401 protein-coding genes, 13 pseudogenes and 2 riboswitches (2 of these 416 running past the window's edge) are annotated in these 457533 nt (G+C 65.0%); of the genes and pseudogenes, 221 read left to right on the plus strand and 193 right to left on the minus strand.

What is annotated here, in order from left to right:
• The 7 genes from ACOAPY_RS17770 to ACOAPY_RS17800 all read right to left on the minus strand — a co-directional run.
• Nucleotides 1–2702: the 5' portion of an alpha-2-macroglobulin family protein gene (locus ACOAPY_RS17770; RefSeq protein ID WP_465154188.1), read on the minus strand. Its footprint begins 1855 nt before the window's first position; only the first 2702 of its 4557 coding nucleotides appear in the window; the start codon lies at nucleotides 2700–2702; its stop codon lies off the left edge, out of view.
• 8 nt (nucleotides 2703–2710) lie between these two features.
• Nucleotides 2711–3352 carry a DUF1175 domain-containing protein gene (locus tag ACOAPY_RS17775; RefSeq protein WP_465154189.1) on the minus strand — a complete coding sequence of 214 codons (642 nt, stop codon included), beginning with the start codon at nucleotides 3350–3352 and terminating at the stop codon, nucleotides 2711–2713.
• Nucleotides 3337–5118, minus strand: coding sequence for a DUF2138 domain-containing protein (locus tag ACOAPY_RS17780; RefSeq protein WP_465154190.1), 1782 nt, complete (start codon nucleotides 5116–5118; stop codon nucleotides 3337–3339). The genes ACOAPY_RS17775 and ACOAPY_RS17780 overlap by 16 nt, the downstream gene beginning before the upstream one ends.
• A gap of 23 nt (nucleotides 5119–5141) precedes the next feature.
• Nucleotides 5142–5927: a YfaP family protein gene (locus ACOAPY_RS17785; protein ID WP_076583988.1), complete on the minus strand. Its 786-nt coding sequence runs from the start codon at nucleotides 5925–5927 to the stop codon at nucleotides 5142–5144.
• 100 nt (nucleotides 5928–6027) lie between these two features.
• Nucleotides 6028–6969: an AEC family transporter gene (locus tag ACOAPY_RS17790; RefSeq protein ID WP_465154191.1), complete on the minus strand. Its 942-nt coding sequence runs from the start codon at nucleotides 6967–6969 to the stop codon at nucleotides 6028–6030.
• 121 nt (nucleotides 6970–7090) lie between these two features.
• A complete protein-coding gene (locus ACOAPY_RS17795; RefSeq protein ID WP_021701275.1) occupies nucleotides 7091–7651 on the minus strand; it encodes a response regulator transcription factor in 561 nt (186 codons plus the stop codon).
• Nucleotides 7644–8903 (minus strand): ATP-binding protein, encoded by a 1260-nt coding sequence (locus ACOAPY_RS17800; RefSeq protein WP_143479635.1) that lies wholly within the window; start codon nucleotides 8901–8903, stop codon nucleotides 7644–7646. Before ACOAPY_RS17800 ends, ACOAPY_RS17795 begins: the two co-directional genes overlap by 8 nt.
• 178 nt (nucleotides 8904–9081) lie before the next feature.
• On the opposite strand from ACOAPY_RS17800, the gene ACOAPY_RS17805 reads away from it, so the two are divergent.
• The 7 genes from ACOAPY_RS17805 (at nucleotide 9082) to ACOAPY_RS17835 (ending at nucleotide 17463) form a co-directional block, all read left to right on the plus strand.
• Nucleotides 9082–9795, plus strand: a complete 714-nt coding sequence (locus ACOAPY_RS17805) for an SIMPL domain-containing protein (RefSeq protein ID WP_465154192.1) — start codon at nucleotides 9082–9084, stop codon at nucleotides 9793–9795.
• Nucleotides 9796–10006: 211 nt separating this feature from the next.
• Complete coding sequence (locus ACOAPY_RS17810) at nucleotides 10007–11608, plus strand: ABC transporter substrate-binding protein (RefSeq protein WP_465154193.1); 1602 nt, start codon at nucleotides 10007–10009, stop codon at nucleotides 11606–11608.
• 58 nt (nucleotides 11609–11666) lie between these two features.
• Nucleotides 11667–13256: an ABC transporter substrate-binding protein gene (locus tag ACOAPY_RS17815; protein WP_465154194.1), complete on the plus strand. Its 1590-nt coding sequence runs from the start codon at nucleotides 11667–11669 to the stop codon at nucleotides 13254–13256.
• Between the two features lie 149 nt (nucleotides 13257–13405).
• Nucleotides 13406–14416: an ABC transporter permease subunit gene (locus tag ACOAPY_RS17820; RefSeq protein ID WP_465154195.1), complete on the plus strand. Its 1011-nt coding sequence runs from the start codon at nucleotides 13406–13408 to the stop codon at nucleotides 14414–14416.
• Between the two features lie 12 nt (nucleotides 14417–14428).
• Nucleotides 14429–15340, plus strand: coding sequence for an ABC transporter permease subunit (locus tag ACOAPY_RS17825; protein WP_465154196.1), 912 nt, complete (start codon nucleotides 14429–14431; stop codon nucleotides 15338–15340).
• Nucleotides 15341–15517: 177 nt separating this feature from the next.
• Nucleotides 15518–16492, plus strand: a complete 975-nt coding sequence (locus tag ACOAPY_RS17830; protein ID WP_465154197.1) for an ABC transporter ATP-binding protein — start codon at nucleotides 15518–15520, stop codon at nucleotides 16490–16492.
• On the plus strand, nucleotides 16492–17463 hold the full coding sequence (locus ACOAPY_RS17835; protein WP_465154198.1) for a peptide ABC transporter ATP-binding protein: 972 nt from the start codon (nucleotides 16492–16494) through the stop codon (nucleotides 17461–17463). The genes ACOAPY_RS17830 and ACOAPY_RS17835 overlap by 1 nt, the downstream gene beginning before the upstream one ends.
• Before the next feature lie 7 nt (nucleotides 17464–17470).
• On the opposite strand, the gene ACOAPY_RS17840 is transcribed toward ACOAPY_RS17835, so the two are convergent.
• Nucleotides 17471–18610, minus strand: a complete 1140-nt coding sequence (locus ACOAPY_RS17840; RefSeq protein WP_465154199.1) for an ABC transporter substrate-binding protein — start codon at nucleotides 18608–18610, stop codon at nucleotides 17471–17473.
• A 375-nt stretch (nucleotides 18611–18985) separates the two neighbouring features.
• Here ACOAPY_RS17840 and ACOAPY_RS17845 point away from each other — a divergent pair, with 375 nt between their 5' ends.
• A complete protein-coding gene (locus tag ACOAPY_RS17845; RefSeq protein ID WP_465154200.1) occupies nucleotides 18986–19414 on the plus strand; it encodes a heme utilization protein in 429 nt (142 codons plus the stop codon).
• A gap of 96 nt (nucleotides 19415–19510) precedes the next feature.
• Here ACOAPY_RS17845 and ACOAPY_RS17850 read toward each other — a convergent pair whose 3' ends face one another.
• The 4 genes from ACOAPY_RS17850 to ACOAPY_RS17865 all read right to left on the minus strand — a co-directional run bounded on the left by ACOAPY_RS17850 (nucleotide 19511) and on the right by ACOAPY_RS17865 (nucleotide 23112).
• Entirely contained in the window at nucleotides 19511–20431 is a 921-nt protein-coding gene (locus ACOAPY_RS17850) for a 5-oxoprolinase subunit C family protein (RefSeq protein ID WP_465154201.1), read from the minus strand.
• Nucleotides 20428–21102, minus strand: coding sequence for a 5-oxoprolinase subunit PxpB (pxpB, locus tag ACOAPY_RS17855; protein WP_465154202.1), 675 nt, complete (start codon nucleotides 21100–21102; stop codon nucleotides 20428–20430). Before pxpB ends, ACOAPY_RS17850 begins: the two co-directional genes overlap by 4 nt.
• Nucleotides 21099–21845: a 5-oxoprolinase subunit PxpA gene (locus ACOAPY_RS17860; RefSeq protein ID WP_465154203.1), complete on the minus strand. Its 747-nt coding sequence runs from the start codon at nucleotides 21843–21845 to the stop codon at nucleotides 21099–21101. The genes pxpB and ACOAPY_RS17860 overlap by 4 nt, the downstream gene beginning before the upstream one ends.
• A 103-nt stretch (nucleotides 21846–21948) precedes the next feature.
• Nucleotides 21949–23112, minus strand: a complete 1164-nt coding sequence (locus tag ACOAPY_RS17865; RefSeq protein WP_076428285.1) for a type III PLP-dependent enzyme — start codon at nucleotides 23110–23112, stop codon at nucleotides 21949–21951.
• A 426-nt stretch (nucleotides 23113–23538) separates the two neighbouring features.
• On the opposite strand from ACOAPY_RS17865, the gene ACOAPY_RS17870 reads away from it, so the two are divergent.
• A complete protein-coding gene (locus tag ACOAPY_RS17870) occupies nucleotides 23539–25122 on the plus strand; it encodes a peptide chain release factor 3 (RefSeq protein ID WP_465154204.1) in 1584 nt (527 codons plus the stop codon).
• 195 nt (nucleotides 25123–25317) lie between these two features.
• Here the strand turns inward: ACOAPY_RS17870 and ACOAPY_RS17875 are convergent, their stop codons facing one another.
• Nucleotides 25318–25923, minus strand: coding sequence for a 3'-5' exonuclease (locus ACOAPY_RS17875; RefSeq protein WP_465154205.1), 606 nt, complete (start codon nucleotides 25921–25923; stop codon nucleotides 25318–25320).
• Between the two features lie 9 nt (nucleotides 25924–25932).
• Nucleotides 25933–26412, minus strand: coding sequence for an NYN domain-containing protein (locus ACOAPY_RS17880; RefSeq protein WP_465154206.1), 480 nt, complete (start codon nucleotides 26410–26412; stop codon nucleotides 25933–25935).
• Nucleotides 26413–26520: 108 nt separating this feature from the next.
• On the opposite strand from ACOAPY_RS17880, the gene ACOAPY_RS17885 reads away from it, so the two are divergent.
• The 5 genes and pseudogenes from ACOAPY_RS17885 (at nucleotide 26521) to ACOAPY_RS17905 (ending at nucleotide 30506) form a co-directional block, all read left to right on the plus strand.
• Nucleotides 26521–27195 (plus strand): YciC family protein, encoded by a 675-nt coding sequence (locus ACOAPY_RS17885; RefSeq protein ID WP_465154207.1) that lies wholly within the window; start codon nucleotides 26521–26523, stop codon nucleotides 27193–27195.
• 69 nt (nucleotides 27196–27264) lie between these two features.
• The gene (locus ACOAPY_RS17890) at nucleotides 27265–27699 is read left to right on the plus strand and encodes a VOC family protein (protein ID WP_465154208.1); all 435 of its coding nucleotides are present in this window, start codon (nucleotides 27265–27267) and stop codon (nucleotides 27697–27699) included.
• Between the two features lie 183 nt (nucleotides 27700–27882).
• Nucleotides 27883–28611: a substrate-binding periplasmic protein gene (locus tag ACOAPY_RS17895; RefSeq protein ID WP_465154209.1), complete on the plus strand. Its 729-nt coding sequence runs from the start codon at nucleotides 27883–27885 to the stop codon at nucleotides 28609–28611.
• Between the two features lie 335 nt (nucleotides 28612–28946).
• Nucleotides 28947–29270 (plus strand): annotated as a pseudogene (locus ACOAPY_RS17900) (PAS domain-containing protein); the annotation flags it as partial.
• 36 nt (nucleotides 29271–29306) lie between these two features.
• On the plus strand, nucleotides 29307–30506 hold the full coding sequence (locus ACOAPY_RS17905; RefSeq protein ID WP_465156848.1) for a methyl-accepting chemotaxis protein: 1200 nt from the start codon (nucleotides 29307–29309) through the stop codon (nucleotides 30504–30506).
• A 15-nt stretch (nucleotides 30507–30521) separates the two neighbouring features.
• On the opposite strand, the pseudogene hrpB (ACOAPY_RS17910) reads toward ACOAPY_RS17905, so the two are convergent.
• Nucleotides 30522–32672: pseudogene (gene hrpB, locus ACOAPY_RS17910) on the minus strand (ATP-dependent helicase HrpB); the annotation flags it as partial.
• A 454-nt stretch (nucleotides 32673–33126) separates the two neighbouring features.
• Nucleotides 33127–34155 carry an IS30-like element ISPsp7 family transposase gene (locus ACOAPY_RS17915; protein ID WP_125886713.1) on the minus strand — a complete coding sequence of 343 codons (1029 nt, stop codon included), beginning with the start codon at nucleotides 34153–34155 and terminating at the stop codon, nucleotides 33127–33129.
• 28 nt (nucleotides 34156–34183) lie between these two features.
• Between ACOAPY_RS17915 and ACOAPY_RS17920 the strand changes: the two genes are divergently transcribed.
• Genes ACOAPY_RS17920 through ACOAPY_RS17935 form a run of 4 tightly spaced genes read left to right on the plus strand, consistent with a single transcriptional unit; the run spans nucleotide 34184 to nucleotide 40223 of the window.
• Nucleotides 34184–36136, plus strand: a complete 1953-nt coding sequence (locus ACOAPY_RS17920; protein ID WP_465154210.1) for a hypothetical protein — start codon at nucleotides 34184–34186, stop codon at nucleotides 36134–36136.
• A complete protein-coding gene (locus ACOAPY_RS17925; protein ID WP_142028716.1) occupies nucleotides 36120–38225 on the plus strand; it encodes an integrase in 2106 nt (701 codons plus the stop codon). The genes ACOAPY_RS17920 and ACOAPY_RS17925 overlap by 17 nt, the downstream gene beginning before the upstream one ends.
• Complete coding sequence (locus ACOAPY_RS17930; protein WP_142028715.1) at nucleotides 38218–38805, plus strand: hypothetical protein; 588 nt, start codon at nucleotides 38218–38220, stop codon at nucleotides 38803–38805. Before ACOAPY_RS17925 ends, ACOAPY_RS17930 begins: the two co-directional genes overlap by 8 nt.
• On the plus strand, nucleotides 38802–40223 hold the full coding sequence (locus ACOAPY_RS17935; RefSeq protein ID WP_465154212.1) for a tyrosine-type recombinase/integrase: 1422 nt from the start codon (nucleotides 38802–38804) through the stop codon (nucleotides 40221–40223). The genes ACOAPY_RS17930 and ACOAPY_RS17935 overlap by 4 nt, the downstream gene beginning before the upstream one ends.
• A 409-nt stretch (nucleotides 40224–40632) precedes the next feature.
• On the opposite strand, the gene ACOAPY_RS17940 is transcribed toward ACOAPY_RS17935, so the two are convergent.
• The 7 genes from ACOAPY_RS17940 to merT all read right to left on the minus strand — a co-directional run bounded on the left by ACOAPY_RS17940 (nucleotide 40633) and on the right by merT (nucleotide 45858).
• On the minus strand, nucleotides 40633–41859 hold the full coding sequence (locus ACOAPY_RS17940; protein WP_021703202.1) for an IS256-like element ISPa46 family transposase: 1227 nt from the start codon (nucleotides 41857–41859) through the stop codon (nucleotides 40633–40635).
• Nucleotides 41789–42283, minus strand: a complete 495-nt coding sequence (locus ACOAPY_RS17945; RefSeq protein ID WP_465156850.1) for a Y-family DNA polymerase — start codon at nucleotides 42281–42283, stop codon at nucleotides 41789–41791. Before ACOAPY_RS17945 ends, ACOAPY_RS17940 begins: the two co-directional genes overlap by 71 nt.
• A gap of 338 nt (nucleotides 42284–42621) precedes the next feature.
• Complete coding sequence (locus ACOAPY_RS17950; protein WP_008567175.1) at nucleotides 42622–43038, minus strand: hypothetical protein; 417 nt, start codon at nucleotides 43036–43038, stop codon at nucleotides 42622–42624.
• 18 nt (nucleotides 43039–43056) lie between these two features.
• A complete protein-coding gene (gene merA, locus ACOAPY_RS17955; protein WP_008567178.1) occupies nucleotides 43057–44739 on the minus strand; it encodes a mercury(II) reductase in 1683 nt (560 codons plus the stop codon).
• A 32-nt stretch (nucleotides 44740–44771) separates the two neighbouring features.
• Nucleotides 44772–45206, minus strand: coding sequence for an organomercurial transporter MerC (gene merC, locus ACOAPY_RS17960; RefSeq protein ID WP_008567179.1), 435 nt, complete (start codon nucleotides 45204–45206; stop codon nucleotides 44772–44774).
• Between the two features lie 12 nt (nucleotides 45207–45218).
• Nucleotides 45219–45494, minus strand: coding sequence for a mercury resistance system periplasmic binding protein MerP (gene merP, locus ACOAPY_RS17965; protein WP_008567180.1), 276 nt, complete (start codon nucleotides 45492–45494; stop codon nucleotides 45219–45221).
• A gap of 13 nt (nucleotides 45495–45507) precedes the next feature.
• Nucleotides 45508–45858 carry a mercuric ion transporter MerT gene (merT, locus tag ACOAPY_RS17970; RefSeq protein WP_008567181.1) on the minus strand — a complete coding sequence of 117 codons (351 nt, stop codon included), beginning with the start codon at nucleotides 45856–45858 and terminating at the stop codon, nucleotides 45508–45510.
• A gap of 71 nt (nucleotides 45859–45929) precedes the next feature.
• On the opposite strand from merT, the gene merR reads away from it, so the two are divergent.
• From merR to ACOAPY_RS17985, 3 genes and pseudogenes are all read left to right on the plus strand, one after another.
• A complete protein-coding gene (gene merR, locus ACOAPY_RS17975) occupies nucleotides 45930–46340 on the plus strand; it encodes an Hg(II)-responsive transcriptional regulator (protein WP_008567182.1) in 411 nt (136 codons plus the stop codon).
• 358 nt (nucleotides 46341–46698) lie between these two features.
• A pseudogene (locus ACOAPY_RS17980) lies at nucleotides 46699–46886 on the plus strand (DUF4113 domain-containing protein); the annotation flags it as partial.
• Nucleotides 46887–46974: 88 nt separating this feature from the next.
• A pseudogene (locus ACOAPY_RS17985) lies at nucleotides 46975–47493 on the plus strand (sulfatase-like hydrolase/transferase); the annotation flags it as partial.
• Nucleotides 47494–47537: 44 nt separating this feature from the next.
• On the opposite strand, the gene ACOAPY_RS17990 reads toward ACOAPY_RS17985, so the two are convergent.
• The 5 genes from ACOAPY_RS17990 to ACOAPY_RS18010 all read right to left on the minus strand — a co-directional run bounded on the left by ACOAPY_RS17990 (nucleotide 47538) and on the right by ACOAPY_RS18010 (nucleotide 51301).
• The gene (locus ACOAPY_RS17990; RefSeq protein WP_279902982.1) at nucleotides 47538–47999 is read right to left on the minus strand and encodes a methyltransferase family protein; all 462 of its coding nucleotides are present in this window, start codon (nucleotides 47997–47999) and stop codon (nucleotides 47538–47540) included.
• Nucleotides 48000–48003: 4 nt separating this feature from the next.
• A complete protein-coding gene (locus ACOAPY_RS17995) occupies nucleotides 48004–48681 on the minus strand; it encodes a DsbA family protein (protein WP_279902983.1) in 678 nt (225 codons plus the stop codon).
• A complete protein-coding gene (locus ACOAPY_RS18000; protein WP_279902984.1) occupies nucleotides 48681–49112 on the minus strand; it encodes a disulfide bond formation protein B in 432 nt (143 codons plus the stop codon). Before ACOAPY_RS18000 ends, ACOAPY_RS17995 begins: the two co-directional genes overlap by 1 nt.
• A 340-nt stretch (nucleotides 49113–49452) precedes the next feature.
• Nucleotides 49453–49809, minus strand: coding sequence for a histone-like nucleoid-structuring protein, MvaT/MvaU family (locus ACOAPY_RS18005; RefSeq protein WP_279902986.1), 357 nt, complete (start codon nucleotides 49807–49809; stop codon nucleotides 49453–49455).
• 169 nt (nucleotides 49810–49978) lie between these two features.
• Complete coding sequence (locus ACOAPY_RS18010) at nucleotides 49979–51301, minus strand: OprO/OprP family phosphate-selective porin (protein WP_465154213.1); 1323 nt, start codon at nucleotides 51299–51301, stop codon at nucleotides 49979–49981.
• Here ACOAPY_RS18010 and ACOAPY_RS18015 point away from each other — a divergent pair.
• Nucleotides 51300–51494: a hypothetical protein gene (locus tag ACOAPY_RS18015; RefSeq protein ID WP_279902987.1), complete on the plus strand. Its 195-nt coding sequence runs from the start codon at nucleotides 51300–51302 to the stop codon at nucleotides 51492–51494. The genes ACOAPY_RS18010 and ACOAPY_RS18015 overlap by 2 nt on opposite strands.
• A gap of 23 nt (nucleotides 51495–51517) precedes the next feature.
• On the opposite strand, the gene ACOAPY_RS18020 is transcribed toward ACOAPY_RS18015, so the two are convergent.
• The 5 genes and pseudogenes from ACOAPY_RS18020 to ACOAPY_RS18040 form a co-directional block, all read right to left on the minus strand.
• A complete protein-coding gene (locus tag ACOAPY_RS18020; protein ID WP_279902988.1) occupies nucleotides 51518–52414 on the minus strand; it encodes a LysR family transcriptional regulator in 897 nt (298 codons plus the stop codon).
• A gap of 313 nt (nucleotides 52415–52727) precedes the next feature.
• A pseudogene (locus ACOAPY_RS18025) lies at nucleotides 52728–53492 on the minus strand (heavy metal sensor histidine kinase); the annotation flags it as partial.
• Nucleotides 53491–54653, minus strand: a protein-coding gene (locus ACOAPY_RS18030) for an IS3 family transposase (RefSeq protein WP_465153673.1) whose coding sequence is annotated in 2 segments (ribosomal slippage) — nucleotides 53491–54398 and nucleotides 54398–54653 — 1164 coding nt in all. Because the reading frame shifts where the segments join, the coding sequence is not laid out codon by codon here. The gene ACOAPY_RS18030 and the pseudogene ACOAPY_RS18025, both read right to left, overlap by 2 nt.
• A 49-nt stretch (nucleotides 54654–54702) precedes the next feature.
• On the minus strand, nucleotides 54703–55206 hold the full coding sequence (locus tag ACOAPY_RS18035) for a hypothetical protein (protein ID WP_465154214.1): 504 nt from the start codon (nucleotides 55204–55206) through the stop codon (nucleotides 54703–54705).
• A gap of 44 nt (nucleotides 55207–55250) precedes the next feature.
• Nucleotides 55251–55925, minus strand: a complete 675-nt coding sequence (locus ACOAPY_RS18040; protein ID WP_465154215.1) for a heavy metal response regulator transcription factor — start codon at nucleotides 55923–55925, stop codon at nucleotides 55251–55253.
• Between the two features lie 672 nt (nucleotides 55926–56597).
• Here ACOAPY_RS18040 and ACOAPY_RS18045 point away from each other — a divergent pair.
• Together ACOAPY_RS18045 and ACOAPY_RS18050 are read left to right on the plus strand one after the other, a co-directional pair.
• Nucleotides 56598–57920, plus strand: coding sequence for an OprD family porin (locus tag ACOAPY_RS18045; RefSeq protein WP_279902991.1), 1323 nt, complete (start codon nucleotides 56598–56600; stop codon nucleotides 57918–57920).
• A gap of 329 nt (nucleotides 57921–58249) precedes the next feature.
• Nucleotides 58250–58585 (plus strand): DUF2790 domain-containing protein, encoded by a 336-nt coding sequence (locus ACOAPY_RS18050; RefSeq protein WP_279902992.1) that lies wholly within the window; start codon nucleotides 58250–58252, stop codon nucleotides 58583–58585.
• Between the two features lie 46 nt (nucleotides 58586–58631).
• On the opposite strand, the gene ACOAPY_RS18055 is transcribed toward ACOAPY_RS18050, so the two are convergent.
• Nucleotides 58632–59309, minus strand: a complete 678-nt coding sequence (locus tag ACOAPY_RS18055; RefSeq protein WP_279902993.1) for a heavy metal response regulator transcription factor — start codon at nucleotides 59307–59309, stop codon at nucleotides 58632–58634.
• A gap of 297 nt (nucleotides 59310–59606) precedes the next feature.
• On the opposite strand from ACOAPY_RS18055, the gene ACOAPY_RS18060 reads away from it, so the two are divergent.
• From ACOAPY_RS18060 to istB, 8 genes and pseudogenes are all read left to right on the plus strand, one after another.
• A complete protein-coding gene (locus ACOAPY_RS18060; RefSeq protein ID WP_125886713.1) occupies nucleotides 59607–60635 on the plus strand; it encodes an IS30-like element ISPsp7 family transposase in 1029 nt (342 codons plus the stop codon).
• A gap of 81 nt (nucleotides 60636–60716) precedes the next feature.
• A pseudogene (locus ACOAPY_RS18065) lies at nucleotides 60717–61559 on the plus strand (IS4-like element ISPa45 family transposase); the annotation flags it as partial.
• A gap of 2 nt (nucleotides 61560–61561) precedes the next feature.
• Nucleotides 61562–62335: pseudogene (locus tag ACOAPY_RS18070) on the plus strand (IS5-like element ISPa16 family transposase); the annotation flags it as partial.
• A gap of 277 nt (nucleotides 62336–62612) precedes the next feature.
• The gene (locus ACOAPY_RS18075) at nucleotides 62613–63008 is read left to right on the plus strand and encodes a GtrA family protein (RefSeq protein WP_465154216.1); all 396 of its coding nucleotides are present in this window, start codon (nucleotides 62613–62615) and stop codon (nucleotides 63006–63008) included.
• Between the two features lie 16 nt (nucleotides 63009–63024).
• Nucleotides 63025–63975, plus strand: coding sequence for a glycosyltransferase family 2 protein (locus ACOAPY_RS18080; RefSeq protein ID WP_465156853.1), 951 nt, complete (start codon nucleotides 63025–63027; stop codon nucleotides 63973–63975).
• Nucleotides 63975–65390 (plus strand): ArnT family glycosyltransferase, encoded by a 1416-nt coding sequence (locus tag ACOAPY_RS18085; RefSeq protein ID WP_066698126.1) that lies wholly within the window; start codon nucleotides 63975–63977, stop codon nucleotides 65388–65390. The genes ACOAPY_RS18080 and ACOAPY_RS18085 overlap by 1 nt, the downstream gene beginning before the upstream one ends.
• Nucleotides 65391–65723: 333 nt before the next feature.
• Nucleotides 65724–67223, plus strand: coding sequence for an IS21-like element ISPst3 family transposase (istA, locus tag ACOAPY_RS18090; protein ID WP_121355838.1), 1500 nt, complete (start codon nucleotides 65724–65726; stop codon nucleotides 67221–67223).
• Nucleotides 67216–68019, plus strand: a complete 804-nt coding sequence (gene istB / locus ACOAPY_RS18095) for an IS21-like element ISPst3 family helper ATPase IstB (RefSeq protein WP_011911830.1) — start codon at nucleotides 67216–67218, stop codon at nucleotides 68017–68019. The genes istA and istB overlap by 8 nt, the downstream gene beginning before the upstream one ends.
• Before the next feature lie 436 nt (nucleotides 68020–68455).
• On the opposite strand, the gene hrpB (ACOAPY_RS18100) is transcribed toward istB, so the two are convergent.
• Complete coding sequence (gene hrpB / locus ACOAPY_RS18100; protein WP_142028699.1) at nucleotides 68456–70975, minus strand: ATP-dependent helicase HrpB; 2520 nt, start codon at nucleotides 70973–70975, stop codon at nucleotides 68456–68458.
• Nucleotides 70976–71078: 103 nt separating this feature from the next.
• On the opposite strand from hrpB (ACOAPY_RS18100), the pseudogene ACOAPY_RS18105 reads away from it, so the two are divergent.
• Nucleotides 71079–71204: pseudogene (locus ACOAPY_RS18105) on the plus strand (IS3 family transposase); the annotation flags it as partial.
• On the opposite strand, the gene ACOAPY_RS18110 reads toward ACOAPY_RS18105, so the two are convergent.
• From ACOAPY_RS18110 to ACOAPY_RS18120, 3 genes are all read right to left on the minus strand, one after another.
• Nucleotides 71179–71487, minus strand: a complete 309-nt coding sequence (locus ACOAPY_RS18110; protein WP_465154217.1) for an HAD domain-containing protein — start codon at nucleotides 71485–71487, stop codon at nucleotides 71179–71181. The pseudogene ACOAPY_RS18105 and the gene ACOAPY_RS18110 sit on opposite strands and share 26 nt — an antisense overlap.
• Nucleotides 71415–72221 (minus strand): inositol monophosphatase family protein, encoded by an 807-nt coding sequence (locus ACOAPY_RS18115; protein WP_142028698.1) that lies wholly within the window; start codon nucleotides 72219–72221, stop codon nucleotides 71415–71417. The genes ACOAPY_RS18110 and ACOAPY_RS18115 overlap by 73 nt, the downstream gene beginning before the upstream one ends.
• 701 nt (nucleotides 72222–72922) lie before the next feature.
• Complete coding sequence (locus ACOAPY_RS18120) at nucleotides 72923–73378, minus strand: hypothetical protein (protein WP_142028697.1); 456 nt, start codon at nucleotides 73376–73378, stop codon at nucleotides 72923–72925.
• 81 nt (nucleotides 73379–73459) lie between these two features.
• Here ACOAPY_RS18120 and ACOAPY_RS18125 point away from each other — a divergent pair, with 81 nt between their 5' ends.
• Nucleotides 73460–73744: a helix-turn-helix domain-containing protein gene (locus tag ACOAPY_RS18125; protein WP_128668287.1), complete on the plus strand. Its 285-nt coding sequence runs from the start codon at nucleotides 73460–73462 to the stop codon at nucleotides 73742–73744.
• Between the two features lie 364 nt (nucleotides 73745–74108).
• Here the strand turns inward: ACOAPY_RS18125 and ACOAPY_RS18130 are convergent.
• Nucleotides 74109–74489: pseudogene (locus ACOAPY_RS18130) on the minus strand (DEAD/DEAH box helicase); the annotation flags it as partial.
• 105 nt (nucleotides 74490–74594) lie between these two features.
• On the opposite strand from ACOAPY_RS18130, the gene ACOAPY_RS18135 reads away from it, so the two are divergent.
• The 8 genes from ACOAPY_RS18135 (at nucleotide 74595) to ACOAPY_RS18170 (ending at nucleotide 79579) form a co-directional block, all read left to right on the plus strand.
• Complete coding sequence (locus ACOAPY_RS18135; protein ID WP_076583953.1) at nucleotides 74595–75011, plus strand: polyribonucleotide nucleotidyltransferase; 417 nt, start codon at nucleotides 74595–74597, stop codon at nucleotides 75009–75011.
• Nucleotides 75011–75514 (plus strand): DinB family protein, encoded by a 504-nt coding sequence (locus ACOAPY_RS18140; RefSeq protein WP_465154218.1) that lies wholly within the window; start codon nucleotides 75011–75013, stop codon nucleotides 75512–75514. Before ACOAPY_RS18135 ends, ACOAPY_RS18140 begins: the two co-directional genes overlap by 1 nt.
• A gap of 271 nt (nucleotides 75515–75785) precedes the next feature.
• Nucleotides 75786–76658, plus strand: a complete 873-nt coding sequence (locus ACOAPY_RS18145) for a cation diffusion facilitator family transporter (protein WP_465154219.1) — start codon at nucleotides 75786–75788, stop codon at nucleotides 76656–76658.
• A 66-nt stretch (nucleotides 76659–76724) separates the two neighbouring features.
• Nucleotides 76725–77480 (plus strand): VIT1/CCC1 transporter family protein, encoded by a 756-nt coding sequence (locus ACOAPY_RS18150; RefSeq protein WP_076583943.1) that lies wholly within the window; start codon nucleotides 76725–76727, stop codon nucleotides 77478–77480.
• A 99-nt stretch (nucleotides 77481–77579) separates the two neighbouring features.
• Complete coding sequence (locus ACOAPY_RS18155; protein ID WP_076428308.1) at nucleotides 77580–77999, plus strand: MAPEG family protein; 420 nt, start codon at nucleotides 77580–77582, stop codon at nucleotides 77997–77999.
• Nucleotides 78000–78318: 319 nt separating this feature from the next.
• Complete coding sequence (locus ACOAPY_RS18160; RefSeq protein ID WP_076428310.1) at nucleotides 78319–78798, plus strand: Lrp/AsnC family transcriptional regulator; 480 nt, start codon at nucleotides 78319–78321, stop codon at nucleotides 78796–78798.
• An 84-nt stretch (nucleotides 78799–78882) separates the two neighbouring features.
• Nucleotides 78883–79101 (plus strand): DUF2788 domain-containing protein, encoded by a 219-nt coding sequence (locus ACOAPY_RS18165; protein WP_076428312.1) that lies wholly within the window; start codon nucleotides 78883–78885, stop codon nucleotides 79099–79101.
• Nucleotides 79102–79186: 85 nt separating this feature from the next.
• The gene (locus ACOAPY_RS18170) at nucleotides 79187–79579 is read left to right on the plus strand and encodes a globin (RefSeq protein ID WP_076428314.1); all 393 of its coding nucleotides are present in this window, start codon (nucleotides 79187–79189) and stop codon (nucleotides 79577–79579) included.
• Between the two features lie 7 nt (nucleotides 79580–79586).
• Here ACOAPY_RS18170 and ACOAPY_RS18175 read toward each other — a convergent pair whose 3' ends face one another.
• Nucleotides 79587–80156 carry a pseudouridine synthase gene (locus ACOAPY_RS18175; protein WP_465156856.1) on the minus strand — a complete coding sequence of 190 codons (570 nt, stop codon included), beginning with the start codon at nucleotides 80154–80156 and terminating at the stop codon, nucleotides 79587–79589.
• A gap of 178 nt (nucleotides 80157–80334) precedes the next feature.
• On the opposite strand from ACOAPY_RS18175, the gene ahr reads away from it, so the two are divergent.
• On the plus strand, nucleotides 80335–81360 hold the full coding sequence (gene ahr / locus ACOAPY_RS18180; protein ID WP_465154220.1) for an NADPH-dependent aldehyde reductase Ahr: 1026 nt from the start codon (nucleotides 80335–80337) through the stop codon (nucleotides 81358–81360).
• A complete protein-coding gene (locus tag ACOAPY_RS18185; RefSeq protein WP_465154221.1) occupies nucleotides 81357–81833 on the plus strand; it encodes a GNAT family N-acetyltransferase in 477 nt (158 codons plus the stop codon). The genes ahr and ACOAPY_RS18185 overlap by 4 nt, the downstream gene beginning before the upstream one ends.
• A gap of 114 nt (nucleotides 81834–81947) precedes the next feature.
• On the opposite strand, the gene amn is transcribed toward ACOAPY_RS18185, so the two are convergent.
• Nucleotides 81948–83414, minus strand: a complete 1467-nt coding sequence (gene amn / locus ACOAPY_RS18190) for an AMP nucleosidase (RefSeq protein ID WP_076583935.1) — start codon at nucleotides 83412–83414, stop codon at nucleotides 81948–81950.
• 143 nt (nucleotides 83415–83557) lie between these two features.
• Here amn and ACOAPY_RS18195 point away from each other — a divergent pair, with 143 nt between their 5' ends.
• A complete protein-coding gene (locus ACOAPY_RS18195) occupies nucleotides 83558–84271 on the plus strand; it encodes a hypothetical protein (protein WP_465154222.1) in 714 nt (237 codons plus the stop codon).
• Nucleotides 84272–84332: 61 nt separating this feature from the next.
• Here the strand turns inward: ACOAPY_RS18195 and ACOAPY_RS18200 are convergent, their stop codons facing one another.
• A complete protein-coding gene (locus ACOAPY_RS18200; RefSeq protein WP_076583932.1) occupies nucleotides 84333–85013 on the minus strand; it encodes an energy-coupling factor ABC transporter permease in 681 nt (226 codons plus the stop codon).
• A gap of 40 nt (nucleotides 85014–85053) precedes the next feature.
• A riboswitch (cobalamin riboswitch) is annotated at nucleotides 85054–85252 on the minus strand.
• 100 nt (nucleotides 85253–85352) lie between these two features.
• Between ACOAPY_RS18200 and ACOAPY_RS18205 the strand changes: the two genes are divergently transcribed.
• The 3 genes from ACOAPY_RS18205 (at nucleotide 85353) to ACOAPY_RS18215 (ending at nucleotide 87503) form a co-directional block, all read left to right on the plus strand.
• A complete protein-coding gene (locus ACOAPY_RS18205) occupies nucleotides 85353–85496 on the plus strand; it encodes a hypothetical protein (RefSeq protein ID WP_465154223.1) in 144 nt (47 codons plus the stop codon).
• Between the two features lie 117 nt (nucleotides 85497–85613).
• Nucleotides 85614–86768, plus strand: a complete 1155-nt coding sequence (locus tag ACOAPY_RS18210) for an MFS transporter (protein WP_465154224.1) — start codon at nucleotides 85614–85616, stop codon at nucleotides 86766–86768.
• A gap of 69 nt (nucleotides 86769–86837) precedes the next feature.
• Nucleotides 86838–87503, plus strand: a complete 666-nt coding sequence (locus ACOAPY_RS18215) for a YoaK family protein (RefSeq protein ID WP_465154226.1) — start codon at nucleotides 86838–86840, stop codon at nucleotides 87501–87503.
• Nucleotide 87504: 1 nt separating this feature from the next.
• On the opposite strand, the gene ACOAPY_RS18220 is transcribed toward ACOAPY_RS18215, so the two are convergent.
• From ACOAPY_RS18220 to ACOAPY_RS18230, 3 genes are all read right to left on the minus strand, one after another.
• Nucleotides 87505–89154, minus strand: a complete 1650-nt coding sequence (locus ACOAPY_RS18220) for an acyl-CoA dehydrogenase family protein (RefSeq protein ID WP_465154227.1) — start codon at nucleotides 89152–89154, stop codon at nucleotides 87505–87507.
• A gap of 1 nt (nucleotide 89155) precedes the next feature.
• Nucleotides 89156–89791 (minus strand): TetR/AcrR family transcriptional regulator, encoded by a 636-nt coding sequence (locus ACOAPY_RS18225; RefSeq protein ID WP_465154228.1) that lies wholly within the window; start codon nucleotides 89789–89791, stop codon nucleotides 89156–89158.
• A 95-nt stretch (nucleotides 89792–89886) separates the two neighbouring features.
• The gene (locus ACOAPY_RS18230) at nucleotides 89887–92274 is read right to left on the minus strand and encodes a hybrid sensor histidine kinase/response regulator (protein ID WP_465154229.1); all 2388 of its coding nucleotides are present in this window, start codon (nucleotides 92272–92274) and stop codon (nucleotides 89887–89889) included.
• A 158-nt stretch (nucleotides 92275–92432) separates the two neighbouring features.
• Here ACOAPY_RS18230 and ACOAPY_RS18235 point away from each other — a divergent pair, with 158 nt between their 5' ends.
• From ACOAPY_RS18235 to ACOAPY_RS18260, 6 genes and pseudogenes are all read left to right on the plus strand, one after another.
• Complete coding sequence (locus tag ACOAPY_RS18235) at nucleotides 92433–93185, plus strand: substrate-binding periplasmic protein (RefSeq protein WP_465154230.1); 753 nt, start codon at nucleotides 92433–92435, stop codon at nucleotides 93183–93185.
• Between the two features lie 28 nt (nucleotides 93186–93213).
• A complete protein-coding gene (locus ACOAPY_RS18240) occupies nucleotides 93214–94011 on the plus strand; it encodes a hydroxymethylpyrimidine/phosphomethylpyrimidine kinase (protein ID WP_465154231.1) in 798 nt (265 codons plus the stop codon).
• Entirely contained in the window at nucleotides 94002–94643 is a 642-nt protein-coding gene (gene thiE / locus ACOAPY_RS18245; RefSeq protein ID WP_465156858.1) for a thiamine phosphate synthase, read from the plus strand. Before ACOAPY_RS18240 ends, thiE begins: the two co-directional genes overlap by 10 nt.
• Nucleotides 94644–94671: 28 nt before the next feature.
• Complete coding sequence (gene hemL / locus ACOAPY_RS18250; RefSeq protein ID WP_465154232.1) at nucleotides 94672–95955, plus strand: glutamate-1-semialdehyde 2,1-aminomutase; 1284 nt, start codon at nucleotides 94672–94674, stop codon at nucleotides 95953–95955.
• Nucleotides 95955–96584, plus strand: a complete 630-nt coding sequence (locus tag ACOAPY_RS18255; protein WP_465154233.1) for a DUF6962 family protein — start codon at nucleotides 95955–95957, stop codon at nucleotides 96582–96584. Before hemL ends, ACOAPY_RS18255 begins: the two co-directional genes overlap by 1 nt.
• A gap of 92 nt (nucleotides 96585–96676) precedes the next feature.
• Nucleotides 96677–97213 (plus strand): annotated as a pseudogene (locus ACOAPY_RS18260) (tetratricopeptide repeat protein); the annotation flags it as partial.
• Nucleotides 97214–97288: 75 nt separating this feature from the next.
• On the opposite strand, the gene ACOAPY_RS18265 reads toward ACOAPY_RS18260, so the two are convergent.
• Entirely contained in the window at nucleotides 97289–97612 is a 324-nt protein-coding gene (locus ACOAPY_RS18265; RefSeq protein ID WP_021701865.1) for a DUF1820 family protein, read from the minus strand.
• Between the two features lie 130 nt (nucleotides 97613–97742).
• On the opposite strand from ACOAPY_RS18265, the gene miaB reads away from it, so the two are divergent.
• From miaB to lnt, 5 genes are all read left to right on the plus strand, one after another.
• Nucleotides 97743–99071: a tRNA (N6-isopentenyl adenosine(37)-C2)-methylthiotransferase MiaB gene (miaB, locus tag ACOAPY_RS18270; RefSeq protein WP_465154234.1), complete on the plus strand. Its 1329-nt coding sequence runs from the start codon at nucleotides 97743–97745 to the stop codon at nucleotides 99069–99071.
• A gap of 97 nt (nucleotides 99072–99168) precedes the next feature.
• The gene (locus ACOAPY_RS18275) at nucleotides 99169–100164 is read left to right on the plus strand and encodes a PhoH family protein (RefSeq protein WP_465154235.1); all 996 of its coding nucleotides are present in this window, start codon (nucleotides 99169–99171) and stop codon (nucleotides 100162–100164) included.
• Complete coding sequence (ybeY, locus tag ACOAPY_RS18280) at nucleotides 100157–100612, plus strand: rRNA maturation RNase YbeY (protein WP_465154236.1); 456 nt, start codon at nucleotides 100157–100159, stop codon at nucleotides 100610–100612. Before ACOAPY_RS18275 ends, ybeY begins: the two co-directional genes overlap by 8 nt.
• 19 nt (nucleotides 100613–100631) lie before the next feature.
• On the plus strand, nucleotides 100632–101468 hold the full coding sequence (locus ACOAPY_RS18285; RefSeq protein WP_021701861.1) for an HlyC/CorC family transporter: 837 nt from the start codon (nucleotides 100632–100634) through the stop codon (nucleotides 101466–101468).
• A gap of 210 nt (nucleotides 101469–101678) precedes the next feature.
• Nucleotides 101679–103217 carry an apolipoprotein N-acyltransferase gene (gene lnt / locus ACOAPY_RS18290; protein ID WP_465154237.1) on the plus strand — a complete coding sequence of 513 codons (1539 nt, stop codon included), beginning with the start codon at nucleotides 101679–101681 and terminating at the stop codon, nucleotides 103215–103217.
• Nucleotides 103218–103229: 12 nt separating this feature from the next.
• On the opposite strand, the gene ACOAPY_RS18295 is transcribed toward lnt, so the two are convergent.
• Nucleotides 103230–103997 carry a YdcF family protein gene (locus tag ACOAPY_RS18295; protein ID WP_465154238.1) on the minus strand — a complete coding sequence of 256 codons (768 nt, stop codon included), beginning with the start codon at nucleotides 103995–103997 and terminating at the stop codon, nucleotides 103230–103232.
• Nucleotides 103998–104048: 51 nt separating this feature from the next.
• The gene (locus ACOAPY_RS18300; protein WP_465154239.1) at nucleotides 104049–104498 is read right to left on the minus strand and encodes a hypothetical protein; all 450 of its coding nucleotides are present in this window, start codon (nucleotides 104496–104498) and stop codon (nucleotides 104049–104051) included.
• Nucleotides 104499–104678: 180 nt separating this feature from the next.
• Between ACOAPY_RS18300 and leuS the strand changes: the two genes are divergently transcribed.
• The 5 genes from leuS (at nucleotide 104679) to ACOAPY_RS18325 (ending at nucleotide 110679) form a co-directional block, all read left to right on the plus strand.
• The gene (gene leuS / locus ACOAPY_RS18305; protein WP_465154240.1) at nucleotides 104679–107291 is read left to right on the plus strand and encodes a leucine--tRNA ligase; all 2613 of its coding nucleotides are present in this window, start codon (nucleotides 104679–104681) and stop codon (nucleotides 107289–107291) included.
• Nucleotides 107292–107355: 64 nt separating this feature from the next.
• Nucleotides 107356–107967, plus strand: coding sequence for an LPS-assembly lipoprotein LptE (locus ACOAPY_RS18310; RefSeq protein WP_043216768.1), 612 nt, complete (start codon nucleotides 107356–107358; stop codon nucleotides 107965–107967).
• A gap of 43 nt (nucleotides 107968–108010) precedes the next feature.
• The gene (holA, locus tag ACOAPY_RS18315) at nucleotides 108011–109045 is read left to right on the plus strand and encodes a DNA polymerase III subunit delta (RefSeq protein WP_465154241.1); all 1035 of its coding nucleotides are present in this window, start codon (nucleotides 108011–108013) and stop codon (nucleotides 109043–109045) included.
• Between the two features lie 90 nt (nucleotides 109046–109135).
• On the plus strand, nucleotides 109136–109303 hold the full coding sequence (gene arfA, locus ACOAPY_RS18320; RefSeq protein ID WP_465154242.1) for an alternative ribosome rescue factor ArfA: 168 nt from the start codon (nucleotides 109136–109138) through the stop codon (nucleotides 109301–109303).
• A gap of 83 nt (nucleotides 109304–109386) precedes the next feature.
• The gene (locus ACOAPY_RS18325) at nucleotides 109387–110679 is read left to right on the plus strand and encodes a lytic murein transglycosylase (protein WP_465154243.1); all 1293 of its coding nucleotides are present in this window, start codon (nucleotides 109387–109389) and stop codon (nucleotides 110677–110679) included.
• A gap of 48 nt (nucleotides 110680–110727) precedes the next feature.
• On the opposite strand, the gene ACOAPY_RS18330 is transcribed toward ACOAPY_RS18325, so the two are convergent.
• Complete coding sequence (locus tag ACOAPY_RS18330) at nucleotides 110728–111609, minus strand: DNA-3-methyladenine glycosylase family protein (RefSeq protein WP_465154244.1); 882 nt, start codon at nucleotides 111607–111609, stop codon at nucleotides 110728–110730.
• Nucleotides 111610–111830: 221 nt separating this feature from the next.
• Here ACOAPY_RS18330 and ACOAPY_RS18335 point away from each other — a divergent pair.
• From ACOAPY_RS18335 to lipA, 3 genes and pseudogenes are all read left to right on the plus strand, one after another.
• Nucleotides 111831–112517 (plus strand): annotated as a pseudogene (locus tag ACOAPY_RS18335) (PAS domain-containing protein); the annotation flags it as partial.
• A 105-nt stretch (nucleotides 112518–112622) separates the two neighbouring features.
• Nucleotides 112623–113057: pseudogene (locus ACOAPY_RS18340) on the plus strand (methyl-accepting chemotaxis protein); the annotation flags it as partial.
• Nucleotides 113058–113222: 165 nt separating this feature from the next.
• The gene (gene lipA, locus ACOAPY_RS18345) at nucleotides 113223–114275 is read left to right on the plus strand and encodes a lipoyl synthase (RefSeq protein WP_465154245.1); all 1053 of its coding nucleotides are present in this window, start codon (nucleotides 113223–113225) and stop codon (nucleotides 114273–114275) included.
• A 72-nt stretch (nucleotides 114276–114347) separates the two neighbouring features.
• On the opposite strand, the gene lipB is transcribed toward lipA, so the two are convergent.
• From lipB to ACOAPY_RS18400, 11 genes are all read right to left on the minus strand, one after another.
• On the minus strand, nucleotides 114348–114965 hold the full coding sequence (gene lipB, locus ACOAPY_RS18350) for a lipoyl(octanoyl) transferase LipB (RefSeq protein WP_465154246.1): 618 nt from the start codon (nucleotides 114963–114965) through the stop codon (nucleotides 114348–114350).
• Complete coding sequence (locus ACOAPY_RS18355; RefSeq protein WP_061903327.1) at nucleotides 114965–115243, minus strand: DUF493 domain-containing protein; 279 nt, start codon at nucleotides 115241–115243, stop codon at nucleotides 114965–114967. The genes lipB and ACOAPY_RS18355 overlap by 1 nt, the downstream gene beginning before the upstream one ends.
• A gap of 127 nt (nucleotides 115244–115370) precedes the next feature.
• Nucleotides 115371–116543 (minus strand): D-alanyl-D-alanine carboxypeptidase family protein, encoded by a 1173-nt coding sequence (locus ACOAPY_RS18360; RefSeq protein WP_465154247.1) that lies wholly within the window; start codon nucleotides 116541–116543, stop codon nucleotides 115371–115373.
• An 88-nt stretch (nucleotides 116544–116631) separates the two neighbouring features.
• On the minus strand, nucleotides 116632–117600 hold the full coding sequence (locus ACOAPY_RS18365; RefSeq protein ID WP_465156860.1) for a septal ring lytic transglycosylase RlpA family protein: 969 nt from the start codon (nucleotides 117598–117600) through the stop codon (nucleotides 116632–116634).
• Between the two features lie 38 nt (nucleotides 117601–117638).
• Nucleotides 117639–118655, minus strand: a complete 1017-nt coding sequence (gene mltB, locus ACOAPY_RS18370; protein WP_465154248.1) for a lytic murein transglycosylase B — start codon at nucleotides 118653–118655, stop codon at nucleotides 117639–117641.
• Nucleotides 118652–119800: a rod shape-determining protein RodA gene (gene rodA / locus ACOAPY_RS18375; protein WP_076583868.1), complete on the minus strand. Its 1149-nt coding sequence runs from the start codon at nucleotides 119798–119800 to the stop codon at nucleotides 118652–118654. The genes mltB and rodA overlap by 4 nt, the downstream gene beginning before the upstream one ends.
• Entirely contained in the window at nucleotides 119797–121722 is a 1926-nt protein-coding gene (mrdA, locus tag ACOAPY_RS18380) for a penicillin-binding protein 2 (RefSeq protein WP_465154249.1), read from the minus strand. Before mrdA ends, rodA begins: the two co-directional genes overlap by 4 nt.
• Before the next feature lie 10 nt (nucleotides 121723–121732).
• Nucleotides 121733–122200, minus strand: coding sequence for a 23S rRNA (pseudouridine(1915)-N(3))-methyltransferase RlmH (gene rlmH / locus ACOAPY_RS18385; protein WP_021701842.1), 468 nt, complete (start codon nucleotides 122198–122200; stop codon nucleotides 121733–121735).
• A 9-nt stretch (nucleotides 122201–122209) separates the two neighbouring features.
• Nucleotides 122210–122569: a ribosome silencing factor gene (gene rsfS / locus ACOAPY_RS18390; protein WP_021701841.1), complete on the minus strand. Its 360-nt coding sequence runs from the start codon at nucleotides 122567–122569 to the stop codon at nucleotides 122210–122212.
• Between the two features lie 7 nt (nucleotides 122570–122576).
• On the minus strand, nucleotides 122577–123242 hold the full coding sequence (gene nadD / locus ACOAPY_RS18395; RefSeq protein ID WP_465154250.1) for a nicotinate-nucleotide adenylyltransferase: 666 nt from the start codon (nucleotides 123240–123242) through the stop codon (nucleotides 122577–122579).
• Complete coding sequence (locus ACOAPY_RS18400) at nucleotides 123242–124507, minus strand: glutamate-5-semialdehyde dehydrogenase (protein WP_465154251.1); 1266 nt, start codon at nucleotides 124505–124507, stop codon at nucleotides 123242–123244. The genes nadD and ACOAPY_RS18400 overlap by 1 nt, the downstream gene beginning before the upstream one ends.
• 173 nt (nucleotides 124508–124680) lie before the next feature.
• Here ACOAPY_RS18400 and ACOAPY_RS18405 point away from each other — a divergent pair, with 173 nt between their 5' ends.
• Together ACOAPY_RS18405 and ACOAPY_RS18410 are read left to right on the plus strand one after the other, a co-directional pair.
• Nucleotides 124681–125361 carry a DNA-3-methyladenine glycosylase gene (locus ACOAPY_RS18405; protein ID WP_465154252.1) on the plus strand — a complete coding sequence of 227 codons (681 nt, stop codon included), beginning with the start codon at nucleotides 124681–124683 and terminating at the stop codon, nucleotides 125359–125361.
• Nucleotides 125362–125363: 2 nt separating this feature from the next.
• Entirely contained in the window at nucleotides 125364–126680 is a 1317-nt protein-coding gene (locus ACOAPY_RS18410; RefSeq protein ID WP_465154253.1) for a bifunctional DedA family/phosphatase PAP2 family protein, read from the plus strand.
• A gap of 44 nt (nucleotides 126681–126724) precedes the next feature.
• On the opposite strand, the gene ACOAPY_RS18415 is transcribed toward ACOAPY_RS18410, so the two are convergent.
• The 3 genes from ACOAPY_RS18415 to ACOAPY_RS18425 are packed head-to-tail and all read right to left on the minus strand — an operon-like array spanning nucleotide 126725 to nucleotide 128401.
• Complete coding sequence (locus ACOAPY_RS18415; RefSeq protein WP_076583850.1) at nucleotides 126725–127315, minus strand: LON peptidase substrate-binding domain-containing protein; 591 nt, start codon at nucleotides 127313–127315, stop codon at nucleotides 126725–126727.
• A gap of 10 nt (nucleotides 127316–127325) precedes the next feature.
• Complete coding sequence (locus tag ACOAPY_RS18420; protein ID WP_465156862.1) at nucleotides 127326–128036, minus strand: LrgB family protein; 711 nt, start codon at nucleotides 128034–128036, stop codon at nucleotides 127326–127328.
• A gap of 2 nt (nucleotides 128037–128038) precedes the next feature.
• Nucleotides 128039–128401 (minus strand): CidA/LrgA family protein, encoded by a 363-nt coding sequence (locus ACOAPY_RS18425; protein ID WP_465154254.1) that lies wholly within the window; start codon nucleotides 128399–128401, stop codon nucleotides 128039–128041.
• Between the two features lie 162 nt (nucleotides 128402–128563).
• Between ACOAPY_RS18425 and ACOAPY_RS18430 the strand changes: the two genes are divergently transcribed.
• The 5 genes from ACOAPY_RS18430 to ACOAPY_RS18450 all read left to right on the plus strand — a co-directional run bounded on the left by ACOAPY_RS18430 (nucleotide 128564) and on the right by ACOAPY_RS18450 (nucleotide 134777).
• Nucleotides 128564–129019, plus strand: a complete 456-nt coding sequence (locus tag ACOAPY_RS18430; protein ID WP_076428395.1) for a MaoC family dehydratase — start codon at nucleotides 128564–128566, stop codon at nucleotides 129017–129019.
• A gap of 92 nt (nucleotides 129020–129111) precedes the next feature.
• Entirely contained in the window at nucleotides 129112–130815 is a 1704-nt protein-coding gene (locus tag ACOAPY_RS18435) for a C13 family peptidase (RefSeq protein ID WP_465154255.1), read from the plus strand.
• A 68-nt stretch (nucleotides 130816–130883) separates the two neighbouring features.
• Nucleotides 130884–131525, plus strand: a complete 642-nt coding sequence (locus tag ACOAPY_RS18440; RefSeq protein ID WP_076583838.1) for an oxidoreductase — start codon at nucleotides 130884–130886, stop codon at nucleotides 131523–131525.
• On the plus strand, nucleotides 131525–132136 hold the full coding sequence (locus ACOAPY_RS18445) for a class I SAM-dependent methyltransferase (RefSeq protein ID WP_465154257.1): 612 nt from the start codon (nucleotides 131525–131527) through the stop codon (nucleotides 132134–132136). The genes ACOAPY_RS18440 and ACOAPY_RS18445 overlap by 1 nt, the downstream gene beginning before the upstream one ends.
• Nucleotides 132137–132173: 37 nt before the next feature.
• Complete coding sequence (locus tag ACOAPY_RS18450; protein ID WP_465154258.1) at nucleotides 132174–134777, plus strand: EAL domain-containing protein; 2604 nt, start codon at nucleotides 132174–132176, stop codon at nucleotides 134775–134777.
• Nucleotides 134778–134784: 7 nt separating this feature from the next.
• Here ACOAPY_RS18450 and ACOAPY_RS18455 read toward each other — a convergent pair whose 3' ends face one another.
• The 6 genes from ACOAPY_RS18455 to mpl all read right to left on the minus strand — a co-directional run bounded on the left by ACOAPY_RS18455 (nucleotide 134785) and on the right by mpl (nucleotide 140299).
• Nucleotides 134785–135825, minus strand: a complete 1041-nt coding sequence (locus ACOAPY_RS18455) for a TRAP transporter substrate-binding protein (RefSeq protein WP_465154259.1) — start codon at nucleotides 135823–135825, stop codon at nucleotides 134785–134787.
• Between the two features lie 112 nt (nucleotides 135826–135937).
• Entirely contained in the window at nucleotides 135938–137263 is a 1326-nt protein-coding gene (locus ACOAPY_RS18460; protein WP_465154260.1) for a TRAP transporter large permease, read from the minus strand.
• A complete protein-coding gene (locus ACOAPY_RS18465; protein ID WP_377740459.1) occupies nucleotides 137263–137769 on the minus strand; it encodes a TRAP transporter small permease subunit in 507 nt (168 codons plus the stop codon). The genes ACOAPY_RS18460 and ACOAPY_RS18465 overlap by 1 nt, the downstream gene beginning before the upstream one ends.
• Before the next feature lie 121 nt (nucleotides 137770–137890).
• On the minus strand, nucleotides 137891–138178 hold the full coding sequence (locus ACOAPY_RS18470; RefSeq protein WP_465154261.1) for a YceK/YidQ family lipoprotein: 288 nt from the start codon (nucleotides 138176–138178) through the stop codon (nucleotides 137891–137893).
• Nucleotides 138171–138800 (minus strand): flavin prenyltransferase UbiX, encoded by a 630-nt coding sequence (ubiX, locus tag ACOAPY_RS18475; protein ID WP_465154262.1) that lies wholly within the window; start codon nucleotides 138798–138800, stop codon nucleotides 138171–138173. Before ubiX ends, ACOAPY_RS18470 begins: the two co-directional genes overlap by 8 nt.
• A 146-nt stretch (nucleotides 138801–138946) precedes the next feature.
• On the minus strand, nucleotides 138947–140299 hold the full coding sequence (mpl, locus tag ACOAPY_RS18480; protein ID WP_465154263.1) for a UDP-N-acetylmuramate:L-alanyl-gamma-D-glutamyl-meso-diaminopimelate ligase: 1353 nt from the start codon (nucleotides 140297–140299) through the stop codon (nucleotides 138947–138949).
• A 199-nt stretch (nucleotides 140300–140498) separates the two neighbouring features.
• Here mpl and ACOAPY_RS18485 point away from each other — a divergent pair, with 199 nt between their 5' ends.
• The 3 genes from ACOAPY_RS18485 to ACOAPY_RS18495 all read left to right on the plus strand — a co-directional run bounded on the left by ACOAPY_RS18485 (nucleotide 140499) and on the right by ACOAPY_RS18495 (nucleotide 144662).
• Complete coding sequence (locus ACOAPY_RS18485; protein ID WP_465154264.1) at nucleotides 140499–141866, plus strand: glutamine synthetase family protein; 1368 nt, start codon at nucleotides 140499–140501, stop codon at nucleotides 141864–141866.
• A 118-nt stretch (nucleotides 141867–141984) separates the two neighbouring features.
• Nucleotides 141985–143373: an aldehyde dehydrogenase family protein gene (locus ACOAPY_RS18490; RefSeq protein ID WP_465154265.1), complete on the plus strand. Its 1389-nt coding sequence runs from the start codon at nucleotides 141985–141987 to the stop codon at nucleotides 143371–143373.
• Nucleotides 143374–143501: 128 nt separating this feature from the next.
• Nucleotides 143502–144662 (plus strand): iron-containing alcohol dehydrogenase, encoded by a 1161-nt coding sequence (locus ACOAPY_RS18495; RefSeq protein ID WP_465154266.1) that lies wholly within the window; start codon nucleotides 143502–143504, stop codon nucleotides 144660–144662.
• 287 nt (nucleotides 144663–144949) lie between these two features.
• On the opposite strand, the gene ACOAPY_RS18500 is transcribed toward ACOAPY_RS18495, so the two are convergent.
• Nucleotides 144950–146929 (minus strand): sigma-54-dependent Fis family transcriptional regulator, encoded by a 1980-nt coding sequence (locus ACOAPY_RS18500; RefSeq protein ID WP_465154267.1) that lies wholly within the window; start codon nucleotides 146927–146929, stop codon nucleotides 144950–144952.
• Nucleotides 146930–147219: 290 nt separating this feature from the next.
• Between ACOAPY_RS18500 and exaC the strand changes: the two genes are divergently transcribed.
• The 4 genes from exaC (at nucleotide 147220) to ppa (ending at nucleotide 150943) form a co-directional block, all read left to right on the plus strand.
• Complete coding sequence (gene exaC, locus ACOAPY_RS18505) at nucleotides 147220–148740, plus strand: acetaldehyde dehydrogenase ExaC (protein ID WP_465154268.1); 1521 nt, start codon at nucleotides 147220–147222, stop codon at nucleotides 148738–148740.
• 275 nt (nucleotides 148741–149015) lie between these two features.
• Entirely contained in the window at nucleotides 149016–149468 is a 453-nt protein-coding gene (locus ACOAPY_RS18510; RefSeq protein WP_021701811.1) for a GNAT family N-acetyltransferase, read from the plus strand.
• 51 nt (nucleotides 149469–149519) lie between these two features.
• A complete protein-coding gene (locus tag ACOAPY_RS18515; protein WP_465154269.1) occupies nucleotides 149520–150338 on the plus strand; it encodes a M90 family metallopeptidase in 819 nt (272 codons plus the stop codon).
• A gap of 77 nt (nucleotides 150339–150415) precedes the next feature.
• The gene (gene ppa, locus ACOAPY_RS18520) at nucleotides 150416–150943 is read left to right on the plus strand and encodes an inorganic diphosphatase (protein ID WP_278955816.1); all 528 of its coding nucleotides are present in this window, start codon (nucleotides 150416–150418) and stop codon (nucleotides 150941–150943) included.
• A gap of 108 nt (nucleotides 150944–151051) precedes the next feature.
• Here ppa and ACOAPY_RS18525 read toward each other — a convergent pair whose 3' ends face one another.
• The 12 genes from ACOAPY_RS18525 to ACOAPY_RS18580 all read right to left on the minus strand — a co-directional run bounded on the left by ACOAPY_RS18525 (nucleotide 151052) and on the right by ACOAPY_RS18580 (nucleotide 164078).
• Nucleotides 151052–152347 (minus strand): adenylosuccinate synthase, encoded by a 1296-nt coding sequence (locus tag ACOAPY_RS18525; RefSeq protein ID WP_076583774.1) that lies wholly within the window; start codon nucleotides 152345–152347, stop codon nucleotides 151052–151054.
• Nucleotides 152348–152401: 54 nt separating this feature from the next.
• Nucleotides 152402–153589, minus strand: coding sequence for an ATP phosphoribosyltransferase regulatory subunit (locus ACOAPY_RS18530; protein ID WP_465154270.1), 1188 nt, complete (start codon nucleotides 153587–153589; stop codon nucleotides 152402–152404).
• A gap of 34 nt (nucleotides 153590–153623) precedes the next feature.
• Nucleotides 153624–153809 (minus strand): DUF2065 domain-containing protein, encoded by a 186-nt coding sequence (locus tag ACOAPY_RS18535; protein ID WP_043216759.1) that lies wholly within the window; start codon nucleotides 153807–153809, stop codon nucleotides 153624–153626.
• A gap of 111 nt (nucleotides 153810–153920) precedes the next feature.
• On the minus strand, nucleotides 153921–154790 hold the full coding sequence (gene hflC / locus ACOAPY_RS18540; RefSeq protein WP_021701805.1) for a protease modulator HflC: 870 nt from the start codon (nucleotides 154788–154790) through the stop codon (nucleotides 153921–153923).
• Nucleotides 154790–155941 (minus strand): FtsH protease activity modulator HflK, encoded by a 1152-nt coding sequence (gene hflK / locus ACOAPY_RS18545; protein ID WP_465154271.1) that lies wholly within the window; start codon nucleotides 155939–155941, stop codon nucleotides 154790–154792. The genes hflC and hflK overlap by 1 nt, the downstream gene beginning before the upstream one ends.
• Before the next feature lie 95 nt (nucleotides 155942–156036).
• The gene (hflX, locus tag ACOAPY_RS18550) at nucleotides 156037–157338 is read right to left on the minus strand and encodes a ribosome rescue GTPase HflX (RefSeq protein ID WP_076424475.1); all 1302 of its coding nucleotides are present in this window, start codon (nucleotides 157336–157338) and stop codon (nucleotides 156037–156039) included.
• A gap of 12 nt (nucleotides 157339–157350) precedes the next feature.
• Nucleotides 157351–157605 carry an RNA chaperone Hfq gene (hfq, locus tag ACOAPY_RS18555; RefSeq protein WP_021701802.1) on the minus strand — a complete coding sequence of 85 codons (255 nt, stop codon included), beginning with the start codon at nucleotides 157603–157605 and terminating at the stop codon, nucleotides 157351–157353.
• A gap of 99 nt (nucleotides 157606–157704) precedes the next feature.
• Complete coding sequence (gene miaA, locus ACOAPY_RS18560) at nucleotides 157705–158676, minus strand: tRNA (adenosine(37)-N6)-dimethylallyltransferase MiaA (RefSeq protein ID WP_465154272.1); 972 nt, start codon at nucleotides 158674–158676, stop codon at nucleotides 157705–157707.
• A 132-nt stretch (nucleotides 158677–158808) separates the two neighbouring features.
• A complete protein-coding gene (mutL, locus tag ACOAPY_RS18565) occupies nucleotides 158809–160683 on the minus strand; it encodes a DNA mismatch repair endonuclease MutL (RefSeq protein WP_465154273.1) in 1875 nt (624 codons plus the stop codon).
• Nucleotides 160680–162125 carry an N-acetylmuramoyl-L-alanine amidase gene (locus tag ACOAPY_RS18570; protein WP_465154274.1) on the minus strand — a complete coding sequence of 482 codons (1446 nt, stop codon included), beginning with the start codon at nucleotides 162123–162125 and terminating at the stop codon, nucleotides 160680–160682. Before ACOAPY_RS18570 ends, mutL begins: the two co-directional genes overlap by 4 nt.
• Before the next feature lie 13 nt (nucleotides 162126–162138).
• Nucleotides 162139–162585, minus strand: coding sequence for a tRNA (adenosine(37)-N6)-threonylcarbamoyltransferase complex ATPase subunit type 1 TsaE (gene tsaE / locus ACOAPY_RS18575; protein ID WP_372237644.1), 447 nt, complete (start codon nucleotides 162583–162585; stop codon nucleotides 162139–162141).
• A complete protein-coding gene (locus tag ACOAPY_RS18580) occupies nucleotides 162582–164078 on the minus strand; it encodes an NAD(P)H-hydrate dehydratase (protein WP_465154275.1) in 1497 nt (498 codons plus the stop codon). Before ACOAPY_RS18580 ends, tsaE begins: the two co-directional genes overlap by 4 nt.
• A gap of 63 nt (nucleotides 164079–164141) precedes the next feature.
• Here ACOAPY_RS18580 and queG point away from each other — a divergent pair, with 63 nt between their 5' ends.
• The gene (gene queG / locus ACOAPY_RS18585; RefSeq protein ID WP_465154276.1) at nucleotides 164142–165215 is read left to right on the plus strand and encodes a tRNA epoxyqueuosine(34) reductase QueG; all 1074 of its coding nucleotides are present in this window, start codon (nucleotides 164142–164144) and stop codon (nucleotides 165213–165215) included.
• Nucleotides 165216–165231: 16 nt separating this feature from the next.
• Here queG and orn read toward each other — a convergent pair whose 3' ends face one another.
• Together orn and ACOAPY_RS18595 are read right to left on the minus strand one after the other, a co-directional pair.
• Nucleotides 165232–165777 (minus strand): oligoribonuclease, encoded by a 546-nt coding sequence (orn, locus tag ACOAPY_RS18590; protein ID WP_377740149.1) that lies wholly within the window; start codon nucleotides 165775–165777, stop codon nucleotides 165232–165234.
• 38 nt (nucleotides 165778–165815) lie between these two features.
• Nucleotides 165816–166586 (minus strand): class I SAM-dependent methyltransferase, encoded by a 771-nt coding sequence (locus tag ACOAPY_RS18595; protein ID WP_465154277.1) that lies wholly within the window; start codon nucleotides 166584–166586, stop codon nucleotides 165816–165818.
• 86 nt (nucleotides 166587–166672) lie between these two features.
• On the opposite strand from ACOAPY_RS18595, the gene rsgA reads away from it, so the two are divergent.
• Complete coding sequence (gene rsgA, locus ACOAPY_RS18600) at nucleotides 166673–167704, plus strand: small ribosomal subunit biogenesis GTPase RsgA (protein WP_278955886.1); 1032 nt, start codon at nucleotides 166673–166675, stop codon at nucleotides 167702–167704.
• Between the two features lie 42 nt (nucleotides 167705–167746).
• Here rsgA and motB read toward each other — a convergent pair whose 3' ends face one another.
• Nucleotides 167747–168769: a flagellar motor protein MotB gene (gene motB / locus ACOAPY_RS18605; RefSeq protein ID WP_076583745.1), complete on the minus strand. Its 1023-nt coding sequence runs from the start codon at nucleotides 168767–168769 to the stop codon at nucleotides 167747–167749.
• A gap of 16 nt (nucleotides 168770–168785) precedes the next feature.
• Entirely contained in the window at nucleotides 168786–169637 is an 852-nt protein-coding gene (gene motA, locus ACOAPY_RS18610; RefSeq protein ID WP_076583742.1) for a flagellar motor stator protein MotA, read from the minus strand.
• Nucleotides 169638–169755: 118 nt separating this feature from the next.
• Between motA and ACOAPY_RS18615 the strand changes: the two genes are divergently transcribed.
• From ACOAPY_RS18615 to ACOAPY_RS18635, 5 genes are all read left to right on the plus strand, one after another.
• The gene (locus tag ACOAPY_RS18615) at nucleotides 169756–171279 is read left to right on the plus strand and encodes an HDOD domain-containing protein (RefSeq protein WP_465154278.1); all 1524 of its coding nucleotides are present in this window, start codon (nucleotides 169756–169758) and stop codon (nucleotides 171277–171279) included.
• A gap of 79 nt (nucleotides 171280–171358) precedes the next feature.
• Nucleotides 171359–172174 carry a rhodanese-like domain-containing protein gene (locus ACOAPY_RS18620; protein ID WP_076583736.1) on the plus strand — a complete coding sequence of 272 codons (816 nt, stop codon included), beginning with the start codon at nucleotides 171359–171361 and terminating at the stop codon, nucleotides 172172–172174.
• A 9-nt stretch (nucleotides 172175–172183) separates the two neighbouring features.
• Nucleotides 172184–173050: an archaetidylserine decarboxylase gene (asd, locus tag ACOAPY_RS18625; RefSeq protein WP_465156864.1), complete on the plus strand. Its 867-nt coding sequence runs from the start codon at nucleotides 172184–172186 to the stop codon at nucleotides 173048–173050.
• 150 nt (nucleotides 173051–173200) lie between these two features.
• Nucleotides 173201–175012: a molecular chaperone gene (locus ACOAPY_RS18630; RefSeq protein ID WP_465154279.1), complete on the plus strand. Its 1812-nt coding sequence runs from the start codon at nucleotides 173201–173203 to the stop codon at nucleotides 175010–175012.
• A gap of 66 nt (nucleotides 175013–175078) precedes the next feature.
• Nucleotides 175079–177145, plus strand: coding sequence for an EAL domain-containing protein (locus ACOAPY_RS18635; RefSeq protein ID WP_465154280.1), 2067 nt, complete (start codon nucleotides 175079–175081; stop codon nucleotides 177143–177145).
• Nucleotides 177146–177198: 53 nt separating this feature from the next.
• Here the strand turns inward: ACOAPY_RS18635 and serB are convergent, their stop codons facing one another.
• Nucleotides 177199–178413: a phosphoserine phosphatase SerB gene (gene serB, locus ACOAPY_RS18640; protein ID WP_076583726.1), complete on the minus strand. Its 1215-nt coding sequence runs from the start codon at nucleotides 178411–178413 to the stop codon at nucleotides 177199–177201.
• Nucleotides 178414–178559: 146 nt separating this feature from the next.
• Between serB and ACOAPY_RS18645 the strand changes: the two genes are divergently transcribed.
• Entirely contained in the window at nucleotides 178560–180107 is a 1548-nt protein-coding gene (locus ACOAPY_RS18645; RefSeq protein ID WP_465154281.1) for a histidine kinase, read from the plus strand.
• Nucleotides 180104–180676 (plus strand): metal-dependent hydrolase, encoded by a 573-nt coding sequence (locus ACOAPY_RS18650; protein WP_465154282.1) that lies wholly within the window; start codon nucleotides 180104–180106, stop codon nucleotides 180674–180676. The genes ACOAPY_RS18645 and ACOAPY_RS18650 overlap by 4 nt, the downstream gene beginning before the upstream one ends.
• Here ACOAPY_RS18650 and waaA read toward each other — a convergent pair.
• Complete coding sequence (waaA, locus tag ACOAPY_RS18655) at nucleotides 180619–181893, minus strand: lipid IV(A) 3-deoxy-D-manno-octulosonic acid transferase (protein ID WP_465154283.1); 1275 nt, start codon at nucleotides 181891–181893, stop codon at nucleotides 180619–180621. The genes ACOAPY_RS18650 and waaA overlap by 58 nt on opposite strands.
• A 33-nt stretch (nucleotides 181894–181926) precedes the next feature.
• Nucleotides 181927–182811, minus strand: coding sequence for a LysR family transcriptional regulator (locus ACOAPY_RS18660; RefSeq protein ID WP_076583715.1), 885 nt, complete (start codon nucleotides 182809–182811; stop codon nucleotides 181927–181929).
• An 84-nt stretch (nucleotides 182812–182895) separates the two neighbouring features.
• Here ACOAPY_RS18660 and ACOAPY_RS18665 point away from each other — a divergent pair, with 84 nt between their 5' ends.
• The 4 genes from ACOAPY_RS18665 to ACOAPY_RS18680 all read left to right on the plus strand — a co-directional run bounded on the left by ACOAPY_RS18665 (nucleotide 182896) and on the right by ACOAPY_RS18680 (nucleotide 186234).
• On the plus strand, nucleotides 182896–183228 hold the full coding sequence (locus ACOAPY_RS18665) for a DMT family transporter (RefSeq protein WP_465154284.1): 333 nt from the start codon (nucleotides 182896–182898) through the stop codon (nucleotides 183226–183228).
• Nucleotides 183229–183282: 54 nt separating this feature from the next.
• A complete protein-coding gene (locus ACOAPY_RS18670) occupies nucleotides 183283–184458 on the plus strand; it encodes an NAD(P)/FAD-dependent oxidoreductase (RefSeq protein WP_465154285.1) in 1176 nt (391 codons plus the stop codon).
• Nucleotides 184455–185252, plus strand: a complete 798-nt coding sequence (locus tag ACOAPY_RS18675; protein WP_465154286.1) for an aldo/keto reductase — start codon at nucleotides 184455–184457, stop codon at nucleotides 185250–185252. Before ACOAPY_RS18670 ends, ACOAPY_RS18675 begins: the two co-directional genes overlap by 4 nt.
• Before the next feature lie 82 nt (nucleotides 185253–185334).
• Entirely contained in the window at nucleotides 185335–186234 is a 900-nt protein-coding gene (locus ACOAPY_RS18680; protein ID WP_465154287.1) for a metal ABC transporter ATPase, read from the plus strand.
• A gap of 34 nt (nucleotides 186235–186268) precedes the next feature.
• On the opposite strand, the gene hldE is transcribed toward ACOAPY_RS18680, so the two are convergent.
• The 4 genes from hldE to msbA are packed head-to-tail and all read right to left on the minus strand — an operon-like array spanning nucleotide 186269 to nucleotide 191878.
• The gene (gene hldE / locus ACOAPY_RS18685) at nucleotides 186269–187690 is read right to left on the minus strand and encodes a bifunctional D-glycero-beta-D-manno-heptose-7-phosphate kinase/D-glycero-beta-D-manno-heptose 1-phosphate adenylyltransferase HldE (protein ID WP_465154288.1); all 1422 of its coding nucleotides are present in this window, start codon (nucleotides 187688–187690) and stop codon (nucleotides 186269–186271) included.
• A gap of 56 nt (nucleotides 187691–187746) precedes the next feature.
• Entirely contained in the window at nucleotides 187747–189147 is a 1401-nt protein-coding gene (locus ACOAPY_RS18690; RefSeq protein ID WP_465154289.1) for a PIG-L deacetylase family protein, read from the minus strand.
• A 2-nt stretch (nucleotides 189148–189149) separates the two neighbouring features.
• A complete protein-coding gene (locus ACOAPY_RS18695; RefSeq protein ID WP_465154290.1) occupies nucleotides 189150–190046 on the minus strand; it encodes a GNAT family N-acetyltransferase in 897 nt (298 codons plus the stop codon).
• On the minus strand, nucleotides 190046–191878 hold the full coding sequence (msbA, locus tag ACOAPY_RS18700) for a lipid A export permease/ATP-binding protein MsbA (protein ID WP_465154291.1): 1833 nt from the start codon (nucleotides 191876–191878) through the stop codon (nucleotides 190046–190048). Before msbA ends, ACOAPY_RS18695 begins: the two co-directional genes overlap by 1 nt.
• An 86-nt stretch (nucleotides 191879–191964) precedes the next feature.
• Between msbA and ACOAPY_RS18705 the strand changes: the two genes are divergently transcribed.
• Nucleotides 191965–192528 (plus strand): lipopolysaccharide kinase InaA family protein, encoded by a 564-nt coding sequence (locus ACOAPY_RS18705; RefSeq protein ID WP_465154292.1) that lies wholly within the window; start codon nucleotides 191965–191967, stop codon nucleotides 192526–192528.
• A 175-nt stretch (nucleotides 192529–192703) separates the two neighbouring features.
• Here ACOAPY_RS18705 and ACOAPY_RS18710 read toward each other — a convergent pair whose 3' ends face one another.
• From ACOAPY_RS18710 to glnE, 15 genes are all read right to left on the minus strand, one after another.
• Nucleotides 192704–193891 carry an O-antigen ligase family protein gene (locus ACOAPY_RS18710; protein WP_465154293.1) on the minus strand — a complete coding sequence of 396 codons (1188 nt, stop codon included), beginning with the start codon at nucleotides 193889–193891 and terminating at the stop codon, nucleotides 192704–192706.
• A 2-nt stretch (nucleotides 193892–193893) separates the two neighbouring features.
• Entirely contained in the window at nucleotides 193894–194628 is a 735-nt protein-coding gene (locus ACOAPY_RS18715; protein ID WP_465154294.1) for a glycosyltransferase family 25 protein, read from the minus strand.
• A gap of 17 nt (nucleotides 194629–194645) precedes the next feature.
• Entirely contained in the window at nucleotides 194646–195923 is a 1278-nt protein-coding gene (locus ACOAPY_RS18720; RefSeq protein WP_465154295.1) for a capsule biosynthesis protein, read from the minus strand.
• Nucleotides 195924–195933: 10 nt separating this feature from the next.
• On the minus strand, nucleotides 195934–197094 hold the full coding sequence (locus ACOAPY_RS18725) for a glycosyltransferase (protein ID WP_465154296.1): 1161 nt from the start codon (nucleotides 197092–197094) through the stop codon (nucleotides 195934–195936).
• A 74-nt stretch (nucleotides 197095–197168) separates the two neighbouring features.
• Nucleotides 197169–198923, minus strand: a complete 1755-nt coding sequence (locus ACOAPY_RS18730) for a carbamoyltransferase family protein (RefSeq protein WP_465154297.1) — start codon at nucleotides 198921–198923, stop codon at nucleotides 197169–197171.
• Nucleotides 198924–199065: 142 nt separating this feature from the next.
• Complete coding sequence (locus ACOAPY_RS18735) at nucleotides 199066–200487, minus strand: lipopolysaccharide kinase InaA family protein (RefSeq protein WP_465154298.1); 1422 nt, start codon at nucleotides 200485–200487, stop codon at nucleotides 199066–199068.
• Nucleotides 200487–201230 carry a lipopolysaccharide kinase InaA family protein gene (locus ACOAPY_RS18740; RefSeq protein WP_465154299.1) on the minus strand — a complete coding sequence of 248 codons (744 nt, stop codon included), beginning with the start codon at nucleotides 201228–201230 and terminating at the stop codon, nucleotides 200487–200489. The genes ACOAPY_RS18735 and ACOAPY_RS18740 overlap by 1 nt, the downstream gene beginning before the upstream one ends.
• Nucleotides 201227–201961: a lipopolysaccharide kinase InaA family protein gene (locus ACOAPY_RS18745; RefSeq protein WP_076583685.1), complete on the minus strand. Its 735-nt coding sequence runs from the start codon at nucleotides 201959–201961 to the stop codon at nucleotides 201227–201229. The genes ACOAPY_RS18740 and ACOAPY_RS18745 overlap by 4 nt, the downstream gene beginning before the upstream one ends.
• Nucleotides 201961–202926 (minus strand): glycosyltransferase family 9 protein, encoded by a 966-nt coding sequence (locus tag ACOAPY_RS18750; RefSeq protein WP_465154300.1) that lies wholly within the window; start codon nucleotides 202924–202926, stop codon nucleotides 201961–201963. Before ACOAPY_RS18750 ends, ACOAPY_RS18745 begins: the two co-directional genes overlap by 1 nt.
• A gap of 14 nt (nucleotides 202927–202940) precedes the next feature.
• Nucleotides 202941–203747, minus strand: a complete 807-nt coding sequence (gene rfaP, locus ACOAPY_RS18755; protein WP_465154301.1) for a lipopolysaccharide core heptose(I) kinase RfaP — start codon at nucleotides 203745–203747, stop codon at nucleotides 202941–202943.
• Complete coding sequence (locus ACOAPY_RS18760; protein ID WP_465154302.1) at nucleotides 203744–204865, minus strand: glycosyltransferase family 4 protein; 1122 nt, start codon at nucleotides 204863–204865, stop codon at nucleotides 203744–203746. Before ACOAPY_RS18760 ends, rfaP begins: the two co-directional genes overlap by 4 nt.
• Nucleotides 204865–205869, minus strand: a complete 1005-nt coding sequence (gene waaC / locus ACOAPY_RS18765) for a lipopolysaccharide heptosyltransferase I (protein WP_465156866.1) — start codon at nucleotides 205867–205869, stop codon at nucleotides 204865–204867. Before waaC ends, ACOAPY_RS18760 begins: the two co-directional genes overlap by 1 nt.
• A gap of 266 nt (nucleotides 205870–206135) precedes the next feature.
• Complete coding sequence (gene waaF / locus ACOAPY_RS18770; RefSeq protein WP_465154303.1) at nucleotides 206136–207167, minus strand: lipopolysaccharide heptosyltransferase II; 1032 nt, start codon at nucleotides 207165–207167, stop codon at nucleotides 206136–206138.
• A 60-nt stretch (nucleotides 207168–207227) separates the two neighbouring features.
• Nucleotides 207228–208151, minus strand: a complete 924-nt coding sequence (locus ACOAPY_RS18775; RefSeq protein ID WP_021702667.1) for a branched-chain amino acid transaminase — start codon at nucleotides 208149–208151, stop codon at nucleotides 207228–207230.
• Between the two features lie 28 nt (nucleotides 208152–208179).
• Nucleotides 208180–211083 (minus strand): bifunctional [glutamate--ammonia ligase]-adenylyl-L-tyrosine phosphorylase/[glutamate--ammonia-ligase] adenylyltransferase, encoded by a 2904-nt coding sequence (gene glnE, locus ACOAPY_RS18780; protein ID WP_465154304.1) that lies wholly within the window; start codon nucleotides 211081–211083, stop codon nucleotides 208180–208182.
• Nucleotides 211084–211327: 244 nt separating this feature from the next.
• On the opposite strand from glnE, the gene aceE reads away from it, so the two are divergent.
• Complete coding sequence (gene aceE, locus ACOAPY_RS18785) at nucleotides 211328–213973, plus strand: pyruvate dehydrogenase (acetyl-transferring), homodimeric type (protein ID WP_076583668.1); 2646 nt, start codon at nucleotides 211328–211330, stop codon at nucleotides 213971–213973.
• 11 nt (nucleotides 213974–213984) lie between these two features.
• Nucleotides 213985–215637, plus strand: coding sequence for a dihydrolipoyllysine-residue acetyltransferase (gene aceF, locus ACOAPY_RS18790; RefSeq protein ID WP_465154305.1), 1653 nt, complete (start codon nucleotides 213985–213987; stop codon nucleotides 215635–215637).
• Between the two features lie 311 nt (nucleotides 215638–215948).
• On the opposite strand, the gene ACOAPY_RS18795 is transcribed toward aceF, so the two are convergent.
• Nucleotides 215949–216437 carry a hypothetical protein gene (locus tag ACOAPY_RS18795; protein ID WP_465154306.1) on the minus strand — a complete coding sequence of 163 codons (489 nt, stop codon included), beginning with the start codon at nucleotides 216435–216437 and terminating at the stop codon, nucleotides 215949–215951.
• A 123-nt stretch (nucleotides 216438–216560) separates the two neighbouring features.
• On the opposite strand from ACOAPY_RS18795, the gene ACOAPY_RS18800 reads away from it, so the two are divergent.
• From ACOAPY_RS18800 to ACOAPY_RS18810, 3 genes are all read left to right on the plus strand, one after another.
• Nucleotides 216561–219254 carry a bifunctional diguanylate cyclase/phosphodiesterase gene (locus tag ACOAPY_RS18800; RefSeq protein ID WP_465154307.1) on the plus strand — a complete coding sequence of 898 codons (2694 nt, stop codon included), beginning with the start codon at nucleotides 216561–216563 and terminating at the stop codon, nucleotides 219252–219254.
• Nucleotides 219255–219385: 131 nt separating this feature from the next.
• Entirely contained in the window at nucleotides 219386–220033 is a 648-nt protein-coding gene (msrA, locus tag ACOAPY_RS18805; protein ID WP_465154308.1) for a peptide-methionine (S)-S-oxide reductase MsrA, read from the plus strand.
• 21 nt (nucleotides 220034–220054) lie between these two features.
• Nucleotides 220055–220246: a putative motility protein gene (locus ACOAPY_RS18810; protein WP_021702674.1), complete on the plus strand. Its 192-nt coding sequence runs from the start codon at nucleotides 220055–220057 to the stop codon at nucleotides 220244–220246.
• A 10-nt stretch (nucleotides 220247–220256) separates the two neighbouring features.
• Here the strand turns inward: ACOAPY_RS18810 and ACOAPY_RS18815 are convergent, their stop codons facing one another.
• Nucleotides 220257–221903 (minus strand): phytoene desaturase family protein, encoded by a 1647-nt coding sequence (locus ACOAPY_RS18815; RefSeq protein WP_465154309.1) that lies wholly within the window; start codon nucleotides 221901–221903, stop codon nucleotides 220257–220259.
• Between the two features lie 117 nt (nucleotides 221904–222020).
• On the opposite strand from ACOAPY_RS18815, the gene ACOAPY_RS18820 reads away from it, so the two are divergent.
• From ACOAPY_RS18820 to ACOAPY_RS18835, 4 genes are all read left to right on the plus strand, one after another.
• A complete protein-coding gene (locus ACOAPY_RS18820; RefSeq protein WP_465154310.1) occupies nucleotides 222021–222557 on the plus strand; it encodes a PadR family transcriptional regulator in 537 nt (178 codons plus the stop codon).
• Between the two features lie 67 nt (nucleotides 222558–222624).
• Nucleotides 222625–223878, plus strand: a complete 1254-nt coding sequence (locus ACOAPY_RS18825; RefSeq protein ID WP_465154311.1) for an HD-GYP domain-containing protein — start codon at nucleotides 222625–222627, stop codon at nucleotides 223876–223878.
• A gap of 503 nt (nucleotides 223879–224381) precedes the next feature.
• Nucleotides 224382–224975 (plus strand): methyl-accepting chemotaxis protein, encoded by a 594-nt coding sequence (locus tag ACOAPY_RS18830; protein WP_465156868.1) that lies wholly within the window; start codon nucleotides 224382–224384, stop codon nucleotides 224973–224975.
• Nucleotides 224976–225116: 141 nt separating this feature from the next.
• Nucleotides 225117–226112 carry a DctP family TRAP transporter solute-binding subunit gene (locus ACOAPY_RS18835; protein ID WP_465154312.1) on the plus strand — a complete coding sequence of 332 codons (996 nt, stop codon included), beginning with the start codon at nucleotides 225117–225119 and terminating at the stop codon, nucleotides 226110–226112.
• 4 nt (nucleotides 226113–226116) lie between these two features.
• Here the strand turns inward: ACOAPY_RS18835 and ACOAPY_RS18840 are convergent, their stop codons facing one another.
• Nucleotides 226117–226953, minus strand: a complete 837-nt coding sequence (locus ACOAPY_RS18840) for a 23S rRNA (adenine(2030)-N(6))-methyltransferase RlmJ (RefSeq protein WP_465154313.1) — start codon at nucleotides 226951–226953, stop codon at nucleotides 226117–226119.
• Nucleotides 226954–227099: 146 nt separating this feature from the next.
• Here ACOAPY_RS18840 and ACOAPY_RS18845 point away from each other — a divergent pair, with 146 nt between their 5' ends.
• The 4 genes from ACOAPY_RS18845 to selO all read left to right on the plus strand — a co-directional run bounded on the left by ACOAPY_RS18845 (nucleotide 227100) and on the right by selO (nucleotide 235752).
• A complete protein-coding gene (locus tag ACOAPY_RS18845) occupies nucleotides 227100–228902 on the plus strand; it encodes an acyl-CoA dehydrogenase (protein WP_465154314.1) in 1803 nt (600 codons plus the stop codon).
• Nucleotides 228903–229042: 140 nt separating this feature from the next.
• Complete coding sequence (locus ACOAPY_RS18850) at nucleotides 229043–230791, plus strand: potassium/proton antiporter (RefSeq protein WP_465154315.1); 1749 nt, start codon at nucleotides 229043–229045, stop codon at nucleotides 230789–230791.
• Between the two features lie 99 nt (nucleotides 230792–230890).
• Nucleotides 230891–234226, plus strand: a complete 3336-nt coding sequence (gene mscK / locus ACOAPY_RS18855) for a mechanosensitive channel MscK (RefSeq protein ID WP_465154316.1) — start codon at nucleotides 230891–230893, stop codon at nucleotides 234224–234226.
• 65 nt (nucleotides 234227–234291) lie between these two features.
• Complete coding sequence (gene selO, locus ACOAPY_RS18860) at nucleotides 234292–235752, plus strand: protein adenylyltransferase SelO (protein ID WP_465154317.1); 1461 nt, start codon at nucleotides 234292–234294, stop codon at nucleotides 235750–235752.
• Between the two features lie 65 nt (nucleotides 235753–235817).
• On the opposite strand, the gene ACOAPY_RS18865 is transcribed toward selO, so the two are convergent.
• The gene (locus ACOAPY_RS18865; RefSeq protein WP_465154318.1) at nucleotides 235818–237074 is read right to left on the minus strand and encodes an MFS transporter; all 1257 of its coding nucleotides are present in this window, start codon (nucleotides 237072–237074) and stop codon (nucleotides 235818–235820) included.
• A gap of 176 nt (nucleotides 237075–237250) precedes the next feature.
• On the opposite strand from ACOAPY_RS18865, the gene ACOAPY_RS18870 reads away from it, so the two are divergent.
• From ACOAPY_RS18870 to ACOAPY_RS18890, 5 genes are all read left to right on the plus strand, one after another.
• Entirely contained in the window at nucleotides 237251–238228 is a 978-nt protein-coding gene (locus ACOAPY_RS18870; protein ID WP_076424353.1) for a sulfite exporter TauE/SafE family protein, read from the plus strand.
• 125 nt (nucleotides 238229–238353) lie between these two features.
• Nucleotides 238354–239631, plus strand: a complete 1278-nt coding sequence (locus ACOAPY_RS18875) for a bifunctional O-acetylhomoserine aminocarboxypropyltransferase/cysteine synthase (protein WP_021698795.1) — start codon at nucleotides 238354–238356, stop codon at nucleotides 239629–239631.
• 59 nt (nucleotides 239632–239690) lie between these two features.
• Nucleotides 239691–240128 (plus strand): thioredoxin TrxC, encoded by a 438-nt coding sequence (trxC, locus tag ACOAPY_RS18880; RefSeq protein WP_286948036.1) that lies wholly within the window; start codon nucleotides 239691–239693, stop codon nucleotides 240126–240128.
• Nucleotides 240129–240219: 91 nt separating this feature from the next.
• Nucleotides 240220–240663: a YiiD C-terminal domain-containing protein gene (locus ACOAPY_RS18885; RefSeq protein ID WP_286948034.1), complete on the plus strand. Its 444-nt coding sequence runs from the start codon at nucleotides 240220–240222 to the stop codon at nucleotides 240661–240663.
• A 98-nt stretch (nucleotides 240664–240761) separates the two neighbouring features.
• A complete protein-coding gene (locus tag ACOAPY_RS18890) occupies nucleotides 240762–241556 on the plus strand; it encodes a universal stress protein (RefSeq protein WP_286948031.1) in 795 nt (264 codons plus the stop codon).
• A gap of 59 nt (nucleotides 241557–241615) precedes the next feature.
• On the opposite strand, the gene ACOAPY_RS18895 is transcribed toward ACOAPY_RS18890, so the two are convergent.
• A complete protein-coding gene (locus tag ACOAPY_RS18895) occupies nucleotides 241616–242380 on the minus strand; it encodes a ParA family protein (protein ID WP_076424343.1) in 765 nt (254 codons plus the stop codon).
• 227 nt (nucleotides 242381–242607) lie between these two features.
• Between ACOAPY_RS18895 and ACOAPY_RS18900 the strand changes: the two genes are divergently transcribed.
• The 22 genes from ACOAPY_RS18900 to ACOAPY_RS19005 all read left to right on the plus strand — a co-directional run bounded on the left by ACOAPY_RS18900 (nucleotide 242608) and on the right by ACOAPY_RS19005 (nucleotide 263057).
• The gene (locus tag ACOAPY_RS18900; protein WP_286948027.1) at nucleotides 242608–243111 is read left to right on the plus strand and encodes a hypothetical protein; all 504 of its coding nucleotides are present in this window, start codon (nucleotides 242608–242610) and stop codon (nucleotides 243109–243111) included.
• 252 nt (nucleotides 243112–243363) lie between these two features.
• On the plus strand, nucleotides 243364–244080 hold the full coding sequence (locus ACOAPY_RS18905; RefSeq protein WP_286948025.1) for a beta-ketoacyl synthase chain length factor: 717 nt from the start codon (nucleotides 243364–243366) through the stop codon (nucleotides 244078–244080).
• On the plus strand, nucleotides 244053–244868 hold the full coding sequence (locus ACOAPY_RS18910) for a lysophospholipid acyltransferase family protein (protein WP_179085222.1): 816 nt from the start codon (nucleotides 244053–244055) through the stop codon (nucleotides 244866–244868). Before ACOAPY_RS18905 ends, ACOAPY_RS18910 begins: the two co-directional genes overlap by 28 nt.
• A complete protein-coding gene (locus tag ACOAPY_RS18915) occupies nucleotides 244843–245103 on the plus strand; it encodes a phosphopantetheine-binding protein (RefSeq protein WP_021698802.1) in 261 nt (86 codons plus the stop codon). The genes ACOAPY_RS18910 and ACOAPY_RS18915 overlap by 26 nt, the downstream gene beginning before the upstream one ends.
• Nucleotides 245104–245114: 11 nt before the next feature.
• Nucleotides 245115–245378 carry an acyl carrier protein gene (locus ACOAPY_RS18920; RefSeq protein ID WP_076424338.1) on the plus strand — a complete coding sequence of 88 codons (264 nt, stop codon included), beginning with the start codon at nucleotides 245115–245117 and terminating at the stop codon, nucleotides 245376–245378.
• A gap of 3 nt (nucleotides 245379–245381) precedes the next feature.
• Complete coding sequence (locus ACOAPY_RS18925; RefSeq protein WP_465154319.1) at nucleotides 245382–245927, plus strand: COG4648 family protein; 546 nt, start codon at nucleotides 245382–245384, stop codon at nucleotides 245925–245927.
• Nucleotides 245924–247585, plus strand: coding sequence for an ApeI family dehydratase (locus ACOAPY_RS18930; protein ID WP_465154320.1), 1662 nt, complete (start codon nucleotides 245924–245926; stop codon nucleotides 247583–247585). The genes ACOAPY_RS18925 and ACOAPY_RS18930 overlap by 4 nt, the downstream gene beginning before the upstream one ends.
• Nucleotides 247586–247729: 144 nt before the next feature.
• Nucleotides 247730–248464: a glycosyltransferase family 2 protein gene (locus ACOAPY_RS18935; protein ID WP_465154321.1), complete on the plus strand. Its 735-nt coding sequence runs from the start codon at nucleotides 247730–247732 to the stop codon at nucleotides 248462–248464.
• On the plus strand, nucleotides 248461–249393 hold the full coding sequence (locus ACOAPY_RS18940; RefSeq protein ID WP_465154322.1) for an LpxL/LpxP family acyltransferase: 933 nt from the start codon (nucleotides 248461–248463) through the stop codon (nucleotides 249391–249393). Before ACOAPY_RS18935 ends, ACOAPY_RS18940 begins: the two co-directional genes overlap by 4 nt.
• Nucleotides 249386–250915 (plus strand): HAL/PAL/TAL family ammonia-lyase, encoded by a 1530-nt coding sequence (locus ACOAPY_RS18945; RefSeq protein WP_465154323.1) that lies wholly within the window; start codon nucleotides 249386–249388, stop codon nucleotides 250913–250915. Before ACOAPY_RS18940 ends, ACOAPY_RS18945 begins: the two co-directional genes overlap by 8 nt.
• On the plus strand, nucleotides 250908–251333 hold the full coding sequence (locus ACOAPY_RS18950; protein ID WP_465154324.1) for an acyl-CoA thioesterase: 426 nt from the start codon (nucleotides 250908–250910) through the stop codon (nucleotides 251331–251333). Before ACOAPY_RS18945 ends, ACOAPY_RS18950 begins: the two co-directional genes overlap by 8 nt.
• 815 nt (nucleotides 251334–252148) lie before the next feature.
• A complete protein-coding gene (locus ACOAPY_RS18955) occupies nucleotides 252149–252709 on the plus strand; it encodes an outer membrane lipoprotein carrier protein LolA (RefSeq protein ID WP_465154325.1) in 561 nt (186 codons plus the stop codon).
• Nucleotides 252699–255026: an MMPL family transporter gene (locus ACOAPY_RS18960; RefSeq protein ID WP_465154326.1), complete on the plus strand. Its 2328-nt coding sequence runs from the start codon at nucleotides 252699–252701 to the stop codon at nucleotides 255024–255026. The genes ACOAPY_RS18955 and ACOAPY_RS18960 overlap by 11 nt, the downstream gene beginning before the upstream one ends.
• On the plus strand, nucleotides 255023–256171 hold the full coding sequence (locus tag ACOAPY_RS18965; RefSeq protein WP_465154327.1) for a cation:proton antiporter: 1149 nt from the start codon (nucleotides 255023–255025) through the stop codon (nucleotides 256169–256171). Before ACOAPY_RS18960 ends, ACOAPY_RS18965 begins: the two co-directional genes overlap by 4 nt.
• Complete coding sequence (locus ACOAPY_RS18970) at nucleotides 256158–257405, plus strand: NAD(P)/FAD-dependent oxidoreductase (protein WP_465154328.1); 1248 nt, start codon at nucleotides 256158–256160, stop codon at nucleotides 257403–257405. Before ACOAPY_RS18965 ends, ACOAPY_RS18970 begins: the two co-directional genes overlap by 14 nt.
• A gap of 14 nt (nucleotides 257406–257419) precedes the next feature.
• Entirely contained in the window at nucleotides 257420–258133 is a 714-nt protein-coding gene (locus tag ACOAPY_RS18975; protein WP_465154329.1) for a class I SAM-dependent methyltransferase, read from the plus strand.
• Complete coding sequence (locus ACOAPY_RS18980; RefSeq protein WP_465156871.1) at nucleotides 258130–258624, plus strand: hypothetical protein; 495 nt, start codon at nucleotides 258130–258132, stop codon at nucleotides 258622–258624. The genes ACOAPY_RS18975 and ACOAPY_RS18980 overlap by 4 nt, the downstream gene beginning before the upstream one ends.
• Entirely contained in the window at nucleotides 258624–259811 is a 1188-nt protein-coding gene (locus ACOAPY_RS18985; protein ID WP_465154330.1) for a beta-ketoacyl-[acyl-carrier-protein] synthase family protein, read from the plus strand. Before ACOAPY_RS18980 ends, ACOAPY_RS18985 begins: the two co-directional genes overlap by 1 nt.
• Nucleotides 259808–260269, plus strand: a complete 462-nt coding sequence (locus ACOAPY_RS18990) for a hotdog family protein (protein WP_465154331.1) — start codon at nucleotides 259808–259810, stop codon at nucleotides 260267–260269. Before ACOAPY_RS18985 ends, ACOAPY_RS18990 begins: the two co-directional genes overlap by 4 nt.
• Nucleotides 260266–260994: a 3-oxoacyl-ACP reductase FabG gene (fabG, locus tag ACOAPY_RS18995; RefSeq protein WP_465154332.1), complete on the plus strand. Its 729-nt coding sequence runs from the start codon at nucleotides 260266–260268 to the stop codon at nucleotides 260992–260994. Before ACOAPY_RS18990 ends, fabG begins: the two co-directional genes overlap by 4 nt.
• Nucleotides 260994–262220 (plus strand): beta-ketoacyl-ACP synthase, encoded by a 1227-nt coding sequence (locus tag ACOAPY_RS19000; RefSeq protein WP_465154333.1) that lies wholly within the window; start codon nucleotides 260994–260996, stop codon nucleotides 262218–262220. Before fabG ends, ACOAPY_RS19000 begins: the two co-directional genes overlap by 1 nt.
• A gap of 33 nt (nucleotides 262221–262253) precedes the next feature.
• Nucleotides 262254–263057: a hypothetical protein gene (locus tag ACOAPY_RS19005; RefSeq protein ID WP_465154334.1), complete on the plus strand. Its 804-nt coding sequence runs from the start codon at nucleotides 262254–262256 to the stop codon at nucleotides 263055–263057.
• 57 nt (nucleotides 263058–263114) lie between these two features.
• On the opposite strand, the gene hemE is transcribed toward ACOAPY_RS19005, so the two are convergent.
• From hemE to ACOAPY_RS19060, 11 genes are all read right to left on the minus strand, one after another.
• A complete protein-coding gene (gene hemE / locus ACOAPY_RS19010; RefSeq protein WP_465154335.1) occupies nucleotides 263115–264182 on the minus strand; it encodes a uroporphyrinogen decarboxylase in 1068 nt (355 codons plus the stop codon).
• A 213-nt stretch (nucleotides 264183–264395) separates the two neighbouring features.
• Nucleotides 264396–265814: an FAD-dependent oxidoreductase gene (locus tag ACOAPY_RS19015; RefSeq protein ID WP_076582772.1), complete on the minus strand. Its 1419-nt coding sequence runs from the start codon at nucleotides 265812–265814 to the stop codon at nucleotides 264396–264398.
• A gap of 31 nt (nucleotides 265815–265845) precedes the next feature.
• The gene (gene gltB / locus ACOAPY_RS19020) at nucleotides 265846–270291 is read right to left on the minus strand and encodes a glutamate synthase large subunit (RefSeq protein ID WP_465154336.1); all 4446 of its coding nucleotides are present in this window, start codon (nucleotides 270289–270291) and stop codon (nucleotides 265846–265848) included.
• 247 nt (nucleotides 270292–270538) lie between these two features.
• Complete coding sequence (locus tag ACOAPY_RS19025; protein ID WP_465154337.1) at nucleotides 270539–272188, minus strand: SPOR domain-containing protein; 1650 nt, start codon at nucleotides 272186–272188, stop codon at nucleotides 270539–270541.
• A gap of 9 nt (nucleotides 272189–272197) precedes the next feature.
• Nucleotides 272198–273301, minus strand: a complete 1104-nt coding sequence (gene aroB / locus ACOAPY_RS19030; protein WP_465154338.1) for a 3-dehydroquinate synthase — start codon at nucleotides 273299–273301, stop codon at nucleotides 272198–272200.
• Between the two features lie 49 nt (nucleotides 273302–273350).
• Nucleotides 273351–273869, minus strand: coding sequence for a shikimate kinase AroK (gene aroK / locus ACOAPY_RS19035; RefSeq protein WP_076582766.1), 519 nt, complete (start codon nucleotides 273867–273869; stop codon nucleotides 273351–273353).
• 2 nt (nucleotides 273870–273871) lie between these two features.
• The gene (pilQ, locus tag ACOAPY_RS19040) at nucleotides 273872–275989 is read right to left on the minus strand and encodes a type IV pilus secretin PilQ (protein WP_465156873.1); all 2118 of its coding nucleotides are present in this window, start codon (nucleotides 275987–275989) and stop codon (nucleotides 273872–273874) included.
• A gap of 52 nt (nucleotides 275990–276041) precedes the next feature.
• Complete coding sequence (pilP, locus tag ACOAPY_RS19045) at nucleotides 276042–276545, minus strand: type 4a pilus biogenesis lipoprotein PilP (protein WP_465154339.1); 504 nt, start codon at nucleotides 276543–276545, stop codon at nucleotides 276042–276044.
• 20 nt (nucleotides 276546–276565) lie between these two features.
• Entirely contained in the window at nucleotides 276566–277198 is a 633-nt protein-coding gene (pilO, locus tag ACOAPY_RS19050) for a type 4a pilus biogenesis protein PilO (protein ID WP_465154340.1), read from the minus strand.
• Nucleotides 277195–277818 carry a PilN domain-containing protein gene (locus ACOAPY_RS19055; protein ID WP_465154341.1) on the minus strand — a complete coding sequence of 208 codons (624 nt, stop codon included), beginning with the start codon at nucleotides 277816–277818 and terminating at the stop codon, nucleotides 277195–277197. The genes pilO and ACOAPY_RS19055 overlap by 4 nt, the downstream gene beginning before the upstream one ends.
• Nucleotides 277818–278882 (minus strand): pilus assembly protein PilM, encoded by a 1065-nt coding sequence (locus tag ACOAPY_RS19060; RefSeq protein WP_076582755.1) that lies wholly within the window; start codon nucleotides 278880–278882, stop codon nucleotides 277818–277820. Before ACOAPY_RS19060 ends, ACOAPY_RS19055 begins: the two co-directional genes overlap by 1 nt.
• Nucleotides 278883–279066: 184 nt before the next feature.
• Here ACOAPY_RS19060 and ACOAPY_RS19065 point away from each other — a divergent pair, with 184 nt between their 5' ends.
• Nucleotides 279067–281481: a penicillin-binding protein 1A gene (locus ACOAPY_RS19065; RefSeq protein WP_465154342.1), complete on the plus strand. Its 2415-nt coding sequence runs from the start codon at nucleotides 279067–279069 to the stop codon at nucleotides 281479–281481.
• Between the two features lie 61 nt (nucleotides 281482–281542).
• Here the strand turns inward: ACOAPY_RS19065 and ACOAPY_RS19070 are convergent, their stop codons facing one another.
• The 4 genes from ACOAPY_RS19070 to rpmE form a co-directional block, all read right to left on the minus strand.
• Nucleotides 281543–282811, minus strand: a complete 1269-nt coding sequence (locus ACOAPY_RS19070; protein ID WP_076424290.1) for a malic enzyme-like NAD(P)-binding protein — start codon at nucleotides 282809–282811, stop codon at nucleotides 281543–281545.
• Nucleotides 282812–282898: 87 nt separating this feature from the next.
• Nucleotides 282899–284338 carry a M48 family metalloprotease gene (locus ACOAPY_RS19075; RefSeq protein WP_465154343.1) on the minus strand — a complete coding sequence of 480 codons (1440 nt, stop codon included), beginning with the start codon at nucleotides 284336–284338 and terminating at the stop codon, nucleotides 282899–282901.
• Nucleotides 284335–285138: a thermonuclease family protein gene (locus ACOAPY_RS19080; RefSeq protein WP_465154344.1), complete on the minus strand. Its 804-nt coding sequence runs from the start codon at nucleotides 285136–285138 to the stop codon at nucleotides 284335–284337. Before ACOAPY_RS19080 ends, ACOAPY_RS19075 begins: the two co-directional genes overlap by 4 nt.
• Nucleotides 285139–285143: 5 nt before the next feature.
• On the minus strand, nucleotides 285144–285356 hold the full coding sequence (rpmE, locus tag ACOAPY_RS19085) for a 50S ribosomal protein L31 (protein WP_465154345.1): 213 nt from the start codon (nucleotides 285354–285356) through the stop codon (nucleotides 285144–285146).
• 163 nt (nucleotides 285357–285519) lie between these two features.
• On the opposite strand from rpmE, the gene ACOAPY_RS19090 reads away from it, so the two are divergent.
• From ACOAPY_RS19090 to ACOAPY_RS19135, 10 genes are all read left to right on the plus strand, one after another.
• Nucleotides 285520–287739 carry a primosomal protein N' gene (locus tag ACOAPY_RS19090; protein ID WP_465154346.1) on the plus strand — a complete coding sequence of 740 codons (2220 nt, stop codon included), beginning with the start codon at nucleotides 285520–285522 and terminating at the stop codon, nucleotides 287737–287739.
• A 106-nt stretch (nucleotides 287740–287845) separates the two neighbouring features.
• Nucleotides 287846–289585 carry an arginine--tRNA ligase gene (argS, locus tag ACOAPY_RS19095; protein ID WP_465154347.1) on the plus strand — a complete coding sequence of 580 codons (1740 nt, stop codon included), beginning with the start codon at nucleotides 287846–287848 and terminating at the stop codon, nucleotides 289583–289585.
• Nucleotides 289586–290272, plus strand: a complete 687-nt coding sequence (locus ACOAPY_RS19100; protein ID WP_465154348.1) for an SPOR domain-containing protein — start codon at nucleotides 289586–289588, stop codon at nucleotides 290270–290272.
• 239 nt (nucleotides 290273–290511) lie between these two features.
• Nucleotides 290512–291042, plus strand: coding sequence for an ATP-dependent protease subunit HslV (gene hslV / locus ACOAPY_RS19105; protein ID WP_021698843.1), 531 nt, complete (start codon nucleotides 290512–290514; stop codon nucleotides 291040–291042).
• A gap of 23 nt (nucleotides 291043–291065) precedes the next feature.
• A complete protein-coding gene (hslU, locus tag ACOAPY_RS19110; protein WP_465154349.1) occupies nucleotides 291066–292406 on the plus strand; it encodes an HslU--HslV peptidase ATPase subunit in 1341 nt (446 codons plus the stop codon).
• A gap of 52 nt (nucleotides 292407–292458) precedes the next feature.
• Nucleotides 292459–292830 (plus strand): gamma-butyrobetaine hydroxylase family protein, encoded by a 372-nt coding sequence (locus ACOAPY_RS19115; RefSeq protein WP_465154350.1) that lies wholly within the window; start codon nucleotides 292459–292461, stop codon nucleotides 292828–292830.
• 300 nt (nucleotides 292831–293130) lie between these two features.
• The gene (gene phaC / locus ACOAPY_RS19120; protein ID WP_465154351.1) at nucleotides 293131–294810 is read left to right on the plus strand and encodes a class II poly(R)-hydroxyalkanoic acid synthase; all 1680 of its coding nucleotides are present in this window, start codon (nucleotides 293131–293133) and stop codon (nucleotides 294808–294810) included.
• A 169-nt stretch (nucleotides 294811–294979) separates the two neighbouring features.
• The gene (gene phaZ, locus ACOAPY_RS19125) at nucleotides 294980–295837 is read left to right on the plus strand and encodes a poly(3-hydroxyalkanoate) depolymerase (RefSeq protein WP_465154352.1); all 858 of its coding nucleotides are present in this window, start codon (nucleotides 294980–294982) and stop codon (nucleotides 295835–295837) included.
• A 157-nt stretch (nucleotides 295838–295994) separates the two neighbouring features.
• Complete coding sequence (gene phaC, locus ACOAPY_RS19130; RefSeq protein ID WP_465154353.1) at nucleotides 295995–297677, plus strand: class II poly(R)-hydroxyalkanoic acid synthase; 1683 nt, start codon at nucleotides 295995–295997, stop codon at nucleotides 297675–297677.
• 77 nt (nucleotides 297678–297754) lie between these two features.
• The gene (locus tag ACOAPY_RS19135; RefSeq protein ID WP_061903194.1) at nucleotides 297755–298369 is read left to right on the plus strand and encodes a TetR/AcrR family transcriptional regulator; all 615 of its coding nucleotides are present in this window, start codon (nucleotides 297755–297757) and stop codon (nucleotides 298367–298369) included.
• A gap of 54 nt (nucleotides 298370–298423) precedes the next feature.
• On the opposite strand, the gene ACOAPY_RS19140 is transcribed toward ACOAPY_RS19135, so the two are convergent.
• The 3 genes from ACOAPY_RS19140 to ACOAPY_RS19150 all read right to left on the minus strand — a co-directional run bounded on the left by ACOAPY_RS19140 (nucleotide 298424) and on the right by ACOAPY_RS19150 (nucleotide 300039).
• Nucleotides 298424–299200 (minus strand): phasin family protein, encoded by a 777-nt coding sequence (locus ACOAPY_RS19140; RefSeq protein WP_142135787.1) that lies wholly within the window; start codon nucleotides 299198–299200, stop codon nucleotides 298424–298426.
• Nucleotides 299201–299210: 10 nt separating this feature from the next.
• A complete protein-coding gene (locus ACOAPY_RS19145) occupies nucleotides 299211–299663 on the minus strand; it encodes a phasin family protein (RefSeq protein WP_061903193.1) in 453 nt (150 codons plus the stop codon).
• A gap of 97 nt (nucleotides 299664–299760) precedes the next feature.
• Nucleotides 299761–300039, minus strand: coding sequence for a polyhydroxyalkanoic acid system family protein (locus tag ACOAPY_RS19150; RefSeq protein ID WP_021698853.1), 279 nt, complete (start codon nucleotides 300037–300039; stop codon nucleotides 299761–299763).
• Nucleotides 300040–300153: 114 nt separating this feature from the next.
• On the opposite strand from ACOAPY_RS19150, the gene ubiE reads away from it, so the two are divergent.
• The 10 genes from ubiE to ACOAPY_RS19200 all read left to right on the plus strand — a co-directional run bounded on the left by ubiE (nucleotide 300154) and on the right by ACOAPY_RS19200 (nucleotide 306584).
• Entirely contained in the window at nucleotides 300154–300924 is a 771-nt protein-coding gene (gene ubiE / locus ACOAPY_RS19155; RefSeq protein WP_076582727.1) for a bifunctional demethylmenaquinone methyltransferase/2-methoxy-6-polyprenyl-1,4-benzoquinol methylase UbiE, read from the plus strand.
• Nucleotides 300924–301538, plus strand: coding sequence for a ubiquinone biosynthesis accessory factor UbiJ (locus ACOAPY_RS19160; RefSeq protein ID WP_076582725.1), 615 nt, complete (start codon nucleotides 300924–300926; stop codon nucleotides 301536–301538). The genes ubiE and ACOAPY_RS19160 overlap by 1 nt, the downstream gene beginning before the upstream one ends.
• The gene (gene ubiB / locus ACOAPY_RS19165; RefSeq protein ID WP_465154354.1) at nucleotides 301535–303124 is read left to right on the plus strand and encodes a ubiquinone biosynthesis regulatory protein kinase UbiB; all 1590 of its coding nucleotides are present in this window, start codon (nucleotides 301535–301537) and stop codon (nucleotides 303122–303124) included. The genes ACOAPY_RS19160 and ubiB overlap by 4 nt, the downstream gene beginning before the upstream one ends.
• A gap of 106 nt (nucleotides 303125–303230) precedes the next feature.
• A complete protein-coding gene (hisI, locus tag ACOAPY_RS19170) occupies nucleotides 303231–303629 on the plus strand; it encodes a phosphoribosyl-AMP cyclohydrolase (protein ID WP_021698857.1) in 399 nt (132 codons plus the stop codon).
• A complete protein-coding gene (locus ACOAPY_RS19175; RefSeq protein ID WP_021698858.1) occupies nucleotides 303622–303954 on the plus strand; it encodes a phosphoribosyl-ATP diphosphatase in 333 nt (110 codons plus the stop codon). Before hisI ends, ACOAPY_RS19175 begins: the two co-directional genes overlap by 8 nt.
• A gap of 23 nt (nucleotides 303955–303977) precedes the next feature.
• Nucleotides 303978–304250, plus strand: coding sequence for a twin-arginine translocase TatA/TatE family subunit (locus ACOAPY_RS19180; RefSeq protein WP_465154355.1), 273 nt, complete (start codon nucleotides 303978–303980; stop codon nucleotides 304248–304250).
• 9 nt (nucleotides 304251–304259) lie between these two features.
• Complete coding sequence (gene tatB, locus ACOAPY_RS19185) at nucleotides 304260–304616, plus strand: Sec-independent protein translocase protein TatB (RefSeq protein ID WP_465154356.1); 357 nt, start codon at nucleotides 304260–304262, stop codon at nucleotides 304614–304616.
• Entirely contained in the window at nucleotides 304613–305392 is a 780-nt protein-coding gene (tatC, locus tag ACOAPY_RS19190; RefSeq protein WP_280053335.1) for a twin-arginine translocase subunit TatC, read from the plus strand. The genes tatB and tatC overlap by 4 nt, the downstream gene beginning before the upstream one ends.
• Nucleotides 305389–306096: a 16S rRNA (uracil(1498)-N(3))-methyltransferase gene (locus ACOAPY_RS19195; protein ID WP_076582715.1), complete on the plus strand. Its 708-nt coding sequence runs from the start codon at nucleotides 305389–305391 to the stop codon at nucleotides 306094–306096. Before tatC ends, ACOAPY_RS19195 begins: the two co-directional genes overlap by 4 nt.
• A 65-nt stretch (nucleotides 306097–306161) precedes the next feature.
• Nucleotides 306162–306584 carry a UPF0158 family protein gene (locus ACOAPY_RS19200; protein ID WP_465154357.1) on the plus strand — a complete coding sequence of 141 codons (423 nt, stop codon included), beginning with the start codon at nucleotides 306162–306164 and terminating at the stop codon, nucleotides 306582–306584.
• A gap of 7 nt (nucleotides 306585–306591) precedes the next feature.
• Here ACOAPY_RS19200 and ACOAPY_RS19205 read toward each other — a convergent pair whose 3' ends face one another.
• Genes ACOAPY_RS19205 through pip form a run of 3 tightly spaced genes read right to left on the minus strand, consistent with a single transcriptional unit; the run spans nucleotide 306592 to nucleotide 308570 of the window.
• Entirely contained in the window at nucleotides 306592–307128 is a 537-nt protein-coding gene (locus ACOAPY_RS19205) for an RDD family protein (RefSeq protein WP_465154358.1), read from the minus strand.
• 36 nt (nucleotides 307129–307164) lie between these two features.
• A complete protein-coding gene (gene dtd / locus ACOAPY_RS19210; protein ID WP_076424247.1) occupies nucleotides 307165–307602 on the minus strand; it encodes a D-aminoacyl-tRNA deacylase in 438 nt (145 codons plus the stop codon).
• Nucleotides 307599–308570 carry a prolyl aminopeptidase gene (pip, locus tag ACOAPY_RS19215; protein ID WP_076424246.1) on the minus strand — a complete coding sequence of 324 codons (972 nt, stop codon included), beginning with the start codon at nucleotides 308568–308570 and terminating at the stop codon, nucleotides 307599–307601. The genes dtd and pip overlap by 4 nt, the downstream gene beginning before the upstream one ends.
• A gap of 92 nt (nucleotides 308571–308662) precedes the next feature.
• On the opposite strand from pip, the gene ACOAPY_RS19220 reads away from it, so the two are divergent.
• Complete coding sequence (locus tag ACOAPY_RS19220) at nucleotides 308663–309094, plus strand: hypothetical protein (RefSeq protein ID WP_465154359.1); 432 nt, start codon at nucleotides 308663–308665, stop codon at nucleotides 309092–309094.
• Nucleotides 309095–309130: 36 nt separating this feature from the next.
• Here the strand turns inward: ACOAPY_RS19220 and ACOAPY_RS19225 are convergent, their stop codons facing one another.
• The 17 genes from ACOAPY_RS19225 to bioB form a co-directional block, all read right to left on the minus strand.
• Nucleotides 309131–309685 (minus strand): lipocalin family protein, encoded by a 555-nt coding sequence (locus ACOAPY_RS19225; RefSeq protein ID WP_465156875.1) that lies wholly within the window; start codon nucleotides 309683–309685, stop codon nucleotides 309131–309133.
• The gene (gene bamE, locus ACOAPY_RS19230; RefSeq protein WP_465154360.1) at nucleotides 309685–309939 is read right to left on the minus strand and encodes an outer membrane protein assembly factor BamE domain-containing protein; all 255 of its coding nucleotides are present in this window, start codon (nucleotides 309937–309939) and stop codon (nucleotides 309685–309687) included. The genes ACOAPY_RS19225 and bamE overlap by 1 nt, the downstream gene beginning before the upstream one ends.
• Nucleotides 309940–310012: 73 nt before the next feature.
• Complete coding sequence (locus tag ACOAPY_RS19235; protein WP_465154361.1) at nucleotides 310013–310612, minus strand: DUF924 family protein; 600 nt, start codon at nucleotides 310610–310612, stop codon at nucleotides 310013–310015.
• A 3-nt stretch (nucleotides 310613–310615) separates the two neighbouring features.
• On the minus strand, nucleotides 310616–311626 hold the full coding sequence (locus ACOAPY_RS19240; RefSeq protein WP_465154362.1) for a class 1 fructose-bisphosphatase: 1011 nt from the start codon (nucleotides 311624–311626) through the stop codon (nucleotides 310616–310618).
• A gap of 121 nt (nucleotides 311627–311747) precedes the next feature.
• Nucleotides 311748–313574 carry an autotransporter domain-containing protein gene (locus ACOAPY_RS19245; protein WP_465154363.1) on the minus strand — a complete coding sequence of 609 codons (1827 nt, stop codon included), beginning with the start codon at nucleotides 313572–313574 and terminating at the stop codon, nucleotides 311748–311750.
• Nucleotides 313575–313667: 93 nt separating this feature from the next.
• The gene (locus ACOAPY_RS19250) at nucleotides 313668–315011 is read right to left on the minus strand and encodes a DUF3999 domain-containing protein (protein ID WP_465154364.1); all 1344 of its coding nucleotides are present in this window, start codon (nucleotides 315009–315011) and stop codon (nucleotides 313668–313670) included.
• Complete coding sequence (locus tag ACOAPY_RS19255) at nucleotides 315008–318589, minus strand: DUF2339 domain-containing protein (RefSeq protein ID WP_465154365.1); 3582 nt, start codon at nucleotides 318587–318589, stop codon at nucleotides 315008–315010. Before ACOAPY_RS19255 ends, ACOAPY_RS19250 begins: the two co-directional genes overlap by 4 nt.
• A gap of 202 nt (nucleotides 318590–318791) precedes the next feature.
• On the minus strand, nucleotides 318792–320570 hold the full coding sequence (locus tag ACOAPY_RS19260; RefSeq protein ID WP_465154366.1) for an acyl-CoA dehydrogenase C-terminal domain-containing protein: 1779 nt from the start codon (nucleotides 320568–320570) through the stop codon (nucleotides 318792–318794).
• Nucleotides 320571–320694: 124 nt separating this feature from the next.
• Nucleotides 320695–321987 carry a GGDEF domain-containing protein gene (locus ACOAPY_RS19265; RefSeq protein WP_465154367.1) on the minus strand — a complete coding sequence of 431 codons (1293 nt, stop codon included), beginning with the start codon at nucleotides 321985–321987 and terminating at the stop codon, nucleotides 320695–320697.
• Between the two features lie 156 nt (nucleotides 321988–322143).
• The gene (locus ACOAPY_RS19270) at nucleotides 322144–323949 is read right to left on the minus strand and encodes a phenylacyl-CoA dehydrogenase (protein WP_021698889.1); all 1806 of its coding nucleotides are present in this window, start codon (nucleotides 323947–323949) and stop codon (nucleotides 322144–322146) included.
• A gap of 168 nt (nucleotides 323950–324117) precedes the next feature.
• The gene (locus tag ACOAPY_RS19275; RefSeq protein WP_465154368.1) at nucleotides 324118–324876 is read right to left on the minus strand and encodes a putative metalloprotease CJM1_0395 family protein; all 759 of its coding nucleotides are present in this window, start codon (nucleotides 324874–324876) and stop codon (nucleotides 324118–324120) included.
• 56 nt (nucleotides 324877–324932) lie between these two features.
• Nucleotides 324933–325229: a hypothetical protein gene (locus tag ACOAPY_RS19280; RefSeq protein WP_465154369.1), complete on the minus strand. Its 297-nt coding sequence runs from the start codon at nucleotides 325227–325229 to the stop codon at nucleotides 324933–324935.
• A 95-nt stretch (nucleotides 325230–325324) separates the two neighbouring features.
• Entirely contained in the window at nucleotides 325325–326002 is a 678-nt protein-coding gene (gene bioD, locus ACOAPY_RS19285; protein ID WP_465154370.1) for a dethiobiotin synthase, read from the minus strand.
• A gap of 36 nt (nucleotides 326003–326038) precedes the next feature.
• Complete coding sequence (gene bioC / locus ACOAPY_RS19290; RefSeq protein WP_465154371.1) at nucleotides 326039–326851, minus strand: malonyl-ACP O-methyltransferase BioC; 813 nt, start codon at nucleotides 326849–326851, stop codon at nucleotides 326039–326041.
• Nucleotides 326820–327551, minus strand: a complete 732-nt coding sequence (locus tag ACOAPY_RS19295; RefSeq protein WP_465154372.1) for an alpha/beta fold hydrolase — start codon at nucleotides 327549–327551, stop codon at nucleotides 326820–326822. Before ACOAPY_RS19295 ends, bioC begins: the two co-directional genes overlap by 32 nt.
• Nucleotides 327544–328713 carry an 8-amino-7-oxononanoate synthase gene (bioF, locus tag ACOAPY_RS19300; RefSeq protein ID WP_465154373.1) on the minus strand — a complete coding sequence of 390 codons (1170 nt, stop codon included), beginning with the start codon at nucleotides 328711–328713 and terminating at the stop codon, nucleotides 327544–327546. The genes ACOAPY_RS19295 and bioF overlap by 8 nt, the downstream gene beginning before the upstream one ends.
• Before the next feature lie 121 nt (nucleotides 328714–328834).
• Nucleotides 328835–329893, minus strand: a complete 1059-nt coding sequence (gene bioB, locus ACOAPY_RS19305; RefSeq protein WP_465154374.1) for a biotin synthase BioB — start codon at nucleotides 329891–329893, stop codon at nucleotides 328835–328837.
• Nucleotides 329894–329952: 59 nt separating this feature from the next.
• Between bioB and ACOAPY_RS19310 the strand changes: the two genes are divergently transcribed.
• Nucleotides 329953–330687 (plus strand): phosphoribosyltransferase family protein, encoded by a 735-nt coding sequence (locus tag ACOAPY_RS19310; protein ID WP_465154375.1) that lies wholly within the window; start codon nucleotides 329953–329955, stop codon nucleotides 330685–330687.
• A 34-nt stretch (nucleotides 330688–330721) separates the two neighbouring features.
• A complete protein-coding gene (locus ACOAPY_RS19315; protein ID WP_465154376.1) occupies nucleotides 330722–331696 on the plus strand; it encodes a serine/threonine protein kinase in 975 nt (324 codons plus the stop codon).
• A gap of 36 nt (nucleotides 331697–331732) precedes the next feature.
• Here the strand turns inward: ACOAPY_RS19315 and ACOAPY_RS19320 are convergent, their stop codons facing one another.
• Genes ACOAPY_RS19320 through ACOAPY_RS19340 form a run of 5 tightly spaced genes read right to left on the minus strand, consistent with a single transcriptional unit; the run spans nucleotide 331733 to nucleotide 340357 of the window.
• Nucleotides 331733–333391, minus strand: coding sequence for a diguanylate cyclase (locus ACOAPY_RS19320; protein ID WP_465154377.1), 1659 nt, complete (start codon nucleotides 333389–333391; stop codon nucleotides 331733–331735).
• Entirely contained in the window at nucleotides 333384–333770 is a 387-nt protein-coding gene (locus tag ACOAPY_RS19325; protein ID WP_465154378.1) for a response regulator, read from the minus strand. Before ACOAPY_RS19325 ends, ACOAPY_RS19320 begins: the two co-directional genes overlap by 8 nt.
• On the minus strand, nucleotides 333763–335760 hold the full coding sequence (locus ACOAPY_RS19330; RefSeq protein ID WP_465154379.1) for an ATP-binding protein: 1998 nt from the start codon (nucleotides 335758–335760) through the stop codon (nucleotides 333763–333765). The genes ACOAPY_RS19325 and ACOAPY_RS19330 overlap by 8 nt, the downstream gene beginning before the upstream one ends.
• A complete protein-coding gene (locus ACOAPY_RS19335) occupies nucleotides 335757–337625 on the minus strand; it encodes an ATP-binding protein (protein ID WP_465154381.1) in 1869 nt (622 codons plus the stop codon). The genes ACOAPY_RS19330 and ACOAPY_RS19335 overlap by 4 nt, the downstream gene beginning before the upstream one ends.
• A 35-nt stretch (nucleotides 337626–337660) precedes the next feature.
• Nucleotides 337661–340357 carry a PAS domain-containing sensor histidine kinase gene (locus ACOAPY_RS19340; protein WP_465154382.1) on the minus strand — a complete coding sequence of 899 codons (2697 nt, stop codon included), beginning with the start codon at nucleotides 340355–340357 and terminating at the stop codon, nucleotides 337661–337663.
• A 215-nt stretch (nucleotides 340358–340572) separates the two neighbouring features.
• Between ACOAPY_RS19340 and rarD the strand changes: the two genes are divergently transcribed.
• On the plus strand, nucleotides 340573–341469 hold the full coding sequence (gene rarD / locus ACOAPY_RS19345) for an EamA family transporter RarD (RefSeq protein WP_465154383.1): 897 nt from the start codon (nucleotides 340573–340575) through the stop codon (nucleotides 341467–341469).
• A 700-nt stretch (nucleotides 341470–342169) separates the two neighbouring features.
• Here rarD and ACOAPY_RS19350 read toward each other — a convergent pair.
• Entirely contained in the window at nucleotides 342170–342688 is a 519-nt protein-coding gene (locus ACOAPY_RS19350; RefSeq protein ID WP_465154384.1) for a glycine cleavage system transcriptional repressor, read from the minus strand.
• Between the two features lie 14 nt (nucleotides 342689–342702).
• Nucleotides 342703–343152 (minus strand): N-acetyltransferase family protein, encoded by a 450-nt coding sequence (locus ACOAPY_RS19355; protein WP_465154385.1) that lies wholly within the window; start codon nucleotides 343150–343152, stop codon nucleotides 342703–342705.
• A gap of 204 nt (nucleotides 343153–343356) precedes the next feature.
• On the opposite strand from ACOAPY_RS19355, the gene ACOAPY_RS19360 reads away from it, so the two are divergent.
• Complete coding sequence (locus ACOAPY_RS19360) at nucleotides 343357–345534, plus strand: malate synthase G (RefSeq protein ID WP_465154386.1); 2178 nt, start codon at nucleotides 343357–343359, stop codon at nucleotides 345532–345534.
• A gap of 42 nt (nucleotides 345535–345576) precedes the next feature.
• Here ACOAPY_RS19360 and ACOAPY_RS19365 read toward each other — a convergent pair whose 3' ends face one another.
• The 3 genes from ACOAPY_RS19365 to ACOAPY_RS19375 form a co-directional block, all read right to left on the minus strand.
• Nucleotides 345577–346047 (minus strand): OsmC family protein, encoded by a 471-nt coding sequence (locus ACOAPY_RS19365; protein ID WP_465154387.1) that lies wholly within the window; start codon nucleotides 346045–346047, stop codon nucleotides 345577–345579.
• Nucleotides 346048–346149: 102 nt separating this feature from the next.
• Nucleotides 346150–346860 carry a substrate-binding periplasmic protein gene (locus ACOAPY_RS19370; protein WP_465154388.1) on the minus strand — a complete coding sequence of 237 codons (711 nt, stop codon included), beginning with the start codon at nucleotides 346858–346860 and terminating at the stop codon, nucleotides 346150–346152.
• Nucleotides 346847–348526 carry an ABC transporter substrate-binding protein gene (locus ACOAPY_RS19375; RefSeq protein ID WP_076582633.1) on the minus strand — a complete coding sequence of 560 codons (1680 nt, stop codon included), beginning with the start codon at nucleotides 348524–348526 and terminating at the stop codon, nucleotides 346847–346849. Before ACOAPY_RS19375 ends, ACOAPY_RS19370 begins: the two co-directional genes overlap by 14 nt.
• Before the next feature lie 236 nt (nucleotides 348527–348762).
• Between ACOAPY_RS19375 and ACOAPY_RS19380 the strand changes: the two genes are divergently transcribed.
• The 3 genes from ACOAPY_RS19380 to ACOAPY_RS19390 are packed head-to-tail and all read left to right on the plus strand — an operon-like array spanning nucleotide 348763 to nucleotide 351980.
• The gene (locus ACOAPY_RS19380; RefSeq protein ID WP_465154389.1) at nucleotides 348763–350385 is read left to right on the plus strand and encodes a methyl-accepting chemotaxis protein; all 1623 of its coding nucleotides are present in this window, start codon (nucleotides 348763–348765) and stop codon (nucleotides 350383–350385) included.
• 21 nt (nucleotides 350386–350406) lie between these two features.
• Nucleotides 350407–351564 carry a hypothetical protein gene (locus tag ACOAPY_RS19385; protein ID WP_465154390.1) on the plus strand — a complete coding sequence of 386 codons (1158 nt, stop codon included), beginning with the start codon at nucleotides 350407–350409 and terminating at the stop codon, nucleotides 351562–351564.
• A gap of 11 nt (nucleotides 351565–351575) precedes the next feature.
• Nucleotides 351576–351980, plus strand: coding sequence for a phosphate ABC transporter substrate-binding protein (locus ACOAPY_RS19390; RefSeq protein ID WP_465154391.1), 405 nt, complete (start codon nucleotides 351576–351578; stop codon nucleotides 351978–351980).
• 52 nt (nucleotides 351981–352032) lie between these two features.
• Here the strand turns inward: ACOAPY_RS19390 and ACOAPY_RS19395 are convergent, their stop codons facing one another.
• Entirely contained in the window at nucleotides 352033–353076 is a 1044-nt protein-coding gene (locus ACOAPY_RS19395; protein ID WP_465154392.1) for an NAD(P)H-dependent flavin oxidoreductase, read from the minus strand.
• A gap of 86 nt (nucleotides 353077–353162) precedes the next feature.
• Between ACOAPY_RS19395 and ACOAPY_RS19400 the strand changes: the two genes are divergently transcribed.
• The 17 genes from ACOAPY_RS19400 to ACOAPY_RS19480 all read left to right on the plus strand — a co-directional run bounded on the left by ACOAPY_RS19400 (nucleotide 353163) and on the right by ACOAPY_RS19480 (nucleotide 373058).
• Nucleotides 353163–354041: a LysR substrate-binding domain-containing protein gene (locus ACOAPY_RS19400; RefSeq protein WP_465154393.1), complete on the plus strand. Its 879-nt coding sequence runs from the start codon at nucleotides 353163–353165 to the stop codon at nucleotides 354039–354041.
• A 65-nt stretch (nucleotides 354042–354106) separates the two neighbouring features.
• A complete protein-coding gene (locus ACOAPY_RS19405; protein WP_465154394.1) occupies nucleotides 354107–356026 on the plus strand; it encodes a putative nucleotidyltransferase substrate binding domain-containing protein in 1920 nt (639 codons plus the stop codon).
• The gene (locus tag ACOAPY_RS19410; RefSeq protein ID WP_465154395.1) at nucleotides 356023–356715 is read left to right on the plus strand and encodes a 3'-5' exonuclease; all 693 of its coding nucleotides are present in this window, start codon (nucleotides 356023–356025) and stop codon (nucleotides 356713–356715) included. Before ACOAPY_RS19405 ends, ACOAPY_RS19410 begins: the two co-directional genes overlap by 4 nt.
• A 104-nt stretch (nucleotides 356716–356819) precedes the next feature.
• Entirely contained in the window at nucleotides 356820–357944 is a 1125-nt protein-coding gene (locus tag ACOAPY_RS19415; RefSeq protein WP_465154396.1) for a PepSY-associated TM helix domain-containing protein, read from the plus strand.
• Entirely contained in the window at nucleotides 357941–358099 is a 159-nt protein-coding gene (locus ACOAPY_RS19420; RefSeq protein WP_465154397.1) for a hypothetical protein, read from the plus strand. The genes ACOAPY_RS19415 and ACOAPY_RS19420 overlap by 4 nt, the downstream gene beginning before the upstream one ends.
• Before the next feature lie 154 nt (nucleotides 358100–358253).
• Nucleotides 358254–359225, plus strand: a complete 972-nt coding sequence (locus ACOAPY_RS19425; RefSeq protein ID WP_465154398.1) for an alpha/beta hydrolase — start codon at nucleotides 358254–358256, stop codon at nucleotides 359223–359225.
• Between the two features lie 345 nt (nucleotides 359226–359570).
• Nucleotides 359571–359966 carry a YkgJ family cysteine cluster protein gene (locus tag ACOAPY_RS19430; RefSeq protein WP_021698918.1) on the plus strand — a complete coding sequence of 132 codons (396 nt, stop codon included), beginning with the start codon at nucleotides 359571–359573 and terminating at the stop codon, nucleotides 359964–359966.
• Between the two features lie 485 nt (nucleotides 359967–360451).
• Nucleotides 360452–361987 (plus strand): glycosyltransferase, encoded by a 1536-nt coding sequence (locus ACOAPY_RS19435; protein ID WP_465154399.1) that lies wholly within the window; start codon nucleotides 360452–360454, stop codon nucleotides 361985–361987.
• Between the two features lie 13 nt (nucleotides 361988–362000).
• Entirely contained in the window at nucleotides 362001–363146 is a 1146-nt protein-coding gene (locus ACOAPY_RS19440; protein WP_465154400.1) for a PilZ domain-containing protein, read from the plus strand.
• An 8-nt stretch (nucleotides 363147–363154) separates the two neighbouring features.
• Nucleotides 363155–364474, plus strand: coding sequence for an SEL1-like repeat protein (locus ACOAPY_RS19445; protein ID WP_465154401.1), 1320 nt, complete (start codon nucleotides 363155–363157; stop codon nucleotides 364472–364474).
• On the plus strand, nucleotides 364471–365841 hold the full coding sequence (locus tag ACOAPY_RS19450) for an alginate export family protein (protein ID WP_465154402.1): 1371 nt from the start codon (nucleotides 364471–364473) through the stop codon (nucleotides 365839–365841). Before ACOAPY_RS19445 ends, ACOAPY_RS19450 begins: the two co-directional genes overlap by 4 nt.
• A 15-nt stretch (nucleotides 365842–365856) precedes the next feature.
• Complete coding sequence (locus tag ACOAPY_RS19455; RefSeq protein ID WP_465154403.1) at nucleotides 365857–367284, plus strand: MBOAT family O-acyltransferase; 1428 nt, start codon at nucleotides 365857–365859, stop codon at nucleotides 367282–367284.
• A 9-nt stretch (nucleotides 367285–367293) separates the two neighbouring features.
• The gene (locus tag ACOAPY_RS19460) at nucleotides 367294–368406 is read left to right on the plus strand and encodes an alginate O-acetyltransferase AlgX-related protein (protein ID WP_465154404.1); all 1113 of its coding nucleotides are present in this window, start codon (nucleotides 367294–367296) and stop codon (nucleotides 368404–368406) included.
• A gap of 15 nt (nucleotides 368407–368421) precedes the next feature.
• Nucleotides 368422–369060, plus strand: coding sequence for an alginate O-acetyltransferase AlgF (locus ACOAPY_RS19465; protein WP_076581053.1), 639 nt, complete (start codon nucleotides 368422–368424; stop codon nucleotides 369058–369060).
• An 8-nt stretch (nucleotides 369061–369068) separates the two neighbouring features.
• The gene (locus tag ACOAPY_RS19470) at nucleotides 369069–370448 is read left to right on the plus strand and encodes an alginate O-acetyltransferase AlgX-related protein (protein WP_465154405.1); all 1380 of its coding nucleotides are present in this window, start codon (nucleotides 369069–369071) and stop codon (nucleotides 370446–370448) included.
• Entirely contained in the window at nucleotides 370439–371542 is a 1104-nt protein-coding gene (locus tag ACOAPY_RS19475; RefSeq protein WP_374322275.1) for a polysaccharide lyase, read from the plus strand. The genes ACOAPY_RS19470 and ACOAPY_RS19475 overlap by 10 nt, the downstream gene beginning before the upstream one ends.
• A 4-nt stretch (nucleotides 371543–371546) precedes the next feature.
• Nucleotides 371547–373058 (plus strand): right-handed parallel beta-helix repeat-containing protein, encoded by a 1512-nt coding sequence (locus tag ACOAPY_RS19480; RefSeq protein ID WP_465154406.1) that lies wholly within the window; start codon nucleotides 371547–371549, stop codon nucleotides 373056–373058.
• A gap of 130 nt (nucleotides 373059–373188) precedes the next feature.
• Here ACOAPY_RS19480 and ACOAPY_RS19485 read toward each other — a convergent pair whose 3' ends face one another.
• From ACOAPY_RS19485 to ACOAPY_RS19500, 4 genes are all read right to left on the minus strand, one after another.
• Complete coding sequence (locus tag ACOAPY_RS19485) at nucleotides 373189–374214, minus strand: hypothetical protein (RefSeq protein WP_465154407.1); 1026 nt, start codon at nucleotides 374212–374214, stop codon at nucleotides 373189–373191.
• A 152-nt stretch (nucleotides 374215–374366) separates the two neighbouring features.
• Nucleotides 374367–376121 carry a phosphoethanolamine transferase CptA gene (gene cptA / locus ACOAPY_RS19490; RefSeq protein WP_465154408.1) on the minus strand — a complete coding sequence of 585 codons (1755 nt, stop codon included), beginning with the start codon at nucleotides 376119–376121 and terminating at the stop codon, nucleotides 374367–374369.
• Nucleotides 376122–376200: 79 nt separating this feature from the next.
• Nucleotides 376201–378261, minus strand: coding sequence for a methyl-accepting chemotaxis protein (locus ACOAPY_RS19495; RefSeq protein ID WP_465154409.1), 2061 nt, complete (start codon nucleotides 378259–378261; stop codon nucleotides 376201–376203).
• A gap of 178 nt (nucleotides 378262–378439) precedes the next feature.
• On the minus strand, nucleotides 378440–379864 hold the full coding sequence (locus tag ACOAPY_RS19500; protein WP_465154410.1) for an aminotransferase-like domain-containing protein: 1425 nt from the start codon (nucleotides 379862–379864) through the stop codon (nucleotides 378440–378442).
• 97 nt (nucleotides 379865–379961) lie between these two features.
• Here ACOAPY_RS19500 and ACOAPY_RS19505 point away from each other — a divergent pair, with 97 nt between their 5' ends.
• From ACOAPY_RS19505 to ACOAPY_RS19530, 6 genes and pseudogenes are all read left to right on the plus strand, one after another.
• The gene (locus ACOAPY_RS19505) at nucleotides 379962–380900 is read left to right on the plus strand and encodes a DMT family transporter (protein ID WP_465156877.1); all 939 of its coding nucleotides are present in this window, start codon (nucleotides 379962–379964) and stop codon (nucleotides 380898–380900) included.
• 4 nt (nucleotides 380901–380904) lie between these two features.
• Nucleotides 380905–382795, plus strand: a pseudogene (moeB, locus tag ACOAPY_RS19510) (molybdopterin-synthase adenylyltransferase MoeB).
• 9 nt (nucleotides 382796–382804) lie between these two features.
• The gene (locus ACOAPY_RS19515; RefSeq protein ID WP_465154411.1) at nucleotides 382805–383719 is read left to right on the plus strand and encodes a PLP-dependent cysteine synthase family protein; all 915 of its coding nucleotides are present in this window, start codon (nucleotides 382805–382807) and stop codon (nucleotides 383717–383719) included.
• A gap of 18 nt (nucleotides 383720–383737) precedes the next feature.
• Nucleotides 383738–384718, plus strand: coding sequence for a serine O-acetyltransferase (locus ACOAPY_RS19520; RefSeq protein ID WP_465154412.1), 981 nt, complete (start codon nucleotides 383738–383740; stop codon nucleotides 384716–384718).
• 3 nt (nucleotides 384719–384721) lie between these two features.
• Nucleotides 384722–385450 carry an alanyl-tRNA editing protein gene (locus ACOAPY_RS19525; RefSeq protein WP_465154413.1) on the plus strand — a complete coding sequence of 243 codons (729 nt, stop codon included), beginning with the start codon at nucleotides 384722–384724 and terminating at the stop codon, nucleotides 385448–385450.
• A gap of 168 nt (nucleotides 385451–385618) precedes the next feature.
• On the plus strand, nucleotides 385619–387100 hold the full coding sequence (locus ACOAPY_RS19530; RefSeq protein WP_465154414.1) for a M4 family metallopeptidase: 1482 nt from the start codon (nucleotides 385619–385621) through the stop codon (nucleotides 387098–387100).
• Between the two features lie 67 nt (nucleotides 387101–387167).
• Here the strand turns inward: ACOAPY_RS19530 and typA are convergent, their stop codons facing one another.
• Nucleotides 387168–388985 (minus strand): translational GTPase TypA, encoded by a 1818-nt coding sequence (gene typA, locus ACOAPY_RS19535; protein ID WP_076427501.1) that lies wholly within the window; start codon nucleotides 388983–388985, stop codon nucleotides 387168–387170.
• Nucleotides 388986–389118: 133 nt separating this feature from the next.
• A complete protein-coding gene (thiI, locus tag ACOAPY_RS19540; RefSeq protein WP_465154415.1) occupies nucleotides 389119–390576 on the minus strand; it encodes a tRNA uracil 4-sulfurtransferase ThiI in 1458 nt (485 codons plus the stop codon).
• 329 nt (nucleotides 390577–390905) lie between these two features.
• Between thiI and glnA the strand changes: the two genes are divergently transcribed.
• From glnA to ACOAPY_RS19595, 11 genes are all read left to right on the plus strand, one after another.
• A complete protein-coding gene (gene glnA / locus ACOAPY_RS19545) occupies nucleotides 390906–392312 on the plus strand; it encodes a glutamate--ammonia ligase (protein WP_076427497.1) in 1407 nt (468 codons plus the stop codon).
• Between the two features lie 165 nt (nucleotides 392313–392477).
• Nucleotides 392478–393014, plus strand: a complete 537-nt coding sequence (locus tag ACOAPY_RS19550; RefSeq protein WP_465154416.1) for a DUF4124 domain-containing protein — start codon at nucleotides 392478–392480, stop codon at nucleotides 393012–393014.
• A gap of 19 nt (nucleotides 393015–393033) precedes the next feature.
• Nucleotides 393034–393657, plus strand: a complete 624-nt coding sequence (locus tag ACOAPY_RS19555; RefSeq protein ID WP_465154417.1) for a DUF4124 domain-containing protein — start codon at nucleotides 393034–393036, stop codon at nucleotides 393655–393657.
• Nucleotides 393658–393854: 197 nt separating this feature from the next.
• Nucleotides 393855–394937: a nitrogen regulation protein NR(II) gene (gene glnL / locus ACOAPY_RS19560; protein WP_076581083.1), complete on the plus strand. Its 1083-nt coding sequence runs from the start codon at nucleotides 393855–393857 to the stop codon at nucleotides 394935–394937.
• A complete protein-coding gene (gene ntrC, locus ACOAPY_RS19565; protein WP_465154418.1) occupies nucleotides 394934–396367 on the plus strand; it encodes a nitrogen regulation protein NR(I) in 1434 nt (477 codons plus the stop codon). The genes glnL and ntrC overlap by 4 nt, the downstream gene beginning before the upstream one ends.
• Before the next feature lie 166 nt (nucleotides 396368–396533).
• Nucleotides 396534–398726, plus strand: a complete 2193-nt coding sequence (gene yccS / locus ACOAPY_RS19570) for a YccS family putative transporter (protein ID WP_076581087.1) — start codon at nucleotides 396534–396536, stop codon at nucleotides 398724–398726.
• Between the two features lie 91 nt (nucleotides 398727–398817).
• On the plus strand, nucleotides 398818–399009 hold the full coding sequence (locus ACOAPY_RS19575) for a hypothetical protein (RefSeq protein WP_061903110.1): 192 nt from the start codon (nucleotides 398818–398820) through the stop codon (nucleotides 399007–399009).
• Between the two features lie 105 nt (nucleotides 399010–399114).
• Complete coding sequence (locus ACOAPY_RS19580; protein ID WP_465154419.1) at nucleotides 399115–400299, plus strand: BaiN/RdsA family NAD(P)/FAD-dependent oxidoreductase; 1185 nt, start codon at nucleotides 399115–399117, stop codon at nucleotides 400297–400299.
• A 128-nt stretch (nucleotides 400300–400427) separates the two neighbouring features.
• On the plus strand, nucleotides 400428–402200 hold the full coding sequence (locus ACOAPY_RS19585) for a 7TM diverse intracellular signaling domain-containing protein (RefSeq protein WP_465154420.1): 1773 nt from the start codon (nucleotides 400428–400430) through the stop codon (nucleotides 402198–402200).
• A gap of 73 nt (nucleotides 402201–402273) precedes the next feature.
• The gene (locus tag ACOAPY_RS19590; RefSeq protein WP_465154421.1) at nucleotides 402274–402732 is read left to right on the plus strand and encodes a GNAT family N-acetyltransferase; all 459 of its coding nucleotides are present in this window, start codon (nucleotides 402274–402276) and stop codon (nucleotides 402730–402732) included.
• A 94-nt stretch (nucleotides 402733–402826) separates the two neighbouring features.
• Nucleotides 402827–403669: a hypothetical protein gene (locus tag ACOAPY_RS19595; RefSeq protein WP_465154422.1), complete on the plus strand. Its 843-nt coding sequence runs from the start codon at nucleotides 402827–402829 to the stop codon at nucleotides 403667–403669.
• Here the strand turns inward: ACOAPY_RS19595 and ACOAPY_RS19600 are convergent.
• Entirely contained in the window at nucleotides 403650–404426 is a 777-nt protein-coding gene (locus ACOAPY_RS19600) for a substrate-binding periplasmic protein (RefSeq protein WP_465154423.1), read from the minus strand. The two genes, ACOAPY_RS19595 and ACOAPY_RS19600, sit on opposite strands and share 20 nt — an antisense overlap.
• Nucleotides 404427–404522: 96 nt before the next feature.
• Between ACOAPY_RS19600 and ACOAPY_RS19605 the strand changes: the two genes are divergently transcribed.
• Nucleotides 404523–404993 carry a transcription elongation factor GreAB gene (locus tag ACOAPY_RS19605; protein WP_203790145.1) on the plus strand — a complete coding sequence of 157 codons (471 nt, stop codon included), beginning with the start codon at nucleotides 404523–404525 and terminating at the stop codon, nucleotides 404991–404993.
• Here ACOAPY_RS19605 and ACOAPY_RS19610 read toward each other — a convergent pair whose 3' ends face one another.
• The 9 genes from ACOAPY_RS19610 to ACOAPY_RS19650 form a co-directional block, all read right to left on the minus strand.
• Nucleotides 404994–406049, minus strand: coding sequence for a cyclic nucleotide-binding domain-containing protein (locus ACOAPY_RS19610; RefSeq protein WP_465154424.1), 1056 nt, complete (start codon nucleotides 406047–406049; stop codon nucleotides 404994–404996).
• Nucleotides 406050–406306: 257 nt separating this feature from the next.
• Nucleotides 406307–406807 carry a YgjP-like metallopeptidase domain-containing protein gene (locus ACOAPY_RS19615; protein ID WP_465154425.1) on the minus strand — a complete coding sequence of 167 codons (501 nt, stop codon included), beginning with the start codon at nucleotides 406805–406807 and terminating at the stop codon, nucleotides 406307–406309.
• A gap of 28 nt (nucleotides 406808–406835) precedes the next feature.
• Nucleotides 406836–407279, minus strand: a complete 444-nt coding sequence (locus ACOAPY_RS19620; protein WP_465154426.1) for a hypothetical protein — start codon at nucleotides 407277–407279, stop codon at nucleotides 406836–406838.
• Nucleotides 407280–407340: 61 nt separating this feature from the next.
• The gene (fba, locus tag ACOAPY_RS19625) at nucleotides 407341–408405 is read right to left on the minus strand and encodes a class II fructose-bisphosphate aldolase (protein ID WP_021698963.1); all 1065 of its coding nucleotides are present in this window, start codon (nucleotides 408403–408405) and stop codon (nucleotides 407341–407343) included.
• Nucleotides 408406–408548: 143 nt separating this feature from the next.
• Nucleotides 408549–408869, minus strand: a complete 321-nt coding sequence (locus ACOAPY_RS19630; protein ID WP_465154427.1) for an MliC family protein — start codon at nucleotides 408867–408869, stop codon at nucleotides 408549–408551.
• Between the two features lie 52 nt (nucleotides 408870–408921).
• Complete coding sequence (locus ACOAPY_RS19635) at nucleotides 408922–410082, minus strand: phosphoglycerate kinase (protein ID WP_278956953.1); 1161 nt, start codon at nucleotides 410080–410082, stop codon at nucleotides 408922–408924.
• A 23-nt stretch (nucleotides 410083–410105) separates the two neighbouring features.
• The gene (gene epd, locus ACOAPY_RS19640) at nucleotides 410106–411155 is read right to left on the minus strand and encodes an erythrose-4-phosphate dehydrogenase (RefSeq protein ID WP_021698966.1); all 1050 of its coding nucleotides are present in this window, start codon (nucleotides 411153–411155) and stop codon (nucleotides 410106–410108) included.
• A gap of 121 nt (nucleotides 411156–411276) precedes the next feature.
• The gene (tkt, locus tag ACOAPY_RS19645; protein WP_465154428.1) at nucleotides 411277–413277 is read right to left on the minus strand and encodes a transketolase; all 2001 of its coding nucleotides are present in this window, start codon (nucleotides 413275–413277) and stop codon (nucleotides 411277–411279) included.
• Nucleotides 413278–413379: 102 nt separating this feature from the next.
• On the minus strand, nucleotides 413380–414528 hold the full coding sequence (locus ACOAPY_RS19650; protein WP_465154429.1) for a TDT family transporter: 1149 nt from the start codon (nucleotides 414526–414528) through the stop codon (nucleotides 413380–413382).
• 114 nt (nucleotides 414529–414642) lie between these two features.
• Between ACOAPY_RS19650 and ACOAPY_RS19655 the strand changes: the two genes are divergently transcribed.
• The 4 genes from ACOAPY_RS19655 (at nucleotide 414643) to ligB (ending at nucleotide 419546) form a co-directional block, all read left to right on the plus strand.
• Entirely contained in the window at nucleotides 414643–415539 is an 897-nt protein-coding gene (locus ACOAPY_RS19655; RefSeq protein WP_465154430.1) for a LysR family transcriptional regulator, read from the plus strand.
• Nucleotides 415540–415585: 46 nt separating this feature from the next.
• A complete protein-coding gene (locus ACOAPY_RS19660) occupies nucleotides 415586–416581 on the plus strand; it encodes an ArsR/SmtB family transcription factor (RefSeq protein ID WP_465154431.1) in 996 nt (331 codons plus the stop codon).
• A 13-nt stretch (nucleotides 416582–416594) separates the two neighbouring features.
• Entirely contained in the window at nucleotides 416595–417785 is a 1191-nt protein-coding gene (gene metK, locus ACOAPY_RS19665; RefSeq protein WP_465154432.1) for a methionine adenosyltransferase, read from the plus strand.
• Between the two features lie 96 nt (nucleotides 417786–417881).
• On the plus strand, nucleotides 417882–419546 hold the full coding sequence (gene ligB / locus ACOAPY_RS19670; protein WP_465154433.1) for an NAD-dependent DNA ligase LigB: 1665 nt from the start codon (nucleotides 417882–417884) through the stop codon (nucleotides 419544–419546).
• On the opposite strand, the gene ACOAPY_RS19675 is transcribed toward ligB, so the two are convergent.
• Complete coding sequence (locus tag ACOAPY_RS19675) at nucleotides 419543–419992, minus strand: c-type cytochrome (protein WP_076581120.1); 450 nt, start codon at nucleotides 419990–419992, stop codon at nucleotides 419543–419545. The two genes, ligB and ACOAPY_RS19675, sit on opposite strands and share 4 nt — an antisense overlap.
• Before the next feature lie 172 nt (nucleotides 419993–420164).
• A riboswitch (S-adenosyl-L-homocysteine riboswitch) is annotated at nucleotides 420165–420253 on the plus strand.
• A gap of 8 nt (nucleotides 420254–420261) precedes the next feature.
• On the opposite strand from ACOAPY_RS19675, the gene ahcY reads away from it, so the two are divergent.
• The 5 genes from ahcY (at nucleotide 420262) to ACOAPY_RS19700 (ending at nucleotide 426930) form a co-directional block, all read left to right on the plus strand.
• Nucleotides 420262–421671 carry an adenosylhomocysteinase gene (gene ahcY, locus ACOAPY_RS19680; RefSeq protein WP_465154434.1) on the plus strand — a complete coding sequence of 470 codons (1410 nt, stop codon included), beginning with the start codon at nucleotides 420262–420264 and terminating at the stop codon, nucleotides 421669–421671.
• 60 nt (nucleotides 421672–421731) lie between these two features.
• Nucleotides 421732–422577, plus strand: coding sequence for a methylenetetrahydrofolate reductase [NAD(P)H] (metF, locus tag ACOAPY_RS19685; protein ID WP_465154435.1), 846 nt, complete (start codon nucleotides 421732–421734; stop codon nucleotides 422575–422577).
• Between the two features lie 107 nt (nucleotides 422578–422684).
• Nucleotides 422685–424061: a nucleotide 5'-monophosphate nucleosidase PpnN gene (gene ppnN, locus ACOAPY_RS19690; RefSeq protein WP_465154436.1), complete on the plus strand. Its 1377-nt coding sequence runs from the start codon at nucleotides 422685–422687 to the stop codon at nucleotides 424059–424061.
• 86 nt (nucleotides 424062–424147) lie between these two features.
• Nucleotides 424148–424921 (plus strand): substrate-binding periplasmic protein, encoded by a 774-nt coding sequence (locus ACOAPY_RS19695; protein WP_465154437.1) that lies wholly within the window; start codon nucleotides 424148–424150, stop codon nucleotides 424919–424921.
• A 152-nt stretch (nucleotides 424922–425073) separates the two neighbouring features.
• Complete coding sequence (locus ACOAPY_RS19700) at nucleotides 425074–426930, plus strand: DEAD/DEAH box helicase (RefSeq protein ID WP_465154438.1); 1857 nt, start codon at nucleotides 425074–425076, stop codon at nucleotides 426928–426930.
• A 120-nt stretch (nucleotides 426931–427050) separates the two neighbouring features.
• On the opposite strand, the gene ACOAPY_RS19705 is transcribed toward ACOAPY_RS19700, so the two are convergent.
• Together ACOAPY_RS19705 and ACOAPY_RS19710 are read right to left on the minus strand one after the other, a co-directional pair.
• Complete coding sequence (locus ACOAPY_RS19705) at nucleotides 427051–427626, minus strand: YceI family protein (protein ID WP_076427436.1); 576 nt, start codon at nucleotides 427624–427626, stop codon at nucleotides 427051–427053.
• An 18-nt stretch (nucleotides 427627–427644) separates the two neighbouring features.
• On the minus strand, nucleotides 427645–428199 hold the full coding sequence (locus ACOAPY_RS19710; RefSeq protein WP_142135883.1) for a cytochrome b: 555 nt from the start codon (nucleotides 428197–428199) through the stop codon (nucleotides 427645–427647).
• A gap of 243 nt (nucleotides 428200–428442) precedes the next feature.
• Here ACOAPY_RS19710 and ACOAPY_RS19715 point away from each other — a divergent pair, with 243 nt between their 5' ends.
• The 4 genes from ACOAPY_RS19715 (at nucleotide 428443) to ACOAPY_RS19730 (ending at nucleotide 432994) form a co-directional block, all read left to right on the plus strand.
• On the plus strand, nucleotides 428443–429849 hold the full coding sequence (locus ACOAPY_RS19715) for an adenosylmethionine--8-amino-7-oxononanoate transaminase (RefSeq protein ID WP_465154439.1): 1407 nt from the start codon (nucleotides 428443–428445) through the stop codon (nucleotides 429847–429849).
• Between the two features lie 4 nt (nucleotides 429850–429853).
• Nucleotides 429854–430498, plus strand: a complete 645-nt coding sequence (gene tmpT, locus ACOAPY_RS19720; protein WP_465154440.1) for a thiopurine S-methyltransferase — start codon at nucleotides 429854–429856, stop codon at nucleotides 430496–430498.
• Between the two features lie 54 nt (nucleotides 430499–430552).
• Nucleotides 430553–431272, plus strand: a complete 720-nt coding sequence (locus ACOAPY_RS19725; RefSeq protein WP_465154441.1) for a 16S rRNA (uracil(1498)-N(3))-methyltransferase — start codon at nucleotides 430553–430555, stop codon at nucleotides 431270–431272.
• A 228-nt stretch (nucleotides 431273–431500) separates the two neighbouring features.
• The gene (locus ACOAPY_RS19730) at nucleotides 431501–432994 is read left to right on the plus strand and encodes an alanine/glycine:cation symporter family protein (RefSeq protein WP_465154442.1); all 1494 of its coding nucleotides are present in this window, start codon (nucleotides 431501–431503) and stop codon (nucleotides 432992–432994) included.
• A gap of 60 nt (nucleotides 432995–433054) precedes the next feature.
• Here ACOAPY_RS19730 and ACOAPY_RS19735 read toward each other — a convergent pair whose 3' ends face one another.
• The 10 genes from ACOAPY_RS19735 to pilG form a co-directional block, all read right to left on the minus strand.
• The gene (locus ACOAPY_RS19735; protein WP_465154443.1) at nucleotides 433055–433663 is read right to left on the minus strand and encodes a LysE family translocator; all 609 of its coding nucleotides are present in this window, start codon (nucleotides 433661–433663) and stop codon (nucleotides 433055–433057) included.
• A gap of 76 nt (nucleotides 433664–433739) precedes the next feature.
• Entirely contained in the window at nucleotides 433740–434531 is a 792-nt protein-coding gene (locus tag ACOAPY_RS19740) for a helix-turn-helix transcriptional regulator (protein ID WP_465154444.1), read from the minus strand.
• Nucleotide 434532: 1 nt separating this feature from the next.
• A complete protein-coding gene (locus tag ACOAPY_RS19745; protein WP_465154445.1) occupies nucleotides 434533–435003 on the minus strand; it encodes a chemotaxis protein CheW in 471 nt (156 codons plus the stop codon).
• 29 nt (nucleotides 435004–435032) lie between these two features.
• Entirely contained in the window at nucleotides 435033–436052 is a 1020-nt protein-coding gene (locus ACOAPY_RS19750; RefSeq protein WP_076581149.1) for a chemotaxis protein CheB, read from the minus strand.
• Complete coding sequence (locus tag ACOAPY_RS19755) at nucleotides 436045–443721, minus strand: Hpt domain-containing protein (protein ID WP_465154446.1); 7677 nt, start codon at nucleotides 443719–443721, stop codon at nucleotides 436045–436047. Before ACOAPY_RS19755 ends, ACOAPY_RS19750 begins: the two co-directional genes overlap by 8 nt.
• 22 nt (nucleotides 443722–443743) lie before the next feature.
• A complete protein-coding gene (locus ACOAPY_RS19760) occupies nucleotides 443744–444607 on the minus strand; it encodes a CheR family methyltransferase (RefSeq protein WP_465156879.1) in 864 nt (287 codons plus the stop codon).
• 68 nt (nucleotides 444608–444675) lie between these two features.
• Nucleotides 444676–446718 carry a methyl-accepting chemotaxis protein gene (locus ACOAPY_RS19765; RefSeq protein WP_465154447.1) on the minus strand — a complete coding sequence of 681 codons (2043 nt, stop codon included), beginning with the start codon at nucleotides 446716–446718 and terminating at the stop codon, nucleotides 444676–444678.
• Between the two features lie 83 nt (nucleotides 446719–446801).
• Nucleotides 446802–447338 carry a chemotaxis protein CheW gene (locus ACOAPY_RS19770; RefSeq protein WP_021698992.1) on the minus strand — a complete coding sequence of 179 codons (537 nt, stop codon included), beginning with the start codon at nucleotides 447336–447338 and terminating at the stop codon, nucleotides 446802–446804.
• 49 nt (nucleotides 447339–447387) lie between these two features.
• Nucleotides 447388–447753 (minus strand): twitching motility response regulator PilH, encoded by a 366-nt coding sequence (gene pilH, locus ACOAPY_RS19775; protein ID WP_043216118.1) that lies wholly within the window; start codon nucleotides 447751–447753, stop codon nucleotides 447388–447390.
• Nucleotides 447754–447798: 45 nt separating this feature from the next.
• On the minus strand, nucleotides 447799–448206 hold the full coding sequence (gene pilG / locus ACOAPY_RS19780; protein ID WP_021698994.1) for a twitching motility response regulator PilG: 408 nt from the start codon (nucleotides 448204–448206) through the stop codon (nucleotides 447799–447801).
• 223 nt (nucleotides 448207–448429) lie between these two features.
• Between pilG and gshB the strand changes: the two genes are divergently transcribed.
• The 7 genes from gshB (at nucleotide 448430) to ACOAPY_RS19815 (ending at nucleotide 454227) form a co-directional block, all read left to right on the plus strand.
• Nucleotides 448430–449389 (plus strand): glutathione synthase, encoded by a 960-nt coding sequence (gene gshB, locus ACOAPY_RS19785; RefSeq protein ID WP_465154448.1) that lies wholly within the window; start codon nucleotides 448430–448432, stop codon nucleotides 449387–449389.
• 87 nt (nucleotides 449390–449476) lie between these two features.
• Nucleotides 449477–450379, plus strand: coding sequence for an energy transducer TonB (locus ACOAPY_RS19790; protein ID WP_076427411.1), 903 nt, complete (start codon nucleotides 449477–449479; stop codon nucleotides 450377–450379).
• Between the two features lie 52 nt (nucleotides 450380–450431).
• On the plus strand, nucleotides 450432–450998 hold the full coding sequence (locus tag ACOAPY_RS19795; RefSeq protein ID WP_465154449.1) for a YqgE/AlgH family protein: 567 nt from the start codon (nucleotides 450432–450434) through the stop codon (nucleotides 450996–450998).
• Entirely contained in the window at nucleotides 450995–451420 is a 426-nt protein-coding gene (gene ruvX, locus ACOAPY_RS19800) for a Holliday junction resolvase RuvX (protein WP_465154450.1), read from the plus strand. Before ACOAPY_RS19795 ends, ruvX begins: the two co-directional genes overlap by 4 nt.
• An 18-nt stretch (nucleotides 451421–451438) precedes the next feature.
• Nucleotides 451439–451945, plus strand: a complete 507-nt coding sequence (gene pyrR / locus ACOAPY_RS19805) for a bifunctional pyr operon transcriptional regulator/uracil phosphoribosyltransferase PyrR (RefSeq protein ID WP_076427405.1) — start codon at nucleotides 451439–451441, stop codon at nucleotides 451943–451945.
• Nucleotides 451946–451954: 9 nt separating this feature from the next.
• Complete coding sequence (locus ACOAPY_RS19810) at nucleotides 451955–452956, plus strand: aspartate carbamoyltransferase catalytic subunit (protein ID WP_076581161.1); 1002 nt, start codon at nucleotides 451955–451957, stop codon at nucleotides 452954–452956.
• Nucleotides 452956–454227, plus strand: coding sequence for a dihydroorotase (locus ACOAPY_RS19815; RefSeq protein WP_465154451.1), 1272 nt, complete (start codon nucleotides 452956–452958; stop codon nucleotides 454225–454227). The genes ACOAPY_RS19810 and ACOAPY_RS19815 overlap by 1 nt, the downstream gene beginning before the upstream one ends.
• A 55-nt stretch (nucleotides 454228–454282) precedes the next feature.
• Here ACOAPY_RS19815 and ACOAPY_RS19820 read toward each other — a convergent pair whose 3' ends face one another.
• Entirely contained in the window at nucleotides 454283–454681 is a 399-nt protein-coding gene (locus ACOAPY_RS19820) for an NINE protein (RefSeq protein WP_465154452.1), read from the minus strand.
• Between the two features lie 148 nt (nucleotides 454682–454829).
• On the opposite strand from ACOAPY_RS19820, the gene ACOAPY_RS19825 reads away from it, so the two are divergent.
• Both ACOAPY_RS19825 and ACOAPY_RS19830 read left to right on the plus strand, forming a co-directional pair.
• On the plus strand, nucleotides 454830–456041 hold the full coding sequence (locus ACOAPY_RS19825) for a putative DNA modification/repair radical SAM protein (RefSeq protein WP_465154453.1): 1212 nt from the start codon (nucleotides 454830–454832) through the stop codon (nucleotides 456039–456041).
• Complete coding sequence (locus ACOAPY_RS19830) at nucleotides 456041–456925, plus strand: TIGR03915 family putative DNA repair protein (protein ID WP_465154454.1); 885 nt, start codon at nucleotides 456041–456043, stop codon at nucleotides 456923–456925. Before ACOAPY_RS19825 ends, ACOAPY_RS19830 begins: the two co-directional genes overlap by 1 nt.
• Here the strand turns inward: ACOAPY_RS19830 and ACOAPY_RS19835 are convergent.
• Nucleotides 456879–457533, minus strand: the 3' portion of a protein-coding gene (locus ACOAPY_RS19835; RefSeq protein ID WP_076581171.1) for a PilT/PilU family type 4a pilus ATPase. It continues 491 nt past the right edge of the window; only the last 655 of its 1146 coding nucleotides appear in the window; its start codon lies beyond the right edge, outside the window; the stop codon is at nucleotides 456879–456881. The two genes, ACOAPY_RS19830 and ACOAPY_RS19835, sit on opposite strands and share 47 nt — an antisense overlap.

Consider the following 457533-nt stretch of genomic DNA (forward strand, 5'->3'; position numbering starts at 1 on the left):
TGCTTCTTCTGCCCGACTTCGCCGCCGTCGTTGACCGCGCGCACGGTAATGCGCCAGCGCGTCAGCGAGTCGGGCATGCGGAAGCTGAAGCGCGCCTTGCCGTCGGCATCGGTGATCAGATCCGGCTGCCAGGCGGCGGTGTCGACTTCCTCGCGGCGCGGCCGCTCCAGTACCTTGACCCCGCGCTCGCTGCGGTTGGCCCGCCCCGGTGCGGTGGCGTCGCCCGGCAGGGCCACGTCGTAGCTGATGAACGACAGGCTGGCGCTGGTGCGCACGTTGTTGCGTCGCGGGTGATAGAAGAACTGGTCGATGCCCGGGGCAATCTCCGGCTGCAGGGCGTAGATCATCTCGTCCACCACGCTCACGGTCAGGCGGCTGGCGGCAGGCTGGCCCTTGAACTGAGTGGCCAGGTCGACGGTAACCATCTCGCCCGGCTGGTACAGCTCCTTGTCGGTGCTCACGGCAATCTCGATCTGCGCCTTGGCCACCTTGATCCCGGCGTTCTGGAAGCTGTAGTCGCCGCCCTTGGTGTAGAGCACCGAGAAGGTCAGGTTGGGCGCGAAGTGGTCGTCCACCGGGATGCGCGCGCGGTACTGGGTGTCGTTGAGCTTCTCGAGCTTCAGCCAGTCGCCACCGGCCGACAGCAGCGCGGTGGCCTCGACCTTGTCGCGCTCCAGGGTCAGCAGCGCGTCGCCCACCGGCTCGGGGAAGGTGATCAGCGCCAGAGCCTCGTCGCTTGGCTGGTACTGGTCGCGGTCGAACACCACCTCGACGGTGCCGGCCACCGCCTTGAGCCCACTACCGCTGACCGAGTGGCCGGTGGCGCCGAGGATCAGACCGTGTTCGTCCTTGAGGGTGATGTTGTAGGTGCCGGGGTGCTCGAAGCTCAGGCTGAAGCCCTGGTCGTCCTCACCCAGGCTGGCGCTGTGTTTGCTCTGATCCTCCAGACGCACCCACTCGTAGCTGGCCGGCTTGAGTTCGGTCGGCTGCTCGCTGCGGTAGCTGAACTGCACGGCCTCGCCGGCCGCACTGAAGCGCTGCGGCGCCTCCAGGCGGTAGCGGGCAGCGCCACGTTCGATGAGGATCTCCTTGCTGCTCTTGACCCGGTAGGCCGCACCGTCGCTGGCGAACAGGGTCAGCAGATAACGACTCGGCTTGTCGGCGGCTGGCAGCTCGAAGGCCGCGCGCCCCTTGTCGTCGGTGACCAACTCGCTGCTGCTGAGCTCTACCGGGAACTGGCCGAGGTACTGCAGTTCGTTGTCGATCATCGACAGCTGCTGGGCACGCAGGCTCAGCTGCACACGAGCATTGCGCACCGGCTTGCCGTCCGGGTAGAGCAGCACCAGGTTGCCGTTGACCGGCTCACCGGTGCGGAAGTCCGGCTTGGCCAGGTCGAGGGCGATCTCGAAGTGCGGTTTGATGTAGTCGGCAACACGGAAGGCGCTGCTGTACAGCTGGTCGCGGTAAAGGAAGCGCAGCTCGTACCCGCCGGCCACGGCATTGACCGGCAGCTGGAAGCGACCCTGGGTACCGGCCTGGGTATCCAGGTTGAGGTCGAGGGTCTGCAGGGTGGTGCCGTTGGCGTCGAGCACCGCCAGCTTGATCGGCGCGGCCTCGGCGGCCTTGGAGTCACGCGCGCTGGTGAACTCGCGGCCGACGATCTTCACCTCGACCCAGTCGCCCGGACGGTACAGCGGGCGGTCGGTGAAGGCGTAGAGCTTGGTGTCGTAAATCTCACTGTCGTAGTAGAAGTTTTCCGAGACGAATACGCCGCCCTCGGCGTCTTCACCGAGCAGGTAGGAGCGTTCCGGGCTGGCGTGCTGCAGGCGCAACAGGCCCTGGGCATCGGTACTACCACTGCGCATCACGCCCAGGCCGTCAGTCCACAGCACCTTGGCGCCGGCCACGGCGCTGCCTTCATGCTTGCGCGCGGTCCACACCAGCAGCTCCTGACCGGCGATCTTGCTCACCGCCACGGTGTTGGAGACGAACAGCACGGTGGTGGCGCGGTACTTGCCGACCAGCGCCTCGACCAGGTACAGACCCGGCTTGAGCTTGCCCAACGGGATATAGACGTTGCCCGGGTTGACGGTGACGAAGGAGCTGGACGAGCCGGCCAGCTCCACCCCCTTGGGCGGCTGGATGGCCTTGGCGTCCCACAGCGGATAGCGGAACTGGGCCACCAGCGGCACGCCCTTCATCGGTACGTACTGCGGCTGGGCCTCGAAGGGGGTCGGCGCCTTGATCGCGTCGCCCATCTTCAGTTCCGGCGCTTCCTCGGTCACCTGCACCCGCGACTCGTAGGAGAAGGCCCGCTGCATCACCCGACGCGACTTGCGGTACCAGTTGTCCCACAGGTAGGCCAGGGTGTTGGACAGGCCCTCGCCCTTGTACTGCCCCTCGGCCACCACCCGGTGCAGGTTCTTCTGCCGTTTGAGGAACTCCAGCGGCTGCTCGATGCGGTACACACGCACGTCCACGCCGCCGTAGGGCTCCATCATGTAGCGACGGTAGTCGCGGCCCGGCGCCTCCAGGCGCACCTTGGCCACCTCGTCGCTGGCGAAGCTGCTGTCGGCCAGCAGGAAAAACGACTGCCCCGCCACCGGCGAGTAGCCGCTGGGCTCGACGCTGTCGTCGGCCTGGGCGGCCAGCGGCAGCACGGCAGCCAGCAGGGCCGTGGCGGCGAGACGCAGCAGGTTCATGGGCGCGCTCATCGGCTGAGAAAGTGCAGCCGGTAGACGCCAATGAAGTTGGGGTTGGATGCGTCGGGAATCCATCGGGTGTCCTTCCATGTCATCAGTTGCTGCAGGCTCACGGAGCGCATGCCATTGTCGGTCGGGGTGGTGGTGCCGGTGTGGTAGACGATGTTGCGGCCCATCCAGATCATCAGGTGCTGGTCGTCGCCCTGATCGAAGAAGATCAGGTCGCCGGGGCGCGCCTGGTTGAGGTCGCGGCCCACCAGGGTGCTGTTGAACTGGATCAGCTTGATCGCGTTGACGTAGGGGCCGAGCTGGCCGCCGCCCTGCTGCCACTGCTGGGCCAGGCCGCGCTGGGCCTCGCTCAGTTCCAGCTCCGGCGGCAGGTAGCGATTGCTCAGGCCGTTGGCGCGCAGCCACTTGGCGTCGTGGACCTTGAGCGCCTCGTTGGCGGCGAAGCGCACCAGGCCGGCACAGTCCTGCTGGTGCCAGCGCGGGCTGGGGCCCTGGCGCAGCTGCTCCTGGGCGATGCGCACGAACCAGGCGCGGAACACCTGGGACTGTTGCACGTCCAGCGCGGGCGTATTGGCCCATGCCGGCGCGCCAAGGGCGAGCAGCAGGGCACCGAGCAGCAGGTGTTTCAAAGTGCGCGCCATTCTAGCGGCAGCCATTGCCAGGCTTCGTCAGCGGCCGCGTCGGCCGGCAGGCTCAGCGCGTACTTGCCGTGACCGGACAGCGAACGCAGCTTGGGCAGCAGGTTAGCCTGGGCGGCGTTGCGGAACACCGGCTCGATATCTTCCGGCAGGCTGTCCAGGGTCTCGCGCTCGAGCAATGCGGCCAGGCTGTCCGGGGCCAGGTAGGCTGGCACCAGGGCGTTCTCCGGCAGCACTTCGGCCAGCGGCGGGAAACGCTTGTCGAGGGTCTGGGCGGCCTTGTCGAGCAGACGGTCGTCCAGCGAAAACAGCAGGGTCGAGCCGTGGCGCGCCAGGCCAACGCGGAAGAAGGCGCGCGAGGCCAGGGCGTCCGGCTGCTCGGCCAGGTCTGCCGGGTACTGGCCGAAATTGGAACCCACCTGGCGCTGCCACTTGTGCAGCTCGCCCTGGGCAGTCTCCTCGACCGGGAAGCTGCCGCCCTCGGCGTAGGGTTCCCAGGCGCCGATCAGGCGGTCGAACAGCGCGCCCAGCTCGGCGTCGGTCTGCGTGTCGGGCTTGCCCTTCAGGGTGCCGACCAGCAGTGGCGAGTGCAGGCGCGAGTCCGGGTACCAGCACAGGCCGGCACTGCCACTGAGCTGGGCGGCCAGCTCGGCGGCGGCCTTGGGTTCGGCGCCAACCTTGGTCAGCAGGCGCTCGGGCAGGCCTGGCGCTACCGGCAGCGCCACGCAGGCACTGGCGCCCATGGGCATGGCGCGCCACACCGGGGCGAAGTCGAAGGCGCCCTGCCCCTCCACCTCGTCCAAGGCCAGGAAACTGCCCCAGCCCTTGTCGTTCAGCTCGAAGCGCAGCCCGGCGAAGGCCGGCAGGAAGCGCCGGTAGCCCAGGGCGAGGAAGTCCGCGCCGAGGGTCACGCGCTGCTGCAGGGCGCCGCGCTCCCCCAAGCCGAAGCGCTCGGGGAACGGATGCTGGCCGGCCAGCAGGGCTTCGGCGGCCTCCGCGGAGACCTTGGCCAGGCCCGGCGGTGGCGGCTCGATCGGAATCGGTTGGTTGTTTTCATCCACGGCCACCGGGGCGTCTTCATCGACCTCCGGTTGCGGTGCCGGGCCGAACAGCATGTCGGTACTGGACATCAGCAGCAGCTGGTCGCCATGCGAGGCGAACAGGATGGAGCGGTCGCCGTTGTAGCGCAGGCGATAGAAAGGCACCGCGGCGCCATCGACCATGAACTCGCCGGCCTGGCTCAGCTGGGTATCGTCCAGCGCCACCTTGGCCAGCGGCTCCAGCACCTTGGCCAGGCCACCGCGCTGGATCAGCACCACAAAATGCCGCAGACGGCCACCGGCGTCTCGCCACAGGGCCACTTCGGCCGGCTGGTCGAGCAGTTCGTCGAGCAGGTTGTCGCGCAGCTGCAGGTCATGCTCGTAGATGATGCGGCGCAGGCTGCCGGTCAGGCCGAGGCGGTCGGCGTTGTTCTCGTAGTAGAACACCAGGTCCTCGGTCAGGGTGTCGCGCAGCAGCGGCACCTTGAGTACGTCCCTGGGCAGGCGGCTCAACGAGGCGCTTTCAATGAGCACATCCGGGCGCGTCAGGTCGAGGCCCAGGTAGTTGGCCTCGACCAGCTGGCGCTCGCCCTGCGGCTCGTACTCGAGCCAGGCGAACAGGCCGGCGGCCGTCACCGGCAGGGCCACGGCCAGGCCCAGCAGCAACGGGCGCCAGCGGCGCGGGCCCGGCGTGGCGACGGGCTCGACGGGAGTGGTGTTCTCGCTCATAGGTAAAGACTCCGCAGGAGCGTTCAGTAGTTGAAGGACTTCACCGGCAGCAATTCGCCGATGGTGCGCAGCGGCACGACGAAGGTCTCGCGCCGCTCATTGACGGTGTTCTCGTTGAACACCAGGCTGATCTGCGAGGTGATCACCTCGTTCTGGTTGCTACCGGCCTGGAAGTTGTAGCCCTGGCTGCCCAGGTTGCCCCAGTAGTTGACGTACACCAGGTAGGTGCCCCGCAGCGGCGCGGTCATGGTGAACATCTCCGGGCCGGGACCGTCGACGCTGTCCACGTCGAGGCCGCCGCCGTTGCTCATGACCGGGTCGGCCCAGTAGGCGTGCTGGCCGTCGGGGGTGATCACATGCAGGTCGAGCTCGGCCTTGGGGTCGTCCCAGCCGAGGACGATGCGCACCCGCGCCGGGGTCTTCAGGTGGTTGGCTTCATAGAACTGCACGCGGCGCAGCGGCTTGCCATCGGCGCGCAGTTCGACACTGTTGGAGCCGGCGCCGAAGTTGTAGGGGCGGACGAAGCGACCTTCGGTGTCGGTGTACAGAGGCAGGGGATTGCCGTTGACTGCCAGCACATGCGGCTGGCGCAGGCCCTGGGTACCTTCGAGCTTGCCGGCGATCAGGCTGCGGCCGCGCTGGCCGCCGCGATCGATGGGCGGCGTCGGATAGGCCACGCGGGCGTCGGCCGCGCGCTCGAGCAGGCCGTCGTGGCGCCAGCCTGCCGTGGGGCCTTCCAGACTGGCGGAGGGGTCTGCCCAGGCAAGCGACGCGAACGTCAGACATGCCGACAACAGCAGGGGGCGCATGATTAATCCTTTAAAGGCGCGAAGCGCATAGGCTAGCCGGCGCCAGCGCGCCAGGCAATCGCGCCGCACTGCGGATCGGCAGCGCTTCACATCTCGCCGGTCAGATCCAGCCGCCCCATTGCAGCACGAGCAGGCCGATGTTGGTGGTCACCACCGCCAGCAGGGTGGTGATGACGATGATCGCCGCCGCCAGTTCGTGGTTGCCGCCGGCCGCCTTGGCCATGACGAAGCTGGCCGCAGCAGTCGGGCTGGCAAAGTAGAGGAAGAGAATGGCCAGTTCGGCCTGGCGAAAGCCGCAGAAGTAGGCGCCCGCCGTGCCCAGTATCGGCAGCCAGACGACTTTCATCAGACTGGCTCCAAGGGCCAGGCCGCTGCTGGCACGCAAGGAGGCCAGCGACAGCGTGCCGCCGATGCAGATCAACGCCAGCGGCAGGGTCAGTTGCGCCAGATACTCCCCCGAGGTGGCCAGCCAGACCGGCAGGCGAATCTGCCAGTAGGCGAAAGGAATGGCCGCCAGCACGCCGAGTATCAGCGGGTTGCGCAGAATACCCTTGAGGATGCTCCAGGCGCTGGCGCGGGCGTTGGGGTTGTAGACCTCCAGCACAATCACCGAGAGGGTGTTGTAGCTGAGAATCACCACCCCGCCGAGGATGCCACCCAGTGACAGGCCGTAGTCGCCATAAAGGCTCGTGGCCAGGGCCAGGCCGATGATGCCGTTATTGCCACGAAACGCCCCCTGCACGTAGATGCCGCGGTCCGCGCGCGGCACCCGCAGGATGGCCCAGCCCCAGGCCAGCAGAAAGCCGATGACCGTGGCCAGCAGGAAGTAGCCGAGCAGCGCCGGCTGCAGCGCGGCACTGAGGTCGGCGTGAAGGATCGCGAGGAACAGCATGACCGGCATGCTGACGTTGAACACCAGCGCCGAAGCGGTACCGATGAACTGCGCGTCGATCAGTGCCAGGCGCTTGAGCACCACGCCAAGGAACAGCATGGAGAACACCGGCGCGGTGATGGCGAGTGTCTGCTGGACAACGGCGAGCATGGCAGCCCCGACTACTTGATTAGGCGGCTAATGATAACCGCTGCAGTCGGAGAAAGGCTTTCACCGGGCTTTCAATCGGCGCAGTGCGGGGAGGGCTGCCGCCCTGCGCCTTGCGAGAGGTTCAGCGACGAACCGGGCGTTTCTGCAGCTTGCGTTGCAGGGTGCGCCGGTGCATGCCCAGCGCCCGCGCAGTGGCGGAAATGTTGCCATCATGCTCGGCCAGCACACGCTGGATATGCTCCCACTGCAGGCGGTCCACCGACATCGGGTTTTCCGGCACCAGGGTGGTGAGGTCGGCATGCTCGGAGAGCAGCGCGGTGAGCACGTCGTCGGCGTCGGCCGGCTTGCACAGGTAGTTGGTGGCACCGCGCTTGATGGCTTCCACTGCGGTAGCGATGCTGGAGTAGCCGGTGAGGATCACCACGCGCATCTCGGCATCCAGCTCCAGCAACTTGGGCAGCAGCACCAGGCCGGAATCCCCTTCCATCTTCAGGTCGAGCACGGCGTAGTCGGGCAGGTCCTCCTTGGCCAGGGCCAGGCCTTCGTCCGCCGAATTGGCCACGCTCACGCGCAGGCCGCGACGCTCCATGGCACGCGCCATCACGCGGGTGAAGGTGGCGTCGTCATCCACCAGCAGCAGGTGCGGGTGTTCTTCCTGGTCGTTGAGGTGTTCGTCAGACATGTTGCTCTCCCAGTCTGGGCAGGCGCAGTTCCGTCAGGGTGCCGCCCTCTTCATGGTTGTAGAGTTTCACCGAACCGCCGGCCCGCGTCACGCTGGCCTGGCTGAGGAACAGGCCGAGGCCGAAGCCTTTGCCCTTGGTGGTAAAGAATGGTCGGCCGATCTGCTCAGCAATGGCCAGCGGCACGCCGGCGCCGTGGTCACGGATACTCAGGTTGACCCACTGCTCGTCCCAGTCGAGGCGAATGTCGAGCTTGTCCGGGCAGGCATCGGCGGCGTTGTTCAGCAGGTTGAGCAGCGCCTGGGTCAGGTCGGCCGGCGGCTGCAGACGCGGCACCGCACCGGCACCCAGGCACTGGAAGCGATAGGTGGCTTCGGGGCGCATCAGGTGCCAGCGGTTGAGGGTAGTCTCCAGCCACTGCACGGCGGTCTGCTCGAACACCGCCTGGCGGCGATCCGCCTCGGCGGCGCGCACCAGCTGCTGCAGAGTGTCCTTGCACAGCTGCACCTGCTCCTGCAGCAGGGCCAGGTCATCCTGCAACGCCGGCTTGTCACGGTACTCCTGGCGCAGCTCCTTGAGCAGCACGCTCATGGTCGCCAGTGGCGTGCCCAGCTCATGGGCCGCGCCGGCGGCCTGGGTCGCCACCGCCAGCAGCTGCTGGTCGCGCATGCCTTCCTCGCGACGCAGGGCCTGCAGTTCGTCCTGGCGACGCAGCGCACCGGCCATCTTGGCGGCGAAGAAGGTGATCAGCACCGCCGCCATGGCTACCGAAAGCCACATACCGTAGATCAGCAACAACTCGCGCTGGGCCATCGGAATGTTCAGCGGATGCGGCCAGAACAGCAGCACGCTATAGCCGGCCAGGCCCAGGGCGCACAGCGCCATGGTGTGCAGCCAGGGCAAGGTGGCCGCGGCAATGGTCAGCGGCACCAGGTAATAGGAAACGAAGGGATTGGCCGGCCCGCCCGAGTAGTACAGCAGCACGCTGTGGATCACCAGGTCGCAGGCCAGCTGCACCGTGTACTCCAGCTCGGTGACCGGCCACGGCCCGCGCAGGCGCAGCGCGGTGACCAGGCACAGGCCGAGGGAAACGGCGAGCGTCGCGCACAGCGGCAGCCAGGGCAGCGGCACCATGCCGGACAGATAGGCGATGCCCACCGAGGCGGCCTGGGCGGCCAGCACCAGCAGGCGGATCAGCGTCAGGCGCCAGAGATTCTGCCGGCTGGCGGAGAGCAGTTGGACGGGAGCGTACATGGAGGTCTGTGACATGCGGCGAGTATAACCAGAGGTCCGGGGTGGCCGCCTGCCTGCGGCAACCGGCCGCAGCGCGAAGTGGCCAGCAACGGGCGAAAGAAAATCTGCGAACCTGCATTAACCCGAATAGTCTGACTCCATCGTCAAACCCCAGGACAATCACCCGCAAGGAGTTTCCATGCACGCACTCAATCGTCTCGCCGCCACCTTCGCCCTCGGCCTGGCCACCGTCGCCAGCCTGCCGGCCATGGCCGAGGAGCCGCGCTACAACCAGGTATCACTGCGCGCGGAAGTCAGCCAGGAAGTGGCCCACGACCGCATGTTCGTCACCCTCTACACCGAGGCGCAGAGCGAAGACCCGGCCGCGCTGGCCAGCGATGTGACCAAGACCCTCAACGCCGCCATCGACAGGGCACGCAAGGTACAGGGCGTGAAAGTCAGCCTGGGCAGCCGGCAGAGCTACCCGGTGTACGAGAACGAAGGCAGCAAAATCAGCGCCTGGCGCGAACGCGCCGAGCTGCGCCTGGAAAGCGCCGAGTTCGCCCGCCTGTCGCAGCTGTCCGCCGACCTGCTGGGCGAGCTGAAGATGGCCGAGATGAGCTTCGCCGTGGCCGAGGACACCCGCAAGACCAGCGAGGACAGCCTGATCAAGGAAGCGGTCGAGGCCTTCAAGGCCCGCGCGCAGCTGGCCACCGAGGCGGTCGGCGGCAAGGGCTACAAGCTGGTCAGCCTGAACCTCAACAGCGGTGGCTTCCAGCCGGTGATGCCGATGCGCGCCATGGCCATGGACCGCGGCAGCTTCAGCAAGAGCGAGGCCGCACCGCAGATCGAAGCCGGCACCAGCCGCGTCAGCATGAGCGCCGATGGCGTGATCGAGGTGCAACTGCCCTGATAGAGAGCGCAGCGTCGTCATCACCTGATGGCGCTGCGCCAGCTTTTCCTGACCAGACTTTCAGAATTGCGACAACCCGTTACAACCTGGCCACAGCTTCTACACTCCAAGGCGTTTCGCGCTTGCCCACGGCATGTGCCGTGCATAGTTTCACGCAAGGTGCCCACAAGGCACCCCTCACGATGACAACCACAACAAATATGAGGTCAACATGCGTAAGAACGCCGTCATCCAGGCTTTTCTCGCCGCTGGGCTGATCGCCAGCGCCCCGTTCGCCAGCGCCGCCAGCAACCTGGTGTTCTGCTCTGAAGGCAGCCCCGCCGGTTTCGACCCGGGCCAGTACACCACCGGCACCGACTTCGATGCCGCTGCGGAAACCATGTTCAACCGCCTGACCCAGTTCGAGCGCGGCGGCACCGCCGTGGTGCCGGGCCTGGCCGAGAAGTGGGATGTATCGGCCGACGGCCTGACCTACACCTTTCACCTGCGCAAGGGCGTGAAGTTCCATACCACCGAGTACTTCACACCGAGCCGTGAATTCAACGCCGATGACGTGCTGTTCACCTTCAATCGCATGCTCGACAAGGAGCATCCGTTCCGTAAGGCCTACCCCACCGAATTCCCCTACTTCACCGACATGGGCATGGACGCCAACATCGCCAAGGTGGAGAAGCTCGACGACCACAGCGTCAGGTTCACCCTCAACAGCGTCGACGCCGCCTTTATCCAGAATCTGGCGATGAGCTTCGCCTCGATCCAGTCCGCCGAATACGCCGACCAGCTGCTCAAGGCCGGCAAGGCCGCCGACATCAACCAGAAGCCGATCGGCACCGGCCCGTTCGTGTTCAAGCGCTACCAGAAGGACGCGCAGATCCGCTTCACCGGCAACAAGGACTACTGGCTGCCGGAAGACGTGAAGATCGACAACCTGATCTTCGCCATCAACACCGACGCCTCGGTGCGCATGCAGAAGCTGAAGAAGGGCGAATGCCAGATCACCCTGTTCCCGCGCCCGGCCGACCTCGAATCGCTGAAGCAGGACCCGAACCTCAGCATGCCCTCGCAGCCGGGCTACAACCTCGGCTACATCGCCTACAACGTCACCCACAAGCCGTTCGACCAGCTCGAAGTGCGCCAGGCGCTGGACATGGCGGTGAACAAGCAGGCGATCATCGACGCCGTGTACCAGGGTGCCGGCCAGCTGGCGGTCAACGCCATGCCGCCGACCCAGTGGTCCTATGACGACAGCATCAAGGACCCGGCCTATGACCCCGAGAAGGCCAAGGCCCTGCTCAAGGCCGCCGGCATCAAGGAAGGCACCGAGATCACCCTCTGGGCCATGCCAGTGCAGCGCCCCTACAACCCCAACGCCAAGCTGATGGCCGAGATGCTCCAGGCCGACTGGGCGAAGATCGGTATCAAGGCCAACATCGTCAGCTACGAATGGGGCGAGTACATGAAGCGCGCCAAGGGCGGCGAGCACGACGCCATGCTGATCGGCTGGAGCGGCGACAACGGCGACCCGGACAACTGGCTGGGCACCCTGTACGGCTGCGATGCGGTCGACGGCAACAACTTCTCCAAGTGGTGCTTCGAGGACTACGACAAGCTGGTCAAGGCCGCCAAAGCGACCTCCGACGTGGCCAAGCGCACCGAGCTGTACAAACAGGCCCAGCACGTGCTCAAGGCCCAGGTGCCGATCACCCCGATCGCCCACTCCACCGTGTACCAGCCAATGCGCAAGAACGTGCAGGACTTCAAGATCAGTCCGTTCGCACTCAACTCCTTCTATGGCGTGGGCGTCGGCAAGTAAGCCGTGCACCGGGCGGAACCTGCGGGTTCCGCCCGTTCTCCCATAGAAGGAAGAACTCATGCGCAGCCTGTTCATACCTCTGGCCCTGTGCGCCAGCCTGCCGGTGTTCGCCCAGTCGCAGTCCCTGGTGGTCTGCTCCGAGGCCGCCCCGGAAGGCTTCGACATCGTCCAGTACACCGCCGCCACCACCGCCGACGCCTCGGCCGAGACGGTCTACGAACGCCTGGTGCAATTCGCCCCCGGCAGCACCCGCATCATCCCTGCCCTGGCCGAGAGCTGGGAGATCAGCGCCGACGGCCTGATCTACACCTTCACCCTGCGCAAGGGGGTGAAATTTCATCAGACGCCCTGGTTCACGCCGAGCCGCGAGCTGAATGCCGATGACGTGCTGTGGAGCTTCCAGCGCCAGCGCGACAAGGAGCACGACTGGCACGAGCTGGCCCCGCGCGGCTTCCCCTATTTCGAGGCCATGGGCTTCGCCGAGCTGATCGCCGAGATCGAAGCGCTCGACGAACACCGCGTGCGCTTCACCCTGAAACACCCCGAGGCACCCTTCCTGGCCGACCTGGCCATGGGCTTCACCTCCATCTATTCCGCCGAGTATGCCGAACAGCTGCTCGATGCCGAAACGCCGGAAAAGCTCAACACCCAGCCGATCGGCACCGGACCCTTCATCTTTGAACGCTACGCCAAGGACGCCCAGGTGCGCTTCGCGGCCAATCCGCATTACTGGGGCGGCAAGCCAGTGCTCGACCGCCTGCTGCTGGCCATCACCCCCGATCCCAACACGCGCGTGCAACAGCTCAAGGCCGGCGCCTGCCAGGTGGCACTGTTTCCGCGCCCGAGCGACGTGCCGGCGCTGCGCGAGCACAAGGACCTGCAGGTGCTGGAGCTGGACTCGCTGCTCACCGCCTATGTCGCCATCAACACCCGGCACAAGCCGCTGGACGATGTGCGCGTGCGCCAGGCCATCAACCTGGCCTTCGACCGCCAGGCCTACCTGCGCGCCCAGTACGGCGAAGGCAACGCCACCCTGGCGGCGGCACCCTACCCGGCCACCCTGCTCGGCCACGACGAGCGCCTGCAGCCCTGGCCCAAGGACCTCGAGCGCGCCCGCCAGCTGCTGGCCGAGGCCGGTCATGAAAAGGGCCTGAAGTTGTCGATCTGGACCCGCCCTGGCGGCGGCCCGACCAACCCCAACCCGGGCATCGGCGCGCAGATGCTGCAGGCCGACCTGGCCGCCATCGGCATCGCCGCCGACATCCGCGTATTCGAGTGGGGCGAGCTGATCAAGCGTGCCAAGAACGGCGAGCACGACCTGGTGTTCATGGGCTGGGCCGGCGACAACGGCGACCCGGACAATTTTCTGACCCCCAACCTGTCCTGCGCCGCAGCCAAGAGTGGCGAGAATCAGGCCGGCTGGTGTCACCAGGAATTCGACCAGCTGATCCGCGAGGCCCGCCGGGTCGCCGAACCGGAACGCCGCGCCGCGCTGTACCGCGAGGCGCTGGCGATCTTCCACCAGCAGGCCCCCTGGATCGCCCTCGCGCATCCCAAGCAGTTCGCCGTGCTGCGCAAGGATGTCGAGGGCTTCGTGCTCAGCCCCCTGGGCTCCAACAACTTCACCCATGTAAAGCGCAAACAATGATCACAGCTCCCCTCTCCCCCCGGGAGAGGGGCCGGGGGTGAGGGTCAACCAGGCAGCTATGAGTTGCCTACAACACCCTCACCCCAGCCCTCTCCCAAGGGGAGAGGGAGCGAAAGCCATTATCCGATGACGCGGAGTATCCCAACGCAATGCTGTCCTTTATCGCCAGACGCCTGGGGCTGCTGATCCCCACCTTTTTCGGCGTCACCCTACTGACCTTCGCGCTGATCCGTCTGATCCCCGGCGACCCCGTGGAAGTGATGATGGGCGAACGCCGCGTCGACCCCGAGATGCACGCCGAGGCCATGCACCGCCTGGGCCTCGACAAGCCGCTGCCGGCCCAGTACCTGGACTACATCGGCAAGCTGGCTCAGGGGGACCTGGGCGAATCGCTGCGCACCCGCGAGGGCGTGTGGGAGGAGTTTCTCACCCTGTTCCCGGCCACCCTGGAGCTGTCCCTGGCGGCCCTGCTGTTCGCCGGCACGCTCGGGGTGATCGCCGGGGTGATCGCCGCGCTCAAGCGCGGCTCGCTGTTCGATCACGGCGTGATGGGCATATCGCTGGCCGGCTACTCGATGCCGATCTTCTGGTGGGGCCTGCTGCTGATCATGTTCTTCTCGGTGTACCTGGGCTGGACGCCGGTCTCCGGGCGCATCGACCTGCTCTACGACATCGAGCCGGTCACCGGTTTCATGCTGATCGACACCCTACTCAGCGAGGAGGAAGGCGCGTTCAAGGACGCCCTGATGCACCTGATCCTGCCAGCCGTAGTGCTCGGCACCATCCCGCTGGCGGTGATCGCGCGCATGACCCGCTCGGCCATGCTCGAAGTGCTGCGCGAGGACTACATCCGCACCGCCCGCGCCAAGGGCCTGTCGCCGGCACGCGTGGTGTTCGTGCACGGCCTGCGCAACGCGCTGATCCCGGTGCTCACCGTGTTCGGCCTGCAGGTCGGTGCCCTGCTGGCCGGCGCCGTGCTGACTGAGACCATCTTCTCCTGGCCGGGCATCGGCAAGTGGCTGATCGAGGCCATCGGCGCCCGCGACTACCCGGTGGTGCAGAACGGCATCCTGCTGATCGCCTGCCTGGTGATCCTGGTCAACTTCGTCGTGGACATCCTCTACGGCCTGGTCAACCCACGCATCCGCCATCAGCGCTAAGGAGGCCCGGATATGACTCAAGCCAACGCTGCGCCGGTCTCCGACCAGGCACTGCTCTACCCCTCGCCGCTCAAGGAGTTCTGGCAGGCCTTTGCCCACAACAAGGGCGCCGTCGGCGGCCTGTTGTTCATGCTGCTGATCCTGTTTTGCGCGCTGTTCGCGCCCTGGGTGGCGCCCTTCGATCCCAGCGAGCAGTTCCGCGACGCCCTGCTCACCCCGCCAGCCTGGCTGGAGGGCGGGCAGGCGCGCTTCCTGCTGGGAACCGATGAGCTGGGCCGCGACCTGCTCTCGCGGCTGATCCACGGCGCGCGGCTGTCGCTGCTGATCGGCCTGGCCTCGGTGCTGCTGTCGCTGATCCCCGGCATCCTCCTGGGCCTGGTCGCCGGCTTCTTCCCGCGCCTGCTCGGCCCCTCGATCATGCGCCTGATGGACATCATGCTGGCCCTGCCCTCGCTGTTGCTGGCCGTGGCCATCGTCGCCATCCTCGGCCCGGGGCTGATCAACACGGTGATCGCCATCGCCATCGTCTCGTTGCCCAGCTACGTGCGCCTGACCCGCGCCGCGGTGATGAGCGAGCTGGGTCGCGACTACGTCACCGCCGCCCGGCTGGCCGGCGCCAGCCTGCCGCGGCTGATGTTCGTCACCGTGCTGCCCAACTGTATGGCGCCGCTGATCGTCCAGGCCACCCTGAGCTTCTCCTCGGCCATCCTCGACGCGGCCGCCCTGGGCTTCCTCGGCCTCGGCGTGCAACCGCCGACGCCCGAGTGGGGCACCATGCTGGCCTCGGCGCGCGACTACATCGAGCGCGCCTGGTGGGTGGTGTCGCTGCCGGGGCTGACCATCCTGCTCAGCGTGCTGGCGATCAACCTGATGGGCGACGGGCTGCGCGATGCGCTCGACCCGAAACTGAAGAATGCGCAGTAAGGAGCCCGCGATGACCATGCATGTAGCCCGGAGGGGCTTTCTCCCCTCTCACGTTTACGGGAGAGGGGCCGGGGCGGCCCGCGATCGGGGAGAGGGTGCAACCATCCACTCCACCCTCTCCCCGACCCTCTCCCATAAATGGGAGAGGGGGCAGCCCGTGCATAGAAGGAGGTCGGTATGAGCCTGCTCGACATCCGCAACCTGTCCGTGCGCTTCGGCGCAGCCGATGCCATACCCGTGGTCGACGGCCTCGACCTGTCCGTGGACAAAGGCGAAGTGCTGGCCATCGTCGGCGAATCCGGCTCCGGCAAGTCGGTGACCATGATGGCGCTGATGGGCCTGATCGACGCCCCCGGCATCGTGCGCGCCGACAGCCTGCGCTTCGACGGCCACGACATGCTCACCCTCAAGGGCCGGCAACGCCGCCAGGTGGTGGGCAAGGACCTGGCCATGGTGTTCCAGGACCCGATGACCGCGCTCAATCCCAGCTACACGGTCGGCTTCCAGATCGAGGAAGTGTTGCGCCAGCACCTCGGCCTCAAGGGCAAGGCCGCCCGCGCGCGCGCCCTGCAGCTGCTGGAGCGGGTGGAGATTCCCGGCGCCGCCAGCCGTCTCGACGCCTACCCGCACCAGCTTTCCGGCGGCATGAGCCAGCGCGTGGCGATCGCCATGGCGATCGCTGCAGAACCCAAGCTGCTGATCGCCGACGAGCCGACCACCGCGCTGGACGTGACCATCCAGGCGCAGGTCATGGACCTGCTGCTCGACCTGCAGCGCAGCGAGGGCATGGGCCTGGTGCTGATCACCCACGACCTGGCCGTGGTCGCCGAAACCGCCCAGCGCGTCTGCGTGATGTACGCCGGGCAAGCGGTGGAAATCGGCAGTGTGCCGACCCTGTTCGACGCCCCGACCCACCCCTACACCGAGGCGCTGCTCAAGGCCATTCCCGAGCACAGCCTGGGCGCCGAGCGCCTGGCCACCCTGCCCGGCATCGTCCCCGGCCGCTATGACCGCCCGGCCGGCTGCCTGCTGTCGCCGCGCTGCCCCTATGCCCAGCCGCACTGCCGTGAGCAACGCCCGCCGCTGGAGGCGCACGCACGCGGCGCGGTGCGCTGCTTCTACCCCCTCAACCTGACCGCGGAGGTGGCCTGATGAGCGTCGTTCTCGAAGCCCGCGAGCTGACCCGGCACTACGAAATCTCCCGCGGCCTGTTCAAGCCCAATGCCCTGGTGCGTGCACTGAATGGCGTGTCATTCCAGCTGGAGGCTGGCAAGACCCTGGCGGTGGTCGGCGAGTCCGGCTGCGGCAAGTCGACCCTAGCGCGTGCCCTGACCCTGATCGAGGAGCCCAGCACCGGCAGCCTGCAGATCGCCGGGCAGGAAGTGGCCGGTGCCGACAAGGCCCAGCGCAAGCAACTGCGCCGCGATGTGCAGATGGTGTTCCAGAACCCCTACGCCTCGCTGAACCCGCGGCAGAAGATCGGCGACCAGCTGGCCGAGCCGCTGCTGATCAACACCGACCTGTCGCGCGCCGAGCGCCGCGAGCGGGTGCAGAGCATGATGCAGCAGGTCGGCCTGCGCCCCGAGCATTACCAGCGCTACCCGCACATGTTCTCCGGCGGCCAGCGCCAGCGCATCGCCCTGGCCCGCGCCATGATGCTACAGCCCAAGGTGCTGGTGGCGGACGAGCCCACCTCGGCGCTGGACGTGTCGATCCAGGCCCAGGTGCTCAACCTGTTTATGGACCTGCAGGAGCAATACCAGACCGGCTACGTGTTCATCTCGCACAACCTGGCGGTGGTGCGCCACGTGGCCGACGACGTGCTGGTGATGTACCTCGGCCGCCCGGCCGAGATGGGCCCGGCGGCGCTGATCTACGAGCGGCCGCTGCATCCCTACACCCGCGCCCTGCTCTCGGCCACCCCGGCCATCCACCCGGACCCGACCAAGCCAAAGATCAAGATCGCTGGCGAACTGCCCAACCCGCTTGACCCACCCTCCGGCTGCGCCTTCCACAAACGCTGCCCGCACGCCAGCGAGCGCTGCCGCGTGGAAGTACCGGAATTGCGCCTGATCGAGGCGCGCCAGGTGGCCTGCCACCACGCCGAGGTAATCGGGAGCTGAGCGAGACTCAGGGCTGGCGGCGCACCGGCACCGCCTTGCCCTGCTCGATGCGGGTCAGGAATACGGCATCGGAGCCCTGGTGGTCGTCGGGACCGAAAGTGACACGGAAACCGCCCAGGTCGATGTCCAGCATGGACAGCTCCTTGACCAGGCGCGCCCGGGTAGGCTGAGGACCCGCCCGGCGCAGCGCCTCGACCAGCACGGCCGCGTTGAGATAGCCCTCCAGCGAGGTGTAGCCCAGGGGGCTGCCGGCCATGTCCTCCCGGTAGTCCCGCACCACGGGCAGAAACACATCATCGGGCGAAGGCACCACTTGGGAAATCAGTACGCCTTCCGCCAGAGCCCCCGCCTCGGCGATAAAGTCGTCGGTCCCGACGAAGGAGACGGTAAAAAAACGCGCCTGCATGCCCCTGGCCCGCGCCTCGCGCACTGCCGCCGCCAACTGCTTGTAGGTCCCGACAAAAAAGATCGCCTCAGGCTGCACGTCCCGCAGACGCGCCAAGGCATCTCCAACGTCCAGCGAGTTACGCAGGAAACGGGCCTCGCCCTCGAGCTTCAGCCCCCGTAGATGCAAAGCACCTGACAGCCCACTCTTGGCCGACTCGCCAAAGGAATCATCCTGCATGAGAAGGGCAATGCGACGCAGCCCCAGCGCTTCGGTCATGTAACCCGCCAACACTTCGGTCTCGGCGAAATAGGAAGCCCGCACGTTGAAGACCCAGGGGTGGACTGGCTGCCGCAACACCTCGGCACCGGTGAAGGGAAACAGGTAGGGCACGCCCGCCTCGAGCACGGCGGGCATAGCCGCACGCGAGGTCGGGGTGCCGACATAGCCCAGGAGAGCAAATACGCGGCCAGACGCGATCAGCGCCTGTGTCAGCTCGGCAGTGCGACGCGGCTCATAACCGTCATCGCGCACCTCCATGCTCAACCGCCGACCATGGATGCCGCCATTGGCATTGACGCGCTGGAAGTAGGCCTGGGTACCTTGCAGCAGGCCCCGACCGAGACCGGCGGCTGGGCCGCTCTGTGCATTGACCATGCCCAAGCGCAGTTCGCCCGCATTGATGCCGGGCTCGGCCCACACCCGGCCATTGCTGAACAGTGCACTACAGATGGCCAGCCCGACCATCAGCCGTCGCAACATCATCGAAACTCCACTTCACTGCCGTTCTTATTATCCAAGCGCTCCCTCTCCCAGGATCCATCCACTGCAAAGGGCCTCGACAAGAGCTTAGCGTTATCGGCCGGCCTCGGGGATTCCGAAGTGCGCGGTGTCGGCATACGCGTGAAGATCAGAACAAAATATCTATTTATTCGATATTAACAATCACTCTGTAAAACCCTAATAGCGCATGAGAATATCTCCAAAAATACTAATAAATCATTTTAAATCAATTACTTAATAAACTATCACCCACATCGATATTCATCATTGCCAGCGTCAACTTTTTAATCGAAAAAATCCAATTAACATGAGCCCCGTAGCCAACTTACAGCCCCCAATACGGAGCCGCCCAAGATGAAAAAGCAAATCCTCACCGCCCTTCTCCTCTCCACCTTTGCCGCCAGCGGCATCACCTTCGCCGCCGACGGCTTCGACCGCACTGGCAGCTACCTCGCCGAAGATGGTTATGACCGTACCGGCAGCGCCGTAGCCGCAGATGGCTTCGATCGCACTGGCAGCAACGTCGCCGAAGATGGTTATGACCGCACCGGTAGCGTCGTAGCCGCAGATGGCTTCGACCGCACTGGCAGCAACGTCGCCGAAGACGGCTTCGACCGCACCGGCAGCAACGTCGCCGAAGACGGCTTCGACCGTACCGGCAGCAACGTCGCCGAAGACGGCTTCGACCGCACTGGCAGCAACGTTGCCGAAGATGGCTTCGACCGCACTGGCAGCAACGTCGCCGAAGACGGCTTCGACCGCACTGGCAGCAATGTCGCCTGAGTCAGCCGGAGAAAGTCAGGAGCCAGCAAGCGATGACGTGTGCACAGCTCGCAAACCAGAAGGCGCCCACCGTGGCGCCTTCGCCTTTTCTGGCACTCAGTCCCTGAAGAAGCGGTAGAACTCGCGTAGCTCTGCCTGGGCGTCACTGACACTGACTTGGGTAAAACGCAGACTCTGCCGAGCCTGGCATTGCGCCAGACGCCACTGATCCAGCGGATGCAGCCAGCCAAGGACGGGGTAGCCGCCCATGGTCTGGCGGTCGGCCTGCAGGATGATCGGCTGACCGTCCGGCGGCACCTGGACGGCACCTCGCGCCACGCCCAGCGACCATTGCCGCGCAGGCGCCACCAGGGGCTCTCCTCGCAGCCGTGCGCCCATGCGATCGGACTGCGGCGCCAACTGCCAGGCCTGGCCGAAAAAAGCCGCCAGCGCCGCCTCACTGAACGCCACGGCATCGCCACCGGTGATCACCCGCAGCAGGGGCGTGGCCCGGTAGTCCGGCCGATAAGGCCAGGGCACGCTGGCGGCACGGACGCAGGCCCCGCCGACACAGGCCAGCAGATCACCCTCGACCAGCGCGGCACCCGCACCATCCAGCCCACCCAAGCCCTCGCGCACCTGCGTGCTGATACTGCCCAGCACTGGCTCGGCAGCGAAGCCTCCAGCCGCCGCCAGGTAGAGATACTGACCGCTAACGGCGAAGCCGATCTTCAGGAACTGCCCTGCCCTCAGGGCGAAGCGCGACCAGTTCGGCACAACACGACCATCGACCTCGATCCTGGCTTCAGCACCCGCCAGCGCCAGCCACACCTCGGCCTCGGCGCGCAGCTCCATGCCGCCCAGGGCGATCTCCAGCAGCGGCGTGCCCCAGGCATTGCCCACCAGGCGATTGGCCCAGGCTGCGGCATGACCATCCTGCACGCCGCCGGGCGACACCCCCAGATGCTGCCAACCGATGCGCCCCGCATCCTGCAGCAGGCTCAGCGGCCCAGACCTGAGCACGCGCAGCCCGCTCATCTGGCGAGCTCGCGGCGATAGCGTGCCTCGTCGATCGGCACGAAACGCACCCGGTCACCCAGGGCCAGCGGACAGGGAGGCGTGCGCCGCACATCGAATAGTTTCCAGGGGCAGAGACCGAGCAAGTGCCAGCCGCCAGGCGAGGCCTGGGGATAAATAGCGGTCTGACGTTCGGCGATGGCCAGGCTGCCGGCCGGCACACCTGTGCGAGGCGTCGCCAGGCGTGGCAAAGCCAGACGTTCGTTCAGCTCGCCCAGATAGGCGAAGCCCGGCGCGAAACCAATGGCGCCGACCCGGTACTCGCCGGCACTGTGCAGTTCGATGACCTCAGCGACAGTCAGCCCGCAGGCCTGCGCCACGCTGGCCAGGTCTTCGCCGGCATACCACACCGGGATCTCGTGCAGGCGCCCCGCAACGGGCGCCTGCGGCTCGGCCAACCAGGCCTCCAGCAGCGGCGCAAGGCGTTCGGCCAACTGCAGGTGGTCGGTACGCAGCAGGTCGTAGTGCAGCAGCAGCGTTGTCCACCCCGGTACCAGATCGGTGAGCAGCTCGCCCAGCTGCAGGCGAATGCGCTCGGCCAGGACGGCGATGCGCAGCGGCAAACCGGCATCCGGCGCCTCGGCCAGCACCAGCAACAGCGCTTCGGCGCCAGCCGGCTCCAGTCGGATCACAGCGCGTCCAGCTGGGCTCGCAGGCGCCGCAGCACGGCCAGCGACTCGGCGTTGTCGCCATGTACGCAGAGGCTATCGGCCCGCAGCCGCAGCGGCTTGCCATCGAGGTCGGCGAAGGGCTCGCCAGCGGCGATGGCCAGGGCCTGGTCGAGGATGCGCTGCGGCTCGTGATGCACGGCACCGTCCAGACGCCGCGGCGCCAGCTGACCATCAGCCAGGTAGGCACGATCGGCGAACGCCTCGAACAACAGCGGCACGCCGACCGCCTTGGCCAGGCGTCGCTCCCGGTCATTGTCGGCCTGGGCCAGTACCATCAGTGGCAGACCCTCGCGGTAACGGGCGCAGGCGGTTAGTACGGCAATCATCAGCGCGTCGTCGCGCACCAGGTCGTTGTATAGGGCGCCATGCGGCTTGACGTAGGCGACCTGGGCGCCCGCGGCGCGGCAGAAAGCATCCAGCGCGCCGAGCTGGTACAGCACCAGGGCCATGACCTCGTCCGGCGTGCAGCTGAGATGGCGGCGACCGAAGCCCTGCAGATCGGGATAGGACGGGTGGGCACCGATGGCGACACCATGTTGCCGCGCCAGTAGCACGCTGCGCTGCATGATCAGCGGGTCGCCGGCATGAAAGCCGCAGGCCAGGTTGGCCTGGTCGATCAGCGGCATGGCGTGCTCGTCGTCGCCCATGCGCCAGGCGCCGAAGCTTTCGCCCATGTCGCAATTGAGGAGGATTGGTCTGTTCATCTCTGCAGCTTAAAGCCCCGTCGGGCGATGGGAAAGGCGGCGTGGATGCCCCGACAGAAACGAAAGACCCCGCCGAAGCGGGGTCTGTCTGCGTCACAGCGGCTCAGATATAGAAGGCCTTCAGCGGCGGGAAGCCGTTGAATTCCACCGCGCTGTAGCTGGTGGTGTAGGCACCGGTGGACAGCCAGTACAGGCGATCCTCGGCAGCCAGGTTCAGCGGCAGGCCGTACTTGTAGTTCTCGTACATGATGTCGGCGCTGTCGCAGGTCGGGCCGGCGATCACCACTTCCTCGGCCTCGCCCTTCTTCTCGGTCCAGATCGGGAACTTGATAGACTCATCCATGGTTTCGATCAGGCCGCTGAACTTGCCCACGTCGGTGTACACCCAGCGCTCCACGGCGGTACGCGATTTGCGCGCCACCAGCACCACTTCGCTGACCAGGATGCCGGCGTTGGCGATCAGCGAACGACCCGGCTCAAGGATGATTTCCGGCAGCTCGTCGCCGAAGTCTTCCTTGAGGAAACGGATGATCTCCTCGGCGTAGGTCTCCAGGCTGTTGGTGCGCTGGATGTAGTTGGCCGGGAAGCCGCCACCCATGTTGATCATCTGCAGGGTGATGCCGTCTTCTTCCTTGAGGCGCTCGAAGATCACCTTGACCTTGGCGATGGCGGCGTCCCACACGTCAATGTCGCGCTGCTGGCTGCCAACATGGAAGGACACGCCATAGGGCACCAGGCCCAGTTGCTTGGCCAGGATCAGCAGGTCCAGGGCCATGTCCGGGTTGCAGCCGAACTTGCGCGACAGCGGCCAGTCGGCACTGGTCGAACCTTCGGTGAGGATGCGCACATAGACCTTGGCACCCGGGGCGGCCTTGGCGATGTTGCGCAGGTCGGCCTCGGAGTCGGTGGCGAACAGGCGCACACCCTTGTCAAAGAAGTAGCGAATGTCGCGGGCCTTCTTGATGGTGTTGCCGTAGCTGATGCGCTCAGGGCCGACGCCAGCCTTCATCACCTTGTCCAGCTCGTAGATGGAGGCGATGTCGAAGTTCGAGCCCTTGTCGCGCAACAGCTCGGTGATCTCGGTGGCCGGGTTGGCTTTCACCGCGTAGTAGATCTTGGCGAAGGGGAAGCAGCTGACCAGCTGATCGTAGGAGTCGGCGATGGTCTGCTTGTCGATGACGACGAAGGGGGTTTCCTGCTGGTCGGCAAACGCCTTCATGCGCTTGAAAGTTTCGGGTGCGAAATAGTCTTCGACCTTGATCGACATGCTCGGGACTCCAAATGGCAAAACACGTTATAGAAAAGAGGGAGTGGCTCTCGATGAGAACCGTGAACGCCTGATCAGTTTCCCCACTTTGGTTCGCCTACTTCCCAAGGCATGTCGCCGATGACTTCCGCAGTGCGAAAGCCTCTCGTCGTCAGTACTTGAGCCGGATGGATCGTTTCCAGCATGAGCGTTCGGGCGCGAACTTTAGGACCATGACTGCGCGATATCAACCGAAAATTGCCGCTGTTTTGCACCCAGTTGTCGCCTGGCTGATTGATTGTTTTCGATACTCAACAAAACGTCAGAAATGCTGCACAAAACCAGGCCCGACAGGGCTGCGACGAAACGGGAACAGGGGCCGGCCTTTACCGGTATAATCGCCGCCTTTTTTGACACTCCGACGACCGAGTCGACAGGTTTTCCGCCATGAGCATCCAGGCCGCAGAAGTCGCCAAACGCCGCACGTTCGCGATCATTTCCCACCCCGACGCCGGTAAGACCACCATTACCGAGAAGCTGCTGCTGATGGGCAAGGCCATCGAGGTCGCCGGTACGGTGAAGTCACGCAAATCCGACCGCCATGCCACCTCCGACTGGATGGAAATGGAGAAGCAGCGCGGCATCTCCATCACCACCTCGGTGATGCAGTTCCCCTACCGCGAGCACATGGTCAACCTGCTCGACACCCCCGGTCACGAAGACTTCTCGGAAGACACCTACCGCACCCTGACCGCGGTGGACTCGGCACTGATGGTGCTCGACGGCGGCAAGGGCGTGGAGCCGCGCACCATCGCCCTGATGGAAGTGTGCCGCCTGCGCGACACGCCCATTGTCAGCTTTATCAACAAGCTCGACCGCGACATCCGCGACCCGATCGAACTGCTCGACGAGATCGAGGCGGTGCTGAAGATCAAGGCGGCACCGATCACCTGGCCGATCGGCTGCTACCGAGATTTCAAGGGCGTGTACCACCTGCACGAGGACAAGATCATCGTCTACGTGCCGGGCCACGGCCATGAGCGCACCGAGCAGAAGGTCATCAACAAACTGGACTCCGATGAAGCGCGCGCGCACCTGGGCGACATGTACGAGCGCTTCATCGAGGAGCTGGAACTGGTCCAGGGCGCCTGCCACGAGTTCGACCAGGACGCCTTCCTCAAGGGCGAGATGACCCCGGTGTTCTTCGGCACCGCGCTGGGCAACTTCGGCGTTGACCAGGTGCTCGACTGTATCGTCGACTGGGCCCCGCAGCCGCTGTCGCGCGCCGCCCACGAGCGCGTGGTCGAGCCGGTGGAAGAGAAGTTCAGCGGCTTCGTGTTCAAGATCCAGGCGAACATGGACCCCAAGCACCGCGACCGCATCGCCTTCATGCGCATCTGCTCGGGCAAGTACGAGAAGGGCATGAAGATGCGCCATGTGCGCATCAAGAAGGACCTGAAGATCGCCGACGCCCTGACCTTCTTCTCCAGCGAGCGCGAGCAGCTGGAAGAGGCCTACGCCGGCGACATCATCGGCCTGCACAACCACGGCACCATCCAGATCGGCGACACCTTCACCGAAGGCGAGGTGCTGGGCTTCACCGGCATCCCGCACTTCGCCCCGGAACTGTTCCGCCGCGTGCGCCTGAAGGACCCGCTGAAATCCAAGCAGCTGCGCCAGGGCCTGCAGGAGCTGGCCGAGGAAGGCGCCACCCAGGTGTTCTTCCCCGAGCGCAACAACGACATCATCCTCGGCGCCGTCGGCGTGCTGCAGTTCGATGTGGTCGCCAGCCGCCTCAAGGAGGAATACAAGGTCGAGTGCGCCTACGAGGCGATCAACGTCTGGTCGGCGCGCTGGATCGAGTGCAGCGACGAGAAGAAGCTCAAGGAGTTCAAGGACAAGGCCTTCGAGAACCTGGCGGTGGATGGCGGCGGCCACCTCACCTACCTGGCGCCGACCCGGGTCAACCTGAGCCTGATGGAAGAGCGCTGGCCGGACATCACCTTCCGCGCCACCCGCGAGCACCACTGATAGACAAACGCCCCGGCCAAGCCGGGGCGTTTCATTTATGGCCAGATGCACCCGGAGCATGCTGCGGCGCTGACTCCCTCTCCCCTTGGGAGAGGGCTGGGGCGACCCGCGTAGGGTGAGGGTGCCATGGGCAACTCGGAGCGGCCTGAAACGCCCTCACCCCCGGCCCCTCTCCCACAGGGAGAGGGGAGCTGCCTACACGCTGGCCCGCAGCAACGCCCGCACCTTGGCCGCCGAAAGCTTCTGCAGCCCGCACAGGTAGTCGTGATCGGCACGGATGTCGTGGCGCTGCCACAGCAACGCCTGCAGGTGCAGCGTCAGGTTGGCCGCCATCTCGGCATCGGCCAGCGCGCGGTGGGCCTGGCCGGTGCTGGGCAGCCCGACCCAGCTGTTGAGGTTGCCCAGCTTGTGGCTAGGCGCCTCGGGCAGCAGGCGCCGCGACAGCAGCAGCGAACAGGCGAAGTCACGATTGCGACGCCGCCCCAGCTGGCCCAACTCGGCATCCCAGAACTTGCTGTCGAACGCGGCGTTGTGCGCCAGCAGCGGCGCCTCGCCGATGAACTCGGCGGCCTCCGCCATCACCTGCGCCACCGGCGGCGCGCTGCGCACCATGGCGTTGCTGATGCCGGTGAGCTGTTCGATGAAGGGCGGTACCCAGGCACCGGCATTCATCAGGCTCTGGTAGCGCGCGACGATGCGCCCGCCCTCGATCATGGCCACGCCGATTTCGGTCGGTCGCGCGCCCTGGGCCGGCGACATGCCGGTGGTTTCAAAGTCGATCACGGCGATGCGATCTGGCATCGGTTGTCCTCAGTTCTTCAACAACAGCGCACCCTCGACCGGCACGAAGCGGTCAGCGGCGCGGATCAGGGAATGCGCGGTGAGGCCCTCGACGCCATACACACAGCAGGCCACCCCATGACGGGCGCGGGCGCGCTGCAGCAGCAGGTCGAAATCGCCGTCGCCGGAGGCCAGCACCACTTCGTCCACCCGCTCGGCGGCATCCATCACATCCAGGGCGATGCCCACATCCCAGTCGCCCTTGGCCGAGCCGTCGCTGCGCTGGATATAGGGCTTGAGCAGCACCTCGAAACCGAGGTTGCGCAGGATCTGCTGGAACTGGCGCTGCTTGGCGTCGCCACGGTCGATGGCATAGGCGCGCGCCTCGACGATCTCGCCCTGCGCCGCCACCTGGCGCCACAGCTCGGCATAGTGGAAGTGGCAGCCATGAGCCTGGCGCACGGTGTAGTAAAGGTTCTGCACATCGGCGAACAGGGCGATCTTCTTCACGGTGCAGCCTGGCAACAAGGGAGCGGCATTATGCGAAAGACCGGCATGTTCGTCGCCCCCGGCCATCGGCTAAAGTGAGGACATGTAGTACTGCCGCGATGCCTGCCGATGAATCCGTTGACCGTTCTGCGCGATGCCTTCCATTTCTTCAGCCGTAACCTGCCCGGTATCGCCCCGCTGTGTCTGCCGCTGATCGCCGCCGAATGCCTGGTGCGCGCGGTCGTCGCGGGCCTGGTCGATACGGACCATTCGCCCGCCTACGAGCTGCTGGTCGGGCTGTTCTTCTACCCGCTATACAGCGCCGCGCTGATCCTCTTCCTCGACGCGCGCAGCCAGGGCCAACGCCCGGCTACCCGTAACCTGCTGGCCGCCGCGCTGCCGCTGTGGCCGTCGTTCGCCGTGCTGGCCGGACTGAGTACCCTGCTGATCATGCTCGGTGGCGCGCTGTTTCTGCCGGTAGCCCTGTACCTGATGGTCAAGCTGGCTTTCTCCGAATACCTGCTGGTGCTGCGCGGCCTCGCACCGCTGCCGGCGATGCGCGAGAGCTTCCTGCTCAGCATCGGCCACTTCTGGTCGCTGCTGGCCTGCGTGCTGCTGGTGATCGTGCCGCTGTGGCTGCTGGATGACTGGACCCTGCAACTGCTCGGCGAGCAGCCCGATGCGATCGGCAGCCTGTTGCTGGACATCGTCAACGGCTTCCTCCAGTTGTTCTCCACCGTGGTGCTGTTCCGCTGCTTCATGCTGTGCAGCCAGCAGCCGACCGAGGACAGCCACAGCAGTTGACCCGCTCGACAGGAAATCCTCCGCGCCTTTGCTAGGCTTGGGACTTCCGCAACCCCAGGGAAGATCGCCATGCCCGAACAGAATCCGAGCATCCTCTCGCACGTCTCCATCGGCACCAATCAGTTCGAGCGGGCCGTGGCCTTCTACGACAAGGTCCTGGCGACCCTCGGCTGCAAGCGCGTCCTCGAACACCCCGGCGCCGTCGCCTGGGGCCGTGAATACCCGGAGTTCTGGGTGCAGACGCCGATCGATGGCCAGCCGGCGAATGTCGGCAACGGCAGCCACTTCGGCTTCGTCGCCCCGGACAAGCAGGCCGTGCACGCCTTCTACGACGCTGCCCTGGAGGCCGGCGCCAGCGCTGACGGCCCGCCCGGTCCGCGCCCGCACTATGGCGAGCCCTACTACGGCTGCTTCGTCCGCGACCTAGACGGACACAAGATCGAGGCGGCCTACTGGGACACCGAGCTGGTCTACGAGCTGTATATCGAGCCGCACGCACACTGACCTGTCGCCGCCCCTGCAAGCGGCCAGCCCGGTCACCACCGCGCGGCTCAAGCCCCCGCCTAAGGACGGGCCGCCGGCAAGCGGCCGAACGCTGAAGCGCTGTACCTCAAGGCTCTGGACAAAGCGCCAGTGCATCGCCATGCTCGGCCCCAAACGAACAACAAGACGGCCCGAGCCGCACCGATGCGCAGATTCCTTTTTCCTGCCCTGCTGGCGTGGCTGTGCTGCTCCGGCGCCCAGGCCGCCGAGCCGACCGTCAGCGTCGGCTATTACGAATTCCCGCCCTACTCCTGGACCGATGACGATGGCAAGCCGCGCGGCTCCATCCTGGCGCTCACCGAGCGCCTGTTGCGCCACGCCGGTTACCGCGGCCATTACCGCTCACTGCCCGGCGCGCGGCTGTATGCCGCCCTGCGTGACGGCAGCGTGCAGCTGTGGCCCGGCGCCGGCGGCAAGACCGAACTGCTCGGCCATACCTACGAAGCCAGGCAGACCATGGGCGAGATCAGCCTGGCTCTCTACCACCGCACGGACACACCCAGGCCGGTCCTACCGGAGGGCCTCAGAGGGCGGGGGCTGATTGTGATCAGCGGCTACAGCTACTGGAAACCGGCCAGCGAACTGATCACCGACACCACGCTGGGAATCAGTATCCATCGCACCAGTACCCATGCCTCGGCGCTGGCCATGCTGCTGCGCAAACGGGGCGACTATCTGCTCGACTACCAGGCTCCCGTCGAACAGGTGCGCAAGGAGCTGGGGCTGTCACCCCTGCCCTATACCATCCTGCAGACCATGCAACTGCGCCTGATTGCCTCGCGTCATGCCGAGGGCAGCCAGCGCTTGCTGGACGATCTGGACAGCGCCTACGCGGCGCTTCAGGCAGCGGGCGAACCCTTGCAACTGGACTAGCCGCTCCGCCGCCCCATGCGCGACGCCTGAGCAGCCCGCGGCAAAAAGCGCCGAAAGCTCGCCAGCGGGCCACCCATCGGCAATAGCAGATAGCCACTAGACATCCAAAAAAGTGACGTCAAAATAATAGCCAGCCATAGATGCGCCCCCCAGGCGCATGCGAATCATCAAAAAACAATAACGCCCTCTATCGCCCCATCCCAGATTTTCTGCAGCGCCGCGCGGGCTCTGCGACAGCTGAACCCCATAGAACCCCAAATGCCCCGGAAGAGACTCCGGGAGCAGACGTATGCCCTTTTGCCATCCAAAGGGCCAGAGAAATGCAATCCATGAAAATGCGCCGCCCCGTCACCAACGTCGAGCAGACCTTTGCCCACGACCAACGCCTGATCTCCGCCACGGATGCCGCGGGAAACATCACCTACTGCAACAGCGAGTTCGTCAGAATCAGCGGGTACACCGAAGAGGAACTACTGGGAAGCCCACACAACCTGGTCCGCCACCCGGACATGCCTGCCGCCGTTTTTGCGGTGATGTGGGGCTACCTGCGGGCCGGCAAGAGCTGGATGGGCGTGGTCAAGAACCGCTGCAAGAACGGCGACTACTACTGGGTCAGTGCTTACGTCACGCCCATTCTCGATAATGGCCGCGTCGTGGGCTACGAGTCCGTGCGGGTCAAGCCGACCCGCGAGCAGGTGGCACGGGCGCAAAGCCTCTATGAGCGTATCCGGGAGGGCCATAACCCCATCCCGACGACACGTCGACTGGCCCACCACGCTTGGTCATTCGCCCTGCCCGTTGCCGCTTCAGCACTGGCTATCACGGTCATCGGGACGAGCACGCCCTGGATCGCCGGAGGGTTGACCGCCACGCTGATACTCGGTGTCGGGCTGTGTTCCAGACGCCAACTGGAATCGACACTCAGCAGGATCGTCGGCAAGAACCCCAATGCCTTTGCCGACCCGATCAGCGCGCAGGTCTACAGCGAGGCACAGGGAGCCGCAGCGCAACTGGACATGCTGCTGATCAGCGAGGATGCGCGCCTGCGTACCGCATTGACGCGCCTGAGCGACCTGGCCAGCCGCGTGGCAGAGTCGGCAGCGAATGCGTCGAGCCTGTCCAGCCAGACCGAGCGCGCTTTGCTGGCACAGAGAGCCGAGACAGATCTGACGGCCGCCACCATGACCGAGATGGCCGCCTCCATTGCAGAGGTTGCGGGCAACGTTCAGCAAACAGCCAGCGAAGCGCAGGCCGCCAGCACACTGGCCGAGCAGGGCGACCGTGTTGCCGAGAGCACGCTTGGAGCTATCGAGTCACTGGCGACGACCGTGACGAAAATCGGCTCGGCCGTCGATACGCTGGCCGGGGAAACGCAGCAAATCATGTCAGCCGCGGAAATCATCCAGAGCATCGCCGAGCAAACCAACCTGCTAGCCCTCAATGCCGCCATCGAGGCTGCGCGCGCCGGCGAACAGGGCAGAGGCTTTGCGGTGGTGGCCGATGAAGTTCGTTCGCTCGCCAGCAAGACTCGCGAATCGACCCAGCAAATCCAGTGCGTGATTCAAACACTCAAGGCAGGTGCCGACGAGGCCGTCTCGGTTGCCCGTCTGGGCATGCACGAAGCCGACAGTGGCCTGCAGCAGGTGGTCAACACCCGTGGCGCCCTGCAGGGCATTCGGCAAGCGGTCGATCGCATCGGCGCCATGAGCCTGCAGATGGCCGCGGCCTCGGAACAGCAGGCACTGGTTTCCGAAGATATCTCCCAACAGACCAACAATGTCGCCGCCACCATGGAGCAGACGGCGGACAATGCGCGTTCAACCGTTAGCCGCGCCGTGGAGCTGGAACAGGTCGCGGCCGACCTGCGCGCCCTGGTTGAGCGCTTCAATCGCTGAACGCGCGCCAGGCCTCTATTTTCTGGGCTTGGCGCGGGCGGTCGGCTCGGCCACCAGCGGGTCGTCCGGCCAGTAGTGCTTGGGGTAGCGCCCCTTCAGGTCCTTCTTCACCTCGGCATAGGTGTTGGCCCAGAAGCTCGCCAGGTCCTGGGTCACCTGCACCGGCCGGCGCGCCGGCGACAGCAGGTGCAGCAACACGCCCTGGCGGCCACCGGCGATGCGCGGCGTGGCCGCCAGGCCGAACAGCTCCTGCAGGCGCACCGCCAGCACCGGCGGCGACTCGGCATAATCGATGGCGATACGCGAACCGGAAGGCACTTGCAGGTGCTTCGGCGCCAGCTCGTCCAGGCGCTGCGGCAGCGGCCAGGGCAACTGACCTGCGAGGATGCCCGGCAGGTCCAGATTGGCGAAATGGCTGAGCCGGCTGACCTTGCCCAGGTACGGCAGCAGCCAGTCTTCCAGGGTCGCCAGCAACGCGGCGTCACTCAGGTCCGGCCATTCGCTGTCGCCCCGCTGCTCCAGGTCGAGGCGGCGCAGCAGCGCCACCCGCGCCTGCCACTGGCGCAGCTCCGGCGTCCAGGGCAGCAACTCCAGGCCCTTGCGCCGCACCAGGCCGAGCAGCGCGCGGCTGCGTGCGACCTCGTCCAGCCCCGTCAATGCCTCGCGACTGAGCACCAGCTCGCCGACCCGGCGCTGCCGTTCGGCGCGCAGCACGCCCTCGCGCTCGTCCCACTCCAGTTCTTCGCGCAGGCTCACCTGCTCGGCGAGTACCGCGTCGAACAGCGCCGGATCGAGGTCGGCCGCCAGGTAGATACGCTCCTCGCGCTGGCCCTGGCGGCTGCCGAGGTCGGCGATCACCAGCCATTCGTGCTTCATCAGCGCATCCGCCTCGCCGAACAGCGCGGCGCGGCCATTGGCCAGGCGATAGTCCGCACCGCCGGCCTTGCGCTGGCGCGCCACCCGGTCGGGGTAGGCGAAGGCCAGCAGCGCGCCGAGCCAGCGCGGATGCTCGGGATCGGCCACCGCCTCGGCGGCCGGCCCGCGCAGATAGGAACGAAACTGCCGGGCCAGCTGCCGCGCGCGCTGCACGCCACCGCGCGAACCGCCGGCGGCACGGGACTCGCCGGCTAGCAGGCTCATGCGACTGTGCAGGTCGGCGCCGCCGCCGCGCAGGATGTCGCGCTCGGACAGTAGCGCGGCGAGGTCCGCCGCCAGCGCGCCAAGGCCAAGGGCCTGGCCACGCAGCAGCAGATGGGCGATACGCGGATGCGCCGGCAGCTCGGCCATGGCCTGGCCATGCGTCGTCAGCGCGCCGCGCGCATCGAGGGCGCCGAGGCGCGCCAGCAGGTCGCAGCCCTGGGCGAAGGCGGCGGCAGGCGGTGCATCGAGCCAGGCCAGCTCGCCCGGCTGCACGCCCCAGTGCGCCAACTGCAGGGCCAGGCCGGCGAGATCCGCCTGGAGGATTTCCGCGGTGCCGTAGGCCGCCAGCTGCTCGTGCTGGCTCTGCGACCACAGGCGATAACACACGCCCGGCTCCAGGCGCCCGGCGCGACCGGCACGCTGAGTGGCCGAGGCGCGGGAGATGCGCTGGGTATCCAGGCGGGTCATGCCGCTGGCCGGGTCGAAGCGCGGCACGCGTGCCAGGCCGGCATCCACCACCACGCGCACGCCATCGATGGTCAGGCTGGTCTCGGCGATATTGGTCGCCAGCACCACCTTGCGCATGCCGGCCGGCGCCGGCTCGATGGCGGCGCGCTGGGCAGACAGCTCCAGCTCGCCATGCAGCGGGCAGAGCAATACGTCGGGACGCTGGCCCAGGCTCTCCTGCAGCTGCTCATGCACCCGGCGAATCTCCGCCTGGCCGGGCAGAAACACCAGCAGGCTGCCCGGCTCATCGGCCAGGGCCTGCAGCACGGTCTGGGTGACCCGCTGCTCGATGCGCTCACCCGGTTGCCAAGGTGCACCCCAGCGCATCTCCACCGGGTGCATGCGGCCCTGGCTGGACACCACCGGCGCATCACCGAGCAGCGCGGACAGGCGCTCGCCCTCCAGCGTGGCGGACATCAGCAGCACCTTGAGCGGCTCGTCACGCAGCAGCTCGCGGCCATTGAGAGTCAGCGCCAGGGCCAGGTCGGCATCCAGGCTGCGCTGATTGACTTCGCGGAATGCATGAACTTGTCAAAATCACTGAGGCCTCCTATACCCAGAAGCTAGCGAGGGCTCAGAGCGAAGAAAACACAATGACAATCATCACCAACACAGGCTATCTGCACCACTACCCATTCCTTGCGCTATCTGATGATGTGGTGACCGCGATGGGTCAAGCACCCTCCACCCCCTACACAACCAGCGTCCCAATAAAACTATTTGAGGTGTTTTGCCACGTTACGGACACGCGTGTTTGCTATGCAGATTTATCAAGCAAACAGTTTCGCCTAACCGTAAAGCGGTTCCTGGGCACGCTTTACCACAAGGATTTAGTTGACTCACATCCATTTACACAGACCACGTATCGGAAAGCGTTCATCCAAATCCTAGATTCTTTGAGAAGTAAGATTCCGACCCTTATAGATACCGACTGGACATTACTAGGCGGTTGCAGGAGCTGAGTGCAACACGGTTATTGAATTGAAGCCGGAGCATCATGCCGCATTGCCATGGCATTTTGCATGACCTCTCCCATCACCTCGATGGGGCATTTGAAGTCGAAGCGCTTGCGCGGTCGCATGTTCAGTTGCAGCGCAATGGCGTCCAGCTCCTCCTGGCTGTGTACCGACAGGTCTGTGCCTTTGGGCAGGTACTGGCGGATCAGGCCATTGATGTTTTCGTTGCTGCCGCGCTGCCAGGGGCTGTGCGGGTCGCAGAAGTAGATCGCCACGCCGGTTCTTTGGGTGATCTCGGCGTGTCGCGCCATCTCCCGGCCCTGGTCGTAAGTCATGCTCTTGCGCATATCCAGCGGCATGCTATTGAGCGCGGCGCTGAAGCCTTCCAGCGCCGAAGTCGCCGTCGCGTCGTTCATCTTCACCAACATCAGGTAGCCACTGGTGCGTTCCACCAGCGTACCGACGGACGAGGCGTTGGCCTTACCCTTGATGAGGTCGCCTTCCCAATGCCCCGGCATCAGCCTGTCTTCAATCTCCGGCGGGCGCACATGAATACTGACCATCTCGGGGATCTGGCCGCGCCGATCCACGCCACCAGAGCGCGGCCGGCGCGTCGTCTTGCCTTGGCGCAGACAGATGATCAGCTCCTTACGCAGCTCACCCACTGGCAGGGCATAGATCGCGTTGTAGATCGTCTCGCGACAGACGTAGGCATCTCGCAGGTTGGGTATGTTCATGCTGCGCAGCTTGCCGGCAATCTGCTCGGGAGACAAACGCTCACGCAGCATATGGGTCACCAGTTCGAAGCGCTCGCTACCCGGCAACAGTTTTCGCGTCGGTCGACAAACCTGGCGGCGGGCCTGCATTTGCTGCTGGGCCAGGCGGGCCGAGTAGCCACCGCAAGCACCTCGGTTACGGCGCAGCTCACGGCTGATGGTCGAAGGGGATCGGTTGATCAAGCAGGCAATCCTGCGCAGGCTGAAGCCTTGGGTAAGACCGATTTGAATGGTGGCGCGCTCTTCAACGCTGAGTTCGGTATAAGACATAGGGGCAGCACCGTACCGGAAAGGTCAGGTGTTGCACTCAGTTTTTGCCGCCGCCCTAGATGTTGAACCAGATATCTCTTATCTTTCTCTCGCGGACACAAAACTCAATCACTCACTAATCAGATACTGGAATGGCTGGCAAGTTTGCAGCGGCAAAAAAGCATCGAGCTACCTCAAACTATCGCCACTCTGGCTATCCCATGGACAAGCTTTTACCGAACAATTCTATGAGCAATGCAAAGAACACTTAGAATCAGGAAACATAAGACTCTCATCAGTTATAAACAAATTCGTTAGATATCTAGCGCTCAACAGCGAACAGTGGCCACCCAGTACATTTTACAACCCAACAACTGTACGCCATGTCTTTCTGGGATTCATGAGATTTTATTTCTTAGAAGCAAACGATAACAGCAAAGATTTAATAGCACAAAACGTCGCTTTCGCACAATTTATAAACTTATGCACACGCGCCTTCATTGAGTCCGGCGTATGGGCAACTCCATTTGAGAGACTACCAAAGCCAGAGATCAAAAGACCGCCCGGCACACAAAGCAATATCAGAAAAAGTGAAACAGGCGTACTTGTACACGACAAGCTACTGACTGAAATCCCGATATCAATAACGGACAACCAAGCCATAGATATACTCTTTAAAAAAATAGACTCAGACTTAAATACGATTAGACAATGGGCACTAGAGCAAGTAAGCGACTTTAAGATCAGAATAGAACGCAGGAATAAACTTGCCAAAACCGGAACCCCATCCAGCTATGGAGGCGGAAACAAAACAATCCATAGAATCGGCCTAGCAAATATCTGCGCCACATTTAATAGAGATGGATTCATCACTAGCAAAACCTATACAAAAAGAGCATTCGGAGATGTAACTACCGTCGACGAGACTTCCAAGCTACTAGCACTGCCAACCACTGACAGTCTCTTCCCCTTCCAATGCTTGCTTGTGATGAATCATCCAGAAATAACAGAAAGCTTCCTGAAAAACCTTGAGCTATATAATCCAGAAAACAAACGAACAGGATTCATTGAGGATGGCAATGAGTCCACACTAGTTAGTTACAAGGATAGAAAAGGTAAAAATTTAAGCCTGCAAGCAATTAGACTTACGCAGGAGGAAACAGCTTGGATAAGGTTAATTATCGACATCACCAGCCCATTAAGGGAAGCATTAAGAAGCAGAAATGATAAAAGATGGCGAGAGCTGTTTCTAACCTGCGGCCAGGGGTTCGCTGACCCAGGCAGCATGAAACCACCCCGATGGTATTTGAGCAGGCTAAAATCAGAACAGACAATCCGTGACCGCGTTACAACAATGTTTCACCCTCACACACACCTTCGCGATGAGGCTCTTCTAAAGTTTATTGACCGAATTAGCCTGACAAGTATCAGATCAAGTGCTGGCGTCTCGGTATATCTCCAGACGGGTGACGGCGAGAAGATGTCACAAGTGCTTGGCCATACGGAGTACAACCCCGAACTTCTGCGGAGATATCTTCCCGACCCCATCCTTGAATTCTTTCAGTCTCGATGGGTGCGCATTTTTCAAAAAGCCATTATATGCGAGACGATGAAGTCCAGCCCACATTTAGCTCAAGCCACTAAATTTGAAAGCATGGATGAACTTCATGAGTTTTTGCAAAATCATGCTCTGAGTGAATTGCCAAGCCATATCAAAGATCCAGAGGGGATCAACGCATTCAGGGAGTGTAGTTCCGAGCTATTTATCTCTGTAAACCCAGGAGCATTAGGCGCATTAATGTCACTTGAAAGCGCAGTGAATAACGCCAAAAAGCCTAATTTAGTCTCAGGGAAAGCCAAGTACTGGGCAAGCATTTCAAAGCACATTGTCACGCATATAAAAAGCGGAACTGATTCGCTTTTGAAAAAACATCTAAATAGCGCCATCCAACACATAAACCCCAACCAGATGGCCAAATTAATTTATGAACCTTCCTTCTGAACTCAGCTTCTTAAATAATTATTATCTAGACCCACAAAAACATTACCGCACTGCAAACTGGCTAATTAGTAACTTCGAGGAAAAAATCTGGACATATAACTTTGGCAGCACAAAGAATCGATATTTAGACTGGGACATAAGACTGGATAACGGTACGAGCCTTGCCTCTGAATGCAATTTAGCACTTTGTAACAGCTTCAAGTATTTCACCATAGCTGCGACACGGAGGGCAGCTGGCTCAAGTGATGACACTAACGCACTGCAAACACAAAAAAAAGGCTTTAATCTAGCTCTTCTCATATTAGATATCCTACTACTAAATCCTCAATATCAGATTTCACGATATGGACTTGGCGGCCTCTCCATAAATCATCTAAAGGATATTTTAGCGAAATTTTGCCAAAGCACCGATACAAGTGAGTCCGTATACAACTGGTCACAAACCCTTAAACTCTACTGCCTCGACACGCTTAATAGAACCAACAAAGACGACATCGAGAGTTTTTTACAACAGCATCCACACGCTAACATCGTCACATCAGACCAAATCAATGACGACATACTGGGCCTTGAACCAATCAATATACCAAGGATCAGAGCAGCGCTCCATTTAAACGGCGATTACTCCCAACCAGCAGATCACGCGCAATGCACTATCAACAGCCTAGTCATATCGCAAAAAATCTTCATTAACACCATTAAAGGAGCACGCTACCCTAAGACTAGACACGAGATCTTGTCTTTCTATAAAGACAGCTATGCCGACCGCACGGAATATCCTGCTGTAAAAATAACTACTGGTGAAAATGAGAAAATTAGCCAGTCATACTTCAACGCACTGAAAATGACGATTTATAGACTAGGGATTTTGCATGAACTCGGACTAGATGCACCAAGCATTGACACGCTGAAGCACATGCTAAATGCACCTTATCCGTCGACAGTTCAGCCCGGGAGATTCAGAACCCTACCTTCTGAAGTGGTCTTCAGCACAGCCAGAAAAGCAATCGAACTCCACTTACATCATGGGAAGGAAATTGTTAATGGTTTTTGCAGGGTTGCCATCAGATGTTGCCGCTACAAAGTTTCACCGTCGAAATTTACTTCAAAAGAAATACGAAAAATTATTGGCCCTCATCTCTCTGACTTGGGCGTAAAGTATTTGGGCCTTTCTGCACGATCTACCGGGTCTGCAGCGTACTGCGCGAGTGTCCGACCAGAGAAAAATGAATACTTTGTAAAACTACGAAACAATGCCGGCCTCTTAGAGCTCATATCAGTATATATAGGCTCTGTGCAGCTCGTAGTAGGAATGCTAATGGCTAGGCGCATAGATGAACTAGCCCAGCTGTCATCAGCCAGTTGCCTAGACAGCACCGAGACTCTTTTGATTTTTGGGAACGGTAAAAGCACTAGCGGACTATTTGGAGTTAGGCGCAGAGAGGCTAGACCTATTGATCCACTAGCCGTTGAAATGATTAAAAATCTTATTCGAATGCACAAAATCCTGAAACGCATTGGCTACATAGACACCATTCCATCGCTGTTTGCAACACCATCCAGACATGGATCTACCAATATAGCTCCATGCAACACTGACAATTTCAATAAGAATCTAGACTTAGTCTGCGACTACTTCCAAACCGAGGTCACCCCTGAAGGCTGTCGTTATTATATAAGACAGCACCAACTCCGAAGATTTTTTGCCTTAGTATTCTTCTACTCCAGCAGCTTCGGCGGTCTAGAAACTTTGCAGTGGGTTCTGGGCCATACTAATCTCTCACACGTCTGGAACTACATTACAGAGTCTTTAGATGGTGCAACTCTACGCGGAGCAAAAGCACAGTACGTCGCAGAAAAACTGCACAGTAACGGAGCAGCTGAATTCACTAGCCTTGCTAGAATACTAAAAGAACGATACAACATTGAGAACTTCACCATCATTGATACCGAGGAACTCGAGCATTATATCGAGGCACTGCTAGTAGACTCCATTATATCTATAGAGCCTGAGTTTTTTGAAAACGAGCACGGCGAAAGATTTGAAATAGTTATTAAGCTTACTCAGGAAGAGCATCGACATGCCTAGATCTTCATCTATAAACAGTAGTGACGTACACACTTTTGTCGAATTACTAAGAGCCATATGCCGCACCCCGGCCACATTTGCAAACTCAACTAAAATCAAAATCGCCCTCCATAGCCAAGCAGGGTTAGCAGCCCTAGAGCACCAATTCGAAGAAAACGATATCTATAAGACTACAAAACCGATGAGCCTAAATACTCTAAAATCTTATGCAAACACAGAACTAGATCGTGGCTTCCGGGGACTCAACGACTTAAGAATTGCGGCCGCCGATGCAATCCAATCCTACGAAACTAGATGTAAAGCATCAAATAAGCGGACAAAATCAGGACTTACCATTCGCACCTCAGAGTTAGAAAAAGACATAGAGCTTCTGCGCAAGGCGAACCTTATATTGCTACAGGCAGTAGCATTGGCCATAACTGACATTAATACTATTCGCGACACGAAAGACTCTAGCCTGAGAGAGAAGCGAGCGAACGAATCGCTGCAAACCTTAAGAGCCATAGTCAGCCTCAATCCTCCACCATTCGATCTCTACCCCAACAATTCATCTGTTGTTGTCCTCGCGGATTACAAATGATGGAAACAAACCAACCTCCAAAACAATTATATAAAGTATTACCTGAACTTATACTTTTTGACTATTACGTCCCGGGCACTCTAGCAACTAAAGATGGCTCCAGAATCCCATTCATATCCTGGCCCGATAGAACACCTTGCCATTTGGCCAATCTTTACATGCTTCATTTGCTAGAGCGCACGGGCGTAGGGGGGAGAAGCGGCCTTTCGAGGGTAGGCCCCAGAGGAGGAAGTCTTGGTGATTACGCAGGAAAGATTAGCCAACTTCTTAGATACTGCCACCATACAAATACAGATTTAATATGCCTTAGCGACCAAAAGTTTACTGACTTTATAGGAAAGCTTCGCCGCGAAAGTTCCCATTCAAAGCCAGACGCCCTAAAAAAAACTGAACCAACTGTTTTAGCAACTGGAAGAGCATGCCTGGATTTCTTAATTTTTATCGGAAAAATATATGGCGAAGAAAAATTTGTAGCTCCAGAAGGTGTTATCCGTATCACCTATAAATCTTCATATCAAAATCATGACCAAAGACACCATAAGAAACGAAATTATATCTGGCATCACTCATTTACAAACAGCGGTCGATTGCGCGATAGATTTCCAATTTCCGATGAAGCCATACTCGCTCTTAGAGTCGCTGTCGACGACGCACCAGGTAGCAGACATCTAAAGCAACGTCGCCATTTAGTGCTTTCTTTACTAGAGCATACGGGGGCTAGAGTTAGCGAAATTACCGGACTCACAACCCAAGACGTTCTTAGAGCATTACAGATGAAAGAACCAATGCTTCGACTGAACACACTGAAACAGGGAGAAGGTCGGAGTCGAGTTATTCCAATAACCAAGATGCTTGCCGCTGACCTAGGCAAATATCTGAAAATATACAGACCGCAAGCGATTGGCAAAAATAAACACGATTATTTCCTTGTTTCGGACTCTACTGGAGCATCTCTTGGAGCCGGAACCATTACTAAAGAAATAGCCTGCTTACGCAAAATAGCAGAGCTAGAAGAGGAGGCATGCCCGCATATGTTTCGGCACAGATTCATCACTAACTTATTTGTACTCTTAATCAAGCAGCACGAAATAACCAACACAGATGAATTTAGACGCTCACTGCTTGATAGCCAACAATTTATGGCTGAAGTTATGCTGTGGACCGGACATAATTCATTCGAAGGAGTTAAACGCTATATAAAATTAGCCTTTGCAAAGCTCTCAGGTCTTCCATCGACGGTATCATCGGTACGAATGCTAACCGCACTCAACTATTTCGATCAGCAGCAAACTGCTCTTTTGCGTCTCTTATCCAATGGCATGCCTATTGAACAATACAAGCAAGAACTAGACAACTTAAAAGTCTTGCGTGATGAGGATATGAGGCTAGCCCAAGCTCACCAATATACTGCTACCTAAAGCCTGACCCTGTCATAACAATTAGGCACTTAATGCGTCCTCTTCTTCGGTTTAGTTTTAGCAGTTGGTTCTGCCTCCATCGGGTCATGATGTAGTGGTCACCCCATCCCCCACAGTGGTTTGGCGACAGCCAGTCGTTGACTTGATGCGGCCTGATTCAGTTGTAGCGATGCATCAGGTAGTGGCTGATGTCCCGCTGTGAATCATCCCTAATCTTGCCGCCCCCGTGCGACCGTTTCTGGCCGGTTCCTGCCTGTCGCCATAGACGCCTCTCGGCCAGAAGTGGACATTCATGTGACGGGCCCCATAGGCAAAAGGCCTACCAAACATTAAAGTCGTGCCTCGGTAAATGGATTTGCGGATCAGCTGTATGGAGGGTGTGCAGAATTTTGTGTAACCGGGGTTGGGGTTACTGCTGCGGCAGCCGGTCTTCGTAGCTGATCGTAAAGCGCGTCAGCGCCGCCTTCCAGTCACGGATTGGCATCGTCCATTTCTTGCTGATGTTGCGTAGTGCCAGGTAGAACAGTTTCAGCAGTGCCTCGTCGCTGGGAAACGATCCGCGATTCTTGGTGATCTTGCGCAGGCTCATGTTCACCGACTCGATGGCGTTGGTGGTGTAGATCACCTTGCGAATCTCTGGCGGGAAGTCGAAGAACGGCGTGATACGTGGCCAGTTGCGGCGCCAGGACTGGCCAATCGGCAGGTAGTCGTCATCCCACTTGGCCTCGAACTCACCGAGGCGCAGTTCGGCCTCGTCTGCCGTGCTGGACTGGTAAATTCGCTTCAGGTCAGCAGCCACTTCAGCCCGCCGTTTCCACGACACATAGTTCAGGCTGTGTCTGACCATGTGCACGATGCACAGCTGCACGCTGGTGTGCGGGAACACCGCTTCGATAGCCTCAGGGAAGCCCTTCAGGCCATCCACGCAGGCGACGAAGATGTCCTGCACGCCACGGTTACGCAGCTCGGTTACCACCTGCAACCAGAACTTGGCGCCCTCGTTCTGGGCGATCCATAGGCCGAGGATTTCCTTCTCGCCAGCCAGATTGATGCCCAACGCCAGATACACCGCCTTCACTCGCACGGCGCCTTCGCGCACCTTGGTGTGGATGCAGTCGAGGTAGACGATGGGGTAGACCGCATCGAGCGGGCGCGACTGCCAGGCCTTCACTTCATCGGCTACGGCATCGGTCACCGAGGAGATCAGGCTGGGCGACACCTCGGCACCGTACATTTCCTGCAAGTGCGCCTGGATCTCGCGCACAGTCATGCCGCGGGCATACAGCGAGAGGATCTTGTCGTCGAAACCCGCCCAGCGGGTCTGGTGCTTCTCGACAATCTGCGGATCAAAGGTGCCATGCCGGTCGCGCGGCACTTCGATGGGCAACTCGCCGAACTCACCCTTGAGTTTCTTCTTGCTGAAACCGTTGCGGGTGTTGCCAGTTGGATTGCTTACCGGCTGATGCTTATCGTGGCCCAGGTGGTGGGTCAGCTCAGCATCCAGCGCACGCTCAACCAGCTTCTTGGTCAGTTGCTTGAGGATGCCGTCAGCACCGATCAGGTCTTCAGGATTCTGGTAGTTGGCCAGGAGCTGATCCAGCAGCTCGTCGGTGATGGGATGTTGCGTCTTGCTCATGGTGTCTCCGGTTCGGAGCGACAGTGTCGCTCATGAGCCGGTTACACAAAAATTCGGACACCCTCAGCTTGGCGAGCGTTTTAGTCGTGCTTATGCCCACGCCAACCGGCATGCCAATCTCACGGGCCAGGCGCTCGCGAATGCTGCGGCCCAACCCAGCTGGATCGGCTACACCGGACATGTCGCCCCAGGCCTCGTCGATTGAGTACACCTCAATGCTGGGCAGCATGTCAGCCATGATCCGCATCACTCGGTTGCTGATGTCGGCATACAACGTGTAGTTGCTGGAGCGCGCGATCACGCCTTGGCGTCGCATCTCATCGCGAACTTTGTAGTACGCGGCGCCCATGCCTATGCCCAGCGCTTTGGCCTCGGCTGAACGGGCAATTACGCAGCCATCGTTGTATCTGAATGACGCTAACAGTTAGTAGTGCATAACATATTGATATTTAACGATATTGTTACGCTAACAATTTTTCGTCCTTCGCAGCCTAAATCAGGGCTTTTCAGTCCGACCCACCCCCATGCGGCCAACTAGCTGCCCGCCTCGAATGTCGTGTCCCTGGGGCCGCGAGGCCCCAAAAAACTTTGAATGAACTTCATGAGCGTGCACATCTGTTGTCGGCTGGAGTCGTTCGGTTGTTCGGAAGAGCAGGCGAAACCGAAAAGCACACGGAGTCCTCGCATAACGTCCTTGGCTCGCAGCACTATTACGGAGACCGAAGCGTTCCCGGCCAATCAGGGCTGCTGAGAGGGCCTACATCACCGACACTCCCGGCCTTCTCCGCACCCTGGAGCGCCAAGGTACTTTCGGCCGGCCAGGCGCTCGGGCAGCCAGATGAGCAAGGGTGCCGCCCCCAGTGCCAGCAATAGCCACAGTCTGGAGAACTGCTCGCCATGCGGGTCGAAGCCATAAGCCAGCAGCCCGCCGAGCGCGAGCAACAGGAAGTACGGCGCCGTGAGGTAGCAGTGAAGTCGGCGGCAGCGTGCGGCATTGACCAGGCAGGCGCCACCCATCACCGCCAGCGCGGCGCTTGCGGCCAGGAATAGCGTGGGGTGTCGATCTGCCAGAAGAATGGTTAGCGTCGCGACAACGGCAGGCAGCCCCCAGAAGCTGATCACCTGCCATGTCTGGCGCAGGCTGTCACCCCTGCCGAGTTCATTAGTCTTAATGTTCATGTTTGCACCTCGCATTCTTTACCCGGCGCAGCAGGACAATTGCTTCACGTCCTTACTGAAGGTTTGCGCCGCGAGCTTCAGGCCCTCGACCATGGTCAGGTAGGGGAACAATTGGTCGGCTAGTTCCTGCACCGTCATCCGGGCGCGGATGGCGAGGGCGGCCGTCTGAATCAGCTCGCCCGCTTCCGGGGTCACTGCCTGCACGCCCAGCAGTCGGCCCGAGCCCGTTTCGGCGACCAGCTTGATGAACCCCCGTGTGTCAAAGTTCGCCAGAGCGCGCGGCACGTTGTCCAGGGTCAAGGTGCGGCTGTCGGTTTCGAGGCCGGCTTGGTGCGCTTCCGCTTCGCTGAAGCCGACGGTGGCCACCTGCGGATCGGTGAACACCACGGCCGGCATGGTGTCGAGATTGAGCATTGCCTCGCCGCCGGTCATGTTGATCGCCGCGCGATTGCCGGCCGCCGCCGCGACATAGACGAACTGCGGCTGGTTGGTGCAGTCGCCGGCCGCATAAATATCCGCTTTGCTGCTGCGCATGCCCTGGTCGATCTGGATGGCACCGCGTTCATCCAGCTGCACGCCGGCCGCTTCCAGGTTCAGGCCGTGGGTGTTGGGCGTGCGTCCGGTGGCGACGAGCAGTTGGTCGACCCGCACTTCACCGTGCTTGGTGGTCAGCACGAACTCGCCGTTGGCATGGGCCACCTGGCTGGCTTGCGTCTGTTCCAGCACTTCGATGCCCTCCAGGCGGAAGGCCGCCGTCAGCGCTGCGCCGATGGCCGGATCTTCACGGAAGAACAGCGAGTTGCGCGCCAGGATGGTGACGCGGCTACCCAGCCGGGCAAAGGCTTGCGCCAGCTCCAAGGCCACCACGGATGAGCCGATCACGGCGAGCCGTTGCGGAATACTGCTGCTTGCCAGCGCCTTTTCCGAGTTCCAAAAGGGGGTATCTTGCAGTCCGGGAATCGGCGGCACGGCCGCACTGGCGCCGGTGGCAATCAGGCAGCGGTCGAAGGTCACGATGCGCTCGCCCCCCTCGACCAGTTCCACACTGAGCGTGTGGCTGTCCTGGAAGCGGGCGGAGCCACGCAGCACGGTGATGGCTGGGGTGCTTTCCAGAATGCCTTCGTACTTGGCGTGGCGCAGTTCGTCGACACGACCCTGTTGCTGGGCGAGCAACCGTTCGCGCAAGACAAGCGGCGGCGTGGCGGGCAGTCCGCCATCAAACGGACTTTCGCGGCGCAGATGGGCCACGTGCGCGGCGCGAATCATGATCTTGGAGGGCACGCAGCCGACGTTGACGCAGGTGCCGCCGATGATGCCGCGCTCGATCAGGGTGACGCGGGCCCCCCTTTCTACCGCCTTGAGCGCGGCCGCCATGGCGGCGCCACCACTGCCGATAACCGCCACGTGAAGCCTGTCACCCTCTTTCCCGGCGTCAGTGCCACCGCTCAGCCAGCCCCGTGCCTTATCGAGCAGGCCGGGACGGGTAGGTAGCGTGATGTCTTCGAACGCCGCTCGATACCCCAGGGCCTCGACGGCGGCCTGCATTTGTTCACGGCTTACGGCCTCGTCGACCTTCAATTCGGCCCTCCCACTGGCGTAGGAAACATCCGCCCGATGCACGCCCGGAATCTTCTCCAAGGCCTCTTTCACATGCACGACACAGGATGCGCAGGTCATGCCAATGATTTTCAGTTCGGTCATAACGTTACTCATTGAATCGTCTCTTGTCAGGTTCACTGGTTTGGCGGCGTCGGACAGGACGCCGGGGAGCAACGGCGGTGCGCGGGCGACACGAAGTCCCAGATGGACACCCCAAACATGACGGCCAGGCCGATATAGAGCAGCCAGCCGCTCCGCCAGCCGTGAGCCAGCATCAAAAACACCGCTACCAGCACCAGGGCCGGGCCGATCAGGCCAGGCGCAGCGCGTCGCCACTGCCGGTGACTGAACCAGCCGAGGGCATTGACGAGCAGAGCCACGCCGGCAAACAACGGCAACAGCGTGGTGATGAACAGGCCTTCCCATTGGCTCAAAAAGCCCAGTCCGATCGTGGCGCCCAGGCTGGCAAGGGCGGGAAAGCACGAGGCGCAACCTATGGCGGAAACCAGCACGCCGACGGAACCGGCTTTGTCACCGATCCGTGTGAACAGATTGAAAGAATTTGCCATCGGAATGCCCGCCTATTGCTTGACGCTGGACGGGTAGCCGGCGTCCTCTGTCGCCTTGGTCAGCGCCTGCGCACTGGTCTTGGCATCGTCGAAGGTGACGATGGCTTCGCGCTTCTCATAACTCACCTCGGCCTTGGTCACGCCCTCGACCTTGGTCAGCGCTTTCTTCACCGTGATTGGGCAAGCGGCGCAGGTCATGCCCGGCACCGACAGGGTGATGATTTGGGAGGCGGCCCACACTGGGGAAACCACGGCAATGAGGGCGAGAGCGGCAAGCAGCTTTTTCATGACCAACTCCTGATTAGTAGAACAAGGGGAGGATGTAGGGGAAAGCGAGCGCGACCAGCACCAAGGCCGTCACGACCCAAAAAACGAGCTTGTAGATGGTGCTTACCTGGGGATCAGCGCAGACCTCACCGGGTATGCAGACTTGAGCCGGGCGGAAAATGCGCCGGTAAGCGAAGAACAGCGCAACCAGTGCCGCGCCAATGAAGAACGGGCGGTAAGGTTCCAGAACGGTGAGGCTGCCGATCCAGGCACCGCTGAAGCCCAAGGCGATCAGCACCAGCGGCCCCAGGCAGCACGTGGACGCGAGGATTGCCGCCAGACCTCCAGTGAGGAGTGCACCGCGCCCATTTCGCGATTCAGACATACGTTCATCCTTCCGAGTGGTTGATCGATGGGTTAAGGTTATTTCCGTAGTTAGGTACGGGGTCAAGCGGCATGCACAACGCGGTGGAAAGCCTGACCATCGGCGCCTTTGCCAAGGCAGCCGGGGTTAACGTGGAAACCATTCGGTTCTATCAACGCAAGGGGCTGTTACCCGAACCGGACAAGCCCTACGGCAGCATTCGCCGCTATGGCGAGGCGGATGTCGCACGGGTGAGATTCGTGAAGTCCGCGCAACGGCTGGGCTTTAGCCTTGATGAAGTGGCCGGACTGTTGCGACTGGACGACGGCGCGCACTGCGACGAAGCGCGTGTGCTCGCCGAGCAGAAGCTTGAGGATGTGCGTGAGAAACTCGCGGATCTTCAGCGGATCGAGTCGGTCTTGGCGCAGCTGGTTGATGACTGTTGCGCGAGCCAAGGGACAGTGAGCTGTCCGCTGATCGTTTCGCTGCAAGCGAGCAAGTGACCGCCCGCACTTCGCGCGTTAGCCCACGATTTCCCGTTTGTCAGGGCTCTCTGTTTGTCGGTCTGAAGGTGGAAAGAGCGGCGCTCATTGAGCGCCGCTGACTGGGCAAAGGAGCACTTGCAAAGGCCCTAGGTTGGTACTGCTATTTGCCCTTGTGCATCAGTGGGGCGGGCCCACGTTGCATCTGGTCGAGTAGCACATATCTACCTTGCAGGCGGACAGCCGGGCTGCGCTTCGCTTCGCCACGGCCTGCCGCCGTGGCGCCCAGTTGTTCAATCTTCTTGACGGTTTCCGCCACTAGGATTGCGTCAGCCTTGTCGCGCATGGAGACAATCTGCTCGGTCGCTCTCGTGACATCGTGATCGCCGCCGTACAGCCCGTCGCCTCTGAGAAGGTCATGCAGGTGATGGATCGGATCAATTCCAAGTGGGGTCGAGGCACGCTCCGCCTGGGCGGGGTGCCGGTGACTCCTGACTGGGGATGTGTCGGGAAATGCTCGGCCCAAGCTATACCACACGGTTAGATCAGCTCTGGACAGTGAGGTGAGGCACACCCCAGCGCTGCTAGGAAGCCGGCTTACTGCTCAGAAGAACCACCTTACCAGTGGCTACGTGTACCGTATGCACAGAACTATCGCCATGAGTCGACACCTTCGCCCTGGCCGGATCAAGGGCCTGAGGGCCAGAGTAATGCCTATGACAACTCGATCCGCTACCTCGATGACATGCTGGCGGAGATTCTTGCTGACTTCGATCGCTTGGAGGGAGAACGCTACCTGATCATCACGGGTGACCATGGTCAGCGCTTGGGTGAGGACGGCTACTGGGGGCACAACGATCTGGTGCCGGAAGTCAGCGATGTACCGGTGATCGTGGTCGCTCGCGATGCTCCGGGGGGCGCACTGGCAGATTTTTCCCGCGAACGATGGATTAGCCACTACGAGGCGGGCAAGTGGTTGGCCGCACGACTAGGGACGAAGATCAACAATCCCAACCTGCGGCCGAACGAATACTTTGTGCACGGCAAGCTACTGTTCACAGACAACTTCATCCAGCGGGTTTGTGAGTCCCCATCAGGGCTCGTACATAAGCCACCACAGCAACTGAGTATGCTGCTCCTCAACCCTACAGCAGATGCCTGCACCAGTAGCTAAGGCGCCTGTTGGCGACATGTCGCCTTCTGTTTCCGGTGCTTTCCTCAGAGCCAGCGTCGCACTCGCGAGCAGTAGTGGGAGAACTCGTCGCCGAACAAAATGGCCAGCGCTCGCTCCTCGGGAGCAATTTGGAAGCGATTCATATACAGCACGAAGGCGACCAGGCCGAACATTGCTAGAGGTGAGGCAAGCGCCAGAGCCCATGCCATTAACATAGTGGCAAACCCCAAATACATGGGGTTACGGGTGTATCGGTAGATGCCGCTGTCGACCAGAGTGGAGGCCTTCTCTGGGCGCAGTGGATTGACGGTGGTGCGAGCGCGATGGAATGACAAGACGCCAGCAAGGCACACGCTGGCGCCTAGCAGTAGGACGGGCAAAGTGAGGGTTAGGCGCCAGCTGAATGCAAGCTCGAAACCTGGTAGATAGCGAGCACTCACCCACATCAGCACGCCGATCAGGGTCGCGACCAGAGGTGGCGGGATACGATTCTCTAGCGCGCCCATGATGTCAGTTCCTTACCTTTGCTACTTCACTGCTGACCAATTGGCGAAGTGGCTCGAGACCAAAATTGTCCAACGGCCGGCCATTAACGAAGAAGGTCGGAGTGCCTTGGATGCCCACGGCTTTTACGTCCTGCATGTCCATCTTCAGCACGGCGTCGACAGCGGGTGTGTACATGTCGGCGCGGGCTTTCTCGACATCAAGGCCGATCCGCTCGGCGACAACCCAGGCCTCTTGGGCTTTTGGATCGTCATGCCAGCCAGGTTGTGCTTCAAGAACGGCCTCCAGTACCTGTGTGAACAGGTTCTGCTTGCGCGACGCTTCCAATAGGCGTGCAACCTCTTCGGATCCCTGATGGAACAACACATAGCGCAGCACCAGGCGCACGTCGTTGGGATTCTCGGCGAGGATCGTCTTAACATGCGGGTAAAAAGCCCGGCATGCCTCACACGACGGATCAAAGAACTCAACGATGGTCACCGGCGCTTGTGCGGGACCGAACACTGGCGAGTGGAACCGAACCAAGTTACTGCTGTTCGCTGAGCCGGCAGGTGCGGATTGTGCTGGTCCCGTTTCGGTCTGCAGTGATTTGGGTGGGGTCGATGGTGAATACAGATAAGCAGCAACACCGAAGACAGCCAGAATCACCACGCTGATGATCAGGACTAGGGGGCGGCGGTTCATTAGAGAGTTCTCCGGCGGATGAGGATGAGTAGGGTGCTGATCAGCGTGAACGCGAATAGGGCCAGAACAGGCAGCGGTACGCCGCCGAAGATGGTCATGTTGGCTCCCGAGCAAGACGGACCAGTAGCTGTGCACGGTTGAATCGGCTGGGGAATAAGTCCCGCATAGAGCAGCGTATGGGCCAAGGCCAACGCTCCGCCGATAATGGCCAGTGGCAAGGCATAACGCCAAATTGCGAAGTCTGAGCGGTAACAGGCGATAGCCAAAATCACGGCCAATGGGAACATGCAGGCACGTTGGAACCAGCACAGCACGCACGGGACTTGACCCATTACCTCGCCAATGAATAACGCGGAGAGGCTCGACATCAGAGCGACTAGCCATGCTAGTAGCAGCAGACTCCAGCTGCGTGTGATAGGGAGGCGATTCATGTGATTTCCTTATTTGCCTTGGTGGGTGTTAACGCATGAAAGTGATGAGCAGCCTGTGGCCACCGGCGAGTGCAGTGTCAGCTCAACAACCGCCATCGCCAAGAAAAGAACTGCAACGTCTAATTGCTTGCAGTGTGGGAACGGGTTGGGCAGTGCAGGCTCATAGATCCGTTGCGCCAGCAGCCTTACGACTCATGAGAATGTCACGGCCTGGCCAGTGAGCCGATTATTCGAGTAGGCCGCTCTCTCACGCATAACCGGAATAAGCATCCTCAGTCGTCGTCCTTGCTGGAAACAAAAGGGGCCGCTTTCGCGGCCCCTTGTGCATGCAGCAACTAGCTTATTGAAGCCAGCTTTCTACCTTTTCAGCACCGTATTGCTCTTTCCAGGCCTTCAGCACTTTGTGATTGCCACCCTTGGTTTCAATCACTTCACCGTTATTCGGATTCTTGTAGCGCTTCAAGGTGCGCTCGCGGCGAGCCCCTTTGACTGGCGCAACAGTACTTTTGCTGGCATTTGGATCTAGCAGGTTAACGATGTTACGCAGGGAGTACCCATACTCGCCCAGGAGTGCGCGGAGCTTGGCTTCAAACTCGATTTCCTTCTTGAGTTTTTCATCACCTTTGAGGGCTTCGAGGCGTTTTTGCTGCTCGGCAATTTTAGCTTCAAGGGCTTTGAATTCTGCGATGATCGACATGTCGGTTCTCTGTGTTTGAGGCGTGGTTATAGAGTAGACCTCCATTAAAGCTCAATACACAAAGGAATCCAAGACTATAGCCTGTATCAGCTAATAGGTCTGCCTTCTTAGGCTCAAGCTGTGGTTAAAGCAGCAAAGGGCGCCGTAGCGCCCTTTGCTGAGAACGTATTTAGAAAACGTACTGTATCCGCATTACCACTCCGTCACCGCTATCATCACCTGCTTCGTTGTTGATGTTGTCGGTGCTTGCTTTAACGTAGTTTGCGCTGACCTTCACTGCTTCATTTGCATACCAGTTGACGCCTACAGTGTGGGACTTGCCTTCCGTGTCGCCTACCTGGCGCACAGCAGTACTAACGGTGAAGTTGTCATCTTCGACAGTGAAAGAGTCGTAGCGATAGAAGATCTCCCAGGCACCAATCTGCTTATTGGCCGGTTTAATAGAATCGAATTTCGCACCATCCAGCTTGTAAATGCGCGGTTCACCCGTGAGGGTATATGCGACTTGAGCGTAGTAACCATCGACGTTGATATCTTCGGCCGCTTCATCAGCCTTGATGGTGCGGCGTAGGTATTCACCTTGGACGGAGAAGGCATCTTTTGCCCAAGCGCCCTCTACGCCCCAAACAGAATCGTCTTCCCACAGACCTTCTGTGGCAGAAGCACCACCAAAGAGCGATCGTGTACCGTTACTACCAGCGCTATTGCCGCCGTTGGTATCTACCCCGCGAATACCCATTCGGGAGCGGATGCGGGTGTCGACAGCTGCGTCCTGCAGATCTCGATATGCGTATTGCACGCCAACGTGCAGCACGTTACCTGGCTGGTTGAGAGGCGCAAATACACCACGGACGTTGTAGCGTTTAACACTATCACCGTCGGTGTCGTTGTTGTTCTCGCTGAACAGGCTACCAGAGAGATAAGTCATGTTGCCCACGACGGAGGAGGCCTGAATGCCCATGCCCGAGTTATCGTTGATCCACTCAGCTGTGTCGTAAGAAAGGTTGCGTTCGAGCGCGGTAGTCCATTTCGAGCTTGTGGCTTTCTCCAGGCCGAAATCGGTATAGAAACGACCAAATCGCAGATTAACCGGGCTGAAGCCTGTGTAGGTCACGCTTGCTTCGTCGAAATAACCGGAGCTGTCGTTGCCCGTGTTACGGGACATGTCGTAGTTGATTTGATATTTCCAGTCTTTGTAAGCCGTGCCGCCTAACTCAAGAAATGCTCGGCGGATGTATGCGCCATCTGCCGAGTTTCCATTACGGGTGTAGTAGCCATCGAACATGCCGTAATCGGCTTGGAGTCGGCCGCCCAGCTTGAAACTGAATTCCTTGTCAGTGGTAGCGACCTCTAGGCCGCCCTTGGTCTTGATCACAAGGTCTGCACCGTCGGTGGTGACGGTTCCAGCAGTTGCAATGGCAGCAGTGCTGCTAAGCAGAAGCCCCACTGTAATTCGATTCAGGATCTTGAAATTTGGGATTGAATTGAACATGAATTTCTCCTCAATAACGCTTGGTTTTGGTTGGCGTGGAGGAGGTTCTAAGTGCCGCATTGCTGTTTTTGTTTATTTTAATGACATTTATGTTTCATGTAGTCGTGAAATGGCTGCAGCCCTAGTAATTGCTGAGGTTGCCATGACAGTTGGTGCAGCTCTAAATATTTCAGGAGTATGTCATTTTTATTGATGCTAGGTCGGATGGCTACACGCTCATTCAAACCATTCATGGCGTTCTGAAAAGGCGTTGAGAACAAGTTTTACAGCGCTTTGTACCTCGTCCCTCTTTGACGATATTGGCGTTGTAGCTATCCAGGCTGATCTTTGCATTTTCTTGTCGAAGATATTCTTCAATGGGTGCAGCTTTTTATCCAGATTGGATACGTATTCGGGTAGTAAGCCGATGCAGGATGAATTTTTGATGAGCTCCCTAACTAGCTCATTTTTATGCGCGAGCGTAACGGAGTTTTTACGCTGATCGACCAGGTTGTTCCATGGTGTAAAGGCATCTACAGGATAGTTAATTTGTTGCTGCACTAGCATGTAGTCATCAAGAGCGCTTATGTCGGATGGATGGCGGGTGTCCGATGAGTATCTTGTAGCAATGTGAGGGTAGTAGTTTATAGTTCCTAGTAAGTGGGGCTTAGTCATAGCAAATCCAGGGTCGGGGCGCCGACTGCCCTGTTCTGCTAGCCAAATCATTACGTCAGCCTGTTCTATGTTGGGGCCATCGAGCGGAGATAGCTCAACCCGCAGAGCACCATTTCGCCGAATGAAGGCAATAAGGTTTCGGGCTAGAACGTCATGCATTAATGATTCTGGAGCCGCGATTCGTAGTGGCTCGCTAATCTGAGGTGTGGAGGGGCGCAGATCTCCAAACTTTCGAGCTAGCTCTTGAAACAGAGACTCACCGGCTAGAGTTAGTCTCAGTGACCTATCCTGTAAATAGAACAGCGGCTCACCAACTTCATTGTCTAGCTGCTTTATCTGCTTTCTAAGAGCGGTGGTGTGGACATTTAAAGATCTAGCGGCCTGCCTGAAGCAGGCGCAGCGAGCCGTGGTTGAAAACGCCATGGCAAGTTCGCGGCTAATAGTTTGCTTTTCGATCATGCGTGGTGGCCTATAAGCATGGCCCCCAACGATGGAAAGAACCAACGTTTGGAGTTTGGGGCAAGTTGGACGGGAGTATCTCGATGCATTGAGAATACCCAGTCAAACCTGTCAGCAAGATCGCAGCAGAATTACTAATTCGTAAGGTTGGATCGATTATCCAGTGGTGAATATGTTGAAGATTGATATGTGCATGTCATGAATGCACCAGTGTGAACTGGGCGGTGCTTTGTATTGATCCGCCGCGAGTGCAAGCAAAATTGGAAGTGCCAGTGTGGCTTTCTTCATAAGGGTGTTCGCATGAGTGCAAAGTTTAAGGCAAACTTTTAAGGGGCTTTTCCTGCTGGAAATCCAGATAGAACTGAGTAAATCCATTCTCTTCAACGCTTACAGCAGCAGTGCCGTGATGTAGGCTCATGATTGAGCGCACTATTGCGAGCCCTAGGCCTGTTCCCCCTTCGCTTCGAGCTCTGCTCTTATCTACTCGATAGAATCGCTCAAAAAGATGCGGTAGATGCTCAGGTGCAATACCCAAGCCTGGATTCCCCACGCTTAACCGGAAGCCAGAGGGGAGCGGCTCAACGCGCATTGCGACGGTGCTCCCGGCGGGGCAATAGCGAATAGCGTTGGATAGAAGGTTGGAGATGGCGCGTTGAATCATCAGGCGGTTACCTCTAACTGCCCCCTGCCCGCTGACTGTGATTTGGACGTCTTTCTCCTCAGCCGTCAGTAGAAAGAGATCCTTCACCCGCTCTAGCTCATCCTGCAGGCAGACCGTTTCGAAATGCACTAGCGCAGCTGGATGGCTTACCTGCGCTAAGAAGAGCATGTCTGAAACAATGCGGGTGACCCGATCCAGCTCCTCCGTACAGCACTCCAGCACCTCTCTGTACTCTTCGGAGGTTCTGCCGCGCGAGAGTGCAACTTGGGCCTTGCCCATGAGGTTAGCGATAGGCGATCGCAGTTCATGGGCCAGATCGTCAGAGAATTGGGAGAGCTGTTGCACTCCATTGTCCAATCGATGGAGCATGAAATTGATGCCAACGGCGAGCTGATGCAGCTCCGATGTGTAGTGGTCAACCCATCCCGGACAGTGGGTTAAGTTTTTCTTCGGCCACCGCAGGCGGTAGCCCATCGTTGAATTGATGCGGCCTGATCCAGTTGTAGCGGTGCATCAGGTAATGACTGATGTCCCGCTGGGCCTCCTGAGCTGTCAGGTAACCGGTTGGTGGAATCCACTCCGATTTCAAACTGCGGAACAACCGCTCCATCGGCGAGTTGTCCCAGCAGTTACCTCGACGGCTCATACTCTGGTCCATTCGATATCGCCACAGCCGCTGCCGAAACAAGCGGCTGGCGTATTGGCTGCCCTGATCGGAATGAAACAGCACCTGCTGCGGCTTGCCTCGCTGCTCGTAGGCCATGTCTAGCGCCTTGATGACCAGCTCTGCATCCGGCTTGGCGGAAAGTGCCCAGCCGATCACTCGCCTTGTATGCAGGTCAAGCACCGCCGCCAGGTAATGCCAACGACCTTGCGCCCATATGTAGGTGATGTCGCCGCACCACACCTGGTTGGGGCGCTCGGTGGTGAACTCGCGGTTCAGCCGGTTCGGAATATCTGGCCGCTCAACCGTAGCCTGCTTGTAAGCGTGTGAGCCCGGCTGCTTGCTGACCAAGCCCAACTCACGCATCAACCGACGCACACGAAAGCGGCCAATGGATACGCCATCCTCACGCAGCATACCCAGAATGCTGCGGCTGCCAGCTGAGCCTCGACTCTGGTTAAACAGCTGATTGACCTTGCTGCGCAGTGCCATGCGACGCGTATCAACACAGCGACGACGAAGCCGGTGGGCGTAGTAGCAAGACCGCACCACGTCGAAGGCTGAACAGACCACTTCCACCGACTCCCGCTCACTCAACTGGTCTATCAGCGCGTACGATTGAATTCGTCCGACATCAAGAGAGCGGTAGCCTTTTTTAGAATCGCTTTCTCCCGTTCCAGCCGGTCGATCCTGGCTTCCAGCTCCTGGATTTTCTGCTGTTCGGGCGTCAGTGCTTTGCTCTTCGGGGTCACGCCCAGGCGCTCCTCTTGGAGCTGGTTTACCCATCGGCGCAGGGCCGACTCAACCAGCCCAAGCGAACGGGCGGCTTCGATATGGCTGTAGCCTTGGTCGAGTACCAGGCAGGCGGCCTCTCGTTTGAACTCGGGCGTAAAGGAACGACGTTGCTTGGTCATCAGACACCTCTCTATGGCGAGCATTCTCGCCCTAAATTGGTGTCCGGGATCAGTAGACCACTACAAGGATCACCATCAAAATGAGTGGGAATGCTGCTAAGCCCCATTTCAATAACGCATTAAGAAGTTCTTGGTCAGAGGTGCGGTCTACTGTCAGGTAGGCCGTGAGTGATGTTCCATCCTTGAGCTGAACGGTCTGAGCCCCGGTGAGCATCAAGCGATTGGGCCCGTCTTGCCACTCTTGAAGAGCCAGCTCTGGAGTTGACGGAGCAATACCCGGCTGAAACTGCATAGGCTGTGGACCAATAGTCAGTAACGGCGAGTAAAGGTGATCAGGGCGAACGATATAGACGTAGAGGTTGGAGTGCCCCATTGCGAGCTCTATCAATGCATGTGAGCGTGCCGTCACGTCCTGGGCATCAGAAGAGGCAGCAAGGCTATGAGAGAAGCTGCTCATTTTTGACTCAAGCGCGGCTTTAGCTATGCGATCGAGCCCTTGGGACAGCATGAAGTAACCAAAGGCTGAGAACACCGCCACCAGGGCGAGGCTCATGAGGCCAACCTTAAGGCCCAGATGAGTGGCCAGGCTGTTTCTGCTCATGAGCGATCCTCGAGCACATATCCAACGCCGCGAAGGGTATGTATGAGCTTTGAGTCGAAAGGGTCATCAATTTTTGCGCGAAGACGCCTGATTGATACATCGATGACATTGGTGTCGCAGTCAAAGTTCATGACCCACACAAGGGAGATTATTTGAGAGCGTGTCAATACTTCTCCGCTTCTGCTCATGAGTAAGTGTAGAAGAGCAAACTCTTTGGTTGTGAGGTCAATGCGGTGTTTTCCACGGTACGCACGGTGCCGGCCTGGGTCGAGCTCCAAGTCAGCTACGTGCAGAGTATTGCTTTCGATGAGCTCATCGCCGCGGCGGAGAAGTGAGCGAACACGAGCTAGGAGTTCTGGAAACTCGAATGGCTTCACGAGGTAGTCGTCAGCACCGGCATCGAGGCCTTTTATCTTGTCAGCAAGTCTCCCTCGGCCAGTCAACATCATGATTCGTACACGACTGGTCTTGCGAATTGATTCCAAGACTCCCCACCCATCAATACTGGGCAAGTTTACATCCAGAATGATTAGCCCGTAGGTATTGTGGTTGAAAAGGTGCAAGGCATCGACACCATTGCTTGCTCTATCGACAACGTACCCGCTTTCTGAAAGACCTTGTTGTAGATACTCGGCAGTTTTTGTCTCGTCTTCAACAACTAGTACTCGCATTTGGCGGCGGCTACCTAATAAATTTGATTTCGTAGAGCTATTAAGTGCCGATGGTGTTATTTGTTATTTTCGGCAGTTAATTTCAAGTGTTCATCATTCTAACCTGCCTCTTCATGTGGCGGTGAAAGCCTACAAATTTGTAATTTGAGCGTAAGGTGCGTGATATGAAGAGATAGATTCTGCCTGGAGTGACACAAAGCCATTTGGGTGTGGCTGCTGATCATGAAATTTTCACTTTGTGCCCAATAATGTTAGGGCGGCAGAATGCTGATCCCGAAGGTCATGAATGGAAAATTTACTGATGTTGATGGTGTTGATGAGCAGCCCAGCAAGTGATGCTGGGCCGGTATCTGGCGTTGGTTCAGTTGTCGCAAAGGGGGATGTGAGGGTTGTTCCGGTGCGTGAGCGAAGGCGGATTGAGCAGAGCTTGCGTACCAGTCTACCGGAACAAGAGAGGATGGCGTCGTTGAAAGCTAGGCGCCACTGAAGGGCTCTCTAACTGTAACAACCTATTGTGATCTTCATAAGGGGGATATCAATTCTTTCAAAATTGTAATTCTTCAATCATCTTGCAGTTAGCTTCAGGCAGTAAGGATAGGGCCGCGGACGTTATACATATAACTAAATTAGACCGCTCTATCGACAAGAACTGCCAGAACCAATGGAGCTATCATGAACGCCAAAGCTAAGCTTTCGCTTGCTGTCTTCTCCGCGATTTGCGGGATGAGTCCTGTTGCCTTTGCTGAAGAGCAGAAGGAAGGCTTTATCGAAGGAAGCAGCTTCAACATCTTAAATCGCACCTTTTATTTTAATCGCGATGACCGGAACGGTGCTGACGCTCCCGGCGGTGCAGGCTATTCCGAGACGCTGGCTCACGGGATCATGGCTAACTTCGAGTCAGGATTCACTAAGGGCACTGTCGGCGTGGGTGTCGATGCCTTTGCAATGATCGGCCTGAAGTTGGACACCGGCGACGGTCGCAATGGCGGTCGAAGCTCGTTCGACATCCTGCCTGTGAACAGTGAGGGCGAGGCTCGAGATGAGTACACCAAGGTTGGCGGTGCACTGAAGGCGCAGGCTTTTGACACTGTTGTGAAAGTCGGTGACGTCTTTCCAACTACCCCAGTTGTTCACTATGGCGATTCGCGTCTTCTTCCTGAGTCCTTCCGGGGCGTTACCGTGGAGAATGGCAGCGTAGAGGGGCTGACTCTGCAAGGTGGCCGTTTGCACTCCATGAGCCAGCCGGTGTCGAGCAACATGCGTGACAACTTCGTCACCTTCTATGCTGGGCCCGTCGACTCGCCTTGGGTCGGCTACTTTGGCGGTGATTACAGCATCAACGACAACATCTCAGTCAGCGCCTACAGCGCTCGATTGAAGGATGCTTGGGACCAGTACTATTTCGGTACCTCCCTGACCCAGCCGCTCAGCGATGACCTTGCTCTGATCGCAGGGTTTAACTACTACAACGTCCAAGATGAAGGTAAGCAGCTGCTAGGCGAGCTGAACAACAACATCTGGAGTGCCAAACTCGGCGTGCAATTCGGAGCGCACACGGTCACCCTGTCGCACCAGCGTAACAATGGTGATGACGACTTCGACTACCTCCGTCAGTCGGACTCTATCTTCCTGGACAACTCCATTCAGTACACCGACTTTAACTCGCCAAAAGAACGCTCTTGGATGGTGCGCTACGACCTGGATATGCAGGCTTATGGTGTCCCCGGCCTATCGTTCATGGCGCGTTATGGCAAAGGCACGGATGCTGACTACTCCAATGCTAACGATGTCTACATGCGTCGCGACGATGCAGGCAACCCGCTGACCGATCAGAAGCGTTGGGAGCGTGATATCGAAGCTAAGTACGTGGTGCAAACGGGCTCGCTCAAGGATATGTCTTTCCGTATTCGGCAGGCCAATACACGTGCTACTCAGTTTGAGTCGGACCTGGATGAGTTTCGTCTGATTGTTGAGTACCCGCTGAGCGTGCTCTAACCCACCCCAGGGAGCGCCTGTTCGCGCAGGCGCAACCTTTTCAAAATTGTAATCTTCCAACCATCTTCTCGTTAGTTGCTGTCGTATAAGTTAGGGCTGCAACTGCGAAATTTCTCCATCTACAAGGCCTTGGTTGTCTCTTGGCGGAGTCCCAGGGTCTTTAGTAATTCACCTTTGAAGCCTAGTGCTCCTTTGGAAGAGGTGAATCCTAGGCGCTCAGAGATGAGCGCCTTTTTTATTGTTCATAAGTTTCATAAACGTAATTGTTGCGCCATCTCGGTGTAAGTGATGGGGCGATAAGATAGCGTAAACTCTTATGAGGAATAGCCATGAAAGTCATAAAGTATCTGACAGCTGCTGCAGTGCTGCTAATGTTTCAGAGCGCGCACGCGTACTCTGTTGGTCTGCCAGATAAAGTCAAACAGGATATTGAGCAAAGTAGCCTCCTCGCTGCGGAACGTTACGCAGAGCGCACTGGGAAGGCTGTTCCAAAGCCAGTTGACTACACATATGGAATGAAGCTTGATGTGGCTAAGGTTGTTTACATGACGCCAACCGTTAACCACTGTGGGAATGTGAGCAAGCTCATGACCTATGAGGACTCTATGGGTGAGCTATACACCATCCGCTACCTCGTTCAGGGTCAGTGCTGGAACAACCGGTGAGCGTAAATGGAATGGCCTAGCCACTGGCTAAGCCATTCCATATGATCTACTCGCGCTCTTCGAGGGTGTATCCAACACCCCGGAGGGTGTGGATCAACTTTCTCTCGAACGGGTCATCAATTTTGGCTCGAAGTCTCCGTATTGATACTTCGACTACATTGGTGTCGCAGTCAAAGTTCATATCCCACACCAAAGAAATAATTTGAGTGCGGGAAAGCACTTCTCCAGAGTGCCTCATCAGCAGATGCAGCAGAGCAAACTCTTTTGAGGTCAGACTGATCTTCGTTGCGCCGCGGTAGGCGCGATGGCGGCTTGCATCGAGCTCTAGATCGGCAACTTTGAGGCTGTCAGAAATGGCTACTCGGTTACCCCGCCTGAGCAAAGTCCTGGTGCGTGCAAGCAATTCAGGAAATTCAAAAGGCTTCACGAGGTAGTCGTCGGCACCTAAATCTAGCCCCTTAACTTTATCTGCCAAGCGTCCGCGAGCTGAGAGCATCATGATTTTCGTATCACTGTTGCTGTGGCGGATTTTCTCTAGCACCCCCCAGCCGTCAACTTCGGGGAGATTTACATCAAGCATGATCAGGTCGTAATCGAATTGTTTGGCGAGATGTAGCCCATCTCGACCTGTGGCGGCGTTGTCGACGACGTATCCGCTTTCCTTCAGTCCTTGATACAGATATTCGGCAGTTTTGATTTCGTCTTCGACGACTAAAATTCGCATTTTAGTTACCTGGTGAGGGGCGCTTTTATTTTGTTCGCCAGATTAAAGATAAGTTCATTTGGGCGGAAAGTTAGTGGATGGTAAAGGCTGTGGCGACTACAGGGTCAAGCGGTAATGATGCGGCCGGGTGCCGCAGGATGCTCTGAAAGCCCCATGAATGCGGGCCTTGGAGATGCTCTGTATTGCGGAGTTGTATCTAATTGTTTGGGGCTGATACGGCGTTGGGTAACTTTATTACATGTGGCGGCGGCAAAAACTGAGTGCAACACCTGACCTTTCCGGTACGGTGCTGCCCCTATGTCTTATACCGAACTCAGCGTTGAAGAGCGCGCCACCATTCAAATCGGTCTTACCCAAGGCTTCAGCCTGCGCAGGATTGCCTGCTTGATCAACCGATCCCCTTCGACCATCAGCCGTGAGCTGCGCCGTAACCGAGGTGCTTGCGGTGGCTACTCGGCCCGCCTGGCCCAGCAGCAAATGCAGGCCCGCCGCCAGGTTTGTCGACCGACGCGAAAACTGTTGCCGGGTAGCGAGCGCTTCGAACTGGTGACCCATATGCTGCGTGAGCGTTTGTCTCCCGAGCAGATTGCCGGCAAGCTGCGCAGCATGAACATACCCAACCTGCGAGATGCCTACGTCTGTCGCGAGACGATCTACAACGCGATCTATGCCCTGCCAGTGGGTGAGCTGCGTAAGGAGCTGATCATCTGTCTGCGCCAAGGCAAGACGACGCGCCGGCCGCGCTCTGGTGGCGTGGATCGGCGCGGCCAGATCCCCGAGATGGTCAGTATTCATGTGCGCCCGCCGGAGATTGAAGACAGGCTGATGCCGGGGCATTGGGAAGGCGACCTCATCAAGGGTAAGGCCAACGCCTCGTCCGTCGGTACGCTGGTGGAACGCACCAGTGGCTACCTGATGTTGGTGAAGATGAACGACGCGACGGCGACTTCGGCGCTGGAAGGCTTCAGCGCCGCGCTCAATAGCATGCCGCTGGATATGCGCAAGAGCATGACTTACGACCAGGGCCGGGAGATGGCGCGACACGCCGAGATCACCCAAAGAACCGGCGTGGCGATCTACTTCTGCGACCCGCACAGCCCCTGGCAGCGCGGCAGCAACGAAAACATCAATGGCCTGATCCGCCAGTACCTGCCCAAAGGCACAGACCTGTCGGTACACAGCCAGGAGGAGCTGGACGCCATTGCGCTGCAACTGAACATGCGACCGCGCAAGCGCTTCGACTTCAAATGCCCCATCGAGGTGATGGGAGAGGTCATGCAAAATGCCATGGCAATGCGGCATGATGCTCCGGCTTCAATTCAATAACCGTGTTGCACTCAGCTCCTGCAACCGCCCCCTTTTGGCCCCTCATTCCACACCGTTTGACACCGCCCAGCAAACCCTGGCTTGAAAATTGTACAAAAAATAACCAGCCAGCTCGATTGTCCCGACTTCATCGATACCCACCGCCAGCGCCCTCACGACTTTACCCGCCGACGCCAACTGACCTTCAAGAACCTCGTCCTGTTTTTGCTCAATCAGCCACGCACCGCCCTGCAAACCGAGCTCGATCAGTTCTATCGCGTGCTCAACCAGGCCTCGGCCGAGACCCAGGTGGTCACCGCGCAGGCCTTCAGCAAGGCGCGCGGCAAGCTCAAGCCCGAGGTCTTCGAGAGCCTCAACCAAACCCTTCAGCAACAGCTCGACAGCCTCGGGCTGCGCCAGACGTGGCGCGGGTTACGGGTACTCGCCGTGGACGGCTCGACCGTCCATTTACCGCTGGAGTCGGTCATGACGCGCTTTTTCGGCTGCCATAGCGAGTTTCCCGTTGCCCGTCTGTCCATGCTCTACGACGTCGCCGACGGCCAGACGCTACACAGCCTGATCGTGCCATCCGCAGTCGGCGAGCGCGATTGCGCCCATCTGCACCTCGCGCATCTGCCCGCTGACAGCCTGACGTTGTTTGATCGCGGCTACCCCGGACACTGGCTGTTTGCGCTGTTCGAGCAGCACCGGCGACATTTCCTGATGCGCCTGCCGTGTGGCTACAACGCGCAGGTCAAACAGTTTCTCCGCTCGGGGCAGACAGAAGACACGCAGTTCTTCTCTGCCAGTCATCCCGAGGCGCGCCTGTTCTGTACCGAGGCCGGCGTCGATCCCGCGGGCCGGGTCGAATTGCGCCTGATCCGGGTCGAGCTAGCCAGCGGTGAAAGCGAAGTGCTGCTGACCTCCCTGCTGGATCGACAGGCCTTGGCTACAGTGATCCGGCAATGGAGGAAGCGCTGTACGAGACGACCATCCTGCGCCAGTTCGCCGGGTTGAGCCTGGAGCGCATTCCCGACGAAACCACCATCCTCAACTTCCGTCGCTTGCTGGAGAAACATGAACTGGCAGCCGGCATCCTCGGCGTAATCAATGGCTACCTGGGGGATCGCGGCCTGTCGCTGCGCCAGGGCACTATCGTCGATGCCACACTGATCCACGCGCCCAGCTCGACCAAGAACCAGGACGGCAAGCGCGACCCGGAAATGCACCAGAGCAAGAAAGGGAACCAGTATTACTTTGGCATGAAGGCGCACATCGGCGTAGATGATGAGTCGGGGCTGGTACACAGCGTGGTAGGCACGGCAGCCAACGTGGCGGATATCACCCAGGTCGACAAACTGCTGCACGGTGACGAGAACGTCGTCTGCGCCGATGCCGGCTACACCGGCGTCGAAAAGCGCCCCGAACATGCTGGCCGCGAAGTGATCTGGCAGGTCGCAGCACGCCGCAGCACCTACAAGAAGCTCGATAAACGCAGCGCCCTGTACAAAGCCAAGCGCAAGATCGAGAAGGCCAAGTCACAAGTGCGAGCGAAGGTCGAGCACCCGTTTCGAGTGATCAAGCGCCAGTTCGGTTACGTGAAGGTGCGCTTCCGTGGCCTGGCCAAGAACACCGCTCAGCTGGTGACGCTGTTCGCGCTGTCGAACCTATGGATGGCGCGCCGACATTTGCTGACTACCGCAGGAAAGGTGCACCTGTAATGCGGAAAATGGCTGCTGCGAGGTGCTCGCGGCGGCCAAAAACGGAGAACTGAGCGGGTTACCTGGTCGATTTTGATCGACGGCCCGCTTTCAAAAGCAGCGAGGGCTGAAGTCGACCGGAAATACAGGGTTACTTCAGACCTTCCCTAACAACCACCCAACACCAAAATTACATTTTGGTAATATCGACGCTCTTAAACATTTTTTTCACACGCCGGCTCCCATGAGTAGTTATAGTCAACACCATACAGCCTCTTGAACACATGCAGTTCTCTCAATGATATCGCCACCCTCTATAACCTTGCCTTACTATCTGATCGTTGGAATATTTGCCACTGGCGCTCATTACATAACACTTTTGTTATTGTCTCTGGTTCTGCCCGCACTCATTGCGACGTTACTGGGAGCAATAGTCGGGACTGTTGTTAGTTATCAGGGCAACAAGCGCTGGACGTTTACAAAGGCTCGCCCATCCGACACTTATCAATGGCTGCGCTTCAGCATCACGGCCTTGGTCTACAACGTTACAAACCTGGCCCTGATGGCGTTCCTGCTGGAGCACTGGCCCCAGCGCCTATGGCTGATGCAGGTGATCACCACCTGTGCCCTGACGTTGATCACTTACCAAATCAACCAGTACTGGAGCTTTCGCCATGAATCGATCAAGAGCTGAGCGCTCCCCACGTCCGATGCTCAGTGTGATTGTCTGTTGTTATAACGAAGCCAAGGTACTGCCTTTTTTTCATAAGCGGCTAATGGCTGTACTTAAGACACTCAGCATTCGCTACGAAGTAGTGTATGTCAACGACGGCAGCCGCGATGAAACACTGGCGCTACTGGATGGTTATTGCCAGGCGCCTGGCGTTCGTTGTTTGAACCTGAGCCGTAACTTTGGCAAGGAAGCCGCCATGGTCGCCGGTATTGATTATGCGGTCGGGGATGCGTTGTTATTTATTGATGCCGACTTGCAAGACCCGCCCGAACTTATTCCACTCATGGTTCATCATTGGTTGACCGGTAGCGATATCGTCAATATGCAGCGCCGCAGTCGCCTGTCTGATACCGCAAGCAAACGTATCAGTGCCCACCTCTATTACAAACTGATGAACTTTTTGGCCGACAAGTTTGATGTTCCCGCAGACGTCAGCGACTTCCGCCTGATTGGCCCGGCGCCCCTGGCAGCGCTGCGCGGTATGCCGGAACGGACGCGTTTCATGAAGGGCCTGATCAGTTGGCTGGGGTTCAATACCATCGAGTTGCCCTATGACCGTGAGCCGCGCAGCGCCGGCCTCGGCAAATGGGGGCCGCTGGCACTGATCGACCTCGGTATCGAAGGCGTATTGGCGTTGTCGCGCAAGCCGTTGCGCTGGTTCAGCCTGCTCAGCCTGATGATTTTCATCGCCACCATGGTGTTCATCATCCAGCAGATGAGCGTAAACACCGCCAATGCCCATCACGTGATCATGGGCATTGCTGCGTTCATTACCGTGGGCATAGCAATGATCGGCGAATACCTCGGGGCTACGTTGAGCGAAGTCAGGCAGCGTCCCATCTATCTACTCGACAACCTGCTCGGCGAAGCCCCTGAACGGCCGGAGCACCCCTGCCCGATACACCCTCGTGAACAAGAAAACCACTGATGATAACGACCCGTACGCTATGGCTGGTATTGATCGCCATTTTGGCCCTGCGCCTGGCAAGCCTGGGGCTGTACCCGCTGATGGACACCTCGGAAGCCCGCTACGCGGAAATGGCCCGCAAGATGCTGGTACTCGGCAACTGGGTAACCCCGCTGTTCGAGCTGGACGTACCTTTTTGGGGCAAGCCGCCACTGTCGTTCTGGACCCAGGCGCTGGGCATGAAGTTGCTGGGTATCAATGAATTCGCCATTCGCTTTCCGGCGTGGCTGCTGCATGTCGCCAGTTGCCTGATCATCATCCGGTTTGCCCGTGAGCAGGCCGATGAAAAAACGGCGGTATTGGCGGCAATTATCTTTTCCAGCTCAACCCTCGGCCTGTTGTCAGCAGGTGTGGTGTTGACCGACCCGGCATTGAGTTTCTCGGTACTGCTGGCCAGCTATGGCTTCTGGTGCGGCATGACACGGGGCGACCGCCGTTGGGCACTGGCAGGATTTGCCGGCCTGGGCCTCGGGTTGCTGGCAAAGGGGCCGTTGGTGCTGGTGCTGGTGGGGGCTCCAGCTGTGATCTGGACGCTTTACTACCGACAATGGCGTGCCTTTTTGCACTTGCCCTGGCTGCTGGGCCTTGCGTTGATGCTGGTGATTGCCGTGCCTTGGTACGTGATTGCTGAACAGCGCACGCCGGGGTTTCTCGATTACTTCCTGATCGGCGAGCACTGGAAGCGTTATGTGGTCAGCAAATGGGCCGGAGACTTGTACGGCAGCGCCCATGCCCGGCCCACGGGCGCCATCTGGATGGACCTGATGCTCGCGCTTTTTCCCTGGACGCTGCTGTTGCCAGCGGTGTACTTCGCCCTGCGCCGCTCGGCCCTGTCGGGTCGCTACTATGGTTTTATCGCCCTGTGGGCCCTGGCTACGCCGGTATTTTTCACGTTCTCCAGCAATATCCTGTGGACTTACGTGCTGCCATCGCTGCCGGCCTGGAGCCTGCTGCTGGCTGGCGCACTCAAGGCTGTGCCCTGGCAAACCGGCAAAACCATCATTGGGTTGATCCTCGCGCTGCTGCTGCCGGTATGGCTGCTGATCGCTGCCATCGACGGCCGCGCCTTTGACCGGCCGAATAACCAACGTGATCTCGCCAGGGCCTGGCAGCAGTTGCAGGCAGAGCGTCCCGGAACCCTCTTTTACTGGGGCCGGCGCTCGTACTCGGGGGAGTTCTATACGCAGGGGCAGGCACGCCGGGTCGAGGACTTGGCTACCTTGCCCGTTGACCGCAGCTTTTACATCGCCCGTCGGGTACGTGACCTCAAGCGAGGCATCCAGGGCTTGCAGCCGTTCAATTGTGTCGAGCAACTGCGTGCCAGCCAAAGCGTGTTATTCAGGTGCGAACCACTGAAAGCACCCACTGACCTGTAGGAGCCGGCTTGCCGGCAACGCCCTGGCGACCAGCATCAACAGCGTTGCGTTACGGCTACCAGACCAGCTCCTGGCTGCCCCTTTGCCCCGATACATCATCAAGCTGGGGGCGCTTTCCGGGCTGGGAATCGACCATGCACTGATGCTGGGCCTGCAAGTGAAGACCGCGTTCTAAAGCGCTAGCGCATAGGCATCTGGATTAATCTTGATCTTGGACCTGTTGCCGCTGACCGAAAACTGACCCAGTAGAGGCTGTTCTGCCGACTGAAAACTGACCCAGGTGTTCAACTGCTTCTGCTCAATTATTGAGCAGGAGAACACAGGGTGATCAGTATGGAAATGATGGGCAAAATTCGGCGGATGTATTTCCGCGACAAGCTGTCGCTGCATGAGATAGCGAAGCGCACCGGGCTGGCGCGCAACACGATTCGCAAGTGGGTCAGAGCACCTGAGGCCAAGCCGCCGGTCTACCAACGCCGCGCGATCTTCAACAAACTCAGCCCTTTTCACGCCACGCTGGAGCAGGCGCTAAAAGCCGATTCGCTGCGGCCCAAGCAACAGCGGCGCAGTGCCAAGGCGCTGTTGGCGCAAATCAAAGCCGAAGGTTATGACGGTGGCTACAGCCAGCTCACCGCGTTTATCCGTGCCTGGCGAGGGGGACAGGGCAAGGCGTCGCAGGCCTTTGTGCCGCTGACCTTTGCTCTTGGCGAGGCGTTTCAGTTTGACTGGAGCGAGGAAGGCTTGCTGGTCGGCGGCATTTACCGGCGTATGCAGGTGGCACATCTGAAGCTGTGTGCCAGCCGTGCGTTCTGGCTTGTGGCGTATCCGAGCCAGGGCCATGAGATGTTATTTGACGCCCATACACGCTCGTTCGGCGCCTTGGGCGGCGTGCCGCGCCGGGGCATCTACGACAACATGAAGACCGCCGTCGACAAGGTCAATAAGGGCAAAGGCCGGGCGGTGAATGCGCGCTTTGCGGTGATGTGCGCGCATTACCTGTTCGATCCGGACTTCTGCAACGTCGCCGCTGGTTGGGAAAAGGGCATCGTTGAAAAGAACGTGCAAGACAGCCGCAGGCGTATCTGGCTAGACGCCCAGGACTGCCAGTTTCACTCCTTCGAGGAACTCAATGCCTGGCTGGGCCAGCGCTGCCGCGCGCTTTGGAACGAGCTGACGCACCCTCAATACAGCGGGCTGAGTGTAGCCGAAGTGCTGGAGTTGGAGCGCGCTGAACTGATGCCTGTGCCAGCGCCATTCGACGGTTACGTCGAGCGGCCTGCGCGGGTCTCCAGCACCTGCCTGGTCAGCGTCGGGCGCAACCGCTACTCGGTGCCGTGTGAGTACGCGGGTAAGTGGGTCAGCAGCCGTTTGTATCCGACGCGAATCGAGGTGGTGGCTGACGACGCGCTGATCGCCAGCCATGTCCGCTTGCTGGATCGCGACCAGGTCAGCTATGACTGGCAGCACTACCTCCCGCTGATCGAACGCAAGCCCGGTGCGCTGCGCAACGGCGCGCCCTTTGCTGATCTGCCGGCGCCGCTGCGTCAGCTTAAGCACGGTCTGGGGCGTCATGCCGGCGGTGACCGGATCATGGCGCAAGTTCTGGCTGCCGTACCGGTCGCCGGGCTCGATGCGGTGCTGGTGGCTGTTGAGCTGGTACTGGAAAGCGGCAGCCTGAGCGCCGAACACATCCTCAATGTCGTGGCGCGCCTGGCCGCGACCGAACCACCACCCAGCGTCGAAACCCACTTGTCGCTCAAGGAAGCCCCCGTCGCTAACACGGCGCGCTACGACCGCCTGCGTGGCCAGGCCGAGGAGGTCGGTCATGCGTGATTTGATGGCGGAACTCAAGGAGCTGCGCCTGCACGGCATGGCCACGGCCTGGGCGGAGTTAACTGCACAGGGTGAGTCGAACACAGCCTCGTCCAAGTGGCTGCTCGAACACCTGCTGGAACAAGAGCACACAGATCGCGCCATGCGCTCGGTGAGCCACCAGATGAACATGGCCAAGCTGCCGATGCACCGCGATCTGGCCAGCTTCGATTTCAACGCCTCTAGCGCCGACGCACGCCTGATCAGCGAGCTGGCCAGCCTGGCCTTTACCGACACCGCGCAGAACGTGGTGCTGATCGGTGGGCCAGGCACCGGTAAAACCCACCTAGCCACCGCGCTGGCCGTGTCCGGCATCACCCGGCACGGTAAGCGCGTGCGCTTCTACTCCACGGTCGATCTGGTCAATCTGCTGGAGCGCGAAAAACACGACGGCAAAGCCGGGCGGATCGCCCAGGCACTGCTGCGCATGGATCTGGTCATCCTCGACGAACTGGGTTATCTGCCGTTCAGCCAGGCTGGCGGTGCGTTGCTGTTTCACCTGCTGTCCAAGCTGTACGAACACACCAGCGTGGTGATCACCACCAACCTGAGCTTCGCCGAATGGTCGAGCGTGTTCGGCGACGCCAAGATGACCACCGCCCTGCTGGATCGGCTGACCCACCACTGCCACATCGTCGAAACCGGTAACGAGTCCTATCGCCTGCAACACAGTAGCTTGGCGGCCCAGGCCAAGATCAAATCACGGGAGCGAAAGCGTAAGGGCGGCCAGGAACCGGAGGACGATGAGCCGTTCTGATTTCATGGCGACGACGGCCTGCTGCATGGCTGCATGTGGCAGGTCTTCAACAGCTGAACTGGGCTAGCGAAGGAGTGGGGGCAACAGCAGCTGCGCTGGTAGACTTATCCACAGTTGCTGGTAACAAAATCAGCAATCCGTCCTGGGTCAAATTTCAATCGGCAGGGTGGGTCAATTTTCCATCAGCGCCAACAGCCTGTCACCAGCGTCTGCTTCCGGCCAGGAGCAGCCATAGGGTATAGCCACTGCTCCGATAGCTTTACCAATTACGCGTCAGAGCCCTTTGCGAACATACCTTCAAGGCGTATAGCTTCACTGGCCAAGCAACTCAGCCGATAGACCAAGACAGCAGGAAGCAAGCTGCTAACTAAAGCGCCTTCAAGGAGCCCCAAATGCAGGTGCTCAACTCAAGGACTAATCAGCAGTGGCTGTTCTTCTATTTTCTTGGCTTTGCTCTCGCTGTCGGCTCGGCCTGCATAGGATCATCAGGCCACCAATGCTTAGGGTACCTACCCTTCAAATCCCTCTTCACATCGATATAGGTATTCGCCCAAAAGCTGGCTAGATCCTGGGTCACCTGCACGGGTCTACGAGCTGGCGACAGGAGGTGCAGCAACACGCCCTGGTACCCACCTGCAATACGCGGCGTCTCAGCTAACCCAAACAGCTCCTGCAGGCGCACAGCAAGCACAGGAGGATGCTCTGAGTAATCCAGGGCAATGCGAGACCCAGAGGGCACCTGCAGGGTCTTCGGAGCCATCTCATCCAAGCGCTGAGGCAGCGGCCAGGGCAGGAGGCCCAGTAGGATGCCCGGCAGATCTAAGGTCGCGAAATGGCTGAGACGATTGACCTTGCCTAGGTACGGCAGCAGCCAGTCCTCCAGCGTCGCCAGCAACGCGACGTCACTCAGGTCCGGCCATTCGCTATAGCCCTTCTGCTCCAGGTCGAGGCGACGTAGCAGCGCCACCCGCGCCTGCCACTGGCGCAGCTCCGGCGTCCAGGGCAGCAGCTCCAGGCCCTTACGCCGCACAAGTCCGATAAGGGCTTTTGAGCGTGCATCTTCATCAAGGCAAGGTAAGGCCGCCCGACTGAGGACAAGCTCACCCACACGCTTTTGCCTCTCCGCCTTCAGCGCACCTTCACGCTCATCCCACTCAAGCTCGTCTTGCTGCGTTACTTGCTCAGCAAGCACAGTGTCGAAGAGTGAAGGATCAAGGGCTGCCGCAAGATAGATGCGCTCTTCACGCTGGCCCTGCCTACTCCCAAGATCCGCAATCACGAGCCAGTCCTCTTTCATCAGCGCATCTGGCTCACCGAACTGAGCCGCACGCCCGTTTGCAAGCCTGTAGTTGCCGCCGCCATCACGACGCTTAAGCGCAACGCGATCCGGGTAGGCGAACGCCAGCAAAGCACCCAACCAGCGAGGATGATCAGGGTCGGCTACTTGTTCTGATGCTGGGCCTCGCAGATAGCTTCGGAACTGCCTAGATAGTTTGCGAGCACGCTGTACGCCCCCTCGACCAGCTCGAGAGCCAGGCTCATTGTTCATCACGGTAATGCGATCAAGTAGATCAGCGCCGGCACCTCGAAGGATGTCCTTTTCGCCAAGTAGTGCTGCGACATCGCAAGCCAGGTTTCCAAGTCCAAGCGCCTGACCACGTAGGAGCAAATGAGCGATTCGCGGATGGGTCGGTAGCTCCGCCATGGCCTGTCCGTGTGAGGTGATCGCACCGCGTTCATCGAGAGCGCCAAGTCGAAGAAGCAGATCTCGAGCCTGAGCGAATGCTGCAGCCGGAGGAGCATCCAACCATGCTAGCTCAGCTGGTTCGACGCCCCAGCGCGCAAGCTGCAGTGCTAGACCGGACAAATCCGCTTGAAGGATTTCTGCAGCGTCGAAGGCAGCGAGCTGATCATGCTGAGCTTCCGACCACAGCCGGTAGCATACTCCCGGCTCGAGCCGCCCTGCTCGCCCAGCACGCTGAGCGGCAGCAGCTCGAGATACTCGTTGAGTGTCGAGTCGGGTCATACCGCTGACCGGGTCGAAGCGAGGAGCCCGCGCTAAGCCAGCATCCACCACGACACGCACGCCATCGATGGTCAGACTGGTCTCGGCGATATTGGTCGCCAGCACCACCTTGCGCGTGCCGGCAGGCGCCGGCTCGATGGCGGCGCGCTGGGCAGACAGATCCAGCTCACCGTAGAGCGGGCAAAGCAGAACATCGCTGCGCCCCTCAAGCTGCTCTTTCAACTGATCGTGCACGCGACAGATCTCGGCTTGGCCGGGTAGGAAGACCAAGAGGCTTCCGCTTTGCTCGGCAAGTGCTTGCTGGCAAATCTGCACGACCCGGGGCTCAACATTGTCGCCAGGTCGGTAAGGTCGCCCCCAGTTAGTTGTGACCGGAAACATACGCCCTTCACTACATACGATAGGTGCGTCATCCAGTAGCTTAGAGAGGCGATCACCTTCCAGCGTCGCGGACATCAAGAGAATCTTTAGAGGCTGGCTCTCGTCTCTAAGCAGATCGCGGCCATTCAGGCAGAGTGCGAGAGCAAGATCAGCCTCAAGTGTCCGTAGATGGTATTCATCGAAGATAACCACACCCACCCCATCCAACGTAGGATCCTCTTGGAGCCGGCGAGCCAAGATGCCTTCCGTGACCACTTCAATCTGGGTGCGCGGACCTACCTTACTTTCAAGGCGAATGCGATAGCCGACAGTCTCACCAACCTTCTCTCCTAGCTCACTGGCTAGCCGCTCAGCGGCAGCCCGAGCAGCCAGCCGGCGAGGTTCAAGCATCAGAATCTTCTGGTCACCAAGCCAAGGTTCATTCAGCAAAGCTAAGGGAACCCGAGTGGTCTTGCCTGCACCAGGTGGCGCTTCAAGAATCACTTCATTACGGCCGGCCAGAGCCTCTCGTAGGTCTGGCAATACGAGGTCAATTGGTAAGGAAATCATCGAAGCCCCCAAATCAGGGAAGCAGTATATGCTGGGCTTTTAGTGATGTTTTCGATCTGAGTTTGCTGGTCAATATTTATTGGCATTAGCAGTCTGTTTCGGCGCGGCCATGAAGATCAGCCATTACCTGATGAATCGCTACAACTGGATCAGACCAGGTCAATTCAACCATGGGCTACCACCTGCGGTCGCCGAAGCAAAACTTAACCCACTGCCCGGGATGGGTTGAGCACTACAAAGTGGCGCGCCCAGCTTGTACTCAGTACCACTTGGACGTGAGGGCAATCCTCCAGCACCTCAATCAAGATATCTACCCACATGAAAAGCGAGCCCTCAGCTCGCAATTTCGGCCCTTTCCGGGTCATGAGAACGGCGTCCGAATGCAGAACGCCATCGAAGTCGAGGAAAAGTACTTTTGGAGGATTGGAGGCCCGGCGCATTAAGCTGCAAACAGCCTCCCCCAGTCCTTTTGCACAAGCTCTCGGCACGCAAGAGGAGCACCGCCAAAGCATCTTGACGACACGATTGCCATTTTTTCTTTGGAATCGTATGAAATGGGAAATCCGTCCTGATCAAGCAGCACTCCTCGAGCGCCAATAAGCAACGCGTGCCCCCCGACCACATCATGCGCTGACACCGGAACCAGAGAGACGCCGACAACTGCATCACCGGCAGCAACACGTGCCAGGCGATAGGCAATGCTTGGCATTGGAACGAAACCCGCTGGAGCACATAGCTCAGCATTCATTTCTGGCTTGATGGCGGCGGCAGTGCTGATTAGCACTTGGCTACTGGGCCCCAGACTGAGTTGGTCCAGGCGACACGGTGTCTTTTGACCGTTACGCATAACGGAGCCAAGGCCCTTTACCCACGAGATACAATCAGGGCCACGATCTGAAGTCACTGGGGCATAAACCACCCCTAGCACTGGAACAGCGTTGTACAAAAGCCCGACCGAGACAGCCGACCCCATCCGCCCCAGCAGGAAGTCCCGAGTGCCGTCATTTGGGTCAACAACCCAGCAATACTCATGTCCAGTCAGGCGACTTCCCGTCTCTTCTCCCCAGAAGTCGCAGTTCAGTATCTCAAGCAGCGCCGCTCGCAGGAAGGATTCGATCTCTCCATCGACCACTGCCACATCACCACTTCCTCTCGGACCACCAGGACGATCCCACTCTGCAGCCAACAATCGGCCGGCAAGAAGCACCTTTTCGGTTACAGGTTCCAACAAGTCTATGCAGTTCATCGAGCCACCCATATAGCCTTAAGCGGGCCAGTTACGTTCAGCTTTAAGCTGCCAGGGCTAGGAGCCCACCGCACGTGGTCAGCGCCCAAACAGAAACGAAGTGAGACGCCCCACCCGTAGTACATGGCTAGCGGCATAGATGATGTGCTCTGCTAGCGGCTCACGGAGCACCAGATTTGGGAAAGACTTATTATGTACTCATCAAGGCACATCAGTTATCGACACTAATTAATGAGCTCACTCTCGGATCAGGGGGATGGCTCGCGAGGAGTCATGAGCGCACGTGCCCCATCACAGGGATCATGTCGCACAATCTGGCTCAAAAAGCTGCGGATATCGCTGGCGATCGACTCATCAGCCTCCGGCCGTTTCAAAAGTCACTCCACCTGCATAATTGTTCGGCACGCTCATTGGGCATTGGGATTCTCTGCCTCCCCTAGGTTCGAATGTCGCTATCCGCCTCCAGAAGCTTTTCTAGGAGATCATCGAAATCTCGATGCCTTTCGGCGAAGAGCTGCCAGGCCATGCCAACATTCATACCCTGAAGTGCATCTTCCTTTTTCGCCAGAAGCAAGACTTCTGGACCGCTGGGATAGTGGCGCAGAAGACCAAGGGCGCGCCGGCGGAGATCATCTGGGAGAGAGCCATCGTTCTGGATGCCTTAGAGAAACCTACGTGCGGCGATAACAGAAACCGTTCGCTCAATGGGCGTTGTCAGTGGTGGACCCACCGAGCATCGACTGATCAAAGAGGACTTCTACCGGACAACCACTCTGGGCAAGAGTCATATCTCCAGTGATGTAGACGGAGCCATTGTGGACCTTATAAGCCAGAGTAGGATCCATGCCTACATCCCCATACCAGAGCAGACTCTCTAGCAGTTCGAGCTTCCATTGCTCAGCCCCGTTGACGTGGGCCGGCGTCATCAGCTGAACGCTTTGAACAACCCAGTTTGGGGTCTGGGCCTGAAGGAGTGCCTGCAGGGAACGCTCATGGCTAATCATGATCATGCGCTGCAACTGCAGATCCGGCCCGTGTTCCACAAGATGCACATAGAACCAAGGCCGATGGATGTCGTGCTCAACCTCAGCCCACAGCAAAGGCTCAGCGAACGCCGGGTGAGATGGAATTCGAGCATGCAGATACGTCTGAAACATCAGAAATCCCCAAAATATCAATATACAGCATAGCCCATTTTCTCTGAGCGCGGCTTCATCTTTCCTTTTGTAGGGCGACAAATGGGAAAGCCACTCAAAGTCACGATCGGGGAAGCGATCAAAGCATTTCGCTCTGTTCGTAATCGCAGCCAGGAAGGGTTGGGACCAAGCCAGAGCTATATCAGCATGCTGGAGAATGGGGGGACGTGGAACGTCACTCTGCTCAAGATTGACCAGATTGGGCAGGCACTTGATGTGCATCCTTTAAGCATCATCACTGCGGCATATCGATCAGCAAATCCGGATGTCAGCCTTCAGGATCTCTTGCAGCGCATCGAAAAAGAGCTAACCGAGATTGACGTCTAGTGCCCCGTCCAGACTTTATACGAGGCCCAGCTCAGGTGGTTAGTCCTGCTTCCATCGGGTCAGCAATGCGCTCGAACGGGGAAAGTGGAGGGCGTCACTAGACAAGGTCGAGCAAATTGCAGGAATTTTTGTCCCTGCACCCTGCGACGCCTATTCCCCTCGCCTATCTAAAAAGGACTCCTCGCTGGATCCGCAAATGCCAATCACGCAGCCAGACAGAGCCCAATGACCATCAGAGGCGCCACTGATGGATTCTGGCCACTGCTTCACTAGGCAAATACCAGGTGCCAGCCAGTACCGGACTGCAGAATGCCCTCACAGAGCCCTGACAAGAAATTGAGCCTTTCGGTGCATTCCGCAAAACGTGGAATTCGTCGAAGATCACCAGGCCGACGCCGTCCAGCGCCGGATCGTCCTGCAGGCGGCGGGCAAGGATGCCCTCGGTAACTACCTCGATGCGGGTCTGCGGGCCGACCTTGCTGTCCAGGCGAATGCGATAGCCCACCGTCTCGCCGACGCTCTCGCCCAGCTCGCTGGCCAGGCGCTCGGCGGCGGCGCGCGCGGCCAGCCGGCGCGGTTCCAGCATGAGGATGCGCTGCCCGGCCAGCCAGGGCTCGCCGAGCAGGGCCAGCGGCACGCGGGTGGTCTTGCCGGCACCGGGTGGCGCCTCCAGCACGGCCTCGTGGCGCTCGGCCAGGGCTTGGCGGAGGGCGGGCAATACGTCGTCGATGGGCAGGCGGTTCATGGCTTCTCCGATAGGCCGGCGATTATACGAACCACGGCAGCGCCCGCGCATCCAACTGCAACGGCGGCCTTGCTATAGTGCCGCCCTCAATTTTCGGAGGTGCTTATGCCCAGCAAGACCCGCATCATCGGCAGTGTCGTCGCGCTCTCCCTGGTCACCCAGCTGACCGCCTGCGGCACCCTGTTCTTCCCGGATCGCCGCGGCCAGATCGAAGGCAAGATCGACCCTGTGGTGGCCGGCCTCAATGCAGTAGGCATTCTGTTCTACGTGATCCCCGGACTGATCGCCTTCGGCATCGATTTCGCCACCGGCGCCATCTACCTGCCCGACAACCAGTACTCGCTGGCCCCGGAAAAGCTGCAAGACGCCATTGGCGCGGATGGCCGCGTCGACAACCGCAAGCTCAAGGCCATTCTGCAGCGCGAGCTGGGCCGCGACCTGCCGCTGGACGACCCGCGCCTGATCCAGCACAGTGGCAAGATCGAGCAACTGGCCGCCTACGGCCTGCGCGCGGAGGCCTGATGCAGCACCTCGCCACTCACCTGCAGCGCCTGCTGGCCTATCACGGCTGGGCTTACGCGCGCCTGCTCGGCGAGCTGGCGAGCCTGGACGAGGCGCAGTACCGCGCGCCCTGCGGGCTGTTCTTCGGCAGTATCCACGCCACCCTCAACCACCTGGCGGTGGCCGACCGCATCTGGCTGGCGCGGGTGCGCGACGAAGCACAGCCGTTCGCCCGCCTGGATGCCGAGGCGGTCGCCGAGCGCACCGCGCTGGAGAACTACCTGGAGGCCGGCGTGGCCGCCTGGCGCGACCATTTGGAGGGGCTGGTCGATGTCGAGCTGCTGGCCCCGCTGGCCTACCGCAACATGGCCGGCGAACCCCAGCAGCGCTCGCGCCTGGAGATCGTCACCCACCTGATCAACCACGGCACCCACCATCGCGGCCAGATCAGCGCCGCGTTGACCGCCATGGGCCGTCCAGCGCCGGGGCTCGACTACATCTACGCCCTGCCGGAACTGCCATGACACTAGGGTCTGCTCCCGTTTCGCCGCGACCGCGACGGAGCCCGTTTTGGCGGGGGGCTAGGCGCGAGACGCGAAGTTTGGTCGTCCAAATGAGCCGGCGAGTAACGACGTTCCGCGCCAAAACGGGCCCGTCCCTTTGGGTTGCGCGTAAAATCGCGCCATGCGTCGTTGCAGGACTTGGCAAGGGAATGACCATTGCCTGCGTCCCGCGCCTAGCCTGGCGCGATTTTATGCTGCAACGCGGTTCGCGCCGAAACGGGAGCAGACCCTAATGCCCCAACACGCCCGCCTGATGCGCCTGGCCACCCGGGCGGCGCTCGCCACCGCCCTGCTGCTGGCCCTGGCCAAGGCGGTAGCCTGGTGGCTGAGCGGCTCGGTGAGCCTGCTCGCCGGCCTCACCGACTCGCTGCTGGATGGCGCCGCGTCGCTGCTCAACCTGATTGCCGTGCACTACGCCCTGCGCCCGGCCGACGAGGATCACCGCTACGGCCACGGCAAGGCCGAGGCTCTGGCCGGCCTGGCCCAGGCCCTCTTCGTCGGCGCCAGCGCGGTGCTGGTGGCGGTGCAGGCCATTGATCGCCTGCAGCACCCACAGCCACTCGGCGCCCAGACCCTGGGCATCGCGGTGATGCTGTTGTCGCTGGCGATGACGGTCGCCCTGTTGCTGTTCCAGCGCCACGTGGTGCGTGTCACCGGCTCCACGGCGGTACGCGCCGACTCGCTGCACTACCGCTCCGACCTGCTGCTCAACAGCGGCATCCTCCTCGCCCTGGTGCTGGCCGGCTTCGGCTGGCAGCGCCTAGACCCGCTGTTCGGCTTAGGCATTGCCGCCTACATCCTGTGGAGCGCGGTGAGCATCGTGCGCGAGGCCATCGCCGTGCTGATGGACGAGGAGCTGGCGCCGGAGCTGAGCGAGCGCATGCACCTGCTGGCCAGTGGCGTACCCGGGGTACTGGGTACGAGCGACCTGCGCACACGTATCTCCGGCACCCACTGGTTCGTCCAGCTGCATGTGGAGCTGCCGGGCGACCTGAGCCTGCAGCAGAGCCACAGTCTGTGCAAACAGGTGGAAGACGCCATTCGCAGCGAGTTCCCCCGCGCCCAGGTGCTGGCCTACGCGACCCCGACGGCACCCACGGCCTGAACACCGCAGGCACGCAGACAGGTTCGCGCTTATGCTGAATCCGTGACTGAAGCGCGGAACGGCACCATGAAGAAGACCAGCCTCGAGACGCTGCATCGTCAGCACCAGCCCGCCGCCATCGAGCAGCGCCTGGACCAGCCGTTGCAGCCGCGCTATGTCGCCGATGCCGTACTGGGGGCCATCGACGGCTGCGTCACCACCTTCGCCGTCGTCGCCGGCGCGGTGGGTGCCGGCTTCTCGGCCTCGGTGGCGCTGATCATGGGCTTCGCCAACCTGCTGGCCGACGGCTTCAGCATGGCCGTCAGCAACTACGAGGCGGTCAAGTCCCTCCACGAGTTCCGCGAAACGGCCAGGACCACCGAGGAGGAGCACATCGCGCGGGTGCCCGAAGGCGAGCGGGAAGAGGTCCGGCAGATCTTCGCGCGCAAGGGCTTCAGCGGCGAAACGCTGGACAGGATAGTCGCCACCATCTGCCAGGATCGCCAGCTGTGGGTGGAGACCATGCTCAGCGAGGAATACGGCCTGCAGCAAGCGCCACCGGCACCCCTGGTGTCCGCCGCCGTGACCTTTGCCACCTTCCTGCTCGCTGGCAGCTTGCCGCTGCTGCCGCTGTTCTTCGCCAGCCTGGACATGCAACGCCAGTTCCTCATCAGTGCGCTGCTGGCCGCCGCCGTGTTCTTCTCCATCGGCATGTTGAAAAGCCTGGTGTTCGCCAAGCCGCTGTTGCGCTCGGGGCTTTACACCCTGCTCACCGGTGGTGCCGCTGCGTCCCTGGCCTTCCTCGCCGGGTACCTGCTGCAGCAGCTCTTCGGCGCCAGTTGAGCCCCTCCAGGCAAGCGCAGGCGAACGGCGCGAGCGACTAGAGCAAATACTCTAAAAACACTAGACTGCGTGGCAGACCAACAACAAAAAGGCGCCACCATGAACCTGTCCCCCTCCGCCATCGCCCTGCTCGGCCTGACTGCCTGGCCACTGCTGCTGATGTTCCTGATCATCAACCAACGCGGCCTGCTGGTGCTTGGGGGGCGCATGAAGGTCAACGCCTTCGCCCCCGACGGCAGCAATACGCCGAGCGCCTTCGGCCAGCGCCTGGTGCGCACCCACGCCAACTGCCTGGAAAACCTGCCGCTGCAGGCGGCGGTGCTGCTCTATGCGATGCACGCCGGGCAGACCGCCCTGACCGATCCGCTGGCGCTGTTGCTGCTGGGCGCGCGCCTGTTCCAGTCGGCGATGCACCTGATCAGCACCGGCCCGCTGTTCGTCTGGCTGCGCTTTGCCGGCCTGCTGGCGCAGATGCTGATCCTCGCCTGGTGGCTGCTGCGCCTGAGCGGCCTGGCCTGACTTGCAGGCAAGAAAAAGGGGAGGCACTAGGCCTCCCCTTTTTCGTGTCCGGCACTGGCGATCGTGTCACCGCTTTCCTCGCCCGCCTGGTTGGGCGGTGCGGACCCGGGAGCCTGCGCGACCCGGTAGGATCGCCGGCGCCGCAGCGCCTGATTGGGCGGCGCGGTTGGACATGTCGTCCGGGCCATGAAACTGAGAGAAAGCTTATCGAGGCCGGGGTGCGAGAGGATTGCGAAGATTGCTCAATCAAACATGACTTGCGCAATTTATCTTCACTGTTAGATTGAATAGCGCAATCTGAAAACAAAGAAGACCGAACATGAACAAGCTGGACCGCTATGACCTGCGCATCCTCGCCGAACTGCAGCACGACGCGCGCATCTCCAACCAGGAGCTGGCCGAACGCATCGGCCTGTCGCCATCGCCCTGTTCGCGGCGGGTCAAACAACTGGAAGACGATGGCTACATCGTGCGCCAGGTTGCTCTGCTGGACCGCAAGAAACTCGGCCTGTCGCTGACCGCCTTCGTCCTCATCGGCATGGACCGGCATACCCCGGAGCGCTTCGAACACTTCCAGGCAGTGATCCGCCAGTGCCCGGAAGTGCTGGAGTGCAGCCTGGTGACCGGAATGGACGCCGACTACCAGCTCAAGGTGGTGGTACCGGACATGGATCACTACCAGAAATTCCTCCTCGGCCAGCTGACCCGCATCGAAGGCGTCACCAGCGTGCGCTCCAGCTTCGTGCTCAATCAGGTGCTGTCCAGCACCGAACTACCCCTGGAGCATCTGCGCAGCTGAACCAACCGGCAAATGCTGCAGTGGTCGACGAGGCGCGTATAATGCCGGCCCCGTCGCCATTCCCCGCATTTCCGAGAGGCCCAGATGGAAACCGAACAGTTCGAAGCCCTGATGATGTACGTCCTGGTGGGCGGACTGATGGTGTTCATGGCTTTCATCATCTGGGACCTGGCCAAGAAGTCCAAGGCTGGCCGTCTCGGCACCGCGATCCTGTTCCTCGGCCTGGGCCTGTGCCTGTTCGCCTTCCTGGCCAAGCCGATCATCACTTACATCATCGAGATGGCCCGCGGCATCCACGGCTGAGGGTGTCGCCAGTCGCGCACGCGACGTCTGACTGACCTACGGCAGCGTCTGGCACGCGGCCTTCCCGCTATTTACAGGAGTTATCATGAGCCCCGCAGACCTGGTGATGCAGAGCTATGGACGCTGCTGCGCCAGCCCCACTTTCTTCGACGACTTCTATCGCACCTTCCTCGACAGTTCGCCGCAAATCCGCGCCAAGTTCACCGAGACCGACATGCCGGCGCAGAAGCTGTTGCTGCGCCAGGGCATCCTCAACCTGGTGATGTACGCGCGCGGCATGTCCGACAGTAAGCTGCGTGCCCTGGGCGAGAGCCACTCGCGCGGCCGCCTGGACATTCGCCCGGAACTCTACGACCTGTGGCTGGATGCCCTGCTGCTGACCGTTTCCGGCCACGACAAGCAGTTCAACGAAAGCATTCGCAGCGCCTGGCGCGAGGTGCTGAACAAAGGCATCAGCGTGATCAAGGCCGGCTACTGAGCGAACCTCAGCGCAGCCTGGGCTCCAGCTCGCGCCACTGCCCGGGCGCCAGATCATCCAGGCTCCAGGGGCCGATGCGCACCCGCACCAGGCGCAAGGTGGGCAGGCCCACGGCAGCCGTCATGCGCCGCACCTGACGATTGCGCCCCTCGCGAATCACCAGCTCCAGCCAGGCGGTCGGCACGCTCTTGCGAAAGCGCACCGGCGGATTTCTCTCCCACAGTAGCGGCTCGTCCAGGCGGCGTGCCTCGGCCGGCAGGGTCGGGCCGTCATTCAGCTGCACGCCATTGCGCAGTTGCGCCAGCTGCTCCTCGCTCGGCTCGCCCTCCACCTGCACCCAGTAGGTCTTGGCCAGCTTGTGCCTGGGATCGGCGATCTGCGCCTGCAGGCGGCCGTCGTTGGTCAGCAGCAGCAGACCCTCGCTGTCGCGGTCCAGGCGCCCGGCCGGGTAGACGCCGGGCACCGCGACGAAGTCCTTGAGCGTGGCGCGGCCCTGCTCGTCCTGGAACTGGGTGAGCACGTCGAACGGCTTGTTCAGCATGATCAAGCGCGGCGCGGCCGGCGGCGCCTTGGCCACCCGGCGCGGGGCGGGATGACGGGGCTGGGAAGGACGGGGTGGGCGCGCCATGCAAGCTCCGCGACTGGGGGAAAGCGCGCAGTTTAACCGAGCATCATCAAGCGCGTTGATGATGAGCCGCTGCGCCGCACATCCGGCTAAGCTGCTGCCATCGCATCGACCGCAGAGGACACCGTACATGAGCCATGAACTCGACACCTTCACCGGCTGGGCCGCCACCGCACCGGGCGTACCGCTCGAACGCCACAGCTATGACCCCGGCCCGCTGGGCGCCGAGGAGGTCGAGGTGGCCGTGGAGTACTGCGGCATCTGCCATTCCGACCAGTCGATGATCGACAACGAGTGGGGCAACGCCCGCTATCCCTTCATCCCCGGCCACGAGGTGGTCGGCACCATCGTCCGCGTCGGCGAGCAGGCGCGCGGCCTCAAGCTCGGCCAGCGCGTCGGCATCGGCTGGTACAAGGGCAGTTGCATGCATTGCGGCTCGTGCATGGAAGGTTCGCACAATCTCTGTCGTACGGTGAAACCGACCATCGTCGGCAGCCACGGCGGCTTCGCCGATCGCCTGCGCGCGCACTGGGCCTGGGCCGTGCCACTGCCGGCGGGGCTCGACCCGGCGCTGGTCGGCCCGCTGTTCTGCGCCGGCTCCACGGTGTTCAGCCCGCTGCTGGAGTACGGCATCAAGCCCACCGACCGCGTTGGCGTGGTCGGCATCGGCGGCCTCGGTCACCTGGCCCTGCGCTTCCTCAACGCCTGGGGCTGCGAGGTCACCGCCTTCACCTCCTCGCTGAGCAAGCAGGCGGAGGCCATGAGCCTGGGCGCGCACAAGGTGGTGGCGTCCACCGACGGCAAGGCGCTCAAGGCCATCGCCGGCACCCTCGACTTCCTGCTGGTCACCGCCAGCGCCGACCTGGACTGGAACGCGATGCTCGCCACCCTGCGCGGCAAGGGCCGCCTGCATTTCGTCGGCATTGTGCCCAACGCGATTCCCACCCACGTGTTCAGCCTGATTCCGCAGCAGAAGAGCCTGTCCGGCTCGCCGGTAGGCTCGCCGTCGAGCATGGCGACCATGCTCGAGTTCTGCGCCCGCCATCAGATCCTGCCGCAGGTCGAGCACTTCCCGATGAGCCAGGTGAACGCCGCGCTGGACCACCTGCGCGCCGGCAAGGCGCGCTACCGCGTGGTACTGGACGCCAGCCGATGAGCGAACTGCTGCACTGGCGCCGCGCCCCGGCCTGGCACCTGGGCGCAGTCGACGGCACCGACCGGCCGCGCCTGCTGCAGGTGTGGGAGGCGGCGGTGCGCGCCACCCACCACTTCCTCGCCGAGGATGACATCCGCTTCTACCGGCGCATGCTCGCCGAGCAATACTTCGATCTGGTGCGCCTGACCTGCCTGCGCGACGAGCGCGGCCGGGTGCTGGGCTTTTGCGGCACCGCCGAGGATCGCCTGGAAATGCTCTTCGTCGACCCGGCACAGCACGGCCGCGGCCTGGGCAAGGCGCTGCTGCGCCACGCCATCGAGCACGACGGCGTGCGCCTGGTCGACGTCAACGAGCAGAACCCGGGCGCCCTGGCCTTCTACCTGGCGCAAGGCTTCGAGCAGATCGGCCGCTCCGAACTGGACGGCGCCGACAAGCCCTATCCGCTGCTGCACCTGCGCCTGCGCGACGCCTGATTCGACCGCTGGGGTAGCCCGGATGCAATCCGGGCTACGATCCGAGTTGGCGAGCAGGACACTCCCTCTCCCGTTTACGGGAGAGGGCTGGGGAGAGGGTGAACGCCCTCTCGATCAGCGGAACGGCGGCTCGTCGAAGCTGCGCAGCTTGCGCGAGTGCAGCGAGTCGAGCTGGCAGCGCAGCAGGTCGAGTGCAGCGATGCCAATCGCCAGATGCTGGCTGACCGCACGCTGGTAGAAGCCGGTGGCCGAGCCAGGCAGCTTGATCTCGCTGTGCAGCGGCTTGTCCGACACACACAGCAGCGTGCCGTAAGGCACCCGCAGGCGATATCCCTGGGCGGCGATGGTGCCGCTCTCCATGTCCACCGCCACTGCGCGCGACAGGTTGATCAACGGCCGTTCGTGGGCCCAGTGCAGCTCCCAGTTACGATCATCGTAGGTCAGCACGGTACCGGTGCGCAGGCGCTTCTTCAGGGTTTCGCCGCGCTCGCCGGTGACGCCGGCAGCCGCCTCCTGCAGCGCCTGCTGCACCTCGGCCAGGGCCGGGATGGGAATGTGCGGCGGCAGCACGCGATCGAGAATACCGTCGCGGCGCATGTAGGCGTGAGCCAGCACGTAGTCGCCGATGGTCTGCGATTGGCGCAGGCCACCGCAGTGGCCAATCATCAGCCAGCAGTGCGGGCGCAACACCGCCAGGTGGTCCGTGATGTTCTTGGCGTTGGACGGGCCGACGCCGATGTTTACCAGAGTAATGCCATGGCCGTCATTGGCGATCAGGTGGTAGGCCGGCATCTGGTAGCGGTGCCATACCACGGCGTCGGCCACGGCCTGGGCATCCTCCTCCGAGGTGCCGCGCTCGATGATCACGTTACCCGGCAGCACCATGCGCACGAAGCGCGGGTTGTCGCGCAGCTGCTCGAGGCCATGACGGATGAACTGATCGACGTAGCGGTGATAGTTGGTCAGCAGAATCCACGGCTGCACATGGCGCCAGTCGCTACCGGTGTAGTGCTGGATACGCTTGAGCGAGAAGTCGGTGCGCGCCGCATCGAACAGGGCCAGCGGCAGGTCGCTGCTGTCGCCCCAGCCGTATAGGCCGTCGGCCACGGAGTCGGTGGCAGCGGACAGGTCGGTACTGGGAAACACCCGCGCCAGCTCGGCGGCGGTCACCCCGGAACCGGACAGCTCGTCGCCCTGGTCAACCACGTAGGGATAGGGAATGTTCTGCTGGCTGAAGCCGACCTCGACCGTCACCGAGAAGTCTTCCATCAGCGGCCGCAGCTGATCCAGCAGGTAACCGCGAAAGGCCAGCGGCTGGGTCACGGTGGCGCGGTAGGTGCCGGGTACCTGCACCTTGGCATAGGCACGCACGCTGCTCGGCACCTCGCCCTGGCAATGGTAGGTCAGACGCAACTCGGGGTAGCGGAACAGCGCACGCTCGGTTTCACCGGGCAGGGTGCGCTCCTTGAGGTAGCGTTTGAGCGCCAGACTGAGTGCCTCAGAGGCCTGGCGATGCAGGGCGGCGAGGCGATCGACGGCCTCCTCGGCGGTGGCGGCGACGATGAAATCGGTAGACGACATGACAGTCACGGGACAGCTTCCTGGCTTGGCAACGGCTCTATCTTGCGCCGTGCGGCAGTCGGCCCGCCAGCCCCGAGCACAACTGGCAAGCGCAGCCGGGCGCCAGCTTCTAGGCTTGGAGCTCGGATACCCCGGAGCTAAACATGCGCGCCCTGTCGATTCTCTGCCTGCTTGCCTGTACCGGCCCGACCCTGCTGGCCGCCGACCTCGACGGGCACTACCAGGGCACCCTCGACGAGCGCCCGGTGCAGTTGGTGCTGCGCAGCCAGGGACAGCAGGTGGAAGGCGAGTACATCGAGGACCAGCAGCGCTTTCGCCTCAGCGGCCACTTTGATGGCCAGGCCCTGCAGGCGCAGATCAGCGCCGCGGATTCCGGCCAGGTGCTGGCCAACATGAATGCTAACTACGCCAACGACATGCTCGCCGCCAGCCTGGCCGCGCGCGACCCACAGAGCGGCCAGACACTGCTGCGCGAGACGCTTTTCCAGCGGGTCGCCACGGTCCCGCCGCAAGCAAATCCGCGGCAGGACCCGGCGCTGGTCGGCACCTGGGTGTTCGAGCAGATGAGCAACAGTGAGGGCCTGGAGTATGCCTCGCTGACCACGGTCACCACCCTGCGCATTCGCGCTGACGGCAGCATCGAGCAATGGCGCCGCAGCGTGGCCGGCGGCAGCGAATGGAGCTACGACCGTCCGGGCGAGCTGCAGTACAGCGGACGCTGGCGCAGTGAGCAGGGCCTGCTCCTGGTGCAATTGAAAGGGACGAAGGATTTCCAGCCAGCGGCGCGCTATCGCTTCGACACGCCCTACCTGGTCACCGAGAGCAACACCGGCAGGATGGTCTGGCAGCGGCGCTGAGTCACGCACCCAGCGCCGGCGAGGGAGACGCCAGACCGCCAGGCGGTCCGGCGCGGCAGGGTCAGGCTGGCTGGTGCAGGCGCACGTTGAACAGCGGACCCTGGCTGTAGCGCGACAGGGCCTTGGCGGCGGCCAGCACACCCAGGTCGATCAGCGGCTCGAGCAGCACCACGCTCATGTAGGCCAGGCCGAAGCTGCCGACCGAAGCCAGGTTCTCGCTGGAGAAGCCGTGGCCGTAGAACGCCCAGAAGGCCACCCAGGCGACGATGCCACCCTGGTAGGCGGTGGACAGCGCCAGCGCCTGCGTGTAGCGAGTGTCCACATAAGCGGTACGCGCCGGGATGATGCGCTTGGCCAGCAGGTGGATGCCCCACAGCGGCAGCAGCAGGGTGGTGACGTTCATACCGTACTGCGGCAGGTCGAACTGAGCGAAGAACAGGCCCTGGATCAGCAACCCGGCGGCCAGGCCGATGGCCGCCGCCCCCGCGCCGAACAGCAGCAGCAGGGTCGAGCCGAGGATCAGGTGGACTTCCGAGACACCCACCGGGTGATGCGGCAGTACCTCGAAGAAGCCGAACACCAGAACGGTGGTGATCAGGCTGCGCAGCGCCAGGGCCAGGGCCCCGCCGTTGTCGCGAATACTGTCACGGGCCAGCTTGACGGTCAGGCCCAGGCCGGCAACGGCCGTGGCATAGCTGAGGAAGATCTTGGCGCCTTCGACGACACCCGGTTCGATATGCATATGAATTCCTTTCCCGCGCCCACCGCGCGGTGATCTGGAGGTGGTTGGAGGTGCGATGGCAGGTCTCCTGGCTCGCGGCTCGGCGCTCCGCCCGCCTTCCCGACCCGAGGGTCAGTGGCATGTGGGCTTCGCTCGCCGCTTACAGTTGCGGGGGCAGCCAGGGCATTGGCGACATGCGCCGCACCCTGTTCCCTTTTCATCCGCCCATGAGGGGCGGAACCATCGGCGGCCACCTTAACGTCATGCGCCGGCAAAAGACAGCCCGTCCGCCACGCATTGACCCCGGCCAGGCCGCGCCCTAGACTTCGCGCCCCGCCGATTCCAGCGAAAACGCCTGCAATGTCGTCGTCTGCCCACCTGCCCTGTTCCGCCCAGCCCGACCCACGGCTGCTGGCGCGCATCTGGCCGCGTGATGCGCTGCAACGTCGTCGCCGCAGCGTGCTGTTCGCCTTCACCTTCTCGCCTCCCGCCGCCCACCGCTGAGTCACGCAGGCCCCGCGCCGCGACTCCCCCGCGCCCTTGTCAGCTGTCCCGCCTCCCGGCGTGGACAACCTTCGCTTTATTGGCCGCGCCCGGGCCACAAACGGGCTGGAGAGCAACATGAACCCTCGCTATCTGCTCGGCGTGCTGATCTTCGCCGTGTCCGTGGTCGGCCTGAGCATGGGCGCCACCCTGCCGCTGGTGGCCCTGCGCCTGCATGAGGCCGGCGCCGGCAGCCTGGCCATCGGCGCGCTGTCGGCCATGCCGGCGGCCGGGATGATCCTCGGCGCCCTGCTGGTCGGCCGCCTGTGCCGCCATTTCAGCGGCCGCCAGCTGTACCTCGCCTGCTTCGCGCTGTGCCTGCTGGCCAGCGCCGCCCTGCTACTGCCCGAGCCGAGCCTGCCGCTGCTGGCCAGCGCGCGCCTGCTGCTCGGCGTCGGCATGGGCGTGCTGGTGATCCTCGGCGAATCCTGGGTCAACGAGCTGTGCGACGAGCGCAAGCGCGGCCAGACCGTCGCGCTTTACGCCGCCTGCTTCACCGGCTGCCAGCTGGGCGGACCGGCGATGATCAGCCTGTTCGGTACCGCCAGTGCCTGGCCGGTGCTGCTGGTGGTGGCGGCCAATCTGGTGGCCTTGGCACTGGTCTGGCACAGCCTGCCGGCGGGCTGGTCGGAAACTGCCGAAGAGGCGCCGCGGCGCTTCTCCCTGGTCGGCTTCGTCCGCGTCGCCCCGGCGCTGTGCCTGGGCGTACTGTTCTTCGCCTTCTTCGATGCGGTGGTGTTGTCGCTATTCCCCGTGTATGCCAGCGGGCACGGCTGGGCGGTCGGTGTGGCGGCGCTGATGGCCAGCGTAATCCTCGGCGGCGACATGCTTTGCCAAGTGCCATTGGGCTGTCTCTCCGACCGCGTCGAGCGACGCGCCCTGCACCTGGCCTGCGGCCTGGTGACCCTGGGCATCGGTCTGGCGCTGCCCTGGCTGATCGAGCAGCGCGAACTGCTGTGGCCGGCCCTGACAGTCCTCGGCGCCGCCGCCGGCGGCATCTACACCCTGGCCCTGGTGCTGATCGGCCAGCATTTCCGCGGCCCCGACCTGGTCACCGCCAACGCCTGCGTCGGCATGCTGTGGGGCGTCGGCAGCCTGCTCGGCCCGCTGCTCAGCGGCGCGCTGATGGGTATCGGTCCACAAGGCCTGCCCCTGGCCCTGTGCCTGGCGGCCAGTCTGTTCGTGGTGGCGGCCCTCGGCGCCCTGCCGCTGACGCGGCGGGTGTTCTCCTAAGGATGAATGGCGCGCCGGCAGCGATTGCGGCATAACAGCAGGCAACGACACGCCGGGGGACGTCTCGCCATGATCAATCAACTACCACGCTGGGTGGAGATCGGCGGCTTCTGCCTGGCGCTGATCGCCGGCAGCGTGAATGCCATCGCGCTGCTCGGGTTCAACCACCAGGGTGTCTCGCATCTGTCCGGCAGCTCCAGTCTGCTCGGCGTGGAGCTGGCCCAGGGTGACACCGGCGCAGCCCTGCACCTGCTGCTGATCCTGCTCAGCTTCGTGCTCGGCGCCGCCATCAGCGGCTGTGTGATCGGCCACCAGTCGCTCAAGCTCGGCCGGCGCTACGGCGTGGCGCTGCTGGCGGAAAGCCTGGCCCTGCTGCTGGCGATGCTGATGCTGGAGCGCGGCAGCGACTTCGGCCATTACCTGGCCTCGGCCGCCTGCGGCCTGCAGAACGCGATGACCAGCACCTACAGCGGCGCCGTGGTGCGCACCACCCATGTCACCGGGCTGTTCACCGACCTCGGCATCATGCTCGGCCTCAAGCTGCGCGGGCAGCCGGCGGACCGTCGGCGCATCCTGCTGTACCTGATCCTGATCGCCGGCTTCATCGGCGGCGGCGTGCTCGGAGCGTTCGGCTATGCCCACTGGCACTACCGTGCGCTGCTCGGCGCCAGCGCCCTGGCTGCCAGCCTGGCGCTGATCTACCTGGCCTACTGGCGGCGCCAGCAGCGCACCTGACTCAGGCCAGGTGCGGCGTGCTGCGCGCCAGCAGCGCCTCGACATCGACGCCGCGCGGCAGGGTGCCGTAAACCCGGCCACGGCCCTCCAGGCGGCTGGCGATAAAGGCATCGCTCACCGTGCTGTTGCCGGCTTCCAGCAGCAGCTTGGCCTGCAGGCCGACGGCCACGTCCTCGGTCAGCTGGCGGGCGCGGTACTGGATGTCGGCGGTATCGGCGAAATCCGCCTTGAGCCGCTGGATATGCGCCTTCAGGCGCGCATCGCCATGGCCGTCGCCGAGCTCGGCGAACAGCGCGTCGAGCACGCCGGCCTCCTTCGACAGGGCGCGCAGCACGTCCAGGCACTGCACGTTGCCCGAGCCTTCCCAGATCGAGTTGACCGGCGCCTCGCGGTACAGCCTTGGCAGGATGGTTTCCTCGACATAGCCGGCGCCGCCCATGCACTCGCTGGCCTCGTAGACCATCTCCGGCGCGCGCTTGCAGATCCAGTACTTGCCGATGGCAGTGACCAGGCGAGCGAACTTGTCTTCCTGCTCGTCGTGCAGGTGGTCGAGGGCGCGGCCCATGCGCATGGACAGGGCCAGGGCGGCCTCGCTCTCCAGGGCCAGGTCGGCCAGTACGTTCTGCATCAGCGGCTGGTCGGCCAGGACCTTGCCGCCGACCTTGCGGTGCGCGCAGTGGTGCGCGGCCTGGGTCAAGGCCTGACGCATCAGGCTGCTGGAGCCGACCATGCAGTCGAAGCGGGTCATCGCCACCATCTCGATGATGGTCGGCACGCCACGGCCTTCCTCGCCGACCATCCAGGCCAGGGCGCCGCGGTATTCCACCTCGCTGGAGGCATTGGCCCAGTTGCCCAGCTTGTTCTTCAGGCGCTGCACGTAGAACTGGTTGCGCGTGCCGTCCGGGCGGTGGCGCGGCAACAGGAAGCAGGACAAGCCCTTGTCGGTCTGCGCCAGGGTGAGGAAGGCGTCGCACATGGGCGCCGAGCAGAACCACTTGTGGCCGACCAGCTCGTAGGCCTGGCCCGGGCCACCGATGCCCACCGGGTAGGCACGGGTGGTGTTGGCACGCACGTCGGTGCCGCCCTGTTTCTCGGTCATGGCCATGCCGATGGTGACGCCCGCTTTCTGTTCGATGCCGACGTTGCGCGGGTCGTACTCGGTGGCGAGGATCTTCGGTACCCAGACCTCGGCGATCTCCGGCTGCAGGCGCAGGGCCGGCACGGCGGCGAAGGTCATGGTCAGCGGGCAGCCGCTGGCGGCCTCGGCCTGGCTGTGCAGGTAGGTGAGGCCGGCACGCACGACGTTGGCGCCGGCACGCGGGTCGGTCCAGGGCAGCGACGGCAGGCCGTGCTCGATGGCCGTGCGCATCAGCTCGTGATAGGCCGGGTGGAACTCCACCAGGTCGATGCGGTTGCCGTAGCGGTCATGGGTCTTGAACTGCGGCTTGTGCTCGTTGGCCAGGAAGCCGGCCTGCATCAGCGGGCCGCCGGCCAGGGCGCCGTAGGTATTCAGCCGGTCTTCGGCCCAGCCGCCGTCGTAGCGGCGAATCCACTCCTGCAGCGGCAGGTCGACACGGTAAAGGTTGGCCCCCTCCAGCGAAGGCACCTGGTTGAACACCTCGTGGGTTTCGGCGAATTGCTGCAAGGACATGTCAGGACTCCGGGGCGCCGACTGCGCGCAAACAGAAAGTGATCAGCGCTTGGCTGACGGTGGCCAGGTCCGCCGCCGGCAGGCCGGCATCGCGGGCCGCGCGCGCTGGCGGCGAGAGCGGCCCGACCAGGGCTTCGGCAATGGCGCCAACCAGGCAGGCGGCGACCAGATTGACCTGCTCGACGCGGAACTCGCCGCTCCGCACGCCTTCGTCCAGCAGATCGACGAACAGCTCGGCGTAAGCCTCGCGAAACAGCAGACGCAGCTCGTCGACCTCCGGCTCGACCGGCTCGGCGATCAGGGCGAAGGCCAGGCGGCGGCTGTGCCAGGCCCTTGCGGCGAACTGCTCGAGGCCGGCGGCCAGGCGCTGGCCGGCACTGCCGGGGCCACGCAGAACGGCGGCCAGGGCCTCGACCTCGATGCGGCAGGCATTGCTGAAGACTTCTGCCGCCAGCTCGCCCTTGCCGCTGAAGTGGCGGTACAGGCTGCCGGTGGCAACGCCGGCGTCTTCGGCCAGGGCCTGCATGGTCAGGCTGGCAAAACCACCCTCGGCGACCCGCACATGGGCGCAGGCCAGAATGCGTTCGCGCAGCTCATGGGCGCGGTCAATACGGGAAGTCGAAGGGAGTGCGGCCATGGAATGAATCCGGATTCACTGTTGTTGACTAAAGTGAATCACGATTCATTTTGGGTTTAAAACGACGATTCGGCCAAATCTCGGCCGAATCGTTGTCAGCTATCGGCAGGGCGGCACAGCACCCAGTCGTGCAACAGGGCCTGCAGTTCGAGGAACTTCACCGGCTTGGCCAGGTAGTCGCTCATGCCGGCAGCCAGGCAGCGCTCGCGGTCACCGCTGTGGCTGTGCGCGGTAATGGCCAGCACCGGGGTGTCGGCGCAGCCAGGCAGCTGACGCAGCGCACGGCAGGTGGCAAAACCGTCCATCAGCGGCATCTGGCAGTCCAGCAGCACCGCGTCGATCGGCTCGCTGCGCAGCATTTCCAGAGCCTCGGCACCGTTGTCCGCCGTGCGCACCCGGTAGCCCAGCTTGAGCAACATGCCGCGCGTCACCAGTTGGTTGATCGGGTTGTCCTCGACGATCAACACGGTGCACTGCTCCGGGGTACGCCGCGGCACACCCCCCACGCGACGCGGCCCGGTCACGGCATCATGGCGCTGCACCGGCAGCTTGAGCTCCAGCTCGACGCTGAAGGCGCTGCCCTGCCCCGGCAGGGACGCATGCTGCAGACGACCGCCGAGCAGCTCGACCAGTTGCCGGCAAATCGCCAGGCCAACCCCAAGACCGCCGTACTGGCGGGTCATGGAGCCATCCAGCTGGTGGAAGCGCTGGTACAGTTTGCCCTCTTCCGGCGCGATGAAGCCGATGCCGGTATCGAGCACCTCGATGCGCAACGGCATGCTGCCCGACAGCGGCCCTGCCGCCTGCACACGCAAGGTGACCTGCCCCTGATGGGAGAACTTCACGGCATTGTCGAGCAGGTAGCCCAGGGCCTGCGCCAGTTTGCCGGCATCGCCTTCCAGGGTATCGGGCAGGCTGTCCTCCAGCTCGACGACGAACCCCAGCCCCTTGTCGGTAGCGCGCGGGGAATACTGCGCGCGCAGGCCATCGACCAGCCCGCGCAGGCTGAAGGGCTCGCGCCGCGGGTAGAGCTTGCCGGCCTGCAACTCGGTGAGCGCGAGGATATCGCCCACCATGCGCATCATGTCGCGCGCGGACGTCGCGGCAGTCTTGTGGTACTGCTCCAGCTCGACATCCATCTTCACCGTCTGCATCAGCTCCAGAGAGCCGATCACCCCGTTCATCGGCGTGCGCAGCTCATGGGTCACAGTGGCGAGGAACTCGTCCTTGAGCCGGTTACTCTCGGCCAGCTCGCGGTTCAGCGCCTCCAGCTCGTCCCCGGCCTGCTGCAGGATACGCGCACGCTCTTCCTTCATCGCATTGATGCGGTCAGCCAGGGCCAGCGACAGCAGGCCTACCTCCAGCGCCGAACCGAACTGGCTGGAGTACATGGTGAAGAAGTTATAGGGCAGGTAACCCAGCACCATGAGGGTATTGATCACCCCACCGACCAGGAAGGCCGACCAGGCAATGATGAAATAACGCGCCACGCGCATGCCGCGCAGCCAGGCCAGAATGCCGGCGGTGAAGATGACCACGGTAAAGGCCAGGGCCAGGTAGGTGGCCAGGCGTAGCGCAGTGGCATAACTGGTGGTCAGGGCCAGCACCATGGTCAGCACGCCGACGGCCATCAGCAGCAGCAACAGGCGGTCGACCCAGGGACTGTGCTCGCCGGTGTGCAGGAAGCTGCGCGCGAACTGACAGCCGAACAGCGCCGCCGAACCGATCAGGAAGGGCGTCGACGCATTGGCCCACCAGGGGTCGTTCGGCCAGAAGTACTGGATGCCGGCGCCGTTGACCGACACCTGATACAACCCGAAGGAAGCGATGTAGAGGATGTAGTAGAGGTAGCTGGTATCACGGACGCTGAGGAAGATGAACAGGTTGTAGATCAGCATCACCAGCAGCACGCCGTAGATGATGCCCAACACATAGATGCGCGTCGGCTGCGCCTCGATGAAGGCTTCCGGCGCCCACAACCCAAGCGGCATCTGCATCGACCCCTGACTCTGCGCACGCAGGTAAAGGCGCAGCGGTTCGCCGGGGTTAAGGCCCAGCTCGAAGAGGAAGTTGTTCTGCTTGATCTGCCGGCTGGAGAACGGCAATGCGTCGCCGGTCCGCGCCGCCAGCTTGTAGCCGCCGGCACCGTCCGGCAGATACAACTCCAGGTTGTCCAGCGGCGGGTAGGCCAGCTCTAGCAGCCAGTTGCGCGCAGTGGAAGCCTCGCGCGGGCGGTACAGCAGGTCGACACGCAGCCAGAACACCGAGCGCGAGTAGCCGGCATTGAGCACCGCCTTGCCGTTGGTACGGAAGCTGCCACTCAGCGCCGCCGAACTGACCTGCTCGATGGTGGCATCGCCACGCACATCCTCGAACACCTGCATCTGCGGGCCGAGCGAGAGATAACGGGTGTGTTCGTCGAACTCGACGGCTTGAGTCAACAGAGGAATCAGGCAAAGCAGCCCAAGGAGTAAACAGCGCATGCCGCCCCGCCAGAGCCTGCAAACACGCCGCGGCCACCTGACCGACAGGCGCCCTCCAGGCACGAATTGATTGATCGACCAAACTCTAGCAGTCTGTGACAGCCGGAGGAAAGTAGCCCCAGGATGAAGTAACGGGCGCACATCCGAGGAAAAGCCTGATGAGACTGGTGGCGTTTCTTTGCCTGTTGGCCATCGCTACGCCGCACGCGCAGGCCCAGCAAAAGCTGTATCTGAGCACGCTGGACTGGCCGCCCTATACCAGCCAGACCCTGCAGGACGGCGGCTATGCCTCGGCAGTGGTGCACGCGGCCTTCGCCGCCGTGGACATCGACATCGAGGTGCGCTACTACCCCTGGGCCAGGGCGCTGAGCCTGGCAGAGCAGGGTAAGGTCGATGGCCTGTTTCCGGAGTACTTCGCCCCCGAACAACGCCCGGACTTCCTCTTCTCGGACCCATTCCCCGGCGGCCCCGCCGGACTGCTCAAGCTCCGTGAACGCCACTTGTCAACGCAACGCGAGGAAAGCGGCCTGCCTCCGCTGAGCGAACTGCGCGGGCTGAAGATCGGCCTGGTCAGAGGCTATCTGAACCACCCCGGCCTGGACTCCGCTCCCGGGCTGCACCGCGAGTTTGCGCGTGATGATCAGCAGAACCTGAGCAAACTGCTGGCCGGCCGGGTAGACCTGATCTTCATGGACTACCTGGTGGCCGAGTTCCTGATCGGCCGTTACTTTCCAGAGCATCGGGACGAAATCGACCTGCTCAGCCCCCCACTCCTGCAACCCACCCTGCACCTGGCTCTGCCGAAAAAACGCGCGGATGCCGAATCCACCCTGAAGGCGTTCAACCGGGGTTTGCAGATCATTCGCGACAACGGCGAGCTGCAACGCCTGCGCCAGCACCACGGCCTGTGAGCGACGTTTGATGGTAAGCTCGCCGGCCATGAACAGACACAATTCCCGCCCCGTCGTCCTCTGCCTGTCCGGTCATGATCCCTCCGGGGGTGCCGGCCTGCAGGCGGACATCGAAGCCCTGCTCGCCCAGGGCTGCCACGCCGCCCCGGCGGTCACCGCGCTGACCGTGCAGGACACGGTCAACGTCAGCAACTTCCGCGTACTCGACCGCGACTGGGTGCTGGCCCAGGCCCGCGCCATCATCGCCGATCTGCCGGTAGCCGCCGTCAAGCTGGGCATGCTCGGCTCGGTGGAGATGGTCGATACCGTGGTCGAGATCATGCAGGCGCTGCCCGGCGTTCCACTGGTCTGCGACCCGGTGCTGCGCGCCGGCGGCGGCGGCTCGCTGGGCAAGGACGACGTCGGCTACGCCATGCGCGAGCGCCTGCTGCCGATTGCCGCCGTGGCCACACCCAACCTGCCGGAAGCGCGCATCCTCGCCGAGCTGCCCGAGGGCACCGCGGACGAATGCGCCGCGAAGCTTTCCGCCTACTGCCAGCACCTGCTGATCACCGGCGGCCACGGCGACGAGGCCGAAGTGCACAACCGCCTCTATGTGCGCGGCGGCGACAGCCACACCTTCACCTGCGCGCGCCTGCCGGGCAGCTACCACGGCTCCGGCTGCACCCTGGCCAGCACCCTGGCGGGGCGCCTGGCCCTGGGCGAGGAAGTGGTCAGCGCCGTACGCAGCGCCCTCGATTACACCTGGCGCACCCTGCGTGACGCCGAACAACCCGGCCACGGCCAGTTCGTGCCGCGCCGCCTGCCCCTGGACTTCTGCTCGTGAGTAGCCCGTTGCGCGGCCTCTACGCCATCACCGACAGCCAGCTGCTGGCCGATGGTCGCCTGCTGCCCTATGTGGAAGCAGCGCTGAAGGGCGGCGCACGTCTGCTGCAGTACCGCGACAAGTCCGACGACCAGGCCCGTCGCCTGCGCGAAGCCTCGGCCCTGGCCGAACTCTGTGCGCGCCACGGCGCCGAACTGATCATCAACGACGACGCCGAACTGGCCGCGCGCCTGGGCGTCGGCCTGCACCTGGGCCAGGGCGACGGCTCGCTGTCCGCCGCCCGCGCTCTGCTCGGGCGCAAGGCGATCATTGGCGCCACCTGCCATGCCAGCCTGGCGCTGGCCGAGCAGGCCGCCCGCGAAGGCGCCAGCTACATCGCATTTGGCCGCTTCTTCACTTCGCAGACCAAGCCCGGCGCGCCGAGCGCCACGCCCGAGCTGCTGGAGCAGGCGCGTGCGCGTTTCGCCCTGCCGATCATCGCCATCGGCGGCGTCAGCCTGGACAACGGTACCGAGCTGATTGGCCGCGGCGCCGACCTGCTGGCGGTGGTTCACGCCCTGTTTTCCGCGCCCTCCGCCACCGAGGTGGAGGCCCGCGCGCGTGCCTTCGGCGCGCTGTTCACGCCTTCCTGATTCGAGCCCCTTTACAAAGAGACCCGTCATGTCCCGTTCCGAAGCCCTGTTCGCCAACGCCCAGAAACACATCCCCGGCGGCGTCAACTCGCCGGTGCGCGCCTTCCGCAGCGTTGGCGGCACCCCACTGTTCTTCAAGCACGCCGAAGGCGCCTATGTGATCGACGAGGACGACAAGCGCTACGTCGACTACGTCGGTTCCTGGGGCCCAATGATCCTCGGCCACGCCCACCCGCAGGTGCTGGACGCGGTGCGCAAGCAGCTGGAACACGGCCTGTCCTATGGCGCGCCGACCGCGCTGGAAGTGGAGATGGCCGACCTGGTCTGCGCCATCGTGCCGTCGATGGAACTGGTGCGCATGGTCAGCTCCGGCACCGAGGCGACCATGAGCGCCATCCGCCTGGCCCGCGGCTACACCGGCCGCGACGCCATCATCAAGTTCGAAGGCTGCTACCACGGGCATTCCGACAGCCTGCTGGTCAAGGCCGGTTCCGGCCTGCTGACCCAGGGCGTGCCGAGCTCGGCTGGCGTGCCGGCGGACTTCGCCAAGCACACCCTGACCCTGCCCTACAACGACATCGCCGCCGTCGAGAAGACCCTCGCCGAAGTCGGTTCGACCGTCGCCTGCATCATCGTCGAGCCGGTCGCCGGCAACATGAACTGCGTGCCGCCGGCACCGGGCTTCCTCGAGGGTCTGCGCGAGCAGTGCGACAAGCACGGCGTGGTGCTGATCTTCGACGAAGTGATGACCGGCTTCCGCGTCGCCCTCGGCGGTGCCCAGGCGCACTACGGCGTCACCCCGGACCTGTCGACCTTCGGCAAGATCGTCGGCGGCGGCATGCCGGTCGGCTGCTTCGGTGGCAAGCGCGCCATCATGGAATGCATCGCCCCGCTCGGCCCGGTCTACCAGGCCGGCACCCTGTCGGGTAACCCGCTGGCCATGGCCGCCGGCCTGACCACCCTCAAGCTGATCAGCCGCCCGGGCTTCCACGCCGAACTGTCCGACTTCACCAGCCGCATGCTCGCCGGCCTGCAGGAGCGTGCCGATGCCGCCGGCATCCCCTTCGTCACCACCCAGGCCGGGGCCATGTTCGGCCTGTACTTCAGCGGCGCCGACGAAATCGTCACCTTCGCTGACGTCATGGCGAGCGATGCGGCGCGCTTCAACAAATTCTTCCACCTGATGCTGGAAGGCGGCGTGTACCTGGCGCCGAGCGCCTTCGAAGCCGGCTTCACCTCCATCGCCCACGGCGACAAGGAGCTGGAGATCACCTTCGCCGCCGCCGAGCGCGCCTTCGCCCAGCTCAAGTGATGCAATACAGCACCGCGCTGAGTGACGCCGTTCTGGCGCTGGCCTGCCTGGCCAGCCTGCTCTGGCTGCGCCCGGCCTTTGCCGGTCAGCCGGTGCTGCGCGCGTTGCTGCTGGGCTTCGGCCTGACCGCCACGGCCGCCCTGTGCGGCGCGGTGCGCTATGGCCTGGATCCGAGCTGGATGGACAAACACCGTGCCTTCAGCCAGCTCAGCGCCGTGCTTGGGCTGCCCCTGCTCGGCCTGGCCGCGCTGGCGCTGGCACGGGGACTGGCCTGGGGCCGCTCGGTCTGGACGGTCTGCCTGCTGGCGCTGGTCGGACTGTTCATCGGGGCTCGTGTGCTGGGAATCGACCCGGGTTATCGCCTGGCCCTGAGCCTGACCACCCTGCTGCTGATCCTCTACGCCGGCCTGAGCCGCTGGCCGCAGCGCCTGCCGGGCCTGGCCGCGCTGGGCGTGGTCAGTCTGTTTCTGGTCGCCGGCCTGGCCGTGGGCACCGAAGGCTTTATCGGCCCGTTACGCCGGGTCGACCTGTTTCATGCCCTGCTGACCCCGGCTTACCCGCTGCTGGCCTGGCTGCTGCTGACGCTTCGCGCAACGGCTCGCGAGGAAATCCCGGTAAAGACTTTGTAAGGACACCTCGGCTTATCACATAATGTGATGGTCGGCGCATTCAGCCGGCAGGGCATGAGGCCCGACCCGTTCCGCGAGGCGTTCCGATTTCCATGAACCGCACCGGCCGCAACCTGCTTCTGGGTTGCCTGTTGCTCGCTTCTCCCTTGCTGGCCCACGCAGGCGACAACTCCTTGCTGGTCCCGGCCACCGCCCGCTGCGCGCTGAACACCGCCCCCGAATACCTCTCCCAGGCCATTGCCGCCTGCCAGCAACTGGCCCAACAGGGCGATGCCCTGGCCCAGTACGAGCTCGGCGAGTTCTTCTATCAGGGGCAAAGTGCCCCGCGCGACCTGCCCCAGGCCCTGCGCTGGTTCGAACAAGCCTCGCTGCAGGGCAATGCCCAGGCTCAGCTGCGCCTGGGCACCATGTTCTTCCGCGGCGAGGGCGTACAGGCCAACAACGTACAGGCCTACATCGTCTTGAAGATGGCGGCAGTGAACGGCTCGGACGAGGCGATGGACAGCGCCGACCAGGTGGCCGAGCGCATGCAGCGCGAGGAGCTACAGGTCGCCACCCAGGTGCTGGGACAGATTTTCCGCAGCTACCTGCTGGAACTGCAGCACATCGACAGCACGCCCAGCACACCCGGCTCAGGCTTCACGCCGGGCCAGGGCGGCACGCTCGGCAGCCCGCAGGTACCGGCCTTCGCGCCCAACTGAGCGCTATTTCTCGGGCATCGGCATGGGAAACGGCATCACGTTGCCGCCACCCTTGGCCTCGCTGATCTTCGGCGTCCCCAGACGCTCCACCTCGTCGATGCGCACGATCGAGTGCATCGGCACGAAGCTGCGCACCACGCCCTCGAACTGCGCCTTGAGCTTCTCCTCGCTGGGGTCGACCACCACCTGGGTGCGCTCGCCGAAGACGAACTCCTCCACCTCCAGGAAGCCCCACAGATCACTCTGATAGATCTGCTTGGCGTACATCTCGTACACCTGGCCCTGGTTGATGAAGATCACCTTGTAGATGGGTTCGCGCTTGCTCATGGGAAGAAGGATAGAGGACTGCTGCAAATCGGGGGCGCGATCTTACAGGGGCCGGACAGGCAACGCTAGGAAGGCAGGCGGTCGCCCCCTATAATGCGCGGTCCTATCGAACCACCCCCGACGCACGCAGATGGCCAAGAAGCTTTATATCGAGACCCACGGTTGCCAGATGAACGAGTACGACAGCTCGCGCATGGTCGACCTGCTGGGCGAACACCAGGCCCTGGAAGTCACGGAAAACCCGGCCGAAGCCGACGTGATCCTCCTCAACACCTGCTCGATCCGCGAAAAAGCCCAGGAAAAGGTGTTTTCCCAGTTGGGCCGCTGGCGCGAACTGAAACAGGAGAACCCGGACCTGGTGATCGGCGTCGGCGGCTGCGTGGCCAGCCAGGAAGGCGCCGCCATCCGTGACCGCGCGCCCTACGTCGATGTGGTGTTCGGCCCGCAGACCCTGCACCGCCTGCCGGAGATGATCGACGCCGCGCGCACCACCAAGAAGGCGCAGGTCGACATCAGCTTCCCCGAGATCGAGAAGTTCGACCGCCTGCCCGAGCCGCGCGTTGACGGCCCCAGCGCCTTCGTTTCGGTCATGGAAGGCTGCAGCAAGTACTGCACTTTCTGCGTGGTGCCCTATACCCGCGGCGAAGAAGTCAGCCGCCCGCTGGGCGACGTGCTGCTGGAAATCACCCAGCTGGCCGAAAAAGGCGTCAAGGAAGTCACCCTGCTCGGCCAGAACGTCAACGGCTACCGTGGCGAAACCCCGGACGGCACCATTGCCGACTTCGCCGACCTGCTCTACGCGGTGGCGACCATCGACGGCATCGAGCGCATCCGCTACACCACCAGCCACCCGCTGGAGTTCTCCGACGCCATTATCCAGGCCCACGCCGAGATTCCGCAGCTGGTGAAGTTCCTCCACCTGCCGGTGCAGTCCGGCTCGGACCGCATCCTGGCAGCGATGAAGCGCAACCACACGGCGCTGGAATACAAGTCGCGCATCCGCAAGCTGAAGGCGGCGGTGCCGGACATCTGCATCAGCTCGGACTTCATCGTCGGCTTCCCCGGCGAGACCGAGAAAGACTTCGAACAGACCATGAAACTGATCGAGGATGTCGGCTTCGACTTCTCCTTCTCCTTCATCTACAGCGCGCGCCCCGGCACCCCGGCCGCCGACCTGGTCGACGACACCCCGGACGAGGTGAAGAAGCAGCGCCTGCAGATCCTGCAGAGCCGCATCCACCAGCAGGGCTACGAGATCAGCCACAAGATGACCGGCAGCACCCAGCGCATCCTGGTCAGCGATTACTCGAAGAAAGACCCCGGCATGCTCCAGGGCCGCACCGAGAACAACCGCATCGTCAACTTCCGCTCGGACAACCCCGCGCTGATCGGCCAGTTCGTCAATGTGCACATCGATGGCGCCCTGCCCCACTCGCTGCGCGGCACCCTTATCGACTAACGGCTAGCCCTCCACCAGGCGCCCGAACTTTCGCCCTCGGGCACCTGGGGTTATCCTTCGACCATCACTCCCGCCGCACAGCGGCAACCGGACCCCATTGAACGCCTCCATAGAACCGCACCGTTTCACCCTCGAACCCTACGAAGCGCGCCGCTTCGCCAACCTCTGCGGCCAGTTCGACGAGCACCTGCGCCTGATCGAACAGCGCCTGTCCATCGAGATCCGCAACCGCGGCAACCAGTTCGAGCTGGTCGGGCCGAGCAAGCACACCCAGTCCGCCGAGAACCTGCTGCGCCGCCTGTACCGCGAGACCAAGAGCGCCGAGCTGTCGCCGGAACTGGTGCATCTGTACCTGCAGGAGTCCGGCCTGGAAGCGCTGGACAGCGGCAAGGCCGACGCCGGCGTGACCCTGCGCACCAAGAAGGGTGCGATCAAGCCGCGCGGCGCCAACCAGCAGCGCTACGTCAAGGCGATCCTCGACAACGACATCAACTTCGGCATCGGTCCGGCCGGTACCGGCAAGACCTACCTGGCCGTGGCCTGCGCGGTGGACGCGCTGGAGCGCGAGCAGGTGCGGCGCATCCTGCTGGTGCGCCCGGCGGTCGAGGCCGGCGAGAAGCTCGGTTTCCTCCCCGGCGACCTGGCGCAGAAGATCGACCCCTATCTGCGCCCGCTGTATGACGCGCTGTACGAGATGCTCGGCTTCGACAACGTGGCCAAGCTGATCGAGAAACAGGTGATCGAAATCGCGCCGCTGGCCTACATGCGCGGCCGCACCCTTAACAACAGCTTCATCATTCTCGACGAGAGTCAGAACACCACGCTCGAGCAGATGAAGATGTTCCTCACCCGAATCGGCTTCGGTTCCACCGCCGTGATCACCGGCGACGTCACCCAGGTCGACCTGCCGCGCGGCACCAAGTCCGGCCTGGCCCACGTGATGAAGGTACTGAAGGACGTCCCCGGCATCAGCTTCACCCACTTCCAGCCCAAGGACGTGGTGCGTCATCCGCTGGTGCAGCGCATCGTCGAAGCCTACGAGCGCTTCGAAGAGCAGCAGGACGAACAAAGCAAAGGCCAGCCGCATGCTTGAACTGGACCTGCAGAACGCCTCCACCGCCACCGACCTACCCAGCGAGGCACAGCTGCGCCGCTGGTGCGAACTGGCCCTGCGCCAGCGCACGGCCGACTCGGAGCTGACCATCCGTCTGGTCGACGAAGCCGAAGGCCGCGAGCTGAACCACACCTGGCGGCACAGGGACTACGCCACCAACGTGCTGTCCTTCCCGGCCGAGGTACCCGAGGGAATCCTCGATATCCCGCTGCTCGGCGACCTGGTGATCTGCGTGCCGGTGGTCGAGCGCGAAGCCCGCGAACAGGGCAAGACCCCGGAGGCCCACTGGGCCCACCTGGTCATCCACGGCTGCCTGCATCTGCTGGGCTACGACCACCTCGAAGACGAGGAAGCCGAGGAGATGGAAGCGCTGGAACGAGAATTGCTGGCCGAACTGGGTCACCCCGACCCGTACGCCGAAGAATAGGAAGACACCGAGACTCACCATGAGCGAAGACCGATCGAGCAACGAGCAGAAGTCCTGGTTCAACAAGCTGACCCAGGCTTTTGCTCATGAGCCGAGAAACCGCCAGGAGCTGCTGGAAGTCCTGCGCGAAGCCCACCAGAACAAGCTGCTCGACAGCGAGGCGCTGGCCATCGTCGAGGGCGCCATCCAGGTCGCCGACCTGCAGGTGCGCGACATCATGGTGCCGCGCTCGCAGATGGTCAGCATCAAGGCCAGCCACTCGCCGCAGGAGTTCCTCCCGGCGATCATCGACTCCGCCCACTCGCGCTACCCGGTGATCGGCGAAAGCCTCGACGAAGTGATCGGCATCCTCCTGGCCAAGGATCTGCTGCCGCTGATCCTCGGCAGTGACAAGCCGTTCGATATCAAGCAGCTGCTGCGCCCGGCCACCTTCGTGCCGGAGTCCAAGCGCCTCAACGTGCTGCTGCGCGAGTTCCGCGCCAACCACAACCACATGGCCGTGGTGATTGACGAATACGGCGGCGTGGCCGGCCTGGTGACCATCGAGGACGTGCTCGAGCAGATCGTCGGCGACATCGAGGACGAGCACGATGTCGAGGAAGACAGCTACATCAAGCCGCTGCCGTCCGGTGATTTCCTGATCAAGGCGCTGACCCCGATCGAGAACTTCAACGAAGCCTTCGACACCGAGTTCCCCGACAGCGAGTTCGACACCGTCGGCGGCCTGGTGATGAATGCCTTCGGCCACCTGCCCAAGCGCAACGAAGTGACCGAGATCGGCGAGTACCGCTTCCGCGTGCTCAACGCCGACAGCCGCCGCGTGCACCTGCTGCGCCTGACTCCGCTGGAGCGCTAAGAACCCGCATACAACCTGCTGCGCGTCGGCCATGCGTCGTTAAAAACAGGCTCGGACTGCTCATTTACAGCTCGTAAACTCCGCGTCCTCGCCTGTTTTGGCCTAGCCTGGCTCTAGCTCGCAGGGTTGTAAGCAGGTTCTATGCCGGCTTCCGAGCCTTCCTCCCTTCCAGTACCCTTGCCCGCCAGAATTCCCGATCAAGGACGCACGATGCGCTGGATCACCCAACCCGGCTGGCCGGGCAACCTGCTGGCTCTCGCCGGCGGCGCCACCACCACCCTGGCCCTGGCTCCCTTCGATATCTGGCCGCTGGCCCTGCTGGCCATCGCCCTCTTCTACCTTGGCCTGCGTGAGCTGAACCCGCGCCAGGCGCTGCTGCGCGGCTGGTGCTACGGCCTCGGCCTGTTCCTCGCCGGCACCAGCTGGATCTACGTCAGCATCCACGACTACGGCGCCGCCTCGCCGGCCCTGGCCGCCTTCCTCACCGTAGGTTTCTGTGCCGGGGTCGCCCTGTTCTTCGCCCTACCGGCCTGGCTGTGGGCGAGCTGGCTGCGCCGCAACGATGCTCCAGTCAGCGACGCCCTGGCCTTCGCCGCCCTGTGGCTGGCCCAGGAAGCGTTCCGCGGCTGGTTCCTTACCGGCTTCCCCTGGCTCTATGCCGGCTACAGCCAGCTGTACGGACCGCTGGCCGGGCTGGCGCCGGTCGGCGGCATGTGGCTGATTTCCCTCAGCCTGGCGCTGTCGGCCGCGCTGCTGGTCAACCTGCCCCGCCTGCTCGGCGACAAACCACGCCTGGCTGCCGCCCTGCTCCTGCTGCTTGCACCCTGGGGCGCTGGCCTGGCACTGCAGGGCCACGCCTGGACCGCCAGTAAGGGTGAACCCCTCAAGGTCGCCGCCCTGCAGGGCAACGTCGAGCAGAACATGAAGTGGGACCCGGCCCAGCTCGAGGCCCAGCTGAACCTTTACCGCGACATGACCCTGAGCAGCCGCCCCGCCGACCTGATCGTCTGGCCGGAAACCGCCGTGCCGGTGCTCAAGGAATACGCCGAGGGCTACCTCACCGTGATGGGCCGCGTCGCCGCCGAGCGTGACGCCGCGCTGATCACCGGCGTGCCGCTGCGCCAGGCCAACGAGCGCGGCGAGAAGCGCTACTACAACGCGATCACCGTCACCGGCTGGGGCGAAGGCACCTACCTGAAGCAGAAACTGGTGCCGTTCGGCGAGTACGTGCCGCTGCAGGAAGTGCTGCGCGGCCTGATCGCCTTCTTCGACCTGCCCATGTCCGACTTCGCCCGCGGCCCCGCCGACCAGGCCCCGCTGCAGGCCAAGGGACTGAAGATCGCGCCCTTTATCTGCTATGAAGTCGTGTACCCGGAATTCGCCGCCGGCCTGGCCGCGCGCAGCGACCTGCTACTGACGGTGAGCAACGACACCTGGTTCGGCACCTCGATCGGCCCGCTGCAACATCTGCAGATGGCACAGATGCGCGCCCTCGAAGCAGGCCGCTGGATGATCCGCGCCACCAACAACGGCGTCACCGCACTGATCGACCCGCAAGGCCGCATCAGCGCGCAGATCCCGCAGTTCCAGCAGGCCATCCTCTATGGCGAAGTGCAGCCGATGCAGGGTCTGACGCCCTACCTGCAATGGCGCGCCTGGCCGCTGGTCGCGCTGTGCAGCCTGCTGCTGGGCTGGGCCTTCTTCGCCCGCCGCCGCGCGGCTCGCGGCCTCAGTCCGCAGGCAGCCTGAACGCGGGCCGTCTCAGCGATAGAGCAGCGGATAGACCGCCAGCCCGATCGCCTCGTTGAGCAGGCGCGTGCTTTGCCACAGCGCCTTGCCCTCCGGCAGCCAGCCGCCCAGCGGGCGCTCGTTGGGCACACCGAGAAAGCCCAGCGGCGCCGCCACCACCTCAAGCCCGGCACGCTCGAAGCACCAGCGCGCCCGCGGCATGTGCGCGGCCTGGGTCACCAGCACCACGCGATTCACACCCTGCGCCTTGAGCAGCTCCGCAGTGAACAGCGCGTTCTCCCAGGTGGTGCGGCTGCGCTCCTCACGCCAGCGGGTTGCCACGCCGAAGTCGCGCTGCAGTACATCCGCCATCATCGCCGCCTCGCTGGGTGGCTGACCGTAGTGCAGCCCGCCGCTGATCAGCAGCGGCAGGTCCGAGGCCCGGTGCAGGCGCGCGGCATAACGCAGGCGTTCGATGGCGGTGGCGCTGGGTTGGTCGCTGCCCCAGGCCGGATCGGCCTCCTCGCGCCCGGAGCCGAGCACCACGATGACCTGAGAGCGTTGCGCCAGGCCGGGCCACTGCGCCTCGACCAGCGCCGGCTCGCGCTCGATCAGCCGCGCGGCCCACTCCACCACGGCCGGCAGGCTGAGCAGCCACAGCCCTCCCAGACCAGCCACCAGGCACGCCACCGCCAGCCGCGGCCGCCCCGTCCAGGCCCACAGCAGCCAGGCCAACAGGATCAGCAGCATCAGGCCACCGGGCGGCAGGATCAGTTGTTTGAGGATAAAGCGCAGTTCCATGGGCACCTCCAGTGGCCGGAGGTTATGAGCTAAGCCCAGGGTAGTCGAGCGCTAACGTGGCTGACCGGCACGAAACAGCTTGGAACCGCAGGCGCTGCACGGCAGCACGCCTTCACCGCGCTGCACCTGGGCAACCGTGCCACAGAGCGCGCAGCACAGCTGCTGGCGCTTCTTGATCATCGGCTTGCCACGCGGCAGCGACTTGCTGGCCGCCCGCGCCGGCAGCTTGGTGACCGCTTTGCTGGCGGTGGCTGGCAGTTGCTCGATCAGCGCCAGCTCCTCGGCGGCGGCATGCCAGCCGCGCAACCAGTGAAGGTCACGATCCAGGTAGGCGCGGATCAGCTCCAGCTCGGCGGGCGTCAGGCCACTCAGCTCCAGCTCGTCCGGCGGAGCCTGATGCAGGCGGGTCGCAGTGTCCGCTTCCTGCAGGGCCAGGGCCAGGCGCTGCAGCAGCCGCTCATAGAGCCCTCCGCCCAACTCCGCACGCCGCGACTCTGCCATCCCTCACCTCGACCGGGCGCCTACCGCGCGCCTCCCTCTGGCAAGCTTAGCGCCCGCCCCGAGCGAGGCCGGACGCCGCGACAAACGGCGGCCGAGGCACAATCAGGGTTTCCCTGAATCAGGGGGGGTCATGTATGCTACGGCGTTTCTCGAAAGCCCTCTTTCCAGCGCCAGAAGCCCATGCACGAACAGTACTCGCCCCGTGAAATCGAAGCCGCCGCCCAAGCCCAATGGGACGCGGAAAAGTCCTTTGTCGTGACCGAACAACCCGGCAAGGACACCTTCTATTGCCTGTCGATGTTCCCCTACCCGAGCGGCAAGCTGCACATGGGCCACGTGCGCAACTACACCATCGGTGACGTGATCGCCCGCTACCAGCGCATGCAGGGCAAGAACGTGCTGCAGCCGATGGGCTGGGACGCCTTCGGCATGCCGGCCGAAAACGCCGCGATGAAGAACAAGGTCGCGCCGGCCAAGTGGACCTACGAGAACATCGCCTACATGAAGTCCCAGCTGAAATCGCTGGGCCTGGCCATCGACTGGACCCGCGAAGTCACCACCTGCAAGCCGGACTACTACCGCTGGGAACAGTGGCTGTTCACCCGCCTGTTCGAGAAAGGCGTGATCTACCGCAAGAACGGCACCGTGAACTGGGACCCGGTCGACCAGACCGTGCTGGCCAACGAGCAGGTCATTGACGGCCGTGGCTGGCGCTCGGGCGCGCTGATCGAGAAGCGCGAAATCCCGATGTACTACTTCAAGATCACCGCTTACGCCGAGGAGCTGCTGAGCAGTCTGGACGAGCTGGAAGGCTGGCCCGAGCAGGTCAAGACCATGCAGCGCAACTGGATCGGCAAGAGCTTCGGTGCCGACATCGTGTTCGACTACGATGTCGCCAGCATCGGCATCGATGGCCAGCTCAAAGTCTATTCGACCCGCCCCGACACCCTGATGGGCGCCACCTACGTGGCCGTGGCCGCCGAGCACCCGCTGGCCCAGCGCGCCGCCGAATCCAACCCGGCAATTGCCGCCTTTATCGCCGAGTGCAAGTCCGGCTCCGTGGCCGAGGCCGATATGGCCACCATGGAGAAGAAGGGCCTGGCCACCGGCCAGTTCGTCATCCATCCGCTGACCGGCGACAAGCTGCCGGTGTTCGTCGCCAACTACGTGCTGTGGGGCTACGGCGAAGGCGCGGTGATGGCCGTGCCGGCGCACGACGAGCGTGACTTCGAGTTCGCCAACAAGTACGACCTGCCGATCCAGCAGGTGTATGTCGCGGCGGACAAGGACTACGACGCCAGCACCTGGCAGGACTGGTACGGCGACAAGGCCGGCCTGACCACCATCAACTCCGGCAAATACGACGGCCTGGACTTCAGCGCCGCCTTCGACGCCATCGTCGCCGATCTGGAAGCCAGCGCCCATGGCGCACGCAAGACCCAGTTCCGCCTGCGCGACTGGGGCATCAGCCGCCAGCGCTACTGGGGCTGCCCGATCCCGATCATCCACTGCCCGAGCTGTGGCGACGTGCCGGTGCCGGAAGACCAGCTGCCGGTAGTCCTGCCGGAAGACGTGGTACCGGACGGCGCCGGTTCGCCGCTGGCCAAGATGCCCGAGTTCTACGAATGCAGCTGCCCGAAATGCGGTAGCCCGGCCAAGCGCGAAACCGACACCATGGACACCTTCGTCGAGTCGTCCTGGTACTACGCGCGCTACGCCTCGCCGAACTACACCGGCGGCATGGTCGACCCGCAGGCCGCCAACCACTGGCTGCCGGTAGACCAGTACATCGGCGGCATCGAGCACGCCATCCTGCACCTGCTGTACGCGCGCTTCTTCCACAAGCTGATGCGCGACGAGGGCCTGGTCACCTCCAACGAGCCGTTCAAGAACCTGCTGACCCAGGGCATGGTGGTCGCCGAGACCTACTACCGCACCCTGGAAAACGGCGGCAAGGACTGGTTCAACCCGGCCGACGTGGAAGTCGAGCGTGACGCCAAGGCCAAGGTCATCGGCGCCAAGCTGAAGAGCGACGGCCTGCCGGTGGAAATCGGCGGCACCGAGAAGATGTCCAAGTCGAAGAACAACGGCGTCGACCCGCAGGCCATGATCGACGCCTACGGCGCCGACACCTGCCGCCTGTTCATGATGTTCGCCTCGCCGCCCGACATGAGCTGCGAGTGGTCGGACGCCGGCATCGAAGGCGCCAACCGTTTCCTCCGTCGTGTCTGGCGCCTGGCCCACAGCCACGTCAGCGCCGGCCTGCCGGGCCAGCTGGATGTCGCCAGTCTGACTGACGAGCAGAAGGCCGTGCGCCGCGCCATCCACCTGGCCATCCGCCAGGCCAGCAACGACGTGGGCCAGCACCACAAGTTCAACACCGCCATCGCCCAGGTGATGACCCTGATGAACGTGCTGGAAAAGGCGGCGACTGCTACCGAACAGGACCGCGCCCTGCTGCAGGAAGGCCTGGAGACCGTGGCCCTGCTGCTCGCGCCGATCACCCCGCACATCTGCCACGAGCTGTGGCAGCGCCTGGGCAAGACCGGAGCGATCATCGACGCACAGTGGCCGCCGGTGGACGAGTCGGCCCTGGTGCAGGACAGCCTGACCCTGGTCATCCAGGTCAACGGCAAGCTGCGCGGCCAGATCGAAGTGCCGGCCTCGGCCTCGCGCGAGGAAGTCGAAGCCGCCGCCCGCGCCAACGAGAACGTGCAGCGCTTCACCGAAGGCGTGACCATCCGCAAGGTCATCGTCGTGCCGGGCAAGCTGGTCAACATCGTTGCCAACTGAAAACTGCTTTAAGCTCGGCGCCATGCCCGCATGGCGCCGGGGCTCTCCAAGGGGATAGAAGAGAATGATGAAACGGAATCTGGTGGTAATAGGTCTGGCCGTTCTGCTCAGCGCCTGCGGCTTCCAGCTGCGCGGCACTGGCAGCGCCGAGTTCGCCGTCAAGGAAATCGACCTGCAGGCGCGCAACGCCTACAGCGATACCGCCAAGCAGCTGCGCCAGCTGCTCGAGAACAGCGGCGTGAAAGTCCACAACGGCGCGCCCTACCGCCTGTTCCTGGCCAACGAGCAGGAAACCCAGCGCACCGCCAGCCGCAGCGGCAGCGCGCGCAGTGCCGAGCTCGAACTGACCACCCGCCTGGACTACGAGATCCGCGGCGAGAAGAACCTGCTGTTACTGCAGGACAAGCTGGAAGTGCAGAGCATCTACGTGCACGACGAGAACAATCTGATCGGCTCCAGCCAGGAATCCGGCCAGCTGCGCCAGGAAATGCGCCGCGAGCTGATCCAGCAGCTGTCCCTGCGCCTGCAACTGCTGACCCCGGCCCAGCTGGAACAGCTGCAACAGGAAGCCGAGGCCCGTGCCGCCGCCGAAGCGGAAGCCGCCGCCGCGGCGCGCCGCGCCGAGCAAGAGTCGGCGCCGCTGCAGTCGCCGATCCAGCTGCCGATCAAGCAGTGACACGAGAGGGCCGGGCAACCGGCCCTTTTCGCAAGAAGCCGCGATGAAACTGAACCCCGCCCAACTCGGCAAGCATCTGCAAGGCGGTCTCGCCCCGGTCTATGTGGTCAGTGGCGACGAGCCGCTGCTGTGCCAGGAAGCCGAGGACGCCATCCGCGCCGCCACCCGCCAGCAGGGTTTCAGCGAGCGCACCGTGTTCCACGCCGAAGCCAGCTTCGACTGGGGCCTGCTCTATGAAGCCGGAGCCAGCCTCTCGCTGTTCGCCGAGAAACGCCTGATCGAGCTGCGCATCGCCAATGGCAAGCCGGGCGACAAGGGCACCGCGGCCATCCTCGAATACCTGGAGCGACCGCCGCAAGACACGGTGTTGCTGATCAGCCTGCCCAAGCTCGACGGCAGCACGCAGAAGACCAAGTGGGCCAAGGCCCTGATCGACGGCCCGCACAGCCAGTTCCTGCAGATCTGGCCGATCGAGGTCGCCCAGCTGCCCAACTGGATTCGCCAGCGCCTGTCGCAGGCCGGCCTGGCTGCCAGCCAGGAAGCGGTGGAGCTGATCGCCGCGCGGGTCGAAGGCAACCTGCTGGCCGCTGCCCAGGAAATCGAGAAGCTCAAGCTGCTGGCCGAGGGCAATCAGATCGACGCCAGCACGGTGCAGGCGGCCGTGGCCGACAGTGCCCGCTATGACGTATTCGGCCTGGTCGATGCGATCCTCAACGGCGAAGCCGCGCACGCCCTGCGCATGCTCGAAGGCCTGCGCGGCGAAGGCGTGGAACCGCTGTTCATCGTCGTCATGCTGGCCCGCGAACTGCGCCAGCTGGCTGGCCTGGCCTTGCAGTTCAGCCAGGGCGTGCCGCTGGAGAAGGCCTTCGCCAGCGCCCGCCCGCCGGTCTGGGACAAGCGCCGCCCGCTCTACAGCCGCGCCCTGCAACGCCATACGGCGGCGCGCTGGAACCAGCTGCTGATCGATGCCCAGCGCATCGACGCGCAGGTCAAGGGCCAGGCCGCCGGTGATGCCTGGAGCAGCCTGGCGCGCCTGGCCTTGCTGATGGCCGGCCAGCGTCTGCCGCTCAGCGAATGACGCCGGGCACCTGCGCCTATGGACATTTTTTAACCATCGGCGCATAGTCCGCGCCGCTCGCAATACCGCGAGCCTGCGAGGAGCACTCCGATGAGCAAGAAAGCCCCGAAGCGGCCGAACAGGGCCAAGTCCATAGTCGCCCAACCGCTGTTCCGCTGCCGCCAGGAACAGCCGAAGAAAGGCAAAGGCAGCTACCGCCGCGAAGCCTCCCACTGGGAGGCTTCTTGCATTCTGGGGCCGGCAAAATACGCCGCCTGAGCATTGCCGCCATGTCGCCGGGGTCCTGAAAGCCGCCCGGCATGTTAAGGTCGCGCTTTGACTGGCAAGACCGAGACGCCCCGATGTTCCAGCTTTCCACCAACGGCCGCCTGAGCTGCCTGCTCGCCGGCGCCATGCTCTTCCTCGGCGCCTGTGCCGAAACCCCGAACCCCGCCCCCGAACTGGTTGCCGCCACGCCCACCCAGCCGCCGAAAAACCAGCAGAACCCTGCTCAGGCGCAGACCGCCGCGCCCGTCGCACCGGCACTGAACTTCGCGGAGTGGCGCGAACGCTTCCGCGCCAAGGCCCTGCAGGCCGGCATCCAGCCCCAGGTGTTCGACCAGGCCTTCGCCGGCGTGACGCCGGACCTGAGCGTGGTGAAGGCCGACGGCGCCCAGCCGGAGTTCACCCGCCCGGTTTGGGAATACCTCGACGGCGCCATCTCGCCGCTGCGCGTGCGCAAGGGCCAGACGCTGCTGGCCGAGCACGCCGCCACGCTGGAGGCTATCGAGCAGCGCTACGGCGTCGACCGCGAGACGCTGGTCGCCATCTGGGGCATGGAAAGCAGCTTCGGCCAGTTCATGGGCGAGCAGTCGGTGATCCGCTCCCTCGCCACCCTGGCCTATGAAGGCCGCCGCCCACGCTTCGCCGAAGACCAGTTGCTGGCAGCCCTGCAGATTCTGCAGAGCGGCGACATCAGCAGCAGCGGCCTGCGCGGCTCCTGGGCCGGCGCCATGGGCCAGACCCAATTCATTCCCACCACCTACCTGACCCACGCGGTGGACTTCGACGGCGACGGCCGTCGTGACATCTGGAACTCCAGCGCCGACGCCCTGGCCTCGGCCGCCCATTACCTGCAGGCCTCCGGCTGGCAGAAGGGCCGCGCCTGGGGCATCCAGGTGGCCCTGCCCAGCGGCTTCGACTATGCGCTGGCCGACACCGAGGTGCGCAAGACCTATGCGGAGTGGTACGCCCATGGAGTGAAAGGCACGCCGACCAATGTCGACCCGAACGACACTGGCTACCTGCTGCTGCCAGCGGGCCACCGCGGCCCGGCCTTCCTGGTGTTTCGCAACTTCGGCGCCATCCTCAAGTACAACAACTCTTCGTCCTACGCCCTGGCTGTGGGCCTGCTCGGCCAGCGCCTGGGTGGTGGCGGCCCGCTGCTGGCCAGCTGGCCGAAGGACGAACGTCCGCTGGGCCGCAGCGAGCGCATCGCGCTGCAGGAGGGCCTGGCTGCCCATGGCTACGAGCCGGGCCCGGCCGACGGCATCATCGGCGCCAACACCCGCCGCGCCGTGCGCGCCTTCCAGCAGAGCCTGGGCCTGCCGGCCGACGGCTATCCGACCCCGGCGCTGCTGCAGCAGCTGCGCTGAGCAACGCAGCAGCAGGGTCGAGCGTCACTGCCCCTGCCTCGCGAGCCGCTACGGCATCGCCCAGAGATGGGCCGCCACCAGCGCACGCCACGGGGCGAAAGGTTGCAGCCAGTCGCGCACGAACGGCTGTGTAAGCTTTTCCTCCGTGCCGAGCAGGCGCTGCAGCTGGCGCCTGACCGCGGCATCACCGTGCAACGATCCATCCAACCGGGCGAAGCCGCGCAGCAACGCATAGTCCACCGTCCAGGGCCCGATGCCCTTCAGGGCCAGCAGGTGTTCGGCAATGACCTCGGCTGGCGCGTCAGCCTGCCACTGATCGAGCGGTAAGCGCCCCTCGACCACTTCGCGCGCGAGCCGCAGCAGGGTCTGGCTCTTGGCCCGGGAGAATCCGGCCTGGCCCAGGACATCCTCGTCGAGCGCCGCGACCGCCGCCGCGTCCGGATAGCAGAGCAGGCCGCCCGAGTGTTGCTGCCCGGCGAGCTGGATCAGCCGCCGACGCAGGGTGATGGCCACCGCCAGACTGATCTGCTGACCACTGATGGCCCAGGTCAATGCCTCGAAGGCCGAAGCCGCCTGGGGCACCCGCAAGCCACGGTTGGCAGCGATCAGCCGGCCCAGCAGCGGATGCGCGGAATAGGCCGCCTCGAAGGCGTGCACCGGCTGGGTCAGCCCCAGCATGCGCGCCGCCAGCGCCTCGAGCGGCTGCGAATCATCGTCAATTTCGCCATCCACCTGCAGGCTCACTCGCACCCTGTGTGCGGCGAGGCGCAGGCTCAGGCAGGCCGGCAGTCCCTGCCAGAGCAGGCCCTTGTCCAGACCATCGTCCGTCACCCGCTCGGCCAGCGCCTGCGCATCGCGCCGATGGAAGCTCAACAGGTCGGCCAGCCGGTAGTCGGCGGGCAAAGTCATTTCGAGGTCGAGTCGGGTCATGGCGGCCTGATCATGGAGCGGCTGGTCGAGAACTACACTGCAGGGACTGCGGGTTTTCCGCCAGCGGCCGATATCTGAACAGGCGATTGCCCCGGATTGACCGCTTCATCAGCCCAAAAGGTGCCTTGCAGATGTTCAACAACACACTGAAAGCGGAGCTGGCCCAGCTGCGTAACGAGCTGGCCAGCATGCGCCAGATCAAGGACTCGTTGTACAGCGAGATGCTGGTTCTGGAGATCGAGCCTGATGGCCGGGTGCGCTATGCCAATGACAACTTTCTGGGGGAAATGCTCTACACCGACAGCGCGCTTCTCGGGCGCCAGCTGGAGTCGCTGATCCCCTCCTCCTTCCGCACGGAAGCCAACTATGCCCGCCTGCAGCAGGCGCTGCGCAACCGCGAACACCTCAGCGGCGCCTTCCGCCTGCTGCGCGGCAACGGCCAGGAGGCCTGGCTGCGCGCCATCTGGCAGCCGGTCCTGAACAGCCGGGGCGAACTGGCCTACTTCACCCTCTGCGCCAACGACCTGACCCGCACCATCGTCACCTCGCGTGAACACGAAGGACTGATTGGAGCCCTGCTGCGTTCCACGGCCGTCATCGAGTTCAACTTGAGCGGCGAGGTACTCACCGCCAACCAGCGCTTCCTGGACGGCATGGGATACCGGCTGGAACAGATCCGCGGCAAACACCACCGCATGTTCTGCTCGGCAGAGGAGGCGAATTCGCAGGAGTATCGCGACTTCTGGGCACGCCTTAATCGTGGCGAATATGTCGCTGGGCGCTTCCAGCGGGTTGACAGCCATGGCCGCTCCGTCTGGCTGGAAGCCTCCTACAACCCGATAGTCGACAGCCACGACCGGCTGTACAAGGTGGTCAAGTTCGCCACCGTGATCACCGACCAGGTCAACCAGGAGCAAGCCGTGGCCGAAGCCGCGAGCATCGCCTACAGCATCTCGCGGCAAACCGACGCCAGCGCCAACAAAGGCGCCGCCGTGGTCAGCCAGACGGTCGAGGTCATGCAGCGCATTGCCCGCCAGCTGAGTGAGGCCAGCGCGGGTATCGAGGCCCTGGGCAAGCAATCGCAGCTGATCAGCACCATCATGCAGACCATCCGCGGCATCGCCGACCAGACCAACCTGCTCGCCCTCAATGCCGCCATCGAGGCTGCGCGGGCCGGCGACCAGGGGCGCGGCTTCGCCGTGGTCGCCGACGAGGTCCGCCAACTGGCCGGACGCACCAGTCAGGCTACCGAGGAGATCGTCGAGGTGGTGCAGAAGAACCAGAGCCTGGCGCAGAACGCCGTGGACAGCATGGCCAGCAGCAGCCAGCAGGCCGAGCAGGGGCTCAGCCTGGCCAGCGAGGCCGGTGCGGTGATCGTCGAGATTCAGGATGGCGCACAGCAGGTGGTCCAGGCTATCGGCCAGTTCGCCAACCAGCTGAAGAGTTGAGCCTGGCGCAGCCCAAGGGACAGCAACGCGCTGCCGCGGGGGAGTGCCTCCGCGGCTGCAGTGCGCGTCCGACAAGGGCCGCAAGCCGCAGGTAGCCATCCATGGTAGACTGCCGGCAGGCCAAAAGCCCCGCTACCCAAGCCTCCTACCGGAGCCGAGATCTCGATGTCCGACGCAGTCCCGCCCAAGCCCGTCTCCAGCGGCGAAAAATTCCGCACCCCCCAGGGAATCACCGCGATCAAGGATGGCCAGAAGCGCCGCGCTTCGGCCGAGCCGCAGGTCGTCGAACCCAAGCCGAGCTGGCTGCGGGTCAAGGCGCCGAGTGGCAGCCGCTTCGATGCGGTCAAGCGCAATGTTGGCGAGCATCGTTTGAGCACCGTGTGCCAGGAGTCGCACTGCCCGAACATGGGCGAGTGCTGGTCCAACGGCACCGCGACCATCATGTTGATGGGCTCGGTCTGTACCCGCGCCTGCCGCTTCTGCGCCGTCGACACCGGCAACCCGAACGGCTGGCTGGATCTGGAAGAGCCGCAGAACACCGCCAAGTCGGTGGAACTGATGGGCCTGCGCTACATCGTGCTGACCTCGGTAGACCGCGATGACCTGCCCGACGGCGGCGCCGCGCATTACGCGGCCTGCGTGCAGGCGATCAAGGCCAACACGCCGCAGGTGGTGGTCGAGGCCCTGACCCCGGACTTCGATGGTGACCACGCGGCCATCGCCCGCGTGGTGGATTCAGGCCTCGAGGTGTTCGCGCAGAATGTCGAGACGGTCAAGCGCCTGACCCATGTGGTGCGCGACCCGCGTGCCGGCTACGAGAAGACCCTGAAGGTGCTGGAGTTCGCCAAGCAGCACCGCCCCTCGGTCATCACCAAGACCAGCCTGATGCTCGGCCTGGGCGAGACCGACGAGGAGATCCTCGAGACCATGGACGACCTGCGCGCCATCGGTGTGGACATCCTCACCCTCGGCCAGTACCTGCAGCCCACGCGCAACCACCTCAAGGTGAAGCGCTGGGTCAGCCCCGAAGAATTCAACCGCCTGCGCGACATTGGCCTGGAAAAGGGCTTCATGGAAGTCGCCGCCGGCCCGCTGGTGCGCTCCAGCTATCGCGCCGATCGGGTGTTCGAGAAGAACAACCTGGGCCTGGCCGCCCCCGCCCCGGTGCCGGGCCAGCAGCAGAACGACAGCCTGATTCCGGCGCTCAATCTGAACTGACCCTCAGCGTAGAAACAGAAAAGGCCCTGCGGCATCGCCCCAGGGCCTTTTGCTTGGCGTCTATCTCTCGCCTCAGGCGTAGCCCAGGCGCGCGCGCAGCGCACCCTCCAGGCGCTGCGACACCTCATCGAGCGATGGCGGGGCTTCCAGGAGGTCCTTGAGCTGGACCATCTTCAGGCCGGCATAACCGCAGGGGTTGATGCGCTGGAAGGGCGCCATGTCCATGTCGACGTTCAGCGCCAGGCCATGGAACGAGCAGCCGTTGCGCACCCGCAGCCCCAGCGAGGCGATCTTGTCGCCGGCGACATACACGCCTGGGGCATCGGCCTTGGGCGCGGCCTCGATGCCATAGCCGGCCAGCACATCGACCAGCGCCTGCTCCATGGCCGTCACCAGCTCGCGCACGCCGAGCTTCTTGCGGCGCAGGTCCAGCATCAGGTAGGCCACCAGCTGGCCGGGGCCATGGTAGGTGACCTGACCACCGCGCTCGACCTGGATCACCGGAATGTCGCCGGGCGCCAGCAAGTGCTCGGGCTTGCCGGCCTGGCCCTGAGTGAACACCCGGGGATGCTGCAGCAGCCAGATCTCGTCGGGACTCGACTCATCGCGCTCGGCAGTGAAGCGCCGCATGGCTTCCAGGGTCGGCAGATACTCTGCCAGCCCCAGTTGACGCACAACCAGCTCGGTCATCAGAGCACCATGTGCACGCGACCGGTGGCCTTGAGGTCGACGTGAATCGCCTGCAACTGCTCGACACCGGTGGCAGTGATCAGCACCTGCACGGAGAGGAAGCGGCCATTGCGGCTGTCGCGCACCACCAGGCTGGCGGCATCGAAGCCCGGCGCATGGCGCTGGATCACTTCCACCACCAGGTCGGCGAAGCCGTCGCCCGCCTCACCGATCACCTTGATGGGGTAGCGCTCGCAGGGGAATTCGATTTTCGGGGCTTGTACTTCGGTATCGGTCATCGCGGTCACTCCGGGTTCGTCACCCGTGAAATGCGAACGCCCCGATTCCGGGGCGTCCTTGTGAGTCTTCAGTTCAGTCCCTTATCTGGGGCCCGAACGGCGGTGTTTCAAGACCGCCGGACGACTCTCAGTTGAACATGCCGTAGAAGAACAGGCGGATGCTATCCCACAGGCGGCGGAAGAAACCACCCTCCTCCACCGGCTCCAGGGCGATCAGGTCGGCGCTGTGCACCACCTCTTCACCCAGCTTGACTTCGACCTTACCGATCACGTCGCCCTGCTTCAGCGGCGCCACCAGCTGCGGCTCCAGCACCATGCTGGCCTTGAGCTGCTTCACCTGGCCTTTCGGCAGGGTCAGGCTGAGGTCCTGGGCCAGGCCGGCCTTGACCTGACGCGTGGTGCCTTTCCACACCTGGGCCTGGGCCAGTTCCTGGCCCGCCTTGTAGAAGGTCTGGGTCTCGAAGAAGCGGAAGCCGTAGGTCAGCAGCTTCTGGGTCTCGGCGGCGCGGGTCTTCTCGCTGTCGGTGCCGAACACCGACGTGATCATGCGCGCACCATCACGCACGGCCGAGGCCACCAGGCAATAGCCAGCCTCCTCGGTGTGGCCGGTCTTCAGGCCATCGACGGTACTGTCGCGCCACAGCAGCAGGTTGCGGTTGCCCTGCTTGATGTTGTTCCAGAAGAACTCCTTCTGCGAGTAGATCGCATAGTGCTCCTGGTCCTCGTTGATGATGGCGCGGGCCAGGATCGCCATGTCGTGGGCGCTGGAGTAGTGCTCCGGGTGCGGCAGGCCGGTGGCGTTCATGAAGTGCGTGTTCTTCATGCCGAGCTTCTCGGCGGTCTCGTTCATCATGTCGGCAAAGGCATCCTCGCTGCCGGCGATGTACTCGGCGATGGCGATGCTGGCGTCGTTGCCGGACTGGATGATGATGCCGTGCAGCAGGTCATCCACGGTCACCTGGCTGTTGATCGGCAGGAACATGGTGGAACCACCGGACGCCGCGCCGCCAGTACGCCAGGCGTGCTCGCTGACGGTCACCAGGTCCTGCTCGCCGATCTTGCCCTTGCGGATCTCCAGGGTGGCGATGTAGGCGGTCATCAGCTTGGTCAGGCTGGCCGGCGGCAGGCGCTCATCGCCGTTGTTCTCCACCAGCACTTTGCCGCTGGCGCCATCCATCAGCACATAGGACTTGGCAGCCAGCTGCGGCGGCGAGGGGATCGCCGATTCGGCGGATGCGGCAAAAGGCACGGCCAGCAGCACGAACAGGGAAAGGCGTTGGGCAAAGCGGGAGATGTTCATCCGGTTCTCTAAAGATCACTGTCAACGATGGCACGGACGGCAGCGCCGCCCGCATTCAGCGCCACGCGAACGCGGCGCACGAAAGGCTTCAGTCGGGTTTCACCAGGGCAGGCTCACCGAGATTGGCCAGGCGCACGCTGTCCTGCAGCTGCTGCGCCTCAGCCTGGGTTTCGACCGGCCCCAGGCGTACCCGGTGCAAGATCTGCTGGTTGCGCACCACCGAGCTGATAAACACCTTGGCAGGCACCGTCTCGCTCAACTTGGCCTTGAGGAGCTCCGCAGCGTCCGGATTGGCGAAGGCGGCCACTTGGAGATACAGGCCAGAGGCTGCGGGCGAAGCGTTTTTTTTTACGTCCATCTGCACCGGCACGACGGCCGCCGCATGCTGCTGAGGCGGCGGGGTGTACTGCTCGATTGGCTGGCTGGCAGCCACGGCGACCGGCTGCGCGACCGCCGGGGCGGGCTGATTGGCCATCTTCGGCTGCGCCAGCACCATCGGCACCGGACGGCCCTGGGCGGCCCACCACTCATGTGGGTCGATGCCCTCGACCTTGACCCGAGCGGTGCCGCTCTCGGCGTAGCCGAGCTTCTTCGCGGCGGCGAAGGACAGGTCGATGATGCGGTCGGAGTAGAACGGGCCACGGTCGTTGACCCGCAGGATCACCGTCTTGCCGTTGTCCAGGTTGGTCACCCGCACGTAGCTCGGCAGCGGCAGGGTCTTGTGCGCGGCGGTCATGCCGTACAGGTCGTAGGCTTCACCGTTGGCGGTGGCCTGGCCATGGAACTTGGTGCCGTACCAGGACGCGGTACCGACTGCACTGTAGCGGCGGCTGTCGCGGATCGGGTAATAGGTCTTGCCCATCACCGTGTAAGGATTAGCCTTGTAGTTGCCGTAATGCGGCATCGGCACGGCATCAGGGATGCGTGACACGTCGACGTCCCACCAGGGCGCGCCATCGCGATGCGGGCGGTTGTAGTCCTGCGGCCCGGAAATCGGCTGCGAGCCCGGCTCCACCGGCTGCGGAGCACGGTTGTTGGTGCAGCTGACCAGCGCCAGCCCGATGGCGGTCGCGGTCAGAGTGCGCAGGACAAGCTTCACGGACGACCCCGCTTGGCGACCAGTTCGCCGGACAGTTGATGAACGGCCATGGCATACATGGCGCTACGATTGTAGCGGGTGATCACGTAGAAGTTGGGCAGCCCCATCCAGTATTCCTGGCCTTCGGCGCCGTCGAAGCGGAAGGCGGTGACCGGGATGTCGTCGCGCAGAACGTCGGCGCTACTCCAACCCAGGGCGCGCAACTCGCCGACGTTCTTCACCGGGTCGAGGCCCTGGGTCAGGCCGCTGTCGGCCTGTTCACCCTTGACCTGGGCGCGGCTGACCACCGACTCACCACTGATCCAGCCATGACGCTTGAAGTAGCTGGCAACGCTGCCGATGGCATCCACCGGGTTGGTCCAGATGTCGATATGGCCGTCACCGTCGAAGTCCACCGCATAGGCGCGGAAGCTGCCGGGCATGAACTGCGGCAGGCCCATGGCACCGGCGTAGGAGCCCTTCACGGTCAGCGGGTCGACCTGCTGCTCGCGGGCCAGGATGAGGAACTCGCGCAGCTGCTGGCAGAAGAATTCGGCGCGCGGCGGGTAGTCGAAGCACAGGGTCGACAGGGCATCGAGTACGCGCCAGCTACCGGTGTTGCCACCGTAGAAGGTCTCTACCCCGATGATCGCAACGATCACCTCGGCCGGCACGCCATACTCCTGCTCGGCACGGGCCAGGGCATCGGCATGCTTGTTCCAGAAGTCGACGCCCTTGCTGATGCGCGCCTCGGTAATGAAGATCGGCCGATAGTCCTTCCACGGCTTGACCTTCTCGGCCGGACGGGAAATCGCATCGAGAATCGCCTGCTTGCGCTCCACCTGGTCGAACAGCGCGGTCAGCTGTTCACCGGCGAAGCCATGATCGCGGGTCATCTCGGCAATGAACTCGGCCACCTTGGGCGAGCCCTGATATTCGCCGGCGGCCTGCGCCTGACCGACCAGACCGAGCAACGCCCCCACGGCGATTCCCCAGCTGCGCATTGCTTGTTTCAAATTCTGCACTCTTGTCATGCCTGGGCGATCCACTTGCGGTGCGTCTGGATCGCCATCAAAACCCCAAACCCAGACAACAGCGTCACCAGATGGGTTCCGCCATAGCTAATAAAGGGTAGGGGCACCCCCACCACCGGCAGCAGTCCGCTGACCATGCCGATGTTAACGAATACGTAGACGAAGAACGTCATGGTCAGGCTACCGGCCAGCAGTTTGCCGAACAGCGTCTGCGCCTGCGCCGTGATCATCAGCCCGCGCCCAATCAGCAGCAGGTAGACGAACAGCAGGATACACACTCCGACCATGCCGAACTCCTCGCTCAGCACGGCAATGATAAAGTCCGTGTGACTTTCCGGCAAAAAATCCAGGTGCGACTGGGTCCCAAGCAGCCAGCCCTTGCCGAACACACCACCCGAGCCGATGGCCGCCTTGGACTGGATGATGTTCCAGCCGGTGCCCAGCGGGTCGCTCTCCGGATCGAGGAAGGTCAGCACCCGCTGCTTCTGGTACTGGTGCAGTACGAAGAACCACATGGCGATGGCAATCGGCACCACGGCCGCGACCGCCCCCATGATCCAGCGCCACTGCAGGCCGGCCATGAACAGCACGAAGGCGCCGGACGCGAGGATCAGCAGGCCGGTGCCCAGGTCAGGTTGTTTCAAAATGAGTACGAACGGGATGAGGATCAGTGCCAGACTGATGACAATGTGCTTGAGCTTGGGCGGCAGGTTGTGCCGCGCCAGGTACCAGGCGATGGTCGCCGGCATGATGATCTTCATGAATTCCGAGGGCTGGAAGCGGATCACCCCGGGGATGTTGATCCATCGGGTGGCCCCCATCGCCGTGTGCCCCATGACCTCAACCGCCACCAGCAGGCCGACCCCGACCAGGTAGGCCAGCGGGACCCAGCGCGCCATGAAACGCGGCTCGAACTGGGCGATGACGATGGCAGCTACCAGGCCGATGCCGAAAGAACTGCCCTGCTTGATCACCAGGTCCCAGTTCTTGCCGCTGGCCGAATAGAGTACGAACAGACCGCCGGCACATAGGGCCAGCAGGATCAGCAGCAGCCAGCCATCGATGTGCAGGCGCTGCAACAGCGTGGCGCGGCGCTTGAACACGTCTTCATCGGAAATGCTGCGGTCGAATTCCTGGCGCTTCATCGCTGCACACTAGCCTCTTCGGTTACCGGCACCGGGGGGCGATACTCGGGCTTGAGCTGGCCATCAGGGCCGAGCAGCCAGGCATCCATGACCTGCTTGACCACCGGCGCGGCGACGCCGGAGCCGGACTCGCCGTTCTCCACCATCACCGCCACGGCTATCTTCGGTGCCTCGGCCGGGGCGAACGCAACGAACAGCGCATGGTCGCGATGGCGTTCATGCACCTTGTTGCGGTCATACTTCTCCCCCTGCTTGATGGCCACCACCTGGGCCGTACCGCTTTTGCCGGCGATACGATAGACCGAGGTGGCGCCGACCTTCGCCGCAGTGCCTCGCGGACCGTGCATCACCGCCTCCATGCCCTGGCGACCATAGTCCCAGAACTTGTCGTCGCGCAGCACGATATCCGGCGGCGTCACCACCCCGTCCATGGCGCCGTCGGCCATCAGCTGCTCGGGCGTCTGCCCGTCCGCATGCTTGAGCAGGTGTGGACGAATCCACTTACCGTGAGTGGCCATCAGCACCGTGGCCTGAGCCAGCTGCAGCGGCGTGGTCTGCATGTAGCCCTGGCCGATGCCCAGGATCAGCGTCTCGCCCGGGTACCAGGCCTGGCGATAGCGTGCACGTTTCCACTCACGCGAGGGCATGAGGCCTGCAGCTTCTTCGTGCATGTCCAGCGCCACTTTCTGACCCAGACCGAAGCGGGTCATGTAGTCGTGCAGGCGGTCCACGCCCATCTTGCGCGCGAGGTCGTAAAAGTAGGTGTCATTGGAGCGCATGATGGCGAACTCCATGTTCACCGAACCATCGCCCAGGCGGTTCCAGTTGCGGTACTTGTGACTGTGGCCGGGCAACTGGTAGAAGCCGGGGTCGAACACCCGGGTCTGCGGGGTGATCACCCCGGCATCCAGGCCCGCTACCGCGACCATCGGCTTGATCGTCGAGCCCGGCGGATACAGACCGCGCAACACGCGGTTGTACAGCGGCCGGTCGATGGAGTCGCGCAACTCGGCATAGGCCTTGAAACCGATGCCGGTGACGAAGGGGTTGGGGTCGAAGCTGGGCAGGCTGACCATCGCCAGGACATCGCCCGTGCTCGGCTCGATCGCCACCACGGCACCACGGCGACCGGCCAGAGCCCGCTCGGCCGCCTCCTGCAGACGCACATCGAGGCTCAGGGTCAGGTCCATGCCCGGCGTCGGATCGGTGCGCTTGAGCACACGCAGCACGCGACCTCGGGCATTGGTCTCAACTTCCTCGTAACCGACCTGGCCGTGCAGCATGTCCTCATAGAAACGCTCGATACCGGTCTTGCCGATATGGTGGGTGCCCGCGTAGTCGGTAGGGTCGAGGTCCTTGAGTTCCTTCTCGTTGATCCGTCCGACATAACCGACAGAGTGCGCGAAGCGCTCCTTCAGCGGGTAGTGGCGCACCAGCTGGGCGCTGACTTCCACCCCTGGCAGGCGGAACTGGTTGACCGCGATGCGCGCGATCTGCTCCTCGGACAGTTCGAACAGCACCGGCACCGGCTCGAATGGCCGGCGTCCCTGGCGCATGCGCTTCTCGAATAGCGCGCGGTCGTCCGGGGTCAGCTCCAGCACCTCGACGATCGCATCCAGCACCTGGCGCCAGTCGCCCGCCCGTTCGCGGGTGATGGTCAGACTGAAACTGGGCCGGTTGTCGGCGATGATCACCCCGTTGCGGTCGAAGATCAGCCCACGGGTGGGCGGAATCGGCTGCACGTGAATGCGGTTGTTCTCCGCCAGGGTGGTGTGATGCTCGTACTGGATCACCTGCAGGTAGTACATGCGCGCGATCAGCACGCAGGTCAGCAGCAGCACCACGACGCCGCCGACAACGACGCGACGACGCACCAGGCGGGCGTCCTTCTCGTGGTCCTTCAGGCGGATCGGTTGCGGCATCGACTGCTACTTATTTGTGATACGGATGGCCGGACAGCACGGTCCAGGCCCGGTAGATCTGCTCGCCGACCAGAATACGCACCAGCGGGTGCGGCAGGGTCAGCGGCGACAGCGACCAGCGCTGCTCGCTGCGCGCGCACACTTCCGGCGCCAGCCCCTCGGGGCCGCCGACCATCAGGTTGACGTTGCGCGCATCCAGGCGCCAGCGTTCCAGCTCGGCAGCCAGCTGCTCGGTGCTCCACGGCTTGCCTGTGACCTCCAGGGTCACGATGCGTTCACCGGGCTGCACCTTGCTCAGCATCGCCTCGCCCTCCTGACGGATCAGGCGGGCAACATCGGCGTTCTTGCCACGGGTACTGAGCGGAATCTCCACCAGCTCCAACGGCAACTCGCCCGGCAGGCGCTTGACGTACTCCTGCCAGCCCTCCTCGACCCAGCGCGGCATGCGCGAGCCGACGGCGATCAGCTTGATACGCACAGGGCGGGCTTACTCGGCCGGATCCTGATGCTGCGCGCGGCTCTGCTCGGCACCTTGCCACAGGCGCTCCAGATCGTAGAACTGACGGGTGGCAACCTGCATGACGTGAACCACCACGTCGCCCAGGTCGAGCAGGGCCCACTCGCCACCGTCCAGACCTTCGCTGCCGATCGGGCGCACGCCCTGCTCCTTGACCTTTTCCAGCACTTCATTGGCCATCGACTTGACGTGACGGCTGGAGGTGCCGCTGGCGATCACCATGAAATCGGTGACGCTGGTCTTGCCGCGCACATCGATGGTGGTGATGTCCTGACCTTTCATGTCTTCCAGGGCCGCTACGGCGACCTTGACCAGTTGTTCGTTTTGCATCGTTACCTCATGAATCGGTTTTCGCACGGTACAGATCGTGCGCATGGATATAGGCCAGCACAGCGTCGGGCACCAGAAAACGCACCGAACGCCCCTGCGCCAGCAACTGGCGAACCAGGGTGGCAGACACCGCCAGCGGCGTCTGCCAGATGAAACTGATCTGGCCACTCGGCCCGAGGAGGCCTTGCGGATCGGTCACACTGCGCGCGGCCAGCAAATCGCGCAGCGCCTCGGGCGGCTCGCTGTCGGCATCCGGCCGCTGCAGCACGAGGATATGGCAGTGCACCAGCAGCTCCTGCCAGCGATGCCAGGTGGGCAACCCGCAGAAGGCATCCCAGCCCAGCAGGAGAAACAACTGATCGTCCGCCGCCAGCTCACCGCGCACCGACTCCAGGGTGTCGTAGGTGAACGACGGCTTGTCACGCTGCAGCTCGCGATCGTCGACCCTCAGCCTGGGCTCGCCGGCCACCGCCAGCTCGACCATGGCCAGGCGCTGCTCAGCGGTCGCCTGCGGCGCCTCGCGGTGCGGCGGACGAGCGCTGGGGATCAGCCTAAGCTCGTCCAGCGCCATGAACTCGGCGACCTCCAGCGCACCGCGCAGATGGCCGATATGCACCGGGTTGAAGGTGCCACCGAGCAGGCCGATACGCCGGGCGTCGCTAAGTCGGGCCATCAGGTGCGGATGTGCCCGTCGCCGAATACCACGTACTTCTCGCTGGTCAGTCCTTCCAGGCCGACCGGGCCGCGGGCATGCAGCTTGTCGGTGGAGATGCCGATCTCCGCGCCCAGGCCGTACTCGAAACCGTCGGCGAAACGGGTAGAGGCATTGACCATCACCGAAGCGGAATCCACTTCGGTGAGGAAGCGCCGGGCATCACTGAAGTTCTCGGTGATGATCGCGTCGGTGTGCTGCGAGCCGTACTGGTTGATGTGCTCAATGGCTGCATCCAGCGAGTCGACGATGCGGATCGCCAGGATCGGCGCGTTGTACTCGGCGTACCAGTCATCCTCGGTCGCTTCCAGCACATCGCCGCCGAGCAGCGCGCGGGTGGCGGCGTCGCCACGCAGCTCCACGCCCTTGTCGCGGTAGATGGCGGCCAGCGGCGGTAGCACGCGCGCGGCGATGTCGGCATGCACCAGCAGCGTCTCCATGGTGTTGCACGGCGAGTAGCGCTGGGTCTTGGCGTTGTCGCAGACACGAATGGCCTTGTCCAGGTCGGCGGCGCTGTCCACATAGACATGGCAGACGCCGTCCAGGTGCTTGATCACCGGCACCTTGGCGTCGCGACTGATGCGCTCGATCAGACCCTTGCCGCCACGCGGCACGATCACGTCGACGAACTCCGGCATGGTGATCAGCGCGCCAACGGCGGCGCGGTCAGTGGTTTCCACCACCTGCACGGCGCTGGCCGGCAGGCCGGCCTCGGCCAGGCCGAGCTGGATGCAGCGGGCGATCGCCTGGTTGGAATGAATGGCCTCGGAACCGCCACGCAGGATGGTGGCATTGCCGGACTTCAGGCACAGGCTGGCGGCATCGATGGTCACATTGGGGCGCGACTCGTAGATGATGCCGATCACGCCCAGCGGTACGCGCATCTTGCCGACCTGGATGCCGGACGGCAGGTAGCGCATGCCCTGGATCTCGCCGATCGGGTCCGGCAGGGTGGCGACCTGGCGCAGCCCCTCGATCATGCTGTCGATCACTTTCGGCGTCAGCGCCAGGCGGTCGACCATGGCCGGCTCCAGACCATTGGCGCGTGCAGCGGCCAGATCCAGCTCGTTGGCGGCGGTCAGCTCGCTGCGGGCGGCATCGAGGGCGTTGGCGGCAGCCTGCAGCGCATGGTTCTTCTGCGCGGTGCTGGCTCGGGCGAGCACCCGCGAGGCTGCGCGCGCGGCGCGGCCCAGGCGGGTCATATAGTCGAGCACGGACTCGGTCATGGTCGGCGAAGGTCTGGCAGTTGGAAAAAGTGGCCGATTATAGCGGGCACACCCCGTCAAGCCCAGCACTGCCGGGCGGATGGTCACCTCCGTGCAACATCGCGGAACAAGATTCACCGCCACGACGCCAAGGCATTGCTAAGATCGCGCCACTTTCACCAGCTCCAGCATCGATGATCGCCACACCACGCCCATTGCCCGACAGTTTCTTCGAGCGCGACGCCCAGATGCTCGCGCGCGCGCTGCTGGGCAAGATCATCCGCCACCGCCACCAGGGCCACTGGCTGGCCGCGCGAATCATCGAGACCGAGGCCTACTACCTGGCGGAGAAGGGCAGCCACGCCTCGCTCGGCTACACCGAGAAACGTCGCGCCCTGTTCCTCGATGGCGGCCACATCTACATGTACTACGCGCGCGGCGGCGATTCGCTGAACTTCAGCGCCCAGGGGCCGGGCAACGCGGTGCTGATCAAGTCCGCCCTACCCTGGCTGGATGAACACTGCGCGCCAGACGCCTTGCAACGCATGCAGCGCAACAACCCGGCAGCCAGCGGCAAGCCACGCCCGCCGGAGCGCCTGTGCGCCGGGCAGACCCTGCTGTGCAGGGCACTGGGCCTCCGGGTGCCGGACTGGAACGCGCAACGTTTCGACCCTGCGCGCCTGTTCGTCGATGATGTGGGCGAACGCCCAGCACGCATCATCCAAACTACCCGCCTGGGCATTCCGAGCGGTCGCGACGAGCACCTGCCTTACCGCTTCGTCGATGCCACTCACGCCCGCCACTGCACGCGCAACCCGCTGCGCCGTGGCCAGGTCGAAGACCGTGACTACTTCCTGTTGAACCCCGAGGAGTGACCATGAGCGAATGGTACGCAACCCTGTCGCACTGGCTGGAGAGCAACCCGGAGTGGCTGGGCCTGGCCATCTTCCTGGCCGCCGCCCTGGAATGCCTGGCGGTGGCCGGACTCCTGATCCCCGGCACAGTGCTGCTGTTCGCCCTCGGCGTGATGGCCGGCAGCGGCGCCCTGACCCTGGGCGAAACCCTGCTGCTGGCCTATACCGGCGGCCTGCTCGGTGATGCCATCTCCTACGGTATCGGCCGCCGCTTCCACCAGGGCATCCGCCGCCTGCCAGTGCTGCGCGACCACCCCGAGTGGCTGACCGGCGCGGAAACCTACTTCCAACGCTACGGCGTAGTCAGCCTGCTGGTGGGCCGCTACATCGGCCCCCTGCGCCCCATGCTCCCCCTGGTGGCCGGGATGCTCGACATGCCGTTCATACGTTTCGCCCTGGTCAGCATGCTGGCCGCTGCGGGCTGGGCAGTGGCCTACATGCTGCCCGGCTGGGCGACCGGTGCCGCGCTGCGCCTGCCGCTGCCGGAAGGCTTCTGGAGCGCCGCCGGCATCGTCGCCGCCGCCATTGCCCTGATGCTGCTGGTGGTGATCCATAGCAGCCTGCGCGAACAGCGCTGGGCGACGGCCATTGCCGCTGGTCTCAGCGGCACCCTGCTGCTGGCACTGCTGCTCGGCGTTCCGCATCTCAGCGCCCTGGATAAGGGCCTGATCGCCCTGGTTCAGGAACACCGCAGTGCCAGCATGGACAGCCTGGCCGTGCTGATTACCCGCATGGGCGATTTCAACACCCAGGTGGCTGCCGGCATCGTGCTGACACTCCTGTTGTTACTCGCCAGGCGCACTCAGGCTGCCCTGTTCCTGTCGAGCTGCATGCTGCTCACGGGGCTGGCAAATGGCGCGCTGAAGCAACTGTTCGCTCGCGCCCGGCCCGACGTACTGCTGCAGCCACTGGACACCTTCAGCCTCCCGAGCGGACATAGCTCTGCCGCCTTCGCCTGCTTCCTCGCCCTGGGCATTCTGGCCGGCCGCGGCGCACCGGCACGCTCGCGCCTGACCTGGCTGCTGCTGGCCAGTCTGCCTGCCACGGCGATCGCCCTGTCACGGGTCTATCTGGGCGTGCACTGGCCAACCGACATCCTCGCCGGGGCACTGCTTGCCGGCACCGTCTGCGCCGCCTGCCTGGCCTGGCTGCAGCGGCGCCAACCCATGCAGCCCCTGGGCGCTCGGGCGTGGTGGCTGATAGCACCGGCAACACTGGCGCTGCTGGGCACGGCGAGCCTATGGGCATTGCCGGAGGCAATACAGCAGTACCGTTACTGATCGCCTGACTGACATGGCCGCGTGCTCCACCGGGCGGTGAGCCCTTACGCGGTCATCTCGCCTTGCAGCTGGTCGAGCAGTAGCTGGATCTGCTCGAGGCGGTGCAGCGGAGTGTCCAACTGCAACAGCCGCAGCTTCTGCTCGGTGCCGAACGGCAGCAGGTAGGCCAATTGATTGGCCAGCGCCTGCTGGCCACCCACCACACCGCCCATCTTCAGCCCGGCCACCAGCGGATGCTCAGCCAGTGCGCCGAGCAGCGCGGCCAGGTCGGCGTGCTCGGCCAGCAGCGGCGCGTCCTCGGCTTCACCCAGCCAAGTCACCTCGGCCAGGGTCAATTGGTCCGGCTGTACGCCGACCTCGCCCACGCGGAAGCGTCGACCGCCCTCGACACGAATACCGAGCAAACCGTTGGGCCGTTGCTGGAAGTCGCGGATCAGCGCCTCACAGCCCAGCGCCGAGAAGCGCCGCGCCGCCTCGCCCACCTCCTGCCCGTCAAGCAGCGTGACGACACCAAATCCCTGGCCACGGCGCATGCAGGCGCTGACCATATCCAGATAGCGCGCCTCGAAGATCTGCAGGTCGAGGATGCAGCCGGGAAACAGCACAGTGTTGAGGGGAAACAGCGGGTAGCTCATCGACGAATCCTCAGGCAACCAGCGCAATCACCAGCGGTAGCAGTACCGCCGTCAGCATGCCCATCAGACTCATGGCCAGGGCCGCGAAGGCGCCGCTCTCCTCGCTCTCCTGCAACGCGCGGGCGGTGCCCACCGCATGCGCGGTAATGCCGAGGGCCATGCCCTGTGCCGCCGGATGGTGCACGCCGATACGGCGCAGCAGCTCCGGCCCGCACATGGCGCCGAGTACTCCGGTGATCAGCACGAACACCGCCGCCAGCGCCGCCACGCCGCCGATCTGCTCGGCCACCAGCATGGCGATGGGCGAAGTCACTGACTTCGGCGCCAGCGTCATCAGCATCATGCGCTCGGCACCAAAGGCCCAGGCCAGCGCCACGCCCAGCACGGTAGCGAGCAGGCCGGCCACCAGCAGGGTGACCAGGGTCGGCCAGAACAGCTGGCGAATGCGCTTGAGGTTGAGAAACAGCGGCACGGCCAACGCCACCGTGGTCGGCCCGAGCAGCACGCTGAGCAGGAAGGTGCTCTCGCGGTACTCCTGGTAGCTCAGCCCAGCCAGCAGCAGGATGCCGATCAGCACCGCCATGGACACCAGCACCGGCTGCAGGAACATCCAGCGCGTGCGCTCGTAGGCCGCCAGCGCGGCCTGGTACACCGCCAAGGTGATGCCGACGCCGAACAGCGGATGGTGCAGGACTGCCTGCAGCGCGGCGTGCCAGTCCAGGCTCATGGCCGCTCCTCGCGCCGCGCCTGACGGTCGATCAGCTTCTGCATCAACCAGCCGGCGAACAGCAGCGAAATCAGCAGCGACAGCCCCAGCGCACCGGCCAGGGCCCAGAAATCGGCGGCGATCTGCTCGGCATAGACCATCACCCCTACCGCCGGCGGCACCAGCAGCAGCGGCAGGTAGCGCAGCAGGCCGGACGCGGCCTCGGTGATCGGCTCGCCCACCTCGCCGCGCAGCAGGAGGAACGCGAACAGCAGCAGCATGCCGATGATCGGCCCCGGCAGCAGGGTCAGGAACAGGGCGTTGAGGGCGGTGCCGAGCAACTGGAACAGCACCAGCCAGGTCAGGCCGCGAAGCAGCATGCGAAAGACTCCGGCTGAACAAAGACGCCCATTATAGACACGCCTGAGGGTGCTCCATAAACCGCGACTTTCGGCTTGACCCGCCCCGCCGCACCATGCTGTTCTAAGGCCAGCCTGGTTCATCAAAAACAACAACTGACCTCGCATCCTCAAGGAGGATCTATGCCGCTCGTACCCGTTGCACAACTGCAAGACTATGTAGGCAAGGAACTCGGACGTTCCGAATGGCTGACCATCGATCAGCAACGCATCAACCAGTTCGCCGAATGTACCGGTGACCACCAGTTCATCCACGTCGACCCGGTCAAGGCCAAGCACACCCCCTTCGGCAGCACCATCGCCCACGGTTTCCTCAGCCTGTCGCTGATCCCGGTACTGCTGGAAAAGCTCATGCTCGCCCCGGAAGGCATGAAGATGGCCGTCAACTACGGCCTCGACAGCGTGCGCTTCATCCAGCCGGTCAAGGTGGACTCGCGCGTGCGCCTGGCCGCCAAGGTGCTGGAGATCACCGAGAAGCGCCCGGGCCAGTGGCTGATCAAGATCGAAGCCACCCTGGAGATCGAAGGCCAGGACAAACCGGCCTACATCGCCGAGTCGCTGTCGCTGTGCTTCGTCTGATCTGACCGGCATCGCAGAAACGGGGCGCTCAGGCGCCCCGTTTTCATTATGGCGCTGGCATACTCGACGCGAACCCAGATTGGATGGCCGCCATGCTCCGCCCCCTTGCCCCGCTCACCCTCGCCCTGCTGCTGGCCGCCTGCGGCGACGGCGAACCCCTGCTGCCAGCGGATGCCGTGCTGCCCGATGGTGGCCGCTATCGCGGCGAGGTGGTGGACGGCCGCCTGCAGGGCGAGGGGCGCCTCGACTACGCCAACGGCGCTTTTTACGAGGGCCAGTTCAAGGATGGCCTGTTCGAGGGGCCCGGCACCTGGCAGGGCGCCGGCGGCGAGCGCTACACAGGCCAGTTCCATCTCGGTCTGTTCCATGGCCAGGGCGAGCTGGTCTACGCCGACGGCACCCGTTACCAGGGTGGTTTCAAGCAGGGTAGGATGCATGGCGAGGGCCATCTGCAACAGGGTGGCGTCAGCTATCGCGGCGAGTTCCGCGACGATCGCTACCACGGCCTCGGCACCCTGGAATGGCCGGATGGCAGCCGCTACCAGGGCCGCTTCGTGCGCGGCGAACCCGAAGGCGAAGGCCTGCGCAGCAACGCCGAGGGTCAGTTCAGCGGCACCTTCAAGAACGGCATGCTGCAGGGCGAAGGCAGTTACCAGGGCGAAGACGGCGAGCGCTACAGCGGCGGCTTTCGCAATGACCTGTTCCACGGCAAGGGCCGCTACCAGAGTGGCGAAGGCGAAGTCTGGAGCGGCCACTTCGCCAACGGCGAGCTGACCGGCAAGGGCGAATACCGCGGCAGCGACGGCCGCCACTACCAGGGGGATTTTCGTCGCTGGCGCTTTCACGGCCAGGGCAAGCTGAGCCTGGCCGACGGCAGCGTCTATCAGGGCCAGTTCGCCAACGGCCAGTACGACGGCGAAGGCGCCCTCACCACGCTCGACGGCGGCCGCAGCCAGGGCACCTGGCGTGATGGCGAGCTGATCCGCCAGGCCAATGGCGCGGCGCAGCCGGACCCGCTGGAACTCGGCCTGCTGCAACAGGGTCGATTGTTACAACAGGCGCTGGATGCCCTGCCCGCCTCCACGCCGGCCGTCGAGCTGTATAGCCTGACCCTGGCCGGTGACGGCAAACAGAGCGTGTTCCTGCGCGAGGCCGACTACGTCAGCAAGTTGCTGCGCGAGCGCTTCGGCGCCCGCGGCAACGTGACCCTGAGCAACCATCGCGATCACCTGGCTGATCGCCCGCTGGCCACCCGCGAGAGCCTGACCCGTGCCGTGCAGGCGCTGGCCGAGCGCAGCGGCCCGGAGGACCTGGTGTTTCTCTACCTGACCAGCCACGGCTCGCGCGACCACGAGCTGCATATCGACCAGCCGCGACTGCAACTGGCCGACCTGCCGGCCAGCGAACTGGCCGCGCTGCTGCAGCCCCTGCGCGACCGCTACAAGGTGGTGGTGATTTCCGCCTGCTACTCCGGCGGCTTCATCCCGCCGCTGAAGGATGACAGGACACTGGTGATGACCGCCGCGCGTGCCGATCGGGTGTCTTTCGGCTGTTCCGAAGAGAATGATTTCACCTACTTCGGCCGCGCCCTGTTCGCCGAGGCGCTCAACGAGACCGACGACCTCGCACGCGCCTTCGAGCTGGCCAAAGAACGTGTCGCCGAGCGCGAGCAGGCCGACGACTTCGAACCCTCGGAGCCGCAGCTGTGGGCCCCCAGGCCCGTGCTCGAACACTGGAAAAAGCTGCGTCGACAGCAGGCAGAAGAAGCCTTGAGCGCGGCAACGAGAGTGCAATAAATGGCGATCAGTTTTCGCTCGCTTCTGCCAATTCGCTCTAAGCTGATACTGAACAGCGGAGGAACAGCATGTACCTGACGCCCCAGCACATACTGCTCGCCGGAGCCACCGGCCTGACGGGCGAGCACCTGCTTGATCGCCTGCTCAGCGAGCCGACCATCAGCCGCGTGCTCGCCCCCAGCCGCAGCCCGCTGGCCGAGCACGCCCATCTAGACAACCCGGTCGGCCAGCTGCACGACCTGCTGCCACAACTCGACGGCAGGATCGACGCGGCCTTCTGCTGCCTGGGCACCACCATTCGCCAGGCGGGTTCGCAGGAGGCGTTCCGCGCCGTCGATCAGGAGCTGGTCCTGGCCTTCGCCCGCCGCGCCCGCGAACTGGGCACCCGCCACCTGCTGGTGATCAGTGCCCTGGGCGCCGACCCGCGCTCCTCGGTGTTCTACAACCGGGTCAAGGGCGAGACCGAGGAAGCCCTGCAAGCCATGGGCTGGCCGCAACTGACCATCGTGCGCCCATCGCTGCTGCTCGGCCCGCGCCGCGAGTTCCGTCTCGGCGAGCGCCTGGCCGCACCGCTAATGCGCTGGATTCCCGGCAAGTACCGCGGCATCGAGGCCGCCGTGCTGGCCCGCGCGCTGTGGCGCCTGGCGCTGGAAGAGGGCGAAGGCACGCGGATCGTCGAGTCCGATGAGCTGCGCCGCCTGGGGCGCTGATGAAGTTCTACGACGAGAAGATTCTGCCGCACCTGATCGACTTCGCCTGCGGCATGGGCCAGGTGATGAAGACCCGCGCCCAGATAGTGCCGCAGGCCAGTGGCCGGGTCCTGGAGATCGGCATCGGCACCGGGCTCAACCTGAGCTTCTACGATGCGGACAAGGTCCGCACCATCGTCGGCGTCGACCCGGCTGCACAGATGCAGAACCTGGCACGCCAGCGTGCCGCCGCCATCGACATCCCGGTTGAGATGATTGCCCTGGAGCTGGGACAGATCCAGGCAGCCGACGCCAGCTTCGACAGCATCGTCTGCACCTTTACCCTGTGCACCATCCCCGATCCGTTGGCCGCGCTGCAGGAGATGCGGCGGGTACTCAAGCCCGACGGCCAGTTCCTGTTCGCTGAGCATGGCCGCGCGCCGGACCTCAGGGTACGCGCCTGGCAGGACCGCCTCACACCACTGTGGCGACCATTGGCCGGCGGCTGTCACCTCAACCGCGACATCCCCGCACTGCTCAAGGCCGGGGGGTTCAGCCTCAGGGAAGTACACAGCCGCTACCTGCAAGGGCCGCGACCGCTGACCTGGGTCTGGTACGGCTGGGCCGAATGAGCGCACCGCCATGCGTTTTGCACCTAGGGTGTATCGCATGATCAGTAACCTTGTGCCCAAAATCCGCCCGCCTATCGCCCTGCTCGTCGGCGGCCTTCTGCTCGCCACCTGCGGCCAGGCATGGGCGACACGCGAGGTGCGCGTTGGTACCTACGCCAACGAGCCCAAACTGATACTGGATGCCAACGGCAGACTCAGTGGCATTTTCGGCGATCTGCTGCGCGAGATCGCCCACCAGGAAGGCTGGCAGCTGACGCCCGTACCCTGCGAATGGCAGCGCTGCCTGGAGCTGGCCCGCGACGGCCAGCTCGATCTGCTGCCGGACGTGGCCTGGAGTGAAGAGCGCGCCAGCTACCTGAGTTTCCACCGGACACCGGCACTGTTCAGCTGGTCACAGCTCTACAGTTCACGCGACCTGCGCCTGGACTCCATCCTCGACCTGCGCGGCAAGAAGATCGCGGTGATGCGCGGCTCGGTGCAGGAGACCCACCTGCGCACCCTGCTCGAAAGCTTTGGCCTACCCGCCGAGCTGGTACTGGTCGACAGCCTGGAAGAAGGCTTTCGCCGGACTGCCGCCGGCGAGGCAGACGCCGCCGTTGCCAACCAACGCTTCGGCGACTACCACGCGGAACGCTTTACCCTGCGCAATACCCCGATCATGTTTCAGCCGGCACGGCTGTTCTTCGCCACCCGCCTTGGCTACAACGCCGACCTGCTGACAACCATCGACCGCCACCTGCGGCAGTTACAGGCCCAACCCAACTCGCCGTACTACGACATCCTGCAGCGCTGGGGCGCTCGACCGCCGCAACTGGAGATTCCCACCACGCTCTGGGTCGGGCTGGGCGCACTCGCGGTCCTGTTCCTGCTGGCCTCGGGCGGGGCGCTGCTGCTACGCCGCAAGGTCGCCGAACAGACGCGCCACCTGCTCAACAGCGAGCTACGCCTTAACACCATCCTCGACAGCGTAGAGGCCTACATCTACATCAAGGATCCGCAGTTCCGGTACCAGTACGCCAACCGCAAGGTCTGCGAACTGTTCGGTCGGCCGCGCAACGAGGTCATCGGCCAAACCGACGAAGCCTTCTTTGATTCGAGCACCGTCGCCCAGTTGCGCCACAACGACCGTCTCGTACTGGAGGAAGGTGAGCGGGTGCAACAGGAAGAGGTCAACCGCAGCCTGGACGGCAAGTGCGAGCAGGCCTATCTGTCGGTCAAGCTGCCGTTGCGGCGCCCGGACGGCAGCATCTATGCGCTATGCGGTATCTCCACCGACATTACCGAACACAAGAAGAACCTTGAGCAGATCCACCAGCTAGCGTTCTACGACCCGCTCACCGGCCTGCCCAATCGCCGCCTGTTGCAAGAGCGCCTGCAGCAGGCTCTGGCGCGCCACCAGCGCAGCCACCAGGAAGGCGCCTTGCTGTTCATCGATCTGGACAACTTCAAGAACCTCAACGACACCCTTGGCCACGCCATGGGCGATCAGTTCCTGCAGCAGGTGGCGCAGCGGCTGCGTGGCCAGGTGCGCCAGGAAGATACCCTGGCGCGCCTGGGCGGCGACGAGTTCGTGCTGATGATCGAGGGATTGCTCGGCAGCGGCAGCACGGCGCTCGGCGAAATCGAAACGGTGGCCAGCAAGCTGCTGGCCAGCCTGGCGCAGCCTTATGAACTGCAGGGTCAGTTGCACAACAGCAGCGCCAGCATCGGTGTGACGCTGTTCTCCGACGCCCAAGGCACGGTGGAGGAGCTGCTCAAGCGTGCCGATCTGGCCATGTACCAGGCCAAGGCCGCGGGGCGCAATGCGGTGCGCTTCTTCGACCCCCAACTGCAGGCCGAGGTTCTGGCGCGCATGCAGATGGAAAACGACCTGCGCCAATGCTTGAACGACGGACGCGGCCTGCTGCTGCACTACCAACCGCAGGTGGACCGCGACGGTCGCCTGATCGGCGCCGAAGCCCTGATACGCTGGCAGCACCCGCAGCGCGGACTGATTCCCCCTGCTGAGTTCATCCCGCTGGCCGAGAGCACCGAACTGATCTTCCCGCTGGGCCGCTGGATACTGCGCGAGGCCTGCCGCCAGCTGGTGGCCTGGCAGGGGCATCCGCTGCTCGGCAGTCTGCCACTGGCCGTCAACGTCAGCGCGCGGCAACTGCACCGCCCGGATTTCGCCGACGAAGTGCTGGCCATCCTGGCGGAAAGCGGCGCTGATCCCGAACGCCTGGAGCTGGAGCTGACCGAAAGCCAGCTGGCGCAGGATGTGGAGGCCATCATCCTGCGCATGCAGGAGCTGTGCGGCCATGGCGTCAGCTTCTCGCTGGATGATTTCGGCACCGGTTACTCCTCGCTCGGCTACCTCAAGCGCCTGCCCCTGTCGCGCCTGAAGATCGACCGCTGCTTCGTCCGCGACCTTCTGGAGGACGCCAACGATGCCGCCATCATCCGCACCATCGTCGCCCTGGGCCAGACGCTGGATCTGGAAGTGATCGCCGAGGGGGTGGAGAACGCGGAGCAGCGCAATGCTCTGCTGCAATCGGGCTGCCAGCTGTTCCAGGGCTATCTGTTCGCCACGCCCGGACCGGCACGCCTGCTCGAGCTGTGGCCAACCCCCTGCGGCGACGCAAGCACCGCAGGGCGCTGAACGCTCATCAGCGATAGGGCGGACCGGCCTTGTCCATCAGCGCGTTGTAGCGCTTGAAGGTCTCGACCACCTTGGCGCAGCGCGGGCTGGTCTTGGCGATCTCGTCCCAGAACTTGCGCGCCTCGTCCTCCACCGTCTGCCACTCCGCGGCCGGGATGGTGGTCAGCTTGAGCTTGTCGCCCTCCACCCGCAGCTTGGCCTCGCCGCCCCAGTACCAGTGCTGGCGGTAGTAGTGCGAGCTGTCCATGCACAGACGGAACAGGTCCTTGAGCTTGTCCGGCACTTCCGCCCACTTCTCCGAGTTGGCGAAGTAGGAACCGATCCAGGCGCCGGAGATGTTGTTGGTGAGGAAGTACTTGGTGACGTTGGCCCAGCCCACCGTGTAGTCCTCGGTGATGCCGGACCAGGCGATGCCATCCAGCTCGCCGGTCTGGATCGCCACCTCGACGTCCTCCCAGGGCAGCGTCACCGGGATCACCCCGAAGCGGGAAAGGAACTTGCCGGCGGTGGGGAAGGTGAACACCCGCTTGCCCTTGAGGTCGGCCAGCTTGTTGATCGGCTCGACCGTGGCGAAGTGGCAGGGGTCCCAGGCGCCGGCACCGAGCCAGGTCACGCCCTTGACCTCGGCGTAGGCCTCCTCCCAGATCTGCCGCAGGCCGAACTGCTCGAACAGCACCGGCACGTCGAGGCTGTAGCGGGTGGCGAAGGGGAAGTAGCCACCGAACACGGCGACGTCGACCGGCGCGGCGATCGAGTCGTCGTCACTCTGCACCGCATCGATGGTGCCTTTCTGCATGGCGCGGAACAGCTCACCGGTGGGCACCAGCTGGTCGGCGAAGTACAGCTGGATCTCCATCTGCCCCTCGGCGACCTTGTTGAACGCATCGATGGAGGGCTTGATCACGTGCTCGGCCAGCGCCGGGCCGGCGTAGGTCTGCAGGCGCCAGGTGATCTTCTTCGGTTCCGCGGCGTAGATGTGCGCCGAGCCCAGGGCTGCAGTGCCGCCGGCCAGCGCGGCGGTCTGCAGGAACTTGCGTCTCGTAGTCATGCTGTCGTCTCCAAGCGTTGAATGGAGCCGCACCATTGCGCCTCCCCTCTCTCCCAGACCGGCGCTCGCACAACAGACACTCCCGGGCCGCCGCCCTGAAAACCGATTTGCCTCAGCCGCCGTAGTGCCACTGCGGCAGCCACAGGGCGATCTGCGGGTAGATCATCACCAACACCAGGGTCAGCGCCATGATCGCCACGAAGGGCGTGACCGAGCGGTAGATGTCGCCCAGGCTCACTTCCGGCGGCGCCATGGCGCGCATCAGGAACAGGTTGTAGCCAAACGGCGGGGTCATGTAGGCCATCTGGCAGGTGATGGTGTAGAGCACGCCGTACCACACCAGGTCGAAGCCCAGGCTGCCCACCAGCGGCACGTAGAGCGGCGCAACGATCACCAGCATGGCGGTGTCATCGAGGAACATGCCCATCACGATGAACGACAGCTGCATCAGGATGAGGATTTCCCAGGGCCCCAGCCCCAGGTCCCCGACGAAGAAGCCCTCGATCGCCTTGACCGCGCCGAGGCCGTCGAACACGGCGCCGAAGCACAGTGCGGCGAGGATGATCCACATGAACATGCAGCTGATGCCGAGCGTCTTGCGCAGGGTCTCCTCCATCACCTTGCGCGTCAGCCGGCCCTGCACCAGCGCCGCCAGGGTGGCGGCCAGGGCGCCGACCGCCGAGCTTTCCACCAGGCTGGTGATGCCGAGCATGAACAGCCCGGTCATCGACACGAAGATGAACAGCGGCAACAAGCCGGCACGTAGCAGGCGCAGCTTCTCGCCCAGGCTGATCTCGGCACGCTCTTCCAGGGTCAGTGGCGGCCCCATGTGCGGCTGCAGGCGGCAGCGCACGGCGATATAGAGCACGAACAGGCCGGCCATCAGCAGGCCTGGCAGCACCCCGGCCAGCCACAGCTGGCCGACCGGCTGGCGGGCGATCATGCCGTACAGCACCAGCACCACGCTGGGCGGAATAAGGATGCCCAGCGAGCTGCCGGCCTGGATCACGCCGGTGACCATGATCTTGTCGTAACCGCGCCGCAGCAGTTCGGGCAAGGCAATGGTCGCGCCGATGGCCATGCCGGCCACGCTCAGCCCGTTCATCGCCGAGATCAGCACCATCAGGCCGATGGTGCCGATGGCCAGGCCGCCGTGCAGCGGCCCCATCCACACATGGAACATGCGGTACAGGTCGTCCGCCACCCCCGACTCGGAGAGCATGTAGCCCATGAACACGAACATCGGCAGGGTCAGCAGCGGGTACCACTTCATTAGCTTCATCGCCGCGCTGAACGGCAGCTCGGCGCCGCCATCGCCCCACAGCAGCAACGCCGCGGCCGCCGCGACGAAACCGATGGCACCGAATACGCGCTTGCCGGTGAGCAACAGCAGCATCATCGAGCTGAACATCAGCAGGGCAATCAGACCATGATCCATCACAGCGTCTCCCCGCGCACCGCAGCAATATCCTTGAACAGCTGTGCCAGCGCCTGCAGCAGCATCAGGGCGATACCGACCACCATCAGCACCTTGATCGGGGCCATGCGCGGCGACCAGGCCGAATAGCTGGTTTCGTCGTATTCAAAGGCGTAGTGGGTCGAGGACAGGCCGCCGTACAGCAGCACCGCCAGGTAGAACAGCAGGAAGAGGATGGTGACGGCATCCACCCAGGCGCGCGTGCGCGGCTGCCAGCGCCCGTAGAGCAGGTCCATGCGCACATGGTCCCCCAGCTGCATGGCGTAGGCGCCACCCAGCAGGAAGTAGGCGACCATCAGAAACTGCGCGGTTTCCAGCGTCCAGATCGCCGGGGTGAAGAAAGCCTTGCTCAGCGATGAGTAGAGCAGAACCCCCAGCATGACGAAGATCAGGTACATGGCGCAGCGCCCCACAAACCTGTTCACGCGGTCTACAACACGCACATACGCTCGGATTGCCTGATGCATGTCCTTGCCTGCGACACCGACATTTTTTCGTCAGCCTAGACGAGGATTGGCCGATGCCAACCCAGGTCGCGCAGAAACAGACCGCCCAGTCGAGCGCAAAGGCTCTAGCGCAAGGAGCGCCTTAGATGCCGCCGGAAACGCTGAGACCGACGCCCAGTTCGGCAGCCACCGCAAACGGCAGCAGCAGGGTCTCCAGCACGGCGGCGAACGGCAGGTCGAGTCCGGGATAGCGAGGCGCCTCGGCGCCGAAACGCTCCACCGGACAGCAGCCGCCCTGCAGGGTGTACCAGTCCAGGCGCGCACCGGAGTAGATGATCGGCGCGCCAGGCTTGGCCGCATCCAGGGTGCGCACGCTGGCGCAGCCGGGCAGCAGCGCGCAGGCCAGCAGCAGGAGCAGGCCCTTATTCATCGCTGGTCAGATGGTGTTCGCCCCAGCGCGGCAGCATGTCCTGCGGCACACCGAGGCAGTTGAGGATGCGCGCGACGACGAAGTCGACCAGATCGTCCAGCGTCTGCGGCTGGTGATAGAAGCCCGGAGACGCAGGCAGTATGGTCACGCCGAGGTTGGACAGCTTGAGCATGTTCTCCAGGTGGATGCTCGAATACGGCGCCTCGCGCGGTACCAGGATCAGCTGGCGGCGCTCCTTGAGCACCACGTCGGCGGCGCGCTCGATCAGGTTGTTGCAGGCACCGGTGGCAATCGCCGAGAGGGTGCCGGTCGAACACGGCACCACCACCATGGCGCTGGGCGCGCCGGAGCCGGAGGCCGGCGGGGCCATCCAGTCTTCCTTGCCGTACACGCGGATCTGCCCGGGCGCGGCGCCGGTGTACTCGCTGAGGAACTGCTGCATGGCCTGCGGCTTGGCCGGCAGGCTGACATCGGTCTCGGTAGCCATCACCAGCTGCGCGGCCTTGGAGATCAGGAAATGCACCTCGCGTTCTTCCTGCACCAGGCAATCGAGCAGGCGCAGGCCGTACTGGGCGCCGGAGGCGCCGGTCATGGCCAGGGTGATGCGTTCGGGACCGTTCATGTGTATTCCTCGGAATGCTTATCTCCCCTCTCCCCCTAGAAGAGGGGCCGGGGCGGGCCGCGTGGGATGAGGGCGCACCAGGCAACTCCGAGCTGCCCATTGCACCCTCACCCCTGCCCTCTCCCGGCGGGAGAGGGGGTTACTGTCTACTTGGCCAAGGCGCTAGCCAGCTTGCCGTGCAAGCCGCCGAAGCCGCCGTTGCTCATGATCACCACCTGGGTGCCGGGCGCCGCCACGGCCTTCACCCCCGCGATGATGGCCTCCAGCGAGTCGCAGACCTCGGTCGGCACCGTGGAGCCGGCCACCGTCGCGGCCAGGTCCCAGCCTAGGTTGGCCGGGGCATACCAGAACACCTGGTCGGCCTGCACCACGGAGTCGGCCAGGCCGTCGCGGTGGGCACCCAGCTTCATCGAGTTGGAGCGCGGCTCGATTACCGCGATCACCTGGGCGGCGCCGACGCGCTTGCGCAGGCCGTCCAGGGTGGTAGCGATGGCCGTCGGGTGGTGGGCGAAGTCGTCGTAGAGGGTCACGCCCTGCACTTCCGCGACCTTTTCCATGCGCCGCTTGACGCTCTTGAAGCTCGACAGCCCGGCGATGCCCAGCTCCGGCACCACGCCAACATGGCGCGCCGCCGCCAGGCAGGCCAGGGCGTTGGCCACGTTGTGCTGGCCGGTCAGTTCCCACTCGACCACGCCTTCGACCTTGCCGTCGAACACCACCTCGAAGCGCGAGCCGTCTTCGCTGAGCAGGCGCGCCTGCCACTGGCCACCGTCGCCGGTGGTCTGCACCGGGGTCCAGCAGCCCATCTTGATCACACGGGCCAGGGCCTCTTCGGCCTGCGGATGGATGATCAGGCCCTCGCCCGGCACGGTGCGCACCAGGTGGTGGAACTGCCGTTCGATGGCCGCCAGGTCCGGGAAGATGTCCGCGTGGTCGAACTCCAGGTTGTTGAGGATCGCCGTGCGCGGGCGGTAGTGGACGAACTTGCTGCGCTTGTCGAAGAAGGCGCTGTCGTACTCGTCGGCCTCGACCACGAAGAACGGCGTGCCGCCCAGGCGCGCCGACACCCCGAAGTTCTGCGGCACGCCGCCAATGAGGAAGCCCGGGCTCATGCCGGCATGCTCCAGCACCCAGGCCAGCATGCTGCTGGTGGTGGTCTTGCCGTGCGTACCGGCAGCGGCCAGCACCCAGCGCCCCTGCAGCACATGGTCGGCCAGCCACTGCGGGCCGGACACATAGGGCAGGCCCTGGTTCAGCACGTACTCGACCGCTGGGTTGCCACGGCTCAGCGCATTGCCGACCACCACCAGGTCCGGCGCCGGCTGCAGGTGCGCGGGGTCGTAACCCTGCATCAGTTCGATGCCCTGGGCTTCGAGCTGGGTGCTCATGGGCGGGTAGACGTTGGCGTCGGAACCGGTGACGCGATGACCAAGCTCCTTGGCCAGCACGGCCAGCGACCCCATGAAGGTGCCGCAGATGCCGAGGATGTGGATATGCATGGATGACCTCTGGATACCGGCCCGCAGGCCGGGGCGAAATTGGCCGCAGGTTAGCACAGCGCAATCGGACTGAGGCCCCGCCCCGGCGGTTCCGGACGCCGGCGAATTTTCGTCTAGAGTCAAAGGCAGCCGGCCTGGCCGGCCCGTTTCCCGACAACAAGAACCAAGGGGCAAGACGCCCCGCCAGGGAGTACTACGGATGACCGCCCCGCTCACCCTTGCCCAGCTGCGCCAACTGGCCGAAGCCGGCAGCGTCGACACCGTCCTGGCCTGCATGGTCGACATGCAGGGCCGCCTGATCGGCAAACGCTTCCAGGTCGAGTTCTTCCTCGACAGCGCCTACGAGGAAACCCACGGCTGCGACTACCTGCTGGCCGACGACATCGACATGGAGCCGGTGCCCGGCTACGCCGCCGCCAGCTGGAAGCGCGGCTACGGCGACTTCGTGTTCAAGCCTGACCTCTCCACCATGCGCCTGGTGCCCTGGCTGGAAGGCACCGCCCTGGTGCTGTGCGATGTGCAGGACCATCACCACCAGGACCTGCCGCACAGCCCGCGCGGCATCCTCAAGCGACAGATCGCCCGCCTCACCGAGCGCGGCTACCAGGGCATGTTCGCCTCCGAGCTGGAGTTCTACCTGTTCGACCAGAGCTACGAGAGCATCCACGCCCAGCACTACCGCGAGCCGCGCACGGCCAATTACCACATCGAGGACTACGGCATCCTGCAGACCATCCGCGACGAGCCGGTGCTGCGCGCCATCCGCAAGCACCTGCAGGCGGCCGGTATCGCCGTGGAGAACTCCAAGGGCGAATGGGGCCCAGGCCAGGAAGAGATCAACGTGCGCTACGCCGACGCGCTGACCATGGCCGACAGCCACAGCATCATCAAGCACGCCTGCAAGGAGATCGCCCTGCTGCAGGGCAAGGCCATCACCTTCATGGCCAAGTGGAACTACAACCTGGCCGGCTCCAGCAGCCATATCCACAACTCGCTGTGGAGCCTGAAGGGCAACAAGCCGCTGTTCTTCGACGCCAAGGCCGAGTTCGGCATGTCCAAGCTGATGCGCCAGTGGGTGGCCGGCCAGCTCAAGTACGCCGGCGACATCACCTACTTCCTCGCCCCCTACATCAACTCCTACAAGCGCTTCCAGGCCGGCACCTTCGCCCCCACCCGCGCGGTGTGGAGCAACGACAACCGCACCGCCGGTTTCCGCCTGTGCGGCGAGGGCGGCAAAGGCATCCGCATCGAATGTCGCATCGGCGGCGCCGACCTCAACCCCTACCTGGCCTTCGCCGCGCTGATCGCCGCCGACCTGGCCGGCATCGACGAACAGCTGGAGCTGCCAGCCCCATTCTCCGGCGACGCCTACGCGCACGACGAACTGCCCGAGGTGGCCAAGACCCTGCGCGGCGCCACCAGCGCCCTGGAGCAGTCGCGCATGTTGCGCGCGGCCTTCGGCGACGAGGTGGTCGAGCACTACCTGCACACCGCGCGCTGGGAGCAGCAGGAGTACGACCGCCGGGTGACCGACTGGGAACTGCGCCGCGGCTTCGAGCGCTACTGACCTCACTCCCCTCTCCCACTCGTGGGAGAGGGGCCGTGGGAGAGGGACGGACCACGCCCTTTCCTATCCCTCTCCCGCAAACGGGAGAGGGGGATGATCACAGGGAGTTCTATCGAGCATGAACCATATCCGCCTGATCTCGCCGGTCGACGGCAGCCTCTATGCCGAGCGCCCGCTTATCGGCAGCCACCAGCTGGAGCAGGTCCTGCACCAGGCCCAGGAGGCCCAGCGCGCCTGGCGCCAACTGACCCTCGAACAACGCGCCGGCTACTGCCTGAAGGCGGTGGACGCCATGCTGGCAATGAAGGAAGAGATAGTCCCCGAACTGGCCTGGCAGATGGGCCGCCCGGTGCGCTTCGGTGCCGGCGAACTGCGCGGCTTCGAGGAGCGCGCACGCTACATGATCGGCATCGCCGCCAGCGCCCTGGCCGACGTGGTGCCCGAGCCGAGGGAAGGCTTCCGCCGCTTCATTCGCCGCGAGCCGCTGGGCACCGTGCTGGTGGTGGCGCCGTGGAACTATCCCTACCTGACGGCGGTGAACGCGATCATCCCGGCACTGATGGCCGGCAACGCCGTGCTGCTCAAGCACGCCAGCCAGACCCTGCTGGTCGGCGAGCGCTTCGCCCAGGCCTTCGCCCACGCCGGCCTGCCGGACGGACTGTTCCACAACCTGGTGCTGGACCACGGCCAGACCGGCGCACTGATCGCCTCCGGGCAGGTGCAGCAGGTCAACTTCACCGGCTCGGTGGAAGGTGGACGGATGATGGAAAGCGCCGCCGCCGGCCATTTCATCGGCGTCGGCCTGGAGCTGGGTGGCAAGGACCCGGCCTACGTGCGCGCCGATGCCGACCTGGCCCACGCGGTGGAGAATCTGGTCGACGGCAGCTTCTTCAATTCCGGGCAGAGCTGCTGCGGCATCGAGCGCATTTATGTGGACAAGACGCTGTATCCGGCCTTCGTCGAAGGCTTCGTCGAGCTGACCCGCCAGTACGTGCTGGGCAACCCGCTGGACCAGGCCACCACCCTAGGCCCGCTGGTGCGCGCCCAGGCCGCCGAGTTCGTCCGTGGGCAGATCGCCCAGGCTACTTCCCGCGGCGCCAAGGCGCTGATCGACGCCAGCCGCTTCGCCGCCGACGCCCCCGGCACGCCCTACCTGGCACCGCAGGTGCTGGTGCAAGTCGACCACGAGATGGCAGTGATGCGCGAGGAAAGCTTCGGCCCGGTGGTCGGCATCATGCCGGTGGCCAGCGACGCCGAAGCCATAGCCCTGATGAACGACAGTCCCTACGGCCTCAGCGCGGCGATCTGGACCAGTGATCTGGACGCCGCCGAGCGACTCGGCGAGCAGCTGGAAGCCGGCACCGTGTTCATGAACCGCTGCGACTACCTCGACCCGGCCCTGGCCTGGACCGGGGTCAAGCACACCGGGCGCGGCGCCACCCTGTCACGCCTGGGCTACGAGCACCTGACCCGGCCCAAGTCGTTCCATCTGCGTCATGCCTTGTAACTCCCCTCTCCCACTTGTGGGAGAGGGGTTGGGGGAGAGGGCCGGGCAGCACCCTCTCCCCAGCCCTCTCCCGTAAACGGGAGAGGGAGTGTTCGTCTCACCACCACCGTCTCGAAGAGGCCCGTGCCATGAGCAAGACCGCCAACTGGAACTACCCCACCTCGGTGCGCTTCGGCGCCGGGCGCATCAAGGAGCTGCCGGCGCTGTGCCAGAGCCTTGGCATGCAGCGCCCGCTGCTGGTCACCGATCGCGGCCTGGGGGCGGCACCGATCACCACCGCCACCCTCGCCCTACTGCAGGATGCCGGCCTCGGCGCGGCAATCTTCAGCGATCTCAAGCCCAACCCGGTGGGCGCCAACCTCGACGCCGGCCTGGCTGCGTACCACGCCGGCAAGCACGACGGGGTGGTTGCCTTCGGCGGCGGCAGCGGCCTGGACATGGGCAAGCTGATCGCCTTCATGAGCGGCCAGGCGCGCCCGGTCTGGGACTATGAAGACGTCGGCGACTGGTGGACCCGCGCAGATCCCAGGGGCATCGCGCCCATCATCGCCGTGCCGACTACCGCCGGTACCGGCTCGGAAGTCGGCCGCGCCGGCATCCTCACCGACGAGCGCACGCATACCAAGCGCATCATCTTCCACCCGCAGATGATGCCGAAGATCGTCATCAGCGATCCCGAGCTGACCGTCGGCATGCCCGCCTGGGTCACCGCCGGCACCGGCATGGACGCTTTCTCGCACTGCCTGGAGGCCTACTGCGCGCCAGGCTTCCACCCGCTGGCCGATGGCATCGCGGTGGAAGGCATGCGCCTGGTGCAGCAGTCGCTGGTCCGCGCCGTACGCCAGCCCGATGACCTCGACGCGCGCGCCGACATGCTGGCCGCCGCCGCCATGGGCGCCACCGCTTTCCAGAAGGGGTTGGGCGGCATGCACGCCCTGGCGCACCCGATCGGCGCGCTGTACGACACCCACCACGGCATGACCAACGCCACGCTGATGCCCTATGTGCTGAAGTTCAACCGCAGCGCCATCGAGGAGCGCATCACCCGCCTGGCCGCCTACCTGGGCCTGGCCAATCCCGGCTTCGACAGTTTCCTCGACCTGGTCATGCGCCTGCGCAGCGACACCGGCGTGCCGCACAGCCTGGCCGAGCTGGGTGTGAATGATGGCAAGACGGCGCTGATCGCCCAGATGGCCGTGGTCGACCCCTCGGCCGGCGGCAACCCGCTACCGTTGAGCGAGACCAGCGTCAGCCAGCTGTTCAGCGATGCCTTGCACGGGCGCCTCTGAGCGCTGGACGAAAAACCACCCGCGCGCCACAACACAGGCCCGACGCTGCTCCGGGCGATGGCCGAACAGCTTGTCCACAGCGTTACCCAAGGCTGCTGTGGACAAGCTCGGGGCGCCGCGGATGCGCCACACGCTGGCTGGAAAACAGGCAACCGGCGGCACGCCGCGGCAGCGCTCGCGCGCCTGGGAGTGCACACAGCTTACCCACAGGCTGATGCACAGCAACTGTGCTTAACCTGATCGCCAAGTCACTGAATTAGCTCGAAATTCAACCAGAGGCCGGAGACTCAAGGGCGATCCGGGCTGGCGCCAGCTGCCGACAGCTTATCCACAGCTTCATCCACCCCAACCGGGGATAACCGCGTACGGCGAATGCCGTGGCGCTGCAGCTTGCGATACAGGGTATTGCGGCTGATGCCGAGCTCGGCCGCGACCCGACTGACATGCCAGCACTGCGCTTCCAGCAGGCGCAGCAGCGTGTCGCGCTCGGCCCGGGCCAAGGGGTCATCGACCCGCTCGACCGATGCCAGTACCTGCGGTGCGCCACGCACCTCGTCGGGCAAATCCTCCAGGTCGATCCAGTCGTCCTCGCACAACGCCAGCAGGGTGCGCAGCACGGTGCGCATCTGCCGCACGTTGCCCGGCCAGGCGTAATCCAGCAAGGCCTGACGGGCCGCCGGCGCCAGAGTCACCACCGCGCCCCGGGCCTCTTCGCTCAGCAACTGGTCGAGCAGCGCCGCACGGTCCTGGCGCTCGCGCAGAGCCGGCAGGTGCAACTTCAGGCCGTTGAGGCGGTAGTACAGGTCCTCGCGAAACTGCCCGGCAGCCACCAGTTCGCCGAGATCGCGGTGGCTGGCACTGATCAGGCGCAGATCCACCGGCTGCGCCTCCACAGCCCCCACGGGCACCACCGCACGCTCCTCCAGCACGCGCAGCAGGCGCGTCTGCATCAGCAACGGCATGTCGCCGATCTCGTCGAGGAACAGGGTGCCACCGTCTGCCTGTTGCAGCTTGCCGCGCATGCCTTCCTTGCGCGCGCCGGTAAAGCTGCCGCCGCGGTAGCCGAACAGCTCGCTCTCGATCAGAGCTTCGGGGATGGCCGCGCAGTTGATCGCAACAAAGGCCCTGCTCCCGCGCGAGCCGGCCTGGTGCAGGGCACGCGCCAGCACTTCCTTACCCGAGCCGGTCTCGCCACTGAGCAGTAGCGGCACGTCACGCTCGTAGACCTTCAGGCCGCGGCGGAACAGCTCGGCCAACTGCGGGTCCTGCAGGCAGGCTCCAGACGGCTGGACCTTGGCCGGCGCAGGGCGTGCGGGCAGCGCCGCAGCACGCTCGCGGCGCTTGCCACGCAGCATGGCATGCAGCACCTGCCCCTCATGGGTACGCAGCGGCCAGGCTGCGGCAGGCTGCGCGGTGGCGCGGGCGAACAGCTCGTCCAGCGGCACGTCAAACAGCGTCTCCAGCGAGCGCCCCAGCAGTTCGATACGCGCCATACCGAGTAGATTCAGGGCGCTCTGATTGGCCGCGCGCACCCGGCCATCGCCATCGAAGGCCAGCAGCCCCTCACTGAACAGGCCGATGTACTCGGCCTGGGCATGGAAGCGCAGCAGCCACTCCTGCTCGTAACTGCGCATGAAGTAGCAGCCCTCGATGGCCTTGGCCGACAGGTTGACCAGAGCCATGGTGTGAAACTGACTCTGCCGCGACACCTCGCGCTGCGCCGATGACACATCGAGCACTGCCAGCAGCTGGCCATGGGGGTCGAATACCGGACTGGCGGAACAGGTCAGTCCGGTGTGGCGCGAGCGGAAATGCTCGTCCTGATGAATCGTCAGTGGCTGGCGCTCGACCAGGCAGGTACCGATGCCGTTGGTGCCCTCGCAGGCCTCGCTCCAGTCAGCCCCCAGCCACAGGCCGGCGCGCTCGAAGGCCGGCTGCTCGGCCTGGCCGGTGACACAGTTGAGGATGACTCCGCGCGCGTCGGTCAGCAGCACCGCGTTGCCGGACGCAGCCAACTGGCGGTGCAGGCTGTTCATCTCGCCGCTGGCGATCTCCAGCACCTGACGCGCGCGCTCGCGGCACTCGAGCATACGCGCGTGCTCCAGCACCACAGGCGCCATGCTCTGCGCCGGGTCCAGGTGATGCTGCTGCAGGCAGCGCAGCCAGGAACGGGCTACCGCCGGATCTGTCGCGGGGCCGGCCAACACCGCCCCGCCCTGCGCCACGTCCAGCACCTGCTGGGCATGGCGGCTCTGTTGAGTGCGCATTGTTCTTGTTCTCCGCCGCAGGGAATCACCCCCGCTTCGGATCAGCATCCACCAGGCCCACGCCCAATGCAACGGCAAAGTGACCGGCGAGTCCGCTACTGTCCCGCCGACGGGACAAAGTGTCACGGCGCTCCGTCACGCGGGTGCAACGCTGTCACTGTGGCAGACCGCGCCGATGCCACGCGAGCCACGCACGGCGCGGCTTTGCGTTGTCTGGCCCGGCGCTTGCTCTGGCTAAAGGGTCGTCTCGACGTCCTCCCGAACAAACACAAGAACCAGGAGCACTGCCCATGATCTACGCCCAACCCGGCACCCCCGGCGCCATCGTTTCCTTCAAGGCGCGCTACGGCAACTTCATCGGCGGCGAGTTCGTCGCCCCGGCAGGCGGCCGCCATTTCACCAACACCTCGCCGGTCAATGGCCAGCCCATCGCCGAATTCCCCCGCTCCGACGCCGCCGACATCGACAAGGCGCTGGATGCCGCGCATGCCGCCGCCGACGCCTGGGGCCGCACCAGCGTGCAGGAACGCTCCCATATCCTGCTGAAGATCGCCGACCGCATCGAAGCCAATCTGGAGCTGCTGGCCGTCACCGAGACCTGGGACAACGGCAAGGCAGTACGTGAAACGCTGAACGCCGACATCCCACTGGCGGCCGACCACTTCCGCTACTTCGCCGGCTGCATTCGCGCCCAGGAAGGCGGCGCCGCCGAGATCGACGCCAATACCGTGGCCTACCACATCCATGAGCCACTGGGCGTGGTCGGACAGATCATCCCGTGGAACTTCCCGCTGCTGATGGCCGCCTGGAAACTCGCTCCGGCCCTGGCCGCCGGCAACTGCATCGTGCTCAAGCCGGCCGAGCAGACGCCACTGGGCATCAGCGTGCTGATGGAACTGATCGGCGACCTGCTGCCAGCCGGCGTGCTCAACGTGGTGCACGGCTACGGCAAAGAGGCAGGCGAGGCGCTGGCCACCAGCAAGCGCATCGCCAAGATCGCCTTCACCGGTTCCACCCCGGTCGGCTCGCACATCCTCAAGTGCGCCGCCGAGAACATCATCCCGTCGACCGTGGAGCTGGGCGGCAAGAGCCCGAACATCTACTTCGAGGACATCATGCAGGCCGAGCCGGCCTTCATCGAGAAAGCCGCGGAAGGCCTGGTCCTGGCCTTCTTCAACCAGGGCGAGGTGTGCACCTGCCCGTCGCGAGCACTGGTGCAGGAATCCATCTACCCGGCGTTCATGGCGGAGGTGATGAAGAAGGTCGCCGCCATCAAGCGCGGCAACCCGCTGGACACCGAGACCATGGTTGGCGCCCAGGCCTCCGAGCAGCAGTTCGACAAGATCCTCAGCTACCTGCAGATCGCCCAGCAGGAGGGCGCCGAGGTACTCACCGGCGGCGGCGTGGAACAGCTGGCGGGCGATCTGGCCAGCGGCTATTACATCCAGCCGACCCTGCTCAAGGGCCACAACAAGATGCGCGTGTTCCAGGAGGAAATCTTCGGCCCGGTGGTGGGCGTCACCACCTTCAAGGACGAGGCCGAAGCCCTGGCGATCGCCAACGACACCGAGTTCGGCCTCGGCGCCGGCCTGTGGACCCGCGACATCAACCGTGCCTACCGCATGGGCCGCGCCATCAAGGCCGGACGAGTGTGGACCAACTGCTACCACCTGTACCCGGCACACGCCGCTTTCGGTGGCTACAAGAAATCGGGGGTCGGCCGCGAAACCCACAAGATGATGCTCGACCACTATCAGCAGACCAAGAACCTGCTGGTCAGCTACGACATCAACCCGCTCGGCTTCTTCTGAGTCAGCCGCACGCAGACGCCGCTCCCAGGCGGCGTCTTCTCCTGCCCACTCCCAGCACCAGCCCTGCGCGGCGAGAAACGACTAGGCTTCACGCCATCCGCAGCGGTCACTCGCCGAGGTGGAGAACAGTCCAGACGCCCTGGCAGTTTTGCGATCATTGCCACGCCGAAAATCAAACGCTTGCTTGGATTGCGCTTTCCATCCGCTTTAGGCAGCATCGGACTGAAGATTGACACTGAGCCAATTTCACCACTCCACCAACGCCGAGGCCCGCCATGCGCATTGTCCAAGCTACCCTGGAGCACCTGGACCTGCTGACCCCGCTGTTCATCAAGTACCGTGAATTCTATGGCGAGCTGCCCTTCCCGGACTCCTCGCGCAAGTTCCTCGAGACCCGCCTCAAGCGCAAGGAGTCGGTGATCTACCTGGCCCTGGCCGATGACGAGGACAAGCTGCTCGGCTACTGCCAGCTGTTCCCCAGCTACTCCTCGCTGTCGCTCAAGCGCGTGTGGATTCTCAACGACATCTTCGTCGCCGAGGATGCCCGCCGCATGCTGGTCGCCGACCGCCTGCTGCAGACTGCCAAACAGATGGCCAAGGACACCAACGCCGTGCGCATGCGCGTAGCCACCAGCGTGAGCAACGAAGTGGCGCAGAAGACCTACGAATCGATCGGCTTCCGCGAAGACACCCGCTTCAAGAACTACACCCTCGAGCTGGGCGACTGATGGCCCCGGCGGACAGGCTGAACGCCGTCCGCCGCCTCCCGAGACATTCGCATGTGGTCGTACCGCGCCTGGCGTCGCCGGCGCATTCTCGCTCGCTCGCCCTACACCGCCCAGCACTGGCACAGCGTGCGCGCACGCCTGCCGATCCTCGACGGCCTCAGCGAAGCCGAGGAGCAGCGGCTGTTCCAGCGCGCCGTCCTGTTCCTGCATCACAAGCACCTGACCGCCCTGCCCGGCGTCGTGCTGGATGACACCGATCGCCTGACCCTGGCCGCGCAGGCCGAGCTGCCGCTGCTACACCTGGCCGACCTGGACTGGTACCAGGGTTTCCACGAGATCGTCCTGTACCCGGACGACTTCGTCAGCCCGCAGCGTCACCGCGACGCCGCCGGCGTCGAGCACGAATGGGACGACGAGCGTAGCGGCGAAGCCTGGCACCAGGGCCCAGTGATCCTCGCCTGGCCCGGCGTGCAAAGCAGTGGCGGCTGGGATGCCTACAACCTGGTGATCCACGAACTGGCGCACAAGCTGGACATGCTCAATGGCGATGCCAACGGCCTGCCCCCGCTGCATCGCGACATGCGCATCGATGCCTGGGCACAGGCCATGCAGCAGGCCTACGACCAGATGAATGACGAACTCGATGCCGACCCCGAGGCGCAAACGGCCATCGACCCTTATGCGGCCGAGAACCCCGCCGAGTTCTTCGCCGTCACCAGCGAATACTTCTTCACCGCCCCCGACCTGCTGCAGCAGGCTTTTCCGGCCGTTTACGCCCAGCTCGCGGCCTTCTACCGCCAGGACCCACTGGCGCGTCTGCAGGGTCTGCAGCAAAACCACCCGGATTACCGCGACACGACCAACGGATAATCGTCTGGACGTAGTAACGCCGGGGGAATGTGCCTATAATCCGCCCACTTTTTTGGCCCACCCCTGGGGAGTCGCCCATGAGCTACAGCAAAGTCCCGGCCGGCAAAGACGTGCCGAACGACATCTACGTCGCCATCGAAATCCCGGCCAACCATGCGCCGATCAAATACGAAATCGATCACGACACCGATTGCCTGTTCGTCGATCGTTTCATGGCCACCCCGATGTTCTACCCGGCCAACTACGGTTTCATCCCGCACACCCTGGCCGATGACGGTGACCCCCTCGACGTGCTGGTCGTGACCCCGTATCCGGTTGCTCCGGGCTCGGTCATCCGCTGCCGTCCGGTCGGCGTGCTGAACATGACCGACGAAGCCGGCGGTGACGCCAAGCTGATCGCCGTCCCGCACGACAAGCTGAGCCAGCTGTACGTGGACGTGAAGGAATACACCGACCTGCCGGCCCTGCTGCTGGAGCAGATCAAGCACTTCTTCGAGAACTACAAGGATCTCGAGAAGGGCAAGTGGGTCAAGGTCGAAGGTTGGGAAGGCGCCGATGCCGCCCGCCAAGCCATTCTGAAGGCGGTAGCGGCTTACCAGAAGTAAGCCAACACCACCCCCTGAAGGCCGGCCACAAGCCGGCCTTTTTATTACCTGCGATTTTTATCGTCCACAAAAAAGGCCGCTTGCGCGGCCTTTTTATCGATCAAACGATCAGGCGAACGGATGACGCAGGACGATGGTCTCGTTGCGATCCGGGCCGGTGGAGATGATGTCGATCGGCGCGCCGACCAGTTCTTCCACGCGCTTGATGTAGGCACGAGCCGCTGCCGGCAGCTCTTCCAGGCTCTTGGCTCCCACGGTGGAGTCGCTCCAGCCCGGCATCTCCTCGTACACCGGCTGCAGGCCGATGTAGCTGTCGGCGTCGGTCGGTGCGTCGACCAGCAGGTTGCCCTGGGCGTCCTTGTAACCGGTGCAGATGCGGATGGTCTCCAGGCCGTCGAGCACGTCCAGCTTGGTCAGGCAAAGGCCGGAGATGCTGTTGATCTCGATGGCACGGCGCAGGATCACGGCATCGAACCAGCCGCAGCGACGGGCACGACCGGTGGTGGAGCCGAACTCGTGGCCTTTCTTGGCCAGGTAGGCGCCGGTCTCGTCGAACAGCTCGGTGGGGAACGGGCCGGAGCCGACACGGGTGGTGTAGGCCTTGGTGATGCCGAGGATGTAGTCCAGGTACAGCGGGCCGAAACCGGAACCGGTGGCGGTCCCGCCGGCGGTGGTGTTGGAGCTGGTGACGTACGGGTAGGTGCCGTGGTCGATGTCCAGCAGCGAGCCCTGGGCACCTTCGAACATGATGTCCTTGTCGGCGCGGCGCAGCTCGTGCAGCTCGGCGGTGACGTCGGTCATCATCGGGCGCAGCTGTTCGGCATAGGCCATGCACTCGTCCAGGGTAGCCTGGAAGTCGATGGCCGGCTCCTTGTAATAATTGACCAGCACGAAGTTGTGGTAGTCGAGCAGCTCGCCCAGCTTGGAGGCGAAGCGCTCGCGGTGGAACAGATCGCCAACGCGCAGGCCGCGACGCGCCACCTTGTCTTCGTAGGCCGGGCCGATACCGCGACCGGTGGTGCCGATCTTGGCGTCACCGCGGGCCTTCTCGCGAGCCTGGTCGAGGGCCACGTGGTAGGACAGAATCAGCGGGCAGGACGGGCTGATGCGCAGACGCTCACGCACCGGTACACCCTTCTCTTCCAGCTTGGTGATCTCGCGCATCAGGGCGTCGGGGGCGACCACCACACCGTTGCCGATCAGGCAGCGTACGCCTTCGCGCAGGATGCCGGACGGGATCAGGTGCAGCACGGTCTTCTCGCCGTCGATGACCAGGGTGTGGCCAGCGTTGTGACCGCCCTGATAGCGCACCACGGCGGCGGCCTGCTCGGTCAGCAGATCGACGATCTTGCCCTTGCCCTCATCACCCCACTGGGTGCCCAGGACCACGACATTCTTACCCATAACACTTGTCCTCTTTCGGAAGCTCGATGCCGGTCACGGCCGGCGGAAAACTCGTCAGGACGCCAGCGGCGCCACTTGCCAACGTCCATCGCGCAGCTGCAACTGGCGATCACAACCCGCCTCGCGCGCCGCGCCAACATCCTGTCCGGGCAACGCCTGGACCACGCGCACGCCCTCGCTGCGCAGGCGCTGCACGGCCTGCCACAGGTACAGGTCATGATGATCCGGTGCCCACACGCCGGCTTCCTGCGCCTCGACCTGCATGTCACCCAGGGTCACCAGGGTCTTCAGGTCAGTGGAGAAACCGGTGGCCGGGCGCGCCCGGCCGAAGTTGCCTCCGACGTCATCGTAGCGACCGCCCTGGGCGATGGACTGGCCAACACCCGGCACGAACGCGGCGAACACCACGCCGGTGTGGTAGTGGTAGCCACGCAGTTCACCAAGGTCGAAATACAGCGGCAGTTCGGGATAACGCAGTTCCAACTGGTCGGCGATCGCCACCAGCTGATCCAGTGCGGCATGCACCTCGTCTGGCGCCTCGACCAGGCAGGCCTGGGCCAGGTCCAGCACTTCGCGGCCGCCACACAGCTCGACCAGCGCACGCAGCATGGTGGCCAAGTGCGGCTGCAGGGACTCGGTGAGCGCATCGACCTCGTCGATGGCCTTGCGCTGCAGGGCGTCGAACAACTGCTGCTCAGCCTCACCGGACAGCCCGGCGGCGCGGGCCAGGCCGCGGTAGATGCCGACATGACCGAGGTCCATGTGCACATCCGGCACACGCGCCAGGGCCAGGGTATCGAGCATCAGGCTGATGACTTCGACATCGCTGGCCGGGCTGGCGTCGCCGTACAGCTCGGCACCCAGCTGGATCGGGCTGCGCGAGGTGGCGAGTGCCCGCGGCTTGGCGTGCAGCACACTGCCGGCATAGCACAGGCGGCTCGGACCCTCGCGACGCAGGGTGTGCGCATCCATCCGCGCCACCTGCGGGGTGATGTCGGCCCGAAAGCCCATCTGCCGCCCGGACAGCGGATCGGTCACCTTGAAGGTGCGCAGATCCAGGTCCTGACCGGCACCGGTGAGCAGGGACTCGAGGTATTCGATGTGCGGGGTGACGACGAACTCGTAACCCCAACGCTGGAACAGATCCAGCACCTGGCGGCGTGCCGCCTCGATCAGTGCCGCTTCCGGCGGCAGTACTTCTTCGATGCCATCTGGCAGGAGCCAGCGGTCTACCGTTGCCATTTCGCCATTCCCCTCTCGGTACGGGCGGCAGCCTTCAGTGAAGCAGATACAGGAGGGCAGTCCCCAGCAGCATGCTGGCCAGCCCCATGAGGCGCAGCTGACGATCCGGCAGCTGCACCAGTTGCGCGATTGCGCCGCGCCAACGTCGCGGATAGAGGAACGGCAGGATGCCTTCCAGCACCAGCATTAGACAAAAAGCGATGCCCAGTTCCTGCCACATGATTCCCGCAGACGCAAAAAAGCCGGGCATTTTCCCGGCTGACCCATGATAACACGTTTTCCCCGGAGGTCACCCCGACGTGGCCGAACGGCCACGCCAGGGCACACCGGATCAGGGCTTGGGCTGCTGCAGATAGCGGAAGAAATCGCTGCTCGGATCCAGCACCAGCACATCGCTCTTGCTCGAGAAGCTTTCGCGATAGGCACCCAGGCTACGGTAGAAGGCGTAGAACTCGGCATCCTGGTTGTAGGCCGCGGCGTAGATGGCGGCCGCCTTGGCGTCACCATCACCGCGAACCTCTTCCGCCTCACGGTAGGCATCGGCCAGGATCACGCGTTTCTGGCGGTCGGCATCGGCACGAATGCCCTCGGCCAGCTCGCGGCCCTTGGCGCGGTGCTCGCGGGCTTCGCGTTCACGCTCCGAGCTCATGCGATCGAACACGCTGCGATAGACCTCTTTCGGCAGGTCGATGGCCTTGACGCGTACATCGACCACCTCGATACCCAGCTCCTTCTGCGCCATGCCGTTGAGCGACTTGGTGATGTCCGCCATCAGCAGGTCACGCTCACCGGAAACCACCTCATGCAGGGTGCGGGTACCGAACTGGTTGGCCAGTGCGGTGATCAGACGCTGCGACAGGCGGTCATCGGCGATCTGGCGAATACCCGAGGTCGCGGTGTAGAAGTGCTCGGCATCAGCCACTCGCCACTTGGCATAGGCATCGACCATCACCGCCTTCTTTTCCTTGGTCAGGATGCGCTGAATCGGCGATTCCAGGGTGAGCAGGCGGCCGTCGAACTTGCGCACCTGGTTCATCAGCGGCACCTTGAAGTGCAGCCCCGGCTTGACGTCCGGGTTCTGGATCTTACCGAACTGCAGCAGCACGGCCTTCTCGGTCTGGTAGACGATATAGATGCTGTTCCACGCCACGATGGCAAGGAGCACGCCCCCGATCAGGGCAAACAGGGATTTATTGCTCATCAGCGGCTCTCCCTCGTGCGCAGCTCACGCTGCTGCAGGTCGTTGATGATGCGCGTCGCGCCCTCGCTCGAGGCGGTACCCGCCTGGCCTGCGGCACCGGCCGGTGCCGTCGGGCGGGAGTCGATCATCTTGTCGAGCGGCAGGTAGAGCAGGTTGTTCTGCCCGTCCTTGCCAGTCACCAGCACCTTGCTGGTGCTGCCGTAGACCTGCTGCATGGTGTCCAGATAAAGACGCTGACGCGTCACTTCAGGCGCCTTGCGGTACTCGGCCAGCAGCTTGCTGAAGCGATCGGCCTCACCTTGGGCACGCGCCACTACCTCGTCGCGGTAGCCGTTGGCTTCCTCGATGAGGCGCTGAGCCTGACCACGAGCCTCGGGCACCACACCGTTGGCGTAGGTTTCGGCCTGATTCTTCTCGCGCTGCTCGTCCTCACGGGCACGAATCACGTCATCAAAGGCATCCTTGACCTCGGCCGGAGCCGTGGCGCGCTGGATGTTGACCTGGGTGACGGTGATGCCGGTGCCGTAGTCGTTGAGGAACTTCTGCAGGCGCTGGCTGACTTCCTGGCCCATCTGCTCACGGCCGAGGGTAATCACCTCATCCATGGAGGTGGAACCAGCGACATGGCGCAGAGCGCTTTCGGTGGCGTGCTGCAGGCTCACCTCGGGCGCATCGACGTTGAGCACGAAGTACTGCAGGTTGCTGATCTTGTACTGCACGGTCAGCGGCACCTCGACGATGTTCTCGTCCTCGGTGAGCATCTGCCCCTGCAGCGTGAAGGAGCGTTCGCGCGTGACGTTTTCCTGGAACTTCTTCTCGAAGGGCGGGAAGTAGATATTCAGGCCCTGTTCGACAGTCCGGTTGTACTCACCCAGGCGCAAAACAACCGCCTGCTCCTGAGCATCGACGATGTACACGGCATTCCACAGCCAGACCGCGCCGAGCAGAGCGGCACCGATGCCGAGCATGCCCCAGCCACCGCCCTGGCCTTCGCCATCGCGTTTCTTGCCGCCACCGAAGATGCCGTTGAGGCTCTCCTGCAGCTTGCGGAAGGCCTCGTCGAGGTCCGGCGGCCCCTGGCGTCCACCGCCCTTGCGGCCGCCCCAGGGATCCTGATTGTTCGAGTTGCCACCCGGCTCATTCCAAGCCATAGCGCTCTCCATCTAATAAAGCGAAGACGCGCCCGCGGCGCGCCGGCCCATGCTACCGAAGCACCCGAGCTGCCGCAAAAGCGACGGCCCGGGCTTTATTGCAAAGTGTGTTGCTCAAGGAAATCCTGCGGCTTCAGCCCTTCGCGACTGACCAGGCGATTCAGCTCGGCGCGCGGCAGGCGGATGGCCAGCAGCGTATCGCCCGCCTCGTCGTGCGACTCGCTCTGTACCGCGTTCAACTCGAAGAACTGCGCACGCAAACGCCCCAGGCGCTGCGGCAGGCGCAGCGTGCCAACGAACAGATCCTCGCCAAGCAGTTCGGCCACCGCCTGACGCAGCAGTTCGAGGCCTTTGCCGTCGCGCGCGGAAAGCCAAACGCGCTCCGGTTTGCCATCGCCGTCGCGCTGAATCTGCGGTTCAACGCCCTCGACCAAGTCGATCTTGTTGTACACCTCGAGAATCGGCAGCTCGTTGGCACCGATCTCACCCAGCACCGCCATGACCTGCTCGATCTGCTGATCACGCTCCGGCTCATGCGAATCGATCACGTGCAGCAGCAGGTCGGAATTGCTTGATTCTTCCAGGGTGGCGCGAAACGCCTCGACCAACTTGTGCGGCAGATGACGGATGAAACCCACCGTATCGGCCAGCACCACCGGCCCCAGATCATCCAGCTCAAGGCGACGCAGGGTCGGGTCGAGGGTGGCGAACAACTGGTCGGCCGCATAGACCTCGGAAGTGGTCAGCGCATTGAACAACGTGGATTTGCCGGCGTTGGTGTAGCCCACCAGCGACACCGAGGGGATATCCGCACGGCGGCGGCCGCGACGAGCCTGCTCGCGCTGGCTGCGCACCTTCTCCAGCTTCTGCTTGATCTGGCGAATGCGCACACGCAGCAGACGACGGTCGGTTTCCAGCTGGGTTTCACCCGGGCCGCGCAGGCCGATACCACCCTTCTGCCGCTCCAGGTGGGTCCAGCCACGCACCAGGCGCGTGCTCATGTGGTCCAGCTGGGCGAGCTCGACCTGCAGCTTGCCCTCATGGGTACGGGCGCGTTGGGCGAAGATATCGAGGATCAGCCCGGTGCGATCCAGTACGCGGCACTCGAAAACGCGCTCGAGGTTACGCTCCTGGCTGGGCGTGAGGGTGTGATTGAAGATGACCAGCTCGGCCTCGGACTCCTTGACCAGATCGCGCAACTCCTCGACCTTGCCACTGCCGATGAGGAATTTTGCGGTCGGCATGTGTCGCGACACGGTGACCAACGCCACCATGTCCGCACCGGCCGACAGAGCCAGGTCCTGAAACTCCTGCGGATCTTCGGCCGCCTCGGGGTTACTGCCTTCCAGGTGAACGAGAATGGCCCGCTCACCGCCGCCGTGACGCTCGAAGAACAAGTCAGGCTCCTATCAGGCGTTGCCCGGCTCGACCTGCTCGCCTTCGGTCGCACTGGGCAGGCGCACCGGGCGGCTCGGCACCACGGTGGAGATGGCGTGTTTGTAGACCATCTGGCTGACAGTGTTCTTCAGCAAAATCACGAACTGGTCGAAGGATTCGATCTGGCCTTGCAGTTTGATGCCGTTGACCAGATAGATGGAAACCGGTACGCGTTCCTTACGCAGGGTATTCAGGTAAGGGTCTTGTAGCGAATGCCCTTTTGACATGTGCCGCACTCCTTAAGGTTCAAAATGTAGTAAAGCAAAAATGGCTTATGCCGTATCAGCCTCAAAAGCCAAGGATAGACGGCGAACAGGCGGGTCTCATCACAATATGGAGACCGCCCTCAGGTATTTCAAGGCACGCGTCAGATTGTCACTGGCCAGGCTGTCCAGCCAGTACAGGCTTTCCCAGCCGCGCAGCCAGGTAAACTGGCGCTTGGCCAACTGACGCGTGGCGATGACGCCCCGCTCCGCCATCTCTTCGCGGCTCAGGCGACCGTCCAGGTAATCCCATACCTGGCGATAACCGACCGCACGAATCGACGGCAACCCCGCATGCAGATCTTCCCGCAGGCGCAGCGCTTCGACCTCTTCGACAAAGCCCTGTTCCAGCATCAGGTGAAATCGGCGGGCGATCCGCTCGTGCAGCACCTGGCGCTGCTCGGGAGCGATGGCGAATTGCGCGACAGTATAAGGCAATTGCCCCACGCCAGGCGCCTGTAGACCGCCATTTTGAGCCATTTGCCGCTGCCGATGCGCAGTCATGCTCAATCCGCTGACGCGATACACCTCCAGCGCCCGCACCAGCCGCTGGGGATCGTTGGGATGGATGCGTGCTGCCGACTCCGGATCGACGCGCGCCAGCTCACGGTGCAGCGCCTCCCAGCCCTCGACGGCCGCCCAGGCCTCCAGCTCGGCGCGTACCGCGGGGTCGGCGCCCGGCATATCGGCCAAGCCTTCCAGCAAGGCCTTGTAATAGAGCATGGTGCCGCCCACCAGCAGCGGAATGCGCCCGCGCGCGGTGATCTCGGCCATCGCGGCCAGGGCGTCGGCGCGAAACTCGGCCGCCGAGTAGCTCTCGACCGGATCACGGATATCCACCAGGCGATGCGGATAACACGCCAGCGTGGCCTTGTCCGGCTTCGCCGTACCGATGTCCATACCCCGGTAGATCAGTGCCGAATCGACGCTGATCAGCTCGCAAGGCAACGCATCCGCCAGGGCCAGGGCCAGGTCGGTCTTGCCGGAAGCGGTGGGACCCATCAAAAAGATGGCGGGAGGCAGGCGCTCGGTCATAACTCTGCAATCACTCTCCAAGCGCACATGTGCGGCTCAGACGAGGCTTCTAGGAAGGGGCCGGATCGGCAAGAGGCGCAGTCTACTCGCTGCGTATGCGCTTTCCGAACCGTTTTTCAGCACCGCTCGCCGTCAGCGACCGCGCAGGAACAGCTTGTCCAGATCATCCATGCCCAGCTGAGTCCAGGTCGGCCGGCCGTGGTTGCACTGGCCACTGCGCTCGGTCTGCTCCATATCGCGCAGCAGGGCATTCATTTCCGGCAGGGTCAGGCGGCGATTGGCGCGTACTGCGCCATGGCAGGCCATGGTCGCCAGCAGCTCGTTGAGGTGCGCCTGAATGCGGTCGCTGGTGCCGTACTCCAGCAGATCGGCGAGCACGTCGCGCACCAGCTGGGTGGCTTCGGCCTGCTTGAGCAGGGCCGGAATCTGCCGAATCGCCAGGCTTTCCTCGCCCAGGCGCTGCAGCTCGAAGCCCAGGCGCTGGAACCACTGCGCATGCTCCTCGGCACAATCGGCCTCGCGCTGGCTCAGGGCGATGCTTTCCGGCACCAGCAGCGGCTGGCCGCGTAGGCCTTCGCAGGCCATGGCGGTCTTCAACCGCTCATAGGTGATGCGCTCGTGGGCCGCATGCATGTCCACCAGCACCATGCCCTGGGCATTCTCGGCGAGGATGTAGACCCCCTTGAGCTGGGCCAGGGCGTAGCCCAGCGGCGGTATGTCGCCCTGCGTCGCCGGCAGCGCGGCAGGTTGCTCGGGCAGTGGCGCGAAGTATTCGCGGTAGGCGCCCTGGGCCTCGGCCTGCGGTATCCCGGCCTGTGGCCGCGGCGCCTGATAGCCGGCACCCGCCGAGCGCCAGACCGACGGCTCCGCAGCGGGTTGCTGCAGAACGCTGGCGGCCAGGCCAATCTCGCCCTGGGGCCCGAACTCGCCAGCGGCAATGCCGCTCGGCCGGACGATCTGCTGCACCGCCGCCGGCGCCGCCAGCTGATCTTCCGGACGCACCTCGCCGAGCGCCCGGTGCAGGGTGCCGTAGAGGAAGTCGTGAACCATGCGGCTGTCGCGGAAACGCACTTCGTGCTTGGTCGGATGCACATTGACGTCGACCACACCCGGGTCGATCTCGAGGAACAGCACGAAGGTCGGGTGGCGACCGTTGAACAGCACGTCGCGGTAGGCCTGGCGCACGGCATGGGCGACCAGCTTGTCGCGCACCATGCGGCCGTTGACGTAGAAATACTGCAGGTCCGCCTGGCTGCGCGAGAAGGTCGGCAGGCCGACCCAGCCCCACAGGCGCAGGCCGCTGCGCTCCACCTCGATCGGCAGGGCCTGCTCGAGGAAGGCCGGGCCGCAGACGCTGGCGACCCGGCGCGCACGACTGATTTCGTCCGGCGCCTCGTGCAGGGCGAACACCGTCTTGCCGTTGTGGCGGAGGTGGAAGGCCACATCGAAGCGGGCCAGGGCCAGACGCTTGATGACTTCCTGCAGATGGTCGAACTCGGTCTTCTCGGCGCGCAGGAACTTGCGCCGCGCCGGGGTGTTGAAGAACAGGTCGCGCACCTCCACCGAAGTGCCGACCGGATGTGCCGCGGGCTGTACCCGCGCCTCCATGTCGCGCCCTTCGGTCTCCACCTGCCAGGCCTGCTCGGCCTCGGCGGTGCGCGAGGTCATGGTCAGACGCGCCACCGAGCTGATCGAGGCCAGCGCCTCGCCACGAAAACCCAGGCTGGAAACCGCTTCCAGGTCTTCCAGCTCGCGAATCTTGCTGGTGGCATGGCGCGCCAGGGCCAGGGGCAGGTCGTCCGGCGGGATACCGCAACCGTCATCACGGATGCGCAACAGCTTGATGCCACCCTGCTCGACCTCGACGTCGACCCGGCGGGCACCGGCGTCCAGGCTGTTTTCCAGCAGTTCCTTGGCCACCGAAGCCGGGCGTTCGACCACCTCGCCGGCGGCAATCTGGTTGGCCAGCCGCGGACTGAGCAGCTGGATGCGCCGCGACTCGATCATGGCTGGGCCGCCAGGGCGGTCGCGGGGATATTGAGGGTCTGACCGACCTTGATGGTGTCGTTGCGCAACTGGTTGGCGCTGCGCAGCGAGGCCAGGCTGACCTGGTAGCGCTGCGCGATCAGCGCCAGACTCTCGCCAGAGGAAACCACGTGCACGCGCGGTCCGGGTGCGATCTTGCCGTTGTCGCGCAGCCAGGCGATATAGGTGCCGGGCGGCGGATTCTGCTGGAAGAACTGCCGCACACCCGCCGTGATAGAGCGCGCCAGGGCCTGCTGATGGCCGACGGTGGACAGCTTGCTGGCCTCGTTGGGGTTGGAGATGAAGCCGGTCTCCACCAGGATCGACGGGATGTCCGGGGACTTCAGCACCATGAAGCCCGCCTGTTCGACCCGGCGTTTGTGCAGCGGCGTGATGTAACCCATCTTGCTCAGCACCTGCTGCCCGACATTGAGGCTGGACGACAGCGAGGCGGTCATCGACAGGTCGAGCAGCACGCCAGCCAGCACGCGATCCTTGTCGTCCAGGCTGACGCTGCCGGCACCGCCGATAAGGTCGGACTGGTTCTCGCTGTCGGCCAGCCAGCGCGCGGTTTCAGAGGTCGCACCACGGTCCGACAGGGCGTAGACCGAAGCGCCGAAGGCGCGGCTGCTGGGCGCGGCGTCCGCGTGAATGGAGACGAACAGGTCGGCGCCTTTCTTGCGCGCGATCTCGGTGCGCTTGCGCAGCGGTATGAAGTAATCGCCGGTGCGCACCAGCTCGCCACGGAAGCCGCGCTCGGCGTTGATCTGCCGCTGCAGCTCCTTGGAAATGGCCAGCGTTACATGCTTTTCATAGAGCTTCTTGCCCGGACCTAGGGCGCCAGGGTCCTCGCCGCCATGGCCAGCGTCGATGGCGATGACGATATCGCGCTTGCCGCCGGGTACTGGCGGCAGTTTGGCCGGGGCCGAACCGGGCGCACTGGCGACCGGCGGCGCACTGTTGACCGGCTGCTGCACTTGCGGCGTCTTGGGCGCGCCAGGCGCGGCGCCGGCAGCCTGATCAAAAAGATCGACCACCAGACGGTGCCCGTACTGCTGGTTCGGCGCCAGGGTGAAGCTCTTCGGCGTGACGCCGGCGGAGAGGTCGAGGACCAGACGCAGGTCGGTGGGCGAACGCTGCGCGGAGCGCACGCCGGTAATCGGCGTATTGCTCAGGGACAGCTGGTCCAGTCGGGTGGCCAACTGGGCGCCGTTGACGTCGATGACGATGCGATTGGGTGCGGCCAGGGTGAACACGCTGTGCTGCACCGGACCGGAAAGATCGAAGACCAGGCGGGTGTTATCCGGCGCGCGCCACAAGCGCACGCTGCGGATTTCCGTGGCGGCCAGCACGTCGACGGCCAGTGCCGCCAGCATGACTCCGATACCGCCAAACAGCGCACGCATGCGCATAGCCTTCCCCATCTTTCTTAAACTCTTATAAGGCAGCACACCACGCTTCGGCCCGCGCACCATGTGCCTGCAACTGCAGCGTGCGGCCGACTCCATGCGGGCTAATGGTAATGTCCAGGTCCGCCTTTGGCAAAACGCCGGCGCCGCGCTCAGGCCATTCGATCAGGCACAGCGCATCGCCTTCGAAATAGTCGCGAATGCCGAGGAACTCCAGCTCTTCCGGATCGGCCAGGCGATACAGGTCGAAGTGGAACGCCCGCACCTCACCCAGCTCATAGGGCTCGACCAGGGTGAAGGTCGGGCTTTTCACCGCGCCGCTGTGCCCCAGGCCACGGAGGATGCCGCGTGACAGGGTAGTCTTGCCGGCGCCGAGGTCGCCGTGCAGGTAGATCACACCGCGACCGCCGGTCGCCCGGGCGATGCGCGCACCCAGCTCGTACATGGCGTCTTCGCCTTCGGCATAGAGAGTCATTTCAGGCAAGGTGCATGCTCCTCCAGTAGCTGACGAATGGTCGGAATCAGATCGCTGGCCGCCAGGCCACGCCCCAGCTCGCCCTGACGCATGCCGGCGCCGGCATGCAGCAACACACCCAGGGCGGCCGCCTCGAAAGCCTCCAGCCCCTGTGCGCGCAGGGCCCCGAGCAGCCCGGCCAGCACATCACCGAGGCCGGCGCCCGCCATGGCCGGATGACCACGATCACAGAGCAGCAGGCGACCGTCCGGCGCGGCCACCAGACTGCCGGCGCCCTTGAGCACCACTACCGCCTGGTAACGGCGCGCCAGGGCCAGGGCGGCGGCGGGTCGGTCCGCCTGTACTTCTGCCGTGGTGATCCCCAGCAGGCGCGCCGCCTCGCCGGGATGCGGGGTCATCAGGCTGTCGGCTGGCAGCTCGACGCTACCTGCCGCCAGCAGGTTGAGTGCATCAGCATCCCACACCTGCGGCCGCGCGCTGGCCGCCGCCGCGCTGAGCAGGCTGCGCCCCCAGGCCTGCTGGCCGAGGCCGGGCCCCACCACCAGCACATCGGCACGCGCGCACAGCTCGGGCAGCTGGTAGGTGGACTCGGTGGGCTGGCACATCACCTCCGGCAGGCGCGCCAGGCTGGCAACCAGATGCTCGGGACGCGTGGCCAGGGAAACCAGACCGGCACCGGCCCGCAGGGCGCTCTCGGCACTGAGCAGGGCGGCGCCACCGAAGCCACGGTCGCCGCCGATCACCAGCACATGGCCGAAGCTACCCTTGTGCGCGGTGCGCGCACGCGGCGCCAGTGACGGCACCGCGCTGCCGGCCAGGCGCCGGGCAACAAAGGACTGCTGAGCAACCAGCTCAGGCTCGGCCTGCAGGTCATCGAACACCAGCTCGCCGACCCAGTCCGGCGCATCACCGGTGAACAGGCCGATCTTCAGACCGATGAAGGTCACGGTGAGATCGGCGCGCACCGCCTGCTCCACCACGCAGCCGGTGTCGGCGTGCAGCCCGGTCGGGATATCCACCGCCAGCACCGGCAGGCCGGCGCTGTTGATCGCCTCGACGGCCTGGGCGTAGTGGGGCCGCAGCTCGCCGGCAAAACCGGTGCCGAGCAGCGCATCGACCAGTACGCCGCGCAGCTCGGCACCTGAATGCCAGACCTCAATGGCCACGCCGGCCGCCTGCGCGGCATCGCGGGCCAGGGCGGCGTCGCCCTGCAGCCGCTCCGGTTCGCCGACCGCCAGTACGCGCACGGTCCAGCCGGCGCGCTGCGCCAGCTCGGCGATCAGGTAGCCGTCGCCGGCATTGTTGCCGGCCCCGGCCAGCACGGTGACGGCACCTGCCTGCGGCCAGCGCTGCCGCAGGGCGCGCCAGGCAGCATGCGCGGCGCGCTGCATCAACTCGAATCCGGGGGTGCCGGCGGCAATCAGCCGGGCGTCCAGCTCGCGCACCTGGGCGGCGCTGTATAAAGGAAGAGGCCAGTCGTGATCGTTGCGCATGTTCGGCTATTCGGGCGAGGTCTGGCAGAATTATACCCCTCTCCCCTGCCTCGCCGCCCCGCCATGTCCGACTCCCCTACCGATCTTGCGCAACTGGCGCAGTCCATCAAGGACTGGGGGCGCGAGCTGGGCTTCCAGCAGGTCGGCATCACCGACGTCAACCTCGGCGAGCACGAGGCGCACTTGCAGCGCTGGCTGGATGCCGGCTACCAGGGCGAGATGGACTACATGGCCGCGCACGGCAGCAAGCGCTCGCACCCGGATGAGCTGGTACCCGGCACCCTGCGCGTGGTGTCGCTGCGCATGGACTACCTGCCCGGCGACACCCGGATGACCGAGCGCCTGGCGCAACCCGAGCAGGCCTACGTGTCGCGCTACGCGCTGGGCCGCGACTACCACAAGCTGGTGCGCAAGCGTCTGCAGCAGCTGGCCGAGCGCATCCAGGCGGTCATCGGCCCCTTTGGCCATCGCGCCTTCGTCGACAGCGCACCGGTGCTGGAAAAGGCCATCGCCGAAAAGGCCGGCCTCGGCTGGATCGGCAAGAACACCCTGGTACTCAACCGCAAGGCCGGTAGCTGGTTCTTCCTCGGCGAGCTGTTCGTCGACATTCCGCTGCCAATCGACGCGCCACATGCCAGCGAGCATTGCGGGCGCTGCACGGCCTGCATGGACATCTGCCCGACCGCCGCCTTCGCCGGCCCCTACGTGCTGGACGCGCGGCGCTGCATCTCGTACCTCACCATCGAGCTCAAGGGACCTATTCCCGAGGAGCTGCGCGCGCCCATCGGCAACCGGGTGTTCGGCTGCGACGACTGCCAGATCGTCTGCCCGTGGAACCGTTTCGCCCGCCCCACCGAGCAGGCTGACTTCCAGCCGCGCCACGGCCTGGACAGCGGCGGCCTGGTCGAGCTGTTCCTGTGGACGGAAGAAGAGTTCCTCAGCCGTACCGAGGGCTCGCCATTGCGCCGCGCCGGCTACGAACGCTGGCTGCGCAACCTGGCCGTGGGGCTGGGCAATGCGCCGTCGACCATCCCGGTACTGGAGGCGCTGCGCGCGCGGCGCGAGCACCCGTCGGAACTGGTGCGCGAGCACGTCGCCTGGGCGCTGGCGCGCCACCATGAAAAAGGCCCGCACTAGGCGGGCCCTGGGGCACTCACACTTTCAGGAAGTGCTGGCGGTAATGGCGGAGCTCGGCGATGGACTCGCGGATGTCGTCCAGCGCCTGGTGCGTACCCTGCTTCTGGAACGAGTCCTTGACCTGCGGCGCCCACATGCCAGCGAGGATCTTCAGGGTCGATACGTCCAGATAGCGGTAGTGGAAGTAGGCTTCCAGGTTCTGCATGTACTTGTAGAGGAAGCGTCGATCCTGGCCGATGCTGTTGCCGCAGATCGGCGACTTGCCCTTCGGCACCCACTGCTCGAGGAAGGCGATGGTCTGCGCCTCGGCTTCGGCCGGGCCGATGGTGCTTTCGCGCACGCGCTGGGTCAGACCGCTTTCACCGTGGGTACGGGTGTTCCACTCGTCCATCCCGGCCAGCACCGCATCGCTCTGGTGCACGGCGATCACCGGCCCCTCGGCGAGGATGTTGAGGTCGCTGTCGGTGACGATGGTGGCCATCTCGATGATGACATCGCGCTCCGGATCCAGCCCGGTCATTTCCAGGTCGATCCAAATCAGGTTGTTGGGGTTCTGCGGCATGGGCTCGGCTCCTTCTAGACAGGCGCCAGTTTAGCCGCTCAGAAGTGCCAGAGCAGTAGCCGCGAGTCGCGCCAGTCGTGCAGCGCGATGACTTCGCCAGCGGGAACCCCCGGCACCTCGAAGCTGTTGCTGACCAGCAGGCTGCCGGGACGCATCTCGCGCCGGGCCTTGGCCCACAGCTCGGCCATCGGCGCTGGCGAAAGGAAGCAGTACACCACGTCATAGTCACCCAGCGGCTCGCGCCACAGGCTGCGATAACGGACCCGCACCTGGCGATACGGCAGGCAGCGCAGCCAGGCCAGCAGAAACACCAGCGGTGCCGTTTCCACGCCGACCAGGCGCGCCTGCGGATAGTCGCGCGCCAGCTGCACCAGCGCACTGCCCAGACCGCACCCAAGGTCGACGAAGCGAAAGTCGGGCGGCAGCCCGGCGAGGCGCTGACTCAGGCGCTGGCGGGTGCGCGCCCCGCTGAGGTACAGCGGTACGCGCTCGCGAAAGCTGTTCCAGTTGATCAGCAGCAGCAGGCCGAAAGCGACCAGGAACCACCAGGCTGGCCACTCGCGACTCTGCAGCGCCAGCAGGCCGGGGACGAAAGCCAGGTTCAGCGCCAGCCACCAGCGGCGCAGCCCCAGCCACTGCCCCAGCGCCGCCGCCAGCGCGCCCTGAGCGAGCGCCGCCTGCCACAGGCTCGGGCGCCAGTCGACGAGCCGAACGAACAGCAACAACAGGCAGGCGATCACCGCCAGGGCCAGTAACTGGGCCAGCAGGGCGAGCAGGGCTGGGTATCGAGTGCGCAGAGTTTCGAGCATGCCGCTGTTGTACCAGCAGGCCGACGCCAGGGCCAGCCGCCCCGCGTGCTAAACTCGCCGCCGTTTTCTTATTCAGCGGAACCTTCATGGCCAAACGCCAACTGACCCGCCGGCAGAGCTGGCGCATCGAGAAAGTCCAGGAGGAGCGCGCCGCCCGCGCGGCCAAGCGCGAATCGCGCCTGCTCGATGAGCTGGAAGGCGGTGACCTGGGCGCGGAACAGACCGGCCTGGTAATCGCCCACTTCGGCGTGCAGGTCGAGGTCGAGGCCCTGGAAGGCGAGCTGACCGGCCAGGTCCAGCGCTGCCACCTGCGCGCCAACCTGCCGCCCCTGGTCACCGGCGACCGTGTGGTCTGGCGCGCGGGCAACCAGGGCCACGGCGTGATCGTCGCGCAGCTGCCACGCCACTCCGAGCTGTGCCGCCCGGACATGCGCGGTCTGCTTAAGCCGGTGGCCGCCAACGTCGACCTGATCGTCATCGTCTTCGCCCCGCTGCCGCACCCGCACGCCAACCTGATCGACCGCTACCTAGTAGCCGCCGAGCATGCCGGCATCCGCCCACTGCTGCTGCTGAACAAGGCCGACCTGCTCGACGAGGAAAACAGCGGGCACGTGGACAACCTGCTGACCACCTACCGCCAGCTCGGCTACGAGCTGCTGGAAGTCTCGGCCCACGGCGGCGGCGGCATGGAACAGCTGCAGCAGCGCCTGGATGGTCATGTCAGCGTATTTGTCGGCCAGTCCGGGGTGGGCAAGTCATCGCTGGTCAACAGCCTGCTGCCGGGGGTCGATACCCGCGTCGGCGACCTGTCGGAAGTCACCGGCAAGGGCACCCACACCACTACCACGGCGCGCCTGTTCCACTTCCCTGGCGGCGGTGAATTGATCGATTCGCCCGGCATCCGCGAGTTCGGCCTGGTGCATGTCAGCCGCGATGACGTGGAAGCGGGATTCATCGAGTTCCGCGACCTGCTCGGCACCTGCCGCTTCCGCGACTGCAAGCATGACCGCGAACCGGGCTGCGCCCTGCTCAAGGCCCTGGAGGACGGTCGCATCCAGCCGCAACGCATGGCCAGCTACCGCCACATCCTGGCCAGCCTGCCCGAACCCGAATACTGATGGTGCGCTGAAACGAAGAGGCCGCGATGATCGCGGCCTCTTTCATTCCTGCGGCTGGTCGAACTGCAGGGCACCATCCTCGAAAATGTTCAGCCGTTGGCGCAGCTCGTCGGGCTGGGCCGGCTCGTCCGCGGCGGGAGGCGCCTGCCCGGGCGCCGTGGCCTCGGTCGGAACCGCATCACCGCCGCCGTCCTGCTCACCCTCGATGGCACGCTGTGCCTTCTTGGTCAGGACGATGATGTCGATACGCCGGTTCACCGGATTGAACGGATCTTTGCGATCGAACAGCGCCGAGGAGGCATAACCCACCACGCGCGCAACGCTGTCATCCGGGTAGCCGCCTGCCACCAGGGCGCGCCGTGCCGCGTTGGCACGGTTGGCCGACAACTCCCAGTTGCCGAAGTCGCCATCGCCGGCGAACGGTTTGGCATCGGTGTGGCCGCTGACGCTGATCTTGTTCGGCACCGCCTTGATGGTGTCGGCCAGGATCAGCAGGATGTCTTCGAAATAGGGCTGCAGGCGTGCACTGCCGAGGTCGAACATCGGGCGATTCTCGGCATCCATGATCTGGATGCGCAGGCCGTCCTGGGTGATTTCGAAGAGGATCTGATCCTTGAACTTCTGCAGCTCGGGATTCTCCTCGACCTTGGTTTGCAGCTCCTGCAGCAGCATCTCCAGGCGCTCGCGCTCGACCTGCTCGGCCAGGGTCTCGGCCTGGCTGGGATCGATCTCGGCGGGATCCTGCGTGGCGTCGACGGCAGCCTCCTGGGAATCCGGCGCATCTTTCAGCTCGGGATTGAGCGTGCGATCCGGCGCAGGCGTTGGCGTGCCGCCCAGGTCGATGACGTAGGGGCTGGCACTCTCGGTAAAGCCGATGGGGTCCTGGAAGTAGCCGGAAATCGCCTTCTTCTGCTCGGGCGTGGCCGAGGACATCAGCCACATCACCAGGAAGAAGGCCATCATCGCCGTGGCAAAGTCGGCGAAAGCGATCTTCCAGGCGCCACCGTGATGGCCCCCGGCGATCTTCTTGACCCGCTTGACCAGAATCGGCTGGTTGTTCTCCATGACTCAGCCGCTCGCCTCAGTTGCCACGCATGGCCTGTTCGAGCTCACTGAAACTCGGCCTGTGGGCCGGGAACAGCACCTTGCGTCCGAACTCGACGGCCAGCGTCGGCGGCATGCCGGAGGCTGATGCCACCAAAGTCGCCTTGATCGACTCGTACAGGTTGAGCTCCTCTTTGGCATCGTGCTCCAGAGCCCCCGCCAAAGGAGCGAAAAAGCCATAGGAGGCGAGAATGCCGAGGAAGGTACCGACCAGAGCAGTCGCCACCTTCTCACCGATCTGTGCGTTATCGGCCGTCGCCAGAATGGACATGGTGATCACGATACCCAGTACTGCAGCCACGATACCCATTGCCGGCATGCCGTCGGCCACCTTCGCCACTGCATGGGCGGGGTGCTCCAACTCTTCCTTCAGGCTGGTGATCTCCATGTCGAAGAGATTCTCCAGCTCGTGGGGCGCCATATTGCCGCTGGACATGATGCGCAGGTAATCACAGATGAACTCGGTCATCCGCTTATCCTTGAGGATCGCCGGGTACTTGCTGAAGATCGGACTGGCATTGGGGTCTTCAACGTCGGCCTCGATGGCCATCATGCCTTCGCGACGGCTCTTGTTGAGGATCTCATAGAGCAGCTTCAGCACTTCCAGGTAGAACGCGTGCGTAAAGCGGCTGCTGAACATCGCCAGCGACTTCTTGAACACCGTCATGAACGCGCTGCCGGGATTGGCCTGAAGAAAGGCACCCAGCGCCGCGCCGCCGATGATCATCACCTCGAACGGGTGAACCAATGCCATGAGCTTGCCGCCAGACAGCACGAAACCACCGAGCACGCAGCCGAAGACTACCAGGATGCCTACGATCTTGATCATGAGAGTGAGCTTGAAGAGTCAGTCGATAAGGGTTCTGCAAAACAACCCTTCTAATTATCGGAAGTATTGCGCCAGACTATAGGCAGTAAAGGCGAAAAGCCAGTTTGGCTCAACCTGCATGCCCACTGAAAAGCACCTACCACGCAGCATCGACGCCTGGCTGAAACAGCTGGACGCAGTGCGCCTGCCCGTCGCCAGCCACCACCACGAGGCGGTGCGCCGCGTGCTGCTGGACAGCCGCAGGTCACTGCGCGAGATCGCCGAGCAGATGCAGGTAAGCCCGGCCATTGCACTGACCGTACTGCGCGAGGCCAACCGCAGCTCCGGCAGCCTCGGCGAACCCGCCGAGAGCCTGGAGATGGCCCTCAACCGACTGGGGCTCAAACGTGCGGAAGCACTTCTCGCACAGATGTCGGTGCAGGAACAGGAGCAGATCCCACTGCCACTGCGGCAGATTCAGCTGATTGGCCTGCATGCCTCGCAACAGGCCAACGGCCTGTTCGCCGGCCGCCTGGCACGGCTGTGGCAGGAGATCCACTGGGGCAGCCTGCTGTTCCTCGCCCCGCTGTGGCCGCTGGTGGCCATGCAACCGCAGCTGTTCGAAGCCTGGGAGCGGCGCGTACTGGGTCGCGGCGAATCGGCGAGCAAGGTCGAGCGTGAGCTGCTCGGCACTCCGCTGCTGCCGCTGTGCCTGGCGCTGGCCAGGCACTGGCGCATGCCGGAGTGGATCATCCAGGGTTATCGCCTGCTGGTGGAAGATCGCCGCCTGCTGGTCAAGGCCCTGCATATTGCACGCGATAACGAGCATCCGCTGCACCAGCAGCAACTGCTCGATGCCGATCCTCCTCTGCGCCGCTGGCTGACGCAACCGGCCAACAGCATTCTGCTGGCCAGCGGCCTGGCACTGTCCAGCCACCACAACTGGAGCTGCCAGCACCACCTGCGCTGGCAACGCCTGACCGGCCTGTACTTGCAGATTGCGCTTCCCGAGTTACAGCAACTGGTGCATCAGCAGGCGGCGCTGAGCGCCCGCCAGCACGCACAACCGGGTCTCTGGCATCCGGCCGAGGCCCTGCTGTGGCCTTGGGAAAGCTGCCGACTGAAGACCGTTCAGGCACCGCCCGCGCCGGCCAGCAACCCGCAACTGGAACTGTGGAAGCAACACTGCAGCAAGCTGCTGGCCCAGCCCTCGCCCTTCGCCAATGTCCTGCAACTGACCGACAGTGCCTGTCAGGCCCTGCAGGCCTGCGGCATGCAGCGGATCATGGTGCTGCTGGCAGATCGCACCCACAGTCGCCTGCTGGCACAGCAGGTGGCCGGCCTCCCGGAGACGGCGGCACAATTGCGCCTCGATCCGGCCCAGAGCCAGGTGCTGCGCCGACTGCTGGCCGAACCCGGGCAGTTGCGCCTGAGCCCGGCCAACCTTGCCCAGGTGTCTGCCCTGCTGCCGGGCAGTCTGAAAGCCCTGTTCAACGGTGAACACCTGCTGCTGCGCTCACTGGCCAGCAACGGTCGGGTGGTGATGCTGCTGGTGGTCGATCAGGGCGGCGGTGAAATGGGTGCCGTGCCGCTGCAAGCCTTTACCAAGACGGTGCAATGCATCGAGCGCGGCCTGGCCACCTTCGCCCGTCGCGGCGCCTGATGCCGACAACGATTTCAGCCGGCCTGCGCGCGGGGTTTTCGCTACAATCCGCCCTCAAACGTCTATCCGGAGTCTTCGCATGTCCGCCTTCTCCGGCCTGCCGCTGGTGATCGAACCGGCCGACCTGGCCACCCGCCTGCAGGCCAACGAGCTGATCCTGATTGATCTCAGCCCTGCCGCCCGCTACGCCGAAGGCCATATTCCTGGGGCGCGCTGGGTCGACAGCAAACGCACCCAGTGGGCCCAGCCGCCGGCGCCAGGCCTGCTGCCGGAGCAGCACCAACTGGAGGCACTGTTCGGCGAACTAGGGCACCGCGAGGATGCGGTCTACGTGGTCTACGACGACGAAGGAGGCGGCTGGGCCGGGCGCTTCATCTGGCTGCTCGATGTAATCGGCCACGGCCGCTACCACTTCCTCAATGGCGGGCTGCAGGCCTGGATGACCGAAGGTCGCGAACTGAGCCGGGAGATACCCGCAGCCGCCGACGGCAGGGTCAGCCTGACCATTCACGACGAGCCCACCGCCAGCCGCGACTACCTGCAGGGCCGCCTGGGCGCCGCCGACCTGGCGATCTGGGATGCCCGCTCGCCAGCCGAATTCAGCGGCGAAAAGCTGCTCTCCGCCCGTGGCGGGCACGTGCCGGGCGCGGTCAACTTCGAGTGGACCGCCGGCATGGACCCGCAGCGCGGACTGCGTATTCGCGAAGACATGGCCCAGGTTCTGGAGCGCCTCGGCATCACCAAGGACAAGGAAGTGATCACCCACTGCCAGACCCATCGCCGCTCCGGCTTCACCTACCTGGTGGCCAAGGCGCTGGGCTATCCACGGGTCAAGGCCTATGCCGGCTCCTGGTCTGAATGGGGCAACCTGCCCGACACGCCGATCGAACACTGATATCAAGGAATACCGATGAAACAGCGCCTGTTTATCCTCAGCCAGTACCTGCTGCCGCATCACCTGCTGTCGCGCCTGATCGGCTGCGCCGCCGAGTGCCGCGCCGCCTGGTTCAAGGACCGCCTGATCGGCTGGTTCGCCAAGCAGTATCAGGTCGACATGAGCGAGGCCCAGGTCGAAGACCTGAGCGCCTACGAACACTTCAACGCCTTCTTCACCCGCGCCCTGAAAGACGGCGCGCGCCCGCTGGACGAGACACCCGGAGCCATTCTCTGCCCGGCCGACGGCGCGGTCAGCCAATTGGGTCCGATCGAGCAGGGCCGCTGCTTCCAGGCCAAGGGCCACAGCTTCAGCGTGCTGGAGCTGCTCGGCGGCGACGCCGAACGTGCCAAGCCCTTCATGGGCGGTGACTTTGCCACCATCTACCTGTCGCCCAAGGACTACCACCGCGTGCACATGCCGCTGGCCGGCACCCTGAAAGAGATGGTCTATGTGCCGGGCCGGCTGTTCTCGGTCAACCAGACCACCGCAGAGAACGTGCCCGAGCTGTTCGCCCGCAACGAGCGCGTGGTCTGCCTGTTCGACACCGAGCGCGGGCCGATGGCCGTGGTACTGGTTGGCGCCATGATCGTGGCCAGCGTGGAAACGGTCTGGGCTGGCCTGGTCACGCCGCCGAAGCGCGAACTGAAAACCACTCGTTACGACGAGGCGGCGCGCGCTGCCATCGAACTGAGCAAAGGCGGCGAACTGGGCCGCTTCAAGCTCGGCTCCACCGCCATCGTCCTGTTCGGACCGCAGCAGGTGCAGTGGGCCGAGAACCTCGCCGCCGGCACTCCGGTGCGCATGGGCCAAGCGCTCGCCACGCCGCGAGTCTGAGCACAAGGAACATCCGACAAGGTGCGCAGTCAGAACGCATACGACTCCGCATCTGCCGGGCAGCGAGCTGCGACCGCGCCCCGATGCTGCTAGAGTTCCGAAAAAACCGGCGGCATGGACGCCGCCCAGCTGTCACGGACCTCTCCCGGTATGGATAAACAGAGCCTCCACCTGCTCCTGCGCGTGCCCACCCCCGACAAACAGGGGCTGTCTCTCTGCGACGCGAATCCCAGGGACATGAAACGCTGGCTCGCCGCCTTGCCGAAGGCCAACATCGGTGAGACAGCCCGCCAGCTCTACCAGTGCCTGACCGAGCTGAACCAGCTGATCACCCCCGGCGACAATCGTCTGCAGCTGCTCGAACTGTTGCGCCCTGAGGTGCACTTCGTGTGCAGCCATCTGTCGCGGCACTTCCTCAACCAGTCCATCGTGCTTGACGAGCGCCCACGCAAGGTCGCCAACCTCTGCCAGGCCCTGCAGAACCACCTGGCCATGGGCTACAAGCTGATCGTCACCGAAGAACTGCCGAGCTTTGCCAAGGAGCGGGCGCAATTGCTCGCCGTGGCCCTGCAGCGCGCCAGCCATTGCCTGTACGGCCCACTGGTGCGCTCCACCCAGTTGTACTGCCCGGTGCCAGAGGGGCTCTGGCTGGAGCTGCATCAGCTGTACCGCATCGCCCGCCAACACGGCCTGCAGCGCGCGCAGGTGCGCGACAGCCTGGCCCACAACGGCACAAGCCAGAGCCTGGAACAGATCTACATCGCCGCCCTGCTGCTGGGCTGCGCTCGCTGCAACCAGATGCGCCAGAGCGGCATCGCACGCCTGGCCGAAGCCCTGGAAAGCTGGAGCCAGCTGGCGTCGCTGCGGCGCGCCGACGAACCGACCAGCCTGTTTGCTGTTGCCCCACAGCTGGACGGCCCTCCACGCTACAAATCGCTGTTCGGCGCCACCGAACTAAACCACCTAATCGGCCTGGACCCGCACGCGCTGGTCGATGCACTCAAGGAGCACCTGCTGCTTCCTCCCGAGAGCGCGGAAGGCTCACGCCTGTCGGTTCCCGAAGGCATGCCCAGCGAACTGCTGCAACACCTGGCCTCGGCCTGGGGCGACATCGCCGAACGCACTTTCCAGCGAACCCCCGGCCGCGGCAGCCTGACGCTGTGCATCGGCATGTCGGCCCTGCATTTCAATCTCGCCGGGCAACGCAGCTTCTCCGACCTGCTCAAGCACGAAGCGGCGCCACGTAGCGCCCAATTCAAGACCAGCAACATCGGCAGCGGCGGCCCCGACGTCTGGGCCAGCGCCTTCGATGCCCAGCGCGAAAGTCACTGGGAGCTGGGCCTGCAGATGGAGGATATCCAGTTCAAGCCGGCAAAAGGTGCCAGCCAGACCGCAGAGGAGACTGGCGACAGCTACCCCAGCTATGAGCTGCCGATCATCAATCACAGCCCAGGCGGCTATTGCCTGAATTGGCCGCGCGAAGTTCCCAGCCAGCTCCAGGCCGGCGAACTGCTGGGCATCCAGGACACCCCCGGGCAGGGCTGGAGCGTCGCCGTGGTGCGCTGGATTCGCCAGGTGCGCGGCGGCGGCACGCAGATGGGCATCGAGCTGATAGCTCCACATGCCCAGCCCTGCGGCGTGCAACTGGTGCGCAAGAGCGAACAGAACAGTCAGTACCTGCGCGCCCTGCTGCTACCTGAAATCCGCGTGATTTCGCGCCCAGCGACCCTGATCACGCCGCGCCTGCCGTTCCAGGAAAGCCACAAGGTGGTGATCAACCTGAGCGGTGATGAGACTCGTGCCATACTCAGTCGCAAACAGACCAGCACCGCTAGTTTCAGCCAGTTCGAGTACCGCATTCTGGGTGAAGCGAAGCCCCCCAGCGGGACCTCCGTCACAGCCGCGAAAGCCCCTGGCAAGAGTGGGGACGAAGACTTTGACTCACTCTGGAAGTCGCTGTAGATTGCCCGAACAGACCATCCGTCGTCTTTTTGCGCCCGTTCCTCGGCGCCCTCCAAGCAAAACCCCATGGCCATCGAAAAAAAAACCATACGGCTGCTGATCCTCGAAGATTCGCAGAACGAGGCCGAGCGCCTGGTCAGCCTGTTCCGTAACGCTGGCCGCGCCACGCGCGTTCACCGCATCACCTCCAGCGACAACCTCGCCGAGGCCCTGCAACAGAGCTGGGACCTGCTGATCAGTGCCCCCTCCAGCGAGCACCTTGACCCGAGCGAAGCGATCACCGCCATTCGCCGCCAGGCCAAGGATATCCCGGTCATCCAGTTGGTCGCCGGCAACGACTCCGACGCCATTACCGAAGCCCTGATGCTCGGCGCCCAGGACGCCCTGCCGCAGGGCGAAGACGAGCGCCTGATTCTGGTGGCCAACCGCGAGCTGGCCAACCACGAAGAGCGTCGCGCCCGCCGCGCCGCCGAAGTGGCGCTGCGCGAGGCAGAGAAACGCTGCCAACTGCTGCTCGACAGCTCGGTGGACGCCATCACCTACGTCCACGATGGCATGCACATTTACGCCAACCGCGCCTACCTCAAACTGTTCGACTACGAGGACGGTGACGAGCTGGAAGGCATGCCGATGATCGACCTGATCGCCAGCGAGGATCAGGCCGCCTTCAAGGACTTCCTGAAGAACTACTCAAGCGCCGAAGGCAATGCCGAACTGGCTTGCGGCGGAATCAGGGCAGACGGCCAGCGCTTCCAGTCGCGCATGAGCTTCTCGCCGGCCACCTACGACGGCGAGCCGTGCATTCAGGTGGTGATCCGCGCGGATGCGGACAACGCCGAACTGGAGGAAAAGCTGCGCGAGATCAGCAGCCAGGACCTGGTCACCGGCCTGTTCAACCGCTCGCACTTCCTCGAGCTGATGGATGGCGCCGCCCAGCGCGCCATCAACGACAATCAGGTCTCGTGCCTGGCCTACATCTGTATCGACCGCTACAGCGAGGCCATCGGCGAAGTCGGCCTGGCCGGCATCGATATCCTGCTCACCGACCTGGCCAACCTGCTGCGCGCCCACTTCGGCGAGACGGCGCAACTGGCGCGCTTCGGTGACGACGTGTTCACCGCCCTGCTGGCGGATGTCACGCCCCAGCAATTGCAGGAACAACTCAAGCCGCTGCTGAAGAAGATCGAAGGCCACCTGTTCGACGTCGCCGGACGCACCGTGCAGACCACCCTGTCGGTGGGCATCGCCGGGCTCAGCGAGCAGACCAGCAAGGCCCAGGAAGTCATCGACCGCGCCCATCGCTGCGCCGACGAGCTGGAAGGCAACGCGATCAAGGTCTACAACCCGGCCGACGAACTGGCCGCCGCCGCCAACCGCGGCAATCTGGTGGCCATGGTCCAGCATGCTCTGGAAAACAACAGCTTCCGCCTGCTGTTCCAGCCGATCATCAGCCTGCGCGGTGACAGCGACGAACACTATGAAGTACTGCTGCGCCTGCTCAACCAGCAGGGCGAGGAAGTACCGCCGGGTGACTTCCTTGGCGCCGCCAAGAACGCCGGACTGGCCGAGAAGATCGATCGCTGGGTGATCCTCAACTCGATCAAACTGCTTGCCGAGCACCGCAGCAAGGGCCACAACACTCGCCTGTTCGTGCACCTGTCGGCCAACAGCCTGCAGGACCAGACCCTGCTGCCGTGGCTCAGCGTCGCCCTCAAGGCCGCGCGCCTGCCATCCGACTCGCTGGTGTTCCAGATCGGCGAGACCGACGCCGTGACCTACCTCAAGCAGGCCAAGGCGTTGACTCAAGGCCTGGCGGAGCTGCACTGCAAGGTCGCCCTGAGCCAGTTCGGCTGCGCGCTGAACCCCTTCAACACGCTCAAGCACCTCAATGTGGACTTCGTGAAAGTCGACGGCTCCTTCTCCCAGGACCTGTCCAACGCGGAGAACCAGGAGGCGCTGAAAACCCTGCTGGCCAGCCTGCATGCCCAGGCCAAGCTGACCATCGTGCCCTTCGTCGAGAGCGCCAGCGTGCTGGCCACCCTCTGGCAGGCCGGGGTCAACTACATCCAGGGCCATTACCTGCAGGGCCCCAGCCAGTCGATGGATTACGATTTCTCCGCCGGAGACGAATAATCCCCGCTGTAAAAAAAGCCCCGCGATCGCGGGGCTTTTTTGTGGCAGCTCGGTCAGTCCTGACCGTCGCGGTCGCGATAACCAAGCAGGTAGAGAATGCCGTCCAGGCCAAGGGTGGAGATCGCCTGCTTGGCCGACTGCTTGACCAGCGGCTTGGCGCGGAAGGCCACACCCAAGCCAGCCAGGCCGAGCATCGGCAGGTCATTGGCGCCATCGCCCACGGCGATGGTCTGCTCCAGACGCAGTCCTTCCTTCTCGGCCAGCTCGCGCAGCAGGTCGGCCTTGCGCTGGGCGTCGACGATCGGCTCGACTGCTACGCCGGTCACCTTGCCATCAACGATCTGCAGCTCGTTGGCGAACACATAGTCGATACCCAGCTTGGCCTGCAGCTGCCTGGCGAAGTAGGTGAAGCCGCCGGACAGGATGGCGGTCTTGTAACCCAGGCGCTTGAGCTCGGCGAACAGCACCTCGGCGCCTTCGGTCAGGCGCAGCGAGGCACCGATTTCCTCCAGCACATCCTCGGACAACCCCTGCAGCAGCGCCAGGCGCTCCTTGAAGCTGGCACGGAAGTCCAGCTCGCCACGCATGGCACGCTCGGTGATCTCCGACACCTGCTCGCCAACCCCGGCAGCCTTGGCCAGCTCGTCGATGACCTCGGCCTCGATCAGCGTGGAGTCCATGTCGAACACCGCCAGGCGTCGGTTGCGGCGGAACACAGAGTCACGCTGGAAGGCGATGTCGACGTTCAGCTCCTGGGCCACGCTGAGGAACTCGGCACGCAGCGCAGCGGCATCGGCCGGCTCGCCACGCACGGAAAACTCGATGCAGCCCTTGCCCTGATCGGCCGGCATGTCCAGCGACATGCGCCCGGACAGACGGTCGATATGGTCGATGTTGAGCCCGTACTTGGCGGTAATCGAGCTGACCCGCTGCAGCTGTTCAGCCGTGACCTTGCGCGTCAGCAGAGTGACGATATAACGCGGCTTGCCCTGGCCACCCACCCACTGCTGGTAGTCGTCTTCCGACACGGGGGTAAAACGCACCTGCTGGTCCAGCTTGTAGGCGGTGAACAGCACGTCCTTGAGCACCGACGAGGCCTGCTCGGTATCCGGGATCTCGACCAGGATGCCGAACGACAGGGTGTCGTGGATCACCGCCTGGCCGATATCGAGGATGTTCACCCCGCCCTGTGCCAGCACCCCGGTGATGGCCGCGGTCAGACCGGGGCGATCTTCCCCGGTGATATTGATCAGGACGATTTCGCGCAAGGCGCACACTCCAGCTTGCAAAGAGGTCAGCGAAAAGGCGCACATTCTAACCCGGTTTGCCTGGCGCAGGGCACGGGCGGCGCTTTGCCCGCCTGGGGGTGGTGGTTATACTGCGCGGCAATTCCATTCGAGAAGAGCCGCGCTTTGTGAACCGGCCCGTTCAGGTCAAACCCGACAATTTCTTCCTGTTGCTGTTCAATGCCCTGCGCCAGCGCCGCGTGCCGCTCGCCCTGCGCATCGCCAGCCACAGCCTGCTGCTGGTCGCCCTGGCGCTGGTGATTTACGCCTGGGTGATGGGCATGCAATTCAAGCAGGCCATGCAGCAGCAGGCCGATGCCCTCGGCCAGAGCCTGACCGTACAGACCGCCGCCTCGGCCACCGAGCTGCTGGTGTCCAACGACATCCTCAGCCTCAACGTGCTGCTCAGCAACCTGGCGAAGAATCCGCTGGTCGCCCACGCCGCCATCTACAGCGTGGACAACCGCATCCTCGCCGAGGCCGGCTCGCGCCCAACGCAGAGCATTCTCGGCGAGTCGGAGGGGCTCTACTCCACGCCCATCACCTTTCAGGAAGTGATCGCCGGGCAGCTGCGCATCAGCCTGGACATGCGGCAGTTCCAGCAACCGATGACCATCAGCCTGCAGAGCATGGGCCTGCTCAGCCTGATCCTGTTGGCGCTGGCCCTGTCGCTCAGCCTGCGCCTGGGCCGCCACATCTCCACTCCGCTGCTGCAGCTGCGCGTGTGGCTGCGTGATCCGGACGACCCCGCACCCGGCGCCGGCCGCCAGGACGAGATCGGCGATCTGGCGCGCCAGCTGCAGGCACGCCTGGTACCGGAGAAGCCGGAGCCGGAGCCGCAGTTCGACGAGCAGGATGACTACGCCGAACTGGACGAGCAGCCTTTCGAGGACAACGACGCGCACGAGCCCGGCTTCGACATGCCGGACCTGCGCACCAGTACCGACTACGCCGATAACTTCGACGAACAAAGCCCGCGCCAGGCCGCCGCGGCCGCGGCGCCCGAAGACGACGACCCCTTCGCTGACCTGCGCGACATGCAGAGCGAAGTGCCGGCACCGGCGCCCAGCGCGCCAGTGGCCAGCGCCCCGGCGCAGCCCGAGCAGCACATCAGCAGCGCCGTACTGGCGATCCAGCTCGGCGCCCAGGAACAACTCCGCCACTTGCCGCGCGCGCGTCTGATGGAACTGCTGCAGCGCTATCGCGACTGCCTGGAGCAGGCTGCCGCGCTGTACCAGGGCAAGCTGTTCACCCTCAGTGACGGCAGCAGCCTGATGCTGTTCAGCAGCGAGCACAGCGGCGACGACTACCTGACCCACGCCTTGTGCTGCGGCGAACTGATGCGCGCCCTCGGCCATGCCCTGCAGATCGAGGTGGCCGACAGCGGCATTACCCTGCAACTGCAGCTGGGCCTGACCCGTAGCGACGAGGCGATCAGCCCGAGTCAGGCCGAACTGCTGCTGAGCGAGGCGGCCCAGGATGCCCTGGCCCTGGCCCAGCACAGCCGCAACCTGCTGCTGGTGCAGCGCAGCGTCGCCGACGACCCGCTGCTACGCCAGCGCGCGCGCATCCGCGCCATCGCCAGCCCGGAAGGTGCCAGCTGTGTCGAACGCCTGCTGGAGCCCTACCCTTCGCTGCTGGAGCGCCAGCTGGCGCGCATGCACGAACACTCGTGACCACCCTCATCACCCACCCACTGCCGGCCCTGGCCCTGGGACTGGCGCTGGGGCCGCGGGTAATACCTCCGCGACTGCTGCTGGCCGGCCTGCTGTTCAGCCTGCTTCCCGATGCCGATGTGCTGGCCTTCAAGTTCGGCATCGCCTATGCCGATGCCTTCGGCCACCGTGGTTTCAGTCATTCGCTGCTGTTTGCCGGCCTCAGTGGCGCACTGGGTGCACTGAGTTGCCGCCTGCTTGGCTGCGGCCCCGTCAAGGCGTTCGCTTGGATCGCCCTGGCGTGCGCCTCGCACAGCCTGCTAGACGCCGCCACAGACGGCGGCCTGGGCGTGGCCTGGCTGTGGCCCTGGAGCGAGCAGCGTTTCTTCCTGCCCTGGCGGCCGATCGAGGTCTCACCTTTCGTGCACAACTTCTTCAGCCAGCGCGGCCTCGACGTGCTGGCCTCGGAGGCGCGCTGGGTATGGTTGCCCTGCCTGGGCCTAGCCCTGGGCGGCATCGCCCTGCGCGCTATCTACGCCCGCTTGAGCAACGCCTGTAGACCGGCCAACAGGCGCGCCAGCGCGCCCTGATTGGCGCGCAGCACACCCAGTCCGGCCTCGGCCCGGCGCTGCGCCTCGGCCGGATCGGCGAACAGCAGACTGAGAGCCGCGTGCAGCTGCGCGGCATCCGCCACTTCCAGCAGATCACCGGCTTCGCGCAGCTGAGCGGCGATTTCCAGGAAGTTGAACAGGTGCGGCCCCGCCAGCAGCGGCTTGCCCAGCGCCGCCGGCTCCAGCAGGTTGTGCCCGCCATTGGCCACCAGGCTGCCACCGACCAGGGCCAGATCGGCCAGGGCATAGAGGAACAGCAGCTCACCCAGGGTATCGCCGACCAGCACCTGCACCGCCTCGCCGACCGTCTCGCCCGTGGAGCGGCGCACGCAGGCAAACCCTTCGCGCCGGCACAGCTCGAAGACCTGGGTGAAACGCTCCGGATGGCGCGGCACCAGGATCAGCAGCGCGTTAGGGCGCTCGTCCAGCAGCCGGCGATGGGCCGCCAGCATCACTTCATCCTCGCCGGCATGGGTACTGGCGGCGATCCACACCGGTCGCTCCTGCGCGCCCCAGGCGGCACGCAACTCGGCGGCACGCTGCGGCAGCTCGGCCGCCACGCTCAGGTCGAATTTGATCGAGCCGGTCACTTCGACGCAGCCGGGGCGCGCGCCCAGCTGACGGAAACGTTCGGCCTCGACTTCGGTCTGCACGGCGATAAGGTCCAGCTGGGCAAGCATCGGCGCGGTCAACCGCGCAAAGCGCGCATAGCCACGCGCAGAGCGCTCGGACAGGCGCGCATTGGCCAGCGCCACGGGAATACCGCGGGCATGACAGGCATGAATGTGATTGGGCCACAGCTCGGTTTCCATGATCACCGCCAGCCTCGGCTGCAACCGATCGAGGAAGCGCGCGCAGGCCCAGGGCAGGTCGTACGGCAGGTAGCAGTGCTGAATGCGCGCGCCAAACAGCGCCTGGATGCGCTCGGAGCCAGTCGGCGTCATGCAGGTGACGGTAATCGGCAACTCGGGATGGCGCTCCAGCAGCTCGCGGATCAGCGGTGCTGCCGCGATGCTCTCGCCCAGCGATACCGCGTGGATCCAGATCCCACCTTGACGGAAAGCCGGCAGGCCGACCGCTAAGCGCTCGCCCACGCGCGGCCCATAGGCCGGGGCACGCCAGGCACGCCAAAGCAGACGCAAAAGGATGATGGGCAGAGCCAGGTGCAGGATCAGGGTATAAAGGGGTCTGTTCATGGGCGCGCAGCTTAGCAAAGTGGTCGCCGCCATTCAGCCAATCGCCCGCAACCGCTCCGCAAAGGCATCGGCCAGCCAGAGGGCGGCAGGCCCCAGCGCCTCGTCTCGCCGACAGACCAGCTCCACCACAAGCGGTGGCGGCGTCCAGTCACAGTTCAGCACGACAAGCTCGCTCTGGTAGGTCGGGTACTGCACCACATGGCGAGGCAGCCAGGCCCACCCCAGATCACGCATCAGCAACTCGGCCATGGCGTAGAAGCTGTCCGTTCGCCAGACCGCCGGACTGACCTGCTCGCCCCCCGGGTAATGGCTGTCCTGGGGCGTCATCAGCAGCTGCCGGTGACGGGCCAGTTCACGGCGGCCCACCTGCCCCGCCATGGCCAAAGGGTGCCCGGCGCCGCACACCGTGACCATCTCGATAGTGCCCAGACGCTGGCGTTCAAGGGCATCCGGCATGCGCTCGTGGTGGAACAGCAAACCAAGGTCGGCACGACGCTCCAGCAACTTGCGCGCAACATCGCCCTGGGCACCACTGGCCAACTGCACCTCCAGCAAGGGGAAAGTCTTGGCCAGCGCCTCCAGGCTATCGAGCACCGGCTGGTAGGGCATGGCCTCATCCTGAGCCAGACGCAGGCAAACCTCCTCGCCACGCACCAGTCCCTGAGCCCTGCCCTCGAGGCGCTCACACTGGCGCAGAACTTCACGCGCCTCCTCCAGCAGGGCCAGCCCGGCGGAGGTCAGGCGCGGCTGGCGCCCACTGCTGCGCTCGAACAGCACCACACCCAGGTCCGCCTCGAGGAGGGCAATGGCACTGCTCACCGCCGACTGCGCGCGCTGAAGGCGACGAGCCACCGCGGAGAAGGATTGGCCCTCGGCAACGCCAACGAAAAGACGTATCTGCTCCAGGTTCCACTGCATGACCCATCTCCTATACAGATAGCTAATCACTTTATCCCATCAGCCATAACTCTAGAATCGGGCCTCTCAACCAGGAGGACCGACATGAGCGGCTATCTCTATCTTGCCGTCGCCATCACCGCCGAGGTGATCGCCACCACCTCAATGAAGGCACTGGACGGCTTCAACAAGCCACTGCCTCTGCTGCTGGTGGTCGCGGGCTACGCCATTTCCTTCTGGATGCTCAGCCTGGTGGTCAAGACCATTCCGGTAGGTGTGGCCTACGCCGTCTGGGCGGGCCTGGGCATCGTCCTGGTCAGCATTGCAGCGACCTTCCTCTACCAGCAGCGCCTCGACTTGCCGGCCATGCTCGGCATGGGACTGATCGTCGCGGGCGTGGTCGTCATCCAGCTGTTCTCACAGAGCGCCGGTCACTGATCGCCCCTCGCGGGCGCTATACTGCGCGCCTGTTTTATTCAGCGAGCGCCGCGCATGTCCCAAGCCCTGAGCACCGATATCCTGATCGTCGGCGGCGGTATCGCCGGCCTCTGGCTCAACGCCCGCCTGCGCCGACTCGGCTACGCCACCCTGCTGATCGAGAACGCCAGCCTCGGCGGCGGGCAAAGCCTGAAGTCGCAAGGCATCATCCACGGTGGCGCCAAGTACGCCCTGCATGGCGCATTGACCGGCGCCTCTGAGGCGATCGCCGACATGCCAAGGCGCTGGCGCGAGGCGATCGAGGGCAGTGGCGAACTGGACCTGTCCGGCGTGCGCCTGCTGTCCGAGGCCCATTACCTGTGGTCACCGGGCAGCCTGGCGGGCAACCTGACCAGCTTCTTCGCCAGCAAGGCGGTGCGCGGCCGGGTCGATCAGGTCAAGGGCGAACAGCTGCCCCCTGCCCTGCAACATCCGAAGTTCAAGGGCAAGGTCTACCGCCTGGCGGAACTGGTGCTCGATGTTCCCAGCCTGATCAGCCGCCTGGCCACGCTGGCCGGCGACAGCCTGCTGGCCGGCCAGACGATCACACCGCTGCGCGAGGATGGCGAGCTGGTCGGCCTGTGCGTCGACGGCCGCGATATTCGCGCCAGGCGCGTGGTGCTCAGCGCCGGCCGCGGTAACGCCGACCTGCTGGCCGACCTCGGCGTCGAGCAACCGCGCCAGCAGCTGCGACCGTTGCACATGGTGCTGGTCAAGGGCCGTGGACTCAAACCGCTCTACGCCCACTGCCTGGGCGGCGGGCCCAAACCGCGCATCACCGTCACCAGCCACCCGGCCGCCGACGGCCAATGGGTCTGGTACCTCGGCGGCGACATCGCCGAAGCCGACGGCGTGGCGCGCAGCGAGGCGGCGCAGATTGCTGCGGCACAGAAGGAAGTGCAGCAGTTGCTGCCCTGGATCGACCTCTCCGACGCACGCTGGGCCACCCTGCGCGTGGACCGTGCCGAACCGGCGCAGTCCGGCCTGGTGCGCCCGGACAACGCTTTCCTGGCCGAGCAGGGTTGCCTGCTGGTCGGCTGGCCGACCAAGCTGGCGCTGTCGCCGGACTTCGCCGATCGGGTGATCGCAGCCCTCGAGCGCGATGGCATCCAGCCAGGCACGCACGCGCCCCTGCCCGAACTGCCGCATCCGCCGCAGGCGCAGCCGGTGTGGGAGGAACTGCTGCCGTGAGCCTGCACGACCTGCACCGCCCGCTGGGCGATACCGGCCTGATCGTCTCGCCACTGGGCCTGGGCACCGTCAAACTGGGCCGCGATCAGGGCGTGAAGTACCCCAACGGCTTCACCATCCCCGATGATGCCGCCGCCCGCGCCCTGCTCGAACAAGCCCGCGAACTCGGCATCAACCTGATCGACACAGCACCCGCCTACGGTGTCAGCGAGCAGCGCCTGGGCCCGCTGCTGCGCGGCCAGCGCGAGGACTGGGTGATCGTCAGCAAGGTCGGCGAGGAATTCGACAACGGCCAGTCGCGCTTCGATTTCTCGCCGGCGCACACGCGCCTGTCGGTCGAGCGCAGCCTGCAGCGCCTGGAAACCGACCGCATCGAACTGGTCCTGGTGCACTCGGACGGCAATGATGTTGCCATCCTGCGCGACAGCGGCGTCTACGAGACCCTGGCCGAGCTCAAGCGCGAGGGCAAGATCCGGGCCTTCGGCCTGTCCGGCAAGACGGTCGAGGGCGGCCTGCTGGCGCTAGAGCGCGGCGACTGCGCGATGGTCACCTACAACCTGGCCGAACGTGGCGAGCAGGCGGTACTCGACTATGCCGCGACCCACGGCAAGGGCATTCTGATCAAGAAAGCCCTTGCCAGCGGACACGCGGTACTGGCGGGGGAGGATCCGGTGCGCGCCAGCTTCGAGCTGGTATTCGGCCACCCCGGCGTCACTGCCGCCATCGTCGGCACCATCAATCCGCAACATCTGGCGGCAAACGCGGCCACCGCGGCGGCAGTGATCCGCGGCTAAACTGCTGGGCTCCAAGCGAGGCTGAACTTTGCCGCGCCCTGTCCATCTGATGCAGCCCACCGCTGCCGACTGAGGAGCCGCCATGTCGAGACTGCTGGCCCGCAAGGCCCCAGGCACCTTCAAGACCCTGCCGCTGTACGTGGAAGCCACGGCGGACGGGCTGAACTACCGTGGCCTCGGCCTGCCGTTGAACTTCGCACAGATGCTCGAGCGACGCCGCCCGGTGGAGGCCGCCGACAGCCAGCGCTTCGCCCTGGAGCTTGCGAATCTGGGCGTGTCGGTGCGCCTGACCATGGCCTGGCAGGGCCGCGACCACTGGCTGCTGGTGCGCCAGCAGCGCCCGGATCGCGACGATACCGTGCTCAAGCTGATTTCCGGCTATGTACCGGCCCACGAGCTGAACCTGCCCCTGCTCACCGCCATCCAGGAAGTTGCCGAGGAGTGCCTGATCGAGAACGGCGGCAGCTGGCTGGGCGGTCGCTATGCCGATACCTGGCTGCCGACCCCCTATCCGCTGCGTTACCACGAGGACAGCCACTTCCGCCTCAGCCCGCTGACCGGCGCGGCGCGGCCGGTACAGTGCGGCAATCTGATGCTGATGGAGCGGCCGCACGCCTATGTGCACCTGCCCACCGCCTCGCTGCAACTGGTCTACGACCTGCGCCTGGAGCTGCCGAAGGACTGCCGCCAACCCAGTCTGTTCCATGTCGACGAACGCCTGGAGGACAGTGAACTGGTGGCCCGTCTGGAGCGCCGCCGCCCGGACATCTACCTGCTGCCGCTGAAGAGCGGCCTGCCCACGGGCGAGCTGTACACCCTGCGCCGGGGCGAGCTGGTCGCGGCCAGCACCCGCGGCCTGTGGCTGTCGGAAGGCTTCGCCGCGCAGGATGGCTGGCTGGTACGTGATGAACGCATCCGCTGGCGCGACTGGCTGGCGCAGCTGAGCCGCGCTGAGAGAGAACCGGGCCGCCTGGCCGGCTGAGGAAAAGCGGCCGCCGGCAGGCGGCCGCCGAAGATCACTTGCTGCGAATCTTCTCGACGATGGCGGTGGTCGAGCTGTTCTCCACCAGGCCCAGCACGCGCACCTCGCCGCCGTAGGCACGGACGATCTCGGCGCCAACCACCTGGTCGATGCCGTAGTCGCCACCCTTGACCAGCACATCCGGCTTGACCTGGCGCAGCAGGTTCTCCGGAGTGTCCTCGGCGAAGCTCACCACCCAGTCCACCGCGCCGAGGCCGGCGAGCACGGCCATGCGCCGGTCCACCGCGTTGATCGGCCGCCCCGGGCCCTTGAGGCGCGCCACCGAAGCGTCATCGTTGACCGCCAGCACCAGGCGATCGCCCTGGGCGCGGGCCTGTTCCAGGTAGGTCACGTGGCCGGCGTGGAGGATGTCGAAGCAGCCGTTGGTGAAGACGATCTTCTCACCATGGGCGCGGGCATCCTCCAACGCCAGGAGCAATTGCTCGACGCTGACCACGCCACGCTCGGAACCCTCCTCGCGCTGCACCGCACGGCGCAGTTCGGGGGCGCTGATGGCGGCGGTGCCGAGCTTGCCGACCACGATGCCGGCCGCCAGGTTGGCCAGGGCCACGGCCTGCGGCAGCTCCTCGCCGGCGGCGATGGAGGCAGCCAGGGTCGAGATCACGGTATCGCCAGCACCGGTCACATCGAACACCTCGCGGGCGCGCGCAGGCAGGTGCAGTGCCGGGTGGTCGGGGCGCAGCAAGGTCATGCCATGCTCGCCACGGGTCACCAGCAGGGCGCCCAGCTCCAGTTCGTTCATCAGCCTGGCGCCTTTGGCCACCAGCTCAGCCTCGTCCTGGCAAGGCCCGACGATGGTCTCGAACTCGCTGAGGTTGGGGGTGATCAGGCTGGCCCCCCGGTAGATCGAGAAGTCCTTGCCCTTGGGATCGGCCAGCACCGGAATGCCGCGGGCCCTGGCCAGCTGGATCAGCGCCTGATGGTTCTTCAGAGCGCCCTTGCCGTAGTCGGACAGCACCAGCACCTTGACCCCGGCGAGCAGGCCGTCGACATCTTCGGCCAACGACTCGACATCGGTATTGAAGGGTTCTTCGAAGTCCATGCGCAGCAGTTGCTGATGGCGGCTCATCACCCGCAGCTTGACGATGGTCGGCTGCTCGTCGATGCGCTGGAAGTGCGCCTGCACCCCGGCCGCATGCAGACTGTCAGCCAGGCTGTGGGCCGCCTCGTCACGCCCGGTCACACCAACCAGCAACGCCGGCGCACCGAGCGCGGCAATGTTCAGCGCGACGTTGGCGGCGCCGCCCGGACGATCCTCGATCTGCTCAACCTTGACCACCGGCACCGGGGCTTCGGGCGAGATACGCGATGTACCGCCATGCCAGTAACGGTCGAGCATGACATCGCCCACCACCAGGACGGGGGCTTGATCGTAACGGGGCATGGACAGCTTCATGGGTACTCCAGGGCAGCAAAATCGGGGCGGATCATAGCATGGCGGGGGCGCGGGCCTTACTCGCCCAGCGGACGCACCCAGAACAGTTCGTGGCGGCGCACGGCCTTGCGGAAGAACTCGTCCTCGCCACTGGCAGGCCAGCGGCGCCCGGCGAGCAGGTGCTGGAGCCGCCGGCGCAGACGCTTCTTGGTCGGCAGCGGCGCCTGCAGATCGTGCTGCATGGCCAGCGCCATGGCCTTGTCGAGCCGAGTTCCGGCAGACAGCGACGGGCTCCACAGGCCATCGACCGGCAGTGCCACCATGGCCGGCGGCAGCGCGATGCCGCAATCTGCCGGCCCCATCGGCCAGCGGTCATTGTCGTGCAGGTGGTTGGCGTAGAGCAGCAGGGTCTGCGGCTGCCAGGCACTCTGCTGAACGGCCTCCAGCAATGCGCGGGTGGCAGCGACGTGATCGCTGTGCGGGTCAAGTTCAGGGTGCGGAGTGACCAGCACCTCGGGACGGAAATGCTCCAGCAGTGCAGCCAGGTCCGCGACCAGGTTGTTCCAGCTCGGCGCGCCATCAACATCGGCAGGCAGAGTGACTCGATTGTGCCGACGTACGCTGCGCACATCGCAGTCCCCCGCCTCGCGCGAAGCGAATGGCTGGTCCGGCGCTTCGGCCATCGCGGGCAACTGCAGGCAGTAGTAGCCAAGCTGCACGCAGCGCTCCTGCGGCACACCGCCCCATAGCGGCACGGCCAGGCTGTCCCAGGTGCGCAGGCGCCCCTTGAGTCGCGCCGCCTCGGGCAGGCTGAGACCCAGGCGCTGGAAATGCTCGGCCTCGATCTCGCCCTGGGTCAGGGTGACGATACTGGCCTCCGGGCAACGGCTGTAGAGGCCGAAGGCAGCCAGCTCGGCGTCATCGGCATGCGGCGCGACGACCATCAGCCGGCGCTCGGCATAATCGGGATTGCTCAGGGCAAACAGGCGCCCGGCGCCGACCAGGCGGCAGAAACGCCCGTGCATGCGCAGGGTACCGGCGCGTAAGGCCTCACCCTGACCGGACAGGTTGAAGTAGCGTCGGCCATCGACCCGGCGCTCCATGTCCTGGCGATCATCGCCCAGGTAGATGCGCGGATCGAGGAAGCGCCCCAGCCAGGTGGCGGTGACGTCCCACTCAAGAATCAGGGTATCGGCCGCGCCCGGATCCCCCTCGCAACGCAGCTGGCCATCGACCAGGCTGGTGGGCAGGCACGGAGTACCTTTGGGAAAGTCGTAGCGGTAGTCGTCAGTCGGCGAGTAGAACAGGTGGTCGGCGAACCAGGCCTCGTGGCCGATCCAGCCGAGCACCAGAAGCAACGGTACCCACCACCAGGCGACGAAGACGCCCAGCGCGAGCAATGCCAGCAGGGCCAGCAGCATGGCGATGCGCTTGTTGCGCCGGTGGCGTTTGAGCAGTTGCTGCTTGCGGGCCTGCATAGTCACACCTGGTAGACGGGAATCCGGTTGCACCAGCGGTCCTTGTACTCGCGGTCCGCACGGCCGAAGGAATAGCGTAGCGGCTTGCCGATGGCGCGTGCCTCGGCCCAGGCATTCTGCGTGTTGACGAAGCTGAGCACGCTGCCGGGGCTGAACTCGCGCTGCTGCGGGTCAACCCCGCCGTTGATGTACTCCAGGCTGACCCACCTGGGCGCCTCGACGCGATACAGCACCTGGATGGCCACCGGCTCGTCATTGAGGTAGATCAGCGCGCCGGTCATGAACTCGCGCAGACGCTCGAACACCTCGGCCAGGTGCGCCACGCCGGTGGCGGGGAAGCCCCAGCGGCGCTGGAACAGCTCGGCATAGATGCGCGCCTGCTCGGCGGCATCCAGCTCCAGCATCGGCCGGATGACACCGCCCGCCTCTTCGAGCAGGCGCTGTTCGCGGCGCTGGTTGTAGCGGAACTTCTTGCTGTACTCCTCGGGCTCGCGGGCCAGGGCCAGCCCCTCGGGCTGCTCGCGCAGGGTGCTGATCTGCCCGGCATTCAGCGGCGAGACATAGCGCATGCGATGTTGCACGGTCAGCCGCACGCCCTGCGCCAGGGGCAGGATGATCTCGGCGTTGCCCAGGTCGAACAGGCCCCGCTTGCCTTGCTTCTTCAGTACATCCTTGGACAGGGCGATATGCCGCCCCCAGGTCGGCATGGCGCCTTGCAGCTGACCATCGGCCACCCAGCCCAGGTAACGTACGGGGATGCCGGCCAGGTCGGCCAGGCGCGCCACCACCTCGGGATGGGTGGCGACACTACCGCCGAAATTGGCCCATGCATCGGCATAGTCGGCCGCATTGATGGGGGTCCAGCCGCGTTCGCGCCAGAAGCGCAGGTGACTGAGCATCAGGCGTCATGCTCCAGCACCTGCGGCTGCTCGTCGCCCTCCTCGAACTGCTTGGCGTGCAGGCGCGCGTAATAGCCATTCTGCGCCAGCAGCTCGGCATGGCTGCCACGCTCGACGATCCGGCCCTGATCCATCACCAGGATCAGGTCGGCCTTCTCGATGGTGCTCAGGCGGTGGGCAATCACCAGGGTGGTACGGCCCTTCATCACTTCATCCAGTGCCGCCTGGATATGCCGCTCGGACTCGGTGTCCAGGGCCGAGGTGGCTTCGTCGAGGATCAGCAGCGGCGCATTCTTCAGCAACGCACGCGCGATGGCCAGGCGCTGGCGCTGACCACCGGAGAGCAGCACGCCATTTTCCCCGACCTGGGTATCGAAGCCCTGCGGCAGCTTGTCGATGAACTCGGCGGCATAAGCCGCCTCGGCCGCCTGGCGGACCTGTTCGACAGGCGCGCCAGCCAGGTCGCCGTATGCGATGTTATTGGTCACGCTGTCGTTGAACAGGGTGACATGCTGGGTGACCAGGGCGATGTGCTGGCGCAGGTTATGCAGCGTGTATTCCTCAACATCCAGCCCGTCGATCAGGATCTGCCCCTGCTCGTGGTGATAGAACCTCGGGATCAGGCTGGCCAGGGTCGACTTGCCGCTGCCCGAGCGGCCGACCAATGCAACCATATGCCCCGGCTCGGCGACGAAGGAAATGTCCTCGAGCACCGGTTTTTCGGCGCCGGGGTACTGGAAGCTGAGGTTGCGCACCTCCAGGCGGCCGCTGACGCGCTCGCGCTCCTGGGTGCCGTGATCGACTTCCGGCTCCTCGTCCAGCTGCTCGAAGATACTCTCGGCGCCGGCCACCCCCCGCTGTATGGTGGAGCTGACCTCGGAGAGCTGGCGAATGGGCTTGGGCAGCAGGCCTGCCAGGGTGATATAGGCCACCAGTTCACCCGTCGAGGCGTCTCCGCGCAGCAGCAGTACCAGAAACATCAGCACGGCCATGGCGCTGTATATCACCAGCTGCAGGCTGGGGGTGTAGACCGCATTGGTCTTGACCATGCGCAGTTGCTTGTTCTTGTTGTCCTCGGCAGCCCTGAAAAAGCGCTCACGCTCGTATTCATCCCCCCCGAAGCTGCGCACCACGCGGTAGCCCTGGATGGTCTCGGAGGCAACATGGGTAACGTCCCCCATGGTCACCTGGATCTTCTTGCTCTGCTTGCGAAACTTCTTGCTGGCACTGGTCACCATCACACCGATGACCGGCAGTATCGCCAACATCACCAACGTGAGCTTCCAGTTCATCCACAGCAGGCTGGCGAACAGGAACAACACCGTCATCCCCTCACGCACGACCACCTTGATTGCGTCGGTGGCTGCACCGGTCACCATGGTCACGTTATAGGTGATGCGCGAGATCAGATGACCCGAGTTGTGGTTGTCGAAGTAACGATTGGGCAGTGTCAGCAGGTTGTTGAACAGGGCCGTACGCAGATCCTGTACCAACCCGAGGGAAACTCGGGCCAGGTAATAGTTACCGAGAAAGGAGCCCACCCCCTGCCAGACTGCGATCAGTACAATCAGCAGCGGCACGGCCTGCAGTAGCGGCAGGCTGGCCACCCACGGCGCATGCTCGATCAGCCAGGGCACCTCGGAAAACAGGCCAGCACTGGGGTTGTTCAGACCGTCGACGAAGAACTTGAGCATGTAGCCCAGCATCGGCTGGGTCGAGGCGAATATCAGAAAGCCGAGGATACTGATCGCGAACAGCCCCCAGTATGGAGCGACGTATTTCAGCAACCGCAGATAAACCTTAAGGCTGGATTGCTGGGTAGAATTGGCCATTCGGCGGGCCTCATACGACTGGCTAGAGAGACAAGATGCGGATTGTAACAGCGAACGAATTACAAGATTGGTTGAGCCAGGGAGAAGTGTTGGAAAAAGACAGCCATGGCCCCAAGGTCGTTCGCCTGCCCGATGGCAGTCTGTTGAAGATCTTCCGTAGCCGGCGCAATCCCCTGCTGGCACGCCTGCGCCCGGATGCCCGACGCTTCGCTGACCGCGCCGAACGCCTGCGGGCGCTGGGCATCGCGACGCCGAGCATCCTTGAGTGCGCTTGGATTGACCGCAATGAGGCCGTCAGCGCCTGCCTCTACCAGCCGCTGGTTGGCCAGCCGCTAGACAGGCTGTTCCGCGACCAGCGGGATGAGTTCGACCGACGCCTGCCAGAACTGGCCGCTTACATTCTGAAACTGCATCGCCTGGGCATCTATTTCCGCTCGCTGCATCTGGGCAACATCCTGCTGACCCCGAATGACGACTTCGGCCTGATCGACTTCCTCGACCTGCGTTTCAAGGGGCGCCCGCTGGGGCGCATGCTCGTGCGCCGCAACTTCCGCCACCTGCAGCGCTATCTGGAGCGCCGCAAGGTACCGGGCTTCCCCTGGAACGAGTTGCTGCGGCACTACGAAGCCGCGCGCAGCGAGCCTCGCTGACCCGGATACGACACCGACCGCCCGGGCGCCAGGCCAGGCTAATCCCCCCAGAAAGCCGCCGACTATGGGCCAGCCCCACCTCGTTGGCAGCTCAGGACAAAGTCACTTGTGTCGCCGAAAAACGGGACAGCAGGGAAACCGAAGTCACCGAGGAGAGAATCGAAGCCCGCTCACCTCATGTGCGCTCAAGACCCTGCGTATCCGCAGCGCGCTGCAGCGCCGCTCCAGCGAGGCACAGGAACAACGGCAGCCAGATACAGAACCACTCCTCGCGCGGTTTGAGCCAGGGACCAACGCCATCGGTGAACAGGGCGACCGCTGAAAAGCACAGCAGGGTCAGACACAACCGCCCCTGGACACTGCCCCTGGCCCGCCAGGCCCAGAGCGCCGCCCAGCCCTGCAGCAGCAGCCAGCCCAGCAACCCGAACAGGCCAAGCAGCACGGCTAAATGCAGGTAGAGGTTGTGCGCATGCTCATAGGACACCCCCAGCGAAGGCACCGGTAGCGTATAGGGCGAGTCGAAGCCAATACCGAGCCAGGGATGTACCCCGATTTTCAGCAGTGCCTGGGCAAACAGGTCCGGGCGGAACGACAGACCACGCTGCAGCAAGACGTCCGGCCAAAAAACGTAGACTGCCGCCAAAGCCATGCAGACCACGCCCAGCGCCGCCAGAGGCCGGCGCCCCCGGCACCACAACGGCAGCAGCAGCAAGGTGACGAAGGCTGCAGCCCAGGGCCCCTTGGACTGACTCAGCAGCAGAAACGCCAGGTAGCCCAGCAGGGCAATGAACCAAGGCAGGCCACGCAGCCAGCCAGGCAGATGATCGCGCAGAAACAGCAGCACCATGCCCATCACGCAGAACAGTTGCGCGGCGAGAATCGGGTGGTTGGCCAGCCCGGTGCCAACCACGCGCGCCGACCAGGGCCGATCCTGCCAACCGTAGAACACCAGCAGCGCACTCCAGGCATACAGGCCGACCAGCACGCCCAGCATGGCCAACGCACGCCAGAAGCGCACCGCATCGAGCACCGCCAGCGCCAGCACGGCATTGGCAGCCAGCCCTACATACAGGAAGATCTTCAGCTCTTTCGCCGGCACCGGCACCTCACTCCAGAGCACCGAGCAGGCCGACCAGGTAGCGAACAGTGCGAGGCAGGCAACACCGGGCTGCCACCAGGCCCGGCGAACCTCGGGGAACGACAGCAGCGCCAGCAAGCCGGGCAGCCAGAACAGAGCAATCAGCCCTTGTTGATAGAGCTTGTGGCTACTGAGCAGCAGCATGCCCGCCAGCCACCAGAGCAGCCCTACGGACAACCAGCGCAGCAAAAACTCGCGCCAGCCGGACATAGACAACAGGCGCATGCTCAGAATGCCCAGTAACGCAGACGACTCCAGAGACGCCGGAGGGCCTTCCGGGTCTTGAATTCAGGCTTGCGCACCACGGCCTCGATGTCGCTCATGTCCAGCAGGCGCTGGTAGGCAAGCACCGGCCGTACCAGGAAGCTGCGCACCTGCGGATGCAGCTTTTCCGAGTAGTACCAGTCGATAGGCAGGCCGGAAACCTCGGCTTCGTCGAGAATGCGCTGGTACAGGCGTTCGTGCACCAGATAGGCGTGACCCAGGCGAATCCGCCCGGCGTCGTCGAGATTGGCGGCAAAGCGCTGCAGCCGTCCGCCCCTCTTGTAAGTCCCGCCCAGGTAAAGCATGTCCCACTCCTGCCCCTGCAGTTGGCGGGCCACGCGCCGCAGCACGGGCAACGTGTAGGGCTCGAATTCGCAGTCATCTTCGAGAATCAGCACATGGGGCCAGCCGCTGGCCTGCGCCAGCCGAATGACACCCAGATGGCTCTGGGTACAACCCCAGGTCGAGCGCAGCTTGGCCGCCAGTCGCTCGCTGTCACCATCGACCCGCTGCAGGAACTCGCGCAACCCCGCCAACTGCGGCTGCTCGACGATGTCGGCCGGCGGACGCACTGCGGCGAAACGCTGAACATCACCGCAAACACCGAGACGCTCGAATTGCGCCTGCATGGCGGCCCAACGGTCGGCACGCGAGTCCAGATTGATCACCTGCACATGCTCGAAGAAGGGCCATGTCACTGCTGCTCGGGCCAAGGTCAGCTCCTAAAGTCCGTAGGGTGTGCATCAAGGGTGAATTGCCCAATGCCGGCCGGCAATGGCTGTCCGGCACGCAGCGCCTGCAGCGCCGCCAGGGTGCTGGCCAGTCCGGCCGCCCCGTGTGCCAGGTGGAACTCGGCGAAGGCCCGCGACTGCCCGAGCGCCTGAGCGAAATCGTCCTCGATGCCCTGCAGGCGCCGCTCGAGCTCGTCCTCGCTACGGATAACCGCGCCGAAGAAGCGCTGCTGCTGGAAGATGTCCGACTGCCCTCCGAGGTCGACGCAGAGCACCGGCCGCCCAGCCAGGGCCGCCTCGATCACCGCGTTGGAGAGGATGTTCACCACCACCGAGGCACGCGCCAACGCCGCTGCCAGACTGCAGTCGGCGGCCAGCAGCTCGATATTGCCGACACGGCTCGCCGCTTCCTGCCAGAACGGGGCCCGGCTGCGCGGATGACGCTTGACCAGCACCCGGTACTCGGGGTGCCGGCACGCCCAATCGGCCAGCAGGCGGTAGGTCTGCTGATAGGCCGACTCCTTTTCCTTGTCCGGCCCGACCCCGAGGATCAGCAGGGTGCGGGTCGCCAGGTCCGGCGCCGGCATCTGGTAGCTGCCATCGATCATGTGCGAGCCGACCAGCACCGCCGTCGAGTTGCCGAAACGCAACTCGCGCGCCTGCAGGGCTTCCAGCGAACTCTGGCCAAACAGGAAGTAGTAGTCGTAGTCGTTCATGCCCAGCCGGCGCGAGCCTTCCACCGTGGTGGCGTGGGCCAGGTGCACCAGCCGGCTGCCGCGAACATTCAGCGCCAGGCGCAGAAACGGCGCATACAGGCTGCCATTGCGGTCGTTGAGCAGGATTCGGGGCTGATGCCGCTCCACCAGCCACTCGGCGTAAGCGGCCATACCGAAGTAACGGGTTGGCACCCCATGCGGCGGGCGGAGCAGCAAGCGATCCCGCAGGATGGTCTTGGGCGCCTGTAACGCCGTTTCCACCAGGTTGTAGCCGCGCCCCCGCAGCCCCTCGATCAGCAGTTTCTTGCGCTGGAAAGCGATGACCTTGGGCGCCGACTGCAACAACAGAAAATCGCAGGGCTCGGCCGGAACGGCCGCGGCCAGCCGGAATCTGGCGCGCACGCCAAACCACCAGTCACCCAGTGCCTCGCGGGCGAAGCGCAAGGCGCTGCCGAGCAGGCCGTGGCGCTCACGTAGCAGCAGCCAACGGTAGCGGTCCAGGGCGCGGGCCTTGGCGGCCCAGGGGTTGGCGACAGCATCCTGCATCGGGTCGGCCTCAGTTCAGCATGGCGCGCAGCGGCAGCGACCAGAAACGTTCGCGCACCACCGCGTCGGAGAAACGCTGCTGCAGGTGCACCTGCAGGCGTTCACGCAGCGCCGGCAGATCGTGGCTCTGTGCCTGATGCAGCAGCGCACCGGCCAGGGCGGCGGCATCGCCGAGCGGGAACAGCTCGCCGACGCCCTGCACCACCTCGCGGCCGCCGCCGCAGTCGGTGCCGATCACCGGCACGCCGGCAGCCATGGCCTCCAGCAATACCATGCCGAAGGGCTCGTGGTCGGAGCTCAGGGCGAACAGGTCGAAGGCCTTGAAGTAGCGCCGGCCGCCGGCCACCTGCCCCAGAAAACGCACGCTTTCAGTCACACCCAGCTCGGCGGCGAGGTGCTTGAGCGAAGCCTCCAGCTTGCCGCTGCCCATGATCGCCAGCAGGCTGCCGGCGGGCAGCTGCGGCAGCGCCTGGGCGAAGCCGCGGATCAGAGTGGCCTGGTCCTTGTCCGGGTGCAGACGACCGACATTGCCGACGATCCAGGCGTCCTGCGACAGGCCCAGATGTTCGCGGGCCGCCTCGCGGGAGACCTGCTCGGCCTGCACGGCCGCGATGTCGATACGGTTGTACAGCGTCTCGATGCGTTCGCCCGGCCAGCCTGGCAGGCAGGCGCGCATGTCGTCGCGCACCGCATCGGACACCCCGAGCAGCGCCAGGCGCTTGCGGAAGCAATTGGCGAACAGCTGGCGAGTGCGGCGCTTGTAGTCACCAAAGGCATGGTGCACGCCGATCACCGGCAGCTGGCTGCCGAGCAGGGCGACGTAGATGGGCTTGAAGCGGTGGGCGATACAGACGGCGAAATCGCGCGACGCGGCGATGCGCCGAAAGTCGGCGATGGCCTTGAGCTTCAGACCCCGCACCTGGCGACTGGAATAGTCGAGGAAGATCACCTCGTCGGAGGCCGAACCGGCCTCGACCTCGGCGCTCGGCGCACCGGTCAGGTAGACGGTACAGACCTTGTAACGCGTACCGGCAAACAGCGCGGCGTACTGCCGCGCGCAATCGAGGAAGGGGCCGTCGTAGCCATGACAAAACTGCAGAACCCAGCGTTCTGGCTGGCTGTGCGTCGGCAGGGCGTCGTTGAGCGTCGCCGTGGAATGCTCATCTACCACAGTAAACTCCGCTTCCTCGGCGCCGCTCGCCTAGCCCTGCGCTAGCTCGCTCAGCCAGGCGACGGCCAGCCGCCTCAGATGTTGTCATACCAGTCCTTGCCGTCCTTGACCACCAGGATGTCTTCCATGATCAGGTACTGCAGGTCGGAGCCGTAGAACATGTTCAGCGCGTCGGTCGGCGAGCAGATCATCGGCTCGCCGCGGCGGTTGAGCGAGGTGTTCAGCGACACACCGTTGCCAGTCAGCTTCTCCAGCTCCAGCATCAGGTCGTACCAGCGCGGGTTGAAACGACGCTCCAGCACCTGGGCGCGCGAGGTGCCGTCCTCGTGCACCACTTCGCCGACGCGTTCCTTCCACTCGTCGTTGACTTCGAAGGTGAAGGTCATGAACGGGCTCGGGTGGTCGACCTTGAGCATCTTCGGTGCGACTGTGTCGAGCATCGACGGGCAGAAGGGTCTCCAGCGCTCGCGGAACTTGATCTGCTCGTTGATGCGATCGGCAACGCCCGGCACGCTCGGGCAGCCGATGATGGAGCGGCCGCCAAGGGCACGCGGGCCGAACTCCATGCGGCCCTGGAACCAGGCCACCGGGTTGCCGTCGACCATGATCTTGGCGATGCGCTCGGGGGTATTGTCGATGCGCTTGAACACCGGCTTGCTCGGGTGGCGAGCACAGGCGGCGATCACGTCCTCGTTGGAGTAGGCCGGGCCGAGATAGACGTGCTCCATCTTCTCGACCGGCACGCCGCGTTGATGCGAGACATAGGCCGCGGCGCCGACCGAGGTACCGGCATCGCCGGAAGCGGGCTGCACGAACAGCTCCTTGACGTCGTCGCGGGCGATGATCTTCTGGTTCAGCTTGACGTTCAGTGCGCAGCCGCCGGCAAAGGCGATCTTGCCGGTTTCCTTGAGAATGTCGCCGAGGTAGTACTCCATCATCTCCAGCGCCAGCTTCTCGAACAGCGCCTGCATGCTGGCGGCATAGTGGATGTAAGGATCGTCGGCGATATCGCCCTGGCGCTTCGGCCCCAGCCACTCGATCAGCTTGGGCGAGAAGTAGTAGCCCTTGCCGTTTTCCTTGTAGCGGCGGAAACCGATGACATTGGCGTAGTCGGTGTTGATGATCAGCTCGCCGTTCTCGAACTTGGCCAGGCGCGAGAAGTCGTACTTGGCGGCATCACCGTAGGGCGCCATGCCCATGACCTTGAACTCGCCGTCGAGCATCTCGAAGCCGAGGAATTCGGTGATCGCGCCGTACAGGCCGCCGAGCGAATCCGGATCGTAGAATTCCTTGATCTTGTGGATCTTGCCGTTCTCGCCCCAGCCGAAGAAGGTGGTGGCGTACTCGCCCTTGCCGTCGATGCCGAGGATCGCGGTCTTTTCCTTGAAGCCCGAGCAATGGTAGGCGCTGGCGGCGTGGGCCAGGTGGTGCTCGACCGGCTCGATCTTGACCTTCTTCAGGTCGAAACCCAGCTGCTCCAGGCACCACTGGATCTTCTTGTGGTAGCGCTTGTAGCGGCGGTTGCCCATCAGGATCGCGTCGAGCGAGCGATCCGGCGCGTACCAGTAGCGCTTGGCATAGTGCCAGCGGGCCTTGCCGAACAGGCTGATAGGCGCGAAGGGAATGGCCACCACGTCGACATCGGAGGGCTTGATCCCGGCCTGTTCCAGGCAGAACTTGGCGGACTCGTAGGGCATGCGGTTCTTCGCATGCTTGTCGCGCACGAAGCGCTCTTCCTCGACCGCCGCGATCAGTTTGCCGTCGATGTACAGGGCGGCGGACGGGTCATGGCTGAGCGCGCCGGACAGGCCGAGAATGGTCAATGCCACGGGAAAGCCTCTTTGCAGCTACGGGCGGACAACGCCGCCGGGACAGGTGGAAGGGCGAAACAGCTTTCGCCCGAACAAAGGCGGGGATTATAGCGACAGACTCCGGCCGCGGGTATCGCCGGGTGCCGACCGCGCGGTCGCGTCAGAGACGCGGCAGGCGCGCATCCAGCAGGCGGTGCAGGGCGGAGTCCGCCGGCCAGTTGCGCAGGAATCGCGCGCGGTCGCGGGCATAGGCACGGGCGAAGCCACTTTGCCCGGCATGCTGGCGCATGGCGTCGAGGTCGATCAGACTCCAGCGGCCTTGGTCCCAGAACAGGTTGTGGCCTTTGAAATCACCATGACTGATGCGCTCGCGGATCAGCGCGGCGAACAGCCGGTCCAGCGCCGCCAACTCGGCTTCCGGCGGGCAGCCATCGACATGCGGCGTGAAGCGCGCGATCAGGTCCTCGCCGCCACAGTAGTCGGTCACCAGGTAGGCACGGCCGCGCAGCCAGCACCAGCGCCGCTCGAGCACCGCCAACGGACGCGGCGTGGCGATACCCAGCAGCTCCAGACGGTGGCCTTCGACCCAGCTGTGCCAGGCGCGGCTGGGGCGCCAGAAGCGCTTGAGCCAGTGCAGCCAGTGCTTGATGTTGTAGCGCTTGACCACCAGCGGCTGGCCATTGAGCTCGACGCGAGCAACGGTGGCCGCGCCGCCGGTCTTGTAGACATGCCCGGCCTCGATGCACGCGTCGATCCGGCCCAGCAGCGGCGCCAGCTCGGCATCCTGCTCGCGACGCACCACGCGCAGGCCGAACGCGCCGATGCTGGCCGCGAACAGGCTGCAATCTCGACCGACCTTCTTCAGGTAGTCGCGCAGGCGCCAGCGCCGCACCTTCGTCACTTCCTTGAGCAGGGCTTCGAGCGGCAGGGCGTGCTCGCCATTGGCCAGCAGGTAGTGCACCAGCAGTTCCTCGGTGAAGGGCTCCAGCTCGGCCGGCAGTTGGGCGAAGAACACCCCGAGGTTTTCCAGCACGCGCTGGCGCGACAGCGGCTGGCCGGCCTTCTCGACCTGAACGCCGCCGCCATCGATGACGAACAGCTGACCGGCCTGTCGCAGCAGGTTGTCCAGGTGCAGGTCGGCCTGCCAAAGGCCCCTGGCATGCAGCTGGCCGATGGCATTCAGCGCCTCGCCCAGCACCGCCTGCTGCGCGCCGGACAGCAAGGCATCGCGCTCGACGGCGCGCCAGGCGTCCCACAGACTCTCGGCCCCTTCCAGGTAGTCGAACAGCAGCCAACCGCCCTGTCCGGCCACGAAGCCCTCGGCCAGCAGCTCGGGCGTGCACACCCCCTGCTCGGCCAGCAGGCGCGCACCGCAGAGTTCACGCTGGAAGTGCCGCTCGGCCTTGCCGCCAACCAGCAGCTTGGCCAGCACCGCACGGCCGCGCCAGCGGGCCAGGCCGACATAGCGCTGCCCCGGCAGTACCCGCAACAGACGCTCCAGCTCCAGCGGCTCGCCGTTCAGCTGCAGCTGCAATGGCAGAACGGGCGCGCGCCCGGCAAGCTGCAAATCGGCCAGCAGCATCAACGTGACTCCTTGTGCCGGCGGCGCGCGCCGAGACGCAGGCTCCAGCGTTCGATATCGCCCGCCTCGCCCAGGTAGGCGCCCAGCAGCTGGCGCACCTCGCCCTCGCTCCAGACGCTGGCGCGGCGCAGCAGCGGTTCCAGATCCTTGATCCGGTCGCGCTCGCCGAGCAGCAGCGGACGGGTCTTCTCTAGGTCGATCAGTTGCGCCGCGAAGCCCCCACCCTCCTCTTTCAGGAAGATGTGCTTGGGATAGAAGCAGCCATGGACCTGGCCTGCCGCGTGCAGGCGCCGCGCCAACTCACCACAGGCGCGCAGGATCGCACTGCGGCAGGCGCCATTGAGCTGCGTCCAGCCCTGCAGCCAGTGATCCAGGTCCTGCCAGCCGTCCAGCGCGCGAGTCAGCAGGATGGCACGGCGCTCGCCGGGCAGCCGGCGCTCGGCGAAGAAGGCCGCCTGCAGCGCGGGAATACCCAGGGTGGTATAGCGGCGGATATTGCGGAACTCGCGGGCGAAGGTCGGCTCACCCAGCGGGCGTAGCAGGCTGTGGGTCAGGTGATTGCTCTGGCGCTTGAGGTAATAGGCCGCTTCGCCCAGGTCCAGGCGATACACGCTGCTCCAGCCACCGCGCTCGGTGTTGGGCTCGTCCACCGCCTCCAGCTTGAGTGCCCAGAGCGCGTCGTAGTCGGCCAGTCCGTGGCGCTCGAGGATGGCGCGATCCTCGGCGGTGATGAAATCGCTCATTCCCGGCCCTCGAAGAACTTCACAATCTGCCGAACGCGGCGCTTGTCGCCGCTGGAAAGGCGCTCGCGCCCGCGGTACTGCAGGTAGAAGCGCAAACGCTGGCTGCGCGTCAGCACCTTGCTGGCCACCTTGTCCAGGCAGGCCAGATCCTTGATCACGCGGTAGCGCAGGAACGGCCCCCACCAGAAACTGCCGGTCGGGCAATCGATCAGGAACAGCGCACCGTCCTGATTGACCAGCAGGTTGCGCCACTTCAGGTCGTTATGGGCGAAATGATGGTCATGCAGGGCGCGGGTCGCCCTGGCCAGCTGGAGACTGACAGTGTTCACCCAGGCGCCATCACGCAGGCGCGGGTCGCCTTGCCTGGCCATCTCGGCCAGGTCGCAGGTGTGCTCCAGCTCGCGGGTAACCAGCGCCCCACGCACGAACGCGCCTCCCTTGCGCTCCAGGCCATAGGCAACCACGGGCGCGGTGGGAATGCCCCACTGCGCGAAGTGCTTCAGGTTCTGCCACTCGGCCTTGACCCGCGGCCGCCCGATGAAGCGGCGCAGGCCCTTGCCGGCACCCCAGTAACGCTTGACGTAGTAGCGCACGCCGTCGCGCTCGATGAGGATCACCTCGGACAGCGGGTCGGAGGTCAACTGCCGGCCCTGCAGGGCGAACACGGCCGCCAGCGAGCCCAGATCCTGGTGCAGCGCGCCGTATTCAGGCCTCAAGGTCCAGCCGGCCATCAGCGCGCCCGCCCCAGGCGCCGGGGAATCCGCCAGACCGGAATGAACGGAGACCAGACATAGCGCCCCAACAGCTTGAAGCTGGCCAGTGGCGCCAGCACCTCGTTGTGTGCGTTGAACCCCGGACGCCAGACGAAGTTGGCGTGCTTGCGGGTAATGGTGAAGCTGCGCAATCCCATCAGCGAGCCGAGATGGCCACCTCCCGAGTCATTGCTGATGACCACCGCGCAGGTCGCGAGAAAGTCCATCAGGCCGCGGACATCGGCGAAGGCGTGCACCGGGAAACCGCTGTACGCGTGCCCCAGCGCCTCGCGCTCTCTGGGCATGCCGACAAACTCGACGAGCCAGCCCCGCGCGCGCAGACGCCGGGCCAGCCAGAGAAAGCCGGCCTGCGAGTAGTTCTTCTTGTCATGCGGCGTGGTCGGAAAGATCGCCACGCGCCGATGAGCGTCGGCGCAGGAGGTCGGGCACCGAAGGGGCACAGTGCCCTCGCCACGCAGGCCGAAGACACTGGCGGCATACTCGTCGATCCATTGCACCATGCTCATGCCCGCCCGCGAACGCAGGCACAGGGCGCGGCTGGCGCTGGCGAACACATGCTCGCCGACCCGCACCTCGCGCCCGTCAACCCCCAGGCGCGACGACAGTTTCTTCGCCGTCACGATAGCGATATTGGCCTGGGCGAGAATCTCCGGCAGGCGCGACGCATCCTGCGGAAGCGCATTGACGTAGCAGATGACCAGGTCGTTCTCGGCCGCCAGCGCCAGCAGATCGACACTCTCAGCGGACTCCACCTGCAGCCAGTCGAAGTAGTCGCGTGCCGGATACAAGGTGCCGGACACGAAACGCACCCGCGCACCCGCGCGGTGGAACAGCCAGGCCAGGTACAGGTAGAGCGTGACATCCCCCAGAGCCGCGCACGGCACGATGGCCACACGCTTGTCGTGCCAATCCATTTGCGTCATAGCAGCACCCTGATTCACAGCGCATCCCCATAGCGCTGCTTGCGTTGGTAGAGTTTTTCCGCCTTGCGTTCCAGCCAGGCCAGCAGCCGGGCCTCGTCGCGCAGAATGTCGCGCAGCGGGCGCTGGAAGTAGTTGCGCAGGAAGCGCAGCCTGTCGCGGCGCGTCAGGCCGATGTCCAGGGCGGAGAAATACAGTGCGGCCAGGTCCTTGTTGCGCCAGCGCAGGGGCACGACGCTGCGTACCTGGGCACGGTGCAGGTCGATCACCGAGAGACGGAAATCGTCCGCCGTTACCGGTTTGTCGGTGTGCAGCAGGAAGTGGCAGATATAGCAGTCACGGTGGTTGACCCCGGCCCGGTGCATACCGCCGACCATCTTCGCCACTTCGGCGATCAGCGCGCGCTTGAGGCGCGCTTCGGGTCGCTGCTGGGCCCAGTTCAGGGTCAGCTGCTCCAGATCGGTGGTCGGCGCCAGCTCCTCGGTGATGATGAAGGAATGCTGCGCGGCCGGATTGCCGCCGCGCTCGCCATAGGCCACGGCGGTCATGGTCGGCACGCCAGCCTCGGTCAGGCGCTGAATCGCCCGCCATTCCTGGCCGGCGCCGAGCACCGGCAGCTTGGCGCTTAGCAGGTTCTTGACGATCTCGCCCCAGCCGATGCCGCGGTGAATCTTGACGAAGTAGCCACGCCCGCCGACTTCGGTGCGCAGCGTGCGCCGCCCCTCCAGCTCGCGGTAGACCTGGCCTTGCAGGGCCTCCACGGCGACGAAGGCATCCTGTCCGGCCCACAGGCTCTGGAACGGCTCGGCAAGCATCAGTTTCATGCGCGCTCCGCCAGGATCACGTCGGCCGCGCGCTGCGGCATGGAATACAGGTCGGCCGTATCGGCGAAGGCCAGGCCATGGGCGCCCCACTTCGCCCGCGCCGCGTCATCGGCGAGCATCTCGGCAAGCATGCGGTTGAACACCTCCTGCTCGAACGGCGCCGGCACCACGCGCCCGGCTTCGGCCTCGGCGATGTAGTGGGCATAGCCGCAGACGGCGCTGACCAACACCGGCAGGCCGGAGACCAGCGCCTCCAGCAGCACGGTGCCGGTGTTCTCGTTGTAGGCCGGATGGACCAGCAGATCAGCGCCCAGGAGGAAACGCGGGATGTCGCTGCGCCCCTTGAGAATCTGCACTTGATCGGACAGCCCCAGCGCCTTGACCTGCAGCAGGAAGGGCTTGGGGTCGTCCTGGCCGATGGCGATCAGGCGGGTGCGTTTCTTCAGCTCGCGCGGCAGCGCGGCCAGGGCCTTGAGGCTACGGTCCAGGCCCTTGGTCTTGAAGCCAGAGCCAATCTGCACCAGCAGCAGGTCGTCGTCGGCCAGCTGGAACTCGCGGCGGAACTCGGCGCGGATCTCGCCGGCATTGGCCGGCGCGCGGCGATCGGCGGCAATACCCGGCGGCAGCAGATGGAAGCGCGCCTCCGGGGTCTGGTAGTGCTTGATGAACAGCGGCTGCTGCACCTCGGAGATCATCAGGATCTCGGTCCTCGACTCCGGGGCGAACACCGCCCGCTCGTAGTCGGCGAAATGCTTGTAGCGGCCCCAGCGCTTGTAGATCGGCGCGCGCAGGGTCTGCGCCTTGTCCTCGTAGCAGCCGTCGGCAGCGTAGTAGACGTCGAGGCCCGGCATCTTGTTGAAGCCGACCACCCGATCCACCGGGTCGCGCGCCAGATCGGCGGCCAGCCAGGCGCTGAACTTCTCGTTGCGGTGATGATTGAAGAACGCCTTGATCGGCGCCACCCGCACGTCGAACCCGGCGGGCACCTCGCCCTCCCAGATCGGCGTATAGACGCGGATGGCATGCCCCCGCGCCTGGCACTCCAGGGCGATGCGCATGAAATCGCGCTGCAGGCCGCCAAAGGGGAAGTACTTGTAAAGCACGAAGGCCAGCTGCATCACACCGCCTCCTGCTGCGCCAGCAGCATGGCGTTCAGCGCATCGCCGACGCGCTGGGCGTCGAGGCCTTCGAAGCAGGGCTTGTGCCGATCGCCCTGGCCGGCACCCGGTCCGGTGGCGCACAGGTGCACCTGGCCGCGCCCATAGGCACCGACCTTGCCCGGCAGAGTCGGGCCGTACAGGGAGATGGTCGGCACATCGAGCGCCGCCGCCAGGTGGCCGAGGCCGGTGTCCACGGCGACGCAGGCAGTGGCGCCGGCGATCACCTTGGCCACGCCAGCCAGGTTGAGTTTGGGCAGCACGGCGGCATTGTCGATACCGGCGACGATGCGCTGGGCACGCTCACGCTCGGTCTCGTTACCCCAGGGCAGGCGGATGGCCCAGCCCTGCGCCGCCATGCGCTCGGCCAGGGCGCGCCAGTCGGCCTCCGGCCAGTGCTTGCTGGCCCAGGTGGTGCCATGCAGGAACAGCAGGTAGGGCTGGGCGGACGCATCGGCCATGGCCGCGCGATCCAGACCGTAGTCGCCGATCTGCTGCGGCAGCGGGTAACCCAGCGCCAGGGCGAACAGTTGGCGGGTGCGCTCCAGGGCATGCTGGTTCTTCGCCACGGCATACAGGCGGTCATAGAAGCGGCAGGCCAGCGGCTCGCGCGCCGAGTCGCGATCCAGGCCGGCCACCGGCGCCTTGCTGTAACGGGTCAGCACCGCGCTTTTGAACAGGCCCTGGGCATCGATCACCAGATCGTAGTCGACCTCGCCCAGGCGCTGCTTGAAGCGTTTCCACTCGCCGCTTTTCCAGGTCTGCAGCAGGTGTTTGCGCCAGCGGCGGATAGCCACCGGGATCACCTGCGCCACGGCCGGGTGCCAGGCAGGAATCTCGGCGAAGCCCTCTTCCACCACCCAGTCGAACTGGATGCCGGGAATGGCCCGCGCCGCATCGGTGAGCGCCGGCAGGGTATGAATCACATCGCCGAGCGAGGACGTCTTGATCAGCAGTACCCGCATAGAGGTCGTGCTCACGACAAATGACACGCCGCGTTGGCGCTGTGAGTGCGCCAGGCTAGGCGCGGGACGCAGGCGATGGTCATTCCCTCGGCAAGTCCCGCAACAACGCATGGCACACTCACAGCGCCAACCCGAAGGGCCGTGCCCCGGGGAGCGCAATCCAGCGTCATTCGTCGCTCATTTGGAATAACCAAACTTCTCTCCTCATTCCTAGACTTGCGCTCCCCGGGGCGACGGCGCGGCGCGTCATTTATCGCGAGCACGACCTACACCTCGACCGGGTCGGCGACCAGGCGGTCCAGCGCCTCGATCACCGGGCGCGGCTTGAGCTCGCGCAGGCAGTTGTAGTGACCGAAGCGGCAGGTACGCTCGAAGCAGGGACTGCAATCGAGGCCCAGGCGGACGATCTCCACCTGGTCGGCCAGCGGCGGGGTGAACTGCGGCGAGGTCGAGCCGTACACCGCCACCAGCGGGCGATTCAGCGCAGCGGCCACGTGCATCAGGCCGGAGTCGTTGGATACCACGGCGGTGGCAGCAGAGAGCAGGTCGATGGCCTCCGCCAGGCTGGTCTCGCCGGCCAGGTTGACGCTTTCTTCGCGCAACCCCGGGATAAGGCGCTCGCGGATCGCCTCGCAGCCGGGGTGGTCATTCTTCGAGCCGAACATCCACACCTGCCAGCCGGCGCGGATCTTGATCTCGGCGACCTTGGCGTAGTGCTCCACCGGCCAGCGCTTGGCCTCGCCGAACTCGGCGCCGGGACACAGCGCCAGCACCGGGCGATCCAGGCTCAGGCCGAACTTGGCCAGGGCGGCGGCGCGGCTGGCCTCGTCGATCACCAGGCGCGGCTGCGGGTAGGGCTTGGGAAGCTCGGCGCCCGCTTCATAAGCCAGCGCCATGAAGCGCTCGATCATCAGCGGCAGGCGCTCCTTGTCGAGCTTGCGGATGTCGTTGAGCAGGCCATAGCGCATCTCGCCCTTCCAGCCGGTGCGCTTGGGCACCTTGGCAAAGAACGGCACCAGCGCGGACTTCAGCGAGTTGGGCAGCAGGATCGCCTGATCGTACTGGCCGGCCAGCGACTGGCCGATGCGCCGGCGGGTGGCGAGGTCGAGCACGCCATGGCCGAGCGGGAAGCTCAGCGCCGCGCGCACTTCGGGCATGCGTTCGAGGATCGGCCGACTCCACTCGGGCGCCAGCACGTCGATCTCGCAGCCGGGATGGCGCTGCTTGAGGCAGACGAACAGGGTCTGCGCCATCACCATGTCACCGACCCAGCTGGGCCCTACGATCAGAATCTTCATGCTCGTTCCAGAAATGCGCGGGGAGGCACGTGGCCTCCCCTATCAGGCTTCAGCGTCCGCTCACTTAACCAGCGTGCGCCACTCGGCGTGGGCGCTGGTCTTGCCGGTGACCAGGTCGAAGTAGGCCTTCTGCAGCTTCTCGGTGACCGGGCCACGGCGGCCGGCGCCGATCTGGCGGCCATCCACTTCACGGATCGGTGTGACTTCGGCGGCGGTGCCGGTGAAGAAGGCCTCGTCGGCGATGTACACCTCGTCGCGGGTGATGCGCTTCTCCACCACCTTGATGCCGTGCTCGGCAGCCAGGGTGAGGATGGTGCTGCGGGTGATGCCGTTCAGGCAGGAGGTCACCTCCGGGGTGTACACCACGCCGTCCTTGACCAGGAAGATGTTCTCGCCCGAGCCTTCGGCCACGTAGCCTTCCGGGTCCAGCAGCATGGCCTCGTCGGCGCCGCCGGAAATGGCTTCCTGCAGGGCCAGCATCGAGTTGATGTAGTTGCCGTTGGCCTTGGCGCGGGTCATCGAGATGTTGACGTGGTGGCGGGTGTAGGAGCTGGTGCGCACCTTGATGCCGCTCTGCAGCGCTTCCTCGCCCATGTAGGCGCCCCAGTTCCAGGCGGCGACGATCACGTGCACCTTGAGGCCCGAGGCACGCAGGCCCATGCCTTCGCTGCCGAAGAACACCATCGGACGCAGGTAGGCACTTTCCAGGCCGTTCTCGCGTACCGCGGCGCGCTGCGCCTCGTTGATCTCTTCCTTGGAGAAGGGGATCTGCATGTTGAAGATGTGCGCCGAGTCGAACAGGCGGTCGGTGTGCGCCTGCAGGCGGAAGATGGCGGTGCCGTCCGGGGTGTTGTAGGCGCGCACGCCCTCGAACACGCCCATGCCGTAGTGCAGGGTGTGGGTCAGTACGTGGGTGGTGGCGTCGCGCCACTGCACCAGCTCGCCGTCGTACCAGATCACGCCATCACGGTCGGACATCGACATCTTTGCCACTCCTCAGGATTCGTTTCGTTCAGTTCAGGCCCAGCTCGCGCCACAGGCGCATTACGCTGCGCCGCTCCTCGGCGAACTGGTCGCCACCGACCTTGCCCGGCTGCTTCTGCAACGCCTGCCGGTGGGCGGCGGAGCGGTAGGCCTTGTAGGCCTCCTGCAGCAGCTCGACGTCCGCGGCGGGCAACAGCCCGACATCGCGCAGGCCATCGAGAATGCGGATGTTGTCGGTGTAGCGGTGCAGCGCCGGATGCTGCCCCGACCACGCCAGGGCCGCGTATTGCACCATAAATTCAATATCGACGATACCTCCGGCGTCCTGCTTCAGATCGAAGGAAGTCGCCGCATCGAAGGCGTTTTCCCCGGTGCCGGCGGCGGTTTCGCGGCTGCCCAGGTTGTCGCGCATCTTGGCGCGCATCTCACTGACCTCGGCCTGCAGCTTGGGCAGGTCGCGCGAGCGTTCGAGGATCGCCGCACGCACCCGCTCGAAGCCTTCGGCCACCCGACTGCAGCCGGCCAGCACGCGCGCGCGCACCAGCGCCTGGTGCTCCCAGGTCCAGGCTTCGTTCTCCTGATAGCGCTGGAAGGCGGCCAGCGAGCTGACCAGCAGGCCCGCCGCCCCAGAGGGCCGCAGGCGCATATCCACCTCGTAGAGCTGGCCGGAGGTGGTCTGGGTGGCCAGCAGGTGGATGATGCGCTGGCCCAGACGGGCGAAAAACTGCGCGCCGTCGATGGGCTTGGCGCCGTCGGTCTCGGCCTGTGAGTCGCCGTCGTGGATGAATACCAGATCCAGATCCGAGCCGTGCCCCAACTCCAGGCCGCCAACCTTGCCGTAGCCAACGATGACGAAGTCCGGATCGCACAGGCTGCCATCGGCGCGGCGCGGATTGCCGTATTTGGCCACGGTCTGGCGCCAGGCCAGGGCCAGCACCTGGTCAAGGATGGCCTCGGCCAGCCAGGTCAGGTAATCCGAGACCTTCATCAGCGGCAGGGTGCCGGCGATCTCCGAGGCGGCCACGCGCAGGCCGTGGGCCAGCTTGAAGTGGCGCAGGGCCTCCATCTGCTGTTCCAGGTCGTCCTCGGGAATCCGCGTCAGCCGTTCGCGCAGCTCGGCGGCCAGCTCCGGCGCCAGCGGCGGCTTGAACAGGCGCCCCTCGTTGAGCAGTTCGTCGAGCAGCAGCGGGAAGCGGGTGATCTGCTCGGCGATCCACGGGCTGGCCGCACACAGCGTCATCAGCCGCTGCAGGGCGCCGGGATTCTCGGTGAGCAGTACCAGGTAGGCCGAACGCCGCGCCACCGCCTCCACCAGCGGCAACACGCGCTCCAGCACCAGATCCGGATTGGCGTGCTCCACCGCCTGCGCCAGCAGGCGTGGCACGAAGGCGTCCAGGCGTTCGCGCCCGAGGCGCTGCATGGTGCGCACCTGATTGCCGCCGCGCAGGTCGATCAGGCGCTTGAGGGCGGCCGCCGGTTCGCGGAAGCCGGCCTCGGCCAGCTGGCGCTCGGCCATGTCAGGTTCCAGCGCCTCTTCCCACAGCGGCAGCCACTCGCCACCGACGCAGGTTTCCGCCTCGCCACCCTCCTCCTCGTCCGGGTCGGCGATGACCTGGCGGAAATGCCACTCGATGCGTCCGCGCCAGTACATCAGGCGCTCATGGAAGCTCGCCCAGTCGGCAAAGCCCATGATGCAGGCCACCCGCGCGCGGTCGAGGTCGTTGTCCGGCAGCATCTGCGTCTGTCGGTCGCCGATGGCCTGCAGGGCATGCTCGGTGTAGCGCAGGAACTCGTAACCTTCCTTCATCTCGGCGATGATCGGCGGCGGCAGGTAGCCCTGCCCCTCCAGGGTGTCCAGCACCTTGAGCAACGGCCGCTGCTGCAGGCTGAGATCACGACCGCCGTGGATCAGCTGGAAGGCCTGGGCGATGAATTCCACCTCGCGGATGCCACCGGAGCCGAGCTTGACGTTGTCGCTCATGCCCTTGCGCCGCACTTCCTGCTGGATCAGCTGCTTCATGGCGCGCAGCGCCTCGATCGCGGAGAAATCCAGGTAGCGGCGATAGACGAAGGGCCGCAGCATCTCCAGCAGCTGCTTGCCGGCGACCTGGTCGCCGCCGACCACGCGCGCCTTGATCATGGCGTAGCGCTCCCAGTCGCGCCCCTGGTCCTGGTAGTACTGCTCCAGCGCGTTGAAACTGAGCACCAGGGCGCCAGCCGAGCCATAGGGGCGCAGGCGCATGTCGACGCGGAACACGAAACCCTCGACGGTGATGGCGTCCAGCGCCTTGATCAGCCGCTGCCCCAGGCGGATGAAGAACTCCTGGTTGTCCAGCGAGCGCTTCACGCCCTCCGTCTCGCCGCCCTCGGAGTAGCCGAAGATCAGGTCGATGTCCGACGACAGGTTGAGCTCATGGGCGCCGAGCTTGCCCATGCCGAGGATCACCAGATGCTGCGGCTGGCCGCTGCGGTGGCCGATCGGCGTGCCGAACTGCTCGCAGTGGCGCGGGTAGAGCCACTGGTAAGCGCCGTCGATGCAGGCATCGGCCAGGTCGGAAAGGTCGCCACAGGTCTCGGCCAGACAGGCCAGACGGTTCAGGTCGCGCCAGATGATGCGCACCTGCTCGCGGTTGCGGAAACGGCGCAGGCGGCGGCCCAGCTCGTCCTCGTCGGGACAGTCGGCCAGCAGGGCCTGCAGCTGCCCGCGCAGCTCGCCGGCGGCGAAACGGCGCTCCAGATCGCCACTCTCGCCCAGCTCCACCAGCAGCTGTGGGTCACGCACGGCCTGCTCGTGAACGAAGTCGCTGAGCGCACAGCTGCGCCGCAACGCCTGCATGCGCTCAGCCGGCCAGGCGGTGGGCAGCAGGGCCGAAGCGCGTTCGGCGAGAGACAGCAAAGGGGCCGGCAGGGCGGCCAGTGGCGGCAGGCTCATGGTCTATCCTTGGGACGGGCAGCCTGCCCCGAATTCACCCAGGCGCCGCTGCCCTTCCAGAGAAAACTGTAGTTTTACTACTAAAGAATGTGTCCCGGACTCTACAGGCGGCATCGAAAATGTAGTAAAACTACAAAAGCGACCGCGAGCATAGCGGTCGACCACGACTTCACGTAGCCCGCCCAAAAAGCGTGCACGAGCCCAGGCCTCCGATTCTGGAAGCCTTTCCGCCCTGGAGCAAGCCATGCAAGACCTCGATCCCGTCGAAACCCAGGAATGGCTGGACGCCCTCGAGTCCGTCCTCGACAAGGAGGGTGAAGACCGCGCCCACTACCTGCTGACCCGCATGGGCGAACTGGCCACCCGTAGCGGCACCCAGCTGCCCTATGCGATCACCACGCCCTACCGCAACAGCATCCCGGTCGGCCATGAGGCCCGCATGCCGGGCGACCTGTTCATGGAGCGGCGGATCCGCTCGCTGGTGCGCTGGAACGCGCTGGCCATGGTGATGCGTACCAACCTGCAGGACCCCGACCTGGGCGGTCACATCTCCAGCTTTGCCTCCAGCGCGACCCTCTACGACATCGGCTTCAACTACTTCTTCCAGGCGCCGACCGAAGAGCACGGCGGCGACCTGATCTTCTTCCAGGGCCATGCCAGCCCCGGCATCTACGCCCGCGCCTTCCTCGAGGGCCGCATCAGCGAGGAGCAGATGAACAACTTCCGTCGCGAAGTCGACGGCAAGGGGCTGTCCTCCTACCCGCACCCCTGGCTGATGCCGGACTTCTGGCAGTTCCCCACCGTATCCATGGGCCTCGGCCCGATCCAGGCGATCTACCAGGCGCGCTTCATGAAGTACCTGGAAAGCCGCGGCTACATCCCCGCCGGCAAGCAGAAGGTCTGGTGCTTCATGGGCGACGGCGAGTGCGACGAGCCGGAATCCCTCGGCGCCATCTCCCTGGCCGGCCGCGAGAAGCTGGACAACCTGATCTTCGTCATCAACTGCAACCTGCAGCGCCTGGACGGCCCGGTGCGCGGCAACGGCAAGATCATCCAGGAACTAGAAGGCGTGTTCCGTGGCGCCGAGTGGAACGTCAACAAGGTGGTCTGGGGCCGCTTCTGGGACCCGCTGCTGGCCAAGGACAAAGACGGCCTGCTGCAGCGCCGCATGGACGAAGTGGTCGATGGCGAGTACCAGAACTACAAGGCCAAGGACGGGGCCTACGTGCGTGAGCACTTCTTCAACAGCCCCGAGCTGAAGGAGATGGTCAAGGACCTCTCCGACCAGGAAATCTGGAACCTCAATCGCGGCGGCCACGACCCGTACAAGATGTACGCGGCCTACCACCAGGCGGTGAACCACAAAGGCCAGCCGACCGTGGTCCTGGCCAAGACCATCAAGGGCTACGGCACCGGCGCCGGTGAAGCAAAGAACACCGCGCACAACACCAAGAAAGTCGATATCGACAGCCTGAAGAAATTCCGCGACCGCTTCGACATCCCGGTCAAGGACGACGAGCTGGAGAGCCTGCCCTTCGTCAAGGCCGAGCCAGGCAGCCCGGAATACAAGTACCTGCACGAGCGCCGCGCGGCCCTTGGCGGCTTCGTGCCGCAGCGCCGCACGCAGAGCTTCAGCATCCCGACCCCGCCGCTGGAGACCCTCAAGGCCATCCTCGACGGCACCGGCGACCGCGACATCTCCACCACCATGGCCTTCGTGCGCATCCTCTCGCAGCTGGTCAAGGACAAGGATCTGGGCGCGCGCATCGTGCCGATCGTGCCGGACGAGGCGCGCACCTTCGGCATGGAAGGCATGTTCCGCCAGCTCGGCATCTACTCCTCGGTCGGCCAGCTGTATGAGCCGGTCGACAAGGACCAGGTGATGTTCTACCGCGAGGACAAGAAGGGCCAGATCCTCGAGGAAGGCATCAACGAGGCCGGCGCCATGTCCAGCTGGATCGCCGCCGGTACTTCGTACTCCACGCACAACCAGCCGATGCTGCCGTTCTACATCTTCTACTCGATGTTCGGCTTCCAGCGCATCGGCGACCTGGCCTGGGCCGCTGGCGACAGCCGTGCCCGTGGCTTCCTGATCGGCGGTACCGCCGGCCGCACCACGCTGAACGGCGAGGGCCTGCAGCACGAGGACGGCCACAGCCACATCATGGCCGCGACCATCCCCAACTGCCGCACCTACGACCCGACCTACGGCTACGAGCTGGCGGTGATCATCCGCCACGGCATCAAGGAGATGATCGAGGAGCAGCAGAACGTCTTCTACTACATCACCGTGATGAACGAGTCCTACCAGCAGCCGGCCCTGCCGGCCGGTACCGAGGACGGCATCATCAAGGGCATGTACCTGCTCGAGGAAGACAAGAAGGAAGCCGCCCACCACGTACAGCTGCTGGGCTCCGGCACCATCCTGCGCGAAGTGCGCGAGGCGGCGAAGATCCTCCGCGACGAGTTCAACATCGGCTCGGACGTGTGGAGCGTCACCAGCTTCAACGAACTGCGCCGCGACGGCCTGGCCGTGGAGCGCTGGAACCGCCTGCATCCGGGGCAGAAGCCCAGGCAGGCGTTCATCCAGGAATGCCTCAGCGGGCGCAAGGGTCCGGTGGTTGCCTCGACCGACTACATGAAGCTGTTCGCCGAGCAGGTGCGCCAGTGGGTGCCCAGCAAGGAGTACAAGGTGCTCGGCACCGACGGCTTCGGCCGCAGCGACAGCCGCAAGAAGCTGCGTCACTTCTTCGAGGTAGACCGTTACTGGGTGGTCCTGGCCGCGCTCGAAGCGCTGGTCGACCGTGGCGAGATCGAAGCCAAGGTGCTGGCCGATGCCATCGCCAAGTTCGGCATCGACCCTGAAAAAGCCAATCCCCTGGACTGCTGAGGAGACGTATTGTGAGCGAGTTGATTCGCGTACCCGACCTCGGCGGTGAAGGCGAGGTCATTGAACTGCTGGTCAAGGTCGGCGACCGCGTCGAGGCCGAGCAGAGCGTCCTGACCCTGGAGTCCGACAAGGCCTCCATGGAAGTCCCCGTGCCCAAGGCCGGGGTGATCAAGGAACTGAAGGTCAAGCTGGGCGACCGCCTCAAGGAAGGCGACGAACTGCTGGTGCTGGAAGTCGAGGGCGCGGCCCCGGCCGCCGAGCCCATCGCGGCTGCCGTCGCCGCCGAGGCGCCCAAGGCTGCCGAAGCGCCGCCCGCTGTAGCGCCGGCAGCGGCCCCCGCCGCCGTCAGCGTGCAGGACGTGCACGTGCCGGACATCGGCACCAGTGGCAAGGTCAAGGTCATCGAAGTGCTGGTCAAGGCCGGCGACAGCATCGAAGCCGACCAGTCGCTGATCACCCTGGAGTCGGACAAGGCCAGCATGGAAATCCCCGCGCCGGCCGCCGGCGTGGTGGAGGAAGTCGTGGTCAAGCTGGACGCCGAGGTCGGCACCGGCGACCTGATCCTCAAGCTGCGCGTGGCAGGCGGCGCCAACGAGGCTGCTGCAGCCCCCGCGGCCGCCCCGGCACCTGCAAGCGAGCCGGTGCATCGCACCCCGCCGGGCGCCAAGCCCGAGGTGGCCGCCGAGGTTGGCGCCATCGCCGCCCTGGCCGCCGCCGCGGCCGCCGTGACGCCGCCCGTGCGTGACGGCAGCAAGGTGCACGCCGGCCCGGCGGTGCGCATGACAGCGCGCGAGTTCGGCGTCGACCTGGCCGCCGTGCCGGGCACCGGTCCGAAAGGCCGCATTCTCAAGGAAGACGTGCAGAACTACGTCAAGGCCGTGCTGCAGAAGGCCAAGGATGCCCCGGCCGCTGGTGCCTCCGGCGGTTCCGGCATCCCGCCGATCCCGGAAGTGGACTTCAGCAAGTTTGGCCCGGTGGAAGAAGTGCCGATGACCCGCCTGATGCAGGTCGGCGCCGCCAACCTGCACCGTAGCTGGCTCAACGTGCCACACGTGACCCAGTTCGACAGCGCCGACATCACCGAGCTGGAAGCCTTCCGCGTGGCGCAGAAGGCGGTGGCCGAGAAGGCCGGGGTCAAACTCACCGTGCTGCCGCTGCTGCTCAAGGCCTGCGCCCATCTGCTCAGGGAGCTGCCGGACTTCAACAGCTCGCTGGCGCCGTCCGGCAAGGCACTGATCCGCAAGAAGTACGTGCACATCGGCTTCGCTGTGGACACCCCAGACGGTCTGCTGGTCCCGGTGATCCGCGACGTCGACCAGAAGAGCCTGCTGCAGCTGGCCGCCGAGGCCGCCGAGCTGGCGGAGAAGGCGCGCACCAAGAAGCTGTCGCCGGACGCCATGCAGGGCGCCTGCTTCACCATCTCCAGCCTCGGCCACATTGGCGGCACCGGCTTCACGCCGATCGTCAACGCGCCGGAAGTGGCGATCCTCGGGGTGAGCAAGGCGACCATGCAGCCGGTGTGGGACGGCCAGGCTTTCCAGCCGCGCCTGATGCTGCCGCTGTCGCTGTCCTATGACCACCGGGTGATCAACGGTGCCGCCGCCGCGCGCTTCACCAAGCGCCTGGGCGACGTGCTGGGCGATATCCGCACCCTGCTGCTGTAACGAACCAAGCTGTGCTTTGGAGGCATCGACGCCTCTCCCCCTCGGCCCCGCCATCTGGCGGGGCTTTTTTATCGGCAAAGAAAAGCCCCGCCGTGGCAGTAATGCTGTTCACATAGAGAGTGCTCGATTAGCTCCCCTCTCCCATTCATGGGAGAGGGGCTGGGGGAGAGGGCCGAAAGCACTGCGAAGCGGCTGCCTCCCCCTCTCCCTAACCCTCTCCCCGCTGGGGAGAGGGGACTGGATCGTGCAGGTCACTGCTGATGTGAAGAGTAATACCGCCGAAGCGGGGCTCTGCCATGCCGACCCGCCGCTCAGTTTCGCTGCAGATTGCGGATCAGGAAGCTGATCGCCTTGGCCAGGTCGGCCGCGCCCTGATGGTCGCGCAGCACCGTGATCCAGGGGCTGCCGTCGGCCGGATTGTTGAGTACGCAGGAGATGCCACTGGTCGGGCAGTCGTAGTGGATGTAAGGGTCGAGACCGAACACCGACAGGCGCTGGTTGCTCACCGCCAGGCTATTGGTCTGTTCGGCGCGGGTCTCCTGGCGCACCAGCAGCTCACCGGGGCCCGAGACGCTCAGCTGGTAGCGCAGGTCGCTGCGCTGTGCCGGGGCCTTGCCCAGCTGGTAGCCGGCACGCAGTGCATAGGTGTCGAGCAGCGCATTGCTGTGCGCCAGCAGCGCCTTGCGCTCGTCCTTGGTCAGATACAGGCGTTTGAGCTCGGCCAGGTAGCGCGCCTGCTCCTCACCGCTCAGCTGGGCCTCGCTGGCCTGCGCCGGGGCTCCGGCGCCCAGGCTCAGCATCAGCAACAACCCGCTCAGTCTTCTTGTCAGTCCCTGCCGCATGATGCACCCTTGATTGACGTTGGTAGATGTAGCAGCCCTTAGCCTGCCCTCAGCGGCAGCATACTGGAAGCCCGTGGTTCGATGAAAAGCCATCCCGATGCCGCCAGCCGTTCGGCGGCCGAGGTTGTGACGCAGTTGCCTGTACCGTCACGCCTGGGCATGTTGCGCTTCGAACGCCTCAACGAGCCCAGCTGGAGTCTGCTGTTCCTCGACCCGACCTGCGAGCGCCAGCTCGGCGTCAGCGCGGGCGAACTCTGCGCCCTGCTCGATTGCCCCTATGCCAGCCTGATGGAGCCCGAAGCACGCTATCAGCTGCACGACGACATCCAGCGCCAGCTGGCCAGCACCCAGCACTACTCGGTGCGTTACCGCCTGCACACGCCCAACGGCGCCCTGCACCTGCTGGAGATCGGCGAAAGCTTCCAGCAGCGCGGGCGCTTTTTGCTGCGCGGCTATCTGCTGGTCACGGCCGAGGCCGGCGAAACCCTGGCCGATCAGCGCCTGCTGGAGCTGGAAGAACAGAACAGCAAACTGCAGACCTCGCTGGAGCTGTACCAGCACGCCCAGGAAGAACATCTGCAGCACCTGATCCGCTCGCGCGCCCAGCAGAGTCTGATCGTACGCCTGGCGCGGCATCGCTACAGCGCGCTGGACCCGCTCAAGGAAGCCGCCGAGCTGATTACCCAGGCGGCCTGCGAAACCTACGACGTGGCCCGCGCCAGCATCTGGCACCTGATCGGCGATCATCTGGAACCGGTGGCCATGTACCGCCGCGACATAGACCGCCACGAGCTGCCGGCGCCCATGGATGCCAGTCGGTTCCCGCGCTACCTGGAAGCGCTGCACAGCGGTCGCGCCATTGACGCGCACAACGCCCAGCGCGACCCGCGTACCAGCGAACTGGCGCGCAGCTACCTCAAGCCGCTGGGCATCAGCGCACTGCTCGATGCCAGCATCCGCCTCGGCGGTGAAGTGGTCGCGGTGCTGTGCCTGGAGCACATCGGCCCGGCGCGCACCTGGCAGGCCGACGAGATCGCCTTCGCCGGCGAACTGGCCGACCAGTTCGCCCAGGTCATGAGCAACCAGCAAAGGCGCGACGCCACCAGCGCATTGTTCCTGTTCCAGCGCGCCGTGGAGCAGAGCGCCAGCGCCTTCCTGCTGTTCGACCGCGACGGCCTGGTGCAGTACGTCAACCCGAGCTTCACCGCCATCACCCAGTACGGCGCCGAGGAAGTGCAGGGCCGGCGCATCTCGCAGCTACCGGCACTGGAGAACCTCGGTGACCTGCTGTTCGACGCCCAGAGCGGCCTGAGCGAACGCAACAGCTGGCAGGGCGAGTTCCGCAGCCGGCGCAAGAATCTGGAACCGTACTGGGGCCAGTTGTCGATCTCCAAGGTGTACAACGACGATGGCGAGCTGACTCACTACATCGGCATCTACGAAGACATCACCCAGAGCAAACTGGCCCAACAACGCATCGAGCGCCTGGCCTACAGCGACAACCTCACCGGCCTGGGCAACCGCCCCTACTTCATCCGCTGCCTGGAAGAGCGCTTCGCCCGCCGCGATGGCCGGGCCTTCAGTCTGCTGCTGGTGGATATCGACAACTTCAAACGAATCAACGACAGCCTCGGTCATCAGACCGGTGACAAGCTGCTGGCCAATCTGGCGCGGCGCCTGCGCAACAGCCTGGGACAGAACACCAGCCTGGCGCGCTTTGCCAGTAACGAGTTCGCCGTACTGCTGGACGGAGCCGAAGAGCAGGCCGGCCTGAAGCTGGCCCAGGAGCTGCTGTCGACCCTGGACAAGCCGCTGTTCGTCGACAACCAGCTGATCAGCGTCACCGGCTCGGTCGGCCTGGCCTGTGCGCCGTGCCATGGCGATGACCCGCACGTGCTGATGAAGCACGCGGGGCTGGCTCTGCACAAGGCCAAGGCCAACGGCAAGCATCAGGTCCAGCTGTTCACCGAGGCCCTCAACGAAGAGGCCAACTACAAGCTGTTCGTCGAGAACAACCTGCGCCGCGCCCTGACCCAGAACGAGTTGGAGGTCTACTACCAGCCCAAGCTGTGTCTGAAGAGCGGCCAGCTGGTGGGACTGGAGGCGCTGCTGCGCTGGCACCACCCGGAAAAGGGCATGATTAGCCCGGAGCAGTTCATCAGCGTGGCCGAGGAAACCGGCCTGATCATCCCCATCGGCAAATGGGTAGTACGCCAGGCCTGTCGCGCCAGCCTGGAACTGGCCGCCCTCGGCATGGGCCAGATCCAGGTGGCGATCAACCTGTCAGCCAAGCAATTCACCGACCCCGATCTGGTCGGCTCGATCGCCACCATCCTCGCCGAGGAACAGCTGCCCGCCCACCTGCTGGAGGTAGAGCTGACCGAAAGCCTGCTGCTGGAGGGCAACGCCGATACCCGTCAGCAGGTGGCGCGCCTCAAGGCTCTCGGCCTGACCCTGGCGATGGACGACTTCGGCACCGGCTACTCCTCGCTGAGCTACCTGAAGAAGTTCCCGATCGACGTGATCAAGATCGACCGCAGCTTCATCAAGGACATCCCCGAGAACGAGGACGACATGGAGATCACCTCGGCGGTGATCGCCATGGCCCACAATCTCAAGCTCAAGGTGGTCGCCGAAGGCATCGAGACCGCCGCCCAGCTCGGTTTCCTCCGTCGCCAGCAATGCGATGTCGGCCAGGGCTACCTGTTCGACCGGCCGATCCCCGGCCGCGACCTGGTGGGCAGCCTGCGCCGCTATCCCTGCCGCGGCGCCTGACCCTTCCCTCTCCCAGCGGGAGAGGGGCCGGGGGTGAGGGCGCTGTAATAGGCTCTCAGTTTCGGCGTCTACCGATAACCCCAAAGGGGTAAGCTATCTCCCACCCCCACCGCCACCACGAGGAACAGATCATGGTCCTGCGCTCGCAAATCCTCGCCCACAAGCTCGAACTGCCCAGCGCCGAGCAGGCCCTGCCGGGCCGCGCCGCGCGCATGGCGGTGCCTGCCGCCCATTATGTCAACGGCAACCCGCTGCAGGGCCCCTTCCCCGCCGGCCTGCAGCAGGCCGTGTTCGCCCTCGGCTGCTTCTGGGGTGCCGAGCGGCGCTTCTGGCAGCAGCCGGGCGTGTGGAGCACCGCCGTCGGCTATGCCGGCGGCCATACACCCAACCCCACCTATGAGGAAGTCTGCTCCGGCCTGACTGGCCATACCGAGGTGGTGCTGGTGGTGTTCGACCCGCAGCAAACCTCCTACGAGCAACTGCTGAAAGTCTTCTGGGAAGCGCACAACCCGACCCAGGGCATGCGCCAGGGTAACGATATCGGCACCCAGTACCGCTCGGCCATCTACTGCATGGATGACGCTCAGCTGCAGGCCGCCCAGGCCAGCCAGGCACAGTTCCAGCTGGAACTGGAGAAGGCCGGTTTCGGCGCCATCACCACCGAGATCGCCGCGGCCCCGCCTTTCTACTACGCTGAGGCTTATCACCAGCAGTACCTGGCGAAGAATCCCGGCGGTTATTGCGGCCTCGGCGGCACCGGGGTGTGCCTGCCAGGCTGAAGAAACTCAAGGAGCCCGGTCATGGAACTCAGCCCCCGGCAGATCTCCAGCCAGGCCGCTGCCCAGGCGTCGGCTCTGGCCTCACTGATGCTGCTGCGCAAGACCCTGGAGTTGCAGGCTGCCAGCACAGCCAACCTGATGCAGGCCGTGGCCCCCAGCGCACCCTCGAGCAATCCGGCAAACCTGGGCAACCGCATCGACGTGATGGTCTGAGGCCAACCCTCTAGCCGGCGACCTCCACCGCACCCCCTGCCTGCGCGACAGGCTTCCAGTCCTTGAGCAACTTGCCCACCTTGTAGCCCCGCCAACCCAGCATGCGCGTGGCCGTCAGCACGCCGGCCATCAGCGCGCCGCCGACGCCGGCGGTGACGGTGTCGGCACCGGTCAGGTAGAGGCCCTTGATCGGCGTCTGGCTGTGGATCCAGTGCTGGTCGAAGCGCTGTACCGTGTGGTCGATGCCGTAGATCTCGCCCTGCTCGTTCCACTGGAACCACTCGGTGGACAGCGGCGTGGCCAGCTCGCAGAAATCCAGCGCGCCGCGCAGCTGCGGCTGATGGCGGTAGAGGGTCTCCAGCAGCTGCTCGGTGAGCTGCGCCTTGAACGCCTCGTAGTCGGCGCCGCGCTTGCCCCAGGTACTGCCCTTCCAGGGCGCGAACCACTGCGGCAGCGTCGGCGCGACGATCTCCACCGTCGCCTTGTGCGGGTAGTGAGCATCCCAGCCGGGGTCCTTGGCCGAAGGGAAGCTGATGTAGATCAGCGGCATCGCTGGATTCTGCCCGCTCTCGAAGCTGCTGACGTTGTGGTCATGGTCATGGCTCGGGTAGACCCAGTAGTTGGTCTTCGGCAGACCCAGTTCGGCAGCGCTGCCCTTGAAACCGGCGTACAGGCACAGGGTTGCCGCCGACAGCTTCACCTGCTGCAACGGCGCCAGCAGGCCATGCACCTCGGCCACCTGCGGCTCCAGCAGGCGGGTGTAGGTCGGCACCAGGCCGGCGCAGCTGACGATCTGCGGCGCGCGGATCTCGAAGCCATCTTTGTGCAGGCGTACGCCCACGGCGCGGCCGTTCTCCACCAGGATTTTGTCCACGCCGGCATAGGTGAAGACGTTGCCGCCCGCCGCCTCGATCAGCGGGATGATGGTCTCGGAAATCCTGATCGCGCCGCCCACCGGGTAGTTGCCGCCGGTGATGTAGTGCTTGGCCACCATGGCATGCATGACGAAAGCCGCCTGCGCCGGCGGCAGGCCGTAGTCGCCCCACTGGGCGGTGAGCACGCCAATCAGCTCCTGATTCTGCGTCAGGCCTTCCAGCACCTCGCGGGTGCTCTTGAAGAAATAGGCCGGCAGCCACAGGCGGCGCAGCCTCGCGTAGAGCATGCCGAGCGAACGCGGCAGGGCCTGGCCGGCGAAGAAGCGCGGCACCCGTGCACTGACCTCGCTGAGCAGCTCGACATAGCGGTCGATGGCCCCCGCCTCGGCGGGGAAATGGCGCTTCATCTCGGCCTTGAACTCATCACGACCGGCCACGTAGTCGTAGCTCTGCTCGCCAATCACGATGCGGTCGTAGTGTGCATCCATCGGCGCCCACTCCAGCTTGCCGTCGCTGATCACGTCGAACACCCGGCGGATCATCGACCAGGGTTTGTGCACCTCGCCGATGTAGTGCACGCCCACATCCCACTCGTAGCCTTCGCGCTCGTAGCTGTGGGTATAGCCGCCGGCCGTGTAGTGCTGTTCCAGCACGCACACGCGCTTGCCCAGCTTGCTCAGCAGGGCGGCGGTGGTGAGGCCGCCGATGCCGGAACCGATGACGATGGCATCGTAGTGATTGGCCGCCAGGCGCGGGCGGAAGCGGGTACCGGTGCGTTTCATGAGGATTCCTGCGTGATTGTTTTTATGCAAGTTTTTGCATACTAGCAGCAGATCACTTCCATGCAACTCTTTGCATAATCCGTATACTGCGGCGCACCGCCCTCGCCGAGTTCGTCCATGTCGCTCAAGCACGCCATCCTCATCCTTCTGGAAAGCGAACCGGGCAGCGGCTACGACCTGCTCAAGCGCTTCAAGGAAGGCCTCGGCTACTTCTGGAACGCCAAGCACCAGCAGGTCTACCAGGAGCTGAAGAAACTCAATGAAGCCGGCTGGCTGGACTGCGAGGCACAGCCCCAGGAAACGCGCCCGGACAAGAAGGTCTACCGCCTCACCGCCGCCGGCCACGCCGAGCTGCTGCGCTGGCTGGGCGAGCCGGTGCAACCGAACAAGATCAACGACGCGCTGCTGGTGAAGCTGTTCGGCGGTGCGCACACCTCGACCGCCAACCTGCGCGAGGAAATGCAGCGGCATGTGGCCGTGCACCGCAAGACCCTGGACAGCCTGCAGGCCATCGAACGCGACTACCAGGCCCTGCCCGCCGACCAGCGCCGGGCCCTGCGCCTGCCCTACCTGACCCTGCGCCGCGGCATTCTCGGCGAACAGTCCTGGCTGGCCTGGGCAGCCGAAGTGGAGATGGCACTGGACGCCGACTGACAGGGCTGCCAGACGCATGGCGAAGCGCTAGACTGCCAGCAAAAAGCCAGTACCCCGCGAGCACGGCATGTCCGCCAGCACCCTTCATATATCGCCCGACCAGCTCTGCGTGGGCCTCTATATCCACCTAGACCTGAGCTGGTGGGAACACAATTTCACGTTCAGCCAATTCAAGATCAAAGACGAAAAGCAGATCCAGGCTCTGCGTGCGCTGGGCCTGAAGCAACTGCGCTACGAACCGGCGCGCAGTGACTGCGAGCCGCTGGAACTGACGGCAACGGCACCGGCTGCCGCTCCCGAAGCATCGCGCCCCGATCCGGAGGAGCTGGCCCGCCAGGCCCGCGCCGCCAAACTGGGCGCCCTGCGCAAGCGCCTGGCGGAAGTGGACCGCACCTTCATCCAGGCCAGCCAACGGGTCAAGTCACTCAACCAGACTCTGCGCAGCCAGCCGGAAGAGGCCATCCAGCAGGCGGGCGAAGTGGTGCGCGAGCTGGTCAGCGCCCTCGGTGGCGAGGACGGCGCGGCGCTGCACAGCATCAACGGCAAGGCCGCCGAGGACGCCTATCTGCATCCGCTCAACGTCACCGTGCTGTCGGTGATGCTCGGCCGCCAGCTCGGTTTCGATTCCGAGGCCTGCCACAGCCTGGGCCTGGGGGCCCTGCTGCACGACATCGGCAAGCTGCAGATCCCCAGCAAGGTGCTGCTCAAGACCGAGCCGCTGACGCGCCCGGAGCAGCAGTTGCTGCAGCTGCACTGTGAGTTCGGCGTGCGCCACGGCCAGGAGCTGATGCTCGACGACGAAGTGCTGCGGATCATCCAGGAGCATCACGAATACTGCGATGGCAGCGGCTACCCGAAGGGCCTGCGCGAGGCCGCCATCGGCCGCCTGAGCCGGGTGGTGAGCCTGGTCAACGCCTTCGACGACCTTTGCAACCCGCTCGATCCGCGCCAGGCACTCAGCCCGCACGAAGCCCTGGCCCTGATGTTCAAACAGCAGCGCGAACGCTACGACGAAGTGGCACTCAAGACCTTTATCCGCGGCATGGGTATCTACCCGCCCGGCAGCCTGGTGCAACTGGAAGACGAGCGCTACGCACTGGTCCTGGGTATGCACCCGAACCTGCCGCTGCGGCCCACGCTGATCATCTATGAACCCAGCATCCCCAAGGCCGAAGCGCTGATCGTCAACCTCGAACAGGAGCCCAAGCTGGCCATCGCCCGCAGCCTGCGGCCTGCGCAACTACCGGCGGAGGCCCTGGAATACCTGGATCCGCGCCAGCAGATAACTTATTACGTCGACCCGCGCCAGCGCGGAAAATAGCCGGCCGCACGCGGCCCGCCTAAACTCAGCTGCGCCCACCCGAAGTAGATACGGCCACCATGCACCAGCCGCGCTTTTCCGACCTGCACGAGATTCCGCCCAGAGCCTTCAGCCCGGCCGCCATTGCCCTGCAGTTGCTGCCCTGGGTACTGGTGGGATTGGGCGCCTGGGGCGGTCTGCCGCTGTGGATCTGCCTGTTCTGTGGTCTGTGCCTGAATCTCGGCCTGTTGCCGGCACTGGCCACCGCCACCCACTGGCGCGCGCTGATGCAGCCACGCCCAAGCCCGGTGGTGACACCCACCTGGGCAGCACCACTGGCCGCGCAGCTGGACGCATTGAGCGAACAGCAACGGCAGTGGCTGGAGGCGCTTGAGACCCAGTGGGCGGCCCTGGCGGACAGCCAGCAACGGCACTGGCAAAGCCAGCATGAGCGGGTCTCACGTCATGGCGAGCAGATGCACGCGGCGCTGCTGCCGATACAGGAGCAGGACAGCGCAGCGGCCATGCAGCAGATTCAGCAGGCATTAAGCACGCTGAGCGCCGGGCAGCAGCGCGGCGAACAGCAGGCCGCCACGCAGGGCGAGCGGCTACAGGTGGTCTCCGAGCTGGTGCAGACCATCATGCGCGCCACCGACGACATGGACTCGATTGCCAAGCAGACCAACCTGCTGGCACTCAATGCCGCCATCGAAGCGGCACGGGCCGGCGACACGGGCCGCGGTTTCGCCGTGGTGGCCGACGAAGTCCGCGCGCTGTCAAACCGCTCGACCGAGTTCTCCCAGACCATCCGCAGCACGCTGGCGAGCATGCTTGATGCCCTGCAGCAGGCAACGACCCAGGCCACCCCGCAGACGCAGGATGAATCGGACGCCGCCCGACTGCTGCTCGAAGCCCCGCTGCAGACGCTGGCACAGCAGCAAGCCAGCTGCCGCGAAGCAGCCGCACAAACCCTGGGCTTGCTGCACAACCTGCAGGCAGAACTGCTGCAGCCCCCTCCCCCCGTTTCGCACACCTCGCTGAGCGAACTGCAGCAACAGCAGCAGCAACTGGCAGAGCTGGCCGCACAGCTGAAGCACAACAGCGCGATGCCGGACTGAGCGCTGTCCACCCGCGCCACGCGTCATCTATCACAGCTCCGACAAGCGAAAGCTGCCGTATTGGCACCTATGCTGTAGGTTGCCGCCTGCTGCTCCAGCGGCACAGGCAATGACGTCCATACGCACAATCACAGGCTGATCATGAACAAGACCCTTTCTGGCCTCTGCGCCCTGCTGCTCTGTTTCACCACGCCGAGCTTCGCCGAGGAAAAGACCTTCCTGATCAAGTTCTCTCATGTCGTGGCCGAGGACACCCCGAAAGGCCAGGGCGCCCTGCTGTTCAAGCAGAAGGTGGAGGAACGCCTGGCCGGCCGCGTGCAGGTCGAGGTCTACCCCAATGCCAGCCTGTTCGACGACAGCAACGAGATGCAGGCATTGCTCGACGACAAAGTGCAGATGCTTGCGCCGTCATTGGCCAAATTCAGCGCGTACACCCCCAAACTGCAGGTGTTCGACCTGCCCTTCCTGTTCGATGACCAGGAGGCCGTGAGCCGCTTCCAGAAAAGCCCCAAGGGCCGCCAGCTGCTCAGCGCCATGGCGCAGCAGGGCATCAGCGGCCTGGCGTACTGGCAAAACGGCATGAAGCAGCTGGCCGCCACTCGCCCCCTGCGACAGCCGAGCGACGCCGCGGGCCTGAGCTTTCGCATCCAGCCCTCGCCGGTGATCGAAAGCCAGTTCGCCAGGCTCGGCGCGAAAGCCGTTGGCATGCCTTTCGCGGAAACCCCGAATGCGCTGCGCGCCGGCACCATCCAGGGCACGGAAAATACCTGGTCGAACATCCACAGCCAGAACTATGTGGAACAGCTGCCGCACATCACCGAGACCAACCACGGCTCGCTCAACTACATGCTGGTGACCAACAGCCGCTTCTGGTTCTCCATTCCCCATGAGACGCGCACGGAACTGGAAAGCATCATCGACGAGGTGACCTTCGAGGTGAACCGCGCCGCCGAGCAACAGAATCAGGCGGACCGCGAACGCCTGCTGGCCGGCGGCAAGGCCCAGCTGACCAGCCTCGATGCCGCCACGCGCGATGCCTGGCGCGACGCCATGCGTCCGGTATGGCAGCAGTTCGAGGAGCAGATCGGCAAGGATGTCATCGGCGCCGCCGAACGCGCCATCCGCCGCAATCGCTGAGGGTTCAGTCGGCGATCAGCCAGTCCAGGCGGAAGTCGCCCTGGCTCTGCGCCAGCTTGCCGGCCAGCCAGGGCAACAGCTGCTTGAGTTCGTCCTCCAGGCCCCAGGGCGCGTTGGCGATGGCCAGGCCGGAGCCAGCCAGGCGGCTGGCGTCGTCCGCCGGATGGACGAACAGCTCGGCGCGCAGCAGCTTGGGCGCGCTGGACTTGCCCAACGCCTGGTAGAAGCGCTTGAGCTGGCGCTCGTCCTTGATCGGGTACCAGATCGCCACCACCGTCTGGCGCATGCGGCCGATGGCCTCATCCAGCGCAGTAACGCAACGCTCCAGCTCGTCGACCTTCTCGAACGGCGGGTCGATCAGCAGCAACGCGCGCTTCTCCGCCACCGGCAGCAGGGCGCGCGGCACGTGCCAGCCTTCGCCCAGGTGCACGGCCACGCGGCGGTCACCCTTCATGTTGTCCTTGAGCAGCTGGCCGTCCTCCGGGTGCTTCTCGTTGAGTAGCACGCGGTCCTGCTCACGCGTCAGCTGTCGCGCCAGTTCGGGCGAGCCCGGGTAGTAGCGCAACGCACCGTCCGGGTTGAGGCCGCGCAGCAAGCCAAAGTAGTCGGCGGTCGCTTCGGGCAGATCGGTGGCCTCCCACAGGCGGCCGATACCGTCCAGCCACTCGCCGGTGCGCGTCGCCTGGTCACCCTGCAGGTCATAGAGGCCGACGCCGGCATGGCTGTCGAGGTAGGCGAAAGGCGCCTCCTTGCGTGACAGCAGGGCGATGATGCGGCTGATGACAAGGTGCTTGAGCACGTCGGCATGGTTGCCGGCATGGAAGGCGTGGCGGTAGTTCATGAACGTTTCACCTGGAGCGGGGCGCGAATTGTAGCCCGAAGGCGTGAAGGCGGCAGGTTCTGGCGACGTATCAGGCAAATGAATCTTGCTAGGCAGCCTCTATTCACAATCCTAGACTCCTGCAAGATCCCACCGGAGACGAGTCCATGTCCGAGTCCCTGCTCAGTTCCCGCAACCTGGCCTTCGAGCTCTACGAAGTGCTCGACGCCGAAGCCCTGACCCAGCGCGAGCGCTTCGCCGAGCACAACCGCGAGACCTTCGACGCGGCCATCGCCACCGCCCGCGGTATCGCCGAGGAGCTGTTCGCCCCGCACAACCGCAAGAACGACGAGCACGAGCCACAGTACGTGGATGGCGCCGCAGTGCTGATCCCCGAGGTCGAGCCGGCCCTGCGCGCCTTCCACGAGGCCGGTTTCCTCAACGCCACCCGCGACTTCGAACACGGCGGCATGCAGCTGCCCAACCTGCTGTCGCAGGCCTGCTTCGCCCACTTCCAGTCGGCCAACATCGCCACCAGCTCCTACTCGATGCTGACCATGGGCGTGGCCAACCTGATCGAGGCCTTCGGCAATGACGAGCAGAAGGCCCGCTACCTGCAGCCGATCATCGACGGGCGCTTCTTCGGCACCATGTGCCTGACCGAGCCGCATGCCGGTTCCTCGCTGTCGGACATCCGCACCAAGGCCGAGCCGCACGCCGACGGCAGCTACCGGATCAAGGGCAACAAGATCTTCATCTCCGGCGGCGACCAGCCGATCTCCGAGAACATCGTGCACATGGTGCTGGCCAAGCTGCCGGACGCCCCGCCCGGGGTGAAGGGCATCAGCCTGTTCCTGGTGCCCAAGTTCCATGTGAATGACGACGGCTCGCTGGGGGAGCGCAACGACGTGACCCTGGCCGGTCTGTTCCACAAGATGGGCTGGCGCGGCACCACCTCCACTGCGCTCAATTTCGGCGACAACGGCGAGTGCGTCGGCTACCTGGTGGGCAAGCCGCACCATGGCCTGTCCTACATGTTCCAGATGATGAACGAGGCGCGCATCGGCGTCGGCATGGGCGCCATCATGCTCGGCTACGCCGGCTACCTGTACTCGCTGGACTACGCGCGCAACCGCCCGCAGGGCCGCCACGCGGACGGCAAGGATCCGAGCAGCCCGCAAATTTCCATCGTCGAGCACGCCGACGTGCGGCGCATGCTGCTGACCCAGAAGGCCTACGTCGAGGGCGCCTTCGACCTCGGCCTGTACGCCGCGCGGCTGTTCGACGACACCCAGACCCTGCCCACCGAAGACGAGCGCAGGAAAGCCCTGGAGCTGCTCGACCTGCTCACCCCGATCGTCAAATCCTGGCCCTCGGAGTTCTGCCTGAAGGCCAACGAACTGGCCATCCAGATCCTCGGCGGCCACGGCTACACCCGCGAGTACCCGGTGGAGCAGTACTACCGCGACAACCGCCTCAACCCGATCCATGAAGGCACCCACGGCATCCAGTCGCTCGACCTGCTCGGGCGCAAGGTGTCGATGAACAACGGCGCCGCCCTCAAGCAGCTGATGACGCTGATCCAGGCCACCTGCCAGCGCGCCAGCCAGTTCGGTTCGCTGGACCGCCTGCGCCAGCCGCTGGAGCAGCTGGTGCAACGCCTCGGCGGCGTGACCCTGGCCCTGCTCGGCGACCTGCTGGCCGGAAAGGTCAACCAGGGCCTGGCCAACTCGGCGCTGTACCTCAAGGCCTTCGGCCACGCGGTAATCGGCTGGCGCTGGCTGGAACAGGCGATCCGCGCCGAGGAAGGCCTGGCTAACGGCAACCCCGCCGATGCCGACTTCTATAGAGGCAAGCTACAGGCCGCGCGCTACTTCCTGACCTGGGAAGTACCGAGCTGCCAGCACGAGCTGAACATTCTCGAAGCGCGCGACGACACCTGCCTTGGCATGCACGACGCCTGGTTCTAAGTCTCTGATTTGGCTGCGAAGAACGCCCCGCACATGCGGGGCGTTTTTCTTTGACAGGGCAGCGAAGGCAATGGTTAGAATCCGGCATGCCATCTGCATACTCAGATGCGCCCCCCCTTTTGTTGCCCCCGGAGTACGCCTTGGACGCCAGCGCCATCAACAGCCTGTTTCTGATCGGTGCGCTGCTGGTGGGCATGAGCATCCTGGTCAGCGCTTTCGGCTCGCGTTTCGGCATCCCGATCCTGGTGGTGTTCCTTGCCGTCGGCATGCTGGCCGGCGTCGACGGCCCCGGCGGCATCGTCTTCAACGACTACTCCACGGCCTATTTGGTGGGCAACCTGGCGCTGGCCGTAATCCTCCTCGACGGCGGCATGCGCACCCGCGTTTCCAGTTTCCGTGTGGCGTTATGGCCCTCGCTGTCGCTGGCCACACTCGGGGTGCTGGTCACCGCCGGGCTGACCGGCGTGGCAGCCGCCTGGCTATTCAACCTGCACTGGCTGGAAGGCCTGCTGATCGGCGCCATCGTCGGTTCCACCGACGCGGCAGCGGTGTTCTCCCTGCTTGGTGGGCGTGGCCTCAACGAGCGGGTCAGTGCGACGCTGGAAATCGAATCGGGCAGCAACGATCCGATGGCGGTGTTCCTCACCGTGATCCTGATCGACATGCTGGCCAAGGGCCAGGCCGGCCTCAGCTGGAGCTTCCTCGTCCACCTGCTGCAGCAGTTCGGTATCGGCGGGCTGTTCGGCCTGGGCGGTGGCTGGCTGCTGCTGCAACTGGTCAACCGCATGAACCTGGCGGGCGGACTGTACCCACTGCTGGTGGTCAGCGGCGGCCTGATCATCTTTGCCGTCACCAACGCCATCGGCGGCAGCGGCATCCTCGCCATCTACCTGTGCGGCCTGCTGCTGGGCAACCAGCCCATCCGCTCGCGCCACGGCATCCTGCACATGCTCGACGGTCTCACCTGGCTGGCGCAGATCGGCATGTTCCTGGTGCTCGGCCTGCTGGTAACGCCCCACGAGCTACTGCCGATCATCGTACCGGCGCTGGGCTTGGCGCTGTGGATGATTCTGTTCGCCCGGCCATTGTCAGTCTTCCTGGGTCTGCTGCCGTTCCGCGCCTTCCATGATCGCGAGAAAATCTTCATCGCCTGGGTCGGCCTGCGCGGCGCGGTGCCGATCATCCTCGCGGTGTTCCCGCTGATGGCCGGTCTGGACAATGCCCAGCTGTTCTTCAACGTGGCCTTCTTCATCGTACTGGTGTCACTGCTGCTGCAAGGTACCAGCCTGCCCCTGGCCGCCCGACTGCTCAAGGTCACCGTGCCGCCGGACCCGGCACCGATTTCCCGCGCCGGCCTGGAGATTCACCCCACCAGCCAGTGGGAGCTGTTCATTTACCGTCTCGGCGCCGAGAAATGGTGCATCGGCGCGCCGCTGCGCGATCTCAAGATGCCCGACGGCACCCGCGTGGCCGCACTGTTCCGCGGCACCGAACTGCTGCACCCGTCCGGCAGTACCACGCTGGACGCCGGCGATATCCTCTGCGTGGTCGGTCATGAACATGATCTGCCGGCACTCGGCAAGCTGTTCAGCCAGGCGCCGCAGCGCGGCCAGGACCTGCGCTTCTTCGGTGATTTCGTGCTGGAAGGCGACGCCCAGCTCGGCGCGGTGGCAGCCCTGTATGGCCTGAAGCTGGGCGAGGAGGACGGCCGCCAGCCTCTCGGGCGCTTCATCTACCAGCAGATCGGCGGCGAACCGGTGATTGGCGACCAGGTGGAATGGAACGGCCTGACCTGGACCGTGGCCCTGATGGACGGGAACAAGGTGCGCAAGGTCGGCGTCAGATTCCCCGAAGGCCAGGGCAAACCCGGCCCCGGCCTGTTCCTATGAGCGCGCCCACGCGCTGGTAAAGCGCCCTGGTTGGCGGCATCAGCCGCCTGCCTGGCATATCATTAGCCCCATTCTTTTCTAAGAGCCGCTGCCGCGACCATGTCTTTCCTGCGCCCTCTCCTTCTCGGACTGCTGCTTGGCTGCAGCTTCATCGCCCCTGTCTCGGCTGCCGAACCGCCTTCGGCCAAGGCCGTGCAGCAGAGCCTCGACGCCCTGGCCGACCGCAAGTTGCCGGAGGCCGAGCACAACGCGCTGAAGTCCCGCCTGGAGCAAACGCTGGCCTTCCTGGCCGACCGTGATGGCAGCCAGCAGAAGCTGGAGGCGCTCAAGGTTCAGCTACGCGATGCACCACGCCTGACCGGTGAAGCCCAGCGCGAGCTGACCCGCCTCAAGGCCACGGCGGCGGTGGATGTGAACAAGCGCTATGCCAAGTCCAGCGTGGCACAGCTGGAGCAGCTCCTGAGCGAACGCGCTGCCCAGCTGAGCAACTGGCAACAGGAACTGGCCGAGGCCAGCAGCCTGATGATCACCGCGCAGACCCGCCCGGAGCGGGCCCAGGCTGAAATCAGCAGCAACCAGACGCGCACCCTGCAGATCAACAACCTGCTCAAGGTCGGCAAGGAAGCTGGCAAGCCGCTCTCCGCCGAGCGCCGTGACCAGCTCAATGCCGAGCTGGCGGCCATCGAGGCGCAAACCGAACTGCGCCGCCAGGAACTGGCCGGCAACAGCCTGCTGCAGGACCTCGGTAGTTCGCGCCACGAGCTGCTGCAGGAGCGCATCCGCCGCCTCGACCAGGAGAGCCTGGATCTGCAGGCACTGATCAGCGAGAAGCGCCGCGAGAGCTCGGAACAGACCGTTGCCGAACTGTCCCGCGAGGCCGAGCAGGCCACCCCGGACAGCCTGCTGGCCCGGGAAAGCGCGACCAACCTGAAGATTTCCGACTACCTGCTGCGCGCCACCGAGCGCCTCAACCAGCTCACCCGTCAGAACCTGGAAACCAAGCAGCAACTCGACAGCGTCAGCCAGGCCGACCAGGCGCTGGATGAGCAGGTCAGCGTGCTGCGCGGCAGCCTGCTACTGGCCAAGATCCTCTACCAGCAGAAACAGACCCTGCCGCGCCTGCAAGTCGACGGCGGCCTGGCCGACGAAATCGCCGACATCCGCCTCTACCAGTTCGAGCTGAATCAGGAGCGCGACAAGCTCGGCGACCTGAATGCCTATGTCGATGGCCTGCTGGCCAGCCAGCCGGCCGAGCAGGTCACCCCCGAGCTGCGCAAGACCCTGCTGGAGCTGGTCACCACCCGCAGCCAGCTGCTCGAACACATGAACCGTGAGCTGAATGCCCTGCTCAACGAGTCGATCACCCTGCAGCTCAATCAGAAGCAGTTGCAGGCGATGGTCACGAGCCTGCGCAACACGCTGGAAGAACAGATGTTCTGGATCCCCAGCAACAAGCCACTCGACCTGGCCTGGTTGCAACAAGTCCCCAAACTGCTGGAGAGGCAGCTGGCGGCGATGCCCTGGGGCTCGGGAATACGCGAACTGGGCGCCGGGCTGGTCGACCGTCCCTGGCTGTTCATTCCGCTGCTGCTGCTCATCGGCGCCCTGGTATGGCGGCGCGGCTGGCTGTTCGCCAAGTTGCAGCAACTGCATGAGGATATCGGCCACTACAAGCGCGACAGCCAGCTGCATACGCCGCTGGCGATCCTGGTCAACCTGCTGCTCGCCCTGCCGGTGACCCTGCTGCTTGGCCTGGCCGGCGTCGCCCTGCTGATCGACGCGCGCGGCCAGAACGCCACGCTCGGCAGCGCCCTGCTGGAAATGGCCCAGGCCTGGCTGGTGTTTTACACCCTGTACCGCATCCTGGCCCCGGGCGGTGTCGGCGAACTGCACTTCCGCTGGCCGCGCTCGCAGGTCACCTACCTGCGCACCCAGGTGCGCCGTCTGGGGCTGGTCGTGCTATCGCTGGTGGCCGTGGTGACGGTTGCCGAACACCAGCCGGCGGTGCTCGCCGAGGACGTGATCGGCATCTTCGTGGTACTGACCGGCTTCGCCCTGATGGCCTGGCTGCTCAGCCGCCTGCTGCTGGCCGGACCGATGCGCGAGAACACCTCGCCGTTCCGCCTGCTACTGGGGCTGACCTTCACCGCTCTTCCCATCGGCCTGTTCGTCGCCGTGTGTTTCGGCTACTACTACACCGCGCTGAAACTGACCGACCGACTGATCGACACCCTCTACCTGCTGATTCTCTGGCTGGTGCTGGAAGCCGCCTTCGAACGCGGCCTGGCCGTGGCCGCCCGCCGCCTGGCCTATGCCCGCGCCCTGGCCAAGCGCCAGGCGCAACCCAAGGAAGGTCCGGAAGGCGAACCCCTGGTGGAGGAGCCGACCCTGGACATCGAGCAGATCAACCAGCAGTCGCTGCGACTGATGCGCCTGGCGCTATTGGGCGGTTTCGTCGCCTGCCTGTACTGGGTCTGGGCCGACTTGATCACGGTGTTCACCTACCTGGACAACATCACCCTCTACGAATACAGCAGCGGCACCGGTGAAAGTGCCACCCTGATGCCGATCAGCCTGCTCGACCTGCTGGGCAGCCTGATCATCATCGGCCTGACCATTGCCCTGGCCCGCAACCTGCCGGGTCTCCTGGAAGTCCTGGTGCTGTCACGCCTGAAGCTGGCACAGGGCAGCGCCTACGCCACCACCACGCTGCTGACCTACGTGATCAGCGGTGCCGGCTTTGTCGCCACGCTTGGCGCCCTCGGCGTCAGCTGGGACAAGCTGCAATGGCTGGTCGCCGCACTCTCGGTGGGCATTGGTTTCGGCATGCAGGAAATCTTCGCCAACTTCATCTCCGGCCTGATCATCCTGTTCGAGCGCCCCGTACGGATCGGTGACGTGGTCACCATCGGCAACCTGTCCGGCACGGTCAGCCGTATCCGCATCCGCGCCACCACCATCACGGATTTCGACCGCAAGGAAATCATCGTCCCGAACAAGACCTTCATCACCGGCCAACTGGTGAACTGGTCGCTGACCGATACCGTCACCCGCGTCACCATTCAGGTCGGCGTCGGTTATGGCTCGGATCTCGAGCTGGTGCGCAAACTGCTGCTGCAGGCCGCCAGAGAAAACCCGCGCGTACTGCGCGAACCGGAACCACTGGTGTACTTCCTGACCTTCGGTGAGAGCACCCTGAACCACGAGCTGCGCATCCATGTCCGCGATCTCGGCGACCGCAATCCGGCCACCGATGAAATCAACCGTTTCATCGATCGCGAGTTCAAGAAGCACGGCATCGACATCTCGTTCCGCCAGCTCGATGTGCATGTGAAAAATCTCGAGGGCGGCGAGTACCAGCTGATTCAGAGCAAACCGCAAGCTGCCGGCAAGGACAGCGGACCCGAGACCCCAGCGGCGCAAGACGAAGAGTAAGACGCGCTGGACGCCCCACGACAAGCCCGAGCACAATGCTCGGGCTTTTTCGTTGGAGCCCGCCGTTGAAAGCCCTCGCCGACCTCGTCTTCGATAACCGCTTCGCCCGCCTGGGCGACGCCTTCTCCACGGCCGTGCTGCCCGAGCCACTGGACGAGCCGCGCCTGGTGGTGGCAAGCCCGGCGGCCATGACCCTGCTCGACCTCGACCCGGCCGAAGCCGACAGCGAGCTGTTCGCCCAGCTGTTCTCCGGGCACAAGCTGTGGAGCGACGCAGAGCCCCGCGCCATGGTCTATGCCGGGCACCAGTTCGGCGTCTACAACCCGCGCCTGGGCGACGGCCGCGGCCTGCTGCTGGGCGAGGTGGTCAACGCCGCCGGTGAGCACTGGGACCTGCACCTCAAGGGCGCCGGGCAGACGCCCTACTCGCGCATGGGCGATGGCCGCGCGGTGCTGCGCAGCTCGATCCGCGAGTTCCTCGCCAGCGAGTACCTGCACGCCCTGGGCATCCCGACCTCGCGCGCCCTGTGCGTCACCGGCTCCAGCACCCCGGTGTGGCGTGAACGCCAGGAGAGCGGCGCCATGTTGCTGCGCCTGGCACCGAGCCACGTGCGCTTCGGCCACTTCGAGTACTTCTACTACAGCAACCAGCACGAACGGCTGAAGGAACTGGGCGAGCACGTGCTGACCTGCCATTTCCCCGACTGCCTGGCAGCGGAGAACCCCTGGGCAGCGATGTTCCGCGAGATCGTCGAACGCAATGCCGAGCTGATCGCCAAATGGCAGGCTTATGGCTTCTGCCACGGTGTGATGAACAGCGACAACATGTCGATCCTTGGCATCACCTTCGACTACGGCCCCTACGCCTTCCTCGACGACTTCGACGCCCGGCATATCTGCAACCACTCCGACGACAGCGGTCGCTACAGCTTCACCAACCAGGTGCCCATCGCCCACTGGAACCTGGCCGCTCTGGCCCAGGCGCTGACGCCCTTCGTCGAAGTCGAGCAGCTGCGCGAAACGCTGGGCCTGTTCCTGCCGCTCTACCAGGCCCACCACCTCGACCTGATGCGTCGCCGCCTGGGCCTGACCACCGCGGATGAGCGCGATGCGGCGCTGGTCGAGCGCCTGCTGGAACTGATGCAAGGCAGCGCGGTGGATTACTCGCTGTTCTTCCGCCACCTCGGCGAACGGGCGGCCAACGAAGCGCTGCTGCAGCTGCGCGAGGAGTTCGTCGACCTCGCCGGTTTCGACCAGTGGGGCCGCGACTACCTGGCGCGCGTCGCCCAGGAAGGCGGTACGCAGCAGGAGCGCCAGGCGCGCATGCACACGGTCAATCCACTCTATGTGCTGCGCAACTACCTGGCCCAGAACGCCATCAGCGCCGCCGAACAGGGCGACTACGCCCCGGTGCGCGAACTGCACGCCGTGCTCTCGCAACCCTTCAAGGAACAGCCCGGCATGCAGCGCTACACCGAGCGCCCACCGGAGTGGGGCAAGCATCTGGAAATCAGCTGTTCGTCCTGATGCGGATCGAGCCTGGCCTGACGCGCTCTCACCGCGCTACGCTTGCTTGACCTCTAAGCGCGGTGCTACTCAAATCGGGGAGGCGGCGATTCGGCCGCATTGCGAAAATAGCGCAGTACCAACACCAGCATAAATGCGCCCAACGCAGCGGCCGCAACGAATAACACCTGATAACCCAACCACTTGGCCAGAAGGCCGCTACATGCGCCGACTACGCCGGCCAGCAACACCTGCGCACTGGCCTGCAGAGTGAAGTCCGCACCCTCGTGTTCCGGGCGGCACATGCGCATCATCACGGCGAACAGGGCGACGGTGGACATGCCGTCAGCGGCCTGCTCGAACAGCGACACCGCATACACCAGCACGGCATCGCCGCCCCTGCCCACCAGCAACGCCATAGCGGCGATACCCAGCGCCTGCAGGGCGCCGAAAGCCAGCAGTGAGCGCAGCGCGCCGATCCTCGCGTAGAGCAGACCACCCAGCAGCGCGCCGCCGATGCCGGCCAGGCTGCTGATCAGGGTCAGCTGGCCGAGGGCGCTGGTGTCCCAGCCCTGGTCGACCAGCATCGGCTTGATCATCGGCGAACCGAGAGCGTCGCCGAGCTTGAAGGTCAGCACCACCGCCAGCCAGGCGAGCATGCCCGGTTGCGCCAGCAGGCCCTGGTAATGCCGCCAGAGCAGACCGGGTCCGGCGGGCTCGGCCAGTTCGATGTGCTGCGGCAGCAGGCGCTTCTCTGGAAAGAACAGAATCGGCAGGGTCAGCACCACCAGCGCCAGCGCCAGCAGGCCGATGGACAAGTTCCAGCCCAGCCCACCGATCACCAGCAGCAGGCCGCTGCCACTGGCCAGCATGCCGACCTTGTAGCCGCCCACCTGCAGGCTGTTGCCCAGGCCGCGCCAGCGCTCCGGCAGCAGACGCACGGCCAGGCCATCGGTGGCCACGTCCTGGCTGGCAGCAGCCAGGTTGATAAGCAGCAACATGCCCAGCAACAGCCAGAAGGCCGAACCGAACAGCGCTTGCGGGGCGATCAGGGCCAGGCCAGCCAGACAGAGGATCACCGTGCCCTGCAGCGGCAGAATCCAGCCACGGTGATGGCCCAGGCGCCGCGAACCAATGCGGTCGATCCAGGGTGCCCACAGCACCTTGAGCAACCAGGGCAGCGCCAGCAGCTTGAGCAGGCCGATCAGTGCCAGGTCGACGCCATTCTGCCGCAGCAATACCGGTAGCGAATGAGCCACCAGGCCAGACGGCAAGCCCTGGGCGCAATAAAGGGAGGCCAGGAGCACCAAGGTGGTGTTGGCGGGGCGATGGCTGAGTGTCATGGAGCGTCCATGCGTTGGAGATGGCCAAGCCTAGGGCAGCACAGAGCGACCAGGCAACAAAACCAAATAGAATATAAACCTACAGAAACATTCTTAGACTATCTAAGAAAAGCCCATTATCTTCGCCGTCTGCTTATTCCAGCCTGTTCTACCACCCACTGTCAGGCAGCCGCTGCATGAAAATCCGCGACCTCGACCTCAGCCAGAGCCCGCTCAATGCGGAGCACGAGGCACTGGGCCTGCCCCCCGTCGAAGACTACGTTACCCATCCGGACAACCACCCGGTACTGCGTGCCGCCATGTGGGCGGCCGTGCTGATCCTGTTCAGCCTGATCGGTTTCCTCGCCTGGCGCCTGTTCTTCGGCGACAACGGCGGTCACAGCGGCCTGGAAATCATCGAAAGCGCACTGAGCAGCCCGACCTTCTGGAGCGCGGTAGCAGTAGGCTTCCTGGCCCAGGTGGTGGATGGCGCACTGGGCATGGCCTATGGCATCACCGCCACCACTTTCCTGCTCAGCGCCGGCGCCTCTCCTGCCGCAGCCAGCGCCAGCGTGCACATCGCCGAAGTATTCACCACCGGTCTTTCGGGCATTTCCCACGCCAAACTGGGCAACGTCAACAAGTCACTGTTCCTGCGCCTGCTGCTGCCCGGCATCATCGGCGCAGTGCTTGGCGCCGTGCTGATCACTCAGTTCGACGGCGACGTGATGAAGCCCTTCATCTCTGCCTACCTGCTGCTGATGGGGCTGTACATTCTGCGCAAGGCCTATCTGCATGTAGCCCAGCGCAAGGCTCCCAAGCACGTGGCCAAGCTGGCCCTGTTCGGCGGTTTCGTCGATGCCGCCGGCGGCGGTGGCTGGGGCCCGGTGGTCACCAGCAGCCTGATCGGTTCGGGCAGCGATCCGCGCACCACCATCGGCTCGGTGAATTTCGCCGAGTTCTTCCTGACCCTTTCCAGCGCCGCCTCGTTCATCCTCCTGGCCGGCGAACTGGACACTTGGTTGATGGTCGCCGGCCTGGTGTTCGGCGGTATGTTCGCCGCGCCCTTCGCTGCCTACCTGTGCAAGAGAATCCCGGCGCGCACCCTGATGACCATCGTTGGCTGCCTGATCACCCTGATCAGCGCCTTCAACATCTACAAGGCACTGGCGTGATCGCAATCTAAGCATCGATCAAAACGTTCTAGCCCAAGGCCCGGATCATTGACTCAGCGCATTGACCGGGCCTCGTCGTTTTCCCCATGCTGCGAGCTTTCCAATAGCCCGAAGGAACGTCCTGCATGAAACTGGAAACCCTGGCCATCCACGCCGGCTACAGCCCCGATCCGACCACCAAGGCGGTGGCCGTGCCGATCTACCAGACCAGCTCCTTTGCCTTCGACGACACCCAGCACGGTGCCGACCTGTTCGACCTGAAGGTCGCCGGCAACATCTACTCGCGCATCATGAACCCGACCAACGCCGTGCTCGAAGAGCGCGTGGCGGCGCTGGAAGGTGGCGTCGGCGCGCTGGCCGTGGCCTCCGGCATGGCGGCCATCACCTACGCCATCCAGACCGTCGCCGAGGCCGGTGACAACATCGTCTCGGTGGCCAAGCTGTATGGCGGCACCTACAACCTGCTGGCCCACACCCTGCCGCGCTTCGGCATCCAGACCCGCTTCGCCGCGCACGACGACATCGCCGCCCTGGAAGCGCTGATCGACGACAAGACCAAGGCGGTGTTCTGCGAATCGATCGGCAACCCGGCCGGCAACATCGTCGATATCCAGGCCCTGGCCGACGCCGCGCATCGCCACGGCGTGCCGCTGATCGTCGACAACACGGTGGCCACACCGATCCTCTGCCGTCCCTTCGAGCACGGTGCCGACATCGTCGTGCACTCGCTGACCAAGTACATCGGCGGCCACGGCACCAGCATCGGCGGCATCGTGGTCGACTCCGGCAAGTTCCCCTGGGCGGACAACCAGGCGCGCTTCCCGCTGCTCAACACGCCCGATCCGTCCTACCACGGCGTGACCTACACCGAGGCCTTCGGCCCCGCCGCCTTCATCGGCCGCTGCCGCGTGGTGCCGCTGCGCAACACCGGCGCGGCGCTGTCGCCGTTCAACGCCTTCCTCATCCTGCAAGGTCTGGAAACCCTGGCCCTGCGCATGGAGCGGCACTGCGAGAATGCGCTGAAAGTCGCGCAATACCTGCAGAGCCACCCACAGGTGGCCTGGGTTAAATATGCCGGCCTGGCCGATCATCCCGAGCACGCGCTGGCACAGCGCTACATGGGCGGCAAACCAGCGGCGATCCTGTCGTTCGGCATCCAGGGCGGCCAGGAAGCCGGCGCGCGCTTCATCGACGCGCTCAAACTGGTGGTGCGCCTGGTCAACATCGGCGATGCCAAGTCGCTAGCCTGCCACCCGGCTTCCACCACCCACCGCCAGCTCAACGACGAGGAACTGCAGAAGGCTGGCGTGCCGCGCGACATGGTGCGCCTGTCGATCGGCATCGAGCACTTCGACGACATCCGCGCCGACCTTGAGCAGGCCCTGCTGGCCGCTCGCGGCTGACCCTTGCAAAGCGCCCTGGTCGGCTCCAGATAGAGGCCACTGCCCTACTGGAGCCGACCATGAGCGCCCCCGCACTGATCCCCTGCCCCGCCTGCAACGGTCTCAACCGCATCCCCAGCGAACGCCTGGGTGACGCACCACGCTGCGGGCGCTGCAAGAGCCCGGTACTGCCCGCTGCGCCGATTACCCTGAACCAGGCGTCCTTCGCCGCCCAGCTGAAGGGCGACCTACCGCTGCTGGTGGATGTCTGGGCCGACTGGTGCGGGCCGTGCAAGGCCTTCGCACCGACCTTCGCCCAGGCCGCCGCACAGCTGCAGGGGCGTTGCCGCCTGGGCAAGCTGGACAGCGAGGCCAATCCGCAGCTGTCCGCACAACTTGGCATCCGCTCCATTCCCAGCCTGATCCTGTTCCGCGGCGGCGTCGAAGTGGCCCGCCAGAGCGGCGCCCTGCCGCTGCCGCAACTGCTAGCCTGGCTGCGCGGCCAGGGCATCGCCTGAGCGGATCGGTCAGCCGCCACGAGCGCGGTGGTCATTGCCGACGGGGCCACAGCAGCTAGTCTCGGGACTCCCAGCCCCAGGAGCCCCGCCCATGCCACTCCCCGCCGAAATGGCCCGCGTCTTCACCGAAGAGAAGATCGATTTCGTCAAACGCTGCGGGCTCAAGGCCGAACAGCTGGAGCCCGGTTTCGTGCGCCTGCGCATGCCGCTGAGCGGCAACCAGAACCATATCGGCACCCTGTATGCCGGCGCTCTATTCACGCTGGCGGAGATCCCCGGCGGCGCGCTGTTTCTCACCAGTTTCGACGTGCAGCGCTTCTACCCGCTGATCAAGGAAATGAACCTGCGCTTCCGCCGCCCGGCGACCAGCGACATCACCGTCGAGGCCCGCCTGAGCGACGAGGAGATCACCCGCATCCAGGCCGAAGCCGAGCGCAACGGCAAGGCCGACTACCACCTGGAGCTGCAACTGTGCGATGCCAGCGGCGAAGTGGTGGCGCAAACCAAAGCGCTGTATCAATTACGTAAACACTAGGACTTGCCGTGGATCAAAAGCAGGTCTATCAAGGGAGATCACTGTAAGGGCCCAGAGAGACTCGATGCGCCGCCTCGCGCCGCGCCACGGAGGGAAACATGACGGAACACATCCTGATCGCGCATGACCTGCGCAGCACTGCCGACCTCGCGCTGCGGCGTGCCGCCCAGCTGGCTCGCCAGCATGGCGCCAAACTGACCCTCCTGCACGTCTTCGACCCCAAGCTGGATCACGCCGAGCGCGAGCGCATCGAACAGGCCCTCGACCGCAGCCTTACCGAATTCGCCCCGCCCGGCAGCCAGTTGCGTCTGAGCCAGGGCAAGCCCGCCGAAGGCGTGCTGGAACAGGTGCAACAAAGTGGCGCCGACCTGCTGGTGCTCGGAGCCCATCACCAGCGCCATGAGTTTTTCTCCGGTACCACCCTGGACCGCATCGCCCGACGCTGTCCGGTACCGCTACTACTGGTCGCGCGTGACGAGGCCACGCCCTACCGCAGTGCCGTAGCCGCCATCGACTTCTCCCTGTGCGCCTGCACCGCACTGCACCAGGGCTGCCTGCTGCTGCCGAGTGATGCCAGCATCCACGCCATGCATGTGTTCGAGCCGCAGAAAAACGGCGCCGTGGCCGACGCCGAGCTGGCGACCCAGCGTGCCCTGATCGACCAGTTGATCCTCGACGAAGCCCAGCGTCTGCCTGCCGATGCGCCCAAAATCACCCACGAGGTGAAGGTCGGTGGCATCCTGCGCAGCCTGCAGGAGCACATCACCCAGCAGCAGCCGCAGCTCCTGGTGCTCGGCAGCCATGGGCGCAGCGCCTTGTCCCAGGCGTTGCTCGGCAGCCTGGCGCAGCACTACCTGCACAAGGCTCCTTGCGATGTGTTCGTGGTGCGCTAGGCCGCGCCCCGCAACAAAAAAGGCGCCCAAGGGCGCCTTTTTTGTTGCCTGCCTGGGACTCAGCGCTCCAGCAGGTTGTGTAACTCGATGAACTGCTGGGTCAGCTTGTGGCTGCGATCCAGATGGATCAGCGGGGTGCAGGCCTGGTGCGATTCACGCATCTTCACCGAGCTCATCAGGTTTACCGGCAGCACCGGCAAACCCTCGGCGATCAGCTCGTCGAGCAGCTGCTGCGGCAGGGTGGCGCGCGGCTGGAACTGGTTGACGACGATGCCCTCGACCTCCAGGTCTTCGTTATGGTCTTCCTTGAGCTCTTCGATCTCCTGCAGCAGGCCGTACAGGGCATTGCGCGAGAAGCTATCGCAATCGAAGGGGATCAGCACGCGATCAGCGGCAATCAGCGCGGAAACCGTATAGAAATTCAGCGCCGGCGGAGTATCCAGGTAGATCCGGTCGTAGTCCTCGGCCAGGTCTTCCAGCAGTTTGCGCAGCTTGTTGATCTTGTGCTTCTGCTCCAGCTTGGGCTGCAGGTCAGCCAGCTCGGCGGTCGCAGTGACCACGTGGAGGTTGTCGAAGGGCGTCTCGTAGATGTCGACCTTGCCCTTCTTGAAGGAGGTGGCCGAGAGGGTCTGCTTGAAGAAATCGGCAATGCCCACCGGGATATCGTCACCGGTCAGCCCGGTCAGGTAGTGGGTCGAGTTGGCCTGGGCATCCAGGTCGATGAGCAGGGTACGGTAGCCTTCGGCCGCACTCACCGCCGCCAGGTTGCAGGCAATGCTGGACTTGCCGACACCGCCTTTCTGATTGAACACCACGCGCCGCATCGCACACCCCCAAAGGTTTTCAAGCGCCCGATTCTAGGCGAACCCGAGCAGAACTGAATACAGCCAACGAGTGACAAACCACCTGCCGCGCCAACGGTAACAGCAGCAAGGAAGACGGTGACATCATCTAGCCAGCACATTACGCTACGACCGCCTCAGTACGCTGCGCAATACAGCGTTGGCCCGGTGGCCAGTTGGCACTCACGCAAAGACACAAGGAGTAGATCTTGCGTATTCATAAAGCGAAGCTTTTCACCCCTGTTGCTCTGTCTGTCCTGCTTCTCGGTGGCTGTGCCAGCATCGTCGGCGACAGCAGCTACCCCGTTGCGATCAAAAGCACCCCTGAAGGGGCGACTTTCGAGGTCCGCGACAGCACTGGCAAAGTGCTGCATACCGGCACCACTCCAGAAACCGTCACGCTTAAATCCGGGGAGGGGTACTTTGATGGCGCGGAGTACGTCATTGCCTTCAACAAGGAGGGCCATGAGCCGCACGAAGTCAAGCTGGATTCAAGCCTCAGCGGTTGGTACTGGGGAAACATCATTTTTGGCGGGCTTATCGGCATGCTGATCGTCGACCCCATCACAGGCGCGATGTACAAGCTGCCAGAGGGCACCAGTGTCGACCTCGGTGAAAAGGTGGTATCCAACACTGATGGCAAGGATCTGACCCTCCTCACGATCGATCAGTTGCCAGAGCACCAGCGCGCCGCGCTGATTCGCTTGAACTGATAGCAAGAGGCCCGCGGCACGGCGGGCCTCTTGTTCATGCCGCCGATGCGGCCATTCCACCCGCAAGCCAGCTTATTCTTGGCGCTGATGTGCGCAGGACTTACCTCCGGTCCGGTCATCCCGGCCAGAATTTGCGCAGGCCGCGCACGGTCTGGATAATGCGCACACCTCGCCATGTCCCGCGCGCCCCTTTCCGCAGCGGGATCGCAGTCGACAAGGACGCCCTCGGAAGGGCCGAGAAGAGCTCTCAGCGTGACACAATTCAGGATCGAACACTGGCGTGCCTGGGCTCCCGGCCTGGACAGCGCAGCCGACTGGCACGCCTGGCAGCAGGCGCCCTTCGCCCCGAGGGACAGTGGCGAGCAGCCCGACGTAAGCTTCTTGCCGGCACTGCAGCGCCGCCGCCTGAGCCGTCTGGCGCGGATGGCTTTCCACGTGGCCTGGCCGCTGGCCGACGCCGCCGGCCCCCTGCCCCTGGTCTTCGCCTCGCGCCACGGCGAAACCCCACGCACCCTGGCCATCCTCAGCGACCTGGCGCACAACGAGCCGCTCTCGCCCACCCAGTTCAGCCTCTCGGTGCATAACGCGATCATCGGCCTGTGGTCGATCCAGCGCGGCGACACCAGCGAGATGACGGCACTGGCCGCCGAGGGCGACGGCCTGGAACAGGCCTTGCTGGAAGCGGCCACCCTGCTCGGCGAAGGTGCGCCCGGTGTGTTGCTGGTGGTCGCCGAGGAGGCTCCGCCCGAGCCCTACACGCCCTTCATCGATGACGTGCCCTTCCCCTATGCCGTAGCCCTGCTGCTGCGCCCGGGCACGCAATGGCAGCTGCAACTCGGCGAGGGCCAAGGCCCCCGTAGCACCTGGCCGCACGCCTTGGAACTGGTCCGCGCCCTGAGTGGCGGCACGGGCTCCCTGCAACATCACTGGAAACACCGGCAATGGAACTGGTCGCGTATCAAGGCCTGAGCCGCTACAGCGCGCCCTACTGGTGGCGCCTGATCGCCACCGCGCTGAGCTTTTCGCTGTTCGGCATCGGCGGCGTGCTGCTGCGCATCGTCGTGTTTCCGCTACTGGCACTGTTGCCCGGCGACGCCCTGGTGCGCCGCACCCGTGCGCGGGCCGTGGTCAGTCGCACCTTCTACTGGTTCGTCCAGTTCATGTACCGCAGCGGCGTGCTGACCTATGAAGTCGAAGGCGCCGAGCGCCTGGGCCGTCCGGGACAGATGGTGATAGCCAACCACCCCTCGCTGATCGACGTGGTGGTGCTGATCGCCTTCATCCGCGACGCCAACTGCGTGGTCAAGCAGAGCCTGTGGGACAATCCCAGCATGCGCGGGCCGATCCGCGCGGCAGGCTACATCAGCAACAGCGGCAGCCTGGACATGCTCGACGAGGCTGCCGGAGCCCTGCAGCAGGGCCAGACCCTGATTGTCTTCCCCGAGGGCACGCGCACCACGCCGGGCCAGGTGCCCGAGTTCCACCGCGGCGCCGCCGCCATCGCGGTGCGCGGCGCCAGCGTGGTCACCCCGGTGGTGATCAGCGTGACGCCCACCACCCTGACCAAGGCCGAGCCCTGGTACAGCATTCCGTCGCGCCGTTTTCATTTTCGCCTGCGGGTCGGGGAGGATATCGACCCGCGGCAATTCACCGAGCAGGCTCCGCTGCCGATTGCCTCGCGCAAGCTCAATGACCATCTGCATCAACATTTCATGAAGGAGCTCGCAACAGATGAGCGATCTGCAAACCGAGATTAAGCACCTGATCATCGAGGCCCTGGGCCTGGAAGACATGGCCGCCGAAGACATCGCCGCCGACCTCACCCTGTTCGGCGAAGGCCTGGGCCTGGACTCGGTAGACGCCCTGGAGCTCGGCCTGGCCATCCAGAAGCGCTTCGGCATCAAGATCGACGCCGAAGCCAAGGACACCCGCCAGCACTTCGCCAACGTGGCCAGCCTGGCGGCTTTCGTTGCCGCCAAGCAGGCCGCCTGAGGAAGCCCGCAATGCAAAGCCGTGAAGAGATTTTCGCCACCCTGCGCGACGCCCTGGTCGAGCTGTTCGAGCTGGACGCCGAACGCGTGACGCTGGAGGCCAACCTCTACCAAGACCTGGAGATCGACAGCATCGACGCCGTCGACCTGATCGACCACATCAAGCGCCAGACCGGCAAGAAGATCGCCGCCGAAGAGTTCAAGGCCGTACGCACCGTTGGCGATGTGGTCGAAGCCGTGTACCGGGTGGTCAATACCGAAGCGGCAGCCGGCTAAGCCATGGGGCGCCTGCTTGGCCTGCTGCTGGTCATGGCCGGCCTGCTCTACCCTTTCGCCGTCTACTTCGGCATGGAGCACCTGTCACCGCGCCTGTTCGCCGCCCTGCTCGGCGGGCTGTGGCTGGCACGCGCCATCAGCCAGCGCGGCCAACCCGGCAGCCGCTGGATGGCCGGCGCCGCCCTGGCCTTCTGTGCCCTGCTCGGCCTAGCCGGTGAGCCGGCGCTGCTGCGCTGGTACCCGGTGCTGCTCAACCTGATGCTGCTGGCCCTGTTCGGCCTGTCGCTGAAGTTCGGCCCGCCGCTGGTGGAGCGTCTGGCGCGCCTGCAGGAGCCCGAACTGCCGGAACATGCCGTGCGCTACACGCGCCAGGTCACCGTCGTCTGGGCCGGCTTCTTCCTCGCCAACGGCCTGGTGGTCACGGCCCTCACCCTGTGGGCGCCGCTCGGCTGGTGGACGCTCTACACCGGGCTGATCGCCTATGCCCTGATGGGGCTGCTGTTTGCTGCTGAGTGGTTGATCCGCCAGCAGGTTAGGAGAAATGGATGAGCTGGCTGGGACTCGCCGAGCTGCTGCTGCACCCCCTGAGCACACGGGCCGTGGCGCTGGCGCCGGCACTCGACCACGCCCAGCTGCAACTGCGCGCCCTGCACCTGGCCGGCGCCCTGCAAGCGCGCGGCGTGCGCAGCGTGGCGCTGTATCTGGAAGACGCCGGCGAGCTGGCCATCGCCCTGCTTGGCGCCTGGCGCGCCGGCGTTACCGTGCTGCTGCCGGGCGATGCCCAGGCACAGAGCCGCCAGCGCCTGGGCGAAAAGGTCGATCTGTGGCTGGAAGGGCTCGATGGCTTCGATGGCGAGGCCCTGCCGCCTGCTGCCCTCGACCTCGATGCCTGCCGCCTTGTCCTGTGCACCTCCGGCTCCAGCGGCGAGCCCAAGCTGATCGACAAGTCCCTGCGCCAGCTGGCCAACGAGGTCGAAGCCCTGGAGCTGCTGTGGGGCCATGACCTGGCCGGTGCGACCATCCTTGGCAGTGTCGCCGCCCAGCATATCTATGGCCTGCTGTTCCGCGTGCTCTGGCCACTGTGCGCTGGCCGGCCGTTCTGGCGCCGCGCGCTGCCATTTCCCGAAGACCTGCAGCGCGAGAGCCTGGGCCAGCCGGCATTCGCCTGGATAACGAGCCCAGCACTGCTCAAGCGCATGGGCGACAACCTCGATTGGCAGGCCCTCAGTGCGGTGCGGCGGGTGTTCTCCTCCGGCGGCGCGCTGCCGGCGGAGGTTTGCGCCGAGCTGGGCGTGCAGCTCGGGCAGCAGCCAACGGAAATCTACGGTAGCTCCGAGACCGGCGGCATCGCCTGGCGCCAGGGCGGCGAGCTGTGGACGGCCTTCCCCGGCGTCGACCTGAGCCTGAGCGACGCAGGCGCCCTGCGCATCGCCTCGCCCTACCTGCCGGCCGGGCATGTCGAGCAGAGCATGGATGCCGCCGAGCTGCAGAGCGACGGCCGCTTCCTCCTGCGCGGCAGGCTGGACCGCATCGTCAAGCTGGAAGAAAAACGCATCTCCCTGCCCATGCTGGAGCAGGCTCTGACCCAGCACGACTGGGTCGCCGACGCCCGTCTGGGCGTAGTCCAGGAAGGCCGCGCCTTCCTCGGTGCCCTGCTGGCACTGAGCCCGGCCGGCCTGCACGTCCTGCGTAACCAGGGCCGCAAGACTGTCACCGAAACCCTGCGCAAGCATCTGGCCGGCCACTGTGAGGCCATCGCCCTGCCGCGCCGCTGGCGCCTGCTGCTGGAGCTGCCCTACAGCAACCAGGGCAAACTGGCGCAGAGCACCGTCGATGAGCTGGTTGCCGCGCCGCGTCCGACCCAGGTCACGCCGCGCAAAGTCGAGCAGGTCGAGGGCGAATGGCAGCTGGAACTGGACGTGCCGCCGGACCTGGCCCACTTCACCGGTCACTTCCCGCAGACCCCGGTACTGCCCGGCGTGGTGCAGATCGACTGGGCACAGCGCCTGGCCCGCGAGCTGATCGCCGAGCTGCCGCCGCGCTTCTGCGGCATGGAAGTGCTCAAGTTCCAGCAGCTGGTACGCCCCGGCGACCGTATCCAGCTGACCCTGCGCTTCGACGCCGAACGCGGCAAGCTGTACTTCGCCTACCGCAACGGCGAGGCGCCGTGCTCGTCGGGACGCATCCTGCTAGGGGCGGGGCAGTGAGCCTGTTCGTGCCTGGCAGACCCTCACCCCTGGCCCCTCTCCCAAAGGGAGAGGGGAAGCACACCTTCGCCTCCCGCACGAACAGCCCCCTCTCCCTCCGGGAGAGGGCTGGGGCGGCCGGCGTACCGGTGAGGGAGCGCGCCCATGCATAACCCCTGCGCCGTGATCCCGGTGTACAACCACGAGCACGCGCTGCCCGTGGTGGTCGCCGCACTGCATGAAGCCGGCCTGCCCTGCGTGCTGGTCGACGATGCCTCCAGCAGCAGCTGCGCGGCGGTGATGGACCAGCTGGCGCAACAGGACAACACCTACCTGGTGCGCCTGCCGGTCAACCAGGGCAAGGGCGGCGCGGTCATGGCCGGCCTGCGCGAGGCGCAGCGCCTGGGCTTCACCCACGCCCTGCAGGTGGACGCCGACGGCCAGCACGACCTGGCCGATATCGCCACCTTCCTCGCCACTTCACGCGCGCATCCACAGGCGCTGGTCTGCGGCTATCCGCAGTACGACGAAAGCGTGCCGAAGGGCCGCCTGTACGCACGCTACCTGACCCATGTATGGGTGTGGATCAACAGCCTGTCGCTGTCGATCCGCGACGCCATGTGCGGCTTTCGTGTCTACCCGCTGGCCCCCACGGTGGCACTGCTCGACAGCACCCGCCTGGGCAAGCGCATGGACTTCGACCCGGAAATTCTGGTCCGCCTGGCCTGGCGCAACCAGCCCATGCAGTGGCTGCCGACCCGCGTGCACTATCCGCTGGACGGCCTCTCGCACTTCCGTCTGCTACACGACAACGCGTTGATCTCGAAGATGCACGCCAAGCTGTTCTTCGGCATGTTGCTGCGCGCACCGCTGATCCTCTGGCGCCGGTGGCACCGATGAGCAGGCCGAACACCGAACACTGGGCGCGGCAACGCGAGCGCGGCAGCTTCCTGCTGATGAAGTTCACCGCCGGCGCCGTGCGTGTGCTCGGCCGCCGCGCGCTGAGTCCGTTGCTGTATGCCATCGTCCTGTACTTCTTTGTGTTTGGCCGCCAGGCCCGGCGGAGCATCCTGCAGTACCAGCACAACCTGGCCCGCTGGGCAGAGCGACCGGACCTGGCGCCGCGCTTCGGCTCGGTGCTTGCCCAGTTCATGACCTTCGCCGACGCGCTGCTGGACAAGCTCGACGTGTGGAACGGCCGCCTCGGCCTGGATCAGATCGCCCTGATCGACCCCGATGACCTGCGCCAGCACCTGCACGATGGCAGCCGCGGCCAGCTGCTGGTCACTGCACACCTGGGCAACCTGGAAGTCTGCCGCGCCCTCGCCGAGCTGGGCGAGAAGGTACAGATGAACGTGTTGGTGCACACCAAGCACGCCGCACAGTTCAATCGCCTACTGGGCGAGGCCGGCGCCAGTCACCTGCGCCTGATCCAGGTCAGCGAGCTGGACCCGGCCGTAATGCTGCAGCTGTCCGAGCGCCTGGAGCGCGGCGAATGGCTGGCGATCGCCGGCGACCGCGTGCCGCTGCACGGCGGGCGCAACGTCACCGTGGACTTCCTCGGCCAGCCCGCCGCCTTCCCCCAGGGGCCCTGGCTACTGGCCGGCTTGCTGCGCTGCCCGGTCAACCTGATGCACTGCCTGAAGATCGACGGCCACTATCAGGTTCACCTGGAGAGCTTCGCCGATGCGGTGCAGTGGACGCGGCGTGACCGCGACGCGGTGATCCACGCCTGGGTACAACGCTACGCCGAGCGCCTCGGCCAGCACTGCCTGAGCGCCCCGCGGCAATGGTTCAACTTCTACCCGTTCTGGAATACCCATGACTGACCACGTGACCTTCGGCGACGCCCAGCTGACCATCGAACAGGTGGTCGCCCTGGCCCAGCGCAGCGCCCGCGCCCAGCTGCAGGGCGATGCCGCCTTCCGCGAGAAGATCGCCAAGGGAGCGCGCTTCCTCGACACCCTGCTGGACCAGGAAGGCGTGATCTACGGCGTCACCACCGGCTACGGCGACTCCTGCGTGGTGGCGGTGCCACTGCACCAGGTCGAAGCGCTGCCTCGACACCTGTTCACCTTCCACGGTTGCGGCCTGGGCAAGCTGCTCGACGAAGCCAGCACCCGCGCCGTGCTGGCCGCGCGCCTGCAGTCGCTGTGCCATGGCGTGTCCGGGGTACGCGTGGAGCTGCTGGAGCGCCTGCAGGCCTTCCTCGAACACGATGTGCTGCCGCTGATCCCGGAAGAAGGCTCGGTCGGTGCCAGCGGCGACCTGACCCCGCTGTCCTACGTCGCCGCCACCCTCAGCGGCGAACGCGATGTGCTCTACAAGGGCGAACGCCGCAGCGCGGCGGACGTCCACCAGGAACTTGGCTGGACACCGCTGGTGCTGCGCCCGAAGGAAGCCCTGGCACTGATGAACGGCACCGCGGTGATGACGGCACTGGCCTGCCTGGCCTATTCGCGCGCCGACTACCTGCTGCAGCTGGCCACCCGCATCACCGCGCTCAACGTGGTGGCGCTGGAGGGCAACCCGGAACACTTCGACGAGCGCCTGTTCGCCGCCAAGCCGCACCCGGGCCAGACCCAGGTCGCCGCCTGGCTGCGCCAGGACCTGGCCGTGGTCGAGCCGCTGCCGCCGCTGCACCGCCTGCAGGACCGCTACTCGCTGCGCTGCGCGCCACACGTGCTCGGCGTGCTGGCCGACAGCCTGGGCCTGCTGCGCCAGTTCATCGAGATCGAACTGAACAGCGCCAACGACAACCCGCTGTTCGACGCCGAAACCGAGCGCACCCTGCACGGCGGGCACTTCTACGGCGGCCACATCGCCTTCGCCATGGACAGCCTGAAGAACCTGGTCGGCAACGTCGCCGACCTGCTCGATCGCCAGCTCGCCCTGCTGGTCGACACCCGCTACAACCACGGCCTGCCGAGCAACCTGTCCGGCGCGCCGGCGGAAACCGCGATGATCAACCACGGCTTCAAGGCCGTGCAGATCGGCACCAGCGCCTGGACCGCCGAAGCGCTGAAGAACACCCTGCCGGCCAGCGTGTTCTCGCGCTCCACCGAGTGCCACAACCAGGACAAGGTGAGCATGGGCACCATCGCCGCGCGCGACGCCCTGCGCAGCCTGGAGCTGACCGAGCAGGTCGCCGCCGCCACCCTGCTGGCCGCCAATCAGGGCGTGTGGCTGCGCGAGCGCGCCGGCAAGACCGACATCCCCGCGCCGCTGGCCGCCATGCGCGAGCAGCTGGCCACGGACTTCCCGCCAGTGATCGAGGATCGCGCCCTGGAGGCCGAACTGCGCCTGTGCCTGGCGCGTATCCGCAGTCGCCATTGGAGGCTGTATGCGTAAGGAAGGCGTGCTGCAGGCGGAGATCGAGCTGGTCGTGCCGTTCTTCGACGTGGACATGATGGAAGTGGTCTGGCATGGCCACTACGTGAAGTACTTCGAGGAGGCGCGCTGCGCGCTGCTCGACAAGCTGGGGCACAACTACCGGCAGATGCGGGATGCGGGCTATGCCTGGCCGATCATCGATCTGCAGCTGCGCTATATCCGTGGCGCGCAGTTTGGTCAGCGCATTCGCGTGCGCGCCGATCTGGTGGAGTGGGAGAACCGGCTGAAGATCAATTACCTGATCACCGATGTGGCGACGGGTGAGCGGATGACGCGCGGCAGCAGTGTGCAGGTGGCGGTGGAGATCACTACTCGCGAGATGCTGTTGGCATCGCCGAAGGTGTTTGTTGAGGCGGTGGAGAGGGTGTTGGCGTGAGCTTGTTGAGCCCGGCTCTGCGCCTTCTGAGCGCTCTGTTTCGCCCCGCCGGGCGAGTTGCTGACTCTTTGCTGCGCTATCGCCTAGCCTACTACCGCGGTAGCTCTTCGCTTTTTGTTGCGCCCCCTCGGGCGCGTCACTTTTTCTTGTTTGCCCAAGAAAAAGTAACCAAAAAGAAGGGCACCCCGACATCCGGCCCCGCCTTCGGCGCGGTTCCCTCCCTCCGGTGCCACTCCGGGGGCCGGCTTACAAGGGCCATCCATGGCCCTTTAAGCCTCTCGCCGCATCCCTGCGGCTCGTCCCCCTGCGTAACACCTCCACTCGGCCTCCTGACGGGGACTTCAGCGCGCCTGAAACCGGGCAGCAACACCACAAGCCAACTGGCGTCTACCCGTACGCTCGACCAGCCCCCTCTCCCTCTGGGAGAGGGTTGGGGTGAGGGAGCCTTCTTGTGCGCGCCCGTTCGCGAGCAGAGCTCGCCCCTGCAGACCGCTCGCGGGTTTCACCCGCCCTACGAAGCGGCAGGCGCGCCGACTCCCCGTCAGGAGGCCGAGTGCAGGCGCTGCGCAGGGGGACGCGAGGCAGGACGCCGAGCGAGCCACGAAGGGACAGGGACGTCCCTTCGTGGCGTGCCCCCGGAGCAGTGCCGAAGCGAGGGAAGTCTGGCCGCAGGCCAGACCCGGATGTCGGGGGGCCCTTCTTCTTTGGTTACTTTCTTCTTGGGCAAGCAAGAAGAAAGTAACTCGCCCGGGGGGGCGAAACCCAAAACCAAGGCCAGCTCGGCAATCAGCCAAGTACTCATGGCTCTAGCCCTAATGGCTAGCGCACAGGCCCACGCCTTCGACCTGTCCGACCTCAGCGCCCAGCTGGCCAAACCCATCGTGGTCCGCGGCCCCTTCGTGCAAGAGAAGCACCTGCGTGCCCTCCCCACCCCGCTGACCAGCCAGGGCCACTTCACCCTGTCCCGCGACCACGGCCTGCTCTGGCTCCTGCAGAAGCCCCTGAAGCAGGACTACCGCATCGCCGACAGCGGCATCGCCCGCCGCACGCCCGATGGCTGGCAACAGCAACCGGGCCAGGACGTCGCCGCCCAGCAGAGCCGCCTGTTCCTCGCCGTGCTCAAGGGTGACCGCAGCGGCCTGGAGCGTGACTTCGATCTGCAACTCACAGGCGAGCAGAACGCCTGGCAGCTAAAGCTCACCCCGCATTCGCTACTGCTCAAGCAGATCTTCAGCGCCATCCGCATCGACGGCGGCGCACTGGTCGAGCGCATCGAACTGATCGAGACCCAGGGTGACCGCACCGTCCTCAAACTGCCGCAGAGCCAGGCGGGCGATGCCCTGACCGCGCAGGAGCGCGCCGACCTTGTCCCCTAGCCTGCAGCAAACCCTGCCGCGCCTGTTCGGCGCACTGCTCCTGGCCCTGCTGGCGCTGGCCGCCTGGCAGTGGCGCGACGGCCCGCCGGTGCAGGCCAGCATGCTCGCCTTACTGCCCAAGGGGGCTGGCGACGAACTGGTGCAACAGGCCGAGCAGCGCATGCAGGAGCCGCTGTCGCGCGAGCTGCTGATCCTGATCGGCCATCCACAACGCGAGCGCGCCATCGAACTGGTGCGCCAGGCCGGCGAGCAATGGCAGGCCAGCGGGCGCTTCGACAAGGTGCAGTGGAGCCTGCAGGCCGATCTCGCACCACTGCGCGCGCAGTTACTCAACAGCCGCCTGGCCCTGCTGGCACCGGCCGAACGCCAGCTGCTGATCGAACAACCGGATGCTTTTATCCAGCAGCGCGCCGAGCAGCTATTCGACACCTTCGCCGGCTTCGGCCTGCTGCCCACCGAGCAGGACTGGCTGGGCCTCGGCCTGCGCGCCCAGCAGACGCTCAACCCCGGCAGCCGCATCCAGGCCGACCTCGGCAGCGGCGCTCTGCTGCTGCAGGACGGGTCCACCACCTGGGCCCTGCTGCGCCTGCGCACACGCGGCGATGCCTTCGACATGCAGGCGCCGCCGCAGATCGCCGCCGCCGTGGTCGAGCTGCGCCAGCAGGTCGAGAACCAGGGCGGCCAGCTGCTCGCCGCCGGCGGTGCGCTGCACGCGGCGGCCGGCCAGGCCAAGGCCACCCGCGAAATCGCCCTGATCGGCGGCGGCGCCACCCTCGGTACCCTGCTCCTGCTCCTGCTGGCCTTCCGCCGCCCGCGCGTGCTGGTCAGCCTGCTGCCGATGGGCGTGGCGCTGCTGGCCGGCTGCACGGCCTGCGTGCTGGTGTTCGGCCAGATCAATGCGTTGACCCTGGTGCTCGGCGCCAGCCTGGTCGGCGTCGCCGCCGACTACCCGCAGCATTACCTGAGCAAGAGCTGGGGCGACGGCCCGTGGTCGAGCTGGGGCGCCCTGCGCGAGACCCTGCCGGGCCTGAGCCTGAGCCTGGGCACCAACCTGGCCGGCTATGTGGCGCTGGCCTTCACGCCCTTCCCGGCGCTGACCCAGATCGCCCTGTTCTCCGCCGCCGGGCTGATCGGCGCCTTCCTGTGCGCGGTGTGCCTGCTACCGGCCTGGCTAAACAACCTGCGCCTGGCACCACCGGCCAGCCTACGCCGCGCCGCCGAAAGCCTGGTCGAGCGACGTGCACGCCTGCTGGCGCGCACCGGCAGCTGGCCCTGGCTGCTCGCCCTGCTGGCCTTCTGCGCCGGCGGCCTGTGGCAACTGACGCCGCAGAACGACCTGCGTCAGTGGCTGGGCCAGGAACCGCAGCTGATGGCCGAAGCCAAGCGCATCGCCGAACTCACCGGGCAGCAGCCCACCAGCCAGTTCTTCCTGGTGCGCGGCGCCGACGAGCAACAGCTGCTGCAACGCCAGGCCGAACTGAGCCAGCGCCTGGACGCCGCCATCGTCGCCGGCCATCTGCGCGGCTATCGTGCCCTTAGCCAGCTGGCCGCACCGGAGAGCGAGCTGGCGCCTCTGCGCGCCGCGCTGCAGCAGCTGCCGCAGCACTGGCAACCGCTGCTCGATCTCGGTCTGCCGGAAGCGGCGCTGCGTGCCGAACTGGACGAACTCCTGAAAACAGCGCAGCCGAATCTGGACCAAGCCCTAGCCGGGCCACTGGGCGAAGCCTGGCGGCCGCTATGGCTGGGCCGCAGTGAGCGTGGAGTAGCCGGTATCGTCAGCCTGCAGGGCCTCAATGACACGGCGCTGCTGCAGCAGGCTGCCGCTGGACTGGAGGGCGTGCAGCTGGTCGATCGCCTCGGCGAGCTGAACGGTCTGTTCGCCGCCACCCAACTCAGCGCCGCCGAACTCAAGCTGATCTCCAGCGCCGCCATCCTCCTGCTGCTGTGCCTGCCCTTCGGCCTCGGCGGCGCACTGCGGGTGATCTGCCTGCCGTTGCTCTCGGCCCTGGCGGCACTGGCCTGCCTGGGCTGGCTGGGTCAGCCGCTGACCTTGTTCAGCCTGTTCGGCCTGCTGCTGATCACCGCCATCGGCGTCGACTACGCCATCCTGATGCGCGAGAACATCGGCGGCCCGGCCGTCAGCCTGCTCGGCACCCTGCTCTCGGCGCTCACCGCGTGGATGTCATTCGGCTTGCTGCTGCTCAGCCAGACCCCAGCCATCGCCAACTTCGGCCTGGCCATCAGCCTCGGGCTGCTGTTCTGTTTCCTGCTCTCACCCTGGGCCGCCGCTCGGCCCACCAAGGAGATACCCGCGTGAGCGTGCTCGGCTTCTGGCTACTGGCCCTGGCGATCTACGCCCTGGTGGCGATCATCGGCGGGCGCCGGCTGATTCCCATCGTCGGCCAGTTGCTGGTCGCCGCCATCGCGATTCCCGCCGTCCTGCTGCTCTGGGTTGAGCCGCACTGGCAGCTGAGCGCCGCCGACCTGCTGGCGCCGACCTGGCTGAACCTGGCCTACGGCCTGTGCTTCGCCCTGCTGCTGGGCTACATCCTCAGCGACGTGATCGACCTGGACCTCAGCCCGGCCTGCGTGAAGATCGCCCTGCCCAGTTTCCTGGTGCCGATGCTGGCAGGCCTCGCCTGCTCGCTCTGGCTGCTGCCGGGCGAGCGCAGCTGGCTCAGTTCGGTGGGCATCGGCTTGCTGTTTTCGATCACCGCGATTCCGGTGCTCTACCTGTTCCTGCAGAGCATCGGCTACCCGGCGGAAGCCACGAAGCGCCTGCTGCATGCGGCGATCCTGATGGACTTCCTGTGCTGGAGCCTATTCGGCCTGGCGCAGGGCAGCAGCAACCCCGCCGCCCTGCTGTGGCCGCTGCTGGCGGCTGCGCTGCCACTCGCACTGCGCCTGCTCAAGCTGCGCCAGCCACTGTTCTACAGCTTGCCGTTCTTCGCCTTGATGCTGCTGTTCCAGCAGCTGGGTCTCAACGCCCTGGTCTTCGGCATCGCCTACATGCTGTGCATGGGCTGGCTCGGGCAGCCCTTCGTATTGCCGCTGCCGCTGCGCCAGTGGAAGCTGCTGATCAACGGCCTGGCGGTGCCGCTGATCCTGACGTTCGGCGTGCTGCGCGTGGATTTCCATGGCATAGGTCAAGACACCTCCTGGACGGTGATCGCTATCCTCCTGGCGCTGCCGGTCCTGAGCAAAATGCTCGGCAGCTGGCTCGGTCTGCACTGGGCCGACCCGAGCGCCACAGCGCGGGTGAAGTGGCGCGAGAGCCTGCTGCTGAACATCCGCGGCCTCACCGAGATTGTCTTCCTCAACCTGCTCCTGCAGCTGCAGCTGATCGACGCGCTGATCTACTTCGGCCTGCTGCTGATGAGCCTGTTCTCCACTCTGCTGCCGGCACTGCTCGGCCGCCCTGCTGATAAAAACGAGGCACGAAGCCGCTATGAAGTCTCCTGAACTCGAACAACGCCAGGTCGTCGTCATCGGCGCCGGGCCCTCCGGGGCCATCGCGGCGGCCATCCTCAAGCGCCAGGGCCGCGATGTACTGGTGCTGGAGCGCCAGCGCTTCCCGCGCTTCTCCATCGGCGAGAGCCTGCTGTCGCACTGCCTGGACTTCGTCGAGGAAGCCGGCATGCTCGAAGCAGTGCAGGCCGCCGGTTTCCAGACCAAACATGGCGCGGCCTTCGCCTGGGGCGAGCGCTACACCGAGTTCGACTTCCGCGACAAGTTCACCGAGGGCAAGGGCTCGACCTACCAGGTGATCCGTGCCGACTTCGACAAGCTGCTGGCCGACCAGGCCGAACTGCAGGGCGTGGAGATCCGCTACGAGGAAGAAATCTTCGCCGCCGACTTTGCTGGCGACTGCCCGCGCCTGTCGGTGCGCCGCCTGGCCGATGGCCACGAATACACCGTCGAATGCGCCTTCGTCCTCGACGGCAGCGGCTACGGCCGCGTGCTGCCGCGTCTGCTAGACCTCGACACGCCGTCGTCCTTCCCGATTCGCCAGGCGGTGTTCACCCATATCGAGGACCGCATCGACCCGGCCAGCGGCTTCGACCGCGAGAAGATCCTCATCACCACCCATCCCACGCTGCGCGACGTGTGGTTCTGGACCATTCCGTTCAGCAACGGCCGCTGCTCGCTGGGCGTGGTGTCCGCCGCCGAGCACTACGAGGGCTACCCCAAGGATCTCGACGCCTGCCTCAAGCAGTTTGTCGCCGAGACGCCGTCGCTGAGCCGGGTGCTGCAGAATGCCGTGTGGGATACCCCGGCGCGCGCCATCGGCGGCTACTCGGCCAACGTCAAGAGCCTGCACGGTCCGGGCTTCGCCCTGCTGGGCAACGCCGCCGAGTTCCTCGACCCGGTATTCAGCTCCGGCGTGACCATCGCCATGCGCTCGGCGAGCATGGCCGCCACGCTGCTGCATCGCCAGCTCGGCGGCGAGGCGGTGGACTGGGAGAACGAATTCGCCATCCCGCTCAAGCGCGGCGTGGATACGTTCCGCGTGTACGTGCAGGGTTGGTACGATGGCAGCTTCCAGGACGTGATCTTCTACGAGAAGGCCCAACCGGAGATCCGCCGCATGATCTGCTCGATCCTTGCCGGCTACGCCTGGGACGAGAAGAACCCCTATGTCGCCGAGCCCAAGCGCCGCCTGGGTGTGCTCGCCGAACTCTGCTCCCCCACTTAAGGACAGCCACCGCAATGGAACGCGCCGCCGCCACCTACGTCGAGGAAACCCGCTTCGGCTTCTGGTTCCTGCAGAGCCATGTCTGGCAGCACCATGTGCTGCGCGTGGCGATCAACGACCTCAAGCGCCTGATCGATGCACCACTGCCGCAGGCGCCGGTGCTGCTCGATGCCGGCTGCGGCCAGGGCCGCTCGTTTCGCCTGCTGCAGGAAGCCTTCGCCCCGGCGCGACTGATCGGCCTGGATGCCGACCCGCACAGCCTCGACTGCTCGCGCGCCGAAGCCGAGCAGCTGGGCCTCGACGTGCAGCTGATCGCCAGCGACTGCGCCAGCATCCAGTTGCCCGACGCATCCGTGGATATCCTGTTCTGCCACCAGACCTTCCACCATCTGGTCGAACAGGAGCGCGCCCTGGCCGAGTTCTGGCGCGTGCTGAAGCCGGGCGGCCTGCTGCTGTTCGCCGAGTCGACCAAGTTCTACATCGACACCTGGGTGATCCGCTGGCTGTTCCGCCATCCGATGCACGTGCAGAAGAGCGCCGAGGAGTACCTGGGCATGCTGCGCGCGCAGGGCTTCCAATTCGAGGCAGGCAATGTCTCCTACCCCTACCTGTGGTGGAGCCGCTCCAGAGACTTCGGCCTGCTCGAACGCTGGGGCATCCTGCAGCCCAAGCCGTTCGGCCAGCGCGACGAGACGCTGGTCAATGTGGTGGCGCGCAAGCCGTGCTGACCCGTGTCCTCCTGCTTGCCCTGGTTCTGCTGCTCGGCGCCTGCGCCGGGCATACGCCCGTGCCGCTCGACAGTCCACGGCTGGCGGCGGAGTTGCCGCTTAGTCTGCAGGTCGAGCGCACGCAGCATGGTGAGCAGCGCGACTGGCTGTTGGTGATCCAGGCCGAAGGCCAGGCCCTGCGCTGGTCGCTGTTCGACCCGCTCGGCGTGCCACTGGCGCGTCAGCTGCTGGAGCGCGGCGAGTGGCGCAACGACGGCCTGCTGCCACCCAATGCCGAGGCCCGCGAGCTGTTCGCCGCCCTGCTGTTCGCCCTGACCGCCGATGACGCACTACAGACCTACCCGGCCAGCAGTTGGCAGCGCGACGCCGATGGTCAGCGCCGGCTTAACCCGGACTGGCGAATCCGCTACCGTTCCGCCCTGGATTTCACCCTCGCCGCCCCCGACCTGAGCTACCGGGTGCGCGCGCTGAATCAAGAAGAAGGCAACTGATGCCCAGCTATTTGAATGCCCTCGGCCTGCTGTGCGCCCTGGGCGAAGGCAAGCAGGCGGTGGCCGACGCGCTGCTGGCCGGCGACGCCTCCGGCATGCGCGCCGAGGACGGCTGGGTCAGCGACCGCCGCCTCACCGTCGGCGCCGTGCATGGCGCCCTGCCGCAGATGCCAGCCGGCTTCGCCGCAGCCCATAGCCGTAACAACCAGCTGCTACTGGCCGCCGCCTTGCAGATCGAGTCCGAGCTGCGCGCCGCCATCACCCGTTACGGCGCTACCCGCGTCGGCCTGGTGCTGGGTACCAGTACCTCGGGCATCCGCGAGGCCAGCGACGGTATCGCGCGCTTCTTCAGGGAGGGCGAGCTGCCCGCCGACTACCACTACGCCCAGCAGGAGATGGCCGCGCCGGCCACTTTCCTCGCCGACTGGCTGGGCCTCAAAGGCCCGGTGTACTGCCAGTCCACCGCCTGCACCTCCAGCGCCCGCGCGCTGCTCAGCGCCCATCGTCTGCTGCAGCAGGGCCTGTGCGACGCGGTGATCTGCGGCGGCGTGGACAGCCTGTGCCGCCTGACCCTGAACGGCTTCTCGGCGCTCGAAGCGGTGTCCGCCGAGCCATGCAACCCGTTCTCGGTGAACCGCCACGGCATCAATATCGGCGAGGGTGCCGCCCTCTTTCTGATGACCCGCGAAACCAGCCCGATCGCCTTCCTCGGCGGCGGTGCCAGCTCCGACGCGCACCATATTTCCGCGCCGCACCCGCAAGGCCTCGGCGCCCGCGCGGCGATGGAGAAAGCCCTGGCCAGCGCCGGCCTGCAGGCCAACGAGATCGACTACCTCAACCTGCACGGCACCGCCACCACGCACAACGACGCCATGGAAAGCCATGCCGTGCATGGGCTGTTCCCGGCCACGCTGCCCTGCTCCTCGACCAAGCCGCTGACCGGCCACACCCTGGGCGCCGCCGGCGCGCTGGAGGCGGCCTTCTGCTGGCTGGCCCTGAGCGAGTACAACCGTGACGGCCTGCTGCCGCCGCATCGCTGGGACGGCCAGGCCGATCCGGCGCTGGCGCCGCTTCGCCTGGTCGGCGCCGGTGATCGCCTGCAGAGAACGGCGGGGCGCCGGCTGATGAGCAACTCCTTCGCCTTCGGCGGCAATAACGTCGCGCTGATCCTGGGTGATGCGCCATGAGCCAGTGGCCGATCGCCGAGCTGATCCCGCATGCCGCCGACATGATCCTGATCGACGAGGTCGTCAGCTTCGGCGCCGAAGACATCGAGACCCGCCTGACCGTGCGCCCCGGCGGCCTGTTCAACCAGGAAGACGGTAGCCTGCCGGCCTGGGTCGGCATCGAGCTGATGGCGCAGAGCATCGCCGCCTACGCCGGGTGCCAGGCACGCCAGGCCGGCCTGCCGGTGGAGCTGGGCTTCCTCCTCGGCACGCGCAAGTTCGAGTGCAATGTCGAGCGTTTCCCGGCCGGCACCGAACTGCGTATCAGAGCCCTGCGCTCGCTGCAGGACGACAACGGCATGGGCGTGTTCGAGTGCCACCTGGATGGCCCCGATATCCATGCCGAGGCACGCCTCAATGTGTTCCGCCCGCCGGAAGTGGCGAGCTATCTACAAGAACAGCAAGAGCAATCGCAATGACTGAAACCATCCTGGTCACCGGCTCCAGCCGCGGCATCGGCAGGGCCATCGCCCTGCGCCTGGCCCGCTCCGGTTACGACATCGTCCTGCACTGCCGCTCGCGCCGCGATGAGGCCGAGGCCGTGCAGGCACAGATCGCCGAACTGGGCCGACAAGCACGCATCCTGCAGTTCGACGTGTCCGACCGCGCCGCCTGCCGCGCGGCGCTGGAGGCCGATGTGGAACAACACGGCGCCTACTATGGCGTGGTGTGCAACGCCGGCCTGACCCGCGACGGCGCCTTCCCGGCCCTCTCGGACGACGACTGGGACCAGGTGCTGCGCACCAACCTGGACGGTTTCTACAACGTGCTGCACCCGCTGACCATGCCGATGATCCGCCGCCGCAAGGCCGGACGCATCGTCTGCATCACCTCGGTGTCCGGGCTGATCGGCAACCGCGGCCAAGTCAACTACAGCGCCTCCAAGGCCGGTGTGATCGGCGCCGCCAAGGCCCTGGCCATCGAGCTGGGCAAGCGCAAGATCACGGTCAACTGCGTGGCACCGGGGCTGATCGACACCGAGATCCTCGACGAACAGGTACCGGTGGAGGAAATCCTCAAGATGGTGCCGGCCGCGCGCATGGGCACCCCGGAAGAAGTGGCCGGCGCGGTGAATTTCCTGATGTCCGAGGAGGCGGCGTACATTACCCGCCAGGTCCTCGCGGTGAACGGTGGTCTGTGCTGATGAAACGTGTCGTCGTCACCGGCATGGCCGGCATCACCTCGCTGGGCAGCGACTGGCCGACCATTTCGGCCAACTTCAAGGCCGGCAAGAGCGGCATCCGCCGCATGGATGAATGGGACCGTTTCACCGAGCTGAATACCCGCCTGGGCGGCCCGGTAGACGACTTCGTCCAGCCCAAGCACTGGACGCGCAAGCAGACTCGCAGCATGGGCCGCGTCTCCAAGCTGGCGGTGCACGCCGCCGAACGCGCCCTGGAGCATGCCGGCCTGCTCGGCGACCCGCGCATCAGCGATGGGCGCATGGGCGTGGCCTGCGGCTCGTCCACCGGCAGCACCGACGAGATCAAGGCGTTCGGCAATATGCTGCTCAACTCGGTGGCCGACGGACTCAACGCCAACTCCTATATCCGCATGATGCCGCATACCACGGCGGCCAATATCAGCATCTTCTTCGGCCTCAAGGGCCGCCTGATCCCCACCTCCAGCGCCTGCACCAGCGGCAGCCAGGGCATCGGCTACGCCTACGAGGCGATCAAGTACGGGCGCTTGAAGATGATGCTGGCCGGCGGCGCCGAGGAGCTGTGCCCGACCGAAGCCATGGTGTTCGACGCGCTCTATGCCACCAGCCTGAAGAACGACACCCCGCACCTGTCGCCGCGCCCCTACGACAGCGGCCGCGACGGTCTGGTGATCGGCGAGGGCGCCGGCATCCTGGTGCTGGAGGAGCTGGAACATGCGCTGGCGCGTGGCGCCACCATCCATGCCGAGATCGTCGGCTTCGGCTGCAATTCCGACGGCATCCACGCCACCAAGCCGGAGCAGGCGACCATGCGCGGCGCCATGGAACTGGCCCTGGAAGATGCCGGCCTGGAACCCGCCGCCATCGGCTACGTCAACGGCCACGGCACCGCCACCGCCCAGGGCGACGTGGCCGAGAGCCTGGCCACCAGCAGCCTGTTCGGCCCGCGCATGCCGATCAGCTCGCAGAAGAGCTTCTTCGGTCACACCCTGGGTGCCTGCGGCGCGCTGGAGTCCTGGTTCAGCATCGAGATGATGAACAGCGACAGCTACGTCTACACCCTCAACCTGGACAACATCGACCCGGAATGCGGCGAGCTGGACTACCTGCGCGGAGAGTTCCGCCAGATGAGCCACCAGTACGTGATGAACAACAACTTCGCCTTCGGCGGGGTCAACACCTCGTTGATCTTCCGTCGCTGGCGCTGACATTTACCCACACCCGAAAAGGAGTTAAAGGGAATGACACGGACCTATCGAATCCTGTCGCTGCTGGCCATGGTTCTGCTGCTGGGCGCCTGCACCAGCAAGCCGATCTACAATGCTGAAGAACACTTCTCCTCTGAACTGGCGCTCAGCGACAGTCAGATGCAGCGGGCGATCATCACGGCGTTGCGCGATCGCCAGTGGAGCGTGCAATCGGCCAAACCCGGCATGGTCCAGGCTGCGATCACCATCCGTGGCAAGCACCATGCGGAAGTCGACATTCCCTATACGCCGACGTCCTTCCAGATTCTCTACCGCAGCAGCTGGGGACTGGACCAAAAGGACGGCAAGATCCACGGCAACTACAACCGCTGGGTCAACAAGCTGCGTGACAACATCCTGAAGGAGCTGAACGTCGATCCGATCATCGAGTCGGTGAACGAGCTGGGCGCGGTAAATCAGGGTGTGGAAGGGGCGACTTATCTGGACTTCCAGGAGGGCATCACCCGCGCCACTCAGGCTGGCCTGCTGGATGGCAGCGTGAAGTTCTACCTGGCGGGCCAGATGGTGCCGGGCGAGATCCACAAGATCCGCACCGTGACCAGTAGCCGCAAGACCAACGGGTCCAACAAGTCCGATGAAGAAGCCTGCGTATGGGCGTTGCAATCAGCGTTGGTGTCCCTGCAGAACGCGGCGAAGAAGGCCGGCGCCAATGCCGTGATCGACATTGCCAGCGTCTACAAGCGGGACGTCTACAAGGACGCGCAGAAGTACCAGTGCCGTGCCGGGATGCTGATTGCCAGCGTGGCGCTGCGGGGCGAGCTGGCGACCTTGAAGTAAGCCGCTACCGCTCATGAAGAAGGCCGCTGATGCGGCCTTTTTCATTTGGATGGGCGGTCATCCGTGGTACTGTGCCGACAGCTCGTGCACCGCCTCGAAGAAGGCCTTGGCGTGCTCCGGTGGCACTTCCGGGGTGATGCCGTGGCCGAGGTTGAATACCTGGCCATTGCCCGGGCCGTAGGCGGCGAGGATACGCGCCACCTCGGCACGGATGGCGGCGGGCTTGGCATGCAGCACGGCCGGATCCATGTTGCCCTGCAGGGCAACTTTATCGCCCACGCGCTGGCGCGCGCTGCCGATGTCGCAGGTCCAGTCCAGGCCCAGCGCCTCGGCGCCGGTCTCGGCCATGGATTCCAGCCACAGGCCGCCGCCCTTGGTGAACAGGATCACCGGCACACGACGACCGTCGTGTTCGCGGATCAGGCCGTCGATGATCTGCTTCATGTAGCGCAGGGAGAACTCCTGGTAGGCCGCCGAAGACAGCGCACCGCCCCAGGAATCGAAGATCTGTACCGCCTGCGCGCCGGCCTGGATCTGGCCGTTGAGGTAGACGGTGATCGAGCGGGCCAGCTTGTCGAGCAGCGCGTGCATGGCCTGCGGGTTGTCGTAGAGCATCGCCTTGGACTTGCGGAAGTCGCGGCTGGAGCCGCCCTCGACCATGTAGGTGGCCAGGGTCCAGGGGCTGCCGGTGAAGCCGATCAGCGGCACGCGGCCGTTCAGCTCGCGGCGGATGGTGCGCACGGCATCCATCACGTAGCCCAGATCCTGCTCGGCATCGGGAATCGGCAGGGCCTCGATATCGGCCATGCTCGACACCACCTTCTTGAAGCGCGGGCCCTCGCCGGTCTCGAAGTACAGGCCCTGGCCCATAGCATCGGGGATGGTGAGGATGTCGGAGAAGAGGATCGCGGCGTCGATCTGCGGGTAGCGATCCAGCGGCTGGATGGTCACCTCGCAGGCCAGCTCGGGGTTCTTCATCAGGCTGACGAAGTCACCGGCCTTGGCGCGGGTGGCGCGGTACTCCGGCAGGTAACGACCGGCCTGGCGCATCATCCACACGGGCGTGACGTCGACGGGTTGCTTGAGCAGGGCGCGCAGGAAACGGTCGTTCTTCAGGGCGGACATCGGCAGGGTTCCTGGAAAATCGGCAGGGAAGCGTTGCGGCGGGAGTATGCGATGGCCGCGCGGCGGCGACCCCCTTCCTCCGGGCGGGCCTCTGGATCACAGGTACCCGCGCGCCTTGGCGCAGAAAAAGTGCGGGCATTTTCGCAGACCAGAAAACAAAAGGCACGGCGAGTGCCGTGCCTTTTGTCTATCGCGACGATTTGTCCCAGGCGATCAGACGCCCAGGTAGTCGAGGATGCCTTCGGCAGCGTTGCGACCCTCGAAGATTGCCGTCACCACCAGGTCGGAACCGCGGACCATGTCGCCACCGGCGAAGATCTTCGGGTTGCTGGTCTGGTGCTTGAACTGGCTCTTCTCCGGCGCCACCACACGACCCTGGCTGTCGATGTCGATCTTGAAGTCGGCGAACCAGGCGGCCGGACTCGGACGGAAACCGAAGGCGATCAGCACGGCTTCCGCCGGGATGATTTCCTCGGAACCCGGGATCGGCTCGGGGCTGCGGCGGCCACGGGCGTCCGGCTCGCCGAGACGGGTCTCGACCACCTTGACGCCTTCCACCTTGTCCTCGCCGACGATGGCGATGGGCTGGCGGTTGAAGAGGAACTTCACGCCCTCTTCCTTGGCGTTCTTCACTTCCTTGCGCGAGCCCGGCATGTTCTCTTCGTCACGACGGTAGGCGCAGGTCACGGCTTTGGCGCCCTGGCGGATGGAGGTGCGGTTGCAGTCCATCGCGGTGTCGCCGCCGCCGAGCACGACCACGCGCTTGCCCTTCATGTCGATGAAGTCTTCCGGGGACTTCTCGAAGCCGAGGTTGCGGTTGACGTTGGCGATCAGGAAGTCCAGCGCGTCGGTCACGCCCGGCAGGTCTTCGCCCGGGAAACCACCCTTCATGTAGGTGTAGGTGCCCATGCCCATGAATACGGCATCGTACTCATCCAGCAGCTGCTGCATGGTCACGTCCTTGCCGATCTCGGTGTTCAGGCGGAACTCGATGCCCATGCCGGTGAAGACTTCGCGACGACGGCTCATCACGGTCTTTTCCAGCTTGAACTCGGGGATGCCGAAGGTCAGCAGGCCACCGATTTCCGGGTTCTTGTCGAACACCACCGGGGTCACGCCATTGCGCACCAGCACATCGGCGCAGCCCAGGCCGGCAGGGCCGGCGCCGATCACGGCGACGCGCTTGCCGGTCGGCTTGACCTTGGACATGTCCGGACGCCAGCCCATGGCGAAGGCGGTGTCGGTGATGTACTTCTCCACCGAACCGATGGTCACCGCACCGAAGCCGTCGTTGAGGGTACAGGCGCCCTCGCACAGACGATCCTGCGGACACACGCGACCGCACACTTCCGGCAGCGTGTTGGTCTGGTGGCTCAGCTCGGCGGCGGCCAGGATGTTGCCTTCGGAGACCAGCTTCAACCAGTTGGGAATGAAGTTGTGCACCGGGCACTTCCACTCGCAGTACGGGTTGCCGCAGCCCAGGCAACGATGTGCCTGGTCGGCGGCCTGGGCCGGTTTGAAGGGTTCGTAGATTTCCACGAACTCCTTCTTGCGCTGGCGCAGGAGCTTCTTCTTCGGATCCTTGCGCCCGACCTCGATGAACTGGAAGTCGTTGTTCAGACGTTCAGTCATTTCAAAACCTCATCAAACCACTTCAGGCGCGTTATTGCGGATTGGCACGGGTGCTGGAGAGCAGCGAACCGAGGCTCGCGGCCTTCGGCTTGACCAGCCAGAACTTGCGCAGGTAATCCTCCAGATTCTCGAGCAGGTGAGTGCCCCAGGGGCTGGCGGTTTCCGCCACGTATTCGCTCAGCACTTCACGCAGGTGGCTGCGGTAGGCCTCCATGGCCTCGTTGCTGATGCGCTGGATTTCCACCAGCTCGTGGTTGACGCGGTCGACGAAGCTGTTGTCCAGGTCGAGCACGTAAGCGAAGCCGCCGGTCATGCCCGAGCCGAAGTTCACCCCGGTCTTGCCCAGTACGCAAACGAAGCCGCCAGTCATGTACTCGCAGCAGTGGTCGCCAGTACCTTCCACCACGGCATGGGCGCCGGAGTTGCGCACGGCGAAACGCTCGCCAGCGGTGCCGGCGGCGAACAGGCGGCCACCGGTGGCCCCGTACAGACAGGTGTTGCCGACGATGGCCGACTCCTGGGTCTTGAACGGGCTACCGGCCGGCGGGGTGATCACCAGCTTGCCACCGGTCATGCCCTTGCCGACGTAGTCGTTGGCGTCACCCTCCAGGCGCAGGTGCAGGCCGCCGGCGTTCCATACGCCGAAGCTCTGGCCTGCGGTGCCCTTGAAGCGGAAGGTGATCGGCGCGTCCTTCATGCCCTGGTTGCCGTGCTGCTTGGCGATCTCGCCGGACACGCGCGCACCGATGGAACGGTCGCAGTTGCAGATGTCCAGCTCGAACTCGCCACCGGTCTTGCCGGCGATGGCAGCCTTGGCCAGCTCGACCATCTTCTCGGCCAGCAGGCCCTGGTCGAACGGCGGGTTCTTCTCGACTTCGCAGAACTGCGGCTTGTCGGCCGGGATGTGGTCGCTGCCGAGCAGCGGGCTCAGATCCAGGTTGCCCTGCTTGCCGGTCTCGCCCGGCAGCACGTCGAGCAGATCGGTACGCCCGATCAGCTCGCCGAGGCTACGCACGCCCAGCTTGGCCAGCCACTCGCGGGTGTCCTCGGCAACGTAGGTGAAGTAGTTCATCACCATTTCGACGGTGCCGATGAAGTGGTCCTTGCGCAGCTTGTCGTTCTGGGTCGCTACGCCAGTGGCGCAGTTGTTCAGGTGGCAGATGCGCAGGTACTTGCAGCCCAGGGCGACCATCGGGCCGGTGCCGAAGCCGAAGCTCTCGGCGCCAAGGATGGCGGCCTTGATCACGTCGAGACCGGTCTTCAGACCACCGTCGGTCTGTACCCGCACCTTGCCGCGCAGGTCGTTGCCGCGCAGGGTCTGGTGAGTTTCAGCGAGGCCCAGCTCCCAGGGGCTGCCGGCGTACTTGATGGAGGTGATCGGCGATGCGCCGGTACCGCCGTCGTAGCCGGAGATGGTGATCAGGTCGGCATAGGCCTTGGCCACGCCGGCGGCGATGGTGCCGACCCCGGCTTCTGCCACCAGCTTGACCGACACCAGCGCATCCGGGTTGACCTGCTTGAGGTCGAAGATCAGCTGCGACAGGTCCTCGATCGAGTAGATGTCATGGTGCGGCGGCGGCGAGATCAGGGTCACGCCGGGCACGGCATAGCGCAGACGGGCAATCAGGCCGTTGACCTTGCCGCCGGGCAGCTGGCCGCCCTCGCCGGGCTTGGCGCCCTGGGCCACCTTGATCTGCAGCACTTCGGCGTTGACCAGGTATTCCGGAGTGACGCCGAAGCGGCCGGTGGCCACCTGCTTGATCTTGGAGCTGCGCACGGTGCCGTAGCGGGCCGGGTCTTCGCCGCCCTCGCCGGAGTTGGAACGCGCGCCCAGACGGTTCATCGCCTCGGCGATGGCCTCGTGGGCCTCCGGCGACAGGGCGCCGAGGGAGATGCCGGCGGAGTCGAAGCGCTTGAGCACGTCATTCAGCGGCTCGACCTCATCCAGGCTCAGCGGCTGGTCGGCCAGCTTGAGCTTGAGCAGGTCGCGGATCATCGACACCGGACGCTGGTCGACCAGCGCCGCGTACTCCTTGTACTTCTCGTAGCTGCCCTGCTGCACGGCGGCCTGCAGGGTATTGACCACGTCCGGGTTGTAGGCGTGGTACTCACCGCCGTAGACGAACTTGAGCAGACCGCCCTGCTGGATGGCCTTGCGGTTGTTCCAGGCTTCGTTGGCCAGGAGCTTCTGCTCGTCTTCGATGTCGACGAAGCGCGCGCCCTGAATGCGGCTGGCAACGCCGCGGAAGCACAGCCCGGTGACTTCGTCGGACAGGCCGACGGCCTCGAACAGCTGGGCGCCGCGATAAGAGGCGATGGTGGAGATACCCATCTTCGACAGGATCTTCAGCAGGCCCTTGGAGATGCCCTTGCGGTAGTACTTGAACACCTCGTAGAGGTCGCCCAGCACTTCACCGGTGCGGATCAGGTCGGCCAGGACTTCGTAGGCCAGGAAGGGGTAGACGGCCGAGGCGCCGAAGCCCACCAGCACGGCGAAGTGGTGCGGGTCGCGGGCAGTGGCCGTCTCGACCAGGATGTTGCAGTCGCAACGCAGGCCCTTCTCGGTCAGGCGATGGTGCACGGCGCCGGTGGCCAGAGCGGCATGCGCCGGCAGCTTGCCCGGGGCGATGTGGCGGTCGGTGAGGACCAGCAGCACCTTGCCGGCACGCACGGCTTCCTCGGCCTGGTCGGCGATGTTGCGCACCGCGGCTTCCAGGCCGATGGCCGGGTCGTAGTTGAGGTCAATGACGTGACGCTCGAAGCCCGGGGTGGTCAGGCTCATCAGCGCACGCCACTTGGCCGGGGAGATCACCGGGCTGCTCAGCATGACGCGGCTGGCGTGGGCCGGGGATTCCTCGAAGATGTTGCGCTCGGCGCCCAGGCAGATTTCCAGGGACATGACGATCGACTCGCGCAGCGGGTCGATCGGCGGGTTGGTCACCTGGGCGAACTGCTGACGGAAGTAGTCGTAGGGCGAGCGGATGCGCTGCGACAGCACCGCCATCGGCGTGTCGTCGCCCATCGAGCCCACGGCCTCCTGGCCCTGCTCGCCGAGCGGACGCAGCACCTGGTCACGCTCCTCGAAGGTGACCTGGAACATCTTCATGTACTGCTTGAGCTGGTCGGCGTCGTAGCTGGCCACGCCATGGTCGTCATCGAGCTTGGCCTGGATGCGCACGGCGTTCTGGCGCAGCCACTGCTTGTAGGGGTGGCGCGACTTCAGGCGGTTGTCGATGGCATCGGTGTCCAGCACCTGGCCGGTTTCGGTGTCCACCGCGAGGATCTGGCCCGGGCCGACACGGCCCTTGGCGATCACGTCTTCCGGCTTGTAGTCCCACACGCCGATTTCCGACGCGAGGGTGATGTAGCCGTTCTTGGTGGTGACCCAGCGCGCCGGGCGCAGGCCGTTGCGGTCGAGCAGGCAGACGGCATGACGACCGTCGGTCAGCACCACGCCGGCGGGGCCGTCCCACGGCTCCATGTGCATGGAGTTGTACTCGTAGAACGCGCGCAGGTCGGCGTCCATGGTCTCCATGTTCTGCCAGGCCGGCGGGATGATCATGCGCACGCCGCGGAACAGGTCGATGCCGCCGGTGACCATCAGCTCGAGCATGTTGTCCATGCTCGAGGAGTCGGAGCCGACGCGGTTGACCAGCGGGCCGAGCTCTTCCAGATCGGGAATCAGCTCGTTGGCGAACTTCAGGCGGCGGGCCACGGCCCAGTTGCGGTTGCCGGTAATGGTGTTGATCTCGCCATTGTGGGCGAGGAAGCGGAACGGCTGCGCCAGCGGCCATTTCGGCAGGGTGTTGGTGGAGAAGCGCTGGTGGAACACGCAGATCGCGGTCTGCAGGCGCTCGTCACCGAGGTCCGGATAGAACTGCTGCAGGTCCGCCGGCATCATCAGGCCTTTGTAGATGATGGTCTTCGGCGAGAAGCTGCAAATGTAGTGGTCGGTGTCGGCGGCGTTCGCCACCGAGGAGCGACGACGGGCGCTGAACAGCTTGATAGCGAACTGCTGGTCGTCCAGGCCTTCGCCACCGATGAACACCTGCTCGATCTGCGGCAGGCGCTCCAAGGCCAGGCGGCCGAGCACGCTGGTATCCACCGGCACCTTGCGCCAGCCGATAAGCTGCAGGCCGGCGGCCTCGATCTCGCGGTTCATGTTGGCGCGGGCGGCCTCGGCCTTGGCCGGGTCCTGGTTGAAGAACACCATGCCCACCGCGTACTGCTGCGGCAGTTCACGGCCGAATTGTTCCTTGGCAATGGCGCGCAGGAACAGATCGGGCTTCTGAATCAACAGACCACAACCGTCACCGGTCTTGCCGTCGGCGTTAATACCGCCGCGGTGGGTCATGCAGGTCAGGGCTTCAATGGCGGTCTTCAGCAAGTGATGGCTTGCCTCGCCCTGCATGTGGGCAATCAAGCCGAAGCCGCAGTTATCCTTGAACTGATCAGGATGGTACAGACCTGCTTTCATAGACACTCTCACCAGGCTGCCTCGTGGAGGCAAATTGCTTTCTAATTCATCGACCTAGCTGCCGGCCGCGCAGGGCTGTGCCCCAGCTTGGCGCAGGCAAAGGGGGGTCATTTTACATAGCGACCCTGGCCCTCACAAATTTTTGTGACGGCCAAATGAAAACTTCTGTCGCCTGGGCGAAAGGCGGCGACCGGAGGCCCGTGCTAGGACCCGCCGGTCACCAATTGAAAGGCGATTCACGCGCCTCTTAGCGGGCTCGCACGGCTTCCTGCTGGATGCTGGCGAAGCTGCGCGGCCAGGGCTTGCCAGCCTGAACGGCGGCCGGCAGCGACTTGATGGCCGCCTGAGCGGCAGCGCGACTGGAGAACTGACCATAGGTCACCACGTAAAGCGGTTGCCCCTGGTGCAACTTCTTGAAGTAGCGGTACTCGCCACCATTCTTGCTGACGAAGGCCTTGGCGCTGCTCTCCGAGCGAGTGCCCAGGATCTGCAGGGCATAGTTGCCCGCGGGGCGACTGGCATACCACTCGCCGCCAGGCGCCGGAGCCACACTGGCAACAGCAGGAACAGGCTTGGCCACGGGCGCGACCGGCTTGGGCACCGCTGGTTTCGGCGCCGGGGCCGCCGCCACCGGCTTGGCCGCAGCAACGGGTTGCGCCGGCGCCTGAACGGACACAGGTTTGGGCGCAACCGCCTGCGCCGGCGGCGCACTGGCCACGGTCGGCACCACAGGCGCACTGACCGGAACCGGAGTTACCACGGGCGCGGACGGTGCTACTGCCGGCACCGGCGCCTGCGTTTCGGCAACACCGCCTTCCTCACCTTCCTGCATGCCGGAGGCCTGCGCCAACGGCTCGCGAATCACCGGCTGCGCCTCGCCCACCAACGGCAACGGCAACGGCTGACTGGTGCCACTGAACTCAACGGCAGCCCCCTGCCCCGGCACCGCAGCCTGCGCCACGGGCTTACCGGGTTCGGCTGGAGCAGGAACAGCGCCTTGCGGCACCAGCTCGATCGGCTTCTCGGTCACCATGGGCGGCGTACTTTCCGTACGCCCCTGCATCAGCCACGCAGCCCCCAGCGCAACCGCAACAACCGCGACCGCGAGCAGATGCTTCTTCGGCAGACCTCCACCGGCCGCCGCCGCGCCACTGGCGCGACTGGCCAGCATGGCCTCGACCAACACCTCGCGCGCCGCCTGATTGATCGCGCCAGGCCAGCCACCAGAGCTCAGATGGATGTCAGTGACCTGATCATCGCTCAGCAGATCAATACCCTGACCCGCACCATCAAGGCGCTGAGCAAGATACTCGCGAGTCTCGTCTTCGCTGTAGGGCAGCAGCTCAATGACATGGAAACGCTCCTCGCCATCGGCCAACAGCTCCAGCCGCGGCAGGATATCGCTCTCGGCAAACAGGAAAACGTGCGGACGACCATCGGCATTGCCAGCCGCCAGCGTGAACAGCGCATCAAGCGCAGCATCGGCCAACTGCTCGGCATCGTCGACCAGCAGGTACACCTCCTGCCCAGTCAGCGCCAGCTGGGACACCTGCGCCAGAATGCTGCGCACATCCATCTGCTGCATGCCCAACCCCTGGGCCACCTGGCGCAGCACACCACCGACATCACCGGCGCCGCGCGCGGAAATCACCACCGACTGCACCGACTGCTTGTTGGTGCTGGCCACCAGCGCCTGGCGCAGCAGCGTCTTGCCGCTGCCATGCGGGCCGGTCACGACCAGCAGCAGCTGACTGTAGCGCGCCAGATGATGGAGCTGGCCCAGCACTGGCTTGCGCTGGGCAGGAAAGAAACGGAAGCCCGGCACCCGCGCAGCGAAGGGGTCATGACTGAACTGGTAGTGCGCGAGAAAGGCCTCGTCGGCGTGCAGACTGCTCATGTAGCTCTCTTATTCTCCAAGCTGAGCCAGCAACGCGCGATAATCGGCACGCAGCGTGGCATCCAGGACTTCCCGCGGGAAGTCATCGGTAATCACGGCCTCACCGAGGCCTTTCAGCAACACCAGCCGCAGGCGGCCATCGAGCACCTTCTTGTCGACCGCCATATGCTCGATAAAATCCTCGGGACGCATTTCGGCAGGCGGCACCACCGGCAGCCCGGCGCGTACCAGCAGGCGGATGCCACGGTCGCGCTCAGCGCCAGAGATCCAACCCAGACGCGACGACATTTCCAGCGCCATGACCGTACCGGCCGCCACCGCCTCGCCGTGCAGCCACTCGCCGTAGCCCATGTGCGTCTCGATGGCATGGCCAAAGGTATGCCCCAGGTTGAGGATGGCGCGCAGCCCGGACTCACGTTCATCAGCCCCCACCACTCGCGCCTTGGCGGCACAGGAGCGCTGGATGGCTTCGATCAGGGCGGCAGGCTGGAGTTCACGCAGAGACTCGACATGCTCCTCCAGCCAACCGAGGAACTGCAGATCACAGATCAGGCCGTACTTGATCACCTCAGCCAAACCCGCTGACAACTCCTTGGCTGGAAGGGTATTCAGCACGGTCGTGTCGATGATCACCGCGTTCGGCTGGTAGAAGGCTCCGACCATGTTCTTGCCAAGCGGGTGGTTAATGCCGGTCTTGCCGCCTACCGACGAATCAACCTGAGACAGCAGCGTGGTAGGGACCTGAATGAAATCGACGCCCCGCTGGTAACAGGCCGCAGCGAATCCCGCCATGTCACCCACCACGCCGCCACCGAGGGCAATGATTGTGGTCTTGCGATCATGACGAGCCTGCAGCAGACCGTCGAAGATCAACTGCAACGTTTCCCAGGTCTTGAATACCTCGCCATCTGGCAGAATCACAGTTGCAATGTCCTGCCCCGACAGCGATTGTTTCACCAGATCCAGATAGAGAGGAGCGACGGTCTCATTGGTGACGATAGCCACCTGGCGACCGGCAAGGTGCGACTTGAACAACTCTGGACGAGCCAGCAGCCCCTCACCGATGTAGATGGGATAGCTGCGGTCGCCAAGATCGACGGTAAGAGTCTGCATGAAGCCCCCGAACATAAAGGGCGTAGGATAACGCAGATGGGCCCGCTCTTTAACGGGGAGGCAACGCCTTGAGGCGATCGACGATTTCTTGCACGACCAGCCGCGGCGGGCGCTCATCCGTCTCGATAATGATATCGGCGATCTCACGGTAGAGAGGATCGCGAATCTCCATCAGGTTGCGCAGCACCTTGCCAGGCTCGGCATTGCGCAACAGCGGACGGTTACGATCCCGGGAAGTGCGTTCCAGCTGCTGCTCGACAGAGGCATGCAGGTACACCACCCGCCCCCCGGCACGCAGGGCCTGGCGATTCTCGGGCCGCAGCACCACGCCACCACCCGTGGCAATCACCACGCCATCAAGTTCGCAGAGCTCCACGACCATCGATTGCTCGCGCTCGCGGAAACCCTGCTCACCCTCCACATCGAATATCCAGGGGATATCGGCACCGGTTCGCTGCTCGATTTCCTTATCTGAATCCTTGAAGTGCAGCCTCAGCTCTTTGGCCAACAACCGCCCGATGGTGCTCTTGCCAGCCCCCATCGGGCCTACCAGGATTACGTTTTGCACTATCAGTTGCTTACCGCGATTGACTGGTTGTTCATGATCCGCGGCGTTACGAACACAAGAAGCTCATTCTTAGTATCAGTAACCGTATCCCGACGGAAAAGACGCCCCAAGTATGGAATGTCACCCAGAAGAGGCACTTTCTCGACACTCTTGCTCTGAGTATTTGAGAAAACACCACCAATTACGATTGTCTCTCCATCATTAACCAAAACCTTGGCGTTAACCTCATTCTTCTTAATAGGAGGAACACCTAGAACTGCATTCTCATAGTCCGGCTCATCCTTATTGACCTTAACCTCCATGATAATACGATTATCAGGAGTAATCTGAGGCGTAACCTCCAAGGAAAGCGCAGCCTCTTTGAAGGAGACTGTCGTGGCACCGCTTGAGCTCGACTCCTGGTAAGGGACCTCAGTACCCTTCAATATCTTGGCAGTTTCTTTATCCGAGGTAACCACCTTCGGCTGAGAAATGACCTCTCCGTTGCCAGTCTTTTCCATCGCAGACAACTGCAGGTCCAAAATAGCATTGTCAGTCAAAAAACCTATTCCAATACCAGATGTAGCGGCATTCGCGCCGAGATCTACAAAAGGCACAGGCGAACCGCCATCATCCTCTGTCGTCGGGAGCGTACAGCCGCCAGCAAACGGCCCACAACTGCGATCTTCATCATCCGTCAAACCTTGAGAGCCATCTTTACCATAAGCGCTCCACTTACCATTGCTTACGGCACCGCCCCAACGCACACCCAAGCTCTTATCGTAACCGACACTCGCCTCAACAAGGCGAGCCTCGATTAAAACCTGGCGAACGGGAATATCCAACTGAGCAACAATACGGCGCAACTCGTCCAACTTATCTTGCGTTTGGTAGGCAATAATACTGTTAGTTCGATCATCAACGGTCACCGAACCCCGCTCGGAATCAGCCCCCTCTCCCTCACCAGATATACCAGCAACAGATTGAAAGAGCGCAGCAATATCCGAAGCCTTGGCGTAATTAACCTGAATCAGCTCACGCCGCAATGGCGCAAGCTCCGCGATCTGATTTTGAGCCTCTAGCTCCTGGCGTTCACGTGCAGCAATCTCGTCCGCCGGAGCGATAAGCAGCACATTACCTACCTTTCGCTTATCCAGACCACGCGTCTTAAGCACCAAATCCAAAGCTTGATCCCACGGCACATTTTGCAAACGCAGCGTAATATTGCCCTGAACGGTATCGCTTGCCACCAAATTCAAATCAGTAAAATCAGCAATCAACTGCAGAACAGAGCGAACGTCAATATCCTGGAAGTTGAGAGAGAGCTTCTCCCCCGTGTATGCGAACTTTTCAAGCTTACGTTTCTCCACATCATCGGAGGACAAAGGCTTGACGCTAACCGTCAGTTTGTTATCAGCCTGGAAAACCAAATAATCGTAAAAGCCCTGCGGTTCGATACTGATACTAGCCCTATCAGATTGAGCAGACGCGCTCACATACTGAACAGGAGTCGCAAAGTCTTTCACATCGAGACGCACCTTCAGGCTGTCCGGGAGAGCAGTCTTCGCAAAGGACAACTGAATCTTCCCGCCCTGCTCCTGAACATCAGCAGTTACGGAAGCATCCGACAAAGCAATAACGACGTTACCTTCACCCTGTTCACCTCGTTGAAAGTCGACGCCCTGTATGGCCTTGCCGGCAACTACCGCTGGTCCCGCAGGGGCTTGCACAAGAGCGGAGCTGACCTTAGCAACCGACGAGGCAGCCTCACCCACCACGACATACAAGTTATTTCCCTCAGCCCTTGTTGCATAAGGCACCAAGGTGGACAGGTTTACAATCAGGCGAGTCCGGTCCTTGGCCTCGACAATGCTCACGCTTCGAGCATTACCAACCCCGATCTCACGATTTCTAACCCCCAGCTTGTTTGCAACACCAGGCAAATCCAGAGCAATACGAGCAGGCTGCTCTATCGTGTAGCCCCGAGGAGCAGAAATTGGGCCATTAAACTCCAGCTTCAACTCCACCTTGTCACCCGGGAGAGAAGCCACATTCATAGCTGTGAGATCAGCCGCAGCAGCGAGCGAGGTAAAAAACACTAGAGCTATAGAGATGCCAACGCGAGAGAAGGCGCTATTCATAAGCCGGCTCCAATTAACTATTTCGTAATTTTTCTTCATACGGATCCCGTGACTATGTACGCTCTTTTAGAGTTAGGCTCCGCGGACGCTCGAGCCAACCGCCCTCACCATCAGGTACGATCTCTATAACGTCTATCTTGGCCTCATCAACGGAAACTATGCGCCCATGATTGCGCCCGAGATAATCCCCCACCTTCACACGATGAACACCACCGGCCCCTCGAACCAAACCATAGGCACCGCCATCTCTTGCAAGAGTACCAACCATCTCAAAGGTCTCGATGTTGAAGCCTTCAAGGAACTGCTTGACCCTGGTCTCGTCAGGCGTTACATCTTTCGAACCTTTTTGCTGCCTAGCAATATCAACCTTAACAGGCGGCTGAAAGGGGCTTCTAAGTGCCGCCGCACTATATGTGAAAGCCTCATAAGGTTGAAACTTTGGCAACGGCTCGATAGCACCCTGCGGTCGTGCGCGCACCTCATCCATATATGCCTGAAGATCTGAGAAGTCATCCCCACCCAAACAGCCTGATAGAGCAAGCGCCGAGATGGTCATAAAAAATAGCCGCCCCCCTATCATTTCTTAAGCCCCTCGTCGTTATAACGGTAAGTTTTCGCGAGGATGGTCATGCGCAGCTTAGATGAGCCGACAGCCCCCTCATCCTCAACCGACTTTATTTCGAAATCATGCAAAGTCACAATTCGAGGAAGGCTGGCCACGCCACTGACAAAAGTAGCGAGATCGTGGTACCCACCAACAACCGCTATTTGGATTGGAAGTTCTATATAAAACTGCTGAACCGCTTCAGGCTCCAGCTTGATCTCCTCAAACTCCAAACCACTACCCAGTCCTGTACGCGTAATATCCTCCAGCAACCCGGGAACTTCCGTGTCACTGGGCAGCTGACGCAACAACGAACCAAAAGACTCTTCCATTTCTGCCATTTGGGCCTTGTAGGCATCCAGATTGGCCGCTTGAAAAGCTTTAGCAGCAAATTGGTCTTTTAAAGACTGCTCCTCGACTCGCTGCTGCTCCAGCCCATCCTGAAGATCCTTGAGATAGAAGTTATAACCAAGAGCGATTGCCAGAATTAGCAGAACACAGCATGTAATGACCTTAACCGCAGCAGGCCAAGCACCCAGGTTATTAAGGTCGAGTTCGGCGAGATCGACCTTTTTCAGCGACTCGATTGCTTCGGCTAGGCTCATGGTTTATTACCACCATTTTTTGCATCTTTTACCGTACCCTGCGCCCCTTTGACGGACGCAGCACCTGCATCTTCACCCGGCTGAGTCTGCTGAACCGTTAGCTGGAAGACATTTGCCTGATCAATTGCGCCCGCGGTGACAGCCTTAACCTCAGTCAGAGTTGGGGCAACCAACCACTCAGATGCGTCAAGATTACGCATCAGGCTCGACACTCTATTATTCGACTCCGCCGCCCCAACAACCGCAATGCTTTTATCAGTTCGTTTAAGGCCGGTGAAGTAGACGCCATCGGGAAGAGTACGCACTAACTGATCAAAAACATGCCCAATTACTGGCCTGTTACCCTGCAAATCCTGAATGATTTTCATTCGCTCAAGTAATTGCGCGCGCCTTTCTTTCAGCTCCTTAATCGCCTTAATCCGCTCATCCAGAACAGCTATCTCTTTCTTAAGGAACTCATTTCGAGCATTCTGCTGTTCAATTGCGCCGTTAAGGTATTGACCCGCCATAAAGACCAAGCCAGCCGCAATAGCAAGCGTCCCGCCAAGGGCGACCAAGAAGCGCTGCTTGCGCTCTTCGCGCAATTGCTCCCGCCATGGAAGTAAGTTGATCCGCGCCATCAGTCAAAACTCCTCATCGCCAGGCCACAGGCAATCATCAAGGACGGGGCATCGCTAGCCAGGGCTCCGGCATTGACTTTGCTACCCAGCGCCATATCGGCGAAGGGGTTGGCTACCAGGGTAGGAGTACCAATCTTCTGTTGAATCATGCGATCCAGATCAGGAATCGAGGCCGTACCACCTGCCAGCAGGATGTAATCGACATCATTGAACTGGCCGGCCGCGAAGAAGAATTGCAGCGAACGCGAAACCTGCTGCACGACCGCTTCCTTGAAGGGCTGCAGCACCTCGCTTTCGTAGTCATCCGGCAGGCCACCCTGTTTTTTGGCCAGACCGGCCTCCTCGACGGAGAGACCGTAGCGACGCTGGATCTCTTCAGTCAGCTGGCGCCCACCGAACAGCTGCTCCCGGGTATAGATCGTGCGGCCATTGTGCAGCACGCTCAGGGTGGTCATGGTGGCACCGATATCGACCACGGCGACCGTCAGCTCATCGACGCTGCCGCCGAGCTGGGACTCAAGCAAGGCATAGGCACGCTCGAGCGCATAGGCTTCCACATCGACGACCTTGGCCGTTACACCGGCGAGCCCAAGAGCCGCCTCGCGAACCTCGACGTTTTCTTTACGGCAGGCAGCCAGCAAGACTTCGACTCGTTCGGGGTTGCGCGCCGAAAGGCCCTGCACCTCGAAGTCGATAGCCACCTCTTCCAGTGGATAAGGGATGTACTGGTCGGCCTCGATCTTCAGCTGGTTCTCCAGCTCGTCATCGTTGAGGCCGGCCTCCATTTCGATGGTCTTGGTGATAACCGCAGAACCGGCCACGGCCACCGCAGCGGTACGCACGCTGGTTTTTGCCTTGCTTAGAACGCGAGCAAGGGCCTGACCGACCCCTTCCAGCTCGGCGATGTTCTTTTCGACAACGGCATTGGGTGGGAGCGGCTCGACGGCATAGGCCTCTACCTTGTAGCGGCTTCCGGAGCGACTCAATTCAAGGAGCTTGACCGAGGTCGAACTGATGTCGATCCCCAGAAGCGTGTTCGCTTTCTTATTGAAGAGCCCTAGCACGACCGATTTCCTATCTGCATCCGAGACTTACGGACTATTTATGTTTTTCCACATTAAATAACAGTCTTGACAGAAGCGCAAATGGCTCCCCTGCAAAAAAACCGCTTATAATGTGAACAGTTTTCCCCTTTTCGCACCGCGCAACACTTAACCCATTCTTTTACCTGGAATTCCAAGAACCTTGATGCGTTTGCTGAAGTTTTTCTGGTGGTCTTGTGTCGCCGTTTTTTGCGGGTTGGTGCTCAGTTTCAGCGGCGCCTTTCTCTATCTTAGTCCCGGCCTACCCTCCGTCGAGTCGCTGCGCAGCATCCAGCTGCAGATACCGCTGCGTGTCTACAGTACTGACGGCAAGCTGATCGCCGAATTCGGCGAGATGCGTCGCTCACCGATCCGCTTCGAAGACATTCCACCCGACTTCATCAGGGCCCTGCTGGCCGCCGAGGACGACAATTTCGCCAACCATTATGGCGTTGACTTCACCAGCCTGGTGCGCGCTGCTACGCAGTTATTGGCGAGCGGTCACATCCAGACCGGTGGCAGCACCATCACCATGCAGGTAGCGAAGAACTTCTTCCTCACCAATGAGCGCAGCTTCTCACGCAAGATCAATGAAATCCTGCTGGCGTTACAAATCGAACGCGAGCTGAGCAAAAACGAGATCCTCGAGCTCTACGTCAACAAGATCTATTTGGGCAACCGCGCCTACGGCGTCGAGGCTGCGGCTCAGGTCTACTACGGCAAGTCGATCCGCGACCTCAGCCTGGCCCAGCTGGCGATGATCGCCGGACTGCCCAAGGCCCCCTCGCGCTACAATCCGCTGGTCAACCCGCAGCGCAGCATGGAGCGTCGCGACTGGATCCTCGGGCGCATGTACAAACTCGGCGCCATCGACAAGGCGCGCTACGATGCCGCCCTGGCCGAGCCCATCGACGCCCGCCACCACGTACAACCGATCGAGCTCAATGCCCCCTACATCGCCGAGATGGCGCGCGCCGAGATGGTCGGCCGCTACGGCAGCGATGCCTATACCGAAGGTTTCCGCGTCATCACCACGGTGCCGTCGCAATTGCAGGACGCCGCCAGCACCGCACTGCATGAAGGCCTGATCGCCTACGATCAACGCCACGGTTTTCGGGGCCCCGAAACCCGCCTGCCCGGCCTGACCCGCGAAGCCTGGCTGCAGGAACTGGCCAAGCACAAGAGCATCGGCGGCCTGCAACCGGCCATCGTCACCCAGGTCGAAAAGAGCGGCATCATGGTCCTGCTGCGCAACGGCGAAGAGCAGCCGGTCGCCTGGGACAGCATGAAATGGGCACGCCCCTTCCTCAACACCAATAGCCTGGGTCCGCGCCCGCAGAAGCCGGCGGACGTGGCGCAGATCGGTGACCTGGTACGCGTCGAGCCGGACAAGGAGAGCGGCGCCCTGCTGTTCCGCCAAATCCCGGCTGCACAGAGCGCACTGGTCTCACTCGACCCGCAGGACGGCGCCATTCGCGCACTGGTCGGCGGCTTCTCCTTCGAGCAGAGCAACTACAACCGCGCCGCCCAAGCCAAACGCCAGCCGGGCTCCAGCTTCAAGCCCTTCATCTACAGCGCAGCGCTGGACGCCGGCTTCACCGCTTCCAGCCTGGTCAACGATGCGCCCATCGTGTTCCAGGAAGCCGGCATGGAAGAAGCCTGGCGCCCGAAGAACGACAACAACACCTTCCTCGGCCCGATCCGTCTGCGCGAGGCGTTGTACAAGTCGCGCAACCTGGTATCGATCCGCGTCCTGCAGACGATCGGCATCGACTATGCACTCGACTACATCAGCGCCTTCGGCTTCAACAAGCAGGAGCTGCCGCGCAACCTGTCGCTCGCTCTGGGTACCGCAGGCCTGACCCCGCTGGAAATCGCCGGCGGCTGGAGCGTCTTCGCCAACGGCGGACGCAAGATCCAGCCCTATCTGATCCAGCGCATCGAAAGCCGCGACGGCAAGACCCTGTTCACCGCCAACCCGCCGCGCACACCGGAGCGCCTGCAACTGGTCGAGGAGCAAAACGCTTCGCTGCTGCTCGAAGAGCCGAATGCCGAAGTGGTGAAACCCGTAGCGGCCGAGCAGATCATCGACGAGCGCACCGCCTACATCATGACCAGCATGCTGCAGGACGTGATCAAGCGCGGCACCGGCCGCCGCGCCCTGGCGCTGGGCCGCGGTGATCTGGCAGGCAAGACCGGCACCACCAACGAGTCCAAGGACAGCTGGTTCTCCGGCTACAACGCCGACTACATGACCACCGTCTGGGTCGGTTTCGATCAGCCGGAAAGCCTAGGCCGCCATGAGTACGGTGGCACCGTGGCCCTGCCGATCTGGATGAGCTACATGGGCGCCGCACTCAAGGACAAGCCGGACCACCTGCCGCCCGAGCCAGCCGGCCTGCTCAGCCTGCGCGTCGATCCGCTGAGCGGTCGCGCGGCATCGCCCGGTTCGCCCGATGCCTACTTCGAGCTGTTCAAGAGCGAGGACTCGCCGCCTCCGATGAGCGAGCTGGACCCGGCGCTCGGCATTCCCGGCAGCCCGCTACCGGCTGACGAGGCGACACCGATCGACCTGTTCTGAGGCCTTTCGCCCAGCCACAAAAAAGCCCCGCATTCGCGGGGCTTTTTCATTGCAACGGCGATCAGCCGTTGAACACCTCATCCACCGACTTCAGCGGATAGTGCGACGGGTAGGGCAGGGTCGCCACGCCGCTCTCGATCGCCGCCTTGGCCACGGCATCGGCCACCACGGTGATCAGGCGCGCATCCATGGGCTTCGGAATGATGTACTCGCGACCGAAGCTCAGCTCGATGCCGCCATAGGCATCGCAGACTTCCTTGGGTACCGGCAGTTTGGCCAGTTCGCGCAGGGCGTTGGCGGCGGCGATCTTCATTTCCTCGTTGATACGAGTGGCGCGTACGTCCAGGGCACCGCGGAAGATGAAGGGGAAGCCGAGCACGTTGTTGACCTGGTTCGGGTAGTCCGAACGACCAGTCGCCATGATCACATCCGGGCGCGCCTCACGGGCCAACTCCGGCTTGATTTCCGGGTCCGGGTTGGAGCAGGCGAACACGATCGGGTTCGGCGCCATGCGCTTGAGGTCTTCCTGGCTCAGCAGGTTGGCACCGGACAGGCCGACGAATACATCGGCACCGTCGAGAGCGTCGGACAGGCTGCGCTTGTCGGTAGCGTGAGCAAACACCGCCTTGTACTGGTTGAGGTCGTCACGACCGGCGTGGATCACGCCCTTACGGTCGAGCATGAAGATGTTCTCGACCTGGGCACCCATGCTCACCAGCAGCTTCATGCAGGAGATGGCGGCCGCGCCGGCGCCGAGGCAGACGATTTTAGCTTCCGGCAGGGTCTTTCCGGCGATTTCCAGAGCATTGAGCATGCCGGCCGCGGTGACGATGGCGGTGCCGTGCTGGTCATCGTGGAACACCGGAATATCGCACTGTTCGATCAGCGCACGCTCGATCTCGAAGCACTCGGGCGCCTTGATGTCTTCCAGGTTGATACCACCGAAGGTGATGGAGATACGCTTGACGGTATCGATGAAGGCTTGCGGGCTCTCGGCATCGACCTCGATATCGAACACGTCGATACCGGCGAAACGCTTGAACAGCACACCTTTGCCTTCCATCACCGGCTTGGACGCCAGCGGGCCGAGGTTGCCCAGGCCGAGAATGGCGGTGCCGTCGGAAATCACTGCCACCAGATTGCCCTTGCCGGTGTAGCGGTAGGCCAGTTCGGCGTCACGGGCGATCTCGCGTACCGGCTCAGCCACACCTGGGCTGTAGGCCAGGGCAAGGTCACGGGCAGTGACGGTGGGCTTGGTCAGTTCGACGCTGAGCTTTCCCGGACGGGGCTGAGCGTGATACTCGAGAGCGGCAGTTTTCAGATCGGACATTTCGGCTATTTCCGCTTTGCTGTGAAAGGCAGGCGAGCGAGCATACGCAAGATGACCGAGGCCCACAAGGCCGGGGCTCGCAGCGCCTCAGCGGACCACTTTGAGCCAATCGCCAGGAAGTGGCTGACCGGTCGGATACAGACCATTAAGCAGACGCAAGCGCTGCAGCGGGTCACCTTCCCCACCCATCTGCCGACTCAACTCCTCCAGGCTCTGTCCCGCCTTGAAGCGCACCAGCTGCAGGCGCCGGGACTGGCCCAAGGCTCGTTCATCGACCTGCAACGGACGGAAACTGCGGATCACCGCCATGAACTGCTCGTCGGCCGCCTCCAGCGAGGCACGCCCCTTCACCGCGCCGACGAACAGAAATGCCTGCTGTCCACGCGCCACCACCGCAATCCGCTTGGCATCACGCCCCGGCAGCACACCGGTGGTCACGTCCAGACCGTTCTGGACGAAGCTCTGCTGGGCTGCCAGACCACGACCACCGGTACGCTGACGAATGAACGCCTGCGAGCCGCCGCCACCCGGCAACCCTTCCAGGCTCATGACCAGAAAGGCCTGCTCGTCGGCGCGATGGACGATCAGCGCGTCGGGCCGATTGATCAGTTCCCAGCCCTGCGGAAAGGCCAGGGTGAAATCCAGGCCGACATGATAGAAGCGCTGACCACGGCGCACGCCGGCCTCGGTGGAGTCACCGAATGGCATGCCGTCGATCATCTTCAGGTAGGTTTCGCGCCCCACCTCACCCTGCCCTGTGGCCAGCGGCGTGGCGGCAGCGACGACCTGACGCAGGCGAGTATCGTTGTCCGGGTGCGTGTCGAACAGGCCATGGTAGCCGCTCGGCGCCACGTCCTGCCCGCGCGCCTGCGCCTCGGCGCGCGCGAAGTCTTCCTGGTTCTTCAACACCTTGACCACTTCGATCATCGCCTGCGGGTCGTAGCCGCTGCGCGCCAGGTACTGAGCGCCGAAGCCGTCGGCCTCCAGCTCCATGTCGCGACCGTAGCCACGCACCAGGGCAGTCCCCAGCGCACTGGTGACGTCGCCGGCCGCGCCGACGCCAGTGCCGATGGCCACGGCCTGACCGAGGATGTTCCAGGCGGCGGACTGGCTCTGCTGGCGCACGCTGTGGCGCGCGGTAACGTGACCGACCTCATGGCCAAGCACAGCGGCCAGCTCCGCCTCGGAGCCGAGGTAGGCCATGAGCCCGCGGTGGATGTAGATGTGCCCGCCCGGAATGGCGAAGGCGTTGATCTCCGGACTGTCGACCACCGTGAAGCTATAGCGCAGGTGGCTGCGATGGCCATAGCGGGCAACACGCTCGCCAACCCGCTGCACATAGGCCTGCAGCTTCTCGTCGGCGTAGCGCGGGTACTGCTTGGCGATCTCCTGGGCGTAGTTGCGCCCCAGCTCGATCTCCTGCTGCTCGCTCATCATCACGAAATCGGTCTTGCCGGTGGCCGGGTTGACCGCACAACCAGCGAGCTGGAACAGCAGAAGCGACAGCAGCAACAGGCGCCAGATCATGGCAACACCTCCAGCATGGCCGCATGCGTCAGCGGCAACAGCCAGCGCGCCTGATCAGCCTGCAGGCCGCCGCGCCGGGAACGGTCGATGACCCAGCCGCGCGCCTCGACCTCACGCCCGACCAGGCGCTGCAGGGCCGCCGCATCGAAGTGACGCAGCAGCTTCGGCTCGACGCGCAGCACCAGCGGCCCTTCCATCTCCAGCCACAGCCCGCCGCGATTGCGCTGGACCGTTTCGATGCGACCGCGCACCAGGGCAAAACCGCCACGGCGCAGGTCGAACGGACTGATCCACTGCACCTGCTGCCACAGCCCTAGCTGACGCGCCCGCGCCTCGGTCTCTGCGTCGCGCTGGCAGGCCTCGAGTCCATTGGCCGGCTCGAAGGCCACGCGAAATCCCAAGCCCTCAGCCAGCAGTTGCGCCTCCAGATTGCGGCCGCTGCCGTCGTAGGCATGCGCCAGGGTGCGACCGTAGTGATCGCGCGGCTTGGCCCCGAGGCGCAGGCCGACACGCCCGTCATTGGCCGCTACCAGCGCCTGCAGGCGGCGCTGCGCCGCCTCGGCGAAAGGCTCGGCCGGGCGCCCGTCCCGCGCCCGCTCGGGGGCATTGATACCGATCAGGCGCACGCTGCGGCCATCGGCCAGGCGCAGGGTGTCGCCGTCCACCACCTTGGCTACACGCAGCGCCTGCAGCTCGGGCTGCAGCGGGCAGAAGGCCCATGCCGCCGGTTGCAGGCAGACAGAAACGAAAAAGGCGCCCACCAGGGACGCCTTCTTCAGCAGTGTGGTCTGCGCCACCATCCGGCTTACTTGCTGCCGAACACGCCGAAACGCTGCTTGAAGCGGTCGATACGGCCGCCGGTGTCCAGCATCTTCTGCTTGCCGGTGTAGAACGGGTGGCACTCGGAGCACACGTCCAGGTTCATCGGCTTGCACAGGGTGGAACGGGTCTTGATCACGTTGCCACAGCTGCAGGTTGCAACCATTTCTTCGTACTGCGGATGGGTATCGGCTTTCATCGCTTTTTCCTCGGTGGTGTGTGCCGCCACTCGGCTCGTTGCCGGGTACCGCACGGAAATAGGCCGCGCACTATATCAGACCGCTACCAGCGCGCAAGCCGCACCAGCGGCCGGGCGACGTGCGGGCGTGCTAGCATCGCGACCTCGATTTTCGGAGTTCGCCGTGCCCGACACCATCCTGCGCCTCGCCCTGCCCTCGCCGCTGCGCCGCCTGTTCGACTATCTGGCGCCGCAGGGTGTGCAGCACGCGGCATTGCAGCCAGGCGTGCGTTTGCGCGTTCCGTTCGGCCGGCGCGAGGTGGTAGGCGTGCTGGTGGAGGTGGTGCAGCACAGCGAGGTGCCGGCGGACAAACTCAAACCGGCCCTGCAACTGCTTGACCGCACACCGCCGCTGCCGGCGCCGCTGTTCAAGCTATGCCTGTGGACGGCGCAGTACTACCAGCACAGCCTTGGCGACACACTGAGCTGGGCACTGCCGGTGCTGCTGCGCCAGGGCGAGCCCGCCGAAGTTCGCCAGGAGCGCTACTGGCACGTGAGCGCCGGCGCCAGCCCGGATGACCCGCGCCTGGCCCGCGCACCGCGCCAGCGCGAAGCACTACGGACCCTGGCACAACACCATCACGGCGTGCCGCACGGCCTGCTGAGCAAGCTGCAACTGAACAAGGACAGCCTCGACCTGCTGCTGGAGAAGGGCCTGGTGCACGTCGAGGTGCGCCGCAGCGCACCGCTAGTGCGCCACGGCGGCTGGCTGGCCCAGCCGGAGCTGCCGCTCAACACCGAACAACGCGCCGCCTTCAATGCCGTGCAATCCGGCATGAGTGGCTTCGGCGCCTACCTGCTGTATGGCGTCACCGGCAGCGGCAAGACCGAGGTCTACCTGCAGCTGATCCGCCACTGTCTGGAGGCCGGCAAGCAGGCGCTGGTGCTGATCCCGGAGATCAACCTGGGGCCGCAGACGGTGGAGCGCTTCGCACGCCGCTTCAACGCGCGCATCGCCCTGCTGCACTCCGGAGTCAACGACCGCGAGCGCCTGGATGCCTGGCTGGCCGCGCGCGATGGCGAGGCCGATATCGTGATCGGTACAAGGTCTGCGTTATTCACCCCACTGAAGACCCCTGGCCTGATCATCGTCGACGAGGAACACGACGCCTCCTACAAGCAGCAGGAGGGGCTGCGCTACCACGCCCGCGACCTGGCCCTGGTGCGTGCGCGCCAGGAGCACCTGCCGATCGTCCTCGGCTCGGCCACGCCGTCACTGGAAAGCCTGCACAACGCCCACGCCGGACGCTATGCCCTGCTGCGCCTCAACCAGCGCGCCGGCGGCGCCCAGCAGCCGCGCTTCCTGCGCCTGGACGTGAAGAGCCTGCCACTCGACGCCGGCATCTCCGGCCCGCTGCAGCAGGCGATCCGCCAGACGCTGGAAGCCGGCCAGCAGGTGCTGGTGTTCCTCAACCGCCGCGGCTTCGCCCCCACCCTGCTGTGCCACGACTGCGGCTGGATCAGCCAGTGCCCGCGCTGCGACGCGCGCATGACCCTGCACCAGCGCCATAACGAGCTGCGCTGCCACCACTGCGGCCACGTCGAGCGCCCGCCGCGCAACTGTCCGGAGTGCAACCAGGTCGACCTGCGCCCGGTGGGCGCCGGCACCGAGCGCGCCGAGGAGCGCCTGGCCCTGCTCTTCCCGCAATTCCCGGTGCTGCGCATCGACCGCGACAGCACCTCGCGCAAGGGCGCCATGGACAAGCTGTTCGCCACCATCAACAAGGGCGAGCCGTGCATCCTGGTCGGCACCCAGATGCTCGCCAAGGGTCACCATTTCCCGCGTGTGACCCTGGTGGCGATCCTCGATGCCGATGGCGGCCTGTTCTCCGCCGACTTCCGCGCCAGCGAGCGCATGGCCCAGCTCACCGTGCAGGTGGCCGGCCGCGCCGGCCGCGCCGAAGAACCGGGCAAGGTGATCATCCAGAGCCACCTGGCCGACCATCCGCTGCTGGTCCAACTCACCGAGCAGGGCTACCCGGCCTTCGCCGAACAGGCCCTGAGCGAAAGGCGCGGCGCCGGCCTGCCGCCGTTCGCCCACCTCGCCCTGCTACGGGGCGAGGCGCACAAGCCGGGCCAGGCCGAGGCCTTCCTCGATGATGCCTGCACCTACGCCGAACAACTGTGCGCGGAGCTCAAGCTGAACGGCATCGAGCTGCTCGGCCCGGTGCCGGCGCCCATGGAGCGCCGCGCCGGGCGTTTCCGCGCCCAGCTGCTGCTGCAGTGCGCCAGCCGCGCGCCGCTGCACAAGCTGCTGGCGCACTGGCTGCCGGTGCTGGAAGCGATGCCGGCCGGGCGCGCCGTGCGCTGGTCGCTGGATGTCGACCCCATCGACCTGTTCTGACCTCCGCCCCGGATTGCATGCGCGCTACAGCTCGCCTGTGGCCTGCAACTGGCGGCTGCTTCTATAATGCGCAGTTTTCGACCAGCCGCGGCCGACCGAGCAGACCATGAAAGACACCATTCGCCACCTGATCCAGCAAGCCCTGACCCGCCTGACCGCCGAGGGCGTGCTGCCCGAAGGGCTGAGTCCGGTGATCCAGGTGGAGAACACCAAGGACAAGAGCCACGGTGACTTCGCCAGCAACATCGCCATGATGCTGGCCAAGCCGGCCGGGCAGAAGCCGCGCGACCTGGCCGAGAAGCTGATCGCCGCCCTGCCCGCCGACGCCGGCATCAGCAAGGTGGAAATCGCCGGCCCCGGCTTCCTCAACTTCTTCCAGAACAGCGACGCCCTGGCCGAGCGCCTCGAAGCGGCACTGGCCGACGCCAGGCTCGGCGTGCGCAAGAACGGCGCGGCGCAGCGCGTGGTGGTCGACCTGTCGGCGCCCAACCTGGCCAAGGAAATGCACGTCGGCCACCTGCGCTCGACCATCATCGGCGACGGCGTGGCGCGCGTGCTGGAGTTCCTCGGCGACACGGTGATCCGCCAGAACCACGTCGGCGACTGGGGCACCCAGTTCGGCATGCTGCTGGCCTACATGCAGGAAAACCCGGCCGCCGCCGAAAGCGAGCTGGCCGACCTGGAAGGCTTCTACCGCGCCGCCAAGAAGCGCTTCGACGACTCCGCCGAGTTCGCCGATCGCGCCCGCGAGCTGGTGGTCAAGCTGCAGGCCGGCGACGCCGAGTGCCTGCGCCTGTGGAACCGCTTCAACGATATCTCCCTGAGCCACTGCCAGGCGCTCTACGACCGTCTCGGCGTGAAGCTGTCGATGGCCGACGTCAAAGGCGAGAGCGCCTACAACGACGACCTGCCCAACGTCATCGCCGACCTTGCCGCCAAGGGCCTGCTGACCGAGGACAACGGTGCCCAGTGCGTGTTCATGGACGAGTTCAAGAACGCCGAGGGCAACCCGCTGCCGCTGATCGTGCAGAAGGCCGGTGGTGGCTACCTGTACGCCACCACCGACCTGGCCGCCACCCGCTACCGCGCCGGCACCCTCAAGGCCGACCGCGCCCTGTACTTCGTCGACCAGCGCCAGGCCCTGCATTTCCAGATGGTGTTCGCCTGCGCGCGCCTGGCCGGTTTCGTGCCCGCCAGCTTCGAGATGGAGCACATGGGCTTCGGCACCATGAACGGCCCGGACGGCCGCCCGTTCAAGACCCGCGACGGCGGCACGGTGAAGCTGGTCGAACTGCTCGATGAAGCCGAGCAGCGCGCCTACGCGCTGGTCAAGGGCAAGAACCCGGACCTCGGCGAAGACGAGCTGCGCGAGATCGCCCGCGTGGTCGGCATCGCCTCGGTGAAATACGCCGACCTGTCCAAGCACCGCACCAGCGACTACAGCTTCAACTTCGAGCTGATGCTGAGCTTCGAAGGCAACACCGCGCCCTACCTGCTGTACGCCTACACCCGTGTGGCCAGCATCTTCCGCAAGCTGGGCAAGGACGTCAGCGAAATCGGCGGCAAGATCACCCTGGTCGCCGAGCAGGAGCAGGCCCTGGGCGCCAAGCTGGCGCAATTCAACGAACTGCTTGCCAGCGTCGCCGAGAAGGGCACGCCCCACCTGCTGTGCAGCTACCTCTACGACCTGGCCGGCCTGTTCTCCAGCTTCTACGAGAACTGCCCGATCCTCACCGCCGAAGATCAAGCCACCCAGCAGAGCCGCCTGCGCCTGGCCGCCCTGACCGGCCGCACCCTCAAGCAGGGCCTGGAGCTGCTCGGCCTGGACACCCTGGAGCGCATGTAAGTGGCTGCGAAGAAGAAGCCCGCGCCCAAACGCGGCGCCAGCCGCTACCAGGCGCCGGCGAAGAAGCCGGTGCCGGGCTGGGTATGGCTGGCCTGCGGCGCCGCCGTCGGCGCCTTCTTCATGTTCCTGTTCAGCCTGGAACCGGGCCGCGACGAAGTGAAGCGCAGCAAGCCCGAGGACCCTCGGCAGAGCGTCGCGCAGAAGCCGCAACCGCAAGCACCGCAGGAACCGGTCAAACCGAAGTACGACTTCTATACCCTGCTGCCCGAGTCCGAGGTCATCGTGCCGCCAGACGCGCTGCCGCCCGCCGACGCGCCCAAGCCGCCGGAGCAGAAGCCGGTGACGCCCGAGGAAGCGGCCAAGATCGACGCCGCCCGCGCCGAAGCCGCGCTCAACGGCGAGACCCCACCACCGCCGCCGGTGGTGGTGGCCAAGGCGCCGGTCACCACCCAGTTCTTCCTGCAGGCCGGCTCGTTCCGCAAGCGCGAAGATGCCGACAAGGTGCGCGCGCAGATCCTCCTGCTCGGCCAGAACGTGCAGGTGGAATCGGGCAAGGTGCGCGAGGAAAACTGGTTCCGCGTGCTGGTCGGCCCCTACGCCAGCCGCGAGCAGCTGGCCAGCGCGCAGAAGCAGTTGGCCGCCAGCGGCTTCAGCAATCTCTTGTTACAGCAGCGCCAGAGCCGCTGAGAGGCAGCTCACAAGCTGCTGCGCGTCGGTCATGCTGCGTTGAACACTGGCTCAGGCTGCTCATTTACTGCCTGTAAACTGCGCGCCTTCGCCAGTGTTCGCCTTGCCTGCCCCTGGCTCGCGATCTTGTGAGCCGCCTCTGATCCGCGATTTGCGACCGCCCGGTTGAAAAGCCGGGCGGGCCACCCCATCTGATCTCCATTCGGGCACTTCTGCCCCGCTGCGTGGAGATCCACCCCTTGACCACCATCGTTTCAGTCCGCCGCAACGGCAAAGTCGTCATGGGCGGCGACGGCCAGGTTTCCCTCGGCAACACCGTGATGAAAGGCAACGCCAAGAAGGTCCGCCGCCTCTACCACGGCCAGGTGCTGGCCGGCTTCGCCGGTGCCACCGCCGACGCCTTCACTCTGTTCGAGCGCTTCGAGGGCCAGCTGGAAAAGCACCAGGGCCATCTGGTGCGCGCCGCCGTCGAGCTGGCCAAGGACTGGCGTACCGATCGCTCGCTGAGCCGCCTGGAAGCCATGCTGGCGGTGGCCAACAAGGACGCCTCGCTGATCATCACCGGCAACGGCGACGTGGTCGAACCCGAGCACGGCCTGATCGCCATGGGTTCCGGTGGCGGCTTCGCCCAGGCCGCGGCGCTGGCCCTGCTGCAGAAGACCGAGCTGTCGGCCCGCGAAATCACCGAGGCCGCATTGAACATTGCCGGCTCCATCTGTGTCTTCACTAACCAGAATCTGACCATCGAGGAAGAAGACTGCGCCCAGTAAGCGCGGCTTCCGGAGCCACATTCATGTCCATGACGCCCCGCGAGATCGTTTCCGAACTCAACCGCCACATCATCGGCCAGGACGACGCCAAGCGCGCCGTGGCCATTGCCCTGCGCAACCGCTGGCGGCGCATGCAGCTGCCGGCCGAGCTGCGCCAGGAAGTGACGCCGAAGAACATCCTGATGATCGGCCCCACCGGCGTCGGCAAGACCGAGATCGCGCGCCGCCTGGCCAAGCTGGCCAACGCGCCCTTCCTCAAGGTCGAGGCGACCAAGTTCACCGAGGTCGGCTATGTCGGCCGCGATGTCGAGTCGATTATCCGCGACCTGGCCGATGCCGCCCTGAAGATGCTGCGCGAGCAGGAAGTGCAGAAGATGCAGCACCGCGCCGAGGACGCTGCCGAGGAGCGCATCCTCGACGCCCTGCTGCCGCCGGCCCGCGTCGGCTTCAACGAAGATCCGCAGCCGACCCAGGACTCCAATACTCGCCAGCTGTTCCGCAAGCGCCTGCGCGAGGGCCAGCTGGACGACAAGGAGATCGATATCGAGGTCGCCGAGCAGCCGATGGGCGTCGAGATCATGACCCCGCCGGGCATGGAGGAGATGACCAGCCAGCTGCAGAACCTGTTCTCCGGCCTGACCAAGGGCAAGAAGAAGACCCGCAAGCTGAAGGTCAAGGACGCCCTGAAGATGGTGCGCGACGAGGAAGCGGCGCGCCTGGTCAACGAGGAAGAGCTCAAGGCCCGCGCCCTGGAGGCGGTGGAGCAGCACGGCATCGTCTTCATCGACGAGATCGACAAGGTCGCCAAGCGCGGCAATGTCAGCGGTGCCGACGTGTCCCGCGAGGGCGTGCAGCGCGACCTGCTGCCGCTGATCGAGGGCTGCACGGTCAATACCAAGCTGGGCATGGTCAAGACCGACCACATCCTGTTCATCGCCTCCGGCGCCTTCCACCTGGCCAAACCCAGCGACCTGGTGCCTGAACTGCAGGGCCGCCTGCCGATCCGCGTGGAGCTGAAAGCCCTGTCGCCGCAGGACTTCGAGCGCATCCTCACCGAGCCGCATGCGGCGCTGACCGAGCAGTACAGCGCGCTGCTGAAGACCGAGGGGCTGCACATCGAGTTCGCCACCGACGGTATCCAGCGCATCGCCGAGATCGCCTGGCAGGTCAACGAGAAGACCGAGAATATTGGTGCGCGGCGCCTGCATACCCTGCTCGAACGCCTGCTGGAGGAAGTCTCCTTCAGTGCTGGCGACCTGGCCGGCCAGCAGAACGGTGAGCCGATCCGCATCGACGCTACCTACGTCAACGGCCACCTCGGCGAGCTGGCGCAGGACGAAGACCTGTCGCGCTACATTCTCTGATGTCGCTGCGGGGTGGATAATCGCTTATCCACCCCGCTTCAGGATTCCCACCATGCGCATGCCCACCGCCATCAAGCTGCACAAGGCCTCACGCACCCTGGAGCTGACCTACGGCGACGAGCGCTACAGCCTCGGCGCCGAATTCCTGCGCGTACACTCGCCCTCGGCCGAGGTGCAGGGGCACGGCAAGCCCATCCTGCAATACGGCAAGCTGAACGTGGCCCTGAGCCGTGTGGAGCCAGCCGGCAACTATGCACTGAAACTGTGCTTCGACGACGGCCATGACAGCGGCCTGTACACCTGGGACTACCTCTACCAGCTGGCCACCCGCCAGGAGCAGCTGTGGGCCGACTATCTGCAACAACTGGCCGCCGCCGGCAAGTCGCGCGACCCGAGCGAGTCAGTCGTGCGCCTGATGCTCTAGAAACCACCGCCGGCAGGCTCTGCCGCGGCCCTCTCGTCATATTGCCTTCATGCCTAGAGCGCATTTTCTAATCGCGCTCGGCATACTCCCGCGCGCTGCGCAATCCGCACTGGCGAACTTGCGCAAAAACGGAAACTCGGGTAACCAAGGAACTGGCAGGTTCCATGCATTTGCCCAGGCGAATGCGAAGAAAGCGCGGAGTTCCCTCCGCACCCGGCAAACCCGAGCAGTACCAGCCCTTCGCCCTGTGCCTTTCACAGCTGCAGTTGGTATTCGTCTCAGGACAATGGAGCGTCGTAGATGACCCACAAAAATAATGAAGACCTGCATCGCCAAGCCTCGGAAAACACCTTGGGACTGAACCCGGTGATCGGCTTGCGCGGCAAGGATCTACTCACTTCTGCCCGCATGGTGCTGGCCCAGGCCATCAAGCAACCTTTTCACAGCGCCAAGCATGTGACGCATTTCGCTCTCGAACTGAAGAACGTGATGCTCGGCCAGTCCGCGCTGACCCCCGAGGCCGATGATCGTCGTTTCGCCGACCCGGCCTGGAGCCAGAACCCGCTGTACCGCCGCTACCTGCAGACCTACCTGGCCTGGCGCAAGGAACTGCACGACTGGATCGAGGACAGCAACCTCTCCGAGCAGGACACCAGCCGCGGCCATTTCGTCATCAACCTGATGACCGAAGCCATGGCGCCGACCAACAGCATGGCCAACCCGGCAGCGGTCAAGCGCTTCTTCGAAACCGGCGGCAAGAGCCTGCTCGACGGCCTTTCCCACCTGGCCAAGGACATCATCAACAATGGCGGCATGCCCAGCCAGGTGAAGATGGATGCCTTCGAGGTCGGCAAGAACCTCGCCACCAGCGAAGGCGCCGTGGTGTTCCGCAATGACCTGCTGGAGCTGATCCAGTACAAACCCATCACCGAGCAGGTACATGAGCGTCCGCTGCTGGTGGTTCCGCCGCAGATCAACAAGTTCTATGTCTTCGACCTGTCGCCGGAGAAGAGCGTGGCGCGCTTCCTCCTGCGCAACGGCATCCAGACCTTCGTGGTGAGCTGGCGCAACCCGACCAAGGCGCAGCGCGAATGGGGCCTGTCGACCTACATCGAGGCGCTCAAGGAAGCCGTCGACGCGGTCACCGAAATTACCGGCAGCAAAGACATCAACATGCTGGGCGCCTGCTCGGGCGGCATCACCATTTCCTCGCTGCTCGGCCACTACGCCGCCCTCGGCGAGAAAAAGGTCAACTCCATGACCCTGCTGGTCAGCGTGCTGGACACCAAGCTGGACACCCAGGTCGCGCTGTTCGCCGACGAGAAGACCCTTGAGGCCGCCAAGCGCCGCTCTTACCAATCCGGCGTGCTGGAAGGCAAGGACATGGCCAAGGTGTTCGCCTGGATGCGCCCGAACGACCTGATCTGGAACTACTGGGTCAACAACTACCTGCTGGGTAACGAGCCGCCGGTGTTCGACATCCTCTACTGGAACAACGACACCACGCGCCTGCCGGCCGCCTTGCACGGCGACCTGATCGAGCTGTTCAAGACCAACCCGCTGACCCGTGCCGGCGCCCTGGAAGTCTGCGGTACGCCGATCGACCTCAAGCAGGTCACCAGCGACATCTACTGCGTGGCCGGCACCACCGACCACATCACGCCCTGGGAAGCCTGCTACAAGTCCTCGCTGCTGTTCGGCGGCAAGGTCGAGTTCGTGCTGTCCAACAGCGGTCATATCCAGAGCATCCTCAACCCGCCGGGCAACCCCAAGGCGCGCTTCGTCACCAACAGCGAGCCGGCGGCCAATGCCCGCGAATGGCAGGAGAAAGCGACCAAGCATGCCGACTCCTGGTGGCTGCACTGGCAGCAGTGGTTGGCCGAACGCTCCGGTAAGCTGAAGAAGACTCCGGCCGCACTGGGCAACAAAGCGTACACACCGGGCGAGGCCTCCCCCGGCACCTATGTCCATGAGCGCTGAGTTACACCTGCTGTCGTAACGCTGCACCCTGCGCAGTACTGCCCGCAGCACCCGGAAGTGCTGCACGCCGCAAGGGCCCAGGCCCGAGCGTCGCCACCCGCACAAGCGGGAGATTGGCAAGCGGCTCCGGAAGGCCGCTTGCCACGGATTCATGTATAGGGCCTAGCGCATGCCGCAACCTTTCGTTTTTCGCACCATAGAGCTGGATGGCCAGACCATCCGCACTGCGGTCCGCCCCGGCAGCAGCAACCTGACGCCACTGCTGATCTTCAACGGCATCGGCGCCAACCTGGAGCTGGTGATGCCCTTCGTCCGCGCGCTGGACCCGGACCTGGAAGTGATTGCCTTCGATGTTCCCGGCGTCGGCGGCTCATCGACCCCGAGCACGCCCTACCGGTTCCCTGGCCTGGCCAAACTGGCAGCGCGCATGCTCGACTACCTGGACTATGGCCAGGTCAACGCCATTGGCGTGTCCTGGGGCGGCGCACTGGCACAGCAGTTCGCCCACGACTACCCGGAACGCTGCAAGAAGCTGGTGCTGGCCGCCACCTCGGCCGGCGCGGTGATGGTACCGGGCAAGCCCAAGGTGCTGTGGCGCATGGCCAGCCCCAAGCGCTATATCCAGCCGTCCTACGGCGTACACATCGCCCCGGACATCTACGGCGGCGCTTTCCGTCGCGACCCCAAGCTGGCCCTGGCGCACGCCTCCAAGGTCCGCTCGGGCGGCAAGATGGGCTACTACTGGCAGCTGTTCGCCGGCCTCGGCTGGACCAGCATCCACTGGCTGCACCGCATTCGCCAGCCCACCCTGGTCCTTGCCGGAGACGATGATCCGCTGATCCCGCTGGTCAACATGCGCCTGCTGGCCTGGCGCATTCCCAACTCGGAACTTCATGTGATCGACGACGGTCACCTGTTTCTGGTGACGCGCGCCGAAGCGGTAGCACCTATCATCATGAAGTTCCTCCAGGAGGAACGGCAGCGCGCGGTGATGCATCCGCAGCCGCAGCCCGTTCGCAGTCACTGATCGCACAACTGTAGTGCTACTCCGGCAGGCTCGCCCCAGGGCGATGCCGGCCGGACAGGGAAGAATTTTCGCGCGGCAGTCTGGAATGCCCACCGGCGCGCCTTGGTACAAGCCTTGCTGTCATCGGTTATGACAGTTTGACGACGGAGCCTGCCCCATGCGAGACAAGACTGCACCGGGATCCATGCCGGTACCCGCACACTTCATGAATGCGCAGAGCGCGATGGTCGGCCTGCGCGGTCGCGACCTGTTCTCCACCCTGCGCACGCTGGCCTTCCAGGGCCTGCGCCAACCGGTGCACAGCACGCGACACCTGCTGTCGTTCGGCAAACAGTTGGGACGGGTGATGCTGGGCGACACGCCGCACCAGCCCAACCCGCAGGACAGTCGCTTCGCCGACCCCACCTGGCACCTCAACCCCTTTTACCGCCGCAGCCTGCAGGCCTACCTGGCCTGGCAGAAGCAGCTCAAGGCGTGGATCGACGAGAGCGATCTGTCGGCGGACGACCGCACCCGCGCGCACTTCCTGTTCTCTCTGCTCAACGATGCCCTGGCGCCGTCCAATACCCTGCTCAACCCACTGGCGGTCAAGGAGCTGTTCAACAGCGGCGGCGCCAGCGTGATCCGTGGCGCACGCCAATTGCTCGACGACCTGCTGCACAACAGCGGCATGCCGCAGCAGGTCAACAAGCAGGCCTTCGAGGTTGGCCGCAACCTGGCCACCACACCGGGCGCCGTGGTGTTCCGCAGCGAGATGTTCGAGCTGATCCACTACAAGCCGATGAGCGAGAAGCAGTACGCCACGCCCTTGCTGGTGGTGCCACCGCAGATCAACAAGTTCTACATCTTCGACCTCAGCCCGGAGAAGAGCTTCGTCCAGTACTGCCTGAAGAACGGCCTGCAGGTGTTCATGATCAGCTGGCGCAACCCGGACGCGCGCTATCGCGAGTGGGGCCTGTCCAGCTATGTGCAGGCGGTCGAGGACGCCACCGAGGTGTGCCGCCTCATCACCGGCAGCAAGGAAGTGAACCTGATGGGTGCCTGCGCTGGCGGCCTGACCATTGCCGCCCTGCAGGGCCACCTGCAGGCCAAGCGCCAGTTGCGCAAGATCGGCTGCGCCACCTACCTGGTCAGCCTGCTGGACAGCCAGGTGGAGAGCCCGGCCATGCTGTTCGCCGACGAGCAGACCCTGGAGTCGGCCAAGCGCCGCTCCTACCAGAGTGGCGTGCTCGATGGCCGCGACATGTCGCGGGTGTTCGCCTGGATGCGCCCCAACGACCTGATCTGGAATTACTGGGTCAACAACTACCTGATGGGCAAGGAGCCGCCGGCCTTCGACATCCTCTACTGGAACAACGACAACACCCGCCTGCCGGCGGCGCTGCATGGCGACCTGCTCGACCTGTTCAAGCACAACCCGCTGATCCGCGCCGGCGGCCTGGAGGTCTGCGGCACGCCGATCGACCTGTCCAAGGTCAACCTCGACAGCTTCAGCGTGGCCGGCATCAACGACCACATCACGCCCTGGGACACGGTGTACCGCTCCACCCTGCTGCTGGGCGGCAGCCGCCGCTTCATCCTGTCCAACAGCGGGCATATCCAGAGCATCCTCAACCCGCCGGGCAACCCCAAGGCCACCTACTTCGAGAACGGCAAGCTGACCAGCGACCCGCGTGCCTGGTACTACGACGCGCAGAAACAGGAAGGCAGCTGGTGGCCGCAATGGCTGGAATGGATCCAGCAGCGCTCCGGGGAGCAGCGCGAAACGGTGTTCGCCCTCGGCAGCAACAAGTACCCGGCGATGGAAGCCTCGCCGGGCACCTACGTTCACATGCGCTGAGGCGCGGCGAAAGCGCTGGCCGGGCGCCGCCCCGGCCGGTTATCGTCGAGTCCCCGGCGGCCACTCAAGATCATGGAATGAAGACCCGCGACCGCATCCTCGAAACCGCCCTGCAGTTGTTCAACGAACAGGGCGAACCCAACGTCTCCACCCTCGAAATCGCCACCGAGATGGGCATCAGCCCGGGCAACCTTTATTACCACTTCCACGGCAAGGAACCGCTGGTGATGGAGCTGTTCGAGCGCTTCCAGGCCGAGCTGGCACCGCTGCTCGACCCGCCGCACGAGGCCGAACTGGGCGCCGAGGACTACTGGCTGTTCCTGCACCTGATCGTCGAGCGCCTGGCCTCGTACCGCTTCCTGTTCCAGGACCTGTCCAACCTCTCCGGGCGCCTGCCCAAGCTGGCACGCGGCATCCGCCAGTGGCTCAACCAGCTCAAGCGCACCCTGGCCAGCCTGCTGGCCCGGCTCAAGGCCCTTGGCCAGTTGCGCAGCGACACTCCCGCCCTGGGCCAGCTGGTCGAGCAGATCACCCTGACCCTGCTGTTCTCCCTGGACTACCAGCGCATCCTCGGCGCCCAGGGCGAAGTCCGCCTGGTGGTGTTCCAGGTGATGATGCTGGTCGCCCCGCACCTCACCGATGAACCACGCCACGCCGCCGAACGTATCGCCCAGCGCTACCTGGAAGCCTGACCCTGAAATGCAAAAGCCCGGCACTGGGCCGGGCTTTTGTACATCCTGACGGGATCAGGACGGGGTGGCGGGAGTCGCCGGAGCTGCGGCAGGAGCCGGTGCAGCGGCCGGAGCCGGCGCCGGAGCGGCAGGCTTGGCAGCAGCCGGTTTGGCGGCCGGTTTCGGCGCGGCAGGCTTCTTCACCGCCGGCTTCTTCGCGACAGCCGGCTTGGCAGCAGGCTTGGCGGCCGGTTTGGCAGCGGCGGGCTTCGCTGCGGGTTTCGCAGCAGCCTTGGCGGCAGGCTTGGCAGGCGCTTTCGCGGCCGGCTTGGCAGCAGGCTTGGCAACGACCTTGGCGGCGGCCTTGGCAACCGGCTTGACCGACTGACCGGTGAGCTTCTCGATCTGCTTGGTCAGGCTGTCGACCTTGGTCTGCAGAGCCTTCACCTCGTTACGGCTGGGCACGCCCAGACGCGAGATGGCGCTGTTCAGGCGCTTGTCGAAAGCCTCTTCCAGCTCGCTCCACTTGCCCAGGGCCTTGCCCTTGACTTCGTCGACCTTGGACTTGGCCGAACCGACGGTGCTGCCGACGCTGGACTTGACCACGTCGAGCTGCTTGTCGACTTCGGTCTTGGCCTTCTTCTCGGCCTTCTCGCCGTCCTTGACCAGGCCGTCGAACAGCTTGTTGCCGTCGTTGCTGATCTTGGAATAGGCGCCGAGACCGGCCAGCCAGATCTGCCGCGAGTACTTCTCGATCTCGCCGATCCAGGAGTTGTTTTCCTTCTTGGCAGCCGCTTTCTTTGCCGCCGGTTTTGCTGCCGCTTTTGCAGCGGTAGGTTTCTTAACAGCCATCCTGCTCTCCTTATTGGGTACGCGCCACTCGCTCAAGCAAAGCATTCAACTCGTCCAGCTTAGCAGAGAGTGCCTCAACATCCTGCTTGGAGGGAATACCCAGGCGGTTCAGTGCGCTGGCGACGCGGTTGTCGAAGGCCTTCTCGATCTTGTCGAACTGCACTTCAACCTTGCCTTTGACTTCGGAAACGCTGCTCTTGACGCTGTTCAGCTGGGTTTCGATCTGGCTGTTGGCGGCATCAACCTGCTCGCTCACCAGCTTCTTGCCCTGCTTCTCCACGCCTTCGCCGGCCTTGACCAGCTCCTTGAAGTACTCGGCGCCTTCGGCACCGGCCTTGGCGTAGGCGCCCAGACCGGCCAGCCAGACCTTGCGGGCATAGGCTTTGACGTCGGTCAGAACGGTGAGTTTGTCTTCGACTTTCTCGACTGCGACTTTCTTCTTGGCGGCAACTTTAGTGGCCATGATGCACCTCGCGTTCAAAGTGATGGACTGGTGGTCCTTTGCCAGGACTTGAACGCAAGGTAGAGGGAAAAATTAGAAATCACATACTAGGGGCGATTCAGGCCTGCAGGTGCTTGTCCAGTGTCTGCTCAATCTCGCGCTTGATCGTGCCGCCCAGCGCGGACAGCAGCAGGCCCAGCTTGAGTTCGACCCGCACGCTGTCGTCACCGACGGCAATGGTGCCGTCCGCACCGCTGCGCTTGAACTCCAGGGTGTCGCCGCTCCAGCGGTACTTCACGTCGTACTCGCTGGCCAGGCGCTGGGCCAGCGCCTCGGCCTTCTCGCGGGCAACGGCGAGGCCAAGGGAATGGGAACGTTCGACGGTGATACGGGACATGCGTGACTCCTGCTGCGACCTGGTGTCACGCGACTATAACAGCTCCACCCGGCGCCAAGACAAAGGCCGGCCGGGGGTTTAGAATGGCCGCCACTTCGATTCAGGTGACGCGACATGAACGACCCGCGCAAGGCCCCAGAGCAGGAAAAGACCACCCACTTCGGCTTCCAGGACGTCCCGGAAAGCCAGAAGGCGGAGAAGGTCGCCGAAGTCTTCCACTCGGTGGCGGCCAAGTACGACCTGATGAACGACGTGCTCTCCGGTGGCCTGCACCGTCTGTGGAAGCGCTTCACCATCGAGTTGTCCGGTGTGCGCCCGGGCAACCGCGTACTGGACATCGCCGGCGGCACCGGCGACCTCACCCGCAAGTTCTCCAGTCTGGTCGGCCCGAGCGGCGAAGTGGTGCTCGCTGACATCAACGACTCCATGCTCAAGGTCGGTCGCGATCGTCTGCTGGACAAGGGCGTGGCCGGCAACGTGCAGTTCGTCCAGGCCGATGCCGAGGCACTGCCCTTCCCCGACAATCATTTCGACGTGGTCACCATCGCCTTCGGCCTGCGCAACGTGACCCGCAAGGAGAACGCCCTGCGTTCCATGCTGCGCGTGCTCAAGCCGGGCGGCCGCCTGCTGGTGCTGGAGTTCTCCAAGCCGGGCAACCCGCTGCTGGCCAAGGCCTACGACACCTACTCGTTCAGCTTCATGCCGCTGGCCGGCAAGCTGATCACCAACGACGCCGACAGCTACCGCTACCTGGCCGAGTCGATCCGCATGCACCCGGACCAGGAAACGCTCAAGGCGATGATGGTCGAGGCCGGCTTCGAGCGCGTCACCTACCACAACATGACTGGCGGCATCGTCGCCCTGCACCGCGGCATCAAGCCCTGATGCTGACCCAGGCGCTGCTGGCGGGCGTTGAGCTTGGTCTCAACCGTGTGCTGCAAATGGACAGCACCGCGCTGCCGCGCCTGGCCCGGCTGGAAGGCAAGCTGATCGAGGTCGACTGCCAGAGCCCCGCGCTCAAGCTGTTCATCCTCCCTGGCGCCGAGGGCCTGCAACTGGCCAGCCATTGGGAAGGCGCCGACTGCGTGCTCAGCGCGCCTGCCAGCAGCCTGCTCAAGCTGGCCCTGGCCAAGGACAAGACTGCCATCCTGCACCGCCCGGAAGTCACCCTCAGCGGCGATAGCGCCGTGCTGCTGGAGTTGGCCGGCATCCTCCAGGACCTGGAGCTGGACTGGGAATACGAACTGTCGCGCTGGCTCGGCCCGGTCGGCAGCCAGCTGCTCGCGGGCCACCTGCGCAGCCGCGTGAACTGGGCCGGCGAAAGCCTGGACAGCCTGCGCCAGACCCTCGCCGATTACCTGGCCGAGGAATCGCGCAGCCTGGTCGGCGAGCGCGAAGCCCAGGCCCGCTTCGATGAACTGGACGACCTCAAGCTGGCCCTCGATCGCCTCGACGCGCGCATCGACCGCCTCGCCCGGAATCTGCACAAGAACTCATGAGCCTGCTCGCCACCCGCCGCCTGCTGCGCATCCTGCGCGTGGTCATCCGCTACCGTCTGGACGACCTGCTGCTGACCCTGCCACTGCCCACCTGGATGCGCGCCCTGCGCTTCGCCCTACCCTGGCGCTGGCTGCCGCGCGGCCAACAGGAACTGAGCCGAGGCGAGGCGCTGCGCCTGGCCCTGGAAGACCTCGGCCCGATCTTCATCAAGTTCGGCCAGCTGCTCTCCACCCGCCGCGACCTGCTGCCGCCGGACGTCGCCGACGAGCTGGCGCGCCTGCAGGACCAGGTCCCACCGTTCGACCCCGAGCATGCCGTGGCGCGCATCGAGGAGCAGCTGGGCGCCAAGGTAGGCGATATTTTCGCCCGCTTCGACGTGCAGCCGCTGGCCTCGGCCTCCATCGCCCAGGTGCATGCCGCGCAGCTGAAGAGCGGCGAGGAAGTGGTGGTCAAGGTGATCCGCCCCAACCTGCGGCCGATCATCCGCTCCGACCTGGCCTGGCTGTTCCTCGCCGCACGCATCGCCGAGAAGGCCTCGGCCGATGCACGTCGCCTGCGCCCGGTGGAAGTGGTGTCGGACTACGAGAAGACCATCTTCGACGAGCTCGACCTGATGCGCGAGGCGGCCAATGCGAGCCAGCTGCGACGCAACTTCGCCGACTCGCCGCTGCTCTACGTGCCGCAGGTGTACTGGGACTGGTGCCGGCCCAAGGTGCTGGTGATGGAACGCATCTACGGCGTGCCGGTGACCGACCTGGCGACCCTGGCGGACCAGCGCACCAACATGAAACTGCTGGCCGAGCGCGGCGTGGAAATCTTCTTCACCCAGGTGTTCCGCGACAGCTTCTTCCACGCCGACATGCACCCCGGCAACATCTTCGTCGCCACCCGCACGCCCTGGAGCCCGCAGTACATCGCCATCGACTGCGGCATCGTCGGCAGCCTCACCCCCGAGGACCAGGACTACCTGGCGCGCAACCTGATCGCCTTCTTCAAGCGCGACTACCGCAAGGTGGCGCAGCTGCACATCGACTCCGGATGGGTGCCAGCGGAAACCAAGGTCAACGAGTTCGAGGCGGCCATCCGTACCGTGTGCGAACCAATCTTCGAGAAGCCGCTGAAGGACATCTCCTTCGGTCAGCTGCTGCTGCGCCTGTTCCAGACCGCGCGCCGCTTCAACATGGAAGTACAGCCGCAGCTGGTGCTGCTGCAGAAGACCCTGCTCAATATCGAAGGCCTGGGCCGCCAGCTCTATCCGGACCTGGACCTGTGGAGCACCGCCCAGCCTTTCCTCGAACGCTGGATGCGCGAACGCATCAGCCCCCTGCACCTGCTGCGCAACCTGCAGCAGCAGGCCGAGCAGGTGCCGCATCTGTCGCAGATGGCCCGCGACACCCTGGAGCGCCTCAACCTGCCGCGCCCCGCGGCGCCCGTCGAGGCGGCGCAGGGCTCTGCCTGGCCGCTGCGCCTGCTCGGCGCGGCCCTGGTCGCCGGCGGCGTCAGTCAGGGCCTGGTGCTGGCTCCTGCGGCCTGGGCCGCCTGGCTAAGCCTGGGCGCCGGCGTAGCGCTGATCCTGCGCCGATAGCCAGTCACGCCCCCGACTGGCACACTTGGACTTTCGGCACCTTAGCGGTGCAGCAACGGCGCAGCGCCTGCGCCATGACAGTGCCCGGCAACGGGCGGATTGAGACATGACCGACTGGCTCGACGAAATTCACTGGAACGAGGATGGCCTGGTGCCGGCCATCGCCCAGGACCACAAGACCGGGCGCGTGCTGATGATGGCCTGGATGAACCGTGAGGCCCTGGCCCTCACCGCGGCCGAGCAGCGTGCCATCTACTGGTCACGTTCGCGTGGCAAGCTGTGGCGCAAGGGCGAGGAGTCCGGCCATGTGCAGAAGCTCCATGAGCTGCGCCTGGACTGCGACGCCGACGTGATCATCCTGCTGGTCGAGCAACTCGGCGGCATCGCCTGCCACACCGGGCGCGAAAGTTGCTTTTACCGGGTCTGGGAAAATGGCGCGTGGCACACCGTCGATCCGGTACTGAAAGACCCGCACGCCATCTACCAGGGACACAAGCATGAGTGACACCCTCACCCGCCTGGCCGAGGTGCTGGAGGCGCGCAAAGGCGCGGCGCCGGACAGCTCCTACGTGGCCAGCCTGTACCACAAGGGCCTGAACAAGATTCTGGAGAAGGTCGGCGAAGAGTCGGTCGAAACCATTCTTGCGGCCAAGGACGCGGCCATCAACGGCGATTGCAGCGACCTGATCTACGAAACCGCGGACCTCTGGTTCCACAGCCTGGTCATGCTCGCCGCCCTCGGCCAGCATCCGCAGGCCGTGCTGGACGAGCTGGACCGCCGTTTCGGACTTTCCGGGCACGACGAGAAAGCGGCGCGCTCCACTTCCTGAGTTCATTTTCGAGGACTGTTTGCATGGGCATTTTCGACTGGAAACACTGGCTGGTCATACTCATCGTGGTGGTACTGGTGTTCGGCACCAAGCGCCTGAAGAACCTTGGTTCCGACCTGGGCGAGACGATCAAGGGCTTCCGCAAGGCAATGAACAGCGACGAGGACAAACCGGCCGAAGCGGCGCCGCAAGCGCCGGTTCAGGCAACGCCGAGCACCACCACGGAAGCGCCGCACAAACCGCAGACCATCGACGCCCAGGCCCAGCGGGTAGAAGACCCGGTACGCAAGGACTGAACCTGAGCCATGTTCGATATCGGCTTCTCCGAGCTGCTGCTGGTCGGGCTGGTGGCACTGGTCGTGTTCGGCCCCGAGCGCCTGCCCGGGGCCGCACGCACGGCTGGCCTATGGATAGGCCGGCTCAAACGCAGCTTCAGCGCGATCAAGGCCGAGGTCGAGCGCGAAATGGGCGCTGACGAAATCCGCCGCCAGTTGCACAACGAGCAGATCCTGCAGATGGAACGCGAGCTGCAGCAATCGATTCAGCCCCCGGCCACGCCGGCCACCAGCGAACCTGGGACGCCTCCGGCACCTGTCCAGACAGGCTCCAGCGTGCCGACTCCCCAGCCCCCGGCCACTCCGGAGCCGCCGCGCCAGCCATGACCGAACCGAATACCGAAATGCCCCTGGTGGCGCACCTGACCGAGTTGCGCACGCGCCTGCTGCGCTGCGTGGTCGCGATCTTCATCGTGTTCGCCTGCCTGTTCTACTTCGCCCAGGACATCTACACCTTCGTCTCGGCGCCGCTGCGGGCCTACCTGCCGGAAGGTGCGACGATGATCGCCACCGGCGTCGCCTCGCCCTTCCTCACCCCGTTCAAGCTGACGGCCTGGTGCTCGCTGTTCCTCGCCGTGCCGATCATCCTGCACCAGGTGTGGGGGTTCATCGCCCCCGGGCTGTACAAACACGAGAAGCGCATCGCCCTGCCGTTGCTGGTCTCCAGCATCTTCCTGTTTTACGGCGGCATGGCCTTCGCCTACTTCCTGGTGTTCCCGCTGATCTTCCACTTCTTCGCCAGCGTGACCCCGGACGGGGTGGCGATGATGACGGACATCAACGAGTACCTGGACTTCGTCCTCACCCTGTTCTTCGCCTTCGGCGTGGCCTTCGAGATCCCGGTGGCGACCTTCCTGGTGCTGTGGGTCGGCATCGTCGATATCGAGACGCTGAAAAAGAGCCGCCCCTACGTGATCGTCGGCTGTTTCGTGGTCGGCATGATCCTCACACCGCCGGACATTTTCTCGCAGACCCTGCTGGCGGTGCCGATGTGGATGCTGTTCGAGGTCGGCCTGCTGTTCGGCGGCCTGGTACGCAAGCGCGGCGAGCCTGAGGCGGACGACGAGCAACCCGAAGACCAGCCCCCCGCACCGCTGCCATGAATCTGCTGCTGCTGGAAGACGCCGATTTCGTCGCGGCGGACCGTGCCGTCCTCAGCGGCCGCCGGCTCAAGCACCTGCATGAGGTGCATGGCGCCGAGAGCGGTGACTCTCTGCGCGTCGGCCGCCTCGGCGGCCTGATGGGACGCGGCACCCTGCTGGCCCTGGACGAACAGCACGCCGAACTGCGCGTCGAGCTGGACCAACCGCCGCCGGCCAAGCTGCCGTTGACCCTGCTGCTGGCCCTGCCCAGACCGAAGATGCTAAAGCGTGTGCTGCAGACCGTGGCCGCCATGGGCGTACCGCGCCTGGTGCTGCTCAACAGCTACCGGGTGGAAAAGAGCTTCTGGCAGACCCCCTTCCTCGAACCCGAAGCCATTCGCGAGCAGCTGCTGCTGGGCCTGGAACAGGCCCGCGACACCGTGCTGCCCGAAGTGAGCATCGAGAAGCGCTTCAAGCCCTTCGTCGAGGATCGCCTACCCGCCATCAGCGCCGACACCCTGGGCCTGGTCGGCCATCCGGGCGACTACCCCGCCTGCCCACGCGCCGTGAGCGAAGCGGTCACCCTGGCCATCGGCCCGGAAGGCGGCTGGATTCCCTACGAGGTGGACAAGCTGCAGGAGGCCGGTCTGGCACCGGTGCAGCTGGGCGAGCGTATCCTGCGCGTGGAGACGGCCGTACCGGCATTGCTGGCCCGCCTGTTCTGAACGTCGTTGTCGTGCAACACGCGCAGGCTTAGGCTGGTGCATCGCCCGCGCTTCCGGAGCCCGCCATGCGCCCGCTGACCATCGACCTGGACGAACTGGCCTGCGCCCTCAACACCGAAGGCCTGGATCACTACCTGGACCTGTTCAGCGGCAAGCTGCTGCTGATTCCCGAGGAAGATGCCGATCCCGAACTGGAAGCCCTGTTGCGCGAGGAGCCGGAGCGCTTCCTGCTGGTTGAGCCGCTGCAGGCCGAGGACACCCTGGCGCTGATGCGCGAATTCCTCGCCGAAGTGATCCATCCGCACGCCTATGGCGAACTGCAGCAGGCCCTGGAGAGCCGGCGCCCGGTGCGCACCTTCAATCACGTCCTGATGTACTACCCGGCATTGCTGCAGGCCTGGCGGGCCTTCGAGGCCGGGCGCCTGCGTGAACTGGCGCAGGACTGGCTGGAACAGAACGAACTGCAGCCTGCCCAGCCACTGCACTGAGCAGTGCTCAGGCGACGGGCTTCAATCCGTCAACAGCCTCGGCCTGGGGCTGCGCTGGTACCCGCAGGATGACCAGGGTGCCGGCGAGGCGGTCATGCGGCCCCTGCCGGCGCTTGTCCACGCTCATCCAGACGGCCAGCAGAAGGATGGCATAGCCACCCAGCACGGCGCACAAGGCCACGAAGACCAGGTAGCGCAGCACCAGCCGCCACCACACCGGACGCGTCAGGGTGCGACGGTCCACCAGCTCCGCGTCCACCGCCCTCATTCCCGGCGTCTTGCCCCAGCGATACCAGCAGAGCAGGAAATAAAGCGGCCCCAGCAACAGCAACGACAGCTCGCTCAGCAGGGCAAGCAGGGCGCTGGAGTCGGCCGTGACGTGCATCAGCAACACGGCGGCGAGGATCACCGCAACGCCCAGGATCACCAGCAGGAAGAAATCCAGCAAGGCGCCGGCCCCGCGGTCGAGCACGCCAACCAGCTGGTAGTGCTGGCCGCTGGCAGAGTGCTCATAGGTGCGGTGATTGATACGACGGTCTTCCATGTCCATTCACTCCGTTAGGGAAGCTTGCTATCGCGCTCAGATGTCGAGGAGAAAGGTCACCGGCCCATCGTTGATCAGGTGTACCTGCATGTCGGCGCCGAAACGTCCGGTGGCCACCTGCGGGTGTTGCTCGCGAGCCAGCTCGACCAGGCGCTCGAACAGGGCCAGGCCCTGCGCCGGCGGCGCCGCGGTGGAGAAGCTCGGACGCAGACCGCTGCGGGTATCGGCGGCGAGGGTGAACTGCGAGACCAGCAGCAGGCCACCGTTCACGTCCTGCAGTGACCGATTCATCTTGCCGGCGGCATCGGCGAACACCCGGTAGGCGAGCAGGCGCTGCAGCCCCTTGGCCAGGGTCTGCGCATCATCCTGCGGCTCGATGCCGACCAGTGCCAGCAGGCCCTGATCGATGGCACCGACCACCTCGCCCTCGACTTCGACGCGGGCCGCGCGCACCCGCTGGATCAGCAGCTTCATGCCTCTTCCAACGGCAGGTCGAGCAGGCGCCGCGCCATCTGGTCGGCGGCCCGCACCAGGGCGTCGGTGATGCCCGGCTCGGCGGCCGAGTGACCCGCGTCGCGGATGATCTGCAGCTCGCTGTTCGGCCAGGCCTGGTGCAGCGCCCAGGCGTTGTCCAGCGGGCAGATCACGTCGTAGCGGCCATGCACGATCACGCCCGGCAGGTGGGCGATCTTCGGCATGTCGCGCAGCAGCTGGTCGTCAGCCAGGAAGGCGTTGTTGACGAAGTAGTGGCACTCGATGCGGGCGATCGACAGCGCGCGATGTGGCTCGCTGAAACGGTCGACCACCTGCGAGTTGGGGCGCAGCGTGGCGGTACGTCCTTCCCAGGTCGACCAGGCCTTGGCGGCGTGCATCTGGGCGATCTGGTCCGGACCGGTCAGGCGTTTGTAGAAGGCCTGTACCAGGTCGCCGCGCTCCTCGGCCGGGATCGGCGCCAGGTAGTCTTCCCAGTAGTCGGGGAACAGGCGGCTGGCACCTTCCTGATAGAACCAGCTGATCTCCTGCGGGCGGCACAGGAAGATGCCGCGCAGGATCAGGCCATGCACACGCTCGGGATGGGCCTGGGCGTAGGCCAGCGCCAGGGTCGAACCCCAGGAGCCGCCGAACAGCAGCCACTTGTCTATGCCGAGGTGTTCGCGAATGCGCTCCAGGTCGGCCACCAGGGCCTGGGTGGTGTTGTTCTCCAGGCTGGCGTGCGGAGTGGAGCGGCCGCAACCACGCTGATCGAAGGTGACGATGCGGTACAGGTTGGGGTCGAAGTAGCGGCGGCTGGCGGCATCGCAGCCGGCGCCCGGGCCACCGTGGATGAACACCACCGGCAGGCCCTCCGGCGAGCCACTCTCGTCCACGTACAGGACATGCGGCTCCTCCACCGCCAGCTCGTGGCGAGCGTAGGGTTTGATCTCCGGATACAAAGTCAGCATGGCGCACTCCCGAGTCTGTGCGTAAGGTCCCTGAGGCCGTCTGCCGACGGCCAGCCGTGCCGGGCATCATAACCATGAAAAGGACCTTGAACATGACTCCAGCGCGATTAATCCCGGCTTTTCTGCTGGCCTGCGCCCTGCTCAGCGGCTGCACGCCCAACACCCCACAAGCCGCCCTGGAAGCTGCCGTGCAGCAGCTGCAGGCCAACATCGAAGCCAAGGACAACGGCGCGGTGCTGGACCAGCTGCATCCGCAGTTCAGCGCCCAGCAACAGTACGACCGCACCTGGGCACAGCGCACCATGGCCCTGCTGTTCCTGCGCCACAAGCAGGTGCGGGTGATGGCCATCGGCACCCGCAGCGAGATCGACCCGACCTACAGCCACAAGGGCCATACCCGCGCCGAGGTGGCCCTGACCGGCGCCGAGGGTCTGATCCCGGACAGCGCCCGCCACTACAGCGTCAGGCTGGAATGGTGGCTGGAAGACGGCGAGTGGCAGCTGGCGCGCCTGGCGTGGGAGTAACGCACTGGCTGCGGCCCGCCCCGCGCAGGGCTGCTACTAGGGCTTGACCTGCTCATCCGCCACGCGCCAGATCAGCGCATCGGTGTCGTAGCCGCGCGCGCGCGCCTCGGCCAGCAGCTGTTCACGGGTCTCGGCCGAGACCTGCGGGGTGCGCGACAACAGCCAGAGGTACTCGCGATTGGGGTTGCCGACCAGCACGTGCTGGTAGTCCTGATCCAGGTAGAGCACCCAGTAGTCGCCTTTGGCCACGCCGGGGAAAAGTGCGCTGAACCAGTTGTCAAAGCTCACCCACAGCTTGTCGGTGCGACCGGCCTCCTGGGCCACGGCGCGCCCGCGCGCCTCGATCCACTCGCCCTCCAGGGTACGGCAGCGGTTGGTCACGCCGATGCTGCCATCCTCCTGCAGAAGGTAGTGCGCCTCGGACTGGGCGCAGTTGCGCTGGAAGAACATCGGCAGGCGCGCCAGTTCGTACCAGGTGCCCTGGTAGCGCTGCAGATCAACCTGGCCGGCGCTGGCCGGCGGAGCTTCCGCGGACGAACTGGCGCAGCCGGCCAGCAGGGCAAGTGCCAGGGTGCAGAACAGGGCACGCATCATTTCAGCCCCTGGCCGGAAAACAGCATCACCTTGTCCGCGGCGAACTGCACGTTGATGAAGGCTTTTTCATCACCCCAGGTGCAGCTGGTCAGGCCGATGGCGCCGGAGCATTCGGTCGGACTGCCGAGCAGGCTCTCCACTTCGCTCTTGGCCATGCCGGCCTTGAGCTTGGAATAGTTTTCCTGGTTGATCTTGCTGCAGGCGGCCAGCAGGACACAGGCGGCGACTACAGCGACAGAGCGCAGCGACATGACGAACTCCTCAAGGGAAAGAAACTGCGACAGAGCTTGGCACAGGAGCGGCTCGATTGCGCTTCTTGGGACTTCAGAAACGCGAACCCGGTTCCTCGAGAAAGGCCAGTTCCTGCGACGAGGAAACACGACCAAGCAGGACATTGCGATGAGGGAAGCGGCCGAAGCGGCGAATCACCTGGCGGTGACGTTCGGCATAATCCAGGTAGCCGTCGAACAGCCCGCGCTCGGCAGCCGGAGCCTGGTCGCGCAGCGCGACGAAGCGCGCGACCGCCTCATCCTGGAGAGCCAGGTCCTCGGCGTGCTCCAGCACCAGGTAGGCGAACACCCGGCGGATCGCCGGCAGATCCTGATCGAACCCTCGCGCCAGGCCCTCTCGCAGCACCTGCCTGGCACGCGAGTCGCCGGCGAAGGCCTGCGCCGTGCCGCGATGAATCATGCGCGGTAGCTGGTCAAGCAGCAGGAGCAGCGCCAGGCGCCCGTCGGCACCCCCACACCAGTCATCCAGACCACCGGCCAGCGCCTGCTCGCAGAGTTCGCCGAAACGGCGGCTAGCCTCGTCATCCTGCTCGGCGCGGTAGCCGAACCACAGGCCACTGCGCTGCGCCGCTACCTCGCCGGCGGTTACGGCAGCGCCGAACCACCAGTCCAGCAACGGCTGCCAGGCGGGCATGGTTCAGGCCTGGTGGTAGCCGGTGACGCGCTCGACTTCTTCCTTCGAGCCGAGGAACACCGCCACGCGCTGGTGCAGGGATTCCGGCTGGATGTCGAGGATGCGCTGGGTGCCGTTGGTGGCGGCGCCGCCGGCCTGCTCGATGAGCATGGACATCGGGTTGGCCTCGTACATCAGGCGCAGCTTGCCCGGCTTCTCCGGCTCACGGGCGTCGCGCGGGTACATGAACAGGCCGCCGCGGGTGAGGATGCGGTGCACGTCGGCCACCATCGAGGCGATCCAGCGCATGTTGTAGTTCTTGCCCAGCGGGCCTTCCTTGCCGGCCAGCAGCTCGGAGACATAGCGCTGCACCGGGGCTTCCCAGTGACGCTGGTTGGACATGTTGATGGCGAACTCGGCGGTGCTTTCCGGGACGCGGATGTTTTCGTGGGTGAGCACGAAGCTGCCCATTTCGCGATCCAGGGTGAAGCCCATCACGCCGTCGCCCAGGGTCAGCATCAGCATGGTCTGCGGGCCGTAGATGGCGTAGCCGGCGGCGACCTGCTGGGTACCCGGCTGCAGGAAAGCTTTCTCGTCGAGACTGTCGTTCTGGCTCAGGTACTGATCCGGGCAGCGCAGCACGGAGAAAATGGTGCCGACCGAGACGTTGACGTCGATATTGCTGGAGCCGTCCAGCGGGTCGAACACCAGCAGGTAGGCACCCTTGGGGTACCTACCGGGAATCTGGTAGGCGTTGTCCATTTCCTCGGACGCCATGCCGGCCAGGTGGCCGCCCCACTCGTTGGCCTCCAGGAGAATTTCGTTGGAAATCACGTCGAGCTTCTTCTGCACCTCGCCCTGCACGTTCTCGGTGCCCATGCTGCCGAGTACGCCGCCCAGTGCGCCCTTGGACACGGCATGGCTGATTTCCTTGCACGCACGCGCCACCACCTCGATGAGGAAGCGCAAGTCGGCAGGGGTGTTGTGACTGCGGGTCTGTTCGATCAGGTAGCGGCTCAGGGTGACGCGCGACATGGGGGGCTCCGGAGGAGGAAGTGAAAATCGCGCGCAGTTTACCCGTCTGTGACCGCCGCGTCTCGACCCGCCCGGCGCCCACCGCAAAGAAGTGGGGCCTCGAACGAGGCCCCGGTGTGACTCAGATATCCCAGGACAGGGACAGGTTGATGCCGTGCGAGTCGCTGTCGTCGGCGTCGCGGAAGGTGTACGCCCCCCGTACGGCCATGCCCGGAGCGAGCTGGTGGCTGACGCCGAAGCTGGCGCGCCAGGTCTTGTCGTCCGGGGTGTAGCCTTCCAGGGTGTAACCGATGGTCGGCAGGCTGCGCAGCGACATGTCGACTTCGCTGGCGTCGTCCTCGTACTCGCGCTCCATCGCCACTTCACCGAACAGACGGGTCTGCTGGTTCAGGTCATACAGGCCCTGCAGACCGATCCCCAGGCGCTTGGAGTTGCGCTTCTGGTCGCCGTACTCCAGCGCGGTCGATCTGGCGCTGTCCTCGGCATAGCCGTCCACTTCGACTCGCGCATAGTCGGCGCTGACGAAGGGACTGAGGTGCCACGGGCTGTCGGCGCTCTGGGCGATGTCGTAGCCGATACGGCCGCTCAGGCTCCACAGGTCGCCATCGGTGTCGCCCTTCTCGCTGCGGGTGGTCTGGCCGAGGTCGAACTGACGCTCGAGATCCTTGTAGTCCAGGTAGCCAACGCTGGCCGCCAGCTCACCCCACCAGCGATTCTGCTGGTACTGGGCGAAAGCGGTGGCCAGGTAGCTGCGCAGGTCGTAGTCGGAGTTGGCGTCCCCGGCCTCCAGGCCCTGCTCGTAGAAACCGGCGGCCAGGCCGACGCGCCAGGCTTCGTCAAGGCGATAGCTGCCGCCGACGTTCAGGCTGTAGCCATTGCCATCGGCGTCGCTCTCGTAGACGTCATAGGACAGGCGCTGACCGCCGCCATTGACGAAGGATCGCCACTGACCCACTGCCTGCCAGGCCTCCCAGTCCGCCTGCCACTGCGCGCGCAGCTGGTCCTGGTGCGAGCGCAGGGTGCCATGCGCCATCTCCGGCAGCAGGCTGATCTCCCAGGGAGCGGCCAGCAGCGAGTAGGCATAGTCGGCGATCAGCATCTGCCCGGCGATGGTCGGGTGCACGCTGTCGTTGAACAGCAGCTTGGTCGGGTCGGGGTTGGTGCCGTTGATGCCGTAGATCGGGTTTTGGTTGCTGCAGTTGTCGAAACAGGTGCTGATCAGCTGCGACGAGCTCTGGTCACTGGCCAAGCCATAGCTACCAGGGCTGGCCAATACCTCGGAGAGCATTAGCGGGATATTCAGCGGGATGATCTCAGCATCCACCGTGGACAACTGGCGCACCAGCTCGGCATTGAAATCGGCAGCCAGGCCCGACACCGTGCTCTGCAGGCCGGAACCGAAGAAGTTGGGCGTCCGTCCTACATCAGGCAACAACCAGACCATGATGTACCGAGCACCGGCACGCTGCAGCGACTCCACACTATCAACCAGGCGACCAGCAGACGCCTGAGCAGTGGCGGTACTGGTTACTTGGAACTGAAGGAAATCATTACCGCCGCCGGTAATGTAATAGAGCGCATTGGGGTCGGCACGCAACCCGTTGGCTGCCAGATATTGATTGTTGACCGTACCGAGGATCTGGTCGGTTCGGTAGCCCCCTACCGCCCAGTTATTGCCTCCCGCATTCGCCGCCGCAAGACCGGCATCACCGAGTCCCAACTGGCTGCCCAAGAGCATGGGCGATACCTGAGCATAGGGCTCACCGGCCTGATAAGTCGGACCGACCCGATTGGTGAAGCGACGAGCGCCGCTTGAGTCGGTGGTCCAGCCCGCATCGCTCAGGCTGTCGCCGAACACGATCAGGTTCGAATAGGGAGAGGCGTGCAGCGGAAGGGATGCACTGGCCAGCAGGCAGGCCGCCGCAAGGGGGGTCAGTAAGCGCTTCATCGGAATGTCCTTGTCATTGTTATTGGACCGGTGGAACTTCCCGACTTTATCGTGATTTTTCTCTCAATTCACTAAGCGCTTGACCTCGGAGAACTAGTGTTCACCGGACTTCGCTTGACGCAACAAGCTGAAGGCCATGCCACCGAGAAGCGCGACGCCTGCCAGCAGAACACTCCATAAGCCCACGCGTTTCCAGTCAGCCGCGGACTGTGCGGCGTCGGCCGCCTGCTGCACCGCTGCCGGTACTTGTTCGGGCGCCGTGGCGCGCCCCAGGCTGGCCAGGCGTTTGGGTTCGTAGCCGGGAATCAGGGTGCCCAGCGGCAGCGCCGCGGAATGCGCCCCAGCATCGCCCAGGGCCAGGCGGTAGGGAGCGGAACCGCGGGCGAGGAACACCACCTGGGTGCCGCGCACCGCCACCTGGATGGTCGGCGCCGGGCTGCCCAGGCCACCGCCGCGAGCGTCGACGCGCAGGCGCAACTGCTGCACCGGTGCCCCCCACAGTTCGATCTCGTTCTGCAGCGCCTCCTGGCCATCCTGCGGCAGGCGATAGAGCAGGCCACGCGTCAGCGGCTGCCATTCGAGCTTGCCGGCACCGCGTGCGGCCAGGCTGACCGGCGCCAGCACATTGCCCGCCGGCAGCTCGACGCGAATCCTCTGCAAAGGCAGCGACAGCGGCAGTTCCCAGCTGTAATCGCCGGCATTGCTCGAGGTCGGCCGCAGCGGCGCGGACCAGGCCAGCGAGGGGGCAGCTGACGGGTGATCAATACTCACCACACGCGCGGCACGCAGCGCCGGCGCCTGCTGCGGCGCCTGCCACAGCAGGCGCAGGTAGCGCGCCTTGGCGCCCGGCAGGGCCACCTCGCGCTGCTCGACGCGCTCGCCATCGAAGCTCAGGCGGGCGATCTGCCCGTCCTCCCAGCGCCGCCACTGCTGCAGGTCGTCGCTGGCCTCGATGGAAAAGCGCTGGAATCCCTCCTGCTCGGCATTCCAATCCAGCTGCAGGCGATGCAGCGGCTGGTCGAAGGCGCTGGCATCCAGCAGCCAGCCACGCAGCACCTGCTCACCCGACGCCACCTGCTCGGGCGCCACCTCCACCAGGGTGCCGCTGGTACTGCGCTGCACGCGGATGGCCGGAACCGCCTGAGTGTCAGCGGGGCCTGTCAGCGGGAACCACTTCACCGCCGCCTCCTGGCGCTGCTCCGCCGGCTGGGAAGCACCTAGGGTCAGGGCATAGGCCAGCTCCTCGCCCTCGGCATTGACCACCCGCAGGTCACGCAGGTCGGTATGACGGGCAGCCATCTGCAGCGACAGCGGTAGCTCCAGACGATACCAGGGCCCCTCGCCTTCCAGCGTCAGCGGTACCTGGGTCGCGTAGTCGGCTTGCGCCAGCGGCGCCATGAGCAGCGTCATGAGGGCCGGTAAGAGGTATTTATTCATGCGTTCACCTGGTCAGGCTCGGCTTTGCGCGGCGGCAGCGGGGCGAAGTAGCCCACCACCAGCAGCAATACGCCGACGCCGATAAAGGAAATGATGCGCTCCAGGCCGCCACGATTGCCCAGTTCGACGAAGAACAGCTTGGCCACCACCACGGCGATCAGCACCGCGCCCAGCAGCCACAGCTCGCGGCGGCCGCGCAGGTGGCCGAGGATCATCAGCGGCAGGGCGATCAGGGTCCAGACAATGGACAGTCCGGCCTGCACCAGCATCGAGTCGAGCAGCGCATCCAGCTCGTAGGGCACGCCGCCCCAATGATGGGCCGCGCGGAATACGCTGGCGGTCAGCACCACGAACAGCGAGGCACCGACGACTGTCTGCGCGATGCGCTCGCCATACGCAGCCAGCCCCAGCTGCGGCAGACCGCCGCGCAGCCAGGTGTAGATCGCCAGCAGTACCAGCAGCATGCCCAGCTCCAGCGGGTTGAGCAGCGGCAGGTAGGGCAACGGATCGGCGCTGCCGTCGCTGGCGATGTTGGCCAGCCACAACCAGCCGAGCATCAGCAGCGCCAGTGGCGCGGCCGCCAGCACCCGGTATTCGCGCGGGTAGGCCGCTACCGGCCAGGGCCAGGCGCGCGGTGCGGCCATGGCCAGGAGGAAGGCACTCGGCAACACGGCCCAGCCCAGCCAGCGCCAGGCGTTGTAGTGCTCGGCCAACAGCATCAGGCCATAACGCAACTCCAGGGCCAGCACGCCGAGCATCAGCCAGCAGCCCAGCACATGGGCGGCACTGCGCACGCCCGCCGGCAGCAGTTCCGCCAGGCGCTTGAGCGACCACAGGTGCACGGCGCAGACCAGACCCCAGCCGAGCCAGCCGAACCCCGCGGCCGGATGGTAAAAACGATGCCCCAGGTGCAGCAGGATGACCACCGCAGCCGGCACCAGCAACGTGCCCAGCAGCGCCAGCGCACGCCAGCGCAGACGCCCGGCCAGCCAGCTCCACAGCGCCACGCTGAGCGCCGCCAGGGCCAGCAGCGCCGCGCCCTGCAGGTCAGCGGCGACGAAGCGCAACACCTCACTGGCCAGCGCCAGCACCCACCAGCCGGCCCCCCAGGCCAGCAACAGCTGCGCCAGACGCTGCAGGCTCAGGCTACCCAGCGTACCGGCCTGCTCACGCAACAGTACGTGACGCAGACGCCAGGCGCCGATCTGCGCCGCCAGGGCCAGCACCAGCGGTGCCCAGAAGCCGGCATGCGCCAGCGGGCGCAGACCTTCGCTCGGCAGCGCGCCGAGCAACAGCGGGCTGGCGGCGAGGAAGGCGATACCGCCGACCACCTGCAGCAGCAGGCCGAACAGGAAGCTGGCGCGCAGCTGCAGGTGCAGACTGAGCCAGAGGATCAGCAGGCCCGTGCCCGCCCATACCGCCGCAGCGCTCTGCCAGGGCAACACGAACAGTACCGCCAGGTTGACGAAAACCAGGCCGACCAGCATCACCAGCGACAGGCCGCGCATCAGCCGGCGATCCTCGCTGACCAGCTTGTCGCGCACCGCGATCAGCATGCCGGCGACCAATGCCAGACCGATCAACGAGCAGACCATCAGGCCACGCCAGCCGGAATAGAACACCCCGGACTCGCCCAGCCCGCTGCCCTGCATCTGCGTGAGGAATACCGCACCACCGAGCAACTGCACGGCGAAGGCCGTGAACAGGAAACTGCGCGCCTGCAGCCGCAGGCCAACGAACAAGGTGGCCAGCCCCGCCAGCGCCCAAGCGATGGCCGTACCCTCGGCGCCGAAACACAGCGGCGCGATCAGGTAGAGAAACAGCAGGCCCGCCACCGCCAGCCAAGGCAGGCCACGACGCTCCCAGTCGGGACTCGCCTCGAGCGGCGCCCGGCGCAGCTGCCAGTAGCTGAACAGCAGCGCCACGCCGAGCATCAGCGCACCCAGCGGCGCACCGTTGAGCAGGTTCTCGTAACCGATATCGACCTGGCCGAGGAAGGCCAGCGCCGCACCGACCTGCAGCAGCAGGGCGAAGATGCGCGCCAGCGGCCGCCCCTGGCGCAGCCCCAGCCAGTAGATGCCGGCGCCTTCCACCGCCCAGGCGGCGGAGGTCCAGCGCGCATCCAGGCCCAGCGGGATGGCCAGGGTGGCGAACACCACGCCCAGGGCCAGGCAGGTTTCCATCAACAGCAGCACGTTGCGCCCGCGCAGCAGACGCGCCAGCAGCAGATAGAACAGGCCGAGGCCCAGGGCGCTGAACGCGGCGGCGAACTCAAGGTGCTGGACGATGGCGTACTGCAGGCCGAAGCCCACCAGCGGCGGACCGAACAGCACGGTGGCATCGACATAGTCGGCGCGCCCGCGCGACCAGCGCAGCAACTCGTCGCGCCCCTCCGGCGCGCCCGCCGCCTCGCGCAGCCGGCGCCGGGCGAACAGCAGGCCGATGGCCACGTACATCAGAAAAAACACAATCAGGAACGGCTCGCTGCTCCACAGCAGCTCCGGGGTGTAGGAGCGCAGGCCCCAGGCGAAACCGATGCCGAAGGTGCCCAGGAAGCCGACCAGGTTGAGCAGGCGCCAGGCCTTGAACCAGGCGATGGCGAGGATGCCGGCGTTGAGCAGGATGAAGTAGCTGAACAGCGCCACATGGTTGCCGCTGCCGGTGGACGTGAGGATCGGCGCGGCGAAGCCGCCGAGCGCCGCCGCCACTGCCAGGCCCAGGGCGTTCTGCGCCACGGCGAGAATGGCCGAGAAGGCGGTGACCAGCACCAGCAGGCCGAGCGCCAGCTTCGGATCAAGCAGCGGGGGCAGGCGCATCGCGGCGAACACCGTCAGGTACAGCACGGCGATGCCGGTGCCCTGCAGCATCAGGCCGTAGTTCGGGTTACGCCGGCGCAACCACCAGCCGAGCCCAAGCAGGCCGATGGCGCTGGCCGCCACGCCGGCATAGCGCAATTCCACCGGCACCACCATGCCCTCGGTGGCGTAACGCAGGAGGAAGGCCAGGCCGAGGAACAGCAGCACCACGCCGACGCGTAGCACGGTATTGCCGCCCAACAGCCAGGCCTGGGCGATGTCGATGGCACGTTCGATGGGTGATGGTTCGCGCGGCGGTACCGGCGAGCGCGGGATTGAGGACTGCGGCGGCTGGGGGTGCGCCGGCGCCGCGGCGGGCTGCATGGCCACCGCAGCGGCGGCGGGCAACTCCGGCAGCTCCCAGACCAGCTCGTCGGCCGCGCTCTCAGGCAGCGACTCCGGCGCGACCGGCACCGGAGCCGCCTCGGGCTCTGGCTTGGGCGGGACATCAGCGGCGGCAGCGGGCACCTCGGGCTCGGCAGTCGCTGGCTGGCCACTCTCCAGCCTTGTCAGCCGCTCGACCATGGCCGTGGTGCCGCGCTCGAAGCGCTCGGCGAAGCCTTTCAGCTCCTCGCGCAAGCGCGCATTGTCGGCGCCGAGTTGCTGCAGGCGCAGTGCCTGGCCCAGACCCAGGCCGATCAGGCCGCCGAGCAGGGCGGAGGTCACCGATTCACCGGCCAGTGCGCCCAGCACCAGGCCGACCAGCATGAAGATCCATTGCATGCGTTGTATCCCTGCGAGACCCGCGAACGACGCGGGGCGCACCGAGTATATCGGCGCGCCCTGCCTCCCACACAGAGACGTAGGTCAACTGGCGCACAGACACAACGCTTCGCAGGCTTACGTTCTTCCGGACAACGCAATCCCACGCCCACAGAAACGCAAAAGCCCCGCCGAGGCGGGGCTTTGCATCACCGAAACGCGCTTAGAACTGCGCGGCGTCCAGCAGGTACAGCGACTCGCTACCGGCCTTGACCGAGGCGGTCAGCGAGTGGATGCGCGGCAGCAGGCGGGCGAAGAAGAAGCGCGCGGTGCCCAGCTTGCTGGCGTAGAAGTCGTCCTGACCTTCCTTGCCCAGCGCGGCGCGGGCCATCAGGGCCCACATGTAGGCGTAGGCGGTGTAGCCGAACACGTGCAAGTACTCCACCGAAGCAGCGCCGATTTCGTTCGGGTTGGCCTTGGCCTGGTCGATGACCCAGGCGGTCAGCGCATCGAGGTTTTCCACGGCGGCCTTCAGCGGGCCGGTGAACTCGGCCAGCGAGGCGTCGGCGGTAGCGACGAAGCTCTTGATCTCATCGGACAGGTGCCTGTAGAAGCTGCCACCGCTGCCGACGATCTTGCGACCCATCAGGTCCAGCGACTGGATGCCGTTGGTGCCTTCGTAGATCTGGGTGATGCGGCAGTCACGGATCAGCTGCTCCTGGCCCCACTCGCGGATGAAGCCGTGGCCGCCGAAGATCTGCTGGCCGTGCACGGTGGTTTCCAGGCCCATGTCGGTGAGGAAGGCCTTGGCCACCGGGGTCAGCAGGGCGACCAGCTCCTCGGCACGCTTGGCGGTTTCCTTGTCTTCACTGTACTTGGCAGTGTCCAGCTGCATGGCGACATAGCTGGAGAAGGCGCGACCGCCCTCGTTCAGCGCCTTCATGGTCAGCAGCATGCGGCGCACGTCCGGATGCACGATGATCGGGTCGGCGGCTTTTTCCTTCGCCACCGGGCCGGTCGGCGCGCGGCTCTGGATACGCTCGCGGGCGTACTCGACGGCGCTCTGGTAGGAACGCTCGCCCAGGGCCAGGCCCTGGATGCCGACGCCCAGACGCTCGTAGTTCATCATGGTGAACATGGCGTTGAGGCCCTTGTTCACTTCACCGACCAGGTAGCCGGTGGCGCCGTCGAAGTTCATCACGCAGGTGGCCGACGCCTTGATGCCCATCTTGTGTTCGATCGAGCCGCAGCCCAGCGAGTTCTTCGCACCCAGCGAACCATCGGCGTTGACCATCACCTTCGGCACCAGGAACAGCGAGATACCCTTCGGGCCGGCCGGGGCGTCCGGCAGCTTGGCCAGCACCAGGTGGATGATGTTCTCGGTCAGGTCGTGCTCACCGCCGGTGATGAAGATCTTGGTGCCGGAAATCTTGTAGCTGCCATCGGCCTGCGGTTCGGCCTTGGTGCGGATGATGCCCAGGTCGGTACCGGCGTGCGGCTCGGTCAGGCACATGGAACCGGCCCAGACACCGGCGTACATGTTAGGCAGGTACTGCTGCTTCAGCTCTTCGCTGGCGTGGTTGAGGATCGACAGGCAGGCACCGGCGGTCAGCATCGGGTACAGGCCGAAGGACAGGTTGGCCGAGTTGACCATTTCCTCGACCTGGGCACCGATCACTTTCGGCATGCCCATGCCGCCGAACTCCGGCGAGCCACCAACGCCGACCCAACCGCCTTCGGCGTAGGTCTGGTAGGCCTCGGGGAAGCCGGCCGGGGTCTTCACCGCGCCGTCAACCCAGGAGCAGCCTTCTTCATCGCCACTGCGGTTCAGCGGGGCGATGGTGCCGCCACTGACCTTGCCGGCTTCTTCGAGAATGGCAGCCGCGGTATCGGCATCGACCACCTCGGCCAGGCCGGGGAGCTCGGCCCACAGCTTGGAAACGTCGAAGACTTCATTGAGAACGAAGCGCATGTCGCGCAGGGGAGCTTTGTAGTCGGCCATGGAACGATCCTCGGGAGCAACGGAACGGCCGACGATCCGGCCGTTTCAACATGGCCCGGAGTCTATCCGAACACAAAAACAGGACATAGGTTCAGGTTATGGACTACCGGTCACAACGCATGCGCTATTCGGCGGCAGCCGCGACCCGCACCGCACCACGACGGCTCTCACCCTGCGCCACCACGCAGTTGCGCCCGGCTTTCTTGGCCGCATAAAGGGCCTTGTCGGCACAGCGAATCACCTCGTCGGCGGAACGCTGCTGCAGCTCACGCTCGGCCACGCCGATACTGATGGTCACCGATACACTGCCAGCCCCGCCGGGCCTGCGCCGCTGGCGCCCCTCCTTGTCGCTCTTCGGGCGCTGCTGGCGATCGCGCAGCTGCAGCGGATACTTCTCGACCGCCTCGCGCACCGCCTCCAGGTGCGGCCGGCACTCGTCCAGCGACTTGCCGGGAAACACCAGGGTGAACTCCTCGCCCCCGTAGCGATAAGCCTTGCCACCGCCGCCGACCTTGCGCAGCTGGCTGGCGACCAGCTTGAGCACTTCGTCGCCAACGTCGTGGCCGTGGGTGTCGTTGAATTTCTTGAAGTGATCAACGTCGGCCATGGCGATCACGTAATTGCGCCCCAGGCGCTCCAGGCGGTCGTTCAGCGCGCGGCGCCCGGGTAGCCCGGTGAGTTCGTCGCGATAGGCCATCTGATAGGCCTCGTGCACCACCGCCGCCACGATCATCAGCATCACCAGGCTGCTCATCACCTGCAACGCATGCGGCAAGATGAAGGTGTTGGGCAGCATCCACAGCAGCCCGAGCAGGCCTAGCAACAGCGCCGCATGTAGCGGCCGCGGCTGGCGCAGGTACTGCACCGCGAGCAGCACACCGGCGATCAGGAACAGCGGGTAGGCCAGCTGGATCAGGCTCATCCACTGCCCATGCCAGAGCGGCCAGTGGATCTCCGTCAACCAGCCCTGCAGGCCGGCGGGGAAGCGACGCGCCAGGGCCAGCGCAGTGCCGCCGATAGCCAGCAGCACGGCGGCTCGCGCCACCATGTCCTGCAGCAGGTGGCTACGCTCGCGCCAGGCGCCGAACAGGCCGTACAGCAACGGCAGCAGCAAGCTGCACAGATGGAACACCAGCGCGGCATCCTGGCGCACCTGGCCCTGCTCGCGGAAGTGATCGGTCTGGATGTCCAGCAGGAAGTAGGCGAGGTAGACCACCACCAGCAGGGAGAACTCGCGCTGGCGGCCATAGACCACGCAGAAGGCGCCGCCCAGCAGCAGGAGAAGGGTCGGCAGCACGTTGAACAGCGACAGGAAGAACTCGCTCAGCTCCCCCAGGCGCGCCACGGCCAGGCCGGCCAGCAGCAGTGGCAGGGCGGTCAGCAGATGGTCGGGGCGGTAGGCGCTTAGACGAGGCACGGGCAACGGAGCATTGGCTGGGATGATGCAGCATTCTGCCTGCATCGCACGCAAAGGGCAGCGGAAATCCTTCGCATTCCGTCGTGCATTTTCCTCGACCCATAAAAAAACCGCAGCCCGAAGGCTGCGGTTTTCTGACCTGAGGTCGGACCGGACTTAGTAGCCCAGAGCGAAGTGCTCTTCGTCCATTTCCATCAGGTTGTTGGCGCCGGACAGCATGGCTTCGACGTGGGCACGAGTACGCGGCAGGATGCGCTGGAAGTAGAAGCGCGCGGTCTGCAGCTTGGCCTTGTAGAAAGCTTCGTCGTCGGTACCGGCAGCCAGCTTCTCGGCGGCCAGACGCGCCATGTCGGCCCAGAAGTAGGCCAGGCAGGCGTAGCCGGAGTACATCAGGTAGTCCACGGAAGCGGCACCGACTTCTTCGCGATCTTTCATCGCAGCCATGCCGATCTTCATGGTGATGTCGCCCCACTCCTTGTTCAGCTGAGCCAGCGGAGCAACGAGGCCCTTGATGGCTTCGTTGCCTTCGTTGGCCTGGCAGAACTTGTGCACGATCTTGGTGAAGTTCTTCAGCGCGCCGCCCTGGGTCATCAGGACCTTACGACCCAGCAGGTCGAGGGCCTGAACGCCGGTGGTGCCTTCGTACATCATCGAGATACGGCAGTCGCGCATGTTCTGCTCCATGCCCCACTCGGCGATGAAGCCGTGGCCGCCGTAGATCTGCATGCCGTGGGAGGACGCTTCGAAGCCGACTTCGGTCATGAAGGCCTTGGCGATCGGAGTCAGGAAAGCCAGCAGCTCGTCGGCGGCCTTCTTCTCTTCTTCGTCCTGGCTGTACTTGACCAGGTCAACCTGCTTGGCAGCGAAGTAGACCATGGCGCGGTTGCCTTCGGCGAAAGCCTTCATGGTCAGCAGCATACGACGCACGTCCGGGTGGACGATGATCGGGTCGGCCGCTTTGTCCGGCGCTTTCGGACCGGTCAGGGAACGCATCTGCAGACGCTCGCGAGCGTACTTCAGGCCGCCCTGGAAGCCGATTTCGGCGTGGGCCAAACCCTGCAGGGCGGTACCCAGACGAGCAGTGTTCATGAAGGTGAACATGCAGTTCAGGCCTTTGTTGGCCGGGCCGATCAGGTAGCCAGTGGCACCGTCGAAGTTCATCACGCAGGTGGCGTTGCCGTGGATGCCCATCTTGTGCTCGATCGAGCCGCAGGAAACGCTGTTGCGCTGACCGGCGGAACCATCGGCGTTCGGCAGGAACTTCGGCACGATGAACAGGGAGATACCCTTGGTGCCCTGCGGGGCGTCGGGCAGGCGGGCCAGCACGATGTGGACGATGTTGCCCGACATGTCGTGCTCACCGGCGGAGATGAAGATCTTGGTGCCGGAAACCTTGTAGGAACCGTCGGCCTGGGGCTCGGCCTTGGTGCGCAGCATGCCCAGGTCGGTACCGCAGTGCGGCTCGGTCAGGCACATGGTGCCGGTCCACTCGCCGGAAACCAGCTTGGTCAGGTAGACGTGCTTCTGCTCGTCGGTACCGTGCTCGGAGATGGTGTTCATGGCCCCGTGCGACAGGCCCGGGTACATGCCCCAGGACCAGTTGGCTTCGCCAACCATTTCGCTGATGGCCAGACCCAGGGATTCCGGCAGACCTTGACCGCCGTGCTCGACGTCATGAGCCAGGCTCGGCCAGCCGCCTTCGACGAACTGTTGGTAGGCTTCTTTGAAGCCGGTCGGGGTCTTCACGCCTTCCGGAGTCCAGGTGCAGCCCTCGATGTCACCCACACGATTCAGCGGAGCGATTACCTGCTCGCAGAACTTGGCGCCTTCTTCGAGGATGGCGTTGACCATGTCCGGGGTAGCATCTTGGCAAGCCGGCAGGCTCTGATAGTGCGCTTCGTAGCCGAGCAGTTCGTCGCGAACGAAGCGGATATCACGCAAGGGGGCCTTGTACTCAGGCATAGCGGTAAACCTCTACGGTGGATTCCTTAGTGTTAGGGTGACCGAGCGAATCGGTCATGTGCGGGATGACTCCCGACGCCCGGCAGGCACGAACCGGCCCAGCAATCAAACAGGCGTTTGAAACATACGTTTACGCCCTACCCTTGTCAAGCACCCGCCAGGAGCCGCTCAGGCCAGCAGATCGACCGTTGGCACGGGGGCCTGCAGCTGGGCCAGACGCAGGTATAAATCCAGTCTAGGCGGTGGCGCGCTGGGTTGCCGCTCCTGATCTGCCGTCTCTTCCTCGCGAGCCTTGCGCTCCTCCTCCGCGGCGAGGCGCTCCTCGCGCAGCGCGGCACGCTCCTCGGCGGCGCTGGCCGCCTCTTCACGGCGCAACTGCGCCAGCTCGGCGCGCGCCTGGGTCGCCTGGGCGGCGGCCTGGGCGGCGACGCGGCGGTCCTGGGCGGAGGGCTCGGCGGGCGCCAGGGCGGCGCGCTGCACCAGCTCCATCTTGCGCAGGGTCGCCTCGGGATCATTGGGAATAGGGCTGCTGTCGATGCTGACTTCGCCACCAATGGCGTAGCGCTTGCCATCCGGGCCGCGAGTAAAGGTGTAGGTGGGGGCTCCGGCATAGGCGCCGCCGACCGCCGCATGGGCCTGCTCGTGAGCCCGCACCTCGCGATCACGAGTGGCCAGCTCGGCAATCTCCAGCTGCTCCTGGCGTTGCTGCTGGGCTTCGCGGGGGGATGCCTTTTCCTCTTCCGCCTCGCCGCGTGCCGGGCTGGCCGCCTCGTCGCGCAGGGCCGTGTCGTCGGTAGAGGTGACTGACTGGCCGGAGGGCAGGGACTCTTCGCTGGGAGCAGGCTGGGAAAGACTGGACGAAACGGGGCGGGCCGCCTGGGACAACGGCAGAGGCGCGACATAGAGCGTAGCGCTGCCGATCTGCATCAGACCCTCCTCGCCGCGGGGCGAGCCCTCTATTTACTGCGGCGCTGACGCTCCGGTCAGGCGCGGGTGTCGATCAGCGTGCCCAGCACTTCGTCGGCGGTTTCCACCACCCGCGCGCTGGCCTGCACTTCGTTACGCCCCTGCATCAGGCCGACCAGGCTCTCGGCCATGTCGGCCTGGGTGTTGGCCTGGCTCTGCGGGCTCGGTTCGACCTGCTGGGCCGGGGGCGCCTCGGCCGGCGCCCGCGTCGGCAAGGTATTACCGGCGATCTCACTGGCTGCCTGCTCGACACGGCGCTGCCCGGCCTGAATGCCGCTGAGACCCGCACTGAAAGCGTTACCAGAGATTTCCATGCTTGCGACTCCCTCACGGGACAGACTCATGCCTGCAATTGAAGCAGAAAATGCTCAAAAAACGTACAAGCAAAGCGCGATGGCCGATCAGCGGCTTATAACGCCGACAAACTCAGGTGCGCCGCCACCGCCGCGGGTGTCGCCAAGGCCAGACGAGGCACTCGCCCGAGACAGGGCGCAGGCAGGCGCTCGGCCAGGGTCGCCAGGTTCTCCTCCAGGCGCGAGGTCTGTGGATCGACAATATTGGCCACCCAGCCCGCCAGATGCAGGCCGTCGTGCGCGATGGCCTCGGCGGTCAACACCGCGTGATTGATGCAGCCCAGGCGCACACCGACCACCAGGATCACCGGCAACTCCAACGCCACGGCCAGGTCGGCCAGGGTCTCGCTCCCGGCCAGCGGCACGCGCCAGCCACCAGCGCCCTCGACCAGGGTGAAATCGGCGCCACGCGCCAGCACCTGCTGCACCGCCGGGCGCAAGCGCGCCACGTTCAGCTCGACAGCCGCCTCGCGCGCGGCCAGATGCGGCGCGATGGCGGGCGCGAAGGCGAAGGGATTGACCTCGGCATAGTCCAGTGCCAGCGAGCACTGCCCGAGCAGGGCCAGCGCGTCGTCGTTGCGCAGCCCCGCGGCCGTCTGCTCGCAGCCGGAAGCCACCGGCTTGGCCGCCGCCGTGCTCAACCCTGCCAAGCGGGCGGCGTGCAGCAGGCCCGCGGCGATGGTGGTCTTGCCGATCTCGGTGTCGGTGCCCGTGACGAAGAAGGCTTGGGCCATGGCTGTTATTCCTCGAAGTCGTGGGGCACGCGGCCCTTAGTCGGGCCGCCGCAGCACGCCGTAAACCACTTGGTAGGTGGCCGGCAGCCCAGCGGGCTGGCGAAAATGCTCGTAGGCCTCGACCAGGGCGCGAATGCGCGCACGCCCGATAAGGCCGTCGGGACGCCCCGGATTGAGGTTGTGTGCGCCCAGGGCCTTGAGCTCATGGGTCAGCGCGCGCAGGTCGGGAAAATGCAGCACCCGGGCCTGGCGCTCCAGCGTCAGCACCTGTAGCCCACTGGCGGCACACAGTGCCTGGTAGCCCTCGAAGCGGCGGAAGCGATTGACGTGGACGAACCCATCCACCGCCTGCCAACTGTCGCGCAGCTCCTGCAGGGTACCGACGCACAGGCTGCTGAACGCCAGCACGCCACCAGGCCGCAGCACGCGGCGCGCTTCGCCGAGCACGGCGGCGAAATCGCCGCACCATTGCACGGCCAGGCTGGAGAACATCAGGTCGAGGCTGCCATCACGCAGCGGCAAACGCTCGGCATCGCCAGCGATGAAATGGCCCGCCCCACCCTGCGGCCGGGCATGGCGCAGCATGCCCTCGGCCAGGTCCAGGGCCACACCTTCGGCCTGCGGGTAATGCTCGGCCAGGCGCCGGGTGAAATGCCCGGTGCCACTGCCCAGGTCCAGCCAGCGGGTCGGCAGCAATGGCGGCAGGCGTTGCAGCAGTTCACCGCCGACCGCGCGCTGCAATTCGGCAACGCTATCGTAACTCGCCGCCGCCCGGGAAAAGGATTCGGCCACCCGGCGCTTGTCCGGCAGTGCAGCGTCAGACATCGCCGGCCTCGGTGATAAAGGCATGAATGGCGGCGGCCACCTCGTGCGGGCGCTCCAGCGGGAAGGCATGGCTGACTTCCTCGATTAAACCCACCTCGATATCCGGCTGCAGTGCCAGCAGCTCGCCGGCCACCTCGGCCGGCACCAGTGCATCGGCACCGGCCAGCAGATGCAGCTGTGGCCCGACGAAGCGCTGCAGGGCGCTGCGCCCGTCGAAGTTGCCCAGCACCTCCAGACCGGCCAGCAGCACCTCGGGGTCCAGGTTCGGTGCCGCGGCCTGCAGCTGACGCGCGAGGCCGCGCGCCTCGCTCGAACCCTGGGTGCAGAGCAGGCTGAAGCGTTTTAGCGTGGCCGCCGGATGGTCACGGCAGCCGGCGACGAAGGCGTCGAAGGAGGCCTCGTCCATGCCATATGGCCAGTCTGCCCCGGCGACGAAACAGGGGTTGCTGGCCAGGGTCAGCAGGCCGCGGCAGCGCTCGCCGCGCAGAGCCGCCAGCTCGCTGGCGAGCATGCCGCCGAGCGACCAGCCGCCCAGCCAGGTGTGTGGCGGCAGGCGCTCGTCCAGCTCCAGCAACCAGTCGCGCGGCTCGCCACGACTCAGCTCGGGCAGCGGCTCGATATCCACCCTGAGTGCCGGGTCGAGCCCACGCAGGGCCTCGGCCAGCACCTCCAGCGGCAGGCTACCCAGGCCCCAGCCCGGTAGCAGGATCAGATGATCACGCATCTTGGTTCACCAATGGCCAGCACTCGGCCAGCGCGGCCAGCAGCCGTTCCAGCTGCGCCTCGCTGTGGGCGGCGGACAAGGTCACGCGCAGGCGTGCGCTGCCAGCTGGCACGGTCGGCGGGCGGATGGCGCCGACCAGCAGGCCGCGATCCTTGAGCAACGCGGAGAGTTTGAGCGCCCGCTCACTGTCGCCGACCAGGATCGGCTGGATCGGCGTCGGGCTGGCCATCAGGTTCAGGCCAATCTCCGTGGCGCCAGCGCGGAAGCGGGCGATCAGCCGGTTGAGGTGCTCGCGGCGCCAGCCTTCCGTGCGCAGCAGCTCCAGGCTCTTCAGCGTGGCGCAGGCCACGGCCGGCGGCTGGCTGGTGGTGTAGATGTAGGGGCGGGCGAACTGGATCAGCGTCTCGATCAGCTCCTCGCTGCCGGCGACGAAGGCGCCGGCGGTGCCGAAGCCCTTGCCCAGGGTGCCGACCAGCACCGGCACGTCCTCGATCCCCAGGCCGAAATGCTCGACGATGCCGCCGCCGGTGGCGCCCAGCGGGCCGAAGCCGTGAGCGTCATCGACCATCACCCAGGCGCCCTTGCTGCGGGCTTCGGCGCACAGCGCCGGCAGGTCGGCCAGGTCGCCGTCCATGCTGAACACGCCGTCGGTCACCACCAGGGTATTGCCCTCTGCCTTATCCAGGCGCTTGCTCAGGCTGACTGCATCGTTGTGCAGGTAGCGCGAAAAGCGCGCGCCGGACAGCAGGCCGGCGTCCAACAGCGAGGCGTGGTTGAGACGGTCCTCCAGCACCGTATCGCCCTGCCCGACCAGCGCGGTGACGGCAGCCAGATTGGCCATGTAGCCTGTGGAGAACAGCAGCGCGCGCGCGCGCCCGGTGAACGCGGCCAGGGCTTCCTCCAGTTCGTGGTGAGGCGAGCTGTGGCCGATCACCAGGTGCGAGGCACCGCCGCCGACGCCCCATTGTTCCGCGCCAGCGCGCAGCGCCGCAATCACCTCGGGGTGGTTGGCCAGGCCCAGGTAGTCGTTGGAACAGAAGGCCAGCAGCGGGCGGCCGTCGACCACCACCTCGGGCCCCTGCGGGCTTTCCAGCAGCGGACGCTGGCGGTAGAGGTGGGCGGCGTGGCGCTCGGCTAAACGGGCGGCGAGATCGAAAGGCATGGATGGCTCGATGAGGTTTCATCTCCCCCTCTCCCGCTCGCGGGAGAGGGGCCGGGGGAGAGGGTTGAAACCGCCCCTCTCCCCAGCCCTCTCCCATCAATGGGAGAGGGGGCGTTCTGCGTCACGCCGAAGCGGCGTCGTAGAACAACTTGGAGTCGCGCTGCTCGGCCAGAGCCTGCTCGATGGCGGCCTGATGCACCTCGTCGGCATGCTCCTCGCGCTCTTCCGGTTTGATGCCGAGGCGCTTGAACAGGGCCATGTCCTTGTCGGCCTGCGGGTTGGCCGTGGTCAGCAGCTTCTCGCCGTAAAAAATGGAATTAGCGCCGGCCATAAAGGCCAGGGCCTGCATCTGCTCGTTCATCGCCTCGCGGCCGGCAGACAGGCGTACGTGCGACTTGGGCATCATGATCCGCGCCACGGCGAGCATGCGAATGAAGTCGAACGGATCGACGTCCTTCTCGCCAGCCAGCGGCGTGCCCTCGACCTTGACCAGCATGTTGATCGGCACGCTTTCCGGGTGTTCGGGCAGGTTGGCCAGCTGGATCAGCAGGCCGGCGCGGTCGTCGAGCGACTCGCCCATGCCGAGGATGCCGCCGGAGCAGATCTTCATCCCCGCCTCGCGCACGTAGGCCAGGGTCTGCAGGCGCTCGGAGTAGGTGCGGGTGGTGATGATGTTGCCGTAGAACTCCGGCGAGGTGTCCAGGTTATGGTTGTAGTAGTCAAGGCCGGCGGCGGCCAGCGCGCGGGTCTGCTCCTGGTCGAGCTTGCCCAGGGTCATGCAGGTCTCCAGGCCCAGCGCCTTGACGCCTTCGACCATTTTCAGCACATAGGGCATGTCCTTGGCCGACGGGTGCTTCCACGCCGCGCCCATGCAGAAGCGGGTGGAGCCGATGGCCTTGGCCTCGGCGGCCGCCTCCAGCACCTTCTGCACCTCCATCAGCTTTTGCTTGTCCAGGCCGGTGTTGTAGTGGCCGGACTGCGGGCAGTACTTGCAGTCCTCGGGACAGGCGCCGGTCTTGATCGACAGCAGGGTGGAAACCTGCACACGGTTCGGGTCGAAGTACATGCGGTGCACGGTCTGCGCCTGGAACAGCAGGTCGTTGAACGGCTGCTCGAACAGCGCCTTGACCTCGGCGAGGGACCAATCGTGACGGGTGGCGGTGGCGACGCTGGCGCTCATGGGGTGATTCCTTGTTCTAGGCTGTGCAACACGGCTGAGGCATCGTCAAGGGAAGGACCATGCGCTGTCAACCATTCGCGGACGACCAGGTTTACATCTGGACAAAAAACAAACAAACCTGCCTGCTGTGCAATGACCTGGCAGACACCGCGCAACCGCTGTGCAGCGCCTGCGAGGCCGAACTGCCCTGGCTTGGCGGGCACTGCGCGATCTGTGCGCTGCCACTGCCCGGCACGGGGCTGACCTGCGGCGCCTGCCTCAAACGACCGCCGGCCTTCGCCCGGGTCGAAGTGCCGTGGCGCTACGATTTCCCGGTCGACAGCCTGATCACCCGCTTCAAGCATCAGGCGCAGTGGCCTTTGGGACGTCTGCTGGGCGGCCTGCTGTCACATCATCTGCAGCACGCCTTCGCCGAAGGGCTGCCGCGCCCCGACTGCCTCCTGCCGGTGCCGCTGGGACGCAGGCGCCTGCGCCAGCGTGGCTTCAACCAGAGCGAGATGCTCGCCCGCTGGCTGGCAACCGATCTGCAGCTGCCGGTGCACAGCGATTGGCTGCTGCGCCCGCGGGAAGGCGCGCACCAGCAGGAACTGGACGCCGCCGCGCGCAAGCGCAATCTGCGCCAGGCCTTTGCCCTGTCGGAGCGGGCCAGCATAAAGGGGCTGCACCTGGCGCTGGTCGATGATGTGCTGACCACCGGTGCCACCGCCGAAGCCCTGGCCCGCCTGCTGCTCAGGGCTGGCGCCCGGCGCGTCGATGTCTATTGCCTGGCACGCACACCCAAACCGGGCGATTGAATGGCTACACTGGGCGCCTTGACTGGAGCACCCCATGAGCCATCCCTTCGCCACCCTCACCCCCGATCTGGTGCTCGATGCCGTGGAAAGCCTCGGCTACCTCAGCGACGCCCGCGTGCTGGCGCTGAACAGCTACGAGAACCGCGTCTACCAGGTCGGCATCGAGGACAGCGCGCCGCTGATCGCCAAGTTCTATCGCCCGGACCGCTGGAGCGACGCGGCCATCCGCGAGGAACACGCCTTCAGCCACGAACTGGCCGAGTGCGAGGTGCCCGTGGTGGCGCCCCTGCAGCGCGACGGCGAGAGCCTGTTCGAACACGCCGGCTTCCGCTTCGCCCTGTTCCCCCGCCGCGGCGGCCGCGCCCCGGAGCCGGGCAACCTGGACCAGCTGTACAGCCTCGGCCAACTGCTCGGCCGCCTGCATGCGGTGGGCGCCAGCCGCCCGTTCGAGCACCGCGAGACACTCACGGTGGCGGGCTTCGGCCATGCCTCCCTGGATACCCTGCTGGAAGGCGGCTTCGTGCCGCGCAGCCTTCTGCCGGCCTACGAATCGGTGGCGCGCGACCTGCTCAACCAACTGGATGAGCTGTTCGCCCGCGTGCGCTACACGCCGATCCGCCTGCACGGCGACTGCCACCCCGGCAACCTGCTGCACCGCGACGACGCCTTCCATGTCGTCGACCTCGACGACTGCCGCATGGGCCCGGCCGTGCAAGACCTGTGGATGATGCTCGCCGGCGACCGCCAGGAGCGCCTGGGCCAGCTGTCCGAACTGGTCGACGGCTACAACGAGTTCCACGACTTCGAGGCCCGCGAGCTACCGCTGATCGAGGGCCTGCGCGCGCTGCGCCTGATGCACCACAGCGCCTGGATCGCCCGGCGCTGGGACGACCCGGCCTTCCCGCTGGCGTTTCCCTGGTTCGCCAACGAGCGCTATTGGGGCGATCAGATCCTGGCGCTGCGCGAGCAGCGGGCGGCGCTGGACGAGGAGCCGTTGCGGTTGTTCTGACCCTCGCCCGACCTCATGAGACTGGCGTTCGCGCGCTTATTCAGCCAGGCAGACCTGGTTACGCCCCGAGTGCTTCGCCGAGTAGAGCGCCTTGTCGGCGGCCTCGATCAGCGCGCCGGCATCCCGCGTGACGCATGACGCCACCCCCGCGCTGAGGCTGACGCTGAAATCGCCGACGTCGCTGGAAAAGCTGATCTGCGCGAACTGCTGGCGAATTTCGTCAAGCACCTGAAGTGCGTGCTCTCCGCTGCACTCGGGGAGCACGGCCATAAACTCTTCACCACCATATCGTCCAAGGCTGTCGACCCTGCGGAGCCTCTGCCTGAGCAGGTTGGCCAGAGCGCGAATGACATTATCGCCAACGCCATGGCCATATGAGTCATTGACCTTCTTGAAGTGGTCTATATCCAGCATGACCACGCTCATGGGTTTGCCCGTACGCTGGGCACGCTCGTACTCAAGCGCGACCTGTTCCTTGATGTCGGCATGCTTCAACAGCCCCGTCAGGCTGTCTCGCGCAAGGGCATTGCTGAGCAACCGCGCCCTCTGTGCCCGGGAAAACACGGTTGCGACCAGGCTCTTGTCAGAGATGGGCTTGGTAACGAAATCATCCCCGGCCTTGAGCAGCGCGCTCATCTGCAGACCGATATCGGTCTCGGCCGACAGATAGATGATGGGTATCCTGATCCAGTCGTCATTGAACCGTACCATCTGCGCCAGCTCGGGGCCCGAGCAGCCGGGCATGTTCACATCCAGCAGCAGCACTTCCGGGCTGAACCGTGCAATCGCCTCGAACAGCCGGGCAGGCTCATTGACGACCTCCACCAGCATATTGGCTCCGCTCAGCACCAGGCGGTAGCGATTGGTCAGCGCGTGGTCGTCATCGACGATCAGTACCCGATAGGGCGCCCCCGCATGCTGAGCGAAACACTGCTCAAGACGGCCTTCCAGTTTGGCAACATCCACCGGCTTGCTGAAAAAGCCCACAGCCCCGAGGCGGGCCGCCTGTAACTGGGTGTCGAAATCATTCTGCGTCGTCAGCACCAGCACCGGCAGTGCCTGCGGCAGGCGCTGCTGCAGGGAAGACACATACTCCAGCCCATTCTGCTGGGCGTCGCCGAGGTTGACGTCGACTATCAACGCGTCCGGCAGCTGCTCGGCCAGCGCCTGGTCGAGACCAGCAGTGCCGGTAAAGTGGCGAGCCTGGTATCCAAAAGTGGAGAGCGTGCGGCGGATGTTCTCGCCCACACTGTCCTCATCCTCCAGGATGTAGATGCGCCGCTCGTCGCCCACCGTAGACTCCTTGCGCAGCCAGTCCTGCGGCGACGCAATCACTTCGGCAACGGCAGAGAGTTCCACGCTACCGGCAAGCTGCTGGACATCCGCCACAAAGGTATCCAGCCCCTGGTGCTGCAGCTCCAGGCTATTGAGCCACTGCTGGGCCTGCTGCTCGAGTGCGCGCGCCTGATCGCCCAGTACCTTGAAGCCGAAGGTTCCGGCACTTCCCGCGAGTTTGTGCAGCTGGCTGCGCAGAGCCTGCAGGTGCGCCAGCTGCTCGGAGGGGTCCGAGGAGCGCTGCAGATAGCAGGCCTTTTCGGCTAGTTGAGGTAACTCCTCCTTGAGCCGCAGAACGAATTGCTCGCCCAGTATCTGCAACTGGGCCTGCAGGTCCGCCAACTGTTTCTGTTTATCCATTCGAGCGGCTCCAAATGGCGCGTATCTGACTTGCCAACTGCATCGGGTCGAAAGGCTTGATGATCACGTCACGCGCGCCCAGGCTCAGATAGTAATCGACCTCTGGCGGTTGCACCTTGGCCGTCATGAATGCCACGGGAATCGCCTCGATGTCGACCAGCTCGACGAGCCGCTCAAGCGTCTGCGGACCGTCCATCCCGGGCATCATCACATCCAGCAGGATGAAGTCCGGCGCAAAGTTCACCACCTCATCCAGAGCCTCCTGACCGCTGCAGCAACTCAATACCTCGAACCCGCCGACAGCCTCCAGCGCCACCTTGGCCACTGCCTGAATGGAGGGGTCATCCTCCACGTGCAATATGCGCCTGAGTTCACCCATGATCATCCTCCTCGCAGGCAGCAGGCGGGGCTGCAGGGTCCCCCTGACGCTGCGCCGGCAATTCAATCCAGAACACGCTACCGCCCTCGGGGCGAGGATAGAAGCCAATCACCCCGCCCATGCGCTCGATCAGCTCCTTGCTGATGGCCAGCCCCAGCCCCGTACCGCCTTTCTGCCGGCGATCACTGGCATCGGCCTGGGAGAACTTCTCGAAGAGCCGATCAACGAACTCGGCAGGGATACCCGGCCCCTGATCAGCCACCGCAACCCTTATCTGCCCCCCCATCGCCTGGGTATACAGGACGACCTGACTGCCCGCCGGGGAAAACTTCAGCGCATTGGACAGCAGATTGCTCAGCACCTGCTGCAGGCGCAGGGGATCCGCCATCACCTGCGCTGCCGGCCCGCCCGCGTAGCGCAGCTGCACCTCATGCTGACGGGCGAACCCCTGATGGCTGGCGGCACACTCGGCAAGCAGATGGTCCAGATCCAGAAGCTGCGGGATAAAGCTCATCTTGCCCGCAAGCAACTTGTCCATGTCCAGCAGATCGTCGATCAGTTGGCGCAGGCGCTGGGAATTGTTCTGCGCAATCAGCAGCATCTCGCGCATCGCCGCCGGCACGGGCCCCAGGGCCTCACCATTGATCAACCCCAGCGAGCCTGCAATGGAGGTCAGGGGGGTGCGCAACTCGTGGCTGACCGTCGAGACGAACTCGCTCTTCATCTGCTCCAGCCGCTTGCGTTGCGTGATATCGGTGATGAAGCCGTGCCAGAGAATGCTGTCATCGGCACGCCGCTGGGGCGCGGCTCTGCCCTCCAGCCAGATGAGGCCCTTCGTGGGGTGAAGAAATCGGTACTCCCTGTGCCAGACACTCAAGCTATCCGCCGACTCCTGGATGCTGGCGGTCAAGGCGGGCAGATCATCCGGGTGAATTCGCGCGAAAACGAGACTCGCATCCTCCCTCACCTGCTCGGGCAGCAGTCCGTACACGTCCTGCAACCCTTCGCTGGCGTAGGGGAAGCAGCTTCGGCCATCGCTAAGCAGCTGGAACTGATAGACCACGCCAGGCAGTTGCCCGGCGATATGCTGCAGCCGCTGCAGGGCCTCCTCGCGATAGCTCAGGTCATTGAGGATGCACAGATAACCCAGCTGCGGACTGCCATCCATGGCAATCGGTGCCAGGCTGAACAACACGGGAATGCGCTGCCCTTTGCGATGCCGCGCATTCAACTCATGCAGGCTGGCCTGCTCGACGCCGGGGCCGGTGAACGGCCCGGATGGATCGGGCCGCAGCTGACGCCCCTGATCGGGCAGCACCAGCTCCAGACTTTGACCGACCAGAGCCCCCACCTCATAGCCCAGCAGGGGATGCACCCCCGGGCTGGCCTGGCGAATCACCCCCTCCATGTCGGTGACCAGCACGGCAGTCCCCACACTGCTCAGAATCGCTTTATGCAGCGCGGCCTGCTCTTGCTGCCGCCGCGTCTGCAAACGCAGCTCGAACAAGCTTATGGTCTGTTGGGCCAGCAACCGCAGGGCGTCCTTCTGCTGCCCACTGAGCTGACGCGGCTGGCGATCGATCACACAGAGGGTACCCAGGTTATGGCCCTCCCCGTCAGCCAGCGGCATGCCCGCGTAAAAGCGAATGTCCGGGGCACCTGTCACCAGCGGGTTGTGCCTGAAGCGCGGATCCAGCAGGGCATTTTCCACTTCGAACAGGGCCTCGCCGTTGATGGCGTGGGCGCAGAACGCCAACTCGCGCGACGTCTCACTGGCATCCAGGCCCTGCCGGCTCTTGAACCACTGGCGCTCGGCATCGACCAGCGAGATGAGGGCGATCGGTGTTTCGCAAATCTGCGCCGCCAGCGCCGTGATGTTGTCGAACATCGTCTCGGCAGGGGTGTCCAGTAGCTCCAGCTCAAGCAGAGCGGCCAGGCGACGGCTCTCGTTCGCCGGTGTGGGGGGATGCCCCAGCTTGCGTGTCGTCATACCCTGACCACCCTGTTAACGGTTGGCAGCTCGAACCAGAAGGTGCTGCCCTGCTGCGCCTGTGACTCGTAGCCGATCTGCCCCGACATGGCCTCGACCAGCTCTTTGCAGATGGCCAGGCCAAGCCCGGTGCCACCCTGCTGCCGGGCATCGCCGGCATCTGCCTGGGCAAACCGGCTGAAGATGCGGTTCTTGAACTCTTCGTGGATACCAATGCCACGGTCGTTGACACTGATCCTGACACAATCGCCATCGACATGCGCCTGCACCGTCACGACAGATCCGGGGCGGGAAAACTTGGCCGCATTGGAGAGCAGATTGGCCAGAACCTGCGCCAGACGCTGGCTGTCGACAGCGACACTTGCCTCGACAGGCTCCCCGGACAGTTCAAGCACGACCTGATACTGATCGGCATAGGGCTGATTGTGCGCTATCGCATCTTCCAGCAGCGGCCATAAGGGTTGCTCGCGGATGTCGTAACGCATCTTCCCTGCCATCAGCCTTTCCATGTCCAGCAGGTCGTTGATCAGCTCCTGCAAGCGCAGGCTGTTCGAGTGCGCGATGTTCAGCAGTGGCTGCATGGCCTGCGGTACCTCGCCGAGGGCGCCGCCGCTGAGCAAACCGAGAGAACCGGCAATAGCCGTCAGCGGTGTGCGCAGTTCGTGGCTGACACTGGCAATGAACTCGCGCTGTAGCCGCTGGAGTCGCAAGCGCTCGGTAATGTCCTGAAGATGCAGGATGCAGAGCGACTCCCCCGTCGCAGACAGCCCCAGCCAGGAGACATTGCACTCCACATCGACGGCACTCTGCTCTGCGTCGAGCAACTGCATCGTCCAGCCCGCGCGCACCTGCTCGGCGTTCTGTGCGAGGTGCCGGCGCACGACCTCGCGATCGTCGGAGAGACAGTAGTCGGACAGTGCGGCGCCCAGCAGCTCTCCACGACGGCGTTTGAGGAGCTGGCACAGCGCCTGGTTGGCCTCCACCAGCTGTGCCGAGGCGTTCAACATCGCCATGCCCTGTGGCGCCATGTCGAAGGCCCGCATGAAATCCTGCTGGCTCCGGTTCAGCGCCTGCGCCAGGCTCGCCCGGCGCAGCTGCAAGTGCATCATCCAGCCGGCCAGCAACGTGATCAGCAGGGCGACGCTCCAGCCCAGAGCCCTCGCCAACAGCAAAGAGAGCGGTGGTTGCGGCGCTGCGGACACCTGAAGCTGCCACTGCGCCCCGGCCAGCGATACCGGCAAGCGCACGCTGCTTGAGGCATCCACGACCGGGGCATCGAACGGCAGCCAGGCGATGGAGAGATCGCGCTTGCGCGCCAATGCCTGCAAATGCGCAATAAGCCGATCGAAGTCAATGACCGTGCTGATCAGGCCCCAGTAGCGCTGATCCGGCAGATACACGGGGACCCTGTAGACCAGCCCCCTGCCGCCCTGCACCAGGTTCAGCGGCCCATCCAGGCGCGGCTCACGACTTTCGATGATGCGCTGAATCAGAGGCCACTGCTCGGCAACATCCGGGTAATAGAGGCCCAGCGCCGACTCATTGCCGGCCAGTGGATACAAGAAGGCAATGCGGTTGTCTGGCGCCAGCCCGATATTGCGGATGTGGCGTCCCTGAGCGAAGAGCCCCTGCAGCCAGGGCTGCAGTTCAGCCGCTACCAGCCCCCCCTGCTTGGCCGGCACATAACTCGCCAGACCACTGGCAAGGTGCAGGCTGGCATTCAGTTCGGCCAGCAGGACCGCCTTCATCTCATAGGCCTGAGCGCGCAGAAAGCGCTGTTCCTCCAGGTGCCGATACTGGCTGTAGCGCCACATCCCCAGCTCGACCAGGCCGCCCAGCGCCAGTGCCAGCACCGCAAGCGCCATACCGGCCTGCAGTCCCTGCCTTCGTCTGGAGCGATTCAAGACTGACGCTCCACCGGCAGCTCCACCCAGAAGGTGCTCCCATGCCCCTCGGCCGACTCAAATCCGATCTGCCCCGCCATTCGCTCGGTCAGCTCACGGGTGATCGCCAGCCCCAGACCGGTGCCACCTTTCTGCCGGGTGTCCGTGGCATCCGCCTGCGAAAACTTACCGAAAATGCGCGCGCGAAAGGCGTCGGGGATACCCACACCACAGTCACGCACACTGATGCGCACCCGCGTGCCGGCGAGGGCCGCAGACACCTCGACCTCGGCGCCCTGCGTGGAGAACTTGGCAGCATTGGACAGCAGGTTCGCCATGATCTGCGCAAAACGCTGCCGGTCCACCCGTACGTCGACATCCAGCCGGGGCGGCTGCAGCAGCAGAGCGACCGAGTGCTGCGCGGCATAGGGCTGATTCTGCTCGATGGCTGCCTCCAGTAGCGGCCAGAGCGGCAGGGGCTGCAGGGCAAACGTCATCTTTCCAGCCACCAGCTTGTCCATGTCCAGCAGGTCATTGATCAGGTCCGACAGGCGTTGGCTGTTGCTCTGGGCGATGCGCAACATTTCCCCCATCTGCGCCGGCACTTCGCCCAGCGCGCCGCCATTGATCAGACCCAGCGCCCCGGCAATCGACGTGAGCGGCGTGCGCAGCTCATGGCTGACGGTGGAGACGAACTCGCTCTTCATGCGCTCAATGCGTTTGCGCTCACTGATATCGCGAATCACCGCAATGAAGCGGCGCTGCCCCTGCAAGGTGATCTGCGAGACGGCCAGCTCCATGGTGAACTGCTCGCCATTGCGACGCTGCGCCGGCAGCTCCAGATCCTTACCCAGTATTCGCGGAACACCGCTGTTGCGGTAGGCCGCGAGGTATCCGTCGTGCTGCTCGCGGTAACCCGCCGGCATCAGCAGCTTGACGTTATGCCCGATGATCTCCGCTTTTCCGTAACCGAAAATCCGCTCGGCCGCCGGATTGAACGTTTCGATCAGCCCGGTCTCGTCAATCGTCACGATGGCATCGATGACGTTATCCAGCAGGGTACTGAGGTACTCCTCACGCTCGCGCAGCCGCCTGCCCGCCTCGAAGCGCGCCGTGATGTCCTGAATCTGGGAAACAAAGTGCAGCGGCAATCCCCGAGCGTCACGCACCAGCGACACGCTAAGCAGTATCCACAGCACCTCGCCACGCTTGTCGATGTAACGCTTCTCCAGCTGGTAATCGGCAATCACACCCTCCAGCAGCTGTTGCAGCAATTGCAGGTCCTTGGCCAGGTCGTCGGGGTGGGTGATGTGCTGGAAGTCGAGCCGCAACAGTTCTTCACGGCTGTAACCGAGCATGCGGCAGAGGGCATCGTTGACCTCCAGCCAACGCCCGTCGAGATCGACGATCGCCATGCCCTGAGGGGCGGTGTTGAATGCGCCACTGAAGCGCCGCTCGCTGACTCGCAGCGCATCCTCAGCCGCCTTGCGATCACTGATGTCCCAGATGAAACCGGACACCCAGAGCAGATTGCCATCGGCGTCATATTCTCCGCGCCCCTGCTCCCTCACCCAGACGCTGTGCCCATCGACATGCCGGAGCCGGTAGGTGAGCTCAAATTTTTCATGTCGTTCAATGGCGGCGACGGACTGGTAGGTGATGTGCAGATCATCCGGGTGCACGACACTGGAAAAGCTGCGGACGCGGTTATCGATGAAGTCACTGGCCGGATAGCCGGTCAGCGAGGTGACCTCATCGCTCATGTAGCGCATCGTCCATTGCGCATCGTTCTCACAGCGGTAAACCACACCGGGCAAGTTGGCCACCAGCCCCCGGAAACGGCTCTCGCTCTGCTGCAAGGCGGTGGAAGTGACCTCCAGTTCGGAGATATCGCTGGCAATGCCCAGAAACCCGGAAATCTCGCCCTGGCTGTCGAATATGGTGCTGACCGTCAGGTTCACCCGGCGACAGCTTCCGTCCCTGTGCACATAGGTCCACTGCTCCGTCTGGGGCTCGCCCTGCCGAGCCAGGTGCACGAAAACCTCGAACCCGCTGATCTCCCGTCCCACGAGCCGGGACAGCTCACGCCCGCGTTGCTCGACCTCGGCCTCGAGATGGAAGAGCGCCGGCGTCTGCACACCGACCATTTCCTCGGCCCGGTATCCGAGCAGGCGCTCCGCCCCCCGGTTGAACAGGGTGATGAGTCCGTCGGGGGTAGTGGCGATGATGCTGACGCCGGTCGCCGAGTCGAGAATCGCCTGCAGCTGGGCACTGGTCCGGTAGGCCGCCTCCTGCTGCTCGCGCATCTCGGTGATGTCGGCGTGAGTGCCATACATCATCAGCGGCTTGCCATCCGCGGTCCAACTCACCACCCGCCCACGGTCATGGACCCAGACCCAGCGGCCCGACTTGTGGCGCATGCGGCATTGATAGTCATAAAACGGCGTTTCGCCTTTGAAGTGCCGTTCCAGGCGGGCGCCAGACTCTTCGAGGTCGTCGGGATGCGCGTGGCGCAGCCAGGTATTGATGTCGACAGGCTCCAGCTCCGCCAGGCGGTAGCCAATGATCTCGGCCCAGCGTTCGTTGAAAGTGGTCGCCCCCGTCTGAACGTTCCACTCCCAGGTTCCGATGTTGGTACCGTCGATGAAGCTTCTGAGCCGTTCTGTCTGCTCTGTCAGGGCCGCTTCAGCCCCTGACGGATTGCTAGCCTGCATTCGATACACCACTACTGGAGAGCACCATGGGCACAGATTAGTTGAACCGGCTCGGTTGCTGAACCGATGGCGGCCTGACTCATGCTCCCGCTTCCATGACGCGCACGCGATATGCACACCGCCGCGCACGCCAAAGCTGATCACACAGACAAGCCCGGGCAACAGGCACTAAAATCGGGTGCCTTTAGTTAGCCACCTATTTATCAAGGAACAGCATGCCCTCCGCCAACCCCAGCCGCGGCTACGCCCTCGGCATCGCCGCCTATCTGATCTGGGGTCTGTTCCCGCTCTACTTCAAAGCCATCGAGGCCGTGCCGGCGCTGGAGATCATCGCCCACCGGGCAATCTGGTCGGCGCTGTTTGGCGCCCTGCTGCTGGCGCTATGGAAACATCCTGGCTGGTGGCGCGAGCTGCGCGACCACCCCCGGCGCCTGGTGGTGCTCGCCGCCAGCGGCCTGCTGATCGCCAGCAACTGGCTGGTGTATGTCTGGGCGGTGAACAACGGGCGCATGCTGGAGGCCAGCCTGGGCTACTACATCAACCCGCTGATCAACGTGCTGCTGGGCATGCTGCTGCTCGGCGAGCGCCTGCGTCGCCTGCAATGGGTGGCGGTGGGCCTGGCCACCCTCGGTGTGCTGCAGCAGCTGTGGCAGGTCGGCAGCCTGCCCTGGGTATCGCTGGTGCTGGCGCTGACCTTCGGCTTCTACGGCCTGATCCGCAAGCAGGCGCCAGTGGCCGCCCTGCCCGGCCTGGTGGTGGAGACCTGGCTGCTGCTGCCGCTGGCGCTCGGCTGGCTATGGCTGCACCCGGCCGCGGCCAGCACCCAGGCCGGCTTCTGGAGCAGCAGCGAGGCGCTCTGGCTGATCGCCGCCGGTCCCATCACCCTGGTGCCGCTGCTGTGCTTCAACGCCGCCGCACGCCACCTGCCCTACACCACCCTGGGCTTCCTGCAGTACCTGGCGCCGACCCTGGTGCTGCTGCAGGCGGTGCTGCTGTTCGGCGAGACACTGGAATCCAGCAAGCTGCTGTCCTTCATGTGCATCTGGGCGGCGCTGTTCATCTACAGCCTGGACATCTGGCTGGGCCTGCGTCGCCGCGGACAGGTCGCCTAGAAAACGATCAGCCTGGGCGAAGTCACGCCGGCCGGGGGCTGGCGTGGTTGCTCCCGAGCTTTTCCACAGGGCCATCCCCAGGCACTGTGCACAACCCCGGCGCGCCTGTGCGATTCCTGAGCAAACCGCTGCAGTCTACGCCAGGCCTGGGCTGCAGCAAGGAGTCCGCAGACTGTCCACAGCTCTTTCCCCGTTTCCCGGGGATATCGTTGCCAACCCGCGACCTGGTCTTATCCACCGCCACGCGCCGGCCGGACGGTTGATCAGGAAACACCCAGGTGGCGCAACGCCGCGCCCCGCCTGGCACGCAGCGACCAGTCCGCCGGCTATCCACAGCTTCATCCCCAGCCTTTGAGCACAAGCGCTTGATATTGCTGGTTTTCTGAGCGATTCGCGGAAGCCCGCGGCAACCCTGGCGTGCAGCGCCCATCCCCCAGCCTGCCCACAGCTTCATCCACAGCTTTCGGGGATATCCACCGGCACACGGCATTGGTTGAAAATCGTGCAGCGAGCTACAGCCCCCGTCATCTGTGGCAGGAACGGACTTATCCCCATGCCGCCCACAGAGCCATCCCCGCTATTTGTGCACAAGCCTTTGAATCTGCGGCTTTTTCAACCAGGCATGAAAAAGCCCCGGGGCACTAGGCAGTGCGCCGGGGCTCCCCAGACTATCCACAGCGTCACCCACACATTCTGGGGATCACTCCTCGCTGCGCAGGTTCAGCTCCACCATCAGGTCGTCGGCCAGGGTTTCCAGCTTGTCCTGCAACTGGTCCAGCGACAGGTCCAGCGGTACCGCCAGCAGCGCCTCGGCATGGAACAGCGGCTCGCTGCTCATCGGCGCCGGCGCCACCTCGGTGGTCAGGCTTTCCAGGTTGACGCCGTGCTCGGCGAGCAGGCGGGTGATGTCGCGGACGATACCGGGGCGGTCGTTACCCACCAGGTCCAGGTGAATCGGCTTCCAGGTGCAGGCCGGCTCGCTGCCGCTCTCCGCCACCAGCACGCGGATGCCCTGGCTGTTGAGGGCCTGCAGGCCCTCGACCAGTTCGTCATACCCCTCGGCGGGCACCGCCACCTTGAGGATGCCGGCGAACTGCCCGGCCATGCGCGACATGCGGCTCTCCAGCCAGTTGCCGCCATGGGCGGCGATGCACTGGGCGAGGCGTTCGACCAGCCCCGGCTGGTCCGGGGCGATGACGGTGAGTACCAGATGATCCACGAGCAACTCCTTGTTCAGGGCTTGAGGCCGAGCCAGTAGGTATAAAACACCTCATCGCGGACATAGCCAAGCTTTTCGTAGAGCGCCTGGCCGGCGACATTGTCCTTCGCCGTCTCCAACTGCAGGCCGCAGGCGCCGCTAGCCTCGGCATGGGCGCGGGCGGCGTTCATCAGCTGTTCGGCCAGGCCCTGGCGGCGTCCCGCCGGGCTGACGTACAGATCGCTGAGGAGGAAGGCCGGCGCCATGTGCAGCGAGGCGAAGAAGGGATACAACTGGACGAAGCCCAGTGCCTGGCCTGCCGGGTCACGGGCGATAAACAGCACCGAGTCGCCGCGTTCAAGGCGCGCGGCAAGGAAGGCCTCGACGTCCGCCAGCGGCCGCGGCACCTGGTAGAAGTCCAGATAACCGCCGAACAGCTCGGCCAGTTCGGGGAGATCGGCGGTTTGGGCAAGACTGATCGGCATAAGGCCTCCGGGATCGGCAAAGCACGCAGTATAGGCCCAGGCGGCGAGCCCCGTCCGGCAAGGCCCCGGCCCGACTGAAGGCGCGCCGTATGGAGCGACAGGCGAGCACAGTTTGTGACTGATTTTTCCCGACGAGTCATGTAGTATCCGCCGACTCTTACTACATGGCCTTCCGGCCCTGTTCTGCATCAAGTGAGGCAAGCAATGACTGAGCGCGTTCAAGTAGGTGGTCTGCAGGTCGCCAAGGCCCTTTACGACTTCATCAACAACGAAGCCATCCCCGGCACCGGCATCGCTGCCGACACGTTCTGGGCCGGTGCCGAAGCCGTGATCAACGAGCTGGCTCCGAAGAACCGCGCCCTGCTGGCCAAACGTGACGAACTGCAGGCCCAGATCGACGCCTGGCACCAGGCCCGCAAAGGCCAGGCGCATGACGCCGCCGCCTACAAGGCCTTCCTCCAGGAAATCGGCTACCTGCTGCCGGAACCGGCCGACTTCCAGGCCACCACGCAGAACGTCGACGAAGAAATCGCCCGCCTGGCCGGCCCGCAGCTGGTGGTGCCGGTGATGAACGCGCGCTTCGCCCTGAACGCCTCCAACGCCCGCTGGGGCTCGCTGTACGATGCCCTCTACGGCACCGACGTGATCAGCGAAGAGAACGGCGCCGAGAAGGGCAAGGGCTACAACAAGGTCCGTGGTGACAAGGTGATCGCCTTCGCCCGCGCCTTCCTCGACGAAGCCGCCCCGCTGGAAGGCGCTTCCCACGTCGACGCCACCTCCTACGTGGTAAAGAACGGCCAGCTGGCCGTGACCCTGAAGAACGGCAGCGAAGTCGGCCTGAAGAACGCCGCCCAGTTCATCGCCTTCCAGGGCGAAGCCGCCCAGCCGAAGGCCGTGCTGCTCAAGCACAACGGCCTGCACTTCGAAATCCAGATCGACCCGACCAGCCCGATCGGCCAGACCGATGCGGCCGGCGTGAAGGACGTACTGATGGAGTCCGCGCTGACCACCATCATGGACTGCGAAGACTCCGTGGCCGCCGTCGATGCCGACGACAAGGTCGTGGTCTACCGCAACTGGCTGGGCCTGATGAAAGGCGACCTGGCTGAAGAAGTCAGCAAGGGCGGCACCACCTTCACCCGCACCATGAACCCGGACCGCGTCTACACCAAGGCCGACGGCTCCGAGCTGACCCTGCACGGCCGCAGCCTGCTGTTCGTGCGTAACGTCGGCCACCTGATGACCAACCCGGCCATCCTCGACGCCGCCGGCAACGAGATTCCGGAAGGCATCCAGGACGGCCTGTTCACCAGCCTGATCGCCATCCACAACCTGAATGGCAACACCAGCCGCAAGAACAGCCGCACCGGCTCGGTGTACATCGTCAAGCCGAAGATGCACGGCCCGGAAGAAGTGGCCTTCGCTGCCGAGATCTTCTCCCGCGTCGAAGACGTCCTCGGCCTGCCGCGCAACACCCTGAAAGTCGGCATCATGGACGAAGAGCGCCGCACCACCGTTAACCTCAAGGCCTGCATCAAGGCCGCCAGCGAGCGCGTGGTATTCATCAACACCGGCTTCCTCGACCGTACCGGTGACGAAATCCACACCTCCATGGAAGCCGGCGCCATGGTGCGCAAGGCCGCCATGAAGAGCGAGAAGTGGATCGGTGCCTACGAGAACAACAACGTCGACATCGGCCTGGCCACCGGCCTGCAGGGCCGCGCCCAGATCGGTAAAGGCATGTGGGCCATGCCCGACCTGATGGCCGGCATGCTCGAGCAGAAGATTGTCCACCCGATGGCTGGCGCCAACACCGCCTGGGTGCCGTCGCCGACCGCCGCCACCCTGCACGCGATGCACTACCACAAGGTCGACGTGTTCGCCCGTCAGGCCGAGCTGGCCAAGCGCACCCCGGCGTCCATCGACGACATCCTGACCATCCCGCTGGCACCGAACACCAACTGGTCGGCCGAGGAAATCCAGAACGAACTGGACAACAACTCGCAGGGCATCCTCGGCTACGTGGTGCGCTGGATCGACCAGGGCGTCGGCTGCTCCAAGGTGCCGGACATCAACGATGTCGGCCTGATGGAAGACCGCGCCACCCTGCGCATCTCCAGCCAGCTGCTGGCCAACTGGCTGCGCCACGGCATCGTCTCCGAAGCGCAGATCGTCGAGAGCCTCAAGCGCATGGCCCCGGTGGTTGACCGCCAGAACGCCAACGACCCGCTGTACCGCCCGCTGGCGCCGAACTTCGACAGCAACATCGCCTTCCAGGCCGCCCTGGAACTGGTGGTCGAAGGCACCAAGCAGCCGAACGGCTACACCGAGCCGGTCCTGCACCGTCGCCGCCGCGAGTTCAAGGCCGCCAACGGTCTGTAATTCGCCGCAGCAGTAAAAAAACCGCCCTCCGGGGCGGTTTTTTTATGCCAGCAGCACGGGCTCGCAACGCACCTGGCTCTTCACCGAGTTGGCGATGAAGCAGGCTTCATGGGCCGCATGGTGCAGCTGAGCAAACTGCTCCTGCGTCGGGCAGCCGTCCCCGGCGATGCGCACTTCGGGCCGCAGGGTAACCTGCGTCATGGCCAATCGCCCCTGATCATCGCGCGCCATAACGCCTTCTGCGCAGTCGAGGTACTCCTCCACCAGCCACCCGGCCTTGGCCGCCAGGGAAAGGAACCAGAGCATGTGGCAACTCGACAGCGAGGCGACAAAGGCCTCTTCCGGATCCACCGCGGCAACAGCGGAAAACGGCACAGGCACGACCTGCGGCGAAGAGGAGGCCGGCACCTCGATGCCCCCATCGAAGCGCCAGACATGAGCGCGGCTGTACTGGTTATCAAGGAAAGGCTGGCCGCCCCTCGACCAACGAATCTGCGAACGGTAGAACGCCATCGAAACCTCCATAGACCCCGCCAAGGGCCGCTGGAGAATCCAACCGCTCAGGGCCAAGCACGCGGAACGATAGCGCGGCAGACAAGGCACATGCCAACCTGGCTATCGCAACTCCAGACCATGCTTGCGATGCAGCGCCTGCACCCAGCCCTCGCGGTACATCTGCCGTAGGCTGTCCTGCAGGCGCCGCAGCTCGGTGGGATCCATCTGCGGATGGCAGGCGATGTCCTCCATCAGGGTGAGGAAGGGCAGCACCTCGCGCGGCGCCGGGCTGGCCGAGAGCGAGGCGACTACCGCCGAGCTGGTGGCCCACAGCCGCGCGCGGCTGCGCTGCAGCATGCTCAGGTTGAGCGACTCCTTGTTCGAGTAGATCACTTCCAGGCCGACCGTCTGCAAGTACTCGCCGGCGCCCGAGCCCTGGTGGCTGAGGATGCGCAGCCCGCGCGCCTGCTGCAGGCTGCTCAGCTGCAGGTCATCATCGGCCTTGGCATACAGGCCCAGACGCGATACCAGCAACGGCCCGACCCAGGCGAACTGCGGCTCGCGCTCCTGCTGGCGCTCCACCAGCAGGACACAGCTGCGTTCCTGCTGCTGTACCTGGTGCAGGGCGCGCTGCAAAGGCAGAAAGCTCAGGCGGTAGGCGATGCCGGCACGCCGGAACAGCTCGTCGGCCAGCTCAGGCACCAGGCCGGCGGCGCCGCCGTCCGGGCGCTGCTGCACCAGCGGCGCGCGCTCCCAGGCAAACAGTTGCACCTCGGCAGCAGCCAGCGGTGCGCTGAGCAGAGCGACCAGCAGCAGGCTAATCCCACGCACGCAGGGCCTCCTCATAAGGCAGGGTACGCCCGGCAGGACGCTCATTGTCCAGTCGCGGCCACGGCGCGCCGGGCTGCTTCAACCAGTACGCGGCGCTCCGTGTCGGGTTCAGGCGCGGTGCGCAGGCATGCGTCTGGCGCAAACCGACCTCCTGCAGATGCCGGTCAAAGATGCGCGCCAGGTTGCCCAATGCCTCGGCGGCGCTGATCCGCCCCGCTACCGCCGGATGCAGCTGACGCCACCACAGGCTGGCCATGCCACTGTAGTCCGGCACATTGGCACCGGTGGGCGTCCAGCGTCTTGCTGCCCGGCTACGGTAGAACTCGACCAGCCCACCCAAACGCGGAGCCTCGCTCAGCAAGGCCGGCGAATCGAGATCGGAACGGCGGATCGGCGTCAGCCCGACCAGGGTCTTGCGCAAGGACACGCTCTTGGCGGTGACGAACTGGGCATACAGCCAGGCGGCCTGGCGCTGACGCAGCGGCGTAGCCTTGAGCAGTGTCCAGGCTCCGACATCCTGGTAACCCGACTTCATGCCCTCCTGCCAATAGGCACCGCGCGGTGAAGGCGCAACCCGCCATTTGGGCTTGCCGTCAGCGGCTACCACCGCGCTGTCCGGCAAGGTGTAGTCGGCAGTAAAGGCGCTGTACCAGAAGATCTGCTGGGCAATATGTCCTTGGGCGGCGACATTGCCGGCCTGGTTGAAGCTCATCGCCTGCGCCTCGGGCGGAGCATAGCGGCGCAGCCAGTCGATGTACTGCTGCAGCGCATAGATCGCTGCCGGGCTATCCAGAGCGCCGCCGCGAACGACGCTGGCCCCCGCCGGCCGGCAGGACTCGACACGGATGCCCCAGTCATCCACCGGCACGCCGTTGGGCAACCCCAGATCGGCGACCCCGGCCATGCCCAGCCAGGCATCGGACAGGCGCCAACCGATCGAGGGATCGAAGGCACCGTAGTCCATATGGCCGTAGACACGCTGGCCATCGATTTCGCCGACTTGCTCGGTAAAGAACGCAGCGATGTCTTCGTAGGCACTCCAGTTCTGCGGAACATCCAGATCGTAGCCATAACGCTTGCGGAAGGCCCTGCGCAGCTCGGGCCGCTCGAACCAGTCGCGCCGGTACCAGTACAGATTGACGAACTGCTGGTCAGGCAACTGGTAGAGCTTGTTATCAGGGGCGGTGACGAAGGGCAGACCGATGAAGTCGGCCAGATCGAGCGTCGGCGAGGTCACCGCAGCACCTTCGCCGACCATAAAGTCGGACAGCACCAGAACCTGGCCGTCGCGAAAGTGCTGACCGATCAGGTCGCTGTCACTGACATAGGCGTCATACAGCGGCAGGCCGGTCTCCTGCTGGGTGCGCAGCTTGTTGACCACGTCATCCTCGCCACTCACCTCATGGATCACGCGGATGCCGGTGAGGCGGCTGAACAGCGGCGCCAGCACGTTGGCCTCATACCAGTGGGTAGGAATACGCTCGGAAATGACTCGAACCTGGGTACCGGCGAACGGTTTGCCGGCCTTGGCGAACCAGGCCAGTTCGGCCCGCTGTTCGGCAACGGCAAGTGAGCTGGGCTGCAGCTCGGCCATGGCCTCCTGCAGCGGGTCGGCAGCGTGCGTGGCCGTGCTGAGCATCAGGCCAAGCAATATCGCAGCGCGCATCGGTGACTCCTTATTGTTATGTAACGAGTCTAGGCGAGCGCGCGAGCCTGCCGCCAGCTATCTGTGCTTCATTGTCACAGGCGCATTCGCGATTTTGCGGCTATAGAAAATAAAGGGGCGGCCGACAAAACATTTACGGACAAACAGAATACAAATGGTCACAGGATGACCAGCATGTAGCCTTTAGCCACCATGCGTCTTTCTATACAATGCACGCCCCCACTTGGGTACCTGCCATGCTGAAAAATCTGTCGCTGACCCTGAAGCTGTCGCTACTGCCTGCCGTCGCCCTGCTCGGCCTGTTGTTGTTCGTGGTCTACACCTCGGTTCAGCTGGCGGCCAACGATGCGCGCCTGGACACTCTGGAGAACAACAGTTTCCCCACGCTGGAGAAAGCCGACGCGGTGAATTTCCAGTTCTCCCGCCTACCCGGCATGCTCAACAGCGCCGTGGCAGCCGGTGAACTGGCGACGCTGGACGAAGCGCGCAAGGTTCTGGCCGACATCGCCGGTCTGCAGCAGAGTCTGCAGCCGCTGACCCGTGGCAACGACGAGCGTATCGGCGAGCTCGAAGACTGGCGCAAAGCCATTGGCCGTTACGCCGACAACGCGCTGGCCGCTTCCGAGCAACTGATCAAGGGCAGCGCCAGCTTCGACGACCTGCGCCCCAACCTGGACCGCATGGCCAGCGACCTGGAGGCCGCTCAGAAGCTGGGCTCGGCGTTCCGAGCCAATGCGTACGAGGACTTCCAGAGCACCCTCGGCCAGGCACGCGCCGACAACGCGGCGACCACCCGTACCGGCTACATCCTCAGCGCCGTGCTGGTGGCCCTGGTAGGTTTCGGCGCCCTGATGATCATCCGCGGCATCATGGGCAATGTGCATGGCGTGATCGAGTCGCTGCAGGCCATCGCCCGGGGCGACGGCGACCTGACCCGCCGGGTCAACGTCGACTCGCGCGATGAAATCGGCGAGATGATCCAGCTGTTCAACGGTTTCCTCGACAAGCTACAGGGCACCATCCGCCAGATCATCGAGGCGGCCAGCCCGCTGGGCGGCATGTCCCAGGAACTCTATCGGCTGACCCAGGAATCGAAAGAGAACTCCAGATCGCAGCAGGGCCATACCGATTCAATCGGTCGTGACATCCAGACCATGACCAGCAGCATCCAGGAAGTGGCGCAGCGCTCGCAGCAGGCTTCGGAAGGCGCCGGCGCCGCCTCGCGCCAGGCCGATACCGCACGCGCCAGTATCGGCAGCCTGTCGACCAGCATCAGCGACCTGGGCAGCAGCGTGCTGGGCGCCGTTCAGGCCATGCAGCAACTGGAAGAAGAGACCCAGCAAGTCGGCTCGGTCCTCACGGTAATCCGCAGCATCGCCGAGCAGACCAATCTGCTCGCCCTCAACGCCGCCATTGAGGCCGCCCGTGCCGGCGAGCAGGGCCGCGGCTTCGCCGTGGTCGCCGACGAAGTCCGCAACCTGGCGCAGAAGACCGCGGCCTCCACCGCCGAGATCCAGCAGATCATCCAGCGCCTGCAGAACAGCGCCAACGGCGTACTGAATGTAATGACGGCCAACGGCGACAAGGCCCAGCACAGCATCGAGCGCTCGGTGGAAGCCACCCGCATGCTTGAATCCATTGCCATGGCGGTCAGCGAGATCGATGAGCTCAACGCCGGCATCGCCCAGCTCACTCAAGAACAGATAGGTCTTTCCAGTTCCATACAGCAAGACACCCAAGTGTTGCAGCAGGACGCCCAAGCAACCGCCCATGGGGCCGAAGCCACCGCACGCCTCGGCGAGCAGCTGGTCAGCACAGGAGACCACCTGCGCGCGGCGACGGCCCAATTCCGCGTTTAACCTTCTACGGAGCATCACTGCATGACTACAGCCCGCGTTCTCGGTTTGGCCATCTGCCTGGCCAGCACCTCTGCATTCGCGCTGGAACAAGGCGAAGCCCTGATCAATGGCTTCGGCACCGTTGGCGTCACCCATCTGGGCGGCGAAGACGATGGCCGCGGCTATGGCATCTCGGGCCAGACCAACGATTCCTGGCGTGGCGACCAACTGAGTAAGTTCGGCGCCCAGCTGACCTACGGCGTCACCGACACCGTCGGCCTGACCCTGCAGACCACGGCCAAGGCCTATGGCGACGAGTGGAAGGCCAACCTGGAGTGGGCCTACCTGTCGTGGCAGAGCACCGACAACCTGATGATGCGCGTCGGCCGCCTGCGTACCCCGGCTTACATGTACTCCGAGAGCATCGACGTGGGCTTCAGCTACCCCTGGCTGCGCCTGCCGGATGAGGTCTACAGCCAAGTCCAGCTGTCCAACTACGAGGGTGCGGACATCGTCTACAACCTGCCGCTGTCCTTCGCCACCCTGTCCTTCCAGCTGGCCGGTGGTATCGCCAAGAACCGCGATTACTACATCTATGACGAAGAGTTCGACATCGACTACGACAACGTCTTCGGTTCCAGCGTAAGCCTGGCCACCAACGACTTCGGTACCTTCCGTGTCGGCTATGTCGAGGCCGACATCAACACCGAGATCGCCGGCAGCTTCACCGACATCTTCGGCAACCCGGGCACCGCTACCCTGCTGGCGCTGGATAAGGACAAGGGCAAGTTCACCTCGGTTGGCTACCAGTACGACAACGGCACCTGGCTGACCGCCAATGAGTGGACCAGCCGCGTGATCGAGAACGACGGCAGCAACAGCACCGACTCCTTCTACCTGATGGGCGGCCGCCGCTTCGGCGACTTCCTGGCCCATGTCACCTACGCCCAGCTGGACGAGGATGATGGTCGCCAGAGCTCCTGGACCCTCGGCTTGAACTACAGCATCCTGCCGACCGTCGTGCTCAAGGGCGAGTACAAGCGTGTCGATACCACCGGTGGCTACGATGGCGTGTTCGTGCGCAACGCCCAGGAGCTGTACGACAACACAGTGTATGAGCGCACCAACGGCCTGGCCGGCGTTCCGGCCCGCAACTACGACGGCGACATCATCAGCGCCGGCGTCGACTTCGTGTTCTGAGGAGCATGCATATGAAGCAATCTCTCCGCATTCTCCTCGCCGCCGCGAGCATCGGCGCCGCTGCCCTGGCACAGGCCGAGGTCGCCGTGATCGTCAACGCCGGTGCCTCCGCCGCGCCTTCGCAGGCCGACGTCGCCAACATCTTCCTGGGCAAGAACAAGTCGCTGAAAGGCGTCGACCAGAAGGACTGGAGCCCGACCAAGGAGAAGTTCTACGCCGCCGTCACCAGCAAGAACGAAGCGCAGCTTAAGTCCTACTGGTCCGGCCTGGTGTTCACCGGCAAGGGTCAGCCACTGCCGAGCGTAGCCGGTGATGCCGAGGTCGTGGCCAAGGTCGCTGCCGAAGCCGATGCCATCGGCTATGTGGACAAGGCCGCGGTGACCGACCAGGTCAAGGTGCTGTTCACCCTGCCCTGATCCTGGGGCGGCGCAATGAACAAGGCCGGCGGGGCGACCCACCGGCCTTTTTTCATGCCTGCTGCATCTCCGCCACCAGCAGCGCCAACAACTCCGCCGCCGGCAGCTCGCGAACCAGCGGTGCGCCCTGGCCGGCCCACTGAGCTGCGAAGTCGTGGCAACCGCGGGCGCTGGCCGCCGCCTGCAGGGCCTTGGCCGCGTCGTAGCAGATCGGGTAATCCGGCAGCTCCGCGCCCAGGTCGCCGTACAGCCGATTGGGCAGGCCGCGCGCCGGACGTCCGGAGATATTCGCGGTGATCGCGGTACGCGCCGCCTTCTCGCCCTTCAACGCCTCGCGGTAGGCGGCGTTAGCGGCCGACTCGGGACACAGCACGAAGGCCGTGCCCAGCTGCGCGCCAGCGGCACCCAGGGCCAGGGCCGCGCGAATGCCGGCACCGTCCATGATGCCGCCAGCGGCAATGATCGGCAGACGCGACTGCTGCGCCAGCAGGCGCACCAGCGCCAGGGTGCCAAGCGCCGCATCGCCCTCTTCCGGCACGAACACCCCGCGATGGCCACCGGCCTCGATGCCCTGGGCAACCAGTGCGTCCACGCCGGCGGCCTCGGCCAGCCGCGCTTCGGCCGGCGTCGTCACGCAGGCCAGGGTACGGATGGAGGCCTGGCGCAGGCGCTCGATCCATTCGGCCGGCGGCAGGCCGAAGTGAAAGCTGACCACCGCCGGGCGCAGCTCCAGCAACGTCTCCAGCATGGCCGGATCGGCCAGGAAGCTCGGGTAGATCTCGCGTAGCGCCGCCGGCGGTGCGGCACCGAACTCGGCGAACAGCGGACGCAGGCGCTCCAGCCAGGCCTGCTCGCGCGCCGCATCGGCGCGGGCCGGCGCATGGCAGAACAGGTTGAGGTTGAACGGGCGGGCCGTCAGCGCGCGGGTCTGCGCGACCAGCTCGCGGGCCTGCGCCGGCGTACTCGCGCCCAGCCCAAGCGAACCCAGACCGCCCGCCTCGGACACGGCGGCCGCCAGCGCCGGCGTGGAAACCCCGACCATCGGCGCCTGGATGATGGGATGGTGGATACCGAGCAGTGCACACAGGGACGACATGAAAAGCCTCCGCGGGATTGACCCATCAATCTCGATTAAAGATTATCGATAAAACATTATTCTTATTTTGAGATTTATAGAAGCCCATGGATCTCACCAGCCTCGCCCTCTTCCGCGCCGTAGCCCTCGAGCAGAGCGTGACCCGCGCCGCACAGAGCCTGCAGCGCGCCCAGTCGAACGTCACCACGCGCATCCAGCAGTTGGAGGAAGAGCTCGGCGCCAGCCTGTTCCTCCGCGAAGGCAAGCGTATGCGGCTGACCGAGCAGGGCCAGGCCTTTCTCGCCTACGCCGAACAACTGCTGGCGCTGGCCGACGAGGCACGCCAGGCGCTGCACCCCGCACAGCCGAGCGGCCGCCTGCGCCTGGGCAGCATGGAAAGCACGGCGGCGGCGCGCCTGCCGGAGCCGCTGGCGCGCTTCCATCGCAGCTATCCGCAGGTCAGCCTGGAGGTCAGCACCGGGCCCAGCCAGGTCCTGCTCGATGGCGTGCTCGGCCGCCTCCTGGACTGCGCACTGATCGCCCGCCCGCAGCACCTGGTAAAGGGTCGCTGGCAGGCCGAGCCGCTGGACCAGGGGCTGGAGGGTGAGGCGCTGTTTCGTGAGGAACTGCTATTGCTACTGCCGGCCGACCACCCACCGGTGCAGGAGCCGGCGGACGTGCGGCTGCGGACCCTGGCCGGCTTTGCCCAGGGCTGCAGCTACCGGCAGATCGGCGAGCGCTGGCTGGGCCAGAGCGGTGCGCCACTGTGGGTACAGGAAGTCGGCTCGTACCACGCGATTCTCGCCTGCGTGGCCGCCGGCACCTGCGCCGGCGTGGTGCCGCGGGCGCTGCTGGAACTGCAGCGCACGCCGCCAGCAGTGCGCCAGGTACCGCTGCTTGAAGTGGATACGCTGCTGGTCTGGCGCCGTGGTTACGCGGCACCGGCCTTCCGCGCCTGGCGCGAGCAGCTAGGCTCTGCGACCTAGGTCCAATAGCCGCCGCGCGCGGGCGGCGCGACCATCAACGCACACCCCAGCACCGGGAGCGTCGCATGTCGTCCAGCGTTGCCGGCAAGACGGCCGTCCTGCAGAACATCCATGGCACCATGGAGTTCCTGCGCAAGTACCCGCCGTTCAACCAGATGGACAGCGCCCAGCTGGCCTATCTGGTGGAGCATTGCCAGCTGCGTTTCTATGCCGCCGGCGAGAGCATCATCAAGCCCGGCGACGGCCCGGTGCAGCACTTCTACATCGTCAAGCAGGGGCTGGTGGTCGGCGAGCGCCCGCACTCGGCGCGGCGCGGCAGCGAGACCACCTTCGAGATCGCCAGCGGCGAGTGCTTCCCGCTGGCCGCCCTGCTCGGCGAGCGCGCCACCCGCACCGAACACCTGGCCGGCGAGGACACCTTCTGCCTGCTGCTGGGCAAGGACGCCTTCGTCCGCCTGTTCGCCCAGTCCGCGCCATTCCGTGACTTCGCCCTGCGCGGCGTGTCCAGCCTGCTCGACCAGGTCAACCAGCAGGTCCAGTTGCGCGCCGCCGAGAACCTCGGTGCGCAGTACTCGCTGGACACCACCCTGCGCGAGCTGGCCCTGCAGCAGCCGGTGGCCTGCAGCGCCGCCACGCCGCTGCGTGATGCCGTGAGGCGCATGCACGAACAGCATGTCGGCAGCATCGTGATCGTCGACGAGGGCGAGCGACCTGCCGGCATCTTCACCCTGCGCGACCTGCGCCGGGTGGTGGCCGACGGTGAATCGCTGGAGCAGCCGATCAGCGCGCTGATGACCCAACGCCCGTTCCACCTGCCACCGGAGGCCAGCGCCTTCGATGCGGCCCTGGCAATGACCGAGCGGCATATCGCCCACGTCTGCCTGGTGGAGCATGAGCGCCTGGTCGGGGTGGTGTCCGAGCGCGACCTGTTCTCCTTGCAGCGGGTCGACCTGGTACACCTGGCCCGCACTATCCGCCACGCCGGCCGCATCGAGACGCTGGTAGCGCTGCGCAGCGACATCCGCCTGCTGGTCGAGCGCATGCTGGCCCATGGCGCCAGCTCCACGCAGATCACCCAGCTGGTCACCCTGCTCAACGACCATACCGTGTGCCGGGTGATCGAACTGGTGCTGGAGGAGCTGGGCGATCCCGGCGTGCCCTTCAGCTGGCTGTGCTTCGGCAGCGAAGGGCGGCGCGAGCAGACGCTGCACACCGACCAGGACAACGGCATCCTGTTCGAGGCCGACAGCCCCGAGCAGGCCGAACACATGCGCCAGCGCCTGTTACCGGTTGCCCGGCGCATCAACCAGCGCCTCGCCGAATGCGGCTTCGCCCTCTGTCGCGGCAACATCATGGCCGGCAATCCCGAACTGTGCCTGTCACGCCGCGAGTGGGCGCTGCGTTTCGCCGCCTTCGTGCGTGAAGCCACCCCGGAGAGCCTGCTGGCGTCGAGCATCTACTTCGACCTGCGGGTGGTCTGGGGTGACGAGCAGGGTTGCACGCAGCTGCGCCGCCAGCTCCTTGCCGACGTGGCCGACAACAGCCTGTTCCAGCGCCTGATGGCCGCCAATGCCCTGCGTCACCGCCCGCCGCTGGGACGCTTCCGCGACTTCGTGGTGGCGCGCAAGGGCGCCGAAAAGGACACCTTCGACCTCAAGGAGGAAGGCCTCACGCCCTTCGTCGATGGCGCCCGTCTGCTCGCCCTGGCCCATGGCGTGGAGGAGAGCAGCACCCTGCGCCGATTCGCTGAACTGGTGCGCCTGGAGGTGATCGACGCCCAGGACGGCGCCGCCTACGAGGAGGCCTACCACTTCATCCAGCAGACCCGCCTGCAACTGCACCAGCAGCAGGCGGCGCAGAGCCTGCCGCTGTCCAATCGCCTTGATCCGGACAGCCTCAACCACCTGGATCGGCGCATCCTGCGCGAGTCCTTCCGCCAGGCCCAGCGCCTGCAGGCCAGCCTGACGCTGCGCTACCAGCTATGAAGAAGATGCTCGACTGGCTGCGCAGCAGCCCCGCTATCGATCCCCGCAGCCTGCACCTGCCAACAGCGGTGGCGCTGGACGAGCGCCCGCTGAGCGCGCAGCGCATGGTGGTGGTCGACCTGGAAACCAGCGGCCTCAACCTGCAGCGCGATCAGCTGCTGGCCATCGGCGCGGTGGTGATCGAGGACGGCGCCATCGACCTGTCCCAGCAGTTCGAGTGCACCCTGTGCCAGCCCGGCCACCGCGCCGGCGCCAGCACCCTGATCCACGGCATTGCACCCAGCGCGGTGGCCGCCGGCCGCGATCCCGCCGAGGCCCTGCTGGCCTTTATGGAGTTCGTCGACGACAGCCCGCTGCTGGCGTTCCACGCACCGTTCGACCAACACATGCTCGAACGCGCCCTGCGCGAGACACTCGGCTACCGCCTGCGCCATCCCTTCCTCGACGTCGCCGTGCTGGCCCCGCTGCTGTGCCCGGACGCGCCGCCCTACAAGGGGCTGGACGAGTGGCTGGGACACTTCCGGTTGCAGGCCAGCGAGCGCCACCACGCCAGTGCCGATGCCCTGGCCACGGCCGAGCTGGCGCTGATCCTGTTCAGCAAGGCGCGTCGCCAGGACCTGGACAGCCTGGCCGAACTGCAGCGCCGGGCGCAGAGCTGGAAACGCCGGCAACTGGCGCATTCGCTCTGACTCGCCGACAGAGCAGATAAAATATCATTTGTTAAATATTCTCGTTTCACGCGACGCGCACGCTTTACTAGAATGCACGCCCCTCCCAGGCCCGGGCTGCCCTCATGCGCTCCACCACCATCCGCCGCTGGTCCGTTGTCCATACCTGGACCAGCCTGGTCTGCACCCTGTTCCTATTCCTCCTGGCACTCACCGGCCTGCCGCTGATCTTCCACCACGAGCTCGAACACCTGCTCGGTGAAGCACCAGAACTACGCGAGATGGCTCCCGGCACGGCGCACCTGGACCTGCAGCAGCTTGTCGAGGCAGGCGAACGCCACCGCCCTGGCGAGGTGGTGCAGTACCTGGGCTGGGAAGAAGACGAACCCAACGGCGTGGTCACCATCATGGCCGCCACCGCCGGCACCGAACCGAATTCGTCGCACACCTTCATGCTCGACGCACGCACGGGCGAGGCGCTGGAGATGCCGGCAGCCAATGGCGGCTTCATGATGCTGATGCTGCGCCTGCACGTAGACCTGTTCGCCGGCCTGCCGGGCAAGCTGCTGCTGGCCTTTATGGGCATGCTCTTCGTGATCGCGATCGTCTCCGGCGTGGTGCTCTATGCGCCCTTCATGCGCAAACTGCGCTTCGCCGAAGTGCGCGACAAGTCCACGCGCCTGCGCTGGCTGGACCTGCACAACCTGATCGGCATCGTCACCCTGACCTGGGCCCTGACGGTGGGCGTTACCGGGGTGATCAGCGCCTGCGCCGACCTGCTGATCGAAGCCTGGCGCGGCGACACCCTGGCGACCATGGTCGAACCCTACCGCGACGCCCCGCCGCTCACCGAGCGCGCCCCGGCCAGCCGCCTGCTGGAGATCGCCCGGGCGGCTGCGCCCGGCATGCAGCCGGACTTCATCGCCTTCCCCGGCACGCGCTTCTCCAGCGAGCATCATTACGCGGTGTTCATGAAAGGCAGCACGCACCTGACCTCGCACCTGTGGACCCCGGTGCTGATCGACGCCCGCACCCTGCAGGTCACCGCCGTCGGTACCCGCCCCTGGTACATGGACGCCCTGGCCATGTCGCAGCCGCTGCACTTCGGCGACTACGGCGGGCGACCGATGCAGATCCTCTGGGCGGTGCTGGATGTGCTGACGCTGATCGTCCTCGGCAGCGGCCTGTACCTCTGGTGGGTGCGCCGCCGCGCACCGCGCGCGGCCTTGCGTGACGAGGTGGCAGCATGAGGCAGTCGACCTTCTTCATCCCCGCGCTGCTGGCCGCAGGCGGCGCCGCCGGCCTGTTCGCCGCCCTGCTCGGCGACGGCGCGTGGGATGCCCTGGCCTGGCTCGGCCTGGGCCTGCCGGCCGTGATCGGCACCTGGCCGCTGCTGAGGCGCTGAAAGGTACTGGCGAAAGCGCCATGCCGGCCTAGCGTTAACTCAGGCAGAGAGCGGCAGCACAGGAGTGCCCCGCTGTCAGTCCCTTGTCCCTCGTCGTTCTGCCAGAACCGCCGCCCACACGGCACCCGTCTGCGCAACGCCTGGGAGTCACGCCATGCTGTTCATCACCAATCGCTTCCCCACCGGCTCTATCGAAACGGTGAAAGGCCGCAAGTTCGACTTTGACCTCAGCAACAACGCCCCCAGCCACTCGGTCTACTTCTGCCAGCGCAAGAGCAAGAAGAATCTGATCGAACTGGGCAGCGAACTTTTCCTCGACCGCCTGCACGAGGCGCCGCAGCGCCAGGTGCTGCTGTACATCCACGGCTTCTCCAACCTGCCCGACGATGTGTTCGCCAATGTCGAGGAGTTCCAGCGTCTGTGCGACCAGGCGTTGGCCGAGGAGGTGCTGGTGATCCCGGTGATCTGGCCGTGCGACAACGATCTGGGGATCGTCAAGGACTACTGGGACGACCAGAAATCCGCCGACTACAGCGCCATTTCCCTGGCCCGCGCCCTCAGCCTGTTCCTCAAGTGGCGCGACGAGCGCGAGGCGGCGGGACTCGACAGCTGCCTAAAGCGCATCAACGTACTGGCCCACTCGATGGGCAACCGGGTGCTGCGCGAGACCCTCTGCGAATGGGACCGCTACGACCTGGCCCAGGGCGTCCCCATGCTGTTCCGCAACACCTTCCTGATCGCCGCCGACATCGAGAACGAATCGATCCATCGTGGCCAGCGCGGCGAGCTGATCTCGCATGCCTCGCGCAACGTGGTGGTGTACTACGCCTCGGACGACCTCGCCCTGCGTGGCAGCAAGGCGGCCAACCTGAAGAACCGCATCGCCTCGCGGCGCCTCGGCCACAGCGGCCCGGAGAACATGGACCTGGCGCCGCACAACCTGTATGCGGTGGACTGCGATGACGTGAACACCCGCTACGACACGCCCAAGGGCCACTCCTACTTCCGCAGCGACGACCAGGGCAAACCCGGCGTGGTGTTCCAGCATCTGTTCGAGTGCCTGCGTAACGGCCGGGTATTCCCGCAGGACGAGGCCAGGCGCTCGACCATCCTGCGGGCCAAATGAGGGCAACCGACAAGGCAGCGCCTGCGGCGCTCGCCAGAAATGTCGGGCGCAGAAAAAAGAAAACCCCGCTTGCGCGAGGTTCTGCAGACTGGTCCTGACATCCGTGGTCGGTGCGCCATCCTGGCGAACAATCCTTCATGTCCCTGTTCTTTTAGGTGCGCTTCCTGCGCTAAGTCCTTGAAAGCGAGATTAATCTGACTGATGGCATGCTGATAGCAGCCGTCGCCGGCGCGCCGTGTAAGCCAAAGCTTACAAAGCCGCCGAGCGGGAAGGGGTTCACAAAGCCGGTGTGACCGCTATCATCGCGCGCCTGATTTGCCTGCGCCCTGCGCCATCGAGCCTGACATGAGACCGCAACTGATCGCCGCCGCGGAAATCGACCGCGTCGAGACCTGGACCAAATACAACAAGGACATGTGCACCAGCTGCATGTCGACCTGCTGCACCATGCCGGTGGAAGTGCGCATCGCCGACCTGATCCGCCTCGGCGTGGTCGACGAGTTCGAGCGCGGCGAACCGCCGAAGAACATCGCCAAGCGCCTGCAGAAGGAAGGGCTGATCGAGCGCTTCAACCAGAAGTCGGGCATCTTCACCCTGACCCGCATGAGCAACGACGACTGCATGTACCTGGATCGCAAGACCCGCCTGTGCACCGTCTACGACAAGCGCCCGGACACCTGCCGCAACCATCCGCGCATCGGCCCGCGTCCCGGATACTGTGCCTGGCGCCCCAAGCAGTGATCCCGGCGCGCGGCGAGCGCCAAAACGGTTCATCGCCGCGCTCCGCTGTCCGAACCGGTGCAGAAAGCATCGATAGAAAACGCCGAGCCACAAGCTCGGCGATGTTTTTTATAGAACGCCAATTTTCAGACGCTCGCTAAATTACTGACTTAAATGAATTTTCAGAAAGTCATAAGCCATACCCAGAAGTACTTAGCGGCTTCCTTGAAAAAATTCATACAACTGCATTAATTTTGGCGCACTGTCTGCACTGTGGACTGCAGCACAGATCGCCGAGTTCACGGCGACAACTTTCCAGATCAAGAACAGCTGCGCATTTCACCTTCGCCACGCTTTCCACTGCCTAAATCTGACGTGCAACCAACCTTCCGGGATGAGGGGTAGGCAATGGATTTGGGTATCGGATTCCCCGCAGTAGCGCCTCGACAGCCAGGCCGTTTCACCACGCACGCCCCCGCGACCAACCACCCCTGCGGGAGCTGAGCATGCCTGGTCATAGCGCTGACAGCGTACTGCCGCTGTCGCAGGGCAACCCCTGCGCCCGCTTTTTTGGCTGGACCTGCCTGTTCGCCCTGATCGCCCTCTGTTCGGGCCTGGTCGATCCCAACCTGCTCGATCCGGCGCACAAGCACTTCATCCTGCTGATCGGCGGCATCGGCATGTGGCGCTATGGCAACGCCGCCATGCACTACCTGCGCGGCATGTACTTCATGCACTGGAAATTCCCGCGCATGCGCCGCGCCGTGGGGGCCATGGGTGAGGCCGCGCTGCCCTCGCAGATCTTCATGGTGGTGACCAGCTTCCGCATCCCCACCCACACCACCTACAAGGTGTACCGCTCGGTGTTCGAGGAGGTGCAGCGCCTGCCCGTGCCCTGCACCGTGATCGTGTCCATCGTCGAGAAGGCCGACGAAAACTTCATCAAGCAGATCATGCGCGACTGCGTCAGCCCGGCGCGCGACGACATCCGCCTGGTGGTGGTGCGCGCCCGCGGTACCGGCAAGCGCGACGGCCTGGCCCACGCCTTCCGCGCCCTGTCGCGACAGATGCCGCTGGAGGACGCGGTGGTCGGCGTGGTCGACGGCGACACCATGATGCTGCCCGGCTGCGTGGAGAACGCGGTGAAGTTCTTCGCCTACCTGCCCAGCGTCGGCGGCATCACCACCAACGAGTTCTGCCAGGTCGAAGGCGGCAAGCTGGTGCGCGAGTGGCACTCGCTGCGCTTCGTCCAGCGCCACATCAACATGTGCTCCATGGCCCTGTCGCGGCGGGTGCTGACCATGACCGGGCGCCTGTCGTTCTTCCGCGCCTGCGTGATGACCGACCCGGCGTTCATCCGCGATGTCGAGGCCGACTTCCTGCAGCACTGGCGCCTGGGCCGCTTCCGCTTCCTCACCGGTGACGACAAGTCCTCCTGGTTCAGCCTGATGCGCGCCGGCTGGGACACCTTCTACGTGCCGGACAGCCACACCCTGACTGTGGAGCACCCGCCAGACAGCAACTTCCTGCGCGCCACCCGCCAGCTGATGTTCCGCTGGTACGGCAATTCCCTGCGGCAGAACTTCCGCACCACCCGCCTGCTCGGGGTGCGGCAACTGGGGTTGTTCACCATGTATGTGCTCTATGACCAGCGCGTGTCGATGTGGACCAGCCTGCTCGGGCTGACGGCCTCGGTGGTCGCCGCCCTGCTGTATGGCGTGGAGTTCCTGCTCGTCTACCTGTTCTGGGTGCTGCTGTCGCGCACCCTGGTGACCCTGCTGATGCTGTTCGCCGGGCACCCGGTCGATCCGCTCTACCCGCTGGCGCTCTATTACAACCAGATCGTCGGTTCGGCGATGAAGGTGCATGCCCTGTTCCACATGGACCAGCAGAGCTGGACGCGACAGAAGACCACCCTCGACCGCAGCGATGCGGCCTTCGACCAGGCCCTCAACCGCTGGTCCTCGAAAACCATGCAGGCCTCCGCGCTCGCGCTGTTCGGCGGCGTCGTGGCCCTGCTCCTCACCTTGTCCCAACCCTGAGAGGCGGAACGCCATGAGCAGTGCCATTTCCTCGATCGCGCCCAATGTGGTCCACGAAGCGGTGGACGAGCGCCAGCACGTGCGCAGCAAGCTGCCGGCGCGCGTCGTCCTGAGCGGCGCCGACGACAGCTTCGCCTGCGAACTGCAGGACATCTCCCTCGGCGGCCTCGGCCTGCGCTGCTCGCGCGAGCTGCCGCAGGGCGCGCTGTACGACGCCGCGATCCAGCTGGAACTCAACCAGGTGGCGCTGACCATCGACGCCCGGGTCAAGGTCATCGCCGAGCGCGGCGGCCTTATCGGCGTCGAGTTCGTCGAGCTGGAACCACGCAAGCGCGACATCCTGCGTTACCTGCTGAGCGCCTACCTGTCCGGCGAGATCGCCGACGTCAACGGCCTGTTCAACGTCATGCAGCGGGAGAACTACATCAAGCAGCGCAAGCAGAGCCAGAGCGGTGCGCGCACCCGCCTGGAACGGGCCCGCGCCCTGCTGGGCAGCGCCGGCTACCTGGCGGCCGGCATCGCCGTGGCCGGGGTGCTCGCCTACAAGAGCTACCTGCTGTTCTTCAGCGTGCCGGCCAGCCAGGCCCTGGTCAGCGCCGACGCGCACATCCTCAGCATGCCGGAGAACGGCTATGTGCGTTTCCTGCTGCCCGCCGGCGTGCAACGGGTCAAGGCCGGCGAGCCGATCGCCAGCGTGTCCACCCAGCTGGCCACCAGCTTCACCACACCGGCCGACCTGGAGGCCCTGGCGCGCCTGTCGCAGAACGACCTGCAGAGCCTGCTCGGGCGCACGCTGATCGAAACCACCCTGGCCAGCCCTTGCGACTGCTACGTGTATTTCCCGAGCAAGCCCACCGACGGCTACGCCTACAAGTTCGCCGAACTGGCGCACCTGATCCCGGCCGACGACGACCTCTACGTCAAGGCCAGCTTCCCCTTCGACAAGCTCAAGGGCCTGCACGACATCAGCGCCATCGACCTGCAGGTGTTCGGCGAACCGGAGCCGCGCAAGGGCACGGTGATCCGCTCGGCGGTGGACGCCGAGAACCAGGCGCTGGTGCTGAGCATCAAGCCGGACAAGGCCCTGCCGCTGGCGGCCTATCAGCAACCGGTGACGGTGGACCTGTTCAAGGGCCTGCCGCTGACCAGCAGCCTCTAGGAGACGCCATGTCGTACCGCGCGATCGCCAGCCTGCTCGCCCTGCTGCTCTGCGCCGGCCTGGCCCAGGCAGCCAGCCTGGCCCAGGTGCAGTACCGCCTGCACCTGGACCCGAGTGCCGACGTCGAGGCCGACCTGCGCGCGCTGGTCGAGCGTGGCGACCAGCCGGCCATGCTGCTGCTCGCCGACCAGCTGGCCCGCACCGGCCAGCACCAGGACGAGGCCATCGCCCTGTACCAGCGCGCCTTCGCCGACGGCCATGGCGAGATCGCCGCGCTGGCGCCGCTGGCGGCCCTGGTCGAACGCCAGCCCGACGGCCGCGAAGCGCACCGCGCCTTCTTCGCCCAGGCGCTGCAGCGCTACCCGCTGAGCCGCGACTTCGCCACCCTGACCACCAGCCTGGATGTGTTCCTGGTCTACCCCGAACTGTTCCCGCGCGCCGAGCCACAGGCGTTGATCGAGCTGTACCGGCGCGCCTGCATCGACGCCTGCCACCTGAACCTGTACCGCGCCCGCCTGGCCGAACTGAACGGCCAGCAGGCGCTGGCCGAGAGCCTCTACCTGCAAGCCCTGCGCGAGGACGCGCGCGCCGTCGACCGACTCTACCAGGCGCTCGGCGAGCAGCAGGACACGCTGTTTCCGCAACGGGTGCAGCCGCTGCTGGCCGAGGCCGACGCTTTGCCGCTGGGCACCGTGCAGGCCATCGGCAGCCTGCTCAGCAGCATCCCGCGCGAGCACGATCCCGAGGTCATGGCCTGGCTCGACAACGCCATCGCCCGCCAGGCCGACTCGGCCAGGGTGGCCAAGGCCAGCTACATGATGTCGGCACCCGAGAACTATGCAGCAGAAGACGTCTTCGCCCTGATCGACCGCATCGAGCAGACCCGCTCGCAGGAAGGTCGCGCCCTGCGCGCCTCGGCCTACCTGGTGCGCGGCTGGCGCACCCTGGACCCGTTCAAGGCCAAGGCGATCATCGACGGCCTGCTCGCCGAGGGCTACCAGAACGCCTACCTCAACCTGGGCGAGCTCTACAGCATGGGTGGCCTGGACCAGGTCGACCAAGCCCAGGCCATCGCCACCTACCGTCTGCTCGCCGCGCGCGGCGTGCCGTCGGCCTTCTACCGCATTGCCACCATCTACGGTGGCGGCAAAGGCATCTGCAACGACCCGATCAAAGCCTACGCCTACGCCAGCCTGGCCGTGGAGCGCGGCGAGCTGGGCGCCCGCAAGTACCTGCGCGAGCTCGACGGCAAGCTGCCCGCCGGCGACCGCGAACGCGCCCTGCAGGCCCGCGCCGGCATCCTAAAAGAGCTGGAGGCGACCCTATGAAACGCTGCCTGCCCGCTCTGCTCTGCCTGCCCTGGCTGGCACTGGCCGAGGAATCGGCCCAGCAAATAGTCGCCGACGAAAGCACCCCGGCGCAGGAGAAGGTCACCGACCTGGGCCGCTTCGAGTTCGCCCAGAAGGCCACCCTGCAGGGCGGCTACGGCCCCGAGGACGGCACCCTGGGCAATGACCGCAAAGGTTTCTACGGCCTGCGCTACGAGCCGACCCTGGCCTGGTATTCCGAGGAAGGCGCCTGGTCGCGCTGGCAGGGCTTCGGCCGCGCCTGGCTGAACTACAACTCCGGCCAGGCCAGCACCCCGCTGCAGGAAAACGAGGCCCAGCAGCTCGAATACTTCAGCGCCGAGCTGCGCGAGTTCTACCTGCGCCGCAACCTGCTCGGCGACGACCCGCGCTTCGCCCTCGCCGTGGGCCGCCAGCGCTTCGGCGACTACTTCGGCCTGTGGTGGGACGACAGCATCGAGGCCCTGCGCCTGGACTACGACGACAGCTTCGCCCGTGGCTTCGTCGCCATCGCCGAGCAGTTCCACAGCTACAACAGCGACATCAGCAGCCTGGACGCCGACCAGCAGGACATCGCCTACCTGATGGGCGAGTACGCCTTGCGCTGGCAAGCGCAGCAGTGGACCGGCCTGCGCCTGATGATCGAGCGCGACCACAGCGGCCGCGACGAAACCGACGACCCGCTGGACTTCCGCGGCCAGCGCCTGGGCCTGTTCGCCAGCGGCGAGCAACTGGGCTGGGGGCTGCTCGACGACTATCGCCTGGAGCTGGCGATGCTCGACGGCGACAACCGCTACAACGACGGTCGCGACCAGGATGTACGCGGCTGGGCCCTGCTCAGCGAGCTGGGCAAGCGCTTCGACGACAGCTCCTGGCGGCCGCGCCTCTACCTGCACGGCGGCCTTACCGACGAACCGGACGAGGACGGCGACGGCTTCCGCCTCAATGCCATCCAGTCCGACCGGGTGGCCGACCCCGAGACCTACAGCACCGGCCTGGTCAGCGCCTTCGTCGGCGTCGACCTGCGCAACCTGGCGTTCTATGGCATCGGCCTGGACAGCCAGCCACGGCCGCGCCAGCAGCTCGACCTGCGCCTGACCGACCTGCGCCTGCGTGACGAAGACGGCGAGCTGCCGCTGCGCGCGAGCGCGGACGGCGAGCGCAGCGGCAGCCACCTGGGCCAGACGCTGGACCTCAACTACTTCTGGGAGATGTTTCCGCTGGCCTACGAAGGCCGCCAGATGCAGGTCAACGCCCTGCTCTCCCTCAGTTATTTCCGGGCCGGCAGCGCAGTTCGCGGCCTGGACAACGACTACCAGGCCAGCTTCGGCCTGGTGCTGCGCTACTGACCGCGAGGTGTCGCCATGGTCTTCACATCCAACGTGTTCCTGTTCCTCTTCCTGCCGGTGTTCCTGCTGGTGTACTACGCGGTCAAGGACTCCTGGCGCTCCTACGTCATCGTGCTGGGCAGCTACCTGTTCTATGCCTGGTGGCGCCCGGACTTCCTCCTGCTGTTCGTCGCCATCTCCTACTGGAACTACTGGTTCGGCCTGCTGATCAAGCGCCGCATCGACGCCGACGACAAGAAAAGCGCGTTCCGCCTGCTGTGCCTGGGCGTGGCCGGTGACCTGGCGGCGCTGGGTTACTTCAAGTACGCCAACTTCGGCGTCGAGGTCATCGCCGCCGCGCTGCAGCCGCTGGGCATCAACACCTTCACCCTGGAACACATCATCCTGCCGCTGGGCATCTCCTTCTACGTGTTCCAGGCGCTCAGCTACATCGTCGACATCTACCGCAAGGACGCCGAACCGACCCGCCGCTTCGTTGACTTCGCCGCCTTCATCGCCCTGTTCCCGCAGCTGGTGGCCGGCCCCATCCTGCGTTACAGCCTGATCGACCAGCAGCTCAAGCAGCGCACCCATTCCATGGAGCTGTTCAGCCTGGGCGCCTGCCGCTTCATGCTCGGCTTCGTCAAGAAGGTGCTGATCGCCGACTCGCTGGCCCCCATGGGCACTGTGATTCTCGGCAGCTCGGAGCCGCAGATGGTGGATGCCTGGTTCGGCATGTTCATCTGCCTGCTGCAGCTGTACTTCGACTTTTCCGGCTACAGCGACATGGCTATCGGCCTGGGCATGATGATGGGCTTCCGTTTCGCCGAGAACTTCAACCAGCCGCTGCTGTGCCAGAGCCTGACCGAGTTCTGGCGGCGCTGGCACCTGACCCTGGCCGACTTCCTGCGCGACTACATCTACGTACCGCTGGTGCGCTCCAAACGGGTCAGCGCCGACGGCGCGCTGTTCTGCACCATGCTGCTGTCCGGCTTCTGGCACGGCGCCAGCTTCGCCTACATCTTCTTCGGCCTGTATTTCGCCGTGCTCATGGTGGCCGAGCGCCGGCTCGGCCTGGTGACCAAGATCGGCGGCCCCTACAAGTGGTGGCGCAACCTGCTGGCGCTGATCTTCGTGGTGGGCGTGATGCCCTTCTTCATCACGGGCGACATGCAGCACGCGCTGCGCATCGTCCCCGCCATGCTCGGCTTCAACGGCATCGGCTCGCTGGAGGTGTACCTGCTGGCGACCTCGCAAATGACCCTGGCCTTCACCCTGGTGGCGGTGGTCTGGCTGCTGCTGGCCGGGCGCCTGAACCTGCGCTTCTACGCCGGCGCCCAGCAGGGCTACTGGATGCAGCACGTCGGCGGGCTGAGCATGCTGGCGCTGTGGGCCGCCTTCGGCCTGTCGCTGAGCCGCCTGGCCGCCAACTCCTTTTCCCCGTTCCTCTACTTCCAGTTCTAGGAGGCTGCCATGTCATTCCCCGTCATGAGTTCGGCAAGCAGGGTCAACGGCGTCCTGTTCATCCTGTTGCTGGCCGCCATGCTGCTCTACTCCACCCCCCGGGTGGTCGCGTTCGCACGCACCCAGGAACCGTCCACGGCCGCCACGCAGTTTATGAGCGGCGAGCTGCTGCGCCAGTTCGAGGACTACTACGACAAGGGCCTGTTCCTGCGCCAGCCCTCGGTGGAGGCCTGGGCCAGTCTGCAGTACCTGCTGTTCCGCGAGGGTTCCAGCGGCGTGGTGCTGGGCAAGGACGGCTGGCTGTTCAGCAACGAGGAATACCGCGTTCCCGGCGCCTACCAGCAGGCGCTGGAGGAGCACCTGTCGCGCATCGCCGAGGTGGAGAAGACCCTCAAGGCACACAACAAGCGGCTGATCCTGCTGCCGCTGCCGCTCAAGCTGGATGTCTACGAGGAGTACGCCAGCCGTGCCCCGGACACGCGGGCCAAGACCCTCTACGACGACTTCCTCAGCGGCCTGCGCGCGCAGCGTATCGAGGTGGCACCGCTGCGCGAGGCCTTCCTCGCACAGAAGGAGCAGCAGCCGCTGTTCCTGCCCACCGACACCCACTGGACGCCCTATGGCGCTCGCCTGGCCGCCCAGGAACTGGCCCGCCAGCACCCGGAACTGGTCGGCAGCACGCCCTACACCTCGCGCCAGGTGGCGCAGAAGGAGCTGCCGGGCGATCTCAGCAACTACCTGCAGTTCAACCGCACGCTGGCGCCGGAACGCTTCCAGCCGAGCCCGCTGCCGGTGTTCGAAACACTCAAGACCGAGCAGCAGGCCAGCGATGCGGCGCTGTTCGGCGAGGCCGCCCAGCCGATCATGCTGGTCGGCTCCAGCTACACCAAGATCGACGACTGGAACTTCCCCGGCTTCCTCAAGGAGTCCCTGCGCACCGACCTGCAGACCACGGCCGTGGAGGCCAAGGGGCCGTTCTACGCCATGGAGCAGTTCCTTGCCGGGCAGAAGCTGGCCGACCCGGAGATCACCACGGTGATTTGGGAATTCCCGGTGCGCACGCTGCTGGCGGAAAAACCCGTGACCTCCGGCTGGCAGGTCGCCGCCAACCAATTCTTCTGACTGGAGACTGAACCCATGAAAGCCCTTTCCCGCCTGCTGCTCGCTCTCGCCCTGCTCGCGCCCGCCCTCAGCCCGGCGCAGGATGGCAATGCCGCCCTGTACGACGCCGTGGCGCCGGCCGGCTCGGCCTACATCAGGGTACTCAACCTGTCCACCAGCGGTGCCGAGGTGATGCTCAGCGGCAAGAGCGCGGCGCAGAAGGTCAGCGCCGGCCAACTCGGCAACTACCTGTTCAGCGCGCCTGGCACGCACAAGGTCACGGTCGGCGGCGCCAGCCTGCAGGCCGACCTCAAGCCCAGCAGCGCCACCACCCTGGTGTACGACGGCAGCAGCCTCAAGGCCATCGCCGACAACTATGTGGAGGACAGCAAGAAGGCGCAGATCGCCTTCTACAACCTCACCGACAAACCGCTTTCGCTGAAGACCCTGGACGGCAAGCATGCGGTGGTCGAGGGCGTGGCCAGCCAGCAGGCCGGCACGCGCATGGTCAACGAGATCAAGATCGGCTTCGCCGCCTACGCCGGCGAGCAGAACCTGGCCAAGTTCGACGAGCTGTTCCTGAAGAAGGGCCGCTCCTACAGCTATGTGGTCATCCCCAGCGGCGCCGGGGTGCGCACCATCGCCGCGATGAACGGCCTGGACAGCATCAAGTAGCCGCCGCCATGAGCCTGTCCCGTCTGCTCCTCGCCAGCCTGCTGCTCGCCGCGCCCGCCCTGCGCGCGGCCGAGCAGTGCGACCTCGACTGCCTGCTGTGCCCGGGCCTGGCCGACCCCGCGCACTACGGCGAAGGCATCATGAAGTCGATGAAGTACGTCGCCCCGGGCAAGGACACCTGGCTGTTCCGCTCCGAGGTGGACCTGAGCAACGACTTCGGCATTCCGCCCGCCATGCGCCCGCAGTTCAAGCGCCTGATGGACGCCTTCCATGCCCGCGGCACCCAGGTGGTGATCGCCGTGCAGCCGACCCGCGGCATCATGCACCGCGACAAGGTGCGCGCGGACAGCGCCTACGGCTTCGACTTCGCCACCGCGCGGCGCAACCTGGCCAGCTTCCTCGACCAGCTGCGCGCCGGTGGCGCGGTGGTGCCGGACATCCTGCCGCTGGTCGACAGCCCGCCCGAACAGGACTACTTCTTCCGCCGTGACCACCACTGGACGCCGGCCGGCGCGATGCACACCGCGCGCCTGGTGGCCGACAGCATCAGGCAGCAACCCTTCTACGCCGACCTCAGCAAGAAGCAGTACCGCACCGAGCCCGGAGTGATGGTGCCCAAGGACGGCACCATGAGCCGCGCGCTGAAGAAGATCTGCGGCAACAACTACGGCTTCCAGTACGCCCGCGGCTTCCAGACCGTGCCGGCGGGCGACGACCTCGGTGCGCTGTTCGACGAGCAGAGCAGCCAGGAGGTGGTGCTGGTCGGCACCAGCAACTCGGCCGCGCGCGACGACGACACCAAGAACTACAACTTCGACGGCTACCTCAAGGAATACCTCAGCGTCGATATCCTCAACGTCGCCCTGCCCGGCGCCGGCCAGGAGGGCGCGCTGCTCAACTACCTGCAATCGCCGGACTACACGCCGGACGCCCCGCCGAAGCTGATCATCTGGGAGCTGCCGGCCAGCTTCCGCCTGGAAGACCCGCTGATGTACCGCCAGCTGCTGCCGGCCATTGCCGGTGGCTGCGCCAAGGGCCAGGTGCTCGGCGAGCGCAAGAGCGAGCTACCGGCGCTGCCGCGCGGCCAGCGCTTCGAGCTGCTGAGCAATGGCGGCGCGCAGCGCCTGGACCTGCGCGGCAAGCCGGGCTTTCTCGACATCAAGCTGGCGGACAAGAACCTCAAGGACTTCTACGTCATCGTCTATTACGACAACGGCCAGCGCGACAAGCAGTGGTACCGCCGCGAGGCCATCGTCGCCGGCGGCCAGTACTACCTGGAACTGAGCCAGGACGCCGCCTACCGCGACGCCAACCTGCTGTCGGTATTCATCGAGCCGACCGAGGACCTGGCCGCGCCCGTGGCGGTGGAGACCCGGCTATGTCTGTAAGAGTGCTGCTCGCCCTGCTGCTCTGCGCCGGCGCGGCGCAGGCGCAGCCGCAGTCGATCTGGCCACCTCGGCCGCTGCCGCTGGCGGCGCAGATCGGCGACTACCGCCAGTTGGAATGTCCGAAGGCCGTGCCCGAGCCCTACACCGGGGCGCTGCAGATCGATAGCAAGTACGACCAGAGCGACGCCAGCCGCTCGACCCTCAGCGGCAAGGTGTCGGCGCGCTCCAAGGAAACCCATGGCCGCCTGGCCGAGTACACCCAGCGCCTGGCGCAGTTCGCCGACTACCTGGTGCAGGCCAAGAATCCCCGCCAGGCCGGCACTGCCCTGGCCTGTCTGGACCAGTGGCTGCAGGCCTGGGCGGAGGCGGGGGCGATCGAGAGCCGCGATGCCAGCAAGACCGGCCTGGCCGCGCGCAAGTGGGCGCTGGCGGCCATCGCCTCGACCCTGCTCAAGAGCCAGGCGCTGAGCGGTGGCCGGCCAGCGCTTTCCAGCGCGCAAAAGGCCTGGCTGCAGCGCCTGGCCGAGCAGGTGATGGACGACTACCGGCCGCGCCAGGCGGCGGACTTCGCCTACTTCAACAACCACGACTACTGGGCCGGCTGGGCCGTGGCCGCCAGCGGCATGCTGCTGGGCCGCGACGACTATGTGGCCTGGGGCGAGCGCAACTTCCGCCGTGGCCTGGCGCAGATCACCGACTCGCCGCACGGCCCCTACGCCTACCTGCCCAACGAACTGGGCCGCGGCCCGCTGGCGGCCAACTACACCCACTACGCCATGGTGCCCCTGCTGCTGCTGGCCGAATCCTCGCGCTACAACGGCCCCGGCCTCAGCGCCGAGGATGACCGGCGCCTGCAGCGGCTGGCCGACTTCGCCGCCCTCAGCCTGCTCGACCCGCAGCGCCTGGCCGAACTGCGCGGCCAGCCGCAGCACGAGGTGCCGCCGTACAAGCTGGTGTGGCTGCTGCCCTTCCTCGACCTGTACCCGCAGCACGCCCTGGCCCTGCGCCTGCAAGCCAGCGCCGGCGTGGCGGCCACCGCCTACGGCCAGCTCGGCGGGCGCCTGGCGCCACTCTATCCCCACGTTGCGAGGTAACCCGATGGCCGCGCTCGACTACCTGCGCCGCTGCGCGCCGCTGTTGCTGATCGCCTTCTGCGGCCTGTGCCCGGCGCAAACCCGCACGCTGCTGCATCACCAGCTCGCGGCCCTCGGCGAGCACCCGCAGCAGGCGCAGATCGCCGCCCTGCTGACCACCCCGGCGCAAGGCCTGGACCCGGCACAGTTCGCCGTCGCCACACCGGGCGGGCGCGGCCGGGTCAGCCTGACCAGCCTGTTCTCGGCCCAGGCCGGCAGCTGGCCCTTCGAGCCGTTCGTCAGCAGCGGGCTGTTCCGCGTGATCGCCGACTACCAGGCGCACCACCCGCAGGCGCTGCTGCTGGACGAGGGTAGCCTGAGCCTGGAGCAGTTGGCCAAGGCGCTGAACGACCCGCGCATCCTCAAGCCGCACAAGGACGGCTACCTGCTCAGCTACCCGCTGCTGATCGGCCCCAAGGGTGCGCTGCTGGTGGAAGACCAGCGCCTGTACCTGAACAGCCGCGCCGGCGCCGCGCTGATCAACCGCGGCCAGCTGGTGCTGCGCCGGGCCCAGCTGCAGAGCTGGGCCGGCGAGCAGAGCCAGTTGGCGGCCAAGCCGTTCCGCCCCTTCATCATGGCCTGGGCCGGCAGCTTCACCCTGATCGAACAGTCGCGACTGGCGCGCCTGGGCTACAACGCCCACCTGGCGCGCGGCCTGACCAGCCGGCGCAGCGCCCAGCAGCCGGCCGCCACGCCACCCGCGCGGGTGCTGATCCGCGCCAGCGAGCTGCGCGAGATGGCCAGCGGCGTGGAGCTGCACGACAGCCTGGCCCTGATCGAAGACTCGCAGTTCAGCGAGCTGCAGCAGTACGGCCTGGACCTCGCCGCCAGCCGGGTCGGCATCGCCCGCAACCAGATCAGCGACATACGCAACCACAGTGGTATCCGCCTGCGTGACGGCAGCGCCGGGCTGATCACCGACAACCTGATCGGCAACGTCGGCAAGGCCGCCATCGAGGCGCAGCTGCAGGGCGGCGCCCTGGCCCTGCAGAACAACCGCATCGGCGGCACCGGTGCCAGCGCCATCGTTCTCAGCGGCAGTCCGCAGCAGCCGGCCGAGGGCCTGCTGGTGGCCGGCAACCTGATTGGCAACAGCCAGGGCAGCGGCATCGATGGCCAGCACATCGGCCGCGCCCTGATCATCGACAACCGCATCAGCGGCAATCCGGAGTACGCCATCCGCATCCGCAACGAGCCGCCGCTGCCGGGCGAGATCAGCCTGCTCGGCAACCAGCTGGGCAATGTCGGCAAGGCGATGATCCACCTGCAAGGCGTCAACCGGCTGTTGCTCGGCAGCAACCACTACCTGGGCCTGTCCAGCCAGCAGCACATCCTCGACGGCGACCTGCTTCCGGTGCAGAGCCTGCTACTGGAGACCACCCTCAAGCACGGCTGCGTGGCGCAGCTCGAGCTTCTCGCCGAGCAGCAGCCGAGCGCGCCGCTGCAGCGCGCGCCGCGTTGCGGGCAGAGTATCTAGAGCCGCCGCCCCTCTCCCGCCGGGAGAGGGTGCCCGCAGGGGCGGGTGAGGGTGGCAGGGGCCGCGAGTGGCTTGCAGATACCCTCACCCCGGCCCTCTCCCGCCGGGAGAGGGGGCGATGGCTGCAGGGCTACTCGTCCAGCACCGGCACCAGCAGCAGGGCGTGCACCCGGCCGAGGACATTGCGCCCCATGGCCACGATCACGCCCTGGTCGTTGATGCCGAGACCGGCCTCGATGGTCCAGCCGCCGGGGTCGGGAATCAGGCTGTTGAGGTCCTGCATGCCCTCCTCCAGGCTCCAGACGAAGCCCACCGCGCCAGTGGCCGTGTCCGCCTGGCCGACCACGCGCACCTGCGCATTGACGCCCTTGGCATAGCTGTTGGCGCCGCCGAGGGTGCCGAGGTCCTGCAGGCCGCCCGCGCTGGTCCAGAGAAACGCATGCTCGGCCCCCGCCGCGCTGGCGTAGCCGACCACCGCACCGCTGGCGCCGATGGCCTTGCCGTAGCTGTTGCCGCCGTCCAGGGTACCGAGGTCCTGCAGGCCGAGTTCCGGGTCCCAGCGGAAGGCATGCGCGGCATTGCCGACATGGCTGAAGCCGGCCACCTGGCCGGACTCATTGATCCCGGTGGCGTAACTGTTGCTGCTGGCGCTGCCGAGCACGCCAAGGTTCTGCATGCCCGCAGCCGCGCTCCAGCGATAGGCGCGGTATTTGCCACTGGCGATCTGGCTGTAGCCGGCCACCTGCCCGGCATCGTTGATCTCGCGCGCGTAGCTGTTGCCACCACCGAGGGTGCCGAGCAGCTGGAAGCCCCCGCCCGTGCTCCACAGGAAGGCGCGATCGACGCCACCCTGCGGGCCATAGCCGACCACCTGGCGGCTGGCATTGATGCCATAGGCATAGCTGGTGCTGCCGCCCAGGGTGCCGAGGTCCTGCATGCCGCCCTCGGGGGTCCATAGGAAGGCGTGGGCACCGAGGCCGGCATAGCTGTAGCCGACCACATCGGCATTCTCGCTGAGCCCATGCGGCACGCTGTAGGAGGTGGCGATCAGGCTGCCGAGATCGCTGAGTACATAGAACTGCGCCTGGGCTGGCAGCGCCAGGCAGGCGAGCAGGCCACCGGCGACGCAGCCGGCGCGAAGGGAAAGTTGCGACATGTCACCCATACCCCGATGGCTGAAGGGATCGGCAGGAACGAGGCGACTGCGGGACGCGAAGAGGGATGTAGCGAGGGGCGCCACGTGAACGTGGTCTGCACCTGAATGTGAACCGCCCGCCCGACGCCGTCAAGCGCCGGCGGGCGGCCGTCTTACAGAGGCTGGGCGGGGGTGCTTGCAGCCGCCTGCTGAGCCACTTCGCTGTCCACCGGCTTGGGCCGGATCAGGCTGAAGTCGATCAGGTTCTGCGGCTGCTGCGGATCGCCGATCAGCAGCGGGCGGGCCTTGAACTCGTTGCTCACCAGGCTGCGGCTGCGGTCATGCTCGGCGAAGTCGAGGCCGGCCAGGTCGGCCCAGGTATGCACCAGGCTGGAGCTGCTGAAAGGGCGCGCCAGGGCCTGGGCGAAGTCACGGGGCTGCTGCGCCTGCCACTTCGGCGAATTCCACAGGAGGAAGGGAATGGTGTACATCGGGTCGGTCGGCGCCGCCTCGTTGCGCCCCAGTACCTCGGCCTTGGGCGCGTCGAACACGGCCTCGCCATGGTCGGCGAGGTAGAGCAGGAAGCCGTTCGGATCGGTGGCGGCGAACTGCTTGATCAGGCTGGAGACGACGAAGTCGTTGTACAGCACCGCGTTGTCGTAGGCGTTGTAGGTCGGCAGCTGGTCTTCGCTGACATGCGCCGGCGCGCCGCTGTGGTCGGTGAAGCGCTCGTATTCCGGCGGGTAACGGTACTGGTAGCTCATGTGGGTGCCGAGCAGGTGCACCACGATGAACTTGCGCGGCGCGTCCTCGGCCAGCACCTTGGCGAACGGGTCGAGCACATCGCCATCGTACTGGCGGGCATTCTGCTCGCGGTTGTTGTTCAGGTAGAACTGCTCGTCCGCCTGCTTGGAGAAGGTGGTGAGCATGGTGTTGCGCTTGGTGATGGTCTGCTGGTTGGTGATCCAGTAGGTCTTGTAGCCGGCCTGTTTCATCACGCTGACCAGCGACGGGGTATTCAGGTAGGCCTCCGGGTTCTCCTGATCGGCAAAGGTCAGCACCTGCTGCAGCGCCTCGATGGTGTAGGGCCGCGGGGTGACTGCACCGGTAAACACCTGCAGCTGATCGCGCAACTTGTCCAGCTCCGGCGTGGTCTCGCGGCCGTAGCCATACAGGCTCATGCGCTGACGGTTGGTGGACTCGCCGATGACCAGCACCAGGGTGGCCGGCTGGCCGGCGTGGGCGTCACGCAGGTCGGTCAGCGGCGCGATGCGCTGACGGCCTTCCAGCAGCGCCTGCATGTTGGCCAGCTGGGCACGGTACTGGCGATAGCCCACCACCAACTGCCAGGGCGTGGCCGGCTCGATACGCTCCTCGAAGTTTTCCAGCGCCACCTGCACGTCCTCGTGCTTGCTGAACTGGCGGATCGCCGGGTAACCGAGCGAGGCGAACAGGAAGAAGGCCGCGGCCAGCGCCGCCGCCGGGCGAGGCAGGTACACCGGACGTACCCGGCGCCAGAGCAACCAGGCGCCCAGGCCGTAGGCGAAGAAGGCCGGCAGCATCCACCAGGCGAAATACTGCGCCAGGTACTCGCTGCCCTCGCTGACATTGGACTCGAAGAGAATGAAGATCACGCTCTGCGAGAACTCCTGGCCGTAGATCAGGAAGTAGCCGAAGCCGGCCAGCGAGCACAGCCACAGCGGCACGCCGATCAGCGCGGCGAGCATCCGCGCCCGCGCCGGGAACAGCAGCAGCGGCACCAGCCACAGCAGGCTCAGCAGCAGCGACTGGCGCAGGCCGGAGAAGCCCGCGCTGCCCGTAGCGTAGATCAACGCCTGGGTAACGCCGGAGAAATACCAGAAGAACAGCAGGGTCCAACCCAGGCCGCGCCAGTCGACAGCGGCGCGGGCACGTTGTGCATCAGTCATCACAGCCCCAAGCGCTGGCGGGGAATCCGCCTTATCTCCCAGACTCTGCCAGGGGACCTGTGAAAACTTCGTCAACGCCTCACTGCAGATGGAAATGCGCGGTGTTCTGCGCCAGGCTGCGGCTGCCCTCGCCCAGCCGGTCGGCGACGCCATGCACCGCCTGCGCGCCCTGCAGCAGGCTGGCGGCGGCCTGGTCGACCTGCTGGATATTGCCGCTGACCTCCTCGGCGGTGGCCGCCTGCTGCTCCACCGCGGCCGCGATCTGGGTGAGCATGTCGCTGACGCGCTGCACGGCGCCGGCGATTTCGCCGAGATGATCGCCCAGTTCGGTGACCGCACCGGCATCGCCCTCGGCCTGGCTGCAGGCCGTCTGCATCAGCTCCACCGACTGCAGCACCACGCGCTGCAGAGCCTCGACCGTGGCACTGATCTCGCGGGTCGACTCCTGGGTGCGCTGCGACAGCGAGCGCACCTCGTCGGCCACCACGGCAAAGCCGCGTCCGGCCTCGCCGGCCCGCGCCGCCTCGATGGCGGCATTCAGCGCCAGCAGGTTGGTCTGCTCGGCAATGCCCTTGATCACGTCCACCACGCGGTCAATCTGCTGCGCCTGCTGGCGCAGCTCGGCCAGCGCCGCCGCAGTGTCGCCCAGGCGTGCGGTGAGCTGGCGCATGCTGGCGGTGGTCTGCTGGCTACGCCGGTTGCTCTGCTCGGCAATCGCCAGGGTCTGGCCGGCATCCTGCGCGGCCAGCTCGCAGTTCTGCGCCACGCTCTGCGCGGTGGCCGCCATCTCTGTGGCGGCGGCGGCGATCTGGCTGACCTGCTGCTGTTGCTGCTCCACCGCGCCAAGGGCACGGCGCGCCTCGTCGCTGAGCACCAGCACGGTATCGCCCAGCTCGGCGCTCTCGCGGTTGACGCCCTGCAGCGAGTCGCGCAACTGCGCCACCGCATCGTTGAGGGCGGCGCCGATCAGCGCCAGCTCGTCCTTGCCGTGGACCGTGACGTGGCGGCGCAGGTCGCCATCGCGCAGTGACTGTGCCAGCGAGGTAATGCGCCAGCTGCTGCCGCGGATCGACGCCTGCAGGCAGACCAGGGCGTAAAGCGCCAGCGCGACCAGCAGGCCAAAGGCCCCCAGGGTGAAAACCAGGGCCCGGAGCGCCTGGCTGCGGTATTGCCCGAGGCGGGTGTCCAGGGCGTGCAGGGTGGCCTGCTGCAGCGCCTCGACATGCCCCAGCGCGCCGTCCATGCCGCGCTCGAAATCGGCGGCCTTGAGGGTAATCCCGGCGTCGCCATACATCTGCTGGTCCAGTTGCTTGAGCCAGGCATCCAGGCCGGCCAGGCTCTGCTGATAGGCCTGCCCCCAACTCGCCAGCGAGGCTGGCAACTCGCCCTGCAGGCGTTCGCCGAGCTTGCCCAGCTGCAGCCGCGACTCGCCGGCGGCGGCGCGGATCTCGCGCAACTGCAGGCGACTCTGCAGGCTGAACTGACCGGCGACCACCGCGCCCTGGCCAACGCTGGCGAGCACGCCGAGACGCTGTTGCAAGCGCGGTGAGTCCTGCGTGGCCAGCTGCATGAGCAGGTAGGTCTCCAGCCAGGGGTCGAGAATCAGGCCGCTGTCGGTGGCGATCTGCTCACGCAGCGCGGCGAGGCGCTGCTGGGCCCGCGTGAAGCGGTCATAGGCATCCGGCCACCAGCCGACGCTGCCCAGCGCCTGCGCCCTCAAGCCGTCGCGTTCACCTTGCAGGGCCTGCAGATCGGCCAGCACCTGCTCGCTGGCGCCCTCAGCGGCCAGCACCTGTTGCAGGGCCTGCAACGCGTCATCCAGCTCGCCATCGGCCTGCTGCAGACGACTGAAGGCGGCCTGCGTCTCGTCACTGGCCTGGCGATTGCGTTCGGTGGCCTTCCAGCGCGCCGTGAGGTTGCGCTGGCCCAGCAGCTGGCGCTCGACCCGGTCCAGCGCCTGCAGCTGCACGACGCCGGAGCGCTCGTCATCGACCACCTTGAGTTTGCCCAGGTAGTTGTCGCCGATCGACCAGGCGGCGTAGCCAAGCGGCAGAAGAAACAGCAGCGCCAGCAGCTGGAACTTACGCGCAAAGCTGAAGCGCTCCAGAGCGTTCACACCGGGTAGCAACAAGGCATTCATCGTCGAACTCCTGAATCGGACGAAACCGCGAAGCGCCTGGTACAGCAAATGCCGCGCCAGGCGCCCGCCCCTCCGAGGCTATGCGCGGGATATCGGACACCTCGTCGGTTTCATGAGCTAAACGATAGAAGCATTGCGCCATCCAGGTGCAAAAAGACGCCGTACGGGCCGACCGGGATCACTCGGCGAACGGATCGCTGCCCTGGCGCAGGCTGTTGCTCAGCGCCTGGAAGCCCTGCAGCAGCAGCGCGTCGTCGTGCGAAGCATTGCTGACACTGGCGCGGACGAATTGCGGCACTGCCGCGCGCCCGACGGCGAAGGCCTCCGCCGTGGCGACCAGGTAGTTCTTCAGCTTCAGCTCGGCCTCGACGTCCGAGGCCCGCCAGGGCTCGGGTACCTCGATCCAGAAGTGCGGGCACTGCGGATGGGTGCGGTAGCTCAGGCCCTGCAGCAGGCCCTCGACCAGCTGCTTGCGCCGGCCGATCTCGATGATCTGCTGGCCCAGCAGCTTCTCCGCGATGCCGCTTTCGATCCAGCCACTGGCCAGCTCCATCGCCAGCGGCGTGGCCATCCAGCAGCTGCCGCGCAGGGCGGCAGCGATGCGGCTGATCAGCGGCACTGGCGCATGCAGGTAGCCCACCCGCAACCCGGCGGCCACCGCCTTGCTCAGGCTGCCGATCAGCACGCTGCGCTCGGGAGCGTAGAAACTCAGCGGCGGCGGACGGTCCTCGACCAGCACCGCATGCGCCTCGTCCTCGATGATCAACAGGTTGTGCTCGCGACACACGGCGACCAGCGCTTCGCGCCGCGCCACGGACAGCACGCCGGTGGTCGGGTTCTGCAGGGTCGGCGTGCAGTACAGGGCGGAAATGCGGTGTTGCCGGCACAGCTCGTCGAGCGCCGCCGGGATCAGCCCTTCCTCATCCATCGCCGCACCGAGCAGCTTGATGCCGAGCATGCGCGCGGCGCTGATCAGCCCAGGGTAGGTGAGCTGCTCGGTGATCAGGGTATCGCCAGCGCGCAGCAGGGCCATCAGGGTGCAGAGCAGGCCGTGCTGGCCGCCGTTGACGCACAGCACCTGCTCGGCCTGGGGGCGGAAATCGCCATGGGCCAGCCAGCGCGCACCGGCCTGGCGATAGCGCGGCAGGCCGGCGTCCGGCGTGTACAGGGTCATCTCGGCCAGCGTCTGCGGGTTGCGCGCCAGCTCCAGCAGGCTCTGCGCCAGCAGGCTGGTCTCGGCACCAGGGATGTGCATGTTGCGACTCATGTCGAACTGCTCGGGCCGTTCCTCGACGAAGTTGCTGAAGCCGATGTCGCGCTTGCGCTCGAGGTCGCGCTGGCGCACGAAGGTGCCGTCGCCGACCCGCGCCACCACCAGCCCCATGCGCTCCAGCTCGGCATAGGCCCGGCTGACCGTACCGATGGTCACCCCCAGGCGATCGGCCAGGCTGCGGTGCGGCGGCAGCTTGGCACCGCCCTCGATGCTGCCATCGAGGATGCGCCGCTCCATGGCCTCGGCGAGACGTTTGTACTTGGCGCCATGCCCCGAGCTTAACGCGTCGCGCAGCATTGACACCGTGTCAATAATTGGTTTGACAGCCATTTTTCGTCCAAATAGCCTCATTGACCAGTATCAATGCCAATTGATCTCTGGATTTAAGGGGTCAATTTTGTGATCACGAAGGATTGTCATCATGCCAATGTCCGCAGCAATTGCAAACACCGGAAAAGTCAGGGGGCAGTGGCTGGCCGCCCTGATCACCAGCCTGCTGTTCCTCACCGTGTGCCTGAGCTGGGGCACCACCTGGCTGGGCATCAAGATTGCCGTGGAGACCGTACCGCCGCTGACCGCCTCCGGCCTGCGCTTTCTCATCGCCTTCCCGCTGTTCCTCAGCTTCGCGCTGATCCGCGGTGACTCGATCCTCTTCCCGCGCAGCCACCTGGGCTTTTTCGTCTTCGTCACCCTGGGCTACTTCAGCCTGCCCTACTACCTGCTCAACTACGGCGAGACCCATGTCTCCTCCGGCCTCACCGCCCTGCTGTTCAGCTGCATGCCGGTGTTCATCCTGATCTTTTCCGCGCTGTTCCTGCGCGAGCGCATCTACCTGTCGCAGGTGGCAGGCATCGGTATCGGTTTTGCCAGCCTGTACATGATCCTGCGCAGCCAGGGCCTGAGCCTGGCGCACGATGAATTCGCCGGCGTATTGGCCATCCTCGCCGCCGCGGTGATGCACGCGCTGTGCTACGTGGTGACCAAGAAACAGGGTGCCGAGATCAGCGTGATCACCTACAACACCCTGCCCATTGGCCTGGCCGGCATGATGCTGTGCCTGGTCGGCCTGGGCGTGGAGCAGCCGGACTTCGCCGCGATCAGCACGCGCTCCTGGATGGCGCTGACCTACCTCGGCCTGTGCGCTTCGGTCGGCGGCTTCATCGTCTATTTCTTCCTGCTCAAGCGCCTGAGCCCGGTGATCCTGTCCTTCGTCTTCATCATTTTCCCGGTATTCGCCGTGATCATCGGTTCCTGGTACGAAGGCCAGCCGATCTCCCGTGACCTGGCGCTGTACTCCGCGCTGCTGCTGGCCGGATTCGCCATCACCAAGGTGCCGGTGGAAAAGCTCCTGGCCAAGCAGGTCTGACGCGATGAACCACCAGGACGCCCTTGACCCGCAGGCGCTACAGGCCATCTACCGCCATGCCGCCGCCACCTACCCCGAGGAATGCTGCGGCTTCGTCTTCGCCGACGCCCGCGTGCACCTCGGCGAGAACATCCAGAACCAGCTCAACCGCCTCGATCCCGAGGTGTACCGGCGCAGCGCCGCCAACGGCTACACCTTCGCGGTGGCCGACACCCTGCTGCTCAACCGCAGCCTGCGCAGCGACAACCCGGTCCGGGTGATCTACCACTCGCATCCCGATGTCGGCGCCTACTTCAGCCGCGAAGACGCGGACAAGGCGCTGTTCATGGGCCAGCCGATCCATCCGGTGGCCTACCTGGTGGTGGACGTGCGCGCCGGCGAGGCGCAGGGCGCCAAGCTGTTCGAGTGGAACGGAGAAGAATTCGTCTGCAGCCGGGAGTTCCCCGGCTCCCCCGATAGCCATTGATAAAGGAGGTTTGGCTATGAGTGTGGTGATTGTTCCGGAAGTGCTGGGTCGTGTCGCCAGATTGCCCGCCACCCGACTGGAGGGGGCCGGCGCGACGGTTCGCGAACTGGTCGAAGACATCTGCACGCGCCATACGGAGCTGCGCGAGCACCTGTTCTACGGCAACGACCAGTTCAAGGAGCACTTCCTGCTCACCGCCGGCGGCGAGCTGCTGGAAGCCGACAGCCCGCTGCCGGCCGATGCCGAGTTGGAGATCCTGCTGGCCACCTCCGGTGGACTGGACTGCGATGAGCTGAGCAACGACGAGGTACGCCGCTACGTACGCCACATCACCTTGCCCGACGTCGGCCGCCAGGGCCAGCTGCGCCTGAAGCAGGCGCGCGTACTGATCATCGGTACCGGCGGCCTGGGCTCGCCGGTCAGCCTGTACCTGGCCGCCGCCGGCATCGGTACCCTCGGCCTGGTGGACTTCGACCGGGTCGAGAGCAGCAACCTGCAACGCCAGGTGGTACACGGCAGCGGCACCCTGGGCATGCCCAAGGTCGAGTCGGCGCGGCGCCGCCTGCTCGACCTCAACCCCGCTATCCGCATCGACGCCCACGACTGCGCGCTGACGGCGGACAACGCCCTGCAGCTGGTCAGCGACTATGACCTGGTGATCGACGGCACCGACAACTTCACCACCCGCTACCTGCTCAACGATGCCTGCGTGCTGCTCGGGCGCCCACTGGTGTATGGCGCCCTGCATCGCTTCGACGGCCAGATGAGCCTGTTCAACTACCGCGAGGGCCCCTGCTACCGCTGCCTCTACCCGCAGAGCCCGCCCGCCGAACTGGCGCCCAACTGCAACGCCGGCGGGGTGATCGGCGTGTTGCCGGGGGTGGTCGGACTGATCCAGGCCACCGAGGCGATCAAGCTGATCCTCGGCATCGGCGAGCCCCTGGTCGGGCGTCTGATGCGCTTCGATGCGCTGGCCATGACCTTCAGCGAGGTGCGCTTCAAGCGCCGCCCCGACTGCCCCAGCTGCTCACCGACACGCCGCGACCGCAGCCTGCAGAGCGAGGCTCCGGTGCAGTGTGCCAGCGCCGTGCGCGACACGGCGCTGCCGGCGGAGCTGCTGGTCAGCCCGCAGCGGCTGCAGCTGAGCCTGAGCCGCTGCGAGGACCTGCAGTTGCTCGACGTGCGCGAAGCCAACGAACTGGAAGTGTGCGGCCTGGCGCAGGCACGCAATATCCCGCTGGGCGAGCTGGACCAGCACCTCCACGAACTCGACCCTGAGCGACCGCTGTGCCTGATCTGCTACGGCGGCCCGCGCGCCGAACGCGCCGCCCAGCGACTGCTGGAGGCCGGCTTTTCGCGCCTGCAGGTGCTGCAGGGCGGGCTCAAGGCCTGGGCGCGCGACATCGACCCCGACATGCCGCTGTACTGAGGTCGCGCGATGATCCATGAATCCTTGCTGCAGGCCATCGGCGAGACGCCGGTGGTCCGCCTGGCCGCCTTCAGCGCGGAAACCGGGCTGGAGGTCTACGCCAAGCTGGAATCGCTCAACCCGGGCGGCAGCCACAAGGCGCGCATTGCCCTGGCCATGGTGCGCGACGCCGAGGCCCGCGGCATCCTGAGCCCTGGCAGCGGCCAGACCATCATCGAACCGAGTGGCGGCAACACCGGCATCGGCCTGGCCATCGCCGGCAACATCCTCGGCTACCGCGTGGTCCTAGTGATACCCGACAACTACAGCCCGGAGAAGCAGAAGCTGCTGCGCCTGTACGGCGCCGAGGTGGTGCTGTCCGACAGCCGCCGCGGCAACAACTCGCACGGCGAGCTGGCCATGGCGCTGCAGCTGGAAAACCCCGGCTACGTCATGCTCAACCAGCAGCGCAACCCGGCCAACCCGGAAATCCATCGGCGCACCACCGCACAGGAGATTCTGCGCGACTTCGCCACGCTACCACCGGACTGCCTGGTGGCCGGCATCGGCACCGGCGGCCACGTCACCGGCCTGGGCGAAACACTCAAGGCGGCCTGGCCGCAGCTGCGGGTGTTCGGCGTGGAGCCGGAGCAGTGCGACCTGCTCGCCGACCGCCACGCGCCGCACGAGATCCAGGGTCTGTCCATCGGCCTGGTACCGGCCATCCTCAACCTCGGCGTGCTCGACGGCATGCTCAAGGTTTCCAAGCAGGACTGCCTGGCGCGGGTACGCCAGACCATGCGCAGCGACGCGGTCAGCCTCGGGCTGTCATCGGCGGCCAACCTGGCAGCCATCGCCAAGCTGGCCACTGAACTGCCGCGCGGAACCCGGGTGCTGACGCTGATCTACGACGGCGTCGACAGCTACCTGGCCCACTTCGACTGACCCGTGAAGGACGATGGGATGCGCACCTACCTCGACAGACTGAAGCTCTACGATGTGCTGCTCGACCACCTGGTGCATGCGCTGCAGCCAGCGCAGATGGAGCTGCTGCTGCCACACCTGGACGGCCTCATGGACACCGCCGTGCGCCAGGTGAGCGAGGACGTGCAGGCCTATGCCGAGCGCGACCCGGCCTCCGGCGGGCGCAGCGAGCTGATCCTCGACACCTACGCCTCGTTCAAGGCGGTGCTCTACCACCGCCTGGCACACCAGGTCTGGCGGCTCGGCGAGCTGCCCGACCGCGAGATCATCGCCCACCGCCTGGCCAATACCGGCAAGCTGCAGTCCGGGGTGGAGATTCACCCGGCGGCTCGCATCGGCCGGCGTTTCGTGCTGGATCACGGCTTCGGCACCGTGATCGGCGAAACCTGCGAAATCGGCGACGACTGCTACCTGCTCAGCGGCGTGACCCTGGGCGCCTGCGGTATCGCCGACAACCCCGGCGGCAAGCGCCACCCCAGGCTGGGCCATGGCGTGGAGGTCGGCGCCGGCGCGCGCATACTCGGCGCGGTGGACATCGGCGACCAAGTGTTCATCAGCCCGGCCTGCGTGATCACCCGCGACGTGCCTGCCAACACCCGTGTCAGCATCGCCAACCAGCTGCAGCTGCAGCGCAGCGGGCAGGCCGGCGGCCGCGGCTTCCTCGGCGCCTTCGCCCTGGGCGAGCGCCTGCACCTGGTCGGTGAACTGCCGGACGCCGAGGACATCAGCGTGCTCGATGCCGACCATCACCCACTCGCCTGCCTGCGCCTGGAATGCACGGTGCGCGAGCGCCACCACCGCCAGTACCGCCTGCGCAATCTCGGCGCCGTGGTGCCACCGCCCTGCTACCCGTTGCACCTGCGCGTCGATGGCCAGGACATCACCCTGCTCGACCCGCCCGGCCTGAGCAGCCTGGTGAGCACGGTACTCAAACCCCACCTGCTGAGCCTAGGAGGCTGACCCATGTCGGCGTTGACCCTGCAGACCCGCGCCCTGTTCGACGAGGCGCCCTATCAGCACTGCTTCACCGCCCGCGTGCTGGCCGTCAGCGAGCAGGGCGTAGCGCTCGACCAGACGCTGTTCTACCCCACCGGTGGTGGCCAGCCCGGCGACCAGGGGCACTTGCTGCTGCCGGACGGCTCGGCCGTGGCGGTGCTCGGCACCCAGCGTGATCCGCTGCTGCGCGCGCTCATCTGGCATCAACTGGAGCCCGGCGCAGCCATCGCCCTACAGGCGGGCATGGAGGTGCAGGGCTGCCTGGACTGGGAACTGCGCCATCGCCACATGCGCATGCATACCTGCCTGCACCTGCTGTGCGCCCTTGTCGACGCCCCGGTGACCGGCTGCAGCATCGCCGCCGACAAGGGCCGCCTGGACTTCGACCTGCCCGAGTCGACCCTCGACAAGGAACAGATCACCGCACAGCTCAACGAGCTGATCGGCGCCGCCCTGGAGGTGCGCGCACAGGAGCTGCCGGCCGGCGAATACAACCGCCTGCTGCAACTGTGCCGCACGCGCATCCCGCCGCCCGCCAACCACGGCATGGTCCGGGTGATCGAAATCCCCGGCGTCGACCTGCAACCCTGCGGCGGCACCCATGTGCGCAACACCGCCGAGATCGGCGCGGTGGTCTGCGACAAGATCGAGAAGAAGAGCCGGCACAACCGACGGGTCACCCTGCGCTTCGTCTGAGCCTTCCACCACAGCGGCGCCCCTGGCGCCATGCCTGACTGCCTTCCCTTTTCATCGCCTCTGGCAGGGCTACCCGCCCAGCAACGGCGATGAGCACTCCGCGCCGCCCACAAGGCGGCCGGAACCTAAGCCCCCGGAGCACCCCTCCGCCCCATCCAGGAGAAGACCATGCCTAGGAAACTGATCCCGCAGTCGCTGTTACTGGCCAGCCTGGCCGCCCCTGCCACCACCTTCGCCGCCGAGCTGGTGGATGTTGCCAGCCTGCCGCAGCCCCGCGCCGGCGTCGCCGCTGGCGATATCCACAGCACCCTCGGCCTGGCCCCGGAAGAACTCGATGCCGACAGCAGCGCACGCCTGCCCAACGGCACCCGCGTGACCCGCTATCAGCAGTTCTACAAGGGCATACGCGTGTGGGGCGAGGCCATCACCGAAGCCAGCGGCCCGCGCCCCCAGCGCAGCGGGCGCATGCTGGTCGGCATCGAGCAGGACCTGACCCGTGGCGCCACCCCGACGCTGACGCGCGAGCAGGCCCTGCAGCAGGCCAGGGGGCTGGTTGCCAGCGCACTGCCGCCGCGCAACGAGCAGAGCGAACTGGTGGTACGCCAGGGCGAGCAGGGCCAGGCCCAGCTGGCCTATGTGGTGTCCTTCTTCCTCGGCGGCGCCAAACCGTCACGCCCGCACTTCATGATCGAGGCCAACAGCGGCGAGCTGCTGCTGCGCTGGGAGGGCCTGGCCCACGCCGAGGCCAGCGGCCCGGGCGGCAACAGCAAGACCGGCCAATACCTCTATGGCACCCAGTACGGCCCGCTGATCGTCAGCCGTGACTGCCAGATGAACAGCGGTGACGTGATCACCGTCAACCTCAACCAGCGCTACGACAACAGTAGCGTCACGCCTTTCCGCTTCGCCTGCCCGTACAACGACTACAAGGCCATCAATGGCGCTTTCGCCCCGCTCAACGATGCGCACTACTTCGGCAATCTGGTGTTCCAGATGTACGGCAGCTGGTTTGGCGGCCTGCGCCCGCTCAACGAACGCAAGCTGTACATGAAGGTGCACTACGGCAACGGCTACGAAAATGCCTTCTGGGATGGTCAGGCGATGACCTTCGGCGACGGCCGCAGCCGTTTCTACCCGCTGGTGTCGCTGGACGTGTCGGCCCACGAGGTCAGCCACGGCTTTACCGAGCTGAACTCGGGCCTGGTCTACGAAGGCCAGTCCGGCGGTATCAACGAGGCCTTCTCGGACATGGCCGGCGAAGCCGCCGAATACTTCATGAAAGGCAGCAACGACTGGAAGGTCGGTGCCGACATCTTCAAGGGCAGCGGCGCGCTGCGCTACATGGACCAGCCCAGCCGCGACGGCGCCTCCATCGAACATGCCGCGCAGTACCATGACGGCATCGACGTGCACCACTCCAGCGGCGTGTACAACCGCGCCTTCTACCTGCTCAGCCGCACCCCCGACTGGAACACGCGCAAGGCCTTCGAGGTGTTCGTCGACGCCAACCGCTTCTACTGGACCGAGACCAGCAGCTTCGCGCAGGGCGCCTGCGGCGTGATCCGCTCGGCGCAGAACCGCAGCTACGGCAGCGCCGAGGTGGTTGCCGCCTTCGCCGCGGTCGGCGTCAGCTGCCCGACCCTGCTGTAAACGCAGCGGCAAGAAAAAGCCCCCGGCGGATCGCTCCGCCGGGGGCTTTTCATTGACTGCGCGAGGATCAGACCTTGCTGCGCTCGTAGCGCTTGCGGTCGTTCTCGTTGAGCATTTTCTTGCGCAGACGGATCGACTTCGGCGTCACTTCCACCAGCTCGTCTTCGTCGATGAACTCCAACGCCTGTTCCAGGGTGAATTTCAGCGCCGGGGTCAGCTGGATGGTCTCGTCCTTGCCGGAAGCGCGCATGTTGTCGAGCTTCTTGGCCTTGGTCGGGTTGATCACCAGGTCGTTGTCGCGGCTGTGGATGCCGGCCAGCTGGCCTTCGTAGACTTCGTCACCCGGGCTCAGGAACAGCTTGCCGCGGTCCTGCAGGGTTTCCAGGGAGTAGGTCAGCGCGGTGCCGGTGGCCATGGAGACCAGCACGCCATTCTGGCGGTGGGCGACTTCACCAGCCTTGACCGGACCGTAGTGGTCGAAGGTCGAGGTCAGGATACCGGTACCCGAGGTCATGGTCAGGAAGGCGTTACGGAAGCCGATCAGGCCACGCGCCGGGATCACGTATTCCAGACGGATACGGCCCTTGCCGTCGGGGATCATGTTGGTCATGTCGCCCTTGCGCATGCCCATCTGCTCCATCACCGGACCCTGGTGCTGTTCCTCGATGTCGATGGTGACGTTCTCGTACGGCTCCTGCTTGACGCCATCCTTCTCGATGATCACCACTTCCGGGCGGCCCACGGCCAGCTCGAAGCCTTCACGGCGCATGGTTTCGATCAGTACCGAGAGGTGCAGCTCGCCACGACCGGAGACCTTGAACTTCTCGGCGGAATCACCGGCTTCGACGCGCAGAGCCACGTTGTGCAGCAGTTCCTTGTCCAGACGGTCCTTGATGTTGCGGCTGGTGACGAACTTGCCTTCTTTACCGGCGAACGGCGAGTCGTTGACCTGGAAGGTCATGCTCACGGTCGGCTGGTCGACGGTCAGCGGCGGACGCGCTTCTACGTGCTGCGGGTCGCACAGAGTGTCGGAGATGAACAGCTCGTCCATACCCGAGACGCAGACGATGTCGCCGGCTTCGGCCTCGGCCACTTCCACGCGCTGCAGGCCGGAGTGGCCCATGATCTTCAGCACGCGACCGTTGCGCTTGGTGCCGTCATCGCTGATCGCCACCACCGGGGTGTTGGTCTTGATGCGGCCACGGGCAATACGGCCGATGCCGATCACGCCGAGGAAGCTGTTGTAGTCCAGCTGGGAAATCTGCATCTGGAACGGGCCGTCGACGTCAACGTCCGGAACCGGCACGTGATCGATGATGGCCTGGAACAGTGCGTCCATGTTGTCGTCCATCTTCTCGTGGTCCATGCCGGCGATGCCGTTCAGGGCCGAGGCGTAGACGATCGGGAAGTCCAGCTGCTCGTCGGTGGCGCCGAGGTTGTCGAACAGGTCGAAGATCTGGTCGATAACCCAGTCCGGACGCGCGCCCGGACGGTCGATCTTGTTCACCACCACGATCGGACGCAGGCCGGCCTTGAACGCCTTCTGGGTCACGAAACGGGTCTGCGGCATCGGGCCGTCCTGGGCGTCGACCACCAGCAGCACGGAGTCGACCATCGACATCACGCGCTCAACCTCACCGCCGAAGTCGGCGTGGCCGGGGGTGTCGACGATGTTGATGTTGTAGCCGTTCCACTTGATGGCGGTGTTCTTCGCCAGGATGGTAATGCCGCGCTCTTTTTCCTGGTCGTTGGAGTCCATCACGCGCTCGGATTCCGCTTCTTTGCGGTCGAGGGTGCCGGAGAGCTTCAGCAGCTTGTCTACCAGGGTGGTCTTGCCATGGTCGACGTGGGCGATGATGGCGATATTGCGCAGTTTTTCGATCACGATGTCGTCTCGATTGATGATTCTGAAAGCTGTGACCTGGCAGTGTGCCTGGCCGTTGTGAATTCGGGATTACGCGCCGCGAAGCTGGTCGGGAGGGCGGTGGCGGATACTGCCACCGAGCAGGCCGGCCCTTTTAATGCGGGCGATAGACGCGAACATTGGCATGCCCCTCGCTAAGCAGATGGTGGGCATGCAGGCGGCTCATGACGCCCCTGTCGCAATACAGCAGGTACTGGCGGGTCTCATCCAGTTCCTTGAAACGGTTGTTCAGCGCATAGAACGGCAGGGCCTGCACCTCGACGCCGTCGAGCTGCAGCGGCTCGTCTTCGGCGGCATCCGGATGACGGATATCGAGCACGATCTGCCCGGCCAGCGCCTCGGCGACGATCTCGACCTGCAGGTCCTTGCCCAGCTCATCGATCACCTTGTCCACCGTCACCCGCGTCGCACGCTCCAGGGCGCGCTCGAGGATGGCCATGTCGAACTGGCTCTCCTCGTGCTCGATGCGCATGGGCTTGGCCTTGGTGGTCGGGTTGACCGAGATCACCCCGCAGTATTCGGGCATGTTCTTGGCGTATTCGGCGGTGCCGATGCGCACGGCGGTATCGATGATGTCCTGCTTGTGCGAGGCGATCAGCGGGCGCAGTACCAGGGTGTCGGTGACCGCGTCGATCACCGAGAGGTTCGGCAGCGTCTGGCTGGACACCTGGCTGATCGCCTCGCCGGTGACCAGCGCGTCGATGTGCAGGTCCTCGGCGATGCGGCTGGCGGCCCGCAGCATCATGCGCTTGAGCACCACGCCCATCTGGCTGTTGTCGACCTTGCCAAGAATTTCGCCCACGACTTCTTCAAAAGGCACGCTGATAAAGAGTACGCGGTGCGAGCTGCCGAACTTCTGCCACAGGTGGTGCGCCACTTCCATCACGCCCAGTTCGTGGGCACGGCCGCCGAGGTTGAAGAAGCAGAAGTGGGTGAGCAGACCGCGGCGCATCATCTGGTAGGCGGCGACCGTGGAATCGAAGCCGCCGCTCATCAGCACCAGCGTCTGCTCGATCGAACCCAGCGGGTAGCCACCGAGGCCCTCGTGCTGGGCATGGACGATCAGTAGGCGGTCATAACGCACCTCGAAGCGCGCCTCGACCTCGGGCTTCTTCAGGTCGATGCCGGCGGCACCGCACTCGCGACGCAGGCGGCTGCCGACATGGGTCGCCAGGTCCACCGAGGAGAAATCATGGGTGTTGCCAGCGCGCTTGCAGCGCACGGCGAAGACCTTGCCGGCGATTTGCGCACCAAAGTGCGCACGGCACTTCTCGAAGGTGTCGTCGAAATCGACGTAGGGATACTCGTGCACTTCGAGGAAGTGGGCGACGCCCGGCGTACAACGCAGGCGCTCAAACATCTCCGCCTGCACCTTCGGCTCGGTCACCCCACTGATCAGATCAAGGTTGTCCCACTCGCCCTGCACCTCCAACTCGGGATCCAGGTCGCGCAGCACCGTGCGGATGTTCTTCGCCAGCTGGCGGATGAACTGCTTGCGCACCGGCCGGCTCTTGATGGTGATTTCCGCGAAGGGTTTGACGATCAGTTTCATGAAATAGCGGGGGCCGGGCAGGATGCCAAAAAACAGGGGCGCGGATTATAGCGGAAATTGTTCAAGCTTTGATCAAAAACAATAAGCACCCGCAAAAAGCACCAAAAAAGTGCACCTTACGATTAAGTAGCACCGATTCGGTGCGCAAAAATGTTCAAAAAATGGCCACAGCCCGCACAAGCCCTGAGTTTCAGGCCTCCAGCCCATTCCGGGGCACTGGCATGCAATTTGCTCCCTTGTGAGGCAGCCTGGTCTGGCGGACTATCGCGCCCGGCTTAGCACCAATTCCGGAGGCAGGCTCAGCCGGCCCCATCCACCTGGAGGACAGCATGTCGAAGTCGATTCAACTGATTAAAGAACACGACGTGAAGTGGGTAGACCTGCGCTTCACTGACACCAAGGGCAAGCAGCACCACGTGACCATGCCGGCCCGTGACGCCCTGGACGAAGATTTCTTCGAGCACGGCAAGATGTTCGACGGTTCCTCCATCCACGGCTGGAAGGGCATCGAAGCCTCCGACATGATCCTGCTGCCGGTCGACGAAACCGCCGTGCTGGACCCGTTCACCGAAGAGCCGACCCTGATCCTGGTCTGCGACATCATCGAGCCAAGCACCATGCAAGGCTACGATCGTGACCCGCGCTCCATCGCCAAGCGCGCCGAGGCCTTCCTGAAGACCACCGGTATCGGTGACACCGTCTTCGTCGGCCCGGAGCCGGAGTTCTTCATCTTCGACGAAGTGAAGTTCAAGTCCGACATCTCCGGTTCCATGTTCAAGATCTTCTCCGAGCAGGGTTCCTGGAACACCGACGCCGACATCGAAGGCGGCAACAAGGGCCACCGCCCGGCCGTCAAAGGTGGTTACTTCCCGGTTCCGCCGTGCGACCACGACCACGAAATCCGTACCGCCATGTGCAACGCCATGGAAGAAATGGGCCTGGTCGTCGAAGTTCACCACCACGAAGTGGCGACTGCCGGTCAGAACGAAATCGGCGTGAAGTTCAACACCCTGGTCAACAAGGCTGACGAAGTTCAGACCCTGAAGTACTGCGTGCACAATGTGGCCGATGCCTACGGCAAGACCGCTACCTTCATGCCGAAGCCGCTGTACGGCGACAACGGTTCGGGCATGCACGTGCACATGTCGATCTCCAAAGACGGCAAGAACACCTTCGCTGGCGAAGGCTATGCCGGTCTGTCCGAGACCGCCCTGTACTTCATCGGCGGCATCATCAAGCACGGTAAGGCCCTGAACGGCTTCACCAACCCGTCGACCAACTCCTACAAGCGTCTGGTCCCGGGCTTCGAAGCTCCGGTGATGCTGGCCTACTCGGCCCGTAACCGTTCCGCCTCGATCCGTATCCCGTACGTTTCCAGCCCGAAAGCCCGCCGCATCGAAGCGCGCTTCCCTGACCCGGCTGCCAACCCGTACCTGGCCTTCGCCGCTCTGCTGATGGCCGGTATCGACGGCATCCAGAACAAGATCCACCCGGGCGATGCTGCCGACAAGAACCTGTACGACCTGCCGCCGGAAGAAGCTGCCAACATTCCGCAGGTTTGCGGCAGCCTGAAGGAAGCTCTGGAAGAGTTGGACAAGGGCCGTGCGTTCCTGACCAAGGGCGGCGTGTTCTCCGACGACTTCATCGATGCCTACATCGAGCTGAAATCCGAAGAAGAAATCAAGGTGCGCACCTTCGTGCACCCGCTGGAATACGACCTGTACTACAGCGTCTGATCCAGTCCCGACCGCTCATGCGGCCGGCTTGAAAGAGGCCTCCTTCGGGAGGCCTTTTTTTGTCTGCGGATTTTCTTGCGCCAGGCCACGCCGAGCGCCCCTTGTACTTGCCAGGCAGGCGCAGCGGTGCAACCCTTGCTCGCAGAATCATTCAGGAGCCCGACGATGCGCCTGCTCACCGCCTGCCTGCTCTGCGTCCTCGCCCTGCCGGCCACCGCGCAGATCTACAAATACACCGATGCCAACGGCAACACGGTCTTCACCAACCAGCCCCCGGAAGGCCAGGCCAGCGAGTCCGTGGAGCTGAAGCCGACCAATACCGTGGAGGCTCAGCAGCCGCTGGAAATCAAGCAACCAGAAGCGCCGCCTCAGAACCTGCCCCCTTATAGTGAGCTGACCCTGACCGACATTCCGAGCGACGAGGCGCTGCGTGCCAACAACGGCACCTTTAGTGTCGGGGTAAAGATCAAACCCCGCCTACAGCCCGGCCATGCATTCCGCCTGCTGCTGGACGGCCAACCTTACGGCCAACCCAGCAACGTACCGCGGCTGCAGCTGACCAACATAGACCGAGGCGAACACAGCCTCGCCGTCGAAGTCATCAACGGAGAGCGCCAGATACAGCAGAGCCCCACGGTGGTTTTCACTGTGCAGCGCATCAGCGTGAATAGCCCCGCCCGTGTAAATCCCGCGCCCCGATAGAGCTCGCACTGGACTTATCATGCGTCATGTATCTGCAGCCTTGCTGGCTGGACTGTTTACCCTAGGTGCCCAGGCCGGCGTTTACACCTACATCGATAGCGAAGGGAACAGGGTCTTTACCGACCAACCGCAGTCGGAGCACGCCGAGCGCATTGAGCTAGCACCATCCAACGGCATGCCGGCAGGCAAAATTCAACCCCCTGAAGCTGTACCAGAGGCAATCCCCCGCGAGCTCGGCTATCAGGTATTGCGCATCCTGATTCCCGAGCCGGATGCCACCATTCGTGACATGGCCGGTAGTTTGATCATTACCGCCACCAGTGAGCCCGGCCTACATCCTGGCCACGGCTTTCGCTTGATCATGGACGGCAAACCAGTGGGCACTCCGGGTGCAAGCCCGGTTTTTTCCCTGGAAAATATCGACCGAGGCACTCATCAGATATCAGTTGAAATAGTTGACCCTCAGGGGCGCATCGTCGAACGCACGCCTGCCCAGCCCTTCCACATGAAGCGCATTTCCTTGGCAGAGAAACGCCGCGCCAATCCTTGCAAGAAGAAGGACTGGGGGGTGCGCCCGGAATGTCCAATCGAGGACAAGCCAAAAGATCCGCCCAAGGACATTCCGCTGGTCCCCTTCATCTGAAAGTCCGGAACAATGCACCACTTTGATGCATTGAGCTGCACCGATTTCTATACTCTCCCTGTTTTGGTTCACTCGATCCGTCGCCGGCTGCGCCGAAACGCAGCCTGAAGAGCGGCGCCGGGCAAAGATGCGCGTCTTTTCGGGGCCTTGGTTTGCTTTTTGCATTTTCCAGCCCATCGCCAGGACCCAGACCTGCCATGATCAACGACGCGCTGCACCGCCTACTGCTGGATAACCTGACCACCGCAACCATCCTGCTCAACGCCGAGCTGCGCCTGGAATACATGAATCCGGCCGCCGAGATGCTCCTGGCGGTCAGCGGCCAGCGCAGCCACGGCCAGTTCATCAGTGAACTGTTCACCGAGTCGCCCGAGGCGCTCAGCTCGCTGCGCCAGGCCGTGGAACACGCCCACCCTTTTACCAAGCGCGAGGCGATGCTCACCTCGCTTTCTGGCCAGACCATCACCGTCGACTATGCGGTGACGCCAATCCTCAACCGCGGCCAGACCCTGCTGCTGCTGGAAGTGCACCCGCGCGACCGCCTGCTGCGCATCACCAAGGAGGAAGCGCAGCTGTCCAAGCAGGAGACCACCAAGCTGCTGGTGCGTGGCCTGGCCCACGAGATCAAGAACCCGCTCGGCGGCATTCGCGGCGCGGCGCAGCTGCTGGCCCGGGAGCTGCCGGACGACGGCCTGCGCGACTACACCAACGTGATCATCGAGGAAGCGGATCGCCTGCGTAACCTGGTCGACCGCATGCTCGGCTCGAACAAGCTGCCGAGCCTCTCCATGACCAACATCCACGAGGTACTGGAGCGCGTCGCCAGCCTGATCGAGGCCGAAGCCCAGGGCAGCATCACCCTGGTGCGCGACTACGACCCGAGCATCCCCGACCTGCTGATCGACCGCGAGCAGCTGATCCAGGCCGTGCTCAATATAGTGCGCAACGCCCTGCAGGCGCTGTCGAGCCAAAGCGACCTGCGCCTGGGCCGTATCAGCCTGCGCACCCGCACCCTGCGCCAGTTCACCATCGGCCACACCCGCCACCGCCTGGTGGTGAAGATGGAGATCATCGATAACGGCCCGGGCATTCCGCCAGAGCTGCAGGAAACCATCTTCTACCCCATGGTCAGCGGCCGTCCGGACGGCACCGGCCTGGGCCTGGCCATCACCCAGAACATCATCAGCCAGCATCAGGGCCTGATCGAATGCGAGAGCCACCCCGGCCACACCGTCTTTTCGATCTTCCTGCCCCTGGACCAAGGAGCCACACCGTCATGAGCCGCAGTGAAACCGTCTGGATCGTCGATGACGACCGCTCCATCCGCTGGGTGCTGGAGAAGGCCCTGCAGCAGGAGGGCATGACCACCCAGAGTTTCGACAGCGCCGACGGCGTGCTGACCCGCCTGACCCGCCAGCAGCCGGATGTGATCATCTCCGACATCCGCATGCCCGGCGCCAGCGGCCTCGACCTGCTGGCCCGGATTCGCGACCTCTATCCGCGCCTGCCGGTGATCATCATGACCGCGCACTCCGACCTGGACAGCGCGGTCGCGTCCTACCAGGGCGGCGCCTTCGAGTACCTGCCCAAGCCGTTCGACGTCGACGAGGCCGTCTCGCTGGTCAAGCGTGCCAACCAGCACGCCCAGGAGCAGCAGGGCCTGGAGGCGCCGGCGGCACTGGGGCGTACGCCGGAGATCATCGGCGAGGCGCCGGCGATGCAGGAGGTGTTCCGCGCCATCGGCCGCCTCTCCCACTCCAACATCACCGTGCTGATCAACGGCGAATCCGGTACCGGCAAGGAACTGGTCGCCCATGCCCTGCACCGCCACAGCCCGCGTGCGGCCGAACCTTTTATCGCGCTGAACATGGCGGCGATTCCCAAGGACCTGATGGAGTCCGAACTGTTCGGCCATGAGAAAGGCGCCTTCACCGGCGCGGCCAACCAGCGGCGCGGACGTTTCGAGCAGGCTGACGGCGGCACGCTGTTCCTCGACGAAATCGGCGACATGCCTGCCGATACGCAAACCCGCTTGCTGCGCGTGCTGGCCGATGGCGAGTTCTACCGCGTCGGTGGCCACACCCCGGTCAAGGTCGATGTACGCATCATCGCCGCCACCCACCAGAACCTCGAATCGCTGGTGCAGGCCGGCAAGTTTCGCGAGGACCTGTTCCACCGCCTCAACGTGATCCGCATCCACATCCCGCGCCTGGCCGACCGCCGCGAGGACATCCCGACCCTGGCCCGCCACTTCCTGGCCCGCGCCGCCCAGGAACTGGCAGTGGAACCCAAGCTGCTGAAGAGCGAGACCGAGGATTACCTCAAGCATCTGCCCTGGCCGGGTAACGTGCGCCAGCTGGAGAACACCTGCCGCTGGATCACCGTCATGGCCTCCGGTCGCGAGGTGCATATCGATGATCTGCCGCCGGAGCTGTTGAGCCAGCCGCAGGAGAATGCCCCGGCCGCCAATTGGGAGCAGGGCCTGCGCCAGTGGGCCGACCAGGCCCTGGCGCGCGGCCAGTCGAGCCTGCTGGACAGCGCCGTGCCGGCCTTCGAGCGGATCATGATCGAGACCGCACTCAAGCACACCGCCGGCCGCCGCCGCGATGCCGCCGTACTGCTGGGCTGGGGCCGCAACACCCTGACCCGCAAGATCAAGGAACTGGGCATGAAGGTCGACGGCGGCGACGATGACGACGGCGACGACTGATCACCAGCCAGGTTGACGAAGACGGGCCCACGGGCCCGTTTTTCTTTGCCGGGCACGAGCGCTATCCTCTGAGCGGAAGGTCAAAAAAAAATGGTGCCCCGAGGACCATCCGCGCCGTCTGCTTCGGCCAACCACCTTTTTCTGCCCGGCGGGTAGCCGTTCGCCCATGCCCTCATCCTTGCAACACACCTGGCGCCAGCTCTGGGCGCGCGAGAAATTCACCTACGGTGTACGGGTGCTCATCGCCCTGGCTGGAGCCATGGCGCTGTGCTGGTACCTGGACCGCATCGCCTTCGTCATTCCGTTGTTCCTCGGCTGCATTGCCAGCGCCCTGGCCGAGAGCGACGACCATTGGCGCGGCCGCACCCAGGCACTGCTGGTCACCCTGGCCTGCTTCGGCGCCACGGCCACTGCCGTGCAGTTGCTGTTCCCCTACCCCTGGCTGTTCGGCGCGGGCCTGGCCCTGGCCACCTTCGCCATGACCCTGCTCGGTGGCATCGGCGAGCGCTATGCGGCAGTCGCCCAGGCCACGCTGATTCTGGCGATCTACACCGCGATCGGCCTGGAGCACCGCAGCCACGCCAGCGGCGGCTTTTGGCAGGAGCCGCTGCTGCTGATCGGCGGTGCCGCCTGGTATGGCCTGCTCGGCATTCTGTGGAGCGTGCTGTTCAGCCAGCAGCCGGTGCAGCAGGCACTGTCCCGGGTGTTCGAGGAGCTGGGGGGCTACCTGCGCCTGAAGGCCTCGCTGTTCGAGCCAGTACGCAAGATCGATCTGGAAGGTCGACGGCTGGCTCTGGCACGGCAGAATGGTCAAGTGGTCACCGCGCTGAATCAGGCCAAGGATGTCATCCTCAACCGCATGAGCCGCAAACGCAGCGGACAGAAGACCAACCGCTACCTCAAGCTGTACTTCATCGCGCAGGATATCCATGAACGCGCCAGCTCCTCGCATTACCCCTACAACGCCCTCGCCGAGGCCTTTTTCCACAGCGACGTGATGTTCCGCTGCGGGCGCCTGCTCAGCCAGCAGGGCAAGGCCTGCCAGGCCCTGGGCAGGGCCATCCGCCTGCGCCAGCCATTCGACTACAACGACAACAGCGAGGCGATGGCCGAGCTGGACGCTTCCATGGCCTACCTGCGCGAGCAGAACAACCCGGCCTGGCGCCGCCTGCTGCGCGCCCTGGGCGCCCTGGCCGGCAACCTGGCGACTCTCGAGCGCAAGCTGACCAGCGCCAGCAATCCGGACGCTCTGGCCGACGAGCAGGACAGCGCCCTGCTCGACCGCTCGCCACAAAGTTTCAAGGAAGCCCTCGAACGCCTGCGCCAGCATGTCACCCCCACCAGCCTGGTGTTCCGCCACGCGCTGCGTCTGTCGCTGGCCTTGCTCGCCGGTTATGGCCTGCTGCACTGGATCCACCCACAGCAGGGCTACTGGATCCTGCTGACCACCCTGTTCGTCTGCCGCCCCAGCTATGGCGCCACCCGCCTGCGCCTAGTGCAGCGGGTCGGCGGCACACTGATCGGCCTGGTACTGGGCTGGGCACTGATCCGCCTGTTCCCCGATCCGCTGCTGCAGTCGCTGTTCGCCGTGGCGGCCGGGGTGGTGTTCTTCACCAACCGGGTCGACCGCTACACCCTGGCCACCACCGCCATGACCCTGGTGGTAGTGCTGTGCTTCAACCAGATCAGCGACGCCTACACCCTGCTCTGGCCGCGCCTGGTGGATACCGTGCTGGGCACTACCATCGCCGGCCTGGCGGTATTCCTGATCCTGCCGGACTGGCAGGGGCGCAAGCTCAACCAGGTGCTGGCCAGCACCCTCAGCAGCAACAGCCGCTACCTGCAGCAGATCATGCAGCAGTACGAGTCCGGTGCCCGTGACGACCTCAGCTACCGCCTGGCCCGACGCAACGCGCACAACGCCGATGCCGCGCTGTCGACCACCCTGTCCAACATGCTTCTGGAGCCCGGCCACTTCCGCAAGGACGCCGAAACCGGCTTCCGTTTCCTGGTGCTGTCGCACACCCTGCTCAGCTACCTCTCGGCCCTCGGCGCGCACCGCGCGAGCCTGGCCGACGATGCCAGCGATGCCCTGCACGACCGCGCGGCGGCCCACATCAGCCAGAGCCTGGAGGCCATCGCCGCCTGCCTGCGCGACAACCAGCCGGTGGCGGTGTACGACGAGACCGACCAGCGCCTGGCCGAGGAGCTGGAGCAGCTGCCCGATGACATGGATGAAGGCCACCGCCTGGTGCAGGTGCAGCTGGGGCTGATCTGCCGCCAGCTGGGGCCACTGCGCACCCTGGTGGCGCATCTGCAGAAGGGACCTGCCGACATCACCCAGGCCAAGGCCGCCTGAGGAGGCAGTTCCATCTGCGTCGGCGCCGCGCAGCCGCCGACCATCGCACTGCCGGCCTCATTCCGGGGCCGTTCAGTGACGAGGTGATGCCATGAAACACTGTCCCCAATGCGGCTCCCAGCTAGCCAAGAGCGCACCGGTCGAATCGGCCGAGTACTGCAGCAACTGCCAGAACCCTGGCAAGAACACCAACCGCAAGCGCGGCGAGGACCGCAACCAGAGCTTCGGTGGCGAGACCCACAGCAAACAGCCCAAGGGTAACAATCACAACAGCGGTCGCTGAGCCCACCCCGCAGGCGCCTCCGCGCCTGCGGGCCGATGACTGCCCGCGGATTCGCCGCGCCTTTCCGCTAGAATGCGCGGCTTCGCGACTCATCGAGGTTCAGCCGTGTCCTTCTTCCCGGTCATCATCATCGGCGCCGGTGCCGCCGGCCTGATGTGCGCGGCACAAGCCGCCGCACGCGGGCGCCAGGTCCTGCTGCTGGACCACGCCAACAAGCCGGGCAAGAAGATCCTCATGTCCGGTGGCGGGCGCTGCAACTTCACCAACATGTACTGCGAGCCGGCCAACTTCCTCTCGCACAACCCGCACTTCTGCAAGTCGGCCCTGGCCCGTTACAGCCAGTGGGACTTCGTCGAACTGGTGGTCAAGCACGACGTGCCCTATCACGAGAAGAAGCTCGGTCAGCTGTTCTGTGACCGTAAGGCCAGCGACATCCTCAATCTGCTGCTGGCCGAGTGCGACGAACACGGCGTCGACCTGCGCCTGGACACCAGCATCGAAACCATCACCAGGTGGGATAGCGGCTACCGCCTGCACACCAGCGCCGGCGAGTTCAGCTGCGAGTCGCTGGTGATCGCCACCGGCGGCCTGTCCATCCCCACCCTTGGCGCCACCGGCTTCGGCTACCAGGTGGCCAAACAGTTCGGCCATACCCTGCTACCGACCCGCGCCGGCCTGGTGCCCTTCACCATCACCGAGCCACAGCTCAAGGCGCTGTGCACCGAGCTGTCCGGCACCTCGGTGGAGGACTGTGTGGTGAGCTGCAACGGCGTGAGCTTCAAGGAGAACATCCTGTTCACCCACCGCGGCCTGAGCGGACCGGCGATCCTGCAGATCTCCTCGTACTGGCAGCCGGGCGATGCCATCAGCATCAATCTGCTGCCGCACATCGACCTACCCGAATGGCTGGCAGCACAGCAGCGCGAGCGGCCGAATAGCGAGCTGAAAACACTGCTGGCCGAGCTATTCACCAAGAAGATGGCCGGCCTGCTGGCCGAGCAATGGTTCGTCAGCAAGCCGCTCAAGCAGTGCACCCCGGCAGAGCTGGAGGCAGTGGCGCAGAAACTGGCCGAATGGACCCTGGTGCCGGCCGGCACCGAGGGCTACCGCACCGCCGAGGTGACCCTGGGCGGCATCGACACCCGCGAGGTGTCGTCGAAGACCATGGAGTCGCAGAAGTCACCGGGCCTGTACTTCATTGGTGAAGTGCTGGACGTCACCGGCCACCTGGGCGGCTTCAACTTCCAGTGGGCCTGGGCCTCGGCGCACGCCGCCGCGCAATTCGTCTAGGGCGATCGCGCGCCTACTCGATCAGGCGAGTGATACCAGGAAAGCCCGGAGCACGCTGGCGGCGCCGCTGGCGCTCTGCCAGTATTGGTGGATGGCCGCCCCCGGCACTCCTGAATGCGGAAAACCCGATGCACCGCTGTCGCAACGCCCTGCTGCTACTGCTCTGCCTACTGGCCGTGCCGGCTCGTGCGACCCTGCTGCTGACGGAAAACCAGTCGGCCCTACCGTTGCTGGGCCATATCGAGTCACTCAGCGACCCCGAAGGACGCCTGCAGCTGGCGCAGCTGATCGCCGACCCCCAGCGTTTCCAGAGCACGGCCGGGCGCCGCGACCTCGGCTTCGGCTACGTCGACGGCGCCATCTGGCTGCGCCTGAAGGTCCAGTCCGCGGCCCCGCGACCGACCGACTGGCGCCTGGAGCTGGACTATCCGTCACTGGACCTGGTGCAGCTGTTCGATGTCGGCAGCGATGGCCTGCGCCTGGCCCGCAGCGGCGACATGGTCGCCTACGCCGAGCGCAGTGTCGGCAACCGCACCCCGGTGTTCGACCTGCGTCTGCAGCCGGGCGAGCGTCGCACCCTCTACCTGCGTGCCAGCTCGGCCGGCAGCATGACCCTCAGCGCGACCCTCTACAGCCGTGCCGAGCATGAGCAGCACAGCATCCGCGGCTACGTGGTGCAGGCCATCTACTGCGGCGCGCTGATCGCCCTCGGCTGCTACAACCTGCTGCTGTTCCTCGCCCTGCGCGAGCGCCCCTTCCTCTACTACGTACTGTTCGTCGGCACCTTCTGCGTCGGTCTGCTCGGCCTCAACGGTCTCGGCGCGCAGTTCCTCTGGCCCCAGGCTGGTTGGTGGACCAACCGTGCACTGCCCTTCGGTATCAGCGGCGCCGGCGCCATCGCGCTGCTGTTCGCCCGCAGCTTCCTCGACACCCGGCAGTGGCTGCCGCGCTGGGATCGCGCGCTGCGCCTGTGGTTCCTGGTGATCTCCTGCTGCGCCCTGGCGACCCTGCTGCTGCCGGTGCAGCAGGCGCTGCAGCTGATGTCTGCCAGCGGCGTCAGCGTCTGCGCGCTACTGCTCAGCGTCGCCTTCGTCAGCGTGAAGAATCGCGTGCCCGGCGCCGGCTTCTTCGCCCTGGCCTGGACCATGTTGCTCTGTGGCGCCGCCCTGCTGGCGCTGCGCAACTTCGCCCTGATTCCATCGAACTTCTTCACCCTGCATGCCATGCAGATCGGCTCGATGCTGGAGATGATCCTGCTGTCCTTCGCCCTGGCGGCGCGCTTCAACGCGCACAAGCGCCTGCGCGAGCAGAGCCTGCAGCAGCAGGAGCGCCAGCTGGAACAACGGGTGGCCGAGCGCACCGAAGAGCTGGCAGCCGCCAACCAGCGCCTGCAGGCCATGGCCATGCAGGACCCGCTGACCGGCCTGGCCAACCGCAACGCGCTGCAGCAGCATCTGGACATGGCCCTGCGCCGCACCCTGCGCAGCCAACAACCACTGGGGGTGCTGCTGATCGACCTCGATGGCTTCAAGCCGGTCAACGATCTGCATGGCCATGCCCTCGGTGACCAGGTGCTGGCCGCTGTGGCGATGCGCCTGCAAACCTGCGCGCGCGAAAGCGATCTGGTCGCGCGGCTGGGCGGCGACGAGTTCGTCCTGGTGTGCGAGGCGCTGCCCTCCGCCGATCATGCGCGCCAAGTGGCCGAGCGTATCCTCGAACAGCTCGGCCACCCTATCGATACGCCCAGCGGCGAGGTGCGCATCGGCGCCAGCATCGGCATCGCCCTGAGTCATGGCGACGACAGCCCCACCAGCCTGATCCGTCAGGCCGACATGGCCATGTACCGGGCCAAGGCCGAGGGCCGTAATCGCGCGTGCTTCGACGAACCCGCGACCCCTTGAGCTGCAATCGCGAACCGGCACCCGCACGGTGGCCACTGCTGTCGCCTGCCCCCACTCTGAATAGGCTGCCACCATGCCCATCACCTGGCACACCCTGCATCACTCCGCGCTGAGCACGCGCGACCTCTACACGCTGCTCGAACTGCGTTCGCGCGTATTCGTGGTCGAGCAGAACTGTGCCTATCAGGATGTCGATGGCCAGGATCTACTGGCCGACACTCACCACCTGCTGGCCCGCCAGGACGGACAGCTACTGGCCTACCTGCGCCTGCTCGATCCCTCGACCCAGGGCGGCGAGGTGGTGATCGGCCGTGTGCTGACGGCTCCCGCCGCGCGCGGCAGCGGCCTGGGCCACGCACTGATGGAACACGCTATCGGGGCCTGCACCCGGCTCTGGCCGGGACGACCGATCTACCTCTCGGCCCAGGCCCATCTGCAGGATTACTACGGTCGCTACGGTTTCCTGGCGGTGACCGAGCCCTATCTGGAGGACAACATCCCGCATATCGGCATGCGCCGCCCGGTCGCCTGATCAAGCAGGCTCGACACATAATCTCCACGCAGCCTGCGTAGAAACTCCACAGCCCGCCGGCAGACTGCCGCCAACCGCACATGGGAGTTGGCGCATGCTGTTTCTACTGGGTTTTCTGTTGCTGGCGGTGTTCTGCCTGAGCGTACTGATTCGCGCGTTTCTGCTGTTTCCGCTGCGCGCCCTGCGCCATGGCGGGGCACCGGCATTGCGCCGCTACGGCCTCAGCCTGCTGCTCTGCGTTACCGTGCTGCTGTGGCAACTGGGCGCACTGTATGGCTTCAGCTGGCAGCAGCTGGGACGTGCCGATCGCGGGCAGATGCTGGATGCCGCCGTGGCCTTCGCCTACCCCGAGGCCTATGCCGATCTGGACGAGCTGCGTAGCGACTACGCGCACTTCCGTCCCGAGGTCCTTTACTGGGGCAGCCGGAATGACCAGATCATCGAGGTTATGGACAAGCTGCTGGGTCGCACCGAGTACCAGATCCGCCTGCCCGACCTGATGGTGATCGCCGATATCCATGGCCGGCCGCTCTATCATTTCCCGCTGGACGAAGAGCAACAAGTGATACCGGACCGCCCGATACTCGGCCTGGTCGGTGACATCCAGGACCTGCGCGAGGCCGCCCCGGTGAACGAAACCCTGGGGCTGCGCTGGAGCAACCCGCAGTACGGTGAGGCGGAGATCCACGACAACTGTTTCAGCGCCTTCAGCCCCCTGTCCCGCGAGCAGCACCTGGAACTGACCAGCTCCGGCGCCGAGCCGCTGCGCATGGGGCGTCCTCTGGGCTACTTCCGGGTGCAGGTCCAGCTCGGCCAGCGGGACGGCAGGCCGAGCAACTCCGCCAGCCGCCAACGCATCAGTTACGCCGAGTTTCTGCAAGAGCGCCAGGCCTGCCGCGCCCGCGCCGCCGCGTCGGTCAGCGCCCCGCGGGAGTGAGTAGCTCGGCGGGAATAGGCTGTCCCGGCAGCCAGCGGCTGTAGATCAGGGCAAAGCTGCCGTCGCGCTTCATCGAGTCCAGCGCCTGCTGCCAGTTCAGGATCACGCTGTCCGGGGTGCTGGGCGAGAAGGCGATATAGGCGGCGCTGCTCAAGAAGCCGTGCAGAGGTTCGACGTCCTGCAGGCGCAGATTGCCCAAGGCCAGCAGGTCTTCCAGGGTCACGTTGTCGGCCACCACCATCGGCACGCGGCCATGACGCAACATGGTCATCATCTGCTGCGGGCCCTTCACCCCGACCAGATTGGGCAGACCACGCGCCTGCAGCGTCTGGTAGCTGTACCACTGACGCGGCACGGCCACCTGGCCGATACGGCTGACATCCTCGAAGCGCTCGATGCGAATACCCGAACCGCGCAGGGCATAGAAACTGGTGACCGCCACTACCACCGGGCCGACCCACTTGAACAGCCGCTCGCGCTCGGCGGTACGCATGGTGACGAACAGCGCCGTGTTCGGCTCGAGCTGCGCCGCCTGATAACCGCGCGCCCAAGGCACCACGCTGATGCGCCCATGATCGCCGGTACGCTCGAACAGTTCGCGCACCAGGTCGACCGCCAGGCCCACCGGACGGCCATCGCGGGAATAGTTCAGCGGCGGGTACTCTTCGGTGTAGAACTGTAGCGACCGGGCCGGCACGGCAGCGCTCAACCCCAACACAAGCAGGCCGACCAGACAGCGCCAGAGGGTTCTCCGCATCACGACTCACCTCGCCTTGTTCCCCTGCAGTCTAGCGCGCGACCGCCGCCCGTCGTGCTGATAACCTGCACGTCCCCAGCCACCGACGCCCCGCACATGGACAAACGCCTTCTCCAGCAACAGGTATGCCGCCGCCTCGCAGACGATCTGACGCTGCTGCTCGCGGCCGCCGAAGACGCCCGCCAGGCCGCCACCCATGAGGAAAGCAAGGCCGAGAACAAGTACGACACGCGCGGCCTGGAAGCCTCCTACCTGGCCGCCGGCCAGGCCCGCCGTGCCGCCGAAATCCGCGCCGCCCTGGCGGCCTGGCAAGCCCTGCAGATGCGGGCCTACGATGAGACGCTGGGCATCCAGCTGGGCGCGCTGATCTGGCTGGGCAACACCGGCGGCGGCCGGCAATGCCTGCTGCTGGGGCCGGACGGTGCCGGCCTGAAACTGCAGCACGACGGCCAGGAAATCACCCTGATCACGCCGCACGCACCGCTGGGCCGGCAACTGCTGGGCCAGGGTCCGGGTGACCAGGTACAGGCCGCAACCCAGGCCTGGGAAGTACTGCGCGTCGAGTGATCAGGCGGCCGCCGACTGCTCGCCCCCTAGCAGGTATGCTTCAAACCCCAGCTGGTTGAGCAGGTGCACGGCCAGTTCGCTGCGGATGCCACCCTCCGGGGTGACCACGTAACAGGTGGCCCGGTCCAGGCTGTCGGCATGGGTGCGCAGGTTGGCCACCGGCAGGTTGAGGCTCTCCGGCTGATGGCCGAGGCGATACTCGGCCGCCAGGCGCACGTCCAGCAACAGGTGCGGACGCTGCCCCTGCGGGCCCAGGCGTTGCAGGTCGCTCTTGCTGATACGCGGGATCAGGGTCGGGCGCACCAGCTCGACGAAGTCGTCACGGTGCAGGCGTGCCAGCTCGCCGTCCTCCAGCATGATCACACTGGCCGAGCGCACGGCGCCGCTGACCAGCGCTTCCTCGCCGAAGAAGTCGCCGCGTTCCAGTACCAGCGCCGGCTGGTCGCGGTAGGCGGCCGGCAAGCTGACCTGGGCGCGGCCCCGCTTGAGGACGAAGAAGTGCTCGCCGGGCTCGCCATACCCGACCACCCGCTCTCCGGCACGGGCCTCGACGTACTCGAAGCGCGCCAGCAGGGCATGCAGATGGGACGGCGGCAGGCGCCCGAACAGCGGCGTGGCCAGCAAGCGCGCCAGCCAGTCGTCCTCCTGCTCCTCGACCTGCATCTCGCCCAGACTGCTGACCTGATACGCCGCCTCCTGGCTCCAGCCCAGCAGACGCTGCAACAGCTGGTGCTCGACGGCGAACAGGCGCACCGCAGTGACAGCCCTGATGCTGGCCGGGTTGCACTGCCCCGGGTTCAGCGGCAGGTGGGCCTGGATCGATCCCCCCTCGATATGCTGCTTGCCAGCGCTACCGCTGTCCACGCTGACGCGGCCCTCCAGCAGGTAATACTGCGCCACGGAGCGCTCGCCCCGCTGCAGCAAAGGGGTACCGGCCGGGTATTGCAGGTACTGCAGGCTGGCATGCAGCTGCTGGCGATAGTGCGGTGTGAGGAAATCCATCGGGCTGAAACTGCTCAACTGTTCGCAGGTCAGCAGGGTGGGTGCAGTGCTCATGATCGAACCTCCGCGAAAGAACGCGGCCTTGCGCGATGAGGGCGCTCCTTTGCCGGGACCTGCTTTAACCATAGCGTTTAGCCATCAGACCAGGGCGGACGCTGGTCGGATTACCCGAACTCCGAATTAAAACCTATTGGATTCAAAAGGTTGCGCACATAAACCGGGGATGACTCTGTGGATAAGCCGGGGAAGAGTCCATGCAGCGCAGGCGCGGCGGGCCCTGCACCGCGCTGTACGGTTTTCGTCCAGCGCCTTCAGGCGCCCTGCAGGTCGCGCCAGGTCAGGTACAGGCGCAGGTCGAATTCCAGCTGGTGGTAATCCGGCAGCATGTGCTGGCACAGCTTGTAGAAAGCCTTGTTGTGCTCGGCCTCCTTCAGGTGGGCCAGTTCGTGCACGACGATCATGTTGAGGAACTCCGGTGCCGCCTCCTTGAACAGCGCGGCCACACGAATCTCCTTCTTCGCCTTGAGCTTGCCGCCCTGCACCCGCGACACCGCCGTGTGCAGACCGAGCGCGCGATGAGTCAGGTCGAGGCGGTTGTCGTACAGCACCTTGTCGATGGCCGGTGCGCTACGCAGGTATTCCTGCTTCAGCTCCACGGTGTAGCCGTACAGCGCCTTGTCGCTCTGCACCGAGTGGCGATTGGGATAGCGCCTGGCCAGGTAATCGCCCAGGCGATCTTCGCTCACCATCTGCATCACCTGCTGTTGCAAATGCGGCGGGTAGCCCTGGAGGTATTTGAAAGGCGTGCTCATGGGCGCAGTGTAACCCCGCTCACCACCGTCAGGGCTCGCAGCCATGCACCGCCGACGCCAGCTGCAACGAGCAGGGCCGGTCGGCCAGGTAGCTGCGATAGACCCGCAGCAGCTCTTCGGCACTGTAGCGGCACTGCGCGACCTGACATTCGGCTGCGAAGTCGAAGCGGCTATCGACCGGCTCGGCCAGACGAATGGCCACAGCCGGCCACTCGCTCGGTGCGGCCTCGTCTGGCGTGAACAGCAGACGCCCCTGGCGTTGCAGCAGATGGCCGCCGGCCGCCGCATAGTCGAAGACGAACAGCAGCGTGCGCGAGACTTTGGTGGTGCACTCGGCGCGCTCGCCGCAGCGCTGCGGGTCGCCGGAACTGACCACCAACGGCACGCTTGCAGGCTGCTCGGGCGCCGGCGCCTGGCCGGCGCAACCGGCCAACAGCAGAACGGCGCCCAGCGCCAGGATACGTGACGGCATGCCCTTCCCCCCGATACGAGAAAGCCCCGCGGAACGGGGCTTTCGGGTACAGCATGACGGCTTAGTTGACCTTGGCCGCCAGCTCGCCACTGGCGTAGCGCTGGTACATGCCTTCCAGGGAGATCGGCTTGATCTTGGAGGCGTTGCCGGCGGTGCCGAAGGCTTCGTAGCGGGCGATGCAGATGTCGCGCATGGCGACGATGGTCTTGGCGAAGAACTTGCGCGGGTCGAACTCGCTCGGGTGCTCGGCCATCATGCGGCGGATGGCACCGGTGGAGGCCAGACGCAGGTCGGTGTCGATGTTGACCTTGCGCACGCCGTGCTTGATGCCCTCGACGATTTCCTCGACCGGCACGCCGTAGGTTTCCTTGATGTCGCCGCCGAACTCGTTGATCACCTTCAGCCACTCCTGCGGTACCGAGGAGGAGCCGTGCATCACCAGGTGGGTGTTGGGGATGCGCTTGTGGATTTCCTTGATGCGCTCGATGGAGAGCACGTCGCCGGTCGGCGGCTTGGTGAACTTGTAGGCGCCGTGGCTGGTGCCGATGGCGATGGCCAGGGCATCGACCTGGGTGGCCTTGACGAAGGCCGCGGCTTCTTCCGGATCGGTCAGCAGCTGGCTGTGGTCCAGCACGCCCTCGGCGCCAACGCCGTCTTCCTCACCGGCCATACCGGTTTCCAGGCTGCCCAGGCAGCCCAGCTCGCCTTCCACGGACACGCCGCAGGCGTGGGCGAAGGCCACGGTCTGCTGGGTCACGCGGACGTTGTAGTCGTAGTCGGCCGGGGTCTTGCCGTCTTCCTTCAGCGAGCCGTCCATCATCACCGAGCTGAAGCCCAGCTGGATCGAGCGCTGGCACACGTCCGGGCTGGTGCCGTGGTCCTGGTGCATGCACACCGGGATATGCGGGAATTCTTCGATGGCGGCCAGGATCAGGTGGCGCAGGAAGGGCGCACCGGCGTATTTGCGGGCGCCGGCAGAAGCCTGGACGATCACCGGGGAATCGGTCTTGTCGGCCGCTTCCATGATCGCGCGCATCTGCTCGAGGTTGTTGACGTTGAAAGCCGGCACGCCGTAGCCGAATTCGGCGGCGTGGTCGAGCATCTGGCGCATGCTGATGAGTGCCATGGTGTTCCTGTCTCCCGGAATGGGTCGTTAATCGTGCAAGCCTGCCCCACGGGCGAGCCTGGTTCAAGTCTCCGGACGTCGGGCTGCCCCGCCATCCCAACCCGCGCACAGCCTGAGCGCGGGGTCATGCAAATGCTTTGCCGCTAGCGGGCGCGGCAACCGCGACCGATCAGGTCGTCATCGGCCACCCGGTACACCAGACCTTCGTCACCCTTGGTGTGGAAAGCCAGCATGCCGTCGCTGTAGAGCGCACCCGAGCCGGACGGCTCCTGCACCAAGCGGTGGACGATATCGTCGCCGCCCAGGCGCAGGTCCACGCTCTCACCATCGGCGTCGGCGAGACGCCACAGCACTTCGGCCTGGCTGTCGCAGACCCAGCGGGTCCACTCGTCGCTCGCCGGCTGGCTGGCACAGCCACCCAGCAGGGCGGCCAGGGCCAGGGTGCAGCTTGCTTGCTTCAGCATGGTGGTTCTCCGGTTGGCCTGTTCTCCCCTCTCCCGTAAACGGGAGAAGAGGTTATTTGGCGCGCTGTTCCAGCACTTCCACGGCCGGCAGGACCTTGCCCTCGACGAATTCGAGGAAGGCACCGCCGCCGGTGGAGATGTAGGAAATCTGCTCGCCCACGCCGTACTTGTCGATCGCGGCCAGGGTGTCGCCACCACCGGCGATGGAGAACGCCGGGCTCTCGGCGATGGCCTGGGCCAGCACCTTGGTGCCGTTGCCGAACTGGTCGAACTCGAACACGCCGACCGGGCCGTTCCACAGGATGGTCTTGGACGACTTCAGCAGCTCGGCGAACTGCGCGGCAGTCTGCGGGCCGATGTCGAGGATCATGTCGTCGTCGGCAACGTCGGCGATGGCTTTCACAGTCGCTTCGGCGTCTTCGGCGAAGGCCTTGGCCACCACCACGTCGACCGGCAGCGGCACGCTGACCTTGGCGGCGATGGCCTTGGCGGTGTCGACCAGATCGGCCTCGTACAGCGACTTGCCGACCTTGTGTCCGGCTGCAGCGAGGAAGGTGTTGGCAATGCCGCCGCCGACGATCAGCTGGTCGCAGATCTGGCTCAGGCTGTTCAGCACGTCGAGCTTGGTCGACACCTTGGAGCCGGCGACGATGGCGGCCATCGGGCGCTGCGGATTGCCCAGGGCCTTGCCCAGGGCGTCCAGCTCGGCGGCCAGCAGCGGGCCGGCAGCGGCGACCTTGGCGAACTTGGCCACGCCGTGGGTCGAGCCCTCGGCGCGGTGAGCGGTGCCGAAGGCGTCCATGACGAACACGTCGCACAGGGCGGCGTACTGCTGGGCCAGTTCGTCGGCGTTCTTCTTCTCGCCCTTGTTGAAGCGCACGTTCTCGAACAGGACGATGTCGCCGGCTTTCACCTCGACGCCGCCCAGGTAGTCCTTGACCAGCGGCACGTCGCGGCCCAGGGCTTTGCTCAGATAGGCAGCGACCGGCGCCAGGCTGTTCTCCTCGGAGAACTCGCCTTCGGTCGGGCGGCCCAGGTGCGAGCAGACCATCACCGCCGCGCCCTTCTCCAGGGCCAGCTTGATGGTCGGCAGGGAGGCGAGGATGCGCGCGTCGCTCTTCACCACGCCGTCCTTCACCGGCACGTTGAGGTCTTCGCGGATCAGCACGCGCTTACCGGCGAGGTCGAGATCGGTCATCTTCAGAACGGTCATGGTCAGTCCTTCACGGGGGCTGGTTACTTGGAGGAATAGGCAACGGCGAGGAAGTGTTCCGCGACGTCGAGCATACGGTTGGCAAAGCCCCATTCGTTGTCGAACCAGGCCAGCAGGTTGACCAGGCGCGGGCCGGAGACCCGGGTCTGGCTGCCGTCGACGATGGCGGAATGGGCATCATGGTTGAAATCGCAGCTGGCATGCGGCAGCTCGGTGTAGGCCAGCAGGCCCTGCAACGGACCGGCTTCGGCGGCTTGACGCAGCAAGGCATTGATCTCGGCGGCACTGGTGTCACGCGCAACCTGCAAGGTGATGTCGAGGCAGGACACGTTCACCGTCGGCACGCGGATGGCCTTGGCCTGCACGCGCCCGGCGAGTTCCGGCAGCAGGCGCTCGATACCCCGCGCCAGGCCGGTGGACACCGGAATCACCGACTGGAAGGCCGAGCGCGTGCGGCGCAGGTCTTCGTGATGGTAAGCGTCGATCACCGGCTGGTCGTTCATGGCCGAGTGGATGGTGGTGATCGAGACGTACTCGATGCCCAGCGTCTCGTTGAGCAATTTGAGCAGCGGCACCGCGCAATTGGTGGTGCAGGACGCATTCGAGACCAGCTTTTCCGCGCCGCTCAGGCGTTGCTGGTTGACCCCGAACACCACGGTGGCATCGATGTCCGCTTCGCTGGCCATCGGCTGGGAGAACAGCACCCGAGGCGCGCCGGCCCTGAGGAAGCGCTCGCCATCGGCACGGCTGTGGTACACGCCGGAGCATTCCAGCAGCAGGTCGATGCCCAGCGCGGCCCAGTCGATGCCTTCCGGCTCGCTCTGGCGCAGCACCTTCACGCAGTCGCCATTGATGTGCAGGCAATCACCGTCGACCTGCACCTGGCCGGGGAAGCGGCCGTGGGTGGAGTCGAAGCGGGTCAGGTATTCGATGCTGGCCTGGTCGGCCAGGTCGTTCAGCGCCACGATCTCAAAGCCCGCCGCCGCGCCGCGCTCGTGCAAGGCGCGCAGCACGCAGCGACCGATACGGCCGTAGCCGTTGAGGGCGACTTTGTAGGGGCGGGCGTTGGGCATGGGTTCTCTCGGCGTCTGCGGTGTGCCCCCTCTCCCATTCATGGGAGAGGGATGGGGAGAGGGTCGCCAGCAACGCAGCCCTCTCCCACTGCCCCTCTCCCGCAAGCGGGAGAGGGGTGACTCAGGCGTCCAGCAGCTCGGCAGCGGTTTCCAGGATGTTCTCGACGGTGAAGCCGAACTCCTCGAACAGCTGCGCGGCCGGCGCCGACTCACCGAAGGTGGTCATGCCGATGATGCGGCCTTCCAGGCCAACGTACTTGTACCAGTAGTCGGCATGCGAGGCCTCGATGGCAATACGCGCGCCCACCTGCAGCGGCAGCACGGCCTGCTTGTAGGCGGCGTCCTGCTGATCGAACACGCTGGTCGACGGCATGGAAACGACGCGGACCTTCTTGCCCTGCTCGCTCAGCGTCTCGAAAGCCTGTACGGCCAGGCCGACTTCCGAACCGGTAGCGATCAGGATCAGCTCCGGCTCACCGGCGCAGTCCTTGAGCACGTAGGCGCCGCGGGCGATATCGGCCAGCTGCTGGGCGTCGCGGGCCTGGTGCGGCAGGTTCTGACGGCTGAAGATCAGCGCGGACGGACCGTCGGCGCGCTCGATGGCGTACTTCCAGGCCACGGCGGACTCCACGGCATCGGCCGGGCGCCAGGTGTCCAGGTTCGGCGTGCCGCGCAGGCTGGCCAGCTGCTCGATCGGCTGGTGGGTCGGGCCGTCTTCACCCAGACCGATGGAGTCGTGGGTGAACACGTAGAGCACGCGCTGCTTCATCAGGGCGGACATGCGCACGGCGTTGCGGGCGTATTCCATGAAGATCAGGAAGGTCGCGCCGTAGGGGATGAAACCACCGTGCAGGGCCACGCCGTTCATGATGGCGCTCATGCCGAACTCGCGCACGCCGTAGAACAGGTAGTTGCCGGCCGCGTCGCCTGCTTCCACGCCCTTGCAGCCCTTCCACAGGGTCAGGTTGGAGCCGGCCAGGTCGGCGGAGCCGCCGAGGAATTCCGGCAGCAGCGGGCCGAAGGCGTTCAGCGCATTCTGGCTGGCCTTGCGGCTGGCGATGGTCTCGCCCTTCTCGGCGACATCCTTGATATAGGTGACGGCCTTCTCGGCGAAGTCAGCCGGCAGCTCGCCAGCCATGCGGCGCTTGAACTCGGCAGCCAGTTCCGGATGGGCCGCGGCGTAGGCAGCGAAGCGCTGGTTCCACTCGGCCTCGTTGGCAGCGCCGGCGGCCTTGGCATCCCACTCGGCATAGATGTCGGCCGGGATCTCGAACGGGCCATGGTTCCAGCCCAGCTTGGCGCGGGTCAGGGCGATCTCGTCGTTGCCCAGCGGCGCGCCGTGGCACTCTTCCTTGCCGCCCTTGTTGGGCGAGCCGAAGCCGATCACGGTCTTGCAGCAGATCAGGGTCGGGCGCTCGGTTTCGGCGCGCGCGGTCTTGAGCGCGGTCTGGATTTCCTCGGCATCGTGGCCGTCGACATTGCGGATCACCTGCCAGCCGTAGGCTTCGAAGCGCGCCGGGGTGTCGTCGGTGAACCAGCCGTGCACTTCGCCGTCGATGGAGATGCCGTTGTCGTCGTAGAAGGCGATCAGCTTGCCCAGGCCCAGGGTGCCGGCCAGCGAGCAGACTTCATGGCTGATGCCTTCCATCATGCAGCCGTCGCCCAGGAACACGTAGGTGTGGTGATCAACGATGCTGTGGCCGGGGCGGTTGAACTGCGCGCCCAGCACCTTCTCGGCGATGGCGAAGCCCACGGCATTGGCGATGCCCTGCCCCAGCGGGCCGGTGGTGGTTTCCACGCCCGGGGTGTAGCCGTACTCCGGGTGGCCCGGGGTTTTGCTGTGCAGCTGACGGAAGTTCTTCAGATCGTCGATCGACAGGTCGTAGCCGGTCAGGTGCAGCAGCGAGTAGATCAGCATCGAGCCGTGGCCGTTGGACAGCACGAAGCGGTCGCGGTCGGCCCACTGCGGGTTCTGCGGGTTGTGCTTGAGGTAGTCACGCCACAGCACTTCGGCGATGTCGGCCATGCCCATGGGGGCGCCGGGGTGGCCGCTGTTGGCCTTTTGCACGGCATCCATGCTGAGGGCACGAATGGCATTGGCTCGCTCACGACGGCTGGGCATCGCTAATCTCCTGCGGGGGGCTGGTCACGTAAAAGGCGCGTATTTTCGCCCAGCCAGGCCCCCAGGGGCAATGACAGATGGTCGAAGCCCCTTCCGCCAGCCTCAATCGGCGCTGAAAACGCCGTGGGCTGCGGGCTGTGGCGTACTCAGGCAAGGGGCACGGAACAGCTCGCCGTGCCACATTCCCCGCAGCGTGCGCTGCAGCACCAGCAGCCAGACCGCCGTCAGCTGCACCGCCAGCACCAGGCCGACCCAGGCGAAGAAGCGCAGCTCGGTCAGGTGCAGCAACTCGAAGGTGGCCAGGGCGAACACCCCGAGCGGGAAGGTGAAACCCCACCAGCCGAGGTTGAAGGCCATGTTGTCGCGCATGTAATGGCGAGTGAACAGAGTGGCGATGACCAGCCACCACAGACCGGCGCCCCACAAGGCCAATCCGCCGACCAGGCCGATGCCGTGCGCCAGCTCTGCCGCTGCGGCCAGCGGTGTACCGGCGAATGCGGCAGGCGCCGCCTGCCCCATGCTCAGCAGGCCGAGACAGCCAGTGGCCAGGGGCCCCAGCGGCAGCCAGCTGGTGGCGGCGAAGTCGGTGTCCGGCAGCTTGTGCAGGGCCAGGCGCAGCAGCACCAGGGTGATCAGCGAGAAAGCCAGGGCCAGCGACATACCCCAGAGAATGAAGCCGACCACCAGTATCTGGCGCGCGGCAGCCGGGTCCAGGTGCGGCGCCAGCGCGCCGGCGGCGCCTGCCGCTACCTCCGGCGCGACGATCGGCAGCAGCCACACGGCCGTCATCTTCTCCAGCGCGTGACTCTGCCGGGTAAACATCAGGTAGGGCACCAGCAAGGCGCTGCCCAGCGCCAGGGCCGCATCCAGCCACCACAGGCCGTGCGCCAGCGCATACACCCCCTCGCCCCAGCGCGCCGGACCAAACTGCAGCAGACCGTTGACCAGCACCGCCAGCCCCATCGGAATGGCCCCGAGGAACATCGACTGCACCGGGTGCAGCAGCATCGGCCACAGGGTGTCGCGGTGCAGCACCAGACGGGCGAGGAACAGCAGGGTGAACAGGGCGAACAGGGCCACACCGAACAGCCAAAGGGCTTCGGCCAGCGCCATGTGTCCAGGTACTGCCCAGGGTAGGCGGGCAATCACCAGAGCAAGCACGCCGGTACCCATGGTCACGGCGAACCAGTTGGGAGTGAAGTGACGGATGAATGCCCAGGGTTCGGGCAAGCGAGTAAAAGGACGAGGCATAAGACTCCGGTCGGGTGGTCCCGTGGGGTGACTACAGACAGGGTCAGGCTAAGGCGCCACTTGCCATATTAAAAATACATATTCAGCATCACATGGATACCTAATTGATATGGCATGTCTATGAACCTGCACCACCTCAAGGTCTTTCTCGCCGTCGCCCAGGCCGGCAGCGTCAGCCGTGGCGCGGAGACCCTGCACATCAGCCAGCCGGCGGTGACCCGGGAAATCCGCGACCTGGAGGCCAGCCTCGGCCTGACCCTGTTCGACCGCCACCCGCGCGGCGTGACGCCCACTGAGGGTGGCCAGCGCCTGCTGCAGTTCGCCGAGCGCATCTTCGCCCTGGAGCAGGCTGCCGAGCGGGACCTGCGCGACCTGGCCGGGCTCGGCCATGGCGAGCTGAGCCTCGGCGCCAGCGCCACCCTGGGCGCCTACTGGCTGCCACCGCTGCTCAATCGCTTCCGCGAAAGGCACCCTGGCGTGTTCGTCAGCCTGCAGATGAGCAACACCCGGGAAGTGCTGCAGCAGCTGGATGACGCACTGATCAGCCTGGGTTTCGTCGAAGGCCCCTTCCCGGCCGAGGACTATGCCCACCACCTGCTCGCTCGCGACCAGTTGCTGCCGGTGGTCGGCCCCGCGCACCCACTGGCCGGCCGCCAGAGCCTGCGGCTGGCCGAGCTGCAGGCGCACGAACTGTACCTGCGCGAACCCGGCTCCGGCGCCCGAGCCAGTATCGAGCAGGCCTACCGCAAGCACGGCCTGGAAGCACGCGCGGCGATGATCGGCGGCGGCACCGAGCCGCTCAAACGCCTGATCGCCGGCGGACGCGGCATCGCCTGGTTGTCGCAGTTGGTGGTGGAAGAGGAACTGGCCGACGGCCGCCTGGTGCAGCTCGATGTACGCGATCTGCAGATCGAACGCGAGCTGCATGTGCTGTGGCGCCCGGGCAGCCGCCTGAACCCGGCGCCAGCCGCCTTACTGCAGATGATCGACAGCAATATCAAAACTTTTTGATATTGCTGTTGCTGGATGAAAAGTGACCGACTAGACTGCCCGCCCTATGAATATGCGCGTGCCCCAGCTCCGCTTCGAGCCAGCCGATGAGCTCGCCGCCCTGTGCAAGGCCGGCGGCGACCCGCTGCGCCTGAACGTACTGCGCGCGCTGGCCAACGACTCGTTCGGCGTGCTGGAACTGGCGCAGATCTTCGCCATCGGTCAGTCCGGCATGAGCCACCACCTCAAGGTCCTGGCCCAGGCCGGCCTGGTGGCCACCCGCCGCGAAGGCAACGCCGTGTTCTACCGCCGTGCCCTGCCGCAGGGCGAGCTGCTCGGCGGCACCCTGCACGGCGCGCTGCTGGCGGAAGTCGACGGCCTGCAGCTACCGGCCGAAGTCGAGGCGCGCATCGCTGCCGTGCACGCCCAGCGCGCCGCCGCCAGCCGCGACTTCTTCGCCCGCGCGGCAGACAAGTTCCAGGCCCAGCAGGACCTGATCGCCGGCCTGCCGCAGTACCGCGACAGCGTGCTGGCACTGCTCGATGCGCTGGGCTTCGCCGCCGGCAGCACGGCGCTGGAAGTCGGCCCCGGCGATGGCGGCTTCCTGCCGGAGCTGGCCCGCCGCTTCGCCCGGGTGGTAGCGCTGGACAACAGCGAGGCGATGCTGGAGCTGGCGCGCCAGCGCTGTGACAACGAACAACTGGGCAATGTCGAGCTCAAGCTCGCCGATGCCCTCAGGGACGAGATCGACGCCGCCGACTGCGTGGTGGTGAACATGGTGCTGCACCATTTCGCCGCCCCAGCCGAGGCGCTGAAGCAGCTGGCACGCCTGGTCAGACCGACCGGCAGCCTGCTGATCACCGAGCTGTGCAGCCATGACCAGAGCTGGGCCAGGACGGCCTGCGGCGACCTCTGGCTAGGCTTCGAACAGGAAGATCTGGCCCGCTGGGCCGATGCCGCGGGGCTCACGCCCGGCGAGAGCCTCTATGTGGGCCTCAAGAACGGCTTTCAGATTCAGGTACGGCACTTTGCCAAGCCGGATGCGAAGCAAACTCAGGTATGAATAGGATTTTGAAATGAGCGAATACTCCCTGTTTACCTCCGAATCCGTGTCCGAAGGCCACCCGGACAAGATCGCCGACCAGATTTCCGATGCCGTCCTCGACGCCATCATCGCCCAGGACAAGCACGCCCGCGTGGCCGTGGAGACCCTGGTCAAGACCGGCGTCGCCATCGTCGCCGGCGAAGTCACTACCAGCGCCTGGGTCGACCTCGAGCAGATCGTCCGCGACGTGATCTGCGACATCGGCTACACCAGCTCCGACGTCGGCTTCGACGGCGCCACCTGCGGCGTGATGAACATCATTGGCAAGCAGTCCCCGGACATCAACCAGGGCGTCGACCGTGCCAAGCCGGAAGACCAGGGCGCCGGCGACCAGGGCCTGATGTTCGGCTACGCCAGCAACGAGACCGACGTGCTGATGCCGGCACCGATCTGCTTCTCGCACCGCCTGGTCGAGCGCCAGGCCGAGGCGCGCAAGTCCGGCCTGCTGCCGTGGCTGCGTCCGGATGCCAAGAGCCAGGTCACCTGCCGCTACGAGAACGGCAAGGTGGCCGGCATCGACGCCGTGGTGCTGTCCACCCAGCACAGCCCGGAAGTATCGCTGCCCGACCTGCGTGAAGCGGTGATGGAGCTGATCATCAAGCACACCCTGCCGGCCGAGCTGCTGCACAAGGACACCCAGTTCCACATCAACCCGACCGGCAACTTCGTGATCGGCGGCCCGGTAGGTGACTGCGGCCTGACCGGGCGCAAGATCATCGTCGACTCCTACGGCGGCATGGCCCGTCACGGCGGCGGCGCCTTCTCCGGCAAGGACCCGTCCAAGGTCGACCGTTCGGCTGCCTACGCCGGCCGCTACGTGGCCAAGAACATCGTTGCCGCCGGCCTGGCCGAGCGCTGCGAGATCCAGGTGTCCTACGCCATCGGCGTGGCCCAGCCGACCTCCATCTCGATCAACACCTTCGGCACCCACAAGATCGCCGAAGACAAGATCATCCAGCTGGTGCGCGAAGTGTTCGACCTGCGTCCGTACGCCATCACCAAGATGCTCGACCTGCTCCACCCGATGTACCGCGACACCGCGGCCTACGGCCACTTCGGCCGCACCCCGCAGCAGAAGACCGTCGGCAACGACACCTTCAGCACCTTCACCTGGGAAAAGACCGACAAGGTCGACGCCCTGCGCGCCGCCGCCGGTCTGTAAGGCCCAGTTGCCGCGACGCAAAGCCCCGCTTCGGCGGGGCTTTTTTATGCCCTGGGCTAGGCTTGTCGCTTGTCACCCTGAGCAAGGACGCTCGCCATGCCCCCTCGCCTCTTTCCACTGTTTCTGGCCCTGTGCGCCGGCCAGGTGGCCGCCGTGCCCTGCCCCGACTGGCCCGCCGAACGGGCTCGACGGGAGCTGGCGGCACTCGCCGCGCAGCTCGCCGACTGGGACGACGCCTATCACCGCCAGGGCCGCTCGCCGATCAGCGACGAACTCTACGACCAGTCGCGCCAGCGCCTGGAAGACTGGCAGGCCTGCTTCCCCGCCCAGGCTCCGGCAGCCATAGCTCCGCTGCAGGGCGCAGGCGGCCCCATCGCTCATCCGGTGGCCCAGACCGGCCTGGCCAAGCTGCGCGACGAAGCGGCGGTGCGCGCCTGGATGGCCGGGCGCGACGACCTGTGGATCCAGCCCAAGGTCGATGGCGTGGCGATCACCCTGGTCTACCGCGACGGCCGCCTGCAGCAGGCGATCAGCCGCGGCGACGGCCGCAGTGGCCAGGACTGGACGGCGCGCGCCCGGCTGATCGATGCCATCCCGCAACACCTGCCCGACCGCGCCGAACTGATCCTGCAGGGCGAGCTGTACTGGCGCGTCGCCGATCACGTGCAGGCCCGTGACGGCGGCAATGGCCTGCGCGGCCTGGCCGCCGGCGCCATGGCGCGCGGCACGCTGGATGAACCGCGCGCCCGGCAGGTGGGCCTGTTCGTCTGGGACTGGCCGAACGGCCCGGCGAGCATGACCGAGCGCCTGCAGGGCCTGCGCGCGCTGGGTTTCGCCGACAGCGTCGCGCTGACCCTGCCGCTGCGCACGGCGGCGGAGGCCGGCCAGTGGCGCGAGCGCTGGTATCACCAGCCCCTGCCGTTCGCCAGCGATGGCGTGGTGCTGCGCCAGGGCCAGCGCCCATCTGGCGACAGCTGGATCGCTGAGCCGCCGAGCTGGGCCGCGGCCTGGAAATACCCACCGCGTCAGGCCCTGGCCCAGGTGCGTGCCGTGCGGTTCGAGATTGGCCGCACGGGGCGCATCACCCCGCTATTGCAGCTGCAGGCGGTCGAACTGGACGGACGCCAGGTGCGCCGCGTCAGCCTCGGTTCATTGCAACGCTGGCGCGAGCTGGATGTGCGGCCCGGCGACCAGGTGGCCATCGCCCTCGCCGGCCTGACCATCCCGCACATGGAGAGCGTGGTCTGGCGTGCCCAGCAGCGCACGCAACTGCAGGTACCGGAGCCGGCGCAGCACCACGCCCTCAGCTGCTTTCGGCCGACGCCCGGCTGCGCCAGCCAGTTCGCCGCGCGCCTGCAGTGGCTGGGCGGCAAGCAGGGCCTGGCGCTGTCCGGCGTCGGCGCCGGCACCTGGGAAAAGCTGCAACTGCAGGGGTTGCTGGACTGGCTGACACTGGCGGAAGAAGAACTGGCCCGCCGCCCGGGCTTCGGCCAGCGCAGCGCGGCAAGCCTGTCCGCCAGCTTCGCCAGCGCGCGGCAGCGCCCCTTCGCGCAATGGCTGCGCGCCCTGGGCCTGCCACCCAGCGGCTCGGCGCCGCTGCAGGGCGATTGGGCAGCACTGGCGGCACGCGAGGCAGCGGACTGGGACGCCTATGCCGGCGTGGGCCCGACTCGAGCCGCCCAGCTGACAGCCTTCTTCCGCCACCCGGAGGTGCTGCACCTGCGCGAACAGTTGCAGCGCAGCGGCATCGAGGGTTTCTAGTAGATGCGGAACTCTTCGTGGCAGGCCTTGCAGGCCGCCTCGACCTTGGCCACCGGCGCCTCCAGTGCGCGCGCCTTCAACGGTTTGACCTGGGCGGCGCCACGCAGCTCGGCGGTGGCGGCTTCCAGCTCCCGCGCCAGCTGCTGGAAGCGCTCCTGGCGCTGCCACACCTCATCGCGCGCCTGGCTGTCGCCGTCGCTTTCGCGCACCTGCGGGAAGTACTGCCAGGGCTGGCGCGACAGCTCGTCGAGCTTGGCCGCGCCCTCGGCGAAACGCTGCTCATTGAAACTCAGGCGTCCGCGCAGCATGCCGCCCAGATCTTCGCTGGTGCGCAGCATCTCTTCGAACAGGCCCTGGCGCTTGCCCAGCGGAGAGTTGGGATCGACCCGGTCACAGCCCACCAGCAGCGTCACAGCCAGCAGGCCAAGGAGCAGTTTCGACTTCATATCTACAGCCAATCATGGACGAAGGGGGCAACAGTATTGCCAGTCCCCCCTCGATCGCCAAGCGCCAGGCTGTCGCAGAATGCTGCACGACGGAAGACCTTGGGCTGCGCCGCCTGGATGGCTATAATCGGCGGGCTTCACATGGCCGGCTTCACCCGGTCATGCCCGCCACCTGTCCGAGGGGCGCTGCAGCAGGCTGAAAGACCGCCTGTCAGGCTCGGATGGGGCGTTACCCAAACGCATCAACGGCGCCCATTCGCAGACAACGAATGGAGAGCTTTTGCATGAGCGCTGCTTTTACCGATTATAAAGTCGCCGACATTTCCCTGGCCGAGTGGGGCCGCAAGGAACTGATCATCGCCGAGTCCGAGATGCCGGCACTGATGGGCCTGCGTCGCAAGTACGCTGCCAGCCAGCCGCTGAAAGGCGCCAAGATCATCGGCTGCATCCACATGACCATCCAGACCGGCGTGCTGATCGAGACCCTGGTCGCGCTGGGCGCCGAAGTGCGCTGGTCCAGCTGCAACATCTTCTCCACCCAGGACCAAGCGGCCGCTGCCATCGCCGCTGCCGGCATCCCGGTTTTCGCCTGGAAAGGCGAGACCGAGGAAGAGTACGAGTGGTGCATCGAGCAGACCATCCTCAAGGACGGCCAGCCGTGGGACGCCAACATGGTGCTGGACGACGGCGGTGACCTGACCGAGATCCTGCACAAGAAATACCCGCAGATGCTTGAGCGCATCCACGGCGTGACCGAAGAAACCACCACCGGTGTGCACCGCCTGCTCGACATGCTCAAGGCCGGCACCCTCAAGGTCCCGGCGATCAACGTCAACGACGCGGTCACCAAGAGCAAGAACGACAACAAGTACGGCTGCCGCCACAGCCTGAACGATGCCATCAAGCGCGGCACCGACCACCTGCTGTCCGGCAAGCAGGCGCTGGTGATCGGCTACGGCGACGTGGGCAAGGGTTCGGCCCAGTCCCTGCGTCAGGAAGGCATGATCGTCAAGGTCACCGAGATCGACCCGATCTGCGCCATGCAGGCCTGCATGGACGGCTTCGAGCTGGTCTCCCCGTACAAGGACGGCATCAACGACGGCACCGAGGCCTGCGTCGACCGCGACCTGCTGGGCAAGATCGACCTGATCGTCACCACCACCGGCAACGTCAACGTGTGTGACGCCGGCATGCTCAAAGCCCTGAAGAAGCGCGCCGTGGTGTGCAACATCGGCCACTTCGACAACGAGATCGACACCGCCTTCATGCGCAAGAACTGGGCGTGGGAAGAGGTCAAGCCGCAGGTGCACAAGATCCACCGCACCGGCGCCGGCAGCTTCGATCCGGCCAACGACGACTACCTGATCCTGCTGGCCGAAGGCCGCCTGGTGAACCTGGGCAACGCCACCGGCCATCCGAGCCGGATCATGGACGGTTCCTTCGCCAACCAGGTGCTGGCGCAGATCTTCCTGTACGAGCAGAAGTTCGCCGACCTCTCCCCGGAGAAGAAGGCCGAGCGCCTGACCGTGGAAGTGCTGCCGAAGAAACTCGACGAGGAAGTGGCGCTGGAAATGGTCAAGGGCTTCGGTGGCGTCGTCACCCAGCTGACCAAGCAGCAGGCCGACTACATCGGCGTCACCGTAGAAGGCCCGTTCAAGCCGGACACCTACCGCTACTGATGCACCGGGAAGGCGGGGCGGCAACGCCCCGCCTTCTTCGCGTCTGCAAGGACCAGATTTATGTCGCAAGAACGTCGCTACAGTTTCGAGTTCTTCCCCACCAAGACCGAAGCCGGTCACGAGAAGCTGATGGGCGTGGCCCGCCAGCTGGCCGGCTACAACCCGGATTTCTTCTCTTGCACCTACGGTGCCGGTGGTTCCACCCGCGACCGCACCCTCAACACCGTGCTGCAGCTCGATGGTGATGTCGGCGTGCCGACCGCGCCGCACCTGTCCTGCGTCGGTGACAGCAAGGACGAGCTGCGCAGCCTGCTCAGCCAGTACAAGAATTCCGGCATCAAGCGCATCGTCGCGCTGCGCGGCGACCTGCCGTCCGGCATGGGCATGGCCAGCGGCGAACTGCGCTACGCCAACGAGCTGGTGGAGTTCATCCGCCACGAGACCGGCGATCACTTCCACATCGAAGTGGCCGCCTACCCGGAAGTGCACCCGCAGGCGCGCAGCTACGAGGACGACCTGCAGAACTTCGTGCGCAAATGCCGGGCCGGCGCCAACAGCGCCATCACCCAGTACTTCTTCAGCGCCGACTGCTACTTCTACTTCGTCGAGCGCGTACGCAAGCTGGGTGTGGACCTGCCGATCGTCCCAGGCATCATGCCGATCACCAACTACAGTAAGCTGGCACGCTTCTCCGACGCCTGCGGCGCGGAGATTCCGCGCTGGATCCGCAAGCAGCTGGAAGCCTATGGCGATGACCTGGACAGCATCCAGGCCTTCGGCGAGCAGGTGGTGACCGAAATGTGCGAACGCCTGCTGCAGGGCGGCGCTCCGGGCCTGCACTTCTATACCCTCAACCAGGCCGATGCCAGCCTGGCCATCTGGAACAACCTCAAGCTGCCGCGCTGAGGCGAGCGCGCCGCCCGGCAACTTTGCGGCGGCGGCGCGATCTCATACCAGACACCCCCTGCGCGCCGCCGTTCCGACGCGGGCGCGCGTCCGACACGGAAGCCTCGATGACTCTGGTACGCAACAAGATCAACGCCTCGGTAAGCCCCAAGGGCAGCCTGGAAACCCTCTCCCAGCGCGAAGTGCAGCAGCTGCGCGAGACCGGTTCCGGGAGCATCTACGCCCTGTTCCGCCAATGCGCGCTGGCGATCCTCAACACCGGTTCGCACAGCGACAACGCCAAGACCATTCTCGAGGCCTACCCGGATTTCGAGGTGCTCATCCATCAGCAGGACCGCGGCATTCGCCTGGAACTGCGCAACGCCCCGGCCGATGCCTTCGTCGATGGCGAGATGATCGCCAGCACCCGCGAGATGCTGTTCAGCGCCCTGCGCGACATCGTCTACACGCAAAGCGAGCTGGAAAACCAGCGCATCGACTTCGACAGCTCGCAGGGCATCACCGACTACGTTTTCCACCTGCTGCGCAACGCCCGCACCCTGCGCGCCGGTGCCGAGCCGCGGATGGTGGTGTGCTGGGGCGGCCACTCGATCAGCACCGAGGAATACAAGTACACCAAGAAGGTCGGCCACGAGCTCGGCCTGCGCCGCCTGGATATCTGCACCGGCTGCGGTCCCGGCGTGATGAAGGGGCCGATGAAAGGCGCCACCATCGCCCATGCCAAGCAGCGCATCGGCAGCGGCCGCTACCTGGGGCTGACCGAGCCGGGCATCATCGCCGCCGAAGCGCCCAACCCGATCGTCAACGAGCTGGTGATCCTGCCCGACATCGAGAAGCGCCTGGAGGCCTTCGTCCGCGTCGGTCACGGCATCATCATCTTCCCCGGCGGCGTCGGCACGGCCGAGGAGTTCCTCTATCTGCTAGGCATCCTCACCCATCCGGACAACGCCGACCTGCCCTTCCCGGTGATCCTTACCGGCCCGCGCAGCGCCGAGCCCTACCTGCAGCAGCTGCATGACTTCATCGGCGCCACCCTTGGCCGGACGGCCCAGCAGCGCTACCGGATGATCATCAACGACCCGGCCGAAGTGGCCAGGCAAATGGCTGCGGGGATCAAGGACGTGGCGCAGTTCCGCCGCGAGCGCAACGATGCCTTCCATTTCAACTGGCTGCTGAAGATCGACGAAAGCTTCCAGCGTCCGTTCGTGCCGACCCATGCCAACATGGCGTCGCTCGACCTGACTCGCGAGCAGCCGGTGCATGCACTCGCCGCCAACCTGCGCCGCGCCTTCTCCGGCATCGTCGCCGGCAACGTCAAGGCCCACGGCATCCGCATGATCGAGGAGCACGGCCCCTACGAAATCAAGGGCGACCCGAGCATCCTGCGTCCGCTGGACCGCCTGCTGCATGCCTTCGTCGAGCAGCATCGCATGAAGCTGCCGGGCGGCAGCGCGTATATACCCTGTTACAAGCTGGTCAGCTGACCGGTACAAAAAGCAGACGAAAGAAACCGACCTCTGCCACGAGCCCCACTACAGTCATAAAGGTACTCGAGTGAGGACACTGCATCGTGGCAAGAGTCTCCGCACTGATCGTTCTGCTCGGCTGGTGCATCACCGGCCATGCTCAGCCCCTCAAGGTGTGCACAAACGAATGGCCGCCCTACACCCTGCTGGAGGACGGCCAGGTCCGCGGCATTGATGCCGACCTTCTGCAACTGGCGCTCAGCAACCTCGGCGTCAGCTATGAAATCACCTTGGAGCCCTGGCGGCGCTGCCTGCGCAAGATGGCCGATGGCAAGCTGGATATCCTGCTGGACGCTTTCTACAGTGACGAGCGCGCCAAGACCATGATCTTCCCCAGCGAGCCCATGGCCGAGAGTGCCATGGTCCTATTCCATGCGCGGACACGGCCCTACAACATCCGTTCGGTGGACGATCTCACGGGCCTGCGGGTCGGCACCGAGCCGGGCTACGCGTACAGCCACGAAGCATTCGCCACTGGCACGCACTTTATCCGGGAGGACGCACCAACCCTGGATGCCAACATCGGCAAGTTGATGTTGGGCCGCATCGACCTGGTCATCACCGATCGTGCCGTCGGCCTGTTCACCGCCAAGAACCTCGGCGTGCAGGATGAGATTGCCTACAGCCCCCAGCCACTCTATAGCGACCATGTGTATGCAGCCTTCAGCCGACGCTCCGAAGCCGCCGCACTGGTGCCCAGCTTTGAGCAGGAACTGCGGCGCCTGAAGCAGTCGCCCGAGTACACCGCCATCCTGCAGCGCTACCATCAGCACTCCACCGCACCAACCGCCGGGCAGAGCAACGCTAGCGCAGACTAGCGGCTCTGTTATACTCGGGCCTCTACGCCAGGCTTGCGCCCGGACGCTCGGCAACCCATCGCCCAGCAGTACCGGACGGGATCGTTCAACCAGAGCGATTCAAGCCAGACTCTTCCCCATCGGGCTTTCGCCCCATATTGACAGGATTACACATGTCCTTTGCTTCCCTCGGTCTCTCCGAGGCATTGGCCGGCGCGGTAGAAGCCGCCGGTTACGCCCAGCCCACTCCGGTGCAACAGCGGGCCATCCCCGCCGTGTTGCAAGGCCGCGATCTGATGGTCGCCGCCCAGACGGGTACTGGTAAAACCGCAGGCTTCGCCCTGCCGATCCTGGAGCGTCTGTTCCCGGGTGGCCATCCGGACCGCGAACACCGCCATGGCCCGAAACAGCCGCGCGTGCTGGTGCTGACCCCCACCCGCGAGCTGGCAGCCCAGGTCCACGACAGCTTCAAGATCTACGCCCGCGATCTGAAATTCGTCAGCGCCTGCATCTTCGGTGGCGTCGGCATGAACCCGCAGGTACAGGCCCTGGCCAAGGGCGTCGACGTGCTGGTGGCCTGCCCCGGCCGCCTGCTCGACCTGGCCGGCCAGGGTAGCGTCGACCTGTCCCGCGTGGAGATCCTGGTCCTCGACGAAGCCGACCGCATGCTCGACATGGGCTTCATCCACGACGTGAAGAAGGTCCTCGCCCGCCTGCCGGCGCAGCGCCAGAACCTGCTGTTCTCGGCGACCTTCTCCAAGGACATCATCGCCCTCGCCAACAAGCTGCTGCACGACCCCGAGCGCATCGAGGTGACGCCGCCGAACACCACGGTCGAGCGCATCGAGCAGCGCGTGTTCCGTATCCCGGCCACGCACAAGCGTGCCCTGCTGGCGCACCTGATCACCCTCGGTGCCTGGGAACAGGTACTGGTGTTCACCCGTACCAAGCACGGTGCCAACCGTCTCGCCGAGTACCTGGACAAGCATGGCCTGCCGGCCGCCGCGATCCATGGCAACAAGAGCCAGAATGCGCGCACCAAGGCCCTGGCCGACTTCAAGGCCAACCAGGTGCGCATCCTGGTCGCCACCGATATCGCCGCCCGTGGTCTGGACATCGACCAGCTGCCGCACGTGGTCAACTACGAGCTGCCCAACGTCGAGGAAGACTACGTCCACCGCATCGGCCGCACCGGTCGTGCCGGCCGCAGCGGCGAGGCCATCTCGCTGGTGGCACCGGACGAGGAGAAGCTGCTCAAGGCCATCGAACGCATGACCAAGCAGCAGATTCCCGCCGGCGACATGCAGGGCTTCGACCCGGCCAGTGTCGAGGTAGAGAAGCCGGAAGCCCGTGGTCCGCGTCCGGAGCGCCAGCCGCGCGCCGACAAACCGCGCCACGAGCCCAAGCACGAACCCAAGGCCGACGGTGAAGCCGGCGACGGCCAGGGCAAGAAGCGCAAGCGTCGCCGCGGCAAAGGCAAGGGCGAAGCCGGCCAGCAGCCGCAGCAGAACACGCAGCGCCAGGCCGGCAAGCCGGCCGCCCCGCTGGCACTGCCGCCGGAGCGTGACCCCGAGGAGTTCCTCGACGACGAGTTCGACAACTTCGGCAACCGCGCCGACTATGTGCCGCCCCAGCCGCAACCGCAGGGCCGGAATCCGCGCCGGGGTGGCCAGAGTGGTGCTCAGCGCGGCCAGGGTGGGCAAGGGCGCGCCCAGGGCGCGCCGCGTCAGGGTGGCCAGGGCCAGCGTCAAGGCGGGCAGAAGCAGGGGCAACGCCAGGGCGGCCAGGGTCAGGGGCAGAACCGCAACCGTGGCGGCCAGGGCCAGCGCCAGGGCGGCGGGCGCCGTGACGAGCCCCGCTACGAGCGCCAGGAGCCGGCGGTACAGGACAGCCGCGCGGCCAAGCAGCCGCTGATCATCCGCAAGGGTGAGCGCCTGCCAACGCTGGAGCAGCTGGAAAGCCTGTCGGGCAGCCGCCCGCGCAGCGAGAAGCCGGCACTGCTGACGCGCAAGAGCGATACGGCGGAGTAACTACCTGCGCTCTGCAAAAGCCGGCCAATGGCCGGCTTTTTTATGCCCATCCGCTGGGCCAAACCACAAAAAAGCCGGCACTGGGCCGGCTTTTTCATTTTGCTGCGTTCGGCAATGGCGTTACTGGCGCACGCCTTCCACCGAGAGAATCAACTCCACTTCCTGAGAAGCCGGGCCGAGGTCCTTCTGGATGTTGAAATCCTTCAGCTTCAGCTTGGTGCTGCCCTCGAAGCCGGCGCGGTAGCCGCCCCACGGGTCGCTACCTTCGCCGAGGAACTTGGCGGCGATCACCACCGGCTTGGTCACGCCGTTGAGGGTCAGGTTGCCGGTGATGTCGGCAGTGCCTTCGCCGGTGCTCTTGACCGAGGTGGACTCGAAGGTGGCAGTCGGGTGCTTGTCGACGTTGAGGAAATCACCACTGCGCAGGTGCTTGTCACGCTCGGCATGGTTGGAGTCGATGCTGGCGGTGTTGATCTTGACGCTCACCTTGCTGGCTTCCGGGGCCTTGGCATCGAAGCTGAAGCTGCCGTCGAAGTCCTTGAAGGTGCCGTACAGCCAGCTGTAGCCGAGGTGGCTGATCTTGAAGTTGATGAAGGCGTGTTGGCCTTCCTTGTCGATGGCGTAGTCGGCAGCCATGGCCTGGCCAGCGAACAGAGCGGCGCCCAGGGTCAGGGCGGCGAAGGTTTTCTTGAGCATTAACAGTCTCCTTGTGGGTTACTTGCCGGTGCGACCGAACATGCGCACCAGGGTGGCGTCACGGTCAATGAAATGGTGCTTGAGCGCTGCCAGGGCATGCAGGCCGGCGAAAATCACCAGGGCCCAGGCGAGGTATTCGTGGATGGCGCCAGCGACATCGGCCTGGTCCGGAATGCTGGTCAGCGTCGCCGGCACCTCGAACAGGCCGAACACGGCAATGCCGCGGCCGTCGGCGGTGGAAATCAGGTAGCCGCTGATCATCAGGACGAACAGGGCGAGATAGAGGAACGCATGGCCCGCCTTGGACGCCAGGCGAGTCGCCCGGCCATGGTTGGCCGGAGCCGCCGGTGGCGGGCTGACGAAGCGCCAGAGCAGGCGCCCGAGCATCACCGCGAACAGCACCAGGCCGATGCTTTTGTGCAGGTCCGGCGCGGTGCGATACCAGCCGCTGTAGTAGTCCAGACCGACCATCCACAGCCCCAGGCCGAACAGGCCGAATACCACCAGGGCCACCAGCCAGTGCAGCAGGATGCTGACCAGGCCGTAAGTGGAGTCGGAATTGCGCAACTGCATGAGAAGTCTTCCGTGTAAGCGAATGGGAAACAGCCTAGCGGCAAAGTCATCGATTAAAAGCGGAATTTTTCGCTTCGAAATATCGAGTAACCAGATGATTAAACGCTGACGCCTTAGTCAGCAATTACCCATGATGGTTCGCAGCAACGGCCCTGGACGGCACGTTGGCATGGACGAACGGCAGGCGGCGTATCCCCGCAAGCCTTCTGGTAGTCTCAGCCACTGTCGTATCGGAGATCAGCCATGAGCCAGAACACCCAATGGATGCAGCGCGACCTCGCCGTGCTGTGGCACCCCTGCACCCAGATGAAGGATCACGAGCGCCTGCCGCTGATCCCGATCCGCCGTGGTGACGGGGTCTGGCTGGAAGACTTCGACGGCAAGCGCTATCTGGACGCAGTCAGCTCCTGGTGGGTCAACGTGTTCGGCCATGGCAACCCACGCATCAACGCCCGCATCCGCGAACAGCTCGACAGCCTGGAGCACGTGATGCTCGCCGGCTTTACCCATGCGCCGGTGGTAGAGCTGTCCGAGCGCCTGGTAAAGATCACCCCGGAGGGCCTGTCCAAGGTGTTCTACGCCGACAACGGTTCCTCCGGCATCGAGGTGGCGCTGAAGATGAGCCACCACTACTGGATCAACAACGACCAGCCCGGCAAGAAACGCTTCATCACCCTCACCAACAGCTACCACGGCGAGACGGTGGCAGCCATGTCGGTGGGCGACGTGGCGCTGTTTACCGACACCTACAAGGCGCTGCTGCTGGACACCCTCAAGGTGCCCAGCCCGGACTGCTACCTGCGCCCGGAAGGCGCCACCTGGGAGGAGCATTCGCGCAGCATGTTCGCTGCCATGGAGCAGTGCCTGGCCGAGCACCACCAGGAGGTCGCCGCCGTCATCGTCGAGCCGCTGATCCAGGGCGCTGGCGGCATGCGCATGTACCACCCGGTGTACCTCAAGCTGCTGCGCGAAGCTTGCGACCGTTATGGCGTGCATCTGATCCACGACGAGATCGCCGTCGGCTTCGGCCGCACCGGGACAATGTTCGCCTGCGAGCAGGCCGGCATCACCCCGGACTTCCTGGTGCTGTCCAAGGCCCTGACCGGCGGCTACCTGCCGATGGCCGCCGTACTCACCACCGATGAGGTATACGGCGCCTTCTACGACGACTACGCGACCCTGCGCGCCTTCCTCCACTCGCACACCTACACCGGCAACCCGCTGGCCTGCGCCGCAGCCCTGGCGACCCTGGACATCTTCGAGCAGGACAACGTGATCGAGGCCAACAAGGCACTCAGTGCCCGCATGGCCAGCGCCACCGAACACCTCAAGGACCACCCGCATGTCGCCGAAGTGCGCCAGACCGGCATGGCCCTGGCCATCGAGATGGTGCAGGACAAGCCGAGCAAGACCGCCTACCCCTGGCAGCAGCGCCGCGGCCTCGCGGTGTACCAGCACGCGCTGGAGCGAGGCGCCCTGCTGCGCCCGTTGGGCAGCGTGGTGTACTTCCTGCCGCCCTACGTGATCACCCCCGAGCAGATCGATTTCCTCGCCGAGGTGGCCAGCGCAGGCATCGACATCGCCACCCGCGAGTCGCTCAGCGTCGCGGTGCAGGCCGACCTCTATCCCAACCACCGCGATCCGGGCTAACGGCATGGAGCACAGTTTCTGGCACGACCGCTGGGCGACCAACCAGATCGGTTTTCACGAACCGGCGGCCAATCCACTCCTGGTCACCCACTGCGCCGCCCTCGCCCTGCCCAGCGCTGGCCGCGTGCTGCTGCCGCTATGCGGCAAGACCCTGGACATCGCCTGGCTGCTGGCCGCCGGCTACCGAGTCGTGGGCGTCGAGCTGAGCGAACTGGCGGTGCAGCAGCTGTTCGCCGAGCTGGGCGCGACACCCCGTATCCAGGTGCTGAACGACGCGCTGCAGCGCTACGACACAGACAACCTGACGGTCTTCGTCGGTGACATCTTCGCCCTTAACCGCGAGCAGCTGGGCCCGGTGGACGCGATCTACGACCGCGCCGCCCTGGTGGCCCTGCCCGCCACGCTGCGCTCACGCTATGCCAGCCACCTGACCGCGATCAGCGCTGGTGCGCGCCAGCTGCTTATCAGTTTCGACTACGAACAGAGCCAGCTGCCGGGACCGCCCTTCGCCGTCCTGGCCGAGGAGCTGACCGAGCTGTATGGCCAGCACTACCAGCTGCAACCGCTGGCACGCCAGCCGCTGGCGGGTGGCCTCAAAGGCCGGTGCCCGGCGGACGAAATGGTGTGGCTGCTGCAACCGCGCGCCTGACCGGAATGCGCGAACGCGCTTAAAATAGCCGCCTTTCCCAAGGTGACCTCCTGCATGCGCCTGTCCCGCTTCTTCGTCGACGCCCCGCTGTCCCTCGGCCAGCACGAACTGCCCGAGGCCCAGGCCCACTACATCGGCCGCGTGCTGCGCCATGCCGCGGGTGACGCCGTGCAGCTGTTCGACGGCAGCGGCCTGGAATATCTGGGCGAACTGATCGAAGTGGGCAAGAAGGCGGTGCGGGTCGAGTTGCGCGAGCAGCTCGCCGGCCAGGCCGAATCGCCCCTGCGTATCCACCTGGGCCAGGGCCTGTCACGCGGCGAGCGCATGGACTGGGCGATCCAGAAAGCCACCGAGCTGGGTGTCGGCGAGATCACCCCGATCGTCTCCGAGCGCTGTGAAGTGCGCCTGAAGGACGAGCGCGCCGACAAGCGCCTGGCCCATTGGCGCCAGGTGGCGATCAGCGCCTGCGAGCAGTGCGGGCGCTCGGTGCTGCCGATGATCCACGCGCCAATCACTCTGGCCGAGTGGCAGGCGCATGTGCAGGCCGAGCTGAAGCTGGTGCTGCACCCGGTCGCCGCGCCGCTGGAAAGCCATGCCCGGCCGCACAGCCTGGCCTTCCTGATCGGCCCTGAGGGTGGACTGAGCGAGACCGAGGTCGAACAGGCCAAGGCCGCCGGCTTCCACGCCGCGCGCCTCGGCCCGCGCGTACTACGCACCGAGACCGCGCCGGTGGTGGCGCTGGCCGTGGCCCAGCAGCTGTGGGGCGACTTCTAGCGTCTACCGCTGTCGCCTGGGCGTAACAAGATGTGACTTGCAAGGAAGGCAAGCCCGTCCCTCTCTGGCATGCTCTGCGCGCCAGGAGCGAAGCGGCGGCCTACCACCGCGCTGCGTGCCTGCCGAGGTTCGGGCGCATCGCCAGACCTCACTCCAATAACAATTCGCCCGGGCTCCGCGCTTTCCCACAAGGGAGCCGTTGCAGGCCTGCGGCTCTAGGAGCACTAAATGAACGAACTGGTCAACACACTCAACGGGCTGGTCTGGAGCCCGGCGCTGATCTACCTGTGCCTGGGTGTCGGTCTCTACTTCTCCCTGCGTGGCCGCTTCCTGCAGGTCCGCCATTTCAAGGAAATGATCCGCCTGATGTTCAACGGGCGCACCGACGAACACGGCATCACCTCCTTCCAGGCCCTGACCATGACCCTGGCCGGCCGCGTAGGTACCGGCAACATCGCCGGTGTCGCCACCGCCATCACCTTCGGTGGCCCGGGCGCCGTGTTCTGGATGTGGATGGTGGCCTTCCTCGGCGCCAGCTCGGCCTTCGTCGAATCCACCCTCGGCCAGGTCTATAAGGAGAAGATCGACGGCCAGTACCGCGGCGGCCCGGCCTTCTACATCGAGAAGGGTCTGGGCATGAAATGGTATGCCTGGGTCTTTGCCGTAGTGACCGTGTTCGCCTGTGGCGTATTGCTGCCGGGCGTGCAGGCCAACTCCATCGCCTCCAGCGTGCAGACCGCGCTGGGCGTACACCCGAACACCACGGCTGCCGTGCTGGCCATCATCCTCGGCCTGATCATCTTCGGCGGGGTCAAGCGCATCGCCCGCTTCGCCGAGTTCGTGGTGCCCTTCATGGCGCTGGGCTACATCCTGGTCGCCTGCGTCATCGTCATGCTGAACATCGAAAAGCTGCCGGAAGTGATCACGCTGATCTTCAAGAGCGCCTTCGGCCTCGATGCCGGCTTCGGTGCCATCCTCGGCCTGGCCATCATGTGGGGCGTGAAGCGCGGCGTGTATTCCAACGAAGCCGGCCAGGGGACCGGCCCGCATGCCTCCTCCGCCGCCGCTGTCAGCCATCCGGCCAAGCAGGGTCTGGTGCAGGGCTTCTCGGTATACGTCGATACCCTGTTCGTCTGCTCTGCCACTGCCTTCATGCTGCTGATCACCGGCCAGTACAACGTGCAGGCGCCGGATGGCAGCGCGCTGTTCACCGGCATCGCCGGCGTCGCCGCAGGCCCGGGCTATGTGCAGACCGCGATGGAAAACATCATGCCTGGCTTTGGCAACATCTTCGTCGCCGTGGCGCTGTTCTTCTTCGCCTTCACCACCATCGTGGCCTACTACTACATCGCCGAAACCAACATCGCCTACATCAACCGCAAGGTGAACCGTCCCTGGATGACGCTGGTGCTGAAGGCCGCCATCATCGGCGCCACCGTCTACGGTACCGTGAAGACCGCTGACCTGGCCTGGGGCCTGGGCGACCTCGGCGTGGGCCTGATGGCCTGGCTGAACATCATCGCCATCGTGCTGATGCACAAGACTGCATTCGTGTGCCTGAAGGACTACGAAGCGCAGCAGAAGGAAGGCAAGGAGCCGGTGTTCCACCCGGAGAAGCTCGGTATCAAGAATGCCGACTACTGGGGCGGCCACCGCGCCGAGGACAACCTGGCCGGGGAAAAGGCCGCCGAGCTGCAAAGCCCGGTGGAATCCCAGCGCTGAGTTGACCCCGTAATACCCGAGCCCCGGTACCGCAAGGTCCGGGGCTTTTTCATGACGGCCTCAGAGGCCGCGCAGGGTCAGCCCGGCCAGCATCAGCAGCAGCGCGCCACAGCCGGCATAGCTGATGCGCTGCCACAGCAGCGAGGTGTGACGGCGCAGCCAGTCCACCAGCGCCGCGCAGATGAAGCACCAGAGCAGCGAGGCGACCATGAAGCCGGCGAAGAATACCGCCATCTGCGCCTGGCTCGGCGTACCCTCGACGATCCCCGCCAGCGCACTGCCCAGGGCGCCCCAGAACACGATGTTCTTCGGGTTCGACAACGACAGCAGTGCGCCCGCGCCGAAGGCATTGCGCCCCTGTGCGCTGCCCTCCTCCTGCGTCGGCGGCTGCCAGGCATCGCGCAGCCCCTGGATACCAAGCCAGACCAGATAGGCCGCACAGGCAATGGTCAGCGGCACGCGCACGCTGTCCTGAGCCAGGAGCAGCACCAGACCGGTCAGGCCGATCAGCGCCCAGACCGCATCACCGATCAGCGATCCGAGCTGCACCAGCAGCGCCGGGCGGAAGCCACCGGTCAGGCCACGGCGCAGCGTCTCGCTGAATACCGCGCCAGGGGACGCACAAAAGGCCAGGCCGAACAGCATGGCGGCAAGGAAGATGGCCAGCATCGGGAGCACTCCGCATTCGTCGATCAGGCGGATTATCCGGGCTGCGGCCGGCGTCGACTTGAACCGGATTGCGCTGCTAGGCGCGCACGCAGGCCTGGTAGCGCCCGGGGCTGATGCCGTAGGCAGCGCGGAAATGGCGGTTGAGATGGCTCTGGTCGGCGAAGCCCAGACGATGGGCCACCTCGCCGGCCGGCAGCCCCAGGCGCAACAGGCCCTGGGCACGCCGAGTGCGCAGCTGCATGGCCCACTGTCGCGGGCTGAGCCCGGTGTGTTTCTGGAAACTGCGCAACAGATGGAAGCGCGACAGGCCCACTTCAGCGGCCATCTGCTCCAGGCTCGGGGTCTGCTGCAAATCAGCCGCCAGCAGTTCCTGCAGACGCACCACGGCGGTATGCCCCAGACTCCGCTCGGCATTCAGGCGCACGCCCGCTCCTGCGGCGATCCGTCCGAGCAGCAGGGTCACGCCCTCTTCGCCACGCCCGCGCAGCAGCGCGTCTGCGCTCAAACAGGCCGCCACCGCACAGGCCAGCTCGCGGGCCAGGTGCGGTGCCTGCTGCACGGGGCGCTCGAACTGCAGGTCGGCGCGGCCCAGACGATCTGCCAGCTGCGCCGCCGGCACATAGAGGCTGACATAGCGCCAGGGCTGGCCCTCGGCCGCACCCCCGCCCTGGATCTCGCCGGGGTTGTAGGTGGTGATGGCGCCGACGCCGGCGCTGAAGCTGCGGCCGTCCAGCCAGATGCGCTCTTCGCCGAGCAGGTTGGCGCCGATGACGAATTCGTCGTGGCTGTGTTTGTCGAACTGCTGGCCCGCCACACAGCTGCTGGCGACCTCCAGGTCGCCGAGGCGCGCCAGCTGGACCGAGTTCATTTCAGATCAGGCCGGCGTCCGCCAGCTTCTGCTCCAGGCCGATCAGGTCAGGGATCTTCACCACCGCCTCGCCGAGCTGCACGGCGTCCAACTCCAGCGGCGCCAGCTCGGCGCTGGCGCGCTGCAGGTGGCTATCGACCTTCATCGAGCGCGGAATACCCTGCACCAGCAGGGCGATGAACTTGACCTGGTCACGACCGCCCATGGCGTTGAGCACGGCCACCCGCACCCCCGGGCCGATCTGCGGCTGGCCACCGGAGGCGGCTTCGAAGGACAGCAGCGGCAGCTGCAGGTCGCGCCAGGCCACCTGGCCGAGGAACCAGGATGGCAGCCCCGGCGTGACATGCGGCGGGCGGTAGGGAATCAGCTCCGCTACTGCCACGTTGGGCAGCAGCAGGGTACGGTCGGCCAGCGGCACCAGCAGCGCGGTAAGGCTGCTGACACTGTTCTGCGGGGCTACGGCTTGGCTCATGGCGGCTCCTTGAAAGACAGCAGAGGCCGTTACTGGCACTGCTCGGCCAGATGATTGACCAGGGCGGCGGCCAGCTCGCGCGGGTCGCCGCTGAGAGCGCTGTAGCCGCCCTCGCGCAGACTGTCGGGCATGCTCGGGCTGGCGCAGCTGTCGGCCTTCTGGGTCCAGATCAGGCCACCCTGGCGCCGTACGTAGGCGGCGGCAGCACTGCCGTCGCTGCCCATGCCGCTGAACGCGATCACGCCGCAGTTGGCCCCGTATTGCTGGGCCAGGTTGAGCATCATCTGGTCGATGGACGGACTGTAAGGCTCAGGCCAGCCGCGGTCGGCCACCTGCATGCTGCCATCTTCGGCAAAGCCCAGTTCGTGGGCAATTGGCGCTACCACCACCTCACCGCAACGCACCGCATCGCCTTGACGTGCCGGGTTGACGTGCCACTGACTGTGCCGGCCGACGGCCTGCGGCAGCGCCGTCTCGAAGGCAGCATCGATGTGCTGGGCATAGATGAAGCCGATGGGCAGGCCGCCGGGGAGTGCATCGAGGAACTCCTTGACCGCCGCCGGTCCGCCGAGCGAGGCAGCCAGCAGCCACACCTGCTTAGCCGGCTCGCCGGCCACCAGCGGTGTACCAGCCAAGGCAGCCGGCAGTTCCAGACGGCTGGGGCGCTGCGCCTCGGCCAACAGGGCCTCCAGGCTGGGGCCGACGGCCTGAGCCGGATCACCGACCAGGCGCTTGAGCTTGCCGAACAGGCGGCGCTCCCAGCGCGGGTAGTTCTCCGAATGACGCTCCGGGGCATGCCCCTCGCCGAACAGCACCGGGGCGCTGGCTTGTTCCAGAAGATTGTCGACCAGCGGCGAGTCTTCCGACTGAGCCAGGTCCACCAGCCACAGGTCGGTCTCGCAGTCGGCCAGCGCCGCCTCGTCGAGGCGCGCAGGGTCACTGTTGAGCACGACCTGGTAGCCGCTGCCGGACAGCGCCTGCTGCAGCACATGGCGCTGCAGCGAGGTGTCGGCGATGACCGCAATACGAGCAGCAGTTCTGTCAGCCATTGGCCTTGTCCTTGACCAGTTTCAGGATGTTTTCAAGCAGATCCGACTCCTGGTACGGCTTGCCCAGGTATTCGTTGACGCCGATGGCCATGGCCCGCTCGCGGTGCTTCTCGCCGGTACGCGAGGTAATCATGATGATCGGCAGATCTTTCAGGCGCTCGTCGTGGCGCACCAAGGTGGCCACCTCGAAACCGTCCATGCGCGGCATCTCGATGTCCAGCAGCATGATGTCCGGCTTGTGCTCCTGCAGCTGGGCGATGGCGTCGACCCCGTCCTTGGCGGTCAGCACGTTCATGCCGTTGCGCTCCAGCAGGCGGCTGGTCACCTTGCGCACGGTGACCGAGTCGTCCACCACCATGACCAGGGTTGGCCGCGTGCTGTCGACCTCGTTTGCCACCGGTGCCTGGCTGGCCAGGCGCGGGACCTGGACCTGACTGAGCTGATGGGCATGGCGCACGCGAATGGTCGCCAGCAGGTCGAGAATCACCACCACGCGACCGTCACCGAGGATGGTCGCACCGGAGATGCCATGCACACCGGCGAACTGCGGGCCGAGGCTCTTCACCACGATTTCGCGGGAGCCCGCCAGGGCGTCCACCTGCACCGCCACGGCGTGCTCGCTGGAGCGCACCAGGATCACCGGCAGCGGCAGGCTCTGGCCGACCAGCTTGGGTTGCTGTCCGTTGTTCAGCAGGTCACCGAGGTATTTCAGTTCGTAGGCCTGGCCGGCGTATTCGAAGCGCGGCGCATCCGGACCGTAGTAGGCCTCCAGTTCGTACGGCGATACCCGCACGATACCTTCGATGGTGTTCAGCGGGATGGCGTAGAAGTCCTCGCCGGACATCACCATCAGCGCCCGGTTGACCGACACGGTGAACGGCAGGCGTATCAGGAAGCGCGTGCCTTCGCCGACGGTGGACTCGATGGTCATCGAGCCGCCGAGCTGTTTGACCTCGGAGTGCACCACGTCCATGCCGACACCACGACCGGAGATCTGCGTGACCTTCTCGGCGGTGGAGAAGCCGGCTTCGAGGATGAACTGCAGCACCTCGTGGTCCGACAGATCGCTGCTCTCATCCATCAGGCCACGCTCGATGGCCTTGCGCCGTACCGCGTCGAGGCGAATGCCGCCACCGTCGTCGGCCAGTACCAGCAGGATATCGCCACCTTCGCGACCGAGGGTCAGGCGGATGTTGCCGACCTCGGGCTTGCCGGCGGCAAGACGCTTGTCGGCCGCCTCGATACCGTGGTCGACGGCGTTGCGCAGCATGTGCTCCAGGGGCGCGACGATGCGCTCCAGTACGGTACGGTCCATCTCGCCATCGGCGTTGCCGACGTGGAACTCGACCTGCTTGCCCAACTCGCCGGCCACCTGGCGGACGATGCGGCGCAGACGCGGCACCAGGCGATCGAACGGCACCATGCGCGTGCGCATCAGGCCTTCCTGCAGCTCGGTGTTGACCCGCGCCTGCTGCAGCAGCAGGGTTTCGGCGTCACGGTTCTTCGCGGCCAGGGTTTCCTTGAGGTCGAGCAAGTCGGAGGCGGACTCGAACAGCGCACGGGACAGCTGCTGCAGTTGCGAGTGACGGTCCATCTCCAGCGGGTCGAAGTCTTCGTAGCCAGCGCGCTCGGCTTCGGCCTGATAGCGGCTGAGAATCTGTGCCTGGGTCTCGGTATCGAGGCGGCGCAACTGATCGCGTACCCGCTCGATGGTCGCTTCCATCTCGCCGAGGGTGAAGCCGACATCGCTCACCTGCTGTTCGACCCGACCACGGAAGATCGAGGTCTCACCGGCCAGGTTGACCAGGCCTTCGAGCAGCTCGGCAGGCACCTTCACCAGTTCCTGCGGTGCACGCTGGGCGGCGGCGCGGGCGGCAGCCTCGGCAGCGCGCTGGACGAACGGCAGCACCTGATTCTGTTGCTGTTGCTGCGGCTGGCTGCTGGCAGCCACCAGCGGCACGGCCAACGCGACCGGCGCCGGCTGCTGTTCGGCGGCCTGCGGCTGTTCCGCAGGCGCGGCCTGATCTTCGGCCACATGATGGTCATCGAGGCGCTTGCGTAGCTGATCGAGCTCCTTCTGCAGGCCCTCGAAAGCCGACTGCACATCGAGGAACAGGCTCTCCGGCCAAGGCGCGCCCTGCTGCTGGGCCTCGGTCAGGTGTTGCTCGAGATCATGGCTGAGATCGCCCAGGCGCTTCTGCCCGGCTAGACGGGCACCGCCCTTGAGGGTGTGCAGGATGCGCAGCAGTTCATCGATGCAGGAGCCGTCCTCGCGGTTGGCCTCCCAGCGACCGACGGCAGCCTCCATGGCTTCCAGCAGGTCGTCGCCTTCCTCGAGGAAGATGTCGAGGATCTCGTCGTTCTCGCCGTCCGCCTCGGCCTCCTCCTGCACCGGCTGCAGATGCACGCTGGTGGGCATGCTGAGCTGGGCGTCGGGATTGGCCCGGAAACGCTTGATGGTCTCGATCAGCGCCAGCCCGTCAGGGATCGCGCGATTGCCACGTACCGCGTCGAGCATCTCGGAGAGACGGTCATGGCAAGCCTGCAGCACACCGAACAGGTCGCCGTTGGCCTTCAGGCGGCCATCACCGACGCCCTCGTAGAGGAACTCCAGCTCGTGGGCCAGATCGCCGATCTCGCGAATCTCGGCCATGCGCGCACCACCCTTGAGGGTGTGCAGGTCGCGCTGCAGCGATTCCACTTCGAGAGTGTTGTCGACATCGGTCATCCAGCGCTGCAGGGCGGCAGAGGCGCTGTCCATGATGTCGAAACCTTCCTCGAGGAAGATCTCCACCAGTTCCGGGTCCCGATCGACCACCGGGGCCGGCGATGCAGCCACAGCTGCGGGCTCGGGCTCGGGCTCGGGCTCGGGCTCGGGCTCGGGCTCGGGCTCGGGCTCGGGCTCGGGCTCGGCAGTGTCGAGCGTCGGCAGGTCCTCTGCAAGCGGCTGCAGGTCCTCGGCGCCGAGGGCCGGCAGCGACTCGTCCAGGTGCCACTCGTCCGAGCTCATGGCCGGCAGTTCGCTCGGCAGCTCTTCCTCGACCTGGGCGGCGGTCTCGATATGCAGCTCTGGCAGTTCGTCGGGCTGCGGCGCGACAAAGTCGACGCCCGGCAGCTCGCCGAGGTCGATTTCCATCGACGCCTCTTCCGACAGCTCGGCCGGGCTGGTCGGCTGCTCATCGAGCAGCTCGGCGCCCAAGGCCGGCAACGAATCATCCAGGTGCCATTGATCCGCGCTCAGCGCCGGCAACTCGGTCGGCAGCTGATCTTCCAGCTGCGCCTGCGCCTCGATATGCAGCTCTGGCAGCTCATCCGGCTGCGGAGCCACGAACTCCACCTCGGCCAGTTCGCCGAGGTCGATCTCCATCGACTCAGGCTCTACAGGCTGCGCTGCTGCTTCGGCGGCGGGAGCCGGCTGCGGGCTTTCCTGCTGGGCCGAGACACTCGGCGTAGCTAGCGTGCCGCCCTGGCGAAAGGAGCGGATCGCATCGATCAACTCAGTCGAATCAAGCAGCGGCTGGTTGCGTTGTAGCTGCTCCAGCACCACGGCCAGACGGTCATGGCTCTGCTGCAGCAGGCCGGCCAACGCCGGCGAGTAGCTGAAGCGGCGATCTACCAGGCCTTCGTACAGGGATTCCAATTCGTGGGCGAGATCGCCAATGGCTCGAATCTCGGCCATGCGCGCGCCGCCCTTGAGGGTGTGCAGGTCGCGCTGCAGGGACGACAGCGCCAGGGTGCTGTCCGGGTCGGACAGCCAACGATCGAGGGCCTGGCCGGCGCTGTCGAGGATGTCGACGGCTTCTTCCAGGAAGATCTCCACCATCTCGGCGTCGAGGTTCTCCGGCATGCTGGACAGCGTCACGACCGGCTCCGGCGTGCTCGCGGCAACAGGCTCCGGCTCAGGCTCGACGGCCACTACCGGCAAAGGCTCGGCTGGCAGCTCCTCCAGCTCCACGACTTCAAGACCAGTAACGCTATCGGTATCGAGCAGTGCCAGGGTGGCGGGGTCGAGCGCCTGGTCCAGCAGGTTGCGCAAGGCCGCCACGCGTTCGGGCTGCGGGCTGACCTGCAGGGCGGCGGCAACCTGGTCCATCTGGCCGATCAGTGCTTCGTGCGCGGCCTCGGCCTCGCTGAAGAAGTGCTCGCTGACGGCCAGGCGGCCGTCCAGCACGGCCTGGTAGAGGGCCAGCAGGGCCTGACACAGCTCGCTGATCTGCGGCAGTTCGGCCATCTCGGCGCCACGGCCGAGCATGGTCAACTCCTCCAGCAGCGCGGACAGTTCCTGCTGCTCGCTGGGGTGCTCACGCCACTTGCGTAACAGGTCTTCGGCATCCAGCAGGATGTCCATGCCTTCGGCGAGGAAGATCGAGATCAGCTGCGGGTCGCGATGGTCCTGCTCTTCCAGGCGCGCACTCTCGGCGCTGTCCAGACGGCTGTGATGCAGTTTCTGCACCCGTTCAAGGAACTCCGCGGCACCGGCAATGGGCGCCAGCGGCTGGCTTTCCAGCTGCTCAAGACCCGCACGGAACAGCTGCTCGGCATCGTGCAGCAACTCGGCCTCGGCCAGGTCCATGGCGATCAGGTTGGTCTTGAACTCCTTGACCAGCTTCTCCAGCGGCGTGGCGATCTCGGCGATCGGCAGGATGCCGGCCATGTGCGCGCTGCCCTTGAGGGTGTGCAGGGCACGCTGCAGGTCATCGGTCACCGGCTGCGGCAGCTCTTGGGCGCAGTCGGCAAGGAAGCCGACCAGGGTATCGAGATGGGTTTCGGCCTCATTGCGGAAGATTTCCAGCAGCAAGGGGTCAAGGCCGTCATCCTCGGCAACCGCAGCAGCAACAGGCGCTACCGCCTCGGGCTCGATCTCCAGTGCCGGTTCGTCGTCCTCTTGCGGAGCCGGCTCAGCCGCCGGCTCGCTCTGTAACTCGGCCTGCGGCGGCAAGCTGGCAAGATTCGGCACCTGGCCACGGGCCAGGGCATGTGCGGCGGCGGCCAGGCGGTCGACGTCATCGCGCTGGCGCTGGGCCTTGGCCGCGAACTCGTCGACCAGCGCCGGCATCAGCTCGACCACATCGGCGATCACCTGCTGCACCAGCGGGTCGGGCTGGATGCTGCGATCCAGCACGCGGTTGAGCATGTTCTCGATCGACCAGGCCAGCTCGCCGATGATCAGCGCGCGGACCATGCGGCCACTGCCCTTGAGGGTGTGGAAGGCGCGCCGCACTTCGGTCAGCGCTTCCTTGTTGTCGGTGTCGGCACGCCACTGCGGCAGGTATTCGTTGATGGTCTCGAGGACCTCACCGGCCTCCTCGATGAACACTTCGAGCAGGTCCTCGTCCACCGGCTCTTCGTCGGCAGGCGGCGGCAGCAGGGTCGGCGGTACGTCCTGGGCCGGCGGGTTGATGGCCTGCACGGGCGCAGCCATCACCTCGGCCATGGTCAGCGGCCGCTCGACCGCCACCGAAGCCGGCTCCGGCTCGACCGGAGCACTCGGCAGCTCGACTTCCGGCAGTTCGAGATCGGCAATCTCCAGCTCGTCCCAGTTGCTCGGCGTGCTGTCGAGGTTCAATTCCTCGGCCGGTTCTTCAGCGAGGCTTGGCAGCTCCTCGCTGAGCAGAAACTCGGTCGACTCGCTGACCAGGCTCGGCTCGGCGCTGAGCGGCTGCAGATCATCCAGGCTGCCCAGCTCGAGCGGTGCGTCCAGGCTCAGGTCCAGGCCGGAAGCGGCGTCCTGAACGGTATCGCCCAGGCTCCAGTTGTCGTCGGAGACCAGCAGTTCGCTGCCATCGACCGGCAGCTCGGCAAAGTCGCTGCTCAGCTCGTCGCTCGACAGCGCCGGCAGCTCGTCCAACGCCAGCGGCTGCTCTTCAGCCAGCGGCTCGAAGGCGATTTCCTCGGCAGCCAGCACCTCGATGTCCTGCAGTGGGTCGGCCAGCGGCGCCGGTGCTTCCTCGCGCGGCTCGATGCGATCGAGGATCGAGGGCTTCTCCTTGAGCGGGTAGCCCAGGCTCTCCAGACTCTCCTCCGCGACGTCGAGGATCAGGTCGCCCTGAGTGGCGTGGTCTTCGGCCAGACGCTCCAGGTAGTACTCGACGCTGGTGATGGCGTCGGCCAGGGTGTCGAGGTTCTGCCAGTTGGGTACGGCCTTGCGCACCAGCAACTGCTCTTCGATATAGCGGGTGCAGGCCTTCAGCAGGTCAGCGGCGCGGGCCAGCGGAATCATCGCCAGGCCACCGCGGACCTGGGTCAGCAGCTCCGGCACACGAGCCAGGTGCTCATGATTCCACTGCGAGGCGATGAACTCGATGATCGCGTCCTTGGCCTGTTCCAGGCCGGTACGCGCCTCCTTGATCACCAGCTGGTGAATCTGCGCCACGTCGGTGGTGGGCAGGTGGCTCTGTTCGTTCTGCGCATCGTCACCGGGCCCGACCATGCCGGCCAGGGTGGCCTCGACATAGAGCAGGGCGCCGGCCACGTCCATCAGCACTGCGTCGTTCGGCTCACGCTGGCCGAGGGACAGGGCATGTACCACATCGATCTGGTCGAGGATCACCTTGCGCGGCTGGCCAAAGCCGAGCACTGCCAGGGTATCGGCGATCTGCTTGAGCGGCGCCATCAGGGCATCCAGCTCAGCCACCTGCTTGCGGTCGCTGCGCACGAACAGGTCGAGGCTGTCCTTGACCCGCACCAGTTCCTCGCACAGGGCGCCCACCACCGAACGCATGGCGTCGCGGTCAGGACCGGCCAGGCGCGCGCGCTCTTCATCGACCACGCCGCTGTCGGGCAAGGCATCATCGAGGCGGTACTGCTCCTTGAGGGCACGAATGCGCGGCGACTGCGCCGGCGCCTTGGCCACATAGAACAGCAGGTTCTTGGTCAGCTCGTCCGGAGCGGGCTGGTTGATCCCGTCGGCACCCTGGTCGACCAGGCGCTTGAGCTCCTTGTCCACCTGGCGCAGCAGGGTACGCACCGAAGCACTGTTGACCACGCTGCCATTGGCCAGCCCCTCGACCATGCCGGAAGCGATCTGCCACAGCGGGCCGAGCGGCGCCTCCTTGCACAGGGTCTCGAGACGAGCGAAGACGCGCGCCATATAGCCCAGGTTGGTGGCCAGGTCCTGGCTACGAATCACGCCGACCAGGGCCATCTGCAGCATCTGCCGCAGCTTGCGCAACAGCACCGGCAGTTCGGCGGTACGCAGTTTGTCCAGGGAATCCAGAGGCAGCGCCGGCAGGCGACCGGACAGGTCCGGGGAGAACAGGCTGGTTTCCGACAGCAGGTTCTCGCCGCGCGCGGCGCGCAGATCGTTGAGCAGTGGCAGCACGACCATCGGCAGGTCGCGACGAGCACTCTGGATGCGGTCGAGGTAGGCCGGCAGTTGCAGGATGGCCTGCATCAGCACTTCCAGGGCCTCGTTCTGATTGCCGACGCGGCCATCCAGAAGAGCCTGGGTCAGCTGCTCCATTTCCTCAGCGAGCAGGGCCGCGCCGTAGAACTCGACCATCTGCAGAGTGCCGTGGACCTGGTGCACGTAGGTCTGGCAGAAACGCATGCGCGTGGCATCCTGCGGGTTCTCGACGAACGCCTCCAGGGCCTGGCGGGCCTGCTTCAGGGTCTCCGCGATTTCGCCTTTGACCCACTCCAGGGCGACATAATCGTGCCGATCACCCATACCTGCTCCAGTCATTCTTGTCTTAGCCCTTGCGGGTGAACGCCAGAACCCGCTCGTCGGCCACCGGCACCAGGTCCGGATGCTGCCAACCGACCACTTCCCCAACCCCGACCACCAGCATCCCCCCCGGCGCCAGGCGCTCGGCCAGGCGGTTGAGGATTTCGCGGCGGCGCCAGCGGCGGAAATAGATCAGCAGGTTCTGGCAAAAGATTACGTCCATGCCGGACTGTGGCGCCTTGGCCAGCTCCAGCACATTCAACCGGGCGACGCAGACACGCGCCGCCAGGTCAGGCACCACTTGATAACGACCATCGGCCTGGGCGAGGAAGTAGCGCTCGCAAAGGTCGCTGTCCATCTGTTCCAGCTTGCGCGCGCTGTAGAGCGCCTCGCGCGCCTTGTTCAACACATTCAGACTGATGTCGGTTCCGGTGACGCCGAACTGTCGCTCGCTACCCAGCTCGCGCAGCACCTCGGCGGCGCAGATCGCCATCGAGTAGGGCTCCTCGCCGCTGGAGCAACCGACGCTCCACAGGGCCAGGGGGTGTTGCTGTTCATCGGTGGCCAGGCGGCCGCGCAGGTAACTCTCCAGCACCTCGAAAGACGGGCGGTGGCGAAAGAAACGGGTCTCCTGCACGGTCAGGCGGTCCAGCAAGGCCGACCACTCCACCGCACCGCGCGGGCCGTCGGTGACCTGACGGAAGTAGCTGGCGTAATCGCCGACGCCCAGTTCACGCATGCGCGCGGTCAGGTTGGTCTGCAGAAAGGCCCGGCGCTGCTCGTTGATCACCACGCCAGTGCGCTCTTCCAGCAGGGCCTGCCAGTCGCGAAACTCCGCCTGCGACATGTCGGCCAGAGGCTTCAAGGCCCAGACGCCGCTTGGCTGCATGCCGTGCCCCTCGCTCATGGCCGAATGCCCCGGGCAGCGACCCTCTCAGGCCGCTGCACCTCCCCAGATCAAGCCTGGCCGTCCGGCAGGGTGAAGCCGGATACCGAACGACGCATCTCACTGGCCATCTTGGCCAGGTTACCAATGCTCTTGGCGGTAGCGGTGGTACCTGCGGAGGTCTGCGAGGTGATCTCCTGAATCACGTTCATGGTGTTGGAGATGTGGCCGGCCGACGAAGCCTGCTGGCGGGCGGCGTTGGAGATGTTCTGGATCAAGGCCGCAAGGGTCTTGGATACCTTCTCGATCTCCTCCAGTGCCACACCGGCGTCCTGCGCCAGACGAGCACCGCGGACCACTTCGGAGGTGGTCTGCTCCATGGAGATTACCGCTTCGTTGGTGTCGGTCTGAATGGTCTTAACCAGCGCCTCGATCTGCTTGGTCGCGGCGGAGGAACGTTCTGCGAGGCGCTGTACTTCGTCCGCTACCACGGCGAAGCCTCGACCCGCGTCACCGGCCATGGATGCCTGGATCGCAGCGTTCAATGCGAGGATGTTGGTCTGGTCGGCAATGTCGTTAATCAGGCTAACGATGTCACCGATCTCCTGGGACGATTCACCAAGGCGCTTGATCCGCTTCGAGGTGTCCTGGATCTGTTCACGGATGTTATCCATGCCGGTGATGGTGTTGTGCACCACCTCGTTACCCTTGTTGGCGATGGCTACGGAACGTTCCGCTACCGCGGAGGATTCCGCGGCGTTCGCCGATACCTGGTCAATCGACACGGCCATTTCGTTGATCGCCGCGGAGGCGCCAGCAATTTCCTGGGCCTGGTGCTCGGAAGCCTCGGCCAGGTGCATCGCGGTAGCCTGGGTTTCCTGGGCGGCGGCGGCCACCTGCACGGCGGTCTGGTTGATCGTCGCTACCAGGTCACGCAGCTGGTCGATGGAGTAGTTGATGGAGTCCGCGATCGCACCGGTGAAGTCCTCGGTTACGGTCGCGGCCACAGTCAGGTCACCGTCGGCGAGGTCGGCGATTTCGTCGAGCAGTCGCAGAATCGCCGCCTGGTTACGTTCGTTCTTCTCGGCGGTGGAGGTCAGTCGACGGTTGGTCTCGCGCACCATCACCAGACCGATGAGAATGATCGAGGCCAGGGCCAGGGCACCCAGCACATAACCGGCGATGGTGTTGAAGTAACGGCCATCGGCCAGGTTCTCGAACTCGGTGGCCAGACCGGAGGTCCTGTCCAGCAGGGTTTGCGAGCCGGTGAAGATGGTGTTGGCGGACTCACGGACCTGGAAAAGTTCCGGAGAGGTTTCCAGAATCTCGTCCACCGAGCCGGAAACGAACTGGAACAGCTCGGAAATCTCGGCCAGACGCTCCAGGGCGTCCTCGTCGGTCACCTTGGAGATCTCCATGGCGCTGTTGCCTTCGATCATCGCCTTGAGCACGCGGCCGAACAGGCTGGCGTCACGACCGAACATGTCGGCGGCCTGTACCGAGTCCTGGTCACCAGCCAGCACCTTGTTCACCGAGCCGAGGATACGTTCTGCCAGCAGCGACTGGCGCTGAGCCACGGAGACCTGGGCGGCAGGCGCGCCGCTTTGCAGCAGGATGTCGACGACTTCCTCGTACTCGACCTGCAGCTGCGGAATGGTTTCGGCGAGGGTCGCAGCTACCTGGTGCAGCGACAGTACGGTCTGCTCGCTCTGCAGGATGGCGTCCGCGTTCTGCCGCAGTACGTCCCAGTCCTTCTGTACCTCATCCATCTGTGCCTTGACCGACTCGGGGGCAGCCGGCAGGCCACTGGCCTCGTTGCCCTTGGTCAGGAAACCCCAGCGCTCTTCGAAGTCACGACGCGCTTCCTTGAGCTGCGGGAAGGCCTCTGCCTTGCCGGTCGCCGCTTCGGTGGCGTTCTTCGCGATACGCTGGGACAGCACGCGCAGTTCGCCCGCGTGGCTGATGTATTCCTTGTCGTAGCCCGACTGGGTGTTGAGGTAGGCGAAGTTGGCGAACAGCAACACGATGGAAATGATCAGGACCACGAAGAGTCCGGCGATCAGCGTGTTACTGCGCACACCTGCCAAGAGATTGCCTGCATCGAGTTTTTTCATTATTTGGCCCCCGCCTGGACCGACCGCACAACGATTTCCATGTAACGCCAAAGGGCCGGCAAGTGCCGACCCAACCGAAAAGCTTATACCGCCACGTCGAGAAAGCCCTGGTGCTGAGCCAGCGCATGCGGGCTGAACACCAGCCAGGGGCGTTCGCGCTGGAACACCCCATGGATGAACGGAGCAATCGCGGCCTCAAGGGGCGGCAACTGCTCGGAGAAGGTATCGACCGGGAAGTGCTGCATACCGAACACCTCGTCGACCGTCAGGCCGGCGAACACCTCATTGTGGTCCACCACCAGCACCCGGCGCTGCTTGCGCAGGGGCGACAGTTCGCCACCGAAGAAGCCACAGAGGTCCATCACCGGCAGCAGGCGACCACGCACGTTGGCCACCCCCTTGACCCAGTTCTTCACACCCGGCAACAGCGTGTGACGTGGCTCATGCAGCACTTCGCCGACTTCACCCATGGGCGCCACGAAATAACGCTCGCCCATGCGAAAACCGATGCCACTCCAGGTCTGCACCGTCTGCTGCTGCGACGGCAAACCGGCAGCCAGCGTACGGCAACGCTGGTCGAGAGCAACGAGGAGCTGGAAGGGAGATTGCGCGTCCGACATGCCGACCTTGGTCTGTTCTTCTTATATGTGGCTACGGACTGGCGCGGCGTTAGCCGGCCAGCACCGCGTTGAGGGTCTTCATTAGCGTGTCTTCGTCGACCGGCTTGGTCAGGTAGTCACGCGCGCCCTGGCGCTTGCCCCAGACCTTGTCGGTCTCCTGATCCTTGGTGGTGACGATGATCACCGGGATGTGGCTGGTTTCGGCGTCCTTGGTCAGCTGACGGGTCGCCTGGAAGCCATTGAGACCGGGCATGACGATATCCATCAGCACCGCATCGGGCTTTTCCTGGCGCGCCAGCGCTACGCCGTCGGCACCATTCTCCGCCTTGAGTACCTGATGACCATGCTTCTCGAGCATGGCGGTCAGTTTGTACATCTCGGTCGGCGAGTCATCAACAATCAGAATACGAGCCATGAAGTTCCCCATTCGGAATAGGCATCGCCGGCTTGTGGCCGGCTATCAGGAGGCTTGCTCCACCGGGACGAATTCGGGCACATGCGCCTTGATGGCGCCAAGCAGCTCTTCCTTGCTGAAAGGCTTGGTCAGGTACTGGTCGGACCCGACGATGCGCCCCTTGGCCTTGTCGAACAGACCGTCCTTGGAGGACAGCATGATCACCGGGGTGGATTTGAAAGCACTGTTGTTTTTGATCAGGGCACAGGTCTGATAGCCGTCGAGGCGCGGCATCATGATGTCGACAAAGATGATGCTCGGATGCGTATCGGCAATTTTGGCCAGTGCATCGAAACCGTCTACCGCAGTGATGACCTCGCAACCCACCTTCTTCAGCAGAGTCTCGGCGGTGCGACGAATCGTTTTCGAATCGTCGATCACCATGACCTTCAAACCCTCGGAATGCTGTTCCATGTCTGCCCTACCATCGCCTCGGTGAGTCATTTGTTTTATCTATACAGCACAGTGTGGCTGAGGCCGTAACACTACGGGCTGCGACCCGATCGTCCGGACTTTTTAGCACACTCTCCTGATGCAATCTATAAGCCCCTAATACTCGGGGTTTTTCTTGACCGGCGGCGCCCTGCGGCGCCACCCTTGCGTCTCTCTTCGCCCCACCTGAAGCAGGTTTCACCCCATGAGCATTCGCCTGGGGATCGTCATGGATCCCATCGCCCAGATCAACTTCAAGAAGGACAGCTCGCTGGCCATGCTCCTGGCTGCCCAGGCCCGCGGCTGGTCGCTGTTCTATATGGAACAGCGCGACCTCTATCAGAGCGCCGGCCAGGCCCGCGCCCGGATGGCCGCACTGACTGTCTTCAACGACCCGCAGCGCTGGTTCGAACTGGAGGAGGAGAAAGACGCGCCACTGGCCGATCTGGATGTGATCCTGATGCGCAAGGATCCGCCCTTCGACAACGAATTCGTCTACTCCACTTACTTACTGGAGCAGGCCGAACGCGACGGCGTACTGGTGGTCAACCGCCCGCAGAGCCTGCGCGACTGCAACGAGAAGCTGTTCGCTACCCAGTTCCCTCATTGCATGCCGCCTACGCTGGTCAGCCGCAGGGCCGACATTCTGCGCGAGTTTGCCGAAGCGCAGCGTGACATCATTCTCAAACCCCTGGATGGCATGGGCGGTTCTTCGATCTTCCGCCACCGCGCCGGCGATCCCAACCTCTCGGTCATCCTCGAGACCCTCACCGCCCACGGCACCCAGCAGATCATGGCGCAGGGCTACCTCCCTGCGATCAAGGATGGCGACAAGCGCATCCTGATGATCGACGGCGAACCGATACCCTACTGCCTGGCGCGCATCCCGGCTCAGGGCGAGACGCGCGGCAACCTGGCCGCCGGTGGCCGCGGCGAGGCGCGACCGCTGACCGAGCGTGATCGCTGGATCGCCGCCGAGGTCGGGCCGGTGCTGCGCGAGAAAGGTCTGTTGTTCGTTGGTCTGGACGTGATCGGCGAGCATCTCACCGAGATCAACGTGACCAGCCCGACCTGCATCCGTGAAATCGACAAGGCCTTCGACACCCGCATCGGCGAACGCCTGATGGATGCCATCGAGGCCAAGCTTGCCGCGCGCAAAGCTTGATCCAGGTGGCAGCTTGGCGCTTGCGGCTTGCAGGCGCCCAGCTCTAGCCGGCAGACTGCGCGGCAATTCGATTTGCGCCCCAGTCCGATGAATGCAGCACTGAAACCTCCAGCCGAACTGACCAGCTCCGGCATCCGCCCTGCGGATCGCCTGGGCTTCACCCTGTTCGTCGCCACCCTGCTGCACCTGGCGCTGATCCTCGGCGTCAGCTTCACCCTGGCCAAGCCCGGCGAGATCAGCAAGACCCTGGAAATCACCCTGTCCACCTTCAAGAGCGAGGAGAAACCCAAAGAGGCGGATTTCCTCGCCCAGGACAACCAGCAGGGCAGCGGTACCCTGGAGCACAAGGCGGCGCCCAAGACCACCGAACAGGCGCCGTTCCAGGACAGCAAGGTGAACAAGGTCACTCCGGCCGCTGCGCCGCAGCCGACCCAGCGCAAGGAGGCCGTCGCCACCAAGACCGCGCTGACCACCAGCAAACCGCAGCCGCAGAAGGCACCGACCAAGCAGAAGGAAGAAGAGCCGCAGCCCGACGCCCAGCAGGCGCCGATCTTCGACACCACCCAGCTATCCGCCGAGATCGCCAGCCTGGAAGCGCAACTGGCGCAGGAGCAGCAGCTCTACGCCAAGCGCCCGAAGATCCATCGCCTCAACGCCGCCTCGACCATGCGCGACAAGGGCGCCTGGTACAAGGACGAGTGGCGCAAGAAGGTCGAGCGCGTCGGCAACCTCAACTACCCCGAGGAGGCCCGCCGCCAGCGCATCTACGGCAGCCTGCGCATGCTGGTGTCGATCAACCGCGACGGCACCCTTTACGAGGTGCAGGTCCTCGAATCCTCCGGCCAACAGGTGCTGGACCAGGCTGCCCTGCGCATCGTCCGCCTGGCCGCCCCCTTCGCCCCCTTCACCGGCGATCTGGCAGACATCGACCGCCTGGAAATCATTCGCACCTGGCGCTTCGAGCGCGGCGACCGTCTGTCCAGCAACTAGTGCGCGCATCGCACGCTTGAAGACGGCGCCGTCAGGGTCGAAACTAGCGACCATGAAAACCGCTCCCAGCTACCTCAAGCATCACTTCCTGATCGCCATGCCGCACATGGCCGATCCGAACTTCGCGCAGACCGTCACCTACCTGGTGGAGCACAACGAGCAGGGCGCCATGGGCCTGGTGATCAACCGCCCCAACGGCCTCAACCTGGCCGACGTGCTGGAGCAACTGCGCCCGGACGAGCCACCACCCGCCCTGTGCCAGAGCCTGCCGATCTTCGCCGGCGGGCCGGTGCAGACCGACCGCGGCTTCGTCCTGCACCCAGCAGGACACAGCTTCCAGGCCACCCTGGAGCTGGGCGAACTGGCCCTGTCCACCTCGCAGGACGCCCTGTTCGCCATCGCCGATGGCCATGGCCCGAGCAGACACCTGATCACTCTCGGCTACGCCGGCTGGGAAGCCGGCCAGCTGGAGACCGAACTGACCGAGAACGCCTGGCTGACCTGCCCGGCCGACAGCGACATCCTCTTCGACACCCCCTTCGACCAGCGCCTGTCCGCCGCCGCCGCGCGCTTAGGGATCAACCTCAGCCTACTCACCGCCCAGGCCGGCCACGCATGAGCGCCACGCCACGCCTGCTGCTGGGCTTCGACTACGGCACCAAGCAGATCGGCGTCGCCGTCGGCCAGGCCATCACCGGCCAGGCCCGCGAGCTGTGCGTGTTCAAGGCGCAGAACGGCGTGCCGGACTGGCAGCAGGTCGAGGCACTGATCAAGGAGTGGCAGCCGGACGCCATCGTTGTCGGCCTGCCGCTGAACATGGACGGCACGCGCAGCGAAATGAGCGAGCGCGCCGAGAAGTTCGCCCGCCGCCTCAACGGCCGCTTCAACCTGCCGGTGCACACCCACGACGAGCGCCTGACCACCTTCGAGGCCAAGGGCCAGCGCCTGGCCCAGGGCCAGCGCGGCGGCTACCGCGAGCGCCCGGTGGATGCCCTGGCCGCCGCCCTGCTGCTGGAAGGCTGGCTGGAACAGAACCTTTAACGATTGCGAGGACTGCCGATGAACCTGCCCGATCCCCAACAGCTGCTGCCACGCATGGCCGCTGACCTCAAGGCGCTGCTGGCGCGCCGCGGCGTGGCCCAGGCCCACTTCATCGGCATCCGCACCGGTGGCGTGTGGGTCGCCGAGGCGCTGCTGCGTGAACTGGGCCTGGACCAGCCGCTGGGCACCCTGGACGTGTCCTTCTACCGCGATGACTTCACCCGCAGCGGCCTGCACCCGCAGGTCAAGCCCTCGCAGCTGCCGTTCGAGATCGAGGACCAGCACCTGGTGCTGATCGACGACGTGCTGATGAGCGGGCGCACCATCCGCGCCGCCCTCAACGAACTGTTCGACTACGGTCGCCCGGCCAGCGTGACCCTGGTCAGCCTGCTCGATCTGGATGCCCGCGAGCTGCCGATCCACGCCGACGTGCTCGGCGCCACCCTCGCCCTGGCCCCCGAGCAACGGGTAAAATTGTCCGGCCCCGCGCCGCTCACCCTTGAGCTGCAAAGCCTTTCCGCCTAGGAATACCCCATGCCCATCGACGCCAAGCGCTCGCTGCAGCTCAACGACCAGGGCCAGCTGCGCCACTTCCTCTCGCTCGACGGCCTGCCCCGCGAGCTACTCACGGAAATCCTCGACACCGCCGACTCCTTCCTCGAAGTCGGCGCCCGCGCGGTGAAGAAGGTCCCGCTGCTGCGCGGCAAGACCGTGTGCAACGTGTTCTTCGAGAACTCCACGCGCACCCGTACCACCTTCGAGCTGGCGGCCCAGCGCCTCTCGGCCGACGTGATCAGCCTCAACGTGTCGACCAGCTCGACCAGCAAGGGCGAAACGCTGTTCGACACCCTGCGCAACCTCGAAGCCATGGCCGCCGACATCTTCGTCGTACGCCATGCCGACTCCGGCGCCGCGCACTTCATCGCCGAGCACGTGTGCCCGGACCTGGCGATCATCAACGGCGGTGATGGCCGCCATGCGCACCCGACCCAGGGCATGCTCGACATGCTGACCATCCGCCGGCACAAGGGCAGCTTCGAGAATCTCTCGGTGGCGATCGTCGGCGACATCCTGCATTCGCGGGTGGCGCGCTCGAACATGCTGGCCTTGAAAACGCTGGGCTGCCCGGACATCCGCGTGATCGGACCGAAGACCCTGCTGCCGGTCGGCATCGAGCAGTACGGTGTCAGCGTGCACCACAACCTGAGCGAGGGCCTCAAGGACGTCGACGTGGTGATCATGCTGCGCCTGCAGCGCGAGCGCATGCAGGGCGGCCTGCTGCCCAGCGAAGGCGAGTTCTACAAGCTCTACGGCCTGACCGAGCAACGCCTCAAGCTGGCCAAGCCGGATGCCCTGGTGATGCACCCGGGCCCGATCAACCGCGGCGTGGAAATCGAGTCGGCGGTGGCCGACGGTCCGCAGTCGGTGATCCTCAACCAGGTCACCTACGGCATCGCCATCCGCATGGCCGTGCTGTCGATGGCCATGAGCGGCCAGGCCGCCCAGCGTCAACTGAATGCCGAGGAGCAGAACTGATGCGTAGCCGAATCCTCGGAGCCCGGGTGATCGACCCGGCCAGCGGCCTGGACCAGGTCCGCGACCTCTATCTGGACGGCGGCAAGTTGGCCGCCTTCGACCAGGCACCGGCCGGCTTCGCCGCCGACCAGGAGATCGACGCCCGCGGCCTGATCGCCAGCCCCGGCCTGGTCGACCTGTCGGTGGCCCTGCGCGAGCCGGGCTACAGCCGCAAGGGCAATATCGCCAGCGAGACCCTGGCGGCCGCCGCCGGCGGCGTCACCAGCCTGTGCTGCCCGCCGCTGACCAAGCCGGTGCTGGACACCCCGGCCGTGGCCGAGCTGATCCTCGACCGCGCCCAGGAAGCCGGGCACACCAAGGTGTTCCCGATTGGCGCGCTGACCAAGGGCCTCGCCGGCGAGCAGCTGGCCGAGCTGGTCGCCCTGCGCGACGCCGGCTGCGTCGCCTTCGGCAACGGCCTGGCACCGCTAGCGGGCAACCGCACCCTGCGCCGCGCCCTGGAATACGCCGCCACATTCGACCTGACTGTGGTGTTCCACGCCCAGGATGCCGACCTGGCTGCCGGCGGCCTGGCCCACGAAGGTGCCACCGCCAGTTTCCTCGGCCTGGCCGGCATCCCGGAAACTGCCGAGACCGTGGCCCTGGCCCGCGACCTGCTGCTGGTCGAGCAAAGCGGCGTGCGCGCCCACTTCAGCCAGATCACCAGCGCCCGCGGCGCCGAGATGATCGCCAACGCCCAGGCCCGTGGCCTGCCGGTGACCGCCGACGTGGCGATGTACCAGCTGATCCTCACCGACGAGGCGCTGCTCGGCTTCTCCAGCCTCTACCACGTGCAACCGCCGCTGCGCACCGCGTTCGACCGTGACGGCCTGCGCGAGGCGGTGAAGAACGGCGTGATCGGCGCCATCGCCAGCCACCACCAGCCGCACGAGGCGGATGCCAAGCTGGCCCCCTTTGGCGCCACCGAACCGGGCATCAGCAGCGCCGAGCTGCTGTTGCCGCTGGCGTTGACCCTGGTGCAGGACGGCCTGCTCGACCTGCCGACCCTGCTCGCCCGCCTCACCAGCGGCCCGGCCAAGGCCCTGCGCCTGCCCGCCGGACGCCTGGCCGTGGGCGCGCCGGCCGACATCACCCTGTTCGACGCCGCAGTTCAGACCCTGGCCGGCGAGACCTGGCGTTCGAAGGGCGGCAACTGCCCGTTCATCGGCCACTGCCTGCCCGGCCAGGTACGCTACACCCTGGTCGACGGGCGCATCAGCTACCAGAGCTGAACGGTACGAGCACAAAAAAGCCCGCCAATCGGCGGGCTTTTTCTTGTGTCCTGATTCAGGCTCGCGAAGCGTTCTTGATCGACACCTGGGTGTTCAGCGTCCAGAAGTCATAGAGCACGCCGAGCAGGAACAGGCCACCGGTGAACAGGTAGATGATCCCGGTGATCCACTTGCCCTGGTACATGCGATGGACACCGAACACGCCGAGGAAGGTCAGCAGTATCCAGGCCACGTTGTAGTCGGTGTCGCCGGCGGTGAAGCGCAGGTCCGCCTCGCGGTCCATGCTCGGGATCAGGAACAGGTCGATGATCCAGCCGATGAAAAACAGGCCCAGGGTGAAGAACCAGATGGTCCCGGTCACCGGCTTGCCATAGTAGAAGCGGTGGGCGCCGAGAAAGCCGAAGATCCACAGCAGATAACCGATGACCTTGCTGTGCTTGTCCTGTCGTTGCATGCCTGCCTCCTGCGATTAACGTCGTTGTACTGACCGCGCACTCTACGCAAGGTTGCCCTGCGGGCGAAATCCCTTGCGTTACAACTTCCGTCTTGCGACTCGTGGCCTCGCGAAATACTGTATATAAAAACAGTTATCGAGTTGCACCATGCAGTTGATCGACAAGCTCACCATTCTCGCCGATGCCGCCAAGTACGACGTGTCCTGCGCCAGCAGCGGCGCCCCCAAGCGCAGCTCCAAGGGCAAGAGCGGGCTGGGTGCGACCAACGGCATGGGCATCTGCCACAGCTTCACGCCGGACGGGCGCTGCGTGGCGCTGCTGAAGATCCTGCTGACCAACTTCTGCCTGTACGACTGCCAGTACTGCGTCAACCGCCGCTCCAGCGACGTACCGCGCGCACGTTTCACACCCGAGGAGGTCGTCACCCTGACGCTCGACTTCTACCGGCGCAACTGCATCAGCGGCCTGTTCCTCAGCTCGGGCATCATCCGCTCCGCCGACTACACCATGGAGCAGCTGGTGCGCGTGGCCAAGCTGCTGCGCGAGGAACACCAGTTCCGTGGCTATATCCACCTGAAGACCATCCCCGACGCCGACCCGCTGCTGATCGCCGAGGCCGGCCGCTACGCCGACCGCCTCAGCGTCAACATCGAGCTGCCCACCGAGAGCAGCCTGATCCGCCTGGCGCCGGAGAAGCAGGTGGGCACCATCAAGCAGGCCATGCACTCGATCCACCAGGGCGAGAGCGAGGCGCGGGTGGAAAAGCGTGCCCCGCGCTTCGCCCCGGCCGGGCAGAGCACGCAGATGATCGTCGGCGCGGACGCCACCGACGACAGCACCATCCTGCACACGGCACAGTCGCTGTACGGCGCCTACCGCCTGCGCCGGGTCTACTACTCGGCGTTCAGCCCGATTCCGCACAGCCCCAAGAGCGTGCCTTTCGAGGCGCCGCCGCTGCTGCGCGAACACCGCCTGTACCAGGCCGATTTCCTCCTGCGCGGTTACGGCTTCAGCGCTGGCGAACTGCTCAGCGGCCCCGGCAATCTGGCGCTGGACATCGACCCCAAGCTGGCCTGGGCACTGAACCATCGCGAGCATTTTCCCGTCGACCTCAATCGCGCCGAACCGGCCCTGATCGCGCGCGTGCCTGGCATCGGCGTGCTCAGCGCCAAGCGCCTGGTGGAGCTGCGCCGGCACAAGCGCATTCGCTACGAGGATGTCACCCGCCTGCGCTGCGCGCTGGACAAGGCCCGGCCCTTTATCGTCACCCAGGACTACCGGCCGCCGCTGCAGGAAAGCGAGTCGCACAACCTGCGCCGGCAACTGAGCGAGACGCCGGCACAGATGGCGCTCTGGTAATGCACAGCGCCCGTTTCGACGGCAGCTTCAGCGGCTGGCGCCAGGTCGCGCGCCAGTTGCTGGCACAGCGCATCGCGCCGCAGGAAATCACCTGGTGCGAGCAGGACGCCGACGACGATCTGTTCGCCCGCACACACGCCCCCACTGAGCCGCCAGCAGCCGACGCCCCGGTCAGGGTGCCGCGCCAATTGCTGGAGCTGCTGGAGCAGGCCGCGCGCTATCGCTGCGCGGAGCGCTGGAGCCTGCTCTATCGGGTGCTGTGGCGAGTATCTCAGGGCGAACGGAGCGCCATGCTGGCGGGCGATCCGGACGGCAGTGAGCTGCACCGACGGCTCAAGGCCGTACGCCGCGAAGCGCACCATTTGCATGCCTTCCTGCGTTTCCAGCCCTGTACGGACGCCGAGGGTCCTGATTTCGTCGCCTGGCACGAGCCCGCCCACGACATCCTGGCCAGTGCCAGCAGCCACTTCGCCGAGCGCATGGGCCAGCACAGCTGGCTGATCGCTACGCCGCATGACGGGGTGTATTGGGATGGCCAGCGCCTACGCCACGAACTGCGCTGTCCACCGCAGTGGCGGCAATGGGCGCAGGCGCCGGATGATCAGGGCCAGCAGCTGTGGCTGGCCTACTACGAGAGCACCTTCAACCCGGCGCGCCTGAATCGCGACGTGCTGGAGAACAATCTGCCGGTGCGCTTCTGGAAGAATCTGCCGGAGGGCCCGCTGATCCCACAGCTGATGCAGCGAGCGCGCAGTGGCGAACAACGCCACGGGCAGGCACTGGCCGTCGGCCTGCGCGCCGGCAAGGTGATTCGCCCGCGCGCGGAGGAACGCGGAACTAGCGGAAGCGCCGGCCCGGATCGTCCTCGCTCACCTGCAGGCTGAGGCCTTCGCTCATGCTGGTGAGGTGCTCGCCGTCGGTCTCCGACCCCAGCTTGATCATCAGGCGCAGGTCGTTGGCCGAGTCGGCGTAGAGCAGGGCGTCCTCGTAGGTGATCTCACCCTGGCTGTAGAGGCTGTAGAGTGCCTGGTCGAAGGTCTGCATGCCCAACTCGGTGGAGCGCTTCATCAGGCCCTTGAGCTCGTGCACCTCGCCTTTGCGGATCAGGTCGGCGGCCAGCGGGGTGTTGATCAGCACCTCGATCACCGCACGCCGGCCCTTGCCGTCCGGGGTCGGCACCAGTTGCTGGGCGACGATGGCCTTGAGGTTGAGCGACAGGTCCATCCACACCTGGTTGTGCCGGTCCGGCGGGAAGAAGTTGATGATGCGGTCCAGCGCCTGGTTGGCGTTGTTGGCGTGCAGGGTCGCCAGGGCCAGGTGGCCGGTTTCGGCGAAGGCCACGGCATAGTCCATGGTCTCGCGGGTACGGATCTCGCCGATCAGGATCACATCCGGCGCCTGGCGCAGGGTGTTCTTCAGCGCCACCTCGAAGGATTCGGTATCGATGCCGACCTCACGCTGGGTGACGATGCAGCTCTGGTGCTGGTGGATG

The organism is Pseudomonas stagnisoli (assembly GCF_048595745.1).
GTDB classification, from domain to species: Bacteria; Pseudomonadota; Gammaproteobacteria; order Pseudomonadales; family Pseudomonadaceae; genus Aquipseudomonas; species Aquipseudomonas alcaligenes_A.

Coding starts and splice junctions, on each gene's coding strand:
- ACOAPY_RS17775 (WP_465154189.1), bottom strand. CDS start 3,352: ATGGCGCGCACTTTGAAACACCTGCTGCTCGGTGCCCTGCTGCTCGCC.
- ACOAPY_RS17780 (WP_465154190.1), bottom strand. CDS start 5,118: ATGAGCGAGAACACCACTCCCGTCGAGCCCGTCGCCACGCCGGGCCCG.
- ACOAPY_RS17785 (WP_076583988.1), bottom strand. CDS start 5,927: ATGCGCCCCCTGCTGTTGTCGGCATGTCTGACGTTCGCGTCGCTTGCC.
- ACOAPY_RS17790 (WP_465154191.1), bottom strand. CDS start 6,969: ATGCTCGCCGTTGTCCAGCAGACACTCGCCATCACCGCGCCGGTGTTC.
- ACOAPY_RS17795 (WP_021701275.1), bottom strand. CDS start 7,651: ATGTCTGACGAACACCTCAACGACCAGGAAGAACACCCGCACCTGCTG.
- ACOAPY_RS17800 (WP_143479635.1), bottom strand. CDS start 8,903: ATGTACGCTCCCGTCCAACTGCTCTCCGCCAGCCGGCAGAATCTCTGG.
- ACOAPY_RS17805 (WP_465154192.1), top strand. CDS start 9,082: ATGCACGCACTCAATCGTCTCGCCGCCACCTTCGCCCTCGGCCTGGCC.
- ACOAPY_RS17810 (WP_465154193.1), top strand. CDS start 10,007: ATGCGTAAGAACGCCGTCATCCAGGCTTTTCTCGCCGCTGGGCTGATC.
- ACOAPY_RS17815 (WP_465154194.1), top strand. CDS start 11,667: ATGCGCAGCCTGTTCATACCTCTGGCCCTGTGCGCCAGCCTGCCGGTG.
- ACOAPY_RS17820 (WP_465154195.1), top strand. CDS start 13,406: ATGCTGTCCTTTATCGCCAGACGCCTGGGGCTGCTGATCCCCACCTTT.
- ACOAPY_RS17825 (WP_465154196.1), top strand. CDS start 14,429: ATGACTCAAGCCAACGCTGCGCCGGTCTCCGACCAGGCACTGCTCTAC.
- ACOAPY_RS17830 (WP_465154197.1), top strand. CDS start 15,518: ATGAGCCTGCTCGACATCCGCAACCTGTCCGTGCGCTTCGGCGCAGCC.
- ACOAPY_RS17835 (WP_465154198.1), top strand. CDS start 16,492: ATGAGCGTCGTTCTCGAAGCCCGCGAGCTGACCCGGCACTACGAAATC.
- ACOAPY_RS17840 (WP_465154199.1), bottom strand. CDS start 18,610: ATGTTGCGACGGCTGATGGTCGGGCTGGCCATCTGTAGTGCACTGTTC.
- ACOAPY_RS17845 (WP_465154200.1), top strand. CDS start 18,986: ATGAAAAAGCAAATCCTCACCGCCCTTCTCCTCTCCACCTTTGCCGCC.
- ACOAPY_RS17850 (WP_465154201.1), bottom strand. CDS start 20,431: ATGAGCGGGCTGCGCGTGCTCAGGTCTGGGCCGCTGAGCCTGCTGCAG.
- ACOAPY_RS17860 (WP_465154203.1), bottom strand. CDS start 21,845: ATGAACAGACCAATCCTCCTCAATTGCGACATGGGCGAAAGCTTCGGC.
- ACOAPY_RS17865 (WP_076428285.1), bottom strand. CDS start 23,112: ATGTCGATCAAGGTCGAAGACTATTTCGCACCCGAAACTTTCAAGCGC.
- ACOAPY_RS17870 (WP_465154204.1), top strand. CDS start 23,539: ATGAGCATCCAGGCCGCAGAAGTCGCCAAACGCCGCACGTTCGCGATC.
- ACOAPY_RS17875 (WP_465154205.1), bottom strand. CDS start 25,923: ATGCCAGATCGCATCGCCGTGATCGACTTTGAAACCACCGGCATGTCG.
- ACOAPY_RS17885 (WP_465154207.1), top strand. CDS start 26,521: ATGAATCCGTTGACCGTTCTGCGCGATGCCTTCCATTTCTTCAGCCGT.
- ACOAPY_RS17890 (WP_465154208.1), top strand. CDS start 27,265: ATGCCCGAACAGAATCCGAGCATCCTCTCGCACGTCTCCATCGGCACC.
- ACOAPY_RS17895 (WP_465154209.1), top strand. CDS start 27,883: ATGCGCAGATTCCTTTTTCCTGCCCTGCTGGCGTGGCTGTGCTGCTCC.
- ACOAPY_RS17915 (WP_125886713.1), bottom strand. CDS start 34,155: ATGTCTTATACCGAACTCAGCGTTGAAGAGCGCGCCACCATTCAAATC.
- ACOAPY_RS17925 (WP_142028716.1), top strand. CDS start 36,120: ATGAACCTTCCTTCTGAACTCAGCTTCTTAAATAATTATTATCTAGAC.
- ACOAPY_RS17930 (WP_142028715.1), top strand. CDS start 38,218: ATGCCTAGATCTTCATCTATAAACAGTAGTGACGTACACACTTTTGTC.
- ACOAPY_RS17935 (WP_465154212.1), top strand. CDS start 38,802: ATGATGGAAACAAACCAACCTCCAAAACAATTATATAAAGTATTACCT.
- ACOAPY_RS17940 (WP_021703202.1), bottom strand. CDS start 41,859: ATGAGCAAGACGCAACATCCCATCACCGACGAGCTGCTGGATCAGCTC.
- ACOAPY_RS17950 (WP_008567175.1), bottom strand. CDS start 43,038: ATGAACATTAAGACTAATGAACTCGGCAGGGGTGACAGCCTGCGCCAG.
- merA (WP_008567178.1), bottom strand. CDS start 44,739: ATGACCGAACTGAAAATCATTGGCATGACCTGCGCATCCTGTGTCGTG.
- merC (WP_008567179.1), bottom strand. CDS start 45,206: ATGGCAAATTCTTTCAATCTGTTCACACGGATCGGTGACAAAGCCGGT.
- merP (WP_008567180.1), bottom strand. CDS start 45,494: ATGAAAAAGCTGCTTGCCGCTCTCGCCCTCATTGCCGTGGTTTCCCCA.
- merT (WP_008567181.1), bottom strand. CDS start 45,858: ATGTCTGAATCGCGAAATGGGCGCGGTGCACTCCTCACTGGAGGTCTG.
- merR (WP_008567182.1), top strand. CDS start 45,930: ATGCACAACGCGGTGGAAAGCCTGACCATCGGCGCCTTTGCCAAGGCA.
- ACOAPY_RS17990 (WP_279902982.1), bottom strand. CDS start 47,999: ATGGGCGCGCTAGAGAATCGTATCCCGCCACCTCTGGTCGCGACCCTG.
- ACOAPY_RS17995 (WP_279902983.1), bottom strand. CDS start 48,681: ATGAACCGCCGCCCCCTAGTCCTGATCATCAGCGTGGTGATTCTGGCT.
- ACOAPY_RS18000 (WP_279902984.1), bottom strand. CDS start 49,112: ATGAATCGCCTCCCTATCACACGCAGCTGGAGTCTGCTGCTACTAGCA.
- ACOAPY_RS18005 (WP_279902986.1), bottom strand. CDS start 49,809: ATGTCGATCATCGCAGAATTCAAAGCCCTTGAAGCTAAAATTGCCGAG.
- ACOAPY_RS18015 (WP_279902987.1), top strand. CDS start 51,300: ATGAATTTCTCCTCAATAACGCTTGGTTTTGGTTGGCGTGGAGGAGGT.
- ACOAPY_RS18010 (WP_465154213.1), bottom strand. CDS start 51,301: ATGTTCAATTCAATCCCAAATTTCAAGATCCTGAATCGAATTACAGTG.
- ACOAPY_RS18020 (WP_279902988.1), bottom strand. CDS start 52,414: ATGATCGAAAAGCAAACTATTAGCCGCGAACTTGCCATGGCGTTTTCA.
- ACOAPY_RS18035 (WP_465154214.1), bottom strand. CDS start 55,206: ATGAGCCTCGCCCTGGTGGCGGTGTTCTCAGCCTTTGGTTACTTCATG.
- ACOAPY_RS18040 (WP_465154215.1), bottom strand. CDS start 55,925: ATGCGAGTACTAGTTGTTGAAGACGAGACAAAAACTGCCGAGTATCTA.
- ACOAPY_RS18045 (WP_279902991.1), top strand. CDS start 56,598: ATGAACGCCAAAGCTAAGCTTTCGCTTGCTGTCTTCTCCGCGATTTGC.
- ACOAPY_RS18050 (WP_279902992.1), top strand. CDS start 58,250: ATGAAAGTCATAAAGTATCTGACAGCTGCTGCAGTGCTGCTAATGTTT.
- ACOAPY_RS18055 (WP_279902993.1), bottom strand. CDS start 59,309: ATGCGAATTTTAGTCGTCGAAGACGAAATCAAAACTGCCGAATATCTG.
- ACOAPY_RS18060 (WP_125886713.1), top strand. CDS start 59,607: ATGTCTTATACCGAACTCAGCGTTGAAGAGCGCGCCACCATTCAAATC.
- ACOAPY_RS18075 (WP_465154216.1), top strand. CDS start 62,613: ATGATATCGCCACCCTCTATAACCTTGCCTTACTATCTGATCGTTGGA.
- ACOAPY_RS18080 (WP_465156853.1), top strand. CDS start 63,025: ATGCTCAGTGTGATTGTCTGTTGTTATAACGAAGCCAAGGTACTGCCT.
- ACOAPY_RS18085 (WP_066698126.1), top strand. CDS start 63,975: ATGATAACGACCCGTACGCTATGGCTGGTATTGATCGCCATTTTGGCC.
- istA (WP_121355838.1), top strand. CDS start 65,724: ATGGAAATGATGGGCAAAATTCGGCGGATGTATTTCCGCGACAAGCTG.
- istB (WP_011911830.1), top strand. CDS start 67,216: ATGCGTGATTTGATGGCGGAACTCAAGGAGCTGCGCCTGCACGGCATG.
- hrpB (WP_142028699.1), bottom strand. CDS start 70,975: ATGATTTCCTTACCAATTGACCTCGTATTGCCAGACCTACGAGAGGCT.
- ACOAPY_RS18110 (WP_465154217.1), bottom strand. CDS start 71,487: ATGCTTTGGCGGTGCTCCTCTTGCGTGCCGAGAGCTTGTGCAAAAGGA.
- ACOAPY_RS18115 (WP_142028698.1), bottom strand. CDS start 72,221: ATGAACTGCATAGACTTGTTGGAACCTGTAACCGAAAAGGTGCTTCTT.
- ACOAPY_RS18120 (WP_142028697.1), bottom strand. CDS start 73,378: ATGTTTCAGACGTATCTGCATGCTCGAATTCCATCTCACCCGGCGTTC.
- ACOAPY_RS18125 (WP_128668287.1), top strand. CDS start 73,460: ATGGGAAAGCCACTCAAAGTCACGATCGGGGAAGCGATCAAAGCATTT.
- ACOAPY_RS18135 (WP_076583953.1), top strand. CDS start 74,595: ATGCCCAGCAAGACCCGCATCATCGGCAGTGTCGTCGCGCTCTCCCTG.
- ACOAPY_RS18140 (WP_465154218.1), top strand. CDS start 75,011: ATGCAGCACCTCGCCACTCACCTGCAGCGCCTGCTGGCCTATCACGGC.
- ACOAPY_RS18145 (WP_465154219.1), top strand. CDS start 75,786: ATGCCCCAACACGCCCGCCTGATGCGCCTGGCCACCCGGGCGGCGCTC.
- ACOAPY_RS18150 (WP_076583943.1), top strand. CDS start 76,725: ATGAAGAAGACCAGCCTCGAGACGCTGCATCGTCAGCACCAGCCCGCC.
- ACOAPY_RS18155 (WP_076428308.1), top strand. CDS start 77,580: ATGAACCTGTCCCCCTCCGCCATCGCCCTGCTCGGCCTGACTGCCTGG.
- ACOAPY_RS18160 (WP_076428310.1), top strand. CDS start 78,319: ATGAACAAGCTGGACCGCTATGACCTGCGCATCCTCGCCGAACTGCAG.
- ACOAPY_RS18165 (WP_076428312.1), top strand. CDS start 78,883: ATGGAAACCGAACAGTTCGAAGCCCTGATGATGTACGTCCTGGTGGGC.
- ACOAPY_RS18170 (WP_076428314.1), top strand. CDS start 79,187: ATGAGCCCCGCAGACCTGGTGATGCAGAGCTATGGACGCTGCTGCGCC.
- ahr (WP_465154220.1), top strand. CDS start 80,335: ATGAGCCATGAACTCGACACCTTCACCGGCTGGGCCGCCACCGCACCG.
- ACOAPY_RS18185 (WP_465154221.1), top strand. CDS start 81,357: ATGAGCGAACTGCTGCACTGGCGCCGCGCCCCGGCCTGGCACCTGGGC.
- amn (WP_076583935.1), bottom strand. CDS start 83,414: ATGTCGTCTACCGATTTCATCGTCGCCGCCACCGCCGAGGAGGCCGTC.
- ACOAPY_RS18195 (WP_465154222.1), top strand. CDS start 83,558: ATGCGCGCCCTGTCGATTCTCTGCCTGCTTGCCTGTACCGGCCCGACC.
- ACOAPY_RS18200 (WP_076583932.1), bottom strand. CDS start 85,013: ATGCATATCGAACCGGGTGTCGTCGAAGGCGCCAAGATCTTCCTCAGC.
- ACOAPY_RS18205 (WP_465154223.1), top strand. CDS start 85,353: ATGTCGTCGTCTGCCCACCTGCCCTGTTCCGCCCAGCCCGACCCACGG.
- ACOAPY_RS18210 (WP_465154224.1), top strand. CDS start 85,614: ATGAACCCTCGCTATCTGCTCGGCGTGCTGATCTTCGCCGTGTCCGTG.
- ACOAPY_RS18215 (WP_465154226.1), top strand. CDS start 86,838: ATGATCAATCAACTACCACGCTGGGTGGAGATCGGCGGCTTCTGCCTG.
- ACOAPY_RS18220 (WP_465154227.1), bottom strand. CDS start 89,154: ATGTCCTTGCAGCAATTCGCCGAAACCCACGAGGTGTTCAACCAGGTG.
- ACOAPY_RS18225 (WP_465154228.1), bottom strand. CDS start 89,791: ATGGCCGCACTCCCTTCGACTTCCCGTATTGACCGCGCCCATGAGCTG.
- ACOAPY_RS18230 (WP_465154229.1), bottom strand. CDS start 92,274: ATGCGCTGTTTACTCCTTGGGCTGCTTTGCCTGATTCCTCTGTTGACT.
- ACOAPY_RS18235 (WP_465154230.1), top strand. CDS start 92,433: ATGAGACTGGTGGCGTTTCTTTGCCTGTTGGCCATCGCTACGCCGCAC.
- ACOAPY_RS18240 (WP_465154231.1), top strand. CDS start 93,214: ATGAACAGACACAATTCCCGCCCCGTCGTCCTCTGCCTGTCCGGTCAT.
- hemL (WP_465154232.1), top strand. CDS start 94,672: ATGTCCCGTTCCGAAGCCCTGTTCGCCAACGCCCAGAAACACATCCCC.
- ACOAPY_RS18255 (WP_465154233.1), top strand. CDS start 95,955: ATGCAATACAGCACCGCGCTGAGTGACGCCGTTCTGGCGCTGGCCTGC.
- ACOAPY_RS18265 (WP_021701865.1), bottom strand. CDS start 97,612: ATGAGCAAGCGCGAACCCATCTACAAGGTGATCTTCATCAACCAGGGC.
- miaB (WP_465154234.1), top strand. CDS start 97,743: ATGGCCAAGAAGCTTTATATCGAGACCCACGGTTGCCAGATGAACGAG.
- ybeY (WP_465154236.1), top strand. CDS start 100,157: ATGCTTGAACTGGACCTGCAGAACGCCTCCACCGCCACCGACCTACCC.
- ACOAPY_RS18285 (WP_021701861.1), top strand. CDS start 100,632: ATGAGCGAAGACCGATCGAGCAACGAGCAGAAGTCCTGGTTCAACAAG.
- lnt (WP_465154237.1), top strand. CDS start 101,679: ATGCGCTGGATCACCCAACCCGGCTGGCCGGGCAACCTGCTGGCTCTC.
- ACOAPY_RS18295 (WP_465154238.1), bottom strand. CDS start 103,997: ATGGAACTGCGCTTTATCCTCAAACAACTGATCCTGCCGCCCGGTGGC.
- ACOAPY_RS18300 (WP_465154239.1), bottom strand. CDS start 104,498: ATGGCAGAGTCGCGGCGTGCGGAGTTGGGCGGAGGGCTCTATGAGCGG.
- leuS (WP_465154240.1), top strand. CDS start 104,679: ATGCACGAACAGTACTCGCCCCGTGAAATCGAAGCCGCCGCCCAAGCC.
- ACOAPY_RS18310 (WP_043216768.1), top strand. CDS start 107,356: ATGATGAAACGGAATCTGGTGGTAATAGGTCTGGCCGTTCTGCTCAGC.
- holA (WP_465154241.1), top strand. CDS start 108,011: ATGAAACTGAACCCCGCCCAACTCGGCAAGCATCTGCAAGGCGGTCTC.
- arfA (WP_465154242.1), top strand. CDS start 109,136: ATGAGCAAGAAAGCCCCGAAGCGGCCGAACAGGGCCAAGTCCATAGTC.
- ACOAPY_RS18325 (WP_465154243.1), top strand. CDS start 109,387: ATGTTCCAGCTTTCCACCAACGGCCGCCTGAGCTGCCTGCTCGCCGGC.
- ACOAPY_RS18330 (WP_465154244.1), bottom strand. CDS start 111,609: ATGACCCGACTCGACCTCGAAATGACTTTGCCCGCCGACTACCGGCTG.
- lipA (WP_465154245.1), top strand. CDS start 113,223: ATGTCCGACGCAGTCCCGCCCAAGCCCGTCTCCAGCGGCGAAAAATTC.
- lipB (WP_465154246.1), bottom strand. CDS start 114,965: ATGACCGAGCTGGTTGTGCGTCAACTGGGGCTGGCAGAGTATCTGCCG.
- ACOAPY_RS18355 (WP_061903327.1), bottom strand. CDS start 115,243: ATGACCGATACCGAAGTACAAGCCCCGAAAATCGAATTCCCCTGCGAG.
- ACOAPY_RS18360 (WP_465154247.1), bottom strand. CDS start 116,543: ATGAACATCTCCCGCTTTGCCCAACGCCTTTCCCTGTTCGTGCTGCTG.
- mltB (WP_465154248.1), bottom strand. CDS start 118,655: ATGACAAGAGTGCAGAATTTGAAACAAGCAATGCGCAGCTGGGGAATC.
- rodA (WP_076583868.1), bottom strand. CDS start 119,800: ATGAAGCGCCAGGAATTCGACCGCAGCATTTCCGATGAAGACGTGTTC.
- mrdA (WP_465154249.1), bottom strand. CDS start 121,722: ATGCCGCAACCGATCCGCCTGAAGGACCACGAGAAGGACGCCCGCCTG.
- rsfS (WP_021701841.1), bottom strand. CDS start 122,569: ATGCAAAACGAACAACTGGTCAAGGTCGCCGTAGCGGCCCTGGAAGAC.
- nadD (WP_465154250.1), bottom strand. CDS start 123,242: ATGGCCCGACTTAGCGACGCCCGGCGTATCGGCCTGCTCGGTGGCACC.
- ACOAPY_RS18400 (WP_465154251.1), bottom strand. CDS start 124,507: ATGACCGAGTCCGTGCTCGACTATATGACCCGCCTGGGCCGCGCCGCG.
- ACOAPY_RS18405 (WP_465154252.1), top strand. CDS start 124,681: ATGATCGCCACACCACGCCCATTGCCCGACAGTTTCTTCGAGCGCGAC.
- ACOAPY_RS18410 (WP_465154253.1), top strand. CDS start 125,364: ATGAGCGAATGGTACGCAACCCTGTCGCACTGGCTGGAGAGCAACCCG.
- ACOAPY_RS18415 (WP_076583850.1), bottom strand. CDS start 127,315: ATGAGCTACCCGCTGTTTCCCCTCAACACTGTGCTGTTTCCCGGCTGC.
- ACOAPY_RS18425 (WP_465154254.1), bottom strand. CDS start 128,401: ATGCTGCTTCGCGGCCTGACCTGGCTGGTGCTGTTCCAGTTGCTCGGC.
- ACOAPY_RS18430 (WP_076428395.1), top strand. CDS start 128,564: ATGCCGCTCGTACCCGTTGCACAACTGCAAGACTATGTAGGCAAGGAA.
- ACOAPY_RS18435 (WP_465154255.1), top strand. CDS start 129,112: ATGCTCCGCCCCCTTGCCCCGCTCACCCTCGCCCTGCTGCTGGCCGCC.
- ACOAPY_RS18440 (WP_076583838.1), top strand. CDS start 130,884: ATGTACCTGACGCCCCAGCACATACTGCTCGCCGGAGCCACCGGCCTG.
- ACOAPY_RS18445 (WP_465154257.1), top strand. CDS start 131,525: ATGAAGTTCTACGACGAGAAGATTCTGCCGCACCTGATCGACTTCGCC.
- ACOAPY_RS18450 (WP_465154258.1), top strand. CDS start 132,174: ATGATCAGTAACCTTGTGCCCAAAATCCGCCCGCCTATCGCCCTGCTC.
- ACOAPY_RS18455 (WP_465154259.1), bottom strand. CDS start 135,825: ATGACTACGAGACGCAAGTTCCTGCAGACCGCCGCGCTGGCCGGCGGC.
- ACOAPY_RS18460 (WP_465154260.1), bottom strand. CDS start 137,263: ATGGATCATGGTCTGATTGCCCTGCTGATGTTCAGCTCGATGATGCTG.
- ACOAPY_RS18465 (WP_377740459.1), bottom strand. CDS start 137,769: ATGCATCAGGCAATCCGAGCGTATGTGCGTGTTGTAGACCGCGTGAAC.
- ACOAPY_RS18470 (WP_465154261.1), bottom strand. CDS start 138,178: ATGAATAAGGGCCTGCTCCTGCTGCTGGCCTGCGCGCTGCTGCCCGGC.
- ubiX (WP_465154262.1), bottom strand. CDS start 138,800: ATGAACGGTCCCGAACGCATCACCCTGGCCATGACCGGCGCCTCCGGC.
- mpl (WP_465154263.1), bottom strand. CDS start 140,299: ATGCATATCCACATCCTCGGCATCTGCGGCACCTTCATGGGGTCGCTG.
- ACOAPY_RS18485 (WP_465154264.1), top strand. CDS start 140,499: ATGACCGCCCCGCTCACCCTTGCCCAGCTGCGCCAACTGGCCGAAGCC.
- ACOAPY_RS18490 (WP_465154265.1), top strand. CDS start 141,985: ATGAACCATATCCGCCTGATCTCGCCGGTCGACGGCAGCCTCTATGCC.
- ACOAPY_RS18495 (WP_465154266.1), top strand. CDS start 143,502: ATGAGCAAGACCGCCAACTGGAACTACCCCACCTCGGTGCGCTTCGGC.
- ACOAPY_RS18500 (WP_465154267.1), bottom strand. CDS start 146,929: ATGCGCACTCAACAGAGCCGCCATGCCCAGCAGGTGCTGGACGTGGCG.
- exaC (WP_465154268.1), top strand. CDS start 147,220: ATGATCTACGCCCAACCCGGCACCCCCGGCGCCATCGTTTCCTTCAAG.
- ACOAPY_RS18510 (WP_021701811.1), top strand. CDS start 149,016: ATGCGCATTGTCCAAGCTACCCTGGAGCACCTGGACCTGCTGACCCCG.
- ACOAPY_RS18515 (WP_465154269.1), top strand. CDS start 149,520: ATGTGGTCGTACCGCGCCTGGCGTCGCCGGCGCATTCTCGCTCGCTCG.
- ppa (WP_278955816.1), top strand. CDS start 150,416: ATGAGCTACAGCAAAGTCCCGGCCGGCAAAGACGTGCCGAACGACATC.
- ACOAPY_RS18525 (WP_076583774.1), bottom strand. CDS start 152,347: ATGGGTAAGAATGTCGTGGTCCTGGGCACCCAGTGGGGTGATGAGGGC.
- ACOAPY_RS18530 (WP_465154270.1), bottom strand. CDS start 153,589: ATGGCAACGGTAGACCGCTGGCTCCTGCCAGATGGCATCGAAGAAGTA.
- ACOAPY_RS18535 (WP_043216759.1), bottom strand. CDS start 153,809: ATGTGGCAGGAACTGGGCATCGCTTTTTGTCTAATGCTGGTGCTGGAA.
- hflC (WP_021701805.1), bottom strand. CDS start 154,790: ATGAGCAATAAATCCCTGTTTGCCCTGATCGGGGGCGTGCTCCTTGCC.
- hflK (WP_465154271.1), bottom strand. CDS start 155,941: ATGGCTTGGAATGAGCCGGGTGGCAACTCGAACAATCAGGATCCCTGG.
- hfq (WP_021701802.1), bottom strand. CDS start 157,605: ATGTCAAAAGGGCATTCGCTACAAGACCCTTACCTGAATACCCTGCGT.
- miaA (WP_465154272.1), bottom strand. CDS start 158,676: ATGACCGAGCGCCTGCCTCCCGCCATCTTTTTGATGGGTCCCACCGCT.
- mutL (WP_465154273.1), bottom strand. CDS start 160,683: ATGATCGAGTCGCGGCGCATCCAGCTGCTCAGTCCGCGGCTGGCCAAC.
- ACOAPY_RS18570 (WP_465154274.1), bottom strand. CDS start 162,125: ATGGGGAAGGCTATGCGCATGCGTGCGCTGTTTGGCGGTATCGGAGTC.
- tsaE (WP_372237644.1), bottom strand. CDS start 162,585: ATGACTCTCTATGCCGAAGGCGAAGACGCCATGTACGAGCTGGGTGCG.
- ACOAPY_RS18580 (WP_465154275.1), bottom strand. CDS start 164,078: ATGCGCAACGATCACGACTGGCCTCTTCCTTTATACAGCGCCGCCCAG.
- queG (WP_465154276.1), top strand. CDS start 164,142: ATGTCCGACTCCCCTACCGATCTTGCGCAACTGGCGCAGTCCATCAAG.
- orn (WP_377740149.1), bottom strand. CDS start 165,777: ATGCCGCAGAACCCCAACAACCTGATTTGGATCGACCTGGAAATGACC.
- ACOAPY_RS18595 (WP_465154277.1), bottom strand. CDS start 166,586: ATGCTCGAAACTCTGCGCACTCGATACCCAGCCCTGCTCGCCCTGCTG.
- rsgA (WP_278955886.1), top strand. CDS start 166,673: ATGGCCAAACGCCAACTGACCCGCCGGCAGAGCTGGCGCATCGAGAAA.
- motB (WP_076583745.1), bottom strand. CDS start 168,769: ATGGAGAACAACCAGCCGATTCTGGTCAAGCGGGTCAAGAAGATCGCC.
- motA (WP_076583742.1), bottom strand. CDS start 169,637: ATGATCAAGATCGTAGGCATCCTGGTAGTCTTCGGCTGCGTGCTCGGT.
- ACOAPY_RS18615 (WP_465154278.1), top strand. CDS start 169,756: ATGCCCACTGAAAAGCACCTACCACGCAGCATCGACGCCTGGCTGAAA.
- ACOAPY_RS18620 (WP_076583736.1), top strand. CDS start 171,359: ATGTCCGCCTTCTCCGGCCTGCCGCTGGTGATCGAACCGGCCGACCTG.
- ACOAPY_RS18630 (WP_465154279.1), top strand. CDS start 173,201: ATGGATAAACAGAGCCTCCACCTGCTCCTGCGCGTGCCCACCCCCGAC.
- ACOAPY_RS18635 (WP_465154280.1), top strand. CDS start 175,079: ATGGCCATCGAAAAAAAAACCATACGGCTGCTGATCCTCGAAGATTCG.
- waaA (WP_465154283.1), bottom strand. CDS start 181,893: ATGAACAGACCCCTTTATACCCTGATCCTGCACCTGGCTCTGCCCATC.
- ACOAPY_RS18660 (WP_076583715.1), bottom strand. CDS start 182,811: ATGCAGTGGAACCTGGAGCAGATACGTCTTTTCGTTGGCGTTGCCGAG.
- ACOAPY_RS18665 (WP_465154284.1), top strand. CDS start 182,896: ATGAGCGGCTATCTCTATCTTGCCGTCGCCATCACCGCCGAGGTGATC.
- ACOAPY_RS18670 (WP_465154285.1), top strand. CDS start 183,283: ATGTCCCAAGCCCTGAGCACCGATATCCTGATCGTCGGCGGCGGTATC.
- ACOAPY_RS18680 (WP_465154287.1), top strand. CDS start 185,335: ATGTCGAGACTGCTGGCCCGCAAGGCCCCAGGCACCTTCAAGACCCTG.
- hldE (WP_465154288.1), bottom strand. CDS start 187,690: ATGAAGCTGTCCATGCCCCGTTACGATCAAGCCCCCGTCCTGGTGGTG.
- ACOAPY_RS18690 (WP_465154289.1), bottom strand. CDS start 189,147: ATGCAGGCCCGCAAGCAGCAACTGCTCAAACGCCACCGGCGCAACAAG.
- ACOAPY_RS18695 (WP_465154290.1), bottom strand. CDS start 190,046: ATGCTCAGTCACCTGCGCTTCTGGCGCGAACGCGGCTGGACCCCCATC.
- msbA (WP_465154291.1), bottom strand. CDS start 191,878: ATGGCCAATTCTACCCAGCAATCCAGCCTTAAGGTTTATCTGCGGTTG.
- ACOAPY_RS18710 (WP_465154293.1), bottom strand. CDS start 193,891: ATGCGCCTGTTGTCTATGTCCGGCTGGCGCGAGTTTTTGCTGCGCTGG.
- ACOAPY_RS18720 (WP_465154295.1), bottom strand. CDS start 195,923: ATGCAGGATGCTGTCGCCAACCCCTGGGCCGCCAAGGCCCGCGCCCTG.
- ACOAPY_RS18735 (WP_465154298.1), bottom strand. CDS start 200,487: ATGCTGCTGGCCGATTTGCAGCTTGCCGGGCGCGCGCCCGTTCTGCCA.
- ACOAPY_RS18740 (WP_465154299.1), bottom strand. CDS start 201,230: ATGAGCGATTTCATCACCGCCGAGGATCGCGCCATCCTCGAGCGCCAC.
- ACOAPY_RS18745 (WP_076583685.1), bottom strand. CDS start 201,961: ATGGCCGGCTGGACCTTGAGGCCTGAATACGGCGCGCTGCACCAGGAT.
- ACOAPY_RS18750 (WP_465154300.1), bottom strand. CDS start 202,926: ATGACGCAAATGGATTGGCACGACAAGCGTGTGGCCATCGTGCCGTGC.
- rfaP (WP_465154301.1), bottom strand. CDS start 203,747: ATGAAACTGATGCTTGCCGAGCCGTTCCAGAGCCTGTGGGCCGGACAG.
- ACOAPY_RS18760 (WP_465154302.1), bottom strand. CDS start 204,865: ATGCAGCTGGCCTTCGTGCTTTACAAGTACTTCCCCTTTGGCGGCCTG.
- waaC (WP_465156866.1), bottom strand. CDS start 205,869: ATGCGGGTACTGCTGATCAAGACGTCCTCGCTCGGCGATGTGATTCAT.
- waaF (WP_465154303.1), bottom strand. CDS start 207,167: ATGAAGATTCTGATCGTAGGGCCCAGCTGGGTCGGTGACATGGTGATG.
- ACOAPY_RS18775 (WP_021702667.1), bottom strand. CDS start 208,151: ATGTCGATGTCCGACCGTGATGGCGTGATCTGGTACGACGGCGAGCTG.
- glnE (WP_465154304.1), bottom strand. CDS start 211,083: ATGAGCCTGCCGCCACTGGCCGCCCTGCCGGCCCCTTTGCTGTCTCTC.
- aceE (WP_076583668.1), top strand. CDS start 211,328: ATGCAAGACCTCGATCCCGTCGAAACCCAGGAATGGCTGGACGCCCTC.
- ACOAPY_RS18795 (WP_465154306.1), bottom strand. CDS start 216,437: ATGCTGAGCCTGGGCGCCGGAGCCCCGGCGCAGGCCAGCGAGGCCCAG.
- ACOAPY_RS18800 (WP_465154307.1), top strand. CDS start 216,561: ATGAAAAGCCATCCCGATGCCGCCAGCCGTTCGGCGGCCGAGGTTGTG.
- msrA (WP_465154308.1), top strand. CDS start 219,386: ATGGTCCTGCGCTCGCAAATCCTCGCCCACAAGCTCGAACTGCCCAGC.
- ACOAPY_RS18810 (WP_021702674.1), top strand. CDS start 220,055: ATGGAACTCAGCCCCCGGCAGATCTCCAGCCAGGCCGCTGCCCAGGCG.
- ACOAPY_RS18815 (WP_465154309.1), bottom strand. CDS start 221,903: ATGAAACGCACCGGTACCCGCTTCCGCCCGCGCCTGGCGGCCAATCAC.
- ACOAPY_RS18820 (WP_465154310.1), top strand. CDS start 222,021: ATGTCGCTCAAGCACGCCATCCTCATCCTTCTGGAAAGCGAACCGGGC.
- ACOAPY_RS18825 (WP_465154311.1), top strand. CDS start 222,625: ATGTCCGCCAGCACCCTTCATATATCGCCCGACCAGCTCTGCGTGGGC.
- ACOAPY_RS18830 (WP_465156868.1), top strand. CDS start 224,382: ATGCAGCAGATTCAGCAGGCATTAAGCACGCTGAGCGCCGGGCAGCAG.
- ACOAPY_RS18835 (WP_465154312.1), top strand. CDS start 225,117: ATGAACAAGACCCTTTCTGGCCTCTGCGCCCTGCTGCTCTGTTTCACC.
- ACOAPY_RS18840 (WP_465154313.1), bottom strand. CDS start 226,953: ATGAACTACCGCCACGCCTTCCATGCCGGCAACCATGCCGACGTGCTC.
- ACOAPY_RS18845 (WP_465154314.1), top strand. CDS start 227,100: ATGTCCGAGTCCCTGCTCAGTTCCCGCAACCTGGCCTTCGAGCTCTAC.
- mscK (WP_465154316.1), top strand. CDS start 230,891: ATGTCTTTCCTGCGCCCTCTCCTTCTCGGACTGCTGCTTGGCTGCAGC.
- ACOAPY_RS18865 (WP_465154318.1), bottom strand. CDS start 237,074: ATGACACTCAGCCATCGCCCCGCCAACACCACCTTGGTGCTCCTGGCC.
- ACOAPY_RS18870 (WP_076424353.1), top strand. CDS start 237,251: ATGAAAATCCGCGACCTCGACCTCAGCCAGAGCCCGCTCAATGCGGAG.
- ACOAPY_RS18875 (WP_021698795.1), top strand. CDS start 238,354: ATGAAACTGGAAACCCTGGCCATCCACGCCGGCTACAGCCCCGATCCG.
- trxC (WP_286948036.1), top strand. CDS start 239,691: ATGAGCGCCCCCGCACTGATCCCCTGCCCCGCCTGCAACGGTCTCAAC.
- ACOAPY_RS18885 (WP_286948034.1), top strand. CDS start 240,220: ATGCCACTCCCCGCCGAAATGGCCCGCGTCTTCACCGAAGAGAAGATC.
- ACOAPY_RS18890 (WP_286948031.1), top strand. CDS start 240,762: ATGACGGAACACATCCTGATCGCGCATGACCTGCGCAGCACTGCCGAC.
- ACOAPY_RS18895 (WP_076424343.1), bottom strand. CDS start 242,380: ATGCGGCGCGTGGTGTTCAATCAGAAAGGCGGTGTCGGCAAGTCCAGC.
- ACOAPY_RS18910 (WP_179085222.1), top strand. CDS start 244,053: ATGGAACTGGTCGCGTATCAAGGCCTGAGCCGCTACAGCGCGCCCTAC.
- ACOAPY_RS18915 (WP_021698802.1), top strand. CDS start 244,843: ATGAGCGATCTGCAAACCGAGATTAAGCACCTGATCATCGAGGCCCTG.
- ACOAPY_RS18920 (WP_076424338.1), top strand. CDS start 245,115: ATGCAAAGCCGTGAAGAGATTTTCGCCACCCTGCGCGACGCCCTGGTC.
- ACOAPY_RS18925 (WP_465154319.1), top strand. CDS start 245,382: ATGGGGCGCCTGCTTGGCCTGCTGCTGGTCATGGCCGGCCTGCTCTAC.
- ACOAPY_RS18930 (WP_465154320.1), top strand. CDS start 245,924: ATGAGCTGGCTGGGACTCGCCGAGCTGCTGCTGCACCCCCTGAGCACA.
- ACOAPY_RS18935 (WP_465154321.1), top strand. CDS start 247,730: ATGCATAACCCCTGCGCCGTGATCCCGGTGTACAACCACGAGCACGCG.
- ACOAPY_RS18940 (WP_465154322.1), top strand. CDS start 248,461: ATGAGCAGGCCGAACACCGAACACTGGGCGCGGCAACGCGAGCGCGGC.
- ACOAPY_RS18945 (WP_465154323.1), top strand. CDS start 249,386: ATGACTGACCACGTGACCTTCGGCGACGCCCAGCTGACCATCGAACAG.
- ACOAPY_RS18950 (WP_465154324.1), top strand. CDS start 250,908: ATGCGTAAGGAAGGCGTGCTGCAGGCGGAGATCGAGCTGGTCGTGCCG.
- ACOAPY_RS18955 (WP_465154325.1), top strand. CDS start 252,149: ATGGCTAGCGCACAGGCCCACGCCTTCGACCTGTCCGACCTCAGCGCC.
- ACOAPY_RS18970 (WP_465154328.1), top strand. CDS start 256,158: ATGAAGTCTCCTGAACTCGAACAACGCCAGGTCGTCGTCATCGGCGCC.
- ACOAPY_RS18975 (WP_465154329.1), top strand. CDS start 257,420: ATGGAACGCGCCGCCGCCACCTACGTCGAGGAAACCCGCTTCGGCTTC.
- ACOAPY_RS18985 (WP_465154330.1), top strand. CDS start 258,624: ATGCCCAGCTATTTGAATGCCCTCGGCCTGCTGTGCGCCCTGGGCGAA.
- ACOAPY_RS18990 (WP_465154331.1), top strand. CDS start 259,808: ATGAGCCAGTGGCCGATCGCCGAGCTGATCCCGCATGCCGCCGACATG.
- fabG (WP_465154332.1), top strand. CDS start 260,266: ATGACTGAAACCATCCTGGTCACCGGCTCCAGCCGCGGCATCGGCAGG.
- ACOAPY_RS19000 (WP_465154333.1), top strand. CDS start 260,994: ATGAAACGTGTCGTCGTCACCGGCATGGCCGGCATCACCTCGCTGGGC.
- ACOAPY_RS19005 (WP_465154334.1), top strand. CDS start 262,254: ATGACACGGACCTATCGAATCCTGTCGCTGCTGGCCATGGTTCTGCTG.
- hemE (WP_465154335.1), bottom strand. CDS start 264,182: ATGTCCGCCCTGAAGAACGACCGTTTCCTGCGCGCCCTGCTCAAGCAA.
- ACOAPY_RS19015 (WP_076582772.1), bottom strand. CDS start 265,814: ATGACTGAACGTCTGAACAACGACTTCCAGTTCATCGAGGTCGGGCGC.
- gltB (WP_465154336.1), bottom strand. CDS start 270,291: ATGAAAGCAGGTCTGTACCATCCTGATCAGTTCAAGGATAACTGCGGC.
- ACOAPY_RS19025 (WP_465154337.1), bottom strand. CDS start 272,188: ATGAGCAGTCTGCACGCCGACGAGGCCTTTCTCGCGCACTACCAGTTC.
- aroB (WP_465154338.1), bottom strand. CDS start 273,301: ATGCAGACTCTTACCGTCGATCTTGGCGACCGCAGCTATCCCATCTAC.
- pilQ (WP_465156873.1), bottom strand. CDS start 275,989: ATGAATAGCGCCTTCTCTCGCGTTGGCATCTCTATAGCTCTAGTGTTT.
- pilP (WP_465154339.1), bottom strand. CDS start 276,545: ATGACCATCTCGGCGCTTGCTCTATCAGGCTGTTTGGGTGGGGATGAC.
- pilO (WP_465154340.1), bottom strand. CDS start 277,198: ATGAGCCTAGCCGAAGCAATCGAGTCGCTGAAAAAGGTCGATCTCGCC.
- ACOAPY_RS19055 (WP_465154341.1), bottom strand. CDS start 277,818: ATGGCGCGGATCAACTTACTTCCATGGCGGGAGCAATTGCGCGAAGAG.
- ACOAPY_RS19065 (WP_465154342.1), top strand. CDS start 279,067: ATGCGTTTGCTGAAGTTTTTCTGGTGGTCTTGTGTCGCCGTTTTTTGC.
- ACOAPY_RS19070 (WP_076424290.1), bottom strand. CDS start 282,811: ATGTCCGATCTGAAAACTGCCGCTCTCGAGTATCACGCTCAGCCCCGT.
- ACOAPY_RS19075 (WP_465154343.1), bottom strand. CDS start 284,338: ATGATCTGGCGCCTGTTGCTGCTGTCGCTTCTGCTGTTCCAGCTCGCT.
- ACOAPY_RS19080 (WP_465154344.1), bottom strand. CDS start 285,138: ATGGTGGCGCAGACCACACTGCTGAAGAAGGCGTCCCTGGTGGGCGCC.
- rpmE (WP_465154345.1), bottom strand. CDS start 285,356: ATGAAAGCCGATACCCATCCGCAGTACGAAGAAATGGTTGCAACCTGC.
- argS (WP_465154347.1), top strand. CDS start 287,846: ATGAAAGACACCATTCGCCACCTGATCCAGCAAGCCCTGACCCGCCTG.
- hslU (WP_465154349.1), top strand. CDS start 291,066: ATGTCCATGACGCCCCGCGAGATCGTTTCCGAACTCAACCGCCACATC.
- ACOAPY_RS19115 (WP_465154350.1), top strand. CDS start 292,459: ATGCGCATGCCCACCGCCATCAAGCTGCACAAGGCCTCACGCACCCTG.
- phaC (WP_465154351.1), top strand. CDS start 293,131: ATGACCCACAAAAATAATGAAGACCTGCATCGCCAAGCCTCGGAAAAC.
- phaZ (WP_465154352.1), top strand. CDS start 294,980: ATGCCGCAACCTTTCGTTTTTCGCACCATAGAGCTGGATGGCCAGACC.
- phaC (WP_465154353.1), top strand. CDS start 295,995: ATGCGAGACAAGACTGCACCGGGATCCATGCCGGTACCCGCACACTTC.
- ACOAPY_RS19135 (WP_061903194.1), top strand. CDS start 297,755: ATGAAGACCCGCGACCGCATCCTCGAAACCGCCCTGCAGTTGTTCAAC.
- ACOAPY_RS19140 (WP_142135787.1), bottom strand. CDS start 299,200: ATGGCTGTTAAGAAACCTACCGCTGCAAAAGCGGCAGCAAAACCGGCG.
- ACOAPY_RS19145 (WP_061903193.1), bottom strand. CDS start 299,663: ATGGCCACTAAAGTTGCCGCCAAGAAGAAAGTCGCAGTCGAGAAAGTC.
- ACOAPY_RS19150 (WP_021698853.1), bottom strand. CDS start 300,039: ATGTCCCGTATCACCGTCGAACGTTCCCATTCCCTTGGCCTCGCCGTT.
- ubiE (WP_076582727.1), top strand. CDS start 300,154: ATGAACGACCCGCGCAAGGCCCCAGAGCAGGAAAAGACCACCCACTTC.
- ACOAPY_RS19160 (WP_076582725.1), top strand. CDS start 300,924: ATGCTGACCCAGGCGCTGCTGGCGGGCGTTGAGCTTGGTCTCAACCGT.
- ubiB (WP_465154354.1), top strand. CDS start 301,535: ATGAGCCTGCTCGCCACCCGCCGCCTGCTGCGCATCCTGCGCGTGGTC.
- hisI (WP_021698857.1), top strand. CDS start 303,231: ATGACCGACTGGCTCGACGAAATTCACTGGAACGAGGATGGCCTGGTG.
- ACOAPY_RS19175 (WP_021698858.1), top strand. CDS start 303,622: ATGAGTGACACCCTCACCCGCCTGGCCGAGGTGCTGGAGGCGCGCAAA.
- ACOAPY_RS19180 (WP_465154355.1), top strand. CDS start 303,978: ATGGGCATTTTCGACTGGAAACACTGGCTGGTCATACTCATCGTGGTG.
- tatB (WP_465154356.1), top strand. CDS start 304,260: ATGTTCGATATCGGCTTCTCCGAGCTGCTGCTGGTCGGGCTGGTGGCA.
- tatC (WP_280053335.1), top strand. CDS start 304,613: ATGACCGAACCGAATACCGAAATGCCCCTGGTGGCGCACCTGACCGAG.
- ACOAPY_RS19195 (WP_076582715.1), top strand. CDS start 305,389: ATGAATCTGCTGCTGCTGGAAGACGCCGATTTCGTCGCGGCGGACCGT.
- ACOAPY_RS19200 (WP_465154357.1), top strand. CDS start 306,162: ATGCGCCCGCTGACCATCGACCTGGACGAACTGGCCTGCGCCCTCAAC.
- ACOAPY_RS19205 (WP_465154358.1), bottom strand. CDS start 307,128: ATGGAAGACCGTCGTATCAATCACCGCACCTATGAGCACTCTGCCAGC.
- dtd (WP_076424247.1), bottom strand. CDS start 307,602: ATGAAGCTGCTGATCCAGCGGGTGCGCGCGGCCCGCGTCGAAGTCGAG.
- pip (WP_076424246.1), bottom strand. CDS start 308,570: ATGCTGACTTTGTATCCGGAGATCAAACCCTACGCTCGCCACGAGCTG.
- ACOAPY_RS19220 (WP_465154359.1), top strand. CDS start 308,663: ATGACTCCAGCGCGATTAATCCCGGCTTTTCTGCTGGCCTGCGCCCTG.
- ACOAPY_RS19225 (WP_465156875.1), bottom strand. CDS start 309,685: ATGCGTGCCCTGTTCTGCACCCTGGCACTTGCCCTGCTGGCCGGCTGC.
- bamE (WP_465154360.1), bottom strand. CDS start 309,939: ATGTCGCTGCGCTCTGTCGCTGTAGTCGCCGCCTGTGTCCTGCTGGCC.
- ACOAPY_RS19235 (WP_465154361.1), bottom strand. CDS start 310,612: ATGCCCGCCTGGCAGCCGTTGCTGGACTGGTGGTTCGGCGCTGCCGTA.
- ACOAPY_RS19240 (WP_465154362.1), bottom strand. CDS start 311,626: ATGTCGCGCGTCACCCTGAGCCGCTACCTGATCGAACAGACCCGCAGT.
- ACOAPY_RS19245 (WP_465154363.1), bottom strand. CDS start 313,574: ATGAAGCGCTTACTGACCCCCCTTGCGGCGGCCTGCCTGCTGGCCAGT.
- ACOAPY_RS19250 (WP_465154364.1), bottom strand. CDS start 315,011: ATGAATAAATACCTCTTACCGGCCCTCATGACGCTGCTCATGGCGCCG.
- ACOAPY_RS19255 (WP_465154365.1), bottom strand. CDS start 318,589: ATGCAATGGATCTTCATGCTGGTCGGCCTGGTGCTGGGCGCACTGGCC.
- ACOAPY_RS19260 (WP_465154366.1), bottom strand. CDS start 320,570: ATGGCCGACTACAAAGCTCCCCTGCGCGACATGCGCTTCGTTCTCAAT.
- ACOAPY_RS19270 (WP_021698889.1), bottom strand. CDS start 323,949: ATGCCTGAGTACAAGGCCCCCTTGCGTGATATCCGCTTCGTTCGCGAC.
- ACOAPY_RS19275 (WP_465154368.1), bottom strand. CDS start 324,876: ATGCAGATCGGCAGCGCTACGCTCTATGTCGCGCCTCTGCCGTTGTCC.
- ACOAPY_RS19280 (WP_465154369.1), bottom strand. CDS start 325,229: ATGGAAATCTCTGGTAACGCTTTCAGTGCGGGTCTCAGCGGCATTCAG.
- bioD (WP_465154370.1), bottom strand. CDS start 326,002: ATGGCCCAAGCCTTCTTCGTCACGGGCACCGACACCGAGATCGGCAAG.
- bioC (WP_465154371.1), bottom strand. CDS start 326,851: ATGCCTTTATCACCGAGGCCGGCGATGTCTGACGCTGCACTGCCGGAC.
- ACOAPY_RS19295 (WP_465154372.1), bottom strand. CDS start 327,551: ATGCGTGATCATCTGATCCTGCTACCGGGCTGGGGCCTGGGTAGCCTG.
- bioF (WP_465154373.1), bottom strand. CDS start 328,713: ATGCCTTTCGATCTCGCCGCCCGTTTAGCCGAGCGCCACGCCGCCCAC.
- bioB (WP_465154374.1), bottom strand. CDS start 329,893: ATGAGCGCCAGCGTCGCCACCGCCACCCGTCACGATTGGTCCCTCGCC.
- ACOAPY_RS19310 (WP_465154375.1), top strand. CDS start 329,953: ATGCGCTGTCAACCATTCGCGGACGACCAGGTTTACATCTGGACAAAA.
- ACOAPY_RS19315 (WP_465154376.1), top strand. CDS start 330,722: ATGAGCCATCCCTTCGCCACCCTCACCCCCGATCTGGTGCTCGATGCC.
- ACOAPY_RS19320 (WP_465154377.1), bottom strand. CDS start 333,391: ATGGATAAACAGAAACAGTTGGCGGACCTGCAGGCCCAGTTGCAGATA.
- ACOAPY_RS19325 (WP_465154378.1), bottom strand. CDS start 333,770: ATGGGTGAACTCAGGCGCATATTGCACGTGGAGGATGACCCCTCCATT.
- ACOAPY_RS19330 (WP_465154379.1), bottom strand. CDS start 335,760: ATGACGACACGCAAGCTGGGGCATCCCCCCACACCGGCGAACGAGAGC.
- ACOAPY_RS19335 (WP_465154381.1), bottom strand. CDS start 337,625: ATGGCGCTTGCGGTGCTGGCACTGGCGCTGGGCGGCCTGGTCGAGCTG.
- ACOAPY_RS19340 (WP_465154382.1), bottom strand. CDS start 340,357: ATGCAGGCTAGCAATCCGTCAGGGGCTGAAGCGGCCCTGACAGAGCAG.
- rarD (WP_465154383.1), top strand. CDS start 340,573: ATGCCCTCCGCCAACCCCAGCCGCGGCTACGCCCTCGGCATCGCCGCC.
- ACOAPY_RS19355 (WP_465154385.1), bottom strand. CDS start 343,152: ATGCCGATCAGTCTTGCCCAAACCGCCGATCTCCCCGAACTGGCCGAG.
- ACOAPY_RS19360 (WP_465154386.1), top strand. CDS start 343,357: ATGACTGAGCGCGTTCAAGTAGGTGGTCTGCAGGTCGCCAAGGCCCTT.
- ACOAPY_RS19365 (WP_465154387.1), bottom strand. CDS start 346,047: ATGGCGTTCTACCGTTCGCAGATTCGTTGGTCGAGGGGCGGCCAGCCT.
- ACOAPY_RS19375 (WP_076582633.1), bottom strand. CDS start 348,526: ATGCGCGCTGCGATATTGCTTGGCCTGATGCTCAGCACGGCCACGCAC.
- ACOAPY_RS19380 (WP_465154389.1), top strand. CDS start 348,763: ATGCTGAAAAATCTGTCGCTGACCCTGAAGCTGTCGCTACTGCCTGCC.
- ACOAPY_RS19385 (WP_465154390.1), top strand. CDS start 350,407: ATGACTACAGCCCGCGTTCTCGGTTTGGCCATCTGCCTGGCCAGCACC.
- ACOAPY_RS19390 (WP_465154391.1), top strand. CDS start 351,576: ATGAAGCAATCTCTCCGCATTCTCCTCGCCGCCGCGAGCATCGGCGCC.
- ACOAPY_RS19395 (WP_465154392.1), bottom strand. CDS start 353,076: ATGTCGTCCCTGTGTGCACTGCTCGGTATCCACCATCCCATCATCCAG.
- ACOAPY_RS19400 (WP_465154393.1), top strand. CDS start 353,163: ATGGATCTCACCAGCCTCGCCCTCTTCCGCGCCGTAGCCCTCGAGCAG.
- ACOAPY_RS19405 (WP_465154394.1), top strand. CDS start 354,107: ATGTCGTCCAGCGTTGCCGGCAAGACGGCCGTCCTGCAGAACATCCAT.
- ACOAPY_RS19410 (WP_465154395.1), top strand. CDS start 356,023: ATGAAGAAGATGCTCGACTGGCTGCGCAGCAGCCCCGCTATCGATCCC.
- ACOAPY_RS19415 (WP_465154396.1), top strand. CDS start 356,820: ATGCGCTCCACCACCATCCGCCGCTGGTCCGTTGTCCATACCTGGACC.
- ACOAPY_RS19420 (WP_465154397.1), top strand. CDS start 357,941: ATGAGGCAGTCGACCTTCTTCATCCCCGCGCTGCTGGCCGCAGGCGGC.
- ACOAPY_RS19425 (WP_465154398.1), top strand. CDS start 358,254: ATGCTGTTCATCACCAATCGCTTCCCCACCGGCTCTATCGAAACGGTG.
- ACOAPY_RS19430 (WP_021698918.1), top strand. CDS start 359,571: ATGAGACCGCAACTGATCGCCGCCGCGGAAATCGACCGCGTCGAGACC.
- ACOAPY_RS19435 (WP_465154399.1), top strand. CDS start 360,452: ATGCCTGGTCATAGCGCTGACAGCGTACTGCCGCTGTCGCAGGGCAAC.
- ACOAPY_RS19440 (WP_465154400.1), top strand. CDS start 362,001: ATGAGCAGTGCCATTTCCTCGATCGCGCCCAATGTGGTCCACGAAGCG.
- ACOAPY_RS19445 (WP_465154401.1), top strand. CDS start 363,155: ATGTCGTACCGCGCGATCGCCAGCCTGCTCGCCCTGCTGCTCTGCGCC.
- ACOAPY_RS19450 (WP_465154402.1), top strand. CDS start 364,471: ATGAAACGCTGCCTGCCCGCTCTGCTCTGCCTGCCCTGGCTGGCACTG.
- ACOAPY_RS19455 (WP_465154403.1), top strand. CDS start 365,857: ATGGTCTTCACATCCAACGTGTTCCTGTTCCTCTTCCTGCCGGTGTTC.
- ACOAPY_RS19460 (WP_465154404.1), top strand. CDS start 367,294: ATGTCATTCCCCGTCATGAGTTCGGCAAGCAGGGTCAACGGCGTCCTG.
- ACOAPY_RS19465 (WP_076581053.1), top strand. CDS start 368,422: ATGAAAGCCCTTTCCCGCCTGCTGCTCGCTCTCGCCCTGCTCGCGCCC.
- ACOAPY_RS19470 (WP_465154405.1), top strand. CDS start 369,069: ATGAGCCTGTCCCGTCTGCTCCTCGCCAGCCTGCTGCTCGCCGCGCCC.
- ACOAPY_RS19475 (WP_374322275.1), top strand. CDS start 370,439: ATGTCTGTAAGAGTGCTGCTCGCCCTGCTGCTCTGCGCCGGCGCGGCG.
- ACOAPY_RS19480 (WP_465154406.1), top strand. CDS start 371,547: ATGGCCGCGCTCGACTACCTGCGCCGCTGCGCGCCGCTGTTGCTGATC.
- ACOAPY_RS19485 (WP_465154407.1), bottom strand. CDS start 374,214: ATGTCGCAACTTTCCCTTCGCGCCGGCTGCGTCGCCGGTGGCCTGCTC.
- cptA (WP_465154408.1), bottom strand. CDS start 376,121: ATGACTGATGCACAACGTGCCCGCGCCGCTGTCGACTGGCGCGGCCTG.
- ACOAPY_RS19495 (WP_465154409.1), bottom strand. CDS start 378,261: ATGAATGCCTTGTTGCTACCCGGTGTGAACGCTCTGGAGCGCTTCAGC.
- ACOAPY_RS19500 (WP_465154410.1), bottom strand. CDS start 379,864: ATGGCTGTCAAACCAATTATTGACACGGTGTCAATGCTGCGCGACGCG.
- ACOAPY_RS19505 (WP_465156877.1), top strand. CDS start 379,962: ATGTCCGCAGCAATTGCAAACACCGGAAAAGTCAGGGGGCAGTGGCTG.
- ACOAPY_RS19515 (WP_465154411.1), top strand. CDS start 382,805: ATGATCCATGAATCCTTGCTGCAGGCCATCGGCGAGACGCCGGTGGTC.
- ACOAPY_RS19520 (WP_465154412.1), top strand. CDS start 383,738: ATGCGCACCTACCTCGACAGACTGAAGCTCTACGATGTGCTGCTCGAC.
- ACOAPY_RS19525 (WP_465154413.1), top strand. CDS start 384,722: ATGTCGGCGTTGACCCTGCAGACCCGCGCCCTGTTCGACGAGGCGCCC.
- ACOAPY_RS19530 (WP_465154414.1), top strand. CDS start 385,619: ATGCCTAGGAAACTGATCCCGCAGTCGCTGTTACTGGCCAGCCTGGCC.
- thiI (WP_465154415.1), bottom strand. CDS start 390,576: ATGAAACTGATCGTCAAACCCTTCGCGGAAATCACCATCAAGAGCCGG.
- glnA (WP_076427497.1), top strand. CDS start 390,906: ATGTCGAAGTCGATTCAACTGATTAAAGAACACGACGTGAAGTGGGTA.
- ACOAPY_RS19550 (WP_465154416.1), top strand. CDS start 392,478: ATGCGCCTGCTCACCGCCTGCCTGCTCTGCGTCCTCGCCCTGCCGGCC.
- ACOAPY_RS19555 (WP_465154417.1), top strand. CDS start 393,034: ATGCGTCATGTATCTGCAGCCTTGCTGGCTGGACTGTTTACCCTAGGT.
- glnL (WP_076581083.1), top strand. CDS start 393,855: ATGATCAACGACGCGCTGCACCGCCTACTGCTGGATAACCTGACCACC.
- ntrC (WP_465154418.1), top strand. CDS start 394,934: ATGAGCCGCAGTGAAACCGTCTGGATCGTCGATGACGACCGCTCCATC.
- yccS (WP_076581087.1), top strand. CDS start 396,534: ATGCCCTCATCCTTGCAACACACCTGGCGCCAGCTCTGGGCGCGCGAG.
- ACOAPY_RS19575 (WP_061903110.1), top strand. CDS start 398,818: ATGAAACACTGTCCCCAATGCGGCTCCCAGCTAGCCAAGAGCGCACCG.
- ACOAPY_RS19585 (WP_465154420.1), top strand. CDS start 400,428: ATGCACCGCTGTCGCAACGCCCTGCTGCTACTGCTCTGCCTACTGGCC.
- ACOAPY_RS19590 (WP_465154421.1), top strand. CDS start 402,274: ATGCCCATCACCTGGCACACCCTGCATCACTCCGCGCTGAGCACGCGC.
- ACOAPY_RS19595 (WP_465154422.1), top strand. CDS start 402,827: ATGCTGTTTCTACTGGGTTTTCTGTTGCTGGCGGTGTTCTGCCTGAGC.
- ACOAPY_RS19600 (WP_465154423.1), bottom strand. CDS start 404,426: ATGCGGAGAACCCTCTGGCGCTGTCTGGTCGGCCTGCTTGTGTTGGGG.
- ACOAPY_RS19605 (WP_203790145.1), top strand. CDS start 404,523: ATGGACAAACGCCTTCTCCAGCAACAGGTATGCCGCCGCCTCGCAGAC.
- ACOAPY_RS19610 (WP_465154424.1), bottom strand. CDS start 406,049: ATGAGCACTGCACCCACCCTGCTGACCTGCGAACAGTTGAGCAGTTTC.
- ACOAPY_RS19615 (WP_465154425.1), bottom strand. CDS start 406,807: ATGAGCACGCCTTTCAAATACCTCCAGGGCTACCCGCCGCATTTGCAA.
- ACOAPY_RS19620 (WP_465154426.1), bottom strand. CDS start 407,279: ATGCCGTCACGTATCCTGGCGCTGGGCGCCGTTCTGCTGTTGGCCGGT.
- fba (WP_021698963.1), bottom strand. CDS start 408,405: ATGGCACTCATCAGCATGCGCCAGATGCTCGACCACGCCGCCGAATTC.
- ACOAPY_RS19630 (WP_465154427.1), bottom strand. CDS start 408,869: ATGCTGAAGCAAGCAAGCTGCACCCTGGCCCTGGCCGCCCTGCTGGGT.
- ACOAPY_RS19635 (WP_278956953.1), bottom strand. CDS start 410,082: ATGACCGTTCTGAAGATGACCGATCTCGACCTCGCCGGTAAGCGCGTG.
- epd (WP_021698966.1), bottom strand. CDS start 411,155: ATGCCCAACGCCCGCCCCTACAAAGTCGCCCTCAACGGCTACGGCCGT.
- tkt (WP_465154428.1), bottom strand. CDS start 413,277: ATGCCCAGCCGTCGTGAGCGAGCCAATGCCATTCGTGCCCTCAGCATG.
- ACOAPY_RS19650 (WP_465154429.1), bottom strand. CDS start 414,528: ATGCCTCGTCCTTTTACTCGCTTGCCCGAACCCTGGGCATTCATCCGT.
- ACOAPY_RS19655 (WP_465154430.1), top strand. CDS start 414,643: ATGTCTATGAACCTGCACCACCTCAAGGTCTTTCTCGCCGTCGCCCAG.
- ACOAPY_RS19660 (WP_465154431.1), top strand. CDS start 415,586: ATGAATATGCGCGTGCCCCAGCTCCGCTTCGAGCCAGCCGATGAGCTC.
- metK (WP_465154432.1), top strand. CDS start 416,595: ATGAGCGAATACTCCCTGTTTACCTCCGAATCCGTGTCCGAAGGCCAC.
- ligB (WP_465154433.1), top strand. CDS start 417,882: ATGCCCCCTCGCCTCTTTCCACTGTTTCTGGCCCTGTGCGCCGGCCAG.
- ACOAPY_RS19675 (WP_076581120.1), bottom strand. CDS start 419,992: ATGAAGTCGAAACTGCTCCTTGGCCTGCTGGCTGTGACGCTGCTGGTG.
- ahcY (WP_465154434.1), top strand. CDS start 420,262: ATGGAGAGCTTTTGCATGAGCGCTGCTTTTACCGATTATAAAGTCGCC.
- metF (WP_465154435.1), top strand. CDS start 421,732: ATGTCGCAAGAACGTCGCTACAGTTTCGAGTTCTTCCCCACCAAGACC.
- ppnN (WP_465154436.1), top strand. CDS start 422,685: ATGACTCTGGTACGCAACAAGATCAACGCCTCGGTAAGCCCCAAGGGC.
- ACOAPY_RS19700 (WP_465154438.1), top strand. CDS start 425,074: ATGTCCTTTGCTTCCCTCGGTCTCTCCGAGGCATTGGCCGGCGCGGTA.
- ACOAPY_RS19705 (WP_076427436.1), bottom strand. CDS start 427,626: ATGCTCAAGAAAACCTTCGCCGCCCTGACCCTGGGCGCCGCTCTGTTC.
- ACOAPY_RS19710 (WP_142135883.1), bottom strand. CDS start 428,199: ATGCAGTTGCGCAATTCCGACTCCACTTACGGCCTGGTCAGCATCCTG.
- ACOAPY_RS19715 (WP_465154439.1), top strand. CDS start 428,443: ATGAGCCAGAACACCCAATGGATGCAGCGCGACCTCGCCGTGCTGTGG.
- tmpT (WP_465154440.1), top strand. CDS start 429,854: ATGGAGCACAGTTTCTGGCACGACCGCTGGGCGACCAACCAGATCGGT.
- ACOAPY_RS19725 (WP_465154441.1), top strand. CDS start 430,553: ATGCGCCTGTCCCGCTTCTTCGTCGACGCCCCGCTGTCCCTCGGCCAG.
- ACOAPY_RS19730 (WP_465154442.1), top strand. CDS start 431,501: ATGAACGAACTGGTCAACACACTCAACGGGCTGGTCTGGAGCCCGGCG.
- ACOAPY_RS19735 (WP_465154443.1), bottom strand. CDS start 433,663: ATGCTGGCCATCTTCCTTGCCGCCATGCTGTTCGGCCTGGCCTTTTGT.
- ACOAPY_RS19740 (WP_465154444.1), bottom strand. CDS start 434,531: ATGAACTCGGTCCAGCTGGCGCGCCTCGGCGACCTGGAGGTCGCCAGC.
- ACOAPY_RS19745 (WP_465154445.1), bottom strand. CDS start 435,003: ATGAGCCAAGCCGTAGCCCCGCAGAACAGTGTCAGCAGCCTTACCGCG.
- ACOAPY_RS19750 (WP_076581149.1), bottom strand. CDS start 436,052: ATGGCTGACAGAACTGCTGCTCGTATTGCGGTCATCGCCGACACCTCG.
- ACOAPY_RS19755 (WP_465154446.1), bottom strand. CDS start 443,721: ATGGGTGATCGGCACGATTATGTCGCCCTGGAGTGGGTCAAAGGCGAA.
- ACOAPY_RS19760 (WP_465156879.1), bottom strand. CDS start 444,607: ATGCAGCCAAGCGGCGTCTGGGCCTTGAAGCCTCTGGCCGACATGTCG.
- ACOAPY_RS19765 (WP_465154447.1), bottom strand. CDS start 446,718: ATGAAAAAACTCGATGCAGGCAATCTCTTGGCAGGTGTGCGCAGTAAC.
- ACOAPY_RS19770 (WP_021698992.1), bottom strand. CDS start 447,338: ATGTCGGACGCGCAATCTCCCTTCCAGCTCCTCGTTGCTCTCGACCAG.
- pilH (WP_043216118.1), bottom strand. CDS start 447,753: ATGGCTCGTATTCTGATTGTTGATGACTCGCCGACCGAGATGTACAAA.
- pilG (WP_021698994.1), bottom strand. CDS start 448,206: ATGGAACAGCATTCCGAGGGTTTGAAGGTCATGGTGATCGACGATTCG.
- gshB (WP_465154448.1), top strand. CDS start 448,430: ATGAGCATTCGCCTGGGGATCGTCATGGATCCCATCGCCCAGATCAAC.
- ACOAPY_RS19790 (WP_076427411.1), top strand. CDS start 449,477: ATGAATGCAGCACTGAAACCTCCAGCCGAACTGACCAGCTCCGGCATC.
- ACOAPY_RS19795 (WP_465154449.1), top strand. CDS start 450,432: ATGAAAACCGCTCCCAGCTACCTCAAGCATCACTTCCTGATCGCCATG.
- ruvX (WP_465154450.1), top strand. CDS start 450,995: ATGAGCGCCACGCCACGCCTGCTGCTGGGCTTCGACTACGGCACCAAG.
- pyrR (WP_076427405.1), top strand. CDS start 451,439: ATGAACCTGCCCGATCCCCAACAGCTGCTGCCACGCATGGCCGCTGAC.
- ACOAPY_RS19810 (WP_076581161.1), top strand. CDS start 451,955: ATGCCCATCGACGCCAAGCGCTCGCTGCAGCTCAACGACCAGGGCCAG.
- ACOAPY_RS19815 (WP_465154451.1), top strand. CDS start 452,956: ATGCGTAGCCGAATCCTCGGAGCCCGGGTGATCGACCCGGCCAGCGGC.
- ACOAPY_RS19820 (WP_465154452.1), bottom strand. CDS start 454,681: ATGCAACGACAGGACAAGCACAGCAAGGTCATCGGTTATCTGCTGTGG.
- ACOAPY_RS19825 (WP_465154453.1), top strand. CDS start 454,830: ATGCAGTTGATCGACAAGCTCACCATTCTCGCCGATGCCGCCAAGTAC.
- ACOAPY_RS19830 (WP_465154454.1), top strand. CDS start 456,041: ATGCACAGCGCCCGTTTCGACGGCAGCTTCAGCGGCTGGCGCCAGGTC.